The sequence below is a fragment of the Pedobacter alluvionis genome (assembly GCF_003664035.1).
In the GTDB taxonomy this organism is placed as follows: domain Bacteria; phylum Bacteroidota; class Bacteroidia; order Sphingobacteriales; family Sphingobacteriaceae; genus Pedobacter; species Pedobacter alluvionis.
The window spans coordinates 576,717-1,038,089 of the sequence record NZ_RCCK01000011.1 but is presented as its reverse complement, the minus strand read 5'-3'; the positions used below and the strand labels follow the sequence as shown (position 1 = coordinate 1,038,089).

Below are 461,373 nucleotides of genomic sequence, written 5' to 3'. Positions count from 1 at the left end.
ATATGAAAGCGCAGTTGATGAAAGTTAAACTGGTAAATAAGCCCGGTACGGTTTGGGTCTACAAAAGTATCGATCCGATTTTATTGGGCTGGGTTTTAAAGAAGGCAACGGGTAAATCAGTAGCGCAGTATTTTGAAGCAAATGTGTGGAAACAGATCGGCACTCAATATAATGCTACCTGGGGGCTAGATCAGGTAAACGGTTTAACCAATACTGCCAGCCGGTTTCAGGTAACGGCGATTGATTTCGCTAAAATCGGGCGTTTATATTTGAATAAAGGGAAATATCATGGAAAGCAGGTTGTGCCGGAAGATTGGGTAAATCAATCTGTTAATATTGGTGCTGAAAAACCAGCATCCGCAAAAGGCTGGCAAAAATCAGCTCATCATTACCTTTGGTGGATTCCGCAGGAAGGGGACAAGGGAGATTATGCTGCTGAAGGTATGCTGGGGCAAAGGCTATATATTGATCCAAAAACGAATACCATTATTGTGCAGTTCGCCGATCATGGAGCAGGTAATTATCCTTACCGGAAAATCAGCAGGTATCTGAGTGGATTCCCATTTAGTTATCCGAAGGGTTAATAACCACTGAGAACACCGAGTTTTCACAGAGAAAGATGAGTTAAGCAGACTATTCGTTCGCTACGGACTCAGGAATAGATAATATTTCCATGTGTTCCGTGCTTTCGTGGCCAATATATTATTTCACATTTAAACTATCCTCTGTTTTCTCTGTGATATTTCTTCGTGAACTTTGTGGTAAAAAAATATATACATATTTCCATAAAACAGTACATTGCCACTACATGGAAAATAATGATGTAAAAATTTCAAAAAAGAAGCCGATTTTTCCGGTTACACCTGCTTTGCAGAAATATTTGCGTACTTATCAGCGCGAAGCCAAATTACCCATCAGTTATAACGACTTGATGCAGTTTAACGAGGCTTTCCCTTTAATGGATAAGTTTGGTAAAGATTCGCTCTGGGAAGGGCCGATTTATGCGCAGGATCTAATTGAAAGATTGCATGATGGTTTAAAGGAAATTTATGCAAATCTTAAAGCATCGGGTAACCTGCGTATTGTTGAACATAAATACATCGATAAAATAGAGTATTGTACTTTTGGCAATACCCATCCTTTCCGTATCCGGATTGTAAACCGTTTGAATGATGTTTATGATTACTTCTACATTAAAAAAGCGGATGCCTCTCGAATTTACGGTTTAGAGATGGAAGAAATCCTGTCACCAAATCAGGTAAATTATCTGGTAGATGGCAATACCTTGGTAGAAGAGCATATTGCCGGAATCCCAGGAGATGTTTTTACCAAAGGACAGTTGTATACACCAGAGTTTAACCCTACCCGTATTGCAAAAGAGTTTGTGAAGTTTAATGAGCGCTGTTTGATTATGCTTTTAGGCGACATGCGTGCTTATAACTTTGTGGTACAAATTACCCCCGATTTTGATGATATCCAGTTCCGTATCCGGGCTATAGACTTTGATCAGCAGTTTTACGAAGGTAACCTGAAGGTTTATTTGCCCCAGTTTTTTAAAGAGAATCTGCCTTATGTAAAAATGAGCATGGAGCAATTGACGGAGAAAACGGTACTCCAATACCAACAGGAAGAACGCTCGTCCATTGTACACCGGGTAAGGAGTGAGCGACACCGGTTAACTGATCTCCGCGACGTTTCGAACAAAGAAGAACTCACCACGCCGGAAAATATCGCTTTGTTAAAACAGGGCATGAGCGATTATTTTAAGGATACGAATTATCTTCGCTGTAAAACCATGACCGACATTATCGAACTGAATATTAAAAATATCATCAGGCAGGTAAAGCTTTAAGAAATAATTGGTTAAATTACATCTCAAAATCAAACCTTTATGTTATGAAAAATATAATTCTTTACAGTTTTTTTATTTTATTTATTAGTACTGCTTTTAAACCGGATACACCACCTGCAAGTGCCGATGCGATATTAACCAAAGCAATTGCCAAAGCCAAAAAAGAAAAGAAATACGTTTTTGTATTATTTCATGCTTCCTGGTGTGGCTGGTGCCATAAAATGGATGATAGTATGAACGATCCGGAAATTAAAGCTTATTTTGAGAAAAGTTACGTAATTGAGCATTTAACGGTATTCGAATCGAAAGGAAAAGAAAACCTTGAAAATCCTGGTGCTGCCGAATTGTTGAAGAAGTATAAAAGTGATGGTTTCGGCATTCCGGTGTGGTTTATTTTTGATGCCAATGGCAAATTAATTGTTGATTCACATCTCCGTCCCGAGGGAACGGGATTGGAAGTAAAAGGTCAAAATATCATTGGTTGCCCTGCTTCTAAGGAGGAAATAAAGGCCTTTACGGATGCGCTCAAAAAGACGTCTAAATTAAATGATGCAGAATTAGCAAAAATAACTGAACGTTTCAGGAGAAACGATCCAAAATATAAAGGGTAATTACAAGATTGTTTAATCCGCACTGACCTTTTTAGTGGTGTTGGATGTTACCATCCGACATTGAAAACGGTTCTGTCAGGTAATTCCATTTTATAGAGAATAAGGTAACATCTGACGGCACAAAAGAACAGGTTAAAATAAAAACGGCTGGCAATTTGCCAACCGTTTTTGAGTGAATCTAGAAAGAGCGTCCAAAGTTTTTAGGCGTGCTGCCCTTCATGAACACCTTCGGCAAATTCCTCTACAATTTTATCATTAAAAGCAGGTAAATCCTTTGGTGTACGGCTCGTAACCAAACCTTGATCAACCACTACTTCTTCATCAGACCATATCGCTCCGGCATTGATCAGATCCTGCGAAATATTTTTTACCGAAGTTAATTTTCTGCCCTGCACTACATCTGCATTAATCAAAGTTTGAGGGCCATGGCAAATGGCGGCAACTGGTTTACCATCGGCAAAGAATGTTTTTACAAAAGCCAGGGCATCTTCGTTAACACGTAACTGATCGGGATTGATTACGCCGCCTGGCAAAAGTAAGCCATTATAATCATCAGCATTTGCTTCTGCAATGGTTTTATCTACATCAACTTCTATCGACCAGTGGTCTTGGTCCCAGGCTTTTATTTTTCCACTTTTTGAGGAGATAATGTGAACGGTTGCTCCTTCTTCTTTTAACCTTTTAACTGGTTCGGTTAATTCTACTTCTTCAAATCCGCTTTCTGAAAGTACAGCAATAGTGCGGTTACTTAATTGTCCCATAATCTTTAATGTTTTTAATAGGTGATGTATTAAAGACAGTTGAGAAAAATTATTGTTTCAGAAATTTGAGATTATTAGAAAATCTCAATTGTTGTTTTCTTATCGAGTTCTTGAAAATAGAATGCATCAAAAATCACTCTGCTTACAATAGTTTTGATAAAAATAGCATCTTTAAAATTATCCAAACCATAAGTGAAAACTAGCGAATCAAGGTGTTTTTCCTCTTTAAAACCGATTGATTTAAGTACAGCCCTGGAGTTTTTATCTAAGATGTGCTGTTTTTTAAGCTTTTTAATATTAGTAACTGATAACAAAATTTCTTTATCCATGCGTTTAAACAATAAGGCCAATTTATTTTCTTTTTTCAAGTTGAAAATAAATCCTTCAATCTTCTGTTCTGCCAAATCAAATATAACATCATCAAACTCTTGCCCATCGTTAAAATAACCTGGTTTATAACTATTTAGTTGATCTAATTTCTGGTCAATCTGAGCAAGCATGTGAGTTCTGTACTCATTAGATTCTTCCAGCTCACTTTTTTTAACGAAAAAATCAATTGTTCTTTTTAATTGTTCTTTTTCTTGTGCATACGGATCAATTAATGATTTAATCAATGCAATCTGGCGTTGTATCCTATTTAGATTTTTAGAATTTATATGAATTGCTATATAATCATTGTCAATCCGGTCTTCTTCAATTATAGACTCGATTAATTTTTTTTCCTGTTCATAGATAGAGAGTAGCTCGTTAATTTCTTCATTCATAAGCTAATCATTTGTCCTACGGTGCTTAACAAAATATAAGGCTAAATTACCTGCAATGATAATATGATTAAAGATATTCGGTACTAAACCATAATATTTGGTGAAGATTTTAAACCGCTCTTTTAAACTCTCGCGGTGTTTTTTCTTGCTCATGCCACCAACCAGGTATTTGGCTACGTACCGGTGAACATTAACGATATTAGATGCCTTTTTTGCTGCTTTGATAATCCAGTCGATATCTGAGCTATATTTATAGGTTAAATCGTAAGGAGTAATAATGCTGCGGCGGATGTAAATGGCCTGGTGGCTAATGTTCATGCCGTATTTAAAGCTGGTCCAATCAAATTCCTCGGGTGCTTCATGCCTTCTGCGGCCAAGATTTTCCCAGTTATCGTTGTACATTTCTGTTTCCCCGTAGTAAATATCGGCACCGGGAGCAGAGGCAAAAACATCTTCTACTGTTTGTTCGTCATAAATCTCATCGCCAGAATTCATAAACAAAACATAATCGCCTGTTGCCAGGGCTAAACCTTTGTTCATAGCATCATAAATGCCTTTGTCGGGTTCTGATACGATTTTCGAAATCTGATCTTTGTAACGCTCAACAACCTGCAGCGTGCCATCAGTTGATGCGCCGTCTATTACAATATATTCGATTTTTTTATAGGTCTGTTTAAGGATAGATTGAATGGTACGTTCGATATCGCGAACGTTATTATATACAATGGTGATGATTGTTAATTTGGACATGGGTTAATCCATTAGTTTTTTAAAGGTTTCAGCATCTGGGATTAAACCTTTAAATGCTTTAGGTAATGTTGCGCTGGTTTTGTAAGTAGAAACACCCATTGCTTTGTTGAAATCGCGGAATGAAAATTCTACAATTTTGTTTTTCTTTTCTTTGCAAAGTATGATGCCGATTGATGGCTGCTCGTGTGGCTGTTTAACATATTCATCAAGAGCAGATAAATAGAAATTCATTTTGCCCAAATACTCAGGTTTGAATTTTCCGGTTTTTAGTTCGAAAACAACCAAACATTGTAAACGGCGGTTAAAAAACAAAAGATCTAAAAAATATTCCTCGTCTTCAACAATCAATCTATACTGGTTGCTAATAAAGGCAAAATCGGTTCCTAGCGACATTAAAAACTTTTTAATATTCTGTACTATTCCACTTTCTAAAACCCGTTCATCTTCCTCGTCAGTATCTTCTATATTAATAAAGTCTAATAGGTATTCATCTTTGAAAGATTGTAGCGCTTTGTTCCTTATCTCTTCGTTAGAAATCGTTTTTAAAAAGTTATTTGGTAAACTACCCGAATTGCTAAAAGATTTGTTTTTAAGTTGATGCTTTAAGGTAGCCAAGCTCCAGAATTCTGTAGCTGTTTTTTGGATGTAGTATATCTTTTCCTCTAAAGTTTCAGTAGCTTGGATTAGCTCTACATGATGTGAAAAGCTTAGTTTAAAAAAATGATTTTCAATTTGGTCCAACAGTGTTGGCCTAAATTCAATTTCTTCAATATCAATGATGGATAATTGTCCCTTTACCGATGGCTTAGTTAGAAAATATTCTTCCCAGGATTCAAAAAAGAACCTCATTCTTTTTATACCTGTAGCCGAGAATCCCCGTAAACCTGGTAGTTCGGCTTGTAAATCATTAGAAAGGTTATCAATAACCTTTGCTCCCCATTTTTCTTTCTTTGTCTTTTCTGAAATAAATTTACCAACCGTAAAATATAACAGCAAAAGTTCTTTATTTACTAAAGTAGCGGCTTTATACCGGCTCGATAAAATAGCCGATTTTAATGCCTTAATACTTTCAGAATAATTTGCGATGCTTTCCATTAAACAGTTTCAGTCGGTATAAATTTAATAAAGATTGACCAAATTTTTATTCATAGAAAAGAAAATGAGATTTTGCCAACCGAATTGTAAATCGAGCTGTACGGTTTTATTAAAATATTGAGTTATTTCGGCTGTAAATCAATCAATGTTTCGTAAAGATGGATGTGTTCTGCGGCAATAACTTCTTCCGAGAAATCGGTTAAAATACTCAACCTAGCTGCCTTTTGGATATCTTCTTTATTTGGGCGGTGATACAACCACTCAATTCCGTTTGCCAGATCTTCGGCATTTTGATACTCGGCCAGGTAACCATTCTGCATGTGTTTTACCATATCCGGAATCCCTCCTGTGGTAAAGGCAACAACAGGCGTAGCGCAGGCCAAGCTTTCCATTACGGTATTGGGTAGATTATCTTCAAGAGAAGGTGTAATAAAAGCATCGGCGGCAGAATAACATTTCGCTAAATGGTCGTCTTTATTAATGGTACCCAAAAATGTGGTTTTGAAAGGAAATTCTGGCATTTCGGCATTTTCTTTATTACCGAAAATAACCAGTTCAATATTATCTTTTTGTATGCCTGCCCTGCGCGAAAGGATTTCTAAAGCTTCGATCAGATAAGGCGTTCCTTTATGTTTGTCATTTTTTGAGGGCATAAAACCACTCATCAACACAAATTTGTCTGGATTGATCTTTAGGATTTTCTTGGCCTCAGATTTAACATAAGGTTTGAAAATTTTTGTTTCAATGGTGTTTGGAATTACAGTAGCTTTCCTGGTGCCCAATAAACTGCTGAACTTTACTGATGCCGCCATCCATTTACTCGGCGCCACAATATGAAAGTTTAATTCGGTATAAGCTTTTTGTTTGCGTAACCAGGTTTTATGCGAGATATCGTTCTTTCCACTGATTTTTAAAATCGGGCAATTACCACACTGGTGATGAAAGTTTTCGCAGCCATAACGCACATGGCATCCGCCGGTAAAAGCATTGCTATCATGAAAAGTCCACACAATCGGTTTTTCCAGTTCATCAAGCTGGGCTAAAAATTTAGGATTAAGAAAACCGTGGTTTACCCAATGTAAATGGATAATATCGGCATTTTTAACATCAGGGTGGTTAATTACCGAACGGCCGAACCATTGCAAACTGAATGGCGTTTTTACTGATTTGCTCAGCCATTTTGCATAATACCTTTCTGATAAGATATTGTAAACGGCTTTTGCTTTCTGCAGGGGCGATTTGCTGAAGGTATCAATCTTTGGGTTTTGGCCAAATTTATAGTAAACCAATACTTTCGAATCGATTCCACTTGCCTTTAGGGCATCACTTAAACGCAAACAGGCTCGTCCTGCTCCGCCATTTCCATCGTAGGTATTTAGGTGTACTACTTTCAAATCAATCAAAAATACATTTTATTGTTTACGAATATAAAATCTGTTGCGTAATTTCATCCTAATATTTTTTATTGCTTTTTAATTGTAGGATGAAGCCTTTGATGTTTGGATAATCATATTGAACTTAATGATTATTTTAAACAAAACGGCTTCAGGCATCCTAAGCCAAACAAAATAAATCATGATCAAATCCCTGCTAAAATCGCTTGCAACACTCGCATTTTTACTGCCTATTTATTCATTTGTGCAAGGTCAGACCTACTTTGCGGCGTACCCTGCTTTAACGCCCGATGCGCAAACAATAGTATTCAGTTACGACGGAGACATTTGGAAAGTTCCGGTAAAAGGAGGTGTAGCATCGCGGATTACCGCCATGCAGGGAGAAGAAATTAACCCAAAAATATCTCCTGACGGTAAGTGGCTTGCTTTTTCTTCCAATCAGTTTGGCAATTATGATATTTATGTAATGCCTTTAACAGGAGGTGATATTAAACAGTTAACTTTTAACGATGCCAGTGATGAAGTAGATAACTGGAGTTGGGATTCGAAAACAATTTATTTTACATCCGGGCGGTACAACTCCTTTTCGAGTTATAAAGTAGGCGTAAACGGTGGTACCGCTGTTCGGTTATTCGATAATTATTTCAATACCACGCACCATATTGCCGAATCGCCAACGGGAGAACTGTTTTTTAACGATACCTGGGAGAGCTACCGTTTTACTAATCGTAAACATTACAAAGGAGCTTATAATCCGGATATTCAATCATATAACCCAAAAACCAAAAGTTACAAACGTTATACCGATTACATTGGGAAAGATTTCTGGACGAGTGTTGATCAAAAAGGCAATATCTTTTTTGTATCGGACGAAGGAAATGATGAATACAACCTTTATACTTTTATCAATGGTAAAAAAACTGGTTTAACCAGTTTTGATACTCCCATTAAACGCCCTTTTGTTTCGGCCAATGGAACTACAGTTGTGTTTGAGAAAGACTATCAATTGTATACCTATGACGTAGCTTCGAAGAAAGCTGAGAAAATCAATATTAATACCTCACGGAATCAGGTATTGAGTAAAGAGCAGGAGTACGATGTGCGTGGTAACATTTCGGCATTTGACGTTTCTACTGACGGGAAAAAGATGGCATTTATTTCGCGAGGTGATGTGTTTGTAAGTGATGCTGATGGAAAGTTTATCCGGAAAATTACCAATAGCGGCGAACGTGCTTTGGAGTGTAAATGGCTGGCCGACAATAAAACAATTTTATTTAGTCAAACCACTAATGGCTATCAGAATTGGTTTACCATTACGGGTGATGGAAAAGGTGCTGTTAAACAGCTTACAAAAGATAAAGCAAACGTACGAGATATCACCTTGAACAAAACCAAAACCATGGCTGTGTATTTAAGTGGCAGGAACGAGCTTAAGCTCATGGATCTTAAAACTTTTGATGCTAAAACTTTAGTGACTGACGAGTTTTGGGCTATACAGAGCTCAGCGCCAAGTTTTTCGCCAAATGACGAATATGTGCTTTTCACGGTGTATCGGAATTTTGAACAGGATATTATGGTGCATCATATTAAAAACAATAAAACCATTAACTTAACCAATACCGGCGTTACCGAAACCGGACCGGCATGGTCGCCGGATGGCAAATACATTTTCTTCACCAGTGCACGCACCAAACCTTCTTACCCAACCGGTATGCAGAATTCGCATATTTACCGCATGGCATTGAACAATTACGATGAACCTTATCGTTCTGATAAATTTGATGACCTGTTTAAAGAAAGTAAACCGGCACCAACTGATGTTAAGCCTGCGATTACTGCTCCTAAAAATGATAAAAAGGCAAAAGCGGATACCGCCAGGAAGAAAACTGATGTTAAACCTACTCCAAAACCAGCAGAGGTAATTACCATTAATACTCAGGATATCCTTGATAGAATAGAATTGGTTGGTCCTTCGTTTGGAGGCCAGTACGGAACAGATGCTTATGCCAAGGGCGATAAGACCTATGTGTTTTATTCATCTAACCATGAAGGAGGTGCACCAGGACTTTACCGTACTACTATCGAACCTTTCGAAGCCAATAAAACAGAAAAGGTTGCCGATGGTGGCGATTATTCGATTATCTTATCGAGTGATAAGTTTTTCGTTTTATCGCGGGGTGTAATTAACAAATACAGTCTGGAAGGCAATAAGCTTGACCGCGTAGATCATGGTTATAAATTTACGAGAAATCTGAACGCCGAGTTTAACCAGATGTTTTACGAAACCTGGGTAGGTTTAGATGAAAATTTTTACGACGAAAAATTTCATGGCGTAGATTGGGATAAAATGAGAACACGTTATGCCGCTTATTTGCCCTATGTGAATAACAGGAGTGATTTGAGAATTTTATTGAATGATATGCTTGGCGAGCTGAATTCTTCGCACATGGGTTTTAATAGTGCAGGTGCAGAGGAACGTAAAAGCCTTAATTACATTACCAATGAAACAGGGATCATCTTCGATAATGAAAACCCTTTAAAGGTAGAACGTATTGCCGCTAAAAGTAATGCTGCCCGTACCGGGACAAATATTTTAGCCGGGGATATTTTAACAGAAGTGAATGGCGTTAAGGTAGATGAAAAAATAGACCGCGACTATTATTTTAGTAAGCCATCATTGGATCGGGAAATGACGTTAACCTTTAAACGCAATGGAAAAGATGTTTATGTAAATGTACATCCTGAAAGTTCTGGCACATTACGCGGAAACCTTTACGACGAGTGGATTAGCCAAAATCACAAGAATGTAGACAAATGGAGCAACAACCGCATAGCTTATTCTTATATGAAAAATATGGGTGGTGGCGAGTTGGAAACCTTCCTTTTAGATATGGTTGCACAAGAAGAAAATAAAGAGGCCATTATTCTCGATCTCCGTTACAATACCGGCGGAAACGTGCATGATGATGTGCTGAAATTCCTTTCTCAGCGCCCTTATTTACAATGGAAATACCGCGGTGGTAAAATGGCCCCACAGAGTAATTTTGGACCGGCAGCGAAGCCTATTATATTGCTTATTAACGAGCAATCTTTAAGTGATGCTGAAATGACGGCGGCAGGTTTTAAGCAATTAAAACTTGGTAAGATTATCGGTACAGAAACCTACCGCTGGATTATTTTTACGTCCGCTAAAGGTTTGGTTGATGGTTCTTCTTACCGTTTGCCATCATGGGGCTGTTATACTATGGATGGCAAGAACATTGAAAAAGAAGGTGTGAAACCCGATATTTTTGTGAAAAATACTTTTGAAGACCGTCTGGCCGATAAAGATCCTCAACTCGAAAAAGCAGTAGCAGAGATTTTGAAGGATTTGAAATAGGTTAATCGGGCATGCTGCAGAAAGATTGTTTTATTGCTGGATTGTTATATGGTTGACTATCGATCATAAAACAATTTTAGTTTTCTAGGTATTTGCCGAATAATCTAGCAATAAAACAATTTAACAATCTAGCAATCGAAACCTTTCAACTTTAACATACTTTCCGTTTCTTTGGGATTGGAATTATTTAAAATATGGCAAATTTATTAACCGACAGGGCTTTTTGGGTAAATTATTGGGAAAGTAAAAAAGGACTCGCGGTTCAGTTACCTTCCAGCTATTTATTTCATCAGCAACTGGCGGATGTGATTCAGAAAGATCATGTTAAAACAGCCATAGAACTAGGTGGTTTTCCAGGTTATTACGCCGTATTCCTAAAAAAATATTTTCAGCTTGATGTTACCCTTTTAGATTATTTTGTCCATCCGCCAGTTGTAAATGAGCTTTTAGCAAAAAACGGTTTAACCGAAAAGGATATCCACATTATCGAAACCGACCTGTTTAATTATACACCTGAGAAACAGTATGATCTTGTACTAAGCTGCGGTTTGATTGAACATTTTAATGATACTGCCGACATTATTAACCGCCACATTGCCTTTGTAAAACCGGGCGGCACTTTATTTATCACGCTGCCCAATTTTAAAGCCGTTAATGGTTGGTTCCAAAAGAATTTCGATAAGGAAAACTACGATAAACACAATATTAATAGCATGGATCCGGCTTTGTTGAAATCAATCTGCGATCAAGCCGGACTTAAAGAAGTGAAATCGGGCTATTTTGGTCGTTTTAGTGTATGGCTGGAAAATGAGAGCCAGAAATCTGTTGGCGTTCGTTTATTTAAAAAAGCTGTTTGGCTGACTGGAAAAGTATTTACAAAGATTATCCCATTCGAAAGCAAAAATCTATCACCTTATATTATCTTAGTAGCGAAAAAAATCTAAATGCGCTATGTCAATCAGTTGGGGTTACTCGCCTAAAATTGAAAAATTTATTCCGTTGGCCGATTTTCCGGCAGACAAATATTTAATCGTAGCTAAGCAGGCTATTGAAAATTTAGGCTGGAGCCTTAGTCATGTTTCTGAGAGCGGGCTAATTGCTTACACGCCAATATCTTTCCAGTCGTATAGTGAAGAAGTTTCTGTACGTATCCACGGGAATTTCGCTGTAGTAAAGAGTGAGTGCGTAGGTATTCAGATGTGGTTTAACGATTATGGGAAAAACGATTTAAATCTCGAAAAATTTTTCCATGAATTTGAATATGTCCAGTACCATTTGCAAAATATCTGGGATGAAAGTTTAGCCACATTCCATGCTTTAATTGCTACTCAGGATGACACTTATTTTGACAAAGCGCCATTAACCGCTAAGAATAAAATTAAAAATATTCTATATCTTTTTTTTCCTCAAAAGGGATATTTAGTTACCCCGATTCTGATAATTTTAAATGTACTTTATTATGGCTTTACGCTGCTGTTTATTGCTGCTGTGCTTAAACTGAGGGCCCAAAATTCTCTTATTCCTGAGGTAATTACCAATGCCTACTTAAACATTGGAGCAAATAACCGCGAGTTGGTATTAGAAGGGCAATACTGGCGGTTAATTACCCATCAATTTGTTCATTTAGGTTTGTCGCATCTGTTTTTTAACCTATATGCTTTGGTTTATATCGGTTTAATGGTTGAGCATAAACTCGGGTCGCTTAAATTTTTGATTACCTATTTACTTAGCGGAGTATGCGGTGGTTTGGTGAGTCTCATCTTTCATAAATATGGTTTTATGGCTGGAGCATCAGGTGCTATTATGGGTGTTTTTGGCGCTTTTATGGCTTTAATCCTAAGTAAAGCTTTCGAGAAAAATGCCAACAAGTCCTTATTGATCAGTACCATTCTGGTTACGGCTATTATGCTTTTAAATGGTATAAACGGCAAAGTAGATAATAGCGCTCATATTGGTGGGCTAATTTCTGGATTTGTAATATGTTACGTGCTTTTTAATGAAAAACTTTGGAGATGGAAAATAACCACCAATTGGCAATACGGTTTAACGGGCATTATTGTGCTGATATTTTCGGCCACTGTTTTGATTTTTACACCTAACTATCAAAATAGAAAATTCTACAAATTACAGTTCCAATTTGAGCAGAATGCATTTGATTTTAATAAGGTTTATTCTATTCCTTACGATTTATCGAAAGCAGAAAAAGTAAAAACAATTGAGCAATACGGCATACGGCTTTGGCAGAAAAACAAACAGATTGTTGCCGAAATGAATAAACTCAATTTAGAAGAAAAAGAAAGTTACCGAAGAGATTTTGATGGTAAAATAACCAATCTGGCCATCAAAATCTCTTCGCTTTTACGTAAAGAATATCTCGAAGAATCTTCGAAATACCGTTATGAAATAGAACAGCTTACGAATGAAGTTAATATTATTCGGGGCGAAGCAGGTTCTAGTGAGTATAAATGGTAACGCTAAGCTGATTTTCTGTATAGCCCAATCTCGCTTAAAGTAACGCAAACAGGCGATTTAATAATGTTTATTTTTACTTTATTGGTAGTAACAGGGCTATCCAATTTAATTAGGCGTTTCGCACCAATGCTTGTGCCATTGTAAACGTTTTTCCAGGCATTATTTTCAAATATTTCAATAGTATAAGCCTCTATTCGCTGACCTAAAGGAATGTATTCCTGTAGACTAATGATATCAAAGGTTGTCGCTGCCTTTAAATCCAGTTCTAAACTTGCCTGATGGGTATCGTCCTGCGTGGCCCAGTAGCTCGCTTTTTTACCATCAAGCAGCTTGGCAACATCATACTTTTTGCCTCTGCTATTGCTCGCTTTAATCGATGCATTTTTCGCCAGGTTATTCTCGAAAGTATGTTTAACCATGTCGCCAAAAGTTTTCAAAGCAGTTACATCATCATCATGAAGTTGTCCACGGGTGTCAGGTGCTAAACCCAAATCTAAACCTGCCCCACGGCCAACACTTTTTAAATACAGATCGAATAACGTTTCCGGGGTTTTTGGCTTTTCGTTAGCATGGTAGAACCATCCTTTTCTTAAAGGAACATCGCATTCTGCCGGCATCCAAAATTTACCATTTCTAATTCCTTCGGGGCTTTGCGGATAATTTGCCTGTCCGGGTACTGCTACACTTTTCCCATCGGGTGCCATTGGTGTAAAGGTTGCCCAGGAAGTTGGTGCAGCATGCCCGTCTTCATTGCCTACCCAGCGGATATCTAAACCAATATCGCTAAAAATATTTGCCATGGGCTGCATTTTGCGCGTAATAGCCCAGGTGTTGTTCCAATCATAATAGGTGGTATTGTCTATAGAACGTTTTTCTTTAGCACCACCATAGTAACCGTCGCCACCGTTAGCACCATCGTGCCAGCTCATAAAAAGTTCCCCAAAATTGCTGTAAAGCTCTTTTAATTGTGCCTGATAAATGGGCAGATACTTATCTGTCCCATAGCTTGCATTATTTCTGTCCCATGGCGAACAATAAACCCCAAACTTTAAACCGTTTTTGCGTACCGCCTGTTCTATTTCTTTAACTAGATTCCCTTTTTCCCCTCTGAACGGGCTTTTACTGATATTGTATTCTGTAGTTTTAGTTGGCCATAAGGCAAAGCCATCATGGTGTTTGGCTACTAAAATTATCCCTTTCAAACCACCTGCTTTAGCGGCTTTAATTATCTGGTCGGCATTAAAATCTGTCGGGTTAAATGTTTTAGGATCAGCATCACCAAAACCCCATTCTTTATTTTCGAAAGTAGTTGGTGTAAAATGAATTAAGCCATAAACTTCGATATCATGCCAGGCCAACTGCCTTTTTGAAGGCAATGCACCATAAGGTTGGGGCGGTGTTTGTGCGTATATAGCTGTCGATAGAAGAAAAAAAAGGATCAATAATGGTTTCATAATTATATAGCTTAGATAAAACTAAAGTACAAATAATTAATCTTGGTAAGATAAACGTTAACCCATATTTAACCTCTTGAAAAATGTAAGTGCAAGATTATTTTTACATCTTGATCGTTACATAGATCCATGAAACATTTAATTTCTCCTTACGTTATTTATTCATGAGCGCTTTTACCCAGAACCCTCCAGACGGTGGCACAATGTACACTGAAACCAATTTGAGCCAGTTATTTCCAGAGCCTTTTAATACCATAACAAGTTGTTTTTTCCTGGCTATAGCGGTGTATTGGACGATTAAACTTTGGGGTAATTTTAAACAACACACTTTTTTAAGTATTGCGTTGCTGCTGCTTTATATTGGTGGGATTGGAGGTACCACTTATCACGGCTTAAGGCGCTGGCCAATCTTTATCATGATGGATTGGATGCCGATTATGCTTTTATGCCTTTCAGCAGGTGTCTACTTTCTTTCCAAACTAACCAAATGGTATTTTGCCGTTTTAATTGTAGCGGTTTATGCTTTCTTTCAGTTTTATGTGCGGCGACTCTTTAGCAATGGCGATTTTCAGATTTTTATCAATATTAATTATGCTTTTATGGCCGCGCTGGTTTTATTTCCGGTGTTTGGTTACTTAATTAAAACAGACTGGAAAAATGGCAAATGGGTTGGGTTTGCCCTAATTGCTTTCATATTTGCTTTAACTTTCCGAATAGCAGATAAGTGGGATATATTAAGTATCGGCACGCATTTTTTATGGCATACTTTCGGGGCTGTGGCTTCTTTCTGTATGCTGAATTATATTTATTTGGTCAACCAGAAAAAGAATAAGTCTTAAAATATCGTTTTATTATTAAGATAGATTGGGCTTGCTGGTTAATTATTTCAGCAAGCGCAACCTATTTTTAGAATTTCGAATGGGCTTTACTGTAATCTAATTTCTTTTGGCCGCCTATTGCGTATTCAATACCTCCCCATAAATGGTTCTGAAATTTATCATCAGCCCAGCCTTCTTTAGTATGGCCCATACAGGTGTAGAAAGCTCTTCCACCGTCAAAATTGTGGTACCAGCTAAAAGGATGGAAATCGCCATTTTTACCACCAGTATACGATTTCTCGTCTAAATTAATCAGCACTTTAATATCCGGGTTGATATTTTTAAAATTATACAGTTCATCTTTTCTCATCCATATCGAATCGGTAAGGAATTTGGTTGAAGGGTGTTTTTTGTCTTTGATGATAAATCTGGCTTCCTGAACAGCGGGGTGACTTATAAAATAAGCGCCAACCAATTTACCATACCAAGGCCAATCGTACTCCGTATCCGTTGCTGCATGGATACCCACATAGCCTCCTCCGGCCTGGATATATCTTTCGAAAGCTACCTGTTGTTTATTGTCCAATACATCGCCTGTAGTGTTTAAGAAAATAACAGTGGCATATTTTTTAAGGTTATCTTCTGTAAAAACATCGGCATTTTCGGTGGTATCTACTTCAAAATGATGTTCGGTACCTAATTTTTGGATCACTTCTTTTCCGGTTTCAATAGAGTTATGCCTAAAGCCCTTGGTTTTGGAGAAAACTAAAACTTTTGCCGATTTCTTTGCTATGGTATAGCTTTGAAATAAAATTACTGTTGCAACTAATAAACATAAGGGCAGGTACTTTTTCATTTTTTTTTAACTTGGTTAGTGATGGATAATGTGCCTTAAATTTAAGAAAGTTGTTTGATAATTTCTCTACATCTTTCTTCAACCTGCTTGCAAACGGGGCTAAAGAGGGTATTATCCCAATATGGGTCTGTAACTTCGCCGTTATCAAGGAAAAGTTTAACCTTTTTTCGTTCCTCATCGGTTTTAGCGAGACTTTGTACGTCAGCTAAATTATTCCGGTCCATAACCAAAATAAGATCATACCTGACAAACATTAAGTGGTTAAATTGTTGCGCCCGTTGTTTGCTGATATCGTAACCCAATGCCCTGGCAGCAGAAATACTTCTATGGTCAGGTGCTTTGCCAATATGCCAATTGCCCGTTCCTGCCGAAGCGATTTCCCAGTTTAAGTTTTGTTCATCTGCCAGATGGCGCATGATGCCTTCAGCCAGTGGCGAACGGCAGATATTACCAAGGCAAACCATTAAAATTTTCAATATTATTTGGATTTATATACAAAAACAAATGTATAAATAATTCCTCCTTGTAGTGGGGTAGAAGTGGTTTGGGTAAGTTTATCTCCACTTAATATTAATGGCGATTGTGGCGCATAAGATAAAAATATCTGATCACCATCTCTTCTCCAGGTTTTAATGCTTGTATCAGTTTTCAAATCACAAAGCGCTCCGTTGGATCCTGAAGTATATGTGCCATCTTTAGAAAAAGAGATAATGGAATTACTTACACAACTGCTTGGTCCCATCAGTTCTATATAGTGGTGCTCGTTTTTTTGCTAATAGTCATTGCCGGGCTAACCGTAACCGATTCGATGCGCCAGTCTTTTTTTGTTAATGTTTTGTCGAGGTCTTTTTTGCAGCCTAAGGCTAAACAAACAGTTAAAATAAGTATTAATTTTTTCATGGCTTATAATTGGCTCTGGTTTATATCTGATTAAACGGGTTTTATAGTTAATATGCTACACAGGCAAAAAAAATGCCCCAAGCTTGTTAGCATTGGGGCACCAAAGAATATATAAATGTTAACCGTAAATATCATTTAACATTTTAGCCAAACGCACACCACCTTTTAGTAACTGCTCATTAAGGGTATCCACCCAGTCAAAATTATAACGATAGCTTAATTTCGAATCTGGTTTTGTATTTGCGTAAATTTTGTTGCAGATACCGTACGATTCATAAATACAATCTCTAAGACTTGTATTTTGCCAGTTGCTTAACTGAATAGCCGATGGGTGATTAATTGCCTTAGCATATTCTGTATAACTTAATTGTTGATATTCTATAAGCTGTTCATCCCAAACCCTGTGAATATTTGATTTTTCATTGAACCACAATACCGAAATGCGGTTACCGCCCAAATCATCTTTACGGGCAACATGCATAGGTTGGCATAAATCTCCTGCCAGGTGAACCAGCATGCGCAAAGCCAGTTTTTTTTCAGTTGCCGAGCTGCTTGTTTTCTTTAATATGGCAATTAGGTCAGGAATTTTGTTGTAAAGGTTAGGCGATTTTTCAGTTTCTAAAAAGTTGTAAACGCCATCTTTGTTCAGTCCTGCCGGAAGATTAACAAAATGCCAGTTGTACATATAATTATAAGTAGAATCTGATTTAATGAAATCGCCCCAATTGGCGCTCATGGCCAAAGTTTCGTAACCTAAAATACTTTGAATAGCCTTGCGTGTTTTCGCCTTTAAATAACTATCGGCAATTTCGCCAACAACACGATGACCGATGGTACCCCATGCATTTGCCCGGATAGGTAAATAGGCTAAAAACCCCACTGCTAAAGCAAGGATTAATTTTTGTTTAATTGATGTTAAAATCATTTTTATAATTCTTTTGGTATGCAGGTAATTTTTTCTTTAAGTGTTAGTTTAATTTCACGCTGATCGCTTAAACTTTCTAAAATTAAGGTATCTGCAGATTTTTTGTTGATCAGGAAGTTTTTTTCGTAGCGACCGATGCGGTAACATCCCGATATTTTTTGTTTATAATTAGCGTGTGTAAAGGTTGCGCCTATAAATAATGTATCGCCTTTAACCACATAAACACCTTTGGCATATTCTTTCCAAATGCCATTGTTATAACAAGAATCTTCGTAAAAATTTACTTTGCTATGGGTAACCATATCAATATAAACCGAATCGCAGGTGAACTTGAAATGGTGTTGTGTGTAATTGCTCAATTTATTACTAAAAGCGACTGAATCTTCATTCCAAACACCTTGCATAAACTCTTCGCCTTTGCCCTGTACATTAGGCCGCGGACTACAAGCTATATTTAAGATGGATAATGTAAAAAGGAAAATATAACAAAGCCTTAATCCTAATTGCGGTTTAATCATGGTTATAATCGGTGCTTTTAGGGAAGTGATTGTGGACTACTGCCTGTTTTTTAACGGTATTGATAACCAGAATTAAAAGACCTGCTGCAAAACAAAGGCTGGCTATAAAACTGATAATGCCCACAATAGAATAGTATTTTGAAACTTCAGTATAAGCTAAATTTTGCCCGGCCATTAGTAACGGCATTAAAAAAGCATAAAATATAGTAATGAACAGACCAATACCCGATCCAATGGTCATTAAAATGGCTTCAACTGAAGATTTTTTCATTAAAAAAAAACAGCAGGTTCCAAATACAACACAAGGTGAAATGATGGATGTCAAGCTTAAAAGGTCAGAAAGTACTGAGTTCATATTACCTGTGTTTTTTTAATTAACCGTATTGTAAAGTCGGAACGTCATGCTGAATTTATTTCAGCATCTTGAGTACTGAAAGGATCCTGAAATAAATTCAGCATGACGACCATTACGTAATTAACTTATTTTAAGCTGCCAACCATGTCTTCCGGGCGTACCCACTCATCAAACTGTTCGTTGGTCAACAGGCCCAGCTCTACAGCGGCTGCTTTTAAAGTTTTATTTTCTTTGTGTGCTTTCTTCGCAATTTTAGCTGCATTTTCGTAACCCACATGCGGATTTAAAGCCGTAACCAACATCAAAGAATTTTGTAAATGTTTCTCAATTTCTGGCAAATTAGCGGTAATTCCTTCCGCACATTTATCAGTGAATGAAACGCAGGCATCACCAATTAAACGTGCCGACTGCAAAACATTAGCCGCAATAAGCGGTTTAAATACATTAAGTTCAAAATGGCCAGACATGCCGCCCACTGAAACTGCAACATCGTTACCGATTACCTGTGCACAAACCATCGTTAAAGCTTCTGGTTGTGTAGGGTTAACTTTACCAGGCATAATTGAAGATCCTGGTTCGTTATCAGGAATTACAATTTCACCAATGCCACAACGTGGGCCAGAACTTAACATTCTCACATCGTTAGCTATCTTCATTAAAGCAACTGCAGTACGTTTTAATGCACCAGAAAGTTCTACCATAGCATCGTGTGCAGCCAGCGCTTCAAATTTATTTGGAGCCGTAACAAAAGGTAAACCAGTTAAATCTGCAATTTTTTTAGCCACTAAAACATCGTACCCTTTTGGCGTATTTAAGCCTGTGCCAACAGCAGTTCCGCCCAAAGCCAGCTCAGCCACCATAACCAAAGCATTTTTAATTGCCCGGATGCTATTATCAATCTGTTGTACATAACCAGAAAATTCCTGCCCTAGGGTAAGTGGAGTAGCATCCATAAAGTGTGTACGACCGGTTTTAACAATCGTACTAAATTCTTCCACTTTTTGAGCTAAGGTGTTTCTTAGTTTTTCTAAACCTGGAATGGTATTTTCTACCGTAAGTTTATAAGCTGCAATGTGCATTGCCGTTGGGTAAGTATCGTTTGATGATTGTGATTTATTAACATCATCATTAGGGTGAAGTACTTTTTTATCGTCAGCTAATGAGCCACCGTTTATTACATGAGCACGGTTTGCAATCACCTCATTGCCATTCATGTTACTTTGTGTACCTGAACCCGTTTGCCAGATTACCAAGGGAAACTGATCATCCAATTGACCAGCAATAATCTCATCACAGGCTTTAGCAATTAAATCGGCTTTTTCTGCAGATAATACACCCAGTTCGGTATTGGCAAGCGCTGCTGCTTTTTTCAGGTATCCAAAAGCGTGGATAATTTCTTTTGGCATCGAGCCTTCCGGACCGATTTTAAAGTTATTGCGTGAGCGTTCGGTTTGTGCACCCCAGTATTTGTCGGCTGGTACCTGCACCTCGCCCATGGTATCGTGTTCTATTCTGAAACTCATTATATTTTTGATTTTTGTTGTCGCAAATTTAGGTTTTTTGCCTTTTAAAGCGTTGTATTTATGTAAGATATTTGGTAGATAACAAAGAATATAGTTAAAAGTGCTTGTTCTTTTTGCCTGTACGCAAACTTTTATCCGCCAAGGCCACTTCTACCAATGAAATCATATTCATACCTTTACCGCAAATATGCAGGGATTAGTTATTAAATCTACAGGGAGCTGGTATAGTGTTTTGGCCGATAATGGTGAACGCTATGATTGCCGGATTGTAGGCAAATTCAGGATTAAAGGACTTAAAACCACCAATCCGATTGCGGTTGGCGACAGGGTAAAATTTGATCTGGAACGGGATAGCAACCAGGGTTTGATCAACGAAATGCTGCCGCGTAAAAACTATATTATCCGCAAATCGATCAACCTGAGTAAACAGGCGCAAATATTGGCTGCCAATTTGGATATGGCCATGCTGGTGGTTACATTAGCCTCGCCCCGTACCTCCTTAGGTTTTATCGATCGTTTTTTGGTTACTGCAGAAGCCTATGATGTTCCAGCTGTATTGGTATTTAATAAACTAGATCTGTTTAGTAAAGATGGGTTGGAAATTCTGCAGGAGTTTAAAGATATCTACGAAAATATCGGTTATGCCTGCTATGAAGTTTCGGCTTTAAAAGGCATTAACATTCCGGTTATCCAGGAATTGATTACTGATAAAATTACCCTGATATCAGGTCACTCAGGAGTGGGAAAATCAAGTCTGATCAATGCTTTAATGCCCGATCGCGATTTAAGAACAGGTGAAGTTTCAGACTGGAGCGATAAGGGCCAGCATACCACCACTTTTGCCGAAATGTTCGAACTGCCGCAGGGAGGTTTTATTGTAGATTCTCCAGGCATCAGAGAACTGGGTGTAATCGATATCGAAAAAGAAGAACTGGGACATTTTTTTCGAGAAATCTTCAAAACCTCGCACGATTGCCGCTTTAATAATTGCAAACATGTTAACGAACCGGGCTGTGCTGTTATTGAAGCCGTAAATGAAGGTGAAATTGCAGTTTCGAGATACGAAAGTTACCTGAGTATTTATCATGGTAACGATACAAGGCATTAATTGAGTTAGAAGTCGACGGTCTGGAGTCCGAAGATATGATGTGCGATACTACATCTCATGATTGAATCAATGAATTAGATTGAAAACCCCTGCCAAAAAGCTGAAAGACCAAAGGAGTAAATAGCTTCATGCACGACATTTTAATACAAACTGCTTAAAAATCTTTGTGTACTTTGTGCCTTTGTGGTTAAAAAATAATAGAAATGAAATTTAAACTGGGAGATTTTGTGCGTTTTGTTGATGAAAAACGTGAGGGTTATGTAACCAAGATTATCGATAGCCAAACTTTGGGTGTTACAGATGAAGATGGTTTTGAGATTCCTGTTGCGGTAAGTAATTTAACTTCTGTACACGGTCATGGTGTGGTAGCCGAAGAGTTAGATGCTCCTAAGCCTATTCAGGTAAATATTCCCAGCGTTAGTAAAATCGAAAATGGCATTTATGTTGCCGTTGCTACCGATGATAAGGCTGGTAATGTAGTGCATTTTCACCTACAAAACCATTCGTCGAATATTTTATTGGTCAGCCTAACAACCGAACGTAAAGAAAAATATGCTGGTGCTTTTCATGGGGTAATCGAATCCTATGCCTCAACATTAGTTTATTCTGCATCATTGGCTGATCTTGATCTTTGGCCGGAATTTAACTTTCAGGTTTTGGTATTTAGCAAAGCTGATGTGAAACCTATTAATCCATTGGTGATCCGTAAGAAGTTTAGGGCAAAAGATTTTAGTACTGAACAAAAGGAGTTGCCTCAACTAAAAAATAAAGGCTGGTTCATCCGGTTGGATGACCTTGCTCCGGTAACTATCGATCCAAAGAAATTAAAGGAAAGTTTTTTCAGATCATCGGAAGAGAAAAAAACAGTTGAAGCTCCTCAAAAAGAAATTGATCTGCACATCGAAAAACTGAGGGACGATCATCATTTTTTAGAAGCTGATGAAATGTTGCAGATCCAGATCAATCATTTTCAAACGGCGATGGATGCTGCGGTTGTGCATCATTTCGATAAAATTGTATTCATTCACGGTTCGGGAAATGGTACCTTAAGAGATAAAATCCATAAACTGATCAGCAAAAATCCACATGTAAAAACTTATATGGATGCCAGGAAAGAAAAATTTGGTTATGGCGCCACTGAAGTAGTGTTTAAATAATATTCAGTTGTCATCCTGAATGCAATGAAGGATCTCTATTGTGTTGGAAGCATTACTAAGTTAGGCAATGATTTTAGTGTACTGGTTAAGGTTATGATATTCCTAAGTAAAGGATTCTTCACTGCTTTCTGAATGACAGGAAGATTGAGGTACACTTTTTGCTAAGCTGTAATTTCTTTTTATAAAAGATTAAAACTAGCTTTGCCGCTATTAATGAAACACCTCGTTACCATATCACTTGTATTTTTTAGCTTAACACATTTGGCAAAAGCCGAACGCGTTGAAGGGCTAAGGATATTAAATGAATATTGTAATGAGCATAATATCAGCGTAAACGCTGCAGGTAAAAGCTCGGTTCAACTAAACGAAGACCGTAACCCTTATTTGTTATCCTATACCAGGCTTGCTTTAATTGGAACGCAGGCTCCGGTAAAAGTTGCAAAATATGTAAGCGTAAATCAGGTAATTGCCGATTTAACAATCAGGAAGAAACCGAAGAATAACAGTCCCTAGTTATCATTTCCTCAAAAAAATCTTTTTACAAGATTTAAGCCCCCTTTTATACCAATAACTGCCAAACTGACTTAAGAAAGACAATGGCTTGGTTGTTGAAACACACCATTTTTTTAATAATAAATACGATTTAAAATATAATGTTAGGATTTTTAGCGAAGATTTTCGGAAGTAAATCAGAAAGAGATATAAAGGCTATTCAGCCATTGGTTGTCAAAATTAACGAGCAATACAGTAAGCTGTCTGTACTAAGCAATGATGAGTTACGTGGTAAAACCGTAGCGTTTAAAAGCAGGATTTCTGATTTCTTAACCGAGATTGATGGAAAAATTGCAGCTTTAAAAGCTGATGCAGAAAGTGAAAGTTTAGATCTTCACGAAAAAACGGCTATTTACGATCAGGTTGATGCCTTAGGTAAAGACCGCGATGCGGAGTTGGAAAAAGTGCTTTTGGAAATCCTTCCTGAAGCTTTTGCTGTAATTAAAGAAACTTCACGCCGTTTAAGCGAAAACGATTATTTAGAGGTTACCGCAACCCAGTTTGACAGAGATTATGCTGCAAGAAAAAACAATGTTAAAATTGTTGGCGATAAAGCACAATGGGCAAATAAATGGGATGCTGCCGGAACGGAAGTAGCTTGGAACATGGTACACTACGATGTACAGTTAATTGGTGGTATTGTATTACACAGTGGTAAAATTGCCGAAATGGCTACTGGTGAGGGTAAAACCCTGGTAAGTACATTGCCGGCTTATTTAAATGCATTGGCCGGACAAGGTGTGCACATTGTAACGGTGAATGATTACCTGGCCCGTCGTGATAGTGAGTGGAATGGTCCATTATTCGAATTCCATGGTTTAAGTGTTGATTGTATTGATAAACACGAGCCAAACTCTGAAGAAAGACGAAAAGCTTATGCCGCAGATATTACTTACGGAACCAATAACGAGTTCGGTTTTGATTACCTGCGTGACAATATGTCGCAGACACCAGATCAATTGGTGCAGCGCAAGCAGCACTTCGCTATGGTGGATGAGGTCGATTCAGTTTTGATTGATGATGCCCGTACACCTTTAATTATTTCTGGTCCGATTCCACGTGGTGATGAACATGAGTTTTATGAGTTGAAACCACGCATTGAGCGTTTGGTTAATGCACAAAAAGCGTATGTAACCCAGGCATTAAACGAGGCGAAGAAATTAATCAATGCTGGTAACAGTGGAACTGAAGAAGGCGAAGGTGGTTTAGCTTTATTACGTGCTTACCGTGGTTTGCCAAAAAATAAAGCTTTAATTAAGTTTTTAAGTGAAAGTGGTGTTCGTGGTTTGTTATTAAAAACCGAAAACCACTATATGGCAGATCAATCTAAGAATATGCCTAAGGTAGATTCTGAATTGTATTTCTATATTGATGAGAAAAACAACCAGGTTGAGTTAACTGAAAAAGGTATTGAGCTGATTACCCAATCGGGAGAAGATCCACATTTCTTTGTATTGCCTGATGTAGGTACTGAAGTTGCCGAATTAGAAAAATCTGATCTGCCTTTAGAAGAAAAAGTGGTTCAAAAAGATGCTTTAATGCGCGATTATTCAGTAAAAGCAGAACGTATCCACTCGGTAAACCAATTATTAAAAGCTTATACCTTGTTCGAAATTGATGTAGAGTACATCATCGACGAAGGAAAAATCAAAATTGTTGATGAGCAAACGGGCCGTATTATGGATGGCCGCCGTTACTCTGATGGTTTGCACCAGGCAATTGAGGCTAAAGAAAATGTAAAGGTTGAAGATGCTACCCAAACGTATGCAACCGTAACCCTGCAGAACTATTTCCGTATGTACCACAAACTTTGCGGTATGACGGGTACTGCAACAACGGAAGCTGGCGAGTTTTGGTCGATCTATAAATTGGATGTGGTAGAAATCCCTACCAACAGAAATATTTCGAGGATTGATGAGCAGGATTACGTTTACCGTACCGTTCGCGAAAAATATAATGCTGTTGCTGAAGAGATACAATACCTGGTTTTCCCATATTCTCATTACGAGACTGAGTATGAAACCGATAAAGAGGGTAATGTAAAACAGAAAGATGGCAAGCCGGTTGTTAAATATGACCAAACAGGTAGAGCTGTACCTAAATTGGATGCTAAAGGTGCGTTAATTCCTGCGGTTAATCCTGAAACGGGGCAACTTGAGCCAAAAGCAGGTCGTCCGGTATTGGTGGGTACCACTTCTGTAGAGATTTCAGAGTTATTAAGCCGTATGCTTAAACTCCGTGGAATTAAACACAATGTATTAAATGCGAAAATGCACCAGAAAGAGGCTGATATTGTTGCCGAAGCTGGTCAGGCAGGTACCGTAACTATCGCAACCAACATGGCTGGTCGTGGTACCGATATTAAATTGGGTGCAGGTGTTAAAGAAGCTGGTGGTTTAGCCATTGTAGGTACTGAGCGTCACGAATCCCGTCGTGTTGACAGGCAGTTACGTGGTCGTGCAGGTCGTCAGGGCGATCCGGGTTCATCTCAGTTCTTCGTTTCATTAGAAGATAATTTAATGCGTTTATTTGGTTCAGAGCGTATTTCTGGTATCATGGTGCGCATGGGTATTGAGGATGGGGAGGTGATTCAACACTCTATGATTACCAAATCTATCGAGCGTGCGCAGAAAAAAGTAGAAGAAAACAACTTTGGTATCCGTAAACGTTTATTGGAGTACGATGATGTGATGAACTCACAGCGTACAGTAATTTATGCTAAACGTAAAAACGCTTTATTTGGCGAACGTTTAGATGTGGATATGAACAACATGGTTTTCGATGTTGCTGAAGATATTGTAAGCGAATATAAACAAGAAGCAAATTATGATGGTTTCAAGCTGGAAGTCATTAAAAACTTCTCTTTAGATACTGAAATTACCGAAAAAGAATTCTCTTCAACCAATATCCCGCAGTTAACTGAAAAGTTATTTGAAGAAGCAGAAGCATTTTATGCACGTAAATCAGAAGCCATTATTCAACAATCGTTACCGGTGTTAACCCAGGTGTACGAAGAGCGCGGAGAGCATATTGAACAGATTGTGGTGCCGTTTACAGATGGGATCCGTGGTATCCAGGTTGCTGTTGACTTAAAGAAAGCAATCGATAACAAAGGTAAAGAGGTCGTTCGTTCATTCGAAAAAACCATTGTTTTGGCCTTGATCGATGATAGCTGGAAAGAACATTTACGCGAAATGGACGATTTGAAACAATCGGTACAAAACGCAGTTTATGAGCAAAAGGATCCATTGGTAATTTATAAAATGGAAGCTTTCAACTTATTTAAAAACATGCTTAATGCAGTAAATAAAGAAGTAGTAAGTTTCTTATATAAAGGCGGTATCCCGGTTCAGCAGGAGCCAGACCAGGTGAGAGAGGCACCAGCTCCGGTAAAACAACCGAAGTTGCAGACTACTAAACAGGAATTTGGTAGAGAAGAACCCGGTATCGAATTTGGCGATACACGTGAAGCTGTTCCACAACAGCCAATCCGTAAGGAAGCAACTGTTGGCAGAAACGAACCTTGCCCTTGCGGTAGCGGTAAAAAATTCAAAAATTGCCACGGCGCGAATTTATAATCAATACATATAATAGCTTATTGAGCCCCGACAAAAAAAGTCGGGGCTTTTTTTTAAACTAAATTTTTAATTCTCAAATTAACACTTATATTTAGGGACGGTCAATTTGAAATTGTTTGGCAATTTCTTACTGGCTAATAAACTTAAAAATGGAGTCCGGAAACCATAAAAAACGGGGCGTAACTGAAAAGCCATAAGAGTAAGAACACACACAAACACACACAAATGAAAAGAATTTTTAACATTGCCGCTGTTTCAGCGACATTGCTGCTATCGAGCTGCGCCACTATTTTTACGGGCACGAAACAAACCGTTCAAATCAATTCTAATCCTCCAGCCGCTACTATCGAGGTAGATGGGGTTAAAGCAGGGGTAACACCTATGGCTATACCCTTAAAAAAAGGATTTACCGGACAAACGATCACATTGAAACTTGATGGTTACGAAACCAAAATATTTCAACCCCAAACCGCATTTAATGCCGTATCTGTAGTGAATTTCTTGTTTATTCCAGGGTTTATTATTGATGCCGCTACAGGTGCAATGATGAAGTATGATCCAAAAGTTTATGAATTTACTTTGGAACCTAAAAAGTCGAATTAATCATAACTTACTTAAAAATAATGCTAAAAACCCAGGTTTCTAAAAGGAATCTGGGTTTTTGTATTTTGTCATCACATAGATTAATCGTCATTTCGACTGAAGCATGCCGATTTTTCATCGGCAGCGGAATGGAGAAATCTTTGAATTAACATTAAGAGCCTGTTTAAATTTTTATAACAAATATAAATGGCCTTTTGCTGTCACACTGAGGGATAATTTTTTCATAAAATCAATATTAAAGACATATCTTTTTGGCAAATGGTAGGCTGCGCGAGATCGCCATTCCCAACTAGATTGGGAATCGTAATGCAAGTGCTTTAAGATTCCCGCCTGCGCGGGAATGACGGCCGTGCTAATGGATTCTGTCTAGGTAGCGTAGTCGATTGCTTTATTATGCTCTTCTACTAAGCTCAGACTGACATGCGGAATAAATATTATTTAATTTTTAAACAGACTCTAACTATTAAAAGATTTCTCGACTTCACTACGTTTCGCTCGAAATGACGAACCGAAAAAACCCCAAAATAATAACTATTTGCTTAACCCATAAAGAATGCCGATTTTTGCAACGATTTCGGCATTCTTGTTGTTAAGAAGAAATGAGATGATATTTTAATCGTCTATTCACTAAATGCTGGGGTTTTTAAACATGAAAACAATACTACCTTTTATATGCTGTTTGTTTCTTTTTACCAATGCTTTTGCGCAAAAGGGAGAGGTAACCGTTATAAAAGATCCTTTAATTGATAGTTTAATTGCCAAACGGTTGCAGGTTTATAAAACTTCAGGTGAGGTAAAGCCTGGTAAACCGATTGTTTCTGGCTATGGTTACCGTGTACAGATTTTTTATGGATCAGACCGGCGTGAAGTTTTTAATCAGCAGGCACGTTTCAAAGGATTATACCCTCAGTTAAATACCTATCTCACTTATAAAGAGCCTAACTATTACGTTCGGGTGGGTGATTTCAGAAGCCGTTTAGAGGCGCAGCGCCTTATCAACGAACTCAGACCAACTTTCCCTACACTGTTTATTTTTAGGGAAAAAATAAATGCACCAACTTTAGATACCACAACAACCAATGATCAAAAATAAAGTACAGGAACTGGCCGCTCACATTTTTAACGATGTAGTAGGTTATCGTCAACATATTCATGCCAATCCGGAATTATCTTTCAAAGAATTTGAAACATCATTGTTCATTAAGGATAAGTTAAAGAAATGGGGAATTGAATATACCGACTGTGCCAATACAGGTGTGGTAGGTTTAATTACAGGTAATCAGCCATCTGATAAAGTTATTGCCTTACGTGCCGATATGGATGCACTGCCTATCCACGAAGCAAACGATAAACCTTATCGTTCCAAAAATCATGGCGTAATGCATGCCTGCGGACATGATGTGCATACTTCTTCACTTTTAGGAACAGCATATATTTTAAACCAGCTGAAAGATGATTTCGGTGGGACCATTAAACTGATTTTTCAACCCGCAGAAGAACTTTTGCCAGGTGGAGCAAGCATCATGATCAAAGAAGGTGTACTTGAAAATCCAAAACCAAATCATATTGTTGGTCAGCATGTAATGCCATTGATTGATGCCGGTAAAGTGGGTTTCCGCTCGGGTATTTATATGGCTTCAACAGACGAACTTTATGTTACCGTAACCGGGAAAGGTGGTCATGGAGCGCAACCGCACCAAAATATCGATCCGGTTGTAATCGCTTCACATATCATTATTGCTTTGCAACAGGTGGTGAGCCGTAATGCTGATCCACGTATTCCATCAGTGCTGTCTTTTGGTAAAGTAATTGCCAACGGTGCAACCAACATTATTCCTAATGAAGTAAAAATTGAAGGAACATTCAGAACTTTGGATGAAGAATGGAGAGATGAAGCGCACAAACGCATGAAAAAAATGGCCGAAGGCATTGCCGAAAGCATGGGTGGAAGCTGCGATTTTGATATTCACAGAGGATATCCATTTTTAATCAACGAAGAAAAACTAACGGCAAATGCAAGAGCCTTTGCTGAAGAATTTTTGGGTAAAGAAAACGTAGTCGATTTAGATATCTGGATGGCTGCTGAAGATTTTTCTTTCTACTCGCAGGTAACAGATGCCTGTTTTTATCGTTTAGGTACAGGGAACGCAGCAAAAGACACACAATATTCAGTACATACACCGAGATTTGATGTGGATGAGGATGCTTTGAAAATATCAACCGGATTAATGGCTTATATTGCTTTAAAACAACTAGGGAATTAGGATGGAAGATGTAAATAGGTAAGATGGATGATGGGGAGTTCAGGTTCCATCATCTATCTTCAATCATCCGTTTTACATTTTCCATCTCACATTTTCCATTTTACCTTTTACATTTATCCATGAAAAAAATATTGCTGTTTTTACTGTTAATCCCGCTCTTTTATAAAGGTTTTGCTCAGGAAATCAACCGTTTTAATCCGGATACCATTAAAACCATTGTTCTCGATTCAGCTGTAAATATTAAGGCCGAAAAGTTGAATGTAGAAACATTTATCAGAAAGGTAATGTATGATACTTCCTTTTATCAGTCGTTTAGGGATATGAAACGTTATACTTTTATTGCCGAAAACAGGATTTACAGTTACGATAAAAAGAACAAGGTTGATGGAAAAATTTATCGCAAAATCCGCCATAATAATAGTGGCCCCTATAAAATGGAGTATTTGGTAAAACAGGATACGGGAAAAATTTATAAGAAAAACGGAAAATACCAGTTGTATACCGTAGAAATGTTCGATTACATTTTTATGAATGCTTATAATACTGATTTTGTACCCAATGCACCTAAGCCTGATGGAAAAGGAGGAACAAATGAAAGTTATAAAGACAAGCTGAAAACCTTGATTTTTAATCCAGGCAGACCTGTAAAAGTGCCTTTTATCGGCAGTAAAACTGAAATATTTTCGGCCAATATGCGGCAGTATTATGATTATGGCTTCACTAGTGGTACTTATCTCGATTCTATCCCAGTATATCGATTCAAAGTTTCGGTTAAGCCTGATTTGAGCAGCTGGACAAAAGATGGCATCATGATCAAAGAACTGGTTACCATTTTTGATAAACGGAATTTTAATATTCTTGGCCGTTATGTCGACATGAAATACAGCAATATGTTGTTTGATTTTGATGTGCAGATGAATATAGAAATGGGTTATTTCGGAGAGGATAAATTACCAACCAAAATAACCTATCAGGGTAACTGGGATTACCCTTTTAAAAAAGAAGAAAGGGCAAGTTTTTTAATCGTACATAAAGATTATAAACTCGAAAAGGGCAAATAAGGATTCAACTATCGCCTAAAAGATTTATTATCTTTAAACGATTATTTAAACCGATTAATATGCAACTTTTTTCTTCTGTAAAATTCAAAATATCCATTGCTTTATTGCTGTTTTTGGGTATCCATCTGCAGGCACAGGTGCTTTCTTCAAAACAGATCGATAGCGTGGTCGAAAAAACGTTAAATACCTTTAATGTTCCCGGAATTGCGGTTTCTGTAATCAAAGATGGTAAAATTATTCATTTAAAAGGTTACGGCGTTAGCTCAATCAAAACCAATAAAAATGTTGATGAAAATACCCTTTTTGGCGTTGCATCAAACACAAAAGCTTTTACCGCGGCAGCTTTAGGTATGCTGGTTGATGAAAAGAAAATTACTTGGGATACTAAAGTTACCGATGTAATTCCTGAGTTTAAAATGTACGATGCATACGTCACCAGCGAATTTACCATCCGCGATCTGCTTACACACCGCAGCGGTTTAGGTTTGGGTGCAGGCGATTTAATGATCTGGCCCGATTCATCAACCGTAAACAAAAAGCAGCTCATTCACAATTTGCGGTACTTAAAACCGGTTTCCTCTTTCCGTACCAAATATGATTACGATAACCTGATGTATATTGTTGCCGGAGAAGTGGTAGCAAGGGTTTCTGGAACTACTTACGAAGATTTTATCGAAGGAAGAATTATTAAACCATTAGGCATGACTAAAACTGCTGCTTCATGGTACCGTTTAAAAGATAAATCGAATGTAATTGATGGGCACGCACCTTACGAAGGCAAACTGCTACCCGTAGGCTTAAGCTTTGGCGAAATTGCCAATGCAGCGGGAGGAATTTACTCAAACGTTACCGATATGAGTAAATGGGTAATGGCAATGATCAACGGTGGTAAATATGGTGAAACCCTTGATAAAAAGTTATTCAGCCCTGCAGTGGCAAGAGAACTCTGGGCCCCGCAAACCATAATTGCAGGCGGTAATCCGGCTGCTTTTAGCAGTTACGGTTTAGGCTGGTTTTTGAGTAATGTTAATGGTAATTTTCAGGCAACACATACCGGTGGTTTATCAGGTATTGTAACGCAGGTAACCATTCTTCCAGAACTGAAACTGGGGATCATCGTGTTAACCAATCAGCAGTCTGGAGCAGCATTTAATGCCATTACCAATTCGATCAAGGATGGTTATTTAGGAATCAAAGGTCAGGATAGGATTAAAACCTACAACGATAATAGATTAAGAAACGAAAAACAAGCTGATGAGATGGTCGCCAAAGTTTGGAGTGATATTGCTGCTCAACAAAAATTATCGACTTCGAAACCTGATGCTAAAAATTACTATGGCACTTTCCGCGATTCGTGGTTTGGCGAAGTAACCATTAGTGAAGTAAACGGTAAAATGCATTTTCAAGCTAAAAATGCACCAAAACTGAGAGGTGATATGATTTACTACAAGGGAAATACATTTATTGTAAAATGGTACGACAGAAGTTTGGATGCTGATGCCTTTGTTAACTTCAGTTTAGATAACAATGCCCTGGCCGATGGTTTTAAAATCGAGGCCATTTCTCCATTAACCGATTTCAGTTTCGATTTTCAGGACCTGGATTTTAAAAAGACCGATAAAAAGTAACCTAACCAATTATACACGATGAAAAAAGTAATAAAAACGAGTATTTTACTAAGCTTTTGCTTAATTGCATTAACATCAATGACATTTAAACCAAAACGAATTATCTTTTTCGGCGATTCGATTACCCAACAGGGTGTTTCTAAAAATGGATATATAACCCTAATCAAAAAATCACTCGATTCTACAAAATACGACGTAATTGGTGCAGGTATAGGTGGCAATAAGGTTTATGATCTTTATCTGCGTTTAGAAGATGATGTGCTGAACAAGAAACCTGATTTAGTGGTGATTTATGTAGGTATTAATGATGTTTGGCATAAACAATCATCTCATACGGGAACCGATTATGATAAATATTTAAAGTTCTATCAGGCTTTGATCAATAAAATCCAGGGTGTGGGCAGTAAAGTGGTATTGGTTACCCCATCAGTTGTTGGTGAGAAAAAAGATGGCACCAATGAGTTAGATGCCGATTTGAATAAATATGCTGAAGGAATTAGAATACTGGCTGCAAAAAACAATCTTCCGGTATGCGATTTAAGAAAGATTTTCGCCGAATACGAAGCAAAAAATAATCCTGAAGATAAAGAAAAAGGCATTTTAACCGTTGATAGAGTACACCTGAACGAAACCGGTAATAAATTGGTGGCTGATCAGTTATTGCCTTTGGTGAAGTAGAAAGATATTCGTCATTGCGAACTGAAGAAGGGAATGTGAAGTGGAGCGAAGCAATCTTTCCTGTTTGGCGATAAACAATTGAAAATAAATAATAGCAAAAAAGATTGCTTCGTCGTGCCTCCTCGCAATGACGGACAATAATAAGTATGATAAACCGCGAAACGATAGATAAGATAATGGATACCGCCCGTATTGAGGAGGTAGTTGGGGATTTTGTGCACTTAAAAAAACGCGGAACCAGTTTAATTGGTAATTGCCCTTTCCATGGCGAAAAAACACCTTCCTTTCACGTATCTGTAACTAAAGGCATATATAAATGCTTTGGTTGTGGTAAAGGGGGCGATTCGGTGCGCTTTATTATGGATCATGAAAAATATTCATATCCGGAAGCACTTAAATTTTTAGCCAATAAATACAATATAGAAGTTGAGGAAGCTGAACTCAGTCCACAGGATGCCGAAGCACAAAGTGCAAAAGAAAGCCTTTATGTAGTTTCGCAGTATGCTGCTGCATTTTTTGTGAAGCAGCTCTGGGAAACAGACGAGGGCAGGGGCATAGGCCTCAGCTATTTTAAAGAACGTGGTTTTAGAGAAGACATCCTAAAAAAATTCGAGGTTGGTTATTCTCCTGATGTGTGGGATGCGATGACGCAAAGCGCAACCAACGCCGGTCATAAATTAGAGTTTTTAGAAGCTACCGGATTATCCATTAAAAACGATAATGGTAAAATTTACGATCGCTTTCGCGGTCGCGTCATGTTTCCTATCCACAACTTTACTGGCCGGATTATAGGCTTTGGAGGCAGAACGCTAAAAACGGATAAAAACGTTCCAAAATATGTAAACTCGCCTGAAAGCGAAATTTACCACAAGTCGAACGTGCTTTATGGCTTATTTCATGCCAAAAAAGCCATCCGCGATCTGGATAACTGTTACCTGGCCGAAGGTTATGCAGATGTGCTTTCGGTACATCAGGCAGGAATAGAAAACGTAGTAGCTTCATCAGGTACTTCGTTAACAGTAGAGCAGATTAAACTGATTGGCCGTTTTACCCAGAACATTACCATTTTGTTTGATGGCGATGCTGCGGGTATCAAAGCCTCACTCCGTGGTCTGGATATGATTTTGGAAGAAGGACTGAACGTTAAAATCGTTTCTTTCCCCGATGGCCATGATCCGGATTCTTATATGCACCATGTGGGTGCCGGGGCCTTTAAAACCTATCTTGAGGAGAATAGAAAAGATTTTATTTTATACAAGGCGAATGTGCTGCTTAAAGATGCCGGGAATGATCCAATCAAAAGAGCAGGTATTATCCGCGATATTGTAGAAAGTATTGCTAAAATTCCAGATCCTATCAAAGCTTCGGTTTTTATCCGTGAGTGTAGCAGTTTGCTCGAAATTGATGAGCATATCTTACTGAGCGAATTAAATAAAATGCGTTCGGTCAAGCTTAAAAAAAGCTTTGATAATAACCAGCGTGCAACGCCTTCTTCAAGTCCGAAACAATATTCTTCGGGTGCGCCAGAACCGCTTGGTCCGCCAGATGATTTATGGGATGACAGCGCAGGTCCTATGGGCCATGAGCAGCCTGTAGAAGATAATGAGCATCAGGAAAAGGAAATTGTCCGTTTATTACTGGCTTTTGGGCACGAATTTGTAAACTGGGATAAAATTGATGACATGTACATTGGCTCATTCATCATGCAGAACCTGAGCGATGTGGAATTTGATGATCCACTTTGCAAAAGAATTATCGATTATTATAAATCAGAAATCGACAACGGCAGATTGCCCACGTCGAACCACTTTGTTAAACATGAGGATAGGGATATTGCTGATCTGGCCATTACACTTTCAACTTCAGAATATGCATTGAGTGAAAACTGGTTAAATAAACATCTTATCTATGTTAAAGACGAATCAATGAATTTAAAAGCGACTATTTTAGGTGGTATTTTTCACCTCAAAAAACGTAAAGTCGAAAAAATATTGACGAACCTGTTGAAAGAAATTAAAGAGGAAAAGAACGAGGATAATCAAATGATTTTAATGCAGCGTTATGGCGTGATTAAAGGTGTAGAGAGAGAGATCTCTAAATTTCTGGGTTCTGTTATTGTTAAGTAATTAATTGCCAGCAATGTTTAATGAAAATGATCGCTTAGTTTTATAGATGACTTTACTTCATACATTAAATAATAGTATCGTCACCCTGAATTTATTTCAGGGTCTTTATAGTAGGAAAGATGCTGAAATAAATTCAGCATGACGATCGACTAGAATGAGAAGCTAAATATCATTATAGTGAAAATATTAATCAAGCTCTAGTATTTAATCATATATGGCACTTCATAACGATTTAGGTAAAGAAGGCGAAAAAATTGCCAAACAATATCTCGAAGATCAGGGTTATGAGGTTTTAGATGAAAACTGGACACATGGCAAAGCCGAGGTTGATTTAATCGTATATAAAAACGGCATTATGGTTTTTGTAGAGGTTAAATCCCGGAGCTCAGTCGCTTTTGGCGAGCCAGAAGAATTTGTACATAAAGCAAAACAAATTCAGATGGAATTGGCCGCTAATGCTTATATTGAAATCATGAATCATCAAAATGATATCCGTTTTGATATTATTGCGATTATCTTTACAAAAAATAAAAATTATAAATTAAACCATATAGAAGATGCGTTTTGGCCTGAAGACTAACTCCATTAAAAATTTTATATTTATCGGAATTGCACTTGCATTCGTGAGTTCTTGTAAAGACAGTTCTACCACGACTTATCGCAGCTTCATTTCGCCGATGACTGGCCTTAATGTGCCATCGGGAAACGAATTTGATGTGAAGGTACAGTTTGGTGCTGAACCAAAAGTAGATTCTGTAGTTTACCTGATCGATACTGTTAAATTGGTTTCAAAAACCGATACTTCGTCCGTGAAACTTAAAACCGAGGGTTTAAAATTGGGCAATCACCTGATAACTGCAAAAATATTTGGAGATGGGAAGTCAGAGGAGTTAACTTCAAATATTAATGTGCTAGCGGCCCAGGCGCCAGTTGAGTATACTTATAAAGTGATTAAGACCTTGCCTCACGATACCTCTTCGTACGTAGAAGGTTTAGAATACCATGACGGCTTTTTCTACGAAAGTGCCGGCGATTATGGCCATTCGAGTTTGCGTAAAGTAGAACCATCAACAGGTAAAATCCTTCAGAAAGCAGATTTGGATAAGCAATATTTTGGTGAGGGCATCACGGTAATTGGCAATAAAATTATTCAGTTAACTTATCGTGAAAAAGTAGGCTTTGTTTATGATAAGGCTACTTTTAAGAAATTATCGGAGTTTTCTTATACTACAGGCAGAGAAGGATGGGGCCTGGCTTTTGATGGAGAGAAAGTATTAAATACCGATGGTTCTAACACGATCTTTTTTCTGAATAAGGATACCTATCAGAAAATTGGTTCGATTGATGTTTTCGATAATAAGGGCCCGATTCAAAATCTGAATGAACTCGAAGTTATTGATGGTAAAATTTATGCAAACGTATATACAACCAATGAAATCATGATCATCAATCCAGAAACTGGGGCTGTTGAAAGCAAGATTGATTTATCTGGATTGTTGCCTGCTGATTACTTTAAAACCGAAGATGAAAAGGCCAATAATGTATTAAATGGAATTGCTTATGATAAGGCAGGTAAAAGGCTTTTTGTAGCCGGTAAAAAATGGCCACATATTTTTCAGATAGAGTTGGTTAAGAAATAATTTAATTATCGATATGTCACATTGAGCTTGTCGAAATGCCTTAATATGAATTTAAAGAGGTCCTTCGACAGGCTCAGGATGACAAGCCCCTAATCCTGTTTCTTCGGCTCGTCTAAATAACCATTAAAAATGATGGGTTGTTTATTCATACTACTAGCGGTTAGCGAAGCGTAACCATTGGTAGAGATATTAATGGTAAACCGATAATTTTCTCGTGTTACATCCTTTGTATTAATCTGGATAATATAGGTTCCTTTTTTATTTTTAGATTCAGTATAGGTGAAATTTTTTGAAGTAAATTTAATGCCGCCTTGTGTCGGATCCATCGGAGCCGAAAAAGATCTTCCAAAATAAGGCAGATAAGCAACAATACTGTCTTTAGTAACCTTCACATCGTATTGCGATCCCGATAGGTTTATTGAAGAGCCTCCCTGACTGCCTGGCATCATTGCCAATACTCTATTAACATCATTGTTAGACATCGGTACGGCTGTGTTGGCAATAAAAGTATAATTTTTATCCGCAACGATTTTCACTGTAGTTTCTTTATCGGTTTGGGCAAAAGAATGAAATCCTATCGAAAGAAATGCCAGGCTCAATATTAAATTTAAATGTTTCATAATGTGTGTTTTAAATGTGTGATAATTTAAAGATGCACAGATTTGAAAGATTCCATAATAGTGCCAAAAAATGAAAGGTAGCGTGAATTTATCAATTTTAGTTTTTATGTAAAGGATTTACCTTTTCAGAATAACTCGATTTATATAATGGATTATCTTTCTCAGTTGCCGAAGCGCCTATTGCGGTGAATTTATAGGTGCCAACAGGCAGGTTGTTCAGTTCTATTTCGCCGTTTTCGTCGGTAATTAAAGTGATTAAACTGCCGCCAGGATTTTTACCGCCTTTAACAATTATTCCCCCGATTGGCGAGCCTGCTACCCGCGATTTGGGATTAGTGGAAGGTACTGAAATGATAAATTTATAATTCCCGATGCTGGTATTATTAAATTCTATTTCTCCATTTTGGTTGGTCACAAGTGTAAAGGTATTGCTCTCCAGGTTTTTGCCGCCTTTAACTACAATGCCACCTATTGGTTGCCCGGCCACAAAACTTACCTCGCCTGTGGTTACATCCAGCTTGCCTTTAATGGATTTCATAATGCAAGGGAAATGCGATTCCGGGTAATTTAATTTACAATAATCACAGTAATGCCCCTCTGGAGCCTGAGTTCTTAAGGATTGCGTATTTGTTTCTTTAGTTTCTGCTAATGTACTGGTTCTTTTAACCTGAGCCTGGATGGTGAATGAAATGCATAGCAGAAATGCTGCTATAATAGCTCGTTCTTTCATAATATTTGATTAGTTAACATAAAATTAATCAAAAAATATGGCTCTTGCTAGTTTTTGAACAGCGGGATCGGGCAACAGATTGTGTTTATGGTTATTTCTTTTTTGATGCTTTTGCAAAGGGATTGAAGGCCAGGGCAAGGTTTACCCAAAAATCGAGTTCATCATTTCTTCCCAAAACATCTTCCGATACTGAAACATAACCCTTCATAGGTCTGTTACCAATTACCATTTGCTGCCAGCCGTCTTTATCCGATAAGTTTTCCAGGCTATTGGGATCGAGTCGTACCATCATACTATTCTTAGAAACACCGATACACATTTTGCCATTCACCATAAAAATTAGCCCGTTGAACATCTCTTTTTCCTGTACATCTTGTAGATGCATTAGACGTTCGGCCACACGGAGCGCCAAGGTTTCGTTATATTTCATGGTTCAAATTGTTATTTACGTTTGGCTGTGCCATACCTAATACCCGTAGCACGGAAGTATTTTTTAATCAGATCATATTTTTCATTGCAAAATTGGCCAGTCTTCATTTTGTCTGAACTTTCCTTCCTATTAAAGCACTCAAAACAGATCTCGATATATTCGGCTACTAAGCCATTTTCATCTAAAAATACAATTGCATTTCGTGGCTCATAACATCTATATCCCTCTGATTCAGCTATCAATAACCCTTTGTAGCTTTTGGTAGAGGTGTAGCCAAAGTTATAAAGTACATCGGTAAGTTTATCCACCTCCAAAGCGGATAAAATCTTCTTTTCTTTTAATCTTGTTAAATCTAATTTTTGTTTTTTTTCCAATAGTATATGGTAAACTTCTTCCTCAACTGGTATGTTGGTCGGAGCTTTAGTGGTATCGCTATAAATGATTTCAGCCATTAACTCCGGTGGTTCAAAAGAAATCAACATCACCTTTTTGTATTGGTTAAATGGAAAAAATCTTAATCTTTCTGCGGGTGAATATTTGTTCCGGTAAATGCAAACCATGCGTTTTTCTAAAACATCATAGTCTGCTCTTGAGGGCGGTTCCACAGGTGTCTTTATAATACCGTATTTTTTCTTTTGTGCAAAACACGTAAAACATAACAGGCAAAAAATAAGCGTTAATTTAATGATATGCATTATAAATCCTTTATCCATAAAATTAATGTTTAAAAGATGTTGAACAAAATAATTTCCTTACTAGCTCTATTTCAGTAAATTTGCAACATGTTATTAAACTGTTATCAGGAAGAATTATTAGAGGCTGGATGTGATGAAGCTGGAAGAGGTTGCCTCGCTGGTCCTGTTTTTGCTGCGGCGGTTATTTTGCCAAAAGGTTTTGTGTTAGAAGGATTAAATGACTCTAAGCAATTATCGCATGGGCAAAGGGCTACTCTGAGACCGATAATAGAACAGGAAGCTTTAGCCTGGGCCGTAGCTTCTTGTGATCATGAAGAGATAGACCAGATCAATATTTTAAATGCTTCCTTTTTGGCCATGCACAGGGCAATAGAAAAATTACATACTCAACCACAATACCTGGTAATTGATGGCAATCGCTTCAAAACCTATCCGCAGATTCCGCATAGCTGTATCATTAAGGGCGATGGGAAATATTTAAATATTGCTGCTGCTTCTATATTAGCCAAAACCCACCGGGATGAATACATGACCAACCTACACGTTGATTTTCCGCATTACAATTGGCAGCAGAATAAAGGATACCCTACCATTGCACACCGTAAAGCTGTGATCGAAATCGGGCTTTCGCCTTTTCACCGCAAAACTTTTAATGTGAGCGACCCTCAGTTGGATCTGTTTTCAAAAAACGCCTAAAATTTCGTATGTTCACAACATTGTGAAAATTCTGTTAATTACCAAGCGGGTTCCCTTTCCGCCAAATAGTGGTTATCCTATTGTGGTTTATAATACCATAAAAGGTTTGCTGCAACTTGGCGCAGATATTACTTTGTTTAGCCTCAACCCTACAAAAGGAAGAATTGATATTGAAGATATTTACGATCCTATTTTTGAACAGATTAAATACCATACCCACGATTTAGATACCGATGTAAACGTATGGTCGGCATTTTTTAATATTTTCACCAACGAATCTTATAATGTTTCGAGGTATTACAGCGAAGATGCCGCACGTCAGTTAGAAAACCTCTTACGCGAAAATGTATTCGACGTTATTCAATTTGAGGGACTTTTTGTTGTTCCCTATCTGGATGTGGTTAAGGCAAATAGTAATGCCAGGCTTATCTATCGGGCGCACAATATCGAATTTACCCTTTGGGAACGTCTTTCTCATTCAGAAAAGTTTTTAATCAGACGTAAATACCTGGCTTTTTTAGCTCAGCGTCTTAAGGCGTATGAAACCGATCAGATTAACCGTTTCCATCATATTTTCGCCATTAGTGAGCCCGATCGGCAAAGTATATTAAGGTTTGGCTGCGAAATTCCGATGTCGGTTTTTCCGGTGGCCATTGATTTAGAAAAATACAAGGTAGATAAAACCAAAACCAGTTTTCCCACACTTTTTCATTTAGGTGCAATGGACTGGAGGCCAAATCAGGAAGGATTAGAATGGTTTTTGGATGATATCTGGCCCGATATTGAAAAGCTGAATAAAGACCTCCGATTTTATATTGCAGGGAAAAACATGCAAAAACATTTCTTCGAGTACGATTCAGAAAACCTGATTGTAGAGGGAGAAGTTTTCGATGCGGTAGAGTTTATGAATTCTAAAGCGATTATGATTGTTCCTTTAATTTCTGGAACCGGAATGCGGGTTAAGATTATTGAAGGTATGGCCATGAAAAAATGTATTATTGCCACCACTACTGCGGCTGAGGGAATTAATTGCAGGCATGGCCACGACATTTTAATTGCCGATACCGCTGATGAATTTTACCGGTCAATTTTACAGTGTATCATTAATCCAAAACGTTGGGTAGAGATTGGAGAGAATGCCCGTAAGACTGTCGAAAACGACCATGGTGTGCATTTAATCTCTGGTAAAATGCTGAAGATTTACGAAGAATTGGTGAGTGCATAGGTGGATTTATGAGTTGACAACTTTAATAGGCATCAAGAGTGAAAGTTGTCAACTCTGAGTGCCACTCTAATAGGTACTGAAACAAGTTCAACCTGAAGGATGATTAGAAAAATCATCCATAAACTCCTTAAAATTAACCCCGAAATTTTGTCTTTTTCTTAGTACTTTTGCGCCCAAGAAGAATAACGAATAAAGCCGTCATAATTCACAGAATATCAGCTATACTGACTTCATTATCATAAAAAATAAAATTTACGGATGAAAAACACCGCATTAACAGAAAAACACATCGCTTTAGGCGCTAAAATGGTTCCATTTGCAGGTTACAATATGCCTGTTACGTACGAGGGTATAAATGCCGAACATGCAACTGTTCGTAACGGTGTAGGTGTTTTTGATGTAAGCCACATGGGCGAATTTATTCTTAAAGGCGAAAATGCATTAGATCTTATTCAACGTGTAACCAGTAACGATGCTTCTAAATTATATGATGGAAAGGTTCAGTATTCTTGCCTGCCAAATCAAGATGGTGGTATTGTAGATGATCTTTTGGTTTACAAAATAGACGATAAAACCTATATGTTGGTGGTAAATGCATCAAACATTGAAAAAGACTGGAACTGGATTCAGCAGTTTAATACAGAAGGTGTAGAAATGCACAATATTTCTGATCAAACGTCTCTTTTAGCCATTCAGGGACCAAAAGCGGCTGATGCTTTACAAAGCTTAACCGATGTTGATTTGGCATCAATGGAATATTATACTTTTGTTAAAGGTACCTTCGCTGGCGTTGATAACGTGGTTATTTCTGCAACAGGTTATACCGGAGCTGGTGGTTTTGAAATTTACTTTGAAAACCAATATGCAGATCAGATCTGGGATGCTATTTTTAAAGCGGGTGCGCCATATAACATTAAGCCAATTGGCTTAGGTGCCCGCGATACTCTGCGCTTGGAAATGGGTTTCTGTTTATACGGAAATGATATTGATGATACTACTTCACCAATTGAAGCAGGTTTAGGTTGGATTACTAAATTTTCTAAATCTTTTACCAATTCGGAGGCACTATTAGCGCAGAAAGAAGCTGGTATTCAAAAGAAATTGGTTGGTTTCGAAATGATCGATCGTGGTATTCCGCGACATGACTATGAAATTGCTGATGCTGAAGGAAACATTATCGGTAAAGTAACTTCCGGTACACAGGCGCCTTCACTGCAAAAAGCAATCGGTATGGGCTACATCGCAAAAGATTTCGCTAAAGAAGGAACTGAAGTTTTTATTTTAATCCGCAATACGCCAATTAAAGCTAAAGTGGTTAAGTTTCCTTTTTATAAATAGGATTTATAGTTAAAGCAGCAATATTTTTTAAAGTGATGGAACTGGAAGAAAATAAATATAATGAGCTGCTTTACCACATTGGGTCAACTTTACAAACGGCGAAGCAGAATGCGATAAAAGCAATTAATGTTGAGCTGATTCTTGCCAATTGGAAAATTGGAAGATATATTGTTGATTTTGAACAACACGGGAAACAGAGAGCCGAGTATGGTAAGGAATTGTTGGTAACGCTTTCTGCAGATTTGAAGTTAAAATTTGGCAAAGGATTTAGTCGGTCAAGTTTGCAGCTTATGCGTTTGTTTTATATAAACTATCCTAAATTTCAGCCCTTAGCAGACGAAGATTTAATTCGCCAGACAGTGTCTGGCGTTTTTCTTAGCTGGAGTCATTATGCAGAACTTTTAACTATTTCTGATCAGCTCTCCAGAAGTTTTTATGAAGCACAGGCTATAAAAGAAAATTGGAGTTTTAGAGAAATGAAACGCCAAATTGATTCAGCTTTATTTCAAAGACTAGCGCTAAGCAAAGATAAAGAAGGTGTACTAACTTTAGCCGAAAAAGGTCAAGTAATTAATAGCTCTGATGATTTAATCAGAGACCCTTATATTTTTGAGTTTTTGAACATCCCTACAGGCAGTATCATTAAAGAATCGGGACTAGAGAAAAAACTTATTGATAATCTCCAAAGATTTTTATTGGAGCTTGGTAAGGGCTTTTCATTTGTCGCGAGGCAGTTTAAAATAACTGTCGATAATGAACACATGTTTGTTGATATCGTGTTTTATCACCGAATATTAAGGTGTTTCGTACTTATCGACCTGAAAACAAAAAAGGTAAAACATCAGGATATCGGCCAAATGAATTTTTATCTCAACTATTTCAAAGAGGAAGAAAATGCTGAAGGCGATAATGATCCGATAGGAATTATCATTGCTGCAGATAAAAATGAATTTTTGGTAAAGTATGTAACTGGTGGACTCTCCAATAAAATATTCGTCTCCAAATATCAACTTTATTTACCTGATCAAAAACTCCTGGAAGAAAAGGTAAAAGAAATTATTAATGAATAAATCTCATCGCATGTCAAAAAAAATAGAAGTTTGTTTAACTCCGGCCTTAATCGACTTATACGATATAGAACAAAGCATTGTCGTGGTTATCGATATTTTGAGAGCTACCTCATCTATTACTTATGGGATAGATAATGGTGCTGAAGCGATTATTCCCGTAGCTCAGGTGGAAGATTGTTTAAACTATCGCGATAGCGGATTTTTATTGGCAGCAGAACGAAATGGAGAGGTGGTAGAAGGATACGATTTCGGCAACTCGCCATTCTCTTATACCCATGAAAAAGTAAATGGAAAAACGGTCGTTTTAACCACTACAAATGGTACCAAAGCTTTGCATCTGGCACAAAAAAGAGCTTATCAGGTTGTGATCGGATCATTCCTTAATTTAGATTCGCTTTGCGATTATCTGAAAAGTCAGGATAAAAATGTGCTTTTGCTGTGTGCTGGTTGGAAAGATCAGTTCAATTTAGAAGATACCCTTTTTGCCGGAGCGGTTGTAAATAATCTCCGTCAAAATTTCGAACATTTTGACGATTCTAGTGTAGCTGCAGAAGATTTGTATTCTTTGGCTAAAGCAGATCTGAGAAAGTACCTTCATAAATCATCGCATAGCCATCGCCTGGCTCAGTTGAATATAGAGGAAGATGTTGTTTTCTGTTTGCAGTTAAATCTGTGCAAAACAATTCCGGTATTGGAGGGTGAACGTTTGGTGGCCTTAAAAACTAATTAATATAGTCGTCGTTTGTAACGAGAATTGTGGAGAACCACATTTGTAATGTGGTTGCATCAGTCATAAAAATTGTTTCCTCTCGGCGATAAAATCGCCATTCTCTTTTATCCTCGTTGCAAACGAGGACAATGAGACACTCTTAATTAAAAGCTGAGATTTAGCCCCAATAATACAGCATTTTTTCTAAAATTTGCACCATTAAATTGAGTTTCCTCTGTTGCCCGGCTATTAAAATAAGCTTTATCTACACCAGAGTAAGTGTTGATGTTATTGATCTTATAGTCAACTTCTAACCGTAAACTTTTGCTTACTGGTACAGCAAGATTGATATCGCCACTTAAGGAAAAGGAATTTGCCTTATGTGTAAAGCTTACAGGTTTTGCAAAATCAGGGATTAAATTCCAGTTGGCTTTTGCCGAATAATTGTAAAAACCAGCTAAAATCGTGGCACCCAAACTAAATTTATTCGTGATAAAAATGAATTCTGCTCCAAAATCGAATCCTTTATATCTTGCTTGATATGTAGAGTTTAAGCCTTTGCTGTCTGGGTTATTTGCACTTTCTAACAGATAGAATTTTTGCTGATTGTACGAAAGTCCGACAATTGGATTGATGTTAAATTGCCCAAACTTTAATAGTTGATAATTGAGCTGTAAAGCGGCATCATATAAGTAACCTTTATTTGCGTTGAGCAGATCGAAATAAAAAGCATTCTGCCTGTTATCATCTGCATAGTCGGTATCTTCTGCCTCTCCTTTGGTTATGTTGCTGTATTGGTTAGTAGCTTTAACACTTAACCGCCGGGTAATATTGTATTTGATGTCTAACCCAAAACCAGGCCCTTTAAGATTTTTCCAGATCAGTTCTGATAGTACATTCGGATTGGCACCAGCCGCATTGCCGGCAATAGACCAGTCAAATTTAGATTGCTGGAGACCGATATAAGGTTTTACACTCCACCTGTGAGGGGTGTCTTGTGCTGATACGACTTTACAGAATAAGATGAGGGTTGAGCAGGCTAAAAACTGTTTGATCAAGGAAATCCGCAAAGCGATCTGCATATCTATTTTATTTTATAGCAGTAAAATACACATAGTGGCCAATTATACCACTATGTGTAATTATTTATTTTTAAAATGGATATACTGAAGCAATAAATGTTTTATCAGTAGGAGATAGTACTGTATTCCATCCCACTTCGTAATCACCGGTGGTTAGTTCGTTTGGAACAGCATAGTGCATGATTGAGTATTTATCATAAGTGCTATAATTGGTTTGGGAGGTAGTGTATTTTGCAAATAAGGCATTGTCTACTTCTGCCTGGCTCCAGTAATTTGGAGCAGCTGCGTAATAAGCATAAACAGCAGGTTTATCCCAGGGAATAGCTACCAATGGGTGTTGGTGTTCATGGATCAATCCTAAGGCATGGCCGAATTCGTGGATTACTACCCGGCTATATTCCGAATCTGATGTACTTGCTGTTAACCAACCGTAGTTCATGGTAGCACCGGTGCTAGGCGTTAATTTTCCGAGATAAGACCAGGATCCATCTCCACTTACAAAACTTACCCTGATTTTGGCTGTATTGTCGTTTGTTACAAAGTTGAATTTGATGTTGGCATATTGTTCCCAAGCCTTTGCATATTGAATTACTTTAGCCCTGATGGCTGCTGTGCTTCCGTTTAAACTCACCTTGATTGTGGTGCCTGGAGTCCATTTAGTAGATTTTAGTAGGGCACCTCTAGGGGTAGTACCATCTAATGATCTTTCTGTGCAGACCTGAATATTACCAAGTGGATTCACAGCAGCTATTTCTGGTTTTTCTAAATCTGCAGTTTCTGTAGGCCTTTCTTTTTTACAGGCGTATAATACTATAGATAGGACAAGTGCGGTTAATAAGGTTTTATTTAATTTTAAAAATTTCATGATTAGGTTTTTTTAGGTTAATAATGATCTGATTTTTGGCTGAAAATCAAATTAGAAAATAGCGAATACAGGGATTCTTCTTCTTTGGAAAAGAATAATTTGGTTGAAAAGCATAAATAGACATTTAGGTTAATTCCCTCTGCGTTTGCAAAGTACAATCCTAAAGTAAATCAATATTATATCAATACCAAGAAAATTGTAATATTTTTATTGCATAAATGTATTTTTTACTCTCAATAAAATAGTTAATTTTATTTATTTTATTGTAGTTTTAATACTGCAAGATCCGGGATGAACACCAATAAATACGATCAATTATTTCGTGATCAGTTCAGAGATTGTCGGACTATTTTTAATCGTAATCAAGGCTTCTTCGTGTGCCAGCCAATAAATGTCTTCAGCACGTTTCATATCAAATGTACTAATGGCGCCTAAACCTTTTGGTTCGATTAATACATTACAAAATTTAGCTTTTCTTTCCATATCGTGGTTGATCGACATGATACCTGCGCGGCCCATTAAATTGGTGATACCTGTAATTTTATCAACTGGTTTAAGGTGGTTACACGATGAGCCTATAATGAAATCGCATTCATCCATTAAAGGTTCGACTGGGAAATTATTTAAAATACCGCCATCCACATACATCTGACCATCAATCATAATGGGTTTAAAAATGCCTGGGATACAACTAGAGGCATGAATGGCTCTGATAAGAGGCCCTTTTGTAAAATAAACCAACCGGCCTTCGCTAAAGTTTACGGCAGCAATGGTTAAAGGTATTTTTAGATTCTCAATTAAATTTTCGGGAAAATATTCCTTTAATATTAAAGCAGTATTCTCAATATTAATTAAGCCTAAAGAACCTACAGCTGGTCGTACAAAGCGCCAGAGTTTGGTTTTAAGGAAAATATTTAAGCCTTCTTCCGGATCTATACCAGCTGCAAAAAAGGCTCCGGCTATGGCTCCTGCACTTGTTCCACTAATGTGACTAAAGGTAATGCCCAAATTGCTAAAGGCTTTTAAAACCCCTAAATGAGCTATTCCCCTGATGCCTCCGCCTGATAATACAATGCCAACTTTCATAGGTTTAATTTAGTATGATTACTTAAAAGTTTAACTGATCAATTTTATTGCTTAATTGTTGTATTGTTAAATTGTTTTGGCCTTTAAAACTGATAACTAAAAACTGCAAACTATCGCTGTTGTTTCGGTTTATACTTCGATTGATTTAAAATCTTTTGTGCCTCATTATCGGCCATTAACTGTTGCAAAGTAATATCAGGATGCGCTTTCATGTATTTCTTAACAATTTGCCAACCCATCCATACACCCAATTTTGGTGCCGAATCTCTATTTTCGCCTAAACCCGGGGTAAAAGGTCCTTCAGATAAAAACACCTGGATTTTTTGGTAGTCGGTTTCATACAGGTAATTGTTCTCTAAAAAATATGCCCAAATATCACCCTCAAAATTTTGGACCCAGTCTAATTGTTGTTGAGTATATCCGATTTTGATAGAATCGCTTAAGTTTTCGGGCAGTACCTGATCTAAAAAATATAAAACCTTTCCCTGAAAGATCATTTTAGACAATAAGGTTCTATTGTCATCAGGCTCTGCAAACAGTTCTTCATGTGCATAAGTTTCGGCTACACGTGGCACAATATATTCAGGTGCAAACCTCCTGGAAAGATATAAGGGTACACTTTGCACAATAGCCCTGTAAAATTTACTGTCTTTACCCAGAAACATGTCCAAGCCAATACCCAGATAGTTATCGCCTACTGGCATTTGGTAAGCAAAACCTGAAGCAAAAGAAATAAATTTTGGAATCTTCGCTTTTGGATAATAGTATTTAATGTATTTAAAAGTTTCATTTAAGCCCTCTTCCTGTACTTTTAAGTTTGGAAAAACACTATCTACTTCTTTGCTTAAATCGGTATAGGCCTGATCTTTATATAAATTGGCTAAAGATTCGGTGTTTGAGTATTTACTATCCAGAATCCGGTGGATAAAATCGTCATAAAACACACCATATTTCGAGCCAAGCTGTTTGTCTATATCAATGATGTTTTTGTTTTTTCCGGCAAATAGTTCTTTATCAAATCTTTCGATTTTAATTTTTACCTGTATATTGCTTACATCAGGTCTGTTGCTTTGCTTACAGGAAATAAATGTGATGGCAAAAAGAAAAATTAGATAAATTTGCCAGTGTTTAACGTTATACATCATGTACAACAAATATATATAAACACTGATAGCATGAAAAGAATATCAATCATTTTAATTTTGTCTGTTTTAAGTATTGGCGCATGGGCGCAAAATTTTCCTATAACCAATTATGGCTTTAGGTTAGGCCTAACTGCTACTCCAACTTTTGGTTGGATTAAGCCTGAACAGGGAAAAACAGATGGAATAGCTTTGGGTTTTTCTTACGGATTAATGGGCGATTTTAATTTTGCTCCTAATTATAGTTTTTCTACCGCTTTAACCATTACTTCTATTAACGGTAAAAGCACTGAGGCGAACGTGCTGCCTTATTATGCAACGAGTAGTAGCAGTACCCCAAAAGCTTACGATTTAAAATATAAGTTACAATATGTAGAACTGCCTTTAACCATTAAATTAAAAACAGTAAAGGCTGACGGAAAACGCTGGTATGGTCAGTTTGGTTTGTCTAATTCATTCAATATCAGTGCTAAGCAAGACGCGGTTACAGGTGGTATGGTTGTTGGCGATAATTTAAACGTGTCTGATAATATCAAACTTTACCGTGCCGGATTAATCATCGGTGGAGGTGGCGAATTTGATATTTCTGGCAATACCAGTATTGTAGCGGGTTTAACTTTTAATAATGGTTTCACTAACATTGTAACAGATAAAGCCAGGGATGTTAGAAATCATTATTTGGCACTTAATTTCGGTGTATTCTTTTAATCTCAATATTTTTGTCTTGATACTTACTACCTGATACTTTTACCATGAAAATAGCACTAGCACAACTTAATTACCACATTGGAAACTTTGAAGCCAACACGGAAAAAATAAAGGAAAATATTCAATTGGCTAAAGATAAAGGAGCTGATCTGGTTGTTTTTGCCGAACTGGCTATCTGTGGTTATCCCCCAAGAGATTTTTTAGAGTTTGATGAGTTTATCGCCTTGTGCGAAGGTGCTGCTCAGGAAATAGCCAGACATTGTACAGATATTGCCTGTATTGTCGGTTTACCGGTTAAAAATGAGATCTTACAGGGAAAAGACCTGTATAATGCAGCGTATTTTATCGAAGAAGGAAAAGTTAAGGCAATTGTTAAAAAAGCATTATTGCCAACGTACGATGTGTTTGATGAATATCGCTATTTCGAACCTGCCACAACATTTAACTGTATCGATTTTAAGGGAAAAAAAATTGCCTTAACCATTTGTGAAGACCTGTGGAATATTAACGATAATCCACTATATGTTTCTAACCCAATGGATGAGCTGATTAAGGAGCAACCTGATGTGATGATTAATATTGCTGCATCTCCTTTTTCTTATACCCATGATGATGAACGTATAAAAGTTTTAGCCGACAATGCAAAAAAGTATAACCTTCCGGTATTTTATGTAAACCAGGTTGGTGCGCAAACTGAAATTATTTTTGATGGAGGTTCTTTGGTTTTCGATGCTGATGGAGAGATGAAAGCAGAAATGAAGTATTTTGAAGAAGACCTTCAGGTTTTTGATTTAGAAGAGGTAGAAAGTGTGCGTAATAAATACCCTAAATCGGAAAGATTAACAGATATTGAGCAGATTCACGATGCATTGATTTTAGGTATTAAAGATTATTTTAGGAAATCTGGTTTTAGTAAAGCGGTTTTAGGTTTATCAGGCGGAATTGATTCTGCCGTGGTATGTGCACTGGCTTGTCGCGCGCTAGGGCCTGAGAATGTAATGTCCGTTTTAATGCCTTCTAAATTTTCTTCCGACCATTCTATTCAAGATGCTTTAGATTTGGTTAATAATATTGGTTGCATGCACGAAATTGTGCCAATTAAAGAGGTTGCAGAGGCTTTCGATCATATACTGGCACCAGCTTTTAAGGGTTTGCCTTTTAACCTTGCAGAAGAGAATGTTCAGGCCCGTATCCGCGGAATCATTAATATGGCCATGAGCAATAAATTTGGTTATATTTTATTGAATACATCGAACAAAAGCGAGTGTGCTGTTGGTTATGGCACTTTATACGGAGATATGTGTGGTGCAATTGGCGTAATAGGCGATGTGTATAAAATGCAGGTTTTTGAGCTTGCAAGGTACATTAATAAGGAAAGGGAAATTATCCCGATTAATACTATTGTTAAACCACCTTCAGCAGAATTGAGACCTGATCAAAAAGATTCTGATTCATTGCCTGAATATGAAATCTTAGATAAAATATTATACCAGCACATCGAAAAGAAACAGGGCTCGAAAGCCATTATTGCTCAAGGTTTTGATGAGGCATTGGTGCTGCGGATTCTGAAAATGGTTAATGTTGCAGAATTTAAACGTTACCAAACCCCGCCTATTTTAAGGGTATCGCCTAAAGCCTTTGGTATGGGAAGAAGAATGCCGATAGTTGGGAAATATATGGCTTAGTTGTTTTAACTGCGCAATTGTTGGAATTGTTAGGTTAACTGATTAAGCGGTTAATTGTTTAATTTGTGAATTGCCAACTGGAAACAGCCAACTGAAAACCGCTGTCATGCTTAGGCACGAAGCATCTGCTCAATAGCCTGTAGATGCTTCGTACCTCAGCATGACAAAATAGGCTATGCTAAAGTAGCATCAACTGTAATGGTTGTATTTAATAATTTAGAGATCGGGCAGTTTTTCTCTGCATCAGCTACCAGTTCATCAAATTTTTCTTTTGTCAAATCAGGTACAGAAGCCGTTAAGGTTAAATGCGATTCAACAATTTCACCTTTTGATGGATCAAGGTTAATTTCACATTTAGTTTCCAGTTTATCTGCTGTAAATCCTGCTTCAGTTAAGTTAGCAGATAATTTCATGGTAAAACAGCCTGCGTGAGCAGCAGCAATTAATTCCTCCGGATTTGTGCCAACACCTTCTGCAAAACGAGAATTAAAAGAATATTGAGTATTATTTAAAGTGGTACTTTGTGTAGTGATGTTACCATTACCTTCTTTAATAGAACCTTGCCATACGGCCGTTGCATTTCTTTTCATGATTGGATTTTATTTTTAGATTGTTTAACACCTAAAGATAAAAATATGTTTGTTTAAAGGTGGCAATTCTTTGTTAAGAAATCCTTGTATTAGAATCATTCCCAAATATTGTTTCAAAAAAAGAAGCTGCTCCAGAGAAACAGCTTCTAATGCATTACGATCTTTTAGGTTATTTATCTGATTTTAAATTATAAAGGGTACAATACCGCGGTAGCCTGTTTATCCTTTGATGATAAAACAGTTGCGCCGCTTCCACATTGTCCGCCGTTCATTAATGATAATGCATCGGTTCCTCCAACCCCTGGAACATTAATGGTTGTAGATTGGTTGGTGTGTTTAAATGAAATGGTATGGCCAAATTCATGGGTTATGGTTCTCGTACGTTGTGCAAAAGAATTGTTCTGGATCAGATTGCGGTTAATCCAAACCGTATTGCCAGCTTTACCGTTAGAGGTTGATAAATAAGCCTGCCCGCATGTAGAACTTCCAATAGTATTATCTACTTTAATTAGAATATCATAAATAGTACCTGTTGTAATCACAAATTTGAGTTTAGAATTAGGCACCGTATTCCATTGGTTGATTGCAGAATTGATTTCGCTGATCATACTGTTAATCGAAGGGTCGACCTTAACGCGTATATTAGTGCTATTGGTTACAATATAGCCATTGTAATATTGTTCTGTGATTGGTTTTCCATTATCGGCAGGAACCTCCATATTTTTAGCAAATACGATATCGCCATCAACAACATAATTATTTCCACTTTCTACAATCTGTGCATCTGTAAATCCAAGATTTTTGATGTAAGCAAGAACTTTTTGATTTTGAGTGGTTTCGTTTTCCAGATCGGCTGGTATCTCATTTTTTTTAGAACATGAGATCACGACTACTGATAGCAACGCAATCAGCATGGTTTTTTTGAATAGGTTTTTCATAGTTTAGGTTTTTGGTTTAGATCGTAATACGCTGTAATTAAAGTATTAAATGAATAAATATAATACAAAAAATACATATTTGTATTTTTAACACATATTTTTTGTATTTTTAATTAGCGTATTTTAATCTTTCCGTTTGCCCTAATCTATCTGGTGTTTTAGCCTACTACTTCTAATCGACTGGAAAAGTAATATACCTACACCAATCATGATCGAAATATCAGCAAAATTAAAAACACCCGTTTGGAAGATGTAAAAATCTATATGCATAAAATCGGTAACCGATCCATGTACAATCCGGTCATATAAGTTGCCAATACCGCCACCGATCAGAAAACACAAAGCAATTTGCATAGTCATTGGTAAATTACGCTTGGCAAAAAGAAAATATAACCCGTAGCCCAAAAATAATAATGGTAAGCCTGTTAAAATAATTAGTCTGAAAATATAGGGCATATTATCGCCAAGACTTAAAAACGCACCACTGTTTTCTACTTTGGTCAATGTAAAATGGTTTTTTATAATGCTGATATGTTCGTAGTCGCTGATCTCAGTACGCACAATTTTTTTAGAAATCTGATCGCAACCAAAATTTAAAGTTAATAACAAGAGTAATACCGACCAGCGGAGGTTTTCTATTTTTTGCATAATTTTTATCTGATAATATCGGCATCAACGGGTATGTAGCCTAAATGTCTGCTTAACGACATGATTTGACCTTTGTGATGAAACTCGTGGGTAATAACATGAGTAAACAACTGCAATGGATTTACCGTTAAAATCTCTCCATTCCTGTGTATTTCAATTTCCTGAAGCTCAATTCCTTTAAATTTTTCGATAAATAAGCCAATATATTCATCTACCTGGTCAAAATAACTTTGGCAGTCTTTTAAGGTCTGGTATTTTTCGAAAGGTAAAAACTTCTGTTCAATGCCTAATGCTCTTTCACCAATCCACGCACAATAGGTTTGACCAATATGAACCAACAAATTCCTGATAGATCCTCTGCCAAACGAACTGTTGTTGGTTAAGAAATCCTGTTCTGAAATGCCTTTGATATAATTTAAAAGGGTATTTCTGGATGATAAAATGAAATCGTATTGTTCTTTAAGCATGCCTTGGTTTCCTGATCCATTTTCTAAACGGAATGATCAAAGCTAAAAGAATAGCTGTAAGACTCAAGATTTTTGCAATAAGATCTCCACTTTTTACATAAAAGGTAATCTCGTCGTTCAGGTTGATGTTCGCTTTTAGCGCAGTTCTGGTCCACCACTTGGTGCTTTGTGTTACATCGCCACGTTGATTGATGAAGCATGAAATTCCGGTATTTGCCGAGCGGGCTACATCGCGGTGGGTTTCAATTGCCCTAAGCTTGGCGTACATCATGTGCTGGTCTTTACCAGAAGTATTTCCCCACCAGCCATCATTCGTGATAATAGCAATAAATTGTGCACCATCTTTAACCTGTTGGCCAATCCAGTCGCCCCATAAGCTTTCGTAACAAACCACTGGTGCAGCACCGATGCCGCTTTGTGCATAAAGTACACTTGGTTTTTCTTGCCAGCCCCAGCCACCAACTGTTCCCCCTAATTGAGCAAAAACACCGTCTAAAAATGAAAATACTTTTGGGAAAGGCATTTTTTCTACCCCGGGAACGAGCTTAGATTTATGGTAAAACTGAACATTAGCAGAGTTTTCTACCTGCATCGCTGTATTAAAATTGTCGAAATAAAGGCCTTTCTGATTATCAAATTTAGCTGTTATTGTTTTTTTGTCCTGATAAATTTTAATGCTTTCTATACCTGTGATCAATGTCCCATTTTTATACTTTGATAAAAAGCTTTGCAGGTTGACAAAATCAGGATTGCTTCTGATTCTATCTTCATCTGCGTAATTTGGAATGGCAGTTTCCGGCCAGATAAAATATTCTGTGTTGGATTGCCCGATTGAATCGGATAAATGGGTTAAAATTTTAATTTGTTCAGCAGGCGGAATATTCTCCAGTTTTTGATAAGGATCAATATTAGGCTGAACCACTACAACATTACTCGGTGTACCTTTCTGTTCTGCTGTAAAGTATTTGGTTAGTGAAATGCTGATGGGTATAATCACCACCAAAGCCCAGATTCCTGCAGTTCTAAATCTTAAATAGCCAGTTTGGGATTTGAGTTTTTTGTAAGCTTCAAAAGCGAGAATATTGCTCACTAAAATCCATAACGAACCACCATAAATACCGGTATAATCGTACCATTGCGCCAATTGGTGCATTCCAGCCAAACCATTTCCTAAAGTCATCCATGGGAAGGCTAAATCCCAGGTTTGCTGCAGATATTCTAAAGCGATATAAAAGGAGATTAACCCAAGGTAGGCGATCTTTTTATTTACGTATTTGCCCAACCTGTAGTATAACCAAAAAGCAAAGGTCATTAAAAGTGCACCTAAACCGTAAGGGATTAAGGAAACGGGTAGTGCTACTGCCGGGCCATTATAAGCACTAATCGCATTATATACCCAATAAATTGATGCCGTATTCCAGACTAAAAAAGTTAAACCTGCAGTTAAGAAAATTTTTTTTCCCTGTTTTTTTTCTGCGTTACCTGAAATGGAATCGAGCGCAATGAACAAAGGCACCAGGCCGATTAACAACAAAGGTGTGGTAAAAGGCATTGGTGGCCAGGCTAGCCAAAGCAAAAATGCACTAAAGAGGGCGAGGAGGTAAGTTTGTTTAGATTTCATATAAAATTACTTGTCATTCTGACGCAGGAAGAATCTCTAAGCGACAAAGAACTGACTTTGTTTTGGTTAATATAAGTACAGTGCAACTGTGTTAGGGATGCTTCGTGCCTCAGCATGGACAGTATGAATTACAAACTATCTAAAATATCTGCTTTTTTAGCTTCGTATTCTTCCTGAGTAATCAGGTGTTTATCGTACAAAGTTTTAAGCTTGCGTAATTTTAAAGTGGCTTCATCTTCAGGCTCTTCTACAACTTCAGCTATTTGAATAACAGGTTCTACTGGTTCAGGAGTTGGTTCGTAAGCAGGGATTTCTGCAAATGGTTGGGCATTTAAATTGATAGGAGAAGCAGTAGCCCTGTTTTCTTCCAATTTTTGCTGACGGAGAATCTCTTTATATTCTTCTAACTGTTGGTTTGCCGCCTGGTGCAATTTACGAGCCTGTGCTTTTGGAATATATTCTGTTACAATATTTTCACCGCTCTGTGGTACACAGATGAACTTAGAGGTGAAAAAATCTTCTTTGAACGAAACTTCTTTAATGTTTTTCCATGAAATATCTTTAAAATTCATGGTTAGGCCTAAATTACCCGGCTCGCAATAAAAAATGCGTTTATTAGAGATCGCGATGCTATCCGGCATTAAATTTACTGCGGGTTTTTTCTGTACTGCTAAATATAAAAGTTCTTCGCCGGTAGTTAATAGGTCGTTTAATTTTCCAATAACTTTTTCAACCGCTTTAGGGTCTTGTTCGTCACTTAAAAATCTATCTATGCTAATCATAATATTTTAAATTGTTGTGTGGTTACGTTTTTGATGCTACTCTTCAGCATCTTCATATTTGTTTTTGCTTTTAATGTTAGGTTTCCCCGCTATGCAAATTACAAATTCTCCTTTTAAAGTATTGTTTTCAAAATGTGATTTTATTTCTACCAAAGTTCCGCGAACAGTTTCTTCGAACATCTTGGTAAGCTCTCTGCTTACCGATGCCTGCCTGTCGGCGCCCAAATACTGCGCAAACTCCTCTAAAGTTTTTAATAAACGGTGCGGACTTTCGTAAAGTATGATGGTACGTTCTTCTTCGGCCAATTTTTTGAATTTCGTTTGTCTGCCTTTTTTAACCGGTAAAAAACCTTCGAAACAAAATGCATCAGCGGGTAAGCCTGAGTTAACCAAAGCAGGTACAAAAGCTGTTGCACCAGGTAAACATTCTACAGCAATGTCATTTTTAATGGCTTCGCGTACCAGGAAAAAGCCCGGGTCTGAAATGGCGGGTGTTCCTGCATCAGATATCAGGGCGATTTTTTGTCCTTCGTTCAAAAACCTGATAATTTCTGAAGTGGCCTTATGTTCATTGTGCTGGTGGTGCGAGAAAACCCTTTTATCAATCCCAAAATGTTTGAGCATTGGGGCACTGGTGCGGGTATCTTCAGCGAGAATCAGATCGCATTCTTTTAATATACGGATTGCCCTAAAGGTCATATCCTCCAAATTGCCTATGGGCGTTGGTACGAGAAATAGTTTGCCATCCATATTTCGGTTTGCAGTTTACAGTTAACGGTTTACAGTTTTTTCCAAACTCCTTACCCCAAACTCCAAACTCTTGCTATCTTTGCTTAAAAAATTAAATAATGCTGCAAGTTAACTATATCCGCGAAAATAGAGAGAAAGTTTTAGAACGTTTAAGTATCCGTAATTTTAAACAACCAGAACTGGTAGACGAAATCATTAAAATCGATGAGGACCGCCGTTCGACACAAACTTCCCTGGATAATATTTCTGCTGAAGCGAATGCAGCTGCCAAACAAATTGGCGATTTAATGCGTACTGGTAAAAAAGAAGAAGCCGAGGCGATTAAGGTACAAACTGCTTCTCATAAAGAAAATATCAAAAACCTGAGCGATAAATTGAATGAGCTGGAAGCTGCTCAATACAATTTAATTGTTCAATTACCTAATTTGCCTTATCATCTGGTAAAACAGGGATCTACTGCAGAAGAAAATGAGGTAGTTTTAACGCATGGCGAACCTGCCCAATTACCAAGTAAAGCTTTGCCGCATTGGGAATTGGCCGCAAAATATGATATTATCGACTTCGAACTCGGCGTAAAAATTACGGGTGCTGGTTTTCCGGTTTATAAAGGAAAAGGAGCAAGGTTACAACGTGCATTGATTAACTTCTTTTTAGATCATGCCACAGCAGCAGGTTATAAAGAAATGCAGGTTCCTCATTTGGTTAATGCAGCTTCAGGTTTTGGTACTGGTCAGTTGCCAGATAAAGAAGGACAGATGTATCATTCAACAGTTGATGATTTGTATTTAATCCCAACTGCCGAAGTTCCGGTAACCAATTTATACCGCGATGTAATTGTTAAAGAAGAAGATCTTCCTATTAAAAACACAGCTTATACCCCTTGTTTCCGTAGAGAAGCGGGTTCTTATGGTGCTCATGTGCGTGGTTTAAACCGCTTACACCAGTTTGATAAGGTTGAGGTGGTTCAGATTACCCATCCGGATAAATCTTACGAAACTTTAGAAGAGATGAGCCAATATGTGCAGTCTTTATTGAAAGAACTTGGGTTACAATATCGCGTATTGCGTTTATGTGGTGGCGACATGGGCTTTACTTCTGCCATGACTTACGATATGGAAGTTTGGAGTGCTGCACAAGAACGCTGGTTAGAAGTTTCTTCTGTTTCAAATTTCGAAACTTACCAGAGTAACCGTTTGAAACTACGTTTTAAAGGAAAAGAAGGTAAGGCGCAACTGGCACATTCATTAAATGGAAGTGCATTGGCTTTACCGCGTATTGTGGCTTCGATTTTAGAAAACTACCAAACGGAAAATGGAATTAAGATTCCGGAAGCTTTGGTGAAGTATACAGGGTTTGATATGATTGATTAACCTTCGATAAATCGTCATTGCGAGGCACGAAGCAATCTTAATGCTGTAGCAAAACCTTTTGGTACTTGGCGATTAATTAAAGAAAACGAAGTTTCTCTTGTAGTAAGATTGCTTCGTCGGCTCAAAAGCCTTCTCGCAATGACGAGATTTCTAATAAAAAAAGCTTTGCATTAATGCAAAGCTTTTTGTTTTTATAGATAGATGTGTTTTTTTTGTAATGATTATAAAATCAGGATCAACAATAAAATGATGATAATGATTGCACCAACTGAAAGATAAACACCTCCAGAAACTGCACGTGCCTGGCCTTTTAACTCTCTTAACTCGCTACGTAAAGCTTTACGTTCTGCTCTCGTTAAGTTCGATTTATCCATGTCTCTGATCTCTTCAACACGGGTTTTAATTCTTTCCAGTTTTACTGCTTGTTCTGCAGTTAATTCTGTTGGGTTTTTCGCAGGTTTGTCAGCAGCCTGAGCTGAATTAAAACTAATACCTAACGAGAATACCAGGGCTAATGTGTAAATAAATTTTTTCATAATATCTAATTTTTTTAGTGTTCAACCAATACTTAACAAAAAACCTACCAAAATGTTCTGGTAGGTTTTAAAAAGCATTAATTTAAACTGTAAAAGCTCTTATTTAATCTCGAAAACAGCATTTACTGTGAAATTCAACTTGATTTTTTTAAAATCAAGTTCAGGAGCGCCAGCCGCATCAGACATTTCAGCTTTCATCGCAAAAGTTCTATAAACCGGTTGGATTACATTATCTCCACCATCCTGTATTTCAATTACACTACCTAATTTATCGCCTAATGCTTCTACCATGTAAGTTGCTTTCTCTTTTGCCGCCAATAAAGCTTTAATTTTAAGATCTTTTTTCAAACTCTCAATTTTGGAATAATCGTAGCTTTCGATGTTTGTATTGGCAATTCCTTTGGCATCAATTGCTTCTAATATTGCATTAAACTTGTTTAGGTCGCTCACTTTTAAGCGGTATTGTTTGCTGGCTAAAAAATCAGGGTTTTTCTTTTTCTCTGTTTCATAGTTCCAGCTGCTTAAATTGCTGATGGTTAAGTTTTCTTTTGCAATGCCTGCTTTTTGTACGGCGGCAAACAATTGTTTTTCCAGTTCCGTAATGTCTACTTTTTTCTTTCCGTTTAAATATTCTTTTAGTGAAATACCGATATAAATAATATCTGGTGTTACTTCTGTTTCTGCAGTTCCGCTAACATTAATTTTTCTGCGTAAATCTACTTGTTGAGCCATCGCTGACGATAAACCTAAAAATGCAACCAGTGCAAGTGTTATTAACTTTTTCATATCTATTTTTCTTTGTGTGTACTGTAATGATGTAAAGCGTACACAAATTCCACACCGGGATTATATATTTTTTTATTTCATAAACGATTACCCTTACCCAAAGGCTACAGTTTTTCCTTTTAATAATCCTATTCGGTTTATTTACAGTACTATAAATTATCCTCTGCCGTGCTGAGGAAAAATAAATTAGAATGCAATTAGATGTATAAATTTTGGAATAATTCTAAGATTCTATTTTTAGAATCGAATTCTGGCAAAATTTATCAGCCTCTATTAAGGGTAGAAATAAGAATGAAGAAAATTATGCGCTAGGTTTTATGCTTAAATAGACGGAATTATATAGGATTATAAAACCTGGCGCAGCAGAGTTTTCTGCAGAATTTTAATCATGTTTTGCAATTAGGAATTGCAAAAAGAATTGAATTGTTGGCTGTTAAACCTTTGATACTTTAACAGCAGTTGGCCCTTTTTGACCCATTTCTACTTCAAACGTAACTTTATCACCTTCTTTAATCTGGGTGATTAGACCGTTTGCGTGAACGAAAATACTGTCTTGTGTTTCAGTGTTTTTAATAAAACCGTAACCTTTACTGTCGTTAAAGAAAGTAACTGTTCCTTTTTTAACAGGATTTTCATCAATGATGTCCTCTTGTCTTGAAATACCAATCTGAATATCTTCTGTATTAATTACTTTCTTTTTCTTCGGATCTGGTGGAGTAGAAGAGATGTTTCCGTTTTCGTCAACGTAAGCCATCATATCTTCAAGTGCTAAACCTTTTTTGGCATTAGCCTGACGCTCTTCTTTTTTCTCTTGTTTGTCTTTTTGTTTTTTTAACCGTTTTTTTTCGTTCTCTTTTTTACTGTATGTTGCCTGAGATTTAGCCATATTTTATTTAATTGTTTTGTTTTGAAAGGTGAGTGGAATGGAGAATTATACAAAGATAACAATACTAAAGCACAAACACGATTTTATTCGGTTATGCTCTTGTCATTATGGATAACATTTGACACAGAAACACAGATGGATCTTTCAACTCGGATACCTTTGATAGATTCAAATAGGACAGTAGTCATCTCGACTGTAGCGCAGCGAAATGGAGAGATCTATTTAGACAGATTTAGCTTCGCTGAGCACTTACGTGGTTCTCGACCGCATTGCACTCCGCTCGAAAGGACGGCACCTCATGACGATTCACATCCGTGGCATTATTCCTTTATTATTTTTTTACCACAGATGAAAAGGATTAACACAGAGAGGGGGAATATATCTGTGTTAATCCGTGAAAATCTGTAGTTTATTTTTATGATGCCCTGTTTAGCCATTTTTCTTTATCTGCCTGATAAACAAAATTCCATTTTAAGGGCTCACCATAATAGGCTACCTCTAATTCAGCGATTTTAACTGCGCCTAATTTTTCTGTCGCTTTTTGTGAACGGAAATTAGTAGCACCGATATGTAAAATTACTTTATCCACAAATTGAAAAGCATGATCAAACATTAAAGTTTTTAAAGCCTTATTATGTCCCTTTCCCCAAAACTCGCGGGATATAAAAGTGTAGCCAACAGCAACAGAATGTTCTGTTTCATCTAATTCGTAGTATCTGGAACTGCCCACAACTTTATTCGTTTCTTTTTCATAAACGATAAAAGCACCTTTCGATTCTATAGCACCTTTAAAGAAATTTCCGAAAACCTCTTTTTTATAGCGGTCTTTATTGGGATGTTGTTCCCAGATTAACGGATCGGAAGCTACTGCAAAAAGCGCTTCGAAGTCAGACTCTTTTAACGGAACTACTTTAATTAAATCGTTTTCTAGTGTGGGCTGTAAATCGAAATTCATTTTATTAGGGAATAAAAACGGCCGGCTTTGCGGCCAGCCGTTTGTAATTTATTGTTTGAGACCCTGAAACAAGTTCAGGGTGACGCATCTGAGTAGTTAGTTTACTAAACCTTCAATTTCTACCACTTCCTGGGCATCTTTCTGATAATCAACTTGATCAATTTCGAAGCCAAATAAGCTTAAGAAATCAGATCTGTAACCTGGTAAATCACCTATTGCTGGTAGCGTTTCGGTTGTTGCTTCCTTCCAAAGTTCTGCAACTTTAGCCTGGATATCCTCGCGCATTTCCCAATCGTCGATTCTGATTCTTCCTTTTTCATCAACAGGAACAGGATTGCCGGTATATAAGCGGTCAGCATATAAACGTTGGATCTGCTCAATAGTACCTTCATGAACGCCTTCAGCTTTCATCACTTTATACAATAATGAAATGTAAAGCGGAATTACCGGAATTGCAGAACTCGCCTGTGTAACCAATGCTTTATTAACCGATACATAAGCTTTACCATCAATATCCTTTAGTTTATCGGCTATTGTAAATGCAGTTGCTTCTAAATCATCTTTAGCCCGGCCAATGGTTCCTTTACGGTATACCGGCTCGGTTAAAGCCGGGCCTATGTACGAATATGCTACTGTTGTTGCACCTTCTGCAAGCAGGTTTTCTGCTTTTAAGGCATCAATCCACATGGCCCAATCTTCGCCACCCATTACAGCAACAGTGTTTGCAATATCTTCTTCGGTAGCAGGTTCGATAGAAATCTCGCTTACGTTACCCGTGTGGAAATCGACCGTTTTATTGGTGTAAGTGCCTCCGATAGGTTTTAAAGTTGAACGGTGCAATACTTCTGTGTCTGGATGTTTTCTTACCGGAGATGCAAGGCTATAAATCACCAAATCAACCTGGCCTAAATCGGCTTTAATCGTTGCTAATGTTTTTTCTTTTATTTCTTTAGAAAATGCATCACCATTTATACTTTTTGCATATAAACCTGCTGCATGTGCTTCTTTTTCAAAAGCTGCACTATTGTACCAGCCTGGTGATGCTGTTTTACCTTCGGAAGGTGCCTTTTCGAAAAATACGCCAATTGTAGAAGCGCCTGATCCATAAGCAGCAGTAATGCGCGATGCTAAACCAAAACCGGTTGATGCACCAATTACCAATACTTTTTTAGGACCATCTATAGCTCCTTTAGATTTTACATATTCAATTTGATTCTTTACGTTTTGCGCGCAACCATCAGGGTGTGCGGTTAAACAGATAAAGCCCCTCATTCTAGGTTCGATAATCATTTTTGTTCTATTTTACGTTTTGTAATGTTAAAATAAGCGCAATTTAAGATGTCTTAATGCCCAAATCTTTAACGAAGATAAATTTTTAATCGCTTAACGTTAAATGAAATTTGTTTTTAACTGCAATGATCGCAAAGGTTTTCGCAAAGAAGTAGATGAGGTTGGTGTCATTTTAACACCGAGGTACCGGAGAAAAGGCACAGAGAACACAGCGTTATCGTTACTAAGCATTTTTATTTGGCGGTTAGACTTCGGGTTCCGGACCCCTGACCTTCGACTTTCTAATTAATTAAGAACTCTTTTTCCACTTTACTATTTTTCTATTAATTTAGCGCCACACAGGTAAAACCGGTTTATCTTTTTATGAAAAAAATATTATTATCTGCCACGATGATTCTCATCATGGCTGCTGGAAAGCTATATGCACAAACCCAACATCAAAATTCGGGTTGGTTTATGTTTTTAAATAACACCAAATTTAATAATAAATGGGGATTGCAATTTGATGTTCAGGTTCGTTCAGCCGATGATTGGAGTTATGTGAGAAATACTTTGGTGCGGCCTGCGTTGCAATATTTTATTAATGACAAACATAATGTAGCTTTAGGTTATTTGTGGCAAACTACTGATATGAATCTGACAGGCGGCAATAACAATCTGTTTCACGAACACCGTATTTTTGAACAGTACATTTACAATCATAAAATCAGCTCGGTATTTGCCAGTCACAGGGTTAGGTTAGAACAACGTTTTATAGGTCGTTCCGGTGAAGATGTGTTTTCGCAGCGTTTCCGTTATTTTGTAAGGTTAATCCAACCATTGCAAAAAACTCAGCCGACGTTTACAAAAGGTCCATTTTTGGCTTTGCAGAACGAGGTGTTTTTAAATCTTCAGAATAAGGCTAAAATCAACAATAGTGTTTTTGATCAGAACAGGTTATACCTTGCTGCAGGATATCGTTTTTCAAAGCAGTTTGACCTGGAGGCTGGGTATATGAACCAGGCTACCCATGGTGTTTCGAATAATACGTTTAATAACATTATTCAGCTGGCTCTTTACACTAGGTTTTAATGTTTTAAAGTCATTTTTTGTACAATAACTTGTGCAAAATGTTAAAGTTATTGTAATTGACTGGTCTTTTTGCTCAATTTGCCGCGTGAAAAGATTTACCATTCTATTTTTAGCACTCTTGTTTGGCAGGCGGATGCAGGCACAAGAGATTAAAGCCTCCTCAACCAATAATACACCAACTTCAAAAAGCTTATTCAATCCTGAACATAAAAGGAATTTTTCGCGTAAAGGCGATTTCTTTTTTCACTGGGGATACAACAGTTCGTGGTATGGAAAAAGTGATATCAGGTTTCAGGGGCCCAACTACGATTTTACTTTAAAAGACGTAGTTGCACATGATAGGCAATCGAAATTAAGCTGGGACTATTTAAATCCTGGATTGATTACTGTACCACAGTATAATATCCGTGTAGGGTATTTTATCAAAGATAATTATAGTATTTCTATTGGCTGGGATCACATGAAATATGTAATGGATATTCCACAAACTGTTGCCGTTACCGGATATATCGGAGCTAATATTACTCCTGAAAATGTGGCTACTGGTGCATTGGCAGGAGATTATAATGGGCAACTTGTAAATGTTAAAGAAAGCATGCTCACTTATGAGCATACCGATGGTTTTAACTATGCCAATATCGAAGTAGAACGTTATGATGATATCTGGGTAGCACCCGGTGGAAATACTTCGTTAACTTTAGAAACGGGTTTAGGTGGTGGAATTATGGTACCACGTTCTGACGTACGTTTATTTGGTTTAGGCAGAAACAATCACTGGAATATTTCTGGCTATGGCGTTTCGGCTAAAATCGGACTTAAGTTTTATGTTTGGAAAAACGTTTATTTACAGAATACAACCAAGTTTGGCGCTACCAATTTAACGAATGTGCATACCACAGGATGGGATGAGTATGATCATGCCAGTCAGAAGATTAACTACATTGAAAATATGTGGCTGATTGGGGTCCAGTTTTAAAAGATATTGAAGGAGGCTTAAGCCTCCTTTTTTGTTTTGGGTGCCATTTAAAATTGCCACGGAAACACAGAAGGCACGGAAATTATACTGAGCTAATGTTGATAATGCAGTAGGTGTCCCGGCGAAATGGAAAAGTATTTTATTATAATTTCGAAGATTTTTCCCCGAATCTTAGGATCGCAATGATGATGCTGGACGGATCGCTCCACGCCTCACATTACTCTTCTATGCTCTATCCAACAACCTTCTGTGGTAATTAATTTGCCCCAGGTGATAAGTTAAATGTGTGGTGAGGTGAACGAGTAAAAATTCAGTAGATGTTTTTTCTTCAAATACCAGTATTGGATACTCGCCATCCATCTGCTCGTTGCTTACCCGATCCAAAGCTTCGTTAACAACGCTTATGGTTGCTTCAATTATTTTAATCAACTCTTCTTTCGGAATATCTTTTAAAGAAAATTCCAGTTCTCGGTTCCGGATATAATCAGTACCGCCTAAGGTCGCACCGATGTAAGTATTTAGGTTCCCGATGAGGTGCAGGCAAAGATTCCCGGCCGAGTTTGCAATGGTGCAATCTATACGCCACAGATTCGCCTCGTTTTGGTAAGCTTCGATTTCGGATTTCAGCCTGTTAAGATCCCGATTAAAAAGTCTTTTTAGTGTTTCTGTAAGCATCTATTACAATTAAAGAGTGATTTTTTTCGCAGGTTGTGATAGTATTTCTTTTCCATCTTTACTGATTACCAATTGAGCAGGAGGAGCACCTTTTTCGCCCATCACGGTGATGAAACAGGTGTATAAACGGTCGCCGCTTTTAAATTGGTAATTGTGGTTTCCACCGCTACCATCAGGTGTAAATTTGCCATTGGTTAAAATTAATTTGGGCTTATCGCTCATTTTACTTTTTATTGGCCATGAGGCATAGCGGTAATTGTTGTTGCCAATGTCATCAATCCTGATTCGGTACTGAGTAGTTTCGAAAACAAGAACCGGTTGTACAAAATTGCTGATTGAGGGGTGAAGGCTGCTTTTTTCAACATTTATCAATCTGGCCTGTTCTTTGGCTTCTAACCTCGATTGGTGATTAACGGCAATTAATTTCCCATCAGTATCAAGCCATAATTCTCCGTGTAACAACATAATGCCACGCCAGCCAACGTCCTTCCAATCGGTTTCTACTTTAGAGTTAATGATCTTTTTGGTTAAATTATCATCAAAAACTTCTTTGTAACGCTTTACAAATTCCTGTTTATTTTTAATGGGCGGAATAGGATATGTTCTGTTTAAAGGGTATTTGATTTTGCTACTCAGCTTTTCTATATTTCCGCTTTTAACAGCATTGGTAAAACTGATCACTATCGGACGGTATTTTTTATCGAGCGTTTGATCCTGCGCATAAGCAAGGCTGATGCTACTGATTAATAGAAAGGCTAAAAATATTTTTTTCATGGGTGAGGTGTAGATAAACGAAGATAATTGTTTCAAATCAAAAACAGATCAAGATGTTTTTTGTGTGCTAAAGAAAACATTTTTTTTGGTGCGCAGTGCTTGTGCATAACATTATATTTCTTCCTGTTTTACGCTTCAATCCTCGAGCCTTGGTCGTTGCAAGTTACCGCTAAGCCATTCGGCACAAGCAAAAATAATTTAACCACAGATAGAAAGGATGCACACAGATATTAAAACCTGTGTTTATCTGTGTGCATCTGTGGTTAAAAACTCTTAACTTAATGACGTTGACCGGGGCTAGTTCGGTAGGTCAGTAGTTCATTTTTAGGGTTTGCAATTGTGGTTCGTGGAAACACGAACCATGGCGGTTGTTAAAGAGATATTAAAAAAAAATGCCCCAAATTTCTTCGGGGCATTCCTTGTATGATGATGAATCTGATTTTAGATTTTTCTTACTCCACCTGAGCCAATAATGGTTTTGTCGACAGTTGGATTACCAGAATAATTTACGTTTCCTGATCCGCTTATTACAGCCCTGATGCTTTCGCTAACGGCAATATTTACGGTTCCTGATCCGCTAATGGTACTGGTTAATGTTTTTGTTGAAAAAGATTTACCGGCAAATGTACCTGAACTGCTGATTACCACTTTAGTGCGATCGGCACCGCCAGTGATGTTTATGGATCCTGAACCGCTAATTACACCACTATAATCATCTACATCGGCTGTTGCTTTGATGTTACCCGAACCGCTTACGGTTGTGGTTAGGCTACCCGTGCTGATTTTTCCATTTACGGTTAAACTTCCATCACCACTAACAGTTAAACTTGCCAATTCTCTGGCTGATACATAAGCTGTTATTTTTTTACCTTCATATTTTCTGGACCAGCTGGTAATGCTGGTTTGCGGACGGATGACCAAAACACGGCCTTTTACTTCGGTAACGATTGAAGCAATTGCCTCTGCATCACCTTCTAAACGACAACTTTCGCTATTACCCAAAGTTACAATTACATTTATAGGACCTGCTGCTGCAACGCCGTTGAAATTTTTCACCTCTCTGTCGTCACCATTATTTTTTGAAGTGCTGATGCTGATCTGATTTTTAGCAATTACATTAATACTAGATGTTAATGTTAGGGATGCCAATAATATTGCAAATACTTTTTTCATGGGTATAGATTTTATTTTTTAGATGAATAATGAGCTTTTCTTATAAGACGGTTGTTTTTAAGAAAAGTTGCACAAGTTAAAAATTATCTTTGGTGGCCGACTTACGAAGTTAGCTGAGCTATCGGGCCAGGGAAACTTCGTAAGTCTGGACGAGGATTAACTTTTTTTGAGGTTAATATAAAACAGCGGATCCTGTTTAAAGTTATCTGTATTTATACTGGCATCTACCTTAATGGTTTTCCAATCGTTAGTCGGTTTAATTAAAGTGTAAGCACCGGTTTTTAAGGTTACGCGTACAGGCATATCGAAACCTTTAACATCGGTTATCCAACGGTACGATAAATTATCCTTGTCAATTTTATATTCCAGAACCGGGATTTTGGTATAACGTAAATACTGGTCGAAAACTTTATCCAGTTTTAAACCACTTTGTTTAGCAATGTAATTTTCGATCTCGGCAGTAGTTACGGTTTGATGATAAAAAGTTTTGTTTAATCCGCGGAGAATCTGTCTGAATTTTTCGTCGTTGTTAATGAGCTGACGTATGATACTGACCAGATTTGCACCTTTTGGATACATATCGCCGGAACCTTCTTTGTTTACGCCATAAGGACCAATTACCGGCTCATCATTGCGGATAATTTTCTGCAATCCAATCACATATTCGTCGGCAGCCGCTTTGTTCTCACTACATTCGGTAAATAAAACTTCCGAATAATTGGTAAAACCTTCATGAATCCACATATCGGCGATATCTTTTGAGGTGATGCTATTCCCGAACCATTCGTGGCCGCTCTCATGGATGGTGATGAAATCCCATTTTAAGCCATGGCCCGTGCCGCTTAAATCTTTACCCAGATAACCCGGTTTAAATTGGTTGCCATAAGCTACTGCACTTTGATGTTCCATACCTAAATGTGGTGCCTGAACGAGCTTGTAGCCATCTTTATACCATGGGTAAGGACCGAACCAATATTCGAAACATTTTAGCATGGGTTTAACATCGGCATCCCAATGCGGGCGGGCTTTGGCGCTATCAGTTTTTAGCGCCCAGTAATCGATACTGAGCTTGCCGTTTTCGCCATCATAGCTATCTTGCCAGTGGGCATATTTGCCAATGTAAAAGGTTACATCATAGTTGTTGATGGGGTTAGCAACAAACCAATTGTATTGTTTGTATCCATCGGGTTTATCTACCGTATTTCTCAGTCTCCCGTTAGATATTTCCTGTAAAGCTTTAGGAACAGTAATACTGATCAACATGCTGTCCACCTCATCACTTTGGTGATCTTTATTTGGCCACCAAACACTTGCGCCCAGCCCCTGACAGGCTACAGAAACAAATGGATTACCTGTAGCATCTTTTTTGAAAATAAGGCCACCATCCCATGGTGGAGTTTTGGCCACAGTAGGGTTACCAGAATAAAAAACTGTGAATTTATCTTTGCTCCCTTTTTTAACTGCTTTAGGGAAGGTTACAAAAACAGCATTATACTCCCTGGTAAAAGGTAAATCATTGCCCTTGTACACTACTTTTTCTACTTTGAGGTTGTCAAAAAGATCGAATTGTAATTTATTAAAATCCTGCGTAGCGGTAAAAGCAAATTCATTGCTTCCGGTGATGGACTTCTGATCAATATCGATTTTTACGTCTAAGTGGTAATAGTTAATATCGTAACAGGTACGTATAGGAGTAAGTGTTCCACGAAGGCTATCGGCTCGGGAATTTACCTGGTTTTTGGCCAGCATTTGTGCCTTTGCGGCTGGAAGGCTGAAAGCAAGCGCGAAAAGGATAAATAGTTTTTTCATTTGTTTCGTTATTGACCGTTGGCCTTCGGTTCGTGGGGGCATGAACCGAGGCATGGAAGTTTTTTATGAATCGTTAAAAACGATTGGTTATTACACGCTCGTTTCCAAACGAGCGTGAGCGATTAAATTTATTTTATTACGTCAACTTCGATAAAACTATCATTAAAAACCGTTTGTGTGGCTTTAATATAATCTGCTTCAGTTGCTTTATAGGGGTTTTCTACAAATTTTTGTGGATTACGGGCAAATAAGGGGAAAGCTGTGCTCTGCACCTGGATCATAATCCTGTGGCCTTTTTTAAAGGTGTGCAATACGTCCTGCAACTGGAAGTTTACAGCTGTTTTTTGATTGGCTACCAAAGCTTCCGGTTTTTCAAAGCTATTGCGAAAACGGGCCGGCATTACTTCTGACCGTACCATTTGCCAGTAATTGCTCAGGGTAATGTTCTTGTTTGGCATATAAGGATTGTTAGGTTCATCAGCTGGATACACATCGATCAGCTTGACAATAAAATCGGCATCTGTGCCGGTAGAGGCGATTTTAAGGTGCGACATGATTTCGCCACCCAATGTAATGTCGTTGTCCAATACATCGGTTTGGTACACCAAAACATCTGGTCTTCTGCCTGCAAAACGCTGATCTTCGCTCATGTAATTATGCGGGGTAAAACCCAATGTAGTGGTTAAATCTTCTGTATAGGGAACCGGTTTTAAAGGATCACTAATGTAGTTAACAGAAGCAGCTGCTGATGGAGCTGTCATGCCTAATTTACCATCTGCACTTAAGTATAATTTTTGTTTGCTTGCTTTTTCTGTTGGCCATTTGCTAAAAGTTTCCCATTGTTTTTTGCCAGTATCAAACATGTATGCTTCTGGCAGACCAGAGTTTTTGTCGCCGTTGCCCTTTAAGAAATGGTTAAAGAATTTAGCTTCAATTTCTTTTTGGTAAAAAGTGGCAATGCTATCGCCGAAATAAACATTGCTGTGCATGGTATGGCCGGTTTCGCGGCTCCATCTGCCATGTCCGAATGGCCCCATAACGATGGTATTATAAGCGTTAGGATTTTTCTTTTCGATGGTTTTGTAAATGTTTAATGGTCCTGATAAATCTTCTGCATCGTACCATCCGCCAACTACCATTACAGCAGGTTTAACGGTATTATAATGTTTTAACAATCCACGTTTTTGCCAAAACTCATCGTAGTTTGGGTGGTTAATGGTTTCCTGCCAGAAGAAATTATCCTTATAATATTTGTCTGCATTGCTTAAAGGGCCAAGGTCTAAAGCAAACTGATAGCCGTCTTTTGTTTTTGGTAAAATTAACTGGTTGTTGTACCAGGCTTTAGAAGTTGTATCGGTTTTCTGCACACCAAATACCGGAAAGGTCATGAAATAACTCTGTAAAAATGATCCGTTGTGGTGGAAATCATCAAAAAAGAAATCGGAAATCGGGGCTTGTGGAGATGATGCCTTTAACGCAGGGTGGTTACTTAAAATCCCGGCTGCGGTATAAAAACCTGGATAAGAAATGCCCCACTGACCCACTTTGCCATTGTTATTGGCCACATTTTTCACCAACCAATCGATGGTATCATAAGTATCAGAGCCTTCATCAACATCTTTCTTCGATTTTTTATTGTCGATTACAGGTGTCATGTTGGTCCAGGTACCTTCACTTTTCCAGCGGCCGCGAACATCCTGCATCACCACTATATAACCTTCTTTCATCATCAGTTCGGATGGGCCTAAACGCGCCGGAAATTTGTCTTCGCCATAAGGGGCAACACTATAACAGGTGCGCTGCATAATCATCGGATATTTTTTATCCTTTGAGGCATCTTTTGGGGTATAAATGGCCGTAAAAAGTTTGGTGCCATCACGCATGGAGATGTACACTTCTTTTTTGGTGTAATTTGTTTTTGGATACCCTGAGTCGCTTTGCGCAAAAGCCGAAGAGGCTGAAAACAGGATGATGATGATTTTAAAGTATTTCATTTTTTAAGAATAATAAGCTAAGAATTTTGGTTCTTTTCCGGTTCGTGGCGGATGGATGGCATACCATTTATTTTAAACTCAGGCGTCATTCTCGCGCAGGCGGGAATCTTAATGCACTACGACGCACTGAATATTTATTTTAACACCGAAACAGTAATGAACGAGCTGTTGTGTACATCGTGATAAATCTTGTGTGTTGCTTTTTGAAAGTCCTGTGGCTCTGCCTGGTAAATATCCATAAATTTCTGCGGATTGCGATCAGCCAAAGGGAACCATGAATTTTGAATCTGAATCATGATCTTATGTCCTTTTTTAAAGGTATGCGCAATATCTGGCAGCGGATAATTTACTTTGGTGATTGCGCCAGGAACAAAAGCTTCAGGTTTTTCGAAACTGTTGCGGTATTTACCACGCATAATTTCTCCGCGCACCAACATTTCATACCCGCCCATTATTAGGTTTTTAGGGTTAGGTTCTGGATTTGGTGCATCTTCAGGATAAACATCAATCAGTTTAACTACATAATCGGCATCTGTTCCGGTAGTGGAAACCACTAAATTAGCTAAAACAGGACCAGTTAAGGTAATATCTTCAGTTAAGGCATCAGTCTGATAGGTTTTAACGTCCGGGCGTCGTGCAGCAAAACGCTGATCGTCGATCATGTACTCGCGGGTACGTTTGGCCTGAATCCCATCCTGGTAAGGTACAGGATTATTCGGGTCGCTCACATATTCGTCCCAGCTATCGGTTCTGCCCACTTTCTCAAAACTGAGTTTTCCGTTTGGCTGTAAATACAGGTTTTTGCTTTCAGCCTCTTGTGGAGGCCAAGTGTTGAATTTTTTCCATTCGTTGCTTCCGGTTACAAAAATATTGGCTTCTGCAGCATTAAAATCGCCTTCGTTTTTTAAATAATGTTTAAAGAAAGGCAGCTCATACTGTTGCTGATAATCGATGCTCGTGGTTTTACCGAAAGGGATGTCGCCGAAGTAAGAACCATCACTACGCACCCAGCCGCCATGGAACCAGGGACCCGCTACCAGGATATTATTGGCGCCAGGATTCTGTTTCTCGATGGCTTTGTAAGTGGCAAAAGTACCATAAGCATCTTCTGCATCAAAAAAGCCACCCACCACCATTACCGCAGGTTTTACATTGGTTAAATGCGGGGTAATTAAACGTGCTTTCCAGAAAGTATCTAAGTTGGGATGTTTAAATAAATCGTTCCAGAATTTAATGCTGTCGGCGAAATACCGGTCTTTAAGGTTTTTAACTGATCCGGCTTCTAAATAAAAACGATAATTGTCTTGAATGGGGAATTGAAAACCTTTAGGTCCTTGATCTGGTGTAATCGGTTTAGGCCTCGGCACACCGAAACTGCCCATAAAACTGAAAGCATCCATTAGGAATAAAGTGCCGCGGTGGTGAAAATCATCACCTAAATACCAATCTGTAACGGGGGCCTGTGGCGATACGGCTTTTAATGCGGGGTGCGCATTTGGCAACGAAGTGGTAGAATAAAAACCAGGGTACGAAATACCATAAATCCCTGCGTTTCCGTTATTGCCCTTTACATTTTTAATCAACCAATCAATGGTATCGTAGGTATCAGTACTTTCATCAATAGCGGTTTTAGACTTTTTACCAGCTAGTTGAGGGCGGATATCGGCAAAAGTTCCCTCACTCATCCAACGGCCGCGCACATCCTGGTAAACAAAAATAAATCCTTCGCGCATCATGGCTGGGAAATTGCCGAGGCTAAGCTTATATTTATCCTCGCCGTAAGGGGCAACAGTATAAGGCGTACGGTTTATTAAAAATGGATATTTTTTGGATTGATTTTTGGGTATATAGATGGACGTGAATAACTTAACGCCATCACGCATGAGGATCTGACGTTCTATTTTAGTGTAGTTTTCTCTCACATAAGCCGAATCGGTTTTTTGAGCCATTAATTCATTAGAAATAAACAGACAAAATAAAAGACTGAAAATTCTGGTAAGGTTCATTTAAGCTGGTTTTTAGGAATAAAATTTAAATATAGGTGATTAACGATTGATAAGAAAAAATAGCTCGTAAAAGGTTTGTTAGTAAAGATGTAATAAGGTATGATGGATTATGGAATAGTCCGAAAATCGGAAGACCGAGGTCAGAAGCCTGGTGTGCAAAAAGAACTTTGTGTTTTTGTGGTTAAATAATCAAAAATGGGGAACGGGATACTGATATTTATAACGCTATTTTAGTCATCACTTTATCAAAATTTAGTTAAAAAGTGTTAAGGGGTAATCTTTTAGGAGTTTTCACCGTCATATAGACAATCGACATAAACACAAAACAATGAACAGGTTATTAAATAAAGGATTGGTTGTTTTCGCTGCAGCAGCGATGATCGCAACCTTGAGTATCGAAAGTGTTTCTGCACAGCGGCCAAGCAGGAGCGGAGGTGGAGGAGGCTCTTTCGGCGGGGGCAGATCGGGCTCAATTGGCTCGTCAAGAGGTGGTGGCTCTTTTTCCCGTCAGCCAGCTATGCGTGTGCCAGGCAGAGGGAACTTTTCTGCAGGTATCCGTTCTGGCAGAGTAAGTTATGGTTATAACCGGTCAGGTTATCGTCCGGGTTATGGTAGACCGGGTTATGGTTACAGATTTGGTTATGGAAGACCCTATTACAGACCATACTATCGTTATTACAATTTTTACAGGCCGTTTTTAGGTATCCGGATTGGTGTACTGCCTTACGGCTATTACCCATTCTGGTATGGCCCAACACAGTTTTATTATTCCGGAGGATTGTTCTATCAACAAAATAACGATCAATACGAAGTGGTAACGCCACCGGTTGGTGCTGAAGTTCCGAATTTACCATCTGATGCAAATCAGGTAAACATTAATGGGATTGATTATTACGAATACAAAGGCGTTTATTATACCCAAAAAGAAAATGCCGATGGTAAAACAGTATATATAGTAGCTGGAAAAGATGGCGTTTTAAATACGACAGAAGGCTCGGTTGATACGCATAACATTGGTGATATTATTAACCAATTGCCTGAAGGATGCAGAGAAGTGACCATTAAAAATGAAAAATATTTTGTTTCGCCTGATGATGTTTATTACGAAGAAATAGTTGACGGAACAAATATTACTTACCGTGTAATTGGTAAGCTGTTTTAATCTTAGTTTAATAAGTGCCAGATGGTAACATCTGACACCACGTATAGTTCCAGTAAATGTGCAGTTGGATGTTACCATCCGACTGTTTCGTTTAATTCTCGCTGTACGTCATACTGAACTTGTTTCAGTATCTGTAATTCAATTTTTGTCAGATCGGAATATCCAACGCCACTGAGTTTCTAATTGGGGAAATTTGCTACGAGAAGACCCTGACCCGTAGTGAAGTGAAAAGCCACGTATTGAAATAAATTCAGTATGAAATATTGTGAGTAGCCAAAATTCTATATTTTTACGGCTTAAACATTTCGATTTGAAACCCAGACGTCCATTCATCTTTGTTTACTGTATTTTTGCTATTGTATTCTCCTCTTGCTCAATAGCCAAACATGTGGAGGTTAAGCAACATGAAACCAGTGTTTCGTCAATAAAGTTTCTGGATGAATACATTATGCCCTTAAATCCGATTTTCCAAAATACGGTTGTTGGTGGTTTGTCGGGGATTGATTATGATGTAAAAAAGAACCAGTATTATATGATCAGTGATGATCCGTCGCAATTTAGTCCGGCAAGGATTTACACTGCACAGATTGATCTCAAAGGAAATAAAATTGATACCATCCGAATCACAAGAGTTACTTTTCTCTTACAGGAAAACGGAAAACAATATCCCAAATATGGTACCGATAAAAGTGTAAAACCAGATGGGGAATCCGTTCGTTATAATCCGGTTACTGAACAATTGATCTGGAGTAGCGAAGGAGAAAGGTTGTTTAAAAACGGAGATACTACCATTGTTCAACCCAGTTTAACTTTTATTTCTACCACCGAAAAATTTTTAGATACCATTCCAATACCTAAGGGTTTTCACTTTACCAAAACAGAGAGCGGCCCACGAAAAAATGCATTGTTTGAAGGCTTGACCTATGCTGATCAGTACAAAACATTATACGCCAGCTTAGAAGAGCCACTTTACCAGGATGGACCTCAAGCTGCTTTTGAATATGATAAAGCTTTAACCCGGGTTTTAAAGTTTGATGTAGCGACTAAAAAGAATATCGCCCAATATGCTTATAATCTGGGTGCATTGCCAGTTAAACCTACCGTTGAAAACGATTGGAATGTAAATGGGATTTCTGAAATACTAGCCATTAACAATCACACACTTTTGGTTATGGAAAGGGCCTGGGCAAAAGGGCATGATGACCATGCCTTCTTAAAACTTTACCTGGTTGATTTGAACGGCGCGGAAAATGAGATTGATAATGCATCTTTCGTTAAAAATCCGCCAAAGCCCTTAAGCAAAAAACTACTTTTCGATTTTGATACCTTAAACAGGCACATCGATAATTTTGAAGGGGTATCTTTTGGTCCAAAACTTACAAATGGGCATCGTTCTTTAATATTTTGTGTAGATAATAATTTTGGAAAATCGCAGGTGCAGCAGTTTTTCCTTTTCGAGATAATCCCATAAGCTAATTTCAGTTAAAAATTTATAATGAATAAAATAAAAGCCCTGCTTTTCGATTTAGACGGTACATTAATTGATTCGGAAAAATTTCATTTCGACTGTTGGAATACGTTTTTATGCCCCTATAATGTGAATATCGAATTTAAAGATTGGTTAAGCAATTATGCTGGGATCCCGCTACCGAAAAATGCAAAAACGATTATAGACCGGTATAAAATCAAAGAAGAGTTAGAAGACTTCATCAATAGAAGAGAAAAGATAACTTTTGATGGTTTTAGAACGACTAATATTGAGTTGATGCCTTATGCCTTAGAATTTATTCAATTGGCTTATGAAAAAGGGCTTACACTAGCGGTGGTTACAGCCAGTCCGAAAATTGATGTTGAAGCTGTTTTTGAACGAAATGGTTTGGCTAAATATTTCAATTTGTTTATCACCCGTACAGATGTTAGCAAATCAAAACCTGATCCCGAAAGTTACAATCTTTGTGTGGAGCGTTTAGGTGTAGCGAAAGAAGAATGTATCGTTTTTGAAGATACCCTGAATGGAGTAAAATCTGCTCTTGCAGCAGGCATAACCTGTTACGCTATACAGAATAATGTGCGTGCACATCAAAAACTAAAAATCGCTGATGAACTTTTCCTCAGTTTTGCAAATGCCAAAGAATTTATGCTGAAGAGGGAATTGATTTAGTTCTTGAAAATTAACTAGCTTAGCATAAAGCAAAAGAACTTGACATGGTAAAAAAAGGATTATGGATTTTATTTGCAACTTTCGCATTGCTGATTGGGCTCTATCCAATGATTTACTTTTTTATCGATAGAAAATTTGGGTTGTTAAATTCAAAGTCGATTGAGTTGTTAAGCAATACGTTCTGGAACATTGGTTTTTATACGCATATCATTTTCGGAGGAATCGCTTTATTTATTGGTTGGACACAATTCAGTTCGAAAATGAGAAACAGGCGAATGGCATTACACCGAAAAATGGGTAAGGTTTATGTGGTTGCTGTGCTGCTTAGTGCATTAGCTGGTATTTATATTGGTTTTTTTGCAACAGGTGGGTGGATTTCTTCCGCTGGATTTATTTGTTTAGGTATCATTTGGTTTTACACTACTTTAAAAGCTTATTTACATATTAAACAAGGAGAAGTTGAAAAACATCAAAAAATGATGATTTATAGCTATGCCGCTTGTTTTGCTGCGGTAACATTAAGGATTTGGCTGCCAATTTTGACCATTATTTATGGTGATTTTTCAAAAGCCTATCTGGTTGTTGCCTGGCTGTGCTGGGTTCCAAATTTGATTGTTGGCTATTTAATTACCAGAAAAGCCGCTAACCAATAAGTTGTTTTGATGCCCTATCAGCTGAAATAATTGAATTTTATATGATGTCAGCTCAGGAAATTTTAGCCAGTGTCGGATCATTTTCATCCCATGATCTGCTTCTTTTTGAAGAAAAAGCACTGCGAAAAATAGTTAAGAAAAAAGATACGGTATTGCGCCAAGGTGAGATTTGCCAATCTGTCTATTTCATTCTATCTGGATCTTTTGTTCAATTTCAGTCTGATCATGTAACTGAAACAATTATAGATCTGCACTTAGCCAAAGAATGGATGTTTAATCATCCGAGTTTGATTGAACAAGTGCCATCAGCCACTACTATTAAAGCATTTGAGGATGCAGAAGTAATTGAATTGAGTTTAATCAACCTGCACAAGCTGATTGCCAGGTCGCAGTCTTTTTTACAATTGGGAAGAATTTTTGATCAGGCTAATCACCGGACTTACCTTTTCGACAATGCATTAAGCCCTGTCCAAAAATATAATTATATTAAAAATGCAAAGCCGCTCATTGTACAGGTTTTTCCGGTTAAAATGATCGCTTCATATCTTAAAATAACTCCCGAAACACTAAGCAGGGTTAGAGCGAACTATTGAATTTCATGATTTCGATCAAGTGCTGCTTTTGAGAAAATTCCTCATTTTTGAAATAAAAAAATATGCTAACAGAAATCAATCCGAAGCTTCCAATGCGTGATAAAGAAATCACCAGAGATTTTTATGTGAATAAATTGGGCTTTAAAGATATTGGCGCCGACAATTTTAAGGATTACCTCATGGTACAAAAAGACCATGTTCAGATTCACTTTTTTTTATTCGAAACACTTGACCCAAAAGAAAACTATGGTCAGGTTTATATCCGTACAGATGATATAGAGGATTTATACAAATGGATGCTGGATACTAAACAAAGCATTCATCCGAATGGGCATTTGCAAACAAAACCGTGGGGGCAAAAAGAATTTGCTATGCTTGATCCTGACAGTAATTTACTCACTTTTGGGCAAGGGCTTTAAGAGGAGGCATTAGTGCATTTGCTTAGCCCAAAACATTTTATCCTTTTAAAGTAAAATGTTTTATACGCTCAGCAACATATAGGCTTTTGAACTTTTAAAGAATATCCTATTGAGCCTTATATTGAACCATAAGCTAATGCTATAAGCCATAACTGATAAACAAATGACTAATAAGCAATTTCTATAGCCTAATCGACTTTCAGCTTTCCGCCTTTTTTCCCTACATTTGGCTAATCAAAATTCTCAAGAAATTATGCAATACGATGTCGTTGTTATCGGTTCAGGGCCGGGCGGTTATGTTGGCGCAATCCGTTGTGCTCAGTTAGGTTTAAAAACTGCAGTAGTAGAAAAATATAAAACTTTTGGAGGTACTTGCTTAAACGTTGGTTGTATCCCATCTAAAGCTTTGTTAGATTCATCAGAGCATTTTCATAATGCTGCTCATACATTTACTACTCACGGTATCGATTTAAAAAGCCTTAAAGTAAATATGCCACAAATGATCGCCCGTAAAGACGATGTTGTTGCACAAAATACGGCCGGTATTACTTATTTGTTCAAGAAAAATAAAATCGATTCTTACGAAGGCGTTGGTTCATTTGTAGATAAAAACACGGTTTTAATCACAAAGGCTGATGGTTCTACGGAGACCTTAACCGCTAAAAATGTAATCATTGCTACAGGTTCTAAACCTACAGCTTTGCCATTTTTGCCAATTGATAAAAAACGCATTATTACTTCAACAGAGGCTTTAAATATTAAAGAAGTTCCAAAGTCGATGGTTGTAATTGGCGGCGGTGTTATCGGTTTGGAGTTAGGTTCTGTTTACGCCCGTTTAGGCACAAAAGTTTCAGTAATTGAGTTTTTGCCATCCATCATTGCAACAATGGATGCAAGTTTAGGTAAAGAACTTCAACGCGTATTGAAGAAAAACCTCGGCATGGAATTCTTTATGAATCATAAAGTTACCGGTGCTACAAGTAATGGTAAAACAGTAACGGTTACTGCAGAAAATGCGAAGGGTGAAGCCGTAAATTTCGACGCTGATTATTGCATCGTGGCTGTTGGCCGTACGGCTTATACGGAAGGTCTGGGTTTAGATAAAATAGGAATCACAATAGAAGAAAGAGGGAAAAAAGTCCCTGTAAATGAGCATTTAGAAACTTCTGTTGCTGGTGTTTACGCCATTGGAGATGTAATTACCGGTGCAATGTTAGCGCACAAAGCCGAAGATGAAGGTACTTATGTGGCAGAAACTATCGCAGGACAAAAACCACATATCAATTATAACTTAATTCCGGGTGTTGTTTACACCTGGCCAGAAGTTGCATCTGTTGGTTTAACTGAAGAGCAACTGAAAGAAAAAGGAACTAAATATAAAGCAGGATCTTTCCCTTTCAAAGCCAGCGGACGTGCGAAAGCAAGTATGGATACTGATGGTTTTATTAAAGTTTTGGCTGACGCTACAACTGATGAGGTTTTAGGTGTACATATGATTGGCCCGCGTGCTGCGGATATGATTGCTGAAGCTGTAATTGCGATGGAGTTCCGTGCATCTGCAGAAGATATTGCACGTACCTGCCATGCACATCCAACTTATACCGAAGCGTTGAAAGAAGCAGCTCTTGCTGCAACTGATAACAGAGCAATACATATTTAATAATAGTAGCTGAACCTGTTTCAGCAAAACGAATAAAAAATCCCGGTATTTATATCGGGATTTTTTTGTTTTAGTCCCTCTCCGTCATTGTGAGAACGCTTTAATGATAGAAAAAGTTTAACGGGATAACCACCCCAGAGTACCGTCATCTCGACTGTAACGCAGTGAAATGGAGAGATCTATTTAGGCAGATTTAGCTGCGTAGAGCCTCCGGGTTCTCGACTTCGTTGCACTATACTCGAAATGAAGGCAGCTCTGCATTCCCCTTTCCGCTCTAGTCTTTCTTCACAATTCCTTAACCAAATGATAATGTTCGCAGGCTGAAAAATAGCGTTTTGCACTTCTATTTTTGCGGCTCAGATATTAAACAAACCATGAACTGTAAAAAACTATTTGGTGCAATCCTTATTGTGTCGTTGGCATTTGCTGCCTGCAAAAAAGATTCAACTGATGATCCGATTGTAGATCCTCCAATCGAAACTATCGTTCCTGAAAAAATCGACAGCTTCAAAGAAACTGCTTCTATTGATTTAGGTGGGGAATTCGCTTCAGAAATTTCTGCTTACGATCCCTTAACAAAAAGATTGTTTGTAGTAAGTAATGACGGGGGAACCAAGGTTGATGTTGTAGACATGAGCAAATATCCAACTGTTACAAAATTACAAACTTTAACCTTTGCAGCTAACGCTGGTATCAATAGCGTTGCAGTTAGTAACGGTTTATTGGCAATCGCTTTAGATGGTGCGGATAAACAAGGTAATGGCGATGTTTTGGTGCTGAAAACATCAGATTTATCAGAAGTTAAAAAAATCACCGTAGGTGCTATGCCAGATATGGTAACTTTCAGTCCGGATGGAAATTATATTTTATCTGCAAACGAAGGCGAGCCAAATGCAAGCTATACTGTTGATCCCGTTGGAAGCATCTCGGTTATCAATATCAAAGATAATTATGCAGTTAAAACGTTTAATTTTGCTGGATTAGAATCAGAAAAATCAAGCCTAATTGCCAATGGATTTCGCATTTATGGCCCAAATGCAAGTTTTGCCCAAGATATAGAACCAGAGTACATCACCGTAAGTGTAGACTCTAAAAAAGCCTACGTTACCTTACAGGAAAACAATGGCGTAGCAGAAGTTGATATCGTTGCAGGCAAAATCAACAAAATCATCCCATTGGGCACTAGGGATTTCAGTATTGCAGAAAATGCCGTTGATTTTACAGTAAAAGATGATAAGCCAGAATTTAAAACATGGCAGGTTAAGGGTTTTTACCTGCCTGATGCCATATCTTATTTTACCGTAAACGGTAATGCTTACCTGGCCTTAGCCAATGAGGGCGATACACGTGATTGGTCGAAAGAAACATCCGAAGAAATAGAGGTGGGCAGCAGTAAACTGATCCTAGATCCTGTTAAATTCCCGAATGCGGCAACACTAAAGTTAAATGAAAATTTGGGTAAACTTATCGTTGCGAAAAATTATGGCGATACGGATGGCGATGGTGATTATGATGAACTGTATTCGTTTAGCACCCGCAGTTTCAGCATTATTAATGCCAATACTGGTCAGTTAGTGGCCAATATAGGCAAAGAACTGGCGCAAAAAGTGTCGGATGCCGGAAAATATGACCCCAAAAGAGCAAATAAAAAAGGGGTTGAGGTTGAAGGGATCGCCGTGGCTGAGGTAAACGGGCAAACTTTAGCTTTTATTGGCATGGAACGTGCAGATGCAATTGCTATTTATGATGTAACTAATCCGGCAGCACCAAAATTTGTTCAGTTATTCTCTACCGGCGATGCACCAGAAGGTTTGATGTTTGTTAAACCAAAAGATAGCCCGAATGGCAGAAGCATGCTCATCGTTTCTAACGAAGCTGATGGAACGGTAAGGTTTTACCAGCCCGATAAGATATAAAATTCTTTTACTTATCCATGATGAGGTTTGAATCCCGGTGCAAGTTCTCGGGATTTTTTGTTTCATGTATCTGGCTAAATGAACTGGAAAATTAATTTGTTAACAGCGTCTTAAACTTGCAACAACTTGCAAAATATAAATTTGAAATAGGAAAACACAAAAATCTAAAACTCAAAATTATGAAAAACGCTTTTTTCAAGGGACGTAAAGCCCTTGTACTGGCCATTATTGCATTAGTGGTCTTATCAATAAACTTTATAGGATGTAAGAAAAACAGCAATGAGCCTCAAGTGCAGAATTTTCAAAATCCTTCTAAAACAGGTGTTATTGGAGGAAATCCAATATCTATCAACAACGTACCCTATCAGGCTGCGATCTTTTTTAACGGAAACTTTAATGCCGGAGGGGTGATTTTGAACGAAAACTGGATACTCACCGCTGCCCACGTGGTAACCTATCCAAATTCAAATACACAGATAGAGAGCAATAAGATAACTGTTAAATTAGGTTCTTCCAATGTGAATGATGGAGTTTCTTATAATGCCGATCTGATCATCCGCCATGCCAACTATAACAGCAGCCAGATCTATGACGATATTGCATTGATCCATCTTTCAACCCCCATATCTTTTAATGCAAATATTTCCGCAATATCTTATTCTACCAGTGGCGATGCTGATGTTGTGGTTGATAAGCTGGCAACTGTTTCAGGTTGGGGAGCGGTTTCGTTTAATTCCTCAACAGGTTCTGCAACATATCCAAATACGCTATTTGCGGCAAATGTTAAAATCTCATCAATTTCCCCCACAATTATTTACACATCCTCAACCTCAACCGTTTCGCAGCAGGCGCCTTGCTTTGGCGATAGCGGAGGGCCTTTGGTGGTTGATATTGCAGGTGTGGGAAAGGTCTTAGTTGGTGTTGTAAATGGTTGGGGCGACTGTAATGTAGGTGCGAAAGGTTATGCTAAGGTATCGGGATATGCATCATGGATTTTAGAGAAAACAGGGATTACCAGAACATTTTATAACCGTTTAAATGGTAGGTCGTTCTATAAAAATACCTGCCAGTCAAATGTAAGCTATCCTCTACCGGTTAATTATATCGTACCAGCAAAAAAATATGCTTCAACTGTATCTCAGGCTGATGCTGACGCAATGGCTTTGGCAGAGATAAATCAAAATGGGCAGCAGATTGCAAATGCACAGGGCGCATGTTATTTAACCATGGCTACACCAAGAAGCACAAATAGGTATCCTTTCGGAAGTCACGGAACAAGGTATATCGAGAATATTACATGGAATGCTTCACTTACTCCATCTGATACCCATGTTAAAATAGAACTTATAGAGCTCAGGTCAATCAATTTTCCCGGGTTTAATACCTATGCCTATGACTATGTGGTAAACCAGGTAATCAATCCCGCTGCGCTAAATACCGGACAGCTATTGAACGGATTAGATTCTGATCTTTTAGGAAGCAATATTGTCCGCAAATCATACCAGATCAGAATAACTGGCTTAACTAGTGGCCTTTATTATTTATCTGATGATTTTGACCTCGATTACGACTAGAATTAACATTTTAAGTATATATAGCTACATTATGGTTGGATATTATTTTTCCCCTCCATTTTGATGAATCCCGGTATAAGCTTACCGGGATTTTTTTTGTCAACATTTTGCGCATTCGCTGTTCAAGCTCTTGTTTATATAATTCATTTCTATAAACAAAGAATAAAAACTAAGCCCTATATTACGCTACAAAATAAAACTTTAGGGGTGCCTTCAAATAAGTTGGCTGAGAATATACCCATTTTGAGGTTAAAGGTAGAAGGTAAAAAGGTAGAGGGCAATGTCCTTCAGCCTTAAAACCCTCCAGCCATCAACCTCAAATGAACCTGATCCGGATCATGCTGGCGTAGGAAAATTAGTTTGTCTGCAATAATTGCATAAATGCCTACTGCATTTGAAGACTCCTGAAGTTGTACAACAAAATGAAGTCTTTAGCAATGAATTATATTCATGTATTAACAATAGCCGGCTCAGATAGTGGGGGTGGGGCTGGCATTCAGGCCGATTTGAAGACCTTTTCGGCCCTGGGCTGTTTTGGTATGTCGGTAATTACAGCGGTAACTGCACAGAATACGCTAGGGGTGCGTTCAGTACATGGTATTCCCGCGGCAATGATTAAGGATCAGTTACAAGCAGTATTGGATGATATAGCGCCAGCGGCCATTAAAATCGGGATGATTAACCGTGCCGAAGTGGTACAGGTGATTGAAAAAGAACTGAAAGCTTACAATCAATCTGTTCCTGTTATTTTAGATCCGGTAATGGTCGCTACCAGCGGTCACCGCTTAATCGAACCCGATACCGTTAACCAATTGGTAGAAAAATTGTTCCCCATGGTTAGTTTGGTTACACCAAATATAGATGAGGCCATAATCCTTTCGGGACAAGAAATCAATAACCTTGATGATATGATTGCGGCAGGGAAGAAAATCATCGAAAAAGGTGCAAAAGCAGTTTTGGTTAAAGGTGGTCATTTGGCTGGTCCGATTATTTACGATGTGCTCATTTCTGGTACTGAAATTCCGGTGGTTTTAGAAAGTGCCTTTATTTCTTCTAAAAACCTGCATGGAACTGGCTGTACTTTATCATCAGCCATAGCTGCCGAAATGGCGAAGGGCAACAATTTATTCTCCGCAATTAAAAATGCAAAAAACTACATCAGCCAGGCCTTACAAGCTGGCAGCGAAGTAAAAACAGGTGAAGGTAATGGCCCACTAAACCACTTTTTCGAACCTTTAAAATTAATTATCCAATGAAGTGGAGCGACAATGCCTGGGAACGGGTTAAACTCATCTATAACAAAATTTTAACCATGCCCTTTAATACGGAGCTGAGCAATGGCACCTTACAAAAAGAAAAATTTATCTTCTATTTAGCACAGGATGCCTATTACCTTTTAGAATTTGGACGGACGCTAAGCACCATTAGTGGGCGTATGCAAGATGCAGATTTGGTGATGGCTTTTGCCGGGTTTTCTACAGGCGCTATTTTTGCCGAGCGTAGTTTGCACGAAAGTTACTTTGTAGAATTTGGTTTGGCAAACGAAGTGAAACCTACTCCATCTACACTTTTGTACACCAATTATATTCTTAGTCAGGCTGCATACGCCAATGTAGAAATAGCAGTAGCGGCTGTTTTACCATGCTTTTGGATTTATAAAGCAGTAGGCGATCATATTTTCGCACAACAGACCAACGATCAAAATCCCTATAAAAGATGGATTGATATGTATGCTGGAATCGAATTTGCTACTGCAGTAGAAAAAGCAATTGACATTACAAATCAACTGGCCGCACGGGCCAATGGCGCAACTCAACAAAAAATGCTGGATGTTTTCGAAATGGCGACCCGCTTAGAATGGATGTTTTGGGACAGTGCTTATGAACTTGAAAAATGGAAAGTCTAATATTTTAACCCTTTGTGGTGCAAATATTTTGATATAAAGTCAAAAAATAGTCGGTATTTCAAATAGATTTAAGGAACTTTGTAGCTTAATCTATTATTTAAAATATCAATTTTGGAAGAAAGTACGCAAGAACAGGAAATTATAAGCAAACAAGAAGACAAACCTGTAATAGCACAAAGTTCTCCAAAACAAGTCCGTTTAGCCATATCAGCCTTTTACTTTATGCAAGGGGTCTGTTTTGCAAGTTGGGCAAGTAGGATTCCAACTTTTAAAGCTTTAATGGGTTTAAACGATGCAGAATTAGGTTCTATACTTTTTGCATTGCCTGCAGGACAGATCATTACCATGTTTTTTTCTGCAAAACTGACCACACATTTCGGTAGTAAGAAAATGCTTATGGCAACTGCGCCATTATATGCAATTGCCTTAACTTTTTTAGCATTAGCCACCACTGGTTGGGAATTGGCTGCTTTTTTGGTGTTATTTGGTATCACTGGTAATCTTTGTAACATCGCTTTAAATACACAGGGTGTTGCCGGTGAAAACTATTACGGCAAACCTATTATGAGTTCTTTTCATGGGGCCTGGAGTATCGGGAATTTAACAGGTGCATTAATTGCGCTCGGTTTAGTTAACTTAAAATTAGGCATGTATACCCATTTCTGGATTATTGCCCTAATATCTTTAACCAATGTAACTCTTAACTGGAAAAAGTTGCTAAACTATAATAAACCAGATGCCGTGACGGAGAAGACAAAGTTTTTTGCCATGCCACAAGGTATTTTAGTACTGTTGGGCGTTATCGCATTTTGCAGTATGGCTACCGAAGGTACCATGTTCGATTGGAGCGCTATTTATTTCGAAGATGTTGTGAAGTTGCCTCATAATAGGGCTATTATTGGTTATGCATCGTTCATGTTTATGATGGCAAGCGGGAGGTTTTTAGGCGTATTTTTAATCGGTAAATTTGGGCGGAAAAACCTGTTGCAGATCAGTGGCGCCATTATATCTATAGGTATGGCACTTGCCGTAATATTCCCGAATCTGATTGTCTCTATTTTTGGTTTTATGCTTATTGGTCTTGGTGTTTCGAGTATTGTACCGATGGTATATAGCATAGCGGGCAACAATAAAAAAGTACCTGCTGGTAAAGCCATAACCATGGTTTCGAGCATCGGTTATTTTGCTTTTTTGTTTGGTCCACCATTAATTGGTTATGTTTCACAATTATCCAGCCTGCGTTATTCTTTCGGGATTATTTCAGTATTTGGTTTGCTGATTACTTTTTTGGTCACGAAAATAAAAGCTATAAACTAGGGTTTCATGCTTTAAAAAACATATTGATTATTTGGAGCGCAAATCAGTACATAACAATATGTTTCTTCCCGTTTTACGCTTCGCTTCCTCGTGCCTCGTTGCTGCAGGGTATCACTTCAACCGGGGCTAATTTGCCAAAACGGTGTTTCATTTTCAGGGTTGCGAGGTGCAGAAACCTTTGTTTATAAACCTGATCCGATAGCTATCGGATGTAATGTAAAGCCCACAGCGCAGCGAGGACTTGAAATGAGCGGGACTGCAAAGCCCAAGAACCACTGTAAATTCATTTCCAAATCTTAATATAAATATGGCTTAATTTATTTCGGTCGGTGAGACAACCAACCGATAGGATAAGAACCACTGCATGTTCATTTCAATAAATAAAAACATTAACCATATAAGGAATATGAGCGGCATATAAGTTTTTTTACTTAAAGTCTTACCTATTCTTTCTTCACCAATCCATGTTCCTTCAGTGTGGCAACTGCGAGCTCGATCAGCCTTAAATTTTCTTCCAGATGCCCATGCTGTACCTCTACATTGATATATGGAATATTATTTTGCATGGCATACACCGAAAGGGAGCCGTCATTAGAAACGAATTTAGATTGAAGAATTACATTCACATTTGCCTTTTTTAAGCTGCTGAACAACCTTGGCTCGGTTACGTAAATAAGATCGTCGCCATCCATCTGGAAATTAATGTAAACCGAGTCGGCGGTACTTGCTAAATCGTAACCTGGTAAATAAGAAGAAATACCAAAACCACCATCGGCATTGTTATGAAGGGTTAAAAAATAACCCGTGGCTTTTGGATTGTAAAAATCGACAATTTGCTTACCCGCGTTTAGGATTGCTTTTTCTACCTCATTAGAACTAAAAAAATCTTTTTTTAACCTTGTTTTTACACCTACTTCCGTATAAATAGCGTTAGGGTCTATACGATATTGATCATCCATATAGGTGAAATAATAATCTCTTACACCACCATATTGACTGTCGATGAGTTCGCCGCCACTCCATCGGATATAATCAAAGCCTGCTTTTACACCAGTATCTTCATTGTCATGTACGACTAAAAATTTAATGCCATTAGGTTTGTAACTGTATTTTACCAGGTTGATATTTAAGTTTGACACCTTAACAAAGCTCGAATCTGTAGTCATCGCCGGGAAAACAGGAGGGTGTTGAGCTTTTACTAAGAGGGTAGTGCAAATTAGAAATAGGCTAAAAATGAATTTAAACATAATGCCTAATATACAATGTTGCGCCATAATTTGTTTGAAGACAACATTGTATAATTATCTGTTCAGTATTTAAAAGAAGTCAAGTTTTTCTTAGCACTTCCCCCGTTTAAACTTGACTTCTTGGAGAAAACTTAATATAAATAGTGATTCGTGGAATAAGAACCACCCACATGAGAGGGTTTTTAAAAAATAGTTCACCTGTTTTTCGTGCTTCAGTGGCTAAAAACAAAATAATCCACAAAAAAGCCCCGATTTGGGGTCGGGGCTAAATTGATTGTTAATATGGATGTTTATTAATGTTTTAGATCTACATCATATTCAAGTACATCTTTATGATCGTATGGTTCTACCATTAGCTCATCAATCGTTTTTCCTTTTTTGTTGAAACCTAGTTTCTCCAATATAATATCGAAAATTAAGTAAACAACTGGTACAACGATCAAGGTTAAGAATAGCGAACTGGTTAATCCACCAACGATAACCCATGCCAAACCGTTTTTCCATTCAGCTCCTGCACCACTTGCCAATGCAATAGGAAGCATACCAAAGATCATGGCGATAGTAGTCATCAAAATTGGACGTAAACGTGCATGGTTAGCTAAGATTAACGCTTCTATGGTGGATTTACCTTCTGCCTTCATGTGGTTGGTAAAATCGACCAGAATGATCGCATTCTTCGCCACCAATCCCATTAGCATAATAAAACCTAAAATGGTAAAGATACCGATAGAGTTATTAGTTAAGGCTAGTGCTAAGAAAGCTCCAATTAAAGCCAGTGGTAGCGAGAACATCACTACAAATGGATAAACAAAACTATCATAAAGCGCAACCATAATCAGGTAAACCAAAATAATCGAGGCCAATAAAGCAATACCTAAGGTGCCGAAACCTTCACTCTGGTTTTCCTGATCTCCAGCCCAGGTATAACTTACACCAATTGGTGCTTTTAGCTTACCATTTTTTTGCATTTCCAGAAGTTTCGTTTGAAACTCAGCAACCACGGTTCCTGTTGGCCTACCGATTGATTGTGCCTGAACGGATACCGAAGTAGATTTGTTTAAACGCTCTAGCTGACTTGGTCCTGAACCTTCGGTAATGGTTGCAAATTGCGATAGCTTAATCTGTTTGCCATCAGCATTTACAAAAATGAGGTTACGCACATCGTCAATATTTTTTCTGTTAAAATCCTGATATTGAATGTTGATGTCATATTCGTACTCACCTTTTCTGTATTTACCGTCGGTGTTGCCTGCAAAAGCGGTTTGCATGGTAGAACCTACAGTTTGTAGTGTTAGGCCAACTGCCGACATCTTATCGCGGTCTACCTGAACGTTAATCTCTGGCGTTCCTTTTTCTACCGATAATTTAATCTCTGTTGCTCCTGGAATTGTTTTAAGTAGTTTTTGAGCACCTTCTGCATATTTTAAAGCACTATCCAAGTTAGAGCCCATTACCACCAAACTGATAGGTGCATTTTCGGCAATACCCAAAATACTAATTGGTACCGTTTTAACTTTCGCCCCAACAAGTTCTTTTGCTAAAGCACGGCTCATTTTTGTTGCGAAAATATCTGAAGACATGCCTTTGCGTTTATCACGCTCTACCAGCTTAACATTTATTTCTGATTTGTATGCTGTTGCCTGGGTTCCTCCAAAGTCACCACTGGCCTGACCAACTGTTGTAATTAACTGTACAATTTCTGGCTGTTTATCTAAGTAAGCTTCTGCTCTTTGGGTGAAGAAGTTGGTTTGTTCTAAAGGAGCATCCTTAGGTAATTCAATTTGAATCAGGAACTCACCTTTGTCTGATTTAGGGAAAAACTCCGATCCGATAAAACCTGCTCCAGCCAACCACATTGCCGCAACAAATAATACTACTACCGCTGCAATGGTACGTCTTTTATGGTTTAAAGACCATGTTAAGATGCTGGTAATCCAGATGGTAAATTTCTTAAGCTGTTTCTCGAACCAAAGAATAAAACGGCCGAATATGTTTTTGCCTTCTATATGCTCTAACTTTCCAAAACGTGAGAAAAGTAATGGAACAATGGTGAATGAAGCCACTAACGAGAGCAATGTTGCGATGATTACCACCACACAAAACTGGCGTAAGATGTTAGATACCAGGCCGGAACTGATTGCAATAGGGAAGAATACCACCACAATTACCAGGGTAATCGATACTACGGTAAATCCAATTTCTCTTGTTGCATCAGAAGCTGCCCTTACTTTGTTTTTACCCATCTCCATGTGTCGCTGGATATTTTCCAGTACCACAATCGCATCATCCACCAGGATACCTACCACGAGGGAAAGTCCAAGTAACGACATTAAATTTAGCGTAAAACCAAATAAGTTGATGCCAATAAATGTTGCAATTAACGATGCTGGGATTGATACCATTACAATTAACGCATTACGTAAACTGTGCAGGAAGAAAAGCATTACAAAGGCAACCAAAACAACTGCCAGGATTAAATCGTGGATAACGGCATCTGCAGATTCTAAAGTAAAAATCGAGCTATCATTAACAATTTTAATATCAAGGTTGTTGGCTTTATATTCATCCTTAAGTTTAGCAATAATGGCATGGGTGCCTTTACTCACCTCTACCGCATTTGCATCACTTTGTTTAATAATCTGAATTGCAATTGATGCTTTACGATCAACACGTGCCAGTTTTTCAGTTTCTTTTTTCGAATCCTGAACATCTGCTACATCGCCTAAACGAATTTGCGCACCATCTTTCGAGGTGGTTAAAACCAGATTTCTTAATTCTTCAATGCTTCTATATTTACCTGATAAACGAATTAAAACATCCTGATTTTGTGTTTTAACACTTCCGGTAGGGAAATCTAAGTTTGAAGTTAAAATCAGTTGCTGAACCTGTGGAACAGAAAGGTTATAGCCCTGTAATTTATCAGCATCTAATGAAACCTGAATTTCACGTTCCGAACCACCGATTAAATTTACCTGGGCAACACCCGTTACCCTCGAAATTACCGGGGCTATACGTTTATCAATTAAATCGTAAAAAGTAATATCATCCATATTTGCCGAAGCTGTCATGGTGATTACCGGTAAATCATCTAACGAGAATTTACTTAACGATGGTGTTTTTACATCCTCTGGCAATTGAGAAAGAATGGCATTTACCTTACGTTGGGCATCATTCATTGAAATATCAATGTTGGCCTTATCTGTTAAGGTGATGGTAACCGTTGATAAACTCTCAAATGATACAGAGTTGATCTTTTTAATGTTTTCCATCGATGATACCGCATCCTCAATTTTTTTGGTTACGGTATTTTCAACCTCATTTGGCGATGCACCAGGGTAGATGGTCGAAATAGATACTACGTTGTTAGAGAATTTTGGAAGTAATTCATAACCCAACGAAAAGTAACTTAGTAGCCCAAGCAAGGTAAGTGCGGTAAATACCACAATAACCAGCGAAGGCCTTTTTATAGATATGTCTGTTATCTTCATTTTAATTCGTATTGCGTTTTGCGATTGGCGTGTCGCGTTTTAAAAGCCGAAAAATCCCTCTAACTTATTTTACGATACTTACTGCAGTACCTTCAGCTAAATTAATCTGACCGCTGATAATTACGGTCTCACCTTCTTTTAAGCCATCAAGAATCTCAACATTATCTCCTAAAATACGGCCTGCTACAACATTACGGGTTTTAGCAGTATTGTTGGCTTTATCCAATACGAAAACCTGATTGCTGCTTACACTACCTACAAATGAGGTGCGTGGAATAAGGATGCTAGGCGCTTGTTTAGGAAACTTAAATATTGCAGTTCCGTACATACCGGCTTTTAAAGTGTTTTTGTGGCTGTTCTCTACTTCAATTTCAATAGGGAAATTTAAAGTTGCATCAGCTTTAGCAGCAATGAAAGTTACCTTTCCGGAGAAGTTATCTGTTGGGAAAACCGAAGATTTGATCTCGATCTGATCGCCGATTTTAAGGTTGGCAACCTGCGATTCGTTAACATTTACTTTCAGCTTTAATTTGGAAACATCAACCAATTCGAATAATTGTGTACCCTGTGTGTTTACAAAAGCACCAACTTCGATGTATCTTTTGTTTACAATGCCGTTAATTGGCGATTTAATGTTTGCATCACTTAGTCTTCTTTGCGAAGCCTGTAAACGCAATTTTGCATTTCTCGTGGCCAATTTAGCCTGATCTAACTGTTGTTGTGTAACGCCGCCAGTTGAGAACGAGCTTTGGTATCTGGCCTCATCTCTTACTGCATTCTGGTAGTTCGCTTCAGCAGTTTCCCTATCTGTATTGATGATTTCAGCATCAACGCGGGCCAAAACCTGCCCCTTGCTTACGCGGTCGCCTTCATCTACATAAATAGCCTTAACACGACCAGCATTTTCTGATAAAAAGTTAAGTTCTTGTTTAGGGATAAAGGTTCCGTTTGCACTAAAATCTAAATTTACAGCTTTACGCTCTACCTGAGCAACACGAACGGCAACCGCACCACCGCCTTTAGCAATGAAAGCAGTTTTTTCTTCGTTCTTCTTTTTATTGTTGCTTAAAACATAAGCTATTGCACCAAGGGCAACAACAACTACGATGATTATGGTAATTACTCTTTTCATTTCTATTGTACTAGCGATTTAATATTTCCGTTTGATTTGATTAATTGTATTTCGGCTATTTTGTAATTTAATAAAGCCTGTGTATAGCTGTTTTGTGCCGAGGTAAGTGCATTTTCAGTATCCAGTAAATCAGTTAAAGAAGCTAAGCCGTTGTTATAATTGTTTTGTGTGCTTTTGTAAATTTCCTGAGCTAAATCGGCATTTTTACGCTGTGCTTTAATCGTGTTTATATTGTTCTTTAATTGGATTTTAGCATTTTCGTAAGCCAGGTTCAAGGCATTTACAGATTCTCTTCTGTCTTCTTTGGCCTTTTTTATATCAACATCTGCCTGGCGGATTTTTGAACGGGTTAAAAAGCCATTAAAAATCGGTACTCTTAAGGTTAAACCAACCGCTGATGCCCCGTATCCAATTGCAGCTGCATTCGATTTTAAGAAATCGAAACTATCACTTTGACTTGAATAGGTATAGTTTCCGGTTAAAGCCAGCGAAGGATAGTATTCGGCAACGTAAGCTTTTCTCTGGAGCGATAAGAGTTTATCCTGGTTGTTTAAAAGTTTAACCTCAGTTCTGTTTGCCAGATCTATAGAGTCTGTAAATACAGGTAAAGTTGTTACTTCAGTTAACTCGGTAGCAGGAAGATTAATCTGCGTTGCCACCGGCATTCCCATCGAAAATTTCAATTGGTTTTCCAGTTGGGTAATTGCATTGATTACCTGCTCGCGTTGGGTGTTCAGGTTGGTTAAATTAACATTAATCCTGTCTACATCAATTTTTCTTGCCAAACCGTTTTTATACTGGTTTGAAACAATTTTCTCTACAATGTTAACATTTTTAATGTTGGTATCGATTACGTTGAGCTGTTGCCTGTTTACCAAAACCTGGTAATAATTGTTGGCCACCAGTTCGATAATCTGTTCTTCGGTTAATTGCGAATTAAGATTATAATATTCCTCGCTTGAACGTGCAGCCTGCAGACCGGTAAAAACCTGCTGGTTAAACAATTGCTGCGAAAGTTGAACGCCAGCGGTCGAATTCCAGTTCTGACCTAATTTGATCGCCTGTGTCTGTCCGCCGAAATTAGCAACCAATTGGCCAATAATAGGATTATAGGTTAAGCCAACATTTCCTGTTATTTGAGGCAGGGCCTGTGCCCTTACTTCCTCAACCTTGTATCTTCCTCCCTCAATGTCCAGTTTCGCTTTCCGAACTCTGTTATTGTTTTGGAGCGCAAAGGTGAGCGCATCTTTTAAGGTAACTTGCTGCTGAGCAACTACCAGCTGCGGTAAAGCCGAGCCGATAATAAGTATGAGCATTAATTTTACCATTTTTACTCTAAGCATAATGTATTGTTTTTTTGTTTTTGGGTTCTTCTCTGTTTTTTCAGCCTTGTTAATTTTAGGCTGTTTATTGATGCTAACGTCACGCTTTTAGTCTACACACCTTAAACCTCTTATAAATATGGTTGTCAGGTTTTTTTGCTTTAACGTCATTTTATTTAATGCTTTTTTTTCTGGGAAAAGATCCTTGCCGGTTTCCATAATACACATGGTACAAAGGCCCATCAAACTTTCCAGGTATAATTCGGCAACATGCGCTGTGTCATCATGCTCAATTTCTCCTTTTGATTTAGCCTGGCTAAAAATCTCTGCGAAAAATTCCTTTTCCGATTCTTTTAGTGAATGCAGTTTGCCTTTAATCACCTCATCGTTCAATAAATCCGGAATGCCCTCTGTAATGCGGAGCATGTAATATTTTTGGAAAAATGTGTTCCGCACATCAATGGTGTTAAAAAGAATTTCCTGGACAGGTAAATCAGGGTTGTATTTCTTCTTAATCAATTCAAAGAAATCGTTAAAGACTCTTTCAATCACTCCCACGATTAAATGCTTTTTATCCGGAAAATAATAATAAAGAGATGGTTTGGATACGGATAGATCTTCGGCAATATCATTCATCGTGGTTTTACCAATACCAAAATGGATAAAGCGTTTTATAGCACCATCAATAATTTGCTCTCTCTTTTTATCGGCTACAATCATTTTACTTTTCTACTTTCTGACTTTTTTAATATTTTAGTCAAAAATAGTGCTAAAAAATGATTTGTCATGAAATGTTTTTAAAAACGGCATTAAGCTTACAGTTTTATGACATAATTTTGCATCTTTGACTGTTTATATATCTTTACAAACCAATCATTTAGAAAATTTGTCTGTATTCATCAATATCCTTATAGTGCTATTTACCATTATTTTCATGGAGTGTCTGTCGTGGTTTATACACAAGTATTTATTCCATGGGCCACTATGGTTTATGCATAAAAGCCATCATCAAAAGGCAAAATCATTTTTTGAATGGAACGATCTGTTTGCGGTGTTATTTGCCGGAGTATCCTTGTATTTAATGTACGCCGATCGGGAGGGCTTTGGCTACCGGTTTTTTGTGGGTTTAGGCATTACTTTGTATGGGATGATTTATTTTGTAGTGCACGATTGGTTTGTGCACCGTCGTTTTAAAACCTTTAAAAGTAATAATGCTTATTTGCAGGCTGTCCGGAAGGCGCATAAAATCCATCATAAAAACAGGGGGAAGGAAAAAGGGAAGGCTTTTGGATTGTTGTTTTTGAGAAAGAGTTTATTAAAAAACTAAATCTATTCAATATTAACCCCAAAGTTGTTTGATAAATAGATCTCATCATCTTATTTTAGCACTATTCCTTTTATTTATGTATTTATGAAATGATCAGGTATTTGTGTATTTATAATACATTTTGTGTATACTTATTTTTTAGTATGATTATAGATTTTTTATAAAAAAAATATGATTAAGTATTGTTTTTTTTGATAAATGTATTTACATTGCTATATAATATGTTATCGTCTCATGAAATTGCTTAATCATTTCAGATCAAATTTAGACAGCGTTATTTTTTCCTTAATTAAAAGCTTAAGGGCAAATGTAACTCAAAAAACCGTCGAAACTTGCCTGTCAGATCATCCTGATAATCCAAGTTTGTCAGCTTTAAGTGATTGTTTAACAAGCTGGAATATCGAAAATCAGGCTTACCGAATATTAAGGGAAGATTATGATGTAAACGATCTGTTATTCCCTTTTGTGGCTCATTTTTCTGAAAAAGGTGGGCGTTTCGTTTTAATAAAGCAGATTGAAAATGGTACTGTTCGTTTTTCTGATGAAGAAAATAAGGAAGCGAATATGCCTGAGCCTGAATTTTTAAATCGCTGGGATGGTATTGCGCTGCATGCCGAACTTTCCGAAAACAGTGGAGAAAAAGACTACATCCAAAACAAATTCAGGTTCTTTTTGCAGGATCTTGCTTTACCTGTAGGTCTGATCCTTTTTTTAGGAATTCTTGGCCTCATCCTCTATCAGCAATCAGCTGTTTGGTCGCAGGCCATTTTGTTGCTGATTAAACTGGCTGGTTTGACCATTAGTACGCTGTTGTTGGTGCAGAGTATAAACTCCAATAATCCATTTATCCAGAATCTTTGCAGCCTTGGCGGAAAAAATAACTGCAACACCATTTTGAAATCCGATGCGGCAAAAGTTAACTCATGGTTAAGCTGGAGCGAGGTGGGCTTTTTTTATTTTGCGGGTTCGTTTTTATTGCTATTGGTAAATCCTATCAGCATTGTCGTTTTAGCCTGGCTTAATGTATTGGCAATTCCTTATACTGTTTATTCAATTTCCTATCAGTATAAAAGTAAAAACTGGTGTGTACTTTGTTGTGCTGTGCAGGCATTGCTTTGGCTCGAGCTTTTAACAAATCTTAATTCAGGCCATTTAACTTTAAACATCGCTTTTTCATTTTTTAATCTTGCGCTTTTAATAATCTGTTTCCTTTCACCAATTGTGATATGGTCATTTCTTAAACCCGTTTTTTTAGCATCTGCCCAATTAAAGCCCGTACAATACCAGCTTAAAAAGTTTAAATACAATAACGATTTGTTTAAACAGGCTTTAACCAACCAGCCGCGTTATGCTGTAAGTGATGAGCTTTTGCCTATTTTAATAGGAAATGCCGAAGCAGAAACTGTGATCACAATGGTTAGTAATCCATTTTGTGGACCATGTAGCAAAGCACACAAAACGATAGAAGAGTGGTTACAAAACCGAGAAGACATTCATTTAAAAGTTATTTTTAGTACTGCAGATCATGATCATGATTCGGGGACTAAAATGGCCAGACATATAACAGCCCTGAGTTTGAAGAATGATCAGCAGCAAACAGAAAAAGCTTTAAATGCATGGTACAATCAAACCAATAAAAAATACGAAAACTGGGCAGATCAATATCCTGTTGAGATAAATGATGAGGTAGCAGGCGTAACAGAAAAACACAAGGCCTGGTGTAAGATGGCAGAAATTGCCTTTACACCAACCATCTTAATTAATGGATATAAGCTGCCCGATCCCTACAGATTAGAAGATATTAAGTATTTGCTTTCGTAATTGTTTTAAAAACAACTGAATTTTTAATTATATAAACTTTTGCAAAACAGACAGCAGAACTGCAGTAAAGCTGTTTGATAACCAGAATGCAGTTATTAAATGCATTTCGCTTATGTAAGTCTGCGTGAAGATTTATAAGTCTAAAACAACAAAACTAAACTGTCCTTAAAATGAAGAAACTAAACTTACTCAGCAAAGCTGAGATGAAAAATGTATTGGGTGGCGGTGTACCAGGAGGTGGTGAAATGTGCAATGCATCTAATGGAACTTTTTAGCACGCAGTATGTATTGCTGGCTATTATTATCCAAATAATAATCCTGGCCAGTCTCTGGTATGGGGAACCCAACAACCATACGATCCGGCAACATGGGATGCTAGTGCTCCCTGCGGCGGACAATGTACCGGGCAGTGTGTGTCAACTTATTTATGTGATGATCAAACGGCGGTTTAAACACCTGGTTTGACTTTGAATGATAATTAATGGTTAGTTGCCTGTAAATGGCATTAATAGATATTTCGAAAGTATTTGTACAAAAAGGGGCAGCACGGTTGCAACGAAACTGCCCCAAAAACGAATGTCAACGTAATTGGCATCGCTTAAGTTGCCTTGCGTGAAAGGCAACAAAGAACTTAAAAAAACAAATTTAAACTTTTGAACATGAAAAAGGTGAATTTACTTAGCAAAGCTGAAATGAAACAGCTTGTTGGTGGAGTAGCAGATTGTAGAATCGCAATTAGAAACAGTGATGGCTCTTTCAGAGGATGGTCTTACAGAGATTTTTCTGTAGGCGATGCCCAGGGTGCTTATAACGACGGTACAACATATTCTGATGGCAGTTACGCTTCAGGATACTGCTGCGCAAGTTGCCCTTTTTAAAAAAGGATTGGCCGGAAGTTTTTCTTCCGGCCAGTTTTTTCCATTTTAAACCAATCAATCCATGAAATTTTCTAAGCAGTTGCTTTTCGTTTTAAATCTGATTTTGCTATTGAGTAATGCTTGTAAATCTCAGGAAGAGAAAAAGGGAAGTAATGTTACTTTCATTATCAACAACGAAACAAACAATTCGGTATTAATCCGTACAGAGCAATACTATCATAACCTGCAAAATAATGAGATCATATCTCATAAAAAAAATGATACCCTAAGGTTAAAAATTAACGGTTATTTGTATGCATACTTTAGTCATAAAGATGCTTATGCCGATACCGTTCTTATTGCCAGTAACGACACTGTTAAAATTCACGCAACCGCGGCTTCAATCCAGGCAGCGAATGTTAATCCGCATCAGTTAGATAATTTTTTTAGTGCTGATGCTTTAAGAAAATCCAATAATTTTAAAATAGATTCGTTAAGCAGGCTGTTTTATTCAATTAATACAAAATTGCCAGCCTTAAAAGGCTACAGCGAATTTTCAAAATTTCAAACCTATCCGCTTAAGGTAAACAGACCTGCATTTGTTGCTAAAAATGCCGAATTTTCGCAACTGCGCGCTATGCTCTACCAGGATTACATGTATAAGATAAAAACTATAAGTAATTCAGCTGATCATCCTCAACCCTTAATTACATTTTTAAAATATAAAACCAATGCCGATTATTATGAAAAATTATCCCTATTGTTTAATCTTTCAAACTCAAAAAGTGTTGCAGATAGCTTGAACTCCAGAACGTTTATTAATAACGATCTGATAAATAACCCATACTGCAATAAAATATTAATTCCTTTTTTAAAAAGAAAAGTAATTGTTCAGAAAGCAGACTATTCCAGATCGAAAGAATATATAAATTTTAAAGAGGCTTATGATTATGCACCAAAATTTCTGCAAGGCGATTTGTTGAAATATGCAAGGTATTTAAGTCTTGAAAAAATGATGGAGTATGACGAATCGACTGTTGAAATTAAAAAACGATACACCGATTTTAATAACCTTTACAAGGATTTAAAATTAGATGCCAGCCTTAAACAAAAATTATCAGGAATTATTAACGATAAAATGCAGGCAATTGAAGATCTTGTTTTATATGGGGTTAATGGTAAAGAAACAACACTGCGCCAGGTTTTAAATGAGGCAAAAGATAAAGTTGTGTATATAGATTTTTGGGCAAGCTGGTGCGCACCCTGCAGAGAGGCGATGCCAAAATCGTTAAGTTTGAAAAAGGAGTTTGAAAATAAGCCAGTTCTCTTTTTATATTTATCAATTGATAAAGACAGGCTTAAATGGGAAGAGGCTTCTGGTATAGAAGGTTTAGCATATAATAATTACCAAATATTAAATCAATACAACTCTAAATTTTTAAAGCAAATTGCATTAAGCACAATACCAAGATATATGCTTTACGGTAAAAACGGTGTAATAATCAATAAAAATGCTCCGGGGCCGTCAAGTGAAGAAATCAAGAAGTTAATAAACAATTATATCAAATAATAGGAGTTGAAAGTTTTCCCATTTTATAAACAACCAGACATCATGGACTGTGGTCCTTCGTGTTTGCGAATGATTGCCAAATACCATGGTAAAAATTTCAGTCTGCAAAAGTTACGCGAAATTTCCGGAATCAATAAAGAGGGGGTATCCCTTTTAGGTATTAGTGAAGCTGCTGAAAAAATTGGTTTCAGAACCACGGGGGCTAAGGTAAGCGTGGATCAGCTCAAAGAAACAGATCTGCCGGTGATTTTGCACTGGAATCAAAATCACTTTGTTGTGTTGTATAAAATTAAGAAAAATAAATATTATATAGCAGATCCGGCTAAACACCTGATGGTGTATACCGAACAGGAATTTCTTTCGAACTGGGTAAGTACGGTTGAAGAAAAAGAACGTGAGGGTGTGGTTTTAATGCTGTCGCCCAGCCCTGATTTTTACAGTATGGAGGGAGATAAGGTTCGTGGAATGGATTTTTCATACCTGTTAAAGTATCTCTATCAGTATAAATCTCTGGTGGTGCAGTTGTTTGTCGGATTGGGCGTAGGGAGTCTTCTTCAATTGATTTTGCCTTTTCTCACCCAATCTGTTGTGGATATAGGGATTAATACCCGAAATCTTAATTTCATATATATTATACTGATAGCACAAACCATGCTTATTGTAGGGCGGATGAGTGTAGAGTTTATCCGTTCGTGGATTTTATTGCACATCAGTACAAGGATCAATATTTCCATCTTAACCGATTTCCTCATTAAATTGATGAAACTTCCGATGTCGTATTTCGATACCAAGATGACAGGAGATATTATGCAACGTATGAATGATCAGAAGCGGATCGAAACTTTTTTGACCGGCTCTACCTTAAATGTAATCTTCTCAATGGTTAACCTGGTCATTTTTGCAATCGTATTAGCATATTACAATGTAACCATATTCATTATTTTTGTAGTAAGTACTGTATTGTACAGCTTGTGGATAATATTCTTCCTTAAAAAAAGACGCGAACTTGATTTTAAACGATTTGATATTTCTTCGCAAAACCAAAGCGCAGTTGTACAATTGATTACCGGCATGCAGGAAATTAAATTGAACAATTGCGAGCAGCAAAAAAGATGGGAATGGGAACGGATACAGGCAAATCTTTTCAGGTTTAATGTAAAAAGCCTGGCACTGGGGCAATACCAGCAGGCAGGCACATTCTTCATTAATGAAGGCAAAAATATCCTGATTACTTTTTTGGTTGCAAAATCGGTTATTGATGGTCAATTAACCTTAGGGGCAATGATGGCCGTTCAATACATTATTGGGCAGCTTAATAGTCCTATAGAACAGTTGTTAGGTTTTATACAGCAATTGCAGGATGCAAAAATATCTCTTGAGCGCTTAAACGAAATCCGCGAACTCGAAGATGAAGAACCTTTAAACAAATCTTTTACTAAAGAACTTCCTTTCGATAAGAGTATTGGGCTGCATAATCTATCGTTTACTTATCCGGGTGCAGGTAATGAACCTGTACTTTCGAATATCAATTTATATATTCCGGAAGGAAAAACCACGGCCATTGTTGGTATGAGTGGTAGTGGAAAAACCACGATATTAAAGCTGTTATTGCGTTTTTATGAGCCGCAAAGAGGAGAAATTAGGGTTGGTAGTGGTTATTTGAACCAGATCAGCTATCGGTATTGGCGCGGCTTGTGTGGCGTAGTAATGCAGGATGGGTTTATTTTTTCAGATAGCATCGCAAAAAATATTGCAGTTGGAGATGAGTATCCCAACATGACAAAATTGAAACACGCCATGCAGGTGGCAAATATTACCGAATTTATTGAAAGTCTCCCTTTGGGATTAAATACTAAAATCGGTGCAGAGGGTAATGGAATAAGCCAGGGACAGCGGCAACGTATATTGATTGCCCGTTCGGTTTATAAAAACCCTGAGTACATTTTCTTTGATGAAGCAACAAATGCGCTCGATGCCAATAACGAAAAAGTAATTATGGAAAATCTGGAGAGCTTTTTTAAAGGAAGAACAGTTGTGGTGGTTGCGCACAGGTTAAGTACGGTTAAAAATGCCGATAATATTGTTGTTTTGGATAAGGGCAGGATTATAGAGCAAGGTACCCACGCAGCGTTAACTAAACAAAAGGGTGAGTATTATGAATTGGTAAAAAATCAATTAGAATTGGGTAATTAATTATAGCAGATGCCACAAGAAAGGATAGATCTCGAAATAAATAGTGAAGAAGTTCAGGAAATTATCACAGCTGTACCCTCCTGGATTTTAAGATGGGGTATTACCTTAATTTTTATAATATTAGGCACTATTGTAATGCTTTCGGCACTAATAGAGTATCCTGATATTGTTAAAACAGGTTTAAAGGTAAATAGTTTAAATTCGCCAAAGCCAGTGCTGGCCAAACAGAATGGGAAACTTACTGCTTTGTTGGTGAAAGATGGACAGATGGTGACGGAGAACCAATCGCTGGCTTATTTTGAGAGCACGGCGAACCCTGACGACATCATAAAAATAAACAGGGAGTTAAAGCAGTTAAGAGGCCGGGTACTGAAAAATGAACTCGCTACATCTGGTTTGCCTACAGGTTTCAGCCTCGGAGAGTTGCAGGGTACTTATCAAACTTTTTACCAGCAATACCTGCAATATCAATCTACCTTAAGGAATGGATATTATCTAAACAAAATGGCCTTTCTCGAAAATGACTTAAAAGATATTAACACTTTAAAAACACAAATTATCGAGCAAAGAAAGGTTCAGCAACAGGAATATACCAATCAGGAAGAAGAGTATAAGGCTTACCAGAAGTTGTATAAAAATAAGGTAATCTCGAGGAGTGAATTTACTCAGCAGGAAAACAAATACCTTGCGGCAAAATACCCATTACAGCAAACTGAAACATCGCTATTGAATAATACGAGTAGTTTTAGTGCTAAGGAAAAGGAATTGCTCGACCTAAAACATACCATTTCAGAAGAGCAGGCTAAATTTCTGCAAGCACTTAATCAATGTATAAATGAAAGTGATGCATGGATACTTCAATATATTTTAAGAGCACCAGTTGCCGGAAAACTGAGCTTTGCCGGAATTGTTCAGCAAAATCAAAACATTGCAGCCAATCAGGAAGTATTTATTGTAAACCCGGGTAATACCAATTTTTTTGGCGAAATACAGATTCCACAATACAACATGGGTAAAATCCGTAAAGGAGAACGTACGCTTGTAAAATTAAAAAGTTATCCTTTCGAACAATATGGCATGATTAGAGGACGTTTAACTTTTATCTCGGATGTTGCTTACAGAGATAGTGTTTTTATTGCCAAAGTAAGTTTTGAACAGTTCGAAAATAAAGATCCAAACCGGAAAATTGTACTTAAAAATGGCATGCTCGCTGATGCCGAAATTGTTACAGAAGAAAGCTCGTTGTTACAGCGTTTTTTTAGAAACATAACCAAAATGATGCACAGCCAGTAAGAATTCTTAATTGCATCTGGCATAATAAAAATATTTTGAGGCAAAGATGCTGAATAACTATATTGTTAGTTTTTATATTTAATGTTATAAATATAAACTATGAGAAAACTTATCTTTTGCTTCGTACTGCTTTTTGTAGGCTCATTACAGGCACAAACCATCAAATTTACGGTTGAAGGGCTGGTTCAAAAGCCCAAAAACGCAAAATTTGTTTATCTGGTAAGCGAAACGCTGGTTGTAGGAAAACCCGATCTGTTTTTGGTCATGCCAATGGAAGGTAATCAGTTTAAAATTCCGGCAACATGCAACTTAGAAGGAGGGCTCTTAAGAAAAGGTTTCATTTTTCTTGACGAACGTGGAGACATTACCCTGAATGACGTGAAATCAAAAATTAAACAAAAGGTGTGGTTTGTGGGGGCTAGTGCAAATCTGAAGTCGATTTATCTTGAAGATGTCAAACTGGATATCGAAAATCCTTATAATCTGCAGTCAGCAAAAATAATAGGTGGCGGAATTTATCTTCAACAATCAAAAGATGCCACGCAGGCCCTTAGAGATAAAAAGTTTTTAAGCTTTATTAAGAAAAATGCTGATTCACCTGTAGCACTTTCCGAATTGGATAACTTTATACTTTTTGCCAATATCCCTGGTTTTATAAAGGATTTTGATTTCAGTTCGCCAATGCAATTATACGGGGCACTCTCAAGTCGTTTAAAAAACAGTAAAGAAGGAAAAGCAGTTAAGAAAAAAATCGATGAGGGGAAAAAATAATGATTGAGATGATGACGAGTTAATCAGTAATTATTCTTGGCAAGGTGCTTGTGCTAGTATATGAAACTTTTGTCATGAAAAAAATCTATTACTGCTGTTTTTTTTATTATTTGTTGTTATTATATCATGCCGTAGGACACCAAAAACAGATCAGGAGCATGCCATTGCCCTGGTAGAAGCCAGGTATAAAGACAGCGATCAAAAACTCAATTTCGACAGTGCAAAGCTCGATAGCCTCTATAATATTTCACCTGCGGCTTATGCTGATTGTATTAAAAAAGGAAATGAGCTGGATGCAACTTTGGCTCAATTAGAGAGTGAGATCGAACACTTAAGTCAGGCAGAATCCGATAGCGTAGGATTAATCAGTGCCAGATTAACCAAAGAGCGATATCATTTGTTGGAGCTTGCTAAAACCAAACCAGAATTTATTGGCTGGAAACTTTCTGGTGTAGCTGTAGAAGGAGATAGGTCTGGAATTTTAAGCTTTAATTTTGATAAGGGGATTACCAAAATCGTTCCTTAATTATTTTTTATTCTACTTTTGCAGCATAACACAAAATCAATATGCTTCAAATTCAGGAAAATATTTCTCTAAAACCATATAACTCATTTGGTATAGATGTTAAGGCCAGTTATTTTGCTGAGATATCCTCTGAAGCAGATCTGGTTAGTTTATTTAAAAACGAGCTTGTAAAATCTCAGCGGCTGTTAGTGATAGGCGGAGGTAGCAATGTGTTATTTACAAAGGATTACGATGGTTTAGTAATTAAAATCAGCATCAAGGGCATCCAATCTAAAGTTATTGATGAAAAAGTTTTGGTAACTGCTGGTGCAGGTGAGGTTTGGAACGATTTTGTAAACTATTGTGTTGAACATCATTTTGCGGGGGTAGAAAATTTAAGCCTGATTCCAGGTACAGTGGGTGCTTCGCCCATACAGAATATTGGTGCTTATGGCGTAGAGTTGAAAGACGTTTTCGAAAGTTGCACGGCATTTGAAATTAAAACCGGGAAAATGAAAACCTTCGGCTATGCAGATTGCCATTTCGGTTATCGTGAAAGTATTTTCAAAGGAGAGCTGAAGGGGCAGTATATTATTACATCTGTTATTTTTCGTTTGTCGGCCGAAGCAAAAATAAATACGTCTTACGGTGCAATTGAAACCGAACTGCTGAACAGGGGAATCGAAAACCCGGATATTGCAGATGTTTCATCTGCTGTATCGCATATCCGTGTGAGTAAACTGCCCGATCCATCAACAATTGGTAACGCTGGCAGTTTCTTCAAAAATCCGGTGATCGAAAAGCATGAATTTGCAGATATTGTGGCTAAACACCCCGATGTGGTGCATTATCCTACAGCTGATGATAAAATTAAACTGGCGGCAGGCTGGTTAATTGAGCAGTGTGGCTGGAAGGGTAAAGTAGTTGGGCAAACAGGTACCTGGAAAAACCAGGCTTTGGTTTTAGTTAATCATGCCCACGCAACTGGCACAGAAGTGTATAATTTTTCTGAACAAATAATAGACAGTGTTAAGTCTACTTTTGGAGTCACTTTAGAAAGAGAAGTAAATATTCTGTGACGAAAGCTTGCCAATATGTGGTTATACGCTTTTGGTACCGTGCCAGAAAAGTTTGGTATTAAGTTTGTTTGGGTTAAAGTGAATGGACAATAATTCATTTGTTACCTAAAGCTAAATATCATGACAAAATTTGAATTCAATCATCTGGTTAATCATCACTCGGTATCACTTAGATCTTATGCTTTAAATTTTACGAAAGACGCAGAAGACGCAAATGATTTGGTTCAGGATACGATGCTGAAAGCAATCACTTATTACAATAAGTTTAAAGAGGGGACGAATTTAAAAGGCTGGTTGTTTACGATCATGAAAAATACTTTCATTAACAACTATCGCCGATTGGTTAAAACAAATACTTTAATTACGCAGAGCGAGGATATTTCTTCTGCAAACCTCTCATATAGTGCAACCAAAAACCAGGCAGAAAGTAAATTTGTTTTAGGTGATATTGATAAAGCATTATCTCAATTACCTGAAGAATATTATGTGCCGTTTATCCGCTATTTTGAAGGTTATAAATACCATGAAATTGCAGATATGTTAGAAATTCCAATTGGAACAGTTAAAACACGCATACACGTAGCAAGGGGTATATTAAAAAAGTACCTTAAAACTTACTCAAAAGAAATTGCCAGTGTAGAATTGGTTTAAGATACATCTATTGAAAAACTAGGGGCTCAGATTTATCTGGGCCTTTTTTGTTATCCCTCCAAAAAGAAACGTCATCTCGACTGAAGCGCAGCGGAATGGAGAGATCTATCCTGGCAGGTTTAATTTCGCTGAGCACTTTCTTGGCTCTCGACTGCGTTACACTTCGCTCGAACTGACAGGTATAGGAAGTGTTGCAATAAATTTGAAACTCAGTAATGAAGCCTGAACTTTTGAGCAAAGTTTTCCAAAACATCCTAAAAAGCAAAAGGCCTGGAAAATCCAGGCCTTTTTGCTTATCATATATTTGGTTAGTTGATTCTTATTTTTTCTTTCAACAATTCGCCTTCTCTCTTATTTCGAAACAAATGAAAACCCCGAACAATTATGTGTTTTGAAGCTTTATTGCAGTGTTTTTGTTTTGTGGTTATAAAGATAAGGGAAATTTTAAATTTGTCAAGCTTTTTTTAACTTTTTTTTTATTTCTTTTGCTACCACTTGCCCGGATATGATTGCAGGTGGCACTCCGGGGCCAGGAACGGTTAATTGTCCGGTGTATAAAAAATTTGTTACCTTACTTTTCATTTTGGGTTTTAAGAAAGCAGTCTGTTTCAAAGTGTTTGCTAATCCATACGCATTTCCTTTAAAAGCATGGTAATCTTCAATAAAATCGTTCATGGCGTAACTCCGTTTAAACAGAATGTTACCATTAATATCGTTTCCAGTTAAATTTTTGAAGCGGTTTAACAATAAATTAAAATATTCTTCCCTCTTGCTTTCGCTATCTTCCAAATCAGGTGCAAGCGGAACCAAAAAGAAAAGGTTTTCGCAACCCTCTGGCGCTACGCCGGGATCGGTAACCGACGGACAGCAGGCATAAAACAATGGTTTTGTTGGCCATTGTGGATCAGTATAGATTTCTGCAGCATGTTGATCAAAATTCTCGTCGAAGAATAAGTTATGGTGTAATATATTGTCTAGTTTTTTATTTAGGCCGATATAGAATAATAGACAGGAAGGTGCCATTGTTCTCTCATCCCAATATTTTTTACTGTAGTTACGGTAAGGTTGATCAAAAAGATGTTGATCGATGTGCTGATAATCTGCATTACCTACCACGAAATCGCTTTTAAAGTTTCCTTTATCCGTAATTACGTATTCTGCAAGGTTGTTTTTTACTTCAATTTTGGTTACTTCTGTATCGAAAATAAATTTCACCCCTTCGCTTTCTGCAATTTGCTGCATGGCGGTTACAATTTTGTGCATGCCGCCCATAGGGTACCAGGTACCTAATACCAGATCGGCATAGTTCATCAGGCTATATAATGCGGGTGTGTTTTGTGGTGTAGCACCTAAAAATAGAACTGGGAATTCTAACAGTTTCCTTAAACGCTCGTTTTTGAACAACTGGTGTACGTGCTTGCGCATATTGCCCAAAAGCTGTAGTTTGATTCCGCTAACAGCTAAACGTGGGTCGAAATATTCCATTACACTATGCGAGGGTTTGAAAACATATTCGTTCATGCCTACATCGTATTTATACTTCGCCTGATCGAGGAAATGTTTTAGGTTGTCGCTGCTGCTGGGCTCTAGTTTTTCAAATAAAGCATATAGGTCATCTAATGTTGCTGGAACATCAATAGTGTCATTTTTGCCAAAATAAATGCGGTAAGAAGGACTTAGTCTTTTCAGTTCATAAAAATCGGCCGCTGTTTTATCAAAGATCTGGTAGTAGTTTTCGAAAACATCCGGCATCCAATACCAGCTCGGACCCATATCGAAAAGAAAGCCGTCTTTTTGCCAGGTTCTGGCCCTGCCACCGGCCATTTCGTTTTTTTCGATAACAGTAACATCACAACCATCTTTGGCCAATAAAGCTGCCGCAGCCAGGCCTGCAAAACCGGCACCTATAATAGTAACCGTGGGTTTTTTCTCCATGATGTAAATAAAGGAATTTTATTGCGTTTTGTTTTGGTTTTTTGTCATTCTGTTTTGTCATTCTGAACGCAGTGAAGAATCTTTCTTTTATTAAAAGTAATCTTTAAGGGAGCTTGATTAGATCGATAGTTTAGGTGTTGTGTTCCATAGGTTTTAGATCCTTCACTGCGCTCAGGATAACAGTGAAGAAAATTACTTTGTCATTCTGAACGCAGTGAAGAATCTTTCTTTTGTTAGAAATAATCTTATGGGAACTTGATTCGATCGATCGTTTGGGTACTGTATTTCTTCGGTTAAAGATCCTTCGCTACGCTCAGGATGACAGTAAAAAAAGGGGTTTGTTAACATACGCTATTCTTCGACGATTTCATCATTAAGAAAAACCCAATTTTTATTTTGTAACTCAATTAATGCATTCTTTTTTGCTCTTGTCCAGCCTTTTATTTCTTTTTCACGTTCAATAGCATGTTCAATGTGTTCAAATCTCTCAAAATAAACTAAGTAGTGGCAATTATATTTATAAGTAAAAGCGAACTTATTTTCTTTGTTCTCCTCGTGTTGCCTCAGCCTTACCTCTAGGTCATTTGTTACTCCAGTATAAACTACAGTTTTATTCTTATTAGTTAAGATGTAGACGGAGTAATTATGATTCATTATTAAAAATAAATATTTTTTCTTAAAAATTACTTTGTCATTCTGAACGCAGTGAAGAATCTTTCTTTTGTAGTAGTAATCTTTATGTAACCTTTATTGATCGATCGTTTAGGTGCTGTGTTTCATCGGTTGTAGATCCTTCGCTGCCTTCAGGATAACAGTGAGGATAAATAATTGTCATTCTAAACGCAGTGAAGAATCTTTCTTTTATTAAAAGTAATCTTTAATGGGAGCTTGATTAGATCGATCGTTAGGGTGCGGTATTTCATCCGCTATGGATCCTTCACTGTGCCGCAGGATCACAGTAGAAGCAAAAGCGCTTAGCTTTTCTTACCTTTGTCCATAACCATGATTAAAATACGCATTATATTTTTACTGCTCTTTGCAGTAAGCCATATTACTTACGCTCAGTTATCCACTAAAGAAATTGCGATATTAAAAATTAATATGGTTAAAGCGGTGGAAAACTCAAAGCTAACCGACTCTTTATTTGCCAGTTTGAACAAACTTCCCAATAAAACAGCCCTGATAACTGGCTACACAGGAACTCTGGAAGCGCTTAAAGCCAAACATTCCTGGAATCCATACAACAAGATCAAGTATGTAAGCCAATCGTTAAAAACAATGCAAAAAGCTATAGACATGGACAAGGAAAATCTGGAGATCCGTTTTATGCGGTTTTCAATTGAATTTTATACCCCTTCCTTTCTCGGTTTCAGTAAAGATTTGGTTCAGGATAAAAAAGAGATCGTTAAACATTATCAAAATGAAAACTTTGGTCTTGCCGATCGTGAACTGGTTAAAAACGTAGCTAAATTTATGATCGACAGTAAAAAATGCAGTTCTGCTGAAGTTAAACTTTTGACCAAACACCTTTAGAATGAAGTATATTTATCTACTTATTAATATTGCCGTAATTTTTTTTCCACTGGTTTTATCATTCGATAAAAAAGTGCATTTTTTTAGCAAATGGAAGTTTGTATTTCCTGCAATATTGCTTACTGGTATTATATTTTTAATTTGGGATATCCTGTTTACCAAGCTTGCGGTATGGTCTTTTAATCCCGATTATCTTATTGGGGTAAACCTTTTGGGGTTACCTTTAGAAGAGATTCTATTCTTTTTAACGGTTCCTTATGCCTGTGTGTTTATTTATGAGTGTTTGAATGCCTATTTTCCAAAAAACGACCTGCAGAAGTATAGCCTCGCGTTAAGTAATCTGTTTCTGGGGCTTTGTGTGGCCATTTTGTTTTTTGGTTATAACAGGTGGTACACGCTGATCAATTTTGGCTTTTTATTTATAGTACTGGCTTATGTGGAGTATGTGAATGTCGATTTTCGGTTTATGTACAAGTTCTATAGGGCTTACCTGGTTTCACTTATTCCTTTCTATATTGTAAATGGGTTTTTAACTTCTATACCTGTGGTGATGTACAACGATAAGCAAAACCTTGGTTTTAGAGTGGGTACCATTCCTTTCGAAGATCATTTTTATTTAATGGGGCTGTTGCTGATGAATATCTACCTGTACGAAGTTTTTAAAAGCAAGGGTGGTAAAAGCCAGGCGTAAAAGAAAATTGTTTATTTTTTTGGAAAACAAATGTGCAGTAGCGCTTGGCGGGGTTCAGTCCCGCTTACATTACTCCCGACTTAACGTCGGGATTCATTGCATCCGATAAGCTATCGGATCGGGTTTATTAACAATGGTTTCTGCACCCTGCAACCCCGAAAATGAAATGCTGTTTTGGTCCAATAGCCCCGGTTAAAGCGATACCCTGCAGCAACGAGGTACGAGGCAGCGAAGCGTATAAGCGTAAAACGGGAGGAAACCTGGGGCTTTTGTACAGGCTTTGTGCTTCAAATAAGAATAATAAATTGAAATACCGGGATATCGGTCTTCGACTCCGCTCAGACTGAGAACTTTGCATTGACCTTTTGCATTAAAAAATAATAGCTAATTAACCATATAAGACATTAAAGAAAACATAATCTTATATGCTTAAAAACCTTTTTGATTATCTTCAACCCGAAATTAATTTAAATGGATTTACCCAGCTATACCAAACAGCAACTCGCTTTACGCAACGGACAGGATAAACCTCAGATCTGGGTGGCTTATAAAGGTTTGATCTACGATATGACCAATAGCAGGCTGTGGCGGAACGGTAAACATTATGAGCACTGGGCCGGACAGGATTTGACTGACGAACTGCCCGATGCACCGCACACCGAAGCTGTTTTTGAAAAGTTTGTTCCGATAGCAATATTGGCTACACTAAGTTGATTTTTGTCAGGGTAGAATTAACGATAAAATTAGAATTAAGATATGTCATGTTGAGCCTGTCGAAACAGCTCGTGTAAAGTCTTTCGACAGGCTCAGGATGACAATTATTTATATTAAACTTCTATGGTGAAGGCACTTAAGTTTACAAATTCCTGAATTCTCGCTGCAACTTCTTCATCGGTTAAATTCAATAACTTTTCTGTTCCAAATTTCTCTACACAGAAAGAAGCCAGTGCAGAACCATAAATGATTGCATTTTTCATGTTATTGAAGTTAATTGTACCCACTTTAGCCAAATAACCGATAAAACCTCCTGCGAAGGTATCGCCAGCACCTGTAGGATCAAATACTTCTGCCAAAGGCAAGGCTGGGGCTGAGAAAATCTGATCTTCATGGAATAGCAATGCGCCATGCTCACCTTTTTTAATGATCAAATATTTTGGACCCATTGTAAGGATTTTCTTCGCTGCTTTTACCAATGAATATTCGCCCGATAACTGACGTGCTTCGGCATCATTAATGGTTAATACATCTACCATTTTAATGGTTTCCAATAAATCATCCATCATAATATCCATCCAAAAGTTCATGGTGTCCATTACGATTAATTTCGGGCGGTTTTTAAGGCGTTTAATTACCGTTTGCTGCACTTGTGGGGTTAGGTTACCTAACATCAGGTATTCGCAGTCCTGATAACTCTCCGGGATAACCGGGTCGAAATTTTCCAATACATTCAATTCCGTAATTAAAGTATCACGGCTGTTCATGTCGTTATGGTATTTGCCTGACCAGAAAAATGATTTTTCACCTGCTTTAATCTGTAGTCCTTCGGTATCAATACCGTGTTTGGTGAAGTTGTCGATGTCTGATTGATGAAAGTCATCCCCCACTACAGCCACAATTTTTGCTTTATTATAAAAGTAAGAAGCGGCTAAACTTGCGTACGTTGCAGCACCACCAACAATTTTATCTGTTTTTCCGAAGGGAGTTTCAATAGCATCAAAAGCTACAGTACCTATGATTATCAGGCTCATATATATGTATTAATTTTTTTTTTAAAATTTTTCACTGCAAATATTGCATAAATAATTTAAAAGCCCTAATATTGCATTCCCAAAACGAACAAGGGTATATGTGCTGTAAGGTATAGATAACCTCGTTTTAGGAAACAACCAGCACTCCTTCTTAGCTCAGCTGGTTAGAGCATCTGACTGTTAATCAGAGGGTCGCTGGTTCGAGCCCAGCAGAGGGAGCCATAGAGGGCAAACAGAAGAAATTCTCGTTTGCCCTTTCTTTTTTAACGCCTAATTGGCTGTTAATCAGGTATATAATCTGGAATAGAAAGTCTACCTTAGCGGTTCGATGTTGCAGTTGTTCAAATGTGACTTTTTCGGGGAACATCGAACCAATTATTTCTCGCTGAACTTTAATGTCTGATTTCCAATATATTACGTCTAACTTTGTAAGTTTATCAATTGCCCTGTCTAACACTTCTTCCACTTGATTTATTGACATAGTATTTGATGGTATCTCTGTAAGCTTGGCTTCCAACCGCATGATTGTCTTTTCCGCTTCTACCTTGATTGTTTTATAATCTATACCATCTATATCCCCTGCAAGCAATAACTCTCGTGCTTTTGTGATCCTATTGTTTTGTTCAGTGATCTGTTTTATATATGATGTTTTACTATCCTTATCACTTCCAGTCAAACTTATAAAGCTGTCAAGTATTGCGGTTTTAAAGTGTCCTACTGACTCTTGTCTTAAAACGTAGTTTTGAAGTTCAGTGAGAAAAAGCTCGTTAACTTCTTCTGCTTTCTTTCTATAACCACATGAGGACGAACAATGATAATAGTAATAATAGTTATTACGGCCTTTTGAAGCACTTGCACATAATGTCCTTGTACAATTCGAGCAGTCAATAAAGCCTTTCAGCGGTAACATGCTTTTCGACATAATAGTAGTTTTGATAGCTTTCTTCTTTCCATTTAAAATGTCCTGCACATCGTAAAACAATTCTTGGGATATTATACCCTTGTGTTGTCCTTTAGCTACAAATGCCTTCTCATCCCCATAAGCAGGAATTGGGATTAATCCGCAGTATATTGGATTTCTGATTGCTACCAAGAAATTATTTTTATTGCAAGCCAATCCTAATGCTTTTGCTCTCTTAAATACTTGCTCAGTTGAATATTTCGCCTCAGCTAATTCATGAAATGCCCATTTCATGATACGAGCCTGATCATTATTTGGTTCTATATACTTGTTTTTTCCATCCGGTGAACAACGATTCCGGTAACCAACTGGGGCTCTACCTGTCCATCTTCCTTCTTTCTTTGCCCTTCTCATTCCATATAGGGTATTTAGAGCCCTTCGGTCATTCTCTATTTCAGGCGTAGTTAAATAAATGGCCAGCATCATTTTATTTTCCGGCACTGACATATCTAAAGGTTGCTCAATAGCTTGTGGCTCTACACCCAGCTTTTTGAGTATTGCAATCATCTGGTAAGCATCTGGCGCATTTCGGCTAAACCGATCCCACTTAGTAAACAATATTAGATCGATTTTATTCCTGAGCCTTTTAAGGTTTTCAATTAATTCAGTCCATCTAGGACGCATAAATGTCTTAGCAGAATGATCCTCATATATAACCTTTCTAACCTCAATTTTATTGAGGTCACAATATTTGCGTAACACCTCTTCTTGGCTACGTTGTGAATATCCTTTGTCAGCTTGCTCGTCTGTACTTACCCTGATATATAAATCTGCTGTTTTCATTTTATAAAGTTCTGATTTACAATCAATTTACTTAAAAAATACAACAAATCCAAATATTTTTCAGCATCTTTTTTCGATATTGTTATCCCTCTTTTATCGAGATCCTCTATAACTTTTTCAGGGGTTAAGCTTCTAATTATATCGTTGTCTGTTTTCATAAGCATTTGTTTAAATGCAATTATGAAACTATTCACAATAATTATTTGACAACTACCCAAATAGGTGTTAGAATTAAGATGAAATTAATACATATAATTTTCAAATTCTGCAGGTGCATTCTGCAAGAAAATGTCTTCGTAGGTGCTGGTATATTTAGGAAATGCTTTTAAAATTGGTTACACCAGAGCAATATGTTTTTGCGTCCTTTTATATTTAAGGTTTGTAGAAATTTCAGATGAATATAAATATCACGACCTGGCTACATCTTTATAACAAGGTTAATTAGCATTTACAATCCCCTGTATTGTTTAATCCGGTGAAATGATAATAGGAAAATGGCAAATCTAAACTCCCTTACCATTTCAAAAAAGGTTTTTAAATTTTGATGTTATGGCCTATTAGAACTTATGGATCAATCTTTCACTGCACCTATAGTTTTGAAGCTATATGCACTATATAAATTAACAACATCCTCATGGCATTAACCAGCAATTTCGGCGGCTCAATTAAAACTGATGTCAAGTATTTTGTTAATTAAATATCGAGTTGTTTATTAGATATAAGTATTATATATTTTTAATATTTAAGTTACAGAAGATAAAGGAATAATGATTTAGTATTCAGAAAATGACCTAGCGGGCTAAAATGATACCCTTATTTCATTAACTTGCGAAATATTTTATAACAAAATGTCTGCTTTAAATAGCTAATTAAAAGCACACACAGGAATGATACCAAAAATGACTACAACAAAAGTGCATAACTTAAGTGCATTCGCTTGGTCTATTGCAGACATACTTCGAGGGGATTTTAAGCAATCTGAATATGGCAAGATTCTATTGCCTTTTGTGGTTTTGCGCAGGCTCGATTGTATTTTAGAAAACACAAAAAATAGTGTTTTATCGACTTTTGAAAAAATGCCTCAAGGTATTGACGAGTATACTATTGATATGATGCTTTTCAACGCAGTAGGCGGCGGATTAAAAGTGTATAATCTAAGTAATTTCACATTCAAAAAAATTCATCAACAGGATCCCTTAGATGTTCACAAAAACCTAATTGATTATGTTACAAAATTTAATCCTAGTGTCCGGGATATATTTTTAGATAAATTTTTGTTCACTGACCAACTCAAAAGATTAAAAGATGGTGGAATACTTTGGCAAGTTTTTGAGAAATTTTGTAAAATAGACTTACATCCCGATACAGTTTCAAACATTGAGATGGGATATCTATTTGAAGATTTGATAAGAAAATTCTCCGAAATTTCCAATGAAACTGCAGGAGAGCATTTTACACCTCGTGAAGTTATACGTTTAATAGTAGATTTATTGTTGATAAATGACGCCCACGCATTAGCAGGCTCTGGAATTGTTCGCACAGTTTATGATCCAGCTTGCGGGACTGGTGGTATGCTCGCGATTGCTGAAGAACAAATGAAAAATCTCAACCCTAAAATTAGAGTTGAATTATATGGACAAGAATTAAATGGGGAGTCATTTGGTATTTGTAAGTCTGATATGCTAGTAACCGGCCACAATCCCGAACAAATAGCGTTTGGAAATACACTAACAGAGGATGCACATATAGAGAAAAAATTTCACTATATGTTGTCCAATCCGCCTTACGGAGTTGATTGGAAGAAGTATGAAGATTTTATAAAGGCAGAAGCAAAAACTCTTGGACAAAAAGGGCGATTTGGTGCTGGGTTACCTCGTGGCTCTGACGGGCAACTGCTTTTTCTACAACATATGATTTCTAAGTTACGCGATGACGAAATTGGTTCCAGAATTGGAATAGTTATGAATGGATCACCACTACTTAATGGCGATGCCGGATCAGGAGAAAGTGAAATTAGACGGTGGATTATTGAAAATGATTGGTTAGAAGCAATAATAGCATTACCGATAGAGCTTTTTTATAATACTGATATTCAAACTTATATCTGGATTTTGTCTAGCCGTAAACTGAAAGAAAGAAAGAATAAAATACAATTAATTGATGCTAGCAGTGAGAAATTTACAGTTTTTCTACGTAAAAGTCTAGGTGATAAACGTAGAGAAATTCCAGAAAGTGCTCGTCATGAGATAGTGAAAATCTATGCTGAAATGTTAAATGGAAACAGTGAATGGGGTGAGTATTCCAAAATATTCGATAATTCGGATTTTGGTTATCGTGAAGTTAGAGTAGACCGACCTTTACGTTTAGTATTCCAAATAACGTCAAATAGCATTGAGAAAATGAAATTGGATAAGCACTTCATGAAAATGAGTGAGCAGGATCAAGCAGAAATTATAAAGATACTTGAAAAAAGTAGTGAAGCTTTATTCAAGAACAAAGTTGAATTTGAACGAGTCGCACTAAAAAAAATACTGTCACTACCTTTTAAAATAAGCAATCCCCTGAAGAAATTATTAATAAGCGTATTCTCTCAAAAAAATGCTGAAGGGGATATATTTCTAGATGATAGTGGAAATAAACTTCATGACACCGACCTGCGAGAGTATGAAAACGTTCCACTGAAACAAGATTGGCAAGATTATTTTAAGGACGAAATCCAACCCTTTTATTCAGATGCTTGGATTGATAAAACTTATTCCGATCATCAAGATGGAAAAATCGGTAAAGTTGGATACGAAATCAATTTTAATAAATATTTTTTCAAATATTTTAGACCCAGACCATTATCTGATATAAATTCTGAATTACAGGTGATGGAAAAGGAAATCAGATTACTACTAAAGGAATTAGCATCATGATTACGCTTCAAGAAATTATCCACGGAATCATACCCCCAAAAGATTGGGGTTTATATAAGTTTAAACAAATTCTTAAAGCCAAGAAGACAAATAAAAACTATGGGATGATAGAAAAAAACTTATTATCTCTAAGTTATGGAAGAATTATTGAGAAGGACATTGAAAATAATGAAGGCTTAGTTCCAGAAAGTTTTGAGTCGTATCAAATTGTAGAAAAAGGCGACATTGTTATGCGACTCACTGATCTTCAAAACGATAAAAGGAGTTTGAGGCAGGCGTATTCGCTTCATAAAGGTATTATAACATCAGCTTACGATGTTGTGTCAGTCTCGCAAGAGCACTATGATAAGTATTGGTTTTACTTCTTATATGCTACCGATCTAGCGAAGTTTTACTATTCTCTGGGAGGCGGGGTTAGACAATCTATTAAATTCGACAATTTTCCTAACTACTGGGTTTCCGCTCCTGATAAGAAGATTCAATTACAAATTGTTGAAAAACTTGAAAAAGAGCTGAATAAAATCGATGCATTAATACAAAAAGTTGCAGGAAGACGGTCGTTAATTGTTGCAGAAACTAATTCATTTTTATCCATTCTCAATGAAAAACGTGCATCATTGATTATAAATATGATTTCGGGGAACTAGAATATGAGTACATTCTCAAATTTATCAATTCATAAGGAAATTGTGTTAGAACAAATCTTAACCGATAATTTGGTGAATAATCAGGGGTACGTTTTGCGTGACTCTGGCGATTTCGATAAATTTTTGGCATTAGATAAAGATTTGGTATTGAAGTTCATAAAACATACTCAGATTATTGAATGGCAAAGATTGGAAAAACAATACTCAACTGCTTCTGAAGCCGAATTTTTTAAACAACTTACAAAAGGTTTAAAACAACGGGGAACCTTAGATGTCTTGCGAAACGGAATAAAACTAGTTCCAGGAATAAAGTTCAGTTTGTGTTTTTTTAAACCTGCATCCAAGTTAAACCTCGAACTTTCAAGTCATTTTGAGGCGAATATATTAAGTTGCATAAGGCAAGTGAGGTATAGTTTAAAAAGCGAAAATGCTATAGATGTTGTACTATTTGTTAATGGAATTCCCATAGTGACCCTAGAGTTGAAAAATCTTCTTACGGGTTCAAGTTTCAAGACCGCCGAAAAACAATACAAATATGACCGTCAACCAGCTGGAGAACCACTTCTTACTTTTAAACAAGGAGCATTAGTTCACTTTGCATTAGATGAAGATAATGTCTCAATGACAACTCGTCTGGCTAATGGGAAGACGATGTTTTTGCCTTTCAATAGAGGACGTGAGGAGGGCGCAGGAAACCCTGACATAGAAAATGAGTTCAGAGTAGCATATTTATACAAAGATTTAGTTGATACCAAGGCAGTTTTTTCTAAAGACATTTTGTTAGATATAATAGGAAAATTTATACATTTCGATACAACTGATGGTAAGGAAGTCACAATTTTTCCTAGATATCAACAATTGGATGCTGTTTTAAAGATTCTCGAACATGCAAAATCTTTCGGATCAGGTCATAATTATCTTCTTCAACATTCCGCAGGCTCTGGGAAATCTAATACTATTGGATGGGCCGCACATCGACTTATAACACTTCATGATGATAATGACCAACCAATTTTCGAAACAGTAATCATTGTTACGGATCGAATTGTACTGGACAGGCAATTGCAAAATACGGTCGCACAATTTGCACAGACGAAAGGTGTGGTAAAAAAGATAGATGGCACTTCGAAACAATTAAAAGAAGCCATTTTAAAAGGCTCAAGAATTATTATAACTACTATACATAAATTCTCTACAGATCACCTAAGAGAAATATCAGGACTATCAAATCGAAAATTTGCCATCCTAATAGACGAAGCGCACGGTTCACAATCAGGTAGCCATGCTGATAATCTAGCAAAAGTTTTATCTCGTGAAGATCAAAACAATGAGAATTTATCAATTGAAGATGTTATTGCAGATTATCAAAGGGAACGTGGCCCTCAGCCAAATATCAGTTATTTTGCTTTTACGGCTACCCCAAGGAATGTAACTCTCGAAAGATTTGGAACAAAAGGTAATGATGGCTTACCACATCCGTTTCATTTATACTCAATGAGACAAGCTATTGAAGAAGGTTTCATCCTTGATGTGTTACAAAATTATATGACTTATGGGGCTTACTATAAACTTGAAAAAGCTATTGATAAAGATCCAACGATGCTTGGTAGGCAAGCACAGAGAAAGGTTGCACGCTTTGCATCTTTGCATCCAACAGCGATAGCTCAAAAAGTAGAAGTAATTGTTGAACATTTTAAAAGACATGTTCTTGGTGAGTTAGAAGGACAAGCCAAAGCAATGGTTGTTACACAAAGTCGCGAGCATGCTATCAAATATTATTTTGGAATAAAAAAATACATTACAGATCAAAATTACAATAATATTAAAGCAATTGTAGCTTTCTCGGGAGAAATTAACGTCAATCAGGAAAGCTATACAGAAGCCGGAATCAATGGATTTGCTGAAACAGAGCTTCCTGTACAATTTGATGGAATCGACTATCGACTACTTATTGTAGCAGAAAAATACCAAACGGGATTTGACCAACCGAAACTTTGCGCAATGTACGTTGATCGTAAACTTAATGGTCTTCAAGCAGTCCAAACGTTATCTCGGTTAAATAGAACTTACGCCGGAAAAGAAAATACATATATTTTGGATTTTCAAAATAGCATTGAAGATATACAAAATGCCTTCAAACCTTATTTCGAAAGGACAGCCTTAGAAGCGATTTCAGATCCAAATCAAATTTATGAATTAGAATCAAGAATTCAATCATTTCATATTATAGATGAAAAAGAAATAAACAGATTTGCAGAAATTTATTACAATATTTCATTGGAAATTTCTGATCGAATTACTTTGGAGGCAATTCTAAGGCTTGCTGTAGATCGCTTTAGATATGAAGATGAAAAGAAGCAGGACGAATTCCGGCAGTTATTAAAAAGCTTCATTAGGTTTTACTCTTTTGTAGCACAAGTAGTTAGACTTGAAGACACTAACTTGGAGAAACTTTTTTCTTATTTAACATGGTTAATGAAACTGTTACCTAGTAGAGAAGTGCCAATGGATTTTGAAATAACTGATAATATGCTCAGACTTCAGGCTTTTAGAGTTGAAAAAAAGCAAGAAAGAAATGCTTCATTGGTTGCAGGATCAACTACGCATCTTAATCCTATAGACGATTTTGGTGCTAATAGTAGAAGTGAGGATGAAGAAATTTCATTGTCTGAAATAGTCGATAATTTTAATCAGAAACATGGAACAACCTTTTCAAAGGATGATTTTCTAAAATTTGAAAAAGTAAATGCAGATTTATTAGGTGATGGTGATTTCAAAGATATGCTTAAAAATAATCCACATGATGTAGTATTCAGTGCTTTTTCATATGCTTTCTTTGATGGTGTAATTAAATTATTTCAACGTGAAAACCAATTCCAGAACATAGTCATGACAGATGCAGACGCAAGGAATCAAGCTATATCTCATTTTTTCAACAAAGCAATTAAAGAAGCTAGACAAAGCATATAAAATTACTCTCTCCCTCAGCATACTAGCTAATGCCCTTATTTTATGACTATTATTTAAATTAATCGCTGTATACCTACAAAGCTGGGCAACTTTATGGTAAAATACCGAGGGAGTTTCTATCTCAAAATATTGCTCCACTTCCGGCTCAAATAAAGAACTTTGGCGTCTTTTTATTTAAACCTGAAAGATCTTTTCATGAATCAAAAGGCAAACATTATTTGAATAATGTGTCATTCATAACATCAAAAAAATTGTAACAACTACCCAACAGGTTGTCAAAGACATACTTTTTGGTAACTCAATTTTGGCTTTGAATTAAATAACAAAGTCATGAAAAAGACCCGCAAAAAAACGCCTTTCAAGGCCAGCGATTTTTTAGGCAACTTTCAGCCAAAGATCAAAAAAGTAAAAGAAGAACCTCGGCATAGGATACGCCAATTTTTAAGGACATCAATCCCGCTAAGTCTGATTAGAAATCGACAGCAATCTGAAGATCAGGTTACGCAATGACCTAAAGTCAATCTCAGAGAATTTCAAAATTTTATTAACTCATTCCGAAGGTCAAAGCAGACCTCCGGTGATCTGCATTGAAGCTCGCGTGAGCTTAGCAAAGATGTATTTTCGTATACGAAAATCTCTTTGCCGTCCGTCCGGACGGAGGATCACTCGGAACTCGTGATCCTGAAGTCAATGATAAGTGTAGCCTATGCCAAGGAGAAAAGCGAAGGACCAGGAGAGCATATTAAGTCATCCCATAATTGTCAGGCTTACCGAAAATCAGTTTAAAAAGCTTGAAAAGATCCGCATAGAAAGTGACATTAAAACGATTGGTGAGGTTGTGCGTAAGATCCTAACCAACCGACCTATAAAACTTCTTCATAAGGACATATCAATGAACCAACCAATGGAAGAAATGGCACTGATCCGAAAAGAGATCAAAAGTATTGGTGTTAATATCAATCAGCAGACCCACCGCTTCCACATCAGCCAAAGCGATACAGAAAGAGCCTTTCACGCCCTTAAAACCTCCGAGACATATAAATCCATAGAACCAAAGATAGATCGCCTTATATCCATCATATCTAAACTAGCTGAAAAATGGTTGCAAGAATAAAGATTGGTAAAAGTATCCGTGGAATCCTGCACTACAACGAAAGCAAGGTAACTGAAGGGGAGGCAAAATTAATTCTGGCAAGTGGATTTGCCGGAGAGATCGAGACGATGACTTTTGGTAACAAACTAAAAAGATTCGAGCATCTGACTGAACTAAAACCCACCGTAGAAACCAATGCGCTTCACATCTCGTTGAATTTCCATTCAGATGAGCAAATAAGCAGCACCAAGATGCAGGAAATCGCCATTAGATATATGGAGGAGATTGGATTTGGTGAGCAGCCGTTTTTGGTTTACAGACATAATGATGCAGGGCATCAACATATCCATATTGCCACAACAAGTATCCAGAGGAACGGAGAAGCTATTTCCTTACACAATATTGGAAGAGTTTTATCTGAGCCAGCTAGAAAAAAAATAGAAAAGGAATTTGATCTCATAGTTGCAGAATCTAAAAAGTACAAACAAGAAGCTGGAATTAAACCTGCGGACTTGGAAAAGGCGAAATATGGCCGCTCGTCCACAAAAAAGCAGATAAGCAACGTATTATCCGCTATAGTAGGAAATTATAAATACACTTCAATTGCTGAATTGAATGCAGTATTGAGGCAATTTAATGTAACGGCAGACAGAGGGCAAGAAGATACCCAAATGTTCGCCAAAAAAGGTTTGGTCTACTCTTTAATAGACAAAGAAGGTAATAAGATTGGAGTTCCAATTAAGGCCAGTGCATTTTACAGTAAACCAACGTATCGAAACATCGAAAAAAAATTCGACAAAAATTTAGAAAGCCGAAAGCCATTTAAACCAGCCATGATCAAAAAAGTTAATGGGGTTATTACAAAATACGAACGCTTAACTATCCAAACGTTCAAAGCTGAACTCAACAAACAAAATGTTGAATTGGTACTAAGGATAAACGATCAGGGGCGTATTTACGGAACAACTTTTATTGACCATGCAAATAAGACCGTTTTTAATGGCAGCGATTTAGGCAAAGCATATAGCGGAAATGCAATTGCACAACTAATTAGTTCATCCGATCAATTACGAACTTATTTAAAACCTGCAATAAGCCAAGCGACATATCTGAAGCCAGTCTCTGGCGAAACCAACCATACTTATCTGGAGCCCAATACCGCAACGGATTTTCTGAATGAATTGCTAGGCAAATCTCAGCCTGACTATATGCCTCGAATACGGCGGAAGAAGAAGAAAAAAAGAAACCAAGGATTAACCCTTTAAACACATTATTATGAATACAGGAGAAGACACACAGGGTCTCCGAAAAATCATAGATTTTACGAGGCTAATTAGCATTTTCATACTGTCCATTCATTTCTATATATGCTGTTATTCAGCATTTAAACAGTGGGAATGGACGGCTGATATAACTGACAGGATTATTTACAATATTTCAAAGACTGGATTATTTGACAATCTGGTTAAGCCTAAACTAGCAGCATTGTTATTTTTGGTCATTTCCCTTTTTGGAGTAAAAGGGAAAAAAGATGAGAAATTAAAAAAGAACTCAATTATAGCTTATCTGCTAACGGGTTTGCTACTGTACTTTATAAGTATTTTATTCTTGCTCTTACCTCTTAATTTACTATTAATTGCCACTCTCTACATTGCTATAACATCGATTGGTTATATGTTAATATTGACAGGTGGAGGACTATTATCAAGGTTGATAAAAGACAAGCTTAATCAAGATACTTTTAATACAGAGAACGAGACATTTCCACAAGAAGAAAGGCTATTAGAAAATGATTCATCGGTAAATCTTCCAGCCAAATACAATCTAAAAGGCAAAATCCGTAATTCTTATATCAATCTAATTTCAATGACAAGGGGCTTGTTGGTATCGGGAAGCCCAGGTGCCGGGAAAAGCTATTTCGTTATCCGTCACGTTATAGACCAGCAAATCAAGAAAGGATTTTCGATGTTTTTGTATGACTTCAAATATGATGATCTAACCAAGATTGCCTATAACAAATTATTGCAATACCAAAATAATTATAAGATCAAGCCCAAATTTTACGTAATCAACTTTGATGATTTAAGCCGTACTCATAGGTGTAATCCTTTAGATCCTGACAGTATGGAGGACATTACAGATGCTACTGAAGCAAGCCGTACAATAATGCTAGGACTTAACAAGGACTGGATAAAAAAATCAGGTGACTTTTTCGTCGAATCCCCTATTAATTTTTTAACTGCGGTAATTTGGTATCTACGAAAATATGAAAATGGAAAGTTTTGCACCCTTCCACATGTGATCGAATTGATGCAGGCGGACTACGATAGATTGTTCGCTGTTCTACAGGAAGAGGATGAAATAAAAGTGCTAATCAACCCTTTCATATCCGCTTACAGAAATAAAGCGATGGCACAGTTGGAAGGTCAGATTGCATCTGCCAAAATCGGACTTGCGAGATTATCCTCACCACAATTGTATTATGTGCTGAATGGGAACGATTTTACGCTGGACGTAAATAACCCAAAAGAGCCAAAGATCGTCTGTATCGGGAACAATCCTCAAAAGATTCAGACATACGGAGCAGTGTTATCCCTATATGTTTCTAAGATGATGAAACTCGTCAATAGGAAGAATCAACTCAAATGTTCCCTTATCTTCGACGAATTTCCAACTATTTACGTTGGTGGCTCTTCGGGCATAGACGGACTTCTGGCTACGTCTAGAAGCAATAAGGTTGCAACTACCTTGGCTGTGCAGGATTTCAGTCAGTTAAAGAAGGATTATGGTGCTGAGCAAGCGGATGTTATAACTGGGATTGTAGGAAATATTATTAGTGGTCAGGTTACTGGCGACACTGCTAAAAAGCTTTCTGAAACGTTTGGGAAAATTGTTCAGGACAGGGAGAGCAGGAGTATTAACAGTTCTGACATCTCCATCTCTAAATCAACACAGATGGATTCTGCGATACCTGCATCAAAAATTGCATCGTTGTCTTCAGGAGAATTCGTTGGTATTGTGGCGGACACGCCAGACCAGAAAATTAAACTTAAAATGTTTCACGCAGAGATACAGAACGACCATGAGGCTATTGCTGAAGAGGAAAAAGCATATAAACCTATTCCTATAATCGAAAGAGTCACCTATGGTGACATTATAGAAAACTATATCCAGATAAAGAAAGATATTGATGAGCTATTTGAAATAGAATTGGAAAAGATTTTAGCCAGGCAGGCTGAGCTAGAAGAACAGGAGACTGAAAAATCATTGCCAGAGGATAACAGAGATCAAAAGGAGGAAGAAGAATCTAAAGTGATTTCGCGCTAAATGGTGCAAAATATAAATAACTTGTAGGTTTATAATTGGTGGAAAATTCAATCATAAAAACAAGCGTATTTTTGGATATTTTTACCCTTTGAACAACTATAGCTAGTGAATCATATATGATAGAAACAGAAATAACTATACTGGTTAATCGTAAATCAGATATTAGCGTGGTCAAAAATGAACTGGTCGGTTGCAATGTGCAGTTTCCAATATATCTGCTGGAATATGAAAATTATTATGAACTGAACTTTACTAGTAATTATGAAGAATGGGAATTGGATACAGCAATCCTCCGCTGTTTCCCTGATTATACATTCGTTACAGATCGTGAAAGAGGTCAAAGGGAAATACGGATTGAAGTATCCAGACACCAATCGGAGTTTGCAACTGACGGCTGGGGAAGACCTATAGAAAATCCACTTCATAAGACAATGTATCTTGTGAAAAGATCAAATGACACACCTACGTACTTCATTCCTGAAGTTAAAGTGCTTTTTGGGGATGAGGAACGGAACTATTATCTAAATATTGTGAGTGGAACAAGACGTAGGACAGATGAAAAAGGCTTCTTACTTTTAAACCTGTTTAAAAATAAACATCAGGGGGGCGAAGTAGAAATTTTTCAAGATGCACTATATAAAACCCCCTCCGACGCAGTTCAGTCAGGTCTCTATAAAATGAAAGAATTAGTCAATCAGGATTTTGAGGAATACAATCAGACAAAAAAAAAGGAAAAGCGTGCGCTCGAAAAACTGCCGCGCAAGATGATTAGAGATTTTATCAACTCATGTAACAACTCGGATTTTAATGGAATCCTTAAAGACCTAACTTCTGACGTCATTTTTGAGAAAAGGATAAATTGGCAAGCAGTAGATCGATATGAAGGAATTGCGGAACTAAAGAGTTATATGAAATTGTCCGTTCAGGATTTATGCTCACAGGGATTTAAGATTAGATCATCCTGGCACTTTGACCCCAATGGAGCCATAACAATTGGAATAAAATACTATCCGCTTGATATGAAGGTGGAACGTCATAGTCAAATGAAATATCGGCAGCTTATATTCAGATTCAAAGCTGGAAAAATATCAAGTATAACCGAAGATAAATAGAAATTTTTTTAGATTAATTAAGAGGTGTAATAGTGAAGAGTTACATTGCTGTGGTTCTTCACCATTCTATTTACGTCTTTTGAAAAACAAGATGTTATTACTAGGGTATTCTTTGGGGCTAACTACCGACCTTACTATTAGCCTCAATATTTAATTTATTTGCAGCACCACGACAATTATCAACACCACTATACTTCATAAAATCAGCTTCATATCGTTTTTCTATCAGTTTGATTTCTTCATCAAGCAGCTTTTGCAAAACATAAGCAAAAAGTGTCAGCATAACAGAAGACATGATTAGAAAAAATATAAAGTCAAAAATCGTAATATCTGCCCTACAGGGCATATCTTGGGAAAGATATAACTGGGAATATAACTGGAGTTCGTAATCTGGATGTATTTGATGTACCATAACACAAAAAGGGAGAGGGAAAATTTATATTCGTCTCCCTTATATATTTCTTCCCATATCAACTTTGATAAAATATTCAGAACTTATCAAAATCAATAAAGTCTGTTTTTCAAATTTTATAACCTGCTTTTCTCCTAGCCTACTTATAACTAAAGTATAGGCGTTAGCAGCCTCCTCAATCTCCAGAATTTCGCCAAGATTAGCCACTATTTCACCAACTTCTACTTCGGAAATTGCTTTTGTATATATTTCAGCAGGTTGAGATGTAGCGTTTGACATAATTAAGAAGGCATAGGTATATTATTCAAGCAAATGGCGGAGGCAATCCAAAAGAATATACCCCCGCATTATTAACGCTCTCGATGCAAAAATACAAATTATAACTAATAACTTAAATCATTGAGCGAGAATAAAATACATCGTGATAGAAAAAATGGCTACGTATAGGCTGTCGGTTAAACTTACTAGATTGTATGTGTAATGCTCATTTAACCATAAACGAATAAATCATTTTGGGAATAAAGGTTATTTATTAGAATTACGGTTGGCTGCCTCGCTTAACAGTAAACGCTCGTATAATTCTACAACCTTATCAATAGGGTTGAAATTACAATAATATAAGTTACTACCAACGTTTCCGGTGCTTGAGTCATTAAAGGTATTAGAGAAGAAATTATTTACAGATTTTTCATCGTATTTTTCAATCATTTCTGGGGTGACGTTTAAAATTTTCGCTACCTGTTTTAACAGATCCGCTTCGATATTTTCCCTTGCTTCCAATAGGGAAACTTTGCTTTGGTTCCAGTCTTCCCCCAGCTCTAATGCAAAAGTTTCCTGTTTGATACCTTTTATCTCTCTAATGCGCTTGATGTTTTGTCCAATATGAACTTTTTTGGTATTCTCCGTGGTCTCCATTTTGCAAATTTAGTTTTTCTTCAATAGCTAAGATACGTCTATTCTAAATAAAATATTTGTATCCCCCAAATAATTAATTCGGCGCTTTGAATATTATATCTGGTAAAATAATTATTTATCAACTGGTTGGTTTTGTTGGTTTGTAAATCAAACCAGATTTCATTATGATAGAAAACCGTATCAAAACTCCATTAGATGGAACCCACACATCCTTTAAGCTAAATCTGCCAGAAGACTTTATAAGCGTCTGTCAATTTATGAACATTTCATTTAGTCAAGCCTTGCAAACTTATGTTGACCACATTAAGGTTTACAATCAACTTTTTAATGAAAAAAATGGGATAAATGTTGAGGCAACAGCCATTTTTAAAAAGTTTCAGAAATCCTGCATTAGAAAGCATGGTATGAAAACAGCCATTTATCCAAAACTTCATGTAGCCCCTATAAGAGAAATCATAAAACTTGGGATGGCAAAAAAGGGATCTGACAGCACTGAATATGAAAATATAATTAAGCGATGGTATCAATCAATTAAGAAAGGAAAAGATGAGAATACATATTGATATTAAAATACCATATGAATTCGAATTAATATGTATGATATTCTCATTAAATACAGTCGATGTACTTCAAGATTATTTAAATAGAATTTCATTACCGAAACATTTAAGTTCACATCCTGACGATCCATTTGGTGATGATATACAACTCATTCTTTGTCGTACAAAAACTCAAGATCCTGAGATTATTGAAGAGAAATTAATGGAGTTTCTGAAATCGAAATTTGAGCAGGAGTCTGCTAGAATCCTTGACCTTGGATTTGAACAGCCGGAAACTGAAAGCTTATTGAGAAAATTAATCACTAATTGTTGTCCAGAAATAATTAAGCTAAGACTTGATTTACGGAACAATTTGGCTTTGGATTTTAAAATTGAAGGACATGATAATTAATACTTCTGCCTTTCCTGAGTTCGAATTGGCCTGTGATATTTTATATATAAGGCCACACGAAGCTATTGAAGCTTTTATGAACAGCATTTCACTTGCATACTTATATAGCACTGATAGATATTTAAGCCAACGAATCGATGATCCAAACCTACCAATAGTTGAATGTAGCGTTGACGACACTAAAAACTATCATGGCTTAGGAAATAACCCTACAAAATTTATAGCCTCAAATTTCTTGGTCACGCACTGCTCTCTGTTTTATGAGAGGTTTCTCCCCGTACAAAAAGTGCAAAAACGGTATATCAATAAATTTAAACGGCTAAAATCAGAGTTGAAGAAAGAGACTAACGAAGAACTCAGATACTTTCTATTAATAGGATTTTACAATGATTGGCATAGGGAGCTTATTGAAAATATGAGCGAAAATGATGCGATAATCGATGTCAGATCAAAAAGAGATAACCTTATAAAAAAGTAAAATGAAAAAACAAAAACTAAAAAACCTCCCAATAGCACCAAAACCGACTGAAGCTGAAAACCAACTTAAAGAGATAACGGCCATAATAACAGACCAATATTCATTTGAAAAAATTATTTCTATTGGAAGCGAAATAAACAAAACTCAAAGGGAAAGTTGCTTTGCGGATCTTAATGAACCAAGCGTAAGTTCCAATTTATTAAATAGCTATTTTCTTCTATTGATACCATGCCAGACGGAAAAGTGTAACGATGTTGTAATTCAGCAACGCTTAGAAGAGCAATTAAAACCCATCGCCTCGGTGACTATTCTTATCCATCGGATGGATGAGTTTAACACGGCCTTACAAAATGGCAGTACGTTTTTTAAATCTGTATATAAACGGGGTATCGTTTTACATGATAAAAATGAAGAGCCATTTGTGTCACCAGGTGAAGGGGCATCTATTAGAAACCGTATAACCAAACGGGAACAACTTTGGCAGAAATGGCACCAATTAGCCACAGAGTTCTTAACAGGTGCTAATTTCTTTATTGGTGAAGAAATTAACGAATTATCTGTCTTTATGCTACATCAGGCGTTGCAACACTGCTATTCTGCCATGATTAGGGTACTAACTGGTTATAGGACGAATAGCAATAGCCTACGCAGATTAATCAAGCTTATCGATCTTGCCTTGCCTGACTCCTCTTTTGTCGTACCAAATAAAAGCACACCGGAAGATTTGAGGCTTATGAGCATAATATTAAAAGGATATGGTGATGCGCGTTATAGCGATGGATTTACAGTAACGAAACAAGACGTGTCAATAATATATGGCAAAGTATCGGTAATCATTGACAATGCCAATAAAGTATGCTTGCAACGCATAACTGATCTGAAAGACGGCAAAATAAAATACAGTGTTTAACGATGTCAAACCAGAAATTTTATGAACGAATTATATGCTAAACCTTCAATATGCTTGCGGACGAAATGCTATAGTGGGTATTTAGATCAGCACGATTTTATCGAAAGGTACCTATTTATAAAAAGAAGGATAAGTAACTCCCTTACTAGAGAAGAACTGGCATTTCTACTTGGACGAACGCCATACTTTACCAATGATTATGAAGAGATGTCAAACACGACAAAATTAGACCTTATCGATATGGATCTGTTAAACCTTACCCTAAAAAGGAATTTTATTGGGGGGCTTTCTTTTGAAAAAAATGTTGGCCGGCATGATATTTCACATGAAAAACGCATGGTCAGGATTACTAGATATGAATATGCAGATAAATTAGAATATGTTTTCAACCACCGCTGGGTTGAATATGGAGCAAACAAACCATTGAAATTAATAGAGCCAGTTTTTCAACCTGCCAATGATGGAGGTGAACAAGTAAGGTTAATTACAAATGAATTAACGAAGCTTTTAGCAGAGCGCTATTTTAACACAAAGCGATCTCCATTAGATATATATCTGATGGTTTGGACAGCACATAAATACCGATCAAGTGCATGGTCAATAATGCATCTGAAAAATATAATTTACGAACTTATAAGGACAGAACAATTAAGAATGTCCAATTTGAATGGGCACTTTGTATACCAAGCTAGGATCAACTAATATTTAAGGAATCTTTTTTCAGTTATTAAGAGCGGAGAAGCTATAGCGTTTCCGCTCTTTTTAAATCAATGAACTCATATTGTTATAGCTTAACCAATTTTGCGATCAGGTTAATATCCGAAGCATCCACATAGAGTTTTACTCCTGATGGGTATTCCAATACAATATCCTTCTGTTTCTGGATTGCATTTGTAGAGAAGGTGGAATTAGGCAAGACTTCGATATCATGATTTTCCCAATTATGTGATTCATTCAAAATATTACGCTCTGATATGTAATCACCTTTGTTTGACTGCAAACTAAACTCAGAATTATGTTGAACCTTTTGGTTATTACCTTCAACAATTCCAGTTTCTGTAATAGATAGGTCTGAAAGTACATCTGATTTGCCGTTAGATTGACGCCAGTAATTTGAAAAAGGCCGTGGCCGGAAGTCAATTAGGCAAGCAAGCAGCTCCATATTTTTTTCACGGGTATTACCTCCCTTTTGCAAAAAGTTACATAGTGGCTTAAATTTCTCAGTGTCACATCTTTTGATTGCTAAGTCGGAAAGTTCGGTATCAAAGGAGATCGCAAGAATTTCTCTTATGCTTCTTTTATCAAATTTATCGCATCGGCCGTTAAATAGTGATCTTAATTCGTTTCGAATGTTAGCGCATGTTGGACGCATTAAGTTTGGGGAGAGTTCGCCCGAATCTTTTTTTTTTCATAGAAGCTTAACAGCTCTGATCTGTATTTCTCCAGCATTTTTCATAAATTAGGATATAAAATTACTGAAATTTCATTACTTCCTAATCGACTGCTCTTTAAGTGGTGCAGTAAATAACTACTTAGTTTAGTCATGGTAAACGAAAGAGCCTGTATTTTCTTGCTTATATCTCTTTAATGATCCTTTTTTGAATGCATATAGTAACGCACTTGAAAATTCGCTTGTTTTAAAATCATTACGAAATCGAGTTTGAGAATCTTTGACAATTCTGTTCAAAGTTTTTTCTTCATTAACTTTATCTGTCTTATTAAAATACCCCTCGCCGGAAAGATTACGAATAGCTTCTGCTGCCGTAATTGGTTTCTCTTTTATTTTCTCTGTCTTTACTTTAGATTTTTTTCTATAGAAGTCAATACTCACATCATAGGTCGGAATTTTAAAATCAATCACAAACAATTCCATTATATGAATTTCCATAGCTTTGGCTATGGCAAATATGTTGCTTATGGATGTATTGGCTTCGCCATAAATAATTCTATAAATCTGTTTTGGTGTAAACTCAGTACGATCAGACAACGCCTCAAGAGGTATGTTTTTATCTATGATTAGTTGTTGCATCCTACTTCTTAGCAATTTCAAATTTTCTTTGTCAATATACTGTGCTTTACCCATCCAGTAAAAAGAATTGTATTATTTTTATTTCATAAGTCTAATTTGACATATTAATTTATTTTCATATATTTGATTCACGTTGTTTTTCAACCTTTTAATAGCAATAAATGAATTAAAAAATAATAATTGAATGGCCTTTTTGAAAAGGCATTTAACTAAGAGTCTCGTCGCAAAAAGTTTGACAGCCAAGAAGCGAGGCAGTAAGATTAATGCCCATATCACTTTAAGTGCATATCTTTGTGCTTGAAATAGGTATGGGCTTTACTGTAAACCCACGTTCTTGGCTGTCAACTAGGATGCGGTGGTATGTAAAGTCCTGCCTATTTTACCATCCATCCTGCTAAACTTTGAGACTCGTTGTAATTAACGAGTTATGAAAGAAAAAAATATAAATTACTATTCAATTCATCTATTAGTCGGATTTCATCCGCCCTAATATTCCACCTCATTTGGTTTTAAATTTTCTAAGCCGTCCCTGCCAAGAAACGAAACTTAGAAAACTGTTGAACCATACCTAAAATGGGTATGGTACTTCACTTGTTATTTCAATCCTGGCAGGGACGGTAACGGGTGTAAGTCCTGCCCATTTAAGGTTTGCTAACCCGTTGCATAATAGATGTTCAATTAATATGTACGGATAAATATGAATACTAACTTAAACCTTGACCATATAGAACACTTCTACCTATTTCCTTTTGTTTTCCATGCTAAAGGGCTTTTTATTCCCATTATAAAGGATTTCTTCAACTATCTCTTTTATAATCAACATAGATCCTACACAGCCCTTTATGAAAACATAATTAAGCCACCAGTTTAGCTGATTTGGGCACAAATCATCCCATACATTAAATAATCAATTAAACTAACCAACAATGAAAAAATCAACGATATATATCGTAATGGCCATGCTTTGCTTTTTTTTAAAGGTAGAGGCACAGGTTAAAAAGATTGCAATTAAAGGTAGAATCACCAATGAAAAAGGGTTGCCAATTGCAAATGCTACCATAAAAGTGAAAGAATCTAAGACCACAACTATAGCAAATGGCGAGGGGCTTTTTGAATTAAATAATGTCCAACTAGGTACGACCTTAATAATTTCAAGTATTGGATATAAAACAACTGAGCTTCAGAACATACAGAAAGATGAATTTCTAAATGTACGTATGCTTACCGAGGATAATGGATTAGAAGAGGTACAAGTCGTTAGTACGGGCTATCAAAATATCCCAAAGGAAAGAGCAACCGGAAGCTTTGTCCAACTAGAAAATAAAACCCTAAACCGTAATGTAGGTGTTAATATCCTTGATCGATTAGACGGCGTAAGTAGTGGGTTAATTTTAAATAAAGGATTAACAAACGGAGCAAACAATCCCAAAATTTCCATTAGGGGAAGAAGTACACTCTTTGCAAGTGCAGAACCCACTATAGTATTAGATGGTTTTCCTTATGAGGGATCGATTGAACAAATTAACCCCGCTGATATTCTTTCTATAACATTACTAAAGGACGCAGCGGCCGCTTCGATTTGGGGGGCTAAGGCTAGTAATGGTGTAATAGTAATTACTACTAAGCGAGGAGGTAAAAATCAGAAACTACAGGTCGAATTATCCTCAACTCTTACTATAGGAGGAAAACCAAATCTTTACTATCAAGATCAAATGTCGTCTTCTGAATTTATAGATCTTGAAGAATATTTATATGCAAAAGGGTACTATACTAGCGCTATAAATAGTGGGTATCGTCCAGTTTCAGAGGCAATCGAAATTTTTAACAATCGGAAATTAGGGAAAATATCTAAAGTTGATTCAACCAATTCCATAAACAATTTAAAAGAAAGAGATGTCCGTATTGATCTTAAAAGATATTTCTATAGACCTAGTGTTTATCAGCAATATCAATTGAATTTAAATGGAGGTGGAGAATTCAACAGATATTACTTGTCAGGTGGATATGACAAAAATATGGAGACTTCAGTTTCTAATGCGTTTGACCGTTTTACTCTTAAAGCTAATAACACATTTTCTTTATTTAAAGATCATCTCGAAATCGTAGGTGACATTGGGTTCGCATCAGGAAATACTTATAGCGCCTCACAGCCATATTTACCATATTCACCATATGATCAAATTGTTTCAGCTAATGGAGAACCGTTATCTGTGATTAAAAATTTACGTTCGGCTTATGTCGACACTGTAGGTAATGGCAAGTTATTAGATTGGCACTATAAGCCCATCGACGAGCTAAAGGCTAATAGCGTCCTTAAACAAGTCCAATACAAAATAAATTTGGGAATCAACTATAATATATTAGAAGAACTGACTTTATCTGCGAAATATCAATATTTAAAAGAGAGTAATTCAAATGAAAATAATTATCCTCAACAAAGTTTTTATACTAGAGATCTCATAAATCGGTATTCCTCAATTGTAGGTAATACATTAAATAGGCCAATACCACTTGGAGGGATACTAGAAAATTCAGTTCGAAATCTTATTTCTAAAATTTTAAGATTCCAGTTAGACTATCATAAATCATTTGGTTCAGAACATGATATTAATGCAATCATTGGATTTGAAGGAGGAGACACGAGAGGGAATTCTACAAGCCAAAGTTATTTTGGTTATAATCCTGAAACGTTAACTAATGGAAATGGTACAATTAATCCATTGATATTTTATCCATATTATTACGCGCCAAGCACATCTCAACAAATACCAACTGCTCCAAGTTTAGGTTCACAAACAGATATAACACAGTCTTATTATACAAACATTTCATACACCTATAAAAAGAAGTATATCATTTCTGGCAGTGCAAGAAGAGATGAGTCTAATTTATTTGGAGTAAAAGCAAATCAAAAAGGCGTGCCGTTATGGTCTACTGGGTTGGCATGGATAATAGACAAAGAAAATTTTCTAAATTCTGAATGGATTTCCTCCTTGAAATTAAGGGCTACTTTTGGTTATAACGGCAATTTAGATAAAAATATATCTGGGCTTCTTACTCTAACTAATACGGGTTCTATTAATGAGTGGGGAAGCAATTATTCTAGGGTACGAAACCCACCTAATCCATTTCTAAGATGGGAAAAGGTGAAAACATATAACTTAGGTCTTGACTATGTAGTATTAAAAAATAGGATTTCTGGAAGTATCGATTTTTATCAGAAAGATGCAGAAGATCTGATAGGCAACAATCCCATTGCTATGCAGTCTGGGGTATTTCAGTTTAAAGGGAATGGAGCAAGTCTCAGAACAAAAGGAATCGACCTAATTTTAAATATTAAAAATATTGAAGGCGCCTTTCAATGGTCAACAGCTGCCCTTTTTAACTATAATACAGACAAAGTCACAAGTTACAAAATTAAACAAACCTCTAACGGAAACATTATAAGTGGTAATTATAACAATCCATTAGAAGGATATCCATATTATGCAATTTTCAGCTACCCGTCTGCCGGACTTGATAACAGTGGTGCTCCACAAGGATATTTGAATGGAGCAATAAGTAAAAACTATTCTGAAATAATTAGCTTATTAGATACCAAGCAGTTAAAGTTTCATGGCTCTGCCTCCCCTAAGTTTTTTGGTAGCATAATAAATACTTTCAGTTATAAAAATCTTGAATTGTCATTCAATGTAATTTATAAACTTGGTTATTATTTTAGAAAACTATCTGTGTTTTCTGGCAGCAATAATTATTCATACACATCGAGAGACTATAGTCAGCGTTGGCAAAAATCAGGCGATGAATTGAGCACAAAAATTCCTGCCCTTACGTATCCCGCAAATGGAGCAATGGATTCATTCTTCTTAAATTCGGAAGACTTAGTAGATAGAGCTGATCATATAAGGCTACAAGATATTCGGTTATCATATCACTTAACAGGACAAAAAATTAGCAGTTTTTTATTTAAAAACGCAAGCTTTTTCTTATACGCTAAAAATTTGGGGATTCTATGGAAGACTAATGAACTAAGCATTGATCCTGACTATGGTACATTCAATATACCTCAGCCTTTTAGCGGAACAGTAGGTTTTAATCTAAAATTTTAACTATATAATCATGAAAAAGATCATTATATTATTAGCAGTTAGCCTATTTGGGTGCGGCAAAAAGCTTGATTTAAAGCCCAATAATACACTTGTGATACCTAAAACAATTGCAGAATTTGAAAATCTTTTAGATAATACACAGGTAATGAATAAAACATCTGCCCTTCCTCAATTGTCAGCCGATGAATATTACATACCAACCTTAGCCAATTTCCAATCACTGTTTACTCCAATCACCCGTGCTGCTTATATATGGCAGAAAGACATATTTGAAGGGCAATCTCAGATCATGGACTGGACAGAGCCTTATGCACAGGTATTTTATGCAAATAGTGTTCTCGACGAATTATCTAAGCAGGATGTTGGTAACGATAGCGAAAAGAAAAGAATAAAGGGATGGGCTCTTTTTATAAGGTCTTATGCCTTTTATACACTATTAAGCACATTTGCAAAAGCCTATAATTCTGAAACTGCAACGACTGATCTGGGAATCCCGTTAAAATTAAATTCCGCTGTTACAGAAATAGTACAGCGAAATTCTGTTCAGCAAAGCTACGATCAAGTTGTAAACGACGCGATTGAGGCAAGTGAGTTATTGCAACAAGACATCCCCGCATTAAAAAGAAATCGACCTTCAAAAGTGGCCGCCTTTGCTTTACTAGCTAGGGTTTTCATCAGTATGCGAAAGTATGATCAGGCCGAAATCTATGTGGATAAATCGATGGCTTTATATTCGAAACTTATCAATTTTAATTCGTTAACAATAAAAACCAGTTCATCTTTCACGTATAATAGTGAAGAGACAATTTATTTTTCACATAATACTAATTCTGCATATTCACAGACAACTTATTCCACTGGCGCACTTTACGGGGTAGAACCAACACTACTTGGTCTTTATAGTGCTTCTGATTTACGAAAGGCTGTATATTTTAGAGTAAATAATAATGGAAATTATGCAGTTAGTAAAGGCATAAATAGTCAAATAAACTATCCATTCACTGGCTTGGCAACTGATGAAATGTATCTGATTAAGGCCGAATGCTTGGCCAGAAGAAATAAGATTGATGAGTCATTAAGCTTTTTAAATGCACTTGTTAAAACGAGAATGTCCGGTACATTTATTCCAATCACCGCCTTGAATTCAGAGGATCTTCTGAATAAAGTTTTAATTGAACGTAGGAAGGCATTAATATGGAGATGCATCAGGTGGACAGATCTGAAAAGACTGAATTTAGAAGGCAGGAAAATTACGATAACTCGTAATCTTGATGGTCAAATATATACCCTAGAGCCGAATAGTCCTAAGTATGTACTACCCATTCCTGCCGATGAAATAGTTTTAAGTGGCATAAAACAAAATGATCGTTAAAATCCATTGCATTATGAACTCAATATTAAAATCGACTATTTTAATCTTTATACTAATAAACATATCTCAAGTTAAAGCCCAAAAACATAGTGTGACAATAACTGGCACTTTAGATACAGGACTTATAAAACGGTATGCAAGTAATGAAATCTATATAAGGATTAATGAAACAACTAACCTACAAAGCCAAGGAGCGGTATTTAAGGCCCCAATTTTAAGAACAGCGAATTTCTCACTAAAATTAGAATTACCAGATTCCAGTGCGTATATATCTTTTGAACTTATAGACAAATTAAACGACGATAGATTCGTGACTATTAATTCTAGTGGAAATAGAGCACTTAGAGAAGTCTATCTTATAGAGGTGGGCGATAGCATAGATATCAAAATTGATAAAAGCGGTATTTTTAACTTTTCTGGAAAAGGCAGTTCGAAACTAAACTGTCAATGGCAATATTACAATATTGATTTAAACCAAAAGGGTATAATTTATAGAGAAAGTGAGCTAGATAATTTGGGTGAGTATTCAACAAAATTAAATGTACGCCATAAAGTAGTTGATCTAGCTACAAAAATACGTAGAGAGATATTAAATAGCTATAAAGATATGTTTTCCAACAAAATATATGAATTATTCAATTTGGATATTTTATCATTGGGAGAATATGAAAAAAGAAGTTTTCTCTGGAGAATGAGTGTTAAATCCACAATTGAACGTAGCGAACAAGGAAAAAAAGCTGCCATTGAATATTACAATAGTTCTCTTAAAAATGATCCATTTGCAAAAGTAGCTCCTAAATATAGTTTAAAATCGGCCTATTTTGCTGAAATGCTATTTCAAAGAGAACTTACATTTTTTCAACTTTATAATAAAAAGGGTTCCAGTTATAGAGGCGATTCATTTTCTGAAATTTATTTCAAATTAAAAAACTCTTATAACGGAAGCTTGAGGGATAAGTTAATTTATATCTGTTTTGAAAGACTACATAGAGATTATTTTGAAGAAAGCCTTTCTCTAATTGATGATGCCCTGCTAACTATGAATGATAAAAAATATTCTCATCTTCTACAGGAGCTTGTGTACAAACAATATCGATCCTTTGCATTTGAACTTCCAGATACAAATGGTAGGATTCATACCTTAAGTGAATACAACGGCAAAGTAATTGTTTTAGATTTCTGGTATACTGGATGCAGTTGGTGCATGTCTTTAAACAAGGCAATGGAGCCTGTTATAAATAAGTATAGATCCAATAAAAATGTTGTTTTTATTACGGTATGTGTAGATAAAGACAAAGATAAATGGATGAAAAGTATAATATCAGGTAAATATACATCATTAAATTCCGTCAATTTATATACCGCAGGATTAGGGCTTTCTCATCCACTTATAAAAAACTACAATATAACTGCTTTTCCAAGGCAACTGATTATAGGTAAAAAGGGGCAGTTAATCTCTACTTCTCCACCGAGAGTTGATCTTACTCCTAATGGCAGATCCATTAGCAAGGGAGTGAATCTGACTTCAGAGGCTAATGAAAAACAATTTATAAAGCTAATCGATAAGTCTTTAGATTAAAAAACGGCGGGAGTTGTAAAATACAAACTCCCGCCTTTGCCATTTAATCTTCGTAACCACCTTTATTTGATGAAGGCTCAGCAGTCCAAGCTCCAGTTGGAGTGCTTCCAACAGGGAACGATTCTACTGATGGCAACTGATCTCCTGAAAATGTAATTGAACAGGAAATATTATCAAGAGTTTCGCAACTTCCTGCAGGCTCAGGGAAAACATAATTTGCTCCAACACGGTAATAAGTTTTTTCAGCAAATTGACCGCTAACTTTTTTGTCTGAAGCTTTAAAGGCACTGAAGCCTATTGCCATAATACCTACTAGGAGGGCTACAGCGAATTTTTGTAAATTTTTCATTTTTTAATGTTTATGTTTAGAAATGTTTGTTTTGAGGAACAGGGCAAAGGTTGCAATTATGATAAAGGCGAGATTGAACCAGATGTGCTGCCCCCAGGTGAGTCTTTCTATGATCAGATTACAATGGCATGGAAGCTTTTCTGCCCATAGGATCATGCTAAGGATATAGGCTGTAAATACAACCATCGTAGCAACAAATCCTGTCAATCCCAATTTATGAGTTTTGGGGTTGATTAACAGTAATGAAATGGCTACTTCCGTAATCGGTACTAGCCAACCGATCAGCTCCGCATAGCTACCTATATATGCAACTTTAGATAATCCCCGTACAAATTTGGAGTGTTCTGCTATTTTATCGTACGCAGAAGTCAAAAATAAGAAGATGCATATCAGGCAGATAATAAAGACAATCAAATCCTTTGTCTTGCTGCTAAGGTGAAACGGTCTACTGTAGGCTGTAATTTCCATGTTTTCAATGTTGAATGATCTGTTAAAAGAACGATTAGGACGAAGTCCTTTGCAGGTTCGTAACCCGCCTCAATTTGAATACTCTTTGTCACCGCAGCCCTTTCTTTTTTAGGTTAATTTACTATTGCTTTGTTGATCTAAAGTTAGGTAGGGATTTGAAGAAAATCGATGTTGTATGTCTCGATTTTCGTGTCTCGGTGTCTCGATTTTATGGACATGTGTCGCATATATTTTAGACAGGTGTCCTACTTCAAAAGGTATCTAAGCTATTTTTCGCCTTTAAACCTGTCCAGATGACGTACACTCATCCTGACGTATGGGGCGAAGATATTTTTGTCCGTTTTATAAATGATGGAGGGGTTACTTTTTTTATAATAGTTAATGCGCTCTTCAGCAGTTTCCATCCTAAGCATTAGTTCTCTTTTACGTCCTTCGATCAGGTTTTCCTCGTAGATTTCAAGGAGCATTTTATATAATGAAATATTGTCCTTTGCAATATTATCTGCTCTGTATAGATTGAGCGCATAAGCGTGTGTGTCGCTCAGAAATTCAATAATTTCAGTAATGCCGTTACGGTTGCTAAGAAACCTGTTACCTGGAATCAAAAATCCGTTTTCCATCAACCACATAGTATATACCGTTTGTCCATATTCAACTGTTCCGCGAAGTAGTCCGTCTGAGATATAGAAAAGTGTTGGCGTCTGTTGCCAAGGTGAGTCTCCTAAAATCCATCCTTTTTTAAATTCGGTTTTTACAAACAGATTAATTAGTAAGTCAACGGTGTCTTTTGTAGCAGTATTAAAGCTTTCGAGTTTTTCTACAAGGGCTTTCATGGTAAAGATTTTAGTGAAAAAGCCCAATAAACGAAGTTTTTTCAATTAATTCGCATGACACTTTTTTATCAAAATATGTCATGTGGGGCTTAAATCGGGCTTATATTCGGGAAGAAACACGTTTTTATGTGACAAAAATTAATTTCGTTTTGATACGTTTTTTCGTGATATTTATTCATTATTTACGCAATCTCCCAAATGAAAGACATACTCATCTCACCTCTGAAAAAAATTCAATGTCCATTTCTAAAAGGGATTTTAGAAAGTGGGGCTTATGAATGAAGTATTAAATAAACTACATATACACGTAGATTCCTTTGGACAGTTAAAAAATTTCAATCCAGAGGGAAGAGAATATGCGAAGAAAGAAAGTCAGCTAAAGGAAACTTGGAGTTCCTTCAGTGAAAGACTACAGCAACGTATCGGTGAGCAGGATACGGATGAAAAACTTTCTGTTTTTATCAAAATCACACAGGATCGCTTAACGGATTTCGCAGACAAAGTATTTGAATATTACAAAGAGGTGGAATCCTCCACTACCGAATGCCAGGTGAAACAAAAGCTTCTGTTCAATGATATAGAAAATGAAATCGTCAAAGTTCTGGAATTTCTTAAGCTAAATTTTTCAAACTGCTTTAATTACTTTGGTAAAGTTCCCAGATGGATCTTTTACATCAATAAGGATGTTGTAACCAAAAAAAACAGCATAATTTCTGGCTTAGAAAAGAAGTCGGTAAATGAGGATCTTATAGTTATCATTAGCAGTTTCTTAGATAAGTTTCAGGATTCAGGAACGCTCAACTTTAAAAATTGGCATCAGTACATATACTATAAAAAGATGGTTCGCGCATTGTGCAAGTTTGTCGAATCACCGGATACGGATGATGATACGATGAATTTAATAAAGCGACTTATAGGCTACAACTTCAATCTAGTGACCTTCTACTATTTTATGGTTGATTATATAGAGAAAATGGTTGTTAAGAATGCTCCCTTTGAAGAGCCAGAAATAACTTTACTTCAAATTCTTAAGAATGTAGGGAATATCCGACCGGAACTTAGCAATGGTTATAATCCAGAAGTGCAGCCAATACTTGAATCTGTTAACGGTTCCATACTCCATCAGCTTTCTGTCATTGCTAAGTTGAAGCAAGTTGATATTCCTGATATCACCGGAGGAACACGGCAGAAAAAGGCATGGCATTATTTTGAAGTTTCTTCGACCTTGGAAGAACTTTTATTTTTCTTTAAGGTAATGCAGGCAATCAGTTTTATTAAAACCAGATACAATTCTAATCTGTACAGGTTTGTCGAGCGTCATATCAAAACGGATCGGACAAGGAACCCGAACCCTTCCCCTCAATATATGAGGAATATATTTGCGCCAAGCTGGGAATTTTCTCCCAAAGTTGTCAGAAAGGTAAGATCATGGCTCACAAGGATGATTGCTTATATTGATGCCCATTTCCCAGACCAGCTTAGGATTCTATTGATTATTTTGATTCTAAGAGTTCCAGCAGACCTCTTCTATTCAGCAGCTTGACGAGTTCATTGAACCATGTATAGCAAAAGCCATCAAGTTTCATAAGCTTTCCCCATCCTACATTCGTAATGTCTCTCAGTGTGGAAAAACCCAATTCTACACTTTTCAGTTTGAAACTGTCACTAACAGGTAATTGATCGATAAGCAGATCAATAAATTCTTCATTGCCTTGTATTTCCTCTTGCATAACATAGAAAGAGCATTAATCTGATTAAGCCTTTTAAGAAGTGAATTTTATTTTTTGTAAGATGGCCGTTTTCCCGTTTGAAATTTATTTTCCAGCCTTTTTAATTGTGACTCCGGCTATGCCCTTTAGCCTAAAGTGGTATCCCCCTATTATTATTAATCCTGCTTTATTATATCAAATGTACTTAACGTTTACCAAAAAAAATAGGTATTTGAAAAAAAAATGCGACCCTAAAGTGTCAGTTAAATATCCCCTTCAGCATAGTATTAGAGCTGTTTTTTAGTCAATGTGACAATTGTCCTATGTCATGGTTGTCACTTTTTTACAAAAATAAATCACCCCAATTTGCCCCTTATTTACCTAAAACTAAGCGTTATGATAAAACAAGTTGCAGATATCCATTACAGGGAAGAACGTGAGGAGCTGGAGAAAATCGACTCGTCTGACCAAAGTATGGTAGCACAAAGAAAAGCAAGGGTGGAAACGACCTCAAGCTATTTAATGAGCTTAAAAGAGAAAATACTCGACTATTCTTTTGAATCGCTGGATGAAGAAATTCTATTTTTCAAAGAAATCAAGCCGAAGTTTAGTAGCCTGCTGATTTTCTATAGTGCCGTGGAAAAAATTGAAATGGATAAACCAGAAGGTGGCCTCTCACACCTGAAAGGTTATTATGAAAATGAGTTAAAGGCGATCAAGCGCTTTTTCGATGCGAACAGGCAAATATATTCTTACTATCGATCTGAAGACGACTATTTGGACCCGCAACTATTTGTTCGTGGTGTAATAGATCCACCTCGCTGGATGTGCAAAATACGGGTGGATCAGGATGAAAGATTTTCCACCGCAGGGGATTACATGTTTGCACGCATCATGGCAAATGAACAAATAGCCAGGTATCTCGAAAGTGCCATTTCAGGACTGGAATTTCATCCTTTTACAGAAGATGATATTGAAACCAACTGGACTGGAGAAACCATAAATCTATTGGAGGTTGCCTACGGAATCTACTGTACTGCTCAGGTCAACCACGGAAAAATTGGCATTGGCGAACTGGTCAGAAAACTGGAGAAAGTTTTTAATGTGAACATTGGCAGGCCGTACCGAAGGTTTCTGGAAATTAAAATGCGTAAACGCCTAAGCAGGACAAAATATTTAGACGAGATGGTTACTTCGGTGAATAAGAAAATTGACGATGAAGATGCTTATGATCCAAATGAAAAGAAAAAACACAGTTGACTTCTTAATATTCCCTTTGCCACGCAGTTTATTTATGACACCTACCCAAGTGGTTGTCAATTAAAAATTCGTCACCTGCCAAACTTTGCTTTTGAACCCGATGCAATGCCGCATCGGGAAAAAGTAAAGTATTATGTTACAACAATTCTCGTGGCAACAATTCCTTGTTGCAATCGCCGTACTCTCTCTGATTTGGTACGCAGCGGTAATCCTGATCTTTTACCGCAAAGAACTGAAAGCTTTTCTAAATGGTAAACCACCTAAGCAAACCCCTGACGAGCCACTTGATCACCATTGGCAAGACAAGGTAGATGACCTTTCTGATGAACCGGATGACGAGTTGATGGGCAAATCAAAAATGCCGGAAGGTGTGTCAATTATTGACATGGAAGACCTTCGCTTCTCCGACCCTGAAGACAAGACCGAAAAACTCGGACTTGTATCTGATGTGATCGAAGATATCAAGCTCATCTTCAAAATTCTTGGTCAGGAAGATGGCAACAAGCAGGACTTCTTAAAATTAATTCAGGAAGTCAAAGCCCGCTATCCCAAAATCTCATCAAGCACAAGCTTGCCCCAGATCAACGAGTTTATACTGTCCAATGCTTCATTTCATCTTTCCCCTGAAGAGCTGGAAGACCTCTGGTAATCTGCCGTTTTCAAAATCTTTTCTATTTCACATTAATCACTTGACACAATGAAAAATCAATTCATCACACATAAAAAACAGTTACTGGCAAAATGGCTCTTAATGGCCTACACCATCTGTACCTACAATTTATTATCCACGCTAACCGCTAAGGCACAAAACGGAAATGGCGAAGCGGGTATTCAAAAAGCCGCAGATGAAGTTGCGGGATACTTTGATACCGGTTGTACTTTAATGTATGCCATTGGTGCTGTGATGGGCATCATAGGAGCCGTAAAAGTTTTCAATAAGTGGAATGCCGGAGAGCCTGACACTTCAAAAGTAGCTTCCTCATGGTTTGGTAGCTGCATATTCCTTGTCATTGTAGCAACCGTTTTGAAATCATTTTTTGGGGTTTAGTCATGGCAAGCATTTATCAGATCAATAAAGGCGTCAGTAAGCCAATCATGTTCAAAGGACTTAAAGGCCAGTACATCGCTTATCTAGCTGCTGGTCTGCTCTTGCTCCTGCTCATTTTCGCACTTGGTTATGTTGCAAAAATAAGCGTGTATGTGTTATTGCCGACCATTGTTGTTCTCGGCACGGCTATTTTTTTCATTGTATTCCGTTTGAGCCACCGCTTCGGGGAACACGGCATGATGAAATTCTTTGCTAAACGCAACCTTCCTCATCACATAATATTCCGTTCCAGACGGCTATTCACCCACTTAAAGCATAAACATTATGATCGAGGCAACTAAAATATTTCCCATTTATAAAGTTGAACACGATTGCATTCTTTCGATGGCGGGAGACATCACAATTGTTTACAGGGCATCCCTGCCAGAAATATTCACTTTATCAGAACGGGATTATGAAATTTTCCATCAGGCTTGGGTAAGGGCAATAAAGCTATTGCCACAACATAGCGTATTCCATAAACAGGATTGGTTTATAGCTTCAAAGCACAAAGCTGACTATCACAATAACAGCCAGAGTTTTCTCTCACGGTCAAGCGAGCAGTTCTTTAATGAACGTCCATATCTGGATCATGAGTGCTTCATCTTTCTAACGAAAAAGCCATCCGGCAGAAAGGTATCGACATCTGCATACAGCAACATTCTTCGTAAATCAATTGTACCCACCCAAACCATTGACCCGCTTCTTTTTCAGGAATTTTCAGATGCAGCAGGACAATTTGAGCGCATTCTTAGCGATACAGGCTTGTGCGTTTTAGAAAGGCTGAATGATGATGATCTGGCAGGAACCGCAAATAAGGCGGGAATCATTGAACGTTACTGTTTTCTTCTAGGCCGTGAGCAAATGCCAATGATCCGTGACATTCATGTTCAGGACGGTATCACAGTCGGGGATAAAAAAGTTGAACTTTATGCGCTTTCTGATGCTGATGACTTGCCTGCCTTATGTGGCAGCCGTATCAATTACGACAGGTACAGTACCGACAGGACAAAATTCAGCATTGGATTTGCAAGTCCATTGGGTGCATTGCTCAACTGTAATCACATCCTGAATCAGTACGTATTTATCGACGATGCCCAGCAAACGATTAAAAGACTGGAAGCAAAAAAACTGCGGTTGCAATCCTTATCAGCTTATTCCCGTGAAAACTCTATCAACCGTGATGCCACCAATGATTATTTAAACGAGGCACTTGCTTCAGGTAAATTACCTGTAAAGGCGCACTTTAACGTGCTTGTATGGTCTGATGATCCATCCAAAACTGCGGATTTAAAAAATCTGGTCGGATCAGCAATGGCTCAAATGGATGCCGTGGCAAAACAGGAGACAGATGGGCAGGCACAAATCTGGTATGCTGGCTTACCTGGCAATGAAGCTGATTTTCCCATGAATGACACCTTTGATACCTTTTTGGAGCAATCAACCTGCTTTTTCAATTTGGAATCGAATTACAAATCTTCCCTTAGTCCTTTTGGGATAAGGCTAGGTGACCGTTTAACGGGTAATCCGGTGCATGTAGACATTAGTGATTTGCCAATGGAATTGTCATGGATTGGAAACAGGTCAAAGTTCCTGTGCGGACCAAGTGGATCAGGAAAGAGCTTCTTCACCAATCACATGATGCGCAGCTATTATGAGCAAGGTTCGCATGTAGTTATTATGGATATTGGACATAGCTATAGGGGGTTATGCGATCTGGTAAATGGCTATTATTTTACTTATTCAGAAGATGACCCGATTAAGTTTAATCCATTCTATTTATCTGATGGTGATGTAATGGATACCGAAAAAAGGGAAAGCATCAAAACCTTGCTTCTAGCCCTGTGGAAAAAGGATGATGAGCCTTATACAAGATCCGAATACGTAGCGGTATCAAATGCACTGACTTTATATCTTTCCCACTTAGACCGCAATCCTGATATTTTCCCCTGCTTCAACTCATTTTATGATTTCCTGATGTCCGAATACATGCAGGTACTGGAAAATGGCAAAGTCAAAGAAAAGGACTTCGATATTGGAAACTTCCTTTATGTCCTCAATCCTTATTACAAAGGAGGCGAATTTGATTACCTCCTTAACGCTACAGAAAACCTAGATATGCTGCATGAACGGTTCATCGTATTTGAGCTGGACAATTTGAAGGATCACCCGATTTTATTTCCGGTGGTGACAATGATCATTATGGAACTTGTTATTTCCAAGATGCGTAAACTCAAAGGCATCCGTAAGGTAATGCTCATTGAGGAATGCTGGAAAGCAATTGCGAAGCCCGGCACAGCTGAATATGTTCGTTACCTATTCAAAACCATGCGCAAGTTCTTTGGTGAACCGATAGTGGTTACGCAGGAAGTAGATGACATCATCGGCTCGCCCATTGTCAAAAACGCCATCATCAACAATAGTGATTGTAAGATCCTATTGGATCAGAGCAAGTACCAAAACAAATTTGATCAAATACAGGAGCTACTAGGACTTACTGATAAGGAGAAAGCACAAATACTGTCCTTAAATAAAGCAAACGACCCCACTAAAAAGTACAAAGAAGTCTTTATTTCCCTGGGCAGTGAACATTCCAAGGTATACCGAACGGAAGTTTCGGTTGAAGAATATTTGACCTATACGACCGAAGAACGGGAAAAAAATCAGGTTCAGGAATATGCCAGAAAATACGGCAGCATCCAAAAAGGAATTGCGGTACTCGCCAAGGAAATAAGGGCTATAAAATCACCTTAAAACAATTAATCATATCGATATGAACATTCTTAAACTAACCGGAGTATGGCCATACTCCGGTAAAATCAAAAATCTTATGAAAAAGTATATGGTCATCCTGCCAGTCAGTACCATGACGCTTTTTGTCGCATTGCCTACAGAGGCTAATGCACAGTTAGCTATTGTGGAAGTGATTAAAGCGGGTGTAAAAAAAGTAATTAAAGCAGTAGACCTGAAGGTTCAGCGCCTGCAGAATGAAACCATCTGGCTTCAAAATGCGCAAAAGGTACTTGAAAACCAATTGTCAAAATTAAAGCTGACCGAGATCGCTGACTGGACGGAGAAGCAGAAGAATTTATACAGCGAATACTACGATGAGCTATGGAAAATTAAATCATCCATTGCCTATTACAAACGTATCAAAGATCTCACTTCAAAACAGATCGCCATTGTTGATGAATACAAGTGGGCTATCGGCCTGTTTCGGCAGGATAAACATTTCACGCCCGAAGAGCTGGATTATATGGAAAAAATCTATTCCGGCATTCTGGATGAAAGCATCAAAAATCTTGATCAAATCCTGCTTGTGTTGAGTTCATTCAAAACTCAAATGAGCGATGCAGAAAGGCTCGTCATCATAAACAAAGCTGCCGATCAGATGGATGCCAACTATTCAGACCTCAAAAAATTCAACAGTCAAAATATTTCAACCACCATCCAGCGCTCACATTCGCTGGATGAAACTGCTAAACTCAAAGAAATCTATGGAATCGAAGAATAAAATCAGAACAATTGCATTATTGGCTTGCCTGTTAATGGCATTCACGGCACAGCTTACCCAAGCACAAACTTTCGGGGAGTTCTTTAACCAGAAAAAAACACAGAAAAAATACCTGCTTCAACAAATTGCCGCCTTACAGGTTTATATCGGCTATGCTAAAAAGGGCTATAACATAGTTGACAATGGACTGCAAAGTATAAAGTCTATTACTAATGGCGAGTTCGGTCTTCATACGGCTTACATCAATTCCTTAAAAGCCGTTAGTCCTGTTATCCGTAACAATATCAAGATCGCGGAGATCATCGAAACGCAGCTCAATATTACCAGGGCTTTTGGTGCGGTCAAGTCAAGTGAATCCCTGCCATTATCCAATCAATTGTACATTCTTGATGTACGGGAAAAAGTCATGGACGATTGCGGAAAAGACTTAGAAGAATTACTGCTGGTGACAACTTCAGGAAAATTGGAGATGAGCGAAAAAGAGCGCATCAGGCGTATAGACCGCATTTATAGTTCAATAACCGAAAAATATGGTTTCACCATAGATTTTGTGGGTCAGGTCATGACGCTGATCAATCAGAGAGAGAATGAACAGGATTTTATTAACCGCTTAAGAAACAGCTATGAAAACTATTAAGCTCATTGCCTTTGTGATCGTTCTATCAATGATTACAGGCATTACAAGAGTTAAGGCTCAGTCTGCTGAAGTTCAGCAATTGCTTTTAAATGTCGAAAAGTTAAGTCAGATGAAGAACATTCTGAAGGACATGAAAAAGGGGTACACTATCATTTCAGGTGGATATAATGCAATTAAGAATATTTCGCAGGGCAATTTCTCTCTTCATGAAGTATTTCTGGATGGTTTGATGCTCGTCAGTCCTGAAGTCAAAAAATATAGGCGTGTAGTCGATATTATTTCTTATCAGAAGCGAATAGTGTCAGAATATAAATCGGCCTTTAGCAACTTTAAAGCCACTGGAAATTTTAATCCTACAGAAGTTGATTATCTGGGCAGGGTATATAAGCAGCTATTTGATCAGAGTGTAGACAATCTCGATCAGCTCCTTACCATTATCACTTCATCAAAACTAAGGATGAGTGATGAAGAGCGTTTAAGTGCCATTGACCAGATTTTTGAGGACACTGAAGATAAGCTTATGTTCTTACGGAGCTTCAACAGTGATGCGCTGACCCTTTCCCTGCAACGGGAGAAACAAAGGGCAGATATCAAACAAAATTTAAGCCTGTACCCCTAATCTGTAAAAGCTATGAAAAAGAGAAAAATAAGAATACCCATTTTGGTTATGCTTGCTTTGCTGCTATTTCCTTTTTGCGGGATGGCAATGGACATTTCTGATGAAGTTAAAGGACTGCAATCTGTTTTAGATAAGGTCTACGATGAAATGATCCCGCTTTGCAAAGACATAATGTCGGTCGCAATGGGCATAGCTGGTTTTGGCGCCTTATGGTTTATCGCCACTCGTGTTTGGGGCAACATTGCCCGTGCCGAACCCATCGACTTTTATCCCTTATTGCGCCCCTTTGCCCTTGGACTTGCCATTATGTTTTTCCCCGCTGTATTGGGCGTAATGAATGGCGTACTAAAACCCACCGTCATTGGTACGAACGCTATGGTCAAAGACAGTGATAAGGCAATTAAAGCATTGCTCTTACAAAAGGAACTGGAGTTGAAAAAGACACAAAAATGGAAGGCACTTGTGGGAGAAGACGGATCAGGAGACAGAAAGGAATGGTATAAATACACTCATCCAGAGGATAAAACTGGCACTAAGGAGTCTTGGTATGAGGCCATTGGCAATAATATTTTGTTTTGGGCGGACAAGCAGGATTACAAAATGAGGCAGAATTTTAAGAAGTTTTTAAGTGAGGTGCTTCAATTAGGGTATTATGCGGCTTCTTTATGTATCAATACCGTCCGCACTTTTTTTCTAATCGTTCTGGCAATACTTGGGCCTTTAGTGTTTGGCTTTGCAGTCTTTGATGGTTTACAACATACCCTTTCGGTCTGGGTCGCAAGATACATTAATACTTATTTGTGGCTTCCTATTGCGAACATCTTTGGGGCAATTCTGGGTAAAATACAGCAGAATATGATCAAACTGGATATCAATCAGGCACAACAGACTGGTGACACCTTTTTCAGCTCTGAAGATACCGCCTATCTGATTTTCATGATTATCGGAATATTCGGCTATTTCTGTGTGCCGAATGTGGCCAATGCTATCATACATGCAGGTGGTGGCAATACATTATTGACCAAAATTAATTCAATGGTTGGTATGGCTGGCGGTGCAGGACAAAAGGTCGGTGCTGGTAGCCTTGCGGGCGCCAGAGATGGAGCGGGAATGATCGTTGACCGATTCGACGACACCCGAAGAAATCTTGATAAAAGCATGGCTGAAGCATCTGGTCAGGACTATTTCAAAGACAAGCTTTCGGGAAAACCGAGTTAGTAATTTAACCAATTAAACACAATTATTATGTTCACACAATTTAGAAATATTGATACTGCGTTTAAGCATATCAAGACCTTCAGCATCTTTCTGATCATTGCCGCTGTGTGCATTGCCTGCTTCTCCATATACTACAATGTCAGGGTGATTGAAAAGGCAGGTAGTCGTATTTATATCCTGTACAACGGCAAAGTGCTGGAAGCAGTTGCTTCAGATAAAAAAAGCAACATTCCCGTGGAATTGAGAGATCACATCAAAACTTTCCACCAACTTTTCTTCAATCTGAACCCAGATGATAAGGCAATCAGGGCTACCGTAGGGAGAGCATTATATCTTGCGGACGAATCGGCGAAAAAACAATACGATAATTTGCGGGAATCAGGATACTACAATAACCTGATCTCGGCCAATATTGCAAAAGAGGTTCAGTTGGATAGCATCAATTTAGACATTGAACAATATCCCTACAAGTTTACCTACTATGGCACAGAGAAGCTTGTCAGATCAAGTAGTACCGTTTTCCGTAAGCTCGTTACACAGGGATATATCTATGATCTGAAAGAACAGACAGATGAGAACCCTCACGGCTTTATCATCCGCAATTGGGAGATTTTAGAAAATCAGGATTTACCACCTAAACAATAGCCATGAGACTTTTCAGAAAACCACCGCAACGGGATCAGGAAAATACATTTTCAAATCAGCTTGTTCAAAAAGCAGAAAGGCAGGGGCAAAAGCTTGCTAAGCTTCTAAACAAAAAGGCTAACCATCTTGATGGTAGAACACTGCTTTTCCTGCTTATCCTCTTCTGCGTCTTATATGGAGCGTATTGCCTGTATCTAATTACGAGCGCATTTAAATAATTATTCACTTAAAAGATTCTAAAACATGGAACCTCAAAAACGAATTGACAAGAGAAAGATCTTGTTGTTACTACCACTGCTCATCGTGCCCTTACTTGGATTGGGCTTTCACCTGTTGGGCGGTGGACAAGGCGATAATTTGTCCGGCCACCAAAATGTTAAAAACGGCATTAATCAAACCCTGCCTGATGCCGCATTCAAAAAAGACCAGCCAAAGGAGAAAATAGACTACTACGATCAGGCGGACAGAGACTCTTTGAACAGAAGGGCAAACAGCATAGAAGATGTGGCAAAAAACCTTGGCTTTAATCCCCAGGTCGAAGAGCCTCAGACCAGAGAAATCAATGCAAAACTGGAAGCGCTGAACAGGGAAATGAACAAACCTATTGAACCAAAAGATCAACGAAGGGAAAGTGCTTCAGGAGGAAATCAGCCAACTTCAATAAAAAGTGATGTGGACAGGCTTGAAGCACTGATGAAAACGATGCAGGAAAACAAAACTGAAGATCCGGAAATGCAACAGCTTAACGGACTGATGCAAAATATTCTGGACATTCAGCATCCTGAACGTTTACAACAAAAATACAAGCAACAGCAAACGCTTAGCCCAGACAGCCAGTTCAAAGCTATTCCAGCCACACTTGCCGAAACTAAAAAAGTCGTACAGGGTGCAACCGTTAAACTTACTTTACAGGATACCATACGAATAAAAGGTATTCTTATCCCTAAAGGCCATAGTCTTTATGGAGCCTGTAAGATCGTCAATCAGCGCCTTTTACTTGACATCAAACAAATTCGGTTAGGTACTTCTATAATTCCTGTAGACCTTTCCGTTTACAGCTTAGACGGAATGATTGGCATTGACGCCCCCGAAGCCATGATAACGGATGCAGTCAACGGCGGCACAGATCAGGCCATTCGGGATATCGGTTTAATGGGAATAGATCAAACGTTAGCCACGCAGGTTGCAGGTGCGGGGATTGACGCAGCAAAGAATCTAATGAGCAGGAAATTAAGAAAGGTGAAAGTCAAACTTCAGGCTGGGCGTTCAGTTCTCCTGCGTGATAATCAGCAGAAAATCAGATAACTGGTCTTATGGCACTCTTGAAAAATCAGTCGATGGCCGCAGATCTGCGAAGTCATCTGGAAGAGCAGGCCGTTAATGGGTATGGATGGGTTGTTTATGACACCGATAATCCAATAGATCGCCAATATGATCTACTATGCTTCAAGGATCAATTTGAAGCGGAAGATGATGCAAAAGAGTATCAGCAGATGTTTAACTGGCATGAGGCTGTGCCGATTGGCGACCTGATATATCAGCTTAAAGAACTGGAAAATGCCCAATTAGGACGGCCATTGCCGGAGAATGAATTAAATCAACCTAATTCAACATTAGAAATAAATAACGATAACATGGATGGTAAGGTAAATAGAGCAAAACAGCTTTGGGAAAACTGGGAGCGTCAGGAAAAGCAGATTGAAAGTCTCGCTGGCATTTCAACTGACAGAAACTCACTGGCATATAAATACGACTTTTTAAGCAAAGGCTTATCACGCTTATCTGTTAATCCAACAGAGGATGAAAAACTTTTCATGCAAGCCATTAAAACAGTTACAGCCAAACTGCAAAAACAATTGTACCCAAATCCTCTAGTCAGAATGTTACACCGTTTGAAGGTTTTTATTGTTGATAAGCCCGCCCATCTGGAACTTTTCAACCGAAACAAAAGTGAAAATCTTCAAATGCTCAATGGACAGCTTAAATCGGCAGGACTTCAACATTTTGTAGATAACCTGCAAAATAAACTTGACTATGAAAGTTCTGTAATTGAACTAAAGTCGTTGAGTGCATTGAATAACAACAACAAGATTGAAGTCAATGTTAATCTGGAAAAGGGCAAGCTGGGAAGCTATGGGTTTAATGGCTACGATGTGGCCCTTACCAACGAAAATGGGGAAAGAACAAAATTCACTTTTACCGCTGACAATAAAATCACCTTAACTGAAGCTGTTAATCTTTTGCAAGGCAGGCCAGTATTTAAAAGTTATGAAAATGCCGACGGTTCCCACTCCCAACGGTGGATACAGCTTGACAGGCAACAGGAAAATAGCTCGAAACCCGAACTGCTTGTCTATCCACCAGACTATAACTTCGACCTGAAGAAAGTATTATTGGATAACGCAACACAGTTAGAATTTTACACTGTCGCCAATGATTCAGTTAGAAGGGGTCTTGAAGCAGGCAATCGGGTGGAGTTACAGATCAATGGAAACGGCAGGTACAGCGTGACTGCCGATCCTTCTTCGGGAAAAATAGAGTTCTTCGATTCAGAAAGAAAGCCTTTGAGTATAAACTCATTAAAAAAGATCATTAACCCTGTCAAACAGCATAAAAACAAAGAAACAAGTATTATTCAACAAAAGGAAGTGCAGCAAGATAACCAGATGAGAATTATCCGCTAAGCTGACTTTTTAACTTAAAAAAATTATGAGTACGATCAATCTAAACAATCTTGAAGACCGCAAGGCGGATATGAAAGATCTTGGTGCAAATGAAGAATCAATTAAAAAAATGGAGGAAAGTATGCGTCTTGGGCTATTGGATTTCACCATACGTGAAAGCAAAGCAGTTGCCAACGGACAAGTAGACATTACCTTTCCATTTAGGCGTTCCGAGCAATCGGACAACTATTATATGTCAAGGTTCACTGCCCAATATCACAAGATTAAGCCTCTTGAAGAGGGGCATTCTTACTTTGTCATCACCCCAAAAGGCGAAGGTAAAAACGACATTAAAAAGTTTGACCATCCTATCGATGCCATAGAGCAATTCAAAAAACGGGAAGGAAACGCCGAACTGGCCACAGGTAAAGACGTTGCCCATAAAACGACCCTTGCCAGTATGGAAAAGGGAGAAGTGAATTTTGTGGCTCGTGATTTTCGTGGTGCTTTTTATGGCAAACCTATTGAACAAACTTTTTTCCCCGAGCAGGGCAAAGGCTTTAGCGTTCCACAAGCTGCAAATCTAGTTCAGGGCAGGTCAGTTTACCGTGATGATATGGTAGATGGTAGCGGAATCAAATATAAAGCTTGGTTTAACCTGGACATAGATAGTGGCAAAACTGGCATGAATTTCAGAATGACTTCTCAACGTGATCCGGCATACGGGTTTGACCTTTCAAAAGTTCTAAGTGATTATAACATCAAAGGCATAGACAAGCCAGAATATAAGGAACAATTAGAAGCTACTTTGAAACAAGGAGACAGGACAAGGGTAATAGTGAACAACGGAACTAAGAACCAAGAATTAGACATTGAGACTGCTGTTCGTTTTAAAAAAGTCAATTTCTTCAAGCCTGATGGTTCGCCGGAAAGACGGGAACAATTCCTTTCAAAACCTGCACAGGCAAACCTTCTTGATAAAGATAAAGCCAAAGAAAAAGACCTTGCACAAGGTCAGGAAATAGGGAGATAAACTCCCCTTAGTCCAGAATAGAACAAACTAAATTTTTTACTTGAAAAAATCAAATCATGAAAAAATTCCTTGAATTAAAAACGCTGATTATTTCAGCCGAAATGGATGCCCACAAATTTTACGAAAGAGGAAATAAAACCGCTGGTGTAAGATTGCGCAAAGCTTTAATGCTCATTAAAACAAAAGCGCAGGATATTAGAAAAGAGGTGTCCGCCAAAAAGAACGGATAATTCTTTGCACCCCTTTAATGATTAGCCTGAATGGAAACATTCAGGCTTTTTTATTGCTCGGGTTGCCAATTCCATTTTTCAAAAAAGTCACCGTAATAAATCGGTAAATACTGTGTTTCTTCTATAGGGTCTTTCCTTGTAATGCGAATTGGAAACCAGCCACTATTTTGTTTGGCAACTGTTCCATAGTTTGCATTTACTAAACGAAGAAATTTATGATAACAGGTGTAAAGCACAATGGTTTCGTGGAAAATATCAGACCACTCATCCATTGTCAATCCCCTAAGATTACTACTTAAACTATCTTTTTTGAAATTATTAAGTTGAATACGTCTGCCTAAGATTGAATATTGTGAATGTGCAATGGCATTTCTTATTTGTGTTAAATATGACTTTTCAAATGTAGAATGTAGGTCAGGGATTAAATTTTGCAAGCGTTTGATTATTCTATCTTTAATAAAAATGCTTCTTGAAGTGAATGCCTTCTTTCCTATTCCTGACAGATTTAAGTGCCAATCGTAGCTCTCACCAGATAACAAGCTAGTTAGCTGACTAAATTTTTTTATAAAAGTATCTGATTCCCATATTTTAATGTAAATCAACATCTCTGTTTGAATGGAAATAGCCTCTTTAAACTCCAACTCCTCTATTTCATTCCTTCGCTCCTCAGAAAAAATGAATTTTTTTAAATACTCCTCTGGATCTTCATCCCAAGTATTTTCCTTAATATAATGTCCTATGAAGTCGTAGTGAGTATGTTCAGCAAATCCGTCATTATTTCTTCCGAACATATAAGGACTTAATTTCTCCTTTATATTATCCCATGTATGTACTTTAGGGTCATAATAACCATTGATGTGTACAAGTAATAAATCGCCATCATGTGTTTGATTTTTTAGGACAAGATGATATAGCTTCTCGAATTGAGGCCATATTGCGATGTGCTTTTCATTTAGTGTTTTCTCAAATAACATATTCGACATTCAATTTAAAGGAAAGCTATATCGCTTTTTTTCGTTTATTAATTGCTCTGCTAATTCTGGTTAAATCCTTCTTCTTATCGTCGTAAATCAGCTCTAATGCATATTCCAGTAATCTATATGCATCTAGTATTTGATCTGTAGTTACATTAGATAAATGACTGCCGCCATTGCCTATCCATTTAATAGCCAATAAAAACTCACTGACATCTGGACGTTTATTTTGATATGCCAAAATTCTGGAATGTAGAGTTATTTCTTTTCTTCCTTTTTTGGTAATCATCGTTTTTTTAACCTTTAAAGCATCCATCAATGCCTCAACAGATATTCTGATTTTATTTGCACAAGAGTTTTCATCCATCCAAAATAAACCGAAAGAATCTATAAGAATCTTCTTTACGACCACAGGGCACGATTTCGGAATCTCAATAATATTTGGCGCTGGAATAAATGATCGATATTTAATTTCCATGCTATGATCTCCGTCGGGATTAGGGTAATTATCCTCGCTCTTATATCCTGATGCTACAACGATCTCATCACAATAGTTGCAATTTAAATGCTCTGTGAATACATAATCTGTGAAAGGGAAATTCGGCTGTTCTGTTGTCTGGATTGAAGATATTCTAGTTTCTGTTTGAACATATTTTTCCTTAATAGATATGAGTTCACCATTCCCACAGGCTGGACAAGGCTTATTGATTTGCCAGTCTGTCCAAGTTTTTTTTTTCATTATAGAGCAATATTACTTAATTTTCTTCCTGTTGAATTTCCTAAGATTCTTCTTCGCACTTTTGCTTCCAACCCTTATAATGATTTTGCAATCCTGTTCTGTCCCCCCCTTTAAAGAATTTTCCTGCATTTAATGTCCTTATAAGTCCAGCTAGTTCATCTGCAACATCGTTTTCCCAGTGCAGGACTCTTGTTAGGTAACTTTTAACTAGGTCAGCATCTAGGCTAGTTTCATACTTATGTAACGCTAATACAGTGGTCTTTGCCCTTGTATTATCTGAAGGGTGATTAATGCCATTCGATAGGTTAATTGAATTTGTCAGTTGTTCCAAAGCCTTTATAACTATGCAATTAGGTTGAGCGATTTCTGACTTGAAATTTTTATTACTTCTTATATCAATTGGGTTCCACGTTTCGAGATATTGTTTCAAACCAGACTTTTGCCAAGGAATAGCTATTATAGCAATCACTGAATGCATATCATTAAGTGGGAGGACATCCTTATCATCGATAGCCATTGTAATTATAATATCTTGAGCACTATATTGCTGTTTATATGTTTGAACTGTTTCAATCTTGTATAACGGCTTACATCCCTCAAATTTTAGCCCCTTAAATAAATCTTTTACGATCTTATCGCTAAATGCTCTTTCAAGCCAGCTTACAGTTTTCTTTGTTGAAGCAAGAAGAATTACTCTTTTTACATTTGGGTCTTTCTCAGCCAATTCGCAAGCAAATTTCATCGCTTGTTTGTAAGCAGAATCGTCATTTAGTTCTGAATCTACATAATAATGTTGCACTTTCATTTTAGGTTTGGTTTAAATACCAAGATAGATATATTTCTCAACTTGTTCTTTTATCCGGTTTAATTTTAAAGGTAGTTTTCATAACGGTAGAACTTTTCATCGCTTTAAATTTTTCTCGCTTTTATTCCCGTATGGGCATGTTTTTAAACATTGAAATTCCCTCTATTAAGTCCTAACTCCGTAGTTAAGTCATATAAAATCCCCCTCTGCCTAAATCACACAAAGGTCTGAACAATCCTTTTTCCGACAAGGCTGCCCCTGCGGGTTTGCTGAAAAAAAATCTTCCCTGCTCGCTGCGCTCACGAGGTTTTTTTTTTCGCAAAGCCTTGATCTTGAAAAAAGGATTGTGATCAGGTGAGGGTATTAGATTAAGGCGAGGAGGCCCCCGCCGACGATATTTCTTAAAACCCATAGCCCCATGAAAGCAAAAAAAGGCAGAAGCCCACCCACCGCAAACAACAGCCAAGCGCACAGACCGCACGGCGGTAAGTTCCCCAAACATCGGGGCAAATAGCAGTAAACATTTTTAATAATCATTAATAATAAAGTCATGAAAACTACAGTAATTGAAAGCAACAAAGCTAAAGCAAACGGCACAGCAGCAGTAAACAACTTAACTTCAAAAGACAAAGTAAATGGTATGTCTGTTAGTTCGGCATTCGAAGATAAAGCAAAGGCGGAAACTTCGCCTAAAAATGCGGAAGAGCAAAAAAACACTATTGCAACTACGCAATCCAAAGCGGAAGAAACAAAAACCGAAGTTCCTAAAGTTGAAACTGACCAAACTAAAGCAACACCAACAAAAATGGAAATTAAAGATCAACTGGCAATAACAAAACCAGTTCTTAATTTGGAAGGCACTTTAAAACTGGTTGAGGAGTTACATCGTCGTAAAGTTCAAAGAGATAAATTGCTGGGTACCATCGAGACCTTAGAAACTTTCGACGTTGCTCAAAAGGATGATGCAGAAGAAACCGATAGCAACCATTTTCAAGGTTGTGAATTAACCATCGAAGATGATAAACGCAGACAGTTTGTAACTAAAAATCCTTTTATCATTAAAAAGGTGGCCGAGTACATTAATGCGCTTTGCTTGGATAAATTAGCCGAAATCGAGGGCGAAATTTATTTACCTGCCTAACTAATTAAACGCCCCAGTATTAACGGGGGCGTTTATTCCTTTCAAAAATTTCAAATCATGAAATACGAAACCCTATATATTATGGTTCGTGTGGCAGTCCATGCCGACCATATACACATTTCCGAAATCGTTAACGAAGTTGAAACCCAATCTACCCTAAGCTTAAGCGATACCGCAAACGTCAACATTTTGGAAACAGAAATTTTATTATCAAGAGTACGGAATATTAAAAACATCAATCATGGCACACAACATAAATTTTAACGAACAGACAGGCAAACACTCCTTTTTTTCAGTCAAAGAAAAAGCATGGCATGGATTAGGGCAAATCATAACCGATTATCCAACAAGTAGCGAAGCAATTAAATTTGCAGGGCTTAATTATACCGTTGAAAAGCGTCCTTTATTTACTTATGATGGCGAAAACCATCATGGCGATACGGATTTAGTTATTCCAGAGATAGAGGTACCTAATTATTACGCAACCTTGCGAACCGATACAGATCAGGTATTAGGGGTAGTGGGCAAAGATTACGAAGTATTGCAGAATGAAAATGCCTTTTCTTTTTTTGATGCCATTGTAGGCGGTAAAGAAGGCATTTTATACGAAACTGCCGGAGCATTGGGGAATGGTGAAAGGGCATTCATTACGGCCAAGCTTCCCGATTACATACGAGTGGGGAGAAATGACTGCATAGAAAAATACCTGTTTTTGACTACCTCGCATGATGGCACCGGCAGTATACAAATTGCATTCACACCTATTAGAATTGTCTGCCAAAATACCTTAAACGCTGCGCTTAGAGGACATAATCATACGAATTGTATCAAAATACGGCATACTGCGAGCGCAGGAGATAAGCTAAAAGAAGCCCATAAAATGTTAGGTATTACTAATAGCTTATCAATAGAGTTGGAAACTATTTATAATCAATGGGCAAGGGTGAAAATCACCGACAAAGAAGTTAAGAGGCTGATACAACTTGCAATGGTGCCAAGCAAAGAGGTTTACACAAAACTGCAAAAAGGTGCAGAAGATGAACTATCCAGCCATTTTAATAATATGGTTAATACGGCTTTTGAATATGCCATGATAAGCCCAACACAGCAGGATAATACCACTAGGGGAACACTATATGGGGCATACAATAGCGTGAGCGGATATTTTCAAAATATCCGCAATTATAAAAGCGATGAAAATAAGTTTAAAAGCATCATGTATGGCACTGGTATGCAGAGGGGGCAAATGGCTTTTGACCTATGTATGGATTTTGCCAAAGTTGGAGTAACAGCATTAAATTAATTTAATCGGGTAACCCATTCGGGTTGCCCATAACTAAAAGGATTATGAAAAACCTTAAAGATCAGACACCAATAACTGGTTTCAAACCATTAGAACGGGAAGAAATGCGCTACCATGAATATTTAGATTATTGGGTATGTAAATGCGGAAGTTTTGAAAAAACGGGTGGATTTAATGCCTGTACAAAATATGGGAACTTAATAAGTCCCATCGCAGCAGAATATTGCAGATGCGAGCGGTGTGGTAGGGTGATAGAAATAAAAACACATACTATAATTGGAATCAATGAAAACCCAGATCGGGGAAGATTTTAACCGCTGAATATTAATTAATTGACTTAAAAACATAGGGAGTGAAAATTCCCTATTTAAACGAAATGCTATGACAAATTTATCAATCGGCTTTGATTTCGTTTTTAATGTAGCCGTAAAGAAAGCCAACGGCAAGACATTTAAAAGCCATGCCGTTAACGGGCTTGGCACTTCCTACGATAACGCAATTTGGGATATATATTTTAAGCTCAAAAGAAAGCGTATTGAAATTTTAGCAGTAAACACGGTGCGGGTTGCACGGATCGCCTATGCTATCGAAGATGGTAAATCTATCTCTTTACAGTTGGCCGACTGTACACCATACATTCCCGAAGACCTGAACAGTTCATTGAAATATTTACCTAAAAAAGCAGTATCATGAAAGCTCTAATAGATTTAACCAACACAGAAAAAGCAAGGTTATTACATGACCTCTTTCCAGAAGAAATGCCGCTTTTTATCGAGCATTTAAAAAAAGTATGTGAGGATTTCAACGTAAATAAAGAGCAGTACGCCAAAAAATGGGAGAACGGATTTATGGGTTTTGGGTACTGGTTTTCATTGTCAGAGGAAACCGCAAGGATTTTAAAACGTCACGCTTTTAATATGGCCAAGAGTAGCAGGGTTTTTAGTGACCAGCTTTTTTTTACTAATACCAGCATTTTTGTAAACGACCGCATTATTAAATATGCAGAGCATATAAGCGCAAATGAGAAGTTTAAAATCGCAGTCGAATTAATCTACACATAGGCAGTATAACCCTTTTAACATGCTTAAAGAGCCCTATACTGCCATTTTAAATGGCAGTATAGGGCTTTTTTTGCGGCGCTTCAAGTGACTTATAAGTGATTTTGAATGTGAATAATATGCCTCAAATATTGTAAAACCATAATAAAGAATCACTAATAGATATTTATCAGTATTCCTTTATGGTTTGAGTTAATTACCAATAAATTATTCAAACGCTAGGAATTACTAAAAATATTAGCATAGATTTGTGTTGTTAAATTTCAAATCATGCACAACGATAAGCACATCATCCACATGGATCAGGATGCTTTCTTCGTGTCTGTTGAGGTCAGAAAAGATCCATCATTAGCGGGAAAGGCAGTAATAATTGGCGGCACTTCTGAACGGGGCGTTGTAGCATCATGTAGTTACGAAGCACGTAAATTCGGGGTGCATTCCGCCATGCCTTCAAAGATGGCAAAACAGCTATGTCCTCACGCCATTTTTATCAGGGGAAATATGGATGCCTATTCTAAAGCTTCGCTTGAAATTACTGACATTATTCGCGAAAAAGTACCCCTGTTTGAAAAGGCAAGTATAGATGAGCATTACATCGATATGACGGGAATGGATCGGTTCTACGGGTGTATGCAATATGCCCATGAACTAAGAGAAACAATTATAAAGGAATTAAGTCTGCCTATCTCGTTTGGTCTGTCCGTTAATAAGACAGTGGCTAAAATGGCTACCAATGACTGCAAACCAGCAGGAGAAAAGAATGTAAAGCAGGATGAAGTTCAACCTTTCCTAAATCCATTGTCTATCCGTAAGATACCAGGGCTTGGAGAAAAAACCTTTGTCAAACTAAGTGATATGGGTATCAAAAAGATTTACACGCTTGCTCAGGTGCATCCTAACCAAATGATGACATTGCTTGGAAAAAATGGATTGTCATTATTGAATAAGGCAAAAGGAATTGACAATTCGCCTGTAATCCCATTTACTGAACAAAAATCCATTGGCACCCAATGTACCTTTAAATCCGATTCAATAGATGTTGCTCTGATCAATAACCTGCTCACTTCAATGGTGATGGATATTGCTTTTCAGTTGCGCCAGAAACAGAAGTTAACAGCCTGTATAACGATCACGATACGATATTCTAATTTTGAAGATGTAACCAAGCAAGCTACAATTCCTTATACTTCCTTAGATAGTGTGCTGATTGAAAAGGCCAAAGAACTGTTCCGTCAGGTTTACCAAAAACGAATGTTATTACGGTTGATCGGGGTTCGGTTTTCTAACCTTGTGTCAGGATTTGAGCAGATTGACCTATACAGTGAATCCAATGAACAGTACGCCTTAGTGCAGGCGATGGATAAAATTCGCAAACGATTTGGCCAAACTGCTGTAACAAGGGCATCAATTCTGGATATAGACATTTAAAGATTATGTACCTGAACGTTCATTCGCATTACAGCCTCCGCTATGGCACCATGTCAATTGAAAAACTAGTTGATGAAGCGATGGCTCGCGGTATTAATCAAATGGTGTTAACGGACATAAACAATTCCACAGGCGTGATGGAATTTATCAGGGTTTGCAGAAAAAAAGGGGTTAAACCAATTGGGGGCATAGAATTTCGCAAGGAAAACAAATTGCTTTATATCGGGATTGCCAGAAGCAAGGAAGGAATGCGTCAACTAAACGAATTTCTTACCTATCATAATCTGGAGAAAAAAGACCTGCCGGATGAAGCCCCTGAACTCGTTGATGCTTATTTTATCTATCCTTACATTTTTAAGGGCGATTTAAAGAGAGGGCATTTTCTGGGTATCAGGTATGACCAGCTGCACACACTTTTCGGGATTGACCTTAAAGAAATAAAATCTAAATTGGTAGCACTACAACCAGTTGTTTTTTCAGAACGTATCGAATATCGTTTACATGAATATTTAAGGAGCATTGACCTTAATGCCCTTCTAACGACTGTTGATCCAGCAGACAAATGCAGGGATACAGATCAATTCTTAAAGCCAGGCGAATTAGAGGAGAAATTTTCAAAATACAGCTTCATACTTGACAATACCCGTAACCTGATGAATTTATGTGAAATGGATTATCCTGAAGGTAAAGTGAAGTTAAACCGAAAAACCTTTACAGGAAACAAGCAGGATGACAAGGAATTGCTGACTAAACTGGCTATGGAGGGCATGGTTTATAGGTATGGGAAATACAACAAAAAAGCCCTTAAGAAAGTCAAAGACGAACTTAAGGTAATCTATGATTTGGACTTTTGCGCCTATTTTCTCATTACATGGGATATTATCCGCTATTCTATGGGTCAAGGCTATTACCATGTCGGACGTGGGTCTGGTGCAAATAGTACCGTTGCCTATTGTCTGCGCATTACGGATGTAGACCCGATAGAACTGGATTTATACTTTGAAAGGTTCCTCAATGCCCAGCGAACCAGCCCGCCGGATTTTGATATTGATTACTCGTGGGATCAGCGGGAGGATGTACAGGATTACATTTTCAAAAGATATGGCAGACAGCACACAGCCTTATTAGGCACTATGTCTACATTTAAAGATAGGTCAATTATTAGGGAGATCGGAAAGGTTATGGGATTGCCAAAATCAGAGATCGACGGTTTTACAGACCAGACGAAATCCGCACTGAACAGGGATAATGCGACTTTCAAAAAGATCATGGCGATCTACAGTATCATGTCGGATATGCCCAACCAGAGAAGCATACATGCAGGCGGCGTATTGGTATCAGAGGAACCAATCACTTATTACACTGCCCTTGACCTTCCACCTAAAGGCATGGCAACGGTACAGTGGGATATGTATGAAGCGGAAAAGATTGGGTATGATAAATATGATATTCTTTCCCAGAGAGGTATTGGACACATCAAGGAAGCTGTTAAGTTGATTGAAGAAAACCAAAAGCAACGTTTGGACATACATCAGGTTAAAAGTTTTATGAAGGACCAAAAGCTGAACGATCAGTTAAAGTCAGGGGATACGATTGGTTGCTTTTATATTGAATCTCCTGCAATGCGCCAATTATTAACGAAACTAAAATGCGATAACTATTTAACACTCGTTGCAGCAAGTTCGATCATCCGGCCAGGCGTCGCACAGTCAGGCATGATGAAGACATATATACAGAATTATCACAAGCCTGATTCAGTAAAATATTTGCATCCGGTGATGGAAGAACAGCTTAAAGAAACCTATGGTGTTATGGTCTATCAGGAGGACGTTATCAAGATCTGCATACATTATGGGGGGATGGATGGAACGGATGCCGATATTTTAAGACGTGGCATGAGTGGTAAATATCGGTCACGGGCTGAATTTGATCGCTTAGTAGAAAAATTTCACTTAGGTGCTGCCGCATTAGGCAGGCCGGAAGAGGTTACAAAGGAAGTATGGAGGCAGGTGTCAAGTTTTGCGGGCTATAGTTTTTCCAAGGCACATTCGGCCAGTTTTGCCGTTGAAAGTTACCAAAGCCTTTATTTAAAAACCTATTACCCAATCGAGTTTATGGTAGCGGTGCTGAACAATTACGGCGGTTTTTATGGGCGTTCGTTGTATGTACATGAATTACGTAAAGCAGGTGCCACAGTTCAATTGCCATGCGTGAACCATAGCAGTTCTGCTGTTTCTATTTCAGGAACCGATGCCTATCTGGGTTTTATTGGAGTTAATGGACTAGAAAGTAAATACATCGAACTCATTCCGCAGGAACGTAAAGTAAATGGCGAGTTCATCGATCTGGAGGATTTTTTAAAGCGCACCACAATCGGCCTAGAGCAGGCGGTTATCCTTATCCGTGTAGGTGCGTTGCGATTCACGGGAAAGAGCAAAAAGGCATTATTATGGGATGTACATACGCTATTATCTGGTAAAAGTAAGCCTAATAACAACGCAGAACTATTTATAATAGAGGCCAAGAATTATACTTTGCCCGATCTTTTAAATACAAGTTTGGAGAACGCATATCACGAACTCGAGCTTTTAGACTTTCCTTTGAGTTTATCTATGTTTGATCTTCTGATTACCAAGTATCGTGGTGATGTAACAGCAAAACACCTGACCAAATATTTAGGAAAGGTGGTTAAAATGGTCGGACAATATGTTTGTGAGAAGACCGTCCACACTAAAAACAATAAAAAGATGTGGTTTGGAACATTTTTAGATCAAGACGGAAATTTCTTTGATACCACACATTTCCCGAATAATACACCAAGCTATCCATTCAGGGGGGCAGGCTGTTATTTGATATTAGGAAAAGTTGTGGATGATTTTGGTTTTCCAAGTATTGAAGTCAGCAAGTTTGCTAAACTTGAAATCGCCAAAAATCCTGTAATGGATTGAGTATTTTGACAAAACCAATGCTCTTACCCATTGTTTACAATAAAACAAGATTCATTATTATGGCAACAAGAGGAACAAAAGTTGAAAGGAAATCTGTCAATTCTTCACAGCCTTATGAGGTAAAATATTTGGCAGAGAAACTAGGTGTCAGTAGTCAGGCTATTGTCGGAGCGAAGCGGGCAACTGGCTCCAATGAAAGAAGTGATATTGAAAAGTACATCAAAGAAAAATCTAAAAGTAAAAAGTAAGCGAAACATAATAATTCGCCAATTCAGGCGTATTATATTGGAGAGCGTTAATTTAGATAAGCGGTAACAGTTGGATTGACGGTTACCGCTTTTTTTATTATGGTTATTTTGGCACTTCCCGAACAACATCCTTTGCCTTTTTATCATATCTAAAACCTAGAAATGTAGCAGGTTTTCTGATACGCCCTGATTTTGTCCAGGTCGCAAACTCAAAGTTTGCAACAAGCTGGGGTTTGACCCAATGAGTTTTAGCCCCCTTTGTGTCCAATACTTTATTAACAAACGGAGACTGATCTGTTTCAAGTGCCTGAAGTTTTTCAAGGATTGCGGGCATTTCACTATGCTTGTATCCACCACCAGACCTCCCGATCCAAGTAAATTTTCCATTTTCATAAGCGCCAAAAAGTAACGATTTGAAAGACCTTGTTTTTTCCGAATCTGACCAGCCACCAATTACAAACTCCTGTCTTTTACGGGTCGGTACTTTTAACCAGTAATCTCCCCTGTAGCCAGCCAAATAAGGACTTTCCTTTGATTTCGCAACTATCCCTTCTAAATCCATTTTAAGAATGTTCTGATAAAGCTTTTCACCGTCATCATAGCTTTCACTAAACTTTAGTATCTTATTATCAGCAACAAGGGCTTTCAATAATTCTTTTCTTTTCAATAGTGGGAGTTCCATCAGGTTGTGCCCATCTAACCAGAGCAGATCAAATACGCAATATTGAATGGAAGTTTGATGACCATTGTAGAGCTGCAAAGCATCAAAATCAGGCTTACCTTCTTCGGTAAAAACAACTACCTCCCCGTCTATAATTACGTCATGCCCCAATGAATTAAGCTCTTCTGCAATAACCGGATAACGTTTGGTATAGTCTAATCCACTTCTGGAGTTCATGCGAATTTGCTGCAATTCAACTTTAGAAATTATTCTATAGCCATCCCATTTTATTTCAAAAATGTAGTCTGAACTTATTGGCGGAGATTTCACTAATGTGCATAGCATCGGTGAAATATGTTCTGGCATAGTTGGTACTTCAAGCTTATTCTTTGACATAGTTAAGGGATATTTCAAACAATAACAGATTTGCTGCAAACAAGTTTTACCGCTTAATTAGATGGTAATAAGCTACTAATCAAATGACTTTTTGTTTTTTTTATTAAATTAGGAGTTGTAAAGTATGTCACCGTTTAAATCAATTTCTATGAAAAATATTAAAAGCATCAACATTTTATTTTTATCGTGCTTAATCCCTTTTGTTTATGCATGTTCCACATCAGGAGGTGTAAAAGATGATATTGCCGGAAAATATGCTTCTACAGGGGAGAATGAATATGACCTTTATAAGGACACTATGGAAGTGAAAGCCAATGACGATGAAAAATTTGACGTTCAGATAATAGCTACATGGTCTGCTGCAAAAAAAGATGATCCTGAAAGGCCAAACAAAAACAAAAAAGCGGGGGTCTGGAATAATTATGGTTCCGATCCAGTGCAAGTAGCAACTTTTCAAGCCAGTGATACTACACTTAGAATTACGGAGCCGGTAACAGGTAAAATCAAAATATTTAATGTTAATACTGATAAAAAGACCATCACACAAACCTTGCCGGATGGCTCTAAGAACGTCTACACTAAAATTTCTGACTGATATTTAAATTTCACCGATGCGTTTAGGCACATTAATTATTTAGTAGGTTAGCTTATTATTAAAATAATTTACCAATTACGGGAAACAGTAAAAATATCATTTAGTCTTTACGATATTTGAATATGGAAAAAAAATTGCCCCTAGCTTTATTGGATTTGGACAACTTAAAAAGCTTAAAGATAGAACTTAAAGGAACTGATGCGTTGGCAATACAACAAACCGTTAAGATGGTAATTACCGAGCTTAAAAAATATACAGGTGGTGGCTCAGATAGACTACTTGCTGCCAGCCTCGAAGCTATTCTTAAAAAAAACGAATCCCAAACGGATCTGTTGGAACTTGACGGTAAAGAAATAATAGACATGCGTCATGGACTTTATCATGCAATGAGAATGCTCGATGATAAAGAAACCGATGATGATACGAAACTTGCTGACCAAATTGAAATTATCTTCGATAAGGTAGAGATGATATCAGCTTAAACATAGTGAGTAGAACAAAACAAGAAATACAGGAGTTAATTAACAAACATCAACCAGATATAGATAGGTTGGAAAAGATGTTGTTAAACATCTTTTCCGTAGCGTGCATTCGCTTTTGGTATTGGCGTTAGGGCAATTTTGCGAAGACGCCTCGTATACATAGACATTATGAAAATGGATGCTCTTACAACGAGTATTGTTATGTCTTACGGCAAATTGTTTAGCGTAGGAACGGAACCAAAAATTAAGCAAGAATATATAAATGTCATCCCAAATTTGGGAATTTTAGTTTGGTTTGGGGGTACCCAATATGGAAGCATTGCTCGAATGGCTTGATTCTTATATTCATGAGACTATTGCAAAACAGTTATCTCTTTTGACAGAGAAAACTGGAATTGAATGGAAGATGCCTAACGGTGTTGCTCCAAGATGTATGATCTATAATTATATTAAAAAGGTTTAGTCTAAATTTTATTCCGTTTAAATTGCCGACCTTAGCAGGAAACCAAATTAAATCTGTATGAAGACTCTCGATGTAACTGATGTTCACGAAGGAACAAAATTGATGAATCCTGATGTTGACTTTGATGGCAATTACACATTTTATTATGATGAAACTAACAATATAAAAAAGCTTCACCTAAAAGGAGGAGGTTTTAATGTAGCTTTCACCTCAAATTTTATTTTAGGCGGCCTTTGTTTTAGTGGTGTTAAACCTGATATTAGCGATGTATTTGACGGCATAAAACTTCAAGATAATGTAAATGAAGTAAAATTCAAACATTTAGCTACTGGGGATTTTTTAGACTGTTTAAAGTCTAGCAAACTTGCTTCATTCCTCACATATATTGTAAATTCTCCACTTTACCTTCATTATTCGTCATTAAATCTTCTATACTTTTCAATAGTAGATATTGTAGATTCTATGTTAAATAACACGGATCAGTATGAACATCATGGATTTGGTTTTGATAGATATTTGAAAAATATACTTTATAAAGTCTGCAAAGAGAATATAAAGCCAATAACTGACTTGTTTTTTATACTTGATTATCCAAATATTAGTCGTGAAAATTTAAACGAATTCATTAAAGAACTTGCTAAAATTATTGAGGATTATAAACCTTCCGCTGAAGATAAATATGGCCTTTCTGTACTAAAAATACTTTTAAAGAAATCTTTAGATGAAAGCCTAATTTTTGTTCAGGATGAAACAGATCACCTCTTAATAGGTGGGCTTGACCAATTTTATTGGAGACCTGTTTACTCTTTTGGCAATTCTTCGCACCATTTTGATAATGAAGACGATATCAAAAAAGAAATGGAGAATTTGAAAATCATTGTAAGCGGTAAGGTAATTTCTAATTATACATTCTCAGATTCAAAAGATGATATATATACTCAGTGCTCTGATATTATAGTTGGTTTGATTGGCAAATTATCTAAATTTATAAATACAAATAGCAAAGAACAGATTGTCGAAATCGTTGAATCCCTTAATTCGCAACAACTAATTAATTTGGACTTATACCTAGACTTATATGTTAAATCACTAAAGAGAAATATTGGTTTTATTCATTCAACTGATTCCGATGAAGAATTGCTTAAGCATAACCTTCTTTGTGATCTACGAGGCAAGAAAATATCATAATGATCTTTTAAAAGATGCAGACATGTATAATTTGTAGAAAAAAGAAGGCCGATTTTAATGATGAGCATGTTATCCCAGACTCTATCCAGGGATATTATCATATTAATACAGTATGTACAGATTGCAACTCTAGGATGGGGAGTGCCATTGATAATAAGTTAATAAACCATAAGTTTATCGAGTTCCAAAGATTCTTGTTTAATATTAAGGGGAAGTCTGGGAGTATACCAAATCCATTTAGTGGTACACATCATCTGGTGGATAATCCAGATAGAAAAGTAGTGCTAGAAATTGACGGTAAAGGCAATCTGTCGCCAAGGCTATTACCTATTGTTCCCAATTTCAAAAAAGAACCTATTGTTGATTCCTTTATCATTCAAGTTGATAAGAAAGATGAAGGACATCTCGATGAAATAATTGATAAAATTATTCTTCGAAATGGTATAGATAAACAAAGGCTGACCTCAACAAAAATAGAGAGAGAAATTGATCCGTATATCTCAATCACATTAAATATAGATACCCAGGACTTCAAAGTTGGTATGCTTAAGATGGCTTATGAATTTGCTGTTGACAACATTCCCGAATATTTTAATGATGAACTTGCAAGAACTATATCTAAGATACTTTATAAGGGCGATTTTCAAGATCTTGTTAAAAAGGTACTTTTCTTTGGTTCTGGTTTCGACAAGGAAATACTTGCACCATTCCAAAATCTCATAAGTTTTGAGAAAAAAAACCACTATCTCATATTATTATCCACTAAACATGGATTGATCTGCATTATAAATTTATTTAACATCCTTTCTATTGGAATTAGGTTAAGTAATAGCACTAAATATTTAAAAAATGATCTTTTGGTTGGGAAAAATGATTTGGATGACCACAGCTTTAAAATTTTTAACACGAGAGAATTAATCGAATTTACTTTCACGGAAATGTCCTTTGGATTTGAATATTATTTTTCAGATGATCAGAGTCGAATGGAGTTTGAGCTATTTAGCAACGAAAATATACTTAGTCATTACCATGACGATGGGCACATTGCATTTTATAATAGCAGTGGACAAATTGTTTATCGAAGTCTTTTAGATAAACTTGAATCACTTTCAAGTAGAAGTCTTGGAGATACAATTAATGAAATGACCAGTGAGTATGATCTTGATGAAGAACTTTATATCAAACTTCTTCCCCAAAATAAATTGTATCGAGTGATCAAGGTATTCGCAAGCAGATACAGAATAAATAAGCTTTAGTCGAATCTTATTTAGACTTATTTATGAGCAACTGAGTTGTAGATCGTCTAGGATTTTGCTTAAACATGTGTAAAGGCTTTTTAAATAATTTCAATTAGGCTATATTTAGAGATTAATTTATTCAATTTCCATTCAAACCTTAATGCAGGATATTCCACCTTTTATACCGAGTCTTCATCGACCATTTAATCAAAATCTAAAAACAGCTAGGTGGGTATGTTTATATATTAAAAGTAGAAAAAGCAATATAAAAAGTTCAGTTCTCAATATTGATTTTTATTTATTCATGCTAAGGTTGCTAAGAAATGAATACAAAAAAACTGGACAAACTAATATAGTAGGTTTGCCCAGTAGCCAAGCAACTTTTGAAGTCAGTGCTTATTTGTCGATTTTTAATAAACAAAATCAATACGATAAAATTCAGGAGATAGTACAAAAAGAAAGAACAGAAGGATTAGAAATGCAAATTTACTCTACCTATAAAGCTGCTTCCTATTTCGTCAATATGGCCAAGGATAAACTCGGTCTAATAGACGGTCGTAACCAACTTACTAGCGACGGTTCGGAATTGTTGTCTATTAAAGCAGGTCTATTCACATTTTCAACAAAGGAAAAAGAATTCTTCTATGAAAGAATTCTTGCAAAAGATTTTTTATTGTTTGTTTCGTTGTGTCTTTTTAAAAGGTTAAACCACATTCATAAAGTAAAGGATGAAGCTAACCTGCAGTATTATTTTCTAGATAAATATTATCAAATCCGAGATTTCAATTTTAAAAACTCTAGTTTAGGCAATTTTAACACAGTGAGGAGTTTTTGGATTGACAGTCTTGACGTATTGGATAAACGTATGATGATACGACCAAAATATATGGGCTTGATATTGAATAATAAGACTACAGTAGATTGGTTTACTGAGCTGCGATCAAGGTTTCAATCATTTGAAAGCGATCACTTTAATTCTTATAAAACCTATCTTAAAAATAAAAAAAAGATAGAAAATAGATATACTTTTCTGGCAAATAATGGACAAAGCGATTTGGGTTTTGTGAATCTATATGATGTCAAAGAAGACTTTAGAATATCTTCAGAAAAATTCGAAGAATTGATAAATCGCTATTATGAATCTGAAAAAGGTAAAAAGAATATTTTCTTTACTAACATTGTAAATTCAATAGATAGGCGAAAACGGTTTTTTGTCCGTGGTATTCCTGTTCTAAAAATAAAAATTAAAGAAACGCATGAATATAAATAACATTTGGGATAAACTTAGGCCAATACCAGAAACGTTAGCAAACTTAAAACGTGACCTTAAGGAAGGTAAAGTACCTGAATTGCCGTATTTTGTAGTTAATCAAGACGATGCGAAAGCGGGCATGGGCGTGAAGTTAAATGCTATTGATGGAACGAGAATGCAATCCAATCTAATTATTGGGCATTACGGAAATGGAAAAACAAATCTTTTAAAATATTTAAAGCTATTTTTTCAGACGCATGCATATAATATTGAAGTAATTTATTCGAGGGTTGATATTGAACAACCAGATATTATTCTATACTTGTTGAAGTTGATACAAGACCATCATACTGAAACATTAATTGAAGCAGTAAAATCATTAAAGGTTGCGGGAACAGATTGGAATACTTTAATCCATAATTCACAAGATACTTTTGGTGCAATAAAAGAATTTACTGAAAAGCTTTTTTCAGATGACGTAGTTGATGAGGACATAAAGAAATTGATTTTTTTAGGCACTGGGAGGCTTTATACTAAAGGACATTTTACTGCCTTCGGTCTTCAACAATTGCAAAATTTTAATCGTAGAGAAATCCTTGTCCTTTTTCTTAACATACTATCAGCATCGAATAAATTTATCGTTTTTGGACTTGATGAAGTTGAGAAAATATTGGAAAAATCAAAGTCAAGATTCAATCTCTTCTTAACATCATACCGAGAACTTATAGACCTGTTTAATAAAATTAATGGACACTATCTTATCACTTGTTTTACCGATGCTAGCGGAACAGCCCAATTAGAAGTTGCAAATCCGGCCTTCTATACTCGGATTAGTCCCGATATTATTGAACTTTTGGCAATTAGTAAAAATGATGATATTAAAACACTGTCAGGTTATCTGGATGAATTATTTACAACTAATAAACAGACTGAACTTGATAATATTGTTGTCCAAGTTGCTAAAAAAAGACATCCAGGCAACCGCGATTTAATTAGACATATAGTTCAGTTGCTTTTTGAAAATGATGTTATCTTAAATCTCGCTGATGCTCTCGAGAGCAATAATTTAACCTCGCTATTTGGACAAACGAAAAGAGAATTAGAAAATGATGGAATTCTTAAATCGCTCCATCAAAAGTTTTTTGATCCTTTTGAGTATTTTTTGGAAGATAGTTCTAGAATGCTTGGTGGTAGTATTTTAGATAGAAGGAAAAATCAAGCTTTTATCGATGTTAATAATAATGTAATCCATCACCTTATTTTCAATGAGAATTCTGATATTGATAATATCAACAAGAAAATAAATGAGCTCGTCAATCTTTACAATATGAAGATTGTCATTTATTCACCCATAAAATTGGAACTCAGTAATAGCTCAATTCAATTGGAAAATGAACAATATGGTTTTACCATCATCAGTTATGAACCAGAAGAATTGTTTATTTTACTTAACATGTATCGAGAAAATTTTGACAAAAAAGATTCTATTGACAAAGTAATTTCAATTTATACGAATAACAACCTCTAATATGTTTGACAATAATAGTAGAGTCAGTTGTTTCACATACGAAATTGACCTAATAAAGCCAATTCAGTTTATATGTAACTTAATAAATCAAATGTCATTGGTTATTTCGCCAGATACTGGAATAGACATTTTATTTGAAGATGAATTTATAACACAGAATATACAAATTCAATTCAAAAAAGATGAGGCTGGCCAAGACCTTATAACATTAGATGAACTTTCAACTGCGATTGCTACCTATTACAATAAGTTCGCAGTAGAAGGATTAAATTTAGCTAGCACTAATATTTTAATAATTCACCAGCCTTCTAAATCCATCTTCGTATTGAATGAGGCAAAAGCCTCGACAACCGAAAATGATCAGCATGCAGCTGATGAAAACAAGGGTACAAAAGAAAAATTGCTTAAACTTATCCATAAGAAAGATGTACTCAAGGACTTAGTTTCAAAGCTACGTAATGGTCGTTTAAAAGATAGCCTTACTGCTTCGCTCAATATTCAGTTTTCCGAATTATATTATACTTCAATTAAGTTTATCGAGAAAAAACTAATTGATTTACCATATCTTCCTTTAGATATTTTTGATGTAAATGTTCTAGAATTTGATCCAATTGAGTTGCAAGATATAAGTTTGAATAGAGAAAAATTTCTTTCCGAGCTAAATATCGCATTGGAACCCGACCAAGAAATCTCCATACTAAGAACCAACAATTTAGAAGAAAATAAGGAAATCGGTATTGTTTATAATGGATTTGCATTTCCTATAAGCGCAACTAAGTTAAAGCCATATATCAAAGCAGAAGCACTTCACATTTATTACTGGTTACAGATACGAGATGTATTTGCACGGGTTGAGGTTCGAAAAACAGAAGCCGATTCGGAAACTTTGACTGTGTTCAAATCAAAAATGAAGGAAAGTGCCTTAAATAATTTGCTTTCATATTTGAATAAAAATGTATACCTGAATTCTAATGTCTTGACCGAGGATAATCCTTACTTTGCATTCTTTAATGATGTAAATCATATAAAAGATTTAAAGCACCTTGAAAATTTTAACTTTTTTATATCCTCAGAAAATGGAAAAACCGCATTAGGTATTTATGCGGATAAAAAACTAGGAGATTCAGATAGCTATAACCTGCTTCACTGGGGTATGAACGATGATGGTAAGCTAAAAAACTATAGAGACATTTCAGTGCCAAAAATTAAAAGGCTCGAAAATGTATATGCATTGAAACCTGAACTAGCATTTTATTTTCTGACAAATTATTTCGAAGATTTACTCCAACACGTAATCAGTCAATGTACTTCGGAGTATATTAAAAACTTCCACCTTTCAATAAATAATCAAACATTGGGTGAGTTGGATTTTGTCATAAAAACTGACAATAAGATTTGCATTGTTGAAGCAAAAACTACATTGAATAGATTTGTAATAGAGAAATTTCAAGAAAAGTGCTTCAAACTCATCAAAGGATTTTCATTCTTAGATGTTAAATTGGAATTTTACTTAATAGCTCCATACAGTGATAATACCTGCGAAACATTTTGGAATTTTATGGAAGAAATGGACGACTACAACAAAACTAGAGATGGACTCAACTGTACTCCTTATAATTTTAATATACCTATACCAAAAAGTAGAGAAAATATTATCACGTGTATTGCAGAACCAGAGTATAATAAACTTTTAACAATCGTCAATAATATATGCCAGTAGAATTACCGATTACTCGTTACTCTGGCTCAAAACGGAAATTAGTAGAAATAATTTGGAATCATTTAGAGGCAAGGAATCTCAATTTTAATTCTGTACTTGACATTTTCGGAGGAACGGGGATTTTCTCCTACTATGCTAAAGCAAAAGGTAAGGAAGTAACTTATAATGATATATTTCGCTTTAATTGTCTGATAGCACAAGCTATTATAGGGAATAATATAAACCCTCTAACTATTGAAAATGTACTTGGTTTATTAGAGGTAAGACCTGACAAAATCTACAACAGATTTATTGAGGAGAACTTTTCCGGAATATATTACCCAGATGATGAAAATAGACTAATAGACATTATTGTTCAAAATATTGATGATCTTGAAACAAATGCACAAAAAGCAAGTGGATTTTATTTGTTATTTCAAGCTTGTTTGATTAAAAGGCCATATAATCTTTTTCACCGAAAAAATTTAAATTTGAGAACGAACTTTTCCGGTGGCGGATTTGGTAATAAAGTTACTTGGGAGAAGACGTTTGAAGAATTGTTTGTCAAGTTTTCTGAAGAGCTTACCAAGTTTAATTTTGAAGGTGTTCAAGATTGCAATATTTTAAATACTACCGCGCTAAATTGTAATGCAGTAGCAGAGTTGGTTTACATAGATCCTCCTTATTTTCAAGAGAGCAGCCATGTAACATATCACTCGAAATATCATTTTTTAGAAGGTCTCGCTAATTATGATCAGATACCTGAATTTATTGTTGAACATAAGACAAATAAGGAAATCTCAATAAATAACAATCCAGAATTTGAGAATAAGAAAAATTTCAAAGATGAGCTACGGCGACTTATCAATTTGCATGAAAATTCTATAATTGTAGTATCATATCGTAATAATGGGATCCCTTCAATTGAAGAAATTTCCGAAATTATGCAAAACGTTAAAAATAATGTAGAGGTTATAAATCTCGGAAGTTATAACTACGCATTGAGCAGAAGCAACAATGTTAATGAGGAAGTTTTAATCATTGGAACCTAGATTTTATATAAAAATCAATACAATGGAAAATAAAGCGTTTGTCTTCCACCGTGAAGACAACGTTGATAATCTAATTCAAATTTGGTCTTTCCGTTGGAATAACTACCAACTTTCTTCAAACCTTCAAGCGAATAATTTTTCACGTGTGTTTGGAGCTGTTCCTAAAATAACCGTTTCATTTTTTGCTGAAAATACCAACACTATCTCTATCGAGAATTGTATCTTTGGGCAAATATAATTGACATACTGACTAAGCTTCAATAGGAATTTTCAATTCAATCTTGTTTATCACCAAGAGAAGCTAATTTCGATAGTGAGGCCATAATTTGGTTCGAGAATTGCCCAGTTAGGGGAGCCAATGCCCTTCATGATATCGTGAAGGGCATTTCTGTTTTTAGCTGATTTTAAAATCATTGCATACAGCAAATAGAGGCTGATTTTTGGTTCGAGCCCAATTTCCCATCCATACTGTGCAAGCCCTTTGAATTTTTCAAACCTACTTCACTAAGACCTTCTTACGGATCAATACCAAAAGTCGTGGACTAGGCATTTTTTTAAGCGTACAATTGAGTTAACCTATACAGAAAAAACGGATCGATGCCAAATGTTGTGGAGGAGGGTGTTTTTTTAAGCTGGAATAATCAAAATTGCTTCCTACGTTGAAGGTAGAAAGTCAATAATTATTTTTGACAATTATAAAGTTTGCTTGTCATTATGACAACTTTACTTATCTTTACTGAAATTAAAATCTAATATGAAAGCTAAAACTTTTACCAAACTCCTTTATTATCAAAAATTCATAGGAATCCTATTAATCGCTATAGGAATACCAATGTTAATAAGTAGTCAATCACCTGAAAGTACGAAAGTGTTAATCTTTGGGTTATTTATTTTGTTTACATCATGGGAGAGAATTATGGATGAACGCCTGCTGAGCCTAAAAATGACCTCTATATATTTTGCAATCATTATAGGGTATACTTTCAAAATGATTAGTTCAGAATTAGTGAAACAGCATATTTTTTCATATGAGTTAACCAGTATTGATCATTTCATAATACTAATTTTTGCGGTTGCTAACGTCACTTATTTTTCTAGCCTTTATTTAAGCAAAAATAAAGGCGATGACTAATAACTTAAAAGTAGAACGGGCAAAGAGAAATTATACTCAGGCACATTTGGCTGAAAAGGTAAGTGTCTCTCGTCAAACTATTAACTCCATCGAAATCGGAAAGTATGTACCCTCAACTTTACTTGCATTGAAAATAGCGAGAGTCTTCAATACCTCCGTAAATGAAATATTTATTTTAGAAGACTCTGATTTATAATTATGTGTTTCCAATTAAAAAAGCATTAAGCCATGATTTCTAAAAGCACCTGCATTTAGATAATTCCATCTGTTTTAGAAAATAAACAACAATACCTGTGAAAATACTAATTTCCTTCTTAATAGCAATCTTTATTACAGATTCTGCCTTCGCTCAAAATAAAAATTATAAGACTACGATTGATAACTTCAAAAAGAATTATAACGCAAATGGATATAATGAAATTTTCAGCCATTTCTCACCAGAAATGAAAAAATCCTTGCCTATTGAGAAAACAAAATTATTTTTAACCAGTTTGAAAAGCCAGCTGGGTAATATAGAAAGCATGGAGTTTATCAACTATCAAGGCAAAACTTACGCACGGTATAAAACGAAATTTGAAAAAACCATTATGGCGGTAAACATTTCTCTTAATGATCTGAATCAAATAGACGGTTTCTTCGTGAAACCTTATGAAGAAGCCGAGATGAGCGAGAATAAAATCGTAAACTCGTTGAACAGTTACCCTAAGAAAATTGCTGAAATCGTCTTTTCAGCATCCAAAAATTTGCCGAATAATACTCAACTTTCTATTGCCATAATTCAAGATGGGAAAACAAATTATTATGGCATTACGAAAATAAATGACACCATAAAACCGTGCGAAAATCAAAATCTTTTTTTTGAAATTGGCTCGATAACAAAAGTTTTCACATCAACCATTTTAGCTTCACTCATTGAAAGTAAAAAAATTAAATCAACAGACGAAATCAATTCATATTATCAGTTCCCGTTTAAAAACAACATTAAGTTAACGTTTGAAAGTTTGGCAAATCATACATCTGGTTTACCGCGTCTACCTGAAAATTTGAGGTCAAAAAATGATGCGAATCCATATAAGAGTTATGGCAAAATCGAAGTAGAAGAGTATCTTAAAAACTTCGTAAAACTTGAAAATGTGCCTTCCACAACTTATTCATACTCTAATATTGGTGCCGGACTATTAGGTTACACACTGGGTTTATCTCAGAAAACAACTTTTCAGAACCTTTTAAAAAAGAAAATTTTTGATAAGTACAAAATGACAAACTCAGTCACAAGTTTACAAACCTTAGGGATTAGACTTATTAAAGGATTAAATAAGGAGGGGAAAATAGTTTCTAATTGGGATTTTGACGCATTATTCGGCGCTGGAGGTATATTATCTACAACAGAAGATCTCGCAAAGTTTATCAATGCCCAATTCGACCCTAAAAATGAAGAACTTGAATTGACAAGAAAAACAACTTTCGAAATTAATGGTCATACAAAAATTGGGTTAGGTTGGCACAAATTAGAACCTGCAATTGGTGAAAATTTATTTTGGCATAATGGTGGAACAGGTGGATATTCATCTTCAGTTGTAATGAAAATTAATGAAAAAACCGGAGTCATCATCTTGTCCAATGTGTTTGATATTAACGATAAAATTGACGCATTATCCAATGATTTATTAGCTACATCGGCCAAACAACAATGAAGTGAACAAATAAAAATTGCTTTGAGGTTGCCTAATTATTGAATTCAACCATGAAATTCTCTTAAATTAAGATTTTTAGTTCGATCTTCCTACCCCAAAGAGACAAAGCTTTACATAAATTATATATTCTCTAAGTAGCAACTCCATAATTTATCTTTGGGGACATAAATGACATACTAACTAAGCTTCAATATGAATTTTAATTCAATCTGGTTAGTCACCAAGAGAAGCTAATTTAGACAGTGAGGCCATAATTTGGTTCGAGAATTGCCCAGTTAGGGGAGCCAAATAGGGCAAGCACGGTAAAACGGTCGCTTGCCCTTCTTTTTTATCACTTATTTCGCTGTAAATCAGCGTAGATCATGGATCATTTGATGCATTACGCTTTTTGTTTGGCATAAACTTCTCAAAATCCCCAATTTTTTTGCCTGATCCGGCTCTTTTTGTACCGGGGCTGATTGCTTAAAAATAAAGTATATTTGTTAATCAAATAAATCCATCGCAATAAGCTAACAAAGCATTAAAAAAATAACAATGAGAAAAAGACGATTTACGGTAACCATCCTTTCTATCTTACTATTTCTTTCTTTAAAAATTAATGCACAAATGCCTTTTACAATGAACGCCAGCGGGCATATCATCATTAAGGCAAAAATAAATAATGTGGAGGGGAATTTTATTCTGGATACCGGAGCAGGGCTTAATGCCATTTTTACTAAATTTTCTCAAAAACTCAAGAATGAAAAAACCGGCAACTTTTTCGTCGGACATAGGGCCACAGGAGAAGAGTTAAACCTAGATTTGTACAATGCGACAGGGTTTGAAATGAATAACAGAAAGTTTAAAGATCAACAATACGCCATTGTCGATTTAGATTTTGGGGATATTGATGGAATTATTTCTCTCCAACCCTTCATCAACACACCGCTTACGATTGATTATCTCAACAAAAAGATTGTTTTTGATAAAGCAACAAAAAATGAAAAAAGCATCGATATTCAGATAGCAGATTATGCAGGCAGAGCCCTTGATATTTTTACCTATATAAAATTGAATAATACTTTGAAAATCCAGACATTATTGGATAGTGGAGCCGGACAAAAATCATTTTGGTTCAGTTCAAAGTTAATGGAGCTCTTGGCCCTAAATAAAGCAGATTTTAAAGCAGTCCCTGTAAAAAGCGATTTTAAGAAGGAAAATAACTATTATATCGGTAAGCTTTCCGAATTAAATACAGTGAATAACCTGCTTAAGATGGAAGGGCTTGATGTTGCATTTGTTGACGGACTGATTTACGAAGGTAAGACCAGTATAGATTGGTTGGGAAAGGTGTTGACCATTGACATTGCCAAAAGGAAAATATTTATCGCCGAGTAAAAAGCGGATAGATTTATCTTTCTTTATTTTTCGGAATTGTCTTTTTAGTTTTAAAATTTTATTATTCACAATCTGTTCCTAAACTCAGGCAGCAAAGAAACTGAATTTTCTAACAGTCTGGCTAATCTTGTTTGGAGGACATATTTTAGATGTGCAAGATCATTTTTGAAATCGGGCATTATGTTCTTTTGCAGTCAACTTGGTATTGCTTATATTCCGTTAAATATCTGTTAGTGAGTGTTAATATTACTTTAATTCCGTAGGTGCCTTGCCGAACTTTTTCTTGAAAGAATGGGAGAAGTGCGATAAACTTTCAAAGCCCAGGTCGAGATAGATGGCGGATGGCTTTTGATGTTTGGCTTCAATGAGATGTTTAGCTTCATTTAGCCTTTTTTCCTGAAGCCAGTGACGGGGTGGAGCACCAAAAGTCTTCATAAAATCCCTTTTAAAGGCTGCAAGACTGCGACCTGTTAATTGTGCAAACTTCTCTACAGGAACATTGAAATGAAAATTATGCAGCATAAATTTTTCCAGGTCGATCTTATAAGGTTCTGAAAAATCAAATAAAAAATTAAGTAACACCGGCATGGCAAGCATCAGCAATTTGACGCCTTCCTTTACCTTCAGGATGCCCATTTCGTCTGTCATCTCTGCGCCGGAACTACGTGCATACGGAACAATGGATTGAAAATAACCCTGTAGGAATTCATTAGAAGGAATTAAAATATTTGGCGGGCCAACATATTTCTGGTCTGCTTTAAGTCTTTCTTCTAACACGATCCTGCGCAACAGATCTTCCTGCAGGGATATCACGATGGTTTCATAGTTTGAACCGGGCAGCGGTGTTTTGGTAATTGTACCTAGTTGATTTTTTCCGATCAGCAGCATTTCACCGGCGGTCATTGAAATGGTTTGCGTAGAGGTTTCCAACGTAAATTGTCCCGAGACCTGTAGAATTAAAGTATGGTGATTCCAAAAACAAGCTTTCTCCTTCCGCTCTGCAGAAAGGTAAGAATAGAATATTACACCGGGAAGAATCTCTGCTGGACTGATCATTTAGCGTTGTAAATAAGTGCCGCCCTGGATAGCGCCTGTTGCAAAAGTAGTATTTAAAGTATTCATTTCTTCGGGCGTAAATACAATTTCCATCGCAGCAATATTTTCAGGCAAGCGCGATCTGCGGCTCATGCTTACTAAGGGCATAATGTAGTCTCCCTGCTCTTTTACCCAGGCTATGGCCACCTGTGTTGGTGTATAACCTTTATCGGCAGCCAGTTGCTTTAAAACTTCCACTTTTTCCAGGTTATGAACTAAATTTTCGCCCTGAAAACGGGAGAAGTGATTGCGGTAATCATTTTCGGCGAGCGGGGCTTTCATTTCACCAGTCAATAAACCTTCGGCTGTATTAGCGAAAGCCACCACACCAATTCCTAATTCTTTAGCCGCCGGAAGCAAGTCACTTTCTATCCCGCGCTCGGCTAGTGAATACCCGATCTCTAATGCACTTATCGGGTGAACGCTATTGGCTTTGCGAAGCTGGTCGGCCGTGATCTCTGATACACCGATGTAGCGAACTTTACCTTCTTTAACCAGATCAGCGACTGTGCCGATGATGTCTTCTACCGGTACACTGTCATCCATCCGGCTTGGTTGGTATAAATCAATGGTTTCGATTCCCAAACGGGTTAGTGAGTAGTTTATAAAATTCTTAATGGCGATGGGACGCAGATCTAGTCCCAGCCAATGTCCATTATGAAAGATCGCTCCAAATTTTACGCTGATAAACGCCTCGTCACGTCTCCCTTTTATGGCTTTGCCCACCAGGATCTCATTATGACCAGCTCCATAAAAATCGCCGGTGTTCAAAAAATTAATGCCATTATCCAGTGCTTCATGGATCGTAGCAATGCTTTCCGTCTCATCAGGTGTAGATCCTCCCCAGATAGAGGACATGCGCATACAGCCCAAACCTAGTTTGGATACTAAAGGCCCATTTTGGCCTAATTGAATTGTTGTGCTATTTTTCATGATTTAAAGTTCTGAATTTAAATCATGCGTAATTTACCTGCACGGCTCAATATGCATGACTGTACGGCTCATGAAAAACCGGGTTCCAGATAATAATCCTGCATGGAGATCTGCTAAACGGAAATGTAAATAAGGCCGGATATCTTAATTATTGTAAATCAGAGTTTATTCGGTGCCAATCTTTTCACAAAGAAACCAGTTATCAAATTTAAGGCAGGCAAGTTTCACTTTTTGTAAAGGCTATACCATTTTCATAAGATATCGAGTCAGGTTTAGAGAATACCGCTTTGTTGTCTACAACTTTAACTTCGCCGGTTCCTTCAACAAAACCCGTTTGTGTTTTTTTGAATATCACCTCACGTACAGAAGTGCTTCCTTCAGACTGAAAAGTATAGTCACCTTTTAAGATCTTTCCGTCAAAATGACCAATGAAAGTGCCTTTAGAATCATCTTTCTCTGAAAAATTATAAATAATTGATCCTTCTATATCGTTTTTATTAACAGCGGTAATGGCGAGTTGAAAAGTGTCTTTGTTGACCGTGTGAAGGTAACAACCTTTTATAGAGGTTTCGGTGCTGTCTGCTGCGGCTTGGTTGCTAGCGGAACTATCTTGTTTAGATTGCGTACAGCTGTACAGACCGGTTAGCAATATGGATAGGGCAAATAAATTTTGTTTAACGCTCATGATTAATTTTCTTTACTTGTACAAATATGGTTCCAATAAAAGATTTCTTATTGATTGGCGTATCGGTAAAATTTCCAGGGATGCACTTACCTCCATATCATCTGACATTCTTTTTTTTTAAACCTGCTTCCCAATTATTAGAATTGTTGCTTAGTAGATCAAACTTACTATTGAGTTTGGTCAGAAAGTTCCATAAAGACACCCTTACAATTCATTGATCTTACTTATAAAAAGGCAAATAGAAAGGGGAGGCTTTCTCTCTACTTTGCCTGCTAAACACAAGGTAGATCTCATAAGTTAGTGTCTGAACTAGGATGTCCTCTAAACTTGCTATAATGCTAATTTTTGAATTTAATTACCGGTTTGCCGTCCACGCAATCAATTTTCTCTACCGTTTTTACATTTGTGAAGTTATTTCCCTTATTTTCGGCTTTGATCACATTGAGGTTTAGCCTGTTATATAAAGAGACTTTTGCCTGAAGTTCTTTAAAGTCTGTTGTGCGGGAAAAGGGAACATATTCCATGCTCATGGTCTGTTGATTGATCAATCTGGTAAAACTCCAGTTTGCATCACTGGTACAGCTTAATGCGGCGGTCAGGTTGTCTATTTGGTTTTTGGTGGTGGTGATTAGTGATTTTGCTTCTTCAACCGGTAGGTTTTCCGCGGTAATCAGGTAAACTTTATCATCTTTACAGTCGAGCCTGATTGGCTGGTCGGTGGACCACAGGATTTCAAAGCAAGGTTCGACAATAAGTCCCTCTTTGTACCAGGCTGCATATTGTTTGTCAATCAGATCGAGGTATTCCTTTTTAAGCCTTTCATATTTTTGCAGGTCGGAAGATAAAACAGGGAAAAACTGGACCGAGCAATCGCGTTGGATGGTTTGTACTGCTGTTTGAGCTTTTTAGCTACATGGTATATTAGCCGATAGCGCCAGGATCTCGTTATGTTTGGCTATAGCACGCTCTCCCCATTGGGCAGCGGTGACTTCTTCTTTTTTACAGCCAGAAAACAACAGGATAGACGCAAAGCTTAGGCAAATAAATAAGGTTAGTGTGTTGGTTAGAAATTTCATATTTAGTTGGTTTTGCTACTTAAACGGACGATAGTCGGCTGACGCTACAGCCCAGCCAATAAATAAGTACGATGTTTTTTATTTAGCTAAATCTATTAGATGATAGGTTAATATAATCAGTCTTTAATAATTTTCAGTTTATCTTTTTTAATCGAATAAATAAAATAAAAGGCAAGCATGAGCTAATAGTACCAACATTTTTAACCAACCATTCAACGATTCATTTTGCCTGTTTATCGAAAGCCAAATGATTTTAAGCCGATCCTGCTGCATCTTTAAACCATGAAAAGAGCAATATCGCTTAAATAAAAAACTTTGAATCATGAAAACTAACATTGGAATTACAGAAAAAAACACAGATGCAGTTGCTGTAGAATTAGCTAAATTATTGGCAGATGAATTTGTATTGTACACCAAAACAAGAAACGCACATTGGAATGTTACAGGTGATAATTTTCACGCAAACCATATTTTCTTTGAAAATCAATACAAACAACTCGATGAATTAACCGACAGTGTAGCCGAACGTATGCGTAAAATCGGTCATTTTGCACCTGCAACAATGAAAACTTATTTAGAACTTACTCACCTTACAGAATACAGCGAAAGAACTAATGATGGTTTAGGTTATATGGCAGACCTCTTAAGGGACCACGAAAGCATCATCGAATTTTTACGTGGCAATATCGTTCCTTTTGCAGAAAAATATAAAGATTATGGCACCAGCGATTTTATTACCGGACTAATGGAAACACACGAGGAAATGGCCTGGATGATCCGTTCTTACTTCAGATAATTGATTCTGAAAAGAATAAAATAAATGGAATAGTTATATTTGAATCACAAATAAACTATCTCTATGAAAGCGCTGATTGTTGACGACAATGATATTGCAAGAACCACTTTGGCCCATTTGGCGAAACAAATTCCAAAGCTTGTTATTGTAAATGAATACAATAATGCTATAGAAGCCTATCACCATTTGCAGAACAATCAGGTCGATTTGATATTCCTGGATATTGAGATGCCCAAAATGACAGGAATAGAACTGACCAGAAACCTGGTAAGCAAGGATATTATTATCATTTTTACATCTTCAAAAAAGGAATATGCGCTTGAAGCTTTCGAACTGAATATTGCTGATTACCTGTTGAAACCTTTTACGCCGGCCCGGTTTTTACAGGCCGTTAGTAAAGCCCAGATTATATTAGACAGTAAAAAAGAGCATGTGCAGTTTGATAAGGAAGAGTTCATCTTCGTCAGAGATTCAAATATTACGAGACGATTGAGCCTGGATGATATTTTTTATGCGGAAGCAATGGGTGATTACGTAAAGTTCTATACTTCAGAAAAAATGTTTGCCATACATGGTACAATGAAAGCTGCTGAAGAACGCCTGCTGAAAAATAATTTTATCAGGGTTCACCGCTCTTATATTGTAGCGGTTGGTAAAATAGACACATTGCAGGATGGCGGGGTCGTGATCAATGGGAAATTTATTCCTGTTGCCGATGCCTATCGAAAAACACTCAATGCAAAAATGAATGTTTTTTAATTGAGGTGTTCATTTGTTTAGCCGTGAAATGCGCTTGAGCTGAGGCGTTCCTATCATCAATTTATACATTAGTTTATGATCAATATCTCTACAGTGATGGGCAATAAACGTTTTGCTTACCTGATTGTGTTTACATTCATTGCTGATTCGATTCTCCTCATCGCGTTGCAAATTAATTCGGCCCGGAATACCAGGGCCCTGATCAACAACAACAACATACTCTTAAAGGAATTGCGTTCCAGCAATCACCTGAGGGAGATTGACAGAGATATTTTAGGTGTGGAAAGTAGAATAAGGGCCTCTATAGCTACAAATGACACGACCCACCTGGAAGGGGTAGACCAGAAGGTAGACCAGGTAGAAAACTTTCTCGATTCGCTTTCAAAAGATAATGTTGATACAAGGGAAGAAGCGCTGATCCATCGGCTAAGCGTTCTGGCATTGGACAAAAAAATAGTTAAGGAGAAGCTTTTACGTCGCTACCATTCTATTGGAAACATGGACGATCGGAGTTCCATCGCCAATCCAGGGGCGAGAAGAATTTCCAACGAAATCACATCAATTACGGCGAAAATTTATGAAAGCCGGCAATTGAACATGGTAAAACTGAGCAGGCGAAGCGAGGAAATGGGAAGAAAGGCAAGGCTCTATGATATTTCCATCCTGGCATTGCTTGTTTTAAGTGGCGCTATCATTGGATATCATATCGTTCGCCAGTTTCGCAGGCAACATGTACTGATACAGGAACTGGCCATTGCTGAGCAGAAAGCATCGGTGGCGGCGCAAACAAAAGAAAATTTTCTGGCCAATATGAGTCACGAAATCAGAACGCCTTTAAGCGGTATTTTAGGTTTTACCAACTTACTGCAGAAAAGATCATTGGATGCAATTGCTACAGAATTTGTGTCTTCGATTCAACGTTCAGGAGAGAATCTGATGGCCATTATCAATGACATTCTGGACCTTTCTAAAATTGAGGCGGGTATGATGCGCATTACCCCGGGAACATTCAGTATAAATGGTTTAATCAATTCTTTGGAAACACTTTTCCTGGAACGGGCAAAAGAAAAGGGTTTAAACATTTCCAGCACGATAGATCCGGCTATATCCGATACATTAACCGGCGATGCCACAAGATTGACGCAGATTTTGGTCAACCTGATTGGCAATGCCATCAAGTTTACACAGCACGGGAAAATCAATATTGAAGTGTATAAAAAAGAACAAACAGGAAGTAAAATAACGGTTGGTTTCAAGGTTGCTGATACTGGAATAGGGATTGATAAAGAAAAATTAAACGAAGTTTTTGAACGGTTTAACCAGGGTGAAGATTCTATAACCCGAAATTACGGAGGGACAGGTTTGGGCTTATCTATTGTGAAAAATCTGATTTTGTTACAAAATGGAAATATTGAAGTAAGCAGCGAACAGGGAAAAGGAACGACTTTTAGTTTTTATATTCCTTATGGCATTGCTGAGCGTCAACTCCCTGTAATACCAGCTGTAAATACCAGTTATTTTAAGGATAAATCAAATGCGCCATTGCGGGTTTTGGTTGTCGATGATAATGCCATCAATCAAAGTTTGATGCAGCACTTATTATTGCAATGGAATGTCAATTTTGATATTGTATCAAATGGTCTGGAAGCAATTGAACAACTGTCCGGTCAAACCTACGACCTGGTGTTGATGGATATCCAAATGCCAAAGATGGATGGATATGCAGCCACGCAGCACATACGCGATGTGTTGAAATCCAACATTCCAATCATCGCTATGACGGCACATGCAATGGCGGGAGAAAGAGAAAAATGCCTCAGTCGCGGAATGAATGAATACCTTTCCAAGCCGATTAATGAGGAAAAATTGTTTAAGTTTATATCCGGATTCGGCCTTGAAAACGCACAACAAAAAGAAAAAAAAGCGGTAGAAATCACCACCCACTTTCAGTATCTCGATCTTGCTTATATGCGTTCAATAAGCGGTGGGGATACAGATTTCGAAAAAACAGTTACCCAACAATTTATTGATAACGTACCCTTTCATTTGCAGGAGCTTCTAAGCGGCTATCAAAGCCATGATTTTGTAACTGTAAACCACAGGGCCCATGATTTTAAAACTAGCATTGCCATGATGGGATTATTGACAATCTTAGAAGAAAAACTGGATGTGCTTGAAGTTGCGACCGAACAAAAGGCATTATTACGGCAGGTTTTAGAAGATTTAAAAAGTATTTTAACCCTTGCAGTTGCTGAAGCTAAAATTTTTTTACAACAGTTATAAAAGAAAAATAAAATGGACCTATTTTCACCCATAACCTTTCGCAATCTTACTTTAAAGAACAGGATTGTATTATCCCCTATGCAGCAATACAGTGCACAGAACGGAATCCCGGGAAATTGGCATCTGGTACATTTGGGCAGCCGTGCCGTTGGTGGTGCAGGTTTAATCATTACCGAATGTACGGCAGTATCTCCTGAAGGACTGGCGACCTTAAGTGATGTAGGCATCTGGAATGAGGAGCAAAAAAATGCCTGGAAAACCATTGTAGATTTCGTTCATGAACAGGATAGCAAAATCGGTATTCAGCTTTGGCATGCCGGAGGAAAGGGTAGTCTAAAACATCCTAATGAAGGTATGAAACCCTTAAGCCTGGAGGAAGGAGGTTGGGTTGTAAAAACCTGTTCTGCAACAGAACTGAACGGTGTACTATCGCAGGAGCTAACGATTGCCGAGATTGATGAATTAAAAATAAAATTTGTTGATGCCGCACGTCGTGCTGTTGAAGCTGGTTTTGATACAATTGAAATTCACGCCGGCCATGGTTATTTGTTTCATCAGTTCTATTCATCAGTTATTAACAAAAGGCAGGATGAATATGGCGGAACTTTTGAAAACCGGATCCGTCTTCTGGTGGAAACCATTAGAGAAATAAGAAAAGCAATTCCAGAGGGCATGCCGTTGCTGGTTAGAATCTCCGCAGTAGATTACATAGATACTGCAGATGCCTGGACTTTGGAAGATAGCGTTGCCCTTTCCAAAATACTGAAAGAAAACGGGGTGGATTTTATTACCGCATCTGGCGGAGGATTTACAAATGTAAGTCGTGACAAAGTTTTTCCGGGCTATCAGGTTCCTTTTGCAACAGCCATCAAGGTACAAACAGGCATTGCCACAGGCGCTGTCGGCATGATTACCGATGCAAAACAAGCAAATGAAATTATTGCTGATGGCAAGGCGGATCTGGTTGTGATTGCCAGGGAACATTTGCGGGATCCTTATTTTGCTATCCATTCGGCTAAGGAGTTGGAAATGGGCATCGAAGTGCCATGGCAATATAAAAGGGCTTTCAATTAGATTTATCAACGCGTCTCCCTATGGAAAATTCAGGTGCCTCTGTCGTAATTACCCACCATATACTGGAAGGTAAACAAAAAGAATACGAAAAATGGTTAGATGAAATCTTACCTGTTTCTAAACATGCAACAGGCTTTATCGATTTGCAGATCGTAAGGCCTATTCCTAAATTGACATTTGTTTATACTGTTATTATCCGCTTTGATACCATTGAAAACCTAAAAAACTGGATGGAATCTGAAGACCGGAAGCAACTCATTGAAAAGGCAAGCCCTTTCTTCAGAAAGAATGACAGATATCAAATAAAATCCGGCCTGGATTTTCTTTTCAATGCAGAAAATGAAGGTCATAAGGTGCCCGTTCGCTGGAAACAGTATCTGGTTACCTGGTCGGCAATTTATCCCTTATCGTTAATTATCCCGGTTTTGTTGTTGCCATTTTTAAGATGGCTGGGCATTCCGGTTAACCATTATCTTGATGCCTTTATAAATTCTGGTTGTATTGTTTTGCTGATGGTTTATGTGGTGATGCCAAACTACACCAGGTTAATTAAAAAATGGCTGTTTAAATGAGCTGATAAGAGCTGAAGTCCAATTTATTTATCATTAGATCTAAAGAATCACTGCTGTATGGCGGTGATTTTTGTTTTAGAGCAGTTTAGCAAGCAACATCTTGCATTTCTAACGATTCTTTTTGCCTGTTCACCGAATTAGAAAGTAAAGGGCTCTGATTCTGCGATAGATTTACAGCAGGAAAACAAACTATTTAATCAACCAAAGCCTAAAAATAATTTAACCATTTATTAATCTATTAAATCTATTGTTATGATTACCAGAAACATTAAAAAAGTAGCATGCATTGGTCTATATATATCGATGCTCATTACGGCACCACAATTATCTTTTGCACAAACAGCGGCTGTAAACACGTCTAAAATCTGGGGAAAAGTTGACGGCATTACCATCGAAGGAATGGTGCAAGGACCTTCAACCGAAACTACCCAATTGCAAATCGCATGTGTTTTTGAATATACAGAAGGTGATATCTTCAATTCGCCACCCGCTTTACCCGAAGCCGTTAATGGAATGGTTCATCTGGATAAAAGTTTAAATGGACTCATCACAGACCTCAGGAAATCCGGCAAATTCGCAGGTCATTCATTAGAAACTATATTAATCACGCCACCTTCAGGAACCATCGGTGCCAAAAAATTACTGCTTATCGGATTGGGCGACCGGAACAAATTCACTCCCCAACTAATGCAGCAGGTTGCCACCGTTGGTATGGAAGAAGCATTGCGCCTGGGTGTTGCAGAATATGCCTTTGCATCTGATTTGAAAGATGCCGGAATAGATTCACCAACTGCAGAAGTTGCAGGATATGGTGTTACCGGAGCAATCAATGCCTACCGTACCCAGGTTTATCTGAAGAATAAAAAGATGTCGAACCTGAAACCCATAAAGAAAATAACTTTACTGGCAGGCCCCGCTTTCTTCGTTACCGCCGGCGAAGGAATCACGAAAGCAATCGCAGCTTTTAATAATTAATTGTTCGTCAGTAGCATTAACTAATTGTCCAATTTCTTACAGATGGAACAGTCAATAATTCCCACATCAGGCTTGTACGCTTCCTTTGACACTGCGAGGATGCAGGAGCGTTTCGCGATATTTCTTGCCCTGATTGCTGGATATATTGATGCAACGGGGCTGATCAAGTGGAAAACCTATGTATCTTTTATGAGTGGGAACACAACACAATTAGGTGCCGCTCTGGCTAAAGGAAATTCAGGGATTGTATTCACATCGCTGACTGCAATTGCATCTTTTCTCCTCGGAGTTTATGCGGGTACCTGCCTGGCCTTCTGGAAAAGAAACCGAATGAAAAGGTTGCCTGTTTTTATCGTTTCAGGGGTATTGGCTTCTTATACAATAATTACTTTTTACCACACCATCAACGTTGGCCAATCTATAGGGATAATTACTTTTTCAATGGGAATTATGAATACGATCGTAACTTCAGTAGGTAACCAGAAGATAAACACGGATTTTGTTACAGGTACATTGAATAGTTTGGCTAGAAATACAGCTATATGGAGTATGACCAATAACGAAATGGAAAGAAAACAAAGCAAATCCAGTTCAATCCTTTTATTGCTTTTATGGGCTGGGTTTTTATCGGGTGCAGCTGGTGCTACTTTTCTGCTTCCCGTTTTGGCGAACTGGACGCTGATTCTTCCCGCATCTTTATTGCTCATCAGTTCAGTGTTCATTCCTATCCAATTATTAAATGCAAAACCTTAGTAAAACAAAATAATTATGTCACTAAAACCAGCGGTCAGCAATACCGACCATGCACAAGGCAATTTAAATGCCGATCTTGTTATCGTAGAATACGGAGATTACCAATGCCCTTATTGTGGCGCCGCTTATCCTGTTCTTAAAGAATTAATGAATCAGTTTGGAAGTCAGATTAAATTCGTTTTCAGGAACTTCCCACTATCTGAGATGCACGAATATGCAAGAGCTGCGGCGCTAGCTGCGGAAGCAGCGGCTTTACAGAATAAATTTTGGGAGATGCATGATGCCATTTACGAAAATCAGCAGAATTTGAACGAACATTTATTGTTGGAATTGGCAAAAGAATTGAAACTGGACATTCCTCAATTCAAAAGTGATATGGAAAGTTCTGAATTGAAAGATAAAGTTGATGAAGATTTTGCAAGTGGAATTGTCAGTGGAGTAAATGGAACGCCTTCATTCTATGTTAATGGTAAAAAGTTTGAAGGCACTGCTGAAGATTTATTTCAGTTGGTTGGTGCAGAAAAAGAATAACCAAATCAAATTGGAAGAAGATGAAATTAGCCTGATAAGACCAGACAATTTTATCATAGGTCAAGATTTAAACACCTTCACCAGTTTACTTTTGATAAACGATAAAATAAAAACCTTTAAAATAAATAATTACAAACACTAAAAACTTAAAACTATGAGTACGCTAAAATTAAAAGACGGAACAGAAATTTTCTACAAAGATCAAGGTCAGGGACCAACTTTAATGTTTCACCATGGATGGCCTTTATCATCAGATGACTGGGACGCACAGGTTATTTTTTTCCTGCAAAAGGGCTTCAGAGTGATTACACATGATAGGAGAGGTCACGGTCGGTCAAGCCAGGATATTTATGGACACGATATTGAAACTTATGCTGCCGATGCCGCTGAGTTGGTCGATTTTCTTGGCTTGCAGGACGTTGTTCACATCGGACATTCTACAGGTGGCGGCGAAGTAATCCGCTATGTTAATAAATATGCTAATGGCAGAGCCAAAAAAGCCGTATTAATCAGTGCAGTTCCGCCAATAATGGTACAAAGTGATAGCAACCCGGATGGCGTACCGATGTCCGTTTTCGATGGCATTAGAGAGCAAACGCTTAACAACAGGCAACAATTTTATATCGATTTAACGATTCCATTCTACGGATACAACAGGGAAGGTGCAGTTGTAAAAGAAGGTGTACAAAGGAACTGGTGGAGACAAGGCATGATGGGCGGCATAGTGGCTCATTATGAAGGTATAAAGGCATTTTCTGAAACTGATTTCAATGAAGATTTGAAAGCAGTTGATATTCCGGTTTTGGTATTACATGGGGAAGATGATCAGATTGTTCCTTATCAAAATGCCGGTGTTAAGTCTGCTAAGTTGTTAAAAAATGGTAAATTGATTACCTATCCTGGATTTCCTCACGGTATGCCGACTACGGAAGCCGCAACAATTAATAAGGATATTTTAGAATTCATCCAATCGTAATTCTGGTGTCGAGATAGCATTGATCACAATATCTGATTTTTAAATCAATAAAGCCCATTCTGGTAAACAGCATGGGCTTTTATAATGTCAGTACGTCACTGTTTTGGTTTTAATATACCGCAGATTTTTATTTGGAAAGATGAAAAGGTAGCGTAATTGATTTGCTAAAAATACATACTATGGTATAGACGGATAGCCTGATTCGTGCGAAAAATATTTGTAATGGGAAAAATGTACAAGACACTTGTCTTTATGTCCATTCCCTAGGGCCAGCATTCTCCCCATCTTTGTATTGTCAACAAACAACAAATATTTCAAACATTAATTTAAACATAGGAAACAATGAAAAATCTAATCTTAACAACAAGCCTAATCATTACCTTAATTACAAGCCAATTCGCTTTTTCACAAACTAAAAGAACTCCTGCATCTGCCGGAAGAGCAGAATATATAGAAGTTGAACCTGGTGTGAAACTTCATGTAACCGATCTTGGCGTAGGACAACCAATTGTACTGATTCATGGATGGCCACTTAGCGATGAAATGTATGAATATCAATATCAGTACCTGGTAAGAAAAGGTTTCAGGGTAATCGGTATTACATTACGTGGTTTCGGTAAATCTGATAAGCCTTATGGAAAATACAATTTTGATGTTTTTTCTGATGACATTTATGCTGTTCTCCATACCTTAAAAATAGAAAATGCTGTCTTAGGTGGTTTCTCTATGGGCGGTGCCGTTACCATCCATTATGTAAATAAATATAAATCTGCACATGTTAGCAAGCTTGCACTATTTGCAGCCGCGGCACCATCATGGAAACAACGCGCAGATTACAACTACGGAATATCTGAAGAAGGTGCTGCCGGGCTAATTAAACAAACCATAACCAACAGAGAAGATTTGATAGGTGGATTAGGTGCAGCATTTGCGGCCAAAGGCACAACACTTCCAAAAAATACAGAGAAATGGTTAGAGAATATCAATCTATCAGCAAGCCCTTATGTAGTTACCGAATCCATCAGTGCCCTTGGCGACTTGGATTTGCGCCCTGTGCTTAAAAACATAACCATCCCTGTAGCCATATTCCAGGGTACAAAAGATCAATTGATTGATTTTACCCTTGCAGAGCAATTACAAAAAGGTTTGAAAAACTCATACATTGTAAAATTCGAGAATAGCGGACATGCACTTTTTGTAGAGGAGATGGATAAATTTAATAGTGAACTTGAACAATTTGCGAAAAAATAGTCACAACGGTTCCCTGTAGGTTTATAATTTACCTGCGGGGAATTTTTGTTTTAGCCAGTATTAAATCATCACTAAGAATATTTTATCTTTAACTCACTTGAGTTGCGCTATTATGAAACAAAGCATTTTTGACGAAAACCTTAAAACCATCGGCATGTTAAATGTTGATTTACAAAGTATCGAAGTCATTAATTCTGAAGCATATAAATCCTATATCAAGGTGCTTTATCTTAACGAAGGATTTGAAATAAAAGTAGATTTCAATATATATAACACTTCTGGTCCAACATTATTCTTTATCAGTCCTAATCAGGTACTGAGTATCGAAAAACTTGGTGAGCAACCTGGTCGCTTAGTTTTTTATAACCGCGACTTTTATTGCATACAGTTGCATGATGAAGAAGTTGCCTGCGATGGGCTCTTGTTTAATAATATCAACAATATGCCAATGACGGTGATACCCGAGCAGGATGCTACTTTTATTGAATATTTGTTTTCGAGGATGGAAGACGAATTTGAATTGAAGGATGGTTCGCTGGAAGAAATGATCAGAACATATCTTAAACAGCTTTTGATCAAGTCGACCCGATTATGGAAAGTACAACACTTAGAGGGGGTGATGGCGGCCAGCCCCAATAATGACCTTGAGTTTTTCAGGAAATTTACACAATTGGTTGAAGCTCTCTATAAACAAAAGCATAATGTTGCCGACTATGCCGACTTGTTACTGATCGCACCAAAAACCCTCACTCATAGATTTAAGCGGCTGGGACTTCCTCAACCGAACGAAATCATTAAGAACAGGATAATATTAGAGGCAAAGCGGCTTCTGGTACATACCGATAAATCTGCAAAAGAGATCGCTTATAGCTTAGGCTATGATGATCCTGCATACTTTAGCAGGTTGTTTTTGATTAAAACCGGTGAACCACCATCTGGCTTCAGGTCTAAGTACCTAAGTGTGCAGGAAACGAAACAGGAATAATCTTTTGTAATTAGGTTACAGATTTCATAAAGCACTTGTTTGTTACCCAGAGTATTGTCGAATGGCCTAGTTTTGCGTTTTTGGCTTAATAAAGTCTCCTAAATAACTGCACTCTCCTGCTGCAACAGCATAAAAAGACGTTTTTGCATAATTAAATCTTAATTCTTTTAGGTAAGGGTTGTTGTAATTTGCCTTGATAAAGTTTTTCCATTTTACATCCTTTTTATCGTAATAATAAAATGAAAGCGGGTTTGCATTCATGATGATTTGTTTTTGCAAACATTTTGCCAGCATAAAGGTACATTTTGCTTTAAAATCGACATTGGTACTAAGTGCCCTGGCCTTTAAATACCATGCTTTTGCGGTTTGTGCTTTTTTGTAATCGCCATCGTATACATATTTTGCCGGGTTACTATTGTCGTATGATGACCAATCGTAACTGATTAAAAACCAACTGTTGCCATAGTAACCGGTTTGGTAAACGGCATTAGCCATTTTATAATAGTAAAGTGCTGCATTCTTTTTATCACTAATGGTTAATTTCTGCAAACGCAGCATTTCTGCTGCAAAAGCCTTTTTAGTAATTGATGCTTTCGCTGTTACATATTTTTTAGGATAATCGTTGATTGTTTCGATGAAAGGATTGGCATAAAGTTTTGCGTTGGACTCATCTCCATACCAGTTCTCTGGATTGAAGTATTTATAAGCTGGCGAAACCTTTGTAAACATTTGCACAGCCTTATCATATTGATGTGTTCGCAGATAAGTTGTACCATAAAGCTCATAAAAATCATCGTTTTTAAGCTGGTTTAAAGCCGAAGCCAATAAACCGGTTACATCATTCCCCGCTGCCTTGGTTTTATAAACGGCTAGGCCTTGCATACTTTTCGGACTTAAGTTTTTCTGCCAAAAAGCGATACTTTGGTAACTCATATTCTGGAAAAGCGAATTCTCTTTTAGCATTTTATATTCCAGATCACCTTTAACCATTGCTAGTGCTGCTTTTGCCGTATCGCCCATATTCAAATAAGCTGGTGCCAATATTTGTTGGTAGAAATTCCTGGTGGTTCTGCTAAAACGCTTTTCAGCCTGATCGCTATCATAATACTGTCTGTTTGACTGACTTTTGTTTTCTGCGAAACGTTTTTCGTCCAGCCATTTTAAAGTAGGCAATAGGTCATTTTCATTAAAAGGATTGCCTTTTTTGATGTTTTTAGCCTTAATTAATAAATCGGTAATGCGATATTGGTCGCGCAATCTTTCTGGTAATTTATCAGGTTTTAATAGCGCAAGGTAATTTGAAGCCATGAAATCTTTATTCTCCATCCACGATAAGTAGGCAGCTGTTAATGTACCCAATTCTGGCTGTGGATATTTTTTCTCCGTGGCCAGTTTTACGGCAAAATTCCTGATTTCATTCAGGTGTTTTAAGTTAATATTTTTTAAACTGTCTTTATATTTAGGATTGCCGTTATCCGAAAAGTAATAGTTATAACCAATTTTGGCAATGTCGTTTGCTTTAATAAGATCTTGCTCTAACTTATTTACTTCGCGTACCAACAGTGTTCCGTTAAGCTGGCTTTTCGGTTCGTATTGATAAACTTTATTCAAACTTTCTATTCCCGAATCGGCATTTCCGAATCCGTTTATGGCCCAGATATTGGCTTTTTCGTTATTGGTTTTGGCATATTTTAAAGCACCTTGAACAGGCGAACTCGTATAGTAATAATTTTTGTAAGCTTGTATCCTCCGCTCCGGATTGCTGGCAAAAACTTTGGAGAATAAAAAGGCAGATTCATCCGGATTGCCCAACCTGCGAATCGATCCGGCATATAATGCCAATGCCCAACCCTTAATTGCACTGTTTACCTTACTGGTTTTAATATACGTTTCGTAAGTTGATTTGCTCTCCGTATGCAAGCCTGCAAAATGAAACATACGTTCAGACTGGTAAGCATAACGTAATTTTAGAAAATCGTCTTTTGCAGTTTCCGTTAATTTTAAAGCTTCTTTGGCTTTTGACTCCATTGATGTGGTATCGCGTGGTTTTGGATCCCAAAGGTTGAAATTCACATTGGCTAAAGGTTCGCAGCTCTTGGCGAAAAGGTAATACTTTAAGGGCTCCTTGCGCTTGCTTAATGCTTGAATAAAACTGTTTTGTTGTAAACTATCAGGTAGTTGTGAAATGTTGCCATCAAAATTTACCAGCTTTACATCGGTGGCACTGTCTGTTTTATACATTACCTTTAATACATCCTCTTTTTTAACATTAAGGTATTTAGCCCATTCGCGGCTATTGATATCTGGCTCACTTTCTATGTCCGTTTCGCTGTTAAGGTAAACCATCTGATTATAGGCAAAAGGCGAATATTCATCACCTTCAATATTGTTATGAAAATAGGAAACATAATAATCATAGGGATCTATTTCACCGCCACAGGCAAAATTTACGGCAATTTCGCCGAAAAAGGTAATCAGGAATACACTAAAAACTAGCGATAACTTTTTGAAGGTTTTCATTGGTAAAATGTTTTAAAAGGTCGGTGTCTAAATGGTAGAAAACGAGATTCCGGTCTCTTGGAGCCAAATATCGGGATAAAAATCTGGAGGTAGCAAGTAAATCTTTAGCGGAAACCTGTTCCCATCTTACCACATCTCCTTTTTTCAACCCAGCGGCAGGATAATCAGTCAGTAAGTCGTATAGAATGGAATTTTCGCGCTGTTTAAAAAGCTTCTTATCATCGATCTGAGTTTTGCCGATCCGCTTAGAAATACCTGCATATTGTCCGTTCCTGAATACCACTGCCCATTCAAAAAGAGGTAAGGCAACATCAAGTGGCAGGGGGTATTGTTCAAGGTAATCTTTGAGGTATAGATCCATTTCATGCTGGTCCAATATCGAATTTTGATCACCGTATTTACGCAGGTTGCCCATGTTGTAACACATTAAAATAGCCTTTTCTACTGGCGGCACACCGCTTGATACAATATTTTTAACCTGATGCAGGCGCAGGGTTACCGAAATGGTCTTTCCCTTTAAAAGCGGATTCGCCTTTAATTGTTCGAGAAATTTAAAATACCTGTTTCTGGTGCCTTTGGTCCAATCGCAATCAATCTGAAGTTCACGATAACCTGGCTTTCCGGCCTGTTTTACCTTTGCAGCTACAAATTTGGCAATTCGATCGGCCATTACCATAGTTTGCATGGTGTCAATCTTATTAAAAACCTGGTTAACAATAAACACTACGGGTATAATATCGGGTTCTTTAGGTATGGGATCCGAAAATTTAATGGGCGAAACAGGTACGGGAAGTTGCAGGTCTGGATTAAAATCTACATCCATGATCCTTACATACAAAGATTTTGATTTAAACTGATTGAGATAAGCAGTTTCTGCCTTCTTATTCTGGTAATCTGTTTTCCAATAGTAAAAAGTAGGGTTAACAACTGTCTTTTGTTTGCAGCCAAAGAAGAGAAATATAAAAATAACTAAAATACTTATCTTGCGCATATCAATTTTATTAGCAAAAGTACTATAAAATGCGGGCAGTTTTACAAAGAGTTACACAAGCAAGTTGCACCGTTAATGGTGAGATTACAGGAGCAATTGAAACTGGATTTTTACTGTTATTGGGGATTGAGGATGCCGATACTTTAGAAGATCTGGATTGGTTAGCACAGAAAATTATCGGCATGCGTGTTTTTGGCGATGAAAATGGCATGATGAACAAAGCACTTGCCGACGTGAGCGGAGATATTTTACTGATTAGTCAGTTTACATTATTCGCCGCAACCAAAAAAGGGAACCGTCCAGGTTTTACAAGGGCCGCGCGACCAGATGTAGCCATTCCGCTATATGAGAAAATGATCGAAAAACTATCAGCTTTATTGGGTAAAAAAGTAAAAACCGGAATCTTTGGTGCCGATATGAAAATAGCTTTGTTAAATGATGGTCCGGTTACGATTTTGATTGATACAAAAAATAAGGAATAATTTTGAACATTATGGCGTAACTTATTAAGCCTTGAATGGTCAAAAAGCAATATTAATTTACTCCAAAACCTTTAACCTAAGCTAATATGAAGGATAAAAACCCGAGCCGTTTAACTGAATATGGTTGTCTGGTAATTTTTTTAGGGCTAAAACTAATTTTATCTTTTGTATTGGTTAATTCGGTTTACGAATTACAACGTGATGAATTCCTGCATTTAGATCAGGCCAACCACTTAGCTGCAGGTTTTACCTCAGTTCCGCCTCTAACCTCGCTTTTTTCATGGCTGATTAAAGCTTTTGGCAATGGTATTTTTATGGTAAAACTCGTGCCTGCATTAATGGGGGCCATAACCATATTGTATTGCTGGAAAATTGTCGGTTTTTTAAAAGGGAATTTATTGGCCAAATGTTTGGTTGCCGTAGCCTGTATATGTTCTTCTCTGCTTAGGCTAAATACCCTTTACCAGCCCAACTCTTTCGATGTTTTAGCCTGGACCGCAATATTCTATTATTTGCTGAGATATTTCGATCAAAAAAAAGCTAAATATCTGTATGCTTTTGCTGTTTTTGTGGCTTTGGGATTTTTAAACAAGTATAATGTCCTTTTTCTGATTATTGGTCTGTTACCAGCTATCATTATTTCCTCAAATCGAAAAATATTTGCCGATAAACACCTTTACCTATCAGTTTTACTGGCGCTTTTAATTATTTCTCCCAATATAATCTGGCAGATTAACCATCACTTCCCCGTGCTAACCCACATGAAACTTTTGCGGGCCACGCAATTGGTGCATGTAAACAGGATCGATTTTTTTATCGGACAGTTTCTCTTTTTTATCAGTTCAGTTTTTATACTTCTGGCAGGGATCGGAAGTTTGATTTTTTATAAAGATTTCAGGAAATACAGCTGGATTATTTTGACCTATATCATTACCCTAATCGTATTCAGCTATTTTAAAGCAAAAGATTATTATGCCCTGGGTTTATACCCGGTTTTACTGGCTTTCGGTGCTGTTTATTTAAGTAGGGTTTTAGCGAAGAGACCTATACTAACGGGCTTGCTGTTCGCTTTTAATATAGGCACGTTTATTTACCTGTTACCGCTTTTGATGCCGGTTTATAGCCCTGACGAAATTATTGCGCACCATAAAAGGTTTGAGCGGGTAGGTGCATTGCGCTGGGAAGATGGAAAAAATCACGAGTTGCCACAGGATTATGCAGATATGCAGGGCTGGAAAGAATTGGCCGCACTTGTTGATTCCGCTTACGGAAAAGTTAATGATAAATCTACTCTGTTGATACGTGCCGATAATTATGGACAGGCCGGCGCAATTAATTATTATTCAAAATATAAAAATATCAATGCGGTATCGTACAATGCCGATTATCTGTATTGGTTTAACATGGATAAGCCGGTTAAAGATTTAATTTTAATAGAATGGGCTGGTGATGAAGACCCTCAAAGGAAGAGAGAGCAACCATTATTTGATAAAATCACTAAAATTGGCGAATTGAAAAATCCTTATGCAAGAGAAAAAGGTGCGGCAGTTTTTTTACTGGAAGGCGCAAAAAAAGAAGTTACAGGTATCATAAAATCAGAAATAGAAGAAGAAAAAAATGACCATTAACGAAGCACAGGAAACGGTAGACCGTTGGATTAAAACTACAGGTATCCGTTATTTTAACGAATTAACCAATACTGCCATTTTAATGGAAGAAGTTGGGGAGGTTGCACGGATTATGGCCCGTAAATATGGCGAACAGTCGTTTAAAAAGAGTGATGAAGCCGTAAACCTGGCCGATGAAATGGCCGATGTAATATTTGTATTAATCTGTCTGGCAAATCAAACGGGTATAAACTTAACAGATGCTTTAGAAAAGAACCTCGCGAAAAAAAGCATACGCGATGCCGACAGGCATAAGAATAACGAGAAGCTTAAATAAGTCCGGAGTCCTTAGTAGGGAGTCCGAAGTCTAAGCGACGAACTCCATCAAACTTCTATAGGCAACAAAACGGTTTTTAAACTTTTCGTTTAATCCGGCCTGTAAGGCTGGTGCAAATTCTTCCTGGTATTTATTGTAGTTATCTAGTGTTTCTACAACGTACTGTGTACAGTAAGTAACCCCTTCATTAGGTGAATCAACAACTTTTAATAAACGGTTAGAAACAAACAGACCTGTTGCCATCACTTCAGGGATGTGAATATCCTGCATCCATTGTAACCATTCTTCGGCTGCTGCATCTTCGAGGATGAGCGTAACATTATATAAAAACATGCAACAAAGGTAGATAATATATAAATGTTAAAAAATTGAGTAAAGCAGATTTTATGCTTCAAGTGTTATTATCCAGTTAAATTCATAGTATCCTTATTTAGTGATACGAAATAACGCCGCTCAAAAACAGATAACTCAAGGCGCAATTACATTTACATGGGCTAATTACCGTACCAGGGTTTTAATTTTAGCCGGAAATTGCTTCATTTTGTTGTTAATGTTAACTATCATTGTAATGGAAGCATAAGTTATCTGCAGTATCATAATGATTACCATCACCACATCTTTAACTAAAGATCTTCAAGGAATTCTTGAACTTCAAAAGCAAAACCTAAAGCAGGATTTAACACCAGAGCAAATTAAAGCGCAAGGCTTTGTTACGGTTTCGCACTCGCTTGATGATCTGGAAAAAATGCATCAGCATGAACCCAATATTATTGCAAAAGATGGTGAATTGCTTGTTGCTTATGTGTTGGCCATGACCGAACAATCTAAAAATAACATTCCAAGACTGGTTGAAATGTACGAAAGTTTCGATCACATCATATATCAGGAGAAACCCATTTCTAATTATCATTATATTGTAGTTGGGCAGGTTTGCGTAGCGCAAGATTATAGAGGGAAAGGCCTATTTGATAAATGCTACTATGCCTATAAAGATTACTTTAAAAAGAAGTATGATTTCGCAATCACTGAAATTGCCAGTATTAATTTAAGATCAATGAATGCTCACAAGCGTATCGGATTTGAAGTGATTTATACTTATACAGATAGTAGCGATGTAGAATGGAATGTAGTGGTTTGGGATTGGAAACACTAATAGAGATAGGCGTTGGCGTTCATTAACCATTACGAATGAACCACTGAACTAACTAAACCCCATCTCCCCTTAAATTCCTGAATCTTTTTCTGGCCTCAGCGCTGAACATGCTTCCGGGATAATCTGTAATTAATTTCTGGAAATATATTTTCGCTTGTGCAATATCGTTCAGTTTCTTTTCGTACAGATCACCCAGTGTAAATAGTGCATCATCTGTCCAGATTCCTTCTTTAAAATCTTCGGCTACTTTTTTAAGGATATCAGTAGCTTTTTGAAAATCGTTCGCTTTAATAAAAATCCGCGCTTTACTCATCATTATTGCATCAGTTAAGCTATTTTGAGGATAGGCAATCGCAATGCTATCCATTTTTTTTACTGCTTTTTCGGGTAGATTTCTAAATAAGAGCATTTCTGCATCAGCATACATTTTTAAGGCGTTGCTATCAGCTGGTGTTTGGATATTATCGCTAATCAATAAACTCAGGTTTAATGCATCATTCGCAATAAGTTGTGAAGTAGCGGCCTTTAAAACCAAACACTGACCATTGCTGTATTCGAAATTGCCCTGATAAAAGGAGAGTTTGGCGCTGCGGAAACGGGCTTCGTTGCCTACAGGCTGACCTTCGAACTGTTTGCTTACCTGCTCGTACACTAAAAAAGCTTCCCAGGGTTGGTTGGTTAAAATGTAAATGTCGCCTAAATCGAGTTTTAGCTGGCCTAAGTCCTGATCGTTAATCCCAGGCATTTTTATTGCTTCTTCCAGTTCTTTTTCAGCATTTCCGGGTTGATTTAAATAATAAGCCTGCAAGTTTGCCAGTTTTTTTATGGCAAAAAGTGTGTTCCTGTTCTTGCCGTTTTCGCTTAACAATGCCTGATAATCTTTCGCCAGCAAATCAAGATCCGCGACTGTATATTTCCCTGTAGTACGTAAGTTGTACCTGGTATTCAGCATTTCTATTTTTGAAGGAAGATAATACTGGTTATCTTTTCCTTTGGTTAGCAGGTAATCGTAGGCTTTAATCGCGGTTTCATAAGCGCCATTATCAACAAAGGTATAAATGGCGTTAAACAGGGTACCCCCGTCAGCTTTGGTGCGTTTATCGTATGCGATAAGCTGGCGCAGGGCCATGTCAAATTCCTGTTGTTGAATATAGTTCCAGGTAAGTAACTGGATATAAATTTCGGCATCAGGCTCTTTCTGTACTTTTTTTAAAATGGCTATCTGAAAAATTTGATAATCGTTTTTATCTTCAAAAATAGAAGATAGTACAGCTTCAGCCTGCGGTAAAAGTTGTGGCATTGTTGCAAGTGCATCAAGATACTCTTGCATGAGCATGGGTTTATCCTTTTTAAAACGATAGATGTTTAACAGTTCGAAAGTGAAAGCCTGCTCGTTGCCTAGCAATTTTCGTCCTTGTTTAAAGGTTTGAACAGCAAAATCGTAATTTTCGAAACGATAAAAGCTGTTGGCCAGGTTTCTGATCCTAAATTCTTCTTTTGGTAGTTTTGAAATTACCTCATTAAAAATTTTATTGGCCGCCTGTACATCACCTTTTTCCTGGTGAAGTTTGCCCAAGGCTATGGGATAAAACTCGCTTTGTGGATTTTTTTTAATTTCCCTTTTAACCACTTTCTCTGCAACATCATAACGTTTCAATTTTAACAAGGCATTGAAGTAAATGTCGAAATAAGCTTCGTTATTGGGGATAGCATAGAGTTTTTCCAGTAACACAATTGCCTTTTCATATTCTCCATCCTGATAATATTGAATAGCCAGACTACTTTCATCTGGTGCAACCTGCTGGTTGGGACGAAAGATCTGCGCATTGGCCCCAAGCGATAGAAATAAGACTATGATGAAAAACAAGCGGTTCATAAACCCTAAATTATAAGTTTTAAATGTAACATTTTAATACTTCTTTAGCTAAACCGCCAATTGATATTAAACGTATTTTAAATGTTACCTGCATTTTATTTTGTAGATATTTTATAAATACTAAATTGAACCACGACTTATTATTGATTGCATAAGGTAACATTGTTGGTGTAAATCGGGGTTAAGTAGTTGTGATGCTTATTTTTGTCATCCCATAAAGAATTTATTTATGCTAAAAAGGATTTTTCTATTGTTAATGGTTGCATTGATTTGGGCTTGTAAAGGCACAAAACATGATACTATTCCTGTAGACGATTTTTTTAAAACACAGGATAAAGCCTACTATCGCATTTCTCCAGATGGGAAAAGTTTATCTTATTTAAAGCTTCATGATAAAAAACTTGATCTTTTTGCAGAAGATCTTGCCACCGGAAATAGCATTCAGTTAACCCATCTGAATGGGAAGAATATCAGTTTCCATTTCTGGACCAGCAACAATGAACTGATTTATTATACCGAGGATGGATCTAAAGAACGCAGATCTGATATTTTTGTGATCAATAAAGATGGGAGCAAGCAGGTGCAGTTGAGTGCCAATGAGAAAAACAGGCTGAGGGTGATAGAGGATCAGCTGATTGATGATAAATATATTATTGTAGCTTCCAATAAACGCGATTCGACCGTTTTTGATGTATACCGCTTAAACGTGCGTGATGGAAAAATGGAGATCGCTGCAAAAAATCCTGGTAATATTACTAAATGGATGACCGATAGTAAAGGTGTTCTTAAAATTGCCATTGCCAGCGATGGAGTGAACGAAACCCTGATGTACCGCGAAAAGGAAAATCAGGCTTTTGCACCCGTAATTACCAATAATTTCGAAACTACTTTTCAGCCAATTGCATTTTCAGAAGATCAACCGAATGTACTTTATGCGATCTCAAGTGTTAACCGCGATAAAAATGCACTGGTAGCGCTTGATTTAAAAAACGGTAAAGAAAAACAGGTTCTTTTTGCAAACGATACCTTAAACGTAGTAGATGCAACCTACTCCCGTTTCCGGAAAAAAATTCTTTTTGCAACTTGCGAAACCTGGAAAAGAGAAAAATTTTACCTTGATGACAGTACAAAAGTGGCTTACTCAAGGATTGATAAACTTTTACCCGGTACCGAATGGATAATTACTGATAGGGATAAAACGGATAAAGTTTTTGTGATACGCACCTTTACCGATAAAAATCCAGGGTCTTATTATTTGTATACGGCCGCTGACAAAAGGCTTAAAAAGCTTACCGATGTGAGTCCTTCCATTAAACCGGAAGATATGAATGCCATGAAGCCGATTTGTTTCAAAAGCCGCGATGGTTTAACCATTAATGGCTATTTAACCATGCCTAAAAATAAAAAGGCCGTTAACTTACCTGTGGTGGTGCTGCCTCACAATGGTCCTAAATCGAGAAATAGCTGGGGCTACAATGCTGAAGTACAGTTTTTAGCTAACAGAGGCTATGCCGTTTTGCAGGTAAATTACCGCGGCTCTACTGGTTATGGGAAATCATTTTTTGCTGCAGGTTTTAAACAATGGAGCGATAAAATACAGGAAGATGTTAACGACGGTGTTAAATGGCTGGTTACAAAAAAAATTGCTAATCCTAAAAAAATTGCCATTTACGGTAATGGTTTTGGGGGCTATATTGCTTTAAATTGTTTGTATAAAAATCCCGATCTTTATAAATGTGGCGGATCAAATTCTGGCGTGATTAACCTTTTTAGTTACCTGAAAACTTTTCCTCCATTTTTAAAGGCCAAATTACAGATGTACTATGAAATTGTAGGCAATCCGATAACCGAAACCGATTATATGCGTTTTGCTTCACCTGTTTTTCATGCAGACCGGTTTAAATCTCCTGTCTTTATTGCTCAAAACCCTAAAGACCCAAGTGTTAATGTAGCAGAAGGCGTACAGTTTATCAAAGAACTTAAAAAAAGGAATGTTCAGGTTACTTATATCGAAAAAGAGGAAGGCCCCGATCCTGTAGTGCGCCAACAGAGCAGAACGGCTTTGTACAAAGCCCTTGAAGAGTTTTTAAAAGAAAATCTAGGTAAGAAATAGGTATGGCCTTAGATAAAAAAAGCAGTTACCGTAAAAATTTCTCCTTAGGTGTAACCTTCATTGTACTCATCTCTATTCTTTTTATCCTATCGCTTTTTCTTGCGTTCAACTATAGCAAAAAATCGATAGAGAATGATTTTGTTTCCGAAAAGGTAAATGTACTTGAACAAAGTATTAAGCCTTACAATGATTTTTTCCAGAACAAAATGCCTGAAATTTCTTATTACAATGGCTATCTGGATTCCTCTACTGCAGCAAAATTTGTTGATACCGTGATCTTAAAATACCCCTTTATCTCGAAGGTTACTTTTTACGATACAGAAGTAAAGAATGTACCTGTTAAAGATGGGATCAATGCAAATCACCTGGGTATCGGGCCAAAAGCTATTTTCCAGTTTGGGAAAGGGGTAAAGCCCGATTCGGTAAAGTTGTATTCAGAAGATGATACGCGATCTTTTAATGTGGGAAGTGATTTTAATGCAATCGCGATTAAACTTGCCACTTTTGTGGAGGATCTCGATACCGCATCAGTACCTACACAAGAAGAACTGTTTACCAACTTTTCTATTGTTAATTCTAATGAAAATAAAATTACTTACTTAAATATTCCCCGGCGGGAGGATTTAAGGGTTTATAAGGAGATGATCAGGCGGAAGTTAAATCCGGCACCTGTTTATCAACAGGATGTACTGGTTTTTAATCTTGACGCGCATAAAATTAAAATCATCAATACCAGACCATTGTTGTACCAAACGATCAGGATTGAACCGCTAACGTATGATCCGATTGATACCTCAGACGAAAATATTAATACTGAAATAGCGCTGCCGGGTGCATTTTCTGATTTCAAGTTATACCTCATTTCATCAAAATCTTACATCAAAAAAGAAATTTTTATTTACTTCATGCCAATTGCCCTGGTGCTATTGCTGGTATATGGGGTGCTTTTATTGGTTGCTTTTTTGATTTACCGTAATCTGAACATCAATAGTAAAATGTTTAAGTTGCAGTACGATTTTGTGAATAACCTAACGCATGAGTTTAAAACACCCGTTAGCGTAATTAAAATCGCAGGAAACAACATTAAAAGTGCTGCTACCTTAAGCCAAAAAGAGCAGCAGCTTTATGGCAAGATCCTGGACGAAGAAGCCGACAAACTCAATGGTTTAATGAACAAATTATTAGCCTTTACACAAATTGAAAATAAGGCAATTAAACTAAACCAGGAAGAAGTTAATATTGTTGATTTTATTGAAAGTACGATCGAATCGCATACGTTAAAGCATCCCGATTTTAAGATTACTTATGAAGTGCTGGGATTTAAAACCTTTATTACCGACCCGGTGTTATTAGGGAGTTTATTCGATAACCTGGCGGAGAACGCCTACAAATATTCAAAACCGGAACAGAAAAAATTACACATTAGCGCAAAGCTGATTAAAGGAGTATTGGTTTTCCGCTTTGTCGATAAAGGGATAGGGATCGCATCGTCAGAATTAAACAATATATTTAAGAAGTTTTTCAGGATCCAGAATGAATATAACCAGATGGGTAGCGTAGGTCTGGGTTTGGCATTCTGCAAAGAACTGGTTAACTTTATGGAGGGAGAAATCTCTGTAAAAAGTAAAGTAGGGAGCGGTACGGAGTTTAAAATCGTGCTGCCATACAATAATTAAATTTTAGAGGTTGAAAAGTTAAAGGTTGGAAAGTTGAATTAACCTTCAAACATAGCAACGTTTCAGCATTACAATGTAAACACACATAAATGTCTAAAGAAGTAAAAATATTAATCGTAGAAGATGATGAAAATCTTCGCTTTCTGGTAGCCCACCGTTTAAAGGCTGAAGGATATACTGTGCTCGAAGCAAATGATGGTGAAGCTGGTGAAAGGATGATTTTAGCCGATCAGCCTGATATTGTTTTATTGGATTGGATGATGCCTGGCAAACAGGGAGGAGAGGTTTGTGAGAATGTGCGCAAGCAAGGTTTCGAAAACCTGGTGATTATGATGACCGCAAAGGCCCAGGATATAGATAAAATTGATGCTTATAATTTTGGTGCATCTGATTACATCACCAAGCCATTTAATATGGATGTTTTGGTAGCCATGTTGGAGAGCAAGGTGAAGTTTATCGTAAATAAGGATTCGGCCGAAATTCACCGTTTTGGCAATATGGAACATCATCCTAACATTCATACGTTGTTTAGGGATGGAAAGAAAATCGAATTAACGATATTGGAAAACCGCATCCTCCTTTATTTCCTGCGTAATCCAGGCAAAGTAATCAACCGTGATGAATTAATGTTGGTGGTGTGGGGTTACAACTCTGATGTAAACACCCGTACGCTTGATATGCATATTGTGCGCTTGCGTAAAAAAATAGAATTGAATCCTGATAATCCACAGTTGCTGCAAACGGTTAGAGGGGTAGGTTATCGCTTTAACGCGGGATAATTACATTGTGCCGTCAGATGTTGCCATCTGACTGTTAAATGAGTGTCAGATGGTAACATCTGACACCACTATGAATTTCGACCTAGTGGAGAAGTCTATAAGGTGATTTGCTTAAATCTCTTTTATAGATTTCTCCATTTCGTTGCACTTCAGTCGAAATGACGAATTTTATTTACTATGCCCTTTTAAGGGTAAATATAGTTATCTCAGGTAAAATCCCAACCCTGCCCGGATAACCCAGAAAACCGTAGCCTACATTAACGTAAAGCTGTTGTTTTTGCTCCTGATATAGACCTGCCCATTCTTTGTAAATGTATTGGACCGGGCTCCATTGCATCTCCTTTAATCGAACGCCAAACTGCATGCCGTGCGTGTGGCCACTAAACATGGCGTCTATTTGCGGATATTTCTTTAAAACCTCTCCGCGCCAGTGCGATGGGTCGTGACTAAGCAAAAGTTTAACCGGTAAATCATCCGTGTTTTGAACCGCCAGTTCCATTTTTCCATATTTAGGAAAACGGCCCATTCCCCAGTTTTCAATACCTAAAATGCCGATTTCTTCTCCGTCAACCTTCAGTCTGCGGTTTTCGTTCATCAATAAATCGTAACCCATTATTTTATGTACATCAACCATATCTTTCAGGTTTTTTACCTTTGCAGGAGATGACTCCTTCCCAAAATAATAATCACCGTAATCGTGGTTGCCTAATGATGAATATACACCGAGTGGTGCTTTTACTTTCGAAAATATATCCTGGTAATCCCTTACTTCGTTGGTGAGGTTGTTTACTAAATCTCCGGTAAAAAAGATAAAATCAGGCTTTTCTCCTAATAACATTTCCACCCCGCCTTTAACTGCGGTTTTATTGTAGAAACTACCCGAATGAATGTCAGAAATTTGCCCCATGGTAATGCCATCAAATGCCTTTGGCAGATTAGGAAGAATTAAGTTAACTCTTCTCACCTGGTAATCATAAGCACCAGAAATAATGCCCCAGCTTAAAGAGGTTAAAGGAACTGCAGCGGCAACTAAGCCTGCTTTTACCAAAAATTGTGAACGTGATATTGGTTCTGCCTCGCTAACTGGCTGGTCTTTTATGATTTGTTTTTTTCTGAAAAGTTTGATGAATAATCTTCGTAAATCATCCAGAATTAGAAATGGCAGCATCGCCATTTTACAGGCTACTGTTAAAAAGAAAGCGACTAGAATGATGGCTCTAAGCGTAAGGAAAAGATTAAGGTAAATTCCTGCGAAAACACCAATAATTAACAAAACGCTATAACTCCAATATAAAATACCGAAGATTTTTTTTGTTCCTGGTTTCCATTTAAAAACTGAAACAATGGCTTTAAAAAAATAAATATCAAAGGCTGTAATGAGTATGCAGGCTGCAATGATGAAAGGTAATCTTCCCATTATATATTCGGGTTTGTAAATAAAAAAGCTTCGACAGATTCTTCTTTAGGGGAAGAATTTGTCAAAGCTAATCAAATTAGAGAAATTCAATATTATCTGAAATCGTCTTCATCCTCTTCTTCGTCAAATTCGGCATTAAATAAACTGCCAAACATATCAGAAAAGCCGAAGCCACCATTTAAAAAGTTTTTGCTCAATTGTGAATATTCGGCTAAACCATGTAATACAAATTCCATTAAGAGCAGCGTCTGGTTTTCGCTAAGTTTGGGATGAAATTTCCTGACCAGATCGTATAAGCCCGGTACCAGCATCAATGCCTTCTTGTATTGCGAATTGGTTAAAGTATCTGTAACATCAACATTATTACCTTCAGTAAACCATTCAGTTACTTCAGTATAAGGATTTGCCGTTTTACTTTTCTTTGCCTTTTCAGGGTCGGGGAAATAACGGGCAAATAAGGTTTTAACTGCCTTGCCTATTAAGGTTGTTGCTACGTGAGCTGGTCCTTCAAGTTCTCCCTCGTACACCAGTTCTATTTTACCCGTTATGGCCGGGATAATTCCTGCAAGATCAGATAAACGTACAAAAGTATTTTTCTCGCCTGAGATCAGCATTCTTCTCTCGGCAGTGCTGATTAAATTTTCATAAGCAGAGATCGTTAATCTTGCCGATACACCCGATTTCTGGTCGATATATTCACTTTTACGGGCTTCGAAAGCAATCTGCTCTATCAAATCCTTCACCAATCCATCAGCCTCGATATTGGCTTTCTGATCAGCTGTTAATCTGGCTTCCTGGAAGGTGATTTTGCGCGAAATTTCGACAGTCTTTGGGTAGTGAGTTAAAATCTGACTTTCAATCCTATCTTTTAGCGGCGTAACAATACTTCCACGGTTGGTATAATCCTCAGGGTTTGCAGTAAATACAAACTGGATATCCAGAGGCAAACGCAATTTGAAACCGCGGATCTGGATATCTTTTTCCTGTAACATGTTAAATAATGCCACCTGGATTCGTGCCTGTAGATCGGGTAGCTCATTAATCACGAAAATGCTGCGGTGTGCACGTGGAATTAAACCAAAGTGGATTACACGTTCATCATTATAGGTTAACTTTAGGGTAGCGGCCTTTATAGGGTCAACATCGCCAATTAAATCGGCAACCGTAACATCTGGTGTCGCCAGTTTTTCAGTATACCTTTCGCTGCGGTGCAACCAGGCAATTTCGGTGTCGTCACCCTTTGTGGCAATTTCGTTTTTAGCATACCATGAAATTGGGTTCAACGGGTCATCAAAAATTTCACTTCCGGCAACATACGGTACATATTCGTCCAGTAAGTTTACCATTAAACGGGCAATACGTGTTTTTGCCTGCCCGCGTAAGCCCAAAAGTAAAATATTATGACGCGATAAAATGGCCGTTTGCAGCTCAGGAATTACGGTTTCATCATAACCGATAATGCCTTCGAATTCTGTTTTTTTATCACGCAGGACTTTAATCAGATTTTCTCTGAGCTCTTCTTTTACCGATCTTGATTTATATCCTGTAGTTTTTAATTCGCCTAATGTTTTTTCTTGCATTTTTTTTTATTTATCTGAAAGTCCGAAAAGTCTGAGGTCCGAGGCTTGGATAATTAGCGATTGCACTATATCTTCCGACTTCGGACTAAAGAATTTCGACTATTTTACAGTTTTTCTTCTATTTTTAATGTAATCTTCAAAGATGTACTCTCCCAAGCCATTTAACGAGCTATAAAAAGCCCTGCCACCATTAATTTCTGTAAACTGGCGCACAAACTGTTGCAGGTAAGGGTCTTTCGCAATCATAAATGTCGTAATTGGAATCTTTAAACGCTTACATTGCGCCGCCATGTTCAGGGTTTTGTTAATTACCTTTCTATCCAAACCCATACTGTTTTTATAGTATTTGCCATTTTCCTTTAAACAGGTTGGTTTTCCGTCCGTAATCATGAAAATCTGTTTATTATGGGTTTTTCTTCTGCGGAGTAAATCTGCAGCCAATTCTAATCCTGCATAAGTATTGGTGTGGTAAGGGCCAACCTGTAAATAAGGCAGGTCTTTAACACTAATCGGCCAGGCGTCATTTCCGAAAACTACAATATCTAAAGTATCTTTAGGATACTTCGTTTTAATCAGCTCGGCTAAAGCCATGGCAACCTTTTTTGCTGGGGTAATGCGGTCTTCGCCATATAATATCATGGAATGCGAAATGTCTATCATCAATACCGTAGAAGTTAAAGTTTTAAAATCCTTTTCCTCTACCTCCAAATCTCTGTCGGTTAATGTGAAATCGCCTATTCCATGGTTTATTTGAGCATTTTGGATAGAGGCTGTCATATCAATTTGGTCTAAACTATCGCCAAAACTATACTCCCGCCTATCCGCATTTTTCTCTTCGCCAATACCAGATTGGTTACTGTTGTGGTTACCGCGACCAGATTTTTTCAGTTTGCCAAAAATTTCGTCTAGGGCAGACTTGCGGATGGTCTGCTCGGTTTTGGCCGTAATTTTAAACTCTCCGGATTGATTGTCTTCCGTAAGATAACCTTTGTCTTTAAGATCGTCTATAAAATTACCGATGCCATAATCATTATTGGTTAATTTATATTGTTTGTCGAGCTCGTTCAGCCAGCTTAAAGCCTCCGCCGCATCTCCGGCTGTATAATTCAGCAGTTCGCTGAATAATTTCAGCAACTCATCAAACCCACCCTTTGGCGCGTCGCCCGGCTTATAATCAGAAAAACGAAAACCTCTCATGTGCTTATATTAACGATTTATCGAAGATAAAAGTTTCGATTTGCATTAATTTAAGCGCGGTGTCATATTTGGTGCGACGCAAAGACCTCGCAGGTTTTTAAAACCTGCGAGGTCTAAACTAAAAATTGCCAGCTGATCTGACCTTTTTCAAAAACCTAAAGATCTTATCCCAGCGCCATGTGGTAAATCTTTTTATTATATTCAGGATTTGCACCAGGCTGCGATGCTACAAATGCGCCAACTTTGCAGGCATTATCCAAAGTGGTTTCCATGGGGTAACCTTGCAGGTAGCAGGCAATAAATGTGGCTAAAAAGGCATCTCCTGCACCAACAGTATCGGCCACCTGTACCTTGTAACCAGGGTGTTTAAACAGTTTGCCTTCTTTTAAAACACAAGCACCTTTATCACCTAATGTCAGGCAGATGATTTCAATATTGAACTGACTGGAAAGCTGTTTTAACAACTGTTCATCAGTATTTCCCGTTAAACCAAATGTTTCTTTTACCCAAACAATTTCATCCTCGTTTATTTTAAGGATATCTGCTTTTGCCAACAGCTCCTCAATTAATTCTTTTGAATAAAAAGGAGCCCGGAGATTGATGTCGAATATTTTGGTCCTGGCATTTTCTAAAAGTGCCAGAATGGTTTTTTTAGATTTTTCTTCCCTGCAGGTTAAACTACAATATACTAATGCATCTGCCTGTTTTACAGCTAATGTGTTTTCCTCTGTGATTTTGATCTCATCCCATGCTACGGGTTGTTTAATGGTATAAGTAGCCTGATGATTTTCGTCCAGCTGTATCACCACTGTGCTGGTTGGTAATTCATGGTTAACTTGGATCAAATCTGTTGCAAAATGATTGCCGGCTAGAAAATTGAATAGTTCTTTGCCGTTTTCATCATTTCCTATGGCACTAATAAAGCGGCTCTCTATCCCTTGTTTGTGTAAATTAAGCGCAACGTTCATGCTCGAGCCGCCAGCTTTTTTGCCTTCTGGAAAAACATCCCATAGTATTTCGCCAATCGTGATTACTTTATTTTGCATAGAAGATTTATAGATATGTAAATAAAGAATTTTTACGCATTGAACAAAATAATTTGTTTCATATCTTTAATTTTTACCTCAACTCAATTAACCATGAAAAAAATACTTGTAATTGCATTGTTTTTAGTTTCCTTTAGCGCTTTTGCTCAAAATGACAAAGATAAACAGGCCATACTTAATTTGCTCGAAAAGCAACGTACTGACTGGAACAAAGGAGATGTTGAAGCTTTTATGCAGGGCTATGAAAAATCAGATAGTTTACTTTTTGTAGGTAAAAGCGGACCAACTTACGGCTGGCAAAAAACGCTTGATAATTATAAAAAAGGCTATCCGGATAAATCTGCTATGGGTTTTTTAGTGTTTGGCATAAAAAAGGTAGATTTTTTAAACCCTGATCTGGCTTTTGTATTGGGTAGCTGGAATGTTAAACGCGAAAAAGACGAACTTAAAGGTTATTTTACCCTCTTAATTAAAAAGATTAAAGGCGAATGGAAAGTAGTTGCCGATCATAGTTCATAAGCAGTATTTACAAGTGAAAAATATATTTGGAGTTATCATCTCTTTGCTACTGTTTGCTTCGTGCAATTACTCTTCAAGTCGTAAAGATCAACCTGTACTTTATAAAAAAAGCGGGCTGAGTTTTATGTTACCCAACAAATATTGGAAAATAAAAAAAGACAGGGCGGTTGAAGGGGCAAAAGGTATTCGCCTGATCTCCGCGGAAAATGATGAGCCCTTAAGCAAGGATGCTTATCTGATTTTGACGGAAATTAATAAAGACCTTAATCTAAACTCATTCCTGGAAAAAACCATTCGTTCTTGCAGAAGTAGTTATCAGCAAAGAAAGATAGCTTTTGGATTGCTCGATACCGCTCGCAATATTAAAATTGGAAATAAAGAAGTGCTTAGGATTGGTTTTGAAACCTCAATCATAGCAAATAGAAATATTGGGAGTATCACTCTTTTTAAACTCAAAGGTAAAACCTATTCTTTCATGTTCTTTGGCGAAGCAATAGAAGCTAAGAATCATCAAAAGCTAGTCGATTCGATGATCAGCTCTTTTAAGGTAGATTATTGAGAGGTTATTAATAATTAAAGTTGGACAATTAATCTAAATATGTCCTTATTTTTAACTGCGACTGGCAAGTTGAGTATTTTAATGCTGTAGCAGTATTTAAGGGCGATAAAATCGCCCTTCTCATGCATCCCCGTTGCAAACGGTGACGATTATTTACTCGCCCAACCTAAAATCCTTATAATAATAATCTTTATCTGCATCTGTTAACTGGCGGATTACCCTGCATGGGTTTCCTGCGGCGAATACATTATCCGGAATATCCCTCGTAACCACACTTCCTGATCCGATAACCACATTAGACCCAATTTTGACACCCGGATTAATTACTACGTTTCCACCGATCCAAACACTGTTGCCTATGGTAACTTCTTGTGCCCATTCGTATTCCTGATCTCTTAAATGCGCATGCATTGGATGTCCGGCAGTATAAATGGCTACATTTGGTGCAATAAAAACGCTGTTACCAATACTTACCTTGGCACAATCTAAAATAACAAGGTTAAAATTTGCATAAAAGTTATCGCCAATTTCGATGTTATATCCGTAATCACATCTAAATGGAGGCTCAACGTAGAACATTCTTTCTGTTTTTCCGAACAATCTTTTTAGTAATTCTTTTCGCTGCTTGATAAATTTTGGTGCAAGGTTATTAAACTCGAAAACAATTTCACGGGCTTTTAATCTTTCTTTCGAAAGTTCTTCGCCTCCAGCCTGATAAGCTTTGCCTGCCAGCATTTTTTGTTTTTCAGTAAGTATATTGGTATCCATTCGTAATCTGATTTCTTAATTTGCACTGTGATTCGCAATAATAACAAAAACGGGGCTATTGTTACCAATGCCCCGTTGTATTTTAATTTTTAATGTTTTTACGGTCTGCCTTTGGCTAAAGCCTTTTCAGCTATTTTAACTGCTTTTTTCTCTCTCCAATGGGCGTATTTTTCTTTGAAAGTCATTTTAATCAAACTGTCAATTGCACCATGTGTAAATAAACTCCAAACGCTGGCCACTTTACGTGTAATCGATTGGTCCCAGGCCCTTAAACTAAGTGAGAATGAACCATCCAGATATTTCATCCAGTGCCACATTCCGGTTGGCATAAATAAAGTATCGCCATGCTCTAAAAAAACTTCATAACCTTCAACACCATTTAGTGCCGGAAATTTTTCGAAATCAGGGTTGGCCACATCGTAATCTTCCAAAGCGTATGTTGCATTTGGCAGGCAATACAATCTGTCTTTCCATTTGTTATCGAATAAAATAATATGTTTCCTGCCACCGAAGTGGGTATGGAAAATATGTGGTAAATCGATATCGTAATGTAAAAACGTTACCGAGTTAGAACCACCAAAAAACATGGCAGGCATACTTTCAATAAAGCCACCCATTAAATCTTTAGGGATTTTTACATCATTGATTAAACTAGGTACTTTTTTAAACAGGTTAAAAAAGAATATACGCAGTTCGGTTGGCTCACGTTTGATTAAGTCAAGGTAATCGCCAAATTTCATGTGTGCTGTAGCAGCGTTAATTGGTTTTGACGGATCGGCTTTGGAGTTGTCGTAAAGTGGAACTTCAAGCTCGCCACCAATTTCTTTTAGATATTCAGTCGTCCATTTTTCTCTGGCAGGCCAATCTTTAGTTAGGCCTTTGATTACTAACGGACGTTTGGTTTTCAGATAATTTTTCTTAAAATCTTCGGGAGTGATGCTCTCAACGATATCAACAGGTTTTAAAATGAAACTCATGCGCTTAAAATCGGTTATTTGTGCCGAACAACAAATGTGTAAATTTTATTTTACAAAATTGATGTTAGCAGGTAAATGTGACTAAAATCACGTAATCTAAATTAGCAAATACTTAACAATTTAATAATTAGGCTTCAACTTTATTTTTAACAATTTCAGCATAAGCAGCATCCCAAAGGTCTATCCTTTTTTGTAATGCCTGTTTTGCGGTTTCTTCTGCCTCAGTCCAAAAGGCTTCATCTTTTTCACAAAGCTTCTCCGTCATGGAGAGTGCTAAATGGCTATGGTGATCGCCATCCACTTCTATATGGCGCTCCAGGTAATATTTAAAGATTGAAACTTTGTCAGCCTGCGTGCTATTCAAGTCATTTACCATGCTAAAAAACATGTTTGGAATTAAATCTTCACGGCCAAAGGTAAAGCTGGCAGCTTGTAAATGTGTTTTTCCACTGTTAATGGTTTCGAAAGTGGCATTAACAAAATCCTTTGCAGTTGCAGGTACCCCGGCAATTTCAAAAGCCTCATTAAAGCTTTTTCCGTTTTTTAGTTCCTGTAAAAAGGTATTGATCGGTTTCGTATTGGCACCGCATTGATTCATTGCATCCAGATAGAGTTCGAAGTGGCTCTTTATTTCTCCGTTAGCATCCACATCAGATTCTTCGCCCGCTACAATTTCATTAATGAGTTGCCTGGTAACAGGATCTCCTACCGGGAACCAGGGTAAGGTAGTACAGGTTAAATTAATTTGTAAGGCTTTAAGCAGCGACATAAAATCCCAAACTGCGAAAATATGGTGTTCCATAAAAATGCGGAGGTCTTCCAGTTCACTAATTGCCGAATAAACCTTATGGTTAATAATCTCTTGCCTAAGTGGCTCTATTTCTTTTTGGATTTTTATAATATTGGAATGCATACTTAAGTTTGGTGTATGGAGTGTTGAGTTTGGAATCCAAACCTCATCACCCAATTTAATCGTTCGCTTCTATTCTTTTTGCTGTAGGTACTTATATTGATAGTAGCTACCAAAAAGTCTGCGAATTTACGCGGTAAAATTAAGTTATACAACCTTTTATCCCGAGTAATTAATGATGAAAAATTTAGTCAATATTTTTTCTAAATTAAAAAGAGGCTTGGCTTAATCCTCTTTTTAATATAAAAGCACAAACGTTCTGACTTTCGCCAGAACGTTTGTGCTAATGATAAGGATATATTTAAATGTTATTTCGGCATTAAAACAGTATCAATCACATGGATTACACCATTTTTCTGGTAAACATCTGCAATGGTTACAGTACTCATTCCACCTTTTTCGTCTTTTAGAACTAGTTTTTTACCTTCCATCCAAGCCCAAAGTTTACCACCTTCTACTGTTGTAAGTTCGGCTTTGCCACCGCCAGCTTTAATTGCTTTTGCAATTGCTTTGCTATCCATTTTACCGGCAACAACGTGATAAGTTAAAATTTTAGTCAGGGTTGCTTTGTTTTCTGGTTTAACCAGGTTGTTTACAGTTCCTGCAGGAAGTTTATCAAACGCAGCATTTGTTGGTGCAAAAACAGTAAAAGGACCAGCACTTTTTAAAGTTTCTACCAAGCCAGCTGCTTTAACTGCCGCTACCAAAGTAGTGTGGTCTTTTGAGTTTACAGCATTGTCTACAATATCCTTAGTCGAATACATGGCTGCGCCACCAACCATTGGATTTTTTTGAGCGTAAACTTGTGTTGTGAATGCCATTGTAATTACGGCGAATACGGATAAGATTAAATTTTTCATTATTTCTAATTTTAAGTTTCTGTTATTTGGTTCCATTTACGACGGATTACAGATACTTGGTTTTTAGAAATGAAAATTATTATTTAATTGATTGATTATGAGATTGTTAATTTTTGTTTTTTTGATTTGTAAAGGTGCTGTTGTGGTTCTTTGGGAAGAGCAGCCCCGCTTTTCACTACTTTCGATGAAGAATCGAAACCGCTTCAATCCGGGTTTATTTAACAAAGGTCTGTTCTTAACTTGACCCGCGATTTGACCGATCCATAGTGCTTTTGAAAATCGCTGTTAAACGCCAACCGCAAAACGCTCCCCGCTAATTCACCTTCGCCGTTCTTACTTTTTTAGAAAAAATATTTGGAAAAAAACGTTTCAATAAAACCGCTCTTGTTTCTTTTCCACCAATGTAAACTTCTTCTTTTTTATTGTGGATGGCCTGTACAATCTGTTTGGCACAATTGGCAGGTGTCATCGCATTTTCATGTGCTTCGCCCATGATATTTAATGGCTTCCCATCTGCGGTGAGTGCATTATAGGTTACATTGGTTTTAATAAATCCTGGGCAGATAATCGTAATATCAATGTTTTTGTCGTAAACTTCTGATCGGAGCGAATCAAAATAACCATGCAGGGCATGTTTTGATGCTGCGTAACTAGAACGCAATTTCGTGCCGAATTTCCCAACAAGACTACTAATTACAGCGATCTGTCCACCGCCGTTGGCTATCATTAAGGGTAAAACCGCTTTACTGAGTACAACTGTTCCCCAAAAATTGGTATTCATAATTTGTTGTTCAGTTTCCAGGTTGGTTTCTAAGGCTAAACTTCGCTGGCTCACACCTCCGCTATTGATCAATAGATCTATCTTACCAAAAATACGGATGGCATCGGTAGCTTTGTTTTCGAGTGTAGTTGTTTCACTTAAATCGAATGGGAGAACGTGGACATTAAACGAATTTTGACAGTTTCCTTTAACGCGGAACAATTCGTCGCGGTTTCTTCCTGAAATAATCAGTTTGTCGCCTGCTTTAAAATATTCATATACCAGGGCCTCGCCAATACCTGATGATGCACCTGTAATCCATACAATTTTTGACATATATTTTAATTAATTATTGAATGATTGAGTTTTGAATGAGTGAATGTTGTTTTGATCGCTAAATCAGTCATTCTCTAATTCAAGCCTTCTCAATTCACTCATTCATTCCCTACAATAAATAATTCCGAAGCAATATGATCGGCAAACAATTTTCCGTTCTGACTTAAACAAATCTTATCGCCATCAATCATCAGCCAGTCTTTATCTTCGAAATTTTTAAGATTATCTTTTGTCTCTTCCAAAAAATCTTTACCGAAATCGGCATTTATTTTTTGTAAATCAGTTCCCCACATGGTTCTGAGCGAAGTCATGATGTATTCATTAAACCTGTCATTTAAACTCAGTTCTTCAGCAATTTCAGGAAGCTTGCCATTACCCAATGTTTCCATGTACAAGGCATTATTAGCAGGGTTCATATAACGGTTCTGTCCATTAAAGCCATGTGCCGATGGACCTATGCCGATATAATCTACGCCTTTCCAATAATTGGTGTTGTGCACGGCATAGTGGTTTGGCTTAGCAAAATTTGAAATTTCGTAGTGTTCAAATCCGGCGTCAATCAGTTTATCCATTAAAATTACAAACTGAGCAGCACTTTGGTTATCGCTTACGGGTGTTTGTTTTTTATTTTTAATGGCATGGGCTAAAGCTGTCCGGGGTTCTACCGTTAGGGCATAGGCCGAAATATGTGGAACCTCAAGCTCAATTGCCTTTTGGATATTGTTCAGCCATTTTTGATCCGTAAGCAAAGGGTAACCATAAACTAAATCGAGTGTTAAGTTTTCAAAACCGGCATCCTGACTTCTCCTGATGCAGTCTTCCGCTTCTTGGGCCTGGTGCGCCCTGTTCATCCAGATCAGGTCTTCATCGTAAAAAGATTGAATGCCCACACTAAAGCGGTTAACCGGTAATTGCTTTAGCTCTTTTAACTTCTGCGCGGTTAAATCATCTGGATTGGTTTCGATGGTAATTTCAGCGTTTGCGTCAACCGAAAAAGTATGGTTAATGGCGTCAAAAATTTTTTGCAAAGCCACCTGAGATAAAATTGAGGGTGTTCCGCCACCGAAATAAATGCTTCCAACCTGACCGCTAATCCGGTTTTTTTTCATTTTTATTTCTTTGCAAATAGCCTCCACCATTTCGTCAGCATATTTTAATGAGGTACTGAAATGGAAATCGCAATAGTGACAAGCCTTTTTACAGAAAGGAATATGGATATAGATGCCAGACATTGATGCAAAGATAGCGAAGTTAAATTTTCTTTATTGTCATAATATATGATCGGTGATTAGGGCTATAAATTACTAATTCATAAAAAGTAAAGCAATAGCTTTACTTTTGGATTGTTTTTGTCAAGTAATAGCTTTACTTTTTAAATGCTTATTAGGCGTGTAGTCATTGTTCCTAAAGTAAGTTCTTCATTAATCCATTTATTTTCTTTAGGTAAACCATGATTATTCGACTACTTTTGCATCCTTAAGTTTTGATTTACAGCATGCCGAAATTTATTTTCTTTTTGTTTGCGTTTGTATGCGTTGCTCATTTTGTAGGAGCACAAGAAATTCCTGTTCAAACTGATAGTGTAGCTGCAAATCAATACCAATATCGAAGATATCGACCTGATTCTGCAACATTGGCCAAACAGAAGTTTACTACTGATTCTTTAATTCGCCACACCTGGGTACTTCCTGATCGTTTAATTAATAAAAGTGCACTTTTAGATACTATTGAAAAGGAATATCTTTCTCCAAAACTGGATTTATGGGCATGGCACAAGAAATACCAGCATTTAAAGAAAAAAGCTAATCCTTACCAGTTGGGTACAAAAATCCCTAAGGGAAACGTGGGTTTGCTGGGCTTTATTTTTGGTATGCTCATCATCTTTGCGATTCTAAAAAATGCTTTTTCGAAGCAGCTATCGGCAATCGTTCAGTCATTTTTCAGTAACAGGATTTTGAATAATATTAATAAAGAAGATAACCTCTTTAGCTCATGGCCATTTTTGTTGCTTTTTGTGCAGTTTGGGTTTGTTTTTGGGATGTTCTTTTTTCTGGTGGCCCAGTGGAATGATATGTATCAGGCTAAAGATGGATTTAAATTTTTCTTTAGTATATCCATTACTATAATTGTTTTTTATGCGCTAAAATTAATCCTCCTGCGCTTTTTAGGTTACTTATTTAATGTGCAGAAACCGGTAGGCGAATATATCTCAATTTTATACCTCAGCTACTTCAATGCCTCATTACTGTTTATTCCTTTAGTGGTTGCTTTTGCCCTATCACCACTTAAATATGGTTCAGTTTATATCGTATTGGCATTCTTGTTATTAGGCATCATTTTTACATTTCAGCTTTTGCGGGCTGGTATAACGATACTTTCTAACAATAAGTTTTCTAAAATGCATTTATTTTTGTACTTTTGCGCCCTCGAAATATGTCCCGTCTTAATACTAATTAAAACGATAGGACTGTAGCAGGAAAAGGAAAATGCAAGAAAAGAACGACTCTAGAATCCGCAAAGTAAAAAGTATTTTGGTTACTTTACCAAAACCTGAAACAGAAAAATCTCCTTACTACGATTTGGCCAAAAAACACAACTTAAAAGTTGATTTCAGGTCTTTTATTCATGTTGAAGGTGTACCAGCAAGAGACTTTAGAAAGGATAAGATTAACCTGGCTGATTTTACGGCAGTGATTTTTACCAGCCGTAATGCCGCAGATCATTTTTTTAGAATCTGTGAAGAAATGCGTTATGAGGTGCCGGCAGAATTAAAATATTTCTGTCTTTCTGAAACCATTGCTTTGTATTTGCAAAAGTATATCCAATACAGAAAGCGTAAAATCTTTTTTGGTAAACAAACTGCAGCTGATTTAGCAGAGGTGTTAAAGAAGCATGCAAACGAAAAGTTTTTATATCCTTGCTCTGATATGGCTACCGAAGACACCATGAAGTTTTTGGAAAAAAGCGGATACGATTTTACACCTGCAGTTTTATTTAAGACCGTAGTAAGCGATCTATCTGATTTAGCTGAAGTATTCTACGATGTTATCGCGTTTTTTAGCCCATCAAGTATTCAATCGTTGTTTAAAAATTTCCCCGATTTTAAACAGAATAACACCCGGATTGCTGCTTTTGGAACCAATACCAGTAAAGCTTGTACCGATATGGATTTGATAGTGGATATTGCTGCGCCAACCCCAGGCGTTCCATCAATGACAATGGCCATTGAAAATTATATTAAAATATCTAATAAATAATACGATAAGCAATTTATTATAAGTCGACACAATAAATGCGTAACTTTCATTGTTAATAAGAGTTACGCATATTGTAGGAAAACGTATAAAGTTGTTCATTTTATTTAAAATTTGCTTTTATAGATAATTTCAGTGATTTTTGATAAAATTGCTCCTAATCGTGCTATGCACACTATAAAAATATGAAGAAAATCTACCTTCTAGCTATTGTAGGTATAACTGTAATGCTGGCGAGCTGTGGCCAGGGTGGTCAAGGTGAGTTGGTTGGCGCTTATAACCGAAAATTTAAAAACAATAGAATCCCATCAGGAATGGTTTATGTACCACCAGGACATACCCCGCTAGGAGGTTCGGATGAAGATATTACTTTCTCTCAGAATGGGCCAAGTAAAATGGTTACCATTAGTGCATTCTTCATGGATCAGACTGAAATTTCCAACGCAGAATACCGCCAGTTTACCAACTGGGTACGCGATTCGATTGCAATTGTGATGATGGGCAATCCGCAACAATTTATGGTTACCCCAAGGGGAAATGCTGCAGCTGCTTTAGGTGGAAATAAATATATCGATTGGAAAAAGGTTGGGCCAAACGGTGCCAACATTTGGCGTAATAGAGGCAGGGGTGTTGCTGCTGCTCAGGTTAGCCAGTTAGATGGGATGTATTACTCAGGTTTGGATGCCCTTCCAGGCAAGAAAGAATTAGATGTTCGTAAATTCGAATATTCTTATGCTGAATTAAATATGGAGAAAGCTGCTCTTGGACACAAAGATCCAAATAGCAAGCGCCAGGATTATATCGATCGTTATACCGTTGCTATTTACCCAGATACAATGGTATGGAAAACAGATTATTCTTATTCACAAAACGATCCTATGGTACGTGGTTACTACAACCACCCTTCTTACGATGATTATCCTGTAGTTGGTGTAAGCTGGGAGCAGGCAAAAGCATTCTCTCACTGGAGAACAAGATTGTACGATGGAGTTGCTACAGCAAGAAAATTGCCAGCAGGATCAAGGTCAGATTATAGATTACCTGCTGAAACAGAATTCGAATATGCTGCTAGAGGCGGTAATACCAAAACCAAATATCCTTGGGGAGGTCCTTACATCAGGAATACAAAAGGATGTTTGCAGGCTAACTTTAAACCAGGCCGTGGTGATTATTCGAGCGATGGTGGTATTTATACCGTAGGCGTGAGATCATACTTCCCAAATGATTATGGTTTGTACAACATGGCAGGTAACGTTTCCGAATGGACTTTAACTGCATATAACAAAGGTGCCAGCCCACTATTACATGACCTGAACCCTAACTTTACTTATGATGCCGGTGCAACCGACAGCAAATACAAAAAACGTAAAGTTGTTAAAGGCGGTTCCTGGAAAGATACAGGTTATTTTCTTCAAAACGCCGTAGCGACATACGAATATCAGGATACACAAAGGTCATATATAGGTTTCAGGTGCGTTTCATCTTACCCTGGCACCGATTTAAGACGTTAAACCGAACAACAAAAAACTAAAGAAAAACATCAAAATTTATGGCAGCAAAGAAACAACCAGGCTGGTTACACGTAGCGATTTCATGGGGAGCAAGTATTGTAATTATCGGAGCGTTATTTAAAATTACGCATTTTGGTGGATCATGGGCAAATTTAATTATAGGCTTTGGTCTAGGAGTAGAGGCTTTATTGTTCTTTTTAACAGGTTTCTTCCCGCCAGAGCCAGAACCAGCATGGGAAAGAGTTTACCCTGAGCTACAAGCAGATTTTAAAGGAGAATTACCAACGGCTTCAGCCAGGCCTGTTGCAGCGGTTGCACCAGCCAATACAGCAGCTTTAGATAAAATGTTGTCTGATGCTAAAATTGGTCCGGAATTGATCGAAAGCCTGGGTGCTGGCTTGCGTACTTTTGGTGATAAGGTAGCAACGATTTCTAATGTTGCTGATGCATCTACTGCAACGAACGAATTTACAGGTAAGATTAAAACAGCATCAGCTGGTTTTGATAATTTAAGTGCATCTTTTGAAAAAGCTACGGCTAATTTAAAAGCAATGGGCGAAAGTAATGTAGATTCTCAGGCTTACCACGATCAGGTTAACAATTTGGCTAAGAACTTATCGGCTTTAAATGCTGTTTACGAACTGGAATTACAAGATTCTAGCGCGCATCTAAAATCGATGAATAAATTCTATTCAAACTTATCATTAACCATGCAAAACTTCAACGAATCGATGGAAGATTCTAAACAGTTTAAAGAAGAGGTGAATAAGCTGGCTAAAAACCTGTCATCGCTTAATGCAATTTATGGCAATATGTTATCGGCTATGAATAGCCCTCGTGTATAATTTGTTTAGTTTTTAATTTTTAAAGAAAAGCTACATCAAATATGGCAGGCGGAAAAGAAACAACAAGGCAGCGGATGATCAATATCATGTATTTGGTATTGTTAGCCATGCTCGCCTTAAACGTATCAGATACCATTTTAGATGCATTCAAGAATATCAACGATAGTTTGGATACATCTAAAAACAATGTTAACACAAGTATTAATCAGCTGTTTTCTGCCTTCGAAAATTCGAAGTTGAAAGAAGAGCCGGCACGTGCTCAGCCTATTTATGATAAGGCTAAAGAAGCTCAGAAAGCAGCTGATGACTTAAATAATTATATTGAAAGCATTAAAAAAGAATTTACTCAGGCAGGTGACGGAATCGATCCTGAAACTGAGGATTTGGTAAATAGATCTAATCAGGATATTGCACAGAATATCATGATTAATCAAAAGAAAGCTGATGAGCTAAAGAAGCGAATTAATGCGACCAGAGAGAAATTAATCTCTTTATTAGATCCTGCAGATAGAGCGAATGTTTCTTTCTCTCTTGAAGCTAAAGATCCGGTAAGAAAAAGAAAGGGCAACTGGCAAGAAACTTACTTCGGTGAAGGAACGCCATTAACCGCCGCCATGACAATTTTAACCAAACTGCAAACAGATACTAAAAATGCTGAAGCTGAAGTTGTAAAGAAATTGTTCGGAAATATGGATAAAGCACAGGTTAATCTGGATCAGTTTGCAGCAGTTGCAGTAGCACCTACTTCTTATGTAATCCAGGGTCAGCCCTATACTGCTGAAGTATTTTTAACAGCTAGTGATTCGAGATCGAATCCTGATATTACCGTTAATGGAAGTAAATTATCCGTTAAAGATGGTAAAGGAACTTATACAGGCGGTACCAGTAGTGTTGGTCAGTTCACCTGGGTGGGTACTGTTCGGGTTCGTCAAACTGATGGCCAGGTAAAGGAGTACAAAACTCAACCGCAAACTTATCAGGTCGCAAAACCATCAGCATCCGTTTCTTCAACCAAACTGAATGTAATTTATGCAGGTATTGCCAATCCATTTACGATTTCAGCCGCTGGTTTTCCATTAGAAAGTGTGCGTGCGTCAATTTCAGGAGGTTCAATGTCTGGTAGTAACGGAAATTATAACGTGAATGTTCCGGGAAGCATGGTTGGTCAGGAAGTATCAATTAATGTATCTGCAAATAACGCTGGTAAAACAGTTAGCTTAGGCTCACAAAAATTCAGGGTTAAAGCTATTCCAGCTCCTGTTGCTAAAGTTGGTGGCCGCGCTGGAGGCGATATCGCTTCGGTACAGCTAAAAAGCGAAACTGAAATTGAAGCAGATCTGGATGATTTTCCTTTTGATGTTAAGTTTAAAATACAACGTTATAAATTAACAATTATTAAACCACGTTCCGATGCTGTTACCATTGCTGGTAGTGGTGGAAATTTCGCTGGTGCAGTTAAAGGTGCTATAAACTCGATTACGCCTGGAACAAGGGTGTTTTTTGAAGATATTGTTTCTGTTGGGCCAGATGGTCGTCAAAGAATTCTGCCTTCATTAGCGTTTAGTGTAAAATAAAAAGAAGATGAAAAGGACTTTAAGTATTGCTATTTTAGTTTTATTAACCGCGTTTGCTTTTGCACAAAAAAAGCCAACCAAATTAGCGCCAAAGAAGGCTGCGCCAGTAGTTGCTGCTCCTGCAGCAGATACGGTGAAAGCTCCAGTTAAAACGGCTAAAAAGAAACTAAAGGTACCACCTAAAGATGGTTTCTATGCCCGTAAGGACATTGATAGTACTGAAATGGTTCCTTTGGCTGATGTGAGGGAAGAGGATGTTTTTTATGCAAAAAGGATCTGGAGAGAAATTGATTTACGTGATACGGTTAACTCGGCCTTAAAATCGCCTAAATCACGACTAATTGATGTTTTGATTGCAGCAATTAAAAAAGATGAACTAACAGCATACTCGCCAATTGATAGTGCCTTAAACGAAGATGATGCTTTCCTTAATCCAATGTCTGCAGATTCTGCAGCTAAATCAGCTTTAGGAACAGCAGAGGTTTCGAACAATAAAACCGGAACGGTTACTACGGTTGTTAATGATTTTAACCCGGAGTTATTCCTAAAATTCAGAATAAAAGAAGACTGGATTTTCGATACCAAACGTTCTATTTTCGAACCGCGTATTGTGGGTATAGCACCATTAAAATACAATGAGGTTTCCAAACAATGGCAGCCTGTATTTTGGGTATACTATCCGGAAGCCAGGGAGATTTTAACAAAGAAACGTTTGATTAATACCAATAATGATGCTTCATCATTAAGTTTCGATGATTTCTTTATTCGCCGCTTATTCAGCAGTTATATTGTAAAAGAGTCAAACCCCGGAGACAATAAAATCAGAGATATTATTAGCGATCCAAGGGAAAGGTTGTACGAATCAGAAAGAATTAAAAAATCTGTTCTTGATTACGAACAAGGTCTTTGGGAATATTAAAATATTACAAAAAGCTTCGATGAAAATCGGAGCTTTTTTGTTTATAATGGTTTCAATATAGTGAAGGATTTTGAATTTTAAGAAAACCTACTCATATAGATCTCTCCGTTTCGCTACGCTTTAGTCGAGATGACGGATTTGTGTGGTAGAGATCGATCATAGAATTGCAGATATAAATTGTTATTTCGGCAGTAGCAGGAAAAATCTTAATTCTTCTTCTACGAAATCAGATTTAAAGCATTATTTCTGATTAAAATAAGCCTGGAGCGTAATCATCTGTTTTTTGTTCAGCACTTCTGCTAGTTCTTTTTCAGTGGCCTCTTTAATCTTTTTCACTGATTTAAAATGAGTCAATAACTTATCGGCAGTTGTTTTTCCAATACCTTCAATTTGTTCCAGTTCAGTTTTAAGTGTACCCTGGTCGCGTTTCTTTCGGTGAAAGGTAATTCCGAAGCGGTGGGCTTCATCACGAAGCTGTTGAATAACTTTCAGTGTTTCCGATTTTTTATCTAAATACAAAGGGTAAGAATCACCTGGATAGAACAGTTCTTCCAAACGTTTGGCAATACCGATCACCGTCACTTTATTTTCTATTCCCAATAACTTTAAGCTCTTAACAGCCGATGAAAGCTGGCCTTTACCGCCATCAATAATGATAAGTTGTGGCAAAGTCTGGTTTTCATCCAACATTCGCCTGTAACGACGGAAAACAGCCTCTTCCATGGTCGCGAAATCGTTAGGGCCTTCAACCGTTTTCACATTAAAATGGCGATAGTCTTTTTTAGATGGTTTGGCATCCTTAAATACCACAATTGCTGAAACCGGATACTTCCCCTGAAAATTGGAGTTATCAAAACATTCAATATGTTTTGGAAGCTGCGTTAAACGCAGGTCATTCTGCATGGTGGTTAAAATCCGGTCGGTCCGTAAATCTGGATTCAGCTTTTCATATTGGTTAAGCTTTTCTTTTTTAAAGAACAGTACATTCTTTTGCGAGAGCTCTAAAAGTTTCTTCTTTTCCCCTAGTTTAGGAACGGTAAACTTTAAACTCTCATCTTCCAGTGAGGGCTCGAAAGGAACAATAATTTCTTTCGAGGTACTGTTAAATTTTGTTCTGAACTCCAACATCGCCAAGGTTAAAATCTCGTCGTCGCTTTCATCCAATTGCTTTTTAACCTCAATGGTTTGTGTCTGGATAATTGTTCCGTTCATCACCTTTAAGTAGTTCACAAAGGCATAACGCTCATCTGAAGCAATACTCACCACATCCACATTGGTAATAGCACTATTTACCACGGTAGATTTACTCTGGTATTTCTCCAGTACTTCTAATCTCCTTGCATATTGATGCGCCAGTTCAAAGTTCAAGTTTTCTGATGCCGATTTAATGACCCCTTTAACATCCCGGATTACATTCCCGATTTTACCATTCAGGATTTCTTTAATCTCACCTATATTTTTATCGTAGTCGTTCTCCGTCTGATAATTTTGGCAAGGCCCTTTACAGTTGCCTATCTGGTATTCGAGGCATACTTTAAATTTTCCTTCAGCTATATTTTTCTCTGTTAAGGGCAAACTGCAGGTACGAAGCGGATAGGTTTCCTTAATCAGGTCCAAAATGGTGTGCATCATGCCTATCGAGCCATAAGGGCCGAAATAGGTAGAGCCATCTTTTATAACCTTACGTGTCCAGTAAATGCGGGGAAAGTTCTCATTTTTAACGATAATCCACGGATAGGTTTTATCGTCTTTTAAATTGATGTTGAATTTTGGCTGATGTTTTTTAATCAGGCTGTTTTCCAGTAGCCAGGCATCTATTTCCGTATCAACAATGGTAAAGGTGATTTTCCGGATCTTGGATACCAATACCCTTGTTTTGCCATTAAATTGGTTTCTGTCGCTATTAAAATATGAACCTACACGGTTGCGCAGGTCTTTCGCCTTTCCAATATACATGAGCTTTCCATCAGCATCCCAATATTGGTAAACACCGGGTTTATGTGGAATAGCTGTTAATGCTGTTTTATGGTCGAAACTGCTCATTATTTACAAAAATAGGATTCGAGAGGGATAATTTTGATTAAAATGAACCAAAGTGAAACATTTTACAATTTGGGCGTGTTCCTAAGCTACGCAAAGGGTCAGGCTATCCGTTATAATCTTTTGTTGCCTTTCGGCCGCGCTCGAGGCGGCAACAAAAGGATTTCCACTGCTATCCTTCACGCAACCGCCAAAACATTAAAAACCTAACTTCTCATCCAATTCTGTTGCGCCTTCTTCCTGTTGCTGGTATTGGTTACAATCAAACGTGATGGAAATACCCGATTTTGGCGCTTCGAAATCAGCATGACTGATCTTCAATGCTGGGTTAGCATACACTCTTTTGATAAATCCTGCAAAGATTGGTAAAGCAGTATTTGCACCCTCACCCTGGCTGGTGCTAATGAAGTGGAAAGCCCTATCCTCGCAACCCGTCCAGATACCGGTTACCAGTTGTGGGGTAATGGCCATAAACCAACCGTCAGAGTTATTTTGCGTAGTACCTGTTTTCGCTCCGATCGGTGCATTTACCTTGTATTTATAATTCAATCTCGAGCCGGTTCCGTTGGTAACCACACCTTTCAGCATTCTGGTCATTACATAAGCAACTTCTTCGCTCATTACAGGTTTTGGTATTTCCTTTTGAGAAAATAGCACCACACCATTTTTATCTTCAATTCTCAATAAATAAATCGGCTTGGTATAAGTGCCTTTATTGGCAAAAGCACCGTAAGCGCCTACCATATTATAAACTGAAGAATCGAACGTACCTAAACAAATAGATGGAAATGCCGGAACATTAGGGATCCCCATTTTTGTGGCTAATGTAGATACCGCTACAGGACCAACCTGTTTCATTAAATAAGCGGTAACAAAGTTTTGCGAGTAAGCCAGTGCTTTTTGTAAAGTAATGCTGCCCGGTAGTGGTTTGCCTGAATTTCTTGGCGTCCATGGTTCACCGTAACCGTCTATCGTTACCGGAACATTTGGTACAGTATAACAAGGTGAATAACCATTTTCAATGGCTACTGCATAGGTAAATGGTTTTGCTGTTGAACCGACCTGACGGGTTCCCATTTTAACCTGATCGTATTTAAAGTGTTCGTAATTAATTCCACCAACCCATGCTTTCACATGTCCATTGGTTGGGTCCATCGTCATCATGGCATTACGCAAAAGCATTTTGTAATAACGTACCGAATCGATGGGTTTCATTACCGTATCAATGTTACCTTTCCAGGTAAAAATGGTCATTTCTGTTTTGGTGTTGAAATCATCTTTAATTTCATCGTCTGATTTACCTTCCAGTTTTAACGATTTATAACGGTCTGATCTTTTAACGCCCTGCTCAATCTGTAAAGCTTTATCCTTAAAAGGATTTCTGCCTTTCCAGCTGGCGATAAACTGTGCTTGTAGCACTTTCATATATTCTTTTTGTGCTTCCTCGGCGTATACCTGCATGTCATAATTTAATGTGGTATAAATTTTCAAACCATCGCGGTCTAAATCGTAAGGTGTACCATCCGGTTTAGTAATCGACTGCTCCTGAAAAATGTTTTTGATGTCATTTTTCAATACCGAACGGAAATATGGTGCAATACCATCATTAACGGTTGCGGCATTGAAATGCAGGTTTAAGGGTTTGTCTTTTTGTTCATCAAATTCCGCCTGGGTTAAGAGCTCAGCTTTGACCATCAAAGCCATTACAGTATTTCTACGATCTCTCGAGCGCTCAGGATGACGCGTTGGCGAATACATAGTTATCCCTTTTTGCATGCCCACTAAGGTTGCTGCCTGGGTTAAGGTTAATTTATCAGGAGTGGTATTGAAATAAACCCTGGCTGCCGATTTAATACCATAAGCCTGGTTACCAAAATCGACCGTATTTAAATACATGGTTATAATTTCTTCTTTGGTATAGTTGCGTTCCAGTTTAACAGCAACAATCCACTCTTTAAACTTAGTTAATACCAGGGAGAAAAAATTAAGGTTCGATTCGCGTGGAAAAAGATTTTTAGCCAATTGTTGAGTAATGGTACTTGCACCTTGTTTTTTGCCAATTAAATTATAACCGATAATGGTGAACGTACGTTTAAAATCTATGCCCGAATGCTCTTTAAAACGCGTATCTTCTGTCGCAATTAATCCGTTAATTACATTTTCAGAAATGTCTTTATAAGTAACATTCGATCTGTTCTGAACAAAATAAGTGCCTAAGGGACGACCATCTTCGGCAATAATTTCGGAAGCCTGATTGCTTTTCGGGTGTTCTATGTCTCTGAAAGAGGGTAGTGCACCAAAAAGACCTAATCCGATCATCGAAATGAAGATAGCGAAGAGCGCAATTCCGCCGATCAGTATTTTCCAGATGAGTAAACTATATCTTTTTGTTTCTTGTGCAGAAAGGGATTTGTTCATTTTAATAAATCAGGTTAATATATTTGTTGTTATAATTCATTAAGTCATAGTTTTGTTTCACTCTTCCGCGATTCCAAAATATGGTTTACTTTTTTCTGAATTATTTTTGGCAGTGTTTTCCAGTTTTTGTCGTAATCTATATAATATTCGTCTTCTTCATTCCCTGCCGGATAATATGCTGTTGCTTTTACCTTTTCGAAATGATAATAAGTAATCACTTTTAATGGTTTTGCATCTAATCCGTCACTTTCACCAAAATAAGTTAAATAGAATTCGGGCTGTCCGTCATTGTCTATATCATCTGCCAGGCAATATTTATATTCAAAGGTAGGATAATAAAGTTCGCTACCCGAATCTTGGAAAGTGCACTTTTTTATGTATTTATTGTTTTGTTCTTTAATTATAAACGCACTTAGCATTTTTGTGGTATCGGAAACCGGCTCAACGTAATCCTTTCTCACCGGTTTATTGTCTAAACCATATACATCCACACTATCGCCACCATAATTACTTATTTTGATGATGTTTTCTTTGAATGCAAAAATATAATGCTCCAAAGACTTAGTCCTAACATCGATCAATAATTTTGTTTTTCCTTTGCCAATATTTACAATGGAATTATTAAGCAGGTTAAAATCCGGGTCTTTTTCGTGGAGATACCTAATCTTCAATGTTGGTTTTACACTTTTATTTCCGCTGTTTTTTCCATCTTCAGCAAACTTACAAGCGCAAGCAATCGTAATGAACAGCATTGAAATAAAAAACAGTTTCATGTTGTTTTTTTAGTAATTGTCTTTTAAAAACTCCAGATATTCATTAATCCGCTGTCTATCGGTAAGCTTACCAAAATTCTCTTTACTAATGATAAAAGCCTTATACAGGTTGGCCGGAACTTTCATAATGTTCTTTAGCTGGCCTGTAATGCTCGATTCGTAAAGTTTAGCATCTTCAAGGTCGATAAAACTTGTAATGTAAATCAACTGATCGTTATCCAGTTCTACCAATTTATGTTCCAAATCGTTGTCGGGATAATTTCCGCGGTTAAACTGACCGATCCCGAAACGCGATGAACTTAAGGTTAAAGTGGCATCGGCCACATCGATTACATAATAATACTCTTCTGATTTTGCAGCACTGAAAATGCTGACAGGTTTGGTTGGATCAACTGGTTTAACCTCCACAGGTTTGGCGACAGGAGTTGGTTCAGCCTTTTTTGTTACAGGATTTTCAACTACCAAAGGTTTTGTTGGAACAGCAACCGGGGCGGCCTGACTTACAAAACGGGGTTCATTTGCATCAAAATCAATAAGGGCAACCAGCCTTTGTTTAAATTCATCCAGATTGGCCTCGATGTATTTTAAATGATCACGAACCAATGGCGTAATAATTTTATCGTTTGGATAATTTGTTGTGATCAGGTTAAATTCAGTCAATAAGGCATCAACTTTTGCGGTACGGCCAACTGCGATTGCCTTTAAATAAGCATACTGCGGTGCCAGATCGTTATTTGGGAAAGCTGAAATATTATCATTAGCCTGCTTTACTACATTGGTATAATCTTTTCTTGCATAAGCATCAAAAGCTGCATTGTAATTGTTGATGGCAATGTTTTCCATCTGTGTTTGCTTTGCAGAATAGGTTGGGTCTAAAATATTTTTCGCAAAATTAGATTCAGGGAATTTTGTAAGCACCAATTGTTTGTACTGTTCAGATTTTGCTTCATCTAAACCTTTATAATTGAGGTAAAGACTGTAATAAATGGCTACGAGGTGATTATTTTCAGGATATCTTTTGATCAGTTCCATGTATATTTTATTGGCCTCTGGTTTATCGTTCAGTTCCTGTTGGTAAAAACTGGCGATTTCAAAATAAGCATCAATAATTTTTTGGTCGGATATTGCCAATAGCGGCTGTGTAGTAGGTAAAGCATCCAAAAACTGCTTTTCTAATGAAGTTTGGTCGGTGGCAGCCGCATTGGTTTGGCCATTTGCAGGTATAATTTCTGTAGCTACCTTTCCGCCAGCTAAAACCTGGTTGGTTTCTTGTGCAGATGAACGTACACTCTGGCGCCAGTTGTCTTCCAGCTGCCTATTACCCCAACGTTTTTTGAAGTCACCAAAGCCATTGCTTATTGCAGCATTATTATTAAAATAAAAGGTATTTCCAGCAACATTGTTCGAAGCATTTAGTGATTGATTAGGGAAATCCGGGTCGTTTAAATACTGGTTGCTAATTACAGCTCCGGTATTGACCACCTCCACCTTTGGTGTTAAATAAGCCTTTACCTTTGCCTCGCGTTGGTCGGCAGGAAGTTTGGCAATGGCCTGAGCGGTATCTTCTTTGGTGATAATAGTATACCTATCAGTTAAATATTGAAGATTGTCGGCCTTTTTAACAATATTATCGTAGTCAGGAAAGTTTTTAGGTAAAATCATTACCGTACTATCATAATACAGTTTCGCTTTAATGTAGTTGTTAAACTCTTTAAAGTTTAAATCTGCAATTCTTAAGTAAGATAAGGCCTTCTGAGTTTGGTTTCTTGTGCTTTTTAAAACTGACTTATGGTAATTCTCTTCAGCCTTTACAAAGTTTCCTTCAGCAGAGAAAAGTTCTCCAACCTGATAATAGATCTGATCGGTATAGTCAAAATTTTTATCGTCTTTAAGTAATGCTAAAAGCTGTTCCTCTTTATTTAGCTTAACGCCACTTAATAATGCTTTCAGCTTAATGCGGTTTAAATTGGCATGAAAATACATTTCAAAAGGGGCATTGCTTTTCTCTACCTTGGTGAAGTTAGCGTAGGCATCCTGAAGATTTTTTTCTTTTTCCTGCAACTGCGCTAATATAAAACGCCAACGGATACGAAGCTGTTTTTCGGCCGGTAACGCAATTGCCGATTCTAAAAATAAGATGGCTTCTTTATTGCGTTTCTGATAAATACGCATTTGAGCGGCAGTAGCTAAAGGTTCTGCCAGGTCTTTTTTTAATTCATCAGAAGCACGCAGCATGGTATCGATAATTTTATCTGCCAGCACCATATTGTTCAATTGCATTTGGCTACGCGCTTTCCAGTTCATCGCCATAATGAACGTTTTAAGGTCGTTGTTATAGGTTTTTGCCGTGTAATCGAAGTATTCAGAAGCGATAAAATAATTGCCTTTCAGGTAATTTGCCTTACCTAAAAGCATATAGGCATCGTCAATATAGTTGCTAAAACTTTTATCGTTTATGATGGTTTGTCCTTTTGTGATCACATCGTCCAATTGTTTATTGGCAACACCAGGGGTTAAAACCAGATTTATTTGCGGCTCAGGATCAAGGTAAACAGGTAGGGTTTTTTCGTAATTATCGGGATAACTTTGTAACATACCCTCATTGTACTCGCTTAGTAAAACATTAGCGTTGTAGATATAGTTATACCTTGCAGTTAAGTTCTGAAATCTGCGATCTACGGCTGTATCTTTATTTGCGACACAGCCATAAATAAGGAGGACACTAAAAAAGATGAAAAAGGGATTTAAGTTTTTGCTAGCGTAATTTTTCAAGTATGATAAATCTCTTAGGTTAATATATGTAGAAAAATATTTTATTTGGCAACAAATTTTAATTATTCAAAGTTAATTTAATTATTGCATTAAAAAATGGAAAATCAGAAAGAAGATACAAAGAAAAAGGTAAATGCAGCCGCCAAATATTCTGCCATTGGTTTCCAAATGATTGCTACCATTGGTCTGCTTACTTTTATTGGTTACAAGATCGATGAACATAGAAACAGTAAAACTAACTTAATTACTGCTGCTTTTGCTTTGGCAGGTGTAGGGATTGCGTTATATCAGGTCATCAGGCAAGTGACAAAATAATTGCTAAATGGCTGTATTGTTAGATTGTTGAACAAGATGCAGCCAACAATTAATCAATTTAACAATTCAGCAATAGGGTATTTACCTCAGTTAACCGATTAAACAATTTAAACACTTTACCAATCTAACAATAATTCTTTTCTCACTAGTTACTTGATACTAAAAACCTTATCTTTGCAAAAGTTTTTATCTGCTAAGAATTTATACCTTGACTCTAGCCAAATTTACCAGTATCTATTTCATTTTTGTAGGCTTATTAATAGGCGTTGTTGCCGTTTTACCTTTATTATTTCCCGATAAACAGTTATTGGTAAACAATTTTTGGGTGATGTTTGGTTTTTTGGCCGGTATCACATACATCGCATATATGTTGGTTGATATCGGTGTAAAACGCGATCCTGAAGTGGGTATAATGGCCATTATGGGATCAATTGCAGTGAAGATGATTTTTTGTATGGCTTTTGTGCTGATTTACAGTATAAAAGCAAAGGGAATTGGGCTAGTATTTCTGCTTAATTTTTTTTCTTTATATTTATTGTTTACGGCCTTTGAAATTTACTGTTTGTTACGTAACTTGCGCCACCAAAATTTAAAGTAAAAAACTGCCAATAAATGGATTGTAACCGAGTTTTTGTGTCTAAAGTTAAAAGGCTAACTATTGTTTTTACGCTTTTAATCGCGTTTTTATCTATCAAAATTGATACTTTCGCTCAGGTTGATAGCGCTGTTGTACCTGTTGATAGTGTGGTTGCCGAATCTGCACATGCAACTTCTGGTGAGCACGGATCTGAAGCCAGTCATGGTAAAGAAAAATTTGAGCCTACCAAAGTAATTATGGAACACATTGCCGATTCGCATATGTGGCATCTTTGGGGACATACTTCGTTACCTCTTCCTGTAATTTTATATACGCCTGGTGGTTTAGAGGTTTTCTCTTCTGGCAATTTTCATCATGGTGAGCACGATTATAACGGTAAATATAATAACTATCGTTTAGAAGAGGATCATGTTAAAGTGGTTGGTGCTGACGGTAAGGTGGATGAAGAAGTAAGTAAATCTGTATTAGATTTCTCGATCACTAAAAATGTTGCAGCAATGTTTGTGGCAATTCTGGTAATTCTTATTGTATTTATTTCGGTGGCTGGAGCTTATAAAAAACGTGTTGGTAAAGCGCCAAAAGGTTTGCAATCTTTTATTGAGCCGATTGTTATTTTTGTGAGGGACGATATTGCTAAGCCAAACATCGGGCATAAATACGCGAAGTTTATGCCGTATTTGTTAACCACGTTTTTCTTTCTTCTTTTTAACAATTTATTGGGTTTGGTGCCAATTTTTCCAGGTAGTGCGAACGTTACAGGTAATATTGCATTGACGTTTGTAATGGCTTTAGGAACTTTGCTTATTGTAAACTTAAATGGTAACAAATATTACTGGAAACACATATTTTTACCCGATGTTCCATTTTGGTTATGGCCTTTAATGGTTGTAGTAGAAGTTGTAGGTATCATTTCAAAACCATTCGCTTTAATGGTTCGTTTATTCGCGAACATGACAGCTGGTCACATTATCGTATTGAGTTTAATTTCCTTAATATTTATTTTTGAAACACTGGCTATTGCGCCTGTTTCAGTTGCATTCGTAATATTTATGGATGTGTTGGAATTGTTGGTGGCATTTTTACAAGCCTTTATTTTTACATTACTTACTGCCTTATTTATTGGTATGGCGGTAGAAGAACATCATTAACAGAAAACTATTTTTTACAATTAATATAAATTAAATTAGTTATGGTAGGTTCAATCGCGGCAATTGGTGCCGGTTTAGCAGTAATCGGTGCAGGTATCGGTATCGGTCAGGTAGGTGGTAAAGCAATGGAAGGTATTGCTCGTCAACCGGAAGCTGCATCAAAAATTCAGACTGCAATGATTATCGCTGCTGCTCTTATTGAGGGTGTTGCTTTATTCGGTGTGGTAGTTGCATTATTAGGTAACAGCCTTAAATAATTCAAGCTGAAAAAAATTAGATAGAGTATTTAACGATTGGTTATTTACTCTATCTTAATTAACAAGATTAAGATTAAAAAAATTAGATAAAATGGATTTAGTAACCCCAAGCATAGGATTGGTTTTTTGGACATCATTAGCATTTATTTGCTTATTGATTTTACTTAGAAAATTCGCATGGAAACCTATTTTAGGTGCCATTCACGAACGTGAGCAAAGCATTGATGAGGCCCTTAACAAAGCTGAATTGGCTAAGCAGGAAATGGCACGTTTAACCAGCCAGAATCAGGATTTGATGCAACAGGCACGTGCTGAACGTGATGAGATTTTAAAGGAAGCTAAAACCTTGAAAGATGGTATCTTGAACGAAGCTAAAAAACAAGCTCAGGTAGAAGGTGCTAAATTGATTGAGAAAGCTAAAATCGAAATCGAAAACCAAAAGAAAGCCGCTTTAGCTGAAGTTAAAGACCAGGTTTCTTCTTTATCATTAGAAATTGCAGAACGTGTTTTACGTACTCAGTTAGATGATAAAACCAAACAGGAAGCTTTAGTAGCTAACTTGTTAAAAGACGTTGAATTAAACTAGTTTGAGAAAATAGATAGGAGACATTAGATTTGAGACACTAGATATGAGATAGGAGATTAACTCTGAATACTCAATCTCACATCTCACATCTCACATCTTCCATCTCACACCTAAATATATGTCAGAAATTAAAGTTGCAGGCAGATACGCCAAATCATTAATAGACTTAGCCGTTGAAAACAACGACTTAGAAACTTCTTATAATGATATGGTTTTATTTGAAAAAGTGGTTGATGAAACCCCTGAACTAGAAGCAATATTAAAAAACCCGATTGTACCTTTAGATAAGAAAACAGGTATTTTAAACGGGATTTTTGCAGATAAAGTAAGCAAACTAACCATCTCGTTTTTCAAGATTGTGGTGAGCAAAGGTCGTTCTGCGATTTTATTTGCTACAGCAAAACAGTTTATACAACAATATAATTTAATTAAAGGTATTGTTACTGCTGATGTAACTACTGCAGCTACTTTAAGCCCTGAGGCTAAAGAACAGATTATAGCGATTGTAAAAAAAGAATTAGGTGCCAACCAGGTGATTGTTAATGAAAAAATTAACGAGAAGCTAATTGGTGGTTTTATATTAAAAGTTGGCGATAAGCAATTTGATGCAAGTATTGCCAGCGGTTTAAGTAAACTTAAAAAAGAATTTGCGCAATAGCGTTTTGCGTAAGGCGTTTAGCGTTGATTCGCAAAATGTCTAAAAAAAAATAAAGTGAAGCGTAAGTGTAGGTGGTAAAACGCCAGGCGCAAACCGCCAAACAAAAAGAGTATTGCGATAAGCGTATGGCGCGGAAAACGCCAATCGCCATGCGCTAAGCACTAAACATTTATAAAAAGATATAAAGTAAAATTATGGTAGAGGTAAGACCAGACGAAGTATCGGCAATTATCAGACAGCAATTGGCGGGCTTCAAATCAGAAACCGAACTGGAAGAAGTTGGTACCGTGTTGCAAGTGGGCGACGGTATTGCCCGTGTTTACGGTTTAACTAAAGTTCAATCGGGAGAGTTAGTTGAATTTGCAAACGGCTTACAAGGTATTGTATTAAACCTTGAAGAAGATAACGTTGGTGTGGTACTTTTGGGTGCTTCAGACGAGATCAAAGAAGGTGATACAATTAAACGTACTAAAAAAATTGCCTCTATTAAAGTTGGTGAAGGTATGCTTGGCCGCGTAGTGAACACTTTAGGTGAGCCTTTGGATGGTAAAGGCCCGATCTTGGGTGAAACTTACGAAATGCCTTTAGAACGTAAAGCACCAGGTGTGATTTACCGTCAGCCGGTAAACGAGCCTTTACAAACAGGTATTAAAGCAATTGATGCAATGATTCCAATCGGTCGTGGTCAACGTGAGTTGGTTATTGGTGACCGTCAGATTGGTAAAACTGCCGTTTGTATTGATACCATTATCAATCAAAAAGAATTTTATGAAGCAGGCCAGCCAGTATTCTGTATTTATGTTGCTATCGGTCAGAAAAACTCAACCGTTGCTAACATTGTACGTACATTAGAAGAAAACGGCGCTTTACCATATACAGTTGTTGTTGCTGCTTCGGCTGCAGATCCTGCTCCAATGCAGTTTTATGCTCCGTTTGCAGGTGCTGCAATTGGTGAGTTTTTCCGTGATACAGGTAGACCAGCATTAATTGTTTATGATGATTTATCTAAACAGGCAGTTGCTTATCGTGAGGTATCTTTATTACTTCGTCGTCCACCGGGTCGTGAAGCTTATCCAGGTGACGTTTTCTACTTACACAGTCGTTTGTTAGAAAGAGCTGCGAAAATCAATGCTAACGATGATATCGCTAAAGCAATGAACGATTTGCCAGAGTCAATTAAACATATCGTTAAAGGTGGTGGTTCATTAACGGCTTTACCAATTATCGAAACTCAGGCAGGTGACGTATCAGCGTATATCCCAACCAACGTAATTTCGATTACTGATGGTCAGATCTTCTTAGAGTCGAACTTGTTCAACTCAGGTATCCGTCCCGCAATTAACGTAGGTATCTCGGTATCACGTGTGGGTGGTAATGCTCAGATCAAATCGATGAAAAAAGTAGCAGGTACTTTAAAGTTAGACCAGGCTCAATACCGCGAGTTAGAGGCTTTCTCTAAATTCGGTTCTGACTTAGATGCTGCAACCAAATCGGTTTTAGATAAAGGTGCACGTAACGTACAAATGTTGAAACAAGCACAGTTTACACCTTTTACTGTTGAGAAACAAGTTGCAATTGTTTACGCTGGTACTAAAAACTTAATGCGTAGCGTACCAGTAGATAAAGTAAAGGAATTCGAAACAGAATATTTAACTCAATTGGAGATGCGTCATCCAGAAACTTTAGCGGCATTAAAAGCTGGTAAATTTGATGATACCATTACTGGTGTATTAGATACCGTAGCAAAAGAGATTTCAAGTAAATATTAATAAGTATCGAGTAGTTAGTATCAAGTATCAAGATGAACTTCGTCTTGATACTTGATACCCTATTCTTGATACTCACGAAATAAAGAATGGCTAATTTAAAAGAAGTAAGAAACCGGATTGCATCGGTACAGTCAACACAGCAGATTACCAAGGCTATGAAAATGGTTTCGGCAGCAAAGTTGAAACGTGCTACTAATGCAATTATCGCTTTACGTCCTTATGCAACTAAACTGAAAGAGATTTTAGGTAATCTGTCAGCAAGTTTAGAGGGATCGTCATCGCCTTTTATCCAGGAGCGCGAGCCCAATAAGGTTTTAATTGTTACGGTATCTTCAAACCGTGGTTTGGCTGGTGCTTTTAACATGAACGTAATTAAAGCGGCCAACAATTTAATTGCTGAGAAATATAGCGAACAGTTGAAAAATGGTAACGTTAGCATTATTTCTATCGGTAAGAAAACTCAGGATTTTTACGAAAAACGTAACTATAACGTAATTGGTAATAATAATGAAGTGTATGCTGCTCTAACTTTCGAAAACGTAACTAAGATTACCGATGCCATTATGGCGGGATTTGTTAAAGGAGACTTTGATAAGGTAGAGGTTGTTTACAACCGTTTTAAAAATGCGGCAGTTCAAATTATTACTTCTGAGCAGTTGTTGCCTTTGCCTAAAGCAGAAGAAACAGCAGTGGATCAGAAAGCTGATAAGAAAACAACAAACGTTGATTATATTTTAGAGCCTTCTCAGGAAGAAATTGTAGAGCAGTTAATTCCTAAATCAGTAAAAATTCAGTTATATAAAGCTGTTTTAGATTCTCATGCTTCTGAGCACGGCGCACGTATGACATCAATGGATAAAGCAACTGAAAATGCGGGTGAGTTATTGAAAGCTTTAAAACTTTCATACAACCAGGCACGTCAGGCAGCAATTACAACTGAGTTAACTGAGATTGTAAGTGGTGCAGCCGCATTGAACGGATAATTTAGTCTATAGTCGGAAGTCATTAGTCTTCAGTCAAATAATACAAAGCCCATTTCTTAATTGAGATGGGTTTTTTTATAAGTAATAGAATCATAATCCAAAATTATTATGTTTTTTATGGATTGAAATCCTAAATTATTATGTTTTTTACGGATTGTAATCCAAAATTATTATACTTTTGTGTAAGGATTTTTTATTATGATTGTTCGTAAACAGTTGGATTATGCTTTTGCCAGGCTTTTTAAAGGGAAAGCCTTTATCATCTTTGGGCCACGCCAAACTGGTAAAACTACTTTTGTTGAACAATTATTGGCAAAGGTTGATAAAAAGACCCTGTACCTTAATGGGGATGATGCTGATGTACGCGAAGCTTTGGCTAAACCCAATGCGGCACAAATAGCACAAATGCTCGCTGGCTACGAAGTGCTTTTTATAGACGAGGCTCAAAGAATCAATGATGTAGGTTTGCTCATTAAAATTATTGTAGATCGCTTTAAGCCTGTTCAGGTTATTGCTACGGGTTCATCAGCATTTGAGTTGTCAGGTAAAATAAACGAACCTTTAACCGGTAGAAAATATGAAATGATGCTTTTGCCATTTTCATACGCAGAGCTGGTGAATGATACTGACTTTATTACCGAAGAAAGATCGCTGGAGCGACGGTTAATTTATGGTTCCTATCCGGAGATTATTAACGATCCGCAGAACGCAGAAGAGCACTTAAAATTACTTGCAGATAGTTATCTATATAAAGATCTTTTTACTTTGGAAGATGTTAAAAAGCCGCTACTTTTCGAAAAAATTGTGAAGGCCCTGGCTTTGCAGGTTGGGAGCGAAGTTAACTTTTCTGAACTGGCACAACTGGTAAAGGCCGATCAGAAAACCGTTGATAAGTACATCAGCCTACTCGAAAAATCTTTCGTGGTTTTTAGCTTACCTGCCTTTTCGGGTAATGTGCGCAACGAAATTAAAAAAAATAAAAAGATCTATTTTTATGATACAGGTATTGTAAATGCCATTACGCGGAATTTTAATCCAATAGCAAACAGGAATGATGTTGGTGCACTATTTGAAAATTATATGATCGCTGAACGGATGAAGTTTTTGCACCAGAACCAGATAGAAGCAGAATGCTTTTTCTGGCGTACCACGCAACAACAGGAAATTGATTATATAGAAAAAACAAAAGAAAAACTTTTGGCTGTCGAGTTTAAATGGAGCGAAAGAGGGAAAAATAAAATTCCACTTACTTTTACACATGCTTACCCCGATGCAGAAACATCATTAATATCGAAAGCTGATAGGGGAACTTTTTTGAACGGTTAAATGTTTTTACAAAAAAAAAGTCCCATTTCTCAATTGAATTGGGACTTTTGCTTTATAGATGAATATCAATTATTTTAATACGCTTAATCTTAAATATCCATCTTCTATTCTCATCTGTTTTTTATTTTCGTCAAAAATATTTACATTGAATTTAACTTCTAATAGATATCCTGATTTTCGTTTTTTTAAACTTATAATTTCAAATTTCGAACCATTTTGATCAGTTTGTAATACAGATGCAGGTTTACCTAAATCTGATTGGCCATACGATTTATATACACCTTGTTGATTGATGACTGTAAATGCAATTCCAGATGTAGAATTTTTCCTAAAAAAGTCTGTTGAGTATTTATAAAAACCAGGAGTGAATATTTCTGTTTTATTTTTAGGATAATTTAAATACGCACCATTATTTTCATTTGTATTTTCGGTTTCATTTTTATTATATATTTTAATAAATGAAATCGTAATATTAGTATAGCTTGCTCTAATAGTAAATTCTCTTACAAATAGTAAAGAGTCTTTGTCCCCTTCTAATTCGTAATTGAAGTTTACTCCTGAAGTAATTTTGAGATTTGATTGGGTTGTAAATGTACCTCCTTTTTCAATACCGATAGACTTATAGGTTTTCCCGTCAATGGTATAAGAAGCTGAATCTCTTAAAGACTCTATAGGATCGGGTTTTTCTATAGTTGGATCAATGGGATTGTCTTTCTTGCAGGCAGCAAGGAAAAATAGGGCAATAGCAATCCCTATCAGGGTTTTAGATTTCATGATAAAATGATTTTATTTGTGTGTACCCAAAAATAGTTATTTTTATAACTAAAATTTTAATTGATAGGAAAATTATTCTGATTATTGGTTAAGATTGGTAGCTATTCTTTGACGGAAATGTATCCCCCCCCAAAAAAAATATAGATTTTTTTGGGGGGGGGAATTATCGGCTTTTAATATCTTTGTAGCCTAATATCAGGTTATGAAAAAACACATCCTCATTATCTTATTGACTATTCCATTTTTTGTTAAAGCCCAAAATCCTGCACGGGATTATACCAATGCGGTACTTTGGCAGCAAACCTCGGGCGAATATAGGGCCTTATGTTTCCAGGCTTATAACTTTGCACGTTTATCGTTAAAAGAAGCTTTATGGGCCGATACCAGTAAAAAACCAAATTGTGTAATTGTCGATATTGACGAAACCGTTTTAGATAATTCTGCTTTTCAGGGGCACGAAATTAAAAAAGGACTAAGTTATGTATCTGAAGACTGGACAGAATGGACCAATCTTGCTCAGGCCGATACTGTTCCGGGTGCATTGGCTTTTTTAAAGTTTGCAGCATCAAAAAACATCGAAACCTTTTATGTGAGTAACCGCGATGAGAAAGATTATGCAGCTACGCTAAAAAATCTGCAGCACTTTGGCTTTCCTTATGCAGATGATGCACACTTAGTGGTCTCGAAAGGAACTTCAAATAAAGAACCACGCCGCCAGAAAATTACAGAAACGCACAATATTCTATTGCTATGTGGCGATAATTTAAGCGATTTCAGTAACATTTTTTATCGCGAAAATAAAAATACCTTCGAGCAGGTAAACACAAATCAGCACCTATTTGGAACAAAGTATATTGTGTTGCCCAACCCAATGTACGGGGATTGGGAAAAGCCTTTGTATCAGGGAGAAAAACTTAGCGATAAAGATAAAGCGAAACAAAGATTAGAACGATTAAAAAGTTACTAAGTTTTATAATTATTCAGCAATAAGTATTACTTTTGCAGCATCATAAAAATAAACATTATGGAGAACAACGAATTAAAGCACAATACGGAAAGTATGAAAACGGCTAACCAGCCAGGAATTTATAAATTAATGATTTTTGGTGTACTGGTTTGCATGGTGGGTACTTACGCACGTTTCGCTTACGATTCGTGGCAAGTGTCATTAGCATCCTGGATTGTTTTGTTCATTGGTGCAATTATTGCGATTAAAGGTGTATTCAAAATATTAGACGCATAAGCGTTCTACTATCAAAATATAAAGCCGGTCAATGTTTATTCATGACCGGCTTTTTGTTTATATACACTTCTTTTCTGAAAAGCAAATTCAGTAGGTATTAGGTTAAGGTAGTCCCGCCATCCGCTGTAGCTCCGATAGAAAAATCGGAGGCTGCCGCTCCTGTCAGGTTTATGATAGAAAGGTCTGCCTATGTAATCTAAACCTGACAGGAGCGGACACCGAACGTAGTGAGGTAAAGCGGATGGCAGGGCTTTCGAAACCGACAAACACAGTAACCTGCTTTAAAAAAAAAACGCCATAAAAACTTCATTTAAACCTGCGAGGTTTAATACTAGCTGAAACCGCTAAAACACCCTTCTCACGTCACTAAACCCAACATTGGGTTACCTAAATATAATTTTCGTATTAAGGGTAAATACAGCGTTAAAACTAACCAAGTACGCTACACTTCTTATGGCCATTTGAAGCAAATATTTAAAATGATTATTTATTTTGAACCACACAATCATGAAAAGGAATATTATTGCTATAGCCATAGTTTTAACAATTTTTGGCTGCCAGAAATCGAATGAAAAGTATGCAAGTGCTGATACCGCAGTGCTGGAGCCGTTGAGCAAAGAATCTGCAGATAGTACTGCCGCTGAGAAAATCATCAAAACTGCTGATATGCGGTTTAGGGTGAAAGAGGTTCAAAACACGAAAGAACAGCTTAGCAAAACCATTAAAGCGGAAGGGGGAACTGTTGCAGAGTTCTCGATCGAAAGTACCATCCAGGAAACCGATAAGGTTAAACAATCTACCGATTCACTAAAAGAAATTACTTCCTATCGCACTCAGGGTTATCTGGTGGCAAAAGTTCCGTCAGAGAAGCTGGATGAATTTACCAATACTATTGCAAGAATGGCTGTTTTTGTCGATCACCAATCAATGAAGATGGACGATCAAAGTATTGCTTATTTAGCCAATAAACTAAAGGCGCAGAACAGAGTAGATGCGATTGAAAAAATTAATAAAGTAGCCTCGAAAAAAAGTGCCAACGTCGAATCTTCTCTTTATATCAAAGATGATTATGTAGATAAGAAAATTGAGAACATGCAGATTGATAGCCGTGTGAAATTCAGTACCATTACCCTTAATTTTTATCAGGACAATACAGTAAAAACCATGATTGTGGCCAATGACAATCTGTACGACTACCGCCCGGCATTTGTAAACAGACTTTGGTTGGGTATTGTAAACGGATGGACGATTTTTAAAGAAATCATCATCGCAATTTCCAATTTATGGATGTTAATATTGGTTGGTTTTGCAATCTTCTTCACTATAAAATATTTTATTCGCAGGAATAAATTAAAAATCGAAGAAGCGACTAAAAATAGGATTGATCAGGCTGCCAACAATAAATAGCTTATTTCATTACCGCGCCATGGTTCGTGTTCGCACGAACCATTTTATTCTCTACCAAGAAAGATTGCTTCACTCTTATGATCGGAGACTCACGAACCACAAATTCTTTAAGATTATTTCTTTGCCTTAACCACTATACCTTTAACCTTAGTTTTATTATCGCTTACAAAAGATTCCCAGCCCGAATAGGTTTTAGATTTACCACCTGTTGTAATTTTCTGAAAAGAATGGCAAACGGCAACAGCCAAACCATCGGTTGCATCCAAGAATTCGGGTGTTTCTTTAAAATTGAGTAAGCGCTGCAACATGGCTGCTACCTGTTCTTTTGTGGCATTACCACTACCGGTAATGGATTGTTTGATCTTACGTGGAGAATATTCGGTAACTGAAATATTTCTGGACAACGCGGCTGCAATAGCAATGCCCTGCGCACGGCCGAGTTTTAATAAAACCTGAATATTTTTACCATAAAATGGTGCCTCGATAGCCAGAACATCAGGTTTATATTGATCGATTAAAACCACTGTTTTTTCGAATATCCTTTGAAGTTTGAGGAATGGATCGTCTAAGTGGGTCATTTTAACCACTCCCAAACTGATCAATTCCGTTTTATTTCCCTTTTCTAAAATTACGCCATAACCCATCACCGCCGTTCCCGGATCAATGCCCATAATCACCCGTTCCTTTTTTTCGTTCAACATTACAGCAATATTAAGCATATTTGCAAACTAAAAAGATAATCTTGACAGGCAAGAACAAAAAAATATTATCGCTTTTTATCAAAGTTGCAATTGTGATGTTTGCCTTTTGGTTTATTTACCATAAGCTCGTTGCGAATAAAAATCTTCACGATTTCAGTACATTATTAAAAGATATCCCTCAAACAGAAATAATCACCGTAATTGGGATAGTGGTATTTCTGATGTTTGTAAACTGGTTTTTAGAGGCCGGTAAATGGAAATACTTAATGAGCCATATCGAACCCATCAGTTTTTACAGGGCCATCGAATCTGTTTTCTGTGGTTTAACGCTTGCTATTTTTACGCCCAACAGACTAGGAGAATATGGAGGCCGTGTATTTTTCCTTTCCCCCCGAAGAAGAATTGTTGGGATAGTGGCCATGAGTGTGGGTAGCATCGGTCAATTGGTGCTGACTAATGTCTTCGGAGCCATTGCAACCTGCTTTTTCGTGTACCGCTTTATCCCGATCGATAAGGTACTATTTATTGCCTTGGTTTTTTTTGCGGTAATTTTTTGCCTGTTTTTTCTGGTTTTTTACTTTAACATCCGTTGGTTAAATGGGATTTTATTATCCTTCAAATTCACCAGGAAATATAAGAAATTTTATAGCATTTTAGCCAGGTATAAAAAACGGGAACTATTCAAAATTATTACTTATTGTTTTGCCCGTTACCTGATATTCAGTTCGCAATATTTCATCCTTTTTATCTGGCTGGTGCCTGGATTGCACTATGCAGATATTGTGATGATGACCTGTTTGCTATTTTTGGTACAATCGGCACTGCCTTCACTAGATCTTTTCGATGTGGGTATTAGAAGTGTCACTGCAGTTGAGCTATTTAAACATGTAACCGATCAGCATCTGGCTGTTATTGCATGTACCGCAAGTATCTGGCTCATAAATATTATAATTCCTGCTATCTTAGGCACTTATTTCGTTTTTAAACTCAATTTTTTTGGAAATCTTAAATCTAATTAGTCTTATATCTGCTGCTTTAACCTTAATTTATGGTTTTTTAGTGCTTAATTTTATCAGAGGATGGCATAACTTGGTCTATTTTATGCCACAAAAATCTGATCCCCGAACCAAAGTTTCTATTATCGTTGCTGCAAGGGATGAGGAAGAGAATATCGATAAAACAATTAATGACCTGATTGCTCAACAATATCCTAAAGCTTTAACAGAAATTATTATTATTGATGACCATTCTACTGATAGAACGGCAGAAATTGTGTTAAGCTATGCCGACAGTAATGTGAAACTAATTAAGTTAAACGAGAATAGGGCATTAAACTCGTATAAGAAGAAAGCAATACAAACAGCTATTGGCACCTGCTCCGGCGATCTGATCATTACCACTGATGCGGATTGCAGGATGGGGCAGAATTGGCTGGTTACCATTGTAAACCTATACGAGCAGAAAAACTATAAAATGATTTCTTCACCCGTAGCTTATTTTCAGGAGAAAAGTTTCTTTGAGCGATTACAGTCCTTGGAATTTCTTTATCTTATTGGCTTAGGGGCATCTACTATAGGAAACAAACAGCCATCTACTTGTAATGGTGCAAATTTGGCCTACGAAAAAACAACTTTTTATGAAGTTGGTGGCTTTCAGGGAATAGATGATCTGGCATCAGGCGATGATGAGCTGCTGTTGCATAAAATTGCCGCCAGATATCCAGATCAGATTGGTTTCCTTAAAAATAGAGAAGCCATTGTGTACACTCATGCAAAAGAAACCTTAGGCTCGTTTATACAGCAACGCAAACGTTGGGCTTCAAAGAGTACCCGTTATAAAAACAAGGCAATTATTGTTTTGGGGGTGTTGATTTGGATCTTTAACCTTTCTATTCTTACAAATTTTATCACCGGATTTTTTATTCCAGGGTTTTTAACCATTACATTTTATCAATTATTGGTTAAAATGGTTTTAGAAACATTATTTTTATGGGATGTAACCGGCTTTGCCAAAAGGCGCAGTTTACTTATTTTAATACCTGTTTTAAATGTACTGCATGTAATTTACATGGTGTACATCGGCATTGCCGGCAACAGTGGCAAATACAATTGGAAAGGCAGAATGGTTAGGTAATGGATAATAGCCCGTCAAAGAAAGTATGGTTAAAGTTTAAGCGGAATAAGCTGGCCTTCAGCGGGCTGATCTTTATCTTGCTATTAATGCTGATGGGTGTTTTGGGCTATTTAATTATGCCAGACGATTCTCCAAATGCAAATGTTCAGATTCTTCAATTAAATAAAAAGAAACCGGGTAGTACATTTACATTTTTAATTATCAGCCGGAAACCTAAAATAGAAAAGCTTAACTTTTTTGAGCGGATGTTGAATGGGCAGACACCAAGTTTTAAAAGCATCCCGATAACTTCTTACCAGATAAAAGATAAAGATGTTTTTGTGCAGGAATATATTGGCGAGGATGAAAAAGCCAAGGAAACCAGGTATGAACTGAAAGATTTATGTCCAAGTTGTGTTTTACCTTCAAAAATAGGAACACCACAAGCGCTCTTCGAAGAAAATAACATCTATACACACACCTATATTTTAGGAACTGATATTTATGGCCGGGATTTATTAAGCCGGTTGATTTTAGGCATTCGCGTTTCATTATCGGTGGGTTTAATGGCGGTTCTCATCTCTCTTTTTATTGGCGTGAGTTTAGGAGCCATTGCGGGTTATTTTGGTGGCCGCGTAGATGCAGCCATCAGTTGGTTTATGAATGTCGTTTGGTCGCTACCGTCATTGCTGCTCGTTATTGCGATATCTTTCGCTTTGGGGAAAGGCTTTTGGCAGATCTTTATTGCAGTTGGTTTATCAACCTGGGTAGATGTAGCCCGATTGGTGCGTGGGCAGGTGATGGCTTTAAAAGAAGTAGAGTTTGTTGAAGCTGCCAGGGCCTTAGGTTTTAGCACCAGCCGAACCATTATCAAACACATATTGCCAAATATCGCTGGTCCGATTTTAGTTGTGGCCTCGTCCAATTTTGCTTCTGCTATATTGTTAGAAACCGGCTTGAGCTTTTTAGGCTTTGGTGCACAACCACCCATGCCAAGCTGGGGAAGCATGATTAAAGAACATTATGGTTATATTATTATGGATGCAGCTTATCTCGCCGTTTTGCCCGGTTTAGCCATTATGTTTACGGTATATGCCTTTAATGTACTTGCCATAGGTTTACGCGATGCTTTTGATGTAAAAGGCCAGAACGTAACCGTTTAATCATAATCATAATCATAAAAAAAGCAGTACCAATTGGCACTGCTTTTTTCTTAAAAACAAAAGCTTAAGCTGTTGCGGTAAATGTGTTTCCTGAAACAGTAAGCGGATAAACTTTGGTTGAATCTGATCTATTTTGCTTTTTTCTTATCAAAAGAAAACCTACGTGCTATACTAAAGCCCCAGCGGTATTGCCCTTTAAGCCACGAAGTATTCGTATCGGTAATAAACTGCGATTCCTGTATTGCTGTGGCATTGGTGAAATTGAGGTGAAAAATATGCCCTCCGGTTTCAAACTCAAGTCCGGCACCAAGCGTTTTGTAATATTTCGTTCCCAATGTGCTTTCGAGATAAGCTTCTTTATTTTTATCCCTGAATGGAATGGTATAATCGGCTACAAAAGCCATGCGTTTGGTAATTTTGATACGACCACCAACCGACAAGGCAAGCATATCGTTTTGATCACCAAAAACAGTAAAATTGCGGTGTACATACGATGGCATTACCAGCATTGAAAAGTTTGAATTAAACTTACGGGCAATTACGGCTTGAACCACATAAGTTAAGCGATCCTGGAATTCGCTAAATGCATTTGCAGCGGTGGGGTCGGTTGAAGCTTTCGCTGCCGAAAGGGTAGTACTGCCGAATAAGGTTACTGCAACAGGCACTTTATCATCAGCGGTTTGCTCCAGTAAACGGTATTTTAAATTCCCTTCGTAAAGCTGTGTTACCACACCGGCTCCTTTTGCCCTTGATAAACCAACGGAAAACCTATCACTGATTCCGTATTCAAAGCCAATTCGGATATCTGTTGATTGATCCAGCCCAAAAAAGTTTTTGGTACCACCTGCACTACCCGCAATATCACCAAAACGGTGATCTACCCTAAAATCCAGTTCATTTTTATAAATGGTTTCATTGGTTTGGATGTTGATCAGTTTGGTTGCCTTAAAAGTAGCCTGTACATTCTTTTTTTCAGCAGGCATTTGCAATGCTTTTTCGAGCGAATCTTGTGCAAAAGCTAAAGTAGGCAAGAGGGTAATAGATAGGTATAAAAGAGATTTTAGACGAAATTTCATAAATTTTATTTTTTGGGTTGATAAATAGCAGTCATTTTTACCTGTATGGTTTCTGCAATCTGTTTAAAAACGATCGTTGGGATTTTGATACCATGATCGGCCAGTTTTACATTAAATGTAGAAGTAGCTTTTATCTCATCGCCGGTAATTACTAACGATCCTTTTGTTGTATATTCTTTGGTTACGCCATGGATCTGCAGGTTACCCTTAACCGTAACGGGATAAGTACCAGGTTTTGAAAAATCGATCTGTTCTACAATTTTTCCTTTAAAATCAGAAGTTGGGAACTTATCGCTCTCCATATAATTTTCGTTAAAATGCTCCTGCATCAGTTTTTTCTTAAACTGAAAAGAAGTATTGTTGATTTTGAAAATGATATCGTTGGTTTTGATATTAAGCGCTGAAGCACCTGTTTTACTCTGTGCATCGATATCTTCTACAGGTGTGGAAGAGAAAAATGAAGAAGTTACGCTTTTACTAACCCATATTTGCGCTTTTATACCTGTGCACAATAACAAGGCTATTAAGGTGAAAAATAGTTTTTGCATTGGTGTATTTATTTAAATTTTTAATAGAACCATCTGATTAGCGTTAATCCTTATTTGTTATTCTGGCATGCCTTTATCAACCCAGGCTTGTAATAATTCTCTTTCGTTCGCGGTCAAAGAACCACCTTTAGGCATTGTTTTGGTAACCAGAACAGCATTCGCTACGCGTGTATCATTTTTTATAGAGGCAAGGCCATTAAATAACCATACGGATTTAAGCGCGCCGTTTGGACCATGGCAGCTATTGCATTTGGTTTGGAAAAGCGCACCTGCAAAATTGGTATAGGTTACATTGGCAGTGGTAACAGCTGTTGGGCCCGTAGGGGCTGCTGGTTTTAATTCCTCAGCCTGTCTTTTAGAACAGGCAAAAAGTAAGGCAGTAATTGCAGCTAATAGAAAGATTGAATTTTGTTTTTTCATAGATATTTAAATTAAGGTTAAAATTGGTGGTAGATTCATTTCTATGTCCTCATGCTCGATTGCGGTGCAACTGAAATTTTTATGGCGATGGCCGGTTTTAAAAATTTATGTTCTGTTTGTTTGAAAAGCATAACTGTTTTTGAAATAAGCATAGTTTTTCATGTAATTTTTGCTGAAATCTTAATCGTTACGTAGCTTTCTAAAGATTGGTTGCCTGCGGGATAAAAAAAACACAAAAAAAAGCCGTCCCGATTTTACATCAGGACGGCTTTCAAGATAAATTTTGTCTAAAACCTAGTTAAAATCTTCGGCCTTTAAAGGTGGATTGATTTTAATGTCTTTGATTACAACCGAAAACTCCTGAGAACCTTGGGGGCTTGCCACCGATTGAGTTAAGGTAAATGGAAATAATACATCACCTACTTTTTTGTAGTTTGAATATTCAGTAGACTGACTAATTTCAGCCCCACCTTTGGTCGTGGTACTTTCATCTTTTAAAAGCAAACCCGATTTGGTGTCGTAGTATTCAGTTTTCTTTTTGCCCGATGGAGTAGTGATATTTAATTTAAAAGCATCGGCTGTACCTACTCTCGCTGTCCCGGCTGTTTCAATTTTCGTTCCGTCAGTTGCATAGTACAGTTGAGTACCATAACCTTTATCATCTTTCCTTTCAGCCAGATCATCACCAGTTAATTCAGCTTTTTGGCCCATTTGCATTGCATATCCTGTTTTACCATTGTAAACCTGTTTCATCGCAGTTTGGCCACCCATAGAAATTTCCATGCTGCTTAAGTTTGGTGCCATATTTTTAATGGTAACGGCAAGCTTTTGACCTTGCATTTCCATTTCACCATTTTGCTGTAATGAAGTGATTTTTTTAATAGCTTCTTCACCACCAATGGCTTTAATGTAGTTTCTGATAATTTCTGCAGGTGCAGCTGTTGGTGCGGTAGCAGTTTCGGTTGCTTTCACCGGATTTGCATAGTTATCGTAAATCTGTGTTTCAAAGCCTGCTTTAGTTAAGCCTGTTGCAAATGCATCGGTTTTGCCCACAATAACAATACGTGTATTGTCGTGATAGTAATATTTTTTAGCTACCCTTAAAATATCATCTGTAGTTACCGCATTAATCTTTTGTAGATAAGTGCGGTAAAAATCTTTAGGTAAGTTATTAATTAAGATATTGCTCGCGAAGCCTGCTGTACGCGCTGGATTTTCTAAGCCTAGTGCAAATGATCCATTGAAAAGATTTTTTGCATTCTGTAATTCATCAGGAGTAACCTTTGTGGTACGGATGGTGTTAATTTCTCTTAAAAATTCTACTACCGCACTATCCACTTTTTCGTTTCTGACAGCTGCATTGGCTGAAAATTTAGATTGGAAACGACCTGAGCCAGTGCTTGAATATGCACCATAAGTAAAACCATGTTTCTCACGAAGGTTGCCAAATAATCTCGATTCAGAGCCGCCACCTAAAATCTGGTTTGCCAATAAAACCGGGAAATAATCAGGACTGCTCATTGGCAAGTCGATTAGGTTTACCACTGTAATTTCTGATTGAACAGCGTTGCCCACATTGATGATATCCACTTCTGTTTTGGCAGGATTAGCAACTTTGGTCAATGCCGGTAAGCTTAAAGCTGTTCCTTTCCAATCGCCAAAAGCTTTCTCTGCCAATGCTTTTGCTGCTTCCGGCTTAATATCGCCAACAAAGGTTAAGTAACCTCTTGATGGGGTAATGTATTTTTTATAAGCTGTTTTAACATCATCTAAAGTAATTCCATTTAGAGAAGCTTCGGTTTCGAATTCGCCATAAGGGTGGTTTTTGCCATAAGCTAAAGCATTTACCACACGTGCCGAAATGGCTTTTGCACTTTTCTCGTTGGATTTTAATCCAGTAATGGCCTGAGACTTTAATTTTTCAAAAGATTCTGCTGGAAAAGCAGGTTTACGGATGCTTTCGGTCATTAGGGCAAATGCCTGAGGGAAGTAACGGGTTAGGGCCGATACCGAACCACCACTTGCACCTGCGCTTACATCAGCACCCAGCTGATCTACCGCTTCGTCAAATTGTGCCTTTGTTTTAGTTGTGGTTCCCTCGTTTAGCATACTACCCATTAAGCTCACTACGCCCGCTTTTGCACCTTCGGTAATGGGGCCTGCATCTATACTGTAACTTGCTGATACTTTAGGTAGCTTATGGTTTTCTACTACCAGGATGGTGATGCCGTTTGCTAATTTATAAATAACAGGATCGCCAACAGTAATAACGGGTGCCGGACCTGCTTTTGGTTTATGGCTCCGATCTATAGTTTGTGCTGAAATGCCTTGAGCCAATAAGGAAACTGCAGCTATAATGAATAATTTTTTCATGTTTTTAATAATTAAAATGAAAAGCGGTCAGCTTATTTCTTAGGTAAGTAATACAATACAACTCTTTGGTTTTTGCTCAGGTACTTTTTAGCAACATCTCTGATTTCCTCACGAGTGATGGACCTGATTACCTCTAATTCCTTATTGATATCATTTGTATCCTTATCATGGAAAGTATAGCCATTGGCCAAATTTTCGGCAACACCCAACATTTTACTGTTTGCACTTACATAGTTGTTTTCGAATTTATTCTGCAGTTTTTTATAGTCGCTTTCGCTAATTAAATCGGTTTGAAGGCGTAAAACTTCTTCATCAATGTCTTTTAATAAATCATTAAGTGGTGTATTACTATTGGGTAATGCCAGGGTGATATAAGCACCATAATCTTCAAGCGAATAGTTAAAAGCAGCAACCTGTAAAGCTGTTTTCTTTTGATCAACCATTTTAGTGCTTAATCTTGAGCTTCCACCTTCTGATAAAATAGAGCTGATCATGCCCAACACCTTGCTCTCTCTACTCTTCATACCCGGTACGCGGTACGCGGCAAAGATGGCTGGGATCTGGATATTGGCATCGTAAGCGGTATCGATAATTTCTTTGGTAATTTCCGGTAATTTATATTCTTGACGAACAATCGTCGCACCTTTAGATACTTCAGCAAAGTAAGCTTTTACCAAAGCTTTGGTCTTCTCTACATCTAAATCGCCGGCAATGGTTAAAACGGCATTGTTAGGCACGTAGTATTTCTTAAAAAAAGCAATAAACTCGCTCAGTTTTGCCGCGTCTAAGTGCTCCATTGAACCAATCGGTTGCCAACGGTAGGGATGACCATCAAACAAATGGCTGAAAATTTTCTCTGTAAATTTTCCATAAGGCGCATTGTCTATGCGTAAACGTTTTTCTTCTTTTACTACCTCGTTTTGTGTTTTTACACCACCTTCGTTAATTACGGGGTGCAACATTCTTTCGCTTTCTAGCCATAAACCGAGTTCTAATTGGTTTGATGGAAAAAGTTCATAATAAAAAGTACGGTCTTGAGAAGTATTGGCATTGTTCTGTCCGCCATTACTGCTTACCAGTTTCATAAACTCACCGCGTTTAATGTTATCGGAGCCTTCAAATAATAAATGTTCAAAAAAATGGGCAAAGCCTGTACGTTGGGTTTCTTCATCTTTAGAACCAACATGATACATTACCGAAACGGCAACAACGGGAGCGGTTTTATCCTGGTGTAGGATGACATGGAGACCATTGTCCAGGTCGAATTCCGTAAACTGTACTTTTTGGGCAGAAGCACTTAAGCACAGACCGGAAATGGCCAAAGCAAAGAGAATTCTTTTTTTCATTAGTAGTTTTTTTAAATGATTAAAAATAATCAAAAGCGAAAGCGAGCAATTATTTTATTAATAAGTTAATTTGGATTTTTCACTAGCGTGAAACAATTATAAGAACGGGCCTAAATTATGGATTTAAACAAAAAAAGCGAGCATTTACACTCGCTTTTATATTTATTTTATCTCCAGGCTTTGTATTGATTAATTAAGCCGTTGGTAGAACTATCGTGGCTCGAAACTTTTTCGTTGTCCGCTAACTCGGGAAGAATCTTTTTGGCCAATTGTTTGCCAAGTTCTACTCCCCACTGATCGAAACTAAAGATGTTCCAGATAATTCCCTGAACAAATATTTTATGTTCGTAAATGGCTACTAAGCTACCTAAAGTATATGGAGTTACTTTTTTCAACAATATTGAGTTTGTTGGACGATTGCCTTCGAATACTTTAAATGGAGCAATTTTTTCAATTTCTGAATCAGATTTACCTTCCTTCTTTAATTCGGCAGTTACTTCTTCTTCGGTTTTACCGTTCATTAACGCTTCTGTTTGTGCAAAAAAATTCGATAATAAGATAGGATGATGATCGCCCAATGGGTTTAAGCTCTGCGCCGGAGCAATAAAGTCGGCAGGGATAATCCGCGTACCCTGATGAATTAACTGATAAAAGGCATGCTGACCATTTGTGCCTGGTTCGCCCCAGATAATCGGTCCGGTTTCATAGTCAACTTCATTACCGTTTCTATCAACATGTTTGCCATTACTCTCCATATCTCCCTGTTGGAAATAAGCAGCAAAACGATGCATATATTGGTCGTAAGGTAAAATAACCTGCGTTTCTGCATTGTAGAAATTGATATACCAAACGCCTAGCAAACCTAATATTACCGGTAGGTTACTTTCAAATTCGGCAGTTTTAAAGTGGTTATCAGTTGCATGGGCACCAGCCAATAATTCTTTAAAATTATCGAAGCCTATACTTAATGAGATTGATAAGCCGATAGCACTCCATAAAGAGTAACGACCGCCAACCCAATCCCAAAACTCAAACATGTTTTCGGTATCGATGCCAAAAGCAGAAACATCTTTGGAATTGGTAGATAATGCTGCAAAGTGTTTAGCAATATCACTTTCTTTGCCGCCTTTATCTAAAAACCAGGTACGGGCAGAGTGTGCATTCGTCATGGTTTCTTGCGTAGTAAAAGTTTTTGATGCAACTAAGAATAAAGTCGTTTCAGCATTTAATCCCGATAAAGTTTCGGCGATGTGTGTGCCATCAATGTTCGAAACAAAGTGAATATTTAAATGGTTTTTATAGTGTTTTAAAGCTTCAGTAACCATTACAGGTCCAAGGTCTGATCCACCGATACCAATATTTACCACATCAGTAATGGCTTTGCCAGTATAACCTTTCCATTCACCGCTGATGATGCTGTTACTAAATTTCTCCATTTTAGCCAATACTGCATTTACTTCGGGCATTACATCTTTGCCATCAACTAAAATTGGCGTATTGCTTAAATTACGTAAGGCAATATGAAGTACCGAACGGTCTTCGGTTTCATTAATCTTATCACCGTTATACATCGATTTTATGGCCTCATCCAATTTACACTCGCGTGCCAATTGAATTAAGAGTGCTAATGTTTCATCGCTGATGCGGTTTTTGCTGTAATCCAGTAAGATATCCTCAAAAAAAACAGAAAATTTATTGAAACGATTTTCATCCTCAGTAAAAAGATCTTTAATGCTTTTTTGATTAATATCTATAAAATGATCGGCTAAATACTTATAGGCCTTAGTTTCTGTGAAATTTATTTTAGGTAACATAATCTTTGTTTTTTGTAAAAGTAATAAAGCAAAAATTTAAAATTGTCTTTTTATTGTTCTAAATCAATAAGAATTTTTAATGTTGATTAAACATATAACTTAAATTTAGCATGCTTTTAGTTTATCGCTTACAATATGGATGGCCATGATGGCAAATTTGATGTGGGTGGTATAATCGTGATGTTCAATAGCTGATAATTGCAACAAGGTGGATAAGTCTGGCGAATGCCCATTATAGATAAGTTGAAGGTTTGTTCGGATAAAAAATATCAGATACCTACTTCTAGGTGCTTCAAAATTAAGTAGCTTTGTAAAAAAATATAAAATATGTTTAGAGCGCTCTCCCTATTGGCAACATTTTGCCTGTTTTTTTCTTGTTTCTTTTTTTCTTCATGCGAAAAAGAAGGGATAACTAAAATAGATACCTTAAGAATTATTGACACCCTTGATGTCGATCGCCCAATAAATTTAAAAGCAACAAAAGGTATTTATGGTTCTCGTATTACAGTATCATGGGCACCAATGCCCTTAGCCCAGAAGTATCAATTATTCAAGTTTGATGTGGCCAGTCAGAAATATGTTTTACTAAAAGAATTGGCAGATACAACCTTTGATGATTCAGCAATCAGTAAATCTTTGACCAAGAATTTTTATAAAGTAAGAACTTATAACAGTATAAAATCTTTCAGTAGATTCAGTGATGCAGACTTCGGTTATACTTCTGCATCTAACTACTATAAATCACTTACTTTTGGCTCTGAGGGGTCAGGGGCTTCACAATTTAAATTTAATATGCATGTTGAGGTTGATAAAACCGGGAATATTTATGTAAGTGATGATGATCTTAACCGAGTGCTCAAGTTTAGTGCTACCGGAGGTTTCATTGAACAGTTTTATAGTGGGTCTTCTGCTAGGGCTTTAGCGTTTTTTAGTAATGGAAATTATGTTGCAACCCGTACGCAAAGCAGTAGTTATGTTCAAGTATTTAATCCGAATAAACAGCTGATTAAGGAGTGGGGTACTTATGGAACAGGAGATAGCGATTTTGGGAATATTGAATGTTTAACAATTGATGATGAACAAAACATTTGGATTGTTGATGGTCTAAACCACCGCATTAAAAAATATGATCAAAATGGAAATTTATTGCTAAAATTTGGTAAACAAGGAAAAGCAGAAGGTGATTTTGATGCCCCATTTGGTATATGCTATTTCAAAAACAAGATATATGTTTCAGATACTAGGAATAATCGTATTGAAGTGTTTGACAAGAATGGTAAATTCTTAAAGATTTTTGCTGTAAAGGGATATCTTTTTGGGTTAAGAGCTTTTGGTGATAACATTTACATAGCCAACTCGGGAGAAAGTGTTATTATTAAGACTGATGAAAATGGAGATATCCAGGAAAAAATAGGAGCCGGCTCATTTTTGAATTTAGTAGATGTGACAGTTGCACCCAATGGAGATGTTATCGCCTGTGATGTTTATGGCAGAAGGATAATAGTATTCAAAAAAGGTTAATTATTTTTAATAAAAAACACAAAAGTCATTCCGACTCCGGAATGGCTTTTGTGTTTGATTCAACTCCATCTCTTCCTAAAATTGATTATCTTAGGGCAACCTAAACTAAACCATTCATTTATGAAGAAAATATCCCTGATCGGTTTTTCGCTACTGGCGTTAAATTCTTTTGCACAAAAATCAGATTTAAGGCCATTGGTTTCAAAAAAAGCGGATGCCATTGAACAAAAAGTAATTGCCTGGCGACGTGACTTTCACGAACATCCTGAATTGGGAAACACTGAAGTAAGAACAGCAGGTATTATTGCAAAACATTTAGAATCTTTAGGTATACAAGTAAAAACAGGCGTTGCCAAAACAGGAGTAGTTGGTGTGTTAAAAGGAGGGAAGCCAGGTCCTGTAGTGGCTTTACGTGCTGATATGGATGGCTTACCGGTTACCGAGCGAGTAGATGTTCCATTTGCCTCGAAAGTAAAAACACAGTATAACGGACAAGAGGTTGGTGTAATGCATGCCTGTGGGCATGATAGTCATGTGGCTATTTTAATGGGAGTAGCAGAAGTGCTGGCATCTATGCAAAAAGATATTCAAGGGACGGTGAAATTTATATTTCAGCCTGCTGAAGAAGGCGTACCTGCGGGAGATGAAGGTGGGGCAGCATTAATGATTAAGGAAGGTGTACTAGAAAATCCTAAAGTTGATGTAATTTTCGGTTTACACATCAATTCTCAAACTGAAGTTGGTGATGTAACCTATCGCCCGGGTGGAACAATGGCTGCAGTAAACGATATGAAGATTACGGTTACCGGCCGCCAGGCACATGGGGCATACCCATGGAGTAGTATAGATCCCGTGGTGATTTCTGCACAGATTATCAATAGCCTGCAAACCATCGTAAGTAGAAATTTAAATGTGACCGAAAATCCTGGAGTGGTTACCATTGGAGCTATTAATGGTGGCGTGCGATCGAACATTATTCCCGAAAAGGTAGAAATGTTAGGTACAGTGCGCAACTTTAGTAAGGAAGATGAGGCTATGTTTATCGAAAGGATTAAAACCATCGCTACCAAAACAGCTGAGGCTGGTGGGGCAACAGCCGAAGTGAAAATTCCTTACAGTAATCACTATCCTGTTACCTTTAATAATATTGCACTAACCGAAAAGATGTTGCCAAGCATGGAATTAACAGCAGGTAAAAATCACGTGAAATTAAAACCACCAGTTACCGGAGCAGAAGATTTCTCTTTTTTCCAGGAAAAAGTTCCTGGCTTATTTGTGTTTTTAGGAGGTATGCCAAAGGGTAAAGATCCTTTGAAAGCAGCATCGCACCACACCCCGGATTTTTACCTTGATGAAAGCGGTTTTGTTTTAGGGGTTAAGTTACTCTCCAATCTAACGCTGGATTATATGTCGATGAAAAAATAAGAGTGGTTCATGAGTTCATTTACCATTGGTTAATTAGTCATGGTGCATGAATAAAGAAAATAAAATTGGTTAACAAACAGTAAAGGATCAGTTTTAATTGAAATTGCTTTCCGCCATGCGCTATGCTCAAAGCGATTTTATATATTTGTTCCATGACCAAAGAAAATATTCAGGATTTAAGGGACAGAGTAACGTCGCTGAGGAGGTATCTTTGACGTTGATGAGCTACTTTACGCCATCCGCGAAGAAGAAAAATTAACAATGGCGCCCGATTTCTGGGACGACCCTAAAAAAGCAGAAAAAATTCTTGCCGAAATCAGTTCAAAGAAAAAATGGACAGATGGCTTTAACCAAACCAACAACGCGGTTGAGGATGCAGTGGTGATGTTTGAATTTTTTCAATCAGGAGATGCTTCAGAAGCTGAGCTTCAGGATCAGTTCGAAATCGCCAAAACTGCTGTAGAAGAACTCGAACTCAAAAATATGCTGCGTAGCAAAGAGGATCAGCTTTCTGCGGTATTACAAATTACTGCCGGAGCAGGAGGAACTGAAAGCTGTGATTGGGCTTACATGCTCATGCGGATGTATATGATGTGGGGTGAAAAGAACGGTTACAAAATTACCGAACAGGATAGCCAGGAAGGGGAGGTTGCGGGGATAAAATCGGTAACGCTTCAATTCGATGGCGATTTCTCTTACGGTTACTTGAAAGGCGAAAATGGAGTGCATCGTTTGGTACGGATATCGCCTTTCGACTCGAACGCCCGTAGACATACTTCTTTTGCCTCGGTATATGTTTATCCCTTGGTGGATGATACCATACAGATTGATATTAACCCGGCTGATATCGAGTTCGAAACTTTCAGGGCGGGCGGTGCCGGCGGACAAAATGTGAACAAAGTTGAGACAGCTGTGCGTTTATATCACAAACCATCGGGTATTATTATTAAAAACCAGGAGTCGCGATCGCAATTACAGAATAAAGAGAATGCCATTCGGTTGCTTAAATCTCAATTGTACGAGATCGAAGAACGGAAACGTAATGAAGCAATTGCTGCAGTAGAAGGATCGAAAAAGAAAATTGAATGGGGCTCGCAAATCAGAAGTTATGTTTTGGACGACAGACGCGTGAAAGACCACCGTACCAATTACCAAACCTCCAATCCTGATGCAGTTTTAAATGGCGATATTAACGACTTTTTGAAGGCTTATTTAATGGAATTTTAAAGTAAAAAAATGTCAAAATCATCCATCATCATAATTTTATTGCTTATGGCAATGTACAATGCTAATGCGCAAGAAGTTGTGCCATTATATCCAGGTGAAATTCCAGGTGCAAAACCTACGCCAGCAACCTATGTAGAAAATACCGAAGTCCGCTCAAATGGCACTTTAAGTATTACCAAAGTATCAATACCTACATTAACAGTTTTCGAAGCACCTAAAAACATTGCCACTGGTACAGCGGTAATCATTTGCCCGGGTGGGGGGTATGGTGCTTTGGCCTTTAGTCATGAAGGTACTGATGTAGCTAAACGCTTTAATGCCATTGGAGTAACTGCCTTTGTATTGAAATACCGTTTGCCGAGCGATGAAATTATGGTTGATAAAACCTATGGACCGTTGCAAGATGCACAGCAAGCCATTTACCTGGTTAGAAAAAATGCGAAAAAATATAGGATTAAGACCAGTAAGATTGGAATTATGGGCTTTTCTGCAGGTGGACATTTTGCATCAACTTTGGTTGCTCATTATAACGATCTTAAAATTTCTAATCCTGAAAAGGTAAGTCTGAGACCAAATTTTGCTGCATTAATTTATCCTGTAATTAGTTTCGAAGAATCAGTACATACTGGTACCATGAAGAATTTATTGGGGCCAAATCCTGCTGACAGTTTAAAACATTATTTCTCGGCAAATAAAAATGTGAACAAAAAAACACCCCCTGTTTTCTTTGTACATGCTAAAGATGATAAAACCGTTCCTTATGAAAATAGTGTTTTAATGAATGAGGCACTAAAGCAGAATAAGGTAGATACTGATATTTATCTATATGAAAAAGGTGGACATGGCTTTGGTCTGATTAATAAAACTTCAGATGTAGACTGGTTTAACTTATTGGCTACCTGGATGAAGAAAGAGAAATTTTGATATCCTCAATGATTTTTAACCTCTTCACCTGATTTAATGTAAACCACTTTAAACTTATTTGATAAGCCAAATAGAAATTTAAACATTTAAATAAAGCCTGATCATGATTTGTGGTCAGGCTCTTGCTTTTATATGGTTTTTACATTCTTCAGTAAATAAGCTAAGTCCCATTTTACCACTCTATTTTTACGATTTAACCCCTTATTTTTTAGTTAGGGTTTGTATAAATTTGCTTACGTTCATGTCACTTTTGACTTGGATGCTACAAATGATTTAACCACATACGTAGGAATATATAAGCAGATTTATAGTTTTGAATTTAATATGCTTGTATTCAGTTTTATGAAGTTAGGTCGAACGTAATGTTTTTACAATTAACCAAATATTTACCTAATTCAAAAAAAATGAGAAAAGAAACAATGAAATGGTGCCTGCTATTGGTATGCTTGTTTACCGGGCTTTTATCTTGCAAAAAAGATAAGGCTGACGTTAAATCTGAAAATGGCCAGGTTAAAGCCTGGGAAACATTAATTGATGGCAATTCTTTTGCCAGCTACGCTAATTTTGAGGCACAATGGAATTACAACTATCCCTGGGGTACTGATCATAATGGTTCGGCACGCATGGTGGGCAGTTCTTCTAACCACAATCAAATCTCTTTAAGCGGAAGCGTATTAACAATTAAAGCTACCCGCTTAACTACATCTCCTGGAAATAGTACAGCTAATGGCTTTACCAATGTGGCCATTTGGTATAACTCTGGCGCATGCCATGCCAAGCAACAGGTGCTTATTAACGATCAGTTTCCCAGTTATACCATTTCAGGAGATTTTGCCGTGCCAACTAGTAAAGGTACCTGGCCTGCATTCTGGATTACGGGCGTTAATTCGTGGCCGCCAGAAAGTGATATTATGGAATTTAAAGGCAATAATACAAATTGGCAAAACACTTATGATGGTGGTTGGGAAAATAAACTTACTGCAGTTTCTAACGCAGGCTCTTACCACAATTATAAATGCTGGTACAATAAAGTAAGTGCAACGGATGTAGATTGCCATTATTACATTGATAATGTTTGGGTGGCCAAGCATACCATGAGTAATTCGGTAAATAAGCCCATGTGGCTAATCATCAACATGCAAATGGAAGGAGATAGTGGCGCTCCTGGTCCGTCTGGTAATACTTTGTACACTGGCAAAAATATTTACCTGGGTAGAGAAAGAGCTTTCTAATTGCTTAAATAAAAATTAATTTGGAGGTAGCATTGCAGCTGCCTCCATTTGTATCATAAATAAAATATGAACAAATATTTATTCTTTCTTGGCGGTATATTGCTCTGTGTTTTACTAACGCAGTGCAAAAAGGATGAAATAACAACGCCACAAAACAATGTTGCTTTATTGATTAACAGGATTAATCTGCTAAGACAGAGCGGATGTAATTGTGGTGCTGAATATATGCCCCCGGTACCCAGCTTATCTTCAAATAACCAGTTGCAAAATGCGGCAATAATGCATGCAAAAGACATGGCAGAACAAAACTATTTTGATCATTTATCTCCAGATGGCGGTACTCCCGCCGAACGTACATTAAACGCAGGTTATAAAGGTGATTTTAGGGCAGAAAATTTAGCCAAGGGATATTCTAAGGTAGATCAGGTCATTACCGCGTGGAAAAATAGTGTAAGCCATTGTAAAGCCATGATGGATGCTAAAAGTAGTGAAGCTGGTGTAGGTATGGCACAAAATTATTGGGTGGTAACCTTCGGCAGTTCCTTATAATCTTTTATCGTTTTATCAATTACATTAAGTAAGCCATTGCTATACAAATCATTAGCTAATTCCCAAAACATAATGCCATTTAATTTTTGGTCAATTACATATTTGGTTTTTAATGAAATTGATTTTGGATCATCAAAAGTGACGAAATACCGGGTTTTCGGATTATAATAATAAGGAGCTTTCGCTACCTCATCCCAATAATAGGTATAGCCATTTTTCGTTGAGAACTTTTTGTTGAAATCCTTAAAAGCAAGGCTGCTTAAAAATTTTGTAGGCTGGTATAATCCCTGGTTCGCATTGGTGGTGTTTTCAAAAATACGGGCGTAGAATGCTGCTCCTAAAGCAATTTTTTGCGCAGGTACACCCAAACCAATTAAAGCTTTTACAGCATAATCGGCGGATAAAGTTTGTTGTGGGGTAGAATATAAAGGCGAATGATGTCCACTTTGTGATGCATATCCACCTACCAGATCGTAACTCATTACATTTACCCGGTTTACCAGTGGCATCACCTTGTCCCATTCAAAGCAAGAATCGATGCTGTTTTGGGATCCTCCGGCTGCGAAACTAATCTCTGCTTCTTTGCCGAGCTTGTCTCTCAGTTCTTTAATCAATAAAGTAAAGTTGTGCTTATCATCAGGCGTATACCTGTGCCCGGGATAACCCGAAATAGCCGGGTATTCCCAGTCGAGATCTATACCATCGGCCTTGAAAAAATCTAAAAGTGCTTTAGTTGTTTCAGCAAATGTTTTTCGCCCATCAGCTCTGCTAAATACTTCTGAACAATTAGCGCAGGCACCCCAGCCCCCCATGGCAATCATAACCTTTAAATTGGGGTTACGTTTTTTGAGCTTAACCATTTTCGAAATCAAAGCCGAATCTTCAGCAGATGTGATGTTTAAACTATCACCTTTTAAATGTCCAAAGCTGTAAATCAGGTGGCTCAGTTTTTCAATCGGGAAGCGATCTATTACCGTGTTTTGTCCGCTATAATAGGCAATTACGTTGGGTTTTACTGTTTGTGCTTTTAGGCTACCAGCGAAAAGCATTAAAGCCATCAGGCAAATTCTAGGTAAATTATAAATATTTTTGTACACAGGGTGGGGGAATTTAAATGCTGTTCTCTGCTAAAATGTTTTGGAGTTCGTTTAATTCAGCTACTTTTTCGGTTGCTCCGGCATTTTCATAAGCCGAAATCAGGTTTCTGATTACGCGGCGGATGATATCGGTATTACTGCAGGGTTTATAATATTCGGGTAAAGCTTCTAAGTTAAGCTGACGCAAAAACTGATCCACATCATGTTTGCCAAAAATATTACCACGGTTAAAAGCATTGATATAAAATAGCACACCATACTCAGCGCCCTCTTGCTTACTATCATCAATGTAACCTAAAATAAAATGCTGCGGCAAATTAATCCCATATACGGGCAGATCTAACTTTTGGGCCAGGGTAGAGTAAATAATTGCCAGCGAAATCTGGTTGCCTTTTTTGCTTTCTAAAACCTGATTTAAGTAAGAATTTTGAGGATCGTGGTGGTTTTTCGTGTTGCCGCCAAAGCCATATTGCTGGTATAACACGTGGTTAATTAGTTTTACTTTCTCAACCGAACTCATTTCGTACTGCAGCCCCAACCAGATATCCCTTTTTATCTCTTCAATTTGGTTAATTACTTTTTGCTCATCTAAATCAGGATATTGGTAACGGTTTATAATCAGGGCGCCTTGTAATAAATCAAAAGCACCACTTAAATACCAAAGGTTTAGGTCTTCTTTAACGGTTTTGAACTGGATTTGATGGACAATATTTTCAATGCGTTCCTGCATCAAGCCATCGAAAGATTGTTCCCAGGCATTTTCTAAATAGTGGATTACTTCACCGCCATATTCAAGCAGTTTTTTTTCTACATGCTGGAATACTTCCTCGTCCGGATCATCCAACAGTTTTACTAAAGCACTTATCTCTGCGATATTTTCCATAAAACATACATACGTTTGCGGCGTTTAATTACTTTTGCAATATTATGCTATTTCAATTTATTAAAGATTACCTTAAACACCGTTTAACAGCTAAGAGCAGGCATGGAACGCATTCGCCATTTGTGTACAAGCTCGCTGATGAGGTAATTTACGACTTTAACGACAAATCTGAATATAAAAATATAGAAGAACAACGAAAAAAACTTTTTAATGACGATTCAATAATCACCGTTACAGACCTTGGAGCGGGTTCTCATCTTAATAAAAGCCGTACCAAGAAGGTAAGTCAGATTGCCCAGAATGCGTTAAAAAGCCCAAAGTTAGCCAAGCTTATTTATCGGTTAGCTAAAAATACCCAGGCAAAAAGTGCAATTGAATTGGGTACCTGTTTAGGCATTACCACTGCTTATCTTGCTAAAACAGATCCACATACCGAAGTCATCACAATAGAAGGTTGTCCACAGACTGCAGAGGTAGCCAGGAAAAATTTCCAGGATTTGGATTTAGAAAATATTGAACTCCATGTGGGCAACTTTGATTTAATTTTACCCGATATTATTGCCCGCCAGCCCAGCCTCGATTTTGTATATATCGACGGAAACCACCGGAAAGATGCTACTTTGAATTATTTTAAATGGTGCCTGCCAAAAGTTACCGAAAATTCGTTACTCATTTTTGACGATATTTATTGGAGCGAGGGAATGAAAGAAGCCTGGACTGAAATTAAAAATCACCCTGATGTTACGGTAACCGTCGATTTATTTTGGATTGGATTGGTTTATTTTAAAAAGGGGCAGGTTAAAGAACATTTTAAACTTAAGTTTTAAACCCATGCAGGAACCGAAATTAGCAGGCATTCAAAAACGATCAGCACTTTTTGTTTTGCTGCTTAGCCTTTTCTCAGGAATTGCATCTTACCTGCTTTCATTTCTTTGTAAAATGGATACCCTTACGCATATTATGTTTGGGTGGGATGTTTTTTGTGTGGTGTTAAATACCCTCCATTGGTATATGTTTTTTCATACCTCTTCTGACGAAACTCATTTAAAAGCCAAAATGCAGGATGAAACCCGTGGAGAAATTTTTGTCATTGTAGTGGTTTCTACCTTTGCCGGTTTACTGGCGGTAATTCTGTTGCTAATTAACAAAGATATTGAACCGCTTGATTTAATCATTGCCATACTTGGCATGTTTTTATCCTGGTTTTTAGTGCATACCACCTTTACCATGCGTTATGCCCATTTGTATTATGGCGGCAAGCGGAAGGAAAAATCGGAAAAAGGTGGTTCGGGGTTGGAGTTTCCAGGTAACGATGAACCTGATTTTATCGACTTTGCTTACTTTTCTTTTGTTCTGGGCATGACTTTTCAGGTTTCTGATGTCGAAATTTCGAATAGGGAGATCAGACGACTATCCCTTCTGCACAGTTTAATCGCCTTTATTTTCAATACCGTTATTGTAGCATTAACCATTAATGCATTAGCAGGGCTAAGCAAATAACAAATCGTCATCTCGACCGAAGCATCGCGAAGTGGAGAGATCTATCATCCTAGATTTTTTGTCATCCTGAACGCAGTGAAGGATCTTTAAAATACACCATTTTTAACAGGAGGAGGTGTCATGAAAAGATTTATTCCAACCAATTATAGCAGTTTTTGGAAATGAGCAGTTCAGTTCTTTTGGCAGGCTTCAGCCCCGCTCCCGCTTCGATCGGGTTTAGAAACAACAGTTAAATGCTTTTGGCTCCATACCAGGGGCAAGCCTTTCATTCATAAACCTGACAGCAGCGAGCATCCCGATTTAAGCACGATTCTTTTATTTTTATTGTGTGCTTGCTTGTTTCACAGGTTTCATCGGGATAAAGCGAATGGCAGGGCTACAAGAGCCAGGAACCACAGATCGTTCGTTTTTAAATAAAAAAAAGTAATTTATTTGATTGATAATCATGTGTTTATGATTCGCATTGATTTTTATAAAATAAATTATCCCTTAAGATGATACATTGAAATAGATGATTAGTAAAATACGATGATCTTACGCGTTAAAAAAGAGAGATTCTTCACTGCGTTCAGAATGACAAGTCTAGGTGAATATTCAATCACCTATCTGCTCCTAAAACGCTTCAGCCAAACTGATGTAAAATCCTGCCTGGCGTTTTTCATTTGGCAATTTTTCTCCTACACCATAATCTAACCTAACGCTCAAGCCTTTAGCCGGGTCGAAAAAGTAACGGCCGCCAACACCAAAATTTGGTTTTAATCCATTGCCATTAAATTGGCCGTTAGCAAATACTTTACCTGTACCAGCGAAAGCCAAGATACCAAAACGGTTCATAAAACGGTAGCGTATTTCGGCCTGTGCCGCCATCAGGTTTTCATCGCGGTAACGGCCACTGTAATAGCCCCGCATCATTTGGTCGTTCCCTAACTGCTGCAACAGATAAAATGGCGTGCTTTTACTTTGGATAGTATAATAAATGCCTTGTACGCCCAAAACCACTTTTGGTGCCAAACTAAAGAAACCGCGGAGGTCTAATTTGATCTGCGAGCCGTTAAAACTTTCTCCACCAAAAAAATCAGGCGCATATTGATAGGTTGCCCTCCCGAAAAAACCTTTGGTGGGGTAGTTGTTGCTGTTGCGGGTATCATAACTTTGCGATGCGCCGATCCATGCGACCGAACCACCATCTTTATCTAAAATTTGTGGGTTAGTGGTATAAATGCCTCCGGCTTGCTTATCTATAAAATGATAATTCTCAAAACCTAATGAAACACCTGTATAAGCTTTGGGTAAAGTATTCATTTCGGCATCAAAAAGTGTTTTAAAAATCCTTTGGTCTAATTTGTCCTCATCTATCTTTTTTGCATTGTTGCCAATACCATAAAAATTAAATGGCTGGTTTTTAAAACGGATATCGCCAATAAAGTGGTATTTGTTTCCTTTGGTCCACATATCGCCTTTAAGCATAAAGTTTGCTGTTTTTTTGGTGGAGTAAGTGGTGTTCAATGCGAAATTGGAACTGCGGTTCAGTGTGTCTTTACGGTCTATATAAAAAGAATAAATCGCACCCACGCCAAACTCAAATCCTGTTTCCTGACTATAGCCAAAGGCTGGCAAAGGTAAAAAGCTAGCTTTACGTGTAGTATCTTTTTCGTTTGAGAGCATCTTTTTGATCAGTTTCATCTGTGCGAATGAACTTTCTGAAATGAGCGCAAGTAAAATAATCAGATAATATTTTTTCATCAAGGTTTTTTTGATTTTATAGGCGATGAAGCTATCATGAGCATATCCTCGTATTGTGAGTGGTTTGCTCATGATGGTTTCATTACCGCAAAGAAAAGGAAATTTAGTAAGAAGTTGGTTAATCGGTTTAAACTTGAAATTAAATTATCCCTATTATTAAATTCCTTTTCACAGATCCTGAAACAAGTTCAGGAGGACGATCGCTGGGATTTGATGCAATGCCTGCCGCCACCTAAACCGGATTGTAGGGGAAAGCCCACAGGTGAGGTACGAACCGAGGACTTGTACCGGAAAGCCGGACTAACTTTAATAATGGCCACAGCTATTGCTTTCCAAAAAAGATCCTTCGACTTCGCTCAGGATGACGATCGCTGGTAAAGCTCACTTTTATGATTTAATCGACTCTAGACTACAGACTGAGGACTCTGGACTAACCAACGCTATGCGCCAAACGCCATGCCCCAAACGCTAAACGCTTTTACGTTTTCACCTTTCGGCCTAAATACCTATTTTTGCGGCAAACAATACAAAACGAAATGAGCAATACAAGAGGACCAATATCTCAGTTTATGGAGCGTAATTACCTCCATTTTAATGCTGCGGCAATGATGGATGCGGCTAAAGGATACGAAACGCATTTAGATGAAGGTGGTAAAATGATGATCACACTTGCTGGTGCAATGAGTACTGCAGAATTGGGAATTTCACTTGCAGAGATGATCCGTCAGGATAAAGTAGCTATTATTTCTTGTACAGGAGCAAATCTTGAAGAAGATATTATGAACCTGGTAGCGCATTCCCATTATAAACGTGTACCAAACTATCGCGATTTAAGTCCGCAGGATGAATGGGATCTTTTAGAAAACCATTATAACCGCGTTACCGATACCTGTATCCCTGAAGAAGAAGCTTTCCGCCGTTTGCAAAAGCATATCCATAAAATCTGGATGGATGCTGAAGCTGCAGGTGAGCGTTATTTTCCACATGAGTTTATGTATAAAATGCTTTTAAGCGGCGATTTGGAGCAATACTATGAAATTGATCCTAAAAACTCATGGATGTTAGCTGCGGCAGAAAAGAATTTGCCAATTGTGGTCCCAGGATGGGAAGATTCTACTATGGGTAACATCTTCGCCTCTTATGTAATGAAAAAGGAACTTACTGCAACCACAGTAAAAGGTGGTATTGAATATATGGGCTGGTTGGCCGATTGGTATATTGCAAACAGTGGTGGTAAAGGAATCGGCTTCTTCCAGATTGGTGGTGGTATTGCCGGCGATTTCCCGATCTGTGTGGTACCAATGCTTTATCAGGATATGGAAATGGAAAATATTCCCTTCTGGAGTTATTTCTGCCAGATCTCGGATTCGACCACTTCTTATGGCTCTTATTCTGGTGCCGTACCGAACGAAAAGATTACCTGGGGTAAACTGGATATCCACACGCCAAAATTTATCGTAGAAAGTGATGCGACAATTGTTGCACCATTAATGTTTGCCTGGATATTAAAACAATAATCAGAAAAAATAAATAAACCAAATTGGTTTATAGTATGCCCATTGGAGATAACCTATCAAAAATGGGCATTTTTATTGCCTGAGTGGCTTGAATTGGCATTTGTTTAGAATGATTATAAATTGTATTTCAAGTCACTATTATGTCATGGGATTTATTAATAAGTTATACTTTTGTTCAAGTTTTGGTGGGGCTACCCCTAGTTCAGCATCAATTTCACAACAAAAAGTAAATTAAATAAGTATAAAGTGTTCATTATGAGAGATATCTCGATGATTTTAAAAAGCGTTTGGAAGTCGTTATTCGTATTTTCAGCAATTTCCGTAATAGCGGTTTCTACCGTAAATGCGCAGGATGCTAAAGAAGGAAGAACGCTTTTCAAAGCAAAATGTTCTTCGTGCCACGCGTTAGATGCTAAATTGGTTGGTCCGGCCTTAACTGGTGTAAGCGATCGTCACTCTGAAGAGTTCCTTTTAAAGTGGATTCCTAATTCGCAAGGCTTAGTCGCTTCTGGTAACCCTGAAGCTGTTAAACTTTTTAACGAAAATGGAAAAGTAGCAATGACTTCTTTTCCTGAGTTAGACGAAACCAAAGTTAAAGACATCTTACAATACATTAAAGAAGGTGAGCCAAAAGCGGCTACTCCTCCGGGTGGTTCTGTTGCAGCAAAAGACGAGTCAACTTCAGGTTTATCAATTGCGGGTATTGTAGCTATTGTTGTATTGGCGATTGTTATTTTGGTGATTTTAGGTCGTGCTTCTAAGTTATTAGAACGCCTGATTTTACAAAAACAAGGTATCGAGATTGAAGAAGATGTGCCATTAAAGGTTGGTGTGCGCAAGATGTTCAAGAACAAGAAATTTGTGATGTTCTTTATCTTGTGTTTAATCATCTGTTTAGGTTCGTTCGGTTGGATGGGCATGTGGAATACTGGTGTTCATACCGGTTATCAACCAGTTCAGCCAATTAAATTCTCACACGAGTTGCATGCAGGTATCAATCAGATCGATTGTCAGTATTGCCACAACGGAGCATTTAAATCTAAAAATGCAACTATTCCATCATTAAACGTTTGTATGAACTGCCATAAAGCTGTTCAGGCAAGAGATAAATATGATGGAGAGATTTCTCCTGAGATCAAAAAGATCTACAATGCTTTAGGTTACGATCCTGAAACTCAGAAGTACGATGAAAGTAAATCAAAACCAATGGAGTGGGTACGTGTACACAACCTTCCTGATTTTGCCTACTTCAATCACTCTCAACACGTAGTTGTTGCAGAAGATGCCATTCGTAAAGCAAAAGGATTACAGCCAACAGAACCTGTATGTTTCGCTTGTCACGGTCCGGTTAATACCATGGAAGAAATTTATCAATATTCTCCATTAACCATGAAATGGTGTATTAACTGCCATAAAGAAACAGATATTTCTGGTCAGAAAAATAATGCTTTCTACGCTAAGGTTATCGAAGCGCACGAGAAGATTAAAAAAGGCGAGAAAATTACACCAGCGTTATTGGGTGGTTTAGAGTGTGGTAAATGCCACTATTAATAGATAGAGTTTAGTAAGAACGTTCGAATAAACAGTAATATAGCTTAAATGGAAAGCAACAAAAAATACTGGAAAGGCTTAGAGGAGTATAACAATACACCCGATTTTGTTAAGAATAGCAAAAACGAATTCGCCGAGCCACTTCCAATAGAAGATGTTTTAAATGAAGCAGGGTTAAGTACCGTTACCCCACGCCGCGACTTTTTAAAGGCGTTGGGTTTTGGTTTAGGTGCAGTAACTTTGGCAGCCTGTCAAACTGCCCCTGTTCATAAATCTATTCCTTACCTGGTAAAACCTGAAGAGGTTACTCCAGGTATTCCTAACTATTATACTTCGAGCTTTAATGGCCAGAGTATTTTAGTTAAAACCAGAGAGGGGCGCCCGATTAAAATTGAACCAAATCCAAATGCGGGTCAATTTAACTGTGGTACAGATGCGAGAGCGCAAGCTTCGGTTTTAGATTTATATGATGTATCTAAACTAAAAGCACCAGCTTTGGTAAAAGATGGAAAAGTTGAAGAAACTACCTGGGCAAAAATCGACAGCTTTGTTAAAGGCGAGTTGGCAAAAGCACAGGCAGGTGGAAAGAAAATCCGCATTGTATCATCAACTGTAAACAGCCCATCAACTAATGCCGTTATTGCACAGTTTATTACAAAATATCCTGCTGCTAAATTGGTTCAGTACGATGCGGTTTCTTATACAGGCATTATTCAGGCTAACCAAAACAGTTTCGGTAAAGCAGTTTTACCTAAATACAATTTTGATAAGGCCGATTTAATTGTAAGTTTCAGTGCCGATTTCTTAGGTACCTGGATTAGCGGAGAAGAGTTTACTGCTCAATATACCGCTAACCGTAACTATAAATCATTAGAAAATAAAAAAATGAGCCGCCACATTCAGTTCGAAAGTGGAATGAGCTTAACAGGTACCAATGCAGATACCCGTGTTCCGGTTAAATTATCAGAAGAAGGACCTGCTTTAATTGCTTTATATAATGCAATTACCGGTAATGCTTTACCTGGCGGAACGTTAGGTAATAATACTACTGCCGATAAAGTAATTAAACTTGTAGCTAAAGAATTGGTACAAGCTAAAGGTAAAGGCCTTGTAGTTTGCGGTTCGAACGATGTTTCTACTCAGATTTTAGTAAATGCCATTAACGCCGCTATCGGAAGTTATGGTACTACTATTGATTTAGATAACCCTTGTTATTTATATGCAGGTAACGATGCAGAATTTAATGGCTTAGTTGCTGAAATGAACCGTGGCGAAGTTGGTGCTGTTTTATTCTTAAACAGTAACCCGGTTTACGATGCTGCAAATACAAAAGCATTTACTGATGCATTAGCTAAGGTTCCTGCTAAAATTTCATTCGCTGATCGTGCTGACGAAACGGCTACCGCTTGTGATGCTATTGCGATTAACCATAACTATTTAGAATCATGGGGTGATGCAAACGCTTACGAAGGATATTATTCAATCGTTCAGCCAACTATCAACCCTGTATTCAACAGCCGCCAGGCTGAAGAAAGTTTATTAACCTGGGCTGATGCTCCTGTTAAAGACTACTATCAGTTTGTACGCAGCAACTGGGAGGCTAAAATGTTACCAGCTGTTGGTTTGAAATGGGAAGAGGTTTTAGAAAAAGGAGTGGTTACTGTAACAGCTAAAGCTGCTGGTGCTTATTCATTCACACAATCTTTAGCACAAGTTGCTACTTCAATTGTAAATAGCAGCAAAGCCTTTAAAGGTGGCGATCAGGTTGAGTTACAGGTTTACGAAAATATCCCAATGCGTGATGGTAAAAATGCAAACAACGCATTCTTACAAGAATTGCCTGATCCGGTATCGAAAGTAACCTGGGATAACTATGTTGCTCTTGCGCCAAAATATGCTGAGAAATTAAAAGTTAAAGAATTTGATGTTGTAACGGTTAAAGGTAGCAACGGATATTCAGTAGATCTTCCGGTATTGATCCAGCCAGGACAAGCGCAAGGAACTGCATCTATCGCATTAGGTTACGGCCGTACCAAAGTTGGTAAAGCTGGTAACGATGTGGGTAAAAATGCTTTCCCTTTCGTTTCTTTTGTAAATGGAACATTCCAATATGCTACTTCGGTAACCATTACCCCAACAGGCGGTTATTATGAATTGGCTCAAACACAAACTCACCACTCTTTCGAGGGACGTGCAGTGATTAAAGAAGCTACTTTTAAGGAGTACTTAAAAAATCCTGGTGCTGGTAACGAAAAAGGTGAGCATAAAGATTACGACCTTTGGGATCAATACGAAAAACCAGGTAATAACTGGGTTATGGCAATCGATTTGAATGCTTGTACAGGTTGTGGTTCTTGTATTGTTGCTTGTAACGTAGAAAATAACATTCCTGTTGTAGGTCGTGATGAGGTTCGCCGTCGTCGTGAAATGCACTGGATCCGTATCGATCGTTATTACAGCTACGAAACTAAAGATGGTGATGTAACCAAAGAGAAAGAAATTGCCAAGTTAGAAGACTTGGATCATGTTTCTGTGGTTCACCAGCCAATGTTGTGCCAACACTGTGATCACGCACCTTGCGAAACAGTTTGTCCGGTATTGGCAACTGTACACTCAAGTGATGGTTTAAACCACATGGCTTACAACCGTTGCGTAGGTACCCGTTACTGTGCAAATAACTGTCCGTATAAAGTACGTCGTTTCAACTGGTTTAACTACTGGAATGATTCACGTTTCGATAACTATTTAAATAACGAGTTTACCCAATTAGTTTTAAACCCTGATGTAACTACACGTTCAAGAGGGGTAATGGAAAAATGCTCTATGTGTATTCAACGTATACAAGGAGGCAAATTACAAGCTAAACTGGAGAAACGTCCATTAAAAGATGGCGATATTAAAATGGCTTGTCAGGAAGCTTGTTCAGCAAATGCGATTGTATTTGGTGATGCAAACGATCCAAATTCAGAGGTTTCAAAAGCATTACGTTCTGAGCGTATCTACTACGTATTAGAAGAGATCAATGTGAAACCGGGTATCGGCTACATGACAAAAATTAGAAATACAGATACAACAGTACAAGCGTAAGCTTTAGTATAAAGAAAATACAAATTATGTCAGGACATAACGAATCAATACTTAGAGAACCATTAATTACCGGCGATAACATCACGTATGCAAAAATTACGGATGATATTTTAGGCCCGGTAGAAAACAAGCCAAACAAGGCCTGGTGGATTGGTTTCATCGTTGCCTCATTAGGTGCTTTACTTTGGGTAGTAGCGGTAAGCTACACTTTCTGGAATGGTATCGGTGCATGGGGCTTAAATAAAACAGTTGGTTGGGCTTGGGATATCACCGGTTTCGTATGGTGGGTAGGTATCGGTCACGCTGGAACACTAATTTCAGCAGTACTATTACTCTTCCGTCAGAACTGGCGTAACTCCATCAACCGCTCGGCAGAGGCGATGACCATTTTCGCCGTAATCTGTGCCGCAACTTATGTTGTATCACACATGGGCCGTCCTTGGTTAGCCTATTGGGTTTTACCTTTACCAAACCAATTCGGTTCACTTTGGGTAAACTTTAACTCACCGTTGGTGTGGGATATGTTTGCAATCTCTACTTACTTCTCTGTATCATTATTATTCTGGTATACAGGTTTATTACCAGATATCGCTACCATCCGCGACCGTGCAGTGGGAACACGTAGAAAAATCTATTCTATCTTCTCTTTTGGATGGAGTGGAAGCGTTAAAACATGGCAACGTTTCGAAGCGGTGTCGTTAATTTTAGCAGGTATCTCTACACCACTGGTACTTTCGGTACACACGATTGTATCAATGGACTTTGCAACATCGGTAATTCCGGGATGGCACACGACCATCTTCCCTCCATACTTCGTGGCAGGAGCGATTTTCTCAGGATTTGCAATGGTATTAACCTTATTATTGGTTGCACGTAAAGTATTAGGCTTAGAAAACTACATCACCATGTTCCACATTGAGTCGATGAATAAAATCATCATCTTAACCGGATCAATCGTAGGTGTGGCTTATTTAACTGAGTTCTTCATCGCCTGGTATTCAGGTTCAGAGTATGAGCAGTATGCATTTATCAACAGATCTACTGGTCCATACTGGTGGTCGTACTGGATGATGATGACCTGTAACGTAATCTCTCCACAGTTGTTATGGTTTAAAAAGATCCGTTTAAGCATTAAAGCAACCTGGATTTTATCAATCGTGGTAAACGTGGGTATGTGGTTCGAACGTTTCGTAATTATCGTTACTTCATTACACCGCGATTATATTCCATCAAGTTGGGCAATGTTTTATCCAACGTGGGTTGATATAAGTGTATTCGTAGGTTCAATTGGTTTGTTCTTTACTTTATTCTTATTGTTCTTAAGAGTATTGCCATCAATCGCTATAGCAGAGGTTAAATTATTATTAAAAACTGCAAGTGAGCAAGCCAAAATGAAACAGATTAAAGAAGGGCATGAGAATAAAGAATATGTAGCTGAGTACATAGAGTCTTTAGAAAAATTTGATAGTGTTAAACAAGAAGATTACGCAAAAATATAACAATGAGTGATATCAAATATATTTTAGGCAGCTTTGGCGATCCTGACGAAATGATGCACGGCATCGAAAAACTTCAGGAAAATAACATCAGCATTTATGATGTATATACACCGATGCCTATACACGGAATAGAAGCCAAATTAGGAATTAAAAGATCCAGAATCGATATCGCAGCATTTTGCTTTGGTATTACCGGTACTTGCTGTGCATTCGCTTTGATTTATTTCTGCGCAGTAATCGATTGGAGAGTAAACATTGGTGGTAAACCATCATTTGCATTACCGGATTTTATTCCGATAATGTTCGAACTTACAGTATTGTTCTGTGCTTTCGGTATGGTGTTAACTTATTATGCATCTACTCACTTATTTCCGGGAAGAGCACCAAGAGTGATGGATTTACGTGCTACTGATGATCGTTTTGTGATTGCAGTTGATGCAAAAGACAATGTAGAACATACTGTAATTGATGGATTATTAAAAGATGCAGGTGCTTTAGAAATAAAGTATAATGAAAGGAAGTACATTAGCTATGAATAAGAATAAATTTGTTTACACAGCGTTTTTAGCTATCGCTTTTGCAGCTACCTTTTCTGCTTGTAAAGATAAACGCAGTACTGGCTTAGAATATGCCAGAAACATGTATGATCCGATTGCTTACAATCCGGATCAGCCGAACAAAAATTTTAAAGATGGTAAAACTGCCCAGTTGCCACCTGCACATACTAAACCAGTAGGTTTTACTGAATATGATGAGTATCCTAATACAAAAGAAGGTTACGAAGCAGCAGGAGTGAGCATGGTTAACCCTCTACCAGTAGATACGGTTAATTTAGCTCAGGGTAAACATTTATTTACCGTTTTCTGTAGTCCTTGCCACGGCGAAAAAGGGGATGGACAAGGACACCTGGTTAAAATTGAGAAATTTAGTGGCGTACCTGCTTATCAAACAGGTTCATCATCCAGGGGTGGTAACATGGTTGATCTTACCGCAGGTAAAATTTACCACACCATTACGTACGGTGTAAATAACATGGGCTCGCATGCTTCGCAAATCTCACCAACAGATCGTTGGAAAGTGGTGATGTATGTTCAACAATTACAAAAAGGACAATAGTAAAGCAAATATAAATGGGAACTCACAATATTAATTTTAGTGAACAGTTTGAGTTTACAGGTAAAGTAAAAACATTAAGTATAATCGGTATCGCTTTAGGTGTTGCTGCTATTGCTTTTGGTTTCTTAAGTGGCCTTCAAGAGCGTACTTTTGCTAACCTGTTGCTTATGGGATATTACTTCGCATGCGTTTGTATGTCGGGAATGTTTTTCTTAGCTGTTCAATTTGTTGCTCAGGCAGGTTGGTCTGCATCAATTTTACGTGTACCGCAGGCAATGGCCAAAACATTGCCAATTGCAGCAGTCATACTTATTGCTATCGTATCTGCAGGTTTATTTATGGAGCATACAATTGTAGAACATGGACAAAGCGTTAGCGTACCTTATCTTTATAAGCACTGGGCAACTCAGGGTTTAGCAGAAAAAGGTTCTGAACATTATGATGCGATTATTGCCGGTAAATCTGTATTTTTAAATAAGCCTTTCTTTTTAGGTCGTCAATTATTGTTTTTAGGTGTTTACAGTATTTTCGCAATGATGTTTGTTAAATTTTCATATAATGAAGATTTAACTGGCGGTTTAAATTCATACAGAAAGAGCTTTAAAAATGCTTGTATCTTCCTGGTAATTTACGGTTTTACAACACCGATTTTTGCTTTCGATACCATCATGTCATTAGAAGCACACTGGTTCTCAACCATGTTCGGTTGGTATAACTTTGCCGCAATGTGGGTAAGCAGTTTAGCTACTATCGCTATTATCATTATCCTATTGAGAAGAGCAGGTTATATGCAATGGGTTAACAATAGCCATTTACACAATTTAGGTCAGTTTATTTTTGGTTTCTCTATCTTCTGGACTTATGTATGGTTTGCTCAATTCTTATTGATCTACTATGCAAACATGCCTGAAGAGACTGTATACTTCTACAAACGTTTTGAATATTATAAATTCTGGTTTTTCTTAAACCTGGCCATGAATTTCTTAGCGCCGGTATTATTATTAATGGATAGAGATAACAAGAGGACTGATGCAAAATTATTATTCGTTTCTATAGTGGTATTATTAGGTCACTGGGTAGATTATTACCAGATGATTATGCCAGGTGCGGTAGAAGAAGGTCATAATGGTTTTGGAATTGTAGAAATTGGTACTGCAATAGGTTTCGTAGGATTGTTTACCTTTACGGTTCTAACATCATTAAGTAAAAAACCTTTAATTGCAAAGAATCACCCATTATTACAAGAAAGTTTGCATCATCAACTATAGTGGTGACAGGATAAAGCAAATATTTAATTATTATTATAATTAGCAGTACAGCGTACTACTTTTAAGAAAATGAGTTTAAGAAAGTTTATAACGAATAAAACGACCGCAGCTTTAGCAGTATTGATTACTGCTTTTGCAAACACTAGCGTATTTGCGCAAGATGCAGCAGCAGGTGCTGCCGCGGCACCGAAGGTTGATATGGGCGAGGTTTATAAATCGGTAATATTTTATATTCTGGTTTTCCTTGCTGTATGCTTGTTCATTGCCATTATTGGTAAAGCAATAAAAGTATATGAGTTAAGCCGCGAAGCACAAGGTAAACCTGTTGGTATTAACTGGAATGGGGTACACGCAAGTTTATTTGCGTTGTTTTTAGTGATCGGTTTGTATGGTGTATATTGGGAATATACAGTGCATGGATCAATGTTACTTCCGGCTGCAGCATCTGAGCACGGAAAGAAAATTGATGAGATGTTTAATTTAACATTAATCATTACCACTATTGTATTTGTAGCTACACACATCTTATTATTCGGATTTTCTTATATCTATAAATACTCTGCTAAAAGAAAAGCTTACTATTACCCACACAATAATACAATCGAAAAAATCTGGACAATCGTTCCGGCTTTAGTATTAACCGTTTTGGTATTAATGGGTTTCTTAACCTGGAGATCTATTTTCTTTAAAGTTGAAGACCCAAACCACAAGCCATTACAAATTGAAGTTACTTCTGAGCAGTTTAAATGGTCTATCCGTTATCCTGGTGCTGATGGAATAGTTGGTAACAAAAACTACAAGTTAACTACATCTAGCAACACACTGGGTATCGATTTTAAAGATATCAACTCTCGTGATGATGAAATGGCAGATGAGATGGTGCTTCCAGTAGGCAAACCAGTTAAACTTATTTTGACCAGTAAAGACGTAATTCACAGTTTTTATATGCCGCACTTTAGGGTACAGTTAAATACCGTACCGGGTATGAGAACGATATTTGAGTTTACGCCTACAAAAACTACTGCAGAAATGCAGCAAGAGACTAACGATCCTAACTTTAACTACCTTTTCTTATGTGCTAAAATTTGTGGTGCAGGTCACTACAATATGCAAAAAGTGGTACGGGTAGTTTCTGAGGCCGAGTACAAAACTTGGATTGCAGAGCAAAAAACATACTTAAACGACGATTTAAGAAAACAATTTAATTTGCCAGTGGCACCTGCACCTGTAAAATCAGTAGCAGATTCAGCAGCTAAAGATTCAGCAGCTGTAAAAACTAACCAAATGGCTTTAAATAAATAATATTAAGCAGGAGCGAAAGAATTATGTCAACAATAGCATTACACGACGAACACAATCACGATCACGCTGATCATGGGCATCATAAAGAGACTTTGATTTCAAAGTACATCTTTAGTATGGATCATAAAATGATTGCCAAGCAATTTTTGATTACCGGTATTATTATGGCGGTAATAGCAATGGGCTTATCAATTTTATTCCGTATTCAATTGGCATGGCCAGATCAAAACTTCCCTTTCTTAGAAACATTTTTAGGTAAGTGGGCTGAAGGCGGTCGTATTAAACCCGACTTTTACCTGGCTTTGGTAACCATTCACGGTACCATTATGGTTTTCTTTGTATTAACCGCCGGATTAAGTGGTACATTTAGTAACTTATTGATCCCACTTCAGATCGGTGCAAGAGATATGGCTTCGCCATTCTTAAACATGCTTTCATACTGGTTTTTCTTTATGGCCTGTGTGATCATGATGTCATCATTCTTTATCCAAACAGGTCCTGCATCGGGTGGTTGGACGGTTTATCCGCCGCTTTCTGTTGTTGCCAAGGCAATGCCAGGTTCAGGAATGGGTATGACTTTGTGGTTAATCAGTATGGTACTTTTCGTAGCATCATCTTTAATGGGTGGTATTAACTATGTAAGTACAATTTTAAACATGCGTACTAAAGGTATGGACCTTTGGAAAATGCCATTAACCATCTGGGCTTTCTTTTTAACAGCTATTTTAGGTATCTTATCATTCCCTGTTCTTGTGGCTGGGGTAGTATTAATGGTATTTGACCGTAGTTTCGGTACAAGTTTCTACTTATCAGATATCGTAATGGGTACTGATATTTTACCAAATGAAGGTGGTTCTCCAATTTTATGGCAACACTTATTCTGGTTCTTAGGTCACCCTGAGGTATATATTGTAATTATGCCAGCATTGGGTATCTCATCTGAGGTTATCTCTGTAAACTCACGTAAACCGATCTTTGGTTACCATGCAATGGTTTACTCCCTAATTGGTATTACCGTATTGTCATTCATCGTTTGGGGTCACCACATGTTTGTAACCGGTATGAATCCATTGTTGGGTGGTGTGTTTATGATTACCACATTAATCATTGCTGTACCATCAGCAGTAAAAACATTCAACTATCTGGCTACATTATGGCGAGGTAATATCCGTTTCACTCCGGCAATGTTATTTGCTATTGGTTTAGTTTCATTCTTTATCTCTGGTGGATTAACCGGTATCTTCTTAGGAAATGCCTCATTGGATATCAACTTACACGATACTTATTTTGTTGTTGCCCACTTCCACCTGGTAATGGGATCTGCAGCAATCTTTGGTATGCTTGCAGGTGTGTATCACTGGTTTCCTAGAATGTTCGGTAGAATGATGAATGCTAAATTGGGATACTTACACTTCTGGTTAACTTTTATTGCAGCTTACCTGGTATTCTTCCCGCTTCACTTCTTAGGTTTAGATGGTGTACCTCGTCGTTACTATGCATTTACTGAGTTCGAATTCATGAAGAAATGGTTAACAGTTAACGTTTTTGTAACATGGGCAGCTATTATGGCAGCACTTGCTCAGGTAGCGTTTTTGTTTAACTTCTTCTATTCAATCTTTAAAGGAAAAGTTGCACCTCAAAATCCATGGGAATCTAACACATTAGAATGGACTGCACCTGTTGAGCACCTACACGGTAACTGGCCAGGAGAAATCCCGACAGTTTACAGATGGCCATACGATTATAGCAAACCAGGACATGATGCAGACTTTATTCCTCAAACTGTTCCTTTCTCGCAAACCATGAGCTCTAATTTACCTCACGATTTTGAAGGAAATCAAGAAGCAGAAAAAATACAACAAGATTGGGAACTAGCCAATCCTGTTGAAGAAAACAAAGGCTAGTTTAAGCTTAAAACAATTTTAAAAGGGGTATCTGATTAAGTTTCTGCTTATCCGGATACCCTTTTCATCTTAATAGATATATGGTCAGCAGATCAGAACAACGTTTCATTCGAATTAATCTTATAACCATCATAGTTACGCTATTGGTTATACTTGCCGGTGGTATTGTGCGCAGTACCGGATCAGGCATGGGATGCCCGGATTGGCCGAAATGTTTCGATCGTTACATTCCGCCAACAGATGTATCTCAGCTTCCTGCCAACTATAAAGAAAAATATGTTGCAGGCAGGTTAAAAAAGAATGAAAAGTTTGCCAGGTATTTAGAAAGCATGGGCAAAGTAGCCTTAGCTGATAGTATCAGGCACGATCAGAGCATTACTGTACCCGAAGAGTTTAATCCGGCTAAAACCTGGACGGAGTACTTAAATCGCTTAGCTGGGGTAGCAGCTGGAATATTCCTGTTTTTAACAGCCGTTTATTCTTTTACTTACCGTAAAACAGCAAAACGGATTATTTTGCTAAGTATCCTGAACATTTTTGTAGTAGGTTATCAGGCTTGGTTAGGTTCAATAGTAGTATCTACCAATCTGGCACAATGGGTAGTAACGGTACACATGCTTTTAGCACTGGTTATTTTGGCAATATCAATTTACACATATAATTATGCGAAACAGCTGAATAAAGCACCTTCGGTAATTATGTATAGGATACTATGGCTGAAAGGTTTTTTGTTCTTTACATTAGTAGTCAGTATTATTCAGATCGTTTTGGGTACTGATGTGAGGGAAGCCGTTGATGTAATTGCGAAATCTTTGGCCTATAGTGGAAAAGCATTATGGATATCGAAGGTTGGAAGTGTTTTTTCTTATCACCGCGATTTGGCTATATTGGTAATAATCACCAATGGTGTGGTTTATAAAATGGTTATTGATCGTTTTAGTGGTAAAGCTGCTCCATTGTTAACAGCAAGATTTATTTTAATTACGCTTTTAGTTCAGTTATTAAGTGGTTTAGCTTTAGCATACATTGCTTTTCCTCCGGCAGCACAGGCATTACATATTTTGTTCTCTACGCTGTTGTTTAGTTTACAGTTTTACCTGTACTTATTGGTTTACAGAACAAGTACATATAAACAATAATATTTAAGAAAATTGAAGCAATATCTTTCAGATTTTTCTAAGCTTATAAAATTCAGACTATCGTTTACGGTGGTGTTTTCGGCGTCGATCTCTTTTTTGATCGGACAGAAAATGCAAGTAGGTAGAGGCCATATTTCCAGCATTGATTGGGGAAACTGGTTAATCTTAATTGCTGGTGGCTTTTTGGTAACTGCTGCTGCAAACTGTTTTAACGAAATTATAGAGAAAGATCTGGATAAATTAATGTCAAGAACCAAAGATCGTCCTATGCCAGCGGGTAGAATGACTACTGGACAAGGGCTGATTCTAGGTGTGTTTATGGCTTTTTTGGGTACCTGGTTATTGGGCAGATTAAATTTAGAAACTGGTTTACTTTCTGTGTTTTCAATACTGTTATATGCTTTTGCCTATACGCCATTGAAAAGAAAATCGCCAATAGCTGTTTTTGTTGGTGCTATTCCCGGTGCTTTACCACCGCTTATTGGTTATTTGGCGGCATTTGGAAGTTTAAAAGCCGAAATGTTCCACGAAATTGATTATTATATTGCAGGAATTTTATTTCTAATCCAGTTTGTATGGCAGTTTCCTCATTTTTGGGCAATTGCATGGGTTTTGGATGATGATTATAAAAAAGCAGGTTTTAGATTATTGCCTACAAAGAAAAGAGATAAAACATCAGCTCTCCTTACCTTTTTAAGTACGCTAATTTTAATACCTGTAAGTTTATTGCCAACCATTTATGGATTTGGCGGTTATTACATTGCCGGTTTATCTTTAATAGCAGGACTTATTTTTAGCTGGCTGGCTTTTAAACTTTTAATGAGCAGAGACTTGGCCGATGCCAGGAAAGTAATGTTCTGTTCGTTTTTTTACATCCCGGCGGTACAGTTGGGCTTATTATTAAATTTTATAGCAAAATAATTTATGGTGCTAACAATGGAAAAGATGCAGGATACGTTTGACCCTAAACCAAGGAAATTTATTGTTTGGTTATTTGTCGTATCATCAACAATCATGTTTGGAGGCTTTACCAGTTATTATCTGGTATTTGCTGCTTCAAAAGGAAAGGGACACGGTTTAGTGTTGCCTGATGCTTTTATTTATTCTAGTTTGGTAATTATTGCCAGTAGTATCACCTTGGTGTTGGCATCAAAGGCTTTAAAGAAACTGAACTTTAGCTTACAGCGCAATATGCTGTGGATCACCGTAATATTAGCTATTGCGTTTGGTGTAATGCAGTTTAATGCCTGGGGAAGTATGGTAAGAACCGGAGCAACCCTGGTAGGAAATAACGCAGCTATATCATTTATTTATGTAGTATCTGGCATGCACTTATTACACATTATTGGCGGTGTTGGCCTTATTATTAATGCTTTAGCAGGTAGCTACAAAAGCCTGCCTATTGCGAAAGTCCAGTATAGAATGGAAATTGCTTCTATTTTTTGGCATTTTATAGATATATTATGGATATATCTGTATGTTTTTTTACTTTTGAACCGTTAAATTTGTTAACAAACTATTATACTATTTCCAAATGAATGCAGTATCACAATTAGATCAAGTTAAAACCGGACCATGGAATGGTGGTCGTTCTCCGTGGTCGGTAGAATATGGTAAAATCATGATGTGGTTTTTCCTCTTATCAGATGCTTTTACCTTTTCATCATTATTGATCTACTACGGCGCTCAGCGTTTTTCTAAATTAACATGGCCAGCTCCAGATAAAGTTTTCCAATCTATTCCAGGTATTGCCGAACACGGTGCACCATTGGTTTTCGTTGGTATCATGACTTTTATCTTAATCATGAGCTCGGTAACGATGGTTTTAGCGGTAGAGGCAGGTCACAGACGTGCTAAAAAGGAAGTTATCGGCTGGATGATTGCAACCATTATTGGTGGTTTCATGTTCTTAGGCTGTCAGGCAATTGAGTGGACTCACTTACACCACGATGGTTTTTGGTGGGGACATATTCCTTCTGCTGAAGAGTTAAAACACTTTTTCCTTAAGCCTGAAGATGTTTCTTTAGTAGCTGCGCAACAATTTGCAAACTTATTTTTCACCATTACCGGTTTCCACGGTTTCCACGTATTTAGCGGTGTTGTAATCAACATTATTATCTTAATCATGACGATAAACGGAACTTTCGAAAGAAGAGGCCACTATTTAATGGTAGAGAAAGTTGGTTTATACTGGCACTTCGTAGATTTAGTTTGGGTGTTCGTATTTACATTCTTCTATTTGGTTTAATTTATCATATTATAAAAATATTTCTATGTCAGAGCACACACATACAACAGAAGAACACGGACACGAAGAGCACGCAGGTTTATCAAAAGGTAAAATCTGGAAAGTATTCGGAATCCTTTTATTAATTACGGTAATTGAATTTATCATTGCGTTGGTATTCATTCCTAAAGGATATATGACCCAGCATGTAGGTAATTATATTTATATCGGTTTAACTTTGTTGAAAGCATTTTATATTGTAGCTTATTTCATGCACTTAAAGTATGAGAAACTGGGCTTACAGTTAGCCTTAACAGTATCGTTCATTTTTATTATTTACTTTATTGTTTTAATGCTGATAGAAGGTGGGTTTTTAAACATCCACATGATGAACCATTAATGAAAAGAAACCCTATAAAAAAGGTAATAATCCTGGTAAGCATTTTAGCTATACCGGGATTTTTGTTTTTTTACTTATTGCCGCACTTTGCAAAAAACAGGTATAAGAGTTTACCCATCTTTGGAGAAAAGGTTGTTGCCGCAACTTTTCATACTGTAAAGGGCAAGAAGATACCCGATACCATTTACCATCAGGTTCCTGATTTTAAACTCGTAAACCAGCATAGCGACACGGTTAGCTGGAAATCGTTTGAAAACAAGATTGTGGTCTTAAACTTATTTCATACCGGAGCGAAGAAACAGCAGGCAAGCAAATACATCAAACAACTATCCGACGGCTATGAACAGAAGCCCCTGGTTAAATTTGTAAGCCTATCTGTTGATCCGGCTGATACAGATTTAATCAAAAATTTTGCAGCTAATTTTAAAGCAAAAGAAGGTAAATGGGACTTTTTAGCTGGCGATACTGCGCAAACCTATCCACTGATCAGGCAAGGCCTGTTGCTTGATGTAATAGCAAATGAGTCCAATGGAAAGAACAGCTTTATATTTAGCAATAAGATAGTACTGATTGATAATTTACACCGTATACGGGGTATTTATGATGCAGATAGCGCTGAAGCAAATGCCAAGTTGGAGGATGAAATAAAAGTACTTATTGCTGAATATCTAAGGAACGTTAAAGATGGTAGGTAGTTTGTTTATCGGTTAGCGTTTGGAGTCAGAAGTCGATACAAAATAATTTAATATAAAAGAGATTTAAAAACTCATGGAAAATAGCCCTATTGAGAAAAAATATAACAAGTGGATCATTATTCTTTCTATCCTTATACCTGTAGCTGTAGCCTTTTTATTTGTGGTAAAGTTAAAAGATTTGGGTATTGATGCACCGACCTTGCCTTTTTTGCCACCAATATACGCTACCATAAATGGGATCACAGCCATACTATTGGTAATTGCGGTTTGGGCAATAAAAAATGGAAAGATACAATTGCACCAAAATTTAATGAAAACAGCCATAGGTTGCTCTTTATTGTTTTTAGTAATGTATATCGCATACCATATGACTACACCTTCTACTAAGTTTGGAGGGGATGGTGCAATAAAATATGCTTACTTCTTTATTCTATTAACACATATCTTATTGTCAATTGCGATTATTCCCCTGGTTTTGATTACCTACGTGAGGGCTTTAGCCGAGCGTTTTGATCGTCACAGAAAAATTGCACGGATCACATTTCCGTTGTGGCTGTATGTTGCTATAACTGGTGTGGTGGTTTATTTGATGATTTCGCCATATTATCAATACTAAAGATATATTAATAATGAAAAATTTGAAAAGCCTTACTTAAAAACGTAAGGTTTTTTTGGTTATAGGAATTTTGCTTGCACAAGATATTTGCTTTAACCCATTTTTTTTTTCACTTTTATGTATATTATATCACACAAAGGGATTCATATACTTTGTATATGAATATACCAATCGACTAATTTATGGCGCAAGGAAGGATAGAAGATGAACGTAAGCTTATAGAAAAAATCGTAGAGGGAGATGAGCAGGCCTTTTCTGTTTTATTCTTTAAATATCTTCCTGTACTCCACATTTTTGCTACTAAGTTCACCAAGTCTGATGATGCTGCCGAAGAAATTATTCAGGATGCATTTTTAAGAGTCTGGCTAAATCGCGATAAATTAGCAGAAGTAGATAATGTGAAGGCCTATCTATATAAATATGTTTCTAACGAATGTTTAAGCTACCTGCGTAAAAAATTAAAAGAAGATAAGGTTGTTGATGCATTTACTGCTAAACAACAAAATAGTCATAATAATACTGTAGAAACTATTAATTTAAATGAGGTAACGAAAATTATTGCTATAGCGGTAGATAAATTACCCGATCAGCGGAGAAATATATATCAATTGAGTAGGCGAGATGGCAAAACTATACCTGAAATCGCAGAAATACTTAATATTTCTCCTAATACAGTTAAAAACGCCCTTGTAATTGCCTTAAAATCCATACGTATACACCTTGATCAACACGGAATTGTGTTGTTTTTCCCAATTGTTTTTTTCTTTTTGAGAATAAAATAGAAAAAATTAATATTCCGATAGTCCTAATTTTCTTTTGCTGCTTCTTAGTATCAGAATCTTTATGGAACGTATACATTATCTATTACAACAGTTTACAGCTAAGACCTTAAGTCAGTCCGAAAAGGACGAACTTTTAGTTTTGGCCGAAAACAGCACATCACTACTTTCTGACGAAATCGTGAAAATGATTATCGCAGAAGAAGCGAATGTAGTTAATGTTGATGAGGGGAAATGGAATCCTGTTCTCAATAAAATTCTGACAATAGACAAGCCAACCCGGTCGCCTAAGCGAATTTTAATGAATAGTTTAAAATGGGCTGCCGCTGCTGTTGTTTTTATTGCATTTTCTTTAACCGCTTACCTCTCTCTGCAAAAAAAGAAAGAGCATGTTTTTGCTACTGATATAGCGCCCGGAAAAAATAAAGCTATTCTTACCCTGGCTGATGGAAGGAAAATTTCACTTTCAGATGCGATGAAAGGCGATATAGCCAAAGAAGCCGGTTTCTCTATCACTAAAACTGCCGATGGCCAGTTGGTATATAATGTTGCCGGATCTGAAAATGTAAATGATACCAGATTAAATACTATCTCTACCCCAAATGGCGGCGAGTGGAAAATCCAGTTACCTGATGGTTCTACGGTTTGGCTAAATGCAGCTTCTTCAGTTCAGTACTCACTAAATATTGGAACCGCAAAACAGCGTGTAGTTAAACTAGACGGTGAAGCTTATTTTGAAGTCGCTAAAAATGCAGCACATCCTTTTATTGTAGAAACGGATAAACAAGCTGTTGAGGTATTGGGAACACACTTTAACATCAATAGCTATAAAGATGAAAAGGTAACTAAAACTACTCTGTTAGAAGGAAGTGTACGTGTTTCTCACAAAAGCACCAATGAGAGCGAAGTACTTAAACCCGGAGAACAATCCCTGGTATCTGTTTCGGGTATTGCCATAAAAGAAGTCGATGTTGAAGAAGCAATAGCGTGGAAAAAGGGCTATTTTATGTTTAATAACGAAAGGCAGGAAAGCATTTTACGTAAAGTTGCCCGTTGGTATAATGTAGAAATAGAATATGCCGATCCTGCTGCAAAAGATGTAATGTATTACGGAACGGTAAGCCGTTTCGAAAAAATATCAAAAGTACTGACCAAGTTTGAACAAACAGGGGAGGTGCATTTTGATATTAAAGGCAATAAATTAATTGTTCACAAGGAATAAATGATAACAGATGAAGGCATAACTAACCTTTATCTCTAAAAATAAACAACTTAATCAACCTTAACCTAACCCATGCAAACTATGAATAGACCTCAACAAGCCTCCTGACGATTCAAAGATAAATGAATAATAAAAGGAGTGCTTAAAACACCCCCTTTATTATCTGTTTAGCTATTCCGTAACCGGAATCGATTAAAAATCAATTATTTCTTGGATAACCCGCGAAACGCTTTTTGGCGTCCAAACTTCATTGCGCTTCGCAAAAAAAAACAGACTATTAAATGTACAAAATTTATATTGAAATTTTATGTACGCATCGACGCTACATACCTAAATTGCTATTAATTATGAAGTTAGTTACGGTCATACTGCTTGCCTCTTTAATGCAGGTAAGTGCAGCTTCATTTGGCCAGCTGGTTACATTAAAAGAAAAAAATGTAACCTTAGAAAAGGTTTTTAAAGAGATCAGAAAACAATCTGGTTATGATGTTCTTTTATCAACCAATAAAATTAAAACCTCAACCACTTTAAATGTTGACTTTAACAGCTTAACGGTTGAAGAGGTAATGAACAAAATTGTTTCTGGCAGAGACCTTAGCTATGCTATTGAGGATAGAACGGTTCTGATTACTGTAAAAGAAAAATCAGTATTTGATAAGGTTTTGAGCTATTTTGTTGCTGTAAAGGTAACCGGAAGAGTGAGGGATAAAAACGGAGCCGCACTGCCTGGAGTGAGTGTAAAGGAAAAAGGGGTAGCCAATGCGGTATCTACCAGCGGTAACGGAGATTTTGCTATTTCGGTTAAAGAAGGTGCTACCTTGGTTTTTAGCTATGTTGGCTACAAAACACTTGAAGTAGAGGTAGGAAGTAAAACAGTAATCAATGTTACTTTAGAAGAAGATGCAGCCCAGTTAAAAGAGGTAAACGTAGTATCTACAGGTTATCAGGAACTGAATAAGAAACTCTTTACCGGATCTTCAACTAAGTTAAAGGCCGTAGATGTGCAAAGAAATGGTGTACAGGATATTAGTCGCATGCTTGAAGGGCAGGTAGCCGGTGTATCAGTACAAAACGTATCAGGTACATTTGGTGCTGCACCAAAAATCCGTATCCGTGGAGCATCTTCATTAAATGGAGATAACAAGCCTCTTTGGGTAGTAGATGGTATCATGCTTGAAGATTTAGTGAATGTATCAAACGAGCAATTATCAAGTGGTGATGCTTCAACGTTGATCGGATCATCAGTTGCCGGATTAAACTCAGATGATATTGAGAGCTTTGAAATTTTAAGAGATGCAGCAGCTACAGCTATGTATGGCGCAAGAGCAATGAATGGTGTTGTTGTTGTAACTACAAAAAAGGGTAAAAACACAGAAGGTAAACCAATAGTATCTTACTCAGGTAACTTTACCACCTATTTAAAACCGAATTATAACCAGTTCGATATTATGAATTCTGCAGATCAGATGCAGGTTTATTTAGATATGGAAAATAAGGGATGGCTTAGACATTCGGATGTATCAAAAGCTGCAAGCGGTGGAGTATACCGTAAAATGTATGATTCGATGTATGATTATAATCCTGCAACGGATCAGTTCGCTTTGAGAAATGATGCCCCAAGTCGTCTTCAGTTTTTAAATAGATATGCCAATGCAAATACCGATTGGTTTGATGTATTGTTCCGCAACTCGTTAATGCAGGATCATTCTGTAAGCATCATGGCAGGAACGAACAAATCTAAATTTTATGCCTCTACCAGTTTTTTAAATGATAATGGCTGGACAGTTGGTGACGGTGTAAAAAGATTTACCGGCATGTTAAGGGGGAATTTTGATATAACAGACCGTCTTCAGATCGAAATCCTATCTCAGGGATCAATCCGTGATCAACGTAGTCCAGGTACTAACAATCAGGAAAATAATGAAGTATTAGGTCAGGTAGACCGTGATTTCGATATTAATCCTTTTAATTATGCCTTAAGAACCAGTAGAACGCTTACGCCATATGATGTGAATGGAAACAGAGAGTATTTTGTTCAAAATTATGCACCATTTAACATCCTGCAGGAATTAGAAAACAATAGTATTAAAACCACATTAATCGATCTGAAAATTCAGGGCGGTGTAAAGTATAAAATTATCGACGGCCTTAAATATTCATTTACTGGTGCATATCGTTATGTTAAATCTGATCAGGAGCATAGCATTACTGAATACTCAAACGCGGCGAACGCCTACCGTGCTTATGGTAATAGTAATGTGATAGAAAATAACAGGTTCTTGTACAGAGACCCTTCGAAGCCGGGATCTTTACCAAGCATAGTATTACCTGAAGGAGGTTTTTATAATGTGACTTCTAACGGTTTAGTAAATTATTTCATGCGTCACGATTTGGAATATGATAAAGTATTCAATGAAGATCACTTATTCAATGTTTTAGGTGTGGTAGAAATGAGATCCAACGATAGGCAGAACCGTTTTAGTAATGGTATCGGCTATCAGTTCGATAACGGCGGGGTTCCATTTATTAATTCCGATTACTATCAGCAGGCTATTGAAGCGAATTCATACCCTTATGGAATGGGAAAAAATTATGACCGTTTCCTTTCATACGCATTAAAGGCCGCTTATTCTTACAAAGGAAAGTATAGTTTTAATGCAACTGGCCGTTATGATGGATCCAATCTATTGGGAGAGTCTCCTACTGCAAGATGGTTGCCTACCTGGAACGTATCAGGAGCCTGGAATATTCATGAAGAAGATTTCTTTAAACAGCAAAGTATTTTAAATAGAGCAACGATCAGAGCAACTTATGGTTTAACTGCAAGTACAGCCAATGCTAAAAACTCAAGCTTAATTTTACGTAATCAAACAACGAGAAGAACTGACGATATTGATAAAGAATCATCAATCTATATTGATGCTTTAGAGAACTCTCAGTTGACTTGGGAAAAAACGTATGATACCAACTTGGGTTTCGATATGGGCTTTTTTAAAGATCGCTTATCGCTATCAATAGATTTGTATAGACGTAATGGATTTGATTTAATTGGTCAATTTCCAACCGCAGGTATTGGTGGTCAGGGATTAAAAGATGCCAATTATGCTGATATGAAATCAAAAGGTATCGAATTTACGTTAAATGCAAGGGTAATTAATCAGGATAAATTTAAATGGAGTACTAATTTAAACTTTGGCTACCACAAAGGTGAAGTGACCAGATTAGATTATGAACCTAATATTTTTAGATTAGTTACACCTAGCGGTGGCTATAGATTAGGCTATCCGCAAAGTGGATTATTCTCTATAGTGTTTGATGGTTTAGATCATAATACAGGCGTGCCGACATTTATTGATGAAAATGGTAATAAGAAGGCTACAGAAGTTTATTTTCAGAGTAACAATTTACAATATTTAAAGTACGAAGGCCAGGTTGATCCTAAAATTACCGGTGGTTTTTCAAATAAATTCAGTTATGGAAATTTTAGCTTATCAGCTTTGGTTACTTTTAGTGCAGGTAATGTTGTAAGATTAAATCCTAATTTTAGTGATCGTTATACCGATCTAACCGCAACTTCTAAAGAATTCTTAAACCGCTGGACACAGCCAGGCGATGAGCTATTAACAGATGTGCCATCAATTGCTGACCGGTTTGTTATTGGAAATTTCGCTGGTACCGAAAAACCTTACAATGCCTATAATTACTCTACCGTTCGCGTTGCAGATGGTGGTTTTGCGCGATTGAAACAAGTAATGTTATTCTATCAGTTGCCAAAAATATGGGCATCTGCTATAGGAGCAACAAATGCTTCAGTAGGTTTTGTAGGTAATAACGTTTGGTTAATATATTCAGATAAAAAGTTGAACGGTCAAGATCCTGAGTTTTTTGGTTCAGGAGGAGTTGCATTGCCAATTCCACGTCAATATACTTTATCGTTAAAAGTTGGTTTTTAGTTAATAACAAATAATGAAAACATTAAAATATTATACACTGGCTGCCGTAATGATTATTGCCGGAACCAGTTGCAAGAAATTTCTGGAAACAAGTCCAGATTTGAGGACGCAGTTAAATTCTAAAGAAAAGGTTGCCCAATTGCTAGTTTCTGCATATCCAAAGGCAGAATACCTCTCTTTTACAGAAAATTCTTCTGATAATGCTGAAGATAAAGGGCCAAGAACAGATTATTCTCCGGTTTCAACAGAGTTAGCGTGGACCAGTGCCTATTTTTGGCGCGATTTCCAAAATGGAGTGGAGATAAGCGGCTCAACTGATGATTATTGGAATAAAACTTATCTGGCTATTGCGGCAGCTAATACTGCCCTACAGTATATAGATAAACATCCTGGTGAAACTGATTTATTGCCATACAAAGGCGAAGCACTAATGGCGAGGGCTTATGCACATTTTATGTTGGTAAGCTTGTATGCTAAAGTATATAAACCGGGGCAGGCAAACGATTCGCCTGGAGTACCTTTTGTAACCGATCCTGAAATTGAAGTTTCCCCACAATACAAAAGAGGTACTGTTGCAGAAGTATATGCAAAAATAGAACGCGATTTAACTGAAGGTTTACCGCTTATCAATAATTCTGTTTATAAAACTGCACAAAAATATCACTTTAGTCTCAATTCTGCCAATGCATTTGCTGCAAGGTTCTATCTGTTTAAAGGTAACTACGATAAGGTAATTGAACATAGTGGAAAAGTATTGCTGGATAATGCGCAAGCTAAAGGAATGTTGAGGCCATGGAACAGTACTTATCTGCCTTACATTGCGGCCGCTTTAAGAACAGCATTTACGCAATCTTCACAAAATTCTAATTTGCTGATGGGAGAAGCTAATTCAATTTGGGGAAGGAACTTTTATATCAGATATGGTCTGGGAAAAGTAATCAGTAATACTATTTTGTTAGGTCCAAATATTACCGGAGGTAATTATTCATATAAGCCAACCCCTTATGTTGAACCTTATTACGACAGCTGTAAGTTTTCCGAACTATTCTTTGAAAGTAAAATTGGTTCAGGTTTTGGACAGCCATATATTATGGTTCCGCTATTAACTTCTGATGAGTTGATTATGAACAGGGCAGAAGCTTATGCCTCAAAAAATCAGTATGATTTAGCATTGCAGGATATCAATACTTTCTTAAGTACAAGGATTACAAACTACAACTCATCAACACATGGTATTACCCTAGAGAAAATTTCTGCCTATTATGGCATTACTGACCCTAAAGCGGGTTTAATCAAGACTATTTTGGATCTTAAAAGAGCTGAGTTTATTTCAGAGGGTTTGCGCTGGTTTGATATTATCCGCCATGATTTGACGGTTAAGCATAGCGTTTTAGATGAAAATGGTGCAACTACTACAATTGAGCTTAAGGCTGATGATCCCCGTAGGGTTTTTCAATTACCAATTCCTGCAACTAAGGCAGGGTTAACTCTTAATCCTAGATAAATTATATAGAAATGAAAAAGATTTTTTTATGCCTTACGCTGTTAACTACAGTATTGGTGTCATGTAAAAAGGAGAAAGCACTTAATGTTGATATTACAAAATCTAATTTAGATACCTACGCGAAGGGAGAACTGGATAAATGGCTGGATGTAAACTTTTTAAATCCATATAATATAGAGGTTTTGTACCGTTTTGATCGGTACCAGGCCAGTATTGATAAGGAAGTTTCGCCAGTATTGGAAGAAAACGTGCAGCCAATAATGGAAGGCGTAAGTGCTGTATTTATAAAGCCCTATCTTGATGTAACAAATAAAGCCTTTCTTCTGCCTATTTTACCTAAAGAAATTGCACTCTTTGGTACAGGCGAATATTCTGATGAGCAGATTACATTGGGAACTGCAGATGCCGGAAGACAGATTAACCTTTACGAGGTGAATCAATACGATAGAAATAATAGATTTAGTGTTTTAGGAACTTTAGACAGGCCAGCTGCATTTCATACTATGCACCATGAATTTACCCATATTCTTAACCAGAATATACCAGTTCCGCCAGCGTTTGAAGCAATTTCTTCTAACTATATCGGCTCTGCCTGGGTTGGAGCTGGTAATCCTGCTTCGCTCGCAAAATCTTTAGGCTTTATAACCAGGTACTCTAGAAATAATAAGGACGAAGATTTTGCTGAGATGACCTCTACTTTGTTGGTTGAGGGACAAGATGTATTCGATGCTTATGTAAGTACCGCTACTGATCCTACAGCAATTGCCAAGTTGCGCAAAAAAGAACAGATGGTTGTTGATTATTTTAAGTCTGCTTTTGGTATCGATTTCAGGGCTTTACAAGCAAAGGTTAAGTTAGCAATGGAAACTTATGCGCCAGTAGTCATCACTCCACCTATCAGCAATTATAACGCAGGTTCTTACGGTGGATTTTTTATTGATAAAACCGCAACAAACCAGGGAACTGCTTATGTTACGGCATTTAATTCTACCAATACATTAACTACTGCAGGGGGTTACCCGATTCAGAATATTGTTGAACTCAGTTTTGTAAACAGGGCAGCCAATAGAACTGATATGGTGCTTAAAGTGAAAACAAATACTGCTGTGGAGTTTTGGTATAATTTAAGAGGAACAATTTCTGTATCTGGAAACACGGTAAAATATGCATTGGGAACCCCAGGTACTGCAACTCAATATTCTAATGGAACCGCATTTCAAACACGATTTAAACCATTATTAGATTATCTAACTACAAAAACGTTTGCGCTTAACTGGGTTGATACCATTGTTCCCAATTCGAAAGATGTATCGCTCGGTTTTTTTGATACATCTAATAATCAGCTTGGTTTTTATGGTACAATAATAAGAAACTAACAAATGGCATGTTTGATGAATTTTATATCATTCACGTAAAATAAAAGTGTTTTACTTTAAATAAGATTATACATGAAAAAAATATTTATAATAGGTTTTTTTGCATTACTTATTATTCAGGCTTGTAAAAAAGATCAAGAGTTAATTGATGGAAAACGGCCGGAAGAAAGAGTTGCAGAAAATTTGGAAAAGTACAGAAATGAACTAACCAGTAGCCCAAATGGTTGGGTGGCATATTTAGGAACAACCCTAGTTGGTGGCGGCTATAATTTTTATATGTCATTCGATAAAAACAATAGAGTGGTAATGCGGGCCGACTACAACAGCGATGTTGCCCTTGAAACAATAGAAAGCACCTATAGGGTAAAACAGGTATTGGCTCCTTCTTTGATTTTTGATACCTACACTCTGCTGCATTTATTACAAGATCCAGATCCAGGTTCTTTTGATGGAGATTACTCAGTAGGGTATGGATCTGATTTTGAATTTGAAATTAGAGAGCAGGTCGGTGATACCTTGAAATTGATTGGTAAAAAACGTAAGGCACCTCTTATTTTGGTAAAAGCTACAGTAGATCAGAAAGCATTTTATACCAGCGATAAATTTTCTGACAATATTGAGGGCATTAGCACTTTCTTAGCTGATAATCCGTTTACCTACATCTTAGATCCAAAAGATAATACTAAAAAAATACAGGTATCAATGAGCCCGGATGTTAGATCAAGATCTTTTGCGCTGATTTCTACAAACGCAGGCGAAATTATTACGAATTCGGGTGTGTTTTCATTCTCGGATGTTGGTGCTCGCTTAAATAAGCCAATAACACAGGGCGATGTTATATTTACTGGTTTAAGTTGGGATAATGTTGCCAAAAAACTTTTTATGGTTTCAAGTACTGGTACTAAAGTTGAGATACTTACATCTACTACGCCTATTTTGCCATTGCATCTTTTGTTAGGAGTAAGTTATTCATCTATAATTATTCCGAACGCTATAACTTATCCTGGATGGAACTCCGACTTTATTACAAGGAGGGCTTTAGCTAATCAAAGAACTAGTACAAATATTGTTGTTGGTTCTACACCAGTAACATTGGGTAATATGAGGTTTAACTTTAATTCTACAGCTAATACAATGGTATTGGTTTGGAATACTCCATACGGGGCAAGTTCGCTTAATTTAACATATCCATACACATTTACAAAAACAAATGATGGTATATATAAATTTACCATAGGCTCTGGTTTTGACAGTAATTCTTCTTTTATTTATAATCAAGCGGCTAAGCCTTTAGATCCAATATTGGCAGAAAGAATAAATGTGGATAATTTTAAACTAGATTATTTTATTAATCCTGCAAATGGAGCCATTTTAGGGCAATTTATAAGTGTGGAACACCCAGATTTTACTTTTTCTGGCATTTTGCAATAACACGAATTAACCTTAACCTCTCTGAAAGACCTCACCCTTTAGGGTGAGGTCTTTGATATAATTTAAAAATAACTTATGAAGAACATATTTTTAGCAAAGACATTGTTTTATATAAGCATATTCAATGGTTTGTACTTTTTCCTTGCTTTTAATGGTGTAATTCAAAAGCTTAATTCACCAATTGTTAATGCATTATTCGAGCTAATTACTATCCCATTAATAATTCTGCAATTAATTATATTCTTGCTTTCTTTATATAAGCAGTTTGTGAATGCTAAGCAAACTAGCTTTTTTTTGATAGGAACAATTCTCATATCACTTCTAATTTTTGTCTTCCTATTTATTACTAAATAGCTAAAGTAAAAGCTACTTTACGGTATTTTTTTAAGTTGAATAAATTCAACTTTGGGAAGAGGAAGCAGAAATGCAGATTATATCTTTTAACTATATAAATAACAACTACCAACATGAAAAAACGTATTATCTTACAACCTCAAATGATCAAAATTGTGTCTTCCTTTCTTGGGATTTTAACATTACTTTTTTGCATTAACGCATGCAGAAAAACTTCCTCAGATTCGGCGAATGAATATGGTAAAAATGATTTTGTCACTAAAACACACACAATAGATTACAACGCTAATGTAACGGACAGTATATTACATTTTAAAATAAAAATTTATGAAAAAAATGCTAATAGTAAACAGATAGATGAAACATTTGATGTTGATATTCGGAAAAATAGCTTTAATAAAAACATAGCTAATATTCTTAAAGAGAAATCAAGAAAAGATGAATACAATAAGCTCAATTCTGAAGAAGTTAGGGCTATTTGTAATGCTATTAAAGAAATGATTACCAGTATAATAAAGCCATTGTCACCCGATGAGATAAAAAGTCCGAAAATTCAAGGACTGTATTTAAGTTTATCCTTTGTTAGGAGATTATTAAATAATGAATCTGGATTGCCCATAAATCTTGCTGATAATATGCTCCCTAAAAAGGTGCTCAGTAGCAATGGAAATCCTTTTGATGCACCAAGTCAAATACCACATTTATATGAGCAAGATGTTTATGAAGGTACGACAATCGGTCTCTCTCCTTTTATTTTGAATGAAGATATTATCGTTAATAAAGAAGCCTTATTATTAGTTATTTCTCAAGATATTGTTTCTATGAATGAAGATAATAAAGGATTATACGTCTTTCAAGAAGTACTTAATAATATACTTCAGCCAACTTTTACACTAAAAGATTTTTTAAAAGAAATAGATACATACCGTGCCCTACATCCAGAGTTAATAGATAACATAGGAGGTTGGTGGCCTAGTGGTAGTGATCACGGCTGCTGTGGAAATTACGTTGGCGCATGTAAATTTTGGCATCCAATCTGTTATATCCATGATAAAATATGTAAAAGATGCACACCAAAATGGTTTTGTCTAGGTGGGTGTATTCCTGATAAGAATTCTATTGAATTTGGCCCACAACCCTTCACATTGATTGAAGATTTATCAACCGAACCAGAACAACCTGGTGAGAGTGCTGTATTAACCATCCCTGTTCCCTTACCTGATGTGATTTATTATACTACGGATTTAACAATAATTGGAACAGGTTCTGTTCCTTACCATGCCACCACTATATTTTACAATCCACTTGATAAGAAATATTATTCCGATGCTGCATTTCAGAATTTATTGCAAAGCGCATATTATATTTTACCGAATGATTATAGTTCTGGGAAGTATTATTCAATTTTTGATGGTAAGGTTGTATTAATAGATTACGCAAGTAATAATTAATTTAAGCATAGACCGTAGACTTAAATCGGAAGAACAAAGGGAAATTTGTTATAGAAATTATCGTTTCAGGTTTATAATTGATTTAGCATTTTACTTAGAAAGAATTTAATAGATTTCATATAAACTCTGCATTAAATTAATGGTGCACTTTACAAGCTATTTGGATAAGATAAATCTCCAGTAAACCTCACCCTAAAAAAGTGAGGTTTTTTTATGACATAATTTTTAAACCGCTCCATCCGTTTATTCCTATATTTGTAAACGATGAATAAGAAAGTAATTTTTATCCTGTTTGTTTTGGTATTTACCTTTGCGGTAAGCCCCAATGTTAATGCCCAATGTTCCATGTGTACCATTAATGCCGAACAAGGTGTTAAAAACGGGAATACACAAACTGCAGGCTTAAATACAGGCGTATTGTATCTTTTATCTATTCCCTATTTAATGGCTGTTATTGTTGGCGTAGTCTGGTATAAAAAATATCGTAAAAAGAATATCCATCTTAATATGAAAAAGGAACCTTTTAATTTAAATTAAAAGTATGTCTGAGCAAACTACCTCAAAACTTTACGCTATTGTACATTGTAAGTGCCCGCATTGCCGCAGGGGAGCTATTTTTACAGGCAGTATGTACGGCTGGAACATTCAGCATACCAAAGAAATTTGCGGGCATTGTGCACAACGCATAGAAATTGAACCTGGTTACTTTTATGCAGCGATGTATGTAAGTTATGCGATGAATGTAATCGAAATGCTTTTTGCCAGTTTTCTCACCTATTTAGTTTTTGGTCCGCTTACTGATGAAACTTTCTGGCCTTATCTGATTGTTATTTTTGCCGGCTGTTTTATCCTGTACCCGTTTAACTATCGATATTCAAGAATTATACTGCTCCATGTTTTATCGCCGAACATTAAGTATAAGCCATATTACGATAAGTAAGTAGGGAGTCAGAGGTCGGGATTCCGAAGTCATTAGGTAAATGTTGACTGTTGAAAATATTTGATGGACATTTAGCCTATTGACCATGAACGATCAGCCATTTTAAATATAATCTTCAATTTTTAGCAATGTTAAAAAAAGAAACCCTAAACTTTATAAAAGATGTTGCGGAAAACAACAACCGCGAATGGTTTGCTGCCAATAAAGATGTTTATGAAGCTGCAAAAGCCGATGTACTCGAACTTGTAGCAAAATTAATTCCCGAGCTGGCCAAGGTAGATCCACTGCTTTCGGCAGATGCTGATCCTAAAAAAAGCCTCTTACGCATTTACCGCGATGTGCGTTTCAGCAAAAATAAAGATCCCTATAAAAATAACTTTGGTATCTGGTTTTCGGCCAAAAGCAAAGGAGGTAACGAACCGGGTTATTACCTGCACATCCAGCCAGGAAAAAGCTTTATTGCCGGTGGATACTGGATGCCTGAAGCATCGCATTTAAAATTGATCAGACAGGAGATTGATTATAATATTGGCGATTTTAAAGAAATTATCAACGGCAAGGATTTTAAGAAAAACTTTAAACTAGGTGTCGATAATGCACTTAAAAATGCACCTAAAGGCTATGATCCTGCAGATCCAAACATCGAATTTTTAAAGCTGAAAAGCTTCGAAGCCACCACAAAAATCGATGATGAAGAATTTTTAAAACCGAACCTCGTTAATAAGTTGATAAGTTCTTTTAAAACAGTACAGCCATTAGTTGCATTTTTACGAAACGCAATAGAACAATAACTAATTAAAAATAACCAATTAGCAATGATCAAACAGAATACCTTCTTGATACTTGCTACTAAATACTTACTACTGAATACCATATACTAAACTCTTGAAACTTTAAACATGAAAAATACCTTTCTTGCCTTTGCCGTTCTCCTCTTTCTTTCTTCCCTAACTTCTTGTGTTGTATTATCTCCAAAAAAGTATAAAGCTTTGTTGGGAACCAAAGACTCTCTTTATACCGCATTTAATGAAGGTTTAATTAAAATCGAAAACCTTGAAAAAGAAGTAGCAAAATTGAAAAAGGACACTACATTAATGGCTGAAGAGCTTCGCGATTTGCAAAGTAATTACAACACTGTTGATGCGAACTATAAAAAACTTAAAAATAATTCTTCAAATGAGATCACCAAGCTATCGGGTGATTTAGCTGCCCGCGAGAAACGTTTAAAAGAAGTGGAAGAGGTGCTGCGTAAACGTGATGAAGCCACCAACTCACTCAAAGAGAAACTACAGCAGGCTCTATTGGGTTTTACCAAAAGCGGTTTAACTGTTGAAATTAAAAATGGGAAGGTATATGTTTCGCTAACCGATAAACTTTTATTCCCTTCAGGAAGTATCATCATTGATGAAAAAGGTAAACAGGCATTAACGCAATTGGCCAATGTATTAAAACAGCAGCCTGAAATTAACATTGCAGTTGAGGGACATACCGATAATCAGAAAATAAATAATCTGGGGCAGATTAAAGACAACTGGGATTTAAGTGTGTTGAGGGCTACTTCTGTTGTACGTTATTTAACAGAGAACGAAAAAGTAGAAAGTGTAAGGATGACGGCTACTGGTAAAGGTGAATTTCAACCCTTGGGTACAAATGCAAATGCAGATGGAAGAAGCAAAAACAGAAGGATAGAGATCGTGCTTTCTCCAAAACTGGATGAACTTTATAATTTGATTAAATAAGATAACAATAATTAATGAAGAACCTATTAGAATAATCATGTTTTTATGGTCAGGAAATGAAGGTGCAGCAGTTCCTGGCATTTTGCAGTCCCACCATTCACTTCAATCTTTTTGTGCCACTGTTATGCTGAGGTACGAATCATCTGTTCATAGGTTACAGATGCTTCGTACCTCAGTATAACAGCAGATTCAGGGTTGCTGCAACAAAAAGTATTTTCGCTGCTGTCGGGTTTAGGCACAAGGGTTTGTACACCCTAAAGCCTCAAAAATGAAAAACTGTCTTAGCCCCATTAGCCCCGGTTGAAGCATTTACCCTGCAGCAACGAGGTACGAGGAAGCGAAGCGTAAACGCGAAAAACGGGAAGAAATTTAGTGTTTTGTACAGGCCTTGCGCTCCAAACCGTAAAAAGTTTTTAATTAGGAATAAAGAGACTTATAGTTTTTGGAGGAGAAAGCCTTTTATTGGTTTTGGTGCCTGCGGTAAGATTTTAAAATCTTAAAGGTATGATCGAACTCATGACTGCTTAGGTTAGAATAATCAGGCATGGAGAGTTTATGCGTAGCTAAAAAGTTCAGGAGTTCTTTAATAACACTTGATACCTCTTCCGATTCTTCGGTATGTTTTAGGGTATCGATCTTACTTAATAGTAAGGTTATTTCTAACATCTTAAAATTATTCTTTCGGGTAATACTCAAGCCGATATTTGTTTCAATAAGTGCTTGTTCGTAATGATGTGTGGCATTATAAAAGCTGGCTTTAAAAACATTAAAGCTGGCCAATATAAAGTTAGTGTAATAGGTATAATCGCTACTGATGATTTTATCTACGAATTGCATAATGCGCTGCGCTTTTTTAAAATAGTTGAGCTTGATGTAAGTTTGCCCTAAATGAAGCAATAAAAAAGGAGAAAATACCGAATATCTTACGTAAAAAATATTGGGGTATTTACTCAATATGGCCATAACAAAACGGTGGCATCCTGCGTAATTTTTCTGAGAAAATAAGGCATTCAATACCAATCTGTAGGAGAGTATTTCGGCAGAGGTGATCTCTTCATTTCTCCGTGGTTTACTTTGATCTATCTCCTGGCAAAGTTTTACAATTTTATCTTCGAGGCTTTTGCTCTCTTTAGGTTTATTAATCAGGTTATTATAAAAATAAAGGATTAAATCGTAAGGATTAATCGGAAACAGTTCATTTAATCTTTTATAATTTCTCTTTAACAGCTGCATGGTATTGGCTAAAGCAACTTTATCTACATCAATAAGATTAATGTTGCATTCTATTACATGCAGCATAATCTGAATGTCTTCATTCAGTACATTTTCCGAGATGTTTTTGATGGTTTCTTTATACAGGTTGCCCATGGTTCGCCCTGTAGTCATAAGGTCGATAAAATCGGTACCAATGCTCAACTTATTAAAGGTAGAATTGGGTTTGCTGAGTTCGTATTTCGATACAGAGCAAATAAAATCAAAAGCACTGTTTTTTTCACGGTTAGAAAATGGCAGTTTAAAGATGTTCTTTAAAGCAGCAATTTCGTTACGGTTGATAGCGAATCTGATCGACCAGTTAAGGATATGATCTCTTTGGGAATTTTGACCAGGGAAACTGTTTAAGATGTGTTCGAAAAATGGTTTACCTGGTTTATATTCAAATTTATCGGTAATCTGTATAAATAGGAAATAGGTATAAATATCGTCGTTTAAAAAGCGGACAATTTCTGTAGGAATGGTTGTGCTTAACCTTTTTTCCTCGATGATAATGCCAGCATTTAAAAGTTCTTCGTATGCATCGGGATAACAATTGATGTAGCTCAGAATTTCTTCTTTAGAAACCCTTAATTTCTTATTTCCTTCTGAAATGGAATCGCTTATTTTTTTGAGGAGAAATATTTTTTCGGTGCTTTTTTTTGCCATAAATACGCGCCTCTCTAAAAAATAACTAATTAATTCATAACATAACAAGGGGTTATTCAGCTCAAGGTGCTGTTGCTCATCTTTGAGTTTAAAATACACCTGTAACCAGAATGGTGTTTTAAACTGGTTTAACAGAGGCAAACTTACGTCTGCCCGGTTGATAATCCTATTTTCTATTTGGCTTAAGGTGTAGAGTACTTCCTCAACATTTAACGATGGTACATTACTTAGGGTGTCTTCATCATAAAATAAGCCCATATACCAGGCCTTAGTTAAAGATGCAGAACCATAAATAGCAGGCTGAAGATTAATCCAGCTATCAGTTCGCAATCCAAATATGAGCTTAACAAAATTATTTTCTTCTATGCTATATAAGAAGTCTATAAATGCTTTAAAATGATGACTTCTGGCTAAATGTCCATCAATACCGTCAACAATAATAATAAAACGGCCTTCCCTCTTTTCAGGATTTTTTTTAAAAAAACTGATTAATTCGCTAAGGTTTCCAAATTTAAATTCTTTTAAAAACCACTCTTTTAAATTACCTCCATTTTGAATAATGGTATTAAGGCTCGCAGAGTTAATTAGTAAGACAATATCGTTTTTATAAAGGGCATTTTCTGAAAAGAAAAAATGCTCTACCATGTGTGCAAGTAGTATCGATTTCCCCTGACCCGGTTGGGCACTTACGGTTGTAAACTGGTAATTGTTTTTCAAGAAATAGTCAAAGTCAGGATAAAAAAAACTTCTATTCGCGGTAGTATTAAATGGCACACCTGAGTTATTTTTTTTAGCAATTAACGATACTTCTGTAATGGCATGTGCTTTTAGCTTTAAATCCTGCCAGATACTTTGAACAGAGGTGGTTTGGTTTTTCTTATCCTTACAAAAGGAGTCCCAATCGTTATAACCTATATACTGCGACAAGCTATTTAAAGTAAATAACGAGAATTTATGTAATGTGTTCGCAAAGCCAAAGAATCGTTTGATCGTCGTTTCACTTACGTAGTTTTTGGTTTCCTGATATACATACTCAGAAATAATTTTACAATGAGCCGGGTCGATATTTCTCAAACCTGATTTTAAAAGGACAAACTTCCGGAGTTCGATAAGGAGGTCGTTAGCGTTCATTAATTAACAGATGGGATGACTTCAGCTAATGTCATCATAATTTCACAATTGAAGAAATCCATTCACTCAGAAAGCCTTGTATGAATAAAATGAATGAAATGCGACAAGATAAAAATGAATAGTAATGGATAGGATAGGTAGCTATTCTAGATTTAGATTTGTCATGATAATATAATGTCACTTGATAAAAAATTTACCAAACTATAGTATTAGTACATAGTAAGCCTTCCAAAATAACGCCTGACATGATGAAAACCCGTACTTTCTCATCCCGACTAGGGATAATTCGCAATACTTGTGTTGCATTCATCACCCTATTAACGCTCTTCTCCGCCAAATCGTATGCTCAAACTAAAATTTTTGCAAATACCGTATCTGCTCAGAGCAGAGTGGACAATGCGTTAAATGCAACTTTAAACGACAATACGTTTGCTACGGTTAATTCGTATGGCGGAATTGCCGTTGGTATAGGCTCTTATAGTGGCGAACTGGAATTAAAATATCCGGCAGCTGTAGCTGGAGGAGTAACATCTTATATCAGAATAGATTTTGACGGAGATGTACTGAACAGTTTATTAGGGGGAAGTTTAGGAACTTTACTGGCTAATGTAGGCGGAACGGTAGTTCTTGGAAACCATTCATTTCAGGTGGGCGCCAGAAACGGTGCTTCTGCAGTTCCCCCAATCGGCGGTAACAGTGTTAATGGATTTTCTTCAGATAACCTGCGTTTGGTAAAAGATGCAAATGGTTTTTTTTATATCGCAATAACTCCCACACAGGCTTATGATAGGGTATTTATAAAAGATGTAACCAATGCACTTTTGGTTTCAGTTGCTAATAGTACAAAGGTTTATTATTCTTTTTATACTTCTGGTACTGATCCTTGTGCCCAGGCATTTGCTACCGGTTATGAAGGAACAGGGATTACGCTTGATGCCTTACAGCTGGGAAGTTCTGGCGTAACAAATAGTGAAAGGGCAATAGATTCAGATCCAAATAATTTTTCTCAACTCAGTTTAGGTGTACTTGGCGTGGGATCATCCATTAGCCAAAATTTCTATTTTGCAACAGCATCAAATCCTGGTGAAGATATAAACCTGCGACTTAGCGCTTCTCCTGCATTACTAACGGCAGGTCTTTTACAAAATATTTCTATAACCGCATATAATGGCAGTACCCAGGTATATACAGGCTCATTCCCAACTACTTTAAATCTGGATTTATTAGGCTTACTAAATAGCGGGCAACCAGTATCGATACCTTTTTCTCCAGGTACAAATGTAGTGTACGACAGGGTGAAGGTTACATTGGGATCTGTAGTTGCGCTAAACCTTACACAAACCATCAATGTTTATGGGGTAATTCGCTCTGCGGGCAGGCCAACGCCAGCAAGTACAGCAATTGCTGCATGTTATAATACTACAGTAGCTTTAAATGCTACTACTCCAAATGCCAACGAATTAAGATGGTATGAAGCAATAGAAGGAGGAACAGCGTTACAAACAGTTGCTTTTAATGGTACTTTTACTACACCAGCATTAACGGCTACTAAAACTTATTATGTTGCTGCAGGAAGAGTAGGCTGTACAACCGAATCGGCAAGAATACCCGTTGTAATTACCGTAAATCCACAAATTATTTTTAATGGGGCAACATTAATAAATGCCACTCCAGGTTTTGCCTATGCTAAACAATTAGATGTAGCTACAGGTGGAACAGCGGGTTATACTTATGCCCTGGCTGCAGGAAGTACATTGCCAACAGGCTTAAGCTTGTCATCAGCTGGCGTAATTACCGGAACATCAACCGTAGCCAATGCTTACACTTTTTCTGTAGTTGCAACTGATGCCAAAGGTTGTAAAGCAACCGCGAATTATAATTTAACGGTTACCGCAGCATTGGTACTTACACCGGGCGCATTACCTGATGGTTTAACAGGAACTGTTTATCCAACACAGACTATACCAGCCGCAACTGGTGGAACAGGACCGTACACTTATACCGCAACAGGTATTCCTCCTGGCTTAACTTTTAATCCAACAACAAGAGAAATTACCGGAACACCAAGCCAACCTGGAATATATACGATACCAGTTACGGTTGTTGATGCAAACGGTAATACCATTACTTCCAGCTATACCATAAAAATTACTGATCCTTTATTGTTACCTGCAGCAACATTAGCTGATGGCACTACAGGAACAGTATATACTACACAGATTATTCCAGGTGCAACCGGAGGAACTACGCCTTATACTTATTCGGCAACAGGTGTTCCTCCAGGTTTAACTTTTAATCCATCAACCAGGGCCATTACCGGTACACCAACAACACCAGGAACGTATACCGTACCCGTTACGGTTACAGATGCTGATGGAAAAACGGTAACTACAAATTATAGTGTTATTATAAATAACCCATTGGTATTACCAGCGGCAACTTTGCCAGATGGAACAGAGGGCACTACTTATGCTACACAAGTTCTCCCGGCTGCAACAGGTGGTGTTGGTCCTTATACGTATGTAGGTGCTAATCTCCCTGCCGGATTATCGTTTAATCCGGCTACAAGAGAGATTACTGGTACACCAACCCAGGCAGGTAATTATGTAATTGGTGTTACAGTTACCGATAGCCAGGGTAAAACAGCCAGTAACACTTATCCAATTAAAGTAAATGGTACCTTAACTTTACCAACAAAAACTTTACCTAACGGTATTGTTGGTACTTCTTACTTACCGCAAACATTACCGGCTGTAACAGGTGGAGCGTCTCCGTATACTTATGCAGCAACAAACCTTCCTCCGGGATTATCTTTCAACCCCACAACAAGAGAAATTACCGGAACACCGACGCAAGGTGGTACTTATAATGTTGCTTTAACTGCTACAGATGCTAACAATAATAAAGCAACAACGACTTATGCCATAACCGTAACAGTAAATGCGCCGCTTGTGGCTTCAGCTACGGTATGTACCGGAAGCACTGCTACTTTAACAGTGAGTAACCTACAGGCTGGTGTAACTTATAACTGGTATGCCTCAACAGGAAGTACACCATTAGTAACTGGCAATAACGGTACTTTTGTGACGCCTGCAGTAAGTTCAGCAACTGTATTTTATGTAGAAGCTGTTTCCGGAACAGCAATCAGTTCGAGAACATCGGTTACAGTTTCAGTTAATCCACCTGCAACTTTAGCCACAGTTACGACTAATAACCAGGTAATCAACTCCGGACAAACTACAACTTTAACCGCTATTGCCGATGCTGGAAATACCATTGCCTGGTTTGATGCTCCATCAGCGGGAACACAGGTTGGAACAGGAACTTCGTTCACTACGCCAGCCTTATCTGCAACCAAAACTTATTATATAGAAACCACAAGCAACAATGGCTGTAAAAGTGCAAGCCGCGTTCCGGTAACTGTAACTGTAATTAACGGCGGCGGCGCAACAGCTTGCAATGCAGCAAACAATCAGAATACTGGTATTAATGGGATCTGTTTATTATGCGCTATAAATGGCGCAGGTAACTCTACTGATGCCAATGCAAACAACTTCACCAGGATTTCTCTTGCTGTAGGCGTTACAGCAACAGGTTATCAACAATTAATTTTTCCTTCTACAGGTGTTGCTACAGATAGCATCCGTTTAGACTTAGCTTTACCAACTGGTTTAGCCGATGTTGGTCTTTTAAATAATGTAACCATTACGGTATTAAATGGTACTACAGTTGTAAAAACAGTTCAATTAGACGGCGCATTATTAAGTCTTCAACTATTATCAGGCAATCGTTTTGCAGCAACTGTTTTAGCGGGTGGCGCTTATGATAGGGTTCAGGTAAGCTTTGGTGCACTGGTTTCCGCTTTAACAAGCTTAGATATTTATGGCGCAACGGTAGTTTATCCAAACCCAACATTTATAGCTGGTGCACAATCGATCTGTTCAGGCAGCACTGCAACATTAAGTGCAACTGCAAATGGTGGTACAACCTTAACCTGGTTCGATGCGCCAACAGGTGGAACACAAGTGGGAACAGGCGCAAACTTTACTACTCCGGCATTAACAACAACAACTACGTATTATGTTCAGGTAACTAAAGGGACCTGTTCAAATACAACAAGGGTTCCGGTAGTTATTACCGTTAATCCGGCAATTGTATTTGCAGGTACAACTTTAACAAATGCAACAATTGCCTCTCCATACAGTAAGCAGCTTCCTGTTGCTTCTGGCGGAACACCAGGTTATACTTATGCCTTAGCTGCAGGTAGTACCTTACCAGCTGGTTTAACTTTATCGCCAAGTGGCCTGATAAGTGGAACGCCAACTGCCACAGGTAATCCAACATTTGATGTTGTAGTAACTGATACAAAAGCTTGTAGTACAACTGCAACATTCACTTTAACTGTAACGCCAGCCTTAGCTTTAGCTCCCGGAGCATTGCCTAACGGTGTAACAGGCGCACCATATACAACAAACGGAATTCCAGCTGCAACAGGTGGAACTGGTCCGTATTCATATACGGCTACTGCGCTTCCTCCGGGTTTGACTTTTAACCCGGTTACCAGAGAAATTACGGGCACGCCTAATCAAATCGGAACATTTACTATTCCGGTAACAGTAACCGATGCTAATGGCAATACGATTACAGCTAACTATACGCTTAAAGTAACCGATCCGTTGGTTTTACCTGCGGCTACTTTAGCCAATGGAACAACTGGCACAGTTTATCCTATCCAAACTATTCCATCTGCAACAGGTGGTTCAACACCTTATACTTATGCTGCAACGGGTCTTCCTCCGGGATTAGCTTTTAATCCGGCAACACGAGAAATTACCGGAACACCTACCCAATCCGGAACTTTCACCGTACCGGTAACGGTTACTGATGCTGATGGAAAAACAACAACCAATAACTATACAATTGTAGTAGTTGATCCTTTATTGTTACCGGCAGCAACTTTGCCTGATGGAACAGAAGGAACAGTTTATGCCACGCAAACCTTGCCATCGGCAACCGGTGGCGTTGGCCCATATACTTATGTAGCAAGCAATCTTCCGGCAGGGTTAACTTTTAATCCCGCAACTAGAGCAGTTTCTGGAACGCCTACACAGGCCGGAAATTATTCTATCAGTCTTACCGTTACAGATAGTGAGGGCAGAACAGCAAGTAATACTTATGCACTTAAAGTAATAGGTTTATTAACATTACCAGGTGCTACTTTACCTAACGGTATTGTAGGCACACCTTACCCAACGCAAACTTTGCCAGCGGTAACCGGTGGAACAGCACCATATACTTATTTAGCTTCAAACCTTCCTCCAGGATTAAGTTTCAATACCGCAACAAGAGAAATTACAGGAACACCAACTTTAGGTGGAACCTTTTCAATTTCTTTAACTGCAACAGACGCAAACGGAAACAAAGCAACAACAACTTATAGCTTAACTGTAACGGTTGATGCACCAGTGGTTGCTGCAGCAACTGTTTGTGCTGGAAGTCCGGCTACACTAAGTGTAAGCAATTTGCAAGCTGGTGTAACCTATAACTGGTATGCTTCTACCGGAAGTACACCATTGTTTACTAATAACACAGGTGTTTTTGTAACTCCTGCAGTAACCGCTCCAACCGTATTTTATGTTGAGGCAGTATCAGGAACTGCAGTAAGTTCAAGAACCGCGGTTAACGTTTCTGTTAACCCACCAGCAACTGCCGCAACCGTAACTACGAACAACCAGGTAATTAATGCAGGTCAATCTACTACCTTATTGGCAACAGCAGATGCTGGAAATACCATTCAATGGTACGATGCTGCTACAGGTGGAACACAGGTAGGTGCTGGTACTTCATTTACTACCCCAATATTATCGGCAACTACTACTTATTATGTAGAGACTACAAATGCCAGCGGTTGTAAAAGTGCAAGCCGCGTACCAGTAACTGTTACTGTATTAAACAACGGTGGTGGCACCGCATGTAATACTGCTAATTCGCAAAACACAGGTATAAACGGAATTTGTTTATTGTGCGGAATAACCGGAGCCGGAAACTCTACTGATGCAGATCCATCTAACTTTACCCGAATATCGTTGTCAGTAGGTGTTGGTTCATCAGGTTACCAGCAATTAATTTTCCCTAACGCTGGAACTGCAACTGATAGCATCCGTTTAGATTTAGCTTTACCAGGTGGTTTATTAGATTTAACGGCACTGGGTAATGTTACTGTAAACGTATTGAACGGATCAACAGTGGTTAGATCAGTTCAATTAAATTCATCATTATTAAATCTTCAATTACTTTCAGGTTCTCGTTTCGCGGCTACCATTTTAGCCGGAGGTGTTTACGATAGGGTACAGGTAAGCTTTGGTGCATTAGTATCGGCATTAACCAGTTTAGATATTTATGGTGCTACTGTAATTTATCCTAATCCAACGGTAACAGCGGGTGCACAAACCATTTGTGCAGGAAGTACGGCAACTTTAACTGCAACAGCAAATGGTGGTACGACATTAGCCTGGTACAATGCCGCAACTGGTGGCACACAATTAGCCACTGGCGAAACATTTACTACATCAGCATTAACTGCTACTACAACTTATTATATTCAGGTAAGTAAAGCAGGTTGTCCAAACACAACAAGAGTTCCGGTAACTGTAACCGTTACACCAGCATTACCCACACCAGTATTGGCAACAATTGCCAATGTTTGTGAGGGATCATCAGCAACGTTATCAGTTGCCAATCCAGATGCTGCAGTAACCTATAAATGGTACGATGCTGCGGTAGGTGGAAACCTGGTTTTCACAGGCGCAGTATTCCAAACTCCGGCCTTAACAGCCGCCACTACTTATCATGTAGAAGCATCACAAGGAAACTGTACAAGTGCTGCACGTGCAGCAGCTGCGGTATCAGTTAATCCCCGTCCGGTGTTACCTGTAGTAACTGCCAATTCATCAACAGTGGGTGCAGGACAAACTGCAATTTTAATGGCTAGTTCTGCAGATCCAACCAATACTTTCAATTGGTATAATTCTAATACTTCAACTATACCTGTTTATGTAGGTGCTACTTATGTTACACCGCCATTGTTTGCTACTACAACTTATTATGTAGAATCGGTTTCTACCAATGGTTGTACTTCGGCAAGCCGTGTTCAGGTGACCATTACCGTTGATGGTAATGGATCGCCAAACCCAGTACCATGCGAAGCCGCAACAACACAAGTTGGTGGTGTTACAGGCGTAGCCTTATTATCAGGTGTATTTAACCCAACTTTAGCGATTGATAACGATACCCAAACCGCATCTTCATTGGTTATGCCTGTTGGAGCGCTTGGAGCATCAGTTTATCAGAGGGTTGGTTTTGGGTCACTATCTACTGTTGGTGATACCGTGCGTGTATTGGTATCATCGCCAGGAAAATTATTGTCGCTGTCGTTATTAGGGAACGCTTCAATTACTACTTATGTTGGAACAAATAGCAATGGTGATTCGAGACTGTTAAACAATAACTTATTAAATGTTCAGTTGTTGAGCGGTAATACACAGGCCTTAATCACTTTTGTTCCAACTAATGTTTTTGATGGAGTAGAAGTAAGATTAAACTCAGGTGTATTGGGTGCATTAACTTCGATCAATTTAAATTACGCACAACGCATTTTGCTTGCGCCAACCGTAACAGCTGCTAACGTTACTGCTTGTTTAGGCTCAACCGCTCAATTGCAGGTAAGTAATCCATCAGCAGGTTTAACCTACAGGTGGTACGATGCTACTGGTACTTACCTAAGCGGTAAAGACGGTGTTATCTTTACTACCCCAGTTTTAACAGGCGATACTAAATTCTATGTTGCTGCAGTTTCTGCAACAGGTTGTGTAAGCTACAAAACAGTAGTAAACGTTACTACAAACCCTGCACCGGTAACACCTGATCTGCTTTCGGCATCGGTTAATACCTGTCCGAATACATCAGCTACCTTCCAGGTTAAAGATCCAATTGCAGGTACAACCTATAACTGGTACGATGCTGCGGTAGGTGGAAACTTAGTATTCACTGGCGATAACTTTACAACACCTTTAATTACTGCAAATACCAGTTATTTTGTTGCAGCAGTTAATGGCTGTGGTTCTTCATCAGCAAGAACAGAAGGTAAAGTTATTTTAGGAACTATTGATGTTCCGGTAATTACACCGCCATCTATCACCATCAGTGAAGGTGCTGTTGCGGTATTAAAGGCAACTTCTGGTACAGCAGGTGCAACCATTAACTGGTACACTACTGCAAACGGTACAGTTCCGGTACATACTGGTGAAACGTATGTAACACCACAATTAAGTGCAACAACAACTTATTATGTAGAGGCTACCATACCTGGAGGCTGTACTGCAACAAGCAGGGCAACCGTAACGGTTACTGTTATTCCTAATGGTACACCGGTAACTACGCCTTGTGGAGCAGCTATAGCAACAGTTGCAAGTGGCGTAACTGGGGCAGCTGTACTAGCCGGTGTTTTCAACCCTACTTTTGCGGTTGATAATGATATTAATACCGGATCCAGTTTGGTTATCCCAGTGGGATTACTTGGTGCATCTGTTTATCACCAGGTTGGCTTTACAGGATTGTCAAATGTAGGCGATACCTTAAGAGTGAAGATTACCACTCCAGGAACATTGCTTTCGGCAGGAGTATTAAATAACTTAACCGTAACTACTTTCCAGGGTACAACCAGCAATAACGATGCGGTTTCTATTGCTAACCCATTAATTAGCTTAAAATTATTATCTGGCGGTACATCTGCAATATTAACTTTCGTTCCAACCAGTAAATTTGATGGAGCAGAACTGAGATTAAGTTCTGGTTTGTTAGGGGCATTAACATCTGTTAATTTAGATTATGCACAACGTGTAATCACCACGCCAACAGTTAATGCTGTTACGGCAAGTGCTTGTCAAGGTTCATCCGCAACATTAAGTGTGCAGAACCCACAAGCAGGCGTAGTGTACAAATGGTACTTAGGCTCAACTTATCAGACAGGAAAAGATGGGGCAACTTTCACAACAGATCCTGCCTTAACTGCCGGAACTTATACTTATTCAGTAACGGCAACTGCTAATGGTTGTGAGACTCCGGGAACCAAAGTAACAGTAACTATTTTAACTCCGCCAGTAGCGCCCATTCCATCAACTAATAACCCCGCCACAACTTGTATCGGCTCACCTGCTACCTTAAGTGTGCAAGCCGTTACAGGAGTAACTTATAACTGGTACGATGCGGCTGTAGCCGGAAATATGTTGGTAACCAACAACAGTAGCTTTACTACATCTACATCCCTCGCAGCAGGAACATACGATTATTATATTGAAGCCGTAAGCGGAGCGGGCTGTTCAAACGCTACACGTGCTAAAATTTCTATAACCGTTAATCCATCTGCGGTTGCTGCCGATTTAACAGTAACCGGAACTACATCATTGTGTGCTTCTGGAATAGCAGTACTTACTGCGGCCAGTACAACAGTAACCAGTCCGGTGTTTACCTGGTACAGCGATGCTGCTTTAACCCAGGTAGCTTTTGTAGGTGCAGTATTTAATACACCAGCCATTAGTGTAACTACCAAATATTATGTTACTGTTAGTGGAACAAATAAATGTGCAAACACAGCTGGTAATGCAAAAGAGGTTACGATAACAGTAAGCCCTGTTGCCACTCTGGCTGATATAAACTTATCGGGAACGAGTACCATATGCGGTGGCGCTTCAGTTACTTTAAATGCAACAAGTACAACGGTAACCAACCCGGTGTTTACCTGGTACAGTGATGCAGCTTTAACTACTGTAGCATTTACCGGGGCTAGCTTTGTTACGCCAACGCTTAATGCCACAACCACTTATTATGTAACGGTTAAAGGCGATAATAAATGTGAGAATACTGCAGCAACCGCTAAACCGATAACCATTACGGTTAATCCGGCAGCAACTGATGCAGATATTGCCATTAACGGAATTACCTCAATCTGTAAAGGATCTACAGCAACACTGTCTGCTTCAACAACAACAGTAATTAACCCCGTATTTACCTGGTATAGTAATGCTGCTTTAACTACAGTAGCCTATGTTGGCGCTAGCTTTACTACACCTGCACTTAATGCAAACACTACTTATTATGTAACTGTTAAGGGTGATAATAAATGTGAAAATTCACCAGCTAACGCTAAGATAGTTACCGTAACCGTTAAGGATTTTGCTACCGCTGCAGACATTGCAGTAAGCAATGCCCAAATCTGTTCGGGTTCTGCCGTAATGTTAATGGCTTCGAGCACCACGGTAACGCAACCAGTGTTTACCTGGTACAGCGATGCTTCGTTAACCAGCGCGGTATTTACTGGCCCAACGTTTACCGCAACCGGATTAACAGCCACAACTACGTATTATGTAACGGTTAAAGGTACCAACAAATGCGAAAACAGTGCTGCAGATGCTAAAGCGGTAACTGTAACGGTTAATCCATTGGCCACGACTACTGATATTATCCTTAGCGGAAGCACATCAGTTTGTGCAGGATCATCTGCGGTATTAAATGCAACATCGCCAACAGTAACCAACCCGGTATTTACCTGGTATAGTGATGCCGCCTTAACCAATGTAAGTTTCATTGGTGCAACTTATAGTACGCCGGCATTAACCAGCACAACCACTTATTATGTAACTGTAAAAGGTGATAATAAATGTGAAAATGCACCTGGTAACGCAAGGGTAATTACTATTACGGTTAATCCTGTTGCAACTGCTTCCGATATTACAGCTGATGATGCAGCCATCTGTTCAGGATCGGCTACTACTTTGGTAGCCAGTACTACAACAGTAACAAACCCAGTCTTTACCTGGTACAGTGATGCGGGTCTAACTTCAGTAGCTTATGTGGGTACATCATTCGTTACCCCGGTATTAACGGCAACAACTAAATACTATGTTACAGTTAAAGGTGATAACAAATGTGAAAACTCAGGTATTACTGCAAAAGTGGTAACTGTAAATGTGAATCAGAGTGCAACTGCCGCAGACATTACTTTATCTACACCAGCTTTAGTGTGTGGATCGGGTACTGCAGTAATTAATGCAAGCTCAACAACAGTAACCAATCCAATATTTACCTGGTATAATGATGCTTCATTAACAAGCGTTGCCTTTACCGGACCAATATTTACTACCCCGGCATTAACCACTACAACCACTTATTATGTAACCGTAAAAGGAACTAACAGATGTGAAAACGTTGCAGCAAATGCAGCAGCAGTGACCATAAAAGTTAACCCAATAGCAGTTGCAAGTGATGTTATGGTAAGTGGATCAAGCAATATATGCGGAGGATCTGCAGCAGTACTAACGGCAAGTAGCACAACAGTTACCAACCCGGTATTTACCTGGTACACCAACGCAACTTTAACTGATGTGGCTTATATAGGAGCAGTATTTAATACACCAGCATTAACAGCCAATACCACCTATTATGTTACGGTTAAAGGTGATAATAAATGCGAAAACAGTACAGCCACAGCTAAGTCTGTTAATATTGTAGTTAACCCTGTAGCTTCTGCAACTGATGTTACTGCAGCAGATGCAACGATCTGCGCAGGCTCATCAGCAAGTTTGGTGGCGGGCACCACAACAGTAACTAACCCGGTATTTACCTGGTACAGCGATGCTGCTTTAACTACACCAGTATTTACGGGCGCATCCTTTAATACACCAGCGTTAACCGCAACCACTAAATATTACCTCACAGTGAAAGGTGATAACAGATGCGAAAGTTCTGCTGCAAATGCAAAAGTGGTTACCGTAAATGTTAATGCAGTCGCAACAACAGCAGATATTACCTTATCTACACCAGCGAGTGTATGTGGTTCTGGAACAGCTGTGATCAATGCCAGTTCAGCAACAGTTACCAATCCTGTATTTACTTGGTACAACGATGCTTCATTAACAAGTGTTGCCTTTACCGGTCCCATATTTACAATGCCGGTATTAACTACTACAACAACGTATTATGTAACGGTTAAAGGCGATAATAAATGTGAGAATACTGCAGCTAATGCTAAAACAGTAACCATTACTGTTAACCCAATCGCTGCGGCAACAGATATAGCTGTAAACGGATCAACATCGATATGTGCCAGTTCAGCAGCAACATTGGCTGCTACAAGCACAACAGTAACCAATCCAATATTTACATGGTATAGCGATGCTGCACTAAACACAGTAGTGTTTACCGGCCCGGTATTTACTACCCCGGTATTAGCTGCAAGCACAACATATTATGTAACGGTTAAAGGCGATAATAAATGTGAAAATACTGCAGCTACAGCAAGAGCGGTAGCCATTACTGTAAATGCGTTACCAAACAGCCCGGTAGTATCTGCTCCAAACGGAGGCATATGCTCAGGAGATGGAGCCACACTAACAATAGCCAATGCAGAGGCAGGTGTTACTTACGAATGGTACGATGAAGCAGTTGGAGGTAATTTATTATTTACTGGTACTACATTCAATGTAACAGCTTTAGCTGCAACAACAGATTACTATATTTCAGCAAACGGAACAGGTGGGTGTAACAACAACGGAGGCCGTGTTAAAGTAACAGTAGCAGTTAACATAAAACCAACTATACCAACAGTAGCATCTGCATCAGTTAATGTATGTATAGGAAGCTCAGCTACATTAACAGTTACAAGCCCTCAAACAGGTGTAATGTATAACTGGTATACAGCAGCGGTAGGTGGAACATTGGCAGGAACAGGTGTAAACTTTACAACACCTGCGGTTAATGCAAACATCACTTACTATGTTGAAGGAGCAAATGGCGCCTGTATCTCATCATCAAGAACACCGGTAAATGTAATTGCCTTACCAGTACCAGTTGCGCCAGCATCAGTAACAGCAGCAAATGGAACACTTTGTTCAGGTAGCTCAACTATATTAACTGTAAATAACCCGGTAACTGGATTAGTTTACAGATGGTACGCTGCAAGCTCAGGTGGAGCGGTATTGGCAGAAGGTATAACTTTTACCCCACCAAACTTAAGTGCTACTACCATTTATTATGTAGAGGCAGTAGCAGTAGGTGGCTGTGCAAGTCCAGCAAGAACAGCAGTTACAGTAACTGTACTGCCGGTATTAGATAAGCCAGTAGTGGTGGTACAAAGTACTACATCAAACAGTGTAACGTTTGCATGGGCTGCGGTTGCAGGTGCTACAGCATATCAGGTTTCATTAGATAATGGTTTAACCTGGATTAATCCTACAGGTGGAGCAACTGGAACAACTTACCTGGTATCAGGCTTGAAACCAGATCAAAATGTAAGTATCCTGGTAAGGGCAAAAGGTCAGACCGAGTGTGAAACCAGTCAGAACGGTTCAGCAACTGGTAAAGCAGCTAATCCTTTTGAAGATCAGGTTTATATACCAAATGCATTTACACCAAATAACGACGGTAAAAACGATATATTCTTAATCTACGGTAATACCATATCAAGCGCGAAAATGAATATTTATACGCAATGGGGTCAGTTGATATTCCAATCAGACAATGTAGCAAATGGATGGGATGGAACCTTTAAAGGTGTAAATCAGCCAATCGGTGTGTATGTGTACATGGTTGATATTACATTCACTAATGGAACAACATCAATGAGAAAAGGTACAGTAACGCTGATTAGATAAGAAGAGGATTAATAATAAACAGATAAAACCAAAGACCATGAAAATACTATCGGCTTTAAAAATATATGTTGTAGTGCTGGGATTGCTGTTGTGTACAGCCAAGTCCTTTGCGCAAACCGATCCACATTTTTCGCAATACTATGCAAATCCGTTATACCTTAACCCGGCATTAACGGGAGTAATAGATGGCGATTACCGTGCAACTGTAAACTTTAAACAACAATGGAGTGCGCTAAACAGTTCTTTTTTAACAGGTGGAGCATCTTTCGATATGGCTCCCAAAAAGAACCTGGCATTTGGTGCAACCATTTTAAATCAAAGGGCTGGAGAGCTGGATTTTAACTACCTCTCTGCCCTGGTATCAGGCTCGTACCGTTTGCGGTTTGGTGCCGAGGGCTTGCAGATGGTGAGCTTTGGCTTACAGGCGGGTATAATTAACCGTAGTTTCGATTTCTCTCAGGCCAGGTTCGGTAATCAGTTTAATCCAGTTTCAGGTTATGATGGTGGTATGATAAATAGCGAAACGCTTTCTTCTCTATCATCGCTGGTTCCCGATATAAACGCAGGTATTATGTTCTTCGATGGTAACCCGAACAAAAGTGTAAACGTTTTCTTAGGCGCAAGTGCAGCACACTTAAACCGCCCCATGGATCGTTTCTCTGGCTCAAATTCACGTATTCCGGTTCGTTTTACTGTTCATGGTGGGGCCAGAATCAAGGCTTCTGATTTGTTGGATATTGTGCCTAACGCATTATTTATGTACCAGGGTAATACAAACGAAGTTTCGTTGGGTGCTTATGCACAGCTTAACGTTAATCCATCCGCAAATATTTTATTTGGAGGTAACTACCGTAATAAAGATGCGGCAATTGCCTTTGTTGGCTTACAATTAAAGAATATGGTATTCGGCTTAAGTTACGATGTAAATACCTCTACTTTTAACCGTGCCTCTAACAGTAACGGTGGTTTAGAGCTTTCCATCTCGTTAATTGGCCGTAACGGTATCATTGGTCCAAACTTCTTTTGCCCACGATTATAATTATTCAAATGAAACTATTATGCTTTAAAACCAGGATAGTTTCATCACCATTGAAAACAAGTTTAGAAAGATGAAAAAAATATTACTCTTTTTGTTAGTGGCATTTGGCGGTTTTGCAAACGCACAGTATGTGGTAAATTATAAAAAAGTTGCAGATACTTATTTCGAAAATAAGGATTATTATGCGGCATCTACTTTTTATAAAAAAGCCTTAAAAATTACCGGCGATAGTACCCAGGCCATTTTACCATATGGTAAAGAAAGAAAAGTAGCCTCTGATGATAAAGTGATAGAAGATTATGAAGGATCGATTTATAACCTTGCAGAGTCCAGTAGACTCTATAGGGAATTTAATGAGGCTGAAAAATATTATGCTATAGCGATAACATTTACGAATACACGTTTTAGGAAGGCGCTGTATTATTATGCCGAAAGTTTAAGAGCAAATAAAAAATTTAATCTGGCTATTGATGCTTTTCAACAGTTTATCGAGAAAAATCCTGGCGATGCTTTAGCTAAAGAAGCACAAAAGGAAATTGAGTCGTGTAAGTTTGCAATCGAAGAAATGCGCTTTCCACGCATAGTACAGGTTAAAAAAGTACCTGGCAATGTAAATGGTTTAGGATCTAACTATGCGCCCGTTAAAATCAATAACGAATTGTATTTCACTTCATCACGTCCGGTTGCTGTGGGGAATAAAAAAGATATGGTTAAAACAGATGCAGGAGAAATTCAGGTATCAACTAAGACCAATCCATTCATCAACAATATCTATGCAGCTAAAGGCGAATTAGCTTCGGATGATATAGCAGTAAGAAAAGTCGATATCAATTTTCCTAAAAACATGGAAATTGCTGCGGTTACTTTTACCCCTGACGGAAATACAATGTACTTTACCGCCTGGAAGGATAAAGAAAAATATGCTATTTACTCTTCTAAAAAAACAGGCGATAAATGGGCAGATCCACAACCCCTTGGTTTACAGGTAAACAGTAGAGATTTTAATTCTTCACAACCTTTTGTAACCAGCGATGGTAAATTCCTTCTTTTCTCGTCTGATAGAAGTGGTGGTTATGGTAAATTCGACCTTTGGTATTGTACTTTGCGGGAAGATGGTTCATTAGGACAGGCTGTAAATTTTGGATCAGCAATTAATACCGGAGATGACGAACGTGCACCGTATTACAATTCATTAACCAAAAAGTTATTGTTCAGTACCGACGGACGTATTGGTTTCGGTGGCCTTGATTTTTTTGAGTCAGAGGGCGATCTGGTAAATTGGTCTGAGCCCAAAAATCTCGGTTATCCGTTCAACTCATCAAAAGATGATCTTTACTTTACCGCAACTGATGATAAAGGAACAAAAGGATACATTAGTTCTGATCGCGAATCATCGTGCTGTTTGGAGGTGTTTGAAGTGAAAAAAGAATACCTTTCTATAGCAGGCCTTTTAACCGATTGTAAAACTAAATTGCCTTTGGCAGGTACCAATGTAACTTTAACAAATGCAGAAGGATCGCAGAAAATAACTACAGGTAACGATGGGATTTACAGTTTTAAAGTAGATTCCAAAAGACCGGTCAAATTGCTTTTTGCAAAAGATAATTATTTCTCAATTACTAAAAACTACATTTACGAAGAACTGGCAAAGGCAGACACCTTGATTTATAAAGATTATTGCTTAAGCCCTTTCAAATTGGGTATCCCGATAACTCTGGATAATGTTTATTACGAATTTAACAGTACAGAACTTACTGAGCCTTCTAAAAAAGTATTAGATTTCCTGATCCCGATTATGGAAGATAATCCTGAAATGGAAATCGAACTAGGTTCTCATACTGATAATATTGGTACAGATGAGTACAACTTAGACCTATCGAACAGAAGAGCTAAATCCTGTACAGATTATTTGGAAAGTAAAGGAGTTGCCGCTGCCAGAATGACTTCTAAAGGATATGGAGAATCGATGCCAATTGCGCCAAATGAAATTATTGTAAAACGTAAGAAAAAAGATAATCCTGAAGGAAGAGCTAAAAACAGAAGAACAGAATTTAAAGTGACCAAAAAATAAGATATACTAACATCCTTGCTAGCCATCTTTCTGAAAAGAAGATGGCTTTTTTTATTGTGCTGGTTGGGATTTGTAATCCCGACCTGTGGTGCTGTGGATTTTCAATCCACTAAAATGAAAAAGATCCCTGGTTAATTAGGGAGTGTAAATCCCTACTAACCGCATAAAAGTTTTCAGTTGGCAATTTGCAATTAGCTGTAAACTGAAAACAGTCAATTGATAACTTTTTAAATTAATCTTTGTAATTTTCACGCATCATTTAAATGCAATGAAGCTGAATATCCAACCAACCGTAATTTTTAGAACGCCTAAATTTTCATATCAATCCGAACTGGCAGATTGTTGGGAGGAATTAAAACTGGCCATTTCAATATCTTCCGCAGCTTTTTACGAAACCATAAAAGAAGTAAAGGCAAACGAACTCAAAGATCTTCCACCTAAGGTTTATTTTACCATATGGAAATATTTTAACCGTGCGAAATTCAGAGCGACCCCTTATGGCACTTTTGCCAGTTTTAGTTTATTAAATAATGCCATTAAACCATCCGAAAGCAGAATAGTAGTTGAAGAAGCGCTAAAGGTACGGGAACTGATTGATTGGCCTCACAAAAATAATATTCAATTGCCTTTGGCAGATTTGTTGCAAAAAAACTGCCTCATATTTAGTAATAGTAGTTATTATTCAACACCCAATAGTATCCGCTATATAGCCTGTGCCGATGGCGTGTTCGAACTGGCCGAGCTGGATCAGGACGATTTTGTAATACAAATATTAACGGCTTGCCTAAAGCCACTCAGGTTTGATGATCTGGTAAAACAATTAAATTTAAGTGATATTGAAGTAGAGGGACTGTTTGGTTTGCTGCAGGATATGCACGATTTACAGCTTGTTTTTACCAACTACGATCCCAATATTATCGGAGATGATTATTTTGAGCGATTAGGGCTTGCTAACGCGGCTGAGTTACCAAAATACCTTATCGCGCAACGCATAGCTTTATCTGGCGGTATTAATGAACGTTCGCTTCAGGCCATTCCAGGTTTGATCAGTATGCTTCATAATATAATGCCTGCTAAAGATCGTGATGCCCTTAGCCAGTTCCAGGTTCGGTTTAAGAAAAAATTCGAAGATCGGGAAGTACCGCTTTTATTGGCGCTGGATCCTGAAATGGGTGTAGGATACGATGAGTTGGAGCAATCGGGCCAAAATAGTGGGTTTATCACGCGTTTTAACAATAAGCCGCCCAAAAAAGCAGAGGCGGAAAATATTAGAACGGCACTAAAATCCTACCTGACGGAACAAAAATTTGAGAAAGGCAAAACAGTTTATCTGAACAAACTTGTCTTAACACCGAATCAAAAACTAGCAGCTTTACCCAATTCATTCAGTATGGTAATGTCTGTTCATGATGATTTGATTTTTATAGAACAGATAGGTGGAGTAACCTCAAATGCACTAAGTGGAAGGTTTACCATGGCAGCCGGGGAGGTGGAGCAGTATGCTAAAGATATTGCATCCGCAGAACAGCAGGCAAATCCCGAAGTGTTGTTTTTTGATGTGGCCTATATGGTAGAAGCCAATGTAGATAATGTAAACCGCCGGAAGTTAATCTACGGGCATCAATTGTCGATCTTAAATTTTGATACCTCAACGGCGCCACTAGCTTTAAATGACATACAAATCTCAGTTCGGGGTACAGAGATTATCCTTCGCTATAAGCAGTTAAATAAACGGCTGGTGCCAAGAATGGCTTCTGCCTACAACTACATCCGTTCAGATCTTTCTGTATTCAGGTTATTGTGCGATTTGCAACATCAAGGCTTGCAAACAAATCTTTCCTTTCCGCTCGATACCATTTACCCTGATTTGGATTATTACCCAAGGTTACAATATCAGAATATAGTTTTAAGTAGTAATAAATGGAAAATTAAAAAAGAAGTCCTGTTAGGGCCCGATCAAAAGTTGCTACCCATTGCAGAATGTAGATCATACCTAAACAATTTAGGCGTTAGCGAATATTTTAAAGCCGGTATGTCCGATCAAACTTTATGCTTTGCCCTGCAAAACGACGATGATATCAATGCTTTTCTACAATATGTACAAAAACAAGGCAGTACTTATATTGAAGAAATACTCATCCCTCAAAATAGCATCGTAGTTGATGAAGCGGCTAAGCCCTATCTGGCACAGTTTGTTTTGAGTATAAGTCATGATGAGCAAATTTATCGTGGTTTGGTAGAAACATCAGTAAATGCCGGGGTAACCCGATTTTTCCTGCCAGGTAAAGAATGGCTTTATTTCGAAATTTATTGCCATCAGCAACGTAGTGATCAGATTTTGACCGAAATCATAGCACCGTTCCTGACCACTTCTTCAGATCAGGTAAAATCGTGGTTTTTTATCCGTTACAATGAAAACGGAAACCACATCCGGTTTAGAATTCAATTAAACAATCCAATAGATGGGCAGCTGTTAATATCAAGGCTCATGGATGATCTCGAATCGCTTTTAAACTCAGGTTTGGTATCTGATGTACAGATTAAAACCTACAAGCGTGAGCTGGAACGTTACGGCAGTAATATGATTGAAGATGTTGAACGGCACTTCGCTGTAGATAGTGCATTTGTAGTATCGCTTTTAGAAAACCAGACCGATGATTTCAACAAATATAAATTGTGCAGCCTTTTGGTCGCAAAAATTATCGGAGCTAACCTTATAGATAAGGCCGCCATCAATAAGGTTGTGAGGTTTATGTCTGATAACTTTAATGAAGAGCATCGGTTAGATGCAACCGATTTTAAACAATTAAATATTCATTATCAGGAGTTTCGAAAAACAGAATGGACAGCGTTAACAGTAGAACAGGAGCAGGGCTTTAGCCTGTTTTCAGATTCTTTTATCAGGATTCTTACACAAGGTGCGCCTGAAAATGTGTTAAAGTTATTAACCGATTTAATACACATGCACGTAAATAGGCTCTTTAACAAAGATCAGCGAACGCATGAAATGGTTATATACTATTTTTTACTAAAAGATATTCAGCGCCTGAATGCGACGAAAATTTAGCGGTTTAACCTGGCTAACGGATTAACCACAGTTACATCTATTTCTGTGATGAAGCGGTTAAGTGGATCTTTATAATACCTGAATATATAATCATTACCATAAAAACTGCTCAGGCGCTTGCCAATATTGTCAATCCCTACATGATGGCTTTCTGTCTGTTTGCCTTTATTGTCATTAATCATGTTTATGGTGCTGATATTCAGCTTGTCTCTTTCGTAAGTGATTTTAATGATCGCCTGTTGGGTAGAGTGTGAAATATTTCCGTGCTTAAATATATTTTCGACCAAAGTTAATAAGATAAGCGGTGGAAATCTTAAACCAAACATATCGCCCGTTATTTCAAGTTCCAGATTGATGGTATTAGCCGTTCGCAGCTTATGGAGATTGATCAGGTGTTCAATCTGTTCAATTTCTTCACTCAGTGGAACCATCTCTGATGCTTCAGGGCGTTTTAAGGCATAACGCATCATTTCGGACAGATTCATAATGGCATCTGCTGCCATGGGTGCCTTTTTGCGGGCATCGTTATAGATAAAGTTTAACGTGTTAAATAAAAAGTGAGGATTGATTTGACTACGCAGATAATTGTTTTGCGATTGAACCAGATCGTTCTCTAAAGCCTGTTTTTCTATTTGGGTAACCAGGTTCTGCCGTTCCAGTGCTTCTACTTTCTTCTGATCCCGAAATGATTTAATAAGATAAACATAACCTGTTGCGAAGCCGATATAGTATAAAGAACGATAAGTACAGGTAAGAATAAATTCGCGGGTAAATGAAATTGGCCCGCTTATCCTGATAAAACCTAATTTGATAAATGCTAATCCGGAATAGTAGTTAAATAAAGTATAGCCACAGATAGTCAGGATGATAAGTAACGAAATCTTTATCGGTTTTAACTTTAAATTTTTATTACTTAAAAGTTTGTTAAGAAAAAAAGCATGAGCGTAAAATACTGTGATATTGCTGACATAGATTATGATGTAAGCACCCGTTGGCCTGAAAGACTTCGATACTAAACCAAGTATAAATACCTCATAAATGATATAAATACCCCAAATAAAGAGATGAAGTTTATAATATTGAAGGAATTTTTTGAGGTTGAAAAAGATCATTTTATTGCTTTTTATCTACTGAATTAGGGTTTTGGCCTCCTAAAAATGGGGTTTTGTGTAAAAAACTAGTTGCGTTGTGATTTGAGTTGCACCTTTACAGAAATTAATAAGAACAATAAATAATCACACATAAATATTATATCATGAAAGCTCAACACACGACTAAACTTACTAAAAAAACTATTTTTGTTTATAAAAACACTAAAGATCAAAATAATTTTACAACCCACCCAACTGGTGATCAAAGTCAAACTATAGTAACTAATGGTACTTGGATATTCGGACTTTAATATTACTATCCTACTGGTTTCTGTTCGATTTTAACAAACTGCTCTGAACATAGGCGAAGAAAGCTTCTTTATAACCTTCGCCAATTTGTATCATCTCATTATTTACCAAACGGATTATATTTCCATCTACTTTTTTGATTGCCGATTTAGCCACAATGTTAGATTTATTAACACGGATAAAAGGATGGCTTTCTAAGGCCTTTTCAATTTCTTTAAGTGTAAGATAGGTCGTGTGGATTTCAGACTTAGTAATGATCTGTATATAATTCTGTAATGCTTTGATATAAAGTATTTCGTCAACAGCGATATTGGAAAAAGCATATTTGTGGTCGCCCTTGATGTAAAGGGCTGCAACCTGATCAGTTTCTTTCGTGGTAGTTTTACTACTATTAGTTGATTCCTTTTTTAAAATCCTATCAATACCTAATGCAAATTTTGCAAAAGAAATAGGTTTTAATAAGTACTGATCTGATTGTACATCAAATGCTTGCAAGGCATAATCGGGATGGGCAGTTGTAAAAATTAAATATTTTGCTTTTTCTCTGATATTTTTGGCCAGTTCCAATCCATTGATTCCCGGCATATCAATATCCATAAATAATAAATCAATTTCGTCCTCAATACTTATCTCAGTAAGTGCCTGGACAGGACTGGTAAAAGTTTTAAAAACTGTTAAACCAGGCATTTCAGCAATATGGTCAGTTAATACTTCAATTGCATGTTGCTCGTCGTCTATAACAACGCATTTTAGATTCATGGGTATAAAAATGTGGGTTTATTTGATTTGAATGCAAGTTAAATAAAAATGAATTGAATTAACAATTGCACCCAAAAAAAACTCATATCCGGTTTTGTCTAAAAAAAACCAGGGTTTCGTGTAATATTCTACAGGGTTGATGTAAAAAAATTATCTGCATCCATTCTTTTTATAATCTTTAAACTGTTTGCCAAAAACAAAATAATTAGCGGTGAGAACTACTAATTGTGAAAACATCTGCCTGCCCAATCTTGTGTAGCCTGTGGATAATAAAATTAAAAACAGGCCATACAATACTGGGTTAGATTAAAAAAAAGAAATACCAAAAAGCAAAGACATATTCCCTACATCTACCAAGCATCCACATGAAAAACAACGAATACGAGTATTTACTGAATAAAATCTACTACAAGGGGATTCTAAAAAATCAAGGAATCAATTCAGATATGTATCAGAGAATGCAAAATGAATATCTTAATCTTGATGGAAGGGAGCCTGTTAAAGGCCAGTTAGATCGTGAATATGCGTTCAGGAAATCTTTTTTGGTTGTTCGTAATTACGTTCAACAAGCTATAAAAGACGGCATGAAAAGTTTTCAGTTTACGATGCAGGCAAAAGACATCAACAAATTAACCTATATGGTTGATATGTTGAACAGAAACTTTTTTGACAAACAAAGTTTAGACCAAATTATTATCACTGCAAATTCGGTATTTAACCAATATAATTTAAAAAATTAACTACCTAAAATAGATAACAATATGGAATTGAAAGACGAAATCGGGCAGTTTGCCGTAAGAATTAAGAAAATGCTTCCACAAGTTCAATCTGAGGATTTAACAAGGAATGCGTTAGTTATGCCTTTTATCCAAATCTTGGGATTTGACCCCTCTGAGGTTCAATCTGAAGCTGTTCTAGACTTCGGGGTTAAAAAAAGTAAAAAAGTTGATTATACCATTATGAAAGATGGAGAACCTGCAATTCTCGTTGAATGTAAACACCACAACGATAATTTAGATATTCACGATTCACGCCTATCCAAATACTTCCGTAAAACAAAAGCAAAATATGGCTTACTAACGAATGGCTTGGTTTATCGCTTTTATACAGAGAAAATGGTGAGATCAAAGAAAAATCAAGAGCCATTGTTTGAGTTTAAAATAACGGATACCAAAGCAGCTACTATTGCTAAAATGATAGAAGATCATAAAGATTATTTCAATGTAGATCAAAAAACTAATACAGTAGCCAAAAGGTAACAATATTAATTTAATCTAAGAGTTCCCGAAAATTTTCATCTAAAAGTCCTGATCTGATCAGGACTTTTTTTATACGCTTTAGCAAAAGAAAAGGGAGAAACTGATTCAGTTTCTCCCTTTAAATAATGACAGGATTTCCTGATTAAATTAATTCTACACTTCTGCTTACAAATGCGGTTAACTCTGCTCCGGTTAACATACCTTGAGCCAATAGCGCTAAATCTACCGCTTGTTTAGCCAAGGTGCTTTGTTCTGCTTCATCAGCATTTAAAATCTTGCTTATCAACTTGTGGTTTCCATTAATGGCAACCTTGTAATTGTCTGGCATCTGGCCATAGAAGCCCATTCCACCGCCCATAGCAGCCATATCTTTCATACGGCGCATAAACTCATCCATAGTGATGGTTACAGGTAATTCTTCAGGATGTAAAGCCACAATTTCTACTTGCATCCCTGGTTTGGTGATGGCTTTTTCAAAAATAGCCGTTACTTCTTTTACCTGGTCTTCAGTTAAAACATGCTCGTTCTGCTCGTCTTTCTCAATTAATTTATCTGCAACGCTAGAATCAACACGTTTAATCGATGTTTTTTCTAATTTTTGCTCTAACTGATTAATAAAGTGATTATCAATAGGCGAATCCAGCACTAAAACATCATAATCCTTTTTATTGGCTGATTGGATAAACGCATCTTGTTTCGCGGCATCATTTGTATATAAATATACTACTGTTCCGTTTTTATCAGTCTGCAAAGGAGATACCTTTTCTTTATATTCAGGAAGGGTGAAAAGTTCGTTTTTAGTATTTCCCACCAAAGCAAAATCTTTGGCTTTGTCGTAAAACTTCTCTTCGCTAATCATACCGTATTTTACAAAAAGACCAATGTCTTTCCATTTATCTTCGTACGCTTTACGGTCTTTAGCAAATAACTCACCTAATTTATCCGCAACCTTTTTGGTAATGTAGTTATTGATCTTTTTAACATTGCTGTCGGCCTGCAAGAAACTACGCGATACATTTAAAGGAATATCTGGAGAGTCAATTACCCCATGCAATAACATTAAAAATTCAGGAACAATATCTTTAACCTCATCGGTAATAAATACCTGGCGGGAGTACAATTTGATTTTGTTCCGTTGCATTTCAAAATCGTTTTTCAACTTAGGGAAATACAATACGCCTGTTAAATTAAAAGGATAATCAACATTTAAGTGGATCCAGAACAATGGTTCTTCACTAAATGGATATAATTCGCGGTAAAAGTTTAAATAATCCTCATCTGACAAATCTGCAGGAGCTTTTGTCCAGATTGGGTTAGTGGTATTGATAATATTATCAACTTCAACATCATTATATTTAGCTTTACCTTCTTCATCTACGCCATCTTCAACCGATTCTGTTTTAGTACCAAACTTAATTGGAACTGGTAAAAATTTAGCGTATTTATTAAGGATTTCCTGCAGTTTGCTTTCTTCTAAAAATTCTTCTGAATCTTTGTTTACATGGAGGATAATATCGGTACCGCGGGTAGTTTTAGTGCCTTCAGTAATTTCAAATTCGGTACTTCCATCACAAACCCAGCGTGCAGGCTCAGCGCCATCCTGGTATGATAAAGTTTGAATTTCCACTAAATCTGCAACCATAAAGGCCGAATAGAAACCTAAACCGAATTTACCGATGATTTCATTGGCATCTTTAGCATCTTTAAATTTCTCTACAAACTCACTCGCGCCAGAAAACGCAACCTGGTTAATGTACTTTTTAATCTCTTCGGCCGTCATTCCCAAACCATTATCGCTAATGGTAATGGTTTTAGCATCCTTATCAACCGAAACCTGTACCAGTGGTGCACCAACTTCGCCATTAAACTGGCCTAATGAACCTAGTCTTTTAATTTTCTGGACAGCATCTACTGCATTAGAAACCAACTCACGAAGAAAAATTTCGTTATCAGAGTATAAAAACTTCTTAATTATCGGGAAAATATTCTCGGTATGTATCGAGATATTTCCTTTTTCCTGTATGCTCATATGTAAATAAATTGTTTAATCTACATCCTGCATAACAAGGGTTGTTCCAAAAGAATTTGTTTGCCAAAATGACAGATGTGCGGGTCGTCATTGCAAAGCCAATTTTTCATTGGCTTCGCAATCTAACTTTTAATAATTTTCTCGTTATTCAAAGTTACCAATCCTAATTCTGTTGAAAGTGTTAAATAATTATCGTTTTTAAATAATGATTTGGAAAGCAAAGCCAGTATTTCAATCAATGTTAGCCCCGCTGTACCTTCTGCCCCGATGAAAAATCGGGGGCATTCGTACCATCGGGTTTAGATCAGGTAGTGCTGTGCCAGTAGGAGGGGTTTCCACTCATAGCGCCTATTCCATGGGCTTTATTTCTGATATGTTATTAAGTTAGGCATAATCGTTGTCAGTCTGAGCGGAGTCGAAGACCTTTTTTCCTCAGTAGTCGATTCCGAATCCACGATCTGTATCCCACAGACCAAGGTCCTTAAGTTAAGGGTTTTTAACCACATATGAACACGGATTTTCATATCTGATGCCATGGTCTGTGTCCTCACAGACCATCAAAGTAATCTGTTACTACTCTTCCTCACTATAAGCCAGTTCAATATCAATAAACTGGATAATTAGCGAACACACCTTATCTTCAACATCAAAACCATAATAAACAGGGTAGGTGCCATCACCGAAACCGCTCTGGAAAAATGGAATATGATAATCTGTTCCAGGTATTTTCCAGTTGATCCAGTCGCCGGCTTCACGTTGATAAATAGGATTTTCGGCGTAGTTAGCGGCAAAAAGTATCGCGAAATGATCATCGTATAGGTTTTTGCCTGGATTTTCATTGTGAAATTTATCCTGGAAAGCACAGAAATGTTTTAGTGTTTCTTTATCTAAAACAGATCCTAAACCTGCATCCACATTAAACCCGAAAAATTCGCCTTCGTTAAAATCAACAAGGTCTTCGGTTCCGATTAATGCTTCTTCAAATCTGATGGCATCATGAGCGGTAAACTGTACCTTAACCGCAGCATAACGGGCACAATCATCATCATCAGGCACCACTACAGCGGCAGTAACGGGGAATTCACCCGTTGGTACTTTGATCAGATAAGGCTCGGCATCTTTTTGGATATAAACCAGTGGATCGCGTACCAGAATCTCGCCCGTTGGAATGGAAACGCTGCCAAGTTCAAGATGATCGATTTTTTTCCTCCTACAGTTGTTTCTTCGAAATAATCGTTAAGGTTATTTGGGCAAGCCAGCAGGTTACGCTTTTCATTCCAGGTCTTCAACCATTCTTCACTTGGTTTCATGATATTCAGTTTTTTGTTTTAAGAAAGATAAGATAAAAATAAAAAAGCCAGGAAGATTAAAGTCTTTCTGGCTAATATTTTGGATCCGAATGGAAATTAATTTAAATGAAAACTTGGTTTATCTTCTTCCAATGATAGGATTTTACTGATCTTTTTAAGCAATACATCCATTTGGAATGGTTTTGATAAGAAATCGTCCTGGCCGTAGTTTAAGGTTGTAAAATCTTTTGGATCGTATAAGCCAGAAATAAGTAAAATTGGAATTTTGGAAGTGCTTTCAATCGATTTTAACTGTTCGCATAATACACGACCATCAATATGCCCGAGAGAAATATCGAGTAATATTAAATCCGGATTGAATTTTTCAATTCTGTTAAAGATCTCTTCACCATCATTCAGTGCCGAGACTTTAAACCCTCCGATTTCCAGTATTAATTGTATGGTTTCTAAAACCTCAATATCGTCATCTACTACCAGTATTCTCTTCATATATGTGTGTGCAATTATATGCTGTTAAAAGTATAACAAAAGTTTTTGTGGATATGTTTACAATCTTAAACATATTTTAACAATTTATTATGGCAAAGTAGACTTTGGTTTAGCTGGCCTGCTGTATGATGCCTTCTTTATGTAAAATGAAATTAAACAGTTCATCTATCGGTTTTTGTAAAATCTTACCGGGCTCGATGCCATTTTCTACCAGTACCGAGATAAGCGCATCCTGATAATAATAGGCAATAGAGCCTACAAAGTGGCAGGGTACATTTTGGTGTTTAGGGTAATCTTTAACATTAGTATCTACAAACTCCTGAAATCCGCTTCTTAAAATGTCCTGAATAAATGGATGGTCCTTATGATCAGCCATGAAGCGGCTAAAGCCTGCCAGATAGATATTAGGAAAAGGTTTTTGATACACATTCGTAATAATCTGCTCTTTTTCTGCAGGGAAAGACTTTTTAAATTCTGCAGCTAACGTTAATGGCATTTTATCGTATAAATAACTTAAAAGGACTTTTTTTCCAAAGAAAGTACCAGAACCTTCATCCCCAAGAACATAGCCCAGGCCATGGTGTCCATCATGGATTTTTTTTCCATCGAAATAACAGATATTCGATCCGGTACCTAAAATACAGTTTAAACCTTCGGCATTTCCGCAGGTAGCATATACCGAACCCAGAAGATCGTGGTCTACCGAAATAAAAGCATTACCAAAAACGGCTGACAGACCATTTGAAACTACTTCATGTTTGTCGGGAGAGGAACAACCAGCTCCAAAAAAGTAAATTTCTTTTACCTCATCGGCATATTGTAATAAAGATTCATTTTTAGAAATCAGCTTGGTTATTTCTTGTTCACTTAAGAAATAAGGATTTATTCCAGGGGTGCTAAATTTAATGGTTTCGCCATTGTGATAGCCCATCCAATCGGTTTTTGATGAGCCACTATCTGCAACAAGTATCATGGCACTAAATATAAAAATTAATTATAGAATTTTATACCTGAAATAATTTCGTTACTTCTACAGGGCTGTTATCGCCACTGATGCATTTTTATTCTTTGTATCCAAAATAAAAAAATACCTAAACTTAGCTTTATTATATTTGAATCCATATTATTTATTGGTTTGGCATAGGAATATTTCTATTATAATCCTTGATATACCTGATAGCACTTTTGATTTCACAATCACTTAAAGTATCCATTCTTGATTTTTTGAATGTTCCAGTTTTACTGTACCAACCTTTATGTTTTTTAGTAAAGGCATAATCAATTATTTTTAAGCTATCTATTGTAGATAACTCGCTGAATGTTATTATTTTGAATAACCTTTCATCAGTTCTAACATGGCAGTTATAACAACCAAGATTAGAAACAATATGACGGGCATCGTATCTGTAATACCTACAAGTGTCAATTGTTTTTTTTGGGGCAATATGGGTAACGTTATCTGGCTTACTTCTACATGCCAACATCGAAAGAATTAATAAGCTACCTAAACTTAGCCTTATTGTATTTGAAACCATGAATTGGATTATTGTGCTGCCACTGGGATATCTCTGCCAAAATCTTTAATGTAACGTATAACACCTTTTATTTCGCATTTACTCAAAGTATCCATTTTTGCACTTTTAAGAGTACCACTTTTGCTGTACCATCCTTTATGTTTTTTGGTAAAGGCATAGTCAATTAGCTTTAAGCTATCCATAGCTGCTAAGCCTCTAAATGTAGTTGAACCTCTATCGTCAATTTTTTCAATGTTAAGTGATAGGTGACAGTTCTTACAACCCAGATTAGAAATAATTTGGCCGGCATCATATCTGTAATATCTACAAGTATCCGTAGATATTTTGATCACATTTTTATCCCTCTTCTCTGCATTTTTGCAATTGAAAAATAATAAGACCAATAAACTACCTAAACTTAGCTTTATTGTATTTGAAACCATTTGTTGAATTATTTAAAAATGTTCTTAATCGGGTAACTGTATTGAGGTTTATGTTTGCGTAATTTTTTTGAGTTATATCCCCAATGTTTGTCATAAGAAAATTCAGCATGTTACCCCTTTCTGTATCAGATACAATCTGCCCAGCATTATCACCTAGATGGTACATTAATCTATTCTTTTTACTGCTATCTTCAATATCATCTAAGCCTAGCGTATGAAAAAATTCGTGAACACCAAAGTATTTATTTTTTTGCCATTCACTATAACTAACTGTTGCTGGTCCGCCATCGCCTTGGGTAAGTCCTGCTGAACTTTGTCGTCTACCATATTGATCCGTATGTTGATATCCTATGCTATCTACAACTGCCAATACAAAATCATTACCTTTTAACTGGCTTAACATGTTAATCTGTGTTACATTTACTGTGATATTAAAATTGTAACGGATTGAATAAGTCCAAGTCTTAGTTCGGTCGAATTTTTTTTGAAGAGAATTATACTTATGTATTATTACCCCACTTTTATACCCACCTCCCCGTAACTTATTCGAAATTACTTGTTGCGTAAAGGTCATTAAACTATTTAAGTTGGGTGCACCATTTGTGGTTAGGTCCAATACTTTTAAGGTAATGGTAAAATCGCCATACAGGCTCAGTTCACCACTCCCGTTATCGGTAATGCGTAGGTTTTTTGCAACAATACCCCCGGTTAAAGGTTGGTTCTGCAATAATGCAAAATGCATTTGAAGTGTATTGATCAGACTGTTTTCCATTAGGCGATAGATAACAGTAATAAATTTAACGAATTGTTTAGTTAATTGCAAAAATTATACTATCAATATGCCAATTTAATTAGGATTCTCTTTTAAAAGATTGCTTAAATGCGTGCCTGCGCGACTTTCGCAATTACGGAGCCAGGAATAACTAATGAACAAATGACTATTGAACAAATGAACTATTTAGATAAATCTATATTTCCACTAATTGCTTTTAAGTTCGTTTCGGCAATTTTTGCCTGATACTGCATTTCGATGAAACGGTTTTGCGCATCGATGGCATTACGTTGTGCTTCTCTTAGCTCTAAAGGAGCGATGCTGCCCAACCGGTATTTTGCCAGCGTGATATCAAGGTTTTCTTTTGCAATATCCACGTTTCGCTGCTCTAATTTAATCAGATCCAGGTAAGTGCTGTAATTTTGATAAGCCGTAAGCAATTGCGAGTTTACATCGAGTTTGGTTTTGCTTAAGGTTAAGCTCGAGTTTTCAATATCTATCCTGGCATTTCGCTCATTTTGCCTTTGTAAAAAACCATTAAATAAGTTGATACTTGCCGTTACGCCATAAGTAAATCCATTAGCAGCAAATTTTTGGTTAAAACCAGTCGGACTGGTACTATTTGCCCTGCTGTAACCAGAGTTTAGGCTAACTGACGGGTAACGAGCCCCACGGATAGATTTTAAGTTTAAGGAAGCAATACGTTGATTAATAAACGCATTTTGCACATTTGGGTTCTGCTGCCCGGCCATTTCGGCCATTTTACTATATAAAATGCCTTTATCTACATCTATATTAGGCTCTACAGAGAATGTTGTTCCAATATCACGAACCATTAACTGGTTTAAACGAATTTTAGCTACCTGTAAAGCATTTTTGGTTTGCAGGTAATTTGAAGTATCCGTATTGTAATCAACCTGTGCGGTTAATACATCCAGTTTAGAACCACGGCCAAGCTGTAATTTTGTTTTGGCAATACTGGTGCGTAATACCGAAACATCCATAGCACTATCAGCAGCAATAACCAGTTGTTGTTGCCTCACCACATCATAATATGCGTTAATTACATCGGCAACGGTGGTTAAAATGGTTAAGCGGGAGTTTAATTCGCCCTGCTTTTGCAGTTCTTTCAAACGGTCATAATTGGCAAACATGCTAAAACCATCAAAAATGGTCCAGTTTAAATCAGCACCATAGCTGTTATTGGTACTTTTTGCACCTGTAATTACCCGGTCAGGGCCTGTTGCAGGTGTTTGACGGGTGTTTTGGATACTTCCGCCATTGGTATAACTTCCGGTTAAATTGGGCAACATTCCCGCATTACCAATATTGGCGTTGTTCTTTGCAATATCGATCTGGTTTTTGCTGATTTTGATGTCGTAATTATTCTGTAAGGCAATGGTGATGGCCTCTTGTAAGCTCAGTTGCTCTTGTGCGAAGCCCGAAAGCGATAGGCTTAACAACAGGATCAATATTTTTAATTTCTTGCTCATCTTATTCTTCTGTGTGTAAAGCTTCTTGTTCAAAACGATGGGCTTCTTTTAATTCTTTGTTTGGTTTGTATGGCTTTGCCCAATAAGAGTAAATGGCTGGGATCACAAATAAAGTTAATACCAGCGAGAACAATGTTCCACCCACAATTACGGTTCCCATACTCATCCTGCTTTTTGCAGCGGCACCTAAAGCTAAGGCAATAGGTAAAGCACCAATGGCAATGGCCAAACTGGTCATTAAAATTGGGCGTAAACGCGAAACAGCAGCTTCACGGATGGCTTCTGGTATAGGAGTACCCTTTTCTTTCAACTGGTTGGCAAATTCGACAATTAAAATACCATTTTTAGTTACCAGGCCAATTAACATAATGGTTCCGATCTGGCTGAAAATATTCCAGCTTTGTCCGCAGAGCCACAGTGATAAAAATGCACCGGCAACGGCCATTGGTACCGTTAAAATAATGATAATCGGATCTTTAAAACTTTCAAACTGTGCCGAAAGGATTAAATAAACCAATAGCAGGGCTAAACCGAATGCGAAGAAAGTATTTGATGAACTTTCTTTGAAATCTCGCGATTCTCCACTTAAATCCGTAGAGAAAGTCTCGTCCAGTACTTTTTTAGAAATGGCATCCATTGCATCTATACCCTCGCCAATACTTTTTCCAGGTGCTAAACCTGCCGAAACAGTTGCTGCGATAAAACGGTTGTTCCTGTACAGTTGTGGCGGACTACTTTCTTCTTTAGCAGTAACCACGTTGTCGAGCTGAACGAGTTCGCCTTTATCATTACGTACATAAACTGAGCTTAAGTCCAATGGGTCTTTCCTGTCGCCCCGATCAAACTGACCAATTACCTGGTATTGTTTCCCGTTCATAAAAAAGTACGAGAACCTTTGCCCGCTTAAACCCAGATTTAAGGTTTGGGCGATGGCAGAGATCGAAACTCCTAAATTCTTAGCCTTATCCCGGTCTATGGTTAGGTTAATTTCGGGTTTGTTAAATTTCAGGTTCACATCCGAAACGGTAAATGTAGGGTCTTTGGCTACTGCATCCATAAACAACGGGATTTTCTCGCGTAGCTTTTCAAAATTTTGTGCCTGGATGATGTAACTAATGGGTAATCCACCGCGGCGCCCAACTGAAATGGTAGGCTGCTGGTTAACAATGGTTTTACCTTCGGTATATTTTTTAGTCACCCTGGTAAGCATATCTGCAATATCTTTTTGCGAACGTTCACGTTCTTCCGGATCGGTTAAACCCATCCTCACAAAACCCGAGTTTACAGCACCCGAACCGCCGAAACTTGGTGAAGTAATCGTAATATTTACTTTTTTCTCGGGAACAGAATCGAGAACCAATTGGTTCAGTTTCATAATAAACTTATCCGTATAGGTAAAAGATGCGCCCTCTGGGGTAGTTGCGCTGATGTTTATTGCACTTCTATCGTCGTAAGGGGCAGTCTCTTTTGGTAAAATCTTCCAGAATAAGAAAATTAAGCCCATACACACCAAAATAATCGGAACGGAAAGCCATCTTTTATCTAAAAATTTATTCAGATTCGATTCGTAGGCATCATTTAATTTCACAAAATAAGGCTCTGTCCAATTGTAAAACCTGGATGGTTTATGTCCGCCTTTTTTCATCAGGTAGGCATTTAACATCGGTGTTAAGGTTAGCGATACAAAAGCAGAGATCAGTACTGCTGCACCGATTACCACACCAAATTCCCTGAATAAACGGCCAACAAATCCCTGTAAGAATATTACCGGTAAAAATACGGCTGCTAGGGTAATGGAAATCGAAATTACCGCAAAAAAGATTTCATTAGATCCTTTAATGGCAGCCTCGAAAGGCGACATGCCCTCTTCAACCTTTTTAAAGATATTTTCGGTAACCACAATACCATCATCTACCACCAGGCCTGTAGCCAGTACAATGGCCAGTAAACTCAATACGTTTATGGAGAAGCCAAAGGCATACATGATGAAGAAAGTGAAAACGAGCGACACCGGTATATCGATTAACGGCCTGAAAGCAATGGCCCAGTCCCTAAAAAACAGGTAAATGATCAGGATTACCAGTACCAGCGACAGACCAATAGTTTCTGCCACTTCGGTTACCGAACGTTTAATAAACAAGGTATTATCTAATGCAACCTGCAGTTTAATGTCTTTAGGCATATCAGCTTTTAACTTATCAAAACGTTTGTAAAATTCTTTACTGATATCGAGGTAGTTAGCTCCCGGCTGCGGGATAATGGCAATGGCCACCATCGGTCTGCCCGATTCACGGAGAATGGTTTCTTCGTTTTCTGGCCCTAAAACTGCATAACCTACATCTTTTAATTTAACTACCTGATTGCTGTCGGCTTTTAAGATTAAGTTGTTAAACTGACTTTCGTTTGTTAGTTTTCCTAAGGTCTTAACCGTTAGTTCAGTAGTGGCTCCGGTAATTTTTCCTGATGGGAGTTCTACATTTTCATTGTCTAATGCGGTAACAATATCTTGCGAGGTTAAGCCGTAAGCACTTAGTTTATTCGGATCCATCCAGATCCGCATGGCATATTTCCTCTGCCCCTGGATTTGTACGCTACTTACCCCCGGAATGGTTTGGATACGGTCGGCAATTACGTTTTCAGCAAAATCGCTTAACTCCAGTGTATTGCGTTTATCGCTCTGGATCGTCATCGATAAAATCGGATCAGAATTAGCATCAGCCTTACTTACTACCGGTAAACCGTCAATATCTTTAGGTAAAGTTCTGGAGGCTTGCGATACTTTATCACGCACATCATTCGCGGCCTCTTCGATATTTTTATCAAGGTTAAACTCTATGGTAATATTACTCGCCCCCTGGTTACTCGATGAAGAAATATTTCTGATTCCATCAATCGAATTGATCGATTTTTCTAAAGGTTCGGTAATTTGCGATTCGATAATATCGGAGTTGGCCCCAGGATAAGAGGTTCTTACTGAAACTACGGTTGGATCAATAGATGGATACTCGCGTACACCCAAAAAGGTATAGCCGATTATCCCGAATAGGACAATCAATAAGTTCATCACAATGGCCAGAACCGGCCTTTTTATACTCGTGGTTGAGATACTCATAATTATTGTTTAACCAACTGAACTTTTACAGGAGCATCTTTCTTCAAGGCCATTGATCCGGTGGTCAGCACCGTGTCGCCAGCTTTTAATCCTGATGTAATCACAATATTTTCATCGGTACGGGTACCTGCTTCTACCTTAACTTCCTTTGCTTTACCATCCTTTTGGATATAAACAATCTTACCTTTTAAAACCGGCACAACAGCTTCATTAGGAATTAATATGGCATTCTGCACCGTACTTAAAGCCAGTTTAATTTTAGCAAAAGAACCGGGTAACAAAGCATTGTCTGCATTTGGTGCCAATGCCCTGATTTGTAATGTTCTCGTAGCGGCATTAATCCCTGGCTCTATCGCATAAACTTTTCCTTTATTTTCTTTGGAAGAACCATCGGTAGTAAATATGATTTCAGAATTTACTTTAATCTGCCCAGCATATTTCTCCGGAACAGAAAAGGTAATTTTAACCGGGTTGGTGCTCACCAAATTGGCAATTACGGTGGCTGGTGTTAAATAAGTTCCTGCAGAAATACTGCGTAAACCAATACGGCCTGTAAAAGGTGCCCGGATAGTGGTTTTTGCCAGTTGTGCCCTGATTAATTGTGCTTGTGCCTGCAACGATTTTAAATCTGCAAGTGAGGTGTCGTATTCTTCCTGACTGATTGCTCCTTTTGCTAACAGTTGTTTTGCCCGGTTCTCGTTTGTGCCCGAAAGTTTTTGTTTGGTCAGCGCATCCTGTAATTGTGCCTGGATATCTCTGTCGTTTACTTTTACCAATACACTTCCTTTCGATACTGTTGTACCTTCTTGAAAATAGATGCCTGTAACCAATCCGGATACTTCACTTTTCAATACAACAGACTCGTTTGCGTCAATGGCGCCCGTTACTTCCAAATCGTTGTCAAAAGATACCGGTTTTACGATGATTCCGTCAACTACTAATGGCGCAGAAGCACCTCCTTTACCACCGTCTTTACCTTTTCCAGCTCCTGCAGATGCCCCGCCTTTTCCTTCGAGTTTTTTGTTTGCGTTAATTCTGTAATATACCAGATAAGCCAGGCCTATAGCTAAAACAGCATAGATAATATATCTTTTCTTCATGTTTATGATTTGTGTTGTGCGTATCCCAACATTAAAATGAAATTAATGTTTAGAATTAGAGCGTAAAAATATTCAAATAGTTTAGTCCTAAATTTGTTGTATTAAGGATGTTACCGATTTAGTTCGAAGTCTGAAGTCGGAAATCCATAGTTTGGATGCAAGATAATAAGTCTAAATCAATAAGTTGGGGTTTGATGATGTTCCAGGTTAAGTTCTCGCCATTTTCCGCCAATCGCCGAACACCTAACGCAATACGGACGGAAACAACTATTTTACACCACATTTAGCTATTTTATATTAAATCCTCATCAATAAATATAAATTTGCAGCAAAACACAGTGAATATGTTTAATAAAAAATCAATTTTAAGTTTAGTTTTACTACTAACGTGTATTATGGCAGCGAAGGCGCAGGTAAAAATAGGCTTTGAGGTTTCTTTTAAAGAGCCGCAGGCACATTATGCAGAGGTGCAGATGAATATTTCTGGACTGATAAAAGATTATGTAGATGTAAAAATGCCCGTTTGGACGCCAGGTTCATATCTGGTTCGCGAGTTTGAAAAAAGTGTAGAAGAATTTAAGGCTACTGCAGCAGGTAAAGCCGTTAAGGTTGAAAAGGTAAGGAAAAATACCTGGAGGATTTTTTCAGCCAAAGCGGCTAAAATCCAGATCAATTACCGTGTTTATGCATTTGAAATTTCAGTGCGTACACCATTTATCGACGAATCTCACGCTTTCTTATCCCCAACAGGGATTTTTATGCATCCTGATGGTATGATCAAATCGCCAAGTACGGTAAAAATTATTCCTTTTAATACCTGGAGCAAAGTTTCTACTGGTTTAACTCCGGTTGCCGGTGAGCAGTTTACTTATAAAGCTACCGATTTTGATATTCTTTACGATAGCCCTATTGAAGTGGGTAACCAGGATGTTTTCGAATTTACTGCCGCGGGCGTTCGTCACGAAGTAGCCATGTATGGTGGCGGTAATTATGATAAAGAGAAGTTGAAAGTAGATATGGCCAAAATTGTTGAAAAAGAAACTGCAGTTTATGGCGAAAACCCTAATAAATATTACCTCTTTATCGTTCATAATTTCTTAAAAGGTGGTGGTGGTTTAGAACATTTAAACTCTACCACTTTAGGTGCTACAAGAAATGCTTACAATACTGCTGAAGGATATAAAGGCTTTTTAAGTTTGGTTGCACACGAGTACCATCACTTATGGAATGTGAAACGTTTGCGCCCTGTCGCTTTAGGCCCGTTCGATTACGATAACGAAAATTACACCACCAATCTTTGGGTTGCCGAAGGTTTTACCTCTTATTACGAGAATAAATATATGCACCGTGCCGGTTTTACCGACTTGGACGAATTTTTGAAGGATTTAGCTGGTGGCGTAGGTACGGTTTTAAATACTCCGGGTGCCAAGTACCAATCGGCAGCTTCGTCTAGCTATGACGCATGGATTATTGGCTATCGCCCGAACGAGAACTCCAAAAACAATTCAATCTCTTATTACAATAAAGGTGAAGTGATTGGCATTTTAATGGATCTCGAAATCATCAACGCCACCAAAGGTGCTAAAAGCTTAGATGATGTAATGAAAGCCATGTACCTGCAATGCAAAACTTTAAAACGCGGTTATACCGATGCAGAGTTTAAAGCAATGGTTGAGAAAATAGCTGGAATTAGCTTTGCCAATTTCTGGGCAAAATATGTGAATGGGGTAGACGATGTGGAATATGTAAAATACTTCGGTTATGCGGGTGTAGAAGTATCGACCGAAAATGCAACTCCAGGTAAACCGGTTACAGGTGCTGCTGGCCAGTTGACCAATGATGGTTTGATGATTACATCTACTACAAGAAATTCAGCCGCCTGGATCAGCGGGTTAAACGTAAATGATGTGGTACTCAGTTTAGATGATACCTCACTAGGTGACGCACTAGCAACGGTAAGGCTAAAAAGTCCGATGATTTCTTTAGATGCAATCCCATTGGTAGGTAAAAAGAATATTGGCGATATATTGAAAGTTAAGGTTAGACGCGATGGATTAGAGAAGGAAATTTCTTTAACCTTGAAAGAAAATCCTAGTGTGCGTTTAAAAGCCACAGTAAACGAAAATGCAACTCCAGCTCAAAAAGCGGTATTAAAAAAATGGACGGGTATTTAGTCCGTAGTCTTAAGTCCTCAGTTTTGGGTCTATAGTCAAGGCACAAAAAATCCCGTAAGATTAATTTCTTACGGGATTTTTTATGCCTTTATACTTTTGCTTTAGTCTTTGGACTTTCAGCTTTAGTCTTTGAGCGCTCAGCGCCATGCGCTAGCCTGGAAGGTAATAAAACCTAAACAAATCTTCCAGCGTTAAAAGTTTTACGTAAAAAAACCGCTAAGAGAAGTTTCTTAGCGGTTTTTTTTGGTTTTTTCTAATGTTTAGAAAGTAAAACGAACACCTAAGCCCACATCACCACTGTAAAAATCAGTATCTGGTGTTAATCTTAAAGTAGGAATCCAATCTAATGATAAGTTAATTGGAGCGCCTTGAAATTTATAATCTAAACCTAAAACACCGTTTAAACCTAAATACACATCGCCATCAAAACCTTTAACTTTCATTGAACCTACACTTGCACCACCACCATAGTACCAATTTAATCCCTCAGCGCCTTTAATTGGGTTATAAACTTCATATAAACCAGTTAACTGAACGTAATTAACACCACCAGAGCTCCTGAAATTACCAATTAGCTCCAACATTGCGCCTTTGTTCAGGCCAGTTTTAAAAGAAACACCGTTGTAACTTCCAAAACGACCACCAATTGCGTTTTTGTAATTCTGCGCTTTAACGTTAGTTGTTGTTAATGCAAATAATGCAATGCATCCTAAAATTGTAAATAATTTTTTCATAGTACTTTTTTATTAAATTAAAGTATATATCCTAGCAACTTTAATGCCGATTATATTTTTTAGGTAAAAATTCAGTTGAATAAAAACAATGCTTGCATAGTAATTTTGTAATCGCTAAGTTTATTAAAATATTTTAACAGAAAGTAAATACAGCGTTTTAATAACTACGAGGTGTTATTTTCATTAAAAAGGCATAATAGGTAGCAATCTTTATGTTTGATTTTTTTAACTTAACCAAATAATATACAATTGATATGGCGGCAGAAATTAAACGGGTTTTTGATCTTTTGAAATACAGCCTCGAAAATCCTAAGCAGGAATTCATCAGCGGAAAAATTAACGGAAAATGGATAAATTATAGTACAGTCGATTTTTGTACCGCTGTAGATAACCTAAGCCGTGGATTAATTAAACTGGGTATAGGCAAAGGCGGTAGGGTTGCGGTAATGTCGCATAACCGGCCTGAGTGGAATATTGCCGATTTTGCAGCCAACCAGATCGGGGCTTATCAGATTCCTTTATATCCAACTTTAGCCGAGCACGATATTCAGTTTATCTTAAAAGATGCAGAAATCTCCATTATTTTTGTAGCTGATGAAGAATTGTATAAAAAAATCAAACCTTGTGCCGATGCCATAAACCCGGATATTAAAATTTATAGCTTTAACGAAATTGCGGAAGCCGAAAACTGGAATACGTTAATTGAACTGGGCAAAGCGAGTACGGATATTGATTTGGAAGAATATCGCGCAAAAGTAACACCCGAAGATGTTTTAACCTTAATTTATACTTCTGGTACAACAGGAACACCTAAAGGAGTAATGTTAACACACAATAACTTAGTCGCAAATTTTGTAAACTCGGCTGTGGTTATTCCAGAAGGCGTTAAAAAAGGTTTAAGTTTTCTGCCTTTATCGCACATTTTCGAGCGGATGATCATTTATTTATATCTGTTCAATTATACAGGAATTTATTATGCCGAAAGTATGGAAACTATCGTAGCCGATATTCAGCATGTAAAACCCAATGTGTTCTCTACCGTTCCAAGGCTTCTTGAAAAAGTGTATGATAAGATAATGGAAAAGGGTAAAGCATTAACAGGAATTAAAAAAGGAATTTTCTTCTGGTCGGTAGCTTTAGCAGAAAAATATACCATTGATGCGGGTGCCTGGTATAATTTTAAATTGGGGATTGCCCGTAAGCTGGTTTTCAAAAAATGGCAGGAAGCATTGGGCGGCGAAATTGTAGTGATCGTATCGGGCGGGGCAGCACTAAATCCGCGTTTAGCCAGAATCTTCTGGGCGGCTGGTATGCCTGTTTTTGAAGGCTATGGACTAACCGAAACCTCACCAGTAATAACGGTTAACCATTTAGGCGGAACCATGTTTGGCACCGTTGGTGAAGTAATTAAAGGTGTGGAAGTTAAAATAGCACCAGATGGAGAAGTTTTAACCAGAGGACATCAGGTAATGAAAGGTTATTACAACCGTCCTGATTTAACTGATGAAGCGATAGATAAAGAGGGATGGTTCCATACCGGAGATATTGGAGAATTGGTTGATGGTCGCTTTTTAAAAATCACCGACCGTAAAAAAGAAATGTTTAAAACAGCAGGCGGTAAATATGTTGCTCCACAAATGCTGGAGAATAAATATAAAGAATCAATTTTTATCGAACAGATTATGGTTTTGGGTGAAAACAGAAAATTCCCTTCTGCACTCATTGTTCCAAATTTCGAAACCTTAAAAACCTGGGCAGGCAGAAAAGGTATTACCTTTACGTCGAATGAAGAGATTATTAAAAACGAACAGGTACTCACTAAATATAACGAGGTTATTGAAGCTGCGAATGTAGGTTTTGGTAAATGGGAGCAGGTGAAAAGATTTGCACTGTTACCTAAAGAGTGGAGCATAGATGGTGGTGAGCTTACCCCAAAATTAAGTTTGAAAAGAAAAGTAATTACCGAGAAAAACAATGAGGTAATCGAAAAAATATATAAGGATGCGGAAAGCTATAAGGCCCCTCAATAACTTTAAAAGACCGTTAATATACCTAAGTGTTGTGCTGTTACTGGCTGGTTGTGTAACCGGGCAATTGGGCAAAAACAATAGTGGTGAATATAAAAATGGAATGGTGGTTTCTGCCCATCCGGAAGCATCGCAAGTGGGGATAGCTATTTTAAAAAAGGGAGGAAATGCAGTTGATGCAGCTGTTGCTGTTCAGTTCGCTCTTGCTGTTGTTTACCCAAACGCGGGGAATATTGGTGGGGGCGGTTTTATGGTGTATCGCGGTGCAAACGGCGAAATAAGTGCCTTAGATTTTAGAGAAAAAGCAGCCGCAGCAGCCAGCAGAGATATGTATCTCGATTCGGCCGGCAATCCAATTATTGATAAAAGCCTTTATGGTCATTTAGCGGCGGGCGTACCAGGATCAGTAGATGGTATGGTGGAGGCACACAAGAAATATGGAAAGCTTTCCTGGGCACAAGTGTTGCAGCCAGCAATAGACCTGGCGCAAAACGGTTTTAAAATAACCAAACGGCAGGCTGGTGAATTGAATAGTTTGCATAGAACATTTATGGATTTTAATCCTGATGGAACGGCCTTTGTAAATTTAGAAAAAACTTGGCAGGAAAATGATCTTCTGATTCAACAGGAATTGGGTAATACCCTAAAACAGATCCAGGAAAAAGGCAGGGTAGGTTTTTATGAAGGCGCTGTGGCCGATTCGCTTGTGGCAGAAATGAAGCGCGGCAAAGGACTCATAACAAAAGAAGATTTAAAAAATTATCACGCTACCTGGCGCAAACCCATTACAGGGAATTATAGAGGTTATAAAATTATTACTATGCCGCCTACTTCGAGTGGAGGTATAGCCCTGATCCAATTGCTCCAATCTGTAGAGCCTTATCCTTTAAAAAAATGGGGGCACAATGCCGATTCAACCGTACAGATAATGGTAGAAGCTGAAAGAAGAGTGTATGCCGATCGGGCGACACATTTAGGCGATCCTGATTTTTATGCGGTTCCACAACAACAAATGTTGAGCGCCGACTATAACAAAAACCGTATGGCAAACTTTAGCTGGGCAGCGGCAACACCAAGCAGTGCTGTTTTGGCCGGCGAAATAAAAGGAGCAGAGCACGAAGAAACCACACATTTCTCCATTGTAGACCGCGATGGAAATGCCGTTTCCATTACCACTACTTTAAATGGTTCTTACGGATCGTTAGTTGCTGTAAAAGGGGCTGGGTTTTTATTGAATAACGAAATGGATGATTTTTCTGTTAAACCTGGTGCACCCAATATGTATGGCTTAGTAGGGGGAGAAGCAAATGCCATTGCGCCCAATAAACGAATGTTGAGCTCTATGACGCCGAGCATTGTAGAGAAAGATGGAAAACTATTTATGGTGGTGGGTACGCCAGGCGGATCAACCATTATCACTTCCGTATTTCAAACCATTATTAATGTAATCGATTTCGATATGTCTATGCAATCTGCTGTGGCTGCTAAAAAGTTTCATCATCAATGGCTACCGGATGAGGTGTATATAGAAAAAGATGCTATCGATAGCTTATCAATAGAAAAATTAAAAGCAAAAGGTTATAAAATCTTGCAAAGAGGCCCAATTGGCAGGGTTGATGCCATTTTAAGGACAAAATGGGATAACTATCAGGGTGGTGCCGACCCCAGAGGGGATGATAAAGCTATTGGCTGGTAGCCATTTTAGCGTAACAAATGTATGATCTGCCTAAGTTAATTTAGTCTAATATCTTTAAATAAGTTACATAGTTGCCCTGCAGCAATGCTTAGTGGTTTAGTTATATTGCATCAACCAATTCAAAATAACCAGATCGCTATGCGCAAACTATTTTCTCTATTTTTGTTTCTGACCGTTGCGGTACAATCACGCGCTCAAACTAATGAAGCCAGCCTGGTAAGTCCACTGATTAATCAATACCAATCAGACGGGACCATGCTTAACCGTAAATATGCGCTCAAGCGATCGGATGAATACTTTACGCGGATGGAAAGCTTTTATTCCGAATGGAAAAAACAGTTAAGGGCGTTGCCTTTTAAAAAGCTAACCGTAAACGAAAGGGTAGATTATATTTTGCTTAAACGCGATATCAAATCAGATTCGGCCATTTTGCAACAGCAATACGCCGAATTTAAAAGCAATATTTTTACTTTACCTTTTGCCAAAATAGTATTAGATTTTGAGGCAAAACGAAGGATTGGTACACAACAAGACGGTAAAATGATCCAACAACAGTTTGAACAACTGAAAGAGGCTATTCAGAAAACAACAAAGGCAGTAAAAAATAAAGATTTGATTGTGACACCGGTACAGGCTTCCTGGGCGCAGCAAACTGTGAATCAATACCTGGCTGTATTTACTGAAGCTTATAAATTTTATGATGGTTACGATCCGCAATTTACCAAAGCCACAAAAGCAGTTTATCCGGATGTAGTAGATGCATTAAAGGAATATGCTGTTGTACTGGATAAAATAGCTAAACCCTCAAGTGCCAAGGATGATGGAAGTGGTATTATTGGTAATCCGATAGGAAGAACAGCCTTATTAAGCAGCTTAAATGATGAGATGATTGCCTATACACCTGAGCAGATTAAGGCTATTGCGATGAGGGAATTTGCTTGGTGTGATGCCGAAATGCTTAAAGCCTCACAATCAATGGGCTTTGGTAACGATTGGAAAAAAGCATTGGAAAAAGTCAAAACCGATTACCCTGAGTTAGGTAAACAGCCTGAACTTGTTTATGAACTAGCCAATGAAGCCATCAATTTTGTAGAAAAAAATAAACTCATCGCCATTCCTCCCCTGGCCAAAGAAGGCTGGCGCATGCGCATGTTAAGTCCGAAGGAACAATTATTTGCACCGTTTTTTCTGGGTGGCGAATCCGTATTAATTGCTTATCCGACAGAAGACATGAGCGAAGATGCGAAAATGATGACCCTGCGCGGTAATAACAGGCATTTTTCCAGAGCCGTAGTTTTTCATGAACTTATTCCGGGCCACAACCTTCAATATTTTATGCAAAGCCGCTACAAGCCTTATCGCAAAGTATTTGGTACTCCTTTCTGGACGGAAGGCTGGTCGCTGTACTGGGAGATGTTGCTGTGGGACCAGGATTTTGCAAAATCTCCTGAGGATAAAATTGGAATGCTTTTTTGGCGCATGCACCGTTGTGCGCGTATTATTTTTTCCATGAATTACCATTTAGGTAAATGGACACCTCAGCAGTGTATTGACTTTTTAGTAGATCGTGTAGGTTTTGAGCGTGCCAATGCATCGGCAGAAGTACGCAGATCTTTTACCGGTGGGTATGGGCCGTTGTATCAAATTGGATACATGTTAGGCGGATTACAATTTAGGGCATTGCACAAAGAATTGGTAGAAAGCGATAAAATGACCAATATTGAGTTTCATAATCGCATATTGCACGAAAATAATATGCCCGTAGAAATGGTAAGGGCCTTGTTAACCAACCAGCAATTACCAGAAAATTTTAGTGCCAGATGGAAATTTGCCGGTGATATCAATTGATATATAATAAGGTAGTTACAACATCAGATGATAATCGACCAGAAGGAGCGATTTATAAATATTATCTGTTATTCAGAACTGCTTTTAAAATCCGAAATCAGTATTGATCTGTAAAATGGCTGTTGAAACAGATTTTGAAACTTAAGTTTTTTATAGAAATCCATAAAATGAGCCGCTTTTAGCGGTTTGCTTACTGTGCTAACGATTTTTTTATCTCTACATGTTTGCTTCATAGGTAATTAGTGTTGAAAAGTTGATAAGTATTTTTAACCAATTGTATTTTTGGTATGGCTATTGTAAAGACTGAGAGACGCTATCCAACGTTATACAGAAAATTATGAAACTACAATTATTCAAAACCCTACCAGTTGCACTCGCTGGTTTATTAATTGGGTCGGTTGCCTCAGCTCAAGAAAGCCCTGCAACTTCAACAACAACTTTCAGAACCTGGTCTGTCGGCGTAAACGCCGGTGTACTTACACCATTATCACCATTGGGTGGAAAAAATGATTTCAGTAATAACAAATCAGGTTTCGGTTATGGCCTTTACATTAAAAAACAATTTACACCTTATTTCTCTCTTCGCTTAGATGGAGTTCGTGGTAAATTAAAAGGCGATAATACCGAGCCTTATGAAAATGGTATGGTAAACGACTCTCCTGTAAAAGCTTTCGATACTCAATTGTCTTATTCAGGAAGTTTAAATGCTGTAGTAAACATGTTCAATATCGATATGTTTAAAAAAGAGAATGCTTTACAACTTTATGCTTCTGCCGGTGCTGGTATTGCAGGTTATAAGCCTACTATTACCACAGCAGGTAGTACTTTTTTATATGCAGGTGATAAAAACATCAATGAATTGATTATTCCTGTAGGTTTAGGTGCTAAGTTTAAAATCTCTGATGCGGTTAACTTCGATTTAGGATGGACAATTACATTCCTTGATGGCGACAACTTAGACGGTTACTACAGAGGCGGTAATGATAAATACAACTATGCTTATGCTGGTTTAGAATTTGCTTTAGGTAGCGGAAAACAATTGGCTTTCCATAATCCGGTAGCTTTAACTTATGATGAAGCATTAAAAGCAAGACAAACTGCAGATGGTTTAAAATCTGATTTGAATGCTCAAAAAGCTGAGAATGCAAAACTACGTTCAGAAATGAACGACATCCTGAAAGATACAGATGGTGATGGTGTTGCAGATAAATTAGATAAATGCCCGGATACACCAGCAGGAACTGTTGTTGATGGTGCTGGTTGCCCGTTAAAAACTCCTGAAAAAGTCGTAGAAAAAGTAATCGTAACAGAAGAAGATCGTAAAGTTGTTAACGAAGCGATTAAAAACTTAGAGTTCGATTTAGGTAAAGCAACCATTCGTTCTAAATCTTATACTTCATTAAACAGAGTTGCAGCATTGTTAATCCAGAAAAATTTCAGTTTAAAATTAGCTGGTCATACAGATAATACAGGTTCAAAAGAATTAAACTTGCGTTTATCGAAAGATAGAGCAGAATCTGTAAAAGCTTACTTAGTTTCTCAAGGTGCAAATGCATCACGTATTGAAGCTACAGGTTACGGTATGGGCCAACCAATTGCTACCAATAAAACAGCAAAAGGCCGTCAGCAAAACCGTCGTGTAGAGTTTACACTTTACTAGTCTGTTTTTTTAACACATATATTAAAGCGCCCCGATTTATCAGGGCGCTTTTTTGTGACATTTTTTTTTCAATATATCTTGTAACTGGGGCAGATTTTAATGGCAGAGTATTTAGATGTGGGTCAAAGTAGCCTATTGGGTAATAGATTTCGTAAAAGAAGTTGTGCAGGTAGCGGAGGACTTATTTTTGAAAGTACATCCCAAGAACCGATTGAAAGCCCATAAGTTTAACCGGCAAGTTTTTGAAAAGAGATGTAAGACAGTGCGGTATTTTAGCGATACAATCGTTCCCCGGTTACAATTAAAGGTAATTATTAACTATGGTTTTTAAGAAGTGCCTTAAACTGGTTAAAAATTCTCTCGATAAGCCTTAGGTCATCAGTAACAATTTCTGCATTACCTTTTAACTCTTTATCAAAATTAAGGTTTTTGTTATAAGAAGTTTTTAGGCCTTTTGGAAGACTTACATCAACATAGTAATTCCCTTTTTCATCAGGAGCAAAAGAGACATTATGCACCCTTCCTTCTACAATGCCATATTCCTGGTAACGATAGTTATCTAACTTTATTAGAACTCTTTCGCCTATAACAATTTTACCAGAATTGGTTGCTGGTACCGACATTCTGCCTACCAGCGCTTTCTTATTACCCGGTAAGATAGATAAAATAGCATCACCTCTTTTAATAAACTGGTTTTCTCCCCAAAATTGTTGAAAACTTGCGGTACCGTCTGTAGAAGAAACAATTAAATAATTTTGTTCCCATTGTTTTAAAGATTTTCTCAATTGCTCAAACAGCTGCAAGGTTTGAGAAGCAAAATTTATTTTGTCTTTTTCGGCATTTATTGTTGTACCGTCTTTTGTTTTATTGAGGTTAGAAATAGCTTCGTTTGTTTGCGATAATGATATATCTATATTTTCCAAACTTTGCTGTGCCTGCAAAAGTTTAATTTTTTCATTTTCGAACTCCGAAGCAGAGATCACTTTCTGACTAAAAAGTTGTTGGGTACGCTGGAAATTTTTTTTAATAAGGTCGAATTTAGCAAGTTCAAACGATTTCTGCCTTTTCAGTGTGATAATTCTGCTGTTATATATCGCTATATTTTGGTTGTTGGCTAGATTTTCCGGGGCATAAGGCTTAAGCCTTGCAAATAATTTTTCGTCCTGAAATGCCTTGGCAAACGCATTATAATCACTTTGTAATTCTCCTAATTTAAATGTTGAGATTTGGTTAACCGGAAATGAAAGTAATTGTGAAGGAGATAACTCATCTATTATTTTTTTGAGTGCTAAAAGATCGTCATAGTTTGCGGTAGATTGCAGTACCATTAACACCTCGCCTTTTTTTACTTTTTGGTGATCTTTGATGAAAATTTTTTCAATTTTCGAATCGCTTCTTGCCTGCAGTTTTTCAGGCGGGTTTTGTGAGGTTACCATAATAGGGGCAGGTATAAATTCCGGATATTTTATAAAATAGCTCATTAATAAAACCATTATTATAATACCTAAAATAACAACACTTCCCCAACGCAACATCCAGTGAGGTGGTTGTGAGAGTACATCCTGTACACTTTCAGAACGTAGTTCTATATTGTCTAATATATCTTTCTTAGTTTCCAAGCTCTAATTGGTTTTTGATCAACCTGTAGTATTCTCCTTTTTTTGCAACCAATTGCGCATGGTTGCCTTCTTCTGCAACCTTGCCTTTATCCAATACAATAATTTTATCAGCATGTTTTACTGTAGATAACCTGTGGGCAATAACAATAGCAGTTTTTCCTTTAAAAAACTGCTCTAAATTTTCAATAATAATTTTTTCATTATTGGCATCGAGCGCACTGGTAGCTTCATCAAAAAAAATGTACTCCGGCGATTTATAAACAGCTCTTGCAATAAATAATCTTTGTTTTTGTCCGCCACTTACGCCAAGACCTTCATTGCCAATTTTAGTGTTATAGCTTAAAGGCAGGTTTTCTATAAAATCTTGTATGTTGGCAAGTTCTATTGCTTTTCTCAATTTTTGTTTGTTAATAGTTTCTTCTCCAATGGCTATGTTATTGGCAATGGTATCGTTAAAAACATAACTTTCTTGCATCACCACGCCACAATGGTCTCGCCAAAAGCTGGGAGAAATATTTTTTATATCGGTATTACCAATTTTTATTTCGCCTTTGTCAGGCTCGTAAAACTTGGTTAATAATTTTAATAAGGTGGTTTTACCACTGCCACTGCTACCAACAATGGCGGTTGTTTTTTGGTAAGGGATGGTTAGAGTTAAATTTTCGAATACAAAAGTATCAGAACCGGTATACCTGAAAGAAATGTTGTGAAGTGTGATATCACTTTTCGGGATTTCTGAAACATATTCTTCTGCCTTACTTTCTTCATCTTCTTTATCATGAATTTCTCCCAGCCTTTCTAAAGAAATTTTGGCATCCTGGGTTTGCTTAATAAAATCTATTAGTTGCAGTAAAGGGCTATTTAACTGGCCGATGATATATTGAACTGAAAGCATCATTCCCAACGTTAAATTACCGCTTAAAACCAGTTTGGCTGCCAAAAAACTTATTAATATATCTTTTATTCTGTTGATGAAACCGCCACCTACTGATTGCCATTGTTCTAGCGAAAGTGACTTTATCTGAATTTTGAACAATTTTACCTGCAAAAACTCCCAGCCCCAGCGCTTCTGCTTTTCGGCATTATGCATTTTTATTTCTTGCATGCCGTTGATCAATTCTATTACCTTACTTTGTTCCTGAGAGATTTGAGAGAACCTTTTATAATCAAGTTCTTTCCTTTTTCCCAGAAAAAAAGTAATCCACACTATGTATAAAATAGCACCTGTTAAATACACCAGAAACAACCGATAATCGTACAATAACAATACGATACTAAAAATAACCAGGTTAACTAGTGAGAATAAGGTATTGAGAGAAGAATTGGTTAATAGTTGTTCTATTCTATGGTGATCGTTTATTCGTTGCATGATATCTCCCGTCATTCTGGTATCAAAAAAACTGATGGGAAGTTTCATCAGTTTAATAAAAAAATCGGAGATAATAGATATATTTATTCTGGTAGATAGGTGAAGTAAGATCCAGCTTCTAATTACTTCAATGCCTGTACTGCCTAAAAAAAGCATTACCTGCGCCAATAAAACCAGATAAATAAAGTTAAGATCCTGGTTTTGTATGCCAATATCTACAATACTCTGGGTAAGGAAGGGAAAAATAAGCGATAATAAACTACCTGCCAATAGCCCAATAGCCAGTTGTACTACAAGCGATTTATATTTGAAAAGGTACTTTGATAGAAAAGAAAAGCTTGTTTTTTTTTCTTCTTCATCAAATTCGTTACTATAAAATGAAGGGCTGGTTTCTAAAATAAGCACAATGCCTTCTTCGGTTTGGTCGTGTGCATTTTCACCAATCCAACTTTTAATAAATTCATTTTTATTGTAATTGATAAGGCCATAGCTGGGGTCTGATATATAAATATTGTTTCTTTTATCAATTTTATAAACAACTACATAATGGTTTTTATTCCAATGTACAATGCAAGGCAGTGGTGCTTCGGTAGTTAAGGTATTAAAATCTATCTTAACACCTAGCGACCTAAATCCCAAAGTTTCTGCAGCATTGCTGAGCCCTAACAAGCCACTGCCCTCCCGGGTGGTTTCAGAAAAATCTCTGATTTGCTGCAAGGGAATGCTTTTGCCGTAAAATTTGCTAATGATGCGCAAACATGTTGGCCCACAATCTTTTGAGTCAGGTTGTTTGTAAAACGGGAAAGACTTCATATTATGGACCAAACCTTTTTAAATTTTTCAGCTAATTTCTTTTTTTCAATTGCTATTCCAGATTCTGTAACAGCAACTCCAGATTCTCTTAAATTAATGTATCCATCCTCATGCTTCCATTTAGATAGGTACGGATTGTAAGAACATTCTACCTGATGGTACCATTTCTCTGCTCCTTTAGCAGGGACACGGCTATCTATACACATATATCTAAATTCACAATCGCTACAAACAAGGGTGTTGTTTTTGTTTATTTTTCCTAATTCGCTAAACGTATCTGAAGAAATTATATTAAAAAAATCAGCTTTGCTAATCGTGTTTAAGTTGCCAAAATTTTCTATGTTATTTAAGCCATTCTTAATATTCCCATTTTCATCAATACATACTTTGCCAAAATAATAAGAATGATAATTATACGATTCTAAAAAATGATCTGAATTAACTACAAGATTATCAATAGTAAAATGCTGTTTATAATCAGAAAATTGTTGTTCAAAAAAATTAAAATAAATATTGTTATATAATTTATTCTTATCAATTGTGTTGTTGCAACCGAAAAAATTAACCGAAAAAACGAGGTTATAGATGCCTAGTTGTTGACGGACTTTTTCGAAACGTTCATTATCAAAATTTTCAATATATAAATAGACGTTATCAATTTCTAAAGCATCTATTTTTTCTAACACCTTTAATAAATCATCATTAATGCTTGGTGCAATTATCGATAGATTTTGAATGTATTCGGTTTCAATAAAATTGAAAAAAATTGGATTTATGTTAGCATGCACAATAGCATTTGTAAGCAAATTGGGTGTTGCTAAACCTCTCTTTAAAGGTGTAAATCGATTTTTATTATCTTTAGCAGAAACTTTAAATATAATTTCTTCTTTCAACAAAAAATCAATTAATTCTTCCCTTTCATTATCGTCCCTAATTTTATTAAAGTTGATGAAGTTATTCGTGTTTAGTACTGTATAATGCTCGTTAGCTATAAAATAATAATCTTTTCTATTAATATCGTAAATAATAGCCCTATTATAACCTTTTATCGGAATGCATAATTGGTTTCTTAAAAATAATCCGTTCATATAGGTGATTTATAAAATAAGTCTAATTGTAAATTAGTGGTGCTAAATATTTTCGAATGCCTGATTTTAACCAGATATGCAGGTTTTTCTTTTTTGATTAAAGATTTTAAATGGATAGGCGCGTTTCCTTTTTTTATTTCGAGGGCTATTTTTTTCATGTTATAAATTTAAAGCAATCTCTTTTTCTAAATTATAATTACAAGGATATGAAACCATACCAAACTGACCTATGGGATTAAGATCTAAAAAATAATATTGATGGTCATCTTTTGAAAAAACTACATCGAACGATGCACAATTTAGACCTATTGCATCTAACATTTTTTTTATTTTACGTTCGTAGGTCCTAGGAAATTGATACGGAGTTACGCGATTAGGTTTAGCAAAATCATAGTTTCTAAAATCTACATTGGTTTTGTTATTATTTTGAGAAAATATGGCCATGGCATAAAAACTGCCATTTAGGTAAAAGCACCTTATTTCGTAGTCTTTTATAATATTCCGTTGAAAAAATGTGGGAACAAATTCATTAGGCAATCGCTGTATATCTTCCTGGGTTATCTCTGAAGTGTATGATAAATGAATAGAATTACCAGCATCGAAAATAGAAAAGGGAGCATCTATTGGTTTAGATATGATGCTTTTTTCTTCATTGTAAAAATCTGTTAATATATCTTTATTTCCTGTAACCGTAAAGTTTGGTGCCAGTATGTTAAATCGGTTGCATAAATCTAAAACATACAGTTTGTTAATATCTCTTGTTCTAAAATTATTTATTGAGGCTTTTTTGTCTAATACATAGCGGAAGTATTGCGTTAAACTTTCGTTTTCTGAGTTTAAGTATTTATTAATCAGTTTTTTGCTTAAAATTTTTGAAAAATTTATATCGCCTCTCCTGTACCAGATTTTGGTTATTTCTTTACTACTAATACTTTTTCCATCAATACTAATAACAAAATCGTTTTCTTTTAGAGAAATTAATTTGACATCAGTATTTTCGTTAATCCTGATAAATTTTTTGTTCATATTTATCAGCCAATTAATAACCCTGCTGGTCGAATAGTCGTTGTTAATAGAAAAAATTATGATCATTTTGTTGCCAAGTTTTTAAGTCGTGCAATGATTGAATACAATACCATTATACTTTTTATATATTTTTTATAGCTAGCGACTTACTAAAAAATGGAGAATTTGACCTCTCCATTTTAGTTGTTTATTAATAACAGTTGTTTATATCACTAAATCGTCCATTTCCTTTATACGTTATTAACTAACGGTCAGTACAACAATGCTTACAACTACTGATATATACCCACTATAGTACTCATCAACTTACCAACAGTTTTCATATAATTGGTGTGTCCCACTAGATAGTACATTTCCTTTATCATCATACTGCGTATTTTGATGATCAGGACAGTCATCAGTACCAGTTCGCGTTGCACAGTAACTATATGTAGTGCCCATCGATTTTCCACCATTGATTTGGCTGTTTTTTAAATCAATTCTTTTTTCTAGTAAACCATTCTTAATTTTCATGATAATGATATTTTTAATTTAATACTTTTTTAATTTAATTGTATTTTACACTATTCTTATGGGCAAATCATATTTTTATTAAGGGCATGAAACATCTGTACAGCTCGATAGCCATTTGTCCTTATCAGTAGTAGTAGTGTATGCTGTATCTGAACAACCGCCGCTGCTGGTGCTACATGAACTTACCTTTTGAGTTTCTTCCATTAATCTTCCGCCATTGATTTGGCAATTGCTTAAATCAATTCTTTTTTCTAATAAACCTTTGTTCGTTTTCATTTTGTTAAAATTTAAATTGTTAATCATATTCGCCAACTTGCCCTGGCGTTTGGGTAATTGTATGTTATTGCTTTATATGCGCCACAAGTAATATTAATGGAGGTTGATATATCGTAGGGCAGTTTCATGTTAAAAATTAATGTTTTAGCACGCTTTTATTGTAAGCTATAGTTTAAGTAATCTGGTAGTGCCACATCTTTATCATTTGCATTCAGAGTAGTACAATCCGGACAATCACCAGCTTGTGTTGCGGTAGATGTTAGAACATGTGTCTCACCTGATCTTCCGCCATTGATTTGGCAATTGCTTAAATCAATTCTTTTTTCTAATAAACCTTTGTTAGTTTTCATTTTGTTGAAATTTAAGTAGATAATCAATTTCGCCAACTTACCCTGGCATTTGGGCTATGCTAATCAGCAATTTGCATATACGATGATAAGTGAAAAAAATATCAGCCCAAACCCCAAACCCATATCCGAATGTTAAGTGCAAATATTCGTAGTGTTTCATCTCATATTCGAAATAATTAAACTCATCATTTATGATATTGATTGTTTAACTACGGATATCAAATTAAGCCCAACGAATATTTACCGGTAGTTTCTAATCCGTTATCTATTGTTACTTTTAAAAAAGTTTTACATTAAATGCTTTTTCCGCTTAGCTAAAAAAATAATGAGCTTAAAAATAAATATTGCTGTTTCTATAATTTCCCTATGCATTGTCTCATCCTGCGGGCCAAAAAAAACGCCGAAAAGCGATATTAAAAACCAACAGGTTAATACTGTTACAGAAAAGGATTACCTGCAGAAAATATTCGACTTGGATACCCTGCCAACCGGTAAGGGCAAAACGGCCATTATCCTAAAAGAAGAAAATGTTTTTAAACAGGATGCGAACTACAATACCAACCCATTTTATCATTATTTTAAAGCAAGAGCTTATGAATTAGAAAGAAAAACAGATAGCGCCATAATTGCCTACAAAAAAATGAAAATCAAAAAAAAATGGGATGATATTGATTTGCTTAAAACTTGTAGCATAGTTGACCATTCTATAAATAACGGCATAATGGTAGAGGCTGTATTAATGAACCAGATTGTTGCTGCCACGCAAATAGCCGAACGTAAAAAGAGCAAACTGGTTTACAAGTATTACGATTTACTGGCAAAAGCTTACTACCAAAACGAAAACAATAAACAAGCACTTTATTATTCGGAACTTTACTACCAACACCATCCGCACAAATGGCACAGGGTAGTTAAGCAACGCTATTACGATATTTGTTTTTTGTTGGCATCCAGGCTTCAGGATTATAAAAAGATGTCCGGTTACAACGCCAAAGCTCGCCTTTTGGCTAAAGCTATTCTCGATAGCATGGCCCTGGCACGTACGTATGATAACGAAACGCAGATTTATGCCTTGCAAAAAGATTACCGCAACGCTTTGAAAAGTAGTAAAATCTATTTTAATTATTTAGCTAAGATAAATATGCTACATGATGTTGCCTTCAATAATCTGGCAAAAAGCTATTTAAATGTCAATCAGTCAGATAGCGCCATATTTTATTTTAAAAAAGGTCTGGAGCTGGCTAAAAGTAACAATCCCGAAAAGCAGAAAAGTTATTTGTACAAGGGATTAATTGATGCCTATGCCATGAAGGGCGATTATAAGCAAGCATTTAATGTTGCCCTTAAGGCCCATGCGATAGAAATAGAAGATTTAAAAGCTATTGATGTTGTTAAAATCCAAGAATTGCACGAAAAATATGAAGCAGGAAAAAAAGACCAGGATATTGCGGTTTTAAAAAGTAAAAACCAACTTAGCGAAAGTATTATCCGCCAGCAAAAATGGCTGATTTTCTCAGTTCTTATTGTGTTCTTAGGAACAATTGCATTAATTTATACTATATATAGACAGCGGAGTTTAAAAGAGAAAAACAAATTATTGCGCAGCGAAAACGAAAGGCTAAACATCGAACAAAAATTGTTGCAGGCACAATTAAATCCACATTTTGTTTTCAATGCCATAGCCAATCTGCAAAGCCTTATCGCATCGGGCGATACTTCTGAATCAGTACGTTATCTTTCTTTTTTCTCTAAGTTGCTGCGCAATGTGCTGGAGCAAAGCCGTAGAGATTTTATACCTATAGATGAAGAAATTGCATCATTGCACAATTATATGCAGCTACAGCAAATGCGTTATCACCATCTTTTTGATTATGAGATTGTAGCTGATGAACTTGATGCGGAATTAACACTTATTCCACCTATGCTGGTGCAGCCTTTTATAGAAAATGCCATTGAGCACGGTTTTAGGGATATCCAGTATAAAGGTATGCTGAAAATTCAGTTTAAATTGGCCAATGGACAATTATTAATTACGGTAGACGATAATGGAAGCGGCATTACCAGCAAAGGCAAATTGCAGTCAGGTAAAACCTCGTTGGCACAGGTCATATTAAAACAAAGATTACAGGCATTGTTTAAGCTAGACTGCCAACAGGCTAATTTTGCAATTGTAGATAAAAAAATAAATAACGATAAAGGTGTAAAAGTCCAGATAACTATTCCAGCGGTATATGATTAAAAACGAGATGAAACTTTATATTCTTGAAGATGAGGTACTCATATTGCAGCACTTGTTGCAAATGTTGCAAAAAATCAGTTTTCTTCAGGTCGTTGGCCACTCAGCCTATGTTGCAGAAGCATCAAAAGAAATTCCGCTTTTAAAGCCAGATATAGTTTTGGCCGATATCAGGCTTAAAGACGGTGATAGCTTTACCCTGTTTAATAATATTGATATTGAAGATTTTCAGCTTGTATTTCTTACAGCTTATGATCAATATGCCATACAGGCGCTTAATTTAGGCGCTTTCGCCTACCTGCTAAAACCTATTGAGGATGATGCTTTAGCTGTAGCGTTAAAAAAATGCTATCATTACCGCGAGCAGGAACTATTTAACAGGCAACAACTGCAGATAGCCCGTAGCCATTATTTAGAAAACGGTATAAATAATAGCAAGCGTATCGCTTTAAAAAGTTTAGAATATATAGAAATTGTTTTAATAGAAGATATTATGTACTGCCAAAGCGATAAAGGTTACACCACTTTCTATTTAAAAGATAAACGCGAAATACTGGTTTCTAAAGGATTAAAGGAGTACGAACTGATGTTATTGCCAATGGGTTTTGTTCGGTGCCATCAATCTTACCTCATTAACTTTAATTATGTAAAGAAATATTTTCGGGAAGGCTTTTTGCAAATGTATAATAATAGCCAAATTCCGGTTTCCAGCCGTAAACGGGAAGAAGTGCTTAAATATTTGCAAAATATCTCTTGATGGTTTAAGGTTTTAAATGAGAACCATCTTGCTTTTACAAGCCCTTGGTTCAAAATACTATTAGTCTTTTCAAAATTGAAATCTGTTTTGTTAGTCTCGTGTGCTTAGTTGATCATTTATATAAATTGTGGTCCTGAACGCAGTGAAGGAGCTTTGTTATGCAGGCTTTGTGAAATGGCCTTGTGCGATTGTAAGACAAGTGGTTCTCTGCCAGGGATTCTTTACTGCCTTCAGAATGACAGCAAAATAGATTTTGTTCAAACTCAACTTATTTAAGCGAAACAATTACCTTTTTAATCTCGCTTAAATCATTCATCTCAAAATTTGGCGATTGGGGGTAAAAGCGCTGATAAATAATTTTATCGTCTTTGCTATCGTAAACACTGATTATTTTATCGCTGGATCGCTGTGTGTAAACTACATATTTAACACTGGCAGTTTTATTCAGAATTAAACTATCAAGCTCTTTGTACGGTATAAATTTAAGTTTGTAATTATAAGGTTCAGCAATAATACCTGAAGGTGGTAAAAGTGTTAATCTTGAAGAAAACACTTCCTTAATATATTCTGGTATATAAAGTGTTTCCTTTGCCAATTCAGGCAAGCGTACTTTATTGTAAAATTGATAATCGATACTACAGTTTTCATTTGCGAGCAATCCATCATTAATCTGTTTTAAATAACCGGTTAAAAAGCCTGGCGACCAATTGAAAAAACTAGACTTGTTATAGAAATATGATAAAATATTATTTTTTATACTTTTTTTGCTCCCATATTGTTGGTCTTGCGTTCTGACCAGCAGATTGGTGTTAGGATCAGCAAAAAGCGCAACTGTTGCCAATATACTTTCTTCCTTTACCCTGGGCTTTTTAGATGGCGTTAATAATTTCAGTGCATAAATTATATTCACGTTGGATATACTGTCTGACTCCTCTGCATAAGCATCGAAATAAAAAACTGAATAATTTGCAAGCGTATCATAACGGGCCAGCTCTTCGGGCTTAATAATTTTATATGGTGTAATTGTCCAGTTTTTTTTAATGGCCTGGTCAAATTTTGCCAGCTCAGCGTAATCAGCATACTGCAAAGTAAATAAGGTGGTTGTTTTTTTGAAAACTTCTAATTTTTGGCTATTGAATAGGGCTTTTCCGAAATAAGATACCTGGCTTCGGCAAATTGTAGCCCATAATATGAATAGACTAAACAAGAGTGTTTGTTTCATTTTTAACATATAATGTGTTTTCATTTTGTGTATGACTATAATAAGAAAAATTTGACAAATATTTTGAATTTTTCTATTGCATTAACAAAATACATTCATTAGCTTTGTTATGCAAGCATAATAAATTAGTGAAAATGAAACAACAACAAACCATAGATTACCATGTTAAGTTTGCCTGGCAAAATATGTTTAATAAGTACAATCAAATGGCATCTGGTTTTGGGATTACCCAAGCCATTGGTTATATGCTTATTAATATAGATGATGCTGAAGGAACTGCGGTTTCTAATTTAGCCGGCTTGCTTGGCGTTAAGGCAACCAGTTTATCGCGTATGTTAAATAACATGGAAGAGGCTAACCTCATTTACCGTGAAACATCTGCAGGTGATAAACGTTCGGTAAAGGTTTTTCTAACTGATTTTGGTAAAGAGAAAAAGCAGCTGGCCAAGGGGGTTGTGCGAAAATTTAATGAATATCTTGATGAGCATTTCTCGAAAAAAGAAAAAGAAACTTTTATTAACCTGCTCATTAAACTAAATGATATCACAGTAGCCTATACTGTAGATTAATAAATTATAATAATCAAATCTGTTTGGTAGGTAACTACATAAAATGGTTCTATCAGATTAATGAAAAGCAAATAGATAATGAAACGAAGCATTAATAAAGTTGCAGTTTTAGGGTCGGGTATTATGGGGTCGCGTATTGCATGCCACTTCGCCAATATTGGTGTTGAGGTTTTGCTATTGGATATTGCCCCTAAAGATTTGAGCCCTGAAGAACAGGCAAAAGGATTAACACTGGATAATCCAATTGTAAAAAACCGGATCGTAAATACAGCTTTGCAAACGGCTGTAAAAACAAATCCATCACCGGTTTATACCAAAAAAGCATTAAATAAGATCAAGACTGGAAACTTCGACGATGATATGTCGAAGATTGCAGGTTACGATTGGGTAATTGAAGTTGTTGTAGAAAATCTTGATATCAAGAAAAAAGTTTTCGAACAGGTAGAGCAATTCCGTAAACCAGGTACTTTAATCACTTCAAATACTTCTGGTATTCCTATCCATTTAATGGCTGAGGGAAGAAGTGAAGATTTTAAATCGCATTTCTGCGGAACACACTTTTTCAATCCGCCCCGCTATTTAAAATTATTGGAGGTTATTCCAACGCCACATACGCAACCGGAAATTGTAGATTTCCTGATGCATTATGGTGATAAGTTTTTAGGTAAAACAACTGTTTTATGTAAGGATACGCCAGCCTTTATTGCCAACCGTGTGGGGGTTTATTCCATCATGGCATTGTTACATCTGGTTGAAAAACTGGATCTGACAGTAGAAGAGGTTGATAAATTTACAGGGCCAGCATTGGGCAGACCAAAATCGGCTACTTTCCGTACGTCTGACGTGGTAGGTTTAGATACCATGATCAAAGTGGCTAAGGGGCTTTATGATAACTGTCCGGATGATACAGCACACGATTTGTTTAAACTTCCTGTATACGTGCAAAAAATGGAAGAGAACAAATGGCTGGGCGATAAAACTAAACAAGGTTTTTATAAAAAGACCAAATCTGCTGACGGTAAAACCGAAATCCTGGCATTAGATTTAAAAACCCTGGAATATAAGCCTCAACAAAAAGTAAAATCGGCGACTTTAGAAATGACCAAGCCGGTGGAGAACCTTCGTGATCGTATGAAGATTTTTGCCAAAGGAAAAGATAAGGCGGGTGAATTGTTCCGTCATTCTTCTTTCGGTTTATTTGAATATGTATCAGACAGAATCCCTGAAATTTCTGATGAATTGTATCGTATTGACGATGCCATGCGAGCAGGTTTTGGCTGGGAACTTGGCCCCTTCGAACTTTGGGATGCCGTTGGCGTGAAAGAAGCCATCGAAAGAATGGAGCAATATGGCAATAAAGCTGCGGCTTGGGTACACGAAATGCTCGATGCTGGAAATACTTCATTCTATAAAGTAGAAAACGGCGTCAAAAAATATTACGATATCCCTTCTAAAGGTTATAAAGCTTTACCGGGAACCGACGAGTTTATCATTTTAGATAACCTCCGTGAAAATAAAACGCTTTGGAAAAACTCAGGTGTTTCCATTATTGATCTGGGCGATGGCATTCTGAATGTAGAATTCCACACCAAAATGAATACCATTGGCGGTGATGTAATTTCTGGTATCAATAAAGCGATTGATATGGCCGAGAAAGATTACCGCGGTTTGGTTATCGGTAACGATGGTGCAAATTTTTCTGCCGGAGCAAATGTGGGAATGATTTTTATGATGGCGGTGGAGCAGGAGTGGGATGAATTGAACATGGCGATCAGAACGTTCCAGAATACGTCAATGCGTATTCGTTATTCTTCTATTCCGGTTGTGGTGGCGCCACATAATTTAACCTTAGGCGGTGGTTGCGAGTTTAGCTTACATGCCGATCATGTACAGCTATCGGCCGAAACTTATATGGGTTTGGTTGAATTTGGTGTGGGCGTTATCCCTGGTGGTGGCGGAACAAAAGAATTTGCTTTGCGTGCTTCTGATGAATTTAAAGACGATCAGATTGTGCAAAATGCCTTGAAAGATCGCTTTCTAACCATCGGTATGGCCAAAGTTTCCACTTCAGGTTACGAAGCCTACGAACTGGGTTATCTGCAGAAAGATAAATTCTCGATCTCGATGAACCGGAACCGTTTACTGGCCGATGCAAAAGCTAAAGCGATAGAACTTGCCGATGCTGGTTATACGAAACCTGTACAACGGAATGATATTAAAGTATTAGGAAAGCAAGGCCTTGGAATTGTGTATGCTGGTGCAAATAGCATGTACGCCGGGCATTTTATTTCTGAGCATGATAAGAAAATATCCGAAAAATTAGGTTATGTCATGTGCGGTGGCGATTTATCGGCTCCAACGGAAGTAACCGAGCAATATTTATTGGACCTGGAAAGAGAAGCTTTTCTATCACTTGCTGGTGAAAGGAAGAGTTTGGAAAGGATTCAAAGTATTATTACAAAAGGGAAACCGTTGAGGAATTAGTGAGGTAAATGTTGAGATATCAGTATCAAGATAAGAGTATCAAGTATCAAGATACGATTGTCGAAAAAAATTACTCATAGTAAATAACAAATAAAATAATAATGCTAGAATTAAGTCTCGATACTTGATTCTAACTACTAGATACTAAACAATGGAAGCATATATTATAGCCGGATATCGTACAGCAGTGGGCAAAGCACCCCGTGGCGTATTCCGTTTTACAAGAGCTGATGATTTAGCCGCAGAGGTAATCAGGGCTTTAGTGGCATCAGTTCCGAATTTAGATAACGAACAGATTGATGATGTAATAGTAGGTAACGCTACACCAGAGGCAGAGCAAGGCTTAAATATTGGCCGTATGATCTCGTTGATGGGTTTAGATACCGATAAAGTTCCTGGTGTTACGGTGAACCGCTATTGTGCATCGGGTTTAGATACCATTGCCACTGCAGTTGCTAAAATTAAGGCTGGCATGGCCGATTGTATCATTGCAGGTGGCGTTGAGGTAATGAGCGGAATGCCTTTCGGTGGCTGGAAACTGGTGCCTAATGCAGAGGTTGCAAAAAACAATCCAGACTGGTATTGGGGCATGGGCTTAACCGCTGAGGCTGTTGCTAAAGAATATAATGTGAGTCGTGAAGATCAGGATGCATTTTCGTTAAAATCTCATGAGAAAGCTATTCATGCCATTAAAAACGGTCATTTAAAAGATGGCGTTTTGCCAATTACGGTGAACGAAAATTACCTGGATGCCAACCTGAAAAAGAAAACCCGTTCTTACGTGGTTGATACCGATGAAGGTCCGCGTGCTGATACTACTTTAGAAAAGCTGGCGAAACTGAAACCTGTATTCGATGCAGTTGGAAGTGTAACCGCGGGTAATTCATCGCAAACATCTGATGGAGCAGCCTTTGTGCTGGTGGTTTCTGAAAAGAAAATGAAGGAATTGAATGCTGAGCCTATTGCCAGGTTGGTAAGTTATGGTGTCGCAGGTGTTCCGCCACGCATCATGGGTATTGGCCCAATTGAGGCGATTCCAAAGGCATTAAAACAAGCAGGTCTGAAAAAAGAAGATATCGATTTAATCGAACTGAATGAAGCTTTTGCCTCACAATCATTAGCTGTAATCAGAACATTGGATTTAAATCCTGATGTAATTAATGTAAACGGTGGTGCAATTGCATTGGGGCATCCGCTGGGCTGTACCGGTGCAAAACTGACCGTGCAGATTATGAATGAACTAAAAAGACAAAATAAAAAATACGGAATGGTAACCATGTGCGTAGGAACCGGACAGGGTGCGGCGGGGATATTTGAACTTTTTTAGATAGTATCGAGATATGAGTATGTAGTATCAAGATTTAATAGCAAGGTGAATAAACCAGTTAATAAATCATCCCAACATATTACTCAGTCACTAATACTAATAAATATGCACAATTTTAAAGAATTAAAAGTTTGGAAAAAATCAATCGACTTAGCTGTTGAAGTTTATAAAGCGACGTCGCTCTTGCCGAATGAAGAAAGATTTGGATTGATTTCGCAAATGAAAAGATGTTCGGTATCAATTCCTTCGAATATAGCTGAGGGTTCTGGCAGAGGAAGTGGTGCTCAATTCAAATATTTTTTGAACATGAGCCAGGGTTCAGTTTTTGAATTAGAGACACAATTGATTATTTCAAATCGACTTGAATTACTAGATGATGAATTGTCAGCCGATTTGATTGAGAAAACTACTGAGATTCAAAAAATGGTTTATGCTATGGATAGGAGTATTAAAATATGAAGAAAGTATCAAGATTTGAGTATCGAGTATCAAGATTCCAGTTTCGAGCTTGATACCTGATACTCGCTACTGAATACTTAAACCCAGCGACATCCAGTTTCGATCCCTGTCTCGATACCTGATACTCGCTAATAGATACTTAAACCTAGCGACACCCAGTTTTTCGAGCCCTGTCTTGATAGCTGATACTCGCTACTGAATACTTAAACCCAGCGACATCCGGTTTTTGAGCCCAGTCTTGATACTTGATACTCGCTACTAGATACTATTAAAATGGAAACAACTGAAAAAAAGACAATTAAAGGCGGTGAATTCTTAATTAAGGATACCACTTATCAGGAAGTATTTATTCCTGAAGAATTTGATGAAGAGCAGCAGATGATTGCACAAACCTGTCGCGATTTTCTGGCGGCTGAGGTTTATCCCAATTTAGATAAAATTGATAAACAGGAAGATCCTGAATTGATGCCAACACTTTTAACCAAAGCTGGCGAATTGGGTATTCTTGGCGTTTCAGTACCGGAAGAGTACGGCGGTTTTGGTAAAAACTTCAATACTTCTATGCTGGTTGCAGATGTGGTAGGGGCCGGACACTCTTTTGCTGTAGCACTTTCCGCACATACAGGCATAGGCACTTTGCCGATTCTATATTATGGTAACGAAGAACAGAAAGCAAAATATATCCCTAAGCTGGGTTCGGGCGAATGGAAGGCAGCTTACTGCTTAACTGAGCCAAACTCGGGTTCGGATGCAAACTCTGGTAAAACAAAGGCCAAACTGAGCGATGATGGTAAACATTATATCATCACGGGACAGAAAATGTGGATTACCAATGGTGGTTTTGCCGATATTTTTATCGTTTTCGCGAAAATTGATGACGATAAAAACTTAACTGCATTTATTGTGGAGAAAGATTTCGGTGGCATCACCATGAATCCGGAAGAGCACAAAATGGGGATCAAAGGATCTTCAACCCGTCAGGTTTTCTTTAATGATTGCCCTGTACCTGTTGAGAATATGTTGAGTGACAGGGAAAATGGATTTAAAATCGCGGTAAATATTTTAAACATTGGCCGTATCAAATTATCTGCGGCTGCTATCGGTGCTTCAAAAGCAACTTTAAATACAGCGATTAATTATTCGAATGAAAGGATCCAGTTTGGCCGCCCAATTTCTAAATATGGGGCCATTCGTTTCAAAATTGCAGAAATTGCGGCTAAACTTTATGCTGTTGATTCAGCAAACTATCGTGCCGGACAGAATATTGATGATACTTACGATCAATTGGTTGCAGGTGGAATGGAATCTGGCAAAGCAAGGCTGAAATCTGTAGAGCAATTTGCGGTAGAGTGTGCCATTTTAAAAGTATGGGGCTCTGAAGCATTAGACTACACAGTAGACGAAGGTGTACAGATTTACGGTGGAATGGGATTTAGTGCCGACGCGCCAATGGATAGGGCTTATCGCGATGCCCGTATTAACCGGATTTTCGAAGGTACAAACGAAATTAACCGTTTGTTGACCGTTGACATGATGCTGAAACGCGCGATGAAAGGCGAATTGGATTTAATGACGCCAGCCACTGCCGTAGCAGCCGAATTGATGAGCATCCCTGATTTTGGTGAAGAAGATACCACCTTATTTGCTGCAGAGAAAAAAGTACTCTCGAATTTGAAAAAAGCAACTTTAATGGTGGCTGGTGCTGCGGTTCAAAAATTGATGATGACCTTAAGCAAAGAGCAGGAAATTTTAATGAACATTGCCGATATGGCCAGTTATGTTTATGTGCTAGAATCTGCACTATTGAGAACAGAAAAATTAGCAAGTACCCGTGGAGAGGAAGCAGTTGCAGGCCAATTGGATCTATTAAGAATTTATTTAGTAGAAGCGGTTGACGGTATTGCCAAAGCAGGTAAAGAAGCACTTTGGGCTTTTGCCGAAGGTGATGAGCAACGGATGATGTTGGTTGGCTTGCGCCGGTTTACAAAAGTAGAGCCGTTTAATGTTAAAGATGCCCGTCAAAGAGTTGCACAACAGCTTATTGAAGCAAATAAATATATTTTTTAAGGTAGGTTTAGGGTGTAGGGCTTAAGGTTTAGGGTTTGGGTGCATTACTCAAGCGCTAAACCTTTTTTTGTGCTTGGCTTTGGAGATTCGGGTTAATAGTACCACGAATGCTGACAATTAGCTCTGACTGAAACGTTATCCTTTTTCTTGCAGAATCCATAATATGCTGTCATGCTGAGGTACGAAGCATCTGCAAGCGATTAAACAGATGCTTCGTGCCTCAGCATGACAGAAGTTGAAAAAATAATAAGCCTTTAGCTTTATGATATTAAATCCTATTTTTGCGCATGATTAAATTTAGATTCCTCACCATACTCTTTTTATGTGTAGCTATAGTTTCATCTTGTAAAAAAGATGAGGATCCTGAAAAACAGATTACTGATTTCATCAAACAAAATAATATCAATGCCGTTAGAGATAACTCTGGCTTATATTATCAGATCATTAAACCTGGTTCGGGTTCTTTTACTTATCCCAGCAATACTAAAATCACCATTAAATACGAAGGCAGGTTATTAGATGGAAGTGTATTTGATAATGGCGGCGGCAAAGAACAGACCTTTAATCTGGCAGAATTAATACAAGGCTGGAGAATAGGCATTCCTAAAATCCAAAAAGGTGGTGAAATCAGGTTAATTGTTCCACCAGGTTTAGGGTATGGAAGCGGAGCCGTAGGTTCTATTCCAGGTAATTCGGTATTAGATTTTACCATACAGCTGTCTAATACACAATAAGATTAAAGACCAAAGAATTCAAAGAAAATTTGGATTATCAATTTTTTGAAAATACTTCTTTGGTCTTTATACTTTTTAAAATTGTTAAAATAGGTTAAAAATTGTAGCATCCGTATTAAAAGCTTATTTTTGCGGATGATGGTTAAGTTTAAACATATTATTTTATTGCTATGCCTGGCAGGATGCTTTGCAGCTTGTAAGAAAAATGTGTCTATTGATGATTCTTACGATCCTACGCCTCAATTTAAAACGGATACCGCTGCAATAAGTGCTTTTGTAAAGACTAATAATATCCCGGCAACAAAAGATGCAAGTGGTATTTTTTATCAGATTATAACTCCTGGGACAGGTAACGTAAGTTATCTAAATTCAACGGTCATTACTGCAGATTATGAAGGTAGATTATTAAACGGTACTATTTTCGATAGCTCCAAAGGAACTCCAATCTCTTTTAAACTTGGAAATGTTATTTTAGGATGGCAGTTTGGGATTCAAAAAATACAAAAAGGGGGTAAAATCAGATTGATCATACCGTCTTATTACGCTTATGGAACACAATCACCCTCATCTTTGGTTCCAGCAAATTCAATACTTGATTTTACAATAACACTTACAGACGTACAATAATAAATGAACAAATTTACTAAACTAGGCCTATTTACACTTTTACTGGCTACTGTAGTTTTCAGCTCTTGCGAAAAAGAATATGATACTGCTCAAACTGTTGATGATGAGGCTATAAAGTCATATATATCGAAAAACAATTTGACTCAAATGCAGCCTGATTCTGCTAAAACAGGATTTTATTATCAGGTTACAAACCCTACTGATGGTTCGTTTTTCTTAAATACAGATTCGGTATTGTATGATGTAACAGTTAAATCTATGACGAGCGGAACAACTTATCTTCAGTCTCCGGCAAACGGTAACTTGGGTACATATGTTGGATATTTAAATAGTTTTTTCCAAGGAGCTTTATCAACAACCATTACCTATAATATACCCGCATTAAGAACAGCTGTGCTTAAATTAAAACCAGGAGGTACAGCCAGGATTTTGTTGCCATCATATTTAGCCTTTGGTAGAAATGGTGTAGGACCAATTCCTTCAAATGAAAATCTTGATTTTATAATTAAAACTTATCCATACCATAAGCAGTGGTTATTTGATGATGCAAAGATCCAAAGCTTTTTAGCTGCTAAAAATTTAACATCAACTAAAGATGCCTCTCGTGTTTATTATATTACTAATACTGTTGGTACGGGTACTGATGCAATTAGCGACGAAAGCACTGTAGTTTATAAATATACTGGAAGATTTTTAGATGGTACCGTTTTTGATTCATCTACCGATGGTACTTTTTCGACAACTTTTGCGGGCATTGGAGTTCAAGGATGGAAAAATATTGTTAGGAAATATACTGCTGGTGCAAAATTTAGAATGATCATTCCATCTGATTTGGCTTATGGTACAGGTGGGCGTACTGGGATTCCAAGTAATGCAATATTAGATTTTGACATAGAAATCGTAAGTGTTACGAATTAGATAAAGCCTCTTTAAAAACTTTTAAAACCCTTTCCCTTGCAAAAGTATGCTCAACTATTGGTTGGGCATACTTTTTGGTGCCGAATTCTGGTACCCATTTTTTAATATATTCAAATTTGGGATCGAATTTTTTAGTCTGGAGTTCAGGATTAAAAACCCTGAAATAAGGTGCCGCATCATTTCCTGATCCTGCGGCCCATTGCCAGCCGCCAACATTACTCGCCATTTCATAATCCAATAGTTTTTCAGCAAAATAGGTTTCTCCCCAGCGCCAATCGATCAGTAAATGTTTGGTTAAAAAACTGCCCACAATCATCCGTACGCGGTTGTGCATCCAGCCGGTTTGGTTAAGCTGCCTCATCCCGGCATCTACAATAGGATAACCAGTATTGCCTTCGCACCAGGCTTTAAATTCGGTTTCGTTGTTGCGCCATTTAATTTTATCGTATTGTTTTTTAAATGAATCTGAAGCGGAGTAGGGGAAATGCCAAAGGATGGTCATATAAAATTCCCGCCATGCCAATTCAGAAAGCCAGACATTTGATTTTGCTTCCAATGCATCTTTAACTGCTTTCCGAATGCTTAATGTTCCAAAACGCAAATGCAGGCCGATACGTGTAGTGCTATCAAGCGCAGGGAAATCGCGTTCTGTGGCGTAATTATCGAGTTTACTTTTATAACTGATTTTAGGAAAATCCAAATTACTCTTCTCAAATCCCATTTCGGTTAAAGTTGGTAGAGGCAGATGTTTGGTTTGTAATAAATTTTTGAAGTATTTTTTTGTAGGGTATGCTTTTACATAAAAGTCATTCAATTTAGCATGCCATTGTTTGTAGAAGGGGGTAAAAACGGTATAAGGTGTTTTGTCGGCTTTTAAGATTTCGTTTTTTTCAAAAATAACCTGATCCTTAAATGTTTTGAAGGCTATTTCTTCGCTGGTTAAAAACTCCGCCATGTTATCATCACGTTCGCGGGCATAAGGCTCATAATCGTGATTGGTGTACACCTCCTTAACATTGTATTCCTTTAAAACTTCGGGCCATATCTTTTCAGGCTCACCATATTTTACCAGTAAATCTGACCCCTGCTGCTGAAGTTCTTTTTTTAAATCCTCAATGGTCTGATAAATAAAAGTGACACGGGCATCATCTTTGGGCAGTTTATCCAATATATTCTTGTCAAAAATGAAAAGTGGCAAAACTGGGTAATCACCTTTTAGGGCATGATATAAAGCGGCATTATCTGCTAAACGTAAATCGCGGCGGAACCAGAGAATGGATATTGGATTCATTAAAGGGGAATTATAAGGAAACTAAAATTATTTTTTACGTCATGCTGAACTTGTTTTACAAGTAAGTATAGCGTTTTCAATTGCCTTGTAGCTACTACGTGGTCAGCATCTTTTAGCACAGATATTCTGATAAGATCCTGAAATAAATCCGATAGCTATCGGATCAGGATGACGACCATTTAGCAAGATAATCCATTGAACCTATTTATACAAATCCCTCAAAGCGTCTTCCAAATGTGTGAATTTAAATTTGAATCCCGCATCAAGAATTTTTTGTGCTGAAGTATTATTGCTCATTAAAACGGCTTCAACACGTTCTCCCAATAACAATTCCAATGCTTTTTTAGGTACCTTGATCGGCCAGACCGGACGATGAAGCTGTTTGGCAATAGCTTTGGTTAACGCTTTATTGGTGACCGGAAAAGGAGCACAGGCATTGTAACAATTTTCCATTTTAAGATTTTCGATGGCTTCAATGTACATTTCTACCATATCATTAATGTGTAGCCAGGGCGTCCATTGTTTGCCAGTGCCTAAAGCCGCTCCGGCAAATAACTTAACAGGTTTGTCGAGTTGTGGTAAAGCACCGCCGTGATTACTTAAAACAATTCCGGTCCGGAGTTTTACAATCCGGAGGCTTAATTTTTTGCCCTGGTCTACTGCATCTTCCCAAAGTTTACAGCATTCAGCTAAAAATCCATAACCGTTTGGACTTTCTTCTGTTAAAATTTCATCGCCACAATCGCCATAAAAACCAACTGCCGAAGCAGAAATGAAAGATTTTAGCTGATGATCAGGTTTAGATTTAATCGTTTTAAAGAGTAATTCTGTTGATTTTACGCGGCTATCAATAATCTGTTTTTTGCGTTCATCTGTCCATTTTTTATCAGCAACCGGTTCTCCTGCTAAATGGATAATGGATTCTACGCCATTTAAACAATCAGCATCAATTGTTTCTTTATAAACATCCCACACAAAATTATTCGCATCGTTATCTTTCTTTCGCGAAAGTGTATTCACCTCATAACCCTTGCTAAGCAAGTGCTTTTTCAGTTCAGTACCCACAAGTCCTGTAGCCCCGGTAATCAGAATTTTCTTAGCCATCTTTTTAAAACACTAAAGATACAAAAGGGTTTTTTTAAAGACTAAAGACTAAAGACTAAGTCTACAGTCCCGCAATGATTTTATTTTTAGGGGCTTTAACCGAATAGCTTAATTTGATCGTTTTGGTCTCGTTAGGTGCAATTTTTAACTGCCAGGATAGCATTCCGTTTTCTTTGTTTACTTCTGCGCCACTATTCTCTAACAATTCGGTTTCGATATCACTTTCAGTTGATAATGGATATTGATCCTTAAGTGATAGGTCTATCGTTTCTTTTTTAGTGTTTCTAATCTTGATCAGATAAGTAAAAACCTGTTTTTTATTCGTGCCAATAAATTTTGTGCTGCTAAAATCCTGTTGTTTCTCTTTCGTGATTATAATCTTTTTATCTTTTCCCATGCTTAAACTCAGTGTATCTAAAATGTTCGCTGGGTTGATATATGATTTTCCGGTATACGTGCCTTCAAAAATAATATTCGCATTCCCGGCCTGGAGATTTAGTTTTTCCCAGTCGGTTACATCAGCCAGTAAATAAGCATCGCTACTAAGTTTTGGAGCAGCATAATATTTGTATTTGGCAGGCACTTCGTATTCTTTAAATGCAACGGTATGAGGTTTGTTGTCGCTGTTCACATCATAAGGGATGTCAATATCAAACGTTACGCCCAATTGGGTCTCATTAACGGAAGTATAATCGTTCACCGTAGAAACAGAACCGGTAAGATTTTTCTTTTTGTCAGCATCATAGCTCACAACTACAACTTCACTTAGTTCACTTTTTTCGGCAATTGGTGATGCCAATCCCTTAATCCGTATTTGTTGTGGATAGGTAGATACAAACCAAGGGTTTAAATTGGGTGCAGTAATGTTATAATTCGGGTTACCGGTAGATAAAGAAAGTTTAACTTTTTTCCAATCTAGACCTGTGCTCTGTGTAATGGCAGCCTTGTACACTATGCCTAATGGATTTGAGGTGCTCATCGCTTTTATATCATAACTGGCCAGCCAATTTGCATTTGGCGTAACATACGAAACATGATAGCTGGCATCTATATTTTCATTTGCCATTAATTGAAGAACCAATTGCCCAAGTTGCTGGTTAGGATTGTTCCTTAATTCTGAAATTTGCTGTTGCAATGCGTTTAGTTTTTGGTTTTGTTTATCCTCTATGAGCGTGAGTGCTGAGATGGCTGTCCTAACTTCTGCATTTTTTGTGCGGTAATATTCTGCTAATTTAATCAGTTCGGCCACATTTGTCCCATTGGCTGTACCACCTGATTTTCTGTTCTCGTCCAGTAAGAGTAACGTTTGTTCTTCAATGGCTTTTGCATTTTTTGTTTTGGTTAATTCGTTGCCGACTATTTTAACACTGTCGCTCAGTTTTTTAATTTCGGGATTTGCAGCATCGGTATTCAGGAAATCTTTATTGAATTGAACGGATAAAATGGTAACTCCCGGCGAAACACTAACCTGTATCGAATTTTCATTTACCCGCCCGGAAATATTGTTGACTACAATTTCTGATGTTCCGGCCGGGAGGTTTACTTTTCCTTTATGTAAAAGTTGAGCACCGTTGTTGTAAACCGTTACACTTTCCAGTATGGCTTTGCTTTTTATCTGTTGCTGTGCGAATACGCTTATTGGAAATAACAGGCTGATGAATATTTGTTTCATTGTTTTTTATTAAGGTGTAGGTATCAATATTTGATTGAAGGATGTGTTTACACCTCATTTTCCATAAAATAGTTTTTTTGTTTCCTATTTGTAAAGAATTATTCAAGGGTTTGATGAAGAAGAAAAATAAGATAAATTTGTAAAGCGTTCTTACACCCTTTTCGATAAAAGATGTCCAAAAAAATTTTAGTCTGGTTTAGAAATGATCTTCGCTTGCATGATAACGAAATGCTGGTCGAGGCAATTGCTAAATCTGATTCGATTTTGCCTGTTTACATTCTCGATCGCCGTTCTTTTGGCGACACAAAATACGGTACCTTAAAAACAGGTAACATCAGAGCACAGTTTATTTTAGAAAGTGTTTTAGGTTTACGCAATGCTTTAAAACAGATTGGAGGAAACCTGCTGATTGCTGAAGGTAATCCTGAAGATATTATTCCTCAGCTTGTGCAGGAATATGAGATTACCGAAGTTTACCATCACCGTGAAGTAGCACGCGAAGAAACGCATGTTTCAACTTTGGTAGAAAATGCACTTTGGAAATTACGCGTCAACCTTAAACATTTTATTGGTCATACCTTGTATAACAAGGAAGATTTGCCATTTCCGATCAAGGATATTCCTGATGCCTTTAATCAGTTTAAGAAAAAAATTGAGCGCGATTCGATTATTAAGCCCTGTTTTGCAGCACCTGACCGGATTAATGTAGCCGAAGTGATTGATTGGGGTACATTATCCTCTTTAGCAGACCTTGATCTTACACCTCAACAAAAGGATCAACGTTCCGATTTTGAATTTGTAGGTGGCGAGGCAGAAGGTTTGGCTCATCTTCAAAAGGTGATTGTGGCCATGCAACAGGCTGCAACCACTAAAAACTTAATCCTGGCTTCAAAATTATCAGCCTGGTTAGCCATGGGTAGTTTGTCGCCGCGAAAAGTGTACTGGGAAATTAAAAAGATGGAAGGTGTGCCAAACACTAAAGCCATGTTCAATCATATCTTATTAGGCCTGCTTTGGAGAGATTATTTCCGTTTCATGTTTAAGAAATACGGCAATACGTTTTTTAGTCCGGATGGTTTTGGCAGCCAGGGATTGATTGATATTGCGAATGAGCAGGATAACTTTAGTAAGTGGAAGAATGCGCAAACAGGTTTTGCTGTGGTAGATGCCGTGATGACGGAACTAAATCAAACCGGTTTCATCTCGAATATTGCGAGACAAACCGCTGCCTTATATCTGATCAATAATTTAGAAGTAAGCTGGGTTTTTGGCGCAGCGTATTTTGAAGAAAAGCTGATTGATTATAATCCTGCAAGTAATTGGGGCAACTGGGCTAATGTAGCCGGTGTAGGTAACGATCAGAAATCGAAAAGTGTTTTCGATCTTGATAAAAATATCAAAAACCTCGATCCAAAAGGCAATTACTCCTTAACTTGGGCATCATAGTTGTGAGGATTGAATTATAAAATGACTGAATGTTGAATGAGTGCATTTGGGTGATTGAATTTTAACAAATTTTGCCCATTTTTTGTATGTAAAGCCAGCTCATTTACTCACTTACTAATTTAAAACCCGCTCATTTATTTTAATCGAGATTTTTGCCATTTATATAAGGTAAAATTCTAATTTTGTAATGCTTATAGTAAATAGTTAATAATGGATAAATTATCTTATCTTAATGGCGCAAACGCCGAATATATAGAGTCTTTATATCAATCCTATCAACAAGATCCCGGGTCTGTTGAATTTGGCTGGCAGAAATTTTTCGAAGGTTTTGATTTTGGAAGAGGATCGGAGGCTCCTGCAGTAACGGCAGAAACGCCTGAACAATTTCTAAAAGAAGTTAATGTTTTAAACCTGATTGATGGTTATCGTAGTCGCGGGCACTTATTTACACATACCAATCCGGTTCGTGAAAGACGTAAACATTTGCCAACATTAGATCTGGCAAATTTTGGATTATCAGATGCTGATTTAGAAACGGTTTTCAACTCTGGTGTAGAGATTGGTATCGGTGCTGCAAAATTGAAAGATATTGTAGCCTTTTTAAAACAAACTTATGCACACTCAATCGGTGCAGAATATAAATTTTTACGCACACCGGAAGTGTTGAACTGGATTCAGCAAAAAATGGAAAGTGCACGTAATACACCCAATTTCTCAATCGATGAGAAAAAACGTATTCTCCGGAAATTAAACGAAGCGGTAAGTTTCGAAAATTTCCTAGGTACAAAATTTTTGGGTCAAAAACGTTTTTCATTAGAAGGTGCGGAAGCTTTAATTCCCGCTTTGGATTCAGTAATCGAAAAGGGTGCTGAACTGGGAATTGAAGAATTTGTAATTGGTATGGCTCACCGCGGTCGATTGAACGTGTTGGCCAATATCATGCAAAAAACATACAAAGATATTTTTGCTGAGTTTGAAGGTAAAAGCTACAATCCGGATACCCCATTTGGTGGCGACGTAAAATACCATCTGGGTTATTCTACAGATGTTACTACGGTTTCAGGTAAAAGTGTTCACTTAAGTTTATGCCCTAACCCATCACATTTGGAAACGGTTGATGGTGTGGTAGAAGGTATGAGCCGCTCGAAAATCGATTTCAAATATGGTGGCGATAACAGCCGTTTAGCACCAATTTTGATTCATGGTGATGCATCAGTTGCCGGACAAGGTATTGTTTACGAAGTAATTCAGATGGCAGGTCTTGAAGGTTATAAAACCGGTGGAACCATTCACCTGGTAATTAATAACCAGATTGGTTTTACCACCAATTATAAAGATGCCCGTACCAGTACCTATTGTACCGATATTGCTAAAGTAACTTTATCTCCGGTTTTCCACGTAAATGGTGATGATCCTGAAGCTTTGGTTTATGCGATTAACCTGGCAATGGAATACCGTCAGAAATATAAAAACGATGTTTTTATTGATATTCTTTGCTACCGTCGTTTCGGGCACAATGAGTCTGATGAACCTAAGTTTACCCAGCCGTTATTATACAAAACAATCGAAAAACACCCCAATCCAAGGGAAATTTATATTGATCAGTTAACTAAAGAAGGTAAGTTGGAAGCTGGTTTGGCAAAAGAAATGGAAAAAGATTTCCGTGGTATTTTGCAGGAACGCTTAAACGAAGCAAAGGAATATGTTGCAGGTAGTACCGAAGTTAAATTTGGTGGTGCATGGGCAGATTTGCGTATGGCAACGCCGAAAGATTTCGAATCTTCTCCTGTTACTGCTGTTAAAAAATCTACTTTGTTAGAAATTGGTAAACGCATTACTGCTTTGCCATCAAATAAAAAGTTCTTCAAAAAAATAGAAAAGCTATTTGCTGAACGTAGTAAAATGGTTAACGAAACCAATATTTTCGATTGGGCAATGGGCGAGCAGCTGGCTTATGGTACTCTGTTATCAGAAGGTAAACGTGTTCGTTTAAGCGGGCAGGATGTGGAGCGTGGTACTTTCTCTCATCGTCACGCCGTACTAACGCTTGAAGATAGTGAAGAAGAATATGTACCGTTGGCAAATATTTCTGATCAACAGGCATCATTTGATATTTACAATTCACACTTATCTGAATATGGTGTTTTAGGTTTCGAATATGGTTATGCCATGGCGAACCCAAATGCATTAACCATCTGGGAAGCGCAATTTGGTGATTTCTTTAATGGAGCACAAATCGTTGTAGATCAGTATATTGCAAGTGCAGAAACCAAATGGCAACGCGAAAACGGTTTGGTAATGTTATTGCCTCATGGTTACGAAGGCCAAGGACCAGAGCATTCATCAGCACGTATTGAGCGTTTTATGGAGCTTTGCGCCGATTACAACATGCAGGTAACCAATTGTACTACTCCGGCAAACTTCTTCCATGTATTACGCCGTCAGTTTAAACGCGATTTCCGTAAACCGTTGGTGGTATTTACGCCTAAAAGTTTATTGCGCCACCCTGCTTGTGTTTCTAAATTAGAAGAATTTACCGAAGGTGGTTTTAAAGAGGTAATTGATGATGTAAATGTTAAAGTTGCAGATGTAACGCGTATTGTTTTCTGTAGCGGTAAAATTTACTACGAATTGCTGGAGAAACAGCAGGCTGATAAAATCAAACATGTAGCCCTGGTTCGTGTAGAGCAGTTGTATCCGACTCCGGTTGATCAGATGGAGGCCGTCCAGACAAAATATAAAAATGCAAAAGAAATTTTCTGGGTGCAGGAAGAACCAGAGAACATGGGCGCATGGCCATATTTGTTCCGCAGGTTATACAAAACCGCATTAAAAGGTATTGATGTAATTTCGAGAAGAGAGAGCAGCAGTACGGCTACAGGTTTTGCAAAACAACATGCTAACCAACAGGCTTATATTTTGGCAAAAGCTTTAGAACTTCCTGTTAAACAAGAAGAAGTAAAGGAAGCGACCAAAAAGGCCAGTAAAAAAATGGCAGAAGCGGATTAGAAGTAGAAAGTTCCAGGGTTTAAGATAGAGGATTTAAGTAATCTACAATTTTAAACTTTCAATCTTAAAACATAATAACAACAAAAATTACAATTTTAAAAATATGAGTTTAGAGATAAAAGTTCCACCTGTTGGTGAATCGATAACCGAAGTTGTTTTATCACGTTGGATAAAAAACGATGGCGATGTTGTTGAAATGGATGAAGTTATTGCCGAATTAGAATCGGATAAAGCAACATTCGAATTAACTGCAGAACAAGCTGGAACTTTAAAAACCATAGCAGCCGAAGGCGATACTTTAGCCATTGGTGCAGTAGTTTGTAAAATTGAAGATGGTGGTGCTGCTCCAGCGAAAGCTGATGCGCCAAAGGCTGAAGAAAAGGCTGTTGTTGCTGAAGATAAAACTGCGGCTCCAGTTGCCGAAAAATCAGGCGAAAGTTATGCTACAGGAACTCCTTCTCCTGCTGCTGGTAAAATTCTTGCAGAAAAAGGCATTGATGCTGGTGCGGTGAAAGGTACTGGTGTAGATGGTCGTATTACTAAAGATGATGCGGTTAAGGCTGAGGCGGGTAAAAAACCAGATGCACCAAAAGCAAGTGCTCCGGTTGCAGCTGCTGCTCCTGCAGGTAGCCGTGGCGAACGTCGTGAGAAAATGTCTCCATTACGTAGAACGGTTGCAAAACGTTTAGTTGCTGTAAAAAATGAAACCGCAATGTTAACCACTTTCAATGAGGTTAACATGAAGCCGATTATGGATTTACGCGGAAAATATAAAGATCAGTTTAAAGAGAAATTTGGTGTTGGTTTAGGTTTTATGAGCTTTTTCACTAAAGCCGTTACCGAAGCATTAAAAGATTTCCCTGCAGTGAATGGTCGTATTGAAGGTGAAGAACTGGTATACAATGATTTCGCCGATATTTCTATCGCTGTTTCTGCGCCGAAAGGTTTAGTGGTTCCGGTGATCCGTAATGCGGAAAGCATGACTTTAGCTCAGATTGAAAAATCGGTGTTAGAATTGGCTTTAAAAGCACGTGATAGCAAATTAACCATCGAAGAAATGACTGGTGGAACATTCACCATTACTAACGGAGGCGTATTTGGTTCCATGATGTCGACTCCGATTATCAATGCACCACAATCCGCTATTTTAGGTATGCACAACATTGTTGAGCGTCCGGTAGCCGAAAAAGGTGAGGTGGTAATCCGTCCGATGATGTACGTTGCTTTATCTTACGATCACAGAATTATCGACGGACGTGAGTCGGTTGGTTTCCTGGTTCGGGTGAAACAATTGTTAGAAGACCCTGCTAGATTATTGTTAGGTATCTAAACCCTAAATCCCGATAAGTCGGGACTTTATATATTTATAAAGAAGTCAAGTTTTAATGGCCAATGCGCTAGAAAAACTTGACTTCTTTTTTTATACCCGAAAAATGAAATTAACGTTCAACTCAAAATTTCTCTTCATTTTTTTAGCGATATTCCTTATCGAAATTTTAATCGCAAAATATCTTCACGATGCATTTATCCGGCCTTTTGGTGGTGATGTTTTAGTGGTTGTATTAATTTACGCATTCTTCAGAATATTCTTAATTACCAATAATAAAAGACTTGCTTTAGGTGTATTGATTTTTTCTTTTGTTATCGAATTTTTACAGGCACTTCATTATGTAAATTGGTTGGGCCTGCAGGATAATAAGTTCTGGAGTATTGTTTTGGGGACTTATTTTTCTGTTTATGATTTGCTTGCTTATTTTGTTGGATATCTGATTTGTTTGTTTTTTAAGGATTGATCAGGTGTTGGTCTGGATTTGTAATCCGGACCTATTGCAATGCACTTTAACAGTTATGTTAATGAATCCACTTTCTAAGGATTAAAAATCCTTAGCTCAAAAGACGTGATTACAAATCCCGACTAACAATCAGGATTGAGGTAAAGCAATTTCTTATTTTGAAAGCGCTTTAATCGGTTTCAGATCCAATTGTTTAAATTCTACTTCACTACCTTCCGCCTGTAGGGCAATCTGGCCGCTATTTACTGTACAGTTTGTGCCATAATTTACCAAAGTACCGTTTACCCAAACTTTAACTTCATCATTTAAACATTGAATAACCATGGTATTCCATTCTCCGAGTGGTTTTTCACTGTCATCGGTTAAGTTTTTAATCCGGCGGAGTTTATTTCCATTTACGCCCCAGTTTTCTTGAGGGCCGCGTCTGGCAACCATATCAGGCACGGTAATGTCTTCTTCAATACACCAAAAATCGCCGGCATCTTTATGTTGCATTTGAACTTCAACTGATTTTGGGAACATGCCATACAGTGCTCTTGGAGTAGAGGCATGCACCAAAACGCCACAGTTACCAGGTTTGCCCGCAAAGCGGTATTGTACGGTTAACTGGTAATTTTTATAGATTTTATCGGTTATTAAATGTCCCCCTGGTGTACCCAAGCTTACCAACATTCCATTGCGGACAATAAATGGATTAATCGTATCGGGTTTTTTATCCATGGCAGGAACATCTACATGCCAGCCGCTTAGATTTTTTCCGTTAAAAAGGCTTTTTTGAGCAAATGTTGAACAACTTAATGTAATTAGCAGTAAAATCGCGTAGTAGAGTTTCATGGTATATTTGGTTTTTGTATTCCAAATATATTTTAAAAAATGATGAAATAATAGTGGTCAGAATAAAGTATAGGGAAATAATGTAAATGGTTGTCATCCTGAATGAAATGAAGGATCTTTATGGAGTGGACGCACTTCTGTATTTCTTTGACTAAGATTCTTCACTGCGTTCAGAATGACAAGTGGGGCTGCAACTTCAAGATCTGGTCTTAGCGTCTCGCTAAGACTCCAATTTCAGCAACTCTTCGTAAGCATCTCCCTCAATCCCTAACAGTTTTGCAAAGGCCGGTTCTGTTTTATAGCCTTGTTTTTTTAAGGAGATAACTTCCTGTCTGAATGCTTCTCCTTTTTCTAAAAGTAATTTATATTCAATTAACATGTGGCGGTAAGCATTTTGCATAGTAGTAGGTATGTTTTGTCCGAATACTTCTATTTCAAAACCATCAATGGTGAAATTTGCTTTAACGGCTTCAAATTTAGTGCTTTCGTGAATAGTGAAGTTCTTTTCATTGCCAAATAGGGTATTTAGTTGAACAATGAACTCACCTTTATCCGAAACTTCGCAGATCACATCCAGGTCGCTGTTTTCGATGTCGATATTGATTGGTATAGTACCCACCAGGATTGGATGGTAAAGGTTAAGCTTTTCTAAAACCCGATTGCATGTTAACATCTGATAAGCCTTAAGTTGCCTCTCATTGCCGGACTTTAGATAAGATATATCGAGGAAGTTGATCATCGTTCTTTATATTTAGCTTTAGGTTGGTGGGCCACTGACCTTGGAATTCGGATTTTTTTTAATGCCTATTACTTACCAAACTCTTGTTGGTTGGTTTGACACCAATTAATAGAGAGGTGCAACTAACCAATGGGTTTTATTCTAATTGCACGAAAGATCCTGAAATAAATTCAGGATGACGAACCGACTGATTTATATTATCGCTTAAATAAATCTGTTTACTTATTTAGCGTGACAGCGACAATAGAATTTAATTCAACATAAACAATGGGCAATTGCTTTTTTTCTTTCTTGCAGGATCAAAGTTACTAAACCCGATAGGATGAATGCCAATGCTTTCTGGTATTATCCTGATTTTTTTGATGAAACACAGTTAGAGCACAGGCCTCATTGGCAGTAAGGATACCGGGAACAGACTTAAATAGCTGCTGCTGTACCTGCTTTCCAAAAGAATCTAATGTATTTGTCTTATTGGTCGGCGTGATACCAACCAATAGGATTTAGATAAAAAAGCCCATCTCAATTAAGAAATGGGCTTTTCAATATTATAGGCAAAGATGCTGAAACGAGTTCAGCACGACGAGTAGTTTATTTAATCTTCTACAATTTCACTGTTGATGCTTACCTCATCTTTTACATCTTCTTTAAAGTAGTTTTTCTGGAAGATGAGGATTAGTATCACACCAACTGAAATGGCTGCATCTGCGAGGTTAAAAACAGGTCTGAAGAAAACAAATTCTTCTCCTCCCCAAATCGGTAACCAGCTAGGGAAATGGCCTTCTGCAATTGGAAAGTAGAACATATCTACCACACGACCATGAAACCAGCTTTCGTAGCCATAAATCTTTCCGTAAAATACAGAATCGATAATGTTTCCTAATGCACCAGAAAAAATCAGTGCCACATTTAGGATTAAACCACGATGATATTTATGCTTAATTAGATAATGTAAGCCATAACCGATTCCTGCAACAGCGGCAATACGGAAAAGCGATAAGGCTAGTTTGCCAAATTCGCCACCAAACTCCATTCCAAAGGCCATCCCATTATTTTCGGTAAAATGGATAATAAACCATTTACCAATAATATGGAACTCCTGTCCAAGGTACATGTGTGTTTTAACCCAGGTTTTAACCAGCTGGTCGGCCAGTAAAACCAAAAAGATAACAATTAAAGGTTTTGTATAGCCTTTCATTAACTCTGCTTTAATTTAGCTTCCATGCTTAAAGTAGCATGAGGAACCGCACGTAAACGCTCTTTTTGGATTAATTTTCCGGTTTCGCGGCAAATACCATAAGTTTTGTTCTCGATACGTACTAATGCATTCTCCAGGTTGTCAATAAATTTTTTCTGACGTGCAGCCAATTGATTGATCTGCTCTTTTTCCATTGTTGCAGAACCGTCTTCCAATGTTTTGTATGCACCTGAAGTATCTTCGGTTCCGTTGGCATTTGGATTACTTAAAGAAGTGGTTAAAGAGTTAAGTTCCTCTTTCGCCATGCGTAATTTATCTTGAATTAATTCTTTAAATTCTTGTAATTCACTGTCTGAGTAGCGTGTTTTGTTGCTGTTTTCCATGTTTTTAATTTAGTTTTCTAATATATGGATTTATATTTTAGTTACTGAAATGCTTAAGTCAACATCATCAATAACGATTTTGTTTGCATTATTTACAGTATCTGTTAATTCTAATTCATCGGCCAATATTTCTGCGCAAATGTAATCCTTGTTTTTAGCAACTGCGCTGGCCACCAAGTTATCATTTTGTAATGAAACTTTAATCCTATCGGTTACTTCGAAGTTTAATTCTTTTCGCAAATTCTGGATACGATTAACCAACTCGCGAGAAATACCTTCTTGTTTCAGTTCTTCTGAAATGGTAACATCCAAAGCCACAGTTAGACTGCCCAGGTTGGTTACCTGCCATCCCGGAATATCTTCGGCAAAAACCTCTACATCATCATTTATGTTGATGGTAAATTCTTCTCCATTGCTTCCAACTACGATGATGAAACCATCACTTTCTAAACGCTGGATGTCATCCTGATTTGAGTTTTCTAAAGCCTGTTTAACCAGGCTCATGTCTTTACCTACTTTTTTACCTAACGATTTAAAGTTAGGTTTCAGCTTTTTCTTAACAATGCCATGCGTATCAGTAATAAACTCGATATGTTTTACATTCGTTTCGGAAAGGATATAATCTGCAACCTTTGATATTTTTTGTTCAAAATCGCCACTTAAAGATGGAATTAAGATTTTTTCGAGTGGTTGACGTACATTAATGCCCGATTTTTTACGGAGCGATAAAACCATTGATGAAATATCCTGGGCGTAAACCATACGCTCGTTCAAATCGGTATCGATTAAACTTTGATCAGCCTCTTTCCATAAAGTTAAGTGGACAGATTGTTCTGCATGTGCATCGGTAACAGTTAAGTTTCTGTATAACCAATCAGCAAAGAAAGGTGCAACAGGACTCATCAACTGTGCTAAGGTTTCTAAACAGGTATATAATGTTTCGTAAGCTGCACGTTTATCATCTGTCATTTCGCCTTTCCAGAAACGGCGGCGACTTAACCTGATGTACCAGTTACTCAAATGTTCATCAACAAAAGCCTGAATAGCACGGGTAGCTTTTGTTGGTTCGTAAGTGTTGTAACTTTCATCAACTTCGTTAATTAAGGTTTGCAATAACGAAAGAATCCAACGGTCTAATTCCGTTCTGTCTTCCACTTTGCTTAAATTATTTTTATCGATCTCGAATTTATCGATATTGGCATACAAGGCGAAGAAAGCATAGGTGTTGTAAAGTGTTCCGAAGAATTTACGGCGCACTTCAGCAATTCCGTCAATGTCAAATTTCAGGTTATCCCAGGGATTTGCATTAGAAATCATGTACCAACGCGTTGCATCAGCACCGTATTCATTAATGGTTTGGAATGGATCGGCTGCATTGCCCAAACGTTTAGACATTTTTTGCCCGTTTTTGTCTAGTACCAGTCCATTCGAAACTACGTTCTTGTACGCTACTTTATCGAAAACCAATGTAGAGATGGCATGTAAGGTATAAAACCAGCCACGGGTTTGATCCACACCTTCGGCAATGAAATCTGCTGGGAAATCTTCATTTCCATCGATTGTTTCTTTGTTTTCAAAAGGGTAGTGCCACTGCGCATAAGGCATAGCACCAGAATCAAACCAAACATCAATTAAATCACTTTCGCGGCTCATCGGTTTGCCTGATGGAGATACTAAAACAATCTTATCCACTACATTTTTATGTAAGTCGATCAAATCATAGTTCTCTTCAGACATGTTTCCGATTTCGAATCCCTTAAAAGGATTTTCTTTCTGGAAACCAGCTGTTATAGATTTTTCAATGGCGTTATAAAGTTCCTCAACAGAGCCAATTAATACTTCTTCCTTTTTATCTTCAGTTCTCCAGATCGGCAAAGGAATTCCCCAGTATCTCGAACGTGATAAGTTCCAGTCGTTAGCGTTTTTAAGCCAGTTTCCAAAACGACCTTCGCCAGTCGATTTTGGTTTCCAGTTAATGGTTTCATTGAGGTCGAACATTCTGTCTTTAACATCCGTAACTTTAATAAACCATGAATCTAAGGGATAATATAAAAGTGGTTCATCAGTTCTCCAGCTGTGTGGGTAACTGTGGACATATTTTTCTACTTTAAAAGCTTTATTTTCTTCTTTTAATAAAATAGCAATTTCTACATCAACCGATTTTTCAGGTGCTTCGCCAGCATTGTAATACTCGTTCTTTACATATTTACCTGCAAAAGGACCAACATGATTGGTGAATTTACCCTGTAGATCTACTAACGGAACGGGGGTATCATTTTCGTCTAATACCAGCATTGGCGGTACTTCAGGAGTAGCTTCCTTAGCTACTTTAGCATCATCTGCACCAAAAGTAGGAGCGGTATGCACAATACCGGTACCATCTTCTGTAGTCACAAAATCGCCGGAAATTACCCTAAAAGCATTTTCTGGATGCGTATAAGGTAATGCATAGGTTAAAAGTTGTTCATATCTAATGCCAACCAATTCAGTTCCTTTGCATTCTGCAAGTATTTGGAATGGGATTTTTTTGTCGCCAGCTTTAAAATTTGTAAAATCCTCATCTTCATTGCTTTCAAAGAAAATTTTACTGAACTGCTTCCCAACCAGGTTTTTTGCCAGAATTACATTTGTTGGCAAGAAGGTGTACTGGTTAAACGTTTTGACTAAAACATAGTCAATTTTTGGTCCAACCGTTAAAGCAGTGTTTGATGGTAAAGTCCATGGTGTAGTTGTCCATGCCAATAAATAAATATCATCAAATCCCTGTAAGAAGCTTGGTAACGTATCGGCTAATGCTTTAAACTGCGCAACAATTGTAGTGTCAGTAACATCCCGGTAAGCGCCAGGCTGATTTACCTCATGCGAACTCAATCCTGTTCCGGCTTTCGGAGAATAAGGTTGGATGGTATAACCTTTATAGATTAGTCCTTTATCGTAAATCTGCTTTAAAAGCCACCATACCGACTCCATGTATTTCGACTTATAGGTAATGTATGGATCATCCATATCTACCCAATAGCCCATTTTTTCAGTCAATTCGTTCCACACATCAGTGTAACGCATTACTGTTTTTTTACAAGCTTCGTTATAATCTTCAATAGAAATGGTTTTACCAATATCTTCTTTAGTAATTCCTAATTCTTTTTCGGTTCCAAGTTCAACAGGCAGGCCATGTGTATCCCAACCCGCTTTTCTTTTCACCTGGTAACCCTTAATTGTTTTATAGCGGCAAAAAATATCTTTAATTGCACGCGCCATTACGTGGTGGATTCCCGGCATGCCATTGGCAGACGGTGGGCCTTCGTAAAAGGTAAACGGATTAGATTTCGGACGGGAAGAAATACTTTTTTCAAAGATATTTTCCTTTTTCCAAAAATCCAGTATTTCTTGCCCTATTTTGGCAAGTTCCAATTGTTTAAATTCGCTATACATCAATCAAGTACCTCAAAAAATTAAAGGTTGCAAAGTTAACAGAATTGACTGAATTTTGGTAGTTTTGGTGTAAATACTTTTAACGTGAAATTATTTAATATCGGGCTTACACTGATGATTGTTGCCGTAATAGCCTTGCCAATTGTTGCGGTAATAAGTCCTTCAGACCGGGATTTTGTACTTTATGCTTTTTATTTCTGCGGCTTGCTCGAACTAATTGGGCTAATTTTTGTTTTAATCCACATTGTAACACTAAAAAGAAAGAATCCATGATCAAGCTGTTAAAATTGCAGAAAGCCGTTTTCCTACTCATCGCTGGCGTACTTTCTTTTATTGCCTACAAAATTTTAGATGCTTACGAAGTAAAGGGAAGCATCTATCTTCAAATGCTGGCCGGTGTATTTATCATCATTGGTGCTTTGTGGTTGTTATATCCAATTTTATTCGCTAAAAAAGATAAAGATGGCAATGCCGAAATCATTACTGACCCAACAGTTGAGGTTCCGGTAGATGAAGAGGATCAAAAGCCTGCAACAGAATAAACCTCACCCTATCTACGCTTTTTGCTTTATCATCTGTCTGTTCGGTCCCTCTCCTCAAGGAGAGGGATGCATAGTTTCTGCGTCTAACTATTAACTTGCATAGGGAGAGGTTTTGGAAAGCAATGCCTGTATCATTTTTAATGTTCGTCCTGCTGTACGTTTGTCAGATGAAAAATCGGGATCGCTTCCATCAGGTTTAGGTAACCTGGGTATGTAAGAAGTTGGGGAGCTTTCTTCACATCTCTAGCTAGGTGTCTTTGAGCTTAGATGTTCTCATATGTCTTATATGGTTTTAAAAAAGGTTTTTGGAAAGCAATGCCTGTATTTCATTTTAGTATTAGTCCTGCTGTACGCTTGTCCCGATGAAAAATCGGGATCGCTGCCATCAGGTTTAGATAACCTGGGTATGTGTAAGAAATAAAGATATTCCTTTTCAAAGGCATTAAATGTTTTTAAAAAAAAATAAAATCTGCCTTGGGGTAAATCCCTTTTGAGTTGTATTAACTCTAAATAACAAATTTTGTAGATTTATGAATCTATGTCTGACTTAGATTTTTTGTTATGAATGGACTGGCATTTGCCACTTTTTCTTACTTGATCGTTATACGGATCCCATGACTTTGGCGCGTCTCCGCGTACCGAAAACATAGCTTATGTTTCGTGAGGACACGAACCATGGAAGACTTTTATCAAAATAAAATAGCCTTGGGTTTAAACCCAAGGCTTTGAATGATATCTATTCTGTTCAGGTTAAGCCACCGGAACTCCAAACTGCTAACTGAAAACTCCCAACTCATTAATGGTCAAACTCGCCTGCATTCTTCGCCGATTCTTCATCAGATACCGGTTTTCTTACCTTCTTTTTATCCAGCCATAAAACCAGTGCCGGCAATAGTGTTAAATTGAAAATTAAGGCTACCAATAAGGTGATGGATAGGAGCAAGCCCAGCACTACCGTTCCTCCAAAAGTAGAGGCGGTGAATATTCCAAAACCGAAGAATAAGATTAAAGCAATATGCGTCATGCTTACACCTGTTTCGGTAATGGTATCCGTAATTACCTTAGGTACACTGAAATTGGTCAGGTTTAATTCCTGTTGATAACGTGTTAAGAAATAAATGGTCTGATCGGATGCCAAACCAAAGGCAATTGTGAAAATTAATATGGTCGAAGGTTTTAAGGAAATTCCAAAATAACCCATAATTCCTGCGGTAATAATTAAAGGAACAATGTTCGGAAGCAAGGAAATGAACATTATGCCCAAGCTCTTAAACTGTGCCAGCCTTAAAAGAGAAATCAATACGATGGCAAGCGCAATACTTTCTACCAGGTGCCTTAACATATAATCCGTCCCCTTAGAAAAGATAATGCTTGATCCGGTCAGCTCTACATCAAATTTAGATGGAGGCAAAATACTATCGATACGCGGTTTTAACTCGGCCATAATGGCGTCCAAACGTTTAGAGCCAACATCAGCCATTTGAAAACTGATCCTTGTACTTTGATTTCCTTTACTGATAAAGTTGGTTAACAAACTTGCATTTCCTTTACCGCCATTGGCAATGTAGGCTAGGATAAAGTTCTTTTCTAAATTGTCTGGTAAACGAAAAAAGGTAGAGTCATTATTGTAGAATGCCTGAGTAGCATATTTTAGCCCCATGTTTACCGAAATAGAACGCGAAAACTCAGGATAGGCAGAAATCATCTTCTCCAGCTTTTCCATTCTTTTCAGATTGGTTAGGTTGAAAACTCCGTTCTTTTTCTTGGTATCTACACTTACTTCCAAAGGTAAAATACCTTCAAAATTTTTCTCAAAGAACTTTAAATCTGTTAAAATTTCGGAGTTTTTAGGCAGGTCATCAACCACATAACCGTTTACATTTATTTTCATCACTCCAATAAAGGCAATGATGGAGATGATAAGCGTTCCGATATAAATTAATCCACTCTTATTTTGAACAAGTGTATCGGTTTTAACTAATAGTTTATGCAAAAAGCCTTCCTCAACATGGTTTTGCGCTTTTAGTTTTGGCGCTGGTAAGTAGCTGAAAATAATTGGAATTAAACACAAACACATTAACCAGGTAACCATTACGTTAATAGAGGCTACACTGCCGAATTGCATCAATAACTCACTTCCGGTAAAGTATAACACCCCAAATCCGATAGCTGCAGTAATGTTAGCAATCAATGTGGTGATGGCGATCCGCTCGATGGTTATGCTTAAAGCTTTTTGTTTATCGCCATGCTTTCTGAGCTCATTCTGATATTTATTTAACAATAAAATACTGTTAGGAATACCAATAATTACAATAAGTGGTGGAATCAGTCCCGTTAAAATGGTCAGTTCAAAACCGAACAATACTAAAGTACCAATGCTCCAGATTACACCCATTACTACCACTAAAATAGGGAAGAATACGGCATAAAATTTCTTGAAGAAAAACAATAGGATTAATGCCGAAACCAGGATTGAAAGGCCCAGAAACAATACAAATTCGTTACTCACCAGTTTACTTACTGCTGTACGGATATAAGGCAGGCCTGAAATATGCACCTGAATTTTAGTAGATGCCTGAAAAGCTCTTGCTTTAGCTTCAATTTCCTTTAAAATGGGATTGCGTTCGGCAGTATTCAGGATTTTGGTATCGAAAGTGATGGCCATTAATGTGGCATTCTGACGGTTGTAAACCAATCCTTCAAAAAACGGATTACTATAAATGGTATTCCTGATCGAATCCATTTCAGCATCGGTTTTAACCAGACCACCAGGTAATGGCTTTAAAACAAATTTTTGGTTTACAGTGTCTTTTTCGAGTTGAAAAATACGTCCTGAAGATAAAACCTGTTTAATGCCCTTTAATTTCTGAATATCGTTCGAAAGCTGAACCCATTGGTTGTACACTTCTTTTTTGAAAATATCAGGCGATTGTATTCCCACCACCATTACACTTCCATCTTCACCAAACGTTTTCTTAAAAGCGTTATACTTCACAAAAGCACTATCGGTAACCGGCAGGATCTTGCTCCCAGTGTAAGAGAGTTTTACATTTTTGGCCTGATAAGCCATGAAAATTGTTCCTAATACAAAAAATACGATGATTGCGATACGGTTCTGAAGAATAAATCTCGATAGCTTAACCCACATGTGCAGCTTAGTTTTAATAATATTAAAGGCAAAACTAATCTTATTTGTAAAACCTGATTACTTTTCGCACAATTAAATTTGCACAAATAACATACTTTTGAAAAAATTGTTTTAATCGGATGTTGCACAAAGTTAGAGGCATTGTTTTAAAGACTACAAACTACAGCGAAAGCAGTGTGGTGGTGCAGGTACTTACCGATAAATTTGGTATGCAGTCTTACCTCATTAATGGTGTTAAAAAACCAAAAGCGAAGATAAAGATGAACATGCTGCAATCGCTGCATTTGCTTGATATGGTGGTTTATCATAAAGCAAATACCAATATTCAGAGGATATCGGAAGTTCGGCAAACACCTGTTTTTAAAAGTATCCCTTACGATATGATTAAAACCAGTATCGTTATTTTTTTAAATGAGGTACTGTATAAAAGTATCAGACAACAATCAGCAGATGAAAGTTTATTCGACTACATTTTCAATTCGATAGCCTGGTTTGACGAAGTGGAAGAGATAAACCCAAATTTTCATTTATCCTTTTTATTAAAGCTTACCCGTTTTTTAGGCTTTTCGCCCAATGAGAAAAGAAGAACCGATCAGATTTATTTCGATCTGCAGGAGGGAGCGTTTACCTCCAGGCTACCAATCCACTCCAATTATTTACAATTAGAGGATGCGATAGGTTTTATTTCGTTGTTTGATTCACCGCTCGAAAAAGTTTCTGAAATAAAGTTAAGCAATACCCAACGGCGCTTTTTGTTAGATAAGGTATTGGTTTTCTATACCTTACATACAGCTTCTTTTGGGGTGGTGCAATCACACAAAATCCTCGAAACTTTGTTAAGTTGAAAAAAAAGAAAAAAAGATTTGCAGAACAGTTTTATAGCGCTATATTTGCATTCCCAAACGGAGGATGGGGCATTAAGTTTGACAAAATTATAAAAGGGAAATTAGCTCAGCTGGTTCAGAGCACCTCGTTTACACCGAGGGGGTCGGGGGTTCGAACCCCTCATTTCCCACTAAGCCTTTCAGTATACTGGAAGGCTTTTTTATCAAACTTTGAAATACACCTGAAAAGGGAAATTAGCTCAGCTGGTTCAGAGCATCCCGACATTATTAGTCGGGAGGGTCGGATCGAAAAGGCCGAGATGATTTTAAAACATTACCAATAGGGAAATTAGCTCAGCTGGTTCAGAGCACCTCGTTTACACCGAGGGGGTCGGGGGTTCGAACCCCTCATTTCCCACAACAAAAAGCCTTTCAATTTATTGAGAGGCTTTTTTATTGCTATTTATGGAAGTAGCTCAGCTGGTTTAGCGCACCTCGTTTACACCAAGTGGGGCGTCCCGATTTCCAATCGGGATCATTTTCCACCGAAGCTTATCATGAAACTGTAAGGCTTTTTTTTGCGCTATCATTCTGAACGAAGTGAAGAATCCTTAACGCCTAAAATATCACCTGTGATTGATTCCTTTTAAGTTCAAGATCATTCCCTTAAAGATTCTTCACTGCGTTCAGAATGACAATTTTGAGTTAAATCGCTAAACAATACTACTAAGGTTCTAATAATGAGTATCAATTATTTTAACCAATATTATTTACCTTATTCAATTATATATCCGAAATTGCCTGACGATAAACAGTAGCAAATGCTCGGTAAAATAATCAGGTTTATATTTTTTGGAAACTACTTTGTAGGCATTCTGGCTGTTGCCCTTACACTCGAGGCTACTCTCCAATTAAGGTTGCCATTTAATTCATTAAATTACTACCTGTTGTTGTTTTTGGCACCGACTATTTATTATACCTACGCTTACAATAAGGTTTCTACTGCACCATCCACCACCAATCCCCGTAACCAGTGGTATTTCGAGCATAAGAAATTTATCAATTGGAGTCAGGCAGTGCTTTTTATTTCTTGCATGCTGTTGGCCATTAATCTACTTTACCAAAACTTTCAGCATATTCTGGCACTTCCGCTCAGTTATTGGATAGCCATTGTAATTATCATTATTGCAGGAGGTTTATACTACGGTTTATTGCCTAAATCTTTCTTAAAATTCAATCTGCGCAATACCGGTTGGTTAAAAGCTTTCGTCATCGGTTTTGTTTGGGCCTGTTGTGCCAATGTACTGCCCTTAATTATGCTTAAAATTGAAACAGGGGTAGGCTATCATGATTCCGTGCTTTGGACCTGGCTGTTTATTAAAAACTGGATGTTCTGCACGGTAAACGCAATCATTTTCGACATTAAAGATTATCCCACCGATGCCAATAAACATTTAAGGACTTTTGTAGTGCGATACGGCCTGAGGAGAACAATTTTTAATATTTTGATTCCGCTGTTAATTATTGGTTTAATCTCGCTAGGCATATTTGCCAGTTACAAAGGCTTCGGAATACCGCAGGTTTTATTTAATATTCTGCCATTTATATTAACCATTTACGTGGCCTATTCTATGCACAGGAGAAAAAACATCCTCTATTATCTGATGGTAATTGATGGACTCATCCTGTTTAAGGCAATATGCGGGATAATCGGGATGCAGTTTGTGCATTAAACATAAAGACCAAAGAGTAAAGGCCAAAGCGTATATTACATTTGAGAGGTCTGTCTTGATACTTGATTCTCAATACTTGATACTCCATACCTGATACAATGAATAACAACTACGATAAAATAGCCAATCATTACGATACCTTAAGCCGTTTGGTGTTTTTTAAATCGCAGGTTAATGCGCAGATCAATCAGCTACAGTATATTCCAAAAGATAGCTCAGTTTTAATTGTAGGTGGTGGAACAGGGTGGATTTTGGAAGAACTTGCAAAAATATATTCCAGTGGCTTAAAGCTAGTTTACGTGGAAATATCAGCTAAAATGATAGCACTTTCTCAAAAACGGAACTGTAAAAGCAACCAGGTCGAATTTGTGAATCTTGGCATTGAGGATTTTAGAACGGATACCATATTTGATGTGATTTTAACACCGTTTCTTTTCGATAATTTCGCAGAGCAACGGGCCGCAAAAGTATTTGAACAATTGAATGCGTGTTTGAAAAAAGATGGCCTGTGGTTTTTGGTCGATTTTGCGCTAAACAAAAATAATGGGAACTGGTGGAAATGGCTGTTGCTCAAATCGATGTACAGCTTTTTTAAATTACTGGGAATTGTAGAGGCAAATCACCTGATCGACATGAATCCTTACTTTATAAATGCAGGTTACAAGATCTTAGAACTGCGTTTTTATTATGGGAACTTCATTAAGGCGGTAATTTTCAAAAAATAAAATGACATTCAATTAGTGCATCAATGTTGCATTTGTAATCTTAATTCGGATATTTGTATGAAAAGATAAGAATATGGATTTTGATGTAATTATAATTGGAGGTAGCTATGCTGGTTTATCTGCCGCATTAACTTTAGGCCGTTCAACCCGGAATGTTCTGATAATCGATGCCGACAAACCCTGTAACAGGCAAACCCCTCATTCGCATAATTTTTTGACGCATGATGGCGACCGGCCAGCCGAAATTTCCAAGGTAGCAAAAGCCGAAGTGTTAAAATATTCAACGGTTAAATTTTTAAATGCAAAAGCCGATTCAGCTAAACAAATGGAAGGTGGATTTAGTGTTGGGCTGGAAGATGGAAAATATTTTACTTCTCGTAAATTATTATTGGCCACAGGTTTAAAAGATATGCTGCCCGATATTAAAGGATTGGCAGCATGCTGGGCCATTTCTGCTATCCATTGTCCTTATTGCCATGGCTACGAAGTAAAAAATGAAAAAGTAGGCCTGTTAATGAATGGCGAGCATGCATTTGAGATGGCCAAAAACCTTCACCTTTGGAATAAAGATTTAAGCATTTTAACCAATGGGAAATCGGAATTTACAGCCGAGCAAACCGAAAAACTAAAGTCTAAATCGATTACTGTTTTAGAAGAGGAGATTACTGAACTGGAACACCAAAATGGTCAGCTAGAAAACATTGTTTTTACAAGTGGAGATAAGATAGCCTTTAAAGCAATTTACGTTAAACCTGAAATAGAACAGCACGTAAATTTTAGTGAACAGCTCGGATTCGAATTAACAGATCTAAAAACGATAAAAGTAGATGAGCAGCAGGAAACTACTGCAAAGGGCGTTTATGCCGCAGGAGATTGTGCAACCTTGTTCAGGTCGTTATCGATTGTTACAGCCGCTGGAACCGTGGCCGCAGTGATGATAAATAAAGCATTAATTTCTGAAGATTTTTGATCAATCATCGGAAATTAAAATAAGATGGCGCCAATAATAGTGACAATAAACATCGCAGCCATTACGATTCTGTCAGCAGTAATCCATTGGTCTTTTGTAAGTGGTGTTGCAACTTTTTTTACGGTTTCAGCTTTGTGTCTCGAAAGTCTGAAAAGTGATGTGTCTAATTTAATAATCATGGGATAATGTTTTAATAGGGTTGATTTTATTAAGGCAAATCCCAAGCCAAAAATTCAGAAAAATGTTAAATTGTGGATAACTAATATTTTTTCTTAACGAATTGATATTTATGCGGTTGTAAATACGACTTATGATTAAAAAAGGGCAATCAACTTGTTGGATATTCCATACAACCAGACTGCCCAATATGTATAGTAATATTTTATTGTGGCTTTTCGACCTGCTTTGCTACAGCATTTAATTTACTGTTCTTTTTACCATAGCCGAAGTAAATTGCTAATCCAATAATCAACCATACCGCTAGTCTAACCCAGGTTTCCCATGGTAGAAATACCATCATGGCAATACAGGTTAAAATGCCCAGAATTGGGATTAGAGGCACCAAAGGTACCCTAAATGGACGTTTGGCTTCAGGATCTGTTTTTCTTAAGATCAGGATGCCTACGCAAACCATTAAAAAGGCCAGTAGGGTGCCAATGCTGGTCATTTCGCCTACTACATTCATGGGTACAAATGCAGCAAAAAGTCCAATAAATACACAAAGTATAATGTTCGATTTATATGGTGTTTTAAATTTTGCATGTACATCAGAGAACATTTTTGGCAATAATCCATCTTTACTGATGGAATAAAACATTCGCGATTGCGCCATTAAATCGATTAAAATTACTGAAGTATAGCCGATCAGGATAGCCAGAATAATAGCCTGACTTAACCATGCATAAGGAGTTTTTTCGATGGCTATAGCTACCGGAGCGCCGCTATTGGCAAATTCTTTGTAATTGGCCAACCCTGTCATTACATGACCGAACAATCCGAATAAAACAGTACAAACCACCAATGAGCCAATGATGCCGATCGGTAAATCTCTCGCCGGGTTTTTGGTTTCCTGTGCGGAAGCGGCAACGGCATCAAAACCAATAAATACAAAAAATACCAGTCCGGCGCCGCGTAATACACCGCTCCAGCCAAACTGACCAAATGTTCCTGTATTTTCGGGGATATAAGGATGATAATTTGCCGGATCAATATATTGCCAACCTAAAGCAATAAAAACTAAAACTACACCCACTTTAAGAAACACAATAATTCCATTTACAATGGCCGAGCCTTTGGTGCCACGGATGAGTATGGCCGTCATTAATACCACAACCAATGCTGCGGGAATGTTAATAATGCCATTAACAGTAGAGCCATCGGCAAGTTTAGCGGTTTCGAAAGGAGATAAGGTTAGCTGCGGGGGAAGATAAATGTGTAAGCTGGCTAAAAACCGGGTTAAATACTGCGACCAGCTAATGGCTACAGTTGCGCAACCCACAGAATATTCCAATACCAGATCCCAACCAATAATCCAGGCGAAAAGTTCGCCCATGGTGGCATAAGAATAGGTATAAGCACTACCTGCAACGGGAATCATAGAGGCAAATTCTGCATAACATAGTGCCGCAAAACCACAGCCTAAAGCGGCAATTATAAATGATAGGGTAACCGCAGGACCGGAATGATTGGCTGCTGCCAAACCCGTAATCGAAAATAAACCTGCCCCAAGCGTTAAGCCAACACCAATTAAAATCAGGTTGATGGGGCCTAAGGTTCTTTTAAGCGTTCCTTCGCCGCTTTCGTTTGCCTCGGTAACAATGCTGGCAATAGATTTCTTCATGAAAATAAGTTAAGACGCTGCAAAATTATTAAAATATATTAAATCTATCGTATTTATGTATTTAATTCCTATGGCTAAATTCCGCAGTCTGAAATGGGCTTTTGTGATAGAAGACTTCGGAATTTAAAGGGCTTTAGGGAAATCTGTGGCCGCGCCAGGCTGACTTACGAAGTTTCCTTAACACCAAGCTGGACAAACTTCGTAAGTCTGAGCGCTCGGAGTACCAGCCCTTAATGTTATACGTTAGGCCATTGGCACAGGTAAAATAATTTAACCATAGATAAAAAAATCCGTGTTTATCTGTGTAGATCTGTGGTTAAAAATACATCATACCAACCCCTCCCAAATAAACCTGATAGAACCAAATAGCTCCCGATTTTAAGGCAGGCCAACTTACAAAGTTTAACAGGCATGGGCAGGGCAAACTTCGTAAATTTAGCACAGGCGAAATCGGGACTATAGGTGATAGCAGGACGGCAAAAACCGAAGCATTACAGAACCTTGCTTTTCAAAAAAACATCAAAAATTTTCAGCTTTTACAGAATTATTTCCAAATCACAAAATTTAATTTAAAATTATATAATTGATAATCAATATTTTAAGAAGCTACTTTGATTTATTTTAGTACTATGTATTGCATAGTAGTATATAAAACATATATCTTTGTTATATGATAGCAGAAAATACGCAAACGCAAATGCGGAAGGGAATTCTGGAATACTGTGTTTTATCAATCATCTCACGGGGCGAAATTTATGCTTCGGATATTATTGCCGAATTAAGGGCGGCAAAGCTATTGGTGGTTGAGGGTACATTATATCCATTATTAACCAGGCTTAAAAACAACGGTTTGTTAAGCTACAACTGGGTAGAGTCTACCTCGGGCCCACCGCGTAAATATTATACCTTAACCGAAGATGGTCGGGGCATTTTATCACAATTAGATCAAACCTGGCAGGAGCTGGCTTATGCTGTAGGTATTTCACAAAAAGGAGCCAATTCATAATTAGTAAAAAAGGAAATGGAAAAGACCATCATCATCAATATAGGAAACACAATTATTCACATTGAAGAAAGTGCATACGAACGCTTAAAGGCCTACCTGAACGAAGTAAAACACTATTTTGCCAACCATGCAGATGACCTTGAAATTGTAACGGATATTGAAAACCGGATTGCAGAGCTGCTGACTGAACAATTGGAAGAACAGAAAAAACAGGTGGTAGATTCGGCCAATGTGAACGCTGTGATTGCGCAAATGGGCAGGGTACAGGATTTTGATACTGTAGAAGAAGGTGAGGAAGAACCTGTAATTAACAGTACCTACCAACACCAGTATGTAGAGAAAAAATTATACCGCGATATGGACGACCGTGTGGTTGCAGGTGTTTGCGCCGGTATTGCACACTTTGTAAATGCAGACCCTAAATGGATCAGGCTGGCAACGTTACTGATCAGTTTTGCGGGTGGATTTGGAATATTGGTATACGCCATACTCTGGATCATCATGCCTAAAGCAAAATCCCGGATTGAACGCATGGAGATGAAAGGCGAGCCTGCAAACCTTCAGGGATTTCAAAAGAACCTGGACGAAGAATTACAAGCGGTTAAAGAACGTTTAGGAGAGGTAAACAAACATGCCCAACCAATATTTGCCCGCCTGGGGATTTTTATTGGTGAGTTTTTCGAATGGCTTGGTCGCTTTATTTCAGGTACCGGTAAGGTTATTTTTAAAGTAATTGCAGGTTTCATTATTGTTTTTGGCGTACTCTTTTTACTTACTTTAATTATTGGTACAGCTGCTTTTCAGGGATTTTGGGATGCGAGTATTTACGAATATTTCCCTTTCTCTATTATCAATGAAGGCAATAGGGGGGCAATTTTATTTGGTGCATTTATTGTTTGCTTTGTACCGGTTTTGGCTCTGGTATTATTCTCGATCAGGGTAGCTTTTAACAAACAGGCCATTAATAAAACACTTTCTTTCGCTTTGTTAATTATCTGGTTAGCTGGTGTGGCTATAACAGGTTATCAGGCGGCCAAAATTTCATCAGAATTTAAGCAACATGCAGAGTTAACACAAACAACCGACCTGAAAGCTTATCCGGTATATACCATCAATATCGATAAAAGTAAATATTTCAGTAAAGAAGATAGCGTGGCTTACCACATTGATGCGAACAACCGCCACCAGATTGTAGTTGATGATTTTGAAGATGGACCATTTGTTTCACCAAACCATATCCGCATTGATATTAACAAAAGTGAAACTGGTGTTACCCGTTTAACACAGAAGTACGAATCGCAAGGTAAAACCTTTCAAAGTGCCTTGCAAAATGCGCAGAACATTAGCTACAATTATGTAATGAAAGATTCTGAACTGATTTTTAGTCCGCGGTTTCAATTGAGAAAGGGAACCATCTGGAGAAACCAGGAAGTAAGGTTAAATCTTGAAATCCCGGTGGGAACCAGATTGCTTTTAAAACAGGATGCTTACCGCTATGTTAATAATTATTGGACATGGGATTGCAACAACAGGGAAAATGACCACAATGATTATAGTGTTTGGATTATGACAGATGATGGATTGAAATGTGTTGCGCAATTAAAAGAAGAGGCGTTAAAAAAGGAAAAGTTAGAGCAGGAGTTAAGTGATTTAGACCACTTGCAAAAAGATAAACCTAATGATACCCTTTATCAGGATTCTGTATCAAACCGGATTAAGGAAGTTAAAGAAGAGTTGGGGATAGCGCCTGAAGAATAGTCAATTAAAAAATAGAAACCTATTAAAATAGATCTCTCCGTTTAGCTGCGCTTTCAGTCGAGATGACGATAAAGCGAGATGACGATCTTACCTAAAAAGCAGAAACCATGAAAACATTATTTACGCTAATTGCATGCCTGATGGTGTGTGGGGCTTCTTTTGCCCAAAAATTAAATACACTGACGGGAAAAATCGTCGATGAAAAGACTGTTCCGGTGTCGTTTGCGATTGTAAGGGTGTTGAACTATCCGGATACCACGGTTGTGAAAAGTGTATCAACCAATATAGATGGTGAGTTTAGCATAGACCAGTTAAAAAGTGGCGACTATGTTCTCTCGGTTTCGATAGTTGGTTTTAAAAGTAAAAAAACAGCGCATTTCTTACTCAACGGAGATTTAAAATTACCTGTTATCAGCATCGAAAGTTTAACCAAACAATTGAAAGAAGTAAGCGTTCAGGGCAAAAAGCCTTTTATTGAACACCAGATTGATAAAATGGTACTGAATGTAGAGAACAGCATTATTGCAACAGGTGGTACGGCACTCGAAATTTTAGAGAAGGCACCTGGCGTACAGTTAGACAGGCAAAATGATCAGATTTTATTAAACAATAAATCGGGTGTGATGGTGATGATTGATGGAAAGAACAACTTTTTATCGAGTGCTGATTTAACGGTTTATCTAAATGGCTTAAGCAGCAGCCAGATTGCTACCATCGAAATTATTACAAACCCATCGGCTAAATACGATGCTGCCGGTAATGCAGGTATTATTAACATTAAACTAAAAAAGAATAAAGCATTTGGTACAAACGGAAGTGTATCATCAACCTATCGAAATGCAATAAGGGCTAACTTACCCACCAATATTTACGGATCGGAACTTAACTTTAATTTAAATCACCGTGTAGAAAAGTGGAATTTTTTCACCAATGCGAATGCCTCTAAAAACAATAATTTTTCGAATTTATTTTTAGAGCGGAGCACCAATGCCAATGGTTTACAGAGTATGTTTAACCAGGATTTTCAGAAAATATATACCGGATCGCGGTTGGCGGCAAAACTGGGGGCTGATTATTACGCAGGCGAAAAAACAACCATCGGTATAATGTTTGATGGCAGTACGAATACACGTAAACTGGATAATTTCTCTCAAACCTTTATAAATGAAATCAGGAATGGGGTTGCGGGCAATAATTCTTTAATCCAAAATTCTGATGCGAATACCCCAAACAAAAATTATAGTGCAAATTTTAATATCAGACATGATTTTAAAAAGGAAGGTGCCAGCTTAAATTTCGATGTCGATTACTCCGGATTTGATTATTCCGGTCTGGAGAATTTTAACACTAACTTTTACGATGAAAAAGGGACTGTTTACAACAATACAATCATTAAAAACGATAGTAAAACAGCCATTGATATTTATGCTGCAAAAACAGATTTCACCTGGCCGCTGTCAAAAACTACTAAAATAGAAACCGGTTTAAAAAGTGCCTATGTTAAAACCAATAACGATTTTTTATCCTTAGCAATGGTAAATAACGAATGGCAAAATGTTGTAGGGCAAAGCAATAATTTTATTTACAAAGAAAACGTAAATGCAGCTTATGCAAATTTATCAAAAGATTTGGGCAAGTGGCAAGTTCAGGCGGGTTTACGGGCAGAGTTTACACAATCAACCGGGACATCGGTAACCAATAATACCTCAGTAAAACAGCATTATTTATCATTATTCCCAACGATTTTTGTTAACCAGAAAATTTCTGAAAGTAGCAATCTACATTACACCTATGGCCGACGGATAGATAGACCAAATTACCAGCAGTTAAATCCATTTAATTTTTATATGGATCCTTACACCATACAACAGGGCAATCCATATTTGAAGCCTCAGTTTACCAATAATTTCGAAGTGAGTTATAATTATAAAAGTGGATTATTTTTTTCTTTAAGTTATGCTAAAACAAAAGATTTGATTTTAGATAGTAAAACCGCACAAAACGATAGCACCCGGATAGTTACTGTAGGGCAAGGGAATATTGGCAGCGGACAATACTACTCAGCAGGTTTATCTGTTCCGGTAACTATTGCCAAATGGTGGAATTTGCAAAACAATTTTAGGATTTCATATAACAAATTTAATGATGATAATTTAGAAGGTGCCCCTTTTGCTTTAAGTAAAGTATTCTACAATTTTAATACTGTAAATTCGATTATTTTAGGCGATAACTGGGCATTAGAAACCAATTTCTGGTTAAACTCGCCAAAAGTTAGAGGCTTGGAACGGACCACTATTTATCAGTATGCCTTAAATATAGGTGTGCAGAAAAGTTTCTTAAGCAAAGCTTTAAAACTTAAGTTAAATGTTGATGATATTTTCCAAACCAACTACTGGAAAGGAACGCTCGATTATCAAAATGTGAATTTAAGGGTGCAGAACAATTACATTAGCAGAAGGGTATCTTTTAATATCAGTTATAGTTTTGGTAACCAAAATCTAAAATCAAACCATGACCGGAAAACGGCGGCAGATGATGTTAAGAACAGAGCCGGGGGGTAGTCTGGAGTCCTGAGTCTGAAGTCCTGAGTCTGATTAACGGAGTAACGTGTTTTAACCGCAAAGATTGCAAAGAGAAAGCGCAGAGGACGCAAAGTTGGATGTCCCCGACTCCGCTCAGACCGACAATTTTATAAGGAAAAATCTGCGTATATCTGAGAGATCAGCGGGAGAATCCTTTCTTAATATTTTCCCGCAGATTTAAGGTGATGGGCGCAGAACTAAAGCGGTCGTCATTCCCGCGCAGGCGGGAACCACGTAGTGCTCAGCGAAGCTAATCTTAGTACTTATGTGCTGCTGTTGCTTTTTAATCATGAAGTACAACAAGAGAAAAGGCTCAGCGGGCAAATCATTAGCTGGTCTTCGACTCCGCTGAGACTGAAAATTTATAAGGAAAAAATCAGCGAATATCTCTGTGATCTGCGGGAGAACCCTTTCTTAATATTTTCCCGCAGATTTAAGGTGATGGGCGCAGAACTAAAGCGGTCGTCATTCCCGCGCAGGCGGGAATCTTAATGCTTATGTGCTGCTTTTAACACAAAGTACACAAAGATAAAGCACAGAGGGCACAATTCTGGCTGGTCTTCGACCAGGCTAGCCCCTAAACAAAATCAACCGGAAATCTTGATCATTTCCGGTTGAGTAAGCAATTTCGAACTTTTAAGCTCTTCAATACTATGATACAGTCAATTAATCTTTCACTAACCTTACCGCAGCGCCTGTAGTTTTACTGTAATCGGTTACACGCGGTTCGCTGTATTTGTTAAAGTCAAGGTAGTAGGCAAAGCTGTCGCCACTTGATTTGGTACTGCCCGACCACCAGTAGCTTAACCATACGCCATAAAGGAAAGATTTTCCGCCACCATACTCATCGCCACCTGCACTACCATTGTGAAGTAAATTGAGGCCTGATGAGTTATCGCCATTGCCATGCGCAAATTTGTACGAATCTTTTATGTCCCAGCCAGTGGTTGCCCTCATTTTTTTACCAGCCACTTTTTCGCCGCCTAAAGCCGCAATAAGGGTTAAAAACTCACTACTGCTGGGCACATGCCAACCCGCAGGCGCTAAGCCACGGCGATCGGTAACCGCATAAAAGTTGTACAGCTTTCCGTATTTCTTTTCATTGCTGCTGTCGAAATTAAGGTAACAATAAGCGGGAATTTTATCCCTGCTTACTTTTTCCCATTCTTTTTGGTTGGCTGCGTAATAAATCTGCTCACCGTTTCTATAAGTGCTCACGTTTAAATTGGAGCTTGTCCACACCTGGTTGCCAATTTTTACCGGACCTGTAATTTCAGGCGAGGCATTGTATATTTCTTTTAACGGTGCCGCTTGTGCTGCATTACAAGTCCAGACAAAGTTAGTAGGCTGCATACCGCCGCTTCTTTTTAAACATTCTTTGGTAGCTATTGCATCAGCTTCTTCTTTCGTTTTGGCTATGCCCCAGCCAAATGCGGTACCTACATTACCGTTTATGGTGCGATAGGCGGCACAACCTGTGCCCGAGTAGGTAAGTACAATACTGCAGGCGCCACCGCGTTTGTTGCATTCGTCAACCGCTTTCTTCTCGGCTTCTGCCCGGTTTGGCTGATCGAATGAAAAACCATAATAAAAACCATTTGATCGGTCTACAGCTAAAGCGCCGTATTTGGTTTTAACCGGAGCAGCCGTTTTGGTCGCCGGTTTTTTTACCTGCGCCATTAAATTGGATATAGTAACCAATTGCACAAGCATTGCCATTAATAGTAGTTTGTTTATTTTCATGCCTTGTTGTTTGTTTGTTATTGGCAAATTTCACAATCGGATATGAGGCAGGCAATACCGTTTAGTGGGTATATTTTGGTGAGGGTTTGAGAAGTTAGGAGTGGAGGTTCGAAGTTTGGGTTTATAAAAGCGAAACGGTACGTCATTGCGAACGGAAGGCCAGGGCTTGTGAGATAGCGTGAAGCAATCTGTTGATGATTTCAACTGGCTTATATTCACATCATAGATTAATTGCGATTTTTAATTAACCTATCCCAAAAGCTATTGTTGTCTAATTTGCTAAAAAGACCTTCAGTGAGGTAAATTTCCAAAAATTTTAGAACAGAAGTAGTCTGTACAGCCATTTCCTGAGTGCCATGATTGTTATTTAAAATTTCGTAGCCACCTCCTTCGTAAATTTCAATTAGCCATTGGTCGCTGTAAATCATATATTCGGCAAAATGGAAAGTATTATTTTTCAACTCACCTTGATAATCAACCGTCTCTGCTATTGGAACTACCCTAAATAAAAAATCATCGGTGTCAAATCCATTACAAAATTTATAGAAATCAATAAGATCTGGTGGAAGCAGCAAGTTAAGTTTTGATTCCAGGTTCGCAAGATCTTTATTGCTGCAAGGATCATTTAAGGTAATACCGAGTTGCTTTACTGCGTATTTATGATTTTTAAAAAGTTGTTTGAATTTATTCATGCGTAAAGCAACTCAATACTTCACACGCGGTACGCGTGCGCTAGCAGAGGATGGAATACCGTAGGTGGTTGTTATGGTTTCATACTAGTAGTTATTTGCTATATGTTTCTAATTGTTATGTTTATCTTTGTTGAATTGTACAATGCAAATGTATAGAACTTAACTACTGAACAATGGGCAGAGAAAAGTATATTATTTTTGGGAGATGTTGCACAAAATATTCAATGTTTTAACAGTCATAAACAAAAGAAGATAGAAAATGAAAAAAATTCTAGTCGTAATTATGTTATTGCCTTTTGTTGCTTTGGCGCAATTGGAAAACCCAACTATAAAGAGCCAGTCTTTATTTATCCGTAAAATAATATACATCAAAAATCGTAATAAACCGGTTGTTGAAGTGATCAAAGACATTGATGCAGATGGAATTAAAGATATTACAATCAGTTATTGGGAAAATGGGTATTGGCAGGCAGAATTAAAGCATTATAATTCATCCGAAACAGTATTTATAAGTGATGTATGCTTCGTTAAAAATAACAGGTACATGATGGAATTGAAAAAATACACAACTAAAGTTCCGGATGATCAACTTCAGAACTGGAAAAAAAAATACGGCAGTAAAATAGCAAATGGTTTATATTACGAAACTCCTGTTATTGGTATGACAGCTACAATGGTTTCGATGTGCATTGGGGATCCTTCACGTACAAATAATACAGAAACTGCATATTATTATGATAGTCAATGGGTATATTATAATTACGATAAAACTAGTGCAAAATATTATTATTTCAGAAACGGTAAATTGACAACTATACAGGATTAGCAATAGAGAAACTTATAAAGATAATTGTTAGAAGTAACCCAAGCGAAAAACCTCTTGAATCTGAAAATCGGATTTTGAAAAAACAAGTGTTAGCTCATCCAACGTAAACCCAAAATTTCAAATCACTCAAAGTGATATGGAGAAAATACTAATAAAAGAAATGCATGGAGCATTTATCAAGTCAGAACACTTCGATGAAAGCAAAAATTAAACCCACACTATAAGCCGAAAGGTTAAGAGTAATCACAAAAGCGAACAACCTTTTTCAAGAAGAACTTGGAGCATTGCCTGGCGTTAGCCAGCCACAAGTTCAAAAATATGAAAACAACAAAATATTATTCCTATTGAAATTGCAAAGATTTTGCATCTTAAATTGGGTATATGAGCTAAGAGTGGTTTTACCATGGTAAGGGTAGTATGAAAGTCGTTACCAAAAAGGCAACTCTTTTAGAAACCATGGAGCTTACTTCTGAACTTGCCAAGGTAAAAGAAGAACTTGCAGGATTAAAAAGTATCGTTTCTAAGCTTGTTAGAATGCTTATGATAAGAACTAATTATAAATTTCAGCTGACCAACTGCCTAAAATACCACTTTTTTGAATACTAAAAGCCCACTCAATAGTCACGAAAATGGCCAAATTCAGGGTTCGAACTCCGGAAGGGATTAATTTTTTACATTTAGGATTAAAACAACTTTCTGAAGTATAAATGTTTAGCAATTAGGCAAAAAAACATTAAGTTACAGCGCTAAATATAGCGCTAAGATCCTCCTTGTAACTTATAAAGCTCTAATGTTTTTCTAATACTTTCTTTTTGTCTTGATGTTACAGTTTTGATGTCGAAGTATTGTCTGCCAACCATTTTGATCTTAGTAGTTTTACTCTTAGTAATCGCTTCCATGATTGTTTTCAAATTTTCATCTGCTTGATCATCGAACCATTCCCAGATCATTCCACCATCTCCATTATCTGTTTCAACCTTGCTTGGAATGTATTCGTAAGCTTTACCATCAATTGAGAACTGATATTTTTGAATAAAAAGCCAGTCATCACTGTAATATTGAATAACGAACCTGAGATTGCTGGCTACACCTTTATTTGTCTGAAAATAACTATAGATTCCGTTTCTATTTACATATCGAGGCTCGTCGATAGGTCTTACCCATTGCATCTCATTAGCATCGAACTCATCTTTAGTGATTTTGAAGCTTTTCTTAAGGAATTTGATTTTAGCTGAATCTAGTTTTGTTACGTGATAAACTGGCTTCTTTGTAGAATCAATAATGCTGCTATCTGTTAAACTAGTATCGGATAATCCGTTTCTCCTAGAATTAGACTGACAGCCACTCAAAATAGCGACTGCAATAATAAGGATGAATTTATTCATTAGCGTTTTAGTTTACCAAACCTAAAAAAATAATCTTCAAATAACAAATTCCGTTCAAGTGACGAAATGTAAAAAACTATTCGGATTGGACGATAGTCCATTCTTTATAATCAATTTGTATAAATAGATAATTAGTATTTTAGTTTATAAGTGGTAGAGGGAGCAGAATATAGAATCGGATCTTGGTAAATCTTCACTTTCCTCCCTTTTTATCCTATATTTAATCCACCAAGACTTCTTAGCTCAGTTGGTAGAGCAACAGACTCTTAATCTGTGGGTCCAGGGTTCGAACCCCTGAGGGGTCACTAGCCTTAATAAAACAAAAAACGCCCATACTTTTCAGTATGAGCGCTTTTGTTTGTTCATTTTCTTTAATTTTTTGCATCAGCAGGGGCATTGGTGGTCGAGTCTGCTATAGAATCAGTACTGGCACTATCAATCACCTTGTTTGTATCCGTGTACTTATACATACTATCAGCGTTTTCCTGATCAGCCTTTTTACCGCTACAGGCTGATAATGCCAGGCCAAAGGCGGCCATTAAAATTATTATTTTCGTTTTCATATCAAATTGTTATAGGTGTACTTATATAATTCTTTTAAAAGGCAATTGTTTTGGGAAAGGGTAAATTAGTCGGGGAGTCTAAAGTAGAATGTAATTTCTTTTTAACCGCAATTACACCAGGAGAAAGGCGCAGAGGACACAATTTGGGTTGATCTTCTATTAATTTCCGTTTGTTCGTCATTCTCGCGCATGCGGGAATCTTAAAACGTTTGTATTAGGATTCCCAGTCAAGTTGGGAATGAAGATCTCTCGAGGGATATTACCTAATATAATTTATCTGTCAATCATATCAATTTTTATAAAATAAATTATCCCTCATATCACAGATAAGACATAAAAAAAATGCACACAGATGATATCATTCTGTAAAATCGATGATTATCCGTGTGCATCTTTTAATTAAAACACTTAACCTAACAACGGTGGTTCTACTCCTGTTGTGGTTGCGCGGCGGTTTTGCAGCAGGGCATAGTTTCCAATATGCTGGTTAATCAGGTTTACGGTACTGGCCCAGGGTTCTGCACCATCGTTAATATCGAAGTTAGAATTAATCCGGGTACGCAGTTTGTAATATAAGTTGTTGGCAATATTACGTAACTCGCGCAGCTTTTCGGTAGGTGCGGCAGCCAGTTCTTCATTCCGTTTAATATAAGCCTGGTTAAAATCGTTATTGGCCGATTCTAACTCGTTTAGCCAGTTGCCCAGGTTTAAGGCCTTTACCGCCTCTTGCAGTTCGGGTTTGTTTTTCCAATCGTTAACAATATTACGCAATATGGTGGTTTCGCTCTGGTAATTCTCTCTTGCTATGCTGCTACCAAATAGCGCCAAATGGGCATTTAACGTTTTGCCGTGCTGGTTTATTACCGGATCTGCACTGTAAACTAAACTTTGTACCTGCAGGCTAATACCATTTATGGCATCATCGCGCCGTTTATCTAAAGTCTCTATCTCGGCAGTTACCAAACTGGCCTGACTAATTTTGAACAGCTTCTCCACATTGTCGGTTGCGGTGCGCAATGCATCATACTGCGTACTAACATTAAGCGCCTTCGGATCGTTTTTCGATACAATGTTTAAAATATCGGTTAAAAACTGGATATACTCGCTGTTTCTGAGCGGTTGTAATACGATTGAGTTAATCATAAGTTTTAATTTAATGGTTGATGTTTTTTATGTTTTTATTTTGATTTACTGCTGCACCCTGCAGGAGGGTTTCAAAGCTACTTTGATTTGCCGCTGCACACTGCAGGGAGGTTTCAAAGTAAATTGATTGGTCACTACACGCTGCATGAAAGTTTCAAACTAACTTTGATCGGTAGCTGCACACTGCAGCAAGGTTTCGAAGTAATTTGCCCTTTTTAGCTAAAAGAGATAATTTTTAAATGTTTTTGTGCTGCGGTTGCAGCTTTTTGCAGAACGCGGAGGTTCCCTAATCATTCCTGTCATTTTCATAACCTGTTAATTTTATGGGTATAAACCCGTAAATAAAATGTAGGGATGATTTTTTTAATAACCGTGCAGGTAGCAAAACAGCCGCTCGGTTTAAAGGGATACGACTAAGGTAACGAAAAGGTTAGTTACAAACAAGCGGATTTTTGAGAAAGTCCAAAGTCCAAAGTCCAAAGTCTGGAGTCAGAGGTCAAAGTTGGCGCATTATCTTTTAACCGCAAAGGGCACAGAGAAAGAGCGCAAAGGCACAAAGTTGGGTTGGTCTTCTATTAAGCTTCATTCGTTCGTCATCCGATAGTTATCGGATCTCGCGCATGCGGGAATCTTAATGGTGTTGTGTTTTACCTCCAATAGAACGAAGAAATCAGTCTGAAAAATTTCGTCATTGCGAACTGAAGGGCAGGGCTGTTATGGTGGCGTGAAGCAATCTTTTTGGTCGGGAGTCGGGTTAAGTAGGTCGGAAGTTTAGGCCCATTTTTTTTACCACAAAGGTCACGGAGAAAAGAAGCACAGAGAACACAAAGTTGGGTTGATCTTATATTAAGCTCCACTCGTTCGTCATCCGATAGTTATCGGATCTCGCGCATGCGGGAATCTTAATGGTGTTGTGTTTTACCGCCAAGAACACGAAGAAATCAGTCTGAAAAATTTCGTCATTGCGAACTGAAAGGTAGGGCTGTTGCGGTGGCGTGAAGCAATCTTTTTAGCAGAATATTTTGCGTATAAAATTCATTTTTTAAGCAGCTTAATTATAAAATTTTACTATATTTATGTCGCGAACACAGTTAGGCATTTATTTAATTTTTTTGAAATGCATCTAACAAAAAATCAAATTACCTTAGCTAAACTGGAGTTTAGTTATTGCACACTAAAAAAGCCAGTTAATGTAAACCTGGCTCAAAACTCAACCCAATTTTTAAAACAGCTTCGCGGCAAACCATCATCTGGTAAAGCCTGCAATTGGTATGTGCTGTTTGTAAACCACAACCACGAGGTTTTTTGCTGGCACAAACTAAAGCAACAGGCAAAACCGATTAACTGCATACAGCAACTGGCAGGTTTGGCCGTTGCCTGCAATGCTTATGGTGTATTGGTGTTAAACTATTGCGATGTGAAAAGCATTAAGGTTAACCCACTAGATGAACTTTTTGTAAGTACCTGTTTTAATACCTGCGCAAAGCTAAACATCGAAATTATTGATTATGTAATCTGTAATGCGCAAACGCATTATAGTTTTAGAGATGGGTATAGGGATTGAAATATTACTGGGCTGTTGAAAGACAGCCCAGTACATATAACTGTTTTAATAGTTATTGGTCGGACAATCGTTGCGAACTGAGGATTGAGATTGATATTTGGGGGGAGCATCTTCAGTACTAAAAATTGTACTAGAGTGTGTCTAGAGCAAGAAGTCTAATTAATGGGATTAGGGAGCAGTAGATAAGTAATAATATATAATATTATTAAGTTCAAAGACCTCCTGTTATCAAATCAAAAAGTGATATCTTTGTAACAATGATTCTAACAGATACTATAGATTTTAAAAAACTCCCTACAACAAGATACTCAGGCAGCAAAAGAAAAATTTTGCCTTGGATATTTAATAATGTAAAGAATATTAATTTTCATACTGCGCTAGATGGATTTGGAGGGACAGGTTCTGTTAGCTATTTAATGAAAAAAATGGGTAAATCGGTGACATACAATGATAAACTCAAATTTAACCACTTTATAGGTAAGGCACTCATAGAAAATGATTCATACAAGATTTTGGATGAAGAGATAAAAACTTTATTTCACCCATTAGGGAATATCGGTTTATCCAACTTTACAGTTACGAAAAATTTCGAAGACATTTATTTTCTTAAAGAAGAGAATGAACAAATTGATGTAATAGTCCATAACATCAATAATATTTTTAATGAGCCAAAGGAAGAAAATTCTTTCAAGAAAGCAATAGCCTATTATGCTCTTTTCCAATCTACACTTTCTAAGAGACCTTATAATCTTTTTCATAGGAAGAATTTAAATATGAGAACTGCTGATGTAAAAAGAAATTTCGGCAATAAAACGACTTGGGAAACTTCTTTGGAGGAGTTGATGATTAAGTTTACAAATGAAGCGAACAATAATATTTTTAAGAGCGATTTTAGAGCATTAGCTATAAACAAATCTATATTTGATATTGATGAATATGGTTATGATCTAGTTTATCTTGATCCCCCTTATATAAGTAAAAAAGGTTCAAATGAATCTTCAAACTATTTGAAATGCTATCACTTTTTAGAAGGTTTAGCTAACTATAAAGATTGGGAAGATTTGATTGATTATTCAAAAAAAAATAGACCTCTGGTAGCGGTAAACGAGGTAAATGAATTTGTTCAAGCAACAATACATGAGGATTTAGAAAAAATTCTATATAAATTTAGGAAAAGCATTATTGTTTTATCTTATAAGTCTGGTGGGATACCATCAATTAATTATTTATTTGAATTGATAGAAAAAATCAAAGGAAATGCGCATATTGTAACTCTTCCTTATAAATATGCTTTAACCAGAAAGGAAAATGGTTCTGAACTAAACGAGGAAGTTTTGATTATTGGATTGTAATGGCAAATCAACAAAACGCGTGGCCGAAAAAGATAACAGTTGATAAAAGAATCGTTCAGATACTTAGTGGATCAACTTACTCCAATTTTCCAAGCGCTATTCGGGAACTAATAACTAATAGTTATGATGCTGACGCTTCAAATGTGGATATCTCTATCGATTTAGAAAATGAAATCATCACTGTTGCCGATAATGGAAAAGGGATGAATGAATCTGACTTTGCCTTTTATTTGCGTATTGCTGGAAAATCAAGAAAAAAGGAAAACACTACGACTAAAATGAACCGAAAAATCGTAGGCCAATTTGGTGTTGGATTTTTGTCAGTTTTACCATTTTGTGAGCGTTATCTTATTGAAACAAAAAAAAAGGGAAGTGCTGAAATCGTTTATGCAACGATAGCTAGTACTGAATATTTTGATGAGTCACTCAGAGCATTGGATGTTGATGATATTCCAATTACTGGAGGTCTTAGACTTGATGAAGGCAGAATTAACGAGCAATTTACTAGAATTAGATTGGTTGGATTTAGTAAACTTACTCGTGCATATTTCAATAAGGAATATTCAATTGCGAGTAGAAGAAAAACCAAGCTTAACTTTGATCCAATGAGCCTACTTAAATGGGAGTTGGAAGAGTATTTACCTTTAATCTATCATCCAAATTCAGACTTGCATCTTCAATTAAATAGGTATATAGATGATCAATCAATAATACCATTTAATGTCTATTTAAATAAACAACAGCTTTATAGACAGACATATGCGGATAACATCTTAGAAATTCAACATGAACCAATCCGGATTGGCGAAATTTCTTTTAAATATTTCTTTATGTCTGATTATCATACAATTAATCCTTCGGAGGCTAGGTATCTTCTTTTTCGTAACTTAAATGTTGGAGTAGGCGAAAGAACGACTTTGGGTCTTGGACAGGATGGTAGGATTTTCGGAAAGTTACCGCATATTACTGGCGAGGTTCAAGTACTCGATGGATTAAATGATTTGATAAGCGTCTCCAGAGACAAATTCAATTTTAGTCCAGATTATGAGGCTATGAAAGAGTTTCTTAGAGGTAAATTTGCTAAATTAGCATATGATTTAGATGCTTATAGACAAGCGGAAAAGATTATAAGTACTGGTCAGGATAGTTCAAAGGTTAATACAATTCAAGATCTAAAGAAAGATAATTTTGAGAAAGAAATTAGTCAATTAGAGAAAAAAGGTTTTACCATTAGAACAGATATTACTCGTCCGCAGTCAGCGCCTGTACAAATTAACCAGGAAGCCAAAGAGATTATATTAAATCCTAGTTATGTAAGTGATTATGACAAACTATTCCATTTTTCTGGGAAAGAATTTAAACTTAAAGCTAGTCATTGGGACACAACGGATTCACTACCTGCTATTAGAAAAGATGGTGCTATTTATAAAATCAATGAAAATTATTCATTGTTTCGTGAAAAAAACTTTGACACTTTTCTGAAAATGAATTTAGTGCTATTTGAGTACGTTGAAACTAATAAAATAAATTTAGAAATATATAATAATCTAATAAATGACCTTTCAAAAATTACAAGTTAATCATGATAAAAATTAAAGAACTTAAAGTTAAAAATTTCAAGAGCTTATATGATACAACTATCTCTGAATTGGGAGATGTAAATCTTTTTGTTGGATATAATAATAGCGGTAAATCAAATATTTTCAAATTCTTGCAGCTTGTATTTCAACCAAAAGAAGAAAGAGAAGCAGTAGTACTGATTGATGAAGGTCCAACTGGAAGAAATACAAATACTAAGACTTTCCATTCAACAACTACTTCTTATCATGATGGATACATCTATGATACGCCATTTCTTTTCAAACAGAACAATAGGAAAGAGCCAATAACATTCGAAATCACCTTAGAGGTTGCAAACGTGCTTTTATCCAATAATGAAGCTTTAAATAAAGAAGACTATTTGGGAGAAAGCTCTACTTCAATTACCTTGGTTGGGGAAATAACTTCAGTAAGTGAAAGTAGATCAAAGATTTTGGTTACAAATGCGAAAGCCAATGGCAAAACTTTCTATGAGATTCGAGATAGTATTCCATTTAGTTTCGAGAAAAATACATCTGGCTTAAGTGGAAAAGAGAGTGAATCAATATTGTCATTATTTAATAACTTAGTAAGTTATATAGATACTGATAGAAATTTCACAGAAGAATTGTTTAATACTGGGGATAGTCGTTTTAACTCTAAAAATTTTAAGAATTGGCTATACGAATTAAATATAAACTCTGATAAATATGAAATATTTAATGAGTTGATTAGCTTCTTAAGTAGTTTCAAGTTCAGTGCCCAAGCTCTAGAAGAATTGGGAGGAAACATTGACTCATTTCCATTTACAGATGATACGCAAATCGGTTTTTCAAGGTTTGATCAAAATGTTGAGGTCATGTTAAGCAATAAGGGGGGGCGATTTCCACTGAAGAACTTTGGTACAGGTATACAGCAGTTCTTCTTTATTTTAGCTAAAATATTTAATTCAAATAGTAAAGTAGTTATAATAGAAGAACTTGAACTTAATCTTTCTCAAGTTTATCAAATTGAAATTCTTGCCTTCTTGAAATCTCTTCTAGGGAAAAAATTTGATCAGTTTATGTTTTCTTCTCATAGTCCTTTTTTTGCCACTAAATGTGCTGATTCTCTTGATACGGCGCAACATGTTACTATTAATGGAGTGGGAACTCCTGGAACAAATGTAATGGGTTACACAGATCCAAAAAGCCTGGTAGATAAAGACGGATATCATTTTTGGGAGATTTTTAAACTCATTTAATAAAGTCATTATTATTTAAAAGATATCTTTATCCGATTGAATGCATCTTAAAATATATTTAATTTTTATATTGGATATATAAATTTTATGTAATCTACATCCATCATTAATATCTGGTCAGCAAATTTCCAGATATTATAAAAACTATTTGATGTATTTAAATACATTTTGCAAATTATGAGGATAAGATTTGTACTCAAGCTCCCTTTATCTTATACTTAATCTGCTAGACTTGTTAACTCAGTTAATACAGCAACAGACTCTTAATTTATGAGTTCCATATAACACAAGTCTTAGCCAATTGAATAGTAGGGTTGACTTGTGCTTTTTCTGGATTATTTTAAAACACCTTAAGTTCTTGCACGGGCCTCGGGCGCTAAGACTTGCGCTAGGATGGATAAGATTAAGTTATGAACACGCAATTACCCTTCTAAAGTCCAAAGAACAAATCGGTATCTGGTTTTGTGTAGCTATTTACTATGCATGCATTATAAAACTGTTATCTTTGCAGCTTTTATCAATTATTAGCATTCATTAACATATTCATGGGTAAAAACAGCATCGGCTCTACCATTTCGTATTTCTTTTTGGGCGAGTACTTTTCTGATGCCCTGCGCACCACCATTACCGTGGTATTGCCCATTATTTTATTCTTTTACCTGGGCAATCCCGAGGCAGCAAAAGGAATAGGGGTTGGTGCCTTATTAATCAGCCTGACCGATTTGCCCGATAACCGGCTGAACAAACTGAAAACAGCGCTGTGGAGCATTATCGTCTTTTTCGCTACTACGCTGGTGGTTTCATCGGTTTTGGATCATGTTTACCTTACCGCGGTTGTGGTGATTATCGCTGCTTTTAGTTTTTCGATGCTTGCCGTATACGGGCAGAAACTCTCACTAATTGGCACCATGGCCTTGATTGTATGTACCTTTGTAATGGGCCTTCATCCGGCGCGGCCACTTTATTTTAGCAGTTATATGCTGGTGGGTGGGGTTTGGTATTATGTGATTAGTTTGATCCAGACCTTGTTGCGGCCTTACCGCTCGCTTCACCATGCCATTTTCGAATGCCTGATGAGCAGCGCGGTATTTTTAAATGCCAAAGCGAAGAATTATGATGTGGATGTTCCGCTCGATCTGCAACAGAAAGAAGCGATAAAACTGCACATTAAGGTAAACCAGAAACACGAGCTGATCCGGAACCTGTTGCTTACCGATAAATATGCCATGAATCCCGATAATCCCAAAGGTCAGTTATTGTTGGAGCGGGCGCGGTTACTGATCGATTTGTATGAACAGTTGAATGCGGTGCATTATGATTATGCTTTGGTTCGAAAAACTTTGGCTACTGGTCCGAGTCTGAAACTGATTGCCACCTTAATTGAATTGCTGGCCAAAGAGCTGGAGCAGTTGGGCAGGCACGTTCGCTCGGCAAAAGCTTATAAAGGTGAGGTGGCTACCAATATGGAATATCATCAGAAACGCGTGATGTTGTTGCAGGAAATGGAGCGTTTAAACGAAACCCAGCGATCAATCGTACTGAAAGTGGTTTCGAACATGAACGATATTGTGCGCATTATCGAAATGATAAGGGGCAATGAGCGCACGACAGCGAAACACTTGCGCGAATTGAGCGGATCGATTTCCTATCCTTTATTTATTACCGGCGATAGCTTTTCGATTAAAGAACACCTGACTTTAAAATCGCCGATTTTCAGGTTTTCGCTGCGACTGGCCATTTGTTTCCTGTTTGGCTTTTTGCTCATTTGGCAGCTCGAGCCCAGCAAATACAGTTACTGGCTTTTTCTTACGCTGGTTATTGTAGCCCGGCCTAAATTTTCAATCACCTGGAAACGGAATTTACAGCGTTTAAAGGGGAGTATGGGGGGCGTTGTCATCGGGCTGATCATCGTCTATTTTGTTAAAAGTCCTGTGGTGCTGTTGTCTTTTTCTGTGGTTTTTTTATTGGGCTTTTATGCCTTTAACCGTTTAAATTATACCATTAGTGTATTGTGTATTACCCCTGCAGTAATTTTAACCCTGGGCAGTTACCAGGGTCATTTCGATCACATTGTGCATGATCGGATTATCTTCACCGTACTGGGCTGTGTAATTGCTATTTTTGCTACCTATTTGTTCCCGATTTGGGATAGCCGACAGTTAAAGGCAAAAATTGTCAATGCATCTAAAGCCAGTCTGCATTACCTGGAGGTTGCCATTCAAAACCGGGTTGAACGGGATGAAAATCAATCGCGTATGGCGCGAAAAAATGCCAATTTAAGTTTATCGGCCTTAAGCGAAGCGATTGAATCGGCCAGCCAGGAACCCATGCGGAAACATATCGATTTTAATGGCTTGTATGGTATCCAGTCGACCATTTACCAGATCAATGCGATTATAACCTCCATTTATCTTTCTGTTAACCATAAATCCGAACAGGCCGACTCGTTGTTGGTTAGCCAGATTGTAAGCAATTTAAGTGATGGGGCGGCGGCACAAAGTAATTCTGAATGGCATGCTGATGAGGTTTATCTGGTTGATGATGGTGACCATTCTACCAAACAGAAACTATCACATATTGCTGCTTTATCGTTCGATTTTAACAGGTTTAGTGCTGGTTTTAAGGGATAAATTATTTTTTTGTCCGTCTGAGCGGAGTCGAAGACCCTGCCAATCGTTAATTTTTGAAGTATAAGCTATCATAAAAGATCCTTCGACTACGCTCAGGATGACAGCGCGGGTGTAAACAACCTGATATGTCCGTCTGAGCGGAGTCAAAGACCCTGCCAATCGTTAATTTTTGAAGTATAAGCTATCATAAAAGATCCTTCGGCTACGCTACCATTGACGTTATTTTGCAAGTTGTTATTAATCAGTAATTTATTTCTTTAGTATTTCCACCCAGCTAGGCCATAGCACGATATCCCCGTTCTGCTTAAATCCGGCCTAACAAATTTTTCGGGTTGCACTGCCTAAGCCAACCTACTAGCTTCGAAAGAAAAATTTTCAGCCGGCATTTTTTGTTTCTTTTTGATGCCAAAAAGAAAGAGCCCTTCGGCGGCGGTGAGCCGAGGCAAGACTGCGCCTTGGGCAAAAGAAATAAATTAAACGTCACTCATATTGATTTTAAATAATTAATTAACCCTCAGGATGACAGCTGGAGAGAAGCAAGAAATAGGTCTCTTCTTATCATCGTCATTGCTAGGAGGAACGACGAAGCAATCTATCATGCTAGCAATCCTTGCTATAAAGATTGCTTCGTCGGCTGAAAAAGCCTTCTCGCAATGACGACCCCTCGGGAAGTCCTGGAGCAAAGCTTTGGTTAACCGGGCGTAATAAATTTGATTGAATTGACGGTAAAAAACACAATATTGGTATATTGTGAACCTTAAATCCTTATTCGTATGAAAAGATCATTTTTAAGCTTCCTTTTGATTTCGTTTTTAACTGTAACTGCTTTTGCACAAAAGAAACCCAACTTTTGGGATGATGTGCAGACGATTAAAAAATACGATCAAATGTATAAACCACCTGTTCATCCGGTGCTGTTTGTAGGCAGTTCATCCATCCGGAAATGGGACGATTGTACACAGATTTTTGCAAAATACAATGCCTTGAACCGTGGTATTGGTGGTGCGGTAATTAACGATATTACCTATTATTTAAAGGATGTAGTTTTTCCATATCAGCCAAAACAGATTGTACTGTACGTGGGGGAGAATGATTTACCAAACGAAAAGGTAACACCAGATACAGTTTTAAACCGCACCATCCGTTTAGTGAAGGCCATTAGGGCAAAACTGCCAACGGTGCCTATTGTTTACATCTCTATTAAACCAAGCCCAAGCAGGAATAAATTTAAGGAAAAAGCAGTAGCTTCTAATGCATTAATCGAAAAATTTTTAGCTAAAGAAGCCAACACGAAATTTGTTGATGTTTATCGGCTAATGTTAACGAAAGATGGGGAATTAAGACCCGAACTTTTTGTGGATGATATGTTGCACATGAATGCTAAGGGCTACGCCATCTGGCGAAAAGCAGTGGAGCCACATTTATTGAAATAGTTCTTTGTTCACCACCTTAGTTACCCATAGATTATTTACCATATAAGACATATAAGAACACATAAGCTTATATGCCCTTAAATTTCTTATATGGTTGAAAAACATTTTTTTGCACACGACTTTGAAAAAATAACCTTCTTTTCTCACCACCTTAGGCACCTTAGCACACCTAAATATTTAGGCATTCCTTGGTTTTATTGTACTGTCTTTTGTTAGCTAGCCCCGATTGAACGGAAAGCCCGGAGCGAAGTCCAATGAGTGAGGACTTGCAGTAAAAGCGGGACTGGAGCACACCCAAGAACCACGAGTAAGCCGCTCCAAGAAAATAAAGATAAAATTTTCACCACCTCAAACAAATATCCTCTCTTTATTAAAACTCTCTGCCAACAGATTACTATCAATTTTACCATGTAAGACATATAAGCACACATAAGCTTATATGCCCTTAAATTTCTTATATGGTTAAAAAAAAAATTGCCCATGGCTTTGAAAAAATAACCTTCTTTTCTCACCACCTTAGGCACCTTAGCACACCAAAGTATTAAGGCATTCCTTGGTTTTATTGTACTGTCTTTTGTTAGCTAGCCCCGATTGAACGGCTCAGACTGACGACCGCAGTGCTTAACTTAATGACATGGACACGCGCAAGTCACTGAAGTTGTAAACGCGGCTAACCGGAATTAAAATTATATATTTATTATTGCGTTTTAACCGTTCCCTAACTAAATGAAGAAACTTCTACCCGCTATATTATTCTTTTTGACTGCTTATTGTACCCAGGCCCAGGTGCTTTTGGGAATCCCGCAGGTGGTAAACTACAATAACGAGCAGTATAGTGGGGGTATTCAAAATTGGGATGTAGAGCAGGATAAAAATGGCATCCTCTATTTTGGTAACAATGAGGGGCTGCTTACTTTTAACGGCCGTTATTGGAACCTGTTTAAGTTACCCAACTTTACCTCGGTCCGTTCGGTGGGGATCGATTCTAAAAACCGTATTTACGTTGGCGGGCAAGATGAGTTTGGTTATTTCTACCCTAATGCACAAGGTGTTTTAAAATATACCTCGCTGTTAAATCTATTGCCCGAAAATATGCGGAAACTAGCCGATATCTGGGGCGTTTCAGTTGTTCGTGATGAGGTGTTTTTTAGGTCGATACATGCTATTCTGCATTATAAAGACGGGGTAATTAAAAGTTATAAAACCAATACAAGCTGGCTGTTTATGGGGGCTGTAAAGGATAAGGTTTTTTCGCAGTCATCTGATTCGGGCCTGATGATTTACGATCATGCTATGTGGAAGCCATTCTGTGCAGATAGTGTTTTAAACCGCGCCAGTATTACTGCTGTGCTTCCTTATGGTGGCGATACGCTATTGGTTTCGATGTTAAAAAAAGGATTCTTTTTAGTGATTAACCATCGACTAAAACCTTTGAGGACCAGTTTAGATCAGGTTTTTTTAAACGAAAGGATTTATTTTGCCACGCAAATCAGTCCGGATTTATATGGGGTGGCCACCACTTCGGGTGGGGTGTATATTATGAACAAGCATGGCGACCTGGTACAGAAATACAATTATAAAGAAGGCCTGCAGAACAATAACGTAAGAGGCATATTGCTTGATAAAGATAAGAATATATGGCTGGCACTCGATGATGGAATTGCTTATGTGGCCATAAACAGTGCGGTTAAAAATATTTTTCCTGATCGCAATAAGCAAATAACGAGTTACGCTTTTCGCAAATACGATCAATCTATCTATATTGGTACCTCTAATGGTTTGTACCGGGCAAAAATTAATGCAGCCATGCCCGATTTAAGCTATTCGCCGGCCAATTTTGAGGAGGTAAAGAACACCAAAGGGCAGGTATGGGGACTGGATGAAATTAACAACCAACTGTTAATGGCCCACGAGGATGGAACCCTCCTGGTGAAAGATAATACAGCCACCCCACTATATAGCCTGGTCGGCACCTGGATGTACCAACCCATGGATAATGTTTATCCCAGCAAAGAGGTAATTGCAGGTACTTACGCCGGATTGCAGGAAATAACCTACACTGGTGGCCGCTTTGTTAATGGCGGTAAAATTGCCGGCATTAACGAAACCCTGCGCTTTATTGTAGTTGATAATAATAACCCCGATCAAATCTGGGCTTCGCACCCCTATCACGGCGTGTATAAAATAGAACTCAACCCCGATCATAAAAGCATCTTGCGCACTACACTGTTTTCTGATCGGGATGGCTTACCAACTAAGCTCTATAATTACGTGTTCCACATTAAAAACAGGGTAGTAATTGCCACTACAAGCGGGGTTTTTGAATATAATGCCGCGAGCAAAAAGTTTACCCGCTTTAAATTGTTTGGTTCGGCACTAAATGGTGTCCCTATTCAATATCTTAAAGAGGATAACGATGGTAACATCTGGTTTGTAACCAATAAAAAGGTAGGGGTAATCGATTTCCACAGGCCTAATGGAAAAGATGCCTTCAGTATTTTATACCTGCCCGAGCTAAATGGCAAAGTGGTTGGCGGTTTCGAATCGATATACACGCCTGATGGCAAAAATATATTTATTGGTGCCAACAAGGGGGCTTACCACATCAATTACCAAAAATACATTCAGAATATTACCCGGCCAAACGTGGTGCTGGGAACCGTTAAGCTGATGGGAAATAAAGATAGTGTGGTTTTTGGAGGGTATTTTGTAAATAAGGGTGCTATTACAGAGAGGCAAGACTTGTACGAGATTCCCGAATACGTGTACAGCTTAAATTCGATCCATTTCGAATACGCTTCAACACTTTTTGAACACGATAAGAACATCAAATTCAGTTATCAGCTTATGGGCTTTGATAGCGAATGGTCTGCATGGGGGACGAAAAGCGAAAAAGATTATACCAATTTACCAGCCGGAAAATATACGTTTAATGTAAAGGCGAGTACTGGCATCAGTAACGAATCTGAGGTGGTAAGTTATACTTTTATAGTGCTGCCAGCCTGGTACAATACCGTATGGATGCGGATTTTTTACCTCATCTTAATTGTGATGGCTTTAAGACTGATCATCAGATGGCAGAAAAAGAAACACACCAAGGAGCAGGAGCGCATGAGTTACCTGCATCAGCTGGAACTGGACAGGAACGAGAAGGAAATTGTGCGGCTGCAGAACGAAAAGCTGGAGGCTGATGTAAATTATAAAAACAAAGAGCTTTCTACCATGACCATGCACCTGGTACAACGGGGCAAGGTACTGGCCAAGATTAAAGAAGTGATATCGGCGGTAATTAAAAACCACGACCTCAATGAAAGTTCGCCAAGTTTCAGGCACCTCATCAGGCTGATTAAGGATGTAGAAAAAAAGGATCAGGAGCTAGACCACATGAGTGTGCACTTTAATCATGTAAACACCGAATTCTTTAATAAACTCAAAGACCTATACCCTGATTTAAGCCAGAACGATTTAAAGTTTTGCGCCTATTTATCGATGAACCTTTCTTCAAAAGAAATGGCGCAGCTGATGAATGTAACCATTAAAGCCATTGAAGTAGGCCGGTATCGCTTAAGAAAGAAGCTACAGCTTAAGCCGGAGACGAATTTATACGAATTCCTTATTGATATTGCCCGTCAAAAAACACCTTAAAAACAATGTTTTCGTTACAAATTGTGATGTTTTGGGTTGAAATGTTTAAGCGGCTGATATTCAGTTATTTTTGAATTAATTGTAGGGCTTATGTAGGCCTAAAAATTCCTTTTTTTGGTTAATTGAGTGCTGCTGTATGGTTGGTGTAGTAGTGCTAAATTGTGCTAATGCATAACACCTCTTTAGATTTGATTTATGAAACGGGCTACCAAAAGCCCCGGTCATTAAATAACCAAATATTAACCTTAAAATTAATTTCTATGAGAGGAAGATTTACATTCGTATTCTTCATTTACTGTATCATGGCATTGCCGCTGGCCTTATTGGCACAAGACATTCCCGTTACAGGAAAAGTAACAGAACAAAATGGTAGTCCATTACCTGGCGTAACAGTTAAGCTTGATGGAACAACCAGAGCTGCATCTACCGATGCCAATGGTGTTTTTAGTATTCAGGCACCTGTTGGCGGCAAATTAACAATCAGTTTAATTGGTATGGCAACACAAACGGTAACTGTTCCGGCAGGCGGCCGTATCAATGTTTCGCTGGCAGCCAGTTCGAACGATTTAACCGAGGTTGTTGTGGTGGGTTACGGTACACAGAAAAAAGCCCTTGTAACCGGATCCATCTCCAGTGTAAAGGCAAAAGATCTGGAATCGATGCCGATTAACAGAGTGGAGCAGGCTTTACAGGGAAGAACATCTGGTTTAACGATTGCCAGTGGCAACGGACAGCCAGGATCTGCATCAACAGTGCGGGTAAGGGGATTTACCTCTTTTGCCTCTTCGGGTAATAACGATCCGCTTTGGGTTGTTGATGGTGTAATTGTAGATAATGGTGGCATTGGTTATTTAAATCAATCAGATATCGAATCTATTGAGGTTTTAAAAGATGCAGCCTCACAGGCAATTTATGGCGCCAGAGCGGCAAATGGTGTAATTATTGTTTCTACCAAGAAAGGTAAAGAAGGAAGGTTATCAATAAACTACAATGGGTTTTATGGTACACAAGCTCCGGCTAAAAAGCTAAAACTACTCAATGCCAATGAATATGCTATGATCAGGAATGAAGCCTATTCAAATAGCTTTAATGCAGCAACTGATGGAACTTTTACACTTCCTTATGCAAATCCGTCATCTTATGGAGAAGGTACTGACTGGCAATCGGTTGTTTTTAACGACGATGCCCGCAGACAAACGCATGAGTTTAGCGTTTCAGGCGGAACCAATAAATCTACCTTTTATACTTCTTTTGGTTATATCGATCAGGAAGGTATTGTAGCTACACCAATTTCTAATTTTAATCGTGCAAACATCCGTCTTAATTCTACATTTAAGCCTGCAAAGTGGATAAGCTTCGGTGAGAATTTAGGCTATAGCCATTCGGTTAATAGTTCTTTAGGTAATACCAATAGCGAGTTCGGTGGTCCTTTAAGTTCGGCAATTCATTTAGATCCGATAACTCCGGTCATTCAAACCGATCCAACCCTTATTGGCAAATCTCCTTATACCATTGCCAATATTATAAAAGATCCGGCAACCGGATTTCCTTATGGTATTTCAGGCCCGGTTGGTCAGGAAATGAGTAATCCGCTGGCTTATATTCAAACCAGATTAGGTAACTATGGTTGGGATCATAACATTGTTGGTAATGCTTTTTTAGAAATTGAGCCTATTGAGAATTTAAAATTCAGGTCATCACTGGGCGCTAAACTTGCCTTTTATGGTTCAGAGTCTTATACCCCATTATTTTGGTTGAGTCCGTCAAATACTAACAGTAAGGCGAATTTCTATCGCGAGATGAATATGACCTTAAATTATAACTGGGAAAATACCATTAGCTATTCTAAAAGCTTTGGTAAACACCATGCATACGCAATCTTTGGTCAGGGTTATTATATGGACAATAATAACCGCGGTTTAAACGTAAGGTTTAACAATATCATTGCTCAGGACTTTTATCAGGCCAATCTAAACTATAAACCGGCAACAGCTGATATTCAGGGTGATGGCAGTGATGGTACCTTGCATGTTGTTAACTCATTATTTACCCGCGTAACGTATGATTATGATGAAAAATATCTATTTACAGGTATTATCCGTCGTGATGGTTCTTCACGCTTTGGTACTAACAACCGGTTTGGTTACTTCCCTTCAGCTTCAATAGGCTGGGTGCCTACAAAAGAGGCTTTCTGGAAAGAAAACAAGGTCGTTAACTTCTTAAAATTACGTGGAAGTTATGGAATTACCGGAAATGATGCCATTGGCGATTTCAGTTACGTATCGTTAGTAAATAGCGGACGTAATTATACTTTTGGCACTACAGATGTAAGTACCATTGGTTGGAGTCCGGCTGCCTTATCCAATCCTGATTTGAAATGGGAGGAAACCCACCAGACAGATATAGGTTTAGATGCGACCTTATTTAACGATTTTACGCTTAGTGCTTCTTACTTCAAAAAGAAAACCATTGGTGTATTGCAAACACCTTCTATTCCACTTTATTTAGGTGCAGCTGGTGGTGCAGCAGAAAATGTTGGCGATATGCAGAATACTGGTATAGAATTCGAATTGGGCTACAGAAAAAAAATCGGGGAGCTTAATCTGGGGATTAATGCCAATATCTCAACCTTGAAAAATAAGGTAACCAAGCTATTGCCGGGAAGAGAGTTTATAGAGGATAACGCACAGAGTTTTCAGGGCATGGGTAACTTCACCCGTACCGGACTCGGACGTGCATTTAATGAGTTTTATGGGTATGAAGTGGCTGGGATTTTTCAGTCGCAGGCAGAAGTTAATGCATACAAAGGGCCAGGAGGTACCGTGTTGCAACCTTCGGCAAAACCCGGAGACATTAAATTTGCCAACTTAGATGGTAATGAAACTATAAATGGTAGTGATCGTACTTATTTAGGTAGTCCGCTTCCAAAATATACATACGGTATTACCATTAATCTGGCTTATAAAAACTTTGATTTTGTGGCCTTCGGAAACGGTGTAGGCGGAAATATGATCTTCCAGGGATTACGACGCTTGGATGTAACTTATGGAAACTGGCAGCAATCAATTCTTGACAGGTGGACACCAACCAACACATCAACTGATGTTCCCCGTGTTGCAGACAAGGATCTTAACGGAAACTATACCAAGTTCTCCAAAAACTATCTGGAAAAAGGAGATTACTTCCGTTTAAAAACCCTTCAGGTAGGTTATAACCTTCCAGCTAATGTGATTAAAAAAATTGGCGCACAAAAAGTTCGGGTATATCTGATGAGTGAAAACCTGTGGACCATTACTAAATATACAGGTTACGATCCCGAAATCGGTGGAACTGTATTGGGTGTAGATCGGGGAGTTTATCCGCAGGCACGTTCGTTTATGGTAGGTTTAAATGTTGGATTCTAAAAAAAAAATAAAATGAAAAAGAATATTTTAGCTATTGCAGCCCTTTTAACCGCTTCTCAGCTTATCGTTTCTTGTCAAAAACAGCTCGATGTAAATCCACGTGAACGTATCCTGGAGACAAGTTATTATCAAAGTCAGCAGCAGGCATTTACAGGTTTGGTGGCTGTTTATGATCAATTGGGTAATCAGTCTAGTGGCTACCTTACAAAACTTAATTTATTTAGCTCCGCCTCGGATGATCATTATGCAGGTGCCGATTCTCCATCAGATTTAGGAGATATGCAAGCGATGAATAATTATACGGTAAACTCCTTATCAGGAGCCCCAAGTTATTTATGGAGCAAGGGCTTTACCGGTGTTTATCGTGCAAATGTTTTACTGAAAAAAATAGAAGGCATTACAATGGATGCTTCAACCAAGGCAAGGTATATTGCTGAGGCTAAAGCGTTGCGTGCTATATTTTATTTTGATTTGGTAAGGATCTTCAAAAATATACCGTTAATCTTAGCACCTATTGAGCCTTCTGGCATGTTCGATGTTACGCAGGTTGCCCCTGCAGATGTATATAAGCAGATAGAAAAAGATTTAGGAGAGGCATTAACTGCGCTCCCTGTAACTATTACTACTGCTGAAGCAGGGCGTTTGAGCCAGGGTGCAGTTCATGCAGTTTTAGGTAAGGTTTACTTGTGGGAAGAAAAATGGGCCCCGGCAGCTGCAGAGTTTGCGCTGGTAAATGGTACAGCTCCTGGTGCAAGTACCTATGGCTATAAGCTGCTTCCAAAATTTGCTGATTTATGGAATGTTAAAAATAAGTTCAATTCAGAATCTGTTTTAGAACTCAGCTACAATACTACCTCTAATATGGGTTGGGATAACGTTGGCAGCCGTGAAGGTAATGTTATGGGCATTCTGGTAGGGCCACGTAATTATGTTCCTGTAATTGCCGCACAAGCACCAGATTATGTTTCGGGTTGGAGTGTAATGCCAATAACCAAAGAATTATTTGACTTAATTCACTACGATCCGCGTAATAAACCTACGGTTGCCAATTTAGATAGTTTGGAAAAAGCAGGTATTGTAACCTATAAACATGCCAATGATAATACCGGATATTTTGTGGAGAAATATGCCGGAAGAGTTTCTACCAAAGCTGCGGTTGGTCAGTTAGAATTAAACTTTGGTCAGAATATGTACGAAATCCGTTTAGCTGATACCTACTTAATGGAAGCTGAAGCATTATTGAAAAGTGGTGCTGCAGTTGGCGCAGGTACCAGGGCTTATATTTTCCTTAATGCAGTAAGAGCCCGCGTTGGTTTAAACCCTGTTGCGGTAACGATGGATAATATCATGAAAGAAAGACGTTTGGAACTGGTAGCTGAAGGACAAAGATGGTTTGATTTGGTTAGATGGGGGCTTGCTCCAGCTAAACTGGCCTTTAAAGGATTTCAGGCAAATAAAAACGAGACCTTACCTATCCCACAGGCTGAATTGAACAATACCAAAATTCTCCAGAGTAAAGAATGGGGCGGCACAAAATAAGTTGTCATCTAAATAACCTTAATGTTTAATTGTTAACAGGGAGAAAGCGAGTTCTTTCTTCCTGTTTTTTTTGATCTGCAGATCTTTTCCCTATGCTTCCTACCAGATTTCTTCGCTTTTTTATCATTTGTATTTTTACCTCTTGTTCGCTTTCTGTTATTGCCCAAAACCAAGCCGAAGTTTGGCTTACCAAAGCCGATCGATCGGTTTTATTTGCCAAACAGACAAGTAAATTAAGTTTTACTACAGCTAAAAATAATTTGCCAAACATTACAGTAAACGATAAAGAAACTTACCAAACAATTGATGGCTTCGGTTATGCGCTAACCGGCGGCAGTGCACAGCATATTATTAAAATGTCGGCACCAGCCAGGGCGGCTTTATTGAAAGAGTTGTTTGCTACTGATGGAAACAACATTGGAGTAAGTTACATCAGACTGAGCATTGGCGCTTCCGACTTAAACGAAAAAGTATTTTCTTATAATGATCTTCCAGAAGGACAAACCGATTTAACGCAGGCTAAGTTTGATCTCGGGCCTGATAAGGTGGATGTAATTCCGGTAATGAAGGAAATCCTTGCGATCAACCCAAAACTAAAAATTATGGGTTCGCCATGGTCTCCTCCCTTATGGATGAAAACCACTTACGATGCCCGTGGCGGGATGTTAAAGCCCGAATATTATGATGCTTACGGCAAGTATTTTGTGAGGTATGTACAGGAAATGCAAAAAGAAGGAATCCCTATTGATGCGATTACCGTTCAAAATGAGCCTTTGCACCCTGGCAATAACCCCAGCTTGCTTATGGTCGCACCAGATCAGGCACTTTTTGTAAAGAAATTTTTAGGTCCTGCGTTTGCCAAAGCCAATATCAAAACAAAAATTATTGTTTACGACCATAATGCCGACCGGCCCGATTATCCGATCAGTATTTTAGATGATGCGGAAGCCAGAAAATATATAGATGGATCTGCCTTTCATTTGTATGGAGGCAAGATTGAAGCTTTAAGTGATGTGCATAATGCCCATCCAGATAAAAATATCTATTTCTCAGAGCAAATGGTGGTAGAACAGCCTGATGCCACGACCATTGATATCGTGAATCCGGTAGCACGCTTAATTATCGGGGCTACACGCAACTGGAGCAAAAATGTACTGGAATGGAATTTAGCTGCCGATCCTGAAAATAAACCCTATACCGACAGGGGCGGCTGTTCGATGTGTCAGGGCGCAATAACCATCGATAAAGATAATTACAGCAGAAACCTGGCTTATTATTCCATTGCCCACGCTTCTAAGTTTGTAAGGCCTGGCGCTGTCCGGATAGCAACAAACGATTTAACCGACCTGCCAAATGTTGCCTTTAAAACACCTGATGGGAAACATGTTTTAATTGTAGCCAATAGCGGCAAGAGCGCCAATACCTTTAACATTGCTTTTAATGGGGAAACACTTGTCGCAACGCTCGATAAAGGATCTGTAGCTACATACATCTGGTAATTATCAAAACCTAATCTTATTGTTATGTCATTCAAAAAATCGATATTTTATATTTTTCTGCTCAGCATTGTTTCATTTACAGGGTTTAGTCAAGGGTTTTTAAAAGCCGAGGGTAAAAAAATAGTTAACCAAAAAGGGGAGAATGTTTTACTTCGTGGTTTTGGCTTAGGTGGCTGGATGTTACAAGAGGGTTATATGCTCAAAATTAACAAAGAAGCACAGCAGTACCGCATTCGCGAGCGCATAGAAGAACTGATGGGGACAAAACAGACCCAGGAGTTTTACGACGCCTGGCTGGCAAACCATACGCGTAAAATTGATGTGGATTCGATGAAACGCTGGGGTTTTAATTCCATCCGTTTACCCATGCATTACAATTTATACACTTTACCGGTGAATAAAGAACCTGTCGCCGGCAAAAATACCTGGCTGGAAAAAGGCTTTGCTTTAACCGATAGCCTGTTATCCTGGTGTAAGGCCAATAAAATGTATTTGATTTTAGATTTACATGCTGCACCTGGTGGACAAGGAAACGATTTAAACATTGCCGACCGCGATCCGTCAAAACCGTATTTATGGGATAGCGAGGCCAATCAGGAGAAAACCATTGCCCTTTGGAAAAAACTGGCAGAGCGTTATAAAGATGAACCTTACATTGGTGCATACGATATTTTGAATGAACCCAACTATGGTTTTACAAATCCTGAAGAGGATAAAAACGGAACAAAAGAAAAAGTGAATGCACCATTGCGTAAGTTAATGGTCGAGATTACCAAAGCCATCCGTGAGGTTGATCAGAAGCACATCATTGTTATCGAAGGAAATGGTTGGGGCAATAATTACAATGGCATTTTTCCATTATGGGATAAAAATATGGTTTTGAGTTACCATAAATACTGGAATTATAATGATCAGGCTTCAATAGCACACATTATTAAAGCCAGGGATGAGCAGAATGTTCCGGTTTGGCTGGGTGAAACAGGAGAAAATTCGAATGTCTGGTTTACGGATGCCATCCACCTTTTAGAAAAAAACAATATTGGCTGGGCCTGGTGGCCATTGAAAAAGATAGGTGCCAATAACCCGATGGAAATTAAATCGAATCCTAATTATGATGAGTTGGTAAAGTATTTCAATAACGGTGGAAACAAACCTAAAGATAGCAATGTATACAGCGGTTTAATGGAGCTGGCCATTTATTCGAAATTAGAAAACACGATTATCCACAGAGACGTAATTGATGCCATGATCCGCCAGCCTTTTAGTAACGAAACCAAAGCTTTTAAGCCCAATTTAATTAAAGATAAAAGTATTGTTTACGCTGTAGATTACGATTTAGGTAAAAACGGTTTTGCTTATTTCGATACCGATACGGCCGATTACCATACCTCAACAGGAAAACGAAGTGCAGGCAACCGCGGCCATATTTACAGAAATGATGGGGTGGATATTGTTAAAGATTCTACACAGTATGAAAAGTATTATGTAAACCATATCGAAAAAGGGGAGTGGTTGCAATACACCATAAACGTTGCAGAAAAAGGAGCATATATCTTAAAAATAAATGCTGCGGCAAATCATGCTTTAGGTAGAATGACTATTATGATCGACGACAAGGTGGCAGCTAAAAATATTGCGGTTCCAGATACCAGAGATAATAACAAGTTTGCAACCTTTGAGGTGAAGAACGTTGTTTTAAAGGCTGGAAAGCAAAAAATTAAGGTACTGGCAGATGCAGGAGGCTATAATTTTAGTTATCTTCAATTCGTAAAATAAAGCAAAACATCATCTTGAAAGGCGCAAAACGGATCCTGTTTATTTTAGGGGCAATTGCTGTTGCAATCGTTATTCTTTCAAGATGCATGAATGCGGCCGATCAATTGCCCGCAGATGTGCGGGGCGAGGCCTATACCGGGGCAGCTACCTGTGTTAAATGCCATAAAGATTTATCAGAGTCTTATGCACATAATCCACATGGTTTAACTTCTAAGCCTGTTTTAGATGCTGCTTTGTTAAAAATTTTCGCCCCTGATTCGAACAGTTTCCAATATGATGCAAGCCAAAAAGTAGTAGTAGAGAAGAGAGATAGCGGTATATTTCAGGTCGCTTATCGGGATGGTAAAGCTGTGCGTGCGCAAAAGTTTGATATGCAGTTTGGTTCAGGCGAGAAAGCCTATACTTATACCTATTGGCAAGGCAAAAAAATGTACGAACTGCCTTTATCTTACTTTACTGCCATTAAGAACTGGGCCATCAGTCCTGGTTTTCCAAAAGAAAACTTTTATTATGACCGCGCGATAACGAGCCGTTGTTTGGAGTGCCATGCCTCTTATGTAGCTGTTAAAATCACGCAAAAATCTACTTTTGAAAAGGATGAAGAGATGGAAAAAGGAACTGTTATTTATGGAATAGATTGCGAGCGCTGCCATGGCCCGGGGAAACAGCATGTTGTTTTCCATATGGAAAACCCGGAAGAAAAAAATGCAAAATTCATCACCCTTTATCAAACACTTACCCGTAAACAAAAGATGGATGTTTGTGCCGTTTGCCATTCGGGCAATACTCTGGTGGCACAACGATCGGTATTCGGTTTCCAGCCGGGCGACGATTTAGAAGCTTACTATTCGCAGGATTTTACAGGTTTTGGTGGTGGTAATATTGATGTACACGGTAACCAGAGTGCCATGCTAAAGGGTAGTAATTGTTATCGAAAAAGTGAAACCATGACCTGCCAATCGTGCCACAATACACATGAAAATATTAAGGGTAATTTAACAATTTACTCACAGCGCTGTATCAGCTGTCACCAAAGCACTAAGCACAGTCAGGCTACGCTGTCAAAAGGATTGCTCAGCACCAATTGTATTGATTGTCACATGCCTAAGGAACCTTCAAAACTGATCACCTTTCAGCAGGCAGGTAAAGATCATTTAAGTCCTTACCTGTTACGCTCACACCATATTGCCATTTATCCCGTTATTAATTAGTAAAACCAAACTTTTATTAAGAAATGCTCCAATATCTTTTAATAGGACTTGGATTTCGTACATTTGGTTTCCACCTTAAAATTAGATAGTAGCCAATATGTCCTTAAAACACTACTTAGCTTTATTTTCCTTCCTTTTTTTATCCACCTCTGTTTTTGCACAAAAGAAATTTACCCTCAGCGGCACCATTCGCGATGCAGGTACAGGTGAAACCTTAATTGGTGCAACGGTAAGAATTTCCGGAGCATCTGCTGCAGCAACCTTAACCAATAATTATGGATATTTTGCTTTAACACAAACCGAAGGAACCTACACGGTGGCGGTAAGTTATACCGGCTATACATCCATTGTTAAAACCATCAGTTTAACAAAAGATACCAAGTTAAATGAGGAATTAAAAAGTACAAATGATTTGGACGAAGTAACAGTAAGCGCCAATAACCGCAAAAACGAAAACGTTAAAAGTGCGCAGATGGGTTTGGAAAGGATTGATATGAAAACGCTTAATTCTATCCCGGTGTTGCTGGGCGAAAAGGATATTTTAAAAACCATCCAATTATTACCGGGCGTAAAATCAGGTGGAGAAGGGAATACAGGTTTTTACGTTCGCGGTGGTGCTGCCGATCAGAATTTAATTATTCTGGATGAGGCTGTGGTGTACAACTCATCTCACTTACTTGGCTTTTTCTCTACTTTCAATGCCGACGCAATTAAAGATGTAAGTTTATACAAAGGTGGCATGCCAGCGCAATACGGTGGCCGGTTATCGTCGGTTTTAGATGTTAAAATGGATGATGGGAACAATAAAGAGTTTAAGTTTGAGGGAGGAATTGGTTTAATTGCATCACGTTTAAAAGCAGAAGGACCGATTGTAAAAGACAGGGGTTCGTTTATGGTGAGTTTCCGCAGAACTTATATCGATCTGTTTTTAAGAGCTTCGCCAGATTCATCTGTTAACGGGAGTACCTTGAATTTTTATGATATTAATGCAAAGGCGAATTATAAAATCAATGATAAAAATACCATTTACATTTCGGGTTATTTTGGTAAGGATAATATTGGGGTGAAGGATTTGTTTGAGAACAACTGGGGCAACGTAACCACCACCATCCGCTTAAACCATATTTTTAACGACCGCTTGTTTTCTAATACTTCGTTAATTTACAACAACTACAATTATACCGTTCGTTTGTTAAATGATGCGACTAATTTTAAGGCGACTTCGCTGGTACGCGATTTTAATTTTAAAGAAGATTTTCAGTATTTTAGCAACAAACATATTCTCAGGTTCGGATTAAATGCGACCCAGCACCGCATATCGCCGATTGATATTGATAGCGATGTATCCTCGCAGGTAAATTCGCTTACACAAGAGCGTAGGTATGGAATAGAGTCTGCTGCCTATATTTCTGATGAATGGAATGTAAACGAGCACCTTAACTTTTTATATGGTGTAAGGTTGGCTGCTTTTTCTTTAATGGGCCCTGGTAATTTTAGCACTTATGATATTGATGGGGATATCGCATCAACAGAAAATGTAGCCAAAGGCAAGTTTTACAAAAACTATTTCAACCTGGAGCCCCGCTTTTCTATGAGTTACCTGTTTAACGAAGAAAATTCTATTAAAGCATCGTATAACCGCAATACACAGAATGTTCACATTTTAACCAATGCCACTTCCAGTTCGCCAACCGATCAGTATGTGTTGAGCAGTAATAATATTAAACCAGAAATTGCCGATCAGGTGGCGCTGGGGTATTTTAAAAATATTAAAGAGAATACCTACGAACTCTCTGCAGAAATTTATTATAAATGGCTGCAAAACCAGATCGATTACAAGAATGCCGCCCAGTTGCTGGCCAATTCGAATGTAGAATCGGAACTGATATACGGCACAGGTAGGGCTTATGGGCTGGAACTGTTTTTTAAAAAGAAATTTGGCAAGCTCAATGGCTGGGTAGGATATACGCTATCGCGTACTGAACGCAAATTTACAGAACTGAATAATGGCAAATATTTTCCGGCCAGGCAAGACCGTACACACGATATTTCGGTGGTTGGTATTTACAACATGACCCCAAGGTGGACATTTTCCTCAAGCTTTATTTACAGTACAGGTAATGCAGTTACCTATCCGGCAGGGAAATATACCGTTGGCGGGCAACCAGCCTATTATTATACCCAACGCAATGCAGGCCGCATGCCTTACAATATGCGTTTAGATATAAGTGCCACATTAGATGGCAAGAAAAAAGGCAAATACCAATCGAGCTGGAATTTTGGTATTTACAATGTGCTGGCCAGAAAAAATCCTTACTCCATAGAGTTCATTACTGATCCGCAAAATCCGAACAAAACTGCTGCACAGCAAACCTCTCTTTTTGGACTTATTCCATCTGTTACCTGGAATTTTAAATTTTAATGCCATGAAAAAATTAGCAATATATGTTGTCCTGTTTACCTTGTGCCTCGCTTCATGCAAGAAAATTATTTCCATTGATACGGAGAATGCCGACCCACAGTTAGTGATTGAAGGGATCATTAATAACCAGTTGATGGACCAGGAAATTAAACTCAGCAAAACGATAGGTTATACCGAGGAAAATGTTTTTCCTAAAATTTCGGGTGCCACGGTTACCGTAACCGATAGCAAGGGAAATACGTTTGTATTCAAAGAAGGAACTAAGCAGGGTACTTATGTTAGTCGCATGAAGGGTGAGCCAGGTGTTATCTATAATTTAAGTGCGACTGTTGAAGGACAAAACTATACCGCCAGTTCTAAAATGCCTAATTTGGTTAAAATGGATTCGATTGGGATTATTAAAAATACTTTTTTTGGTCGTGAACGTAAAACAGCGGCAGTCTTTTTTAAAGATCCGGTTAATGAAGTAAATTTCTACCATTTTAACCTCTATGTAAACGATGTTTTGTCGCGACGCTATTATGCTACTAACGACAGGCTAACCAATGGTAACGATTTGCGGATCCAGCTCTTTTTTAAACCCAATAACGATCACGACAGCGACGAGCTGAATACCAATGATAAGGTTAGGATTGAAATGGAATGTATTGACAGTAATATTTTTAATTATTGGTATGCACTTAGCCAGCAAGCAGACCGCGGGCCTAACCAGGGTACCACGCCAGCCAACCCTACATCAAACCTTTCGAATAATGCGTTGGGTTATTTTAGTGCAAACACCTATCAGGTACTCACGGCGACTGTAAAGTAAACATTAAGCAAAACTCCTGGTCAGATTTACTGTTAAATTAATATGAAAGTATTTATAAGCGGAAACATTGCTCCGGTTGGAATAAAAGAACTGGAAGAAAATAATATCTCCATCACCCAGTGGAAAGAAAACAGGCAGATTACAGCCGAAGAATTAATTGAGGCCTGCCAGGATCAAGATGGCTTGATCAGCGTTGGGCCAAATAAAATTAATGCTGAATTTTTAAATGCCTGTCGCCACTTAAAGGTAATTGCGCTGCATTCGGTAGGTTACGATCAGGTAGATATAGTTGCGGCTAAAAAATTAAACATCCCCATTGGTAACACGCCAGGTGTTTTGAGTGCAGCAACTGCTGATACTGCTTTTTTATTGATGCTTGCTGTATCGCGAAAGGCTTTTTTCTCACACAAAAAAATCATTCAAGGCGAATGGAAAAACTATGAGCCTTCACCAGAACTCGGAATTGAAGTAAACGGTAAAATGCTCGGTGTTTTTGGTCTGGGGAAAATTGGATTAGAGATGGCCAAAAAATGTAAAGCTGCCTACCAAATGGAGGTCATTTATCACAATCGATCGCGTAACGAAGAAGCCGAAAGAGAAATCGGTGCAAAATATGTATCCTTTGAAGAACTTTTGGCACAAAGTGATGTGTTATCCGTACACACCGCGTTAACGCCAGAAACCAAAGATAAATTTACACTTGATGTTTTTAAGCAGATGAGACCCAATTCGATTTTCATTAATACAGCCAGGGGTGGTATTCACAATGAAAAGGACTTAATCAAAGCCTTAGAAGAGAAGATAATATGGGGTGCAGGTTTGGATGTAACGAACCCGGAACCCATGGATAAAAACAATCCCTTGCTGGCTATGGAAAACGTTGCTGTTTTACCACATATTGGCTCGGCCACCGAAGAAACGAGAGCTGCCATGGCGCAGATTATTGTTAAAAATGTTTTGGCTGGTTTAAAAGGGGAGAAGTTGCCGTTTGAAGTGAAGTGAGATATGAGATATAAGATAGATGAGGGGAGTAATTCAATTCCATCATCCATCTTACATTTTCCATTTAGGCTATTAACCATTGACTATCAGACTACGAACCGATTGCCTGTATTTTATTTTACAAGATATTTAAAAACCGATCTTCCTAAATTTCCATTGGCATCTATTCCTTCAATAATTACTTTGTATTGTCCTCTTCCATCAGCGTTATAATATTCAAAAGAAGCATTACCCGTTGCATCTGTAACTACTTTAGGGTTCCAGTAAATGGTGGTCCTTAAATCGTTTCGGTTCATGCTGGCAGGAACATCATATTTAGGTGAGTAAAACTGTTTTTCTTTATTATAACCCTGTGGCGAGAAAGTAAGTTCATAATACTTAGGAAGCATATCCATCAATTGGGCTTTCGTAATCTTGGTGCCTTTAGGTGCTTTTTTCTGGTTAAATACAATTACACCGTTTACATTGTTAGCACGGTTCACCAAACCTAAATCGTCTCTTAAAAATACTTCTACTGATTCGAGCTGGTTCGGGTCTAATGTATTGATCTGGTTTACATCCACGTTCATACCATTGATGAAAATACCCATCGGGATTTTTTTGCCCTGGTTGTAATCCCGGGTTACGTAAAAGTTATTATCGGCAAAGGTAACCCCTGCCAGCATACCCTGTAAACAGTTAATCAATAAACCACAGCCTTTAAACCGATCTCCACTAACTTCATGGTCGGCCATTTGGCTTAGTCCGCTTAGTGCCGGGTAATCCTTATGACTTACTTTCGGAACTACTGTGGCTTTAATATTTACATCTTTTAGTGTGTGTAAATAAGCATATTGTCTTTTGCTGTTATCTAAATAACTGGTTAAAGCACTATCAATATTTAAAACCTCTTCGGCTGCACTAAAATTTCTGGTTAGGGTAGGTACCGGTGCGCCATTTAAGCTTAAGGTCATGTTTTTATAGTTTACATTATACTTAGCGGTAATGGTCACTTTAGAGGAGTCGTTAAAGACCAGGTTTTTGAATTTAAAATTCCCAACAGGATCAGTAGTACTTTCCAGATTGAAACGTTTATCAGGTATGGTTAATAATAAGGCTCCTTTTCTAACCGGAATACCATTATTTTGACGCAAAATACCTGAAATTTCGATTCCCTGTTCAGGTAAGAAATCAATTTTTGGTAATTTATTGGCGATGATATCGGTATATTTAAAACTGCGGTATCCCTGGGTAAGCAACAATACATCTAAATCTGCATTTTTCTTTGCGTCAGGTGCATTAAAGTAATAATTTGCTTTTTCAATGTAACCTTTAACATCGCTGCTTAATAACAAGCCAGTTAATATCGTACTGGTTGCATCTTCGCTGGATGGAACTTTGGTTTCATCTACAACAGCCACCGAGAAGTTTCCTTCAACGGGAGCGCCATCTTTTTTAGCAGCAACATTTATCTTAACCTTTTTCTTGATTCCGTAAGTCGTTGCAGCACTAGTTAGCGTTACCGCCATGGTATTTTTATGTTGTACAAAAACCAATCGTTCACTTAGTGGTTTACCAAATTCGTTAAATAGGGTAAATTGTGCAATTCCATTTGGGAATTTAGATTTAAGCACAGTGGTGTTATATTCTTTATTTGATAAGGCTGTTTGTGCACCATAACAGATCACGCCTTTGCTCTGTGCAATTAAATAAAGTTTTTTACCCTGGTTCTGTTCAAAGAAGGCATCATTAGCTGAAATTTTTATGGCTATATTATCTGCACTGCTGTTATCTATATTTACAGAAACACCATTTGCCGCAACTGCTGGTAAGTTATAATTTTGAGAGGTTCCATCGGCATAGGTAACAGCTGCTTTGTACGTTTTTCCGGCTTCTGCCAATAAATTGAAACTGCCCATTCCTAAATGTTGGGCAGTAAATGTTGCTACTGTTTTGCCATCGTTATCGGTAATTGTACCTTTTGAGCTGATGCCCAAACCATCACTCTTAATCGCTTTAAATGCCACTTTAGTAGTTAAACCTGCAATCAGACTTCCTCCCTCTGGGAAGAACTGAAAATCTTTACTTACGATTGCGTTTTTAAGTTGAAAGCTGCTGCTCGCCACATCTTTATCGGTGGTATTAATGCTGGTAATCAGTTCGCCTTTTTGTAATTGATATTCCGCCTTCTGTGCATTGCTCATCGCGATGGTTAAATAGCCGTTTGCATCTGTTGTACCCCTGCCTTTGGCAATTACCGTATAACTGGTAACTACCTGCCAGCTTACATTTTTATTGGCGTAGGGTTTGTTATTGGCATCTTTAAATTGTACACGCGCATCAATTTTTTCCAGCTTATCTGTAGAGGTATTTTTATAAGTGATATGGGTTTTTACCTCCTTATCAATCGCTTCGCCTACATAAAAGGTCTTGTTAAAATAAGCAGGATCATCACTGTTAAGCATCCACAACGTGTAAGCCCTGATATGGTAATTCCCTTGTTTATAGTTGATCTGATCTAAGGGGAAACTGCCGTAAGCAAAACCACCGGTAATGGGTAATTTTAACGTTTGGATAAGTGAGTCTTTCTGATTGATTACATCCACATAAATGATCTTACTAATCGTAGATAAGAAATTCTGGTTTTCGGTAACATAAGCTTTAAACCAGACCGTATCGGCAACAGCATAATAAGGTTTGTCGAAATGAAGATAAATTTTTTCGGCAGGGTAATCACTCAATACCTTATTCGTTTTGGTAATGATGCTGTTTATGCTAATGGTATCAGTTTGGGCCGAAGAAGAAAAACTTAATGTTGATAAAAGTGACAGTATAATAAACGATAATCTAAAAATCTTCATGGATTGGATATTAAATGCTAGCCCGTAAATATATCCAATTATAAATAGAGCACATAAAATGTAATGAGGTTTAACATTTTTTTACAAAACTTTCTATGTTAATCGTCATCCTGATCCGATAGCTACCGGATTTGTTTCAGGATCTACATGTGAAGTGCTTTTAAGGTTAATTGTTTAAACCGGTTAATCGACTCCAAACGCCAGACTCCCAGCGCCAAACTAACTCTGCTAAAACAAAACAAGCCGCTAAAAGCGGCTTGTTTTAAATATAATGGTGTTTGCCTGTTATTTAAACTCGATCAGGAATTCTTCTTTAGGTGAACGTACTTTTTTAAGATTTACCAACCAATCGCCGGCTTCGTCTCTGTTTCCTAATGGCAATAGGGTAACACTTTTTAAACCTTTTTTATCTAAACCTAAAAGTTCATCTAAAGCAGGACCGTTAAAACCTTCCATTGGCGTAGCATCAACTTTTAGTACTGCAGCTTCTGCAATGGCAATACCGAAAGCAATATAAGCCTGACGGGCTGCATGGTTGAAGTTTTCTTCCGCCGTTCTGGATAAAATCATGCCTTTAAGTTGTGCTTTGTAAGCATCTGTCGTATCCAGTGGTAAGCCACGCTCTGCATTCATTCTGTTAAAAACGGCATCAATACCTTCTTCTGTATAATTTTCGTTTGCCGCGAAAATCAATAAGTGAGAAGAATCAATTACTTGCGATTGGTTAAAAGCAATCGGTGCAATTTTCTCTTTTAATTCCTGGTTGGTTACCACAATTAATTTAAAAGGCTGTAAACCAGATGATGTTGGCGCCAAATGTGCTGCTGCAATAATTTTATCAACTTTTTCCTGTTCAACAGGTTGACCGTTCATTTTCTTAACGGCATAACGCCAGTTCAGTGCATCTATTAAGCTCATATTTTGAAGATTTTTTTTAAATTTTATGAAGCAAAGATGGAAATAAGGAACAAACCTATTGTTGATGTATGGTAAGAAAATAAATAGCCAGTAATTTGATCGTCATTTGCATTAAGCTTACATATTGTTATTTTTTCCTATCGGTTGGTGTCTCACCGACCGAAATGGAATAAATTCAGAATGACAAATTATGAAAGAGTTTAATTAAAATTAGGAAATGAGTGGCTTGTGGTTCTTGGAGGTTTTCAGCCCCGCTTTGCGCTTTATACCGATGAAGGATCGGTATGTTCGCTGCAATCAGGTTTATGAACAAGGGTTCTGCATCCTGCAACCACAGAAATAAAGTGCTGTTTTGCCCACCTAGCCCCGGTTGAAGTGTTACCCTGCAGCAACGAGGCACGAGGAAGCGAAGCGTAAAAACGGAAAACGGGAAAGAACTTATTGTTTTGTACAAACCTAGCGCTCCAATAAGGGAATGATTATTTATAACCAATCGCCATGATTCTTGTTTATCCCTAGTCAACGGAATATTCTCCATCGCCATGGTTCGTGTCCTCACGCACCATAAGATCGTAATTAAGCTTTTATCCTATCGGTTGGCATCTCACTTACCTAAATAGAATTAGGAAATGAGTGGCTTGTGGTTCCTGGCAGTTACAGCCCCCGCTTTCGCTTATAGTCCTCGCTGCGCTGCGGGCTATTCCGCTCAATCAGGTTTATGAACAAGGGTTCTGCATCCTGCAACCACAGAAATAAAGTGCTGTTTTTTGCCCACCTAGCCCCGGTTGAAGTGTTACCCTGCAGCAACGAGGTACGAGGAAGCGAAGCGTAAAAACGGAAAACGGGAAGGAACTTCTTGTTTTATGCAGGCCTTGCGCTCCAATGAAGAATGATCAGTAATCACCAACCGCCATGATTCTTTTTTATACCCAATTCCATCGCCATGGTTCGTGTACTCACGCACCATAAGATCGTAATTAAGCCTTATGGGATAAACCTCAAATCGCTGCGCACCGGAAAGTGGTCGGATAATTTGGCCTGGGTGATTTTGTAATTTAACACCTCAAGTTCCTTAGAAGTAGCAATATAATCAATCTGGAAATTAGGAAATTTGCCATTATAGGTTTTACCAAAGCCGTTGCCCTTTTTAATAAAACTATTGTTCAATCCGGCTGTAATTTGGGTAACCACGTAAGATGCCGGCGTATCGTTAAAATCGCCTGCAATAAGGTAAGGTGTTTTGCAGGTTGCCATTTCCTTTTTCATAATGTCTACCTGACCGCTGCGCTTCAAAAAGGCACTTTTCAGCATTCTTAAAATCCTTTTGGATGGTTGCAGTTCGGTATTCATTTCCTTAACCTTATCCAGGTATTCGTAATCCTGTTTTTCAAAAGAGATAGATTGAAAATGCACATTGTAAACCCTTAATGTTTTTCCTTTAATGTTTAAATCGGTGTAAATACTCATGTTGCCGGGGAAACCTTTAACAAAAGGGATTTTACCCGAATCTTTAATCGGGAATTTAGAAAATATAGCTAAGCCAGTTGCTTCGTAATCATTTTTATTAGTAGGTACAAAGTAGTAATATTTTGTATTTAACAGTACTTTAAGGCTGTCAACGGTATCAAAAGCGCCTTTGTAGCGGGTGAAAAATTCTTGAAAGCAAATAATATCAGGGTTTTGATCTTTCACCACCTTAAGCATTTTTTCTTTTACAGATTCAATATTGTCTTCGCCGTATAGCTTAAAACTATGCACGTTGTAAGTCATCATTCTGATGCTATTGTCTGCTTTTTCAGTGCCTCCCTCATCGCCACCAATGGCAAAGGTGGCTTTTAAAGTTTTAGCACCGAGCGCAATAATGATAATAGTTGTGATGGCAAAAATCCATTTTTTGCTTAAAAACCACCAAACGAGGAAGATAATGTTAACGAATAAAACGAAAGGATAGGCAAGACCGAAAAAAGCAATAATGGCATGTTTTCTTGGGTCCATATTTCCGGCAAGAACCCCCAATAGCAAAGCGATTGCCAACATAACGGCAATAGGCAAAAGGAGTTTATCCAGAAAACTATATTTCTTCTTGTTCGTGGCCATTAATCTTTACTTGCCTTAAATAGTTTTTCTTTTTCTACCGCTGTTAATTTATCGTACCCTGAAGTCGATATTTTGTCTAAAATGGCATCTATTTCCTGTTGAGAAACGCCACCTTTAAATACTGGTTTTTTAACAGGTTTTTCATTCCGAACAACCTTTAGTTTCGGCTTACGCTCAAACAGCTTGCTCCAATCCCTTCCGTTTTGCAAACTTTTAATGAAGGTGAAACCTAAAAGTGCACCACCAATATGCGCTAAACTTCCACCTGCATTTACGGAGCCGATTGCAATAAAATCGAGCACAAAATAGATAATGGCAATCCATTTAATTTTAACCTCACCAAAGAAAAGTAACATAATGGTGTAATTCGGTACCAGCGTTGCAGAAGCAAAAATGATCGCCATTACTGCGGCTGATGCGCCAACAATGGTTACGCCGGCCAGTCCGCTGGCATAAAGGGGGAATATATTTAATGCAGCAACGGCAAACAAACCACCAAAAAGACCACCTGCCAGGTACACAAAATGAAACTGACGGCTTTTTAAGAAATTCATGAATATATTGCCGAACCAAAATAAGCCGAGCATATTAAACAGGATGTGAAGAATCCCGTCATGAATAAACATGTAGGTAAACAGGGTATAAAAGCGCTCAGGTAGTTTCGAAATGCTGGCTGGTAAGCCTAAATATTTGCTTACGAATAAATCGATAATATCACCATGGCCACTTAGCTTGCTAAATACGCCAATAATGGCGATTAATAAAAATAGCATTACATTAATCCCAATGTAGAAGAATAATGGATTGCCCGATTGAAAAACCTTGTATTTTAAATCTTTAAAAGTATTATTCATAGAGCGTATAAAATGTATCGTTTTTATCTTTCCATATTTTAACAAGTATAAAGCCGATTAAAGCACCACCAAGGTGAGCATAATGCGCAACAGAATCGCCTTCAAACTGGGCAACCCCCAAAGATAACTCTACTAAAATATAAACCGGTATAATATATTTTGCTTTCACCGGAACCGGAATAAACATGATCAACAATTCTGCATTTGGATAAAGCATGCCGAAGGCAACCAACAAGCCGAAAATTGCACCCGATGCACCAAGCATTCCACCGAAATAAATACTCCGTAGTGTAACTGCTTGTGTCATGGAAAGTTGATTCGTGTCGAACTCTCCCTGAAATAATGCGCTAAGATTTATCTTTCCGTTATTAGTAACGCTACCGATAATCTGATGCACTTCGTAAGCCTGTACGGCCCACTGCAATGCAAGTGCACCTAATCCGGTAATAAAATAAAAGATAATAAATTTTTTGCCTCCCCATCTTGATTCTAACAAACTTCCAAAAGAATACAGTGCAAACATGTTAAAAAAGATGTGCGCTATGCCACCATGCATAAACATGTAGCTAATCGGCTGCCATAGCTCAAACTTCGGAGAATCGAAATAATATACCGCTAACAGGTCATCAAGATGAAGGCTTGTGAGTAAGTAAGTTGCTGCAAAAAATAAGATGTTAATAATCAGTAGGTTTTTTACTACCGGGGGAATATATATGTTATTCATTTAATTTTAAAAAGGGTTAACTGGTTAATGGTTTAAACTGGTTAATCGGTTAGCTGTTTTGTATTGCTCTTTGGCTTCAAGTTTTGCTATGCCCTTCAATTTTCTGACTTCCGGCCCAGGCCTCCGACTTTTTCTCTTTAGTCTTTCAGCTTTAGTCTATTTCTCAAACTTCTTATCCAGTTCTGCCAAAGTAATGGTTTGGATAATTGGTTTGCCACTTACGCTAAAGTTAGGTGTTTTACAGGCAAAAAGCTCATCAATCAAGGTATTCATTTCCTCCTGGCCAAGGCTTGTTCCCGCTTTTATTGCGCTGTTTTTAGCCAGGCTTCTCGCGAGGCTATCACGTTTACTCAATTTTAATTCCTGTTGCGAGTTTTTAAAGCCCTCAATCAATTGTTCAAATAATTGTGTTTCGTTAATGTTGCTGCTGCCCAGATCAACCGGAACACCTTCTACTACCAACGTATTTTTTCCAAATTCGCGTACATCAAAGCCTAAACTTTTTATATCATCCAGTAAACTTTTTGCCAATTCGAAATCGTTGGCATTTAACGTAATGGTTTGCGGAAATAAACTCTGCTGCGATGCGCCTTTGCGGTCGTCAAGATGTACGAGAAAACGTTCATAAAGGATTCGCTCATGTGCCATTTGTTGGTCGATCACCATTAAGCCCGACTTAATCTGAGAAACAATATAGCGGTTATGCAGTTGCATGTACTGTTTCTGCTTGGTTTCTAAAACCGTTTCATCAGCATAAATAGAGGTCTGCTCTACAACTGGCTGTTCAGTTATATCATAAAGTGAACCCCAGTTTTTTGCACTTGGTTTTGCATCATAATTTCTTGGCGATGAGGCATAACCCGATGTAGAACTGCTATCACTCGCAAATGGATTAAAATCAGGATTGAAATTAATGCTTGGTGGTACAATATCTTCAACCGCTTTATGGGTAATCATATTACTGAAACCGGTTTCCTGGTCGAAATCTAAAGTCGGTGAAATGTTATAACGGCCAATGGAACGTTTTACCGCCGATTTCATGATCGCGTAAATGGATTTTTCATCCAGATACTTAATTTCTGTTTTAGTGGGATGAACGTTTACGTCAATTTTTGATGGATCGATCTCAATAAACAAAACATACAACGGGTAGCTGTCGTCCGGTAATAAATCTTCAAAAGCAGAACTTACCGCGTGGTTTAAATAGGGATCTTTAATGAAACGGTTATTCACGAAAAAGAACTGTTCGCCCCTGGTTTTCTTTGCAAAAGCAGGTTTGCCAATATACCCTTTTAGGTTAATGATCGTGGTTTCTTCCTCAACCGGAACCAAACGCTCGTTATAATTGTTGCCAAAAAGATGGACAATGCGTTGTTTTAAATTGCCTTTTGGCAGATTAAAAATCTCTGTGCCATCGTGGTGCAGACTAAAAAATACAGCCGGGTGCGCTAATGCTACCCGTTGAAATTCATCCAGGATATGGCGCATTTCCACCGGATTACTTTTAAGGAAGTTTCTTCTGGCAGGTGTATTGAAAAATAAGTTTTTAATCGAAATCTGTGTTCCTGGTGAGGTGGCAACTGGTTCCTGATTGGTTACCTGTGCGCCTTCGATAGAAATACAGGTGCCAATTTCATCCTCATGCCTGCGGGTTTTCATTTCAACCTGCGAAATTGCTGCAATAGAGGCCATGGCTTCGCCCCTGAAACCCATGGTGCGGATGGCAAATAAATCTTCGGCTTTTTTTACCTTCGAAGTGGCATGGCGTTCGAAACACATTCTGGCATCGGTAACGCTCATTCCACAGCCGTTATCTATAATCTGAATCAATGCCTTACCTGCATCTTTTATTACTAATTGGATTCTATCCGCGCCGGCATCAATAGAATTTTCGAGCAATTCTTTTACCGCAGAAGCAGGTCGTTGAACAACTTCTCCGGCAGCAATTTGATTGGCAACAGCATCAGGCAATAAGTGAATAATATCAGTCATGTAGTAAGGCAAAGTGAATTTGCTAAATTATGCAAAATAAGCTTAAGGAACCTGATTTGTTTAAAACTCAACATGTAAATGACTCTTGGTAAATAGGATTGAATTGCTACCTGTCATTCTGAACGTAGTGAAGAATCTTTGTCAGGAACAATTTGTTATTCCTACTGAGGTTTATTTTTTTTGAAAGCAGGGTTCTGCATCTTCGGCTCCGGTAGTCCTGCTGTACACTGTATCCCGATTGAAAAAAAAATCGGGATGCCGTTCCCATCAGGTTTATTTTACGTAGGCCTGGCGTTCTGAACTACTGAAAAATTTTCCCCAGGCTTACTGGTATTTAATTAACTCAAGATATATTCTCCGTGCTTTCTGTGCCTCCGTGGCAAAAAAATATTATCAATAATAAAGTAGTCTTAACGAAATGCTAAGAGAAAGGAAAGTGGTCTGTGGAGACACAGACCACGACGTAAGGACAATTACCATAAGCGAAGTGATGAATTGACCGATTTACGAAGAGTCGTCCCCCTGAACTAGTTTCAGGGTCTTATTAGTGAATAAAAATGTTATTATTTAAATGGCGTGTTTAGGACATAGACCACGGGTTTGGCTGTCATTCTGAACGCAGTGAAGAATCTTTTACCGAATAAATATAGTCACTGAATTAGCCAGTAAGAATTCAACAAATGTGCTGATCGTTTTACAGATGTTTCGTGCCTCAGCATGACAATAGTCCTTTCTGTAAAACCGAATTTACAAAGTCAAATGCTTCCAATTTTCTATCTTTATCGATATGAAATCCATTTTATACGGTCTTTTTCTAGTTATGCTGTTCACTTCTTGTTCCAGGAGAGAGGCGGTTGATGTAATTGTTTATAATGCAAAAGTTTATACCGTTAACAGTAAATTTGATACGGTTGAAGCATTCGCAGTAAAAAATGGTAAGATCCTGGAACTTGGCGCGAGTGATGATATCAAGTCAAAATATGCTGGCAAAGAAGAGATTAACGCCAGGGGTAAAGCCGTTTATCCTGGTTTTATTGATGCACATGCCCACTTTTATGGCTATGGACAAAGTTTGCAAACAGCTGATTTAAGAGAAACGAAATCCTGGGATGAAGTGCTTAAGCGCTTATCTGATTTTGCCAAAACGCATCCTGATGGCTGGTTAATTGGCAATGGCTGGGACCAAAACGATTGGGAAAATAAAGCTTTCCCAACCAATGAAAAGTTAACCGCACTTTTTCCGGATCGCCCGGTATTTTTAAATCGTATTGATGGTCATGCGGCCATAGCTAACCAAAAAGCGCTGGATGATGCCGGAATTAAAAGTGAACAGAAATTGGTAGGTGGTGATATGCTTGCCGAAAATGGAAAGCTCACTGGTGTGTTAATTGATAACGCTGTAGCCCTGGTAGAACGTAAAATCCCATCACCAGATGCTAAACTGGCTGAAAAGATATTTATCGACGCACAGAAAAACTGTTTCGCTGCTGGCTTAACCACCATTGATGATTGCGGCTTGAGTTACCTGGCTGTAGAATTCATCGAAAAACTGCAGAAAGAAAATAAACTGAAAATGAGGCTTTATGTAATGCTCTCTGATGAGCCAGATAATTATAAATATCTTTTTAACCGCGGGCCAGTTAAAACCGATCGGTTAAATGTTCGGGCCTTTAAGGTTTATGCAGATGGTGCTTTAGGTTCGCGTGGTGCCTGCCTGCTTCATCCTTACAGCGATATGCCAGACAAAACAGGTTTTTTATTAAGCGATCAGAAACATTTTGAAGAAATAGCCAGAAAAATTGCTGCCAATCATTTTCAGATGTGTACCCATGCCATTGGCGATTCGGCCAATCGGGTAATCCTGAATATTTACAATAAAATTTTAAAAGGCAAAAATGATCAGCGTTGGCGGATTGAACATGCCCAGGTAGTAAATGCCAACGATTTTGGTTTATTTGGAAGCGCCAGTATTGTGCCATCAGTGCAACCTACACATGCCACTTCCGATATGTATTGGGCTAGGCAGCGTTTAGGTGTCGAAAGGTTAAAAAGTGCTTATGCCTACAAACAATTATTAAAACAAAATGGTTGGATTCCTTTGGGTACCGATTTCCCGGTTGAAAACATTAATCCATTATTAACGTTTTATGCTGCAATAGTGAGAGCAGATGCAAAAGGTTTTCCAAAGGGAGGTTTCCAGATGGAAAATGCCTTAACACCTGAAGAAGCCTTACGCGGAATGACGATATGGGCAGCAAAGGCCAATTTTGAAGAACACGAAAAGGGTAGTTTAGAGAAAGGTAAATTTGCTGATTTCGTTATGCTCGATCACGATATATTAAAATCAACACCACAGAACATATTAAAAACCAAAGTCTTAAAAACCTATTTGAACGGAGAAAAAGTATATGAAGCGAAATAGATTGTGTATCCTGGCTGTAGCATTTTGCTGCAATGTTTTATGTTTAATGGCTTGTGCACAGGATCATACAGCGAATGAAAAGAAACTGGCTGTTGCCAATGCGATTTCTAACGCAACCGTATTGTTAAACAACCAGGATGGAATTATTCCTTTAAAATCATTAGAGAAGAAAAATATTGCTTCGGTCAGCCTTAGTTTTGCTTATAGTAGCGTTTTTGATAGTTTGGCAAATAAATACGATAAAATCACTTCATTTTCTGCCGATTCTTATAAAGATAGCTCGAATTTGAACGATTTAGAAGATGACCTTAAATATTTCAATACCATTTTAATTTCTATTGATGATCAAAATGTAAGCAAAGCCAGATACATTAACTTTATTAACAATATCAGTAAAAATAAACAGGTAATTATTTCTTTTTTTGGTGTCGGACCTGGCTTAAAATCATTTGATCTCTTAAAATCGCCGATTGTATGGACCGGTCAAAACAATATTGACGCTGCCGCAATCGTACCGCAGTATATTTTTGGAGGCATTGCCGCTTCGAATAAGTTAACCATGGCATATTCTGCCCGTTATACCACAGGTTCCGGTTTTACTACAACAGCTACGCGCTTAAAATACACTGTACCTGAAGATGCAGGTTTAAATTCGAACAATTTAAAAGAAATTGATGCCATTGCTGCCGAAGCGATAGCGCAGAAAGCTACACCAGGACTGGTGGTTTTGGTAGCGAAAGATGGGAAGGTGATCTTTAACAAGGCTTATGGCACTCATACCTATGATACCAATGTGCCAGATAAGGTGACTGATATTTTTGATCTGGCTTCTGTAACCAAAATAACGGCAACCACCCCTGCGGTTATGCGTTTGTTCGAAGAGGGAAAGTTGAAATTAGATACCAACATTGGCGCTTATATCCCCAAGGCCCGCACCACACCCATGAACAATATTCAGGTAAGAGAAGTGATGTTGCACCAGGCCGGTTTTATCCCTTACATTCCTTTTCACGATTATGTTAAAACAGGCGATTACAGCAGAGATTCATCGGCAGCTTATCCAACCAAAGTAGCCGATAACTATTATATCAAAAAAGGCTTTTTTAAAGATTTTATGTGGCCTAAAATGCTCAATTCGCCAATAAGAACACGTGGTAAATATGTGTATAGCGATATCAGTATGTATGTAATGAAAGATATTGTAGAGCATATTAGTGAAGAGCCTTTAAATCAATACACTTACGAAAATTTTTATAAACCACTAGGCATGCAAACTGCAGGTTTTTTGCCACGCAACCGTTTTAAACCAGAGCAGATTATTCCAACAGAAATGGACACCTATTTCAGGAAAACACTTTTAGTTGGCTACGTTCACGATCAGGGGGCGGCTTTGGCTGGTGGTGTTTCCGGGCATGCGGGTTTATTTGCCAGCGCTAACGATCTGGCTATTATTTACCAGATGCTGTTGAACCGTGGTACCTATGGTGGGGTGGAGTATTTCAAAAACACAACAGTAGATATGTTTACCTCGAAACAGTCAAATGTGAGTCGCAGAGGTTTGGGTTTCGATCGCTGGGATCCGGATAGTACCAAACATTACCCTTCTAATTTAGCTTCACCACAAACTTATGGTCATACCGGCTATACCGGAACCTGTGTGTGGGTAGATCCGTCACGTGGTTTGGTTTATGTGTTTCTGTCGAACCGGGTTAATCCTACCGTTACTGATAAACTTTCTAACCTGAAAATTAGGGGTAGGATTCAGGATGTGGTTAACAAGGCGATTGACGAATCGAAGAAATAGAATTACCTGTAATCATTGATCAAGTTTGTTTTTATTCGTAATTTCAGAATATAAACCTAAAAACAGCTTAATACTATGAAATTAATTAAAACATTAATTTTTTTATTGCCTTTTTTGGCAATGATTTCAATCGCAAATGCACAGCAGATTAAAGATGGAGAAACCGTAAATGTAAACGGAATTGCCGTAACCTATTCTGTTATCAATAAAGAAAAGTTTACCATAAAAGACCAGGATTTCGACCGCTATAAAATTTTAGCTTCTATAAAAAACAATACGGGTAAATCTTTTAACATCCGTTTGGCCAATTCATTGGATCTGTCGGGTATAAATAGTTCGAAAATAATAGAATTGGATTGTGTGAATGCCACAGGGGCGAGGTTAACCTCCAAAAAGGTTCATGTGAGCATGAAAAGCCATTTAATTAATGTTACCTATCCTACAAAAGACAAAGACGGAAAATCAATCACAGCCATTATTCCGGTTACAGCCGGATACTATTTTGATGAAGGACAGGTAATCGAAAACGATGCAATTTTTATTGTGCCGGCTGGAGAAGTGCCAAAGGTTAGTGTAAGGAGTTTGTTGAAAAATTAAAATTTAGAGTTGTCAACTTTCTGGCAAACTGGCCATTAAAGTTGACAACTCTTCTGCCTAAAAATTGATTGCCAATTTATAAATAACCGTCTTAAGTTCATCGGTATCGCGGTCTTCACACAATAAAAAAGTTGTATTATGCTCGGTTTGATTGAGTAAAGTAATGCCTTCAAATTTATGTTTTCCAGAAATTTTATTGCTGAAAGTTAGCTTTAAAGACTGCAGGTTAATACTGCCAATAAAACTTCCCATAATTTCGCCATCGGCATAAGTCGATTGGCTATCTTCTGCGGTAGCAATAAAAAATATCTCATTTTTTACCAATGCAGCATCGGTAAAAGACGATTCAACGTGATTAATATTTGGAAGCTTAAAATAGTTAAACTGAGCTTGTGAAATTTTAGCTAAATCTGCTCCCTGGGTTTTGAATATGCCATTCTTTGCTTCTATTCCGTTGCCACGGTTAAAAAGCATCCACTCAGTTCCCGTAAAAATTGCCCCTTCGAGGTTAAAGTTCTGATCATCTATTTTGGCAATAGCTTTAAGTTTGGTGTAGGTACTGGTCAGGTCTTTTTGAACAAACTCTTGTGTTTTCAGATCGAATTCGATCACCAGGTTTCTTTTGGGTGTTGAGCCAGAACCTAAAATGTAGAGCTTATTGTCATTATGACAAAGGATTTCGAAATCGGGTTTTAAGGATTTAGGTATATTTTCTAACTGATCGAGTGTTCTATCAAATAAGATCTGAATTTTCCGCAGCTTCCTGGTTTTGATGTTATATTCGTTCAAATAGCCACTATTATCGCCAATGATATACAGTAAATCTTCCTGAAGGAACAAGCCTGAGGCAGAACCAATCCCGTCAATCCCGGCGAAAACTTCTAAAGTTGTTGAATGCATGTTTTGAAAATAACAAAAAAGCACCGGTTTTAGCCGATGCTTATATTTTTTCGAATAAGATTGCCACGTCTCGATGAAGAATCGAGCCTGCCATTGACGTTGTTTTATAATTATTTATTAATGAGTGACTTGCGAAATTATGCATTTCCATCTAGCAAGGCCATGGCACAGTATCTCCGTTCTACTTAAATCCGGCCTAACAAATTTTTCGGGCTCCACTGACCAAGCCCCGCCACTGGCTTTGAAAGAAAAATTTTCAGCCGGCATTTTTTGTTTCTTTTTGATGCCAAAAAGAAAGAGCCCTTCGGCGGCGGCGAGCCGAGGCAAGACTTGTGGTAAGGAAAAAACGTCACCCATATTGATTTTTATATAATAAATTATTCCTCGCAATGACGATCTTTTTTATTTCTTCAATCCAATTTCTCTTAACCTTTCATCCAGATATTCGCCCGCGGTCATATCGCTATAAGCTTTAGGGTGTTCCGCATCAATGGTTGATGGTAAACTGGTTAAATCCATATCGCTGCGTGGATGCAGGAAAAATGGAACAGAGAAGCGCGATGTTTTCATTAGTTCACGAGGCGGATTTACTACCCGGTGCGTCGTCGATTTTAATTTATTATTGGTTAAACGTTGTAACATATCGCCCACATTCACTACAATATCAGTATGATGTGCTTTAATTGGTAACCACTCGTTGCTTCGGGTCAACACTTCAAGGCCGTCAGCGCTGGCGCCAATTAACAAGGTGATCAGATTGATGTCTTCATGCGCACCTGCACGTACCGCATCATCAGGAATCGTTTCCGGATTTTCAATTGGGAAATAGTGAATGCCTCTTAAAATAGAATTTCCATTATGAACGTGTTTATCAAAATAATTTATCGGCAATTCTAAATAAGTAGCAATGGCACGTAATAAATGCGTTCCGTTTTCTTCCAGTTTTTTATAGATGTCGCCCGTTACTTTGTTAAATTCAGGCAGCTCCTCTAAAATTTCATTGTCAGGATATTCATTTTTAACCGGATCTCCGTCAGTAACTTCCTGACCAATTTGCCAGAATTCTTTCAAATCTGGTGTTTTAGCACCTTTAGCGGTTTCTTTGCCAGCACTGGTATAACCACGTTGACCAGCTAATTCTGGTTTTTCATATTTCCTTTTGATTTCAACAGGTAGCGAAAAGGCAGCTTTAATATTTTCATAAAGCTTATCAATTAATTCCTGGCTTAAACCATGGTTGGTAATGGTAACAAAACCCGAATCGTTAAAAGCCCTGCCCAATTCATCAGAAAACTTTTTGCGCTCTTCTTCGGTACCATTGATGTAAGAGCCTAAATCTAAACAAGGAATATACGGTGTAGACATAATTTTATATTTAATGTTATACGAATTTAAAAAGAATTGTTAATAAGTGCGTTTGACTGATGGGTTCGCGATTTAAAATTTTGTTAATCAGATTTTTAAGTTATTAACATAAACAACGAAATCGACAAATTGTTGCGATTGTCATACAAAACCCATTATTGGTTTGATGCAAACTACTGCCTGTTTTTTTGCGTATAATTAGATGTAGATAATTCAGTTTAGCTGTAAGGTTTAGGGGTTATTTTCGACTAATAAATAAAAACACACAATGAGAAAAATAATTTTAATTCTATTATCGGTTTTAGCTTTGAATCAAGCTCAGGCACAGGGGAAAAAAACCGAAAAAGCAACTTTCGGAATGGGCTGTTTTTGGTGTACAGAAGCTATATTTCAACGTTTAAAAGGCGTGGTCTCGGTTAAATCGGGTTACGAAGGTGGCACTTTAACCAATCCAACTTACGAAGAAGTATGTACCGGTGCTACAGGGCATGCTGAGGTTTTAGAAATTACCTATAACCCAATGGTGATTTCTTACGATGATTTATTAGAAGTTTTTTGGAAAAGCCACGATCCGACTACACTAAATCGTCAGGGCGCCGATAGCGGTACGCAATACCGCTCGGTGGTTTTTTATCACACGGCTGAGCAAAAAGCTTTGGCTGAAAAATATAAAGCAGAATTGAACAAGACCAATGCTTACGGTAAAAAAGTGGTTACCGCTATTGAAGCGGCTAAACCATTTTATATTGCCGAAAATTATCACCAGAATTATTTCAATAAAAATGGAAGTGAACCTTATTGCAGGTTAGTGATCCAACCCAAAATAGAGAAACTGGAAAAGGTATTTAAAGCAAAGCTTAAAAACTGATAGGGGAGGTTTCTAGTGTATTTGTCATTCTCGCGTATGCGGGAATCTTATAAACATGTATAATGTAGTAAGATTCCCAATCAGGTTGGGAATGACGAATCTCTTAAGTTATCATGACGATTGCAATTAATTCCATAACCCTTTGGCTTTTTCGAGCAATTCGCTGCCTTTCTTGCCAATTTCTTTCTTACCCTTTTCTATGGTTGATGGCTGAGTATACTCACTTACCGAATTGGAAAGTGCTTTAAACTTGCCTATACCGGCAAATACTTCTTCGGTATAAGGGACACCCTGCTGTTTCATCAGTTTTTCCCAATCTATCTTCGAGAGCACCGCGACCATGTATTTAGTTGCAATTTTACCGATAAATGCTTTGTCGTACACATTTGTTAAAGCCTTATCTGATTTACGGTCTTTTACATAAACTATAGTTTGTTGTAGGGCTTCCCGTTCGCTGTTAGAAAATAATGGGCTTTTGCTTAACTTTTCCAGCGCTGGAAGCGATTGCTCTGGTCTTTCTTTTTTTAAGTTCAGGTAAGCGGTTATTCCCCAAACCAGTTCATTTTGAATGCCTAGTTTATTCATGTCGTTTAAAAATGCCTCAAAATCTTCAAGCGACCTTTCCTCGTCAATTTTTCGCTCCATTCTCATCCGGTCGAAACCTCTAAAAAGATAATTCATACTATGAAATGCAACATGGGTTTGCTCATCGTTTAAACGGCTCCAGCCAAAAAATGCTTTAGTATAGGGGAGCGGGATTTTCTCGTTTTTATCCAGCCATTTAATGTTTCTTGAAAGGCCATCTTCTGAAAGATAAAATAGGTTATTACCAAAAAATAAAAAGCCGCGTACAAATTCTAAAAGTGTTTTAATTTCGCAATCATCAAGTAGCTCGGGCTGGGTTTTAGAACATTCGTATAAGGCAAAAGGCTGCCCTAAATCTCTTGTAGTTAATACAGCCATACTTAAAATGGCATGTTCTATGTTTTGATAGTAGGCTTTGTTAAAATCTTTAAAAAAGGGAACAGGGCTTCTTGCTCCGTTATTCATGGCAATAAGTCCAGCAGTTAAGAGAGGGAAAACATCTTCGTCAGTTTCTTTTACAAACTGTTTAACCGATCGATATTCTTTATACATCCTTAAGGCATCTATTACAGAAATGTTTTCATTTCCATGCCCGTTCACTTTATTTAAGGTTCGAACAATACTTTGCGCCTGTTTGCTGAATTTTTGATACTCGGGCTGGGTAGTATCCTGAACAGCAGTTGAGCGGACAGCTATTTTAGCAAACTTATAAAAAATGATCTTATCGTAGTTGATATTTTCGGCCAGTTTCTTTTTGTCGAGTTCGAGCAAAAGCTGATCGGTTTTTTCGCCAGAACAGGCAGCTAAAAATAGGACGGTACAAAATAAAACTAAATTCTTCATGGTTAAGTTTTAAGCAAATAGATCTATAAAACTAACATTTTGGGACTGGAAAAAAATCAGAATTGTAGATTCTTTTTCATTTCGTCTGTAAAACGGCGGAATTTGTTATCGAGATTTAATTTTTTTTAGTCATTTATGAATAAAATGGCAAATATTTTAAAGGAATGGGTGGTGCGATTAGCAAGTTAATAATTCGCTTTTAATAGGGGTCAACTATCTTTTTTTGCTTGTTCGTGTTCGAACTGTGTTTTGGATTAAAATTTGATTAGAACTTGTCAAAAAATAGAAAGTATTTCTAATTTTTAGGCAATTTTTTAAGATTTAATGCTTTAAAATTCGTGGTATGTTTAAAATCATTCTAAATTTGTAACTCCTTTAAACTAAGATGACAAAAAAGAAAAAGACAGTTGGTAAAACTGACGCTGATGTAATTTTAATAGGGGCTGGCATCATGAGTGCAACCCTGGGTGTTTTATTAAAACAATTAGAGCCCAATTTAAGCATAGAAATTTACGAACGTTTAGATATTGCGGCGGCAGAAAGTTCTGACGCCTGGAATAATGCCGGAACGGGTCACTCTGCTTTTTGTGAATTAAACTATACACCCGAAAAGAAAGACGGTACCGTTGAAATTAAAAAAGCAGTGCAGATTGCAGAGCATTTTGAGGTATCTAAGCAGTTTTGGTCTTACTTGGTCAGTAAAGGATTGGTTTCTGAGCCTTGCAATTTTATCCGCAATATTCCTCACATGAGTTTTGTTTGGGGCAAAAAGAACGTAGAATATCTTAAAAAACGCTATGATGCATTAACACAATGCGATCTGTTTAGCGACATGCAATATACGGAGGATGCTGAGCAGGTAAAAAACTGGGCACCATTGATTATGGATGGACGCAAGAACAACGAAAAAGTTGCCGCAACCAAGATGGATCTGGGAACCGATGTTAACTTTGGTACCTTAACCCGCGACATGTTCAACAACTTAAAGGAGCAAAGCAATGTGAGCATGTATTTTAACCACGAAATCCGCGATCTGAAGAAAAATAAAGACGGCAACTGGATTGTAAAGGTTAAAGATTTGGAGAGTGGCGATAAACGTAAACGTGTAGCTAAGTTTGTGTTTATCGGTGCGGGTGGTGGTTCTTTGCCACTATTGGAAAAATCAGATATTCCTGAAGGAAAAGGTTTTGGCGGTTTCCCGGTAAGCGGACAATGGTTAAAGTGTACCAACGAAGAGATTATTAAAAAACACCACGCTAAGGTATATGGTAAGGCTGCGGTTGGCGCACCGCCAATGTCGGTTCCACATTTAGATACGAGGATGATCAACGGCAAACAGGCTTTGTTGTTTGGTCCTTATGCTGGTTTCTCTACCAAATTCCTTAAAAATGGTTCGTTTTTGGATTTACCAAAATCGATAAAATTCAATAACATCCGTCCGATGATTTCTGCCGGGTTGCACAACCTTGATTTAACCAAGTATTTAATCGAACAGGTAAGGCAATCACCAGAAGACAGGTTAGAAGCACTAAAAGAATATTTACCAACCGCTAAACTTGAAGATTGGGAATTGGAATATGCTGGTCAACGTGTTCAGGTGATTAAAAAGGATGAAAAACAAGGTGGTGTTTTAGAGTTTGGTACAGAGGTGGTAAGTGCTGCTGATGGTTCTATTGCGGCTTTGCTGGGTGCATCTCCTGGTGCTTCCACAGCCGTATCGATCATGCTTGATTTATTAAACCGTTGTTTTGCTGAAGATCTGGCCACAGAAGAATGGCAGGCCAAAATTAAAGAGATGATCCCAACTTACGGAAAATCACTTGCTCAGGACGCAGCGCTTTGTAAAGAAACCAGAAATAAAACTTCAAAGGTGTTGAAAATAGAAAATACTGTGGTAGCTTAAGCTATAACAATTATAAATTTTAGAAGGTCGCGATGTAAATCGGGACCTTTTTTTGTCACCAGTCTACCCATGATGCGGCCCTGTGGAACGGCACATGTAACGGTATCTCTGTTATGTATATTTGTTGTACTTTCCATCGGAACGTATCATAGGTAATATAAACGAATAGGCGTTTTCGTTCCGAAGGAACGTTTGGTGATTTTCCTACACAGACCCTACGGTAATAAACCTGATGGGAACGGCAGCTTTTTGGCTGTCACCCTGAGCGGAGTCGAAGGGTAGCCAAAAAGGTACAGTGTACAGCAGGACTACACTAACCGATAAAAACCAGGCATTGCTTTTCTGAAAAAAAACACTAAACCACAAAAAAAGGGCATCCAAATGCTTGAATACCCTTTGTCTGAAATCTTTTTTATCGTTAGGCTGCGATTACTTCTGCAACTTCATCTGCAGAAATATCGCTATGTGAAGCTTCCAATACACAATCGCCGTTTTTAATCAATAAAATCTGCGGCGATTGATGGGCTACCTGAAATATTTCGGCAATTTTGTTCGAAATTTCGCGGTAACTGATCAGGTCTAAAAAGTAAAGTTTAGTATCTGCCGGAATTACATCCCAATCAAATTCGAAATTCTTTTTAGCCATTAAACTAATGGAGCATCGCGTGCTGTGCTTAAAAATAAGGCTAAAACCGCTTGCGTTTTTGATTTCATCAAGCTGTTCTATTGAAGTTAAGTTAACCCAAGTCATGATATGATAAATATTATTTTACAGGATAACAATTGCATTTAAATAAAGTTCTGCAAATGACCTGAATATGAAGATTGTAGATATATGAGGCTTAATTTCTGCGTTTACTTTCTGGATAAGATCCATAGGCAGGACAAAGTTTAGAAGAACAAGATTCTAAAATGGTAATGGTGCAGAACACCGCCAATAATAAGATGGCTACTTTTTTCATTGATCGGATAAGTTTAAATCTCTAAGCTACAAATAATTATTAAAACACAAGTTTAAATCTGTGCAGAAAAATCGGCCATTTTAATCGCGGTAATTGCAGCTTCATCGCCTTTATTGCCATGCTTGCCGCCTGCACGGTCTTGCGCCTGCTCTAAATTATTGGTGGTTAGCACCCCAAAAATAACTGGTTTACTGTATTTAATGCCAACATTGGTTACACCTTGCGCTACTGCATCGCAAATAAAATCGAAATGTTTCGTGTCTCCCTGTATTACACAGCCTAAACAGATTACGGCATCTATATCGCTTCTTTTGCTCAATAAAATTTCGGCACCACCTGTTAATTCGAAACTTCCGGGTACAGGTAAAGAAATTATATTTTCTTCAGCAACGCCATTTGCTAACAAGGTTTTTAATGCACCATTGTATAATGCACCGGTAATTTCAGCATTCCATTCGGCTACAATAATCCCGAATTTATAGTTTGCACCGCTGGGAACAGTGGTATGAGAGAAATCGGATAGATTTTTTAATTGTGTTGACATGGGGCAAAGATAATGTTATGCCGCGAATGTTAAAAACCTTAATGTTTGCTGCTTGTAACATTTAGTTCATTAATACTTAGATTCGTATAAGAATCAGATAAATATCTACCGCTTATGGAATTTAGGCGTTCAGTCCATCTATATTAAAACGCAAGTTACCTATGAATATATTATTACGCCGCCCCGCTTTATTTTTTCTCCTCATTTTGCTGTCTTTAGGTGTTTCTGCACAACAGAAATACACACTTAACGATTTTTACAGGGTCGATTCTATTGCCAACCAGGCCAAACCAAAAGATGCGCTTGCTTTAATTGAAAAAATAAATGAGCAGGCACGTAAAACGCATAATACGCCTTTGCTCGTTAAATCGGTTATTTACCGAATGATGTTTCAAAGTTACCTGGAGGAAAATGCCTTTGATAAGATTTTGATCAATTTGCAAAAAGATATCAATATAGCCAAACAGCCTGAAAAAAGCATTTTACAATCACTTTTAGCCGAAACATATTGGAACTACCTGCAACAGAATCGTTGGCAGATTAACCAGCGTACGCAGGTACAGGGCGATATAGGAGATGATATTAAAACCTGGAACATTAAAAAACTGAATGATGAAACGGTAAAATATTACCTGCTCTCATTAAAAGACAGTAAGATTTTACAACAGACGAAAGTAGATACTTTGGATGCGGTTTTGGCAGGTGATAAAAAATACAGAAGCTTTAGGCCTACCTTATACGATCTGCTGGCCCACCGTGCCATCGATGTTTTTAGCAATACACAACTCAACCTTACACAATATGATGATGAATTAATCGACATGAGTAATGTTGACTGGTTTGGTAACAGACAACTATTTTTAAATATTAAAATACCGGCCGATAGTTCTTCTTTTAAAGTGCAGGCTTTGCAGTTATTTAAAAACCTGATCCGATTTCACCAGAACAGCAGTAATTCTTCAGCACTGGCAGATGTAGATTTAAAAAGGTTAAAGTTTGTACAACAGCATTTTACCGGCGACAAACAAGAATTGTACTACAACGCTTTAAGTCAGTTGGCTGAACAAAGTACCCAAAGCGAAGTTTTTGCTGATATTTTATATGAGCAGGCCACCATACATAAAAACGCACAATTACCTGTTGATACCAATAAACAAAACCTGATTACGGCAATTGCTTTGGCCGAAAAAGCGATAAATGCCTTTCCAAAAAGCATTGGGGCACAGAATGCCAGGAATTTAATTGAAGAGATTAAAAGCAGCAGTTTATCGGTTAAAGTAAAAGAATTTGTACAGCCTGATCAGCCCAGCCAATTATATTTATCCTACAAAAATACAGATACGATACAGCTGAAGTTGTACCATTCACCCGAATTTAAAAATGACTATGAACAGTTTAACAATAAGGCCGATTTTTTAGCTTTTTTAAGGAAGAATAAAATAGTTAAGCAGTGGGCAATAGCTGTTCCTAAAACCAACGATTATCAAACCCACAGTTTAGTTGATAAAATTGAGGCATTGCCTTTTGGTAGTTATACTTTAATTGTCCAGACCATTAACCGCAAACAGAACGATACTGTTTATAGCAACATCAATTTTAAGGTT

General features: G+C 37.5%; 390 protein-coding genes and 4 tRNA genes (2 of these 394 running past the window's edge). 246 read left to right on the top strand and 148 right to left on the bottom strand.

The genetic code is table 11. The features are described 5' to 3' along the window. The 3 genes from BCL90_RS12225 to BCL90_RS12215 all read left to right on the top strand — a co-directional run. Positions 1 to 584, top strand: partial view of a serine hydrolase domain-containing protein gene (locus BCL90_RS12225; protein ID WP_121284247.1) — the final stretch only. 607 nt of this gene lie to the left of the window's left edge; 584 of the gene's 1,191 nt are visible here — the last part of the coding sequence; its start codon lies off the left edge, out of view; the stop codon is at positions 582 to 584. A 224-nt stretch (positions 585 to 808) separates the two neighbouring features. Beyond that, positions 809 to 1,852, top strand: coding sequence for a hypothetical protein (locus tag BCL90_RS12220; protein WP_121284246.1), 1,044 nt, complete (start codon positions 809 to 811; stop codon positions 1,850 to 1,852). A gap of 44 nt (positions 1,853 to 1,896) precedes the next feature. Next, a complete protein-coding gene (locus BCL90_RS12215) occupies positions 1,897 to 2,463 on the top strand; it encodes a thioredoxin family protein (protein WP_121284245.1) in 567 nt (188 codons plus the stop codon). Positions 2,464 to 2,663: 200 nt separating this feature from the next. Here BCL90_RS12215 and BCL90_RS12210 read toward each other — a convergent pair whose 3' ends face one another. The 5 genes from BCL90_RS12210 to BCL90_RS12190 all read right to left on the bottom strand — a co-directional run bounded on the left by BCL90_RS12210 (position 2,664) and on the right by BCL90_RS12190 (position 7,236). Further along, positions 2,664 to 3,224: a type 1 glutamine amidotransferase domain-containing protein gene (locus BCL90_RS12210; protein WP_121284244.1), complete on the bottom strand. Its 561-nt coding sequence runs from the start codon at positions 3,222 to 3,224 to the stop codon at positions 2,664 to 2,666. A 74-nt stretch (positions 3,225 to 3,298) separates the two neighbouring features. Continuing rightward, a complete protein-coding gene (locus tag BCL90_RS12205) occupies positions 3,299 to 3,988 on the bottom strand; it encodes a hypothetical protein (protein WP_121284243.1) in 690 nt (229 codons plus the stop codon). Between the two features lie 3 nt (positions 3,989 to 3,991). After that, positions 3,992 to 4,738, bottom strand: coding sequence for a glycosyltransferase family 2 protein (locus BCL90_RS12200; RefSeq protein ID WP_121284242.1), 747 nt, complete (start codon positions 4,736 to 4,738; stop codon positions 3,992 to 3,994). Between the two features lie 3 nt (positions 4,739 to 4,741). Then, positions 4,742 to 5,833: a PDDEXK nuclease domain-containing protein gene (locus BCL90_RS12195; protein ID WP_121284241.1), complete on the bottom strand. Its 1,092-nt coding sequence runs from the start codon at positions 5,831 to 5,833 to the stop codon at positions 4,742 to 4,744. Positions 5,834 to 5,955: 122 nt separating this feature from the next. Beyond that, positions 5,956 to 7,236, bottom strand: coding sequence for a glycosyltransferase family 4 protein (locus BCL90_RS12190; RefSeq protein ID WP_121284240.1), 1,281 nt, complete (start codon positions 7,234 to 7,236; stop codon positions 5,956 to 5,958). Positions 7,237 to 7,408: 172 nt separating this feature from the next. Between BCL90_RS12190 and BCL90_RS12185 the strand changes: the two genes are divergently transcribed. The 3 genes from BCL90_RS12185 to BCL90_RS12175 all read left to right on the top strand — a co-directional run bounded on the left by BCL90_RS12185 (position 7,409) and on the right by BCL90_RS12175 (position 13,078). After that, positions 7,409 to 10,606, top strand: a complete 3,198-nt coding sequence (locus tag BCL90_RS12185) for a S41 family peptidase (protein ID WP_121284239.1) — start codon at positions 7,409 to 7,411, stop codon at positions 10,604 to 10,606. Positions 10,607 to 10,800: 194 nt separating this feature from the next. Further along, the gene (locus tag BCL90_RS12180; protein WP_121284238.1) at positions 10,801 to 11,550 is read left to right on the top strand and encodes a class I SAM-dependent methyltransferase; all 750 of its coding nucleotides are present in this window, start codon (positions 10,801 to 10,803) and stop codon (positions 11,548 to 11,550) included. Between the two features lie 7 nt (positions 11,551 to 11,557). Next, positions 11,558 to 13,078 (top strand): rhomboid family intramembrane serine protease, encoded by a 1,521-nt coding sequence (locus tag BCL90_RS12175; protein ID WP_121284237.1) that lies wholly within the window; start codon positions 11,558 to 11,560, stop codon positions 13,076 to 13,078. A 2-nt stretch (positions 13,079 to 13,080) separates the two neighbouring features. Here the strand turns inward: BCL90_RS12175 and BCL90_RS12170 are convergent, their stop codons facing one another. Beyond that, positions 13,081 to 14,532: an alpha-L-fucosidase gene (locus BCL90_RS12170; RefSeq protein WP_121284236.1), complete on the bottom strand. Its 1,452-nt coding sequence runs from the start codon at positions 14,530 to 14,532 to the stop codon at positions 13,081 to 13,083. A 164-nt stretch (positions 14,533 to 14,696) separates the two neighbouring features. Between BCL90_RS12170 and BCL90_RS12165 the strand changes: the two genes are divergently transcribed. After that, entirely contained in the window at positions 14,697 to 15,371 is a 675-nt protein-coding gene (locus tag BCL90_RS12165; protein ID WP_121284235.1) for a hypothetical protein, read from the top strand. A 67-nt stretch (positions 15,372 to 15,438) separates the two neighbouring features. Here the strand turns inward: BCL90_RS12165 and BCL90_RS12160 are convergent, their stop codons facing one another. From BCL90_RS12160 to BCL90_RS25715, 4 genes are read right to left on the bottom strand one after another with little or no spacing between them, the layout of a single operon-like run. Continuing rightward, positions 15,439 to 16,206: a ThuA domain-containing protein gene (locus BCL90_RS12160; RefSeq protein ID WP_121284234.1), complete on the bottom strand. Its 768-nt coding sequence runs from the start codon at positions 16,204 to 16,206 to the stop codon at positions 15,439 to 15,441. A 41-nt stretch (positions 16,207 to 16,247) separates the two neighbouring features. Beyond that, complete coding sequence (locus BCL90_RS12155) at positions 16,248 to 16,682, bottom strand: low molecular weight protein-tyrosine-phosphatase (protein WP_121284233.1); 435 nt, start codon at positions 16,680 to 16,682, stop codon at positions 16,248 to 16,250. Between the two features lie 2 nt (positions 16,683 to 16,684). Next, positions 16,685 to 16,948, bottom strand: a complete 264-nt coding sequence (locus BCL90_RS12150) for a hypothetical protein (protein WP_121284232.1) — start codon at positions 16,946 to 16,948, stop codon at positions 16,685 to 16,687. A 5-nt stretch (positions 16,949 to 16,953) separates the two neighbouring features. Continuing rightward, positions 16,954 to 17,106 carry a hypothetical protein gene (locus tag BCL90_RS25715; RefSeq protein ID WP_166792102.1) on the bottom strand — a complete coding sequence of 51 codons (153 nt, stop codon included), beginning with the start codon at positions 17,104 to 17,106 and terminating at the stop codon, positions 16,954 to 16,956. On the opposite strand from BCL90_RS25715, the gene BCL90_RS26245 reads away from it, so the two are divergent. Then, on the top strand, positions 17,097 to 17,153 hold the full coding sequence (locus BCL90_RS26245) for a sortase B protein-sorting domain-containing protein (protein ID WP_121284615.1): 57 nt from the start codon (positions 17,097 to 17,099) through the stop codon (positions 17,151 to 17,153). The genes BCL90_RS25715 and BCL90_RS26245 overlap by 10 nt on opposite strands. Positions 17,154 to 17,224: 71 nt before the next feature. Here the strand turns inward: BCL90_RS26245 and BCL90_RS12140 are convergent, their stop codons facing one another. The 4 genes from BCL90_RS12140 to fumC all read right to left on the bottom strand — a co-directional run bounded on the left by BCL90_RS12140 (position 17,225) and on the right by fumC (position 20,427). Then, on the bottom strand, positions 17,225 to 18,031 hold the full coding sequence (locus BCL90_RS12140; RefSeq protein ID WP_121284231.1) for a S1/P1 nuclease: 807 nt from the start codon (positions 18,029 to 18,031) through the stop codon (positions 17,225 to 17,227). Positions 18,032 to 18,033: 2 nt separating this feature from the next. Then, positions 18,034 to 18,549, bottom strand: a complete 516-nt coding sequence (locus tag BCL90_RS12135; protein WP_121284230.1) for a fumarate hydratase — start codon at positions 18,547 to 18,549, stop codon at positions 18,034 to 18,036. Next, on the bottom strand, positions 18,542 to 18,820 hold the full coding sequence (locus tag BCL90_RS12130) for a hypothetical protein (protein ID WP_134380396.1): 279 nt from the start codon (positions 18,818 to 18,820) through the stop codon (positions 18,542 to 18,544). Before BCL90_RS12130 ends, BCL90_RS12135 begins: the two co-directional genes overlap by 8 nt. A 209-nt stretch (positions 18,821 to 19,029) precedes the next feature. Beyond that, the gene (gene fumC, locus BCL90_RS12125; RefSeq protein WP_121284228.1) at positions 19,030 to 20,427 is read right to left on the bottom strand and encodes a class II fumarate hydratase; all 1,398 of its coding nucleotides are present in this window, start codon (positions 20,425 to 20,427) and stop codon (positions 19,030 to 19,032) included. A gap of 187 nt (positions 20,428 to 20,614) precedes the next feature. Here fumC and rsgA point away from each other — a divergent pair, with 187 nt between their 5' ends. The 13 genes from rsgA to BCL90_RS12060 all read left to right on the top strand — a co-directional run bounded on the left by rsgA (position 20,615) and on the right by BCL90_RS12060 (position 36,822). Continuing rightward, positions 20,615 to 21,535 carry a ribosome small subunit-dependent GTPase A gene (gene rsgA, locus BCL90_RS12120; protein ID WP_121284227.1) on the top strand — a complete coding sequence of 307 codons (921 nt, stop codon included), beginning with the start codon at positions 20,615 to 20,617 and terminating at the stop codon, positions 21,533 to 21,535. Positions 21,536 to 21,738: 203 nt separating this feature from the next. Continuing rightward, the gene (locus BCL90_RS12115; RefSeq protein WP_121284226.1) at positions 21,739 to 22,692 is read left to right on the top strand and encodes a Smr/MutS family protein; all 954 of its coding nucleotides are present in this window, start codon (positions 21,739 to 21,741) and stop codon (positions 22,690 to 22,692) included. 213 nt (positions 22,693 to 22,905) lie between these two features. Then, positions 22,906 to 23,205: a hypothetical protein gene (locus BCL90_RS12110; RefSeq protein ID WP_121284225.1), complete on the top strand. Its 300-nt coding sequence runs from the start codon at positions 22,906 to 22,908 to the stop codon at positions 23,203 to 23,205. Positions 23,206 to 23,345: 140 nt separating this feature from the next. Next, positions 23,346 to 26,822 (top strand): preprotein translocase subunit SecA, encoded by a 3,477-nt coding sequence (locus BCL90_RS26315; RefSeq protein WP_121284224.1) that lies wholly within the window; start codon positions 23,346 to 23,348, stop codon positions 26,820 to 26,822. Positions 26,823 to 27,047: 225 nt separating this feature from the next. After that, positions 27,048 to 27,425, top strand: coding sequence for a PEGA domain-containing protein (locus BCL90_RS12100; RefSeq protein WP_121284223.1), 378 nt, complete (start codon positions 27,048 to 27,050; stop codon positions 27,423 to 27,425). Positions 27,426 to 28,074: 649 nt separating this feature from the next. After that, positions 28,075 to 28,518 carry an SPOR domain-containing protein gene (locus BCL90_RS12095; RefSeq protein WP_121284614.1) on the top strand — a complete coding sequence of 148 codons (444 nt, stop codon included), beginning with the start codon at positions 28,075 to 28,077 and terminating at the stop codon, positions 28,516 to 28,518. Next, positions 28,505 to 29,689, top strand: a complete 1,185-nt coding sequence (locus BCL90_RS12090) for a M20 metallopeptidase family protein (protein WP_121284222.1) — start codon at positions 28,505 to 28,507, stop codon at positions 29,687 to 29,689. The genes BCL90_RS12095 and BCL90_RS12090 overlap by 14 nt, the downstream gene beginning before the upstream one ends. A 119-nt stretch (positions 29,690 to 29,808) precedes the next feature. Further along, entirely contained in the window at positions 29,809 to 30,750 is a 942-nt protein-coding gene (locus BCL90_RS12085; protein WP_121284221.1) for a hypothetical protein, read from the top strand. A gap of 59 nt (positions 30,751 to 30,809) precedes the next feature. Further along, a complete protein-coding gene (locus BCL90_RS12080; protein WP_121284220.1) occupies positions 30,810 to 32,378 on the top strand; it encodes a serine hydrolase in 1,569 nt (522 codons plus the stop codon). 18 nt (positions 32,379 to 32,396) lie between these two features. After that, the gene (locus tag BCL90_RS12075) at positions 32,397 to 33,056 is read left to right on the top strand and encodes an SGNH/GDSL hydrolase family protein (RefSeq protein WP_121284219.1); all 660 of its coding nucleotides are present in this window, start codon (positions 32,397 to 32,399) and stop codon (positions 33,054 to 33,056) included. A 146-nt stretch (positions 33,057 to 33,202) separates the two neighbouring features. Beyond that, positions 33,203 to 35,182 (top strand): DNA primase, encoded by a 1,980-nt coding sequence (gene dnaG / locus BCL90_RS12070; RefSeq protein ID WP_121284218.1) that lies wholly within the window; start codon positions 33,203 to 33,205, stop codon positions 35,180 to 35,182. A gap of 214 nt (positions 35,183 to 35,396) precedes the next feature. After that, a complete protein-coding gene (locus BCL90_RS12065; protein WP_121284217.1) occupies positions 35,397 to 35,762 on the top strand; it encodes a YraN family protein in 366 nt (121 codons plus the stop codon). Beyond that, positions 35,740 to 36,822 (top strand): glutaminyl-peptide cyclotransferase, encoded by a 1,083-nt coding sequence (locus BCL90_RS12060; RefSeq protein ID WP_121284216.1) that lies wholly within the window; start codon positions 35,740 to 35,742, stop codon positions 36,820 to 36,822. The genes BCL90_RS12065 and BCL90_RS12060 overlap by 23 nt, the downstream gene beginning before the upstream one ends. Before the next feature lie 89 nt (positions 36,823 to 36,911). Here BCL90_RS12060 and BCL90_RS12055 read toward each other — a convergent pair whose 3' ends face one another. From BCL90_RS12055 to BCL90_RS12040, 4 genes are all read right to left on the bottom strand, one after another. Then, positions 36,912 to 37,442, bottom strand: a complete 531-nt coding sequence (locus BCL90_RS12055; protein ID WP_121284215.1) for a DUF4251 domain-containing protein — start codon at positions 37,440 to 37,442, stop codon at positions 36,912 to 36,914. 97 nt (positions 37,443 to 37,539) lie between these two features. Then, positions 37,540 to 38,172: a prealbumin-like fold domain-containing protein gene (locus BCL90_RS12050; protein ID WP_121284214.1), complete on the bottom strand. Its 633-nt coding sequence runs from the start codon at positions 38,170 to 38,172 to the stop codon at positions 37,540 to 37,542. 91 nt (positions 38,173 to 38,263) lie between these two features. Further along, entirely contained in the window at positions 38,264 to 38,602 is a 339-nt protein-coding gene (locus tag BCL90_RS12045; protein WP_121284213.1) for a TfoX/Sxy family protein, read from the bottom strand. Positions 38,603 to 38,613: 11 nt separating this feature from the next. Further along, a complete protein-coding gene (locus tag BCL90_RS12040) occupies positions 38,614 to 39,315 on the bottom strand; it encodes a hypothetical protein (RefSeq protein ID WP_121284212.1) in 702 nt (233 codons plus the stop codon). 69 nt (positions 39,316 to 39,384) lie between these two features. Here BCL90_RS12040 and BCL90_RS12035 point away from each other — a divergent pair, with 69 nt between their 5' ends. The 5 genes from BCL90_RS12035 (at position 39,385) to BCL90_RS12015 (ending at position 44,356) form a co-directional block, all read left to right on the top strand. Then, complete coding sequence (locus tag BCL90_RS12035; RefSeq protein WP_121284211.1) at positions 39,385 to 39,993, top strand: ribonuclease HII; 609 nt, start codon at positions 39,385 to 39,387, stop codon at positions 39,991 to 39,993. A gap of 22 nt (positions 39,994 to 40,015) precedes the next feature. Continuing rightward, positions 40,016 to 41,218: a glycosyltransferase family 4 protein gene (locus tag BCL90_RS12030; protein ID WP_121284210.1), complete on the top strand. Its 1,203-nt coding sequence runs from the start codon at positions 40,016 to 40,018 to the stop codon at positions 41,216 to 41,218. A 258-nt stretch (positions 41,219 to 41,476) separates the two neighbouring features. Beyond that, positions 41,477 to 42,556 (top strand): glycine cleavage system aminomethyltransferase GcvT, encoded by a 1,080-nt coding sequence (gcvT, locus tag BCL90_RS12025; RefSeq protein ID WP_121284209.1) that lies wholly within the window; start codon positions 41,477 to 41,479, stop codon positions 42,554 to 42,556. A 35-nt stretch (positions 42,557 to 42,591) separates the two neighbouring features. Next, positions 42,592 to 43,626, top strand: coding sequence for a PDDEXK nuclease domain-containing protein (locus BCL90_RS12020; RefSeq protein ID WP_121284208.1), 1,035 nt, complete (start codon positions 42,592 to 42,594; stop codon positions 43,624 to 43,626). Between the two features lie 10 nt (positions 43,627 to 43,636). After that, positions 43,637 to 44,356 carry a 2-phosphosulfolactate phosphatase gene (locus tag BCL90_RS12015; protein WP_121284207.1) on the top strand — a complete coding sequence of 240 codons (720 nt, stop codon included), beginning with the start codon at positions 43,637 to 43,639 and terminating at the stop codon, positions 44,354 to 44,356. 143 nt (positions 44,357 to 44,499) lie between these two features. Here the strand turns inward: BCL90_RS12015 and BCL90_RS12010 are convergent, their stop codons facing one another. From BCL90_RS12010 to gldB, 4 genes are all read right to left on the bottom strand, one after another. Then, positions 44,500 to 45,417 carry an omptin family outer membrane protease gene (locus BCL90_RS12010; RefSeq protein WP_121284206.1) on the bottom strand — a complete coding sequence of 306 codons (918 nt, stop codon included), beginning with the start codon at positions 45,415 to 45,417 and terminating at the stop codon, positions 44,500 to 44,502. A 70-nt stretch (positions 45,418 to 45,487) separates the two neighbouring features. Next, a complete protein-coding gene (locus tag BCL90_RS12005) occupies positions 45,488 to 46,282 on the bottom strand; it encodes a M12 family metallopeptidase (RefSeq protein WP_121284205.1) in 795 nt (264 codons plus the stop codon). A gap of 315 nt (positions 46,283 to 46,597) precedes the next feature. Then, entirely contained in the window at positions 46,598 to 47,368 is a 771-nt protein-coding gene (locus tag BCL90_RS12000; RefSeq protein ID WP_121284204.1) for a patatin-like phospholipase family protein, read from the bottom strand. Positions 47,369 to 47,478: 110 nt separating this feature from the next. Beyond that, positions 47,479 to 48,513 carry a gliding motility lipoprotein GldB gene (gene gldB, locus BCL90_RS11995; protein ID WP_121284203.1) on the bottom strand — a complete coding sequence of 345 codons (1,035 nt, stop codon included), beginning with the start codon at positions 48,511 to 48,513 and terminating at the stop codon, positions 47,479 to 47,481. Positions 48,514 to 48,543: 30 nt separating this feature from the next. Here gldB and BCL90_RS11990 point away from each other — a divergent pair, with 30 nt between their 5' ends. Together BCL90_RS11990 and BCL90_RS11985 are read left to right on the top strand one after the other, a co-directional pair. Next, complete coding sequence (locus BCL90_RS11990; RefSeq protein WP_121284202.1) at positions 48,544 to 49,218, top strand: porin family protein; 675 nt, start codon at positions 48,544 to 48,546, stop codon at positions 49,216 to 49,218. Between the two features lie 44 nt (positions 49,219 to 49,262). After that, positions 49,263 to 50,903: an NAD+ synthase gene (locus BCL90_RS11985; protein WP_121284201.1), complete on the top strand. Its 1,641-nt coding sequence runs from the start codon at positions 49,263 to 49,265 to the stop codon at positions 50,901 to 50,903. Between the two features lie 173 nt (positions 50,904 to 51,076). Here BCL90_RS11985 and BCL90_RS11980 read toward each other — a convergent pair whose 3' ends face one another. The 7 genes from BCL90_RS11980 to rsmI form a co-directional block, all read right to left on the bottom strand. Continuing rightward, positions 51,077 to 51,493 (bottom strand): OsmC family protein, encoded by a 417-nt coding sequence (locus BCL90_RS11980; RefSeq protein ID WP_121284200.1) that lies wholly within the window; start codon positions 51,491 to 51,493, stop codon positions 51,077 to 51,079. Positions 51,494 to 51,681: 188 nt separating this feature from the next. Further along, on the bottom strand, positions 51,682 to 52,431 hold the full coding sequence (locus BCL90_RS11975) for a M57 family metalloprotease (protein ID WP_121284199.1): 750 nt from the start codon (positions 52,429 to 52,431) through the stop codon (positions 51,682 to 51,684). 141 nt (positions 52,432 to 52,572) lie between these two features. Then, positions 52,573 to 53,079, bottom strand: a complete 507-nt coding sequence (gene lspA, locus BCL90_RS11970; RefSeq protein WP_121284198.1) for a signal peptidase II — start codon at positions 53,077 to 53,079, stop codon at positions 52,573 to 52,575. 5 nt (positions 53,080 to 53,084) lie between these two features. After that, a complete protein-coding gene (locus BCL90_RS11965; protein WP_121284197.1) occupies positions 53,085 to 53,546 on the bottom strand; it encodes a DinB family protein in 462 nt (153 codons plus the stop codon). Then, positions 53,539 to 55,167 (bottom strand): apolipoprotein N-acyltransferase, encoded by a 1,629-nt coding sequence (gene lnt, locus BCL90_RS11960; protein WP_121284196.1) that lies wholly within the window; start codon positions 55,165 to 55,167, stop codon positions 53,539 to 53,541. The genes BCL90_RS11965 and lnt overlap by 8 nt, the downstream gene beginning before the upstream one ends. Before the next feature lie 128 nt (positions 55,168 to 55,295). Then, the gene (locus BCL90_RS11955) at positions 55,296 to 55,949 is read right to left on the bottom strand and encodes a PH domain-containing protein (protein WP_121284195.1); all 654 of its coding nucleotides are present in this window, start codon (positions 55,947 to 55,949) and stop codon (positions 55,296 to 55,298) included. A 36-nt stretch (positions 55,950 to 55,985) separates the two neighbouring features. Then, positions 55,986 to 56,699, bottom strand: a complete 714-nt coding sequence (gene rsmI / locus BCL90_RS11950) for a 16S rRNA (cytidine(1402)-2'-O)-methyltransferase (RefSeq protein WP_121284194.1) — start codon at positions 56,697 to 56,699, stop codon at positions 55,986 to 55,988. Between the two features lie 98 nt (positions 56,700 to 56,797). On the opposite strand from rsmI, the gene serS reads away from it, so the two are divergent. Then, the gene (serS, locus tag BCL90_RS11945) at positions 56,798 to 58,069 is read left to right on the top strand and encodes a serine--tRNA ligase (RefSeq protein ID WP_121284193.1); all 1,272 of its coding nucleotides are present in this window, start codon (positions 56,798 to 56,800) and stop codon (positions 58,067 to 58,069) included. A 221-nt stretch (positions 58,070 to 58,290) separates the two neighbouring features. Here the strand turns inward: serS and BCL90_RS11940 are convergent, their stop codons facing one another. The 5 genes from BCL90_RS11940 to fabV all read right to left on the bottom strand — a co-directional run bounded on the left by BCL90_RS11940 (position 58,291) and on the right by fabV (position 62,522). Beyond that, positions 58,291 to 58,605 (bottom strand): seryl-tRNA synthetase, encoded by a 315-nt coding sequence (locus tag BCL90_RS11940; protein WP_029277363.1) that lies wholly within the window; start codon positions 58,603 to 58,605, stop codon positions 58,291 to 58,293. Between the two features lie 99 nt (positions 58,606 to 58,704). Beyond that, on the bottom strand, positions 58,705 to 59,391 hold the full coding sequence (locus BCL90_RS11935; protein WP_121284192.1) for an SIMPL domain-containing protein: 687 nt from the start codon (positions 59,389 to 59,391) through the stop codon (positions 58,705 to 58,707). 433 nt (positions 59,392 to 59,824) lie between these two features. Next, positions 59,825 to 60,277 carry a cold-shock protein gene (locus BCL90_RS11930; protein ID WP_029277369.1) on the bottom strand — a complete coding sequence of 151 codons (453 nt, stop codon included), beginning with the start codon at positions 60,275 to 60,277 and terminating at the stop codon, positions 59,825 to 59,827. Between the two features lie 415 nt (positions 60,278 to 60,692). Continuing rightward, positions 60,693 to 61,232 (bottom strand): GNAT family N-acetyltransferase, encoded by a 540-nt coding sequence (locus BCL90_RS11920; protein WP_121284190.1) that lies wholly within the window; start codon positions 61,230 to 61,232, stop codon positions 60,693 to 60,695. 96 nt (positions 61,233 to 61,328) lie between these two features. Next, positions 61,329 to 62,522, bottom strand: a complete 1,194-nt coding sequence (gene fabV / locus BCL90_RS11915) for an enoyl-ACP reductase FabV (protein ID WP_121284189.1) — start codon at positions 62,520 to 62,522, stop codon at positions 61,329 to 61,331. A gap of 363 nt (positions 62,523 to 62,885) precedes the next feature. Here fabV and BCL90_RS11910 point away from each other — a divergent pair, with 363 nt between their 5' ends. Beyond that, on the top strand, positions 62,886 to 63,593 hold the full coding sequence (locus BCL90_RS11910; protein WP_121284188.1) for a DUF2490 domain-containing protein: 708 nt from the start codon (positions 62,886 to 62,888) through the stop codon (positions 63,591 to 63,593). A gap of 85 nt (positions 63,594 to 63,678) precedes the next feature. Beyond that, the gene (locus tag BCL90_RS11905; protein ID WP_244094989.1) at positions 63,679 to 64,569 is read left to right on the top strand and encodes a hypothetical protein; all 891 of its coding nucleotides are present in this window, start codon (positions 63,679 to 63,681) and stop codon (positions 64,567 to 64,569) included. A gap of 225 nt (positions 64,570 to 64,794) precedes the next feature. On the opposite strand, the gene BCL90_RS11900 is transcribed toward BCL90_RS11905, so the two are convergent. The 6 genes from BCL90_RS11900 to BCL90_RS11875 all read right to left on the bottom strand — a co-directional run bounded on the left by BCL90_RS11900 (position 64,795) and on the right by BCL90_RS11875 (position 73,000). Then, entirely contained in the window at positions 64,795 to 65,244 is a 450-nt protein-coding gene (locus BCL90_RS11900) for a DinB family protein (protein WP_121284186.1), read from the bottom strand. A gap of 9 nt (positions 65,245 to 65,253) precedes the next feature. Beyond that, on the bottom strand, positions 65,254 to 66,018 hold the full coding sequence (locus tag BCL90_RS11895; protein WP_121284185.1) for a hypothetical protein: 765 nt from the start codon (positions 66,016 to 66,018) through the stop codon (positions 65,254 to 65,256). Between the two features lie 441 nt (positions 66,019 to 66,459). Then, on the bottom strand, positions 66,460 to 67,191 hold the full coding sequence (locus BCL90_RS11890) for a head GIN domain-containing protein (protein ID WP_121284184.1): 732 nt from the start codon (positions 67,189 to 67,191) through the stop codon (positions 66,460 to 66,462). A 156-nt stretch (positions 67,192 to 67,347) separates the two neighbouring features. Next, on the bottom strand, positions 67,348 to 69,000 hold the full coding sequence (locus tag BCL90_RS11885) for a M1 family metallopeptidase (RefSeq protein WP_121284613.1): 1,653 nt from the start codon (positions 68,998 to 69,000) through the stop codon (positions 67,348 to 67,350). 128 nt (positions 69,001 to 69,128) lie between these two features. Beyond that, entirely contained in the window at positions 69,129 to 70,994 is a 1,866-nt protein-coding gene (locus tag BCL90_RS11880) for a CocE/NonD family hydrolase (protein WP_121284183.1), read from the bottom strand. A gap of 134 nt (positions 70,995 to 71,128) precedes the next feature. After that, a complete protein-coding gene (locus tag BCL90_RS11875) occupies positions 71,129 to 73,000 on the bottom strand; it encodes a CocE/NonD family hydrolase (RefSeq protein WP_121284182.1) in 1,872 nt (623 codons plus the stop codon). Between the two features lie 328 nt (positions 73,001 to 73,328). On the opposite strand from BCL90_RS11875, the gene BCL90_RS11870 reads away from it, so the two are divergent. From BCL90_RS11870 to BCL90_RS11810, 12 genes are all read left to right on the top strand, one after another. After that, positions 73,329 to 74,162: a DUF6515 family protein gene (locus BCL90_RS11870; RefSeq protein WP_121284181.1), complete on the top strand. Its 834-nt coding sequence runs from the start codon at positions 73,329 to 73,331 to the stop codon at positions 74,160 to 74,162. A gap of 310 nt (positions 74,163 to 74,472) precedes the next feature. Continuing rightward, a complete protein-coding gene (locus BCL90_RS11865; RefSeq protein ID WP_134380399.1) occupies positions 74,473 to 75,633 on the top strand; it encodes an esterase-like activity of phytase family protein in 1,161 nt (386 codons plus the stop codon). A gap of 24 nt (positions 75,634 to 75,657) precedes the next feature. Continuing rightward, positions 75,658 to 76,323, top strand: coding sequence for an HAD family hydrolase (locus BCL90_RS11860; RefSeq protein WP_121284179.1), 666 nt, complete (start codon positions 75,658 to 75,660; stop codon positions 76,321 to 76,323). Positions 76,324 to 76,367: 44 nt separating this feature from the next. Beyond that, entirely contained in the window at positions 76,368 to 76,976 is a 609-nt protein-coding gene (locus BCL90_RS11855) for a DUF2306 domain-containing protein (RefSeq protein WP_121284178.1), read from the top strand. Positions 76,977 to 77,017: 41 nt separating this feature from the next. Then, complete coding sequence (locus BCL90_RS11850) at positions 77,018 to 77,569, top strand: Crp/Fnr family transcriptional regulator (RefSeq protein WP_208529783.1); 552 nt, start codon at positions 77,018 to 77,020, stop codon at positions 77,567 to 77,569. Positions 77,570 to 77,631: 62 nt separating this feature from the next. After that, complete coding sequence (locus BCL90_RS11845; RefSeq protein ID WP_121284176.1) at positions 77,632 to 77,988, top strand: bleomycin resistance protein; 357 nt, start codon at positions 77,632 to 77,634, stop codon at positions 77,986 to 77,988. Between the two features lie 253 nt (positions 77,989 to 78,241). Then, positions 78,242 to 79,648 (top strand): dihydrolipoyl dehydrogenase, encoded by a 1,407-nt coding sequence (gene lpdA, locus BCL90_RS11840; protein WP_121284175.1) that lies wholly within the window; start codon positions 78,242 to 78,244, stop codon positions 79,646 to 79,648. Between the two features lie 374 nt (positions 79,649 to 80,022). Continuing rightward, positions 80,023 to 81,564 carry a choice-of-anchor I family protein gene (locus BCL90_RS11835; protein WP_121284174.1) on the top strand — a complete coding sequence of 514 codons (1,542 nt, stop codon included), beginning with the start codon at positions 80,023 to 80,025 and terminating at the stop codon, positions 81,562 to 81,564. 179 nt (positions 81,565 to 81,743) lie between these two features. Then, complete coding sequence (locus tag BCL90_RS11830; protein WP_134380402.1) at positions 81,744 to 83,138, top strand: DUF1986 domain-containing protein; 1,395 nt, start codon at positions 81,744 to 81,746, stop codon at positions 83,136 to 83,138. A 437-nt stretch (positions 83,139 to 83,575) separates the two neighbouring features. Then, positions 83,576 to 84,394, top strand: coding sequence for a bifunctional hydroxymethylpyrimidine kinase/phosphomethylpyrimidine kinase (thiD, locus tag BCL90_RS11820; protein ID WP_121284612.1), 819 nt, complete (start codon positions 83,576 to 83,578; stop codon positions 84,392 to 84,394). Continuing rightward, positions 84,391 to 85,044 carry a TenA family protein gene (locus BCL90_RS11815; RefSeq protein WP_121284171.1) on the top strand — a complete coding sequence of 218 codons (654 nt, stop codon included), beginning with the start codon at positions 84,391 to 84,393 and terminating at the stop codon, positions 85,042 to 85,044. Before thiD ends, BCL90_RS11815 begins: the two co-directional genes overlap by 4 nt. A gap of 111 nt (positions 85,045 to 85,155) precedes the next feature. Continuing rightward, positions 85,156 to 86,361, top strand: coding sequence for an MFS transporter (locus tag BCL90_RS11810; RefSeq protein WP_121284170.1), 1,206 nt, complete (start codon positions 85,156 to 85,158; stop codon positions 86,359 to 86,361). A 443-nt stretch (positions 86,362 to 86,804) separates the two neighbouring features. On the opposite strand, the gene BCL90_RS11805 is transcribed toward BCL90_RS11810, so the two are convergent. The 5 genes from BCL90_RS11805 to BCL90_RS11785 all read right to left on the bottom strand — a co-directional run bounded on the left by BCL90_RS11805 (position 86,805) and on the right by BCL90_RS11785 (position 94,270). After that, positions 86,805 to 87,608 (bottom strand): hypothetical protein, encoded by an 804-nt coding sequence (locus tag BCL90_RS11805; protein WP_121284169.1) that lies wholly within the window; start codon positions 87,606 to 87,608, stop codon positions 86,805 to 86,807. Positions 87,609 to 87,901: 293 nt separating this feature from the next. After that, positions 87,902 to 91,096, bottom strand: coding sequence for an efflux RND transporter permease subunit (locus BCL90_RS11800; protein WP_121284168.1), 3,195 nt, complete (start codon positions 91,094 to 91,096; stop codon positions 87,902 to 87,904). Between the two features lie 64 nt (positions 91,097 to 91,160). Further along, a complete protein-coding gene (locus tag BCL90_RS11795; protein ID WP_121284167.1) occupies positions 91,161 to 92,228 on the bottom strand; it encodes an efflux RND transporter periplasmic adaptor subunit in 1,068 nt (355 codons plus the stop codon). 2 nt (positions 92,229 to 92,230) lie between these two features. Next, entirely contained in the window at positions 92,231 to 93,571 is a 1,341-nt protein-coding gene (locus tag BCL90_RS11790; protein ID WP_121284166.1) for a TolC family protein, read from the bottom strand. Positions 93,572 to 93,658: 87 nt separating this feature from the next. Then, positions 93,659 to 94,270, bottom strand: a complete 612-nt coding sequence (locus BCL90_RS11785; RefSeq protein ID WP_121284165.1) for a TetR/AcrR family transcriptional regulator — start codon at positions 94,268 to 94,270, stop codon at positions 93,659 to 93,661. A gap of 193 nt (positions 94,271 to 94,463) precedes the next feature. Between BCL90_RS11785 and BCL90_RS11780 the strand changes: the two genes are divergently transcribed. The 10 genes from BCL90_RS11780 to BCL90_RS11730 all read left to right on the top strand — a co-directional run bounded on the left by BCL90_RS11780 (position 94,464) and on the right by BCL90_RS11730 (position 105,617). Next, positions 94,464 to 94,877 carry a sterol desaturase family protein gene (locus tag BCL90_RS11780; protein WP_394341705.1) on the top strand — a complete coding sequence of 138 codons (414 nt, stop codon included), beginning with the start codon at positions 94,464 to 94,466 and terminating at the stop codon, positions 94,875 to 94,877. Positions 94,878 to 95,111: 234 nt separating this feature from the next. Further along, the gene (locus tag BCL90_RS11775) at positions 95,112 to 96,698 is read left to right on the top strand and encodes a thioredoxin domain-containing protein (RefSeq protein WP_166792103.1); all 1,587 of its coding nucleotides are present in this window, start codon (positions 95,112 to 95,114) and stop codon (positions 96,696 to 96,698) included. Positions 96,699 to 97,357: 659 nt separating this feature from the next. Continuing rightward, a complete protein-coding gene (locus BCL90_RS11765; RefSeq protein WP_121284162.1) occupies positions 97,358 to 97,576 on the top strand; it encodes a hypothetical protein in 219 nt (72 codons plus the stop codon). 61 nt (positions 97,577 to 97,637) lie between these two features. Continuing rightward, positions 97,638 to 99,125, top strand: coding sequence for a thioredoxin-like domain-containing protein (locus BCL90_RS11760; RefSeq protein WP_121284161.1), 1,488 nt, complete (start codon positions 97,638 to 97,640; stop codon positions 99,123 to 99,125). Positions 99,126 to 99,131: 6 nt separating this feature from the next. Then, entirely contained in the window at positions 99,132 to 101,318 is a 2,187-nt protein-coding gene (locus BCL90_RS11755; protein WP_121284160.1) for a peptidase domain-containing ABC transporter, read from the top strand. 9 nt (positions 101,319 to 101,327) lie between these two features. Further along, on the top strand, positions 101,328 to 102,611 hold the full coding sequence (locus BCL90_RS11750; RefSeq protein ID WP_121284159.1) for an HlyD family secretion protein: 1,284 nt from the start codon (positions 101,328 to 101,330) through the stop codon (positions 102,609 to 102,611). A gap of 99 nt (positions 102,612 to 102,710) precedes the next feature. Continuing rightward, positions 102,711 to 103,382 (top strand): hypothetical protein, encoded by a 672-nt coding sequence (locus tag BCL90_RS11745; protein WP_121284158.1) that lies wholly within the window; start codon positions 102,711 to 102,713, stop codon positions 103,380 to 103,382. A 301-nt stretch (positions 103,383 to 103,683) separates the two neighbouring features. Then, the gene (locus BCL90_RS11740) at positions 103,684 to 103,908 is read left to right on the top strand and encodes a hypothetical protein (RefSeq protein ID WP_121284157.1); all 225 of its coding nucleotides are present in this window, start codon (positions 103,684 to 103,686) and stop codon (positions 103,906 to 103,908) included. Positions 103,909 to 103,949: 41 nt separating this feature from the next. Then, positions 103,950 to 104,966 (top strand): UDP-N-acetylmuramate dehydrogenase, encoded by a 1,017-nt coding sequence (murB, locus tag BCL90_RS11735; RefSeq protein ID WP_121284156.1) that lies wholly within the window; start codon positions 103,950 to 103,952, stop codon positions 104,964 to 104,966. Between the two features lie 120 nt (positions 104,967 to 105,086). Further along, on the top strand, positions 105,087 to 105,617 hold the full coding sequence (locus BCL90_RS11730; protein ID WP_121284155.1) for an RNA polymerase sigma factor: 531 nt from the start codon (positions 105,087 to 105,089) through the stop codon (positions 105,615 to 105,617). 453 nt (positions 105,618 to 106,070) lie between these two features. Here the strand turns inward: BCL90_RS11730 and BCL90_RS11720 are convergent, their stop codons facing one another. Next, positions 106,071 to 107,552 carry a phytoene desaturase family protein gene (locus tag BCL90_RS11720; RefSeq protein WP_121284153.1) on the bottom strand — a complete coding sequence of 494 codons (1,482 nt, stop codon included), beginning with the start codon at positions 107,550 to 107,552 and terminating at the stop codon, positions 106,071 to 106,073. Between the two features lie 351 nt (positions 107,553 to 107,903). Next, positions 107,904 to 108,206: a GIY-YIG nuclease family protein gene (locus tag BCL90_RS11715; protein WP_121284152.1), complete on the bottom strand. Its 303-nt coding sequence runs from the start codon at positions 108,204 to 108,206 to the stop codon at positions 107,904 to 107,906. A gap of 348 nt (positions 108,207 to 108,554) precedes the next feature. Between BCL90_RS11715 and BCL90_RS11710 the strand changes: the two genes are divergently transcribed. The 3 genes from BCL90_RS11710 to BCL90_RS11700 all read left to right on the top strand — a co-directional run bounded on the left by BCL90_RS11710 (position 108,555) and on the right by BCL90_RS11700 (position 110,490). Further along, entirely contained in the window at positions 108,555 to 109,085 is a 531-nt protein-coding gene (locus tag BCL90_RS11710) for a hypothetical protein (protein WP_121284151.1), read from the top strand. Position 109,086: 1 nt separating this feature from the next. After that, the gene (locus tag BCL90_RS11705; protein ID WP_121284150.1) at positions 109,087 to 109,776 is read left to right on the top strand and encodes a lycopene cyclase domain-containing protein; all 690 of its coding nucleotides are present in this window, start codon (positions 109,087 to 109,089) and stop codon (positions 109,774 to 109,776) included. A gap of 471 nt (positions 109,777 to 110,247) precedes the next feature. Then, entirely contained in the window at positions 110,248 to 110,490 is a 243-nt protein-coding gene (locus BCL90_RS11700; RefSeq protein ID WP_121284149.1) for a cytochrome b5 domain-containing protein, read from the top strand. A 113-nt stretch (positions 110,491 to 110,603) separates the two neighbouring features. On the opposite strand, the gene BCL90_RS11695 is transcribed toward BCL90_RS11700, so the two are convergent. Beyond that, the gene (locus tag BCL90_RS11695) at positions 110,604 to 111,524 is read right to left on the bottom strand and encodes a PfkB family carbohydrate kinase (RefSeq protein ID WP_121284148.1); all 921 of its coding nucleotides are present in this window, start codon (positions 111,522 to 111,524) and stop codon (positions 110,604 to 110,606) included. Positions 111,525 to 111,669: 145 nt separating this feature from the next. Between BCL90_RS11695 and BCL90_RS11690 the strand changes: the two genes are divergently transcribed. Then, a tRNA-Asn gene (locus BCL90_RS11690) sits at positions 111,670 to 111,746 on the top strand. On the opposite strand, the gene BCL90_RS11685 is transcribed toward BCL90_RS11690, so the two are convergent. Next, a complete protein-coding gene (locus BCL90_RS11685; RefSeq protein WP_121284147.1) occupies positions 111,709 to 113,268 on the bottom strand; it encodes a recombinase family protein in 1,560 nt (519 codons plus the stop codon). The two genes, BCL90_RS11690 and BCL90_RS11685, sit on opposite strands and share 38 nt — an antisense overlap. Beyond that, a complete protein-coding gene (locus tag BCL90_RS25710; RefSeq protein ID WP_166792104.1) occupies positions 113,265 to 113,426 on the bottom strand; it encodes a hypothetical protein in 162 nt (53 codons plus the stop codon). The genes BCL90_RS11685 and BCL90_RS25710 overlap by 4 nt, the downstream gene beginning before the upstream one ends. Before the next feature lie 741 nt (positions 113,427 to 114,167). Between BCL90_RS25710 and BCL90_RS11680 the strand changes: the two genes are divergently transcribed. The 7 genes from BCL90_RS11680 (at position 114,168) to BCL90_RS11645 (ending at position 125,335) form a co-directional block, all read left to right on the top strand. Then, complete coding sequence (locus BCL90_RS11680) at positions 114,168 to 116,186, top strand: type I restriction-modification system subunit M (protein ID WP_121284610.1); 2,019 nt, start codon at positions 114,168 to 114,170, stop codon at positions 116,184 to 116,186. Then, on the top strand, positions 116,183 to 116,833 hold the full coding sequence (locus BCL90_RS11675; RefSeq protein ID WP_121284146.1) for a restriction endonuclease subunit S domain-containing protein: 651 nt from the start codon (positions 116,183 to 116,185) through the stop codon (positions 116,831 to 116,833). The genes BCL90_RS11680 and BCL90_RS11675 overlap by 4 nt, the downstream gene beginning before the upstream one ends. Before the next feature lie 3 nt (positions 116,834 to 116,836). Next, positions 116,837 to 119,803, top strand: a complete 2,967-nt coding sequence (locus tag BCL90_RS11670) for a type I restriction endonuclease subunit R (RefSeq protein ID WP_121284145.1) — start codon at positions 116,837 to 116,839, stop codon at positions 119,801 to 119,803. Between the two features lie 706 nt (positions 119,804 to 120,509). Continuing rightward, positions 120,510 to 120,917, top strand: coding sequence for a mobilization protein (locus tag BCL90_RS11660; RefSeq protein ID WP_121284143.1), 408 nt, complete (start codon positions 120,510 to 120,512; stop codon positions 120,915 to 120,917). Then, complete coding sequence (locus tag BCL90_RS11655; RefSeq protein ID WP_121284142.1) at positions 120,902 to 122,161, top strand: relaxase/mobilization nuclease domain-containing protein; 1,260 nt, start codon at positions 120,902 to 120,904, stop codon at positions 122,159 to 122,161. The genes BCL90_RS11660 and BCL90_RS11655 overlap by 16 nt, the downstream gene beginning before the upstream one ends. A gap of 10 nt (positions 122,162 to 122,171) precedes the next feature. After that, positions 122,172 to 124,223, top strand: coding sequence for a conjugal transfer protein MobC (mobC, locus tag BCL90_RS11650; protein ID WP_121284141.1), 2,052 nt, complete (start codon positions 122,172 to 122,174; stop codon positions 124,221 to 124,223). Positions 124,224 to 124,339: 116 nt separating this feature from the next. Beyond that, entirely contained in the window at positions 124,340 to 125,335 is a 996-nt protein-coding gene (locus BCL90_RS11645; RefSeq protein WP_121284140.1) for a hypothetical protein, read from the top strand. A gap of 118 nt (positions 125,336 to 125,453) precedes the next feature. Here BCL90_RS11645 and BCL90_RS25910 read toward each other — a convergent pair whose 3' ends face one another. The 3 genes from BCL90_RS25910 to BCL90_RS11630 form a co-directional block, all read right to left on the bottom strand. Beyond that, on the bottom strand, positions 125,454 to 125,618 hold the full coding sequence (locus BCL90_RS25910) for a hypothetical protein (protein WP_208529784.1): 165 nt from the start codon (positions 125,616 to 125,618) through the stop codon (positions 125,454 to 125,456). Positions 125,619 to 125,786: 168 nt separating this feature from the next. Next, on the bottom strand, positions 125,787 to 126,026 hold the full coding sequence (locus BCL90_RS11635) for a hypothetical protein (RefSeq protein ID WP_121284138.1): 240 nt from the start codon (positions 126,024 to 126,026) through the stop codon (positions 125,787 to 125,789). Positions 126,027 to 126,272: 246 nt separating this feature from the next. Continuing rightward, positions 126,273 to 126,662 (bottom strand): helix-turn-helix domain-containing protein, encoded by a 390-nt coding sequence (locus BCL90_RS11630; RefSeq protein ID WP_121284137.1) that lies wholly within the window; start codon positions 126,660 to 126,662, stop codon positions 126,273 to 126,275. A 164-nt stretch (positions 126,663 to 126,826) separates the two neighbouring features. Between BCL90_RS11630 and BCL90_RS11625 the strand changes: the two genes are divergently transcribed. From BCL90_RS11625 to BCL90_RS11605, 5 genes are read left to right on the top strand one after another with little or no spacing between them, the layout of a single operon-like run. Next, positions 126,827 to 127,225, top strand: a complete 399-nt coding sequence (locus BCL90_RS11625) for a hypothetical protein (protein WP_121284136.1) — start codon at positions 126,827 to 126,829, stop codon at positions 127,223 to 127,225. Beyond that, positions 127,209 to 127,613: a hypothetical protein gene (locus BCL90_RS11620; protein WP_121284135.1), complete on the top strand. Its 405-nt coding sequence runs from the start codon at positions 127,209 to 127,211 to the stop codon at positions 127,611 to 127,613. The genes BCL90_RS11625 and BCL90_RS11620 overlap by 17 nt, the downstream gene beginning before the upstream one ends. After that, a complete protein-coding gene (locus BCL90_RS11615) occupies positions 127,603 to 128,091 on the top strand; it encodes a hypothetical protein (RefSeq protein WP_121284134.1) in 489 nt (162 codons plus the stop codon). The genes BCL90_RS11620 and BCL90_RS11615 overlap by 11 nt, the downstream gene beginning before the upstream one ends. A 1-nt stretch (position 128,092) precedes the next feature. Further along, the gene (locus tag BCL90_RS11610; RefSeq protein WP_121284133.1) at positions 128,093 to 129,001 is read left to right on the top strand and encodes a HEPN domain-containing protein; all 909 of its coding nucleotides are present in this window, start codon (positions 128,093 to 128,095) and stop codon (positions 128,999 to 129,001) included. A gap of 21 nt (positions 129,002 to 129,022) precedes the next feature. After that, positions 129,023 to 129,703, top strand: coding sequence for a hypothetical protein (locus BCL90_RS11605; protein WP_134380405.1), 681 nt, complete (start codon positions 129,023 to 129,025; stop codon positions 129,701 to 129,703). 82 nt (positions 129,704 to 129,785) lie between these two features. Here the strand turns inward: BCL90_RS11605 and BCL90_RS25420 are convergent, their stop codons facing one another. Continuing rightward, positions 129,786 to 130,196: a hypothetical protein gene (locus BCL90_RS25420; protein WP_134380408.1), complete on the bottom strand. Its 411-nt coding sequence runs from the start codon at positions 130,194 to 130,196 to the stop codon at positions 129,786 to 129,788. Between the two features lie 342 nt (positions 130,197 to 130,538). Beyond that, entirely contained in the window at positions 130,539 to 131,084 is a 546-nt protein-coding gene (locus BCL90_RS11595; RefSeq protein ID WP_121284130.1) for a helix-turn-helix domain-containing protein, read from the bottom strand. Positions 131,085 to 131,956: 872 nt separating this feature from the next. On the opposite strand from BCL90_RS11595, the gene BCL90_RS11590 reads away from it, so the two are divergent. The 3 genes from BCL90_RS11590 to BCL90_RS11580 are packed head-to-tail and all read left to right on the top strand — an operon-like array spanning position 131,957 to position 138,090. Then, positions 131,957 to 135,139, top strand: a complete 3,183-nt coding sequence (locus BCL90_RS11590; RefSeq protein WP_121284129.1) for a SusC/RagA family TonB-linked outer membrane protein — start codon at positions 131,957 to 131,959, stop codon at positions 135,137 to 135,139. Positions 135,140 to 135,149: 10 nt separating this feature from the next. Next, positions 135,150 to 136,511 (top strand): RagB/SusD family nutrient uptake outer membrane protein, encoded by a 1,362-nt coding sequence (locus BCL90_RS11585; RefSeq protein ID WP_121284128.1) that lies wholly within the window; start codon positions 135,150 to 135,152, stop codon positions 136,509 to 136,511. Positions 136,512 to 136,524: 13 nt separating this feature from the next. After that, positions 136,525 to 138,090 carry a TlpA family protein disulfide reductase gene (locus BCL90_RS11580; protein WP_166792106.1) on the top strand — a complete coding sequence of 522 codons (1,566 nt, stop codon included), beginning with the start codon at positions 136,525 to 136,527 and terminating at the stop codon, positions 138,088 to 138,090. Positions 138,091 to 138,133: 43 nt separating this feature from the next. Here the strand turns inward: BCL90_RS11580 and BCL90_RS11575 are convergent, their stop codons facing one another. The 3 genes from BCL90_RS11575 to BCL90_RS11565 form a co-directional block, all read right to left on the bottom strand. After that, positions 138,134 to 138,439, bottom strand: a complete 306-nt coding sequence (locus tag BCL90_RS11575; RefSeq protein WP_121284126.1) for a hypothetical protein — start codon at positions 138,437 to 138,439, stop codon at positions 138,134 to 138,136. Positions 138,440 to 138,442: 3 nt separating this feature from the next. Then, positions 138,443 to 138,907: a MauE/DoxX family redox-associated membrane protein gene (locus BCL90_RS11570; protein WP_121284125.1), complete on the bottom strand. Its 465-nt coding sequence runs from the start codon at positions 138,905 to 138,907 to the stop codon at positions 138,443 to 138,445. Between the two features lie 266 nt (positions 138,908 to 139,173). Then, complete coding sequence (locus BCL90_RS11565) at positions 139,174 to 139,740, bottom strand: cyclic nucleotide-binding domain-containing protein (RefSeq protein WP_134380411.1); 567 nt, start codon at positions 139,738 to 139,740, stop codon at positions 139,174 to 139,176. A 274-nt stretch (positions 139,741 to 140,014) separates the two neighbouring features. Between BCL90_RS11565 and BCL90_RS11560 the strand changes: the two genes are divergently transcribed. From BCL90_RS11560 to BCL90_RS11480, 15 genes are all read left to right on the top strand, one after another. Beyond that, positions 140,015 to 141,283 (top strand): hypothetical protein, encoded by a 1,269-nt coding sequence (locus tag BCL90_RS11560; RefSeq protein ID WP_121284123.1) that lies wholly within the window; start codon positions 140,015 to 140,017, stop codon positions 141,281 to 141,283. A gap of 562 nt (positions 141,284 to 141,845) precedes the next feature. Continuing rightward, a complete protein-coding gene (locus BCL90_RS11550; RefSeq protein ID WP_121284121.1) occupies positions 141,846 to 142,709 on the top strand; it encodes an RteC domain-containing protein in 864 nt (287 codons plus the stop codon). A 133-nt stretch (positions 142,710 to 142,842) separates the two neighbouring features. Then, on the top strand, positions 142,843 to 143,358 hold the full coding sequence (locus tag BCL90_RS11545; RefSeq protein WP_121284120.1) for a hypothetical protein: 516 nt from the start codon (positions 142,843 to 142,845) through the stop codon (positions 143,356 to 143,358). Positions 143,359 to 143,406: 48 nt separating this feature from the next. Further along, positions 143,407 to 143,757, top strand: coding sequence for a DUF4134 domain-containing protein (locus tag BCL90_RS11540; protein ID WP_121284119.1), 351 nt, complete (start codon positions 143,407 to 143,409; stop codon positions 143,755 to 143,757). A gap of 2 nt (positions 143,758 to 143,759) precedes the next feature. Then, a complete protein-coding gene (locus tag BCL90_RS11535; RefSeq protein ID WP_121284118.1) occupies positions 143,760 to 144,098 on the top strand; it encodes a DUF4133 domain-containing protein in 339 nt (112 codons plus the stop codon). Beyond that, the gene (locus tag BCL90_RS11530; protein ID WP_121284117.1) at positions 144,082 to 146,550 is read left to right on the top strand and encodes a TraG family conjugative transposon ATPase; all 2,469 of its coding nucleotides are present in this window, start codon (positions 144,082 to 144,084) and stop codon (positions 146,548 to 146,550) included. The genes BCL90_RS11535 and BCL90_RS11530 overlap by 17 nt, the downstream gene beginning before the upstream one ends. Positions 146,551 to 146,569: 19 nt before the next feature. Next, positions 146,570 to 147,310 carry a conjugal transfer protein TraI gene (locus BCL90_RS11525; protein WP_244094990.1) on the top strand — a complete coding sequence of 247 codons (741 nt, stop codon included), beginning with the start codon at positions 146,570 to 146,572 and terminating at the stop codon, positions 147,308 to 147,310. After that, entirely contained in the window at positions 147,294 to 147,947 is a 654-nt protein-coding gene (locus tag BCL90_RS11520; protein ID WP_121284116.1) for a hypothetical protein, read from the top strand. The genes BCL90_RS11525 and BCL90_RS11520 overlap by 17 nt, the downstream gene beginning before the upstream one ends. Continuing rightward, positions 147,934 to 148,566, top strand: coding sequence for a TerB family tellurite resistance protein (locus BCL90_RS11515; RefSeq protein WP_121284115.1), 633 nt, complete (start codon positions 147,934 to 147,936; stop codon positions 148,564 to 148,566). Before BCL90_RS11520 ends, BCL90_RS11515 begins: the two co-directional genes overlap by 14 nt. Positions 148,567 to 148,578: 12 nt before the next feature. Next, a complete protein-coding gene (gene traJ / locus BCL90_RS11510) occupies positions 148,579 to 149,784 on the top strand; it encodes a conjugative transposon protein TraJ (RefSeq protein WP_121284114.1) in 1,206 nt (401 codons plus the stop codon). A 27-nt stretch (positions 149,785 to 149,811) separates the two neighbouring features. Further along, positions 149,812 to 150,429, top strand: a complete 618-nt coding sequence (gene traK / locus BCL90_RS11505; RefSeq protein WP_121284113.1) for a conjugative transposon protein TraK — start codon at positions 149,812 to 149,814, stop codon at positions 150,427 to 150,429. A gap of 243 nt (positions 150,430 to 150,672) precedes the next feature. Further along, positions 150,673 to 151,734, top strand: coding sequence for a conjugative transposon protein TraM (gene traM, locus BCL90_RS11495; RefSeq protein WP_121284111.1), 1,062 nt, complete (start codon positions 150,673 to 150,675; stop codon positions 151,732 to 151,734). An 8-nt stretch (positions 151,735 to 151,742) separates the two neighbouring features. Next, positions 151,743 to 153,113, top strand: coding sequence for a hypothetical protein (locus tag BCL90_RS11490; protein WP_121284110.1), 1,371 nt, complete (start codon positions 151,743 to 151,745; stop codon positions 153,111 to 153,113). A 25-nt stretch (positions 153,114 to 153,138) separates the two neighbouring features. After that, positions 153,139 to 154,125 carry a hypothetical protein gene (locus BCL90_RS11485; protein WP_121284109.1) on the top strand — a complete coding sequence of 329 codons (987 nt, stop codon included), beginning with the start codon at positions 153,139 to 153,141 and terminating at the stop codon, positions 154,123 to 154,125. A gap of 56 nt (positions 154,126 to 154,181) precedes the next feature. Then, entirely contained in the window at positions 154,182 to 154,355 is a 174-nt protein-coding gene (locus BCL90_RS11480) for a histone H1 (protein WP_121284108.1), read from the top strand. Positions 154,356 to 154,405: 50 nt separating this feature from the next. On the opposite strand, the gene BCL90_RS11475 is transcribed toward BCL90_RS11480, so the two are convergent. From BCL90_RS11475 to BCL90_RS11465, 3 genes are read right to left on the bottom strand one after another with little or no spacing between them, the layout of a single operon-like run. Then, positions 154,406 to 155,329 carry a hypothetical protein gene (locus BCL90_RS11475; RefSeq protein WP_121284107.1) on the bottom strand — a complete coding sequence of 308 codons (924 nt, stop codon included), beginning with the start codon at positions 155,327 to 155,329 and terminating at the stop codon, positions 154,406 to 154,408. Positions 155,330 to 155,354: 25 nt separating this feature from the next. Beyond that, positions 155,355 to 156,068, bottom strand: a complete 714-nt coding sequence (locus tag BCL90_RS11470) for a DUF4145 domain-containing protein (RefSeq protein ID WP_121284106.1) — start codon at positions 156,066 to 156,068, stop codon at positions 155,355 to 155,357. Between the two features lie 40 nt (positions 156,069 to 156,108). Continuing rightward, a complete protein-coding gene (locus BCL90_RS11465) occupies positions 156,109 to 156,873 on the bottom strand; it encodes a hypothetical protein (RefSeq protein ID WP_121284105.1) in 765 nt (254 codons plus the stop codon). Between the two features lie 550 nt (positions 156,874 to 157,423). Here BCL90_RS11465 and BCL90_RS11455 point away from each other — a divergent pair. From BCL90_RS11455 to BCL90_RS11415, 9 genes are all read left to right on the top strand, one after another. Continuing rightward, entirely contained in the window at positions 157,424 to 158,014 is a 591-nt protein-coding gene (locus BCL90_RS11455; RefSeq protein WP_121284103.1) for a hypothetical protein, read from the top strand. Between the two features lie 57 nt (positions 158,015 to 158,071). Continuing rightward, positions 158,072 to 158,278 (top strand): hypothetical protein, encoded by a 207-nt coding sequence (locus tag BCL90_RS11450; protein ID WP_121284102.1) that lies wholly within the window; start codon positions 158,072 to 158,074, stop codon positions 158,276 to 158,278. Next, a complete protein-coding gene (locus BCL90_RS11445) occupies positions 158,256 to 159,317 on the top strand; it encodes a DUF932 domain-containing protein (RefSeq protein ID WP_121284101.1) in 1,062 nt (353 codons plus the stop codon). Before BCL90_RS11450 ends, BCL90_RS11445 begins: the two co-directional genes overlap by 23 nt. A 44-nt stretch (positions 159,318 to 159,361) precedes the next feature. Then, positions 159,362 to 159,631, top strand: coding sequence for a hypothetical protein (locus BCL90_RS11440; protein ID WP_121284100.1), 270 nt, complete (start codon positions 159,362 to 159,364; stop codon positions 159,629 to 159,631). A gap of 67 nt (positions 159,632 to 159,698) precedes the next feature. Then, a complete protein-coding gene (locus tag BCL90_RS11435) occupies positions 159,699 to 160,010 on the top strand; it encodes a hypothetical protein (RefSeq protein WP_121284099.1) in 312 nt (103 codons plus the stop codon). After that, a complete protein-coding gene (locus BCL90_RS11430) occupies positions 160,007 to 160,378 on the top strand; it encodes a hypothetical protein (protein ID WP_121284098.1) in 372 nt (123 codons plus the stop codon). The genes BCL90_RS11435 and BCL90_RS11430 overlap by 4 nt, the downstream gene beginning before the upstream one ends. Before the next feature lie 267 nt (positions 160,379 to 160,645). Then, a complete protein-coding gene (dinB, locus tag BCL90_RS11425) occupies positions 160,646 to 161,803 on the top strand; it encodes a DNA polymerase IV (RefSeq protein ID WP_121284097.1) in 1,158 nt (385 codons plus the stop codon). Between the two features lie 5 nt (positions 161,804 to 161,808). After that, positions 161,809 to 164,751, top strand: coding sequence for a DNA polymerase III subunit alpha (locus tag BCL90_RS11420; RefSeq protein ID WP_121284096.1), 2,943 nt, complete (start codon positions 161,809 to 161,811; stop codon positions 164,749 to 164,751). A 59-nt stretch (positions 164,752 to 164,810) separates the two neighbouring features. Continuing rightward, positions 164,811 to 164,999, top strand: a complete 189-nt coding sequence (locus BCL90_RS11415; protein ID WP_166792108.1) for a DUF3606 domain-containing protein — start codon at positions 164,811 to 164,813, stop codon at positions 164,997 to 164,999. Between the two features lie 103 nt (positions 165,000 to 165,102). Here the strand turns inward: BCL90_RS11415 and ligD are convergent, their stop codons facing one another. Then, entirely contained in the window at positions 165,103 to 166,056 is a 954-nt protein-coding gene (ligD, locus tag BCL90_RS11410) for a non-homologous end-joining DNA ligase (protein WP_121284094.1), read from the bottom strand. Positions 166,057 to 166,204: 148 nt separating this feature from the next. Between ligD and BCL90_RS11405 the strand changes: the two genes are divergently transcribed. From BCL90_RS11405 to BCL90_RS11345, 13 genes are all read left to right on the top strand, one after another. Beyond that, positions 166,205 to 166,651 (top strand): hypothetical protein, encoded by a 447-nt coding sequence (locus tag BCL90_RS11405; protein WP_134380414.1) that lies wholly within the window; start codon positions 166,205 to 166,207, stop codon positions 166,649 to 166,651. Positions 166,652 to 166,773: 122 nt separating this feature from the next. Continuing rightward, complete coding sequence (locus tag BCL90_RS11400) at positions 166,774 to 167,133, top strand: hypothetical protein (protein WP_121284092.1); 360 nt, start codon at positions 166,774 to 166,776, stop codon at positions 167,131 to 167,133. 520 nt (positions 167,134 to 167,653) lie between these two features. Next, positions 167,654 to 168,784 carry a DUF3800 domain-containing protein gene (locus BCL90_RS11395; RefSeq protein ID WP_121284091.1) on the top strand — a complete coding sequence of 377 codons (1,131 nt, stop codon included), beginning with the start codon at positions 167,654 to 167,656 and terminating at the stop codon, positions 168,782 to 168,784. Between the two features lie 14 nt (positions 168,785 to 168,798). Beyond that, complete coding sequence (locus BCL90_RS11390) at positions 168,799 to 170,040, top strand: HNH endonuclease (RefSeq protein WP_121284090.1); 1,242 nt, start codon at positions 168,799 to 168,801, stop codon at positions 170,038 to 170,040. A 142-nt stretch (positions 170,041 to 170,182) separates the two neighbouring features. Continuing rightward, complete coding sequence (locus BCL90_RS11385) at positions 170,183 to 171,292, top strand: hypothetical protein (RefSeq protein ID WP_121284089.1); 1,110 nt, start codon at positions 170,183 to 170,185, stop codon at positions 171,290 to 171,292. Continuing rightward, complete coding sequence (locus BCL90_RS11380; RefSeq protein WP_121284088.1) at positions 171,279 to 172,802, top strand: hypothetical protein; 1,524 nt, start codon at positions 171,279 to 171,281, stop codon at positions 172,800 to 172,802. Before BCL90_RS11385 ends, BCL90_RS11380 begins: the two co-directional genes overlap by 14 nt. A 91-nt stretch (positions 172,803 to 172,893) precedes the next feature. Then, positions 172,894 to 174,522 carry a hypothetical protein gene (locus BCL90_RS11375; protein WP_134380417.1) on the top strand — a complete coding sequence of 543 codons (1,629 nt, stop codon included), beginning with the start codon at positions 172,894 to 172,896 and terminating at the stop codon, positions 174,520 to 174,522. After that, complete coding sequence (locus tag BCL90_RS11370) at positions 174,513 to 175,553, top strand: DNA adenine methylase (protein WP_121284086.1); 1,041 nt, start codon at positions 174,513 to 174,515, stop codon at positions 175,551 to 175,553. Before BCL90_RS11375 ends, BCL90_RS11370 begins: the two co-directional genes overlap by 10 nt. A 22-nt stretch (positions 175,554 to 175,575) precedes the next feature. Beyond that, positions 175,576 to 175,791, top strand: coding sequence for a hypothetical protein (locus tag BCL90_RS11365; protein WP_121284085.1), 216 nt, complete (start codon positions 175,576 to 175,578; stop codon positions 175,789 to 175,791). A 516-nt stretch (positions 175,792 to 176,307) separates the two neighbouring features. Continuing rightward, entirely contained in the window at positions 176,308 to 176,685 is a 378-nt protein-coding gene (locus tag BCL90_RS11360; RefSeq protein WP_121284084.1) for a hypothetical protein, read from the top strand. Continuing rightward, positions 176,678 to 176,881 (top strand): helix-turn-helix transcriptional regulator, encoded by a 204-nt coding sequence (locus BCL90_RS11355; RefSeq protein WP_121284083.1) that lies wholly within the window; start codon positions 176,678 to 176,680, stop codon positions 176,879 to 176,881. The genes BCL90_RS11360 and BCL90_RS11355 overlap by 8 nt, the downstream gene beginning before the upstream one ends. A 97-nt stretch (positions 176,882 to 176,978) precedes the next feature. Then, the gene (locus BCL90_RS11350) at positions 176,979 to 178,379 is read left to right on the top strand and encodes a serine hydrolase (RefSeq protein WP_208529785.1); all 1,401 of its coding nucleotides are present in this window, start codon (positions 176,979 to 176,981) and stop codon (positions 178,377 to 178,379) included. 534 nt (positions 178,380 to 178,913) lie between these two features. Beyond that, positions 178,914 to 179,756, top strand: a complete 843-nt coding sequence (locus tag BCL90_RS11345; RefSeq protein ID WP_121284082.1) for an aspartyl protease family protein — start codon at positions 178,914 to 178,916, stop codon at positions 179,754 to 179,756. 246 nt (positions 179,757 to 180,002) lie between these two features. Here the strand turns inward: BCL90_RS11345 and BCL90_RS11340 are convergent, their stop codons facing one another. The 5 genes from BCL90_RS11340 to BCL90_RS25705 all read right to left on the bottom strand — a co-directional run bounded on the left by BCL90_RS11340 (position 180,003) and on the right by BCL90_RS25705 (position 183,545). After that, positions 180,003 to 180,812: a helix-turn-helix domain-containing protein gene (locus tag BCL90_RS11340; protein ID WP_121284081.1), complete on the bottom strand. Its 810-nt coding sequence runs from the start codon at positions 180,810 to 180,812 to the stop codon at positions 180,003 to 180,005. Beyond that, positions 180,813 to 181,784: an aldo/keto reductase gene (locus BCL90_RS11335; protein ID WP_121284080.1), complete on the bottom strand. Its 972-nt coding sequence runs from the start codon at positions 181,782 to 181,784 to the stop codon at positions 180,813 to 180,815. 208 nt (positions 181,785 to 181,992) lie between these two features. After that, positions 181,993 to 182,469: a hypothetical protein gene (locus tag BCL90_RS11330; protein WP_121284079.1), complete on the bottom strand. Its 477-nt coding sequence runs from the start codon at positions 182,467 to 182,469 to the stop codon at positions 181,993 to 181,995. Positions 182,470 to 182,807: 338 nt separating this feature from the next. After that, a complete protein-coding gene (locus BCL90_RS11325) occupies positions 182,808 to 183,017 on the bottom strand; it encodes a hypothetical protein (RefSeq protein ID WP_134380420.1) in 210 nt (69 codons plus the stop codon). Positions 183,018 to 183,374: 357 nt separating this feature from the next. Next, complete coding sequence (locus BCL90_RS25705) at positions 183,375 to 183,545, bottom strand: hypothetical protein (protein WP_166792109.1); 171 nt, start codon at positions 183,543 to 183,545, stop codon at positions 183,375 to 183,377. 322 nt (positions 183,546 to 183,867) lie between these two features. Here BCL90_RS25705 and BCL90_RS11320 point away from each other — a divergent pair, with 322 nt between their 5' ends. The 11 genes from BCL90_RS11320 (at position 183,868) to BCL90_RS11270 (ending at position 194,500) form a co-directional block, all read left to right on the top strand. Continuing rightward, positions 183,868 to 184,341, top strand: coding sequence for a Dps family protein (locus BCL90_RS11320; protein ID WP_121284077.1), 474 nt, complete (start codon positions 183,868 to 183,870; stop codon positions 184,339 to 184,341). 63 nt (positions 184,342 to 184,404) lie between these two features. After that, the gene (locus BCL90_RS11315) at positions 184,405 to 185,100 is read left to right on the top strand and encodes a LytR/AlgR family response regulator transcription factor (RefSeq protein ID WP_121284076.1); all 696 of its coding nucleotides are present in this window, start codon (positions 184,405 to 184,407) and stop codon (positions 185,098 to 185,100) included. A gap of 75 nt (positions 185,101 to 185,175) precedes the next feature. Further along, on the top strand, positions 185,176 to 187,383 hold the full coding sequence (locus BCL90_RS11310; RefSeq protein WP_121284075.1) for an ATP-binding protein: 2,208 nt from the start codon (positions 185,176 to 185,178) through the stop codon (positions 187,381 to 187,383). Positions 187,384 to 187,395: 12 nt separating this feature from the next. Next, positions 187,396 to 188,457, top strand: coding sequence for an NADH:flavin oxidoreductase/NADH oxidase (locus BCL90_RS11305; RefSeq protein ID WP_121284074.1), 1,062 nt, complete (start codon positions 187,396 to 187,398; stop codon positions 188,455 to 188,457). 20 nt (positions 188,458 to 188,477) lie between these two features. Next, positions 188,478 to 189,029, top strand: coding sequence for an antibiotic biosynthesis monooxygenase (locus BCL90_RS11300; RefSeq protein ID WP_121284073.1), 552 nt, complete (start codon positions 188,478 to 188,480; stop codon positions 189,027 to 189,029). A 252-nt stretch (positions 189,030 to 189,281) separates the two neighbouring features. Then, positions 189,282 to 190,004: a M17 family peptidase N-terminal domain-containing protein gene (locus BCL90_RS11295; protein WP_121284072.1), complete on the top strand. Its 723-nt coding sequence runs from the start codon at positions 189,282 to 189,284 to the stop codon at positions 190,002 to 190,004. A gap of 42 nt (positions 190,005 to 190,046) precedes the next feature. Continuing rightward, entirely contained in the window at positions 190,047 to 190,757 is a 711-nt protein-coding gene (locus BCL90_RS11290) for a YoaK family protein (RefSeq protein WP_121284071.1), read from the top strand. A 15-nt stretch (positions 190,758 to 190,772) separates the two neighbouring features. Next, a complete protein-coding gene (locus BCL90_RS11285; RefSeq protein WP_121284070.1) occupies positions 190,773 to 191,288 on the top strand; it encodes a DsbA family protein in 516 nt (171 codons plus the stop codon). Between the two features lie 154 nt (positions 191,289 to 191,442). Next, positions 191,443 to 192,264 (top strand): alpha/beta fold hydrolase, encoded by an 822-nt coding sequence (locus BCL90_RS11280; protein WP_121284069.1) that lies wholly within the window; start codon positions 191,443 to 191,445, stop codon positions 192,262 to 192,264. A 342-nt stretch (positions 192,265 to 192,606) separates the two neighbouring features. Then, positions 192,607 to 193,515: an alpha/beta fold hydrolase gene (locus tag BCL90_RS11275; RefSeq protein WP_121284068.1), complete on the top strand. Its 909-nt coding sequence runs from the start codon at positions 192,607 to 192,609 to the stop codon at positions 193,513 to 193,515. Between the two features lie 112 nt (positions 193,516 to 193,627). Next, positions 193,628 to 194,500: a helix-turn-helix domain-containing protein gene (locus BCL90_RS11270; RefSeq protein WP_121284067.1), complete on the top strand. Its 873-nt coding sequence runs from the start codon at positions 193,628 to 193,630 to the stop codon at positions 194,498 to 194,500. Between the two features lie 66 nt (positions 194,501 to 194,566). Here the strand turns inward: BCL90_RS11270 and BCL90_RS11265 are convergent, their stop codons facing one another. Next, positions 194,567 to 197,020 carry a hypothetical protein gene (locus BCL90_RS11265; RefSeq protein WP_121284066.1) on the bottom strand — a complete coding sequence of 818 codons (2,454 nt, stop codon included), beginning with the start codon at positions 197,018 to 197,020 and terminating at the stop codon, positions 194,567 to 194,569. Then, positions 196,986 to 198,011, bottom strand: coding sequence for a hypothetical protein (locus BCL90_RS11260; protein ID WP_121284065.1), 1,026 nt, complete (start codon positions 198,009 to 198,011; stop codon positions 196,986 to 196,988). The genes BCL90_RS11265 and BCL90_RS11260 overlap by 35 nt, the downstream gene beginning before the upstream one ends. A gap of 29 nt (positions 198,012 to 198,040) precedes the next feature. Between BCL90_RS11260 and dtd the strand changes: the two genes are divergently transcribed. The 3 genes from dtd (at position 198,041) to BCL90_RS11245 (ending at position 200,437) form a co-directional block, all read left to right on the top strand. Further along, positions 198,041 to 198,493, top strand: a complete 453-nt coding sequence (dtd, locus tag BCL90_RS11255) for a D-aminoacyl-tRNA deacylase (RefSeq protein ID WP_121284064.1) — start codon at positions 198,041 to 198,043, stop codon at positions 198,491 to 198,493. An 86-nt stretch (positions 198,494 to 198,579) separates the two neighbouring features. Continuing rightward, the gene (locus BCL90_RS11250; protein ID WP_121284063.1) at positions 198,580 to 200,121 is read left to right on the top strand and encodes a glycosyltransferase family 39 protein; all 1,542 of its coding nucleotides are present in this window, start codon (positions 198,580 to 198,582) and stop codon (positions 200,119 to 200,121) included. Then, positions 200,111 to 200,437, top strand: a complete 327-nt coding sequence (locus BCL90_RS11245) for a nucleotide pyrophosphohydrolase (RefSeq protein ID WP_121284062.1) — start codon at positions 200,111 to 200,113, stop codon at positions 200,435 to 200,437. Before BCL90_RS11250 ends, BCL90_RS11245 begins: the two co-directional genes overlap by 11 nt. A 30-nt stretch (positions 200,438 to 200,467) precedes the next feature. On the opposite strand, the gene BCL90_RS11240 is transcribed toward BCL90_RS11245, so the two are convergent. Further along, a complete protein-coding gene (locus BCL90_RS11240; protein ID WP_121284061.1) occupies positions 200,468 to 200,770 on the bottom strand; it encodes a DUF4286 family protein in 303 nt (100 codons plus the stop codon). A 265-nt stretch (positions 200,771 to 201,035) separates the two neighbouring features. Between BCL90_RS11240 and BCL90_RS11235 the strand changes: the two genes are divergently transcribed. Beyond that, positions 201,036 to 201,590, top strand: coding sequence for a GNAT family N-acetyltransferase (locus BCL90_RS11235; protein WP_121284060.1), 555 nt, complete (start codon positions 201,036 to 201,038; stop codon positions 201,588 to 201,590). Positions 201,591 to 201,642: 52 nt separating this feature from the next. Here BCL90_RS11235 and BCL90_RS11230 read toward each other — a convergent pair whose 3' ends face one another. Beyond that, on the bottom strand, positions 201,643 to 203,466 hold the full coding sequence (locus tag BCL90_RS11230; protein ID WP_121284059.1) for a tetratricopeptide repeat protein: 1,824 nt from the start codon (positions 203,464 to 203,466) through the stop codon (positions 201,643 to 201,645). A 229-nt stretch (positions 203,467 to 203,695) separates the two neighbouring features. On the opposite strand from BCL90_RS11230, the gene BCL90_RS11225 reads away from it, so the two are divergent. The 3 genes from BCL90_RS11225 to BCL90_RS11215 all read left to right on the top strand — a co-directional run bounded on the left by BCL90_RS11225 (position 203,696) and on the right by BCL90_RS11215 (position 208,034). Then, complete coding sequence (locus BCL90_RS11225; RefSeq protein WP_121284058.1) at positions 203,696 to 205,579, top strand: S9 family peptidase; 1,884 nt, start codon at positions 203,696 to 203,698, stop codon at positions 205,577 to 205,579. A gap of 2 nt (positions 205,580 to 205,581) precedes the next feature. Next, on the top strand, positions 205,582 to 207,255 hold the full coding sequence (locus BCL90_RS11220) for a sensor histidine kinase (protein WP_121284057.1): 1,674 nt from the start codon (positions 205,582 to 205,584) through the stop codon (positions 207,253 to 207,255). A gap of 89 nt (positions 207,256 to 207,344) precedes the next feature. Next, positions 207,345 to 208,034, top strand: a complete 690-nt coding sequence (locus tag BCL90_RS11215; protein WP_121284056.1) for a response regulator transcription factor — start codon at positions 207,345 to 207,347, stop codon at positions 208,032 to 208,034. 175 nt (positions 208,035 to 208,209) lie between these two features. Here BCL90_RS11215 and BCL90_RS11210 read toward each other — a convergent pair whose 3' ends face one another. The 4 genes from BCL90_RS11210 to BCL90_RS11195 all read right to left on the bottom strand — a co-directional run bounded on the left by BCL90_RS11210 (position 208,210) and on the right by BCL90_RS11195 (position 213,274). Further along, complete coding sequence (locus BCL90_RS11210) at positions 208,210 to 209,451, bottom strand: metallophosphoesterase (RefSeq protein ID WP_121284055.1); 1,242 nt, start codon at positions 209,449 to 209,451, stop codon at positions 208,210 to 208,212. A 92-nt stretch (positions 209,452 to 209,543) separates the two neighbouring features. Continuing rightward, positions 209,544 to 211,031, bottom strand: a complete 1,488-nt coding sequence (locus tag BCL90_RS11205) for a P-loop NTPase family protein (protein WP_121284054.1) — start codon at positions 211,029 to 211,031, stop codon at positions 209,544 to 209,546. 99 nt (positions 211,032 to 211,130) lie between these two features. Continuing rightward, positions 211,131 to 212,228, bottom strand: a complete 1,098-nt coding sequence (locus tag BCL90_RS11200) for a vWA domain-containing protein (protein WP_121284053.1) — start codon at positions 212,226 to 212,228, stop codon at positions 211,131 to 211,133. Between the two features lie 164 nt (positions 212,229 to 212,392). Continuing rightward, positions 212,393 to 213,274, bottom strand: a complete 882-nt coding sequence (locus BCL90_RS11195; protein WP_121284052.1) for a carbohydrate kinase family protein — start codon at positions 213,272 to 213,274, stop codon at positions 212,393 to 212,395. 93 nt (positions 213,275 to 213,367) lie between these two features. Here BCL90_RS11195 and BCL90_RS11190 point away from each other — a divergent pair, with 93 nt between their 5' ends. Beyond that, positions 213,368 to 213,793, top strand: a complete 426-nt coding sequence (locus tag BCL90_RS11190) for a YybH family protein (protein ID WP_121284051.1) — start codon at positions 213,368 to 213,370, stop codon at positions 213,791 to 213,793. Between the two features lie 13 nt (positions 213,794 to 213,806). Then, positions 213,807 to 214,352, top strand: coding sequence for a hypothetical protein (locus BCL90_RS11185; protein ID WP_134380423.1), 546 nt, complete (start codon positions 213,807 to 213,809; stop codon positions 214,350 to 214,352). 153 nt (positions 214,353 to 214,505) lie between these two features. Here the strand turns inward: BCL90_RS11185 and BCL90_RS11180 are convergent, their stop codons facing one another. From BCL90_RS11180 to hemW, 6 genes are all read right to left on the bottom strand, one after another. Continuing rightward, the gene (locus tag BCL90_RS11180) at positions 214,506 to 215,120 is read right to left on the bottom strand and encodes a sugar O-acetyltransferase (RefSeq protein WP_244094991.1); all 615 of its coding nucleotides are present in this window, start codon (positions 215,118 to 215,120) and stop codon (positions 214,506 to 214,508) included. Positions 215,121 to 215,218: 98 nt separating this feature from the next. Continuing rightward, positions 215,219 to 216,097, bottom strand: coding sequence for a cupin-like domain-containing protein (locus BCL90_RS11175; RefSeq protein WP_121284049.1), 879 nt, complete (start codon positions 216,095 to 216,097; stop codon positions 215,219 to 215,221). 127 nt (positions 216,098 to 216,224) lie between these two features. Further along, on the bottom strand, positions 216,225 to 217,010 hold the full coding sequence (locus tag BCL90_RS11170; RefSeq protein WP_121284048.1) for a DUF3050 domain-containing protein: 786 nt from the start codon (positions 217,008 to 217,010) through the stop codon (positions 216,225 to 216,227). Between the two features lie 305 nt (positions 217,011 to 217,315). Beyond that, positions 217,316 to 217,867 (bottom strand): fasciclin domain-containing protein, encoded by a 552-nt coding sequence (locus tag BCL90_RS11165; RefSeq protein ID WP_121284606.1) that lies wholly within the window; start codon positions 217,865 to 217,867, stop codon positions 217,316 to 217,318. A gap of 313 nt (positions 217,868 to 218,180) precedes the next feature. Next, entirely contained in the window at positions 218,181 to 218,963 is a 783-nt protein-coding gene (locus BCL90_RS11160; RefSeq protein WP_121284047.1) for an SDR family oxidoreductase, read from the bottom strand. A gap of 98 nt (positions 218,964 to 219,061) precedes the next feature. Then, complete coding sequence (hemW, locus tag BCL90_RS11155; protein ID WP_121284046.1) at positions 219,062 to 220,195, bottom strand: radical SAM family heme chaperone HemW; 1,134 nt, start codon at positions 220,193 to 220,195, stop codon at positions 219,062 to 219,064. A gap of 263 nt (positions 220,196 to 220,458) precedes the next feature. On the opposite strand from hemW, the gene BCL90_RS11150 reads away from it, so the two are divergent. The 6 genes from BCL90_RS11150 to porN all read left to right on the top strand — a co-directional run bounded on the left by BCL90_RS11150 (position 220,459) and on the right by porN (position 227,066). After that, positions 220,459 to 221,436: a DUF4271 domain-containing protein gene (locus BCL90_RS11150; RefSeq protein WP_121284045.1), complete on the top strand. Its 978-nt coding sequence runs from the start codon at positions 220,459 to 220,461 to the stop codon at positions 221,434 to 221,436. Between the two features lie 13 nt (positions 221,437 to 221,449). Continuing rightward, complete coding sequence (locus BCL90_RS11145; RefSeq protein ID WP_121284044.1) at positions 221,450 to 222,220, top strand: uroporphyrinogen-III synthase; 771 nt, start codon at positions 221,450 to 221,452, stop codon at positions 222,218 to 222,220. A 182-nt stretch (positions 222,221 to 222,402) separates the two neighbouring features. Beyond that, the gene (gene porK / locus BCL90_RS11140; RefSeq protein WP_121284043.1) at positions 222,403 to 223,728 is read left to right on the top strand and encodes a T9SS ring complex lipoprotein PorK/GldK; all 1,326 of its coding nucleotides are present in this window, start codon (positions 222,403 to 222,405) and stop codon (positions 223,726 to 223,728) included. Between the two features lie 38 nt (positions 223,729 to 223,766). Beyond that, positions 223,767 to 224,573 (top strand): type IX secretion system motor protein PorL/GldL, encoded by an 807-nt coding sequence (porL, locus tag BCL90_RS11135; protein WP_121284042.1) that lies wholly within the window; start codon positions 223,767 to 223,769, stop codon positions 224,571 to 224,573. Positions 224,574 to 224,614: 41 nt separating this feature from the next. Continuing rightward, a complete protein-coding gene (gene porM, locus BCL90_RS11130) occupies positions 224,615 to 226,147 on the top strand; it encodes a type IX secretion system motor protein PorM/GldM (protein ID WP_121284041.1) in 1,533 nt (510 codons plus the stop codon). A gap of 7 nt (positions 226,148 to 226,154) precedes the next feature. Beyond that, positions 226,155 to 227,066 (top strand): type IX secretion system ring subunit PorN/GldN, encoded by a 912-nt coding sequence (gene porN / locus BCL90_RS11125; protein WP_121284040.1) that lies wholly within the window; start codon positions 226,155 to 226,157, stop codon positions 227,064 to 227,066. A 240-nt stretch (positions 227,067 to 227,306) separates the two neighbouring features. On the opposite strand, the gene uvrC is transcribed toward porN, so the two are convergent. From uvrC to porW, 4 genes are all read right to left on the bottom strand, one after another. Continuing rightward, complete coding sequence (gene uvrC, locus BCL90_RS11120) at positions 227,307 to 229,109, bottom strand: excinuclease ABC subunit UvrC (protein ID WP_121284039.1); 1,803 nt, start codon at positions 229,107 to 229,109, stop codon at positions 227,307 to 227,309. 195 nt (positions 229,110 to 229,304) lie between these two features. Next, the gene (locus tag BCL90_RS11115; protein WP_121284038.1) at positions 229,305 to 231,524 is read right to left on the bottom strand and encodes a transglycosylase domain-containing protein; all 2,220 of its coding nucleotides are present in this window, start codon (positions 231,522 to 231,524) and stop codon (positions 229,305 to 229,307) included. Between the two features lie 44 nt (positions 231,525 to 231,568). Continuing rightward, positions 231,569 to 232,297: a hypothetical protein gene (locus tag BCL90_RS11110; protein ID WP_121284037.1), complete on the bottom strand. Its 729-nt coding sequence runs from the start codon at positions 232,295 to 232,297 to the stop codon at positions 231,569 to 231,571. Positions 232,298 to 232,306: 9 nt separating this feature from the next. Next, positions 232,307 to 235,069: a type IX secretion system periplasmic lipoprotein PorW/SprE gene (porW, locus tag BCL90_RS11105; RefSeq protein ID WP_121284036.1), complete on the bottom strand. Its 2,763-nt coding sequence runs from the start codon at positions 235,067 to 235,069 to the stop codon at positions 232,307 to 232,309. Between the two features lie 96 nt (positions 235,070 to 235,165). Between porW and BCL90_RS11100 the strand changes: the two genes are divergently transcribed. From BCL90_RS11100 to BCL90_RS11060, 9 genes are all read left to right on the top strand, one after another. Further along, entirely contained in the window at positions 235,166 to 235,384 is a 219-nt protein-coding gene (locus BCL90_RS11100) for an AtpZ/AtpI family protein (protein WP_121284035.1), read from the top strand. 208 nt (positions 235,385 to 235,592) lie between these two features. Then, positions 235,593 to 235,982: a hypothetical protein gene (locus BCL90_RS11095; protein WP_244094992.1), complete on the top strand. Its 390-nt coding sequence runs from the start codon at positions 235,593 to 235,595 to the stop codon at positions 235,980 to 235,982. A gap of 14 nt (positions 235,983 to 235,996) precedes the next feature. Then, positions 235,997 to 237,130, top strand: a complete 1,134-nt coding sequence (gene atpB, locus BCL90_RS11090; RefSeq protein ID WP_121284034.1) for a F0F1 ATP synthase subunit A — start codon at positions 235,997 to 235,999, stop codon at positions 237,128 to 237,130. 41 nt (positions 237,131 to 237,171) lie between these two features. After that, positions 237,172 to 237,387, top strand: a complete 216-nt coding sequence (gene atpE, locus BCL90_RS11085) for an ATP synthase F0 subunit C (RefSeq protein ID WP_055912908.1) — start codon at positions 237,172 to 237,174, stop codon at positions 237,385 to 237,387. Positions 237,388 to 237,478: 91 nt separating this feature from the next. Then, complete coding sequence (locus BCL90_RS11080; protein ID WP_121284033.1) at positions 237,479 to 237,973, top strand: F0F1 ATP synthase subunit B; 495 nt, start codon at positions 237,479 to 237,481, stop codon at positions 237,971 to 237,973. Positions 237,974 to 238,091: 118 nt separating this feature from the next. Then, the gene (gene atpH / locus BCL90_RS11075) at positions 238,092 to 238,631 is read left to right on the top strand and encodes an ATP synthase F1 subunit delta (RefSeq protein ID WP_121284032.1); all 540 of its coding nucleotides are present in this window, start codon (positions 238,092 to 238,094) and stop codon (positions 238,629 to 238,631) included. A 194-nt stretch (positions 238,632 to 238,825) separates the two neighbouring features. Next, on the top strand, positions 238,826 to 240,400 hold the full coding sequence (gene atpA / locus BCL90_RS11070) for a F0F1 ATP synthase subunit alpha (RefSeq protein WP_121284031.1): 1,575 nt from the start codon (positions 238,826 to 238,828) through the stop codon (positions 240,398 to 240,400). Positions 240,401 to 240,486: 86 nt separating this feature from the next. Beyond that, entirely contained in the window at positions 240,487 to 241,383 is an 897-nt protein-coding gene (gene atpG / locus BCL90_RS11065) for an ATP synthase F1 subunit gamma (RefSeq protein WP_121284030.1), read from the top strand. A 198-nt stretch (positions 241,384 to 241,581) separates the two neighbouring features. Then, positions 241,582 to 242,709 (top strand): ATP-binding protein, encoded by a 1,128-nt coding sequence (locus tag BCL90_RS11060; protein ID WP_121284029.1) that lies wholly within the window; start codon positions 241,582 to 241,584, stop codon positions 242,707 to 242,709. 69 nt (positions 242,710 to 242,778) lie between these two features. Here BCL90_RS11060 and BCL90_RS11055 read toward each other — a convergent pair whose 3' ends face one another. Further along, entirely contained in the window at positions 242,779 to 243,483 is a 705-nt protein-coding gene (locus BCL90_RS11055; protein ID WP_121284028.1) for a hypothetical protein, read from the bottom strand. A gap of 202 nt (positions 243,484 to 243,685) precedes the next feature. Here BCL90_RS11055 and BCL90_RS11050 point away from each other — a divergent pair, with 202 nt between their 5' ends. The 3 genes from BCL90_RS11050 to BCL90_RS11040 all read left to right on the top strand — a co-directional run bounded on the left by BCL90_RS11050 (position 243,686) and on the right by BCL90_RS11040 (position 246,133). Next, positions 243,686 to 244,450 (top strand): 5'-nucleotidase, lipoprotein e(P4) family, encoded by a 765-nt coding sequence (locus tag BCL90_RS11050; RefSeq protein ID WP_121284027.1) that lies wholly within the window; start codon positions 243,686 to 243,688, stop codon positions 244,448 to 244,450. A gap of 57 nt (positions 244,451 to 244,507) precedes the next feature. Then, a complete protein-coding gene (locus BCL90_RS11045; protein WP_029278686.1) occupies positions 244,508 to 244,726 on the top strand; it encodes a hypothetical protein in 219 nt (72 codons plus the stop codon). A gap of 507 nt (positions 244,727 to 245,233) precedes the next feature. Continuing rightward, the gene (locus BCL90_RS11040) at positions 245,234 to 246,133 is read left to right on the top strand and encodes a DUF4349 domain-containing protein (protein ID WP_121284026.1); all 900 of its coding nucleotides are present in this window, start codon (positions 245,234 to 245,236) and stop codon (positions 246,131 to 246,133) included. A 113-nt stretch (positions 246,134 to 246,246) separates the two neighbouring features. On the opposite strand, the gene ruvC is transcribed toward BCL90_RS11040, so the two are convergent. After that, positions 246,247 to 246,834, bottom strand: coding sequence for a crossover junction endodeoxyribonuclease RuvC (ruvC, locus tag BCL90_RS11035; RefSeq protein ID WP_121284604.1), 588 nt, complete (start codon positions 246,832 to 246,834; stop codon positions 246,247 to 246,249). Positions 246,835 to 246,875: 41 nt separating this feature from the next. On the opposite strand from ruvC, the gene BCL90_RS11030 reads away from it, so the two are divergent. From BCL90_RS11030 to BCL90_RS11020, 3 genes are all read left to right on the top strand, one after another. Further along, positions 246,876 to 247,853, top strand: coding sequence for a lysylphosphatidylglycerol synthase domain-containing protein (locus tag BCL90_RS11030; RefSeq protein WP_121284025.1), 978 nt, complete (start codon positions 246,876 to 246,878; stop codon positions 247,851 to 247,853). 82 nt (positions 247,854 to 247,935) lie between these two features. Beyond that, positions 247,936 to 248,967 carry a glycosyltransferase family 2 protein gene (locus BCL90_RS11025; protein WP_244094993.1) on the top strand — a complete coding sequence of 344 codons (1,032 nt, stop codon included), beginning with the start codon at positions 247,936 to 247,938 and terminating at the stop codon, positions 248,965 to 248,967. Beyond that, the gene (locus BCL90_RS11020) at positions 248,967 to 250,109 is read left to right on the top strand and encodes an ABC transporter permease (protein WP_121284023.1); all 1,143 of its coding nucleotides are present in this window, start codon (positions 248,967 to 248,969) and stop codon (positions 250,107 to 250,109) included. The genes BCL90_RS11025 and BCL90_RS11020 overlap by 1 nt, the downstream gene beginning before the upstream one ends. 128 nt (positions 250,110 to 250,237) lie before the next feature. Here the strand turns inward: BCL90_RS11020 and BCL90_RS11015 are convergent, their stop codons facing one another. From BCL90_RS11015 to pgi, 6 genes are all read right to left on the bottom strand, one after another. After that, positions 250,238 to 251,185 carry a DUF5777 family beta-barrel protein gene (locus BCL90_RS11015; protein ID WP_121284022.1) on the bottom strand — a complete coding sequence of 316 codons (948 nt, stop codon included), beginning with the start codon at positions 251,183 to 251,185 and terminating at the stop codon, positions 250,238 to 250,240. Positions 251,186 to 251,190: 5 nt separating this feature from the next. Then, complete coding sequence (locus tag BCL90_RS11010) at positions 251,191 to 251,733, bottom strand: YceI family protein (RefSeq protein ID WP_121284021.1); 543 nt, start codon at positions 251,731 to 251,733, stop codon at positions 251,191 to 251,193. Positions 251,734 to 251,790: 57 nt separating this feature from the next. Next, on the bottom strand, positions 251,791 to 252,153 hold the full coding sequence (locus tag BCL90_RS11005; protein WP_121284020.1) for a cytochrome c: 363 nt from the start codon (positions 252,151 to 252,153) through the stop codon (positions 251,791 to 251,793). Between the two features lie 294 nt (positions 252,154 to 252,447). Further along, the gene (locus BCL90_RS11000) at positions 252,448 to 254,526 is read right to left on the bottom strand and encodes a M16 family metallopeptidase (RefSeq protein WP_121284019.1); all 2,079 of its coding nucleotides are present in this window, start codon (positions 254,524 to 254,526) and stop codon (positions 252,448 to 252,450) included. A 32-nt stretch (positions 254,527 to 254,558) separates the two neighbouring features. Further along, positions 254,559 to 255,872, bottom strand: coding sequence for a M16 family metallopeptidase (locus BCL90_RS10995; RefSeq protein WP_121284018.1), 1,314 nt, complete (start codon positions 255,870 to 255,872; stop codon positions 254,559 to 254,561). A gap of 167 nt (positions 255,873 to 256,039) precedes the next feature. Next, entirely contained in the window at positions 256,040 to 257,686 is a 1,647-nt protein-coding gene (pgi, locus tag BCL90_RS10990) for a glucose-6-phosphate isomerase (protein ID WP_121284017.1), read from the bottom strand. 327 nt (positions 257,687 to 258,013) lie between these two features. Here pgi and BCL90_RS10985 point away from each other — a divergent pair, with 327 nt between their 5' ends. From BCL90_RS10985 to BCL90_RS10960, 6 genes are all read left to right on the top strand, one after another. Beyond that, positions 258,014 to 259,207, top strand: coding sequence for an NHL repeat-containing protein (locus BCL90_RS10985; RefSeq protein WP_121284016.1), 1,194 nt, complete (start codon positions 258,014 to 258,016; stop codon positions 259,205 to 259,207). 120 nt (positions 259,208 to 259,327) lie between these two features. Continuing rightward, a complete protein-coding gene (locus tag BCL90_RS10980) occupies positions 259,328 to 260,632 on the top strand; it encodes an amidohydrolase (RefSeq protein WP_121284015.1) in 1,305 nt (434 codons plus the stop codon). A 152-nt stretch (positions 260,633 to 260,784) separates the two neighbouring features. Continuing rightward, positions 260,785 to 261,859 (top strand): peptide chain release factor 2 gene (gene prfB, locus BCL90_RS10975; protein WP_121284014.1). Its coding sequence is split into 2 segments (ribosomal slippage): positions 260,785 to 260,844 and positions 260,846 to 261,859, totalling 1,074 coding nucleotides; the frame shifts between segments, so codons are not numbered across the junction. A 9-nt stretch (positions 261,860 to 261,868) separates the two neighbouring features. Then, on the top strand, positions 261,869 to 262,783 hold the full coding sequence (locus tag BCL90_RS10970; protein WP_121284013.1) for an alpha/beta hydrolase: 915 nt from the start codon (positions 261,869 to 261,871) through the stop codon (positions 262,781 to 262,783). A 404-nt stretch (positions 262,784 to 263,187) separates the two neighbouring features. Further along, a complete protein-coding gene (locus tag BCL90_RS10965; protein WP_121284603.1) occupies positions 263,188 to 264,015 on the top strand; it encodes a glycoside hydrolase family 16 protein in 828 nt (275 codons plus the stop codon). A 66-nt stretch (positions 264,016 to 264,081) separates the two neighbouring features. Beyond that, on the top strand, positions 264,082 to 264,564 hold the full coding sequence (locus BCL90_RS10960) for a CAP domain-containing protein (RefSeq protein ID WP_121284012.1): 483 nt from the start codon (positions 264,082 to 264,084) through the stop codon (positions 264,562 to 264,564). Here BCL90_RS10960 and BCL90_RS10955 read toward each other — a convergent pair. Next, positions 264,531 to 265,622 (bottom strand): glycoside hydrolase family 18 protein, encoded by a 1,092-nt coding sequence (locus BCL90_RS10955; RefSeq protein WP_121284011.1) that lies wholly within the window; start codon positions 265,620 to 265,622, stop codon positions 264,531 to 264,533. The genes BCL90_RS10960 and BCL90_RS10955 overlap by 34 nt on opposite strands. 52 nt (positions 265,623 to 265,674) lie before the next feature. Beyond that, a complete protein-coding gene (locus BCL90_RS10950; RefSeq protein WP_121284010.1) occupies positions 265,675 to 266,544 on the bottom strand; it encodes a transglutaminase-like domain-containing protein in 870 nt (289 codons plus the stop codon). 44 nt (positions 266,545 to 266,588) lie between these two features. Here BCL90_RS10950 and BCL90_RS10945 point away from each other — a divergent pair, with 44 nt between their 5' ends. Together BCL90_RS10945 and BCL90_RS10940 are read left to right on the top strand one after the other, a co-directional pair. Beyond that, on the top strand, positions 266,589 to 267,371 hold the full coding sequence (locus BCL90_RS10945) for an O-methyltransferase (RefSeq protein ID WP_121284009.1): 783 nt from the start codon (positions 266,589 to 266,591) through the stop codon (positions 267,369 to 267,371). A 4-nt stretch (positions 267,372 to 267,375) separates the two neighbouring features. Further along, on the top strand, positions 267,376 to 268,044 hold the full coding sequence (locus BCL90_RS10940; protein ID WP_134380426.1) for a DUF1345 domain-containing protein: 669 nt from the start codon (positions 267,376 to 267,378) through the stop codon (positions 268,042 to 268,044). Positions 268,045 to 268,656: 612 nt separating this feature from the next. Here BCL90_RS10940 and BCL90_RS10935 read toward each other — a convergent pair. Next, entirely contained in the window at positions 268,657 to 269,787 is a 1,131-nt protein-coding gene (locus tag BCL90_RS10935; protein ID WP_121284007.1) for a BamA/TamA family outer membrane protein, read from the bottom strand. Between the two features lie 536 nt (positions 269,788 to 270,323). Here BCL90_RS10935 and BCL90_RS10925 point away from each other — a divergent pair. The 27 genes from BCL90_RS10925 to BCL90_RS10790 all read left to right on the top strand — a co-directional run bounded on the left by BCL90_RS10925 (position 270,324) and on the right by BCL90_RS10790 (position 302,857). Then, positions 270,324 to 271,304: a deoxyhypusine synthase family protein gene (locus BCL90_RS10925; RefSeq protein WP_121284005.1), complete on the top strand. Its 981-nt coding sequence runs from the start codon at positions 270,324 to 270,326 to the stop codon at positions 271,302 to 271,304. A 255-nt stretch (positions 271,305 to 271,559) separates the two neighbouring features. Continuing rightward, entirely contained in the window at positions 271,560 to 272,855 is a 1,296-nt protein-coding gene (locus tag BCL90_RS10920; RefSeq protein ID WP_121284004.1) for a c-type cytochrome, read from the top strand. Between the two features lie 48 nt (positions 272,856 to 272,903). Beyond that, complete coding sequence (locus BCL90_RS10915; protein WP_121284003.1) at positions 272,904 to 275,942, top strand: TAT-variant-translocated molybdopterin oxidoreductase; 3,039 nt, start codon at positions 272,904 to 272,906, stop codon at positions 275,940 to 275,942. A 26-nt stretch (positions 275,943 to 275,968) separates the two neighbouring features. Next, on the top strand, positions 275,969 to 277,441 hold the full coding sequence (nrfD, locus tag BCL90_RS10910) for an NrfD/PsrC family molybdoenzyme membrane anchor subunit (protein WP_121284002.1): 1,473 nt from the start codon (positions 275,969 to 275,971) through the stop codon (positions 277,439 to 277,441). Between the two features lie 2 nt (positions 277,442 to 277,443). After that, positions 277,444 to 277,980, top strand: a complete 537-nt coding sequence (locus BCL90_RS10905) for a DUF3341 domain-containing protein (RefSeq protein ID WP_090498415.1) — start codon at positions 277,444 to 277,446, stop codon at positions 277,978 to 277,980. Next, a complete protein-coding gene (locus BCL90_RS10900; RefSeq protein ID WP_090498417.1) occupies positions 277,952 to 278,557 on the top strand; it encodes a c-type cytochrome in 606 nt (201 codons plus the stop codon). Before BCL90_RS10905 ends, BCL90_RS10900 begins: the two co-directional genes overlap by 29 nt. Before the next feature lie 14 nt (positions 278,558 to 278,571). Next, positions 278,572 to 279,825: a quinol:cytochrome C oxidoreductase gene (locus tag BCL90_RS10895; RefSeq protein WP_121284001.1), complete on the top strand. Its 1,254-nt coding sequence runs from the start codon at positions 278,572 to 278,574 to the stop codon at positions 279,823 to 279,825. Positions 279,826 to 279,894: 69 nt separating this feature from the next. After that, on the top strand, positions 279,895 to 281,127 hold the full coding sequence (locus tag BCL90_RS10890) for a cytochrome c oxidase subunit II (protein WP_121284000.1): 1,233 nt from the start codon (positions 279,895 to 279,897) through the stop codon (positions 281,125 to 281,127). Positions 281,128 to 281,150: 23 nt separating this feature from the next. Next, positions 281,151 to 283,031, top strand: a complete 1,881-nt coding sequence (locus BCL90_RS10885) for a cytochrome c oxidase subunit I (RefSeq protein WP_208529786.1) — start codon at positions 281,151 to 281,153, stop codon at positions 283,029 to 283,031. A gap of 80 nt (positions 283,032 to 283,111) precedes the next feature. After that, positions 283,112 to 284,170: a COX15/CtaA family protein gene (locus BCL90_RS10880; RefSeq protein ID WP_121283998.1), complete on the top strand. Its 1,059-nt coding sequence runs from the start codon at positions 283,112 to 283,114 to the stop codon at positions 284,168 to 284,170. A gap of 12 nt (positions 284,171 to 284,182) precedes the next feature. Beyond that, complete coding sequence (cyoE, locus tag BCL90_RS10875; protein WP_121283997.1) at positions 284,183 to 285,091, top strand: heme o synthase; 909 nt, start codon at positions 284,183 to 284,185, stop codon at positions 285,089 to 285,091. Positions 285,092 to 285,106: 15 nt separating this feature from the next. Beyond that, positions 285,107 to 285,673, top strand: a complete 567-nt coding sequence (locus BCL90_RS10870) for a cytochrome c oxidase subunit 3 (protein ID WP_121283996.1) — start codon at positions 285,107 to 285,109, stop codon at positions 285,671 to 285,673. 31 nt (positions 285,674 to 285,704) lie between these two features. Beyond that, complete coding sequence (locus BCL90_RS10865; protein ID WP_121283995.1) at positions 285,705 to 286,418, top strand: cytochrome c oxidase subunit 3; 714 nt, start codon at positions 285,705 to 285,707, stop codon at positions 286,416 to 286,418. Positions 286,419 to 286,443: 25 nt separating this feature from the next. Continuing rightward, positions 286,444 to 286,797: a cytochrome C oxidase subunit IV family protein gene (locus BCL90_RS10860; protein ID WP_121283994.1), complete on the top strand. Its 354-nt coding sequence runs from the start codon at positions 286,444 to 286,446 to the stop codon at positions 286,795 to 286,797. Further along, positions 286,797 to 287,492 carry an SCO family protein gene (locus BCL90_RS10855; protein WP_121283993.1) on the top strand — a complete coding sequence of 232 codons (696 nt, stop codon included), beginning with the start codon at positions 286,797 to 286,799 and terminating at the stop codon, positions 287,490 to 287,492. The genes BCL90_RS10860 and BCL90_RS10855 overlap by 1 nt, the downstream gene beginning before the upstream one ends. A gap of 73 nt (positions 287,493 to 287,565) precedes the next feature. Continuing rightward, entirely contained in the window at positions 287,566 to 288,108 is a 543-nt protein-coding gene (locus BCL90_RS10850; protein WP_121283992.1) for a DUF420 domain-containing protein, read from the top strand. Positions 288,109 to 288,290: 182 nt separating this feature from the next. Next, complete coding sequence (locus BCL90_RS10845; RefSeq protein WP_121283991.1) at positions 288,291 to 288,890, top strand: RNA polymerase sigma-70 factor; 600 nt, start codon at positions 288,291 to 288,293, stop codon at positions 288,888 to 288,890. 61 nt (positions 288,891 to 288,951) lie between these two features. Next, positions 288,952 to 290,109, top strand: a complete 1,158-nt coding sequence (locus BCL90_RS10840) for a FecR family protein (RefSeq protein WP_121283990.1) — start codon at positions 288,952 to 288,954, stop codon at positions 290,107 to 290,109. A gap of 347 nt (positions 290,110 to 290,456) precedes the next feature. Next, complete coding sequence (locus tag BCL90_RS10835; protein WP_121283989.1) at positions 290,457 to 294,062, top strand: SusC/RagA family TonB-linked outer membrane protein; 3,606 nt, start codon at positions 290,457 to 290,459, stop codon at positions 294,060 to 294,062. A 13-nt stretch (positions 294,063 to 294,075) separates the two neighbouring features. Next, positions 294,076 to 295,566 carry a RagB/SusD family nutrient uptake outer membrane protein gene (locus BCL90_RS10830; protein WP_121283988.1) on the top strand — a complete coding sequence of 497 codons (1,491 nt, stop codon included), beginning with the start codon at positions 294,076 to 294,078 and terminating at the stop codon, positions 295,564 to 295,566. 11 nt (positions 295,567 to 295,577) lie between these two features. Then, the gene (locus BCL90_RS10825) at positions 295,578 to 296,942 is read left to right on the top strand and encodes a substrate import-associated zinc metallohydrolase lipoprotein (RefSeq protein ID WP_121283987.1); all 1,365 of its coding nucleotides are present in this window, start codon (positions 295,578 to 295,580) and stop codon (positions 296,940 to 296,942) included. 72 nt (positions 296,943 to 297,014) lie between these two features. Beyond that, positions 297,015 to 298,373, top strand: coding sequence for a DUF4302 domain-containing protein (locus BCL90_RS10820; RefSeq protein ID WP_121283986.1), 1,359 nt, complete (start codon positions 297,015 to 297,017; stop codon positions 298,371 to 298,373). Between the two features lie 467 nt (positions 298,374 to 298,840). After that, positions 298,841 to 300,178 (top strand): hypothetical protein, encoded by a 1,338-nt coding sequence (locus BCL90_RS10810; RefSeq protein WP_121283984.1) that lies wholly within the window; start codon positions 298,841 to 298,843, stop codon positions 300,176 to 300,178. 264 nt (positions 300,179 to 300,442) lie between these two features. Then, positions 300,443 to 300,715 carry a hypothetical protein gene (locus BCL90_RS10805; protein ID WP_121283983.1) on the top strand — a complete coding sequence of 91 codons (273 nt, stop codon included), beginning with the start codon at positions 300,443 to 300,445 and terminating at the stop codon, positions 300,713 to 300,715. Between the two features lie 4 nt (positions 300,716 to 300,719). Beyond that, a complete protein-coding gene (locus BCL90_RS10800; RefSeq protein WP_121283982.1) occupies positions 300,720 to 301,118 on the top strand; it encodes a DUF983 domain-containing protein in 399 nt (132 codons plus the stop codon). A gap of 128 nt (positions 301,119 to 301,246) precedes the next feature. Then, positions 301,247 to 301,909, top strand: a complete 663-nt coding sequence (locus BCL90_RS10795) for a DUF2461 domain-containing protein (protein WP_121283981.1) — start codon at positions 301,247 to 301,249, stop codon at positions 301,907 to 301,909. A gap of 108 nt (positions 301,910 to 302,017) precedes the next feature. After that, on the top strand, positions 302,018 to 302,857 hold the full coding sequence (locus BCL90_RS10790) for an OmpA/MotB family protein (RefSeq protein ID WP_121283980.1): 840 nt from the start codon (positions 302,018 to 302,020) through the stop codon (positions 302,855 to 302,857). 459 nt (positions 302,858 to 303,316) lie between these two features. Here BCL90_RS10790 and BCL90_RS10785 read toward each other — a convergent pair whose 3' ends face one another. Continuing rightward, positions 303,317 to 305,908, bottom strand: a complete 2,592-nt coding sequence (locus tag BCL90_RS10785) for an NACHT domain-containing protein (RefSeq protein ID WP_121283979.1) — start codon at positions 305,906 to 305,908, stop codon at positions 303,317 to 303,319. A gap of 245 nt (positions 305,909 to 306,153) precedes the next feature. Between BCL90_RS10785 and BCL90_RS10780 the strand changes: the two genes are divergently transcribed. The 4 genes from BCL90_RS10780 (at position 306,154) to BCL90_RS10765 (ending at position 325,791) form a co-directional block, all read left to right on the top strand. Further along, complete coding sequence (locus tag BCL90_RS10780) at positions 306,154 to 319,614, top strand: Ig-like domain-containing protein (protein ID WP_121283978.1); 13,461 nt, start codon at positions 306,154 to 306,156, stop codon at positions 319,612 to 319,614. A 37-nt stretch (positions 319,615 to 319,651) separates the two neighbouring features. Further along, on the top strand, positions 319,652 to 320,653 hold the full coding sequence (locus tag BCL90_RS10775; RefSeq protein ID WP_121283977.1) for a PorP/SprF family type IX secretion system membrane protein: 1,002 nt from the start codon (positions 319,652 to 319,654) through the stop codon (positions 320,651 to 320,653). 70 nt (positions 320,654 to 320,723) lie between these two features. After that, positions 320,724 to 322,724 (top strand): OmpA family protein, encoded by a 2,001-nt coding sequence (locus tag BCL90_RS10770; RefSeq protein WP_121283976.1) that lies wholly within the window; start codon positions 320,724 to 320,726, stop codon positions 322,722 to 322,724. 268 nt (positions 322,725 to 322,992) lie between these two features. Further along, entirely contained in the window at positions 322,993 to 325,791 is a 2,799-nt protein-coding gene (locus BCL90_RS10765; protein WP_121283975.1) for a lantibiotic dehydratase, read from the top strand. Here the strand turns inward: BCL90_RS10765 and BCL90_RS10760 are convergent. After that, positions 325,788 to 326,903, bottom strand: coding sequence for a sensor histidine kinase (locus BCL90_RS10760; protein ID WP_121283974.1), 1,116 nt, complete (start codon positions 326,901 to 326,903; stop codon positions 325,788 to 325,790). The two genes, BCL90_RS10765 and BCL90_RS10760, sit on opposite strands and share 4 nt — an antisense overlap. Positions 326,904 to 327,046: 143 nt before the next feature. Between BCL90_RS10760 and BCL90_RS25700 the strand changes: the two genes are divergently transcribed. Next, a complete protein-coding gene (locus tag BCL90_RS25700; protein WP_166792110.1) occupies positions 327,047 to 327,193 on the top strand; it encodes a hypothetical protein in 147 nt (48 codons plus the stop codon). A gap of 10 nt (positions 327,194 to 327,203) precedes the next feature. Here the strand turns inward: BCL90_RS25700 and BCL90_RS10755 are convergent, their stop codons facing one another. Further along, positions 327,204 to 327,950 carry a LytR/AlgR family response regulator transcription factor gene (locus tag BCL90_RS10755; protein WP_121283973.1) on the bottom strand — a complete coding sequence of 249 codons (747 nt, stop codon included), beginning with the start codon at positions 327,948 to 327,950 and terminating at the stop codon, positions 327,204 to 327,206. A 365-nt stretch (positions 327,951 to 328,315) separates the two neighbouring features. Between BCL90_RS10755 and BCL90_RS10750 the strand changes: the two genes are divergently transcribed. Together BCL90_RS10750 and BCL90_RS10745 are read left to right on the top strand one after the other, a co-directional pair. Next, positions 328,316 to 328,690 carry a hypothetical protein gene (locus BCL90_RS10750; protein ID WP_121283972.1) on the top strand — a complete coding sequence of 125 codons (375 nt, stop codon included), beginning with the start codon at positions 328,316 to 328,318 and terminating at the stop codon, positions 328,688 to 328,690. Between the two features lie 21 nt (positions 328,691 to 328,711). Beyond that, the gene (locus BCL90_RS10745; RefSeq protein WP_121283971.1) at positions 328,712 to 329,209 is read left to right on the top strand and encodes a type I restriction enzyme HsdR N-terminal domain-containing protein; all 498 of its coding nucleotides are present in this window, start codon (positions 328,712 to 328,714) and stop codon (positions 329,207 to 329,209) included. 142 nt (positions 329,210 to 329,351) lie between these two features. Here the strand turns inward: BCL90_RS10745 and htpG are convergent, their stop codons facing one another. From htpG to BCL90_RS10695, 11 genes are all read right to left on the bottom strand, one after another. Next, positions 329,352 to 331,238, bottom strand: coding sequence for a molecular chaperone HtpG (htpG, locus tag BCL90_RS10740; RefSeq protein ID WP_208529787.1), 1,887 nt, complete (start codon positions 331,236 to 331,238; stop codon positions 329,352 to 329,354). Between the two features lie 573 nt (positions 331,239 to 331,811). Then, a complete protein-coding gene (locus BCL90_RS10735; RefSeq protein ID WP_244095017.1) occupies positions 331,812 to 332,366 on the bottom strand; it encodes a DUF4241 domain-containing protein in 555 nt (184 codons plus the stop codon). After that, positions 332,339 to 332,548, bottom strand: a complete 210-nt coding sequence (locus BCL90_RS25905; RefSeq protein WP_208529788.1) for a hypothetical protein — start codon at positions 332,546 to 332,548, stop codon at positions 332,339 to 332,341. Before BCL90_RS25905 ends, BCL90_RS10735 begins: the two co-directional genes overlap by 28 nt. 96 nt (positions 332,549 to 332,644) lie before the next feature. After that, positions 332,645 to 333,037, bottom strand: a complete 393-nt coding sequence (locus BCL90_RS10730; protein WP_121283970.1) for a response regulator — start codon at positions 333,035 to 333,037, stop codon at positions 332,645 to 332,647. Positions 333,038 to 333,146: 109 nt separating this feature from the next. Beyond that, positions 333,147 to 334,010 carry an N-acetylglucosamine kinase gene (locus tag BCL90_RS10725; protein ID WP_244094994.1) on the bottom strand — a complete coding sequence of 288 codons (864 nt, stop codon included), beginning with the start codon at positions 334,008 to 334,010 and terminating at the stop codon, positions 333,147 to 333,149. Positions 334,011 to 334,164: 154 nt separating this feature from the next. Next, on the bottom strand, positions 334,165 to 334,572 hold the full coding sequence (locus tag BCL90_RS10720) for a hypothetical protein (RefSeq protein WP_134380429.1): 408 nt from the start codon (positions 334,570 to 334,572) through the stop codon (positions 334,165 to 334,167). Between the two features lie 8 nt (positions 334,573 to 334,580). After that, on the bottom strand, positions 334,581 to 334,994 hold the full coding sequence (locus BCL90_RS10715) for a hypothetical protein (protein ID WP_121283968.1): 414 nt from the start codon (positions 334,992 to 334,994) through the stop codon (positions 334,581 to 334,583). Then, positions 334,960 to 335,766 carry a hypothetical protein gene (locus BCL90_RS10710; protein ID WP_121283967.1) on the bottom strand — a complete coding sequence of 269 codons (807 nt, stop codon included), beginning with the start codon at positions 335,764 to 335,766 and terminating at the stop codon, positions 334,960 to 334,962. The genes BCL90_RS10715 and BCL90_RS10710 overlap by 35 nt, the downstream gene beginning before the upstream one ends. Positions 335,767 to 335,948: 182 nt before the next feature. Then, the gene (locus BCL90_RS10705) at positions 335,949 to 337,259 is read right to left on the bottom strand and encodes a TolC family protein (RefSeq protein ID WP_121283966.1); all 1,311 of its coding nucleotides are present in this window, start codon (positions 337,257 to 337,259) and stop codon (positions 335,949 to 335,951) included. A gap of 1 nt (position 337,260) precedes the next feature. Beyond that, on the bottom strand, positions 337,261 to 340,371 hold the full coding sequence (locus tag BCL90_RS10700) for an efflux RND transporter permease subunit (protein ID WP_121283965.1): 3,111 nt from the start codon (positions 340,369 to 340,371) through the stop codon (positions 337,261 to 337,263). A 2-nt stretch (positions 340,372 to 340,373) separates the two neighbouring features. Beyond that, positions 340,374 to 341,471 (bottom strand): efflux RND transporter periplasmic adaptor subunit, encoded by a 1,098-nt coding sequence (locus BCL90_RS10695; protein ID WP_121283964.1) that lies wholly within the window; start codon positions 341,469 to 341,471, stop codon positions 340,374 to 340,376. 344 nt (positions 341,472 to 341,815) lie between these two features. Here BCL90_RS10695 and BCL90_RS10690 point away from each other — a divergent pair, with 344 nt between their 5' ends. Beyond that, entirely contained in the window at positions 341,816 to 343,645 is a 1,830-nt protein-coding gene (locus tag BCL90_RS10690; RefSeq protein WP_121283963.1) for a M61 family metallopeptidase, read from the top strand. 260 nt (positions 343,646 to 343,905) lie between these two features. Here the strand turns inward: BCL90_RS10690 and BCL90_RS10685 are convergent, their stop codons facing one another. Further along, positions 343,906 to 344,379 (bottom strand): hypothetical protein, encoded by a 474-nt coding sequence (locus BCL90_RS10685; RefSeq protein ID WP_121283962.1) that lies wholly within the window; start codon positions 344,377 to 344,379, stop codon positions 343,906 to 343,908. 254 nt (positions 344,380 to 344,633) lie between these two features. Between BCL90_RS10685 and BCL90_RS10680 the strand changes: the two genes are divergently transcribed. The 4 genes from BCL90_RS10680 to BCL90_RS10665 all read left to right on the top strand — a co-directional run bounded on the left by BCL90_RS10680 (position 344,634) and on the right by BCL90_RS10665 (position 351,610). Next, on the top strand, positions 344,634 to 346,409 hold the full coding sequence (locus BCL90_RS10680; protein ID WP_121283961.1) for an AMP-dependent synthetase/ligase: 1,776 nt from the start codon (positions 344,634 to 344,636) through the stop codon (positions 346,407 to 346,409). Then, positions 346,381 to 348,102 carry a gamma-glutamyltransferase gene (ggt, locus tag BCL90_RS10675; RefSeq protein ID WP_121283960.1) on the top strand — a complete coding sequence of 574 codons (1,722 nt, stop codon included), beginning with the start codon at positions 346,381 to 346,383 and terminating at the stop codon, positions 348,100 to 348,102. Before BCL90_RS10680 ends, ggt begins: the two co-directional genes overlap by 29 nt. A 138-nt stretch (positions 348,103 to 348,240) precedes the next feature. After that, positions 348,241 to 349,950: a DUF885 family protein gene (locus BCL90_RS10670; protein ID WP_121284600.1), complete on the top strand. Its 1,710-nt coding sequence runs from the start codon at positions 348,241 to 348,243 to the stop codon at positions 349,948 to 349,950. A gap of 337 nt (positions 349,951 to 350,287) precedes the next feature. After that, on the top strand, positions 350,288 to 351,610 hold the full coding sequence (locus BCL90_RS10665) for an OmpA family protein (RefSeq protein WP_121283959.1): 1,323 nt from the start codon (positions 350,288 to 350,290) through the stop codon (positions 351,608 to 351,610). A gap of 314 nt (positions 351,611 to 351,924) precedes the next feature. Here BCL90_RS10665 and BCL90_RS10655 read toward each other — a convergent pair whose 3' ends face one another. From BCL90_RS10655 to BCL90_RS10625, 7 genes are all read right to left on the bottom strand, one after another. Continuing rightward, positions 351,925 to 353,229 (bottom strand): HlyD family secretion protein, encoded by a 1,305-nt coding sequence (locus BCL90_RS10655; RefSeq protein WP_121283957.1) that lies wholly within the window; start codon positions 353,227 to 353,229, stop codon positions 351,925 to 351,927. Next, a complete protein-coding gene (locus BCL90_RS10650; protein WP_121283956.1) occupies positions 353,219 to 355,411 on the bottom strand; it encodes a peptidase domain-containing ABC transporter in 2,193 nt (730 codons plus the stop codon). Before BCL90_RS10650 ends, BCL90_RS10655 begins: the two co-directional genes overlap by 11 nt. Next, on the bottom strand, positions 355,408 to 356,499 hold the full coding sequence (locus tag BCL90_RS10645; protein ID WP_121283955.1) for a hypothetical protein: 1,092 nt from the start codon (positions 356,497 to 356,499) through the stop codon (positions 355,408 to 355,410). Before BCL90_RS10645 ends, BCL90_RS10650 begins: the two co-directional genes overlap by 4 nt. A 159-nt stretch (positions 356,500 to 356,658) precedes the next feature. Continuing rightward, positions 356,659 to 357,591, bottom strand: coding sequence for a grasp-with-spasm system ATP-grasp peptide maturase (gwsG, locus tag BCL90_RS10640; RefSeq protein ID WP_121283954.1), 933 nt, complete (start codon positions 357,589 to 357,591; stop codon positions 356,659 to 356,661). A 240-nt stretch (positions 357,592 to 357,831) separates the two neighbouring features. After that, positions 357,832 to 358,038, bottom strand: a complete 207-nt coding sequence (locus BCL90_RS10635) for a hypothetical protein (protein ID WP_134380432.1) — start codon at positions 358,036 to 358,038, stop codon at positions 357,832 to 357,834. A gap of 78 nt (positions 358,039 to 358,116) precedes the next feature. Then, positions 358,117 to 358,314 carry a hypothetical protein gene (locus BCL90_RS10630; RefSeq protein ID WP_134380435.1) on the bottom strand — a complete coding sequence of 66 codons (198 nt, stop codon included), beginning with the start codon at positions 358,312 to 358,314 and terminating at the stop codon, positions 358,117 to 358,119. Between the two features lie 155 nt (positions 358,315 to 358,469). Next, positions 358,470 to 358,664, bottom strand: a complete 195-nt coding sequence (locus BCL90_RS10625; RefSeq protein WP_134380438.1) for a hypothetical protein — start codon at positions 358,662 to 358,664, stop codon at positions 358,470 to 358,472. Between the two features lie 325 nt (positions 358,665 to 358,989). Here BCL90_RS10625 and BCL90_RS10620 point away from each other — a divergent pair, with 325 nt between their 5' ends. After that, on the top strand, positions 358,990 to 360,903 hold the full coding sequence (locus tag BCL90_RS10620) for a histidine kinase (RefSeq protein ID WP_121283950.1): 1,914 nt from the start codon (positions 358,990 to 358,992) through the stop codon (positions 360,901 to 360,903). Then, the gene (locus BCL90_RS10615) at positions 360,896 to 361,657 is read left to right on the top strand and encodes a LytR/AlgR family response regulator transcription factor (RefSeq protein WP_244094995.1); all 762 of its coding nucleotides are present in this window, start codon (positions 360,896 to 360,898) and stop codon (positions 361,655 to 361,657) included. The genes BCL90_RS10620 and BCL90_RS10615 overlap by 8 nt, the downstream gene beginning before the upstream one ends. A gap of 268 nt (positions 361,658 to 361,925) precedes the next feature. Here the strand turns inward: BCL90_RS10615 and BCL90_RS10610 are convergent, their stop codons facing one another. Further along, the gene (locus tag BCL90_RS10610) at positions 361,926 to 362,879 is read right to left on the bottom strand and encodes a hypothetical protein (protein ID WP_134380441.1); all 954 of its coding nucleotides are present in this window, start codon (positions 362,877 to 362,879) and stop codon (positions 361,926 to 361,928) included. Positions 362,880 to 363,013: 134 nt separating this feature from the next. Between BCL90_RS10610 and BCL90_RS10605 the strand changes: the two genes are divergently transcribed. The 8 genes from BCL90_RS10605 (at position 363,014) to BCL90_RS10570 (ending at position 372,064) form a co-directional block, all read left to right on the top strand. Beyond that, complete coding sequence (locus BCL90_RS10605; protein WP_029277114.1) at positions 363,014 to 363,448, top strand: MarR family winged helix-turn-helix transcriptional regulator; 435 nt, start codon at positions 363,014 to 363,016, stop codon at positions 363,446 to 363,448. A 78-nt stretch (positions 363,449 to 363,526) separates the two neighbouring features. After that, positions 363,527 to 365,932 (top strand): 3-hydroxyacyl-CoA dehydrogenase/enoyl-CoA hydratase family protein, encoded by a 2,406-nt coding sequence (locus BCL90_RS10600; RefSeq protein WP_208529789.1) that lies wholly within the window; start codon positions 363,527 to 363,529, stop codon positions 365,930 to 365,932. Between the two features lie 151 nt (positions 365,933 to 366,083). Then, positions 366,084 to 367,259 (top strand): acetyl-CoA C-acyltransferase, encoded by a 1,176-nt coding sequence (locus tag BCL90_RS10595; RefSeq protein ID WP_121283947.1) that lies wholly within the window; start codon positions 366,084 to 366,086, stop codon positions 367,257 to 367,259. A gap of 105 nt (positions 367,260 to 367,364) precedes the next feature. Continuing rightward, positions 367,365 to 367,718: a four helix bundle protein gene (locus tag BCL90_RS10590; protein ID WP_121283946.1), complete on the top strand. Its 354-nt coding sequence runs from the start codon at positions 367,365 to 367,367 to the stop codon at positions 367,716 to 367,718. 273 nt (positions 367,719 to 367,991) lie between these two features. Continuing rightward, entirely contained in the window at positions 367,992 to 369,785 is a 1,794-nt protein-coding gene (locus BCL90_RS10585) for an acyl-CoA dehydrogenase family protein (protein WP_121283945.1), read from the top strand. A gap of 287 nt (positions 369,786 to 370,072) precedes the next feature. Continuing rightward, the gene (locus BCL90_RS10580) at positions 370,073 to 370,519 is read left to right on the top strand and encodes an FKBP-type peptidyl-prolyl cis-trans isomerase (RefSeq protein ID WP_121283944.1); all 447 of its coding nucleotides are present in this window, start codon (positions 370,073 to 370,075) and stop codon (positions 370,517 to 370,519) included. A gap of 135 nt (positions 370,520 to 370,654) precedes the next feature. Then, a complete protein-coding gene (locus BCL90_RS10575; RefSeq protein WP_244094996.1) occupies positions 370,655 to 371,146 on the top strand; it encodes an FKBP-type peptidyl-prolyl cis-trans isomerase in 492 nt (163 codons plus the stop codon). Positions 371,147 to 371,149: 3 nt separating this feature from the next. After that, on the top strand, positions 371,150 to 372,064 hold the full coding sequence (locus tag BCL90_RS10570) for an FKBP-type peptidyl-prolyl cis-trans isomerase (protein ID WP_121283943.1): 915 nt from the start codon (positions 371,150 to 371,152) through the stop codon (positions 372,062 to 372,064). On the opposite strand, the gene BCL90_RS10565 is transcribed toward BCL90_RS10570, so the two are convergent. From BCL90_RS10565 to BCL90_RS10555, 3 genes are all read right to left on the bottom strand, one after another. After that, positions 372,054 to 373,355 (bottom strand): cryptochrome/photolyase family protein, encoded by a 1,302-nt coding sequence (locus BCL90_RS10565; protein WP_121283942.1) that lies wholly within the window; start codon positions 373,353 to 373,355, stop codon positions 372,054 to 372,056. The genes BCL90_RS10570 and BCL90_RS10565 overlap by 11 nt on opposite strands. A 201-nt stretch (positions 373,356 to 373,556) precedes the next feature. Beyond that, the gene (locus tag BCL90_RS10560) at positions 373,557 to 374,459 is read right to left on the bottom strand and encodes a TIGR01777 family oxidoreductase (protein WP_121283941.1); all 903 of its coding nucleotides are present in this window, start codon (positions 374,457 to 374,459) and stop codon (positions 373,557 to 373,559) included. Between the two features lie 61 nt (positions 374,460 to 374,520). Next, positions 374,521 to 376,131 carry a DUF4139 domain-containing protein gene (locus BCL90_RS10555; protein WP_121283940.1) on the bottom strand — a complete coding sequence of 537 codons (1,611 nt, stop codon included), beginning with the start codon at positions 376,129 to 376,131 and terminating at the stop codon, positions 374,521 to 374,523. Between the two features lie 171 nt (positions 376,132 to 376,302). Here BCL90_RS10555 and BCL90_RS10550 point away from each other — a divergent pair, with 171 nt between their 5' ends. The 4 genes from BCL90_RS10550 to BCL90_RS10535 all read left to right on the top strand — a co-directional run bounded on the left by BCL90_RS10550 (position 376,303) and on the right by BCL90_RS10535 (position 382,379). Next, a complete protein-coding gene (locus BCL90_RS10550) occupies positions 376,303 to 377,577 on the top strand; it encodes a DASH family cryptochrome (RefSeq protein WP_121283939.1) in 1,275 nt (424 codons plus the stop codon). A 210-nt stretch (positions 377,578 to 377,787) separates the two neighbouring features. Next, complete coding sequence (locus BCL90_RS10545) at positions 377,788 to 380,586, top strand: 2-oxoglutarate dehydrogenase E1 component (protein WP_121283938.1); 2,799 nt, start codon at positions 377,788 to 377,790, stop codon at positions 380,584 to 380,586. A 103-nt stretch (positions 380,587 to 380,689) separates the two neighbouring features. Next, entirely contained in the window at positions 380,690 to 381,916 is a 1,227-nt protein-coding gene (gene odhB / locus BCL90_RS10540) for a 2-oxoglutarate dehydrogenase complex dihydrolipoyllysine-residue succinyltransferase (protein ID WP_121283937.1), read from the top strand. 103 nt (positions 381,917 to 382,019) lie between these two features. Beyond that, the gene (locus tag BCL90_RS10535; RefSeq protein ID WP_121284597.1) at positions 382,020 to 382,379 is read left to right on the top strand and encodes a ribosomal maturation YjgA family protein; all 360 of its coding nucleotides are present in this window, start codon (positions 382,020 to 382,022) and stop codon (positions 382,377 to 382,379) included. A gap of 153 nt (positions 382,380 to 382,532) precedes the next feature. Here BCL90_RS10535 and BCL90_RS10530 read toward each other — a convergent pair whose 3' ends face one another. The 5 genes from BCL90_RS10530 to ileS form a co-directional block, all read right to left on the bottom strand. After that, entirely contained in the window at positions 382,533 to 383,213 is a 681-nt protein-coding gene (locus tag BCL90_RS10530) for a 3-keto-disaccharide hydrolase (RefSeq protein WP_121283936.1), read from the bottom strand. Between the two features lie 220 nt (positions 383,214 to 383,433). Then, positions 383,434 to 383,886 (bottom strand): DUF4269 domain-containing protein, encoded by a 453-nt coding sequence (locus tag BCL90_RS10525; RefSeq protein ID WP_244094997.1) that lies wholly within the window; start codon positions 383,884 to 383,886, stop codon positions 383,434 to 383,436. Between the two features lie 658 nt (positions 383,887 to 384,544). Beyond that, positions 384,545 to 385,147 carry a lipoprotein signal peptidase gene (locus BCL90_RS10520; protein ID WP_121283934.1) on the bottom strand — a complete coding sequence of 201 codons (603 nt, stop codon included), beginning with the start codon at positions 385,145 to 385,147 and terminating at the stop codon, positions 384,545 to 384,547. Beyond that, the gene (locus tag BCL90_RS10515; RefSeq protein WP_025144123.1) at positions 385,147 to 385,530 is read right to left on the bottom strand and encodes a TraR/DksA family transcriptional regulator; all 384 of its coding nucleotides are present in this window, start codon (positions 385,528 to 385,530) and stop codon (positions 385,147 to 385,149) included. Before BCL90_RS10515 ends, BCL90_RS10520 begins: the two co-directional genes overlap by 1 nt. Positions 385,531 to 385,560: 30 nt before the next feature. Then, entirely contained in the window at positions 385,561 to 388,962 is a 3,402-nt protein-coding gene (gene ileS / locus BCL90_RS10510) for an isoleucine--tRNA ligase (protein WP_121283933.1), read from the bottom strand. Positions 388,963 to 389,046: 84 nt separating this feature from the next. On the opposite strand from ileS, the gene BCL90_RS25415 reads away from it, so the two are divergent. Beyond that, on the top strand, positions 389,047 to 389,235 hold the full coding sequence (locus tag BCL90_RS25415) for a hypothetical protein (protein WP_134380444.1): 189 nt from the start codon (positions 389,047 to 389,049) through the stop codon (positions 389,233 to 389,235). Then, positions 389,232 to 389,504 (top strand): isoleucyl-tRNA synthetase, encoded by a 273-nt coding sequence (locus BCL90_RS10505; RefSeq protein WP_207908448.1) that lies wholly within the window; start codon positions 389,232 to 389,234, stop codon positions 389,502 to 389,504. Before BCL90_RS25415 ends, BCL90_RS10505 begins: the two co-directional genes overlap by 4 nt. Before the next feature lie 796 nt (positions 389,505 to 390,300). Here BCL90_RS10505 and BCL90_RS10500 read toward each other — a convergent pair. Beyond that, on the bottom strand, positions 390,301 to 392,652 hold the full coding sequence (locus BCL90_RS10500) for an efflux RND transporter permease subunit (RefSeq protein ID WP_244094998.1): 2,352 nt from the start codon (positions 392,650 to 392,652) through the stop codon (positions 390,301 to 390,303). Positions 392,653 to 392,771: 119 nt separating this feature from the next. Here BCL90_RS10500 and recO point away from each other — a divergent pair, with 119 nt between their 5' ends. The 6 genes from recO (at position 392,772) to BCL90_RS10470 (ending at position 396,904) form a co-directional block, all read left to right on the top strand. Further along, the gene (recO, locus tag BCL90_RS10495) at positions 392,772 to 393,497 is read left to right on the top strand and encodes a DNA repair protein RecO (protein WP_121283932.1); all 726 of its coding nucleotides are present in this window, start codon (positions 392,772 to 392,774) and stop codon (positions 393,495 to 393,497) included. Between the two features lie 95 nt (positions 393,498 to 393,592). Next, positions 393,593 to 393,667, top strand: a tRNA-Val gene (locus tag BCL90_RS10490). Between the two features lie 152 nt (positions 393,668 to 393,819). After that, a tRNA-Val gene (locus tag BCL90_RS10485) sits at positions 393,820 to 393,894 on the top strand. 403 nt (positions 393,895 to 394,297) lie between these two features. After that, complete coding sequence (locus BCL90_RS10480; RefSeq protein ID WP_121283931.1) at positions 394,298 to 395,209, top strand: UbiA prenyltransferase family protein; 912 nt, start codon at positions 394,298 to 394,300, stop codon at positions 395,207 to 395,209. A 98-nt stretch (positions 395,210 to 395,307) separates the two neighbouring features. Further along, positions 395,308 to 395,934 (top strand): class I SAM-dependent methyltransferase, encoded by a 627-nt coding sequence (locus tag BCL90_RS10475; protein WP_121283930.1) that lies wholly within the window; start codon positions 395,308 to 395,310, stop codon positions 395,932 to 395,934. Positions 395,935 to 396,007: 73 nt separating this feature from the next. After that, complete coding sequence (locus tag BCL90_RS10470) at positions 396,008 to 396,904, top strand: NAD(P)/FAD-dependent oxidoreductase (protein WP_121283929.1); 897 nt, start codon at positions 396,008 to 396,010, stop codon at positions 396,902 to 396,904. 14 nt (positions 396,905 to 396,918) lie between these two features. On the opposite strand, the gene BCL90_RS25690 is transcribed toward BCL90_RS10470, so the two are convergent. Further along, positions 396,919 to 397,083 (bottom strand): hypothetical protein, encoded by a 165-nt coding sequence (locus tag BCL90_RS25690; protein ID WP_166792111.1) that lies wholly within the window; start codon positions 397,081 to 397,083, stop codon positions 396,919 to 396,921. A gap of 203 nt (positions 397,084 to 397,286) precedes the next feature. After that, positions 397,287 to 398,744, bottom strand: a complete 1,458-nt coding sequence (locus tag BCL90_RS10465; RefSeq protein ID WP_121283928.1) for an amino acid permease — start codon at positions 398,742 to 398,744, stop codon at positions 397,287 to 397,289. A 670-nt stretch (positions 398,745 to 399,414) separates the two neighbouring features. Between BCL90_RS10465 and BCL90_RS10460 the strand changes: the two genes are divergently transcribed. The 3 genes from BCL90_RS10460 to BCL90_RS10450 all read left to right on the top strand — a co-directional run bounded on the left by BCL90_RS10460 (position 399,415) and on the right by BCL90_RS10450 (position 404,069). Continuing rightward, entirely contained in the window at positions 399,415 to 399,750 is a 336-nt protein-coding gene (locus tag BCL90_RS10460; protein ID WP_055903176.1) for a PadR family transcriptional regulator, read from the top strand. Between the two features lie 15 nt (positions 399,751 to 399,765). Next, complete coding sequence (locus BCL90_RS10455) at positions 399,766 to 401,508, top strand: PspC domain-containing protein (protein WP_121283927.1); 1,743 nt, start codon at positions 399,766 to 399,768, stop codon at positions 401,506 to 401,508. A 107-nt stretch (positions 401,509 to 401,615) separates the two neighbouring features. After that, positions 401,616 to 404,069, top strand: coding sequence for an outer membrane beta-barrel family protein (locus tag BCL90_RS10450; protein ID WP_121283926.1), 2,454 nt, complete (start codon positions 401,616 to 401,618; stop codon positions 404,067 to 404,069). 687 nt (positions 404,070 to 404,756) lie between these two features. Here the strand turns inward: BCL90_RS10450 and BCL90_RS10445 are convergent. Together BCL90_RS10445 and BCL90_RS10440 are read right to left on the bottom strand one after the other, a co-directional pair. Next, positions 404,757 to 405,833 (bottom strand): FISUMP domain-containing protein, encoded by a 1,077-nt coding sequence (locus BCL90_RS10445; RefSeq protein WP_121283925.1) that lies wholly within the window; start codon positions 405,831 to 405,833, stop codon positions 404,757 to 404,759. Positions 405,834 to 406,060: 227 nt separating this feature from the next. Beyond that, entirely contained in the window at positions 406,061 to 406,525 is a 465-nt protein-coding gene (locus BCL90_RS10440; RefSeq protein WP_121283924.1) for an SMI1/KNR4 family protein, read from the bottom strand. Between the two features lie 259 nt (positions 406,526 to 406,784). Between BCL90_RS10440 and BCL90_RS10435 the strand changes: the two genes are divergently transcribed. Beyond that, complete coding sequence (locus BCL90_RS10435) at positions 406,785 to 407,351, top strand: hypothetical protein (RefSeq protein ID WP_121283923.1); 567 nt, start codon at positions 406,785 to 406,787, stop codon at positions 407,349 to 407,351. 417 nt (positions 407,352 to 407,768) lie between these two features. Then, a complete protein-coding gene (locus tag BCL90_RS10430; RefSeq protein WP_121283922.1) occupies positions 407,769 to 407,957 on the top strand; it encodes a hypothetical protein in 189 nt (62 codons plus the stop codon). Between the two features lie 152 nt (positions 407,958 to 408,109). Here BCL90_RS10430 and BCL90_RS10425 read toward each other — a convergent pair whose 3' ends face one another. Next, positions 408,110 to 408,736 carry a hypothetical protein gene (locus tag BCL90_RS10425; protein WP_121283921.1) on the bottom strand — a complete coding sequence of 209 codons (627 nt, stop codon included), beginning with the start codon at positions 408,734 to 408,736 and terminating at the stop codon, positions 408,110 to 408,112. 232 nt (positions 408,737 to 408,968) lie between these two features. Between BCL90_RS10425 and BCL90_RS10420 the strand changes: the two genes are divergently transcribed. Next, a tRNA-Lys gene (locus BCL90_RS10420) sits at positions 408,969 to 409,041 on the top strand. A gap of 66 nt (positions 409,042 to 409,107) precedes the next feature. Here BCL90_RS10420 and BCL90_RS25410 read toward each other — a convergent pair. Continuing rightward, positions 409,108 to 409,299: a hypothetical protein gene (locus BCL90_RS25410; RefSeq protein WP_134380448.1), complete on the bottom strand. Its 192-nt coding sequence runs from the start codon at positions 409,297 to 409,299 to the stop codon at positions 409,108 to 409,110. Positions 409,300 to 409,707: 408 nt separating this feature from the next. Further along, a complete protein-coding gene (locus BCL90_RS10415) occupies positions 409,708 to 410,442 on the bottom strand; it encodes a DUF6261 family protein (RefSeq protein ID WP_121283920.1) in 735 nt (244 codons plus the stop codon). 1,117 nt (positions 410,443 to 411,559) lie between these two features. On the opposite strand from BCL90_RS10415, the gene BCL90_RS10410 reads away from it, so the two are divergent. From BCL90_RS10410 to BCL90_RS10370, 9 genes are all read left to right on the top strand, one after another. Next, positions 411,560 to 412,006, top strand: coding sequence for a hypothetical protein (locus tag BCL90_RS10410; protein WP_134380451.1), 447 nt, complete (start codon positions 411,560 to 411,562; stop codon positions 412,004 to 412,006). A gap of 257 nt (positions 412,007 to 412,263) precedes the next feature. Then, a complete protein-coding gene (locus BCL90_RS10405) occupies positions 412,264 to 413,358 on the top strand; it encodes a DNA adenine methylase (protein ID WP_121283918.1) in 1,095 nt (364 codons plus the stop codon). Next, positions 413,358 to 414,938 carry an ATP-binding protein gene (locus BCL90_RS10400; RefSeq protein WP_121283917.1) on the top strand — a complete coding sequence of 527 codons (1,581 nt, stop codon included), beginning with the start codon at positions 413,358 to 413,360 and terminating at the stop codon, positions 414,936 to 414,938. The genes BCL90_RS10405 and BCL90_RS10400 overlap by 1 nt, the downstream gene beginning before the upstream one ends. A gap of 2 nt (positions 414,939 to 414,940) precedes the next feature. Next, positions 414,941 to 416,179 carry an AAA family ATPase gene (locus tag BCL90_RS10395; RefSeq protein WP_121283916.1) on the top strand — a complete coding sequence of 413 codons (1,239 nt, stop codon included), beginning with the start codon at positions 414,941 to 414,943 and terminating at the stop codon, positions 416,177 to 416,179. Positions 416,180 to 416,724: 545 nt separating this feature from the next. Continuing rightward, entirely contained in the window at positions 416,725 to 418,809 is a 2,085-nt protein-coding gene (locus BCL90_RS10390; protein ID WP_121283915.1) for an FUSC family protein, read from the top strand. Between the two features lie 773 nt (positions 418,810 to 419,582). After that, on the top strand, positions 419,583 to 420,242 hold the full coding sequence (locus BCL90_RS10385) for a GDSL-type esterase/lipase family protein (protein ID WP_121283914.1): 660 nt from the start codon (positions 419,583 to 419,585) through the stop codon (positions 420,240 to 420,242). Between the two features lie 726 nt (positions 420,243 to 420,968). After that, entirely contained in the window at positions 420,969 to 423,887 is a 2,919-nt protein-coding gene (locus BCL90_RS10380; RefSeq protein ID WP_121283913.1) for a ligand-binding sensor domain-containing protein, read from the top strand. Positions 423,888 to 424,147: 260 nt separating this feature from the next. After that, complete coding sequence (locus BCL90_RS10375) at positions 424,148 to 427,291, top strand: SusC/RagA family TonB-linked outer membrane protein (protein ID WP_121284595.1); 3,144 nt, start codon at positions 424,148 to 424,150, stop codon at positions 427,289 to 427,291. Positions 427,292 to 427,303: 12 nt separating this feature from the next. Beyond that, positions 427,304 to 428,830, top strand: coding sequence for a RagB/SusD family nutrient uptake outer membrane protein (locus BCL90_RS10370; protein WP_121283912.1), 1,527 nt, complete (start codon positions 427,304 to 427,306; stop codon positions 428,828 to 428,830). Between the two features lie 25 nt (positions 428,831 to 428,855). On the opposite strand, the gene BCL90_RS26025 is transcribed toward BCL90_RS10370, so the two are convergent. Next, positions 428,856 to 429,101: a hypothetical protein gene (locus BCL90_RS26025; RefSeq protein ID WP_244214192.1), complete on the bottom strand. Its 246-nt coding sequence runs from the start codon at positions 429,099 to 429,101 to the stop codon at positions 428,856 to 428,858. On the opposite strand from BCL90_RS26025, the gene BCL90_RS10365 reads away from it, so the two are divergent. The 6 genes from BCL90_RS10365 to BCL90_RS10340 all read left to right on the top strand — a co-directional run bounded on the left by BCL90_RS10365 (position 429,091) and on the right by BCL90_RS10340 (position 437,551). Further along, entirely contained in the window at positions 429,091 to 430,329 is a 1,239-nt protein-coding gene (locus tag BCL90_RS10365; RefSeq protein ID WP_244214191.1) for a glycoside hydrolase family 30 protein, read from the top strand. The two genes, BCL90_RS26025 and BCL90_RS10365, sit on opposite strands and share 11 nt — an antisense overlap. A 24-nt stretch (positions 430,330 to 430,353) precedes the next feature. After that, positions 430,354 to 432,105: a cellulase family glycosylhydrolase gene (locus tag BCL90_RS10360; RefSeq protein WP_121283910.1), complete on the top strand. Its 1,752-nt coding sequence runs from the start codon at positions 430,354 to 430,356 to the stop codon at positions 432,103 to 432,105. Between the two features lie 14 nt (positions 432,106 to 432,119). Next, positions 432,120 to 433,316 (top strand): multiheme c-type cytochrome, encoded by a 1,197-nt coding sequence (locus BCL90_RS10355; protein WP_134380454.1) that lies wholly within the window; start codon positions 432,120 to 432,122, stop codon positions 433,314 to 433,316. A gap of 97 nt (positions 433,317 to 433,413) precedes the next feature. Then, positions 433,414 to 435,738, top strand: a complete 2,325-nt coding sequence (locus BCL90_RS10350) for a TonB-dependent receptor (protein WP_121283908.1) — start codon at positions 433,414 to 433,416, stop codon at positions 435,736 to 435,738. Positions 435,739 to 435,742: 4 nt separating this feature from the next. After that, positions 435,743 to 436,549, top strand: coding sequence for a DUF4249 domain-containing protein (locus tag BCL90_RS10345; protein WP_121283907.1), 807 nt, complete (start codon positions 435,743 to 435,745; stop codon positions 436,547 to 436,549). Between the two features lie 42 nt (positions 436,550 to 436,591). Beyond that, entirely contained in the window at positions 436,592 to 437,551 is a 960-nt protein-coding gene (locus BCL90_RS10340; RefSeq protein WP_121283906.1) for a 2-hydroxyacid dehydrogenase, read from the top strand. 113 nt (positions 437,552 to 437,664) lie between these two features. On the opposite strand, the gene BCL90_RS10335 is transcribed toward BCL90_RS10340, so the two are convergent. The 7 genes from BCL90_RS10335 to mutL form a co-directional block, all read right to left on the bottom strand. Next, positions 437,665 to 440,391, bottom strand: coding sequence for an alpha-2-macroglobulin family protein (locus BCL90_RS10335; protein WP_244094999.1), 2,727 nt, complete (start codon positions 440,389 to 440,391; stop codon positions 437,665 to 437,667). Positions 440,392 to 440,676: 285 nt separating this feature from the next. After that, positions 440,677 to 441,309 (bottom strand): nitroreductase family protein, encoded by a 633-nt coding sequence (locus tag BCL90_RS10330; protein WP_121283905.1) that lies wholly within the window; start codon positions 441,307 to 441,309, stop codon positions 440,677 to 440,679. 793 nt (positions 441,310 to 442,102) lie between these two features. Beyond that, complete coding sequence (locus BCL90_RS25685; protein ID WP_166792112.1) at positions 442,103 to 442,276, bottom strand: hypothetical protein; 174 nt, start codon at positions 442,274 to 442,276, stop codon at positions 442,103 to 442,105. 17 nt (positions 442,277 to 442,293) lie between these two features. Then, complete coding sequence (locus BCL90_RS10320) at positions 442,294 to 443,406, bottom strand: endonuclease/exonuclease/phosphatase family protein (RefSeq protein ID WP_121283903.1); 1,113 nt, start codon at positions 443,404 to 443,406, stop codon at positions 442,294 to 442,296. After that, complete coding sequence (locus BCL90_RS10315; protein ID WP_121283902.1) at positions 443,406 to 444,260, bottom strand: rhomboid family protein; 855 nt, start codon at positions 444,258 to 444,260, stop codon at positions 443,406 to 443,408. The genes BCL90_RS10320 and BCL90_RS10315 overlap by 1 nt, the downstream gene beginning before the upstream one ends. After that, a complete protein-coding gene (locus BCL90_RS10310) occupies positions 444,253 to 444,984 on the bottom strand; it encodes a rhomboid family intramembrane serine protease (protein ID WP_121283901.1) in 732 nt (243 codons plus the stop codon). The genes BCL90_RS10315 and BCL90_RS10310 overlap by 8 nt, the downstream gene beginning before the upstream one ends. Positions 444,985 to 445,140: 156 nt before the next feature. Next, positions 445,141 to 446,976, bottom strand: coding sequence for a DNA mismatch repair endonuclease MutL (mutL, locus tag BCL90_RS10305; RefSeq protein ID WP_121283900.1), 1,836 nt, complete (start codon positions 446,974 to 446,976; stop codon positions 445,141 to 445,143). Positions 446,977 to 447,763: 787 nt separating this feature from the next. Between mutL and BCL90_RS10300 the strand changes: the two genes are divergently transcribed. The 3 genes from BCL90_RS10300 to BCL90_RS10290 all read left to right on the top strand — a co-directional run bounded on the left by BCL90_RS10300 (position 447,764) and on the right by BCL90_RS10290 (position 451,799). Next, complete coding sequence (locus BCL90_RS10300) at positions 447,764 to 449,398, top strand: amidohydrolase (RefSeq protein ID WP_121283899.1); 1,635 nt, start codon at positions 447,764 to 447,766, stop codon at positions 449,396 to 449,398. Beyond that, entirely contained in the window at positions 449,385 to 451,202 is a 1,818-nt protein-coding gene (locus tag BCL90_RS10295; protein ID WP_121283898.1) for a serine hydrolase domain-containing protein, read from the top strand. Before BCL90_RS10300 ends, BCL90_RS10295 begins: the two co-directional genes overlap by 14 nt. A 75-nt stretch (positions 451,203 to 451,277) precedes the next feature. Continuing rightward, positions 451,278 to 451,799 carry a hypothetical protein gene (locus BCL90_RS10290; protein ID WP_121283897.1) on the top strand — a complete coding sequence of 174 codons (522 nt, stop codon included), beginning with the start codon at positions 451,278 to 451,280 and terminating at the stop codon, positions 451,797 to 451,799. Between the two features lie 57 nt (positions 451,800 to 451,856). Here BCL90_RS10290 and BCL90_RS10285 read toward each other — a convergent pair whose 3' ends face one another. Continuing rightward, complete coding sequence (locus tag BCL90_RS10285) at positions 451,857 to 452,699, bottom strand: DUF6929 family protein (RefSeq protein ID WP_121283896.1); 843 nt, start codon at positions 452,697 to 452,699, stop codon at positions 451,857 to 451,859. A 402-nt stretch (positions 452,700 to 453,101) separates the two neighbouring features. Beyond that, complete coding sequence (locus tag BCL90_RS10275; RefSeq protein ID WP_121283894.1) at positions 453,102 to 454,064, bottom strand: isopenicillin N synthase family dioxygenase; 963 nt, start codon at positions 454,062 to 454,064, stop codon at positions 453,102 to 453,104. Between the two features lie 268 nt (positions 454,065 to 454,332). Here BCL90_RS10275 and msrA point away from each other — a divergent pair, with 268 nt between their 5' ends. Continuing rightward, positions 454,333 to 454,932: a peptide-methionine (S)-S-oxide reductase MsrA gene (gene msrA / locus BCL90_RS10270; protein ID WP_121283893.1), complete on the top strand. Its 600-nt coding sequence runs from the start codon at positions 454,333 to 454,335 to the stop codon at positions 454,930 to 454,932. A gap of 126 nt (positions 454,933 to 455,058) precedes the next feature. On the opposite strand, the gene BCL90_RS10265 is transcribed toward msrA, so the two are convergent. Further along, complete coding sequence (locus BCL90_RS10265; RefSeq protein ID WP_121283892.1) at positions 455,059 to 456,360, bottom strand: short-chain dehydrogenase; 1,302 nt, start codon at positions 456,358 to 456,360, stop codon at positions 455,059 to 455,061. 385 nt (positions 456,361 to 456,745) lie between these two features. Here BCL90_RS10265 and BCL90_RS10260 point away from each other — a divergent pair, with 385 nt between their 5' ends. After that, the gene (locus BCL90_RS10260; protein WP_121283891.1) at positions 456,746 to 458,263 is read left to right on the top strand and encodes a malate:quinone oxidoreductase; all 1,518 of its coding nucleotides are present in this window, start codon (positions 456,746 to 456,748) and stop codon (positions 458,261 to 458,263) included. Positions 458,264 to 458,681: 418 nt separating this feature from the next. Here the strand turns inward: BCL90_RS10260 and ytxJ are convergent, their stop codons facing one another. Together ytxJ and ribH are read right to left on the bottom strand one after the other, a co-directional pair. Next, entirely contained in the window at positions 458,682 to 459,014 is a 333-nt protein-coding gene (ytxJ, locus tag BCL90_RS10255) for a bacillithiol system redox-active protein YtxJ (RefSeq protein ID WP_121283890.1), read from the bottom strand. A 263-nt stretch (positions 459,015 to 459,277) separates the two neighbouring features. Further along, positions 459,278 to 459,769, bottom strand: a complete 492-nt coding sequence (ribH, locus tag BCL90_RS10250) for a 6,7-dimethyl-8-ribityllumazine synthase (RefSeq protein ID WP_025145257.1) — start codon at positions 459,767 to 459,769, stop codon at positions 459,278 to 459,280. Positions 459,770 to 459,930: 161 nt separating this feature from the next. On the opposite strand from ribH, the gene BCL90_RS10245 reads away from it, so the two are divergent. After that, positions 459,931 to 461,373: the 5' portion of an alpha-2-macroglobulin family protein gene (locus BCL90_RS10245; protein ID WP_121283889.1), read on the top strand. The gene runs 4,905 nt beyond the window's last position; the window shows 1,443 of its 6,348 coding nt (coding positions 1-1,443); the start codon lies at positions 459,931 to 459,933; its stop codon lies off the right edge, out of view.

Coding starts and splice junctions, on each gene's coding strand:
- BCL90_RS12220 (WP_121284246.1), top strand. CDS start 809: ATGGAAAATAATGATGTAAAAATTTCAAAAAAGAAGCCGATTTTTCCG.
- BCL90_RS12215 (WP_121284245.1), top strand. CDS start 1,897: ATGAAAAATATAATTCTTTACAGTTTTTTTATTTTATTTATTAGTACT.
- BCL90_RS12210 (WP_121284244.1), bottom strand. CDS start 3,224: ATGGGACAATTAAGTAACCGCACTATTGCTGTACTTTCAGAAAGCGGA.
- BCL90_RS12205 (WP_121284243.1), bottom strand. CDS start 3,988: ATGAATGAAGAAATTAACGAGCTACTCTCTATCTATGAACAGGAAAAA.
- BCL90_RS12200 (WP_121284242.1), bottom strand. CDS start 4,738: ATGTCCAAATTAACAATCATCACCATTGTATATAATAACGTTCGCGAT.
- BCL90_RS12195 (WP_121284241.1), bottom strand. CDS start 5,833: ATGGAAAGCATCGCAAATTATTCTGAAAGTATTAAGGCATTAAAATCG.
- BCL90_RS12185 (WP_121284239.1), top strand. CDS start 7,409: ATGATCAAATCCCTGCTAAAATCGCTTGCAACACTCGCATTTTTACTG.
- BCL90_RS12180 (WP_121284238.1), top strand. CDS start 10,801: ATGGCAAATTTATTAACCGACAGGGCTTTTTGGGTAAATTATTGGGAA.
- BCL90_RS12175 (WP_121284237.1), top strand. CDS start 11,558: ATGTCAATCAGTTGGGGTTACTCGCCTAAAATTGAAAAATTTATTCCG.
- BCL90_RS12170 (WP_121284236.1), bottom strand. CDS start 14,532: ATGAAACCATTATTGATCCTTTTTTTTCTTCTATCGACAGCTATATAC.
- BCL90_RS12165 (WP_121284235.1), top strand. CDS start 14,697: ATGAGCGCTTTTACCCAGAACCCTCCAGACGGTGGCACAATGTACACT.
- BCL90_RS12160 (WP_121284234.1), bottom strand. CDS start 16,206: ATGAAAAAGTACCTGCCCTTATGTTTATTAGTTGCAACAGTAATTTTA.
- BCL90_RS12150 (WP_121284232.1), bottom strand. CDS start 16,948: ATGGGACCAAGCAGTTGTGTAAGTAATTCCATTATCTCTTTTTCTAAA.
- BCL90_RS25715 (WP_166792102.1), bottom strand. CDS start 17,106: ATGAAAAAATTAATACTTATTTTAACTGTTTGTTTAGCCTTAGGCTGC.
- BCL90_RS12140 (WP_121284231.1), bottom strand. CDS start 18,031: ATGATTTTAACATCAATTAAACAAAAATTAATCCTTGCTTTAGCAGTG.
- BCL90_RS12135 (WP_121284230.1), bottom strand. CDS start 18,549: ATGATTAAACCGCAATTAGGATTAAGGCTTTGTTATATTTTCCTTTTT.
- BCL90_RS12130 (WP_134380396.1), bottom strand. CDS start 18,820: ATGAAAAAATCTTCAGTTGAAGCCATTTTAATGACCATTGGATCGGGT.
- fumC (WP_121284228.1), bottom strand. CDS start 20,427: ATGAGTTTCAGAATAGAACACGATACCATGGGCGAGGTGCAGGTACCA.
- rsgA (WP_121284227.1), top strand. CDS start 20,615: ATGCAGGGATTAGTTATTAAATCTACAGGGAGCTGGTATAGTGTTTTG.
- BCL90_RS12115 (WP_121284226.1), top strand. CDS start 21,739: ATGAAATTTAAACTGGGAGATTTTGTGCGTTTTGTTGATGAAAAACGT.
- BCL90_RS12110 (WP_121284225.1), top strand. CDS start 22,906: ATGAAACACCTCGTTACCATATCACTTGTATTTTTTAGCTTAACACAT.
- BCL90_RS26315 (WP_121284224.1), top strand. CDS start 23,346: ATGTTAGGATTTTTAGCGAAGATTTTCGGAAGTAAATCAGAAAGAGAT.
- BCL90_RS12100 (WP_121284223.1), top strand. CDS start 27,048: ATGAAAAGAATTTTTAACATTGCCGCTGTTTCAGCGACATTGCTGCTA.
- BCL90_RS12095 (WP_121284614.1), top strand. CDS start 28,075: ATGAAAACAATACTACCTTTTATATGCTGTTTGTTTCTTTTTACCAAT.
- BCL90_RS12090 (WP_121284222.1), top strand. CDS start 28,505: ATGATCAAAAATAAAGTACAGGAACTGGCCGCTCACATTTTTAACGAT.
- BCL90_RS12085 (WP_121284221.1), top strand. CDS start 29,809: ATGAAAAAAATATTGCTGTTTTTACTGTTAATCCCGCTCTTTTATAAA.
- BCL90_RS12080 (WP_121284220.1), top strand. CDS start 30,810: ATGCAACTTTTTTCTTCTGTAAAATTCAAAATATCCATTGCTTTATTG.
- BCL90_RS12075 (WP_121284219.1), top strand. CDS start 32,397: ATGAAAAAAGTAATAAAAACGAGTATTTTACTAAGCTTTTGCTTAATT.
- dnaG (WP_121284218.1), top strand. CDS start 33,203: ATGATAAACCGCGAAACGATAGATAAGATAATGGATACCGCCCGTATT.
- BCL90_RS12065 (WP_121284217.1), top strand. CDS start 35,397: ATGGCACTTCATAACGATTTAGGTAAAGAAGGCGAAAAAATTGCCAAA.
- BCL90_RS12060 (WP_121284216.1), top strand. CDS start 35,740: ATGCGTTTTGGCCTGAAGACTAACTCCATTAAAAATTTTATATTTATC.
- BCL90_RS12055 (WP_121284215.1), bottom strand. CDS start 37,442: ATGAAACATTTAAATTTAATATTGAGCCTGGCATTTCTTTCGATAGGA.
- BCL90_RS12050 (WP_121284214.1), bottom strand. CDS start 38,172: ATGAAAGAACGAGCTATTATAGCAGCATTTCTGCTATGCATTTCATTC.
- BCL90_RS12045 (WP_121284213.1), bottom strand. CDS start 38,602: ATGAAATATAACGAAACCTTGGCGCTCCGTGTGGCCGAACGTCTAATG.
- BCL90_RS12040 (WP_121284212.1), bottom strand. CDS start 39,315: ATGGATAAAGGATTTATAATGCATATCATTAAATTAACGCTTATTTTT.
- BCL90_RS12035 (WP_121284211.1), top strand. CDS start 39,385: ATGTTATTAAACTGTTATCAGGAAGAATTATTAGAGGCTGGATGTGAT.
- gcvT (WP_121284209.1), top strand. CDS start 41,477: ATGAAAAACACCGCATTAACAGAAAAACACATCGCTTTAGGCGCTAAA.
- BCL90_RS12020 (WP_121284208.1), top strand. CDS start 42,592: ATGGAACTGGAAGAAAATAAATATAATGAGCTGCTTTACCACATTGGG.
- BCL90_RS12015 (WP_121284207.1), top strand. CDS start 43,637: ATGTCAAAAAAAATAGAAGTTTGTTTAACTCCGGCCTTAATCGACTTA.
- BCL90_RS12010 (WP_121284206.1), bottom strand. CDS start 45,417: ATGCAGATCGCTTTGCGGATTTCCTTGATCAAACAGTTTTTAGCCTGC.
- BCL90_RS12005 (WP_121284205.1), bottom strand. CDS start 46,282: ATGAAATTTTTAAAATTAAATAAAACCTTATTAACCGCACTTGTCCTA.
- BCL90_RS12000 (WP_121284204.1), bottom strand. CDS start 47,368: ATGAAAGTTGGCATTGTATTATCAGGCGGAGGCATCAGGGGAATAGCT.
- gldB (WP_121284203.1), bottom strand. CDS start 48,513: ATGATGTATAACGTTAAACACTGGCAAATTTATCTAATTTTTCTTTTT.
- BCL90_RS11990 (WP_121284202.1), top strand. CDS start 48,544: ATGAAAAGAATATCAATCATTTTAATTTTGTCTGTTTTAAGTATTGGC.
- BCL90_RS11985 (WP_121284201.1), top strand. CDS start 49,263: ATGAAAATAGCACTAGCACAACTTAATTACCACATTGGAAACTTTGAA.
- BCL90_RS11980 (WP_121284200.1), bottom strand. CDS start 51,493: ATGAAAAGAAATGCAACGGCCGTATGGCAAGGTTCTATTAAAGAAGGT.
- BCL90_RS11975 (WP_121284199.1), bottom strand. CDS start 52,431: ATGAAAAACCTATTCAAAAAAACCATGCTGATTGCGTTGCTATCAGTA.
- lspA (WP_121284198.1), bottom strand. CDS start 53,079: ATGCAAAAAATAGAAAACCTCCGCTGGTCGGTATTACTCTTGTTATTA.
- BCL90_RS11965 (WP_121284197.1), bottom strand. CDS start 53,546: ATGCTTAAAGAACAATACGATTTCATTTTATCATCCAGAAATACCCTT.
- lnt (WP_121284196.1), bottom strand. CDS start 55,167: ATGAAATCTAAACAAACTTACCTCCTCGCCCTCTTTAGTGCATTTTTG.
- BCL90_RS11955 (WP_121284195.1), bottom strand. CDS start 55,949: ATGATTAGCATAGATAGATTTTTAAGTGACGAACAAGACCCTAAAGCG.
- rsmI (WP_121284194.1), bottom strand. CDS start 56,699: ATGGATGGCAAACTATTTCTCGTACCAACGCCCATAGGCAATTTGGAG.
- serS (WP_121284193.1), top strand. CDS start 56,798: ATGCTGCAAGTTAACTATATCCGCGAAAATAGAGAGAAAGTTTTAGAA.
- BCL90_RS11940 (WP_029277363.1), bottom strand. CDS start 58,605: ATGAAAAAATTTATTTACACATTAGCCCTGGTATTCTCGTTAGGTATT.
- BCL90_RS11935 (WP_121284192.1), bottom strand. CDS start 59,391: ATGAAAAAGTTAATAACACTTGCACTGGTTGCATTTTTAGGTTTATCG.
- BCL90_RS11930 (WP_029277369.1), bottom strand. CDS start 60,277: ATGGCTAAATCTCAGGCAACATACAGTAAAAAAGAGAACGAAAAAAAA.
- BCL90_RS11920 (WP_121284190.1), bottom strand. CDS start 61,232: ATGAATTTCGATTTACAGCCCACACTAGAAAACGATTTAATTAAAGTA.
- fabV (WP_121284189.1), bottom strand. CDS start 62,522: ATGATTATCGAACCTAGAATGAGGGGCTTTATCTGTTTAACCGCACAC.
- BCL90_RS11910 (WP_121284188.1), top strand. CDS start 62,886: ATGAAAAAAATATTATTATCTGCCACGATGATTCTCATCATGGCTGCT.
- BCL90_RS11900 (WP_121284186.1), bottom strand. CDS start 65,244: ATGCTTACAGAAACACTAAAAAGACTTTTTAATCGGGATCTTAACAGG.
- BCL90_RS11895 (WP_121284185.1), bottom strand. CDS start 66,018: ATGAAAAAAATATTTTTAGCCTTTCTATTAATCAGTAGCATCAGCCTT.
- BCL90_RS11890 (WP_121284184.1), bottom strand. CDS start 67,191: ATGAAAAAAGTATTTGCAATATTATTGGCATCCCTAACATTAACATCT.
- BCL90_RS11885 (WP_121284613.1), bottom strand. CDS start 69,000: ATGAAAAAACTATTTATCCTTTTCGCGCTTGCTTTCAGCCTTCCAGCC.
- BCL90_RS11880 (WP_121284183.1), bottom strand. CDS start 70,994: ATGAAATACTTTAAAATCATCATCATCCTGTTTTCAGCCTCTTCGGCT.
- BCL90_RS11875 (WP_121284182.1), bottom strand. CDS start 73,000: ATGAACCTTACCAGAATTTTCAGTCTTTTATTTTGTCTGTTTATTTCT.
- BCL90_RS11870 (WP_121284181.1), top strand. CDS start 73,329: ATGAACAGGTTATTAAATAAAGGATTGGTTGTTTTCGCTGCAGCAGCG.
- BCL90_RS11860 (WP_121284179.1), top strand. CDS start 75,658: ATGAATAAAATAAAAGCCCTGCTTTTCGATTTAGACGGTACATTAATT.
- BCL90_RS11855 (WP_121284178.1), top strand. CDS start 76,368: ATGGTAAAAAAAGGATTATGGATTTTATTTGCAACTTTCGCATTGCTG.
- BCL90_RS11850 (WP_208529783.1), top strand. CDS start 77,018: ATGATGTCAGCTCAGGAAATTTTAGCCAGTGTCGGATCATTTTCATCC.
- BCL90_RS11845 (WP_121284176.1), top strand. CDS start 77,632: ATGCTAACAGAAATCAATCCGAAGCTTCCAATGCGTGATAAAGAAATC.
- lpdA (WP_121284175.1), top strand. CDS start 78,242: ATGCAATACGATGTCGTTGTTATCGGTTCAGGGCCGGGCGGTTATGTT.
- BCL90_RS11835 (WP_121284174.1), top strand. CDS start 80,023: ATGAACTGTAAAAAACTATTTGGTGCAATCCTTATTGTGTCGTTGGCA.
- BCL90_RS11830 (WP_134380402.1), top strand. CDS start 81,744: ATGAAAAACGCTTTTTTCAAGGGACGTAAAGCCCTTGTACTGGCCATT.
- thiD (WP_121284612.1), top strand. CDS start 83,576: ATGAATTATATTCATGTATTAACAATAGCCGGCTCAGATAGTGGGGGT.
- BCL90_RS11815 (WP_121284171.1), top strand. CDS start 84,391: ATGAAGTGGAGCGACAATGCCTGGGAACGGGTTAAACTCATCTATAAC.
- BCL90_RS11805 (WP_121284169.1), bottom strand. CDS start 87,608: ATGTTTAAATTCATTTTTAGCCTATTTCTAATTTGCACTACCCTCTTA.
- BCL90_RS11800 (WP_121284168.1), bottom strand. CDS start 91,096: ATGAAGATAACAGACATATCTATAAAAAGGCCTTCGCTGGTTATTGTG.
- BCL90_RS11795 (WP_121284167.1), bottom strand. CDS start 92,228: ATGAAAAGAGTAATTACCATAATCATCGTAGTTGTTGTTGCCCTTGGT.
- BCL90_RS11790 (WP_121284166.1), bottom strand. CDS start 93,571: ATGCTTAGAGTAAAAATGGTAAAATTAATGCTCATACTTATTATCGGC.
- BCL90_RS11785 (WP_121284165.1), bottom strand. CDS start 94,270: ATGATTGTAGCCGATAAAAAGAGAGAGCAAATTATTGATGGTGCTATA.
- BCL90_RS11775 (WP_166792103.1), top strand. CDS start 95,112: ATGAAATTGCTTAATCATTTCAGATCAAATTTAGACAGCGTTATTTTT.
- BCL90_RS11765 (WP_121284162.1), top strand. CDS start 97,358: ATGAAAAAGGTGAATTTACTTAGCAAAGCTGAAATGAAACAGCTTGTT.
- BCL90_RS11760 (WP_121284161.1), top strand. CDS start 97,638: ATGAAATTTTCTAAGCAGTTGCTTTTCGTTTTAAATCTGATTTTGCTA.
- BCL90_RS11750 (WP_121284159.1), top strand. CDS start 101,328: ATGCCACAAGAAAGGATAGATCTCGAAATAAATAGTGAAGAAGTTCAG.
- BCL90_RS11745 (WP_121284158.1), top strand. CDS start 102,711: ATGAGAAAACTTATCTTTTGCTTCGTACTGCTTTTTGTAGGCTCATTA.
- murB (WP_121284156.1), top strand. CDS start 103,950: ATGCTTCAAATTCAGGAAAATATTTCTCTAAAACCATATAACTCATTT.
- BCL90_RS11730 (WP_121284155.1), top strand. CDS start 105,087: ATGACAAAATTTGAATTCAATCATCTGGTTAATCATCACTCGGTATCA.
- BCL90_RS11720 (WP_121284153.1), bottom strand. CDS start 107,552: ATGGAGAAAAAACCCACGGTTACTATTATAGGTGCCGGTTTTGCAGGC.
- BCL90_RS11715 (WP_121284152.1), bottom strand. CDS start 108,206: ATGAATCATAATTACTCCGTCTACATCTTAACTAATAAGAATAAAACT.
- BCL90_RS11710 (WP_121284151.1), top strand. CDS start 108,555: ATGATTAAAATACGCATTATATTTTTACTGCTCTTTGCAGTAAGCCAT.
- BCL90_RS11705 (WP_121284150.1), top strand. CDS start 109,087: ATGAAGTATATTTATCTACTTATTAATATTGCCGTAATTTTTTTTCCA.
- BCL90_RS11700 (WP_121284149.1), top strand. CDS start 110,248: ATGGATTTACCCAGCTATACCAAACAGCAACTCGCTTTACGCAACGGA.
- BCL90_RS11695 (WP_121284148.1), bottom strand. CDS start 111,524: ATGAGCCTGATAATCATAGGTACTGTAGCTTTTGATGCTATTGAAACT.
- BCL90_RS11685 (WP_121284147.1), bottom strand. CDS start 113,268: ATGAAAACAGCAGATTTATATATCAGGGTAAGTACAGACGAGCAAGCT.
- BCL90_RS25710 (WP_166792104.1), bottom strand. CDS start 113,426: ATGAAAACAGACAACGATATAATTAGAAGCTTAACCCCTGAAAAAGTT.
- BCL90_RS11680 (WP_121284610.1), top strand. CDS start 114,168: ATGACTACAACAAAAGTGCATAACTTAAGTGCATTCGCTTGGTCTATT.
- BCL90_RS11675 (WP_121284146.1), top strand. CDS start 116,183: ATGATTACGCTTCAAGAAATTATCCACGGAATCATACCCCCAAAAGAT.
- BCL90_RS11670 (WP_121284145.1), top strand. CDS start 116,837: ATGAGTACATTCTCAAATTTATCAATTCATAAGGAAATTGTGTTAGAA.
- BCL90_RS11660 (WP_121284143.1), top strand. CDS start 120,510: ATGCCAAGGAGAAAAGCGAAGGACCAGGAGAGCATATTAAGTCATCCC.
- BCL90_RS11655 (WP_121284142.1), top strand. CDS start 120,902: ATGGTTGCAAGAATAAAGATTGGTAAAAGTATCCGTGGAATCCTGCAC.
- mobC (WP_121284141.1), top strand. CDS start 122,172: ATGAATACAGGAGAAGACACACAGGGTCTCCGAAAAATCATAGATTTT.
- BCL90_RS11645 (WP_121284140.1), top strand. CDS start 124,340: ATGATAGAAACAGAAATAACTATACTGGTTAATCGTAAATCAGATATT.
- BCL90_RS25910 (WP_208529784.1), bottom strand. CDS start 125,618: ATGCTGACACTTTTTGCTTATGTTTTGCAAAAGCTGCTTGATGAAGAA.
- BCL90_RS11635 (WP_121284138.1), bottom strand. CDS start 126,026: ATGTCAAACGCTACATCTCAACCTGCTGAAATATATACAAAAGCAATT.
- BCL90_RS11630 (WP_121284137.1), bottom strand. CDS start 126,662: ATGGAGACCACGGAGAATACCAAAAAAGTTCATATTGGACAAAACATC.
- BCL90_RS11625 (WP_121284136.1), top strand. CDS start 126,827: ATGATAGAAAACCGTATCAAAACTCCATTAGATGGAACCCACACATCC.
- BCL90_RS11620 (WP_121284135.1), top strand. CDS start 127,209: ATGAGAATACATATTGATATTAAAATACCATATGAATTCGAATTAATA.
- BCL90_RS11615 (WP_121284134.1), top strand. CDS start 127,603: ATGATAATTAATACTTCTGCCTTTCCTGAGTTCGAATTGGCCTGTGAT.
- BCL90_RS11610 (WP_121284133.1), top strand. CDS start 128,093: ATGAAAAAACAAAAACTAAAAAACCTCCCAATAGCACCAAAACCGACT.
- BCL90_RS11605 (WP_134380405.1), top strand. CDS start 129,023: ATGAACGAATTATATGCTAAACCTTCAATATGCTTGCGGACGAAATGC.
- BCL90_RS11595 (WP_121284130.1), bottom strand. CDS start 131,084: ATGGGTAAAGCACAGTATATTGACAAAGAAAATTTGAAATTGCTAAGA.
- BCL90_RS11590 (WP_121284129.1), top strand. CDS start 131,957: ATGAAAAAATCAACGATATATATCGTAATGGCCATGCTTTGCTTTTTT.
- BCL90_RS11585 (WP_121284128.1), top strand. CDS start 135,150: ATGAAAAAGATCATTATATTATTAGCAGTTAGCCTATTTGGGTGCGGC.
- BCL90_RS11580 (WP_166792106.1), top strand. CDS start 136,525: ATGAACTCAATATTAAAATCGACTATTTTAATCTTTATACTAATAAAC.
- BCL90_RS11575 (WP_121284126.1), bottom strand. CDS start 138,439: ATGAAAAATTTACAAAAATTCGCTGTAGCCCTCCTAGTAGGTATTATG.
- BCL90_RS11570 (WP_121284125.1), bottom strand. CDS start 138,907: ATGGAAATTACAGCCTACAGTAGACCGTTTCACCTTAGCAGCAAGACA.
- BCL90_RS11565 (WP_134380411.1), bottom strand. CDS start 139,740: ATGAAAGCCCTTGTAGAAAAACTCGAAAGCTTTAATACTGCTACAAAA.
- BCL90_RS11560 (WP_121284123.1), top strand. CDS start 140,015: ATGAATGAAGTATTAAATAAACTACATATACACGTAGATTCCTTTGGA.
- BCL90_RS11550 (WP_121284121.1), top strand. CDS start 141,846: ATGATAAAACAAGTTGCAGATATCCATTACAGGGAAGAACGTGAGGAG.
- BCL90_RS11545 (WP_121284120.1), top strand. CDS start 142,843: ATGTTACAACAATTCTCGTGGCAACAATTCCTTGTTGCAATCGCCGTA.
- BCL90_RS11540 (WP_121284119.1), top strand. CDS start 143,407: ATGAAAAATCAATTCATCACACATAAAAAACAGTTACTGGCAAAATGG.
- BCL90_RS11535 (WP_121284118.1), top strand. CDS start 143,760: ATGGCAAGCATTTATCAGATCAATAAAGGCGTCAGTAAGCCAATCATG.
- BCL90_RS11530 (WP_121284117.1), top strand. CDS start 144,082: ATGATCGAGGCAACTAAAATATTTCCCATTTATAAAGTTGAACACGAT.
- BCL90_RS11525 (WP_244094990.1), top strand. CDS start 146,570: ATGAACATTCTTAAACTAACCGGAGTATGGCCATACTCCGGTAAAATC.
- BCL90_RS11520 (WP_121284116.1), top strand. CDS start 147,294: ATGGAATCGAAGAATAAAATCAGAACAATTGCATTATTGGCTTGCCTG.
- BCL90_RS11515 (WP_121284115.1), top strand. CDS start 147,934: ATGAAAACTATTAAGCTCATTGCCTTTGTGATCGTTCTATCAATGATT.
- traJ (WP_121284114.1), top strand. CDS start 148,579: ATGAAAAAGAGAAAAATAAGAATACCCATTTTGGTTATGCTTGCTTTG.
- traK (WP_121284113.1), top strand. CDS start 149,812: ATGTTCACACAATTTAGAAATATTGATACTGCGTTTAAGCATATCAAG.
- traM (WP_121284111.1), top strand. CDS start 150,673: ATGGAACCTCAAAAACGAATTGACAAGAGAAAGATCTTGTTGTTACTA.
- BCL90_RS11490 (WP_121284110.1), top strand. CDS start 151,743: ATGGCACTCTTGAAAAATCAGTCGATGGCCGCAGATCTGCGAAGTCAT.
- BCL90_RS11485 (WP_121284109.1), top strand. CDS start 153,139: ATGAGTACGATCAATCTAAACAATCTTGAAGACCGCAAGGCGGATATG.
- BCL90_RS11480 (WP_121284108.1), top strand. CDS start 154,182: ATGAAAAAATTCCTTGAATTAAAAACGCTGATTATTTCAGCCGAAATG.
- BCL90_RS11475 (WP_121284107.1), bottom strand. CDS start 155,329: ATGTTATTTGAGAAAACACTAAATGAAAAGCACATCGCAATATGGCCT.
- BCL90_RS11470 (WP_121284106.1), bottom strand. CDS start 156,068: ATGAAAAAAAAAACTTGGACAGACTGGCAAATCAATAAGCCTTGTCCA.
- BCL90_RS11465 (WP_121284105.1), bottom strand. CDS start 156,873: ATGAAAGTGCAACATTATTATGTAGATTCAGAACTAAATGACGATTCT.
- BCL90_RS11455 (WP_121284103.1), top strand. CDS start 157,424: ATGAAAACTACAGTAATTGAAAGCAACAAAGCTAAAGCAAACGGCACA.
- BCL90_RS11450 (WP_121284102.1), top strand. CDS start 158,072: ATGAAATACGAAACCCTATATATTATGGTTCGTGTGGCAGTCCATGCC.
- BCL90_RS11445 (WP_121284101.1), top strand. CDS start 158,256: ATGGCACACAACATAAATTTTAACGAACAGACAGGCAAACACTCCTTT.
- BCL90_RS11440 (WP_121284100.1), top strand. CDS start 159,362: ATGAAAAACCTTAAAGATCAGACACCAATAACTGGTTTCAAACCATTA.
- BCL90_RS11435 (WP_121284099.1), top strand. CDS start 159,699: ATGACAAATTTATCAATCGGCTTTGATTTCGTTTTTAATGTAGCCGTA.
- BCL90_RS11430 (WP_121284098.1), top strand. CDS start 160,007: ATGAAAGCTCTAATAGATTTAACCAACACAGAAAAAGCAAGGTTATTA.
- dinB (WP_121284097.1), top strand. CDS start 160,646: ATGCACAACGATAAGCACATCATCCACATGGATCAGGATGCTTTCTTC.
- BCL90_RS11420 (WP_121284096.1), top strand. CDS start 161,809: ATGTACCTGAACGTTCATTCGCATTACAGCCTCCGCTATGGCACCATG.
- BCL90_RS11415 (WP_166792108.1), top strand. CDS start 164,811: ATGGCAACAAGAGGAACAAAAGTTGAAAGGAAATCTGTCAATTCTTCA.
- ligD (WP_121284094.1), bottom strand. CDS start 166,056: ATGTCAAAGAATAAGCTTGAAGTACCAACTATGCCAGAACATATTTCA.
- BCL90_RS11405 (WP_134380414.1), top strand. CDS start 166,205: ATGAAAAATATTAAAAGCATCAACATTTTATTTTTATCGTGCTTAATC.
- BCL90_RS11400 (WP_121284092.1), top strand. CDS start 166,774: ATGGAAAAAAAATTGCCCCTAGCTTTATTGGATTTGGACAACTTAAAA.
- BCL90_RS11395 (WP_121284091.1), top strand. CDS start 167,654: ATGAAGACTCTCGATGTAACTGATGTTCACGAAGGAACAAAATTGATG.
- BCL90_RS11390 (WP_121284090.1), top strand. CDS start 168,799: ATGCAGACATGTATAATTTGTAGAAAAAAGAAGGCCGATTTTAATGAT.
- BCL90_RS11385 (WP_121284089.1), top strand. CDS start 170,183: ATGCAGGATATTCCACCTTTTATACCGAGTCTTCATCGACCATTTAAT.
- BCL90_RS11380 (WP_121284088.1), top strand. CDS start 171,279: ATGAATATAAATAACATTTGGGATAAACTTAGGCCAATACCAGAAACG.
- BCL90_RS11375 (WP_134380417.1), top strand. CDS start 172,894: ATGTCATTGGTTATTTCGCCAGATACTGGAATAGACATTTTATTTGAA.
- BCL90_RS11370 (WP_121284086.1), top strand. CDS start 174,513: ATGCCAGTAGAATTACCGATTACTCGTTACTCTGGCTCAAAACGGAAA.
- BCL90_RS11365 (WP_121284085.1), top strand. CDS start 175,576: ATGGAAAATAAAGCGTTTGTCTTCCACCGTGAAGACAACGTTGATAAT.
- BCL90_RS11360 (WP_121284084.1), top strand. CDS start 176,308: ATGAAAGCTAAAACTTTTACCAAACTCCTTTATTATCAAAAATTCATA.
- BCL90_RS11355 (WP_121284083.1), top strand. CDS start 176,678: ATGACTAATAACTTAAAAGTAGAACGGGCAAAGAGAAATTATACTCAG.
- BCL90_RS11345 (WP_121284082.1), top strand. CDS start 178,914: ATGAGAAAAAGACGATTTACGGTAACCATCCTTTCTATCTTACTATTT.
- BCL90_RS11340 (WP_121284081.1), bottom strand. CDS start 180,812: ATGATCAGTCCAGCAGAGATTCTTCCCGGTGTAATATTCTATTCTTAC.
- BCL90_RS11335 (WP_121284080.1), bottom strand. CDS start 181,784: ATGAAAAATAGCACAACAATTCAATTAGGCCAAAATGGGCCTTTAGTA.
- BCL90_RS11330 (WP_121284079.1), bottom strand. CDS start 182,469: ATGAGCGTTAAACAAAATTTATTTGCCCTATCCATATTGCTAACCGGT.
- BCL90_RS25705 (WP_166792109.1), bottom strand. CDS start 183,545: ATGAAATTTCTAACCAACACACTAACCTTATTTATTTGCCTAAGCTTT.
- BCL90_RS11320 (WP_121284077.1), top strand. CDS start 183,868: ATGAAAACTAACATTGGAATTACAGAAAAAAACACAGATGCAGTTGCT.
- BCL90_RS11315 (WP_121284076.1), top strand. CDS start 184,405: ATGAAAGCGCTGATTGTTGACGACAATGATATTGCAAGAACCACTTTG.
- BCL90_RS11310 (WP_121284075.1), top strand. CDS start 185,176: ATGATCAATATCTCTACAGTGATGGGCAATAAACGTTTTGCTTACCTG.
- BCL90_RS11305 (WP_121284074.1), top strand. CDS start 187,396: ATGGACCTATTTTCACCCATAACCTTTCGCAATCTTACTTTAAAGAAC.
- BCL90_RS11300 (WP_121284073.1), top strand. CDS start 188,478: ATGGAAAATTCAGGTGCCTCTGTCGTAATTACCCACCATATACTGGAA.
- BCL90_RS11295 (WP_121284072.1), top strand. CDS start 189,282: ATGATTACCAGAAACATTAAAAAAGTAGCATGCATTGGTCTATATATA.
- BCL90_RS11290 (WP_121284071.1), top strand. CDS start 190,047: ATGGAACAGTCAATAATTCCCACATCAGGCTTGTACGCTTCCTTTGAC.
- BCL90_RS11285 (WP_121284070.1), top strand. CDS start 190,773: ATGTCACTAAAACCAGCGGTCAGCAATACCGACCATGCACAAGGCAAT.
- BCL90_RS11280 (WP_121284069.1), top strand. CDS start 191,443: ATGAGTACGCTAAAATTAAAAGACGGAACAGAAATTTTCTACAAAGAT.
- BCL90_RS11275 (WP_121284068.1), top strand. CDS start 192,607: ATGAAAAATCTAATCTTAACAACAAGCCTAATCATTACCTTAATTACA.
- BCL90_RS11270 (WP_121284067.1), top strand. CDS start 193,628: ATGAAACAAAGCATTTTTGACGAAAACCTTAAAACCATCGGCATGTTA.
- BCL90_RS11265 (WP_121284066.1), bottom strand. CDS start 197,020: ATGAAAACCTTCAAAAAGTTATCGCTAGTTTTTAGTGTATTCCTGATT.
- BCL90_RS11260 (WP_121284065.1), bottom strand. CDS start 198,011: ATGCGCAAGATAAGTATTTTAGTTATTTTTATATTTCTCTTCTTTGGC.
- dtd (WP_121284064.1), top strand. CDS start 198,041: ATGCGGGCAGTTTTACAAAGAGTTACACAAGCAAGTTGCACCGTTAAT.
- BCL90_RS11250 (WP_121284063.1), top strand. CDS start 198,580: ATGAAGGATAAAAACCCGAGCCGTTTAACTGAATATGGTTGTCTGGTA.
- BCL90_RS11245 (WP_121284062.1), top strand. CDS start 200,111: ATGACCATTAACGAAGCACAGGAAACGGTAGACCGTTGGATTAAAACT.
- BCL90_RS11240 (WP_121284061.1), bottom strand. CDS start 200,770: ATGTTTTTATATAATGTTACGCTCATCCTCGAAGATGCAGCAGCCGAA.
- BCL90_RS11235 (WP_121284060.1), top strand. CDS start 201,036: ATGATTACCATCACCACATCTTTAACTAAAGATCTTCAAGGAATTCTT.
- BCL90_RS11230 (WP_121284059.1), bottom strand. CDS start 203,466: ATGAACCGCTTGTTTTTCATCATAGTCTTATTTCTATCGCTTGGGGCC.
- BCL90_RS11225 (WP_121284058.1), top strand. CDS start 203,696: ATGCTAAAAAGGATTTTTCTATTGTTAATGGTTGCATTGATTTGGGCT.
- BCL90_RS11220 (WP_121284057.1), top strand. CDS start 205,582: ATGGCCTTAGATAAAAAAAGCAGTTACCGTAAAAATTTCTCCTTAGGT.
- BCL90_RS11215 (WP_121284056.1), top strand. CDS start 207,345: ATGTCTAAAGAAGTAAAAATATTAATCGTAGAAGATGATGAAAATCTT.
- BCL90_RS11210 (WP_121284055.1), bottom strand. CDS start 209,451: ATGGGAAGATTACCTTTCATCATTGCAGCCTGCATACTCATTACAGCC.
- BCL90_RS11205 (WP_121284054.1), bottom strand. CDS start 211,031: ATGCAAGAAAAAACATTAGGCGAATTAAAAACTACAGGATATAAATCA.
- BCL90_RS11200 (WP_121284053.1), bottom strand. CDS start 212,228: ATGAGAGGTTTTCGTTTTTCTGATTATAAGCCGGGCGACGCGCCAAAG.
- BCL90_RS11195 (WP_121284052.1), bottom strand. CDS start 213,274: ATGCAAAATAAAGTAATCACGATTGGCGAAATACTATGGGATGTTTTT.
- BCL90_RS11190 (WP_121284051.1), top strand. CDS start 213,368: ATGAAAAAAATACTTGTAATTGCATTGTTTTTAGTTTCCTTTAGCGCT.
- BCL90_RS11180 (WP_244094991.1), bottom strand. CDS start 215,120: ATGGATACCAATATACTTACTGAAAAACAAAAAATGCTGGCAGGCAAA.
- BCL90_RS11175 (WP_121284049.1), bottom strand. CDS start 216,097: ATGAGTTTCATTTTAAAACCTGTTGATATCGTTGAGAGCATCACTCCC.
- BCL90_RS11170 (WP_121284048.1), bottom strand. CDS start 217,010: ATGCATTCCAATATTATAAAAATCCAAAAAGAAATAGAGCCACTTAGG.
- BCL90_RS11165 (WP_121284606.1), bottom strand. CDS start 217,867: ATGAAAAATTTAATCTTATCCGTATTCGCCGTAATTACAATGGCATTC.
- BCL90_RS11160 (WP_121284047.1), bottom strand. CDS start 218,963: ATGTCAAAAATTGTATGGATTACAGGTGCATCATCAGGTATTGGCGAG.
- hemW (WP_121284046.1), bottom strand. CDS start 220,195: ATGTCTGGCATCTATATCCATATTCCTTTCTGTAAAAAGGCTTGTCAC.
- BCL90_RS11150 (WP_121284045.1), top strand. CDS start 220,459: ATGCCGAAATTTATTTTCTTTTTGTTTGCGTTTGTATGCGTTGCTCAT.
- BCL90_RS11145 (WP_121284044.1), top strand. CDS start 221,450: ATGCAAGAAAAGAACGACTCTAGAATCCGCAAAGTAAAAAGTATTTTG.
- porK (WP_121284043.1), top strand. CDS start 222,403: ATGAAGAAAATCTACCTTCTAGCTATTGTAGGTATAACTGTAATGCTG.
- porL (WP_121284042.1), top strand. CDS start 223,767: ATGGCAGCAAAGAAACAACCAGGCTGGTTACACGTAGCGATTTCATGG.
- porM (WP_121284041.1), top strand. CDS start 224,615: ATGGCAGGCGGAAAAGAAACAACAAGGCAGCGGATGATCAATATCATG.
- porN (WP_121284040.1), top strand. CDS start 226,155: ATGAAAAGGACTTTAAGTATTGCTATTTTAGTTTTATTAACCGCGTTT.
- uvrC (WP_121284039.1), bottom strand. CDS start 229,109: ATGAGCAGTTTCGACCATAAAACAGCATTAACAGCTATTCCACATAAA.
- BCL90_RS11115 (WP_121284038.1), bottom strand. CDS start 231,524: ATGAACAAATCCCTTTCTGCACAAGAAACAAAAAGATATAGTTTACTC.
- BCL90_RS11110 (WP_121284037.1), bottom strand. CDS start 232,297: ATGAAACTGTTTTTTATTTCAATGCTGTTCATTACGATTGCTTGCGCT.
- BCL90_RS11100 (WP_121284035.1), top strand. CDS start 235,166: ATGGAAAATCAGAAAGAAGATACAAAGAAAAAGGTAAATGCAGCCGCC.
- atpB (WP_121284034.1), top strand. CDS start 235,997: ATGGATTGTAACCGAGTTTTTGTGTCTAAAGTTAAAAGGCTAACTATT.
- atpE (WP_055912908.1), top strand. CDS start 237,172: ATGGTAGGTTCAATCGCGGCAATTGGTGCCGGTTTAGCAGTAATCGGT.
- BCL90_RS11080 (WP_121284033.1), top strand. CDS start 237,479: ATGGATTTAGTAACCCCAAGCATAGGATTGGTTTTTTGGACATCATTA.
- atpH (WP_121284032.1), top strand. CDS start 238,092: ATGTCAGAAATTAAAGTTGCAGGCAGATACGCCAAATCATTAATAGAC.
- atpA (WP_121284031.1), top strand. CDS start 238,826: ATGGTAGAGGTAAGACCAGACGAAGTATCGGCAATTATCAGACAGCAA.
- atpG (WP_121284030.1), top strand. CDS start 240,487: ATGGCTAATTTAAAAGAAGTAAGAAACCGGATTGCATCGGTACAGTCA.
- BCL90_RS11060 (WP_121284029.1), top strand. CDS start 241,582: ATGATTGTTCGTAAACAGTTGGATTATGCTTTTGCCAGGCTTTTTAAA.
- BCL90_RS11055 (WP_121284028.1), bottom strand. CDS start 243,483: ATGAAATCTAAAACCCTGATAGGGATTGCTATTGCCCTATTTTTCCTT.
- BCL90_RS11050 (WP_121284027.1), top strand. CDS start 243,686: ATGAAAAAACACATCCTCATTATCTTATTGACTATTCCATTTTTTGTT.
- BCL90_RS11045 (WP_029278686.1), top strand. CDS start 244,508: ATGGAGAACAACGAATTAAAGCACAATACGGAAAGTATGAAAACGGCT.
- BCL90_RS11040 (WP_121284026.1), top strand. CDS start 245,234: ATGAAAAGGAATATTATTGCTATAGCCATAGTTTTAACAATTTTTGGC.
- ruvC (WP_121284604.1), bottom strand. CDS start 246,834: ATGTTGAACGAAAAAAAGGAACGGGTGATTATGGGCATTGATCCGGGA.
- BCL90_RS11025 (WP_244094993.1), top strand. CDS start 247,936: ATGCCACAAAAATCTGATCCCCGAACCAAAGTTTCTATTATCGTTGCT.
- BCL90_RS11020 (WP_121284023.1), top strand. CDS start 248,967: ATGGATAATAGCCCGTCAAAGAAAGTATGGTTAAAGTTTAAGCGGAAT.
- BCL90_RS11015 (WP_121284022.1), bottom strand. CDS start 251,185: ATGAAATTTCGTCTAAAATCTCTTTTATACCTATCTATTACCCTCTTG.
- BCL90_RS11010 (WP_121284021.1), bottom strand. CDS start 251,733: ATGCAAAAACTATTTTTCACCTTAATAGCCTTGTTATTGTGCACAGGT.
- BCL90_RS11005 (WP_121284020.1), bottom strand. CDS start 252,153: ATGAAAAAACAAAATTCAATCTTTCTATTAGCTGCAATTACTGCCTTA.
- BCL90_RS11000 (WP_121284019.1), bottom strand. CDS start 254,526: ATGAAAAAATTATTCATTATAGCTGCAGTTTCCTTATTGGCTCAAGGC.
- BCL90_RS10995 (WP_121284018.1), bottom strand. CDS start 255,872: ATGAAAAAAAGAATTCTCTTTGCTTTGGCCATTTCCGGTCTGTGCTTA.
- pgi (WP_121284017.1), bottom strand. CDS start 257,686: ATGTTACCTAAAATAAATTTCACAGAAACTAAGGCCTATAAGTATTTA.
- BCL90_RS10985 (WP_121284016.1), top strand. CDS start 258,014: ATGTTTAGAGCGCTCTCCCTATTGGCAACATTTTGCCTGTTTTTTTCT.
- BCL90_RS10980 (WP_121284015.1), top strand. CDS start 259,328: ATGAAGAAAATATCCCTGATCGGTTTTTCGCTACTGGCGTTAAATTCT.
- BCL90_RS10970 (WP_121284013.1), top strand. CDS start 261,869: ATGTCAAAATCATCCATCATCATAATTTTATTGCTTATGGCAATGTAC.
- BCL90_RS10965 (WP_121284603.1), top strand. CDS start 263,188: ATGAGAAAAGAAACAATGAAATGGTGCCTGCTATTGGTATGCTTGTTT.
- BCL90_RS10960 (WP_121284012.1), top strand. CDS start 264,082: ATGAACAAATATTTATTCTTTCTTGGCGGTATATTGCTCTGTGTTTTA.
- BCL90_RS10955 (WP_121284011.1), bottom strand. CDS start 265,622: ATGGCTTTAATGCTTTTCGCTGGTAGCCTAAAAGCACAAACAGTAAAA.
- BCL90_RS10950 (WP_121284010.1), bottom strand. CDS start 266,544: ATGGAAAATATCGCAGAGATAAGTGCTTTAGTAAAACTGTTGGATGAT.
- BCL90_RS10945 (WP_121284009.1), top strand. CDS start 266,589: ATGCTATTTCAATTTATTAAAGATTACCTTAAACACCGTTTAACAGCT.
- BCL90_RS10940 (WP_134380426.1), top strand. CDS start 267,376: ATGCAGGAACCGAAATTAGCAGGCATTCAAAAACGATCAGCACTTTTT.
- BCL90_RS10935 (WP_121284007.1), bottom strand. CDS start 269,787: ATGAAAAAATATTATCTGATTATTTTACTTGCGCTCATTTCAGAAAGT.
- BCL90_RS10925 (WP_121284005.1), top strand. CDS start 270,324: ATGAGCAATACAAGAGGACCAATATCTCAGTTTATGGAGCGTAATTAC.
- BCL90_RS10920 (WP_121284004.1), top strand. CDS start 271,560: ATGAGAGATATCTCGATGATTTTAAAAAGCGTTTGGAAGTCGTTATTC.
- BCL90_RS10915 (WP_121284003.1), top strand. CDS start 272,904: ATGGAAAGCAACAAAAAATACTGGAAAGGCTTAGAGGAGTATAACAAT.
- nrfD (WP_121284002.1), top strand. CDS start 275,969: ATGTCAGGACATAACGAATCAATACTTAGAGAACCATTAATTACCGGC.
- BCL90_RS10905 (WP_090498415.1), top strand. CDS start 277,444: ATGAGTGATATCAAATATATTTTAGGCAGCTTTGGCGATCCTGACGAA.
- BCL90_RS10900 (WP_090498417.1), top strand. CDS start 277,952: ATGAAAGGAAGTACATTAGCTATGAATAAGAATAAATTTGTTTACACA.
- BCL90_RS10895 (WP_121284001.1), top strand. CDS start 278,572: ATGGGAACTCACAATATTAATTTTAGTGAACAGTTTGAGTTTACAGGT.
- BCL90_RS10890 (WP_121284000.1), top strand. CDS start 279,895: ATGAGTTTAAGAAAGTTTATAACGAATAAAACGACCGCAGCTTTAGCA.
- BCL90_RS10885 (WP_208529786.1), top strand. CDS start 281,151: ATGTCAACAATAGCATTACACGACGAACACAATCACGATCACGCTGAT.
- BCL90_RS10880 (WP_121283998.1), top strand. CDS start 283,112: ATGGTCAGCAGATCAGAACAACGTTTCATTCGAATTAATCTTATAACC.
- BCL90_RS10870 (WP_121283996.1), top strand. CDS start 285,107: ATGGAAAAGATGCAGGATACGTTTGACCCTAAACCAAGGAAATTTATT.
- BCL90_RS10865 (WP_121283995.1), top strand. CDS start 285,705: ATGAATGCAGTATCACAATTAGATCAAGTTAAAACCGGACCATGGAAT.
- BCL90_RS10860 (WP_121283994.1), top strand. CDS start 286,444: ATGTCAGAGCACACACATACAACAGAAGAACACGGACACGAAGAGCAC.
- BCL90_RS10855 (WP_121283993.1), top strand. CDS start 286,797: ATGAAAAGAAACCCTATAAAAAAGGTAATAATCCTGGTAAGCATTTTA.
- BCL90_RS10850 (WP_121283992.1), top strand. CDS start 287,566: ATGGAAAATAGCCCTATTGAGAAAAAATATAACAAGTGGATCATTATT.
- BCL90_RS10845 (WP_121283991.1), top strand. CDS start 288,291: ATGGCGCAAGGAAGGATAGAAGATGAACGTAAGCTTATAGAAAAAATC.
- BCL90_RS10840 (WP_121283990.1), top strand. CDS start 288,952: ATGGAACGTATACATTATCTATTACAACAGTTTACAGCTAAGACCTTA.
- BCL90_RS10835 (WP_121283989.1), top strand. CDS start 290,457: ATGAAGTTAGTTACGGTCATACTGCTTGCCTCTTTAATGCAGGTAAGT.
- BCL90_RS10830 (WP_121283988.1), top strand. CDS start 294,076: ATGAAAACATTAAAATATTATACACTGGCTGCCGTAATGATTATTGCC.
- BCL90_RS10825 (WP_121283987.1), top strand. CDS start 295,578: ATGAAAAAGATTTTTTTATGCCTTACGCTGTTAACTACAGTATTGGTG.
- BCL90_RS10820 (WP_121283986.1), top strand. CDS start 297,015: ATGAAAAAAATATTTATAATAGGTTTTTTTGCATTACTTATTATTCAG.
- BCL90_RS10810 (WP_121283984.1), top strand. CDS start 298,841: ATGAAAAAACGTATTATCTTACAACCTCAAATGATCAAAATTGTGTCT.
- BCL90_RS10805 (WP_121283983.1), top strand. CDS start 300,443: ATGAATAAGAAAGTAATTTTTATCCTGTTTGTTTTGGTATTTACCTTT.
- BCL90_RS10800 (WP_121283982.1), top strand. CDS start 300,720: ATGTCTGAGCAAACTACCTCAAAACTTTACGCTATTGTACATTGTAAG.
- BCL90_RS10795 (WP_121283981.1), top strand. CDS start 301,247: ATGTTAAAAAAAGAAACCCTAAACTTTATAAAAGATGTTGCGGAAAAC.
- BCL90_RS10790 (WP_121283980.1), top strand. CDS start 302,018: ATGAAAAATACCTTTCTTGCCTTTGCCGTTCTCCTCTTTCTTTCTTCC.
- BCL90_RS10785 (WP_121283979.1), bottom strand. CDS start 305,908: ATGAACGCTAACGACCTCCTTATCGAACTCCGGAAGTTTGTCCTTTTA.
- BCL90_RS10780 (WP_121283978.1), top strand. CDS start 306,154: ATGATGAAAACCCGTACTTTCTCATCCCGACTAGGGATAATTCGCAAT.
- BCL90_RS10775 (WP_121283977.1), top strand. CDS start 319,652: ATGAAAATACTATCGGCTTTAAAAATATATGTTGTAGTGCTGGGATTG.
- BCL90_RS10770 (WP_121283976.1), top strand. CDS start 320,724: ATGAAAAAAATATTACTCTTTTTGTTAGTGGCATTTGGCGGTTTTGCA.
- BCL90_RS10765 (WP_121283975.1), top strand. CDS start 322,993: ATGAAGCTGAATATCCAACCAACCGTAATTTTTAGAACGCCTAAATTT.
- BCL90_RS10760 (WP_121283974.1), bottom strand. CDS start 326,903: ATGATCTTTTTCAACCTCAAAAAATTCCTTCAATATTATAAACTTCAT.
- BCL90_RS25700 (WP_166792110.1), top strand. CDS start 327,047: ATGAAAGCTCAACACACGACTAAACTTACTAAAAAAACTATTTTTGTT.
- BCL90_RS10755 (WP_121283973.1), bottom strand. CDS start 327,950: ATGAATCTAAAATGCGTTGTTATAGACGACGAGCAACATGCAATTGAA.
- BCL90_RS10750 (WP_121283972.1), top strand. CDS start 328,316: ATGAAAAACAACGAATACGAGTATTTACTGAATAAAATCTACTACAAG.
- BCL90_RS10745 (WP_121283971.1), top strand. CDS start 328,712: ATGGAATTGAAAGACGAAATCGGGCAGTTTGCCGTAAGAATTAAGAAA.
- htpG (WP_208529787.1), bottom strand. CDS start 331,238: ATGAGCATACAGGAAAAAGGAAATATCTCGATACATACCGAGAATATT.
- BCL90_RS25905 (WP_208529788.1), bottom strand. CDS start 332,548: ATGAAACCAAGTGAAGAATGGTTGAAGACCTGGAATGAAAAGCGTAAC.
- BCL90_RS10730 (WP_121283970.1), bottom strand. CDS start 333,037: ATGAAGAGAATACTGGTAGTAGATGACGATATTGAGGTTTTAGAAACC.
- BCL90_RS10725 (WP_244094994.1), bottom strand. CDS start 334,010: ATGATACTTGTTGCAGATAGTGGCTCATCAAAAACCGATTGGATGGGC.
- BCL90_RS10720 (WP_134380429.1), bottom strand. CDS start 334,572: ATGGTTTCAAATACAATAAGGCTAAGTTTAGGTAGCTTATTAATTCTT.
- BCL90_RS10715 (WP_121283968.1), bottom strand. CDS start 334,994: ATGGTTTCAAATACAATAAAGCTAAGTTTAGGTAGTTTATTGGTCTTA.
- BCL90_RS10710 (WP_121283967.1), bottom strand. CDS start 335,766: ATGGAAAACAGTCTGATCAATACACTTCAAATGCATTTTGCATTATTG.
- BCL90_RS10705 (WP_121283966.1), bottom strand. CDS start 337,259: ATGAGCAAGAAATTAAAAATATTGATCCTGTTGTTAAGCCTATCGCTT.
- BCL90_RS10700 (WP_121283965.1), bottom strand. CDS start 340,371: ATGAGTATCTCAACCACGAGTATAAAAAGGCCGGTTCTGGCCATTGTG.
- BCL90_RS10695 (WP_121283964.1), bottom strand. CDS start 341,471: ATGAAGAAAAGATATATTATCTATGCTGTTTTAGCTATAGGCCTGGCT.
- BCL90_RS10690 (WP_121283963.1), top strand. CDS start 341,816: ATGTTTAATAAAAAATCAATTTTAAGTTTAGTTTTACTACTAACGTGT.
- BCL90_RS10685 (WP_121283962.1), bottom strand. CDS start 344,379: ATGAAAAAATTATTTACAATTTTAGGATGCATTGCATTATTTGCATTA.
- BCL90_RS10680 (WP_121283961.1), top strand. CDS start 344,634: ATGGCGGCAGAAATTAAACGGGTTTTTGATCTTTTGAAATACAGCCTC.
- ggt (WP_121283960.1), top strand. CDS start 346,381: ATGCGGAAAGCTATAAGGCCCCTCAATAACTTTAAAAGACCGTTAATA.
- BCL90_RS10670 (WP_121284600.1), top strand. CDS start 348,241: ATGCGCAAACTATTTTCTCTATTTTTGTTTCTGACCGTTGCGGTACAA.
- BCL90_RS10665 (WP_121283959.1), top strand. CDS start 350,288: ATGAAACTACAATTATTCAAAACCCTACCAGTTGCACTCGCTGGTTTA.
- BCL90_RS10650 (WP_121283956.1), bottom strand. CDS start 355,411: ATGAAGTCTTTCCCGTTTTACAAACAACCTGACTCAAAAGATTGTGGG.
- BCL90_RS10645 (WP_121283955.1), bottom strand. CDS start 356,499: ATGAACGGATTATTTTTAAGAAACCAATTATGCATTCCGATAAAAGGT.
- gwsG (WP_121283954.1), bottom strand. CDS start 357,591: ATGATCATAATTTTTTCTATTAACAACGACTATTCGACCAGCAGGGTT.
- BCL90_RS10635 (WP_134380432.1), bottom strand. CDS start 358,038: ATGAAAATTAAGAATGGTTTACTAGAAAAAAGAATTGATTTAAAAAAC.
- BCL90_RS10630 (WP_134380435.1), bottom strand. CDS start 358,314: ATGAAAACGAACAAAGGTTTATTAGAAAAAAGAATTGATTTAAGCAAT.
- BCL90_RS10625 (WP_134380438.1), bottom strand. CDS start 358,664: ATGAAAACTAACAAAGGTTTATTAGAAAAAAGAATTGATTTAAGCAAT.
- BCL90_RS10620 (WP_121283950.1), top strand. CDS start 358,990: ATGAGCTTAAAAATAAATATTGCTGTTTCTATAATTTCCCTATGCATT.
- BCL90_RS10615 (WP_244094995.1), top strand. CDS start 360,896: ATGATTAAAAACGAGATGAAACTTTATATTCTTGAAGATGAGGTACTC.
- BCL90_RS10610 (WP_134380441.1), bottom strand. CDS start 362,879: ATGAAACAAACACTCTTGTTTAGTCTATTCATATTATGGGCTACAATT.
- BCL90_RS10605 (WP_029277114.1), top strand. CDS start 363,014: ATGAAACAACAACAAACCATAGATTACCATGTTAAGTTTGCCTGGCAA.
- BCL90_RS10600 (WP_208529789.1), top strand. CDS start 363,527: ATGAAACGAAGCATTAATAAAGTTGCAGTTTTAGGGTCGGGTATTATG.
- BCL90_RS10595 (WP_121283947.1), top strand. CDS start 366,084: ATGGAAGCATATATTATAGCCGGATATCGTACAGCAGTGGGCAAAGCA.
- BCL90_RS10590 (WP_121283946.1), top strand. CDS start 367,365: ATGCACAATTTTAAAGAATTAAAAGTTTGGAAAAAATCAATCGACTTA.
- BCL90_RS10585 (WP_121283945.1), top strand. CDS start 367,992: ATGGAAACAACTGAAAAAAAGACAATTAAAGGCGGTGAATTCTTAATT.
- BCL90_RS10580 (WP_121283944.1), top strand. CDS start 370,073: ATGATTAAATTTAGATTCCTCACCATACTCTTTTTATGTGTAGCTATA.
- BCL90_RS10575 (WP_244094996.1), top strand. CDS start 370,655: ATGATGGTTAAGTTTAAACATATTATTTTATTGCTATGCCTGGCAGGA.
- BCL90_RS10570 (WP_121283943.1), top strand. CDS start 371,150: ATGAACAAATTTACTAAACTAGGCCTATTTACACTTTTACTGGCTACT.
- BCL90_RS10565 (WP_121283942.1), bottom strand. CDS start 373,355: ATGAATCCAATATCCATTCTCTGGTTCCGCCGCGATTTACGTTTAGCA.
- BCL90_RS10560 (WP_121283941.1), bottom strand. CDS start 374,459: ATGGCTAAGAAAATTCTGATTACCGGGGCTACAGGACTTGTGGGTACT.
- BCL90_RS10555 (WP_121283940.1), bottom strand. CDS start 376,131: ATGAAACAAATATTCATCAGCCTGTTATTTCCAATAAGCGTATTCGCA.
- BCL90_RS10550 (WP_121283939.1), top strand. CDS start 376,303: ATGTCCAAAAAAATTTTAGTCTGGTTTAGAAATGATCTTCGCTTGCAT.
- BCL90_RS10545 (WP_121283938.1), top strand. CDS start 377,788: ATGGATAAATTATCTTATCTTAATGGCGCAAACGCCGAATATATAGAG.
- odhB (WP_121283937.1), top strand. CDS start 380,690: ATGAGTTTAGAGATAAAAGTTCCACCTGTTGGTGAATCGATAACCGAA.
- BCL90_RS10535 (WP_121284597.1), top strand. CDS start 382,020: ATGAAATTAACGTTCAACTCAAAATTTCTCTTCATTTTTTTAGCGATA.
- BCL90_RS10530 (WP_121283936.1), bottom strand. CDS start 383,213: ATGAAACTCTACTACGCGATTTTACTGCTAATTACATTAAGTTGTTCA.
- BCL90_RS10525 (WP_244094997.1), bottom strand. CDS start 383,886: ATGTTAACATGCAATCGGGTTTTAGAAAAGCTTAACCTTTACCATCCA.
- BCL90_RS10520 (WP_121283934.1), bottom strand. CDS start 385,147: ATGAAAGGCTATACAAAACCTTTAATTGTTATCTTTTTGGTTTTACTG.
- BCL90_RS10515 (WP_025144123.1), bottom strand. CDS start 385,530: ATGGAAAACAGCAACAAAACACGCTACTCAGACAGTGAATTACAAGAA.
- ileS (WP_121283933.1), bottom strand. CDS start 388,962: ATGTATAGCGAATTTAAACAATTGGAACTTGCCAAAATAGGGCAAGAA.
- BCL90_RS10505 (WP_207908448.1), top strand. CDS start 389,232: ATGATCAAGCTGTTAAAATTGCAGAAAGCCGTTTTCCTACTCATCGCT.
- BCL90_RS10500 (WP_244094998.1), bottom strand. CDS start 392,652: ATGTGGGTTAAGCTATCGAGATTTATTCTTCAGAACCGTATCGCAATC.
- recO (WP_121283932.1), top strand. CDS start 392,772: ATGTTGCACAAAGTTAGAGGCATTGTTTTAAAGACTACAAACTACAGC.
- BCL90_RS10480 (WP_121283931.1), top strand. CDS start 394,298: ATGCTCGGTAAAATAATCAGGTTTATATTTTTTGGAAACTACTTTGTA.
- BCL90_RS10475 (WP_121283930.1), top strand. CDS start 395,308: ATGAATAACAACTACGATAAAATAGCCAATCATTACGATACCTTAAGC.
- BCL90_RS10470 (WP_121283929.1), top strand. CDS start 396,008: ATGGATTTTGATGTAATTATAATTGGAGGTAGCTATGCTGGTTTATCT.
- BCL90_RS25690 (WP_166792111.1), bottom strand. CDS start 397,083: ATGATTATTAAATTAGACACATCACTTTTCAGACTTTCGAGACACAAA.
- BCL90_RS10465 (WP_121283928.1), bottom strand. CDS start 398,744: ATGAAGAAATCTATTGCCAGCATTGTTACCGAGGCAAACGAAAGCGGC.
- BCL90_RS10460 (WP_055903176.1), top strand. CDS start 399,415: ATGATAGCAGAAAATACGCAAACGCAAATGCGGAAGGGAATTCTGGAA.
- BCL90_RS10455 (WP_121283927.1), top strand. CDS start 399,766: ATGGAAAAGACCATCATCATCAATATAGGAAACACAATTATTCACATT.
- BCL90_RS10450 (WP_121283926.1), top strand. CDS start 401,616: ATGAAAACATTATTTACGCTAATTGCATGCCTGATGGTGTGTGGGGCT.
- BCL90_RS10445 (WP_121283925.1), bottom strand. CDS start 405,833: ATGAAAATAAACAAACTACTATTAATGGCAATGCTTGTGCAATTGGTT.
- BCL90_RS10440 (WP_121283924.1), bottom strand. CDS start 406,525: ATGAATAAATTCAAACAACTTTTTAAAAATCATAAATACGCAGTAAAG.
- BCL90_RS10435 (WP_121283923.1), top strand. CDS start 406,785: ATGAAAAAAATTCTAGTCGTAATTATGTTATTGCCTTTTGTTGCTTTG.
- BCL90_RS10430 (WP_121283922.1), top strand. CDS start 407,769: ATGAAAGTCGTTACCAAAAAGGCAACTCTTTTAGAAACCATGGAGCTT.
- BCL90_RS10425 (WP_121283921.1), bottom strand. CDS start 408,736: ATGAATAAATTCATCCTTATTATTGCAGTCGCTATTTTGAGTGGCTGT.
- BCL90_RS25410 (WP_134380448.1), bottom strand. CDS start 409,299: ATGAAAACGAAAATAATAATTTTAATGGCCGCCTTTGGCCTGGCATTA.
- BCL90_RS10415 (WP_121283920.1), bottom strand. CDS start 410,442: ATGATTAACTCAATCGTATTACAACCGCTCAGAAACAGCGAGTATATC.
- BCL90_RS10410 (WP_134380451.1), top strand. CDS start 411,560: ATGCATCTAACAAAAAATCAAATTACCTTAGCTAAACTGGAGTTTAGT.
- BCL90_RS10405 (WP_121283918.1), top strand. CDS start 412,264: ATGATTCTAACAGATACTATAGATTTTAAAAAACTCCCTACAACAAGA.
- BCL90_RS10400 (WP_121283917.1), top strand. CDS start 413,358: ATGGCAAATCAACAAAACGCGTGGCCGAAAAAGATAACAGTTGATAAA.
- BCL90_RS10395 (WP_121283916.1), top strand. CDS start 414,941: ATGATAAAAATTAAAGAACTTAAAGTTAAAAATTTCAAGAGCTTATAT.
- BCL90_RS10390 (WP_121283915.1), top strand. CDS start 416,725: ATGGGTAAAAACAGCATCGGCTCTACCATTTCGTATTTCTTTTTGGGC.
- BCL90_RS10385 (WP_121283914.1), top strand. CDS start 419,583: ATGAAAAGATCATTTTTAAGCTTCCTTTTGATTTCGTTTTTAACTGTA.
- BCL90_RS10380 (WP_121283913.1), top strand. CDS start 420,969: ATGAAGAAACTTCTACCCGCTATATTATTCTTTTTGACTGCTTATTGT.
- BCL90_RS10375 (WP_121284595.1), top strand. CDS start 424,148: ATGAGAGGAAGATTTACATTCGTATTCTTCATTTACTGTATCATGGCA.
- BCL90_RS10370 (WP_121283912.1), top strand. CDS start 427,304: ATGAAAAAGAATATTTTAGCTATTGCAGCCCTTTTAACCGCTTCTCAG.
- BCL90_RS26025 (WP_244214192.1), bottom strand. CDS start 429,101: ATGTTTGGCAAATTATTTTTAGCTGTAGTAAAACTTAATTTACTTGTC.
- BCL90_RS10360 (WP_121283910.1), top strand. CDS start 430,354: ATGTCATTCAAAAAATCGATATTTTATATTTTTCTGCTCAGCATTGTT.
- BCL90_RS10350 (WP_121283908.1), top strand. CDS start 433,414: ATGTCCTTAAAACACTACTTAGCTTTATTTTCCTTCCTTTTTTTATCC.
- BCL90_RS10345 (WP_121283907.1), top strand. CDS start 435,743: ATGAAAAAATTAGCAATATATGTTGTCCTGTTTACCTTGTGCCTCGCT.
- BCL90_RS10340 (WP_121283906.1), top strand. CDS start 436,592: ATGAAAGTATTTATAAGCGGAAACATTGCTCCGGTTGGAATAAAAGAA.
- BCL90_RS10335 (WP_244094999.1), bottom strand. CDS start 440,391: ATGAAGATTTTTAGATTATCGTTTATTATACTGTCACTTTTATCAACA.
- BCL90_RS10330 (WP_121283905.1), bottom strand. CDS start 441,309: ATGAGCTTAATAGATGCACTGAACTGGCGTTATGCCGTTAAGAAAATG.
- BCL90_RS25685 (WP_166792112.1), bottom strand. CDS start 442,276: ATGGTGCGTGAGTACACGAACCATGGCGATGGAATTGGGTATAAAAAA.
- BCL90_RS10320 (WP_121283903.1), bottom strand. CDS start 443,406: ATGGCCACGAACAAGAAGAAATATAGTTTTCTGGATAAACTCCTTTTG.
- BCL90_RS10315 (WP_121283902.1), bottom strand. CDS start 444,260: ATGAATAATACTTTTAAAGATTTAAAATACAAGGTTTTTCAATCGGGC.
- BCL90_RS10310 (WP_121283901.1), bottom strand. CDS start 444,984: ATGAATAACATATATATTCCCCCGGTAGTAAAAAACCTACTGATTATT.
- mutL (WP_121283900.1), bottom strand. CDS start 446,976: ATGACTGATATTATTCACTTATTGCCTGATGCTGTTGCCAATCAAATT.
- BCL90_RS10300 (WP_121283899.1), top strand. CDS start 447,764: ATGAAATCCATTTTATACGGTCTTTTTCTAGTTATGCTGTTCACTTCT.
- BCL90_RS10295 (WP_121283898.1), top strand. CDS start 449,385: ATGAAGCGAAATAGATTGTGTATCCTGGCTGTAGCATTTTGCTGCAAT.
- BCL90_RS10290 (WP_121283897.1), top strand. CDS start 451,278: ATGAAATTAATTAAAACATTAATTTTTTTATTGCCTTTTTTGGCAATG.
- BCL90_RS10285 (WP_121283896.1), bottom strand. CDS start 452,699: ATGCATTCAACAACTTTAGAAGTTTTCGCCGGGATTGACGGGATTGGT.
- BCL90_RS10275 (WP_121283894.1), bottom strand. CDS start 454,064: ATGTCTACACCGTATATTCCTTGTTTAGATTTAGGCTCTTACATCAAT.
- msrA (WP_121283893.1), top strand. CDS start 454,333: ATGAGAAAAATAATTTTAATTCTATTATCGGTTTTAGCTTTGAATCAA.
- BCL90_RS10265 (WP_121283892.1), bottom strand. CDS start 456,360: ATGAAGAATTTAGTTTTATTTTGTACCGTCCTATTTTTAGCTGCCTGT.
- BCL90_RS10260 (WP_121283891.1), top strand. CDS start 456,746: ATGACAAAAAAGAAAAAGACAGTTGGTAAAACTGACGCTGATGTAATT.
- ytxJ (WP_121283890.1), bottom strand. CDS start 459,014: ATGACTTGGGTTAACTTAACTTCAATAGAACAGCTTGATGAAATCAAA.
- ribH (WP_025145257.1), bottom strand. CDS start 459,769: ATGTCAACACAATTAAAAAATCTATCCGATTTCTCTCATACCACTGTT.